At 72.1% G+C, this 451,165-nt stretch carries 407 protein-coding genes, 8 pseudogenes and 1 riboswitch (2 of these 416 only partly in view); of the genes and pseudogenes, 167 read left to right on the top strand and 248 right to left on the bottom strand.

Annotated features, from left to right (window positions below; genetic code table 11):
- The 7 genes and pseudogenes from moeZ to ACZ6KF_RS09185 all read right to left on the bottom strand — a co-directional run.
- Positions 1-848 carry the 5' portion of an adenylyltransferase/sulfurtransferase MoeZ gene (moeZ, locus tag ACZ6KF_RS09215; RefSeq protein WP_356626448.1) on the bottom strand. The gene continues 331 nt to the left of window position 1, outside the view, so 848 of the gene's 1,179 nt are visible here — the first part of the coding sequence; it begins with the start codon at positions 846-848; the stop codon falls past the left edge of the window.
- A 99-nt stretch (positions 849-947) separates the two neighbouring features.
- Positions 948-1,729: pseudogene (locus ACZ6KF_RS09210) on the bottom strand (spherulation-specific family 4 protein).
- Positions 1,717-2,757, bottom strand: a complete 1,041-nt coding sequence (locus ACZ6KF_RS09205; RefSeq protein ID WP_356626444.1) for an NAD-dependent epimerase/dehydratase — start codon at positions 2,755-2,757, stop codon at positions 1,717-1,719. Before ACZ6KF_RS09205 ends, ACZ6KF_RS09210 begins: the two are co-directional and overlap by 13 nt.
- A gap of 165 nt (positions 2,758-2,922) precedes the next feature.
- On the bottom strand, positions 2,923-4,092 hold the full coding sequence (locus ACZ6KF_RS09200; RefSeq protein WP_469237853.1) for a hypothetical protein: 1,170 nt from the start codon (positions 4,090-4,092) through the stop codon (positions 2,923-2,925).
- Positions 4,089-5,942 (bottom strand): DUF3492 domain-containing protein, encoded by a 1,854-nt coding sequence (locus ACZ6KF_RS09195; RefSeq protein WP_469237896.1) that lies wholly within the window; start codon positions 5,940-5,942, stop codon positions 4,089-4,091. The genes ACZ6KF_RS09200 and ACZ6KF_RS09195 overlap by 4 nt, the downstream gene beginning before the upstream one ends.
- A 222-nt stretch (positions 5,943-6,164) precedes the next feature.
- Positions 6,165-7,733, bottom strand: a complete 1,569-nt coding sequence (locus tag ACZ6KF_RS09190) for a DUF3152 domain-containing protein (RefSeq protein WP_469237851.1) — start codon at positions 7,731-7,733, stop codon at positions 6,165-6,167.
- 8 nt (positions 7,734-7,741) lie between these two features.
- On the bottom strand, positions 7,742-8,845 hold the full coding sequence (locus tag ACZ6KF_RS09185) for an alpha/beta fold hydrolase (RefSeq protein ID WP_469176015.1): 1,104 nt from the start codon (positions 8,843-8,845) through the stop codon (positions 7,742-7,744).
- Positions 8,846-9,253: 408 nt separating this feature from the next.
- Between ACZ6KF_RS09185 and ACZ6KF_RS09180 the strand changes: the two genes are divergently transcribed.
- The 4 genes from ACZ6KF_RS09180 (at position 9,254) to ACZ6KF_RS09165 (ending at position 11,181) form a co-directional block, all read left to right on the top strand.
- Positions 9,254-9,478 (top strand): hypothetical protein, encoded by a 225-nt coding sequence (locus tag ACZ6KF_RS09180; RefSeq protein WP_356626438.1) that lies wholly within the window; start codon positions 9,254-9,256, stop codon positions 9,476-9,478.
- A gap of 227 nt (positions 9,479-9,705) precedes the next feature.
- On the top strand, positions 9,706-10,353 hold the full coding sequence (locus tag ACZ6KF_RS09175; protein ID WP_469237849.1) for a TetR/AcrR family transcriptional regulator: 648 nt from the start codon (positions 9,706-9,708) through the stop codon (positions 10,351-10,353).
- A 139-nt stretch (positions 10,354-10,492) separates the two neighbouring features.
- Complete coding sequence (locus tag ACZ6KF_RS09170) at positions 10,493-10,720, top strand: DUF3107 domain-containing protein (protein ID WP_073940165.1); 228 nt, start codon at positions 10,493-10,495, stop codon at positions 10,718-10,720.
- 191 nt (positions 10,721-10,911) lie between these two features.
- Positions 10,912-11,181, top strand: a complete 270-nt coding sequence (locus ACZ6KF_RS09165) for a hypothetical protein (RefSeq protein WP_356626434.1) — start codon at positions 10,912-10,914, stop codon at positions 11,179-11,181.
- Positions 11,182-11,601: 420 nt separating this feature from the next.
- Here ACZ6KF_RS09165 and ACZ6KF_RS09160 read toward each other — a convergent pair whose 3' ends face one another.
- A complete protein-coding gene (locus tag ACZ6KF_RS09160) occupies positions 11,602-12,357 on the bottom strand; it encodes a ferritin-like fold-containing protein (RefSeq protein ID WP_356626433.1) in 756 nt (251 codons plus the stop codon).
- A 561-nt stretch (positions 12,358-12,918) separates the two neighbouring features.
- Between ACZ6KF_RS09160 and ACZ6KF_RS09155 the strand changes: the two genes are divergently transcribed.
- Together ACZ6KF_RS09155 and ACZ6KF_RS09150 are read left to right on the top strand one after the other, a co-directional pair.
- Entirely contained in the window at positions 12,919-15,288 is a 2,370-nt protein-coding gene (locus ACZ6KF_RS09155; RefSeq protein WP_356626432.1) for a DEAD/DEAH box helicase, read from the top strand.
- 80 nt (positions 15,289-15,368) lie between these two features.
- Positions 15,369-16,298, top strand: a complete 930-nt coding sequence (locus tag ACZ6KF_RS09150; protein WP_356626430.1) for an alpha/beta fold hydrolase — start codon at positions 15,369-15,371, stop codon at positions 16,296-16,298.
- A 56-nt stretch (positions 16,299-16,354) separates the two neighbouring features.
- Here the strand turns inward: ACZ6KF_RS09150 and ACZ6KF_RS09145 are convergent, their stop codons facing one another.
- On the bottom strand, positions 16,355-17,251 hold the full coding sequence (locus ACZ6KF_RS09145) for an NYN domain-containing protein (RefSeq protein ID WP_356626428.1): 897 nt from the start codon (positions 17,249-17,251) through the stop codon (positions 16,355-16,357).
- A 228-nt stretch (positions 17,252-17,479) separates the two neighbouring features.
- On the opposite strand from ACZ6KF_RS09145, the gene ACZ6KF_RS09140 reads away from it, so the two are divergent.
- Positions 17,480-17,632: a hypothetical protein gene (locus ACZ6KF_RS09140; RefSeq protein ID WP_356315535.1), complete on the top strand. Its 153-nt coding sequence runs from the start codon at positions 17,480-17,482 to the stop codon at positions 17,630-17,632.
- An 86-nt stretch (positions 17,633-17,718) separates the two neighbouring features.
- On the opposite strand, the gene ACZ6KF_RS09135 is transcribed toward ACZ6KF_RS09140, so the two are convergent.
- From ACZ6KF_RS09135 to ACZ6KF_RS09120, 4 genes are all read right to left on the bottom strand, one after another.
- Positions 17,719-18,327: a MarC family protein gene (locus ACZ6KF_RS09135; RefSeq protein WP_356626426.1), complete on the bottom strand. Its 609-nt coding sequence runs from the start codon at positions 18,325-18,327 to the stop codon at positions 17,719-17,721.
- Positions 18,328-18,404: 77 nt separating this feature from the next.
- Complete coding sequence (locus ACZ6KF_RS09130) at positions 18,405-19,262, bottom strand: PHP domain-containing protein (RefSeq protein WP_356626425.1); 858 nt, start codon at positions 19,260-19,262, stop codon at positions 18,405-18,407.
- Positions 19,263-19,420: 158 nt separating this feature from the next.
- Complete coding sequence (locus ACZ6KF_RS09125) at positions 19,421-20,062, bottom strand: DUF6758 family protein (RefSeq protein WP_356626423.1); 642 nt, start codon at positions 20,060-20,062, stop codon at positions 19,421-19,423.
- A gap of 126 nt (positions 20,063-20,188) precedes the next feature.
- Positions 20,189-20,773 carry a suppressor of fused domain protein gene (locus tag ACZ6KF_RS09120; protein ID WP_356626422.1) on the bottom strand — a complete coding sequence of 195 codons (585 nt, stop codon included), beginning with the start codon at positions 20,771-20,773 and terminating at the stop codon, positions 20,189-20,191.
- Positions 20,774-21,346: 573 nt separating this feature from the next.
- On the opposite strand from ACZ6KF_RS09120, the gene ACZ6KF_RS09115 reads away from it, so the two are divergent.
- Together ACZ6KF_RS09115 and ACZ6KF_RS09110 are read left to right on the top strand one after the other, a co-directional pair.
- On the top strand, positions 21,347-22,462 hold the full coding sequence (locus ACZ6KF_RS09115) for a magnesium and cobalt transport protein CorA (RefSeq protein WP_356626420.1): 1,116 nt from the start codon (positions 21,347-21,349) through the stop codon (positions 22,460-22,462).
- Between the two features lie 25 nt (positions 22,463-22,487).
- Positions 22,488-23,000: a hypothetical protein gene (locus ACZ6KF_RS09110; protein ID WP_356626418.1), complete on the top strand. Its 513-nt coding sequence runs from the start codon at positions 22,488-22,490 to the stop codon at positions 22,998-23,000.
- A gap of 13 nt (positions 23,001-23,013) precedes the next feature.
- Here the strand turns inward: ACZ6KF_RS09110 and ACZ6KF_RS09105 are convergent, their stop codons facing one another.
- Positions 23,014-23,748, bottom strand: coding sequence for a LolA-like protein (locus ACZ6KF_RS09105; RefSeq protein WP_356626802.1), 735 nt, complete (start codon positions 23,746-23,748; stop codon positions 23,014-23,016).
- Between the two features lie 200 nt (positions 23,749-23,948).
- Here ACZ6KF_RS09105 and ACZ6KF_RS09100 point away from each other — a divergent pair, with 200 nt between their 5' ends.
- Genes ACZ6KF_RS09100 through ACZ6KF_RS09090 form a run of 3 tightly spaced genes read left to right on the top strand, consistent with a single transcriptional unit; the run spans position 23,949 to position 27,016 of the window.
- Positions 23,949-25,241 (top strand): magnesium transporter MgtE N-terminal domain-containing protein, encoded by a 1,293-nt coding sequence (locus ACZ6KF_RS09100; protein WP_356626416.1) that lies wholly within the window; start codon positions 23,949-23,951, stop codon positions 25,239-25,241.
- Positions 25,231-25,839, top strand: coding sequence for a DUF1003 domain-containing protein (locus tag ACZ6KF_RS09095; RefSeq protein ID WP_356626414.1), 609 nt, complete (start codon positions 25,231-25,233; stop codon positions 25,837-25,839). Before ACZ6KF_RS09100 ends, ACZ6KF_RS09095 begins: the two co-directional genes overlap by 11 nt.
- Positions 25,840-25,882: 43 nt before the next feature.
- Positions 25,883-27,016 carry an Mrp/NBP35 family ATP-binding protein gene (locus ACZ6KF_RS09090; protein ID WP_356626412.1) on the top strand — a complete coding sequence of 378 codons (1,134 nt, stop codon included), beginning with the start codon at positions 25,883-25,885 and terminating at the stop codon, positions 27,014-27,016.
- A 91-nt stretch (positions 27,017-27,107) separates the two neighbouring features.
- On the opposite strand, the gene ACZ6KF_RS09085 is transcribed toward ACZ6KF_RS09090, so the two are convergent.
- The 5 genes from ACZ6KF_RS09085 to sigE all read right to left on the bottom strand — a co-directional run bounded on the left by ACZ6KF_RS09085 (position 27,108) and on the right by sigE (position 32,448).
- Positions 27,108-27,764 (bottom strand): hypothetical protein, encoded by a 657-nt coding sequence (locus ACZ6KF_RS09085; RefSeq protein WP_469176024.1) that lies wholly within the window; start codon positions 27,762-27,764, stop codon positions 27,108-27,110.
- Between the two features lie 161 nt (positions 27,765-27,925).
- Positions 27,926-28,354 carry a sec-independent translocase gene (locus ACZ6KF_RS09080; protein ID WP_356626409.1) on the bottom strand — a complete coding sequence of 143 codons (429 nt, stop codon included), beginning with the start codon at positions 28,352-28,354 and terminating at the stop codon, positions 27,926-27,928.
- 164 nt (positions 28,355-28,518) lie between these two features.
- Complete coding sequence (locus ACZ6KF_RS09075) at positions 28,519-30,732, bottom strand: S1C family serine protease (protein WP_469237847.1); 2,214 nt, start codon at positions 30,730-30,732, stop codon at positions 28,519-28,521.
- Between the two features lie 40 nt (positions 30,733-30,772).
- On the bottom strand, positions 30,773-31,666 hold the full coding sequence (locus tag ACZ6KF_RS09070) for an anti-sigma factor family protein (RefSeq protein WP_469237844.1): 894 nt from the start codon (positions 31,664-31,666) through the stop codon (positions 30,773-30,775).
- Positions 31,663-32,448: an RNA polymerase sigma factor SigE gene (gene sigE, locus ACZ6KF_RS09065; RefSeq protein WP_356626405.1), complete on the bottom strand. Its 786-nt coding sequence runs from the start codon at positions 32,446-32,448 to the stop codon at positions 31,663-31,665. The genes ACZ6KF_RS09070 and sigE overlap by 4 nt, the downstream gene beginning before the upstream one ends.
- Positions 32,449-32,611: 163 nt before the next feature.
- Between sigE and ACZ6KF_RS09060 the strand changes: the two genes are divergently transcribed.
- Positions 32,612-33,310, top strand: a complete 699-nt coding sequence (locus ACZ6KF_RS09060; protein ID WP_356626800.1) for an O-methyltransferase — start codon at positions 32,612-32,614, stop codon at positions 33,308-33,310.
- 97 nt (positions 33,311-33,407) lie between these two features.
- On the opposite strand, the gene ACZ6KF_RS09055 is transcribed toward ACZ6KF_RS09060, so the two are convergent.
- Positions 33,408-33,575 carry a DUF3117 domain-containing protein gene (locus tag ACZ6KF_RS09055; RefSeq protein ID WP_003966491.1) on the bottom strand — a complete coding sequence of 56 codons (168 nt, stop codon included), beginning with the start codon at positions 33,573-33,575 and terminating at the stop codon, positions 33,408-33,410.
- A 380-nt stretch (positions 33,576-33,955) separates the two neighbouring features.
- Here ACZ6KF_RS09055 and chcB point away from each other — a divergent pair, with 380 nt between their 5' ends.
- Positions 33,956-34,759: a 2-cyclohexenylcarbonyl CoA isomerase gene (chcB, locus tag ACZ6KF_RS09050; RefSeq protein ID WP_469237842.1), complete on the top strand. Its 804-nt coding sequence runs from the start codon at positions 33,956-33,958 to the stop codon at positions 34,757-34,759.
- A gap of 33 nt (positions 34,760-34,792) precedes the next feature.
- Here chcB and ACZ6KF_RS09045 read toward each other — a convergent pair whose 3' ends face one another.
- Positions 34,793-35,377 carry a DNA-3-methyladenine glycosylase I gene (locus ACZ6KF_RS09045; RefSeq protein ID WP_356626402.1) on the bottom strand — a complete coding sequence of 195 codons (585 nt, stop codon included), beginning with the start codon at positions 35,375-35,377 and terminating at the stop codon, positions 34,793-34,795.
- Positions 35,374-35,733 (bottom strand): DivIVA domain-containing protein, encoded by a 360-nt coding sequence (locus ACZ6KF_RS09040; protein WP_469237840.1) that lies wholly within the window; start codon positions 35,731-35,733, stop codon positions 35,374-35,376. The genes ACZ6KF_RS09045 and ACZ6KF_RS09040 overlap by 4 nt, the downstream gene beginning before the upstream one ends.
- A gap of 181 nt (positions 35,734-35,914) precedes the next feature.
- On the opposite strand from ACZ6KF_RS09040, the gene folP reads away from it, so the two are divergent.
- Positions 35,915-36,775: a dihydropteroate synthase gene (folP, locus tag ACZ6KF_RS09035; protein WP_469157401.1), complete on the top strand. Its 861-nt coding sequence runs from the start codon at positions 35,915-35,917 to the stop codon at positions 36,773-36,775.
- A 13-nt stretch (positions 36,776-36,788) separates the two neighbouring features.
- Here folP and ACZ6KF_RS09030 read toward each other — a convergent pair whose 3' ends face one another.
- Together ACZ6KF_RS09030 and dapE are read right to left on the bottom strand one after the other, a co-directional pair.
- Complete coding sequence (locus tag ACZ6KF_RS09030; RefSeq protein ID WP_469237838.1) at positions 36,789-37,547, bottom strand: LOG family protein; 759 nt, start codon at positions 37,545-37,547, stop codon at positions 36,789-36,791.
- Between the two features lie 102 nt (positions 37,548-37,649).
- Positions 37,650-38,729 (bottom strand): succinyl-diaminopimelate desuccinylase, encoded by a 1,080-nt coding sequence (gene dapE, locus ACZ6KF_RS09025; RefSeq protein WP_356626396.1) that lies wholly within the window; start codon positions 38,727-38,729, stop codon positions 37,650-37,652.
- Positions 38,730-38,811: 82 nt separating this feature from the next.
- On the opposite strand from dapE, the gene ACZ6KF_RS09020 reads away from it, so the two are divergent.
- Together ACZ6KF_RS09020 and ACZ6KF_RS09015 are read left to right on the top strand one after the other, a co-directional pair.
- Positions 38,812-39,822, top strand: coding sequence for a heavy metal transporter (locus ACZ6KF_RS09020; protein ID WP_469157402.1), 1,011 nt, complete (start codon positions 38,812-38,814; stop codon positions 39,820-39,822).
- Positions 39,823-40,141: 319 nt separating this feature from the next.
- On the top strand, positions 40,142-40,576 hold the full coding sequence (locus tag ACZ6KF_RS09015) for an ATP-binding protein (RefSeq protein WP_356626393.1): 435 nt from the start codon (positions 40,142-40,144) through the stop codon (positions 40,574-40,576).
- A gap of 80 nt (positions 40,577-40,656) precedes the next feature.
- Here ACZ6KF_RS09015 and ACZ6KF_RS09010 read toward each other — a convergent pair whose 3' ends face one another.
- Positions 40,657-41,760: a bifunctional succinyldiaminopimelate transaminase/glutamate-prephenate aminotransferase gene (locus ACZ6KF_RS09010; protein ID WP_356626391.1), complete on the bottom strand. Its 1,104-nt coding sequence runs from the start codon at positions 41,758-41,760 to the stop codon at positions 40,657-40,659.
- A 123-nt stretch (positions 41,761-41,883) separates the two neighbouring features.
- Complete coding sequence (gene fdxA, locus ACZ6KF_RS09005) at positions 41,884-42,207, bottom strand: ferredoxin (protein WP_356626389.1); 324 nt, start codon at positions 42,205-42,207, stop codon at positions 41,884-41,886.
- Positions 42,208-42,347: 140 nt separating this feature from the next.
- Here fdxA and ACZ6KF_RS09000 point away from each other — a divergent pair, with 140 nt between their 5' ends.
- Entirely contained in the window at positions 42,348-43,334 is a 987-nt protein-coding gene (locus ACZ6KF_RS09000; RefSeq protein WP_469176299.1) for a GNAT family N-acetyltransferase, read from the top strand.
- 17 nt (positions 43,335-43,351) lie between these two features.
- Complete coding sequence (locus ACZ6KF_RS08995; protein ID WP_469237836.1) at positions 43,352-44,203, top strand: transglutaminase-like and tetratricopeptide repeat-containing protein; 852 nt, start codon at positions 43,352-43,354, stop codon at positions 44,201-44,203.
- A 69-nt stretch (positions 44,204-44,272) separates the two neighbouring features.
- Here the strand turns inward: ACZ6KF_RS08995 and ACZ6KF_RS08990 are convergent, their stop codons facing one another.
- From ACZ6KF_RS08990 to ACZ6KF_RS08975, 4 genes are all read right to left on the bottom strand, one after another.
- Positions 44,273-46,477, bottom strand: coding sequence for a hypothetical protein (locus tag ACZ6KF_RS08990; RefSeq protein ID WP_469237834.1), 2,205 nt, complete (start codon positions 46,475-46,477; stop codon positions 44,273-44,275).
- Between the two features lie 198 nt (positions 46,478-46,675).
- Entirely contained in the window at positions 46,676-47,089 is a 414-nt protein-coding gene (locus ACZ6KF_RS08985; protein ID WP_356626383.1) for a DUF6113 family protein, read from the bottom strand.
- A complete protein-coding gene (gene mshB / locus ACZ6KF_RS08980) occupies positions 47,086-48,006 on the bottom strand; it encodes an N-acetyl-1-D-myo-inositol-2-amino-2-deoxy-alpha-D-glucopyranoside deacetylase (protein ID WP_469237831.1) in 921 nt (306 codons plus the stop codon). Before mshB ends, ACZ6KF_RS08985 begins: the two co-directional genes overlap by 4 nt.
- 45 nt (positions 48,007-48,051) lie before the next feature.
- The gene (locus tag ACZ6KF_RS08975) at positions 48,052-48,246 is read right to left on the bottom strand and encodes a hypothetical protein (protein WP_356626380.1); all 195 of its coding nucleotides are present in this window, start codon (positions 48,244-48,246) and stop codon (positions 48,052-48,054) included.
- Between the two features lie 156 nt (positions 48,247-48,402).
- Between ACZ6KF_RS08975 and ACZ6KF_RS08970 the strand changes: the two genes are divergently transcribed.
- Positions 48,403-50,520, top strand: a complete 2,118-nt coding sequence (locus tag ACZ6KF_RS08970; RefSeq protein ID WP_469176038.1) for a S9 family peptidase — start codon at positions 48,403-48,405, stop codon at positions 50,518-50,520.
- A gap of 139 nt (positions 50,521-50,659) precedes the next feature.
- Here ACZ6KF_RS08970 and ACZ6KF_RS08965 read toward each other — a convergent pair whose 3' ends face one another.
- From ACZ6KF_RS08965 to ACZ6KF_RS08910, 12 genes are all read right to left on the bottom strand, one after another.
- On the bottom strand, positions 50,660-51,712 hold the full coding sequence (locus tag ACZ6KF_RS08965; protein ID WP_356626377.1) for an ABC transporter ATP-binding protein: 1,053 nt from the start codon (positions 51,710-51,712) through the stop codon (positions 50,660-50,662).
- Positions 51,705-52,688, bottom strand: coding sequence for an ABC transporter ATP-binding protein (locus tag ACZ6KF_RS08960; RefSeq protein WP_356626375.1), 984 nt, complete (start codon positions 52,686-52,688; stop codon positions 51,705-51,707). The genes ACZ6KF_RS08965 and ACZ6KF_RS08960 overlap by 8 nt, the downstream gene beginning before the upstream one ends.
- A 6-nt stretch (positions 52,689-52,694) precedes the next feature.
- On the bottom strand, positions 52,695-53,672 hold the full coding sequence (locus ACZ6KF_RS08955; protein ID WP_356626373.1) for an ABC transporter permease: 978 nt from the start codon (positions 53,670-53,672) through the stop codon (positions 52,695-52,697).
- On the bottom strand, positions 53,665-54,588 hold the full coding sequence (locus ACZ6KF_RS08950) for an ABC transporter permease (protein ID WP_356626372.1): 924 nt from the start codon (positions 54,586-54,588) through the stop codon (positions 53,665-53,667). Before ACZ6KF_RS08950 ends, ACZ6KF_RS08955 begins: the two co-directional genes overlap by 8 nt.
- 9 nt (positions 54,589-54,597) lie before the next feature.
- Positions 54,598-56,235 (bottom strand): peptide ABC transporter substrate-binding protein, encoded by a 1,638-nt coding sequence (locus tag ACZ6KF_RS08945; protein WP_356626370.1) that lies wholly within the window; start codon positions 56,233-56,235, stop codon positions 54,598-54,600.
- Positions 56,236-56,447: 212 nt separating this feature from the next.
- Complete coding sequence (locus ACZ6KF_RS08940) at positions 56,448-57,581, bottom strand: ABC transporter ATP-binding protein (protein ID WP_469157409.1); 1,134 nt, start codon at positions 57,579-57,581, stop codon at positions 56,448-56,450.
- A 14-nt stretch (positions 57,582-57,595) separates the two neighbouring features.
- A complete protein-coding gene (locus ACZ6KF_RS08935; protein WP_356626366.1) occupies positions 57,596-58,657 on the bottom strand; it encodes an ABC transporter ATP-binding protein in 1,062 nt (353 codons plus the stop codon).
- A 9-nt stretch (positions 58,658-58,666) separates the two neighbouring features.
- Entirely contained in the window at positions 58,667-59,647 is a 981-nt protein-coding gene (locus ACZ6KF_RS08930; RefSeq protein ID WP_356626365.1) for an ABC transporter permease, read from the bottom strand.
- Positions 59,648-59,743: 96 nt separating this feature from the next.
- A complete protein-coding gene (locus ACZ6KF_RS08925; protein ID WP_356626363.1) occupies positions 59,744-61,552 on the bottom strand; it encodes an ABC transporter substrate-binding protein in 1,809 nt (602 codons plus the stop codon).
- Between the two features lie 113 nt (positions 61,553-61,665).
- Positions 61,666-62,703: an ABC transporter permease gene (locus ACZ6KF_RS08920; protein WP_356626361.1), complete on the bottom strand. Its 1,038-nt coding sequence runs from the start codon at positions 62,701-62,703 to the stop codon at positions 61,666-61,668.
- Between the two features lie 465 nt (positions 62,704-63,168).
- Positions 63,169-65,085 (bottom strand): translational GTPase TypA, encoded by a 1,917-nt coding sequence (gene typA, locus ACZ6KF_RS08915; protein WP_356626359.1) that lies wholly within the window; start codon positions 65,083-65,085, stop codon positions 63,169-63,171.
- A gap of 133 nt (positions 65,086-65,218) precedes the next feature.
- Positions 65,219-67,516 (bottom strand): ABC transporter family substrate-binding protein, encoded by a 2,298-nt coding sequence (locus ACZ6KF_RS08910; protein ID WP_469237827.1) that lies wholly within the window; start codon positions 67,514-67,516, stop codon positions 65,219-65,221.
- 305 nt (positions 67,517-67,821) lie between these two features.
- On the opposite strand from ACZ6KF_RS08910, the gene ACZ6KF_RS08905 reads away from it, so the two are divergent.
- The 5 genes from ACZ6KF_RS08905 to ACZ6KF_RS08885 all read left to right on the top strand — a co-directional run bounded on the left by ACZ6KF_RS08905 (position 67,822) and on the right by ACZ6KF_RS08885 (position 73,343).
- Positions 67,822-68,109, top strand: a complete 288-nt coding sequence (locus ACZ6KF_RS08905) for a hypothetical protein (RefSeq protein WP_356626356.1) — start codon at positions 67,822-67,824, stop codon at positions 68,107-68,109.
- A 58-nt stretch (positions 68,110-68,167) separates the two neighbouring features.
- Positions 68,168-69,004, top strand: a complete 837-nt coding sequence (locus ACZ6KF_RS08900) for a hypothetical protein (RefSeq protein ID WP_356626355.1) — start codon at positions 68,168-68,170, stop codon at positions 69,002-69,004.
- Positions 69,005-69,020: 16 nt separating this feature from the next.
- Positions 69,021-70,988, top strand: coding sequence for a fumarate reductase/succinate dehydrogenase flavoprotein subunit (locus ACZ6KF_RS08895; protein ID WP_469176048.1), 1,968 nt, complete (start codon positions 69,021-69,023; stop codon positions 70,986-70,988).
- A complete protein-coding gene (locus ACZ6KF_RS08890; RefSeq protein WP_356626352.1) occupies positions 70,985-71,755 on the top strand; it encodes a succinate dehydrogenase/fumarate reductase iron-sulfur subunit in 771 nt (256 codons plus the stop codon). Before ACZ6KF_RS08895 ends, ACZ6KF_RS08890 begins: the two co-directional genes overlap by 4 nt.
- 106 nt (positions 71,756-71,861) lie before the next feature.
- On the top strand, positions 71,862-73,343 hold the full coding sequence (locus ACZ6KF_RS08885; protein WP_469237825.1) for a hypothetical protein: 1,482 nt from the start codon (positions 71,862-71,864) through the stop codon (positions 73,341-73,343).
- Between the two features lie 36 nt (positions 73,344-73,379).
- On the opposite strand, the gene ACZ6KF_RS08880 is transcribed toward ACZ6KF_RS08885, so the two are convergent.
- From ACZ6KF_RS08880 to ACZ6KF_RS08845, 8 genes are all read right to left on the bottom strand, one after another.
- Positions 73,380-76,025 carry a SpoIIE family protein phosphatase gene (locus tag ACZ6KF_RS08880; protein WP_469237823.1) on the bottom strand — a complete coding sequence of 882 codons (2,646 nt, stop codon included), beginning with the start codon at positions 76,023-76,025 and terminating at the stop codon, positions 73,380-73,382.
- A 329-nt stretch (positions 76,026-76,354) separates the two neighbouring features.
- Positions 76,355-76,762: an ATP-binding protein gene (locus tag ACZ6KF_RS08875; protein ID WP_469237821.1), complete on the bottom strand. Its 408-nt coding sequence runs from the start codon at positions 76,760-76,762 to the stop codon at positions 76,355-76,357.
- Positions 76,763-76,913: 151 nt separating this feature from the next.
- Entirely contained in the window at positions 76,914-77,318 is a 405-nt protein-coding gene (locus tag ACZ6KF_RS08870; protein WP_356626346.1) for a (deoxy)nucleoside triphosphate pyrophosphohydrolase, read from the bottom strand.
- Between the two features lie 69 nt (positions 77,319-77,387).
- Positions 77,388-77,576, bottom strand: coding sequence for an SPOR domain-containing protein (locus tag ACZ6KF_RS08865; protein WP_356626344.1), 189 nt, complete (start codon positions 77,574-77,576; stop codon positions 77,388-77,390).
- A 321-nt stretch (positions 77,577-77,897) separates the two neighbouring features.
- Positions 77,898-78,650, bottom strand: coding sequence for a GntR family transcriptional regulator (locus tag ACZ6KF_RS08860; RefSeq protein WP_356626342.1), 753 nt, complete (start codon positions 78,648-78,650; stop codon positions 77,898-77,900).
- Positions 78,651-78,818: 168 nt separating this feature from the next.
- A complete protein-coding gene (locus ACZ6KF_RS08855) occupies positions 78,819-80,135 on the bottom strand; it encodes a DUF4190 domain-containing protein (RefSeq protein ID WP_469237819.1) in 1,317 nt (438 codons plus the stop codon).
- Between the two features lie 258 nt (positions 80,136-80,393).
- Positions 80,394-81,965: a S8 family peptidase gene (locus tag ACZ6KF_RS08850; RefSeq protein WP_356626339.1), complete on the bottom strand. Its 1,572-nt coding sequence runs from the start codon at positions 81,963-81,965 to the stop codon at positions 80,394-80,396.
- A gap of 241 nt (positions 81,966-82,206) precedes the next feature.
- Entirely contained in the window at positions 82,207-83,037 is an 831-nt protein-coding gene (locus ACZ6KF_RS08845; RefSeq protein WP_356626337.1) for an SDR family NAD(P)-dependent oxidoreductase, read from the bottom strand.
- Positions 83,038-83,125: 88 nt separating this feature from the next.
- Here ACZ6KF_RS08845 and ACZ6KF_RS08840 point away from each other — a divergent pair, with 88 nt between their 5' ends.
- Entirely contained in the window at positions 83,126-84,061 is a 936-nt protein-coding gene (locus ACZ6KF_RS08840; RefSeq protein ID WP_469237817.1) for a LysR family transcriptional regulator, read from the top strand.
- Positions 84,062-84,071: 10 nt separating this feature from the next.
- Here ACZ6KF_RS08840 and ACZ6KF_RS08835 read toward each other — a convergent pair whose 3' ends face one another.
- Entirely contained in the window at positions 84,072-84,992 is a 921-nt protein-coding gene (locus ACZ6KF_RS08835; RefSeq protein ID WP_356626334.1) for a carbohydrate kinase family protein, read from the bottom strand.
- A gap of 227 nt (positions 84,993-85,219) precedes the next feature.
- On the opposite strand from ACZ6KF_RS08835, the pseudogene ACZ6KF_RS08830 reads away from it, so the two are divergent.
- The 9 genes and pseudogenes from ACZ6KF_RS08830 to ACZ6KF_RS08790 form a co-directional block, all read left to right on the top strand.
- Positions 85,220-85,333 (top strand): annotated as a pseudogene (locus ACZ6KF_RS08830) (Uma2 family endonuclease); the annotation flags it as partial.
- A gap of 738 nt (positions 85,334-86,071) precedes the next feature.
- Complete coding sequence (locus tag ACZ6KF_RS08825) at positions 86,072-87,724, top strand: class I SAM-dependent DNA methyltransferase (RefSeq protein WP_469237815.1); 1,653 nt, start codon at positions 86,072-86,074, stop codon at positions 87,722-87,724.
- The gene (locus ACZ6KF_RS08820; RefSeq protein ID WP_469237813.1) at positions 87,724-88,920 is read left to right on the top strand and encodes a restriction endonuclease subunit S; all 1,197 of its coding nucleotides are present in this window, start codon (positions 87,724-87,726) and stop codon (positions 88,918-88,920) included. The genes ACZ6KF_RS08825 and ACZ6KF_RS08820 overlap by 1 nt, the downstream gene beginning before the upstream one ends.
- Positions 88,921-88,958: 38 nt before the next feature.
- Positions 88,959-92,138: a type I restriction endonuclease subunit R gene (locus ACZ6KF_RS08815; protein WP_469237811.1), complete on the top strand. Its 3,180-nt coding sequence runs from the start codon at positions 88,959-88,961 to the stop codon at positions 92,136-92,138.
- A gap of 265 nt (positions 92,139-92,403) precedes the next feature.
- Positions 92,404-92,592: pseudogene (locus tag ACZ6KF_RS08810) on the top strand (AAA family ATPase); the annotation flags it as partial.
- Positions 92,593-92,742: 150 nt separating this feature from the next.
- Positions 92,743-93,807, top strand: a complete 1,065-nt coding sequence (locus ACZ6KF_RS08805; protein ID WP_469237894.1) for an AAA family ATPase — start codon at positions 92,743-92,745, stop codon at positions 93,805-93,807.
- Between the two features lie 92 nt (positions 93,808-93,899).
- The gene (locus tag ACZ6KF_RS08800) at positions 93,900-94,589 is read left to right on the top strand and encodes an HNH endonuclease family protein (RefSeq protein WP_469237809.1); all 690 of its coding nucleotides are present in this window, start codon (positions 93,900-93,902) and stop codon (positions 94,587-94,589) included.
- A gap of 227 nt (positions 94,590-94,816) precedes the next feature.
- A pseudogene (locus tag ACZ6KF_RS08795) lies at positions 94,817-95,600 on the top strand (IS5 family transposase).
- A 13-nt stretch (positions 95,601-95,613) separates the two neighbouring features.
- A pseudogene (locus tag ACZ6KF_RS08790) lies at positions 95,614-96,041 on the top strand (Tn3 family transposase); the annotation flags it as partial.
- A gap of 262 nt (positions 96,042-96,303) precedes the next feature.
- Here the strand turns inward: ACZ6KF_RS08790 and ychF are convergent.
- Positions 96,304-97,392: a redox-regulated ATPase YchF gene (gene ychF / locus ACZ6KF_RS08785; protein WP_356626304.1), complete on the bottom strand. Its 1,089-nt coding sequence runs from the start codon at positions 97,390-97,392 to the stop codon at positions 96,304-96,306.
- Positions 97,393-97,591: 199 nt separating this feature from the next.
- Here ychF and ACZ6KF_RS08780 point away from each other — a divergent pair, with 199 nt between their 5' ends.
- Complete coding sequence (locus ACZ6KF_RS08780) at positions 97,592-98,182, top strand: DUF6542 domain-containing protein (protein WP_469237807.1); 591 nt, start codon at positions 97,592-97,594, stop codon at positions 98,180-98,182.
- A 17-nt stretch (positions 98,183-98,199) separates the two neighbouring features.
- Here the strand turns inward: ACZ6KF_RS08780 and ppgK are convergent, their stop codons facing one another.
- Positions 98,200-98,946, bottom strand: a complete 747-nt coding sequence (gene ppgK, locus ACZ6KF_RS08775; protein WP_469176071.1) for a polyphosphate--glucose phosphotransferase — start codon at positions 98,944-98,946, stop codon at positions 98,200-98,202.
- 73 nt (positions 98,947-99,019) lie between these two features.
- Positions 99,020-100,036, bottom strand: a complete 1,017-nt coding sequence (locus ACZ6KF_RS08770; RefSeq protein ID WP_356626300.1) for a 4-hydroxy-3-methylbut-2-enyl diphosphate reductase — start codon at positions 100,034-100,036, stop codon at positions 99,020-99,022.
- 67 nt (positions 100,037-100,103) lie between these two features.
- Here ACZ6KF_RS08770 and xseA point away from each other — a divergent pair, with 67 nt between their 5' ends.
- The 3 genes from xseA (at position 100,104) to ACZ6KF_RS08755 (ending at position 102,522) form a co-directional block, all read left to right on the top strand.
- Positions 100,104-101,474 (top strand): exodeoxyribonuclease VII large subunit, encoded by a 1,371-nt coding sequence (gene xseA, locus ACZ6KF_RS08765; protein WP_469176075.1) that lies wholly within the window; start codon positions 100,104-100,106, stop codon positions 101,472-101,474.
- Positions 101,475-101,532: 58 nt separating this feature from the next.
- On the top strand, positions 101,533-101,784 hold the full coding sequence (locus ACZ6KF_RS08760) for an exodeoxyribonuclease VII small subunit (protein ID WP_469237805.1): 252 nt from the start codon (positions 101,533-101,535) through the stop codon (positions 101,782-101,784).
- Positions 101,785-101,931: 147 nt separating this feature from the next.
- Positions 101,932-102,522: a malonic semialdehyde reductase gene (locus ACZ6KF_RS08755; RefSeq protein WP_469237803.1), complete on the top strand. Its 591-nt coding sequence runs from the start codon at positions 101,932-101,934 to the stop codon at positions 102,520-102,522.
- 132 nt (positions 102,523-102,654) lie between these two features.
- On the opposite strand, the gene ACZ6KF_RS08750 is transcribed toward ACZ6KF_RS08755, so the two are convergent.
- Positions 102,655-103,191 carry a DUF4245 domain-containing protein gene (locus tag ACZ6KF_RS08750; RefSeq protein WP_356626295.1) on the bottom strand — a complete coding sequence of 179 codons (537 nt, stop codon included), beginning with the start codon at positions 103,189-103,191 and terminating at the stop codon, positions 102,655-102,657.
- A gap of 127 nt (positions 103,192-103,318) precedes the next feature.
- On the opposite strand from ACZ6KF_RS08750, the gene glpX reads away from it, so the two are divergent.
- The gene (gene glpX / locus ACZ6KF_RS08745; protein WP_469157423.1) at positions 103,319-104,350 is read left to right on the top strand and encodes a class II fructose-bisphosphatase; all 1,032 of its coding nucleotides are present in this window, start codon (positions 103,319-103,321) and stop codon (positions 104,348-104,350) included.
- Between the two features lie 65 nt (positions 104,351-104,415).
- Here glpX and ACZ6KF_RS08740 read toward each other — a convergent pair whose 3' ends face one another.
- Together ACZ6KF_RS08740 and ACZ6KF_RS08735 are read right to left on the bottom strand one after the other, a co-directional pair.
- Positions 104,416-104,793, bottom strand: coding sequence for a WhiB family transcriptional regulator (locus tag ACZ6KF_RS08740; RefSeq protein ID WP_356626293.1), 378 nt, complete (start codon positions 104,791-104,793; stop codon positions 104,416-104,418).
- 149 nt (positions 104,794-104,942) lie between these two features.
- Complete coding sequence (locus tag ACZ6KF_RS08735) at positions 104,943-105,638, bottom strand: DUF1707 SHOCT-like domain-containing protein (protein WP_356626292.1); 696 nt, start codon at positions 105,636-105,638, stop codon at positions 104,943-104,945.
- A 146-nt stretch (positions 105,639-105,784) separates the two neighbouring features.
- On the opposite strand from ACZ6KF_RS08735, the gene ACZ6KF_RS08730 reads away from it, so the two are divergent.
- The 4 genes from ACZ6KF_RS08730 (at position 105,785) to ACZ6KF_RS08715 (ending at position 112,443) form a co-directional block, all read left to right on the top strand.
- Positions 105,785-107,461 (top strand): fumarate hydratase, encoded by a 1,677-nt coding sequence (locus ACZ6KF_RS08730; protein ID WP_356626290.1) that lies wholly within the window; start codon positions 105,785-105,787, stop codon positions 107,459-107,461.
- A gap of 409 nt (positions 107,462-107,870) precedes the next feature.
- Positions 107,871-109,280 (top strand): class II fumarate hydratase, encoded by a 1,410-nt coding sequence (locus ACZ6KF_RS08725; RefSeq protein ID WP_356634411.1) that lies wholly within the window; start codon positions 107,871-107,873, stop codon positions 109,278-109,280.
- A 93-nt stretch (positions 109,281-109,373) separates the two neighbouring features.
- Positions 109,374-110,069 carry a cytidylyl-2-hydroxypropylphosphonate hydrolase gene (fomD, locus tag ACZ6KF_RS08720; RefSeq protein ID WP_356634413.1) on the top strand — a complete coding sequence of 232 codons (696 nt, stop codon included), beginning with the start codon at positions 109,374-109,376 and terminating at the stop codon, positions 110,067-110,069.
- 295 nt (positions 110,070-110,364) lie between these two features.
- A complete protein-coding gene (locus ACZ6KF_RS08715; protein WP_356634415.1) occupies positions 110,365-112,443 on the top strand; it encodes an ATP-binding SpoIIE family protein phosphatase in 2,079 nt (692 codons plus the stop codon).
- A 128-nt stretch (positions 112,444-112,571) separates the two neighbouring features.
- Here ACZ6KF_RS08715 and ACZ6KF_RS08710 read toward each other — a convergent pair whose 3' ends face one another.
- A complete protein-coding gene (locus tag ACZ6KF_RS08710) occupies positions 112,572-114,887 on the bottom strand; it encodes a transglycosylase domain-containing protein (RefSeq protein ID WP_469157427.1) in 2,316 nt (771 codons plus the stop codon).
- A 301-nt stretch (positions 114,888-115,188) separates the two neighbouring features.
- On the opposite strand from ACZ6KF_RS08710, the gene ACZ6KF_RS08705 reads away from it, so the two are divergent.
- The 6 genes from ACZ6KF_RS08705 (at position 115,189) to ahpD (ending at position 120,649) form a co-directional block, all read left to right on the top strand.
- A complete protein-coding gene (locus tag ACZ6KF_RS08705; RefSeq protein ID WP_356634419.1) occupies positions 115,189-116,139 on the top strand; it encodes an SPFH domain-containing protein in 951 nt (316 codons plus the stop codon).
- Complete coding sequence (locus ACZ6KF_RS08700) at positions 116,136-116,393, top strand: type II toxin-antitoxin system antitoxin (protein WP_356634421.1); 258 nt, start codon at positions 116,136-116,138, stop codon at positions 116,391-116,393. The genes ACZ6KF_RS08705 and ACZ6KF_RS08700 overlap by 4 nt, the downstream gene beginning before the upstream one ends.
- A 92-nt stretch (positions 116,394-116,485) precedes the next feature.
- Positions 116,486-117,010 carry a PadR family transcriptional regulator gene (locus ACZ6KF_RS08695; RefSeq protein WP_356634423.1) on the top strand — a complete coding sequence of 175 codons (525 nt, stop codon included), beginning with the start codon at positions 116,486-116,488 and terminating at the stop codon, positions 117,008-117,010.
- Positions 117,007-117,693, top strand: a complete 687-nt coding sequence (locus ACZ6KF_RS08690; protein WP_469157429.1) for an ABC transporter ATP-binding protein — start codon at positions 117,007-117,009, stop codon at positions 117,691-117,693. Before ACZ6KF_RS08695 ends, ACZ6KF_RS08690 begins: the two co-directional genes overlap by 4 nt.
- On the top strand, positions 117,690-120,017 hold the full coding sequence (locus tag ACZ6KF_RS08685) for an ABC transporter permease (protein ID WP_469237800.1): 2,328 nt from the start codon (positions 117,690-117,692) through the stop codon (positions 120,015-120,017). Before ACZ6KF_RS08690 ends, ACZ6KF_RS08685 begins: the two co-directional genes overlap by 4 nt.
- A gap of 83 nt (positions 120,018-120,100) precedes the next feature.
- On the top strand, positions 120,101-120,649 hold the full coding sequence (gene ahpD, locus ACZ6KF_RS08680; protein WP_469237798.1) for an alkylhydroperoxidase, AhpD family: 549 nt from the start codon (positions 120,101-120,103) through the stop codon (positions 120,647-120,649).
- Here ahpD and ACZ6KF_RS08675 read toward each other — a convergent pair whose 3' ends face one another.
- The 6 genes from ACZ6KF_RS08675 to ACZ6KF_RS08650 all read right to left on the bottom strand — a co-directional run bounded on the left by ACZ6KF_RS08675 (position 120,650) and on the right by ACZ6KF_RS08650 (position 128,034).
- Positions 120,650-121,927 carry an AI-2E family transporter gene (locus ACZ6KF_RS08675; protein ID WP_356634431.1) on the bottom strand — a complete coding sequence of 426 codons (1,278 nt, stop codon included), beginning with the start codon at positions 121,925-121,927 and terminating at the stop codon, positions 120,650-120,652.
- Positions 121,928-122,087: 160 nt separating this feature from the next.
- Positions 122,088-122,792, bottom strand: a complete 705-nt coding sequence (locus tag ACZ6KF_RS08670; protein WP_356634433.1) for an aggregation-promoting factor C-terminal-like domain-containing protein — start codon at positions 122,790-122,792, stop codon at positions 122,088-122,090.
- 391 nt (positions 122,793-123,183) lie between these two features.
- Positions 123,184-124,509, bottom strand: a complete 1,326-nt coding sequence (locus tag ACZ6KF_RS08665; protein ID WP_356634435.1) for a PhoH family protein — start codon at positions 124,507-124,509, stop codon at positions 123,184-123,186.
- A gap of 388 nt (positions 124,510-124,897) precedes the next feature.
- Positions 124,898-125,671 carry an isoprenyl transferase gene (locus tag ACZ6KF_RS08660; RefSeq protein WP_356634437.1) on the bottom strand — a complete coding sequence of 258 codons (774 nt, stop codon included), beginning with the start codon at positions 125,669-125,671 and terminating at the stop codon, positions 124,898-124,900.
- Between the two features lie 642 nt (positions 125,672-126,313).
- Positions 126,314-127,090: a class I SAM-dependent methyltransferase gene (locus ACZ6KF_RS08655; protein WP_356634439.1), complete on the bottom strand. Its 777-nt coding sequence runs from the start codon at positions 127,088-127,090 to the stop codon at positions 126,314-126,316.
- A 68-nt stretch (positions 127,091-127,158) separates the two neighbouring features.
- On the bottom strand, positions 127,159-128,034 hold the full coding sequence (locus tag ACZ6KF_RS08650; protein WP_356634441.1) for an LLM class flavin-dependent oxidoreductase: 876 nt from the start codon (positions 128,032-128,034) through the stop codon (positions 127,159-127,161).
- Between the two features lie 72 nt (positions 128,035-128,106).
- Here ACZ6KF_RS08650 and ACZ6KF_RS08645 point away from each other — a divergent pair, with 72 nt between their 5' ends.
- The gene (locus ACZ6KF_RS08645) at positions 128,107-128,517 is read left to right on the top strand and encodes a DUF192 domain-containing protein (RefSeq protein ID WP_469157435.1); all 411 of its coding nucleotides are present in this window, start codon (positions 128,107-128,109) and stop codon (positions 128,515-128,517) included.
- Between the two features lie 14 nt (positions 128,518-128,531).
- Here ACZ6KF_RS08645 and ACZ6KF_RS08640 read toward each other — a convergent pair whose 3' ends face one another.
- The 14 genes from ACZ6KF_RS08640 to ACZ6KF_RS08575 form a co-directional block, all read right to left on the bottom strand.
- The gene (locus ACZ6KF_RS08640) at positions 128,532-129,173 is read right to left on the bottom strand and encodes an OmpA family protein (RefSeq protein ID WP_356634445.1); all 642 of its coding nucleotides are present in this window, start codon (positions 129,171-129,173) and stop codon (positions 128,532-128,534) included.
- 5 nt (positions 129,174-129,178) lie between these two features.
- Complete coding sequence (locus ACZ6KF_RS08635; RefSeq protein ID WP_356634447.1) at positions 129,179-129,763, bottom strand: hypothetical protein; 585 nt, start codon at positions 129,761-129,763, stop codon at positions 129,179-129,181.
- A gap of 33 nt (positions 129,764-129,796) precedes the next feature.
- Positions 129,797-130,393, bottom strand: a complete 597-nt coding sequence (locus tag ACZ6KF_RS08630) for a pilus assembly protein TadG-related protein (RefSeq protein ID WP_469237892.1) — start codon at positions 130,391-130,393, stop codon at positions 129,797-129,799.
- Positions 130,393-130,590, bottom strand: coding sequence for a Flp family type IVb pilin (locus ACZ6KF_RS08625; RefSeq protein WP_356634451.1), 198 nt, complete (start codon positions 130,588-130,590; stop codon positions 130,393-130,395). The genes ACZ6KF_RS08630 and ACZ6KF_RS08625 overlap by 1 nt, the downstream gene beginning before the upstream one ends.
- 132 nt (positions 130,591-130,722) lie before the next feature.
- Complete coding sequence (locus tag ACZ6KF_RS08620; protein WP_356634453.1) at positions 130,723-131,406, bottom strand: response regulator transcription factor; 684 nt, start codon at positions 131,404-131,406, stop codon at positions 130,723-130,725.
- A complete protein-coding gene (locus ACZ6KF_RS08615) occupies positions 131,403-132,695 on the bottom strand; it encodes a sensor histidine kinase (RefSeq protein ID WP_469237795.1) in 1,293 nt (430 codons plus the stop codon). Before ACZ6KF_RS08615 ends, ACZ6KF_RS08620 begins: the two co-directional genes overlap by 4 nt.
- 17 nt (positions 132,696-132,712) lie before the next feature.
- A complete protein-coding gene (locus ACZ6KF_RS08610; RefSeq protein WP_356634457.1) occupies positions 132,713-133,603 on the bottom strand; it encodes a DUF5936 domain-containing protein in 891 nt (296 codons plus the stop codon).
- 37 nt (positions 133,604-133,640) lie between these two features.
- On the bottom strand, positions 133,641-134,585 hold the full coding sequence (locus ACZ6KF_RS08605; RefSeq protein WP_469157439.1) for a type II secretion system F family protein: 945 nt from the start codon (positions 134,583-134,585) through the stop codon (positions 133,641-133,643).
- Between the two features lie 10 nt (positions 134,586-134,595).
- Positions 134,596-135,933, bottom strand: coding sequence for a CpaF family protein (locus ACZ6KF_RS08600; protein WP_356634461.1), 1,338 nt, complete (start codon positions 135,931-135,933; stop codon positions 134,596-134,598).
- 90 nt (positions 135,934-136,023) lie between these two features.
- Entirely contained in the window at positions 136,024-136,398 is a 375-nt protein-coding gene (locus tag ACZ6KF_RS08595; RefSeq protein WP_469237792.1) for a TadE/TadG family type IV pilus assembly protein, read from the bottom strand.
- Between the two features lies 1 nt (position 136,399).
- Positions 136,400-136,786 (bottom strand): TadE family protein, encoded by a 387-nt coding sequence (locus tag ACZ6KF_RS08590; protein WP_356634465.1) that lies wholly within the window; start codon positions 136,784-136,786, stop codon positions 136,400-136,402.
- A gap of 106 nt (positions 136,787-136,892) precedes the next feature.
- A complete protein-coding gene (locus ACZ6KF_RS08585) occupies positions 136,893-138,149 on the bottom strand; it encodes an AAA family ATPase (RefSeq protein ID WP_469237790.1) in 1,257 nt (418 codons plus the stop codon).
- Between the two features lie 7 nt (positions 138,150-138,156).
- Complete coding sequence (cpaB, locus tag ACZ6KF_RS08580) at positions 138,157-138,864, bottom strand: Flp pilus assembly protein CpaB (RefSeq protein ID WP_356634469.1); 708 nt, start codon at positions 138,862-138,864, stop codon at positions 138,157-138,159.
- A 69-nt stretch (positions 138,865-138,933) separates the two neighbouring features.
- Complete coding sequence (locus ACZ6KF_RS08575) at positions 138,934-139,743, bottom strand: hypothetical protein (RefSeq protein ID WP_356634553.1); 810 nt, start codon at positions 139,741-139,743, stop codon at positions 138,934-138,936.
- Between the two features lie 344 nt (positions 139,744-140,087).
- Between ACZ6KF_RS08575 and ACZ6KF_RS08570 the strand changes: the two genes are divergently transcribed.
- The 3 genes from ACZ6KF_RS08570 (at position 140,088) to ACZ6KF_RS08560 (ending at position 143,910) form a co-directional block, all read left to right on the top strand.
- Positions 140,088-141,800, top strand: a complete 1,713-nt coding sequence (locus ACZ6KF_RS08570) for a chitinase (RefSeq protein ID WP_469237789.1) — start codon at positions 140,088-140,090, stop codon at positions 141,798-141,800.
- A 161-nt stretch (positions 141,801-141,961) separates the two neighbouring features.
- Complete coding sequence (locus ACZ6KF_RS08565) at positions 141,962-142,471, top strand: SigE family RNA polymerase sigma factor (protein ID WP_356634471.1); 510 nt, start codon at positions 141,962-141,964, stop codon at positions 142,469-142,471.
- A gap of 86 nt (positions 142,472-142,557) precedes the next feature.
- A complete protein-coding gene (locus ACZ6KF_RS08560; protein WP_469237787.1) occupies positions 142,558-143,910 on the top strand; it encodes a hypothetical protein in 1,353 nt (450 codons plus the stop codon).
- Between the two features lie 13 nt (positions 143,911-143,923).
- Here the strand turns inward: ACZ6KF_RS08560 and ACZ6KF_RS08555 are convergent, their stop codons facing one another.
- Positions 143,924-145,210 (bottom strand): Nramp family divalent metal transporter, encoded by a 1,287-nt coding sequence (locus ACZ6KF_RS08555; RefSeq protein WP_356634475.1) that lies wholly within the window; start codon positions 145,208-145,210, stop codon positions 143,924-143,926.
- Positions 145,211-145,397: 187 nt separating this feature from the next.
- Between ACZ6KF_RS08555 and ACZ6KF_RS08550 the strand changes: the two genes are divergently transcribed.
- Positions 145,398-146,750 carry a M14 family metallopeptidase gene (locus ACZ6KF_RS08550; protein ID WP_356634477.1) on the top strand — a complete coding sequence of 451 codons (1,353 nt, stop codon included), beginning with the start codon at positions 145,398-145,400 and terminating at the stop codon, positions 146,748-146,750.
- Position 146,751: 1 nt separating this feature from the next.
- Here the strand turns inward: ACZ6KF_RS08550 and ACZ6KF_RS08545 are convergent, their stop codons facing one another.
- From ACZ6KF_RS08545 to ACZ6KF_RS08530, 4 genes are all read right to left on the bottom strand, one after another.
- Positions 146,752-147,312, bottom strand: a complete 561-nt coding sequence (locus ACZ6KF_RS08545; RefSeq protein WP_356634479.1) for a hypothetical protein — start codon at positions 147,310-147,312, stop codon at positions 146,752-146,754.
- A gap of 117 nt (positions 147,313-147,429) precedes the next feature.
- On the bottom strand, positions 147,430-147,840 hold the full coding sequence (locus tag ACZ6KF_RS08540; protein WP_356634481.1) for a RidA family protein: 411 nt from the start codon (positions 147,838-147,840) through the stop codon (positions 147,430-147,432).
- Positions 147,837-148,643 (bottom strand): IclR family transcriptional regulator, encoded by an 807-nt coding sequence (locus ACZ6KF_RS08535; RefSeq protein WP_356634483.1) that lies wholly within the window; start codon positions 148,641-148,643, stop codon positions 147,837-147,839. The genes ACZ6KF_RS08540 and ACZ6KF_RS08535 overlap by 4 nt, the downstream gene beginning before the upstream one ends.
- Complete coding sequence (locus ACZ6KF_RS08530; protein WP_356634485.1) at positions 148,640-149,779, bottom strand: sugar kinase; 1,140 nt, start codon at positions 149,777-149,779, stop codon at positions 148,640-148,642. Before ACZ6KF_RS08530 ends, ACZ6KF_RS08535 begins: the two co-directional genes overlap by 4 nt.
- Positions 149,780-149,927: 148 nt before the next feature.
- Between ACZ6KF_RS08530 and ACZ6KF_RS08525 the strand changes: the two genes are divergently transcribed.
- Positions 149,928-151,208, top strand: coding sequence for an amino acid deaminase (locus ACZ6KF_RS08525; RefSeq protein WP_356634487.1), 1,281 nt, complete (start codon positions 149,928-149,930; stop codon positions 151,206-151,208).
- Positions 151,209-151,216: 8 nt separating this feature from the next.
- The gene (locus ACZ6KF_RS08520) at positions 151,217-152,830 is read left to right on the top strand and encodes an N-acyl-D-amino-acid deacylase family protein (RefSeq protein WP_356634489.1); all 1,614 of its coding nucleotides are present in this window, start codon (positions 151,217-151,219) and stop codon (positions 152,828-152,830) included.
- Positions 152,831-153,207: 377 nt separating this feature from the next.
- On the opposite strand, the gene ACZ6KF_RS08515 is transcribed toward ACZ6KF_RS08520, so the two are convergent.
- Positions 153,208-153,855 (bottom strand): hypothetical protein, encoded by a 648-nt coding sequence (locus ACZ6KF_RS08515; RefSeq protein WP_469157447.1) that lies wholly within the window; start codon positions 153,853-153,855, stop codon positions 153,208-153,210.
- A gap of 127 nt (positions 153,856-153,982) precedes the next feature.
- Between ACZ6KF_RS08515 and ACZ6KF_RS08510 the strand changes: the two genes are divergently transcribed.
- The 6 genes from ACZ6KF_RS08510 (at position 153,983) to ACZ6KF_RS08485 (ending at position 160,323) form a co-directional block, all read left to right on the top strand.
- Positions 153,983-155,194 carry a pyridoxal phosphate-dependent aminotransferase gene (locus ACZ6KF_RS08510; RefSeq protein ID WP_356634493.1) on the top strand — a complete coding sequence of 404 codons (1,212 nt, stop codon included), beginning with the start codon at positions 153,983-153,985 and terminating at the stop codon, positions 155,192-155,194.
- A gap of 87 nt (positions 155,195-155,281) precedes the next feature.
- Positions 155,282-155,710 (top strand): SCO4983 family protein, encoded by a 429-nt coding sequence (locus tag ACZ6KF_RS08505; RefSeq protein WP_469237785.1) that lies wholly within the window; start codon positions 155,282-155,284, stop codon positions 155,708-155,710.
- A 158-nt stretch (positions 155,711-155,868) separates the two neighbouring features.
- Positions 155,869-156,942: a substrate-binding domain-containing protein gene (locus tag ACZ6KF_RS08500; RefSeq protein WP_356634497.1), complete on the top strand. Its 1,074-nt coding sequence runs from the start codon at positions 155,869-155,871 to the stop codon at positions 156,940-156,942.
- 12 nt (positions 156,943-156,954) lie between these two features.
- Entirely contained in the window at positions 156,955-158,160 is a 1,206-nt protein-coding gene (locus ACZ6KF_RS08495) for a toxic anion resistance protein (protein ID WP_469237783.1), read from the top strand.
- Positions 158,157-159,716, top strand: coding sequence for a substrate-binding and vWA domain-containing protein (locus ACZ6KF_RS08490; RefSeq protein ID WP_356634501.1), 1,560 nt, complete (start codon positions 158,157-158,159; stop codon positions 159,714-159,716). Before ACZ6KF_RS08495 ends, ACZ6KF_RS08490 begins: the two co-directional genes overlap by 4 nt.
- Positions 159,703-160,323 carry a hypothetical protein gene (locus ACZ6KF_RS08485; protein WP_469237781.1) on the top strand — a complete coding sequence of 207 codons (621 nt, stop codon included), beginning with the start codon at positions 159,703-159,705 and terminating at the stop codon, positions 160,321-160,323. Before ACZ6KF_RS08490 ends, ACZ6KF_RS08485 begins: the two co-directional genes overlap by 14 nt.
- Positions 160,324-160,407: 84 nt before the next feature.
- Here the strand turns inward: ACZ6KF_RS08485 and ACZ6KF_RS08480 are convergent, their stop codons facing one another.
- Positions 160,408-162,234 (bottom strand): phosphoenolpyruvate carboxykinase (GTP), encoded by a 1,827-nt coding sequence (locus tag ACZ6KF_RS08480; protein WP_356634505.1) that lies wholly within the window; start codon positions 162,232-162,234, stop codon positions 160,408-160,410.
- 334 nt (positions 162,235-162,568) lie between these two features.
- On the opposite strand from ACZ6KF_RS08480, the gene trhA reads away from it, so the two are divergent.
- Positions 162,569-163,282: a PAQR family membrane homeostasis protein TrhA gene (trhA, locus tag ACZ6KF_RS08475; protein ID WP_356634507.1), complete on the top strand. Its 714-nt coding sequence runs from the start codon at positions 162,569-162,571 to the stop codon at positions 163,280-163,282.
- Positions 163,283-163,374: 92 nt separating this feature from the next.
- Positions 163,375-164,103 carry a Mut7-C RNAse domain-containing protein gene (locus ACZ6KF_RS08470; RefSeq protein ID WP_469237779.1) on the top strand — a complete coding sequence of 243 codons (729 nt, stop codon included), beginning with the start codon at positions 163,375-163,377 and terminating at the stop codon, positions 164,101-164,103.
- A gap of 77 nt (positions 164,104-164,180) precedes the next feature.
- Here the strand turns inward: ACZ6KF_RS08470 and ACZ6KF_RS08465 are convergent.
- From ACZ6KF_RS08465 to mca, 4 genes and pseudogenes are all read right to left on the bottom strand, one after another.
- Positions 164,181-164,429, bottom strand: a pseudogene (locus ACZ6KF_RS08465) (glycosyltransferase); the annotation flags it as partial.
- Positions 164,430-164,441: 12 nt separating this feature from the next.
- On the bottom strand, positions 164,442-166,475 hold the full coding sequence (locus ACZ6KF_RS08460; RefSeq protein WP_356634511.1) for a thioredoxin domain-containing protein: 2,034 nt from the start codon (positions 166,473-166,475) through the stop codon (positions 164,442-164,444).
- 284 nt (positions 166,476-166,759) lie between these two features.
- Positions 166,760-167,026: a hypothetical protein gene (locus tag ACZ6KF_RS08455; RefSeq protein WP_356634513.1), complete on the bottom strand. Its 267-nt coding sequence runs from the start codon at positions 167,024-167,026 to the stop codon at positions 166,760-166,762.
- Entirely contained in the window at positions 167,019-167,879 is an 861-nt protein-coding gene (gene mca, locus ACZ6KF_RS08450; RefSeq protein WP_469237884.1) for a mycothiol conjugate amidase Mca, read from the bottom strand. The genes ACZ6KF_RS08455 and mca overlap by 8 nt, the downstream gene beginning before the upstream one ends.
- Before the next feature lie 179 nt (positions 167,880-168,058).
- Here mca and ACZ6KF_RS08445 point away from each other — a divergent pair, with 179 nt between their 5' ends.
- The gene (locus ACZ6KF_RS08445) at positions 168,059-168,457 is read left to right on the top strand and encodes a DUF4307 domain-containing protein (RefSeq protein WP_469157451.1); all 399 of its coding nucleotides are present in this window, start codon (positions 168,059-168,061) and stop codon (positions 168,455-168,457) included.
- 189 nt (positions 168,458-168,646) lie between these two features.
- Positions 168,647-169,147 (top strand): transcription elongation factor GreA, encoded by a 501-nt coding sequence (gene greA / locus ACZ6KF_RS08440; protein ID WP_356634517.1) that lies wholly within the window; start codon positions 168,647-168,649, stop codon positions 169,145-169,147.
- Between the two features lie 85 nt (positions 169,148-169,232).
- Here the strand turns inward: greA and ACZ6KF_RS08435 are convergent, their stop codons facing one another.
- The 3 genes from ACZ6KF_RS08435 to ilvA all read right to left on the bottom strand — a co-directional run bounded on the left by ACZ6KF_RS08435 (position 169,233) and on the right by ilvA (position 172,500).
- On the bottom strand, positions 169,233-170,084 hold the full coding sequence (locus tag ACZ6KF_RS08435; protein WP_356634519.1) for an ABC transporter permease: 852 nt from the start codon (positions 170,082-170,084) through the stop codon (positions 169,233-169,235).
- A complete protein-coding gene (locus ACZ6KF_RS08430; RefSeq protein ID WP_356634521.1) occupies positions 170,084-171,100 on the bottom strand; it encodes an ATP-binding cassette domain-containing protein in 1,017 nt (338 codons plus the stop codon). Before ACZ6KF_RS08430 ends, ACZ6KF_RS08435 begins: the two co-directional genes overlap by 1 nt.
- Positions 171,101-171,270: 170 nt before the next feature.
- A complete protein-coding gene (gene ilvA / locus ACZ6KF_RS08425) occupies positions 171,271-172,500 on the bottom strand; it encodes a threonine ammonia-lyase (RefSeq protein WP_356634523.1) in 1,230 nt (409 codons plus the stop codon).
- Between the two features lie 160 nt (positions 172,501-172,660).
- Between ilvA and ACZ6KF_RS08420 the strand changes: the two genes are divergently transcribed.
- From ACZ6KF_RS08420 to ACZ6KF_RS08410, 3 genes are all read left to right on the top strand, one after another.
- Positions 172,661-173,167, top strand: a complete 507-nt coding sequence (locus ACZ6KF_RS08420) for a MarR family winged helix-turn-helix transcriptional regulator (RefSeq protein ID WP_356634559.1) — start codon at positions 172,661-172,663, stop codon at positions 173,165-173,167.
- A 136-nt stretch (positions 173,168-173,303) separates the two neighbouring features.
- A complete protein-coding gene (locus tag ACZ6KF_RS08415) occupies positions 173,304-173,825 on the top strand; it encodes a sigma factor-like helix-turn-helix DNA-binding protein (protein ID WP_469237777.1) in 522 nt (173 codons plus the stop codon).
- Positions 173,822-174,073 carry a hypothetical protein gene (locus tag ACZ6KF_RS08410; protein ID WP_356634527.1) on the top strand — a complete coding sequence of 84 codons (252 nt, stop codon included), beginning with the start codon at positions 173,822-173,824 and terminating at the stop codon, positions 174,071-174,073. Before ACZ6KF_RS08415 ends, ACZ6KF_RS08410 begins: the two co-directional genes overlap by 4 nt.
- Positions 174,074-174,094: 21 nt before the next feature.
- On the opposite strand, the gene ACZ6KF_RS08405 is transcribed toward ACZ6KF_RS08410, so the two are convergent.
- Positions 174,095-175,249 (bottom strand): cystathionine gamma-synthase, encoded by a 1,155-nt coding sequence (locus tag ACZ6KF_RS08405; RefSeq protein ID WP_469157453.1) that lies wholly within the window; start codon positions 175,247-175,249, stop codon positions 174,095-174,097.
- A gap of 273 nt (positions 175,250-175,522) precedes the next feature.
- On the opposite strand from ACZ6KF_RS08405, the gene ACZ6KF_RS08400 reads away from it, so the two are divergent.
- Together ACZ6KF_RS08400 and msrA are read left to right on the top strand one after the other, a co-directional pair.
- The gene (locus tag ACZ6KF_RS08400; RefSeq protein ID WP_469237775.1) at positions 175,523-176,641 is read left to right on the top strand and encodes a hypothetical protein; all 1,119 of its coding nucleotides are present in this window, start codon (positions 175,523-175,525) and stop codon (positions 176,639-176,641) included.
- A 65-nt stretch (positions 176,642-176,706) separates the two neighbouring features.
- Complete coding sequence (msrA, locus tag ACZ6KF_RS08395; protein WP_469237773.1) at positions 176,707-177,369, top strand: peptide-methionine (S)-S-oxide reductase MsrA; 663 nt, start codon at positions 176,707-176,709, stop codon at positions 177,367-177,369.
- Positions 177,370-177,495: 126 nt separating this feature from the next.
- On the opposite strand, the gene ACZ6KF_RS08390 is transcribed toward msrA, so the two are convergent.
- Positions 177,496-178,536, bottom strand: coding sequence for an NAD(P)-dependent alcohol dehydrogenase (locus tag ACZ6KF_RS08390; RefSeq protein ID WP_469176119.1), 1,041 nt, complete (start codon positions 178,534-178,536; stop codon positions 177,496-177,498).
- A 172-nt stretch (positions 178,537-178,708) separates the two neighbouring features.
- Between ACZ6KF_RS08390 and ACZ6KF_RS08385 the strand changes: the two genes are divergently transcribed.
- Positions 178,709-179,632 (top strand): helix-turn-helix domain-containing protein, encoded by a 924-nt coding sequence (locus ACZ6KF_RS08385; protein ID WP_469237771.1) that lies wholly within the window; start codon positions 178,709-178,711, stop codon positions 179,630-179,632.
- A gap of 69 nt (positions 179,633-179,701) precedes the next feature.
- Here ACZ6KF_RS08385 and ACZ6KF_RS08380 read toward each other — a convergent pair whose 3' ends face one another.
- The 5 genes from ACZ6KF_RS08380 to ACZ6KF_RS08360 form a co-directional block, all read right to left on the bottom strand.
- Entirely contained in the window at positions 179,702-183,010 is a 3,309-nt protein-coding gene (locus ACZ6KF_RS08380; protein WP_469237769.1) for a S8 family peptidase, read from the bottom strand.
- Between the two features lie 164 nt (positions 183,011-183,174).
- Positions 183,175-183,858, bottom strand: coding sequence for an ABC transporter ATP-binding protein (locus tag ACZ6KF_RS08375; protein WP_356634541.1), 684 nt, complete (start codon positions 183,856-183,858; stop codon positions 183,175-183,177).
- Positions 183,859-184,025: 167 nt separating this feature from the next.
- A complete protein-coding gene (locus ACZ6KF_RS08370) occupies positions 184,026-185,480 on the bottom strand; it encodes an ABC transporter permease (protein ID WP_469237767.1) in 1,455 nt (484 codons plus the stop codon).
- 165 nt (positions 185,481-185,645) lie between these two features.
- On the bottom strand, positions 185,646-186,899 hold the full coding sequence (locus ACZ6KF_RS08365; protein WP_356634545.1) for a L,D-transpeptidase: 1,254 nt from the start codon (positions 186,897-186,899) through the stop codon (positions 185,646-185,648).
- Between the two features lie 247 nt (positions 186,900-187,146).
- The gene (locus ACZ6KF_RS08360) at positions 187,147-187,536 is read right to left on the bottom strand and encodes a hypothetical protein (RefSeq protein WP_356634547.1); all 390 of its coding nucleotides are present in this window, start codon (positions 187,534-187,536) and stop codon (positions 187,147-187,149) included.
- A 108-nt stretch (positions 187,537-187,644) separates the two neighbouring features.
- Between ACZ6KF_RS08360 and ACZ6KF_RS08355 the strand changes: the two genes are divergently transcribed.
- Positions 187,645-187,950 carry a hypothetical protein gene (locus ACZ6KF_RS08355; RefSeq protein ID WP_356634549.1) on the top strand — a complete coding sequence of 102 codons (306 nt, stop codon included), beginning with the start codon at positions 187,645-187,647 and terminating at the stop codon, positions 187,948-187,950.
- Between the two features lie 57 nt (positions 187,951-188,007).
- Positions 188,008-188,817 carry a hypothetical protein gene (locus ACZ6KF_RS08350; RefSeq protein WP_356634551.1) on the top strand — a complete coding sequence of 270 codons (810 nt, stop codon included), beginning with the start codon at positions 188,008-188,010 and terminating at the stop codon, positions 188,815-188,817.
- A gap of 138 nt (positions 188,818-188,955) precedes the next feature.
- Here ACZ6KF_RS08350 and hutH read toward each other — a convergent pair whose 3' ends face one another.
- From hutH to ACZ6KF_RS08335, 3 genes are all read right to left on the bottom strand, one after another.
- Entirely contained in the window at positions 188,956-190,494 is a 1,539-nt protein-coding gene (hutH, locus tag ACZ6KF_RS08345) for a histidine ammonia-lyase (protein WP_469157570.1), read from the bottom strand.
- Positions 190,495-190,567: 73 nt separating this feature from the next.
- Positions 190,568-191,722: a GGDEF domain-containing protein gene (locus tag ACZ6KF_RS08340; RefSeq protein ID WP_356637210.1), complete on the bottom strand. Its 1,155-nt coding sequence runs from the start codon at positions 191,720-191,722 to the stop codon at positions 190,568-190,570.
- Positions 191,723-192,203: 481 nt separating this feature from the next.
- A complete protein-coding gene (locus ACZ6KF_RS08335) occupies positions 192,204-193,004 on the bottom strand; it encodes an enoyl-CoA hydratase/isomerase family protein (RefSeq protein WP_356637242.1) in 801 nt (266 codons plus the stop codon).
- A 281-nt stretch (positions 193,005-193,285) separates the two neighbouring features.
- Here ACZ6KF_RS08335 and ACZ6KF_RS08330 point away from each other — a divergent pair, with 281 nt between their 5' ends.
- Positions 193,286-193,975, top strand: coding sequence for a hypothetical protein (locus ACZ6KF_RS08330; protein WP_469237765.1), 690 nt, complete (start codon positions 193,286-193,288; stop codon positions 193,973-193,975).
- A gap of 136 nt (positions 193,976-194,111) precedes the next feature.
- Here ACZ6KF_RS08330 and ACZ6KF_RS08325 read toward each other — a convergent pair whose 3' ends face one another.
- Together ACZ6KF_RS08325 and ACZ6KF_RS08320 are read right to left on the bottom strand one after the other, a co-directional pair.
- Positions 194,112-195,224: an adenylate/guanylate cyclase domain-containing protein gene (locus ACZ6KF_RS08325; protein WP_356637214.1), complete on the bottom strand. Its 1,113-nt coding sequence runs from the start codon at positions 195,222-195,224 to the stop codon at positions 194,112-194,114.
- Positions 195,225-195,411: 187 nt separating this feature from the next.
- Positions 195,412-196,278, bottom strand: a complete 867-nt coding sequence (locus tag ACZ6KF_RS08320) for a biotin--[acetyl-CoA-carboxylase] ligase (protein WP_469237763.1) — start codon at positions 196,276-196,278, stop codon at positions 195,412-195,414.
- 110 nt (positions 196,279-196,388) lie between these two features.
- On the opposite strand from ACZ6KF_RS08320, the gene ACZ6KF_RS08315 reads away from it, so the two are divergent.
- Positions 196,389-197,984 (top strand): acyl-CoA carboxylase subunit beta, encoded by a 1,596-nt coding sequence (locus ACZ6KF_RS08315; RefSeq protein WP_469157460.1) that lies wholly within the window; start codon positions 196,389-196,391, stop codon positions 197,982-197,984.
- A 9-nt stretch (positions 197,985-197,993) separates the two neighbouring features.
- Positions 197,994-198,203 (top strand): acyl-CoA carboxylase epsilon subunit, encoded by a 210-nt coding sequence (locus tag ACZ6KF_RS08310; protein WP_469157461.1) that lies wholly within the window; start codon positions 197,994-197,996, stop codon positions 198,201-198,203.
- Here ACZ6KF_RS08310 and ACZ6KF_RS08305 read toward each other — a convergent pair.
- Entirely contained in the window at positions 198,200-199,330 is a 1,131-nt protein-coding gene (locus tag ACZ6KF_RS08305; protein WP_469237762.1) for an SGNH/GDSL hydrolase family protein, read from the bottom strand. The genes ACZ6KF_RS08310 and ACZ6KF_RS08305 overlap by 4 nt on opposite strands.
- A 145-nt stretch (positions 199,331-199,475) precedes the next feature.
- Here ACZ6KF_RS08305 and mmpB point away from each other — a divergent pair, with 145 nt between their 5' ends.
- Together mmpB and ACZ6KF_RS08295 are read left to right on the top strand one after the other, a co-directional pair.
- A complete protein-coding gene (mmpB, locus tag ACZ6KF_RS08300) occupies positions 199,476-199,604 on the top strand; it encodes a morphogenic membrane protein MmpB (RefSeq protein WP_356637224.1) in 129 nt (42 codons plus the stop codon).
- A 31-nt stretch (positions 199,605-199,635) separates the two neighbouring features.
- A complete protein-coding gene (locus tag ACZ6KF_RS08295) occupies positions 199,636-200,256 on the top strand; it encodes a Maf family protein (protein WP_469157462.1) in 621 nt (206 codons plus the stop codon).
- Here the strand turns inward: ACZ6KF_RS08295 and ACZ6KF_RS08290 are convergent.
- Positions 200,225-200,674: a hypothetical protein gene (locus ACZ6KF_RS08290; RefSeq protein WP_356637228.1), complete on the bottom strand. Its 450-nt coding sequence runs from the start codon at positions 200,672-200,674 to the stop codon at positions 200,225-200,227. The two genes, ACZ6KF_RS08295 and ACZ6KF_RS08290, sit on opposite strands and share 32 nt — an antisense overlap.
- Positions 200,675-201,048: 374 nt before the next feature.
- Here ACZ6KF_RS08290 and ACZ6KF_RS08285 point away from each other — a divergent pair, with 374 nt between their 5' ends.
- Complete coding sequence (locus ACZ6KF_RS08285; protein WP_356637230.1) at positions 201,049-202,821, top strand: acetyl/propionyl/methylcrotonyl-CoA carboxylase subunit alpha; 1,773 nt, start codon at positions 201,049-201,051, stop codon at positions 202,819-202,821.
- Between the two features lie 57 nt (positions 202,822-202,878).
- Here the strand turns inward: ACZ6KF_RS08285 and ACZ6KF_RS08280 are convergent, their stop codons facing one another.
- Positions 202,879-203,841 (bottom strand): DeoR/GlpR family DNA-binding transcription regulator, encoded by a 963-nt coding sequence (locus tag ACZ6KF_RS08280; protein WP_356637232.1) that lies wholly within the window; start codon positions 203,839-203,841, stop codon positions 202,879-202,881.
- 111 nt (positions 203,842-203,952) lie between these two features.
- Positions 203,953-205,401 (bottom strand): NAD(P)H-quinone dehydrogenase, encoded by a 1,449-nt coding sequence (locus tag ACZ6KF_RS08275; protein WP_356637234.1) that lies wholly within the window; start codon positions 205,399-205,401, stop codon positions 203,953-203,955.
- A 63-nt stretch (positions 205,402-205,464) separates the two neighbouring features.
- On the opposite strand from ACZ6KF_RS08275, the gene ACZ6KF_RS08270 reads away from it, so the two are divergent.
- The 3 genes from ACZ6KF_RS08270 to ACZ6KF_RS08260 all read left to right on the top strand — a co-directional run bounded on the left by ACZ6KF_RS08270 (position 205,465) and on the right by ACZ6KF_RS08260 (position 208,823).
- The gene (locus tag ACZ6KF_RS08270; RefSeq protein WP_356637236.1) at positions 205,465-205,902 is read left to right on the top strand and encodes a gamma-glutamylcyclotransferase family protein; all 438 of its coding nucleotides are present in this window, start codon (positions 205,465-205,467) and stop codon (positions 205,900-205,902) included.
- 80 nt (positions 205,903-205,982) lie between these two features.
- Positions 205,983-206,807 carry a purine-nucleoside phosphorylase gene (locus ACZ6KF_RS08265; RefSeq protein ID WP_356637238.1) on the top strand — a complete coding sequence of 275 codons (825 nt, stop codon included), beginning with the start codon at positions 205,983-205,985 and terminating at the stop codon, positions 206,805-206,807.
- Between the two features lie 384 nt (positions 206,808-207,191).
- On the top strand, positions 207,192-208,823 hold the full coding sequence (locus tag ACZ6KF_RS08260) for a phospho-sugar mutase (RefSeq protein ID WP_356636166.1): 1,632 nt from the start codon (positions 207,192-207,194) through the stop codon (positions 208,821-208,823).
- 268 nt (positions 208,824-209,091) lie between these two features.
- Here ACZ6KF_RS08260 and ACZ6KF_RS08255 read toward each other — a convergent pair whose 3' ends face one another.
- Entirely contained in the window at positions 209,092-209,772 is a 681-nt protein-coding gene (locus tag ACZ6KF_RS08255; protein ID WP_356636164.1) for a PH domain-containing protein, read from the bottom strand.
- Between the two features lie 93 nt (positions 209,773-209,865).
- On the opposite strand from ACZ6KF_RS08255, the gene deoC reads away from it, so the two are divergent.
- Genes deoC through ACZ6KF_RS08240 form a run of 3 tightly spaced genes read left to right on the top strand, consistent with a single transcriptional unit; the run spans position 209,866 to position 213,180 of the window.
- The gene (gene deoC, locus ACZ6KF_RS08250; protein WP_469157464.1) at positions 209,866-210,831 is read left to right on the top strand and encodes a deoxyribose-phosphate aldolase; all 966 of its coding nucleotides are present in this window, start codon (positions 209,866-209,868) and stop codon (positions 210,829-210,831) included.
- Between the two features lie 5 nt (positions 210,832-210,836).
- Entirely contained in the window at positions 210,837-212,300 is a 1,464-nt protein-coding gene (locus tag ACZ6KF_RS08245; protein ID WP_356636160.1) for an aldehyde dehydrogenase family protein, read from the top strand.
- Complete coding sequence (locus ACZ6KF_RS08240; protein ID WP_356636158.1) at positions 212,293-213,180, top strand: aldehyde dehydrogenase family protein; 888 nt, start codon at positions 212,293-212,295, stop codon at positions 213,178-213,180. Before ACZ6KF_RS08245 ends, ACZ6KF_RS08240 begins: the two co-directional genes overlap by 8 nt.
- 77 nt (positions 213,181-213,257) lie before the next feature.
- Here ACZ6KF_RS08240 and ACZ6KF_RS08235 read toward each other — a convergent pair whose 3' ends face one another.
- Positions 213,258-213,653, bottom strand: a complete 396-nt coding sequence (locus ACZ6KF_RS08235; RefSeq protein WP_469157465.1) for a hypothetical protein — start codon at positions 213,651-213,653, stop codon at positions 213,258-213,260.
- Between the two features lie 70 nt (positions 213,654-213,723).
- Between ACZ6KF_RS08235 and ACZ6KF_RS08230 the strand changes: the two genes are divergently transcribed.
- Positions 213,724-214,446, top strand: a complete 723-nt coding sequence (locus ACZ6KF_RS08230; protein ID WP_356636154.1) for a uridine kinase family protein — start codon at positions 213,724-213,726, stop codon at positions 214,444-214,446.
- A gap of 350 nt (positions 214,447-214,796) precedes the next feature.
- Here the strand turns inward: ACZ6KF_RS08230 and ACZ6KF_RS08225 are convergent, their stop codons facing one another.
- Complete coding sequence (locus tag ACZ6KF_RS08225; RefSeq protein WP_356636152.1) at positions 214,797-215,540, bottom strand: SigE family RNA polymerase sigma factor; 744 nt, start codon at positions 215,538-215,540, stop codon at positions 214,797-214,799.
- 247 nt (positions 215,541-215,787) lie between these two features.
- On the opposite strand from ACZ6KF_RS08225, the gene afsQ1 reads away from it, so the two are divergent.
- The 5 genes from afsQ1 (at position 215,788) to ACZ6KF_RS08200 (ending at position 219,608) form a co-directional block, all read left to right on the top strand.
- Positions 215,788-216,465 (top strand): two-component system response regulator AfsQ1, encoded by a 678-nt coding sequence (gene afsQ1, locus ACZ6KF_RS08220; protein ID WP_356636150.1) that lies wholly within the window; start codon positions 215,788-215,790, stop codon positions 216,463-216,465.
- Positions 216,462-218,045: an ATP-binding protein gene (locus ACZ6KF_RS08215; protein ID WP_356636148.1), complete on the top strand. Its 1,584-nt coding sequence runs from the start codon at positions 216,462-216,464 to the stop codon at positions 218,043-218,045. The genes afsQ1 and ACZ6KF_RS08215 overlap by 4 nt, the downstream gene beginning before the upstream one ends.
- The gene (locus tag ACZ6KF_RS08210) at positions 218,042-218,644 is read left to right on the top strand and encodes a hypothetical protein (RefSeq protein ID WP_469237760.1); all 603 of its coding nucleotides are present in this window, start codon (positions 218,042-218,044) and stop codon (positions 218,642-218,644) included. The genes ACZ6KF_RS08215 and ACZ6KF_RS08210 overlap by 4 nt, the downstream gene beginning before the upstream one ends.
- 112 nt (positions 218,645-218,756) lie before the next feature.
- Complete coding sequence (locus ACZ6KF_RS08205) at positions 218,757-219,338, top strand: VanZ family protein (RefSeq protein WP_356636144.1); 582 nt, start codon at positions 218,757-218,759, stop codon at positions 219,336-219,338.
- A 69-nt stretch (positions 219,339-219,407) separates the two neighbouring features.
- Positions 219,408-219,608 (top strand): PspC domain-containing protein, encoded by a 201-nt coding sequence (locus tag ACZ6KF_RS08200; RefSeq protein WP_356636142.1) that lies wholly within the window; start codon positions 219,408-219,410, stop codon positions 219,606-219,608.
- Positions 219,609-219,765: 157 nt separating this feature from the next.
- Here the strand turns inward: ACZ6KF_RS08200 and ACZ6KF_RS08195 are convergent, their stop codons facing one another.
- Complete coding sequence (locus ACZ6KF_RS08195; protein WP_356636140.1) at positions 219,766-220,134, bottom strand: ATP-binding protein; 369 nt, start codon at positions 220,132-220,134, stop codon at positions 219,766-219,768.
- A 176-nt stretch (positions 220,135-220,310) separates the two neighbouring features.
- Entirely contained in the window at positions 220,311-221,468 is a 1,158-nt protein-coding gene (locus ACZ6KF_RS08190) for an adenosine deaminase (protein WP_469176137.1), read from the bottom strand.
- Positions 221,469-221,581: 113 nt separating this feature from the next.
- Here ACZ6KF_RS08190 and ACZ6KF_RS08185 point away from each other — a divergent pair, with 113 nt between their 5' ends.
- A complete protein-coding gene (locus tag ACZ6KF_RS08185; RefSeq protein WP_356636136.1) occupies positions 221,582-222,343 on the top strand; it encodes an alpha/beta hydrolase in 762 nt (253 codons plus the stop codon).
- 84 nt (positions 222,344-222,427) lie between these two features.
- Here the strand turns inward: ACZ6KF_RS08185 and ACZ6KF_RS08180 are convergent, their stop codons facing one another.
- The gene (locus tag ACZ6KF_RS08180; protein WP_469237758.1) at positions 222,428-223,381 is read right to left on the bottom strand and encodes a LysR family transcriptional regulator; all 954 of its coding nucleotides are present in this window, start codon (positions 223,379-223,381) and stop codon (positions 222,428-222,430) included.
- A 63-nt stretch (positions 223,382-223,444) separates the two neighbouring features.
- On the opposite strand from ACZ6KF_RS08180, the gene ACZ6KF_RS08175 reads away from it, so the two are divergent.
- On the top strand, positions 223,445-224,791 hold the full coding sequence (locus tag ACZ6KF_RS08175; protein ID WP_469237756.1) for an MFS transporter: 1,347 nt from the start codon (positions 223,445-223,447) through the stop codon (positions 224,789-224,791).
- Positions 224,792-224,932: 141 nt separating this feature from the next.
- Positions 224,933-225,937, top strand: a complete 1,005-nt coding sequence (locus ACZ6KF_RS08170; RefSeq protein ID WP_356636130.1) for a sigma-70 family RNA polymerase sigma factor — start codon at positions 224,933-224,935, stop codon at positions 225,935-225,937.
- On the opposite strand, the gene ACZ6KF_RS08165 is transcribed toward ACZ6KF_RS08170, so the two are convergent.
- The gene (locus ACZ6KF_RS08165) at positions 225,830-226,174 is read right to left on the bottom strand and encodes an STAS domain-containing protein (protein WP_469157469.1); all 345 of its coding nucleotides are present in this window, start codon (positions 226,172-226,174) and stop codon (positions 225,830-225,832) included. The two genes, ACZ6KF_RS08170 and ACZ6KF_RS08165, sit on opposite strands and share 108 nt — an antisense overlap.
- A gap of 317 nt (positions 226,175-226,491) precedes the next feature.
- On the opposite strand from ACZ6KF_RS08165, the gene ACZ6KF_RS08160 reads away from it, so the two are divergent.
- Complete coding sequence (locus ACZ6KF_RS08160) at positions 226,492-227,412, top strand: AEC family transporter (RefSeq protein WP_469237755.1); 921 nt, start codon at positions 226,492-226,494, stop codon at positions 227,410-227,412.
- A gap of 205 nt (positions 227,413-227,617) precedes the next feature.
- On the opposite strand, the gene ACZ6KF_RS08155 is transcribed toward ACZ6KF_RS08160, so the two are convergent.
- The 12 genes from ACZ6KF_RS08155 to ACZ6KF_RS08100 form a co-directional block, all read right to left on the bottom strand.
- On the bottom strand, positions 227,618-228,901 hold the full coding sequence (locus tag ACZ6KF_RS08155) for a thymidine phosphorylase (RefSeq protein WP_356636124.1): 1,284 nt from the start codon (positions 228,899-228,901) through the stop codon (positions 227,618-227,620).
- 70 nt (positions 228,902-228,971) lie between these two features.
- Complete coding sequence (locus tag ACZ6KF_RS08150) at positions 228,972-229,373, bottom strand: cytidine deaminase (RefSeq protein WP_356636122.1); 402 nt, start codon at positions 229,371-229,373, stop codon at positions 228,972-228,974.
- The gene (locus ACZ6KF_RS08145) at positions 229,370-230,647 is read right to left on the bottom strand and encodes an ABC transporter permease (protein ID WP_469157470.1); all 1,278 of its coding nucleotides are present in this window, start codon (positions 230,645-230,647) and stop codon (positions 229,370-229,372) included. The genes ACZ6KF_RS08150 and ACZ6KF_RS08145 overlap by 4 nt, the downstream gene beginning before the upstream one ends.
- The gene (locus ACZ6KF_RS08140; RefSeq protein WP_356636118.1) at positions 230,644-231,768 is read right to left on the bottom strand and encodes an ABC transporter permease; all 1,125 of its coding nucleotides are present in this window, start codon (positions 231,766-231,768) and stop codon (positions 230,644-230,646) included. The genes ACZ6KF_RS08145 and ACZ6KF_RS08140 overlap by 4 nt, the downstream gene beginning before the upstream one ends.
- Positions 231,768-233,372 (bottom strand): ABC transporter ATP-binding protein, encoded by a 1,605-nt coding sequence (locus ACZ6KF_RS08135; RefSeq protein ID WP_356636170.1) that lies wholly within the window; start codon positions 233,370-233,372, stop codon positions 231,768-231,770. Before ACZ6KF_RS08135 ends, ACZ6KF_RS08140 begins: the two co-directional genes overlap by 1 nt.
- Before the next feature lie 161 nt (positions 233,373-233,533).
- Positions 233,534-234,583, bottom strand: a complete 1,050-nt coding sequence (locus ACZ6KF_RS08130) for a BMP family lipoprotein (protein WP_356636116.1) — start codon at positions 234,581-234,583, stop codon at positions 233,534-233,536.
- Positions 234,584-234,886: 303 nt separating this feature from the next.
- Entirely contained in the window at positions 234,887-235,933 is a 1,047-nt protein-coding gene (locus ACZ6KF_RS08125; RefSeq protein WP_469237753.1) for a BMP family lipoprotein, read from the bottom strand.
- Between the two features lie 318 nt (positions 235,934-236,251).
- On the bottom strand, positions 236,252-237,484 hold the full coding sequence (locus ACZ6KF_RS08120; protein ID WP_356636168.1) for a M20 family metallopeptidase: 1,233 nt from the start codon (positions 237,482-237,484) through the stop codon (positions 236,252-236,254).
- Between the two features lie 443 nt (positions 237,485-237,927).
- Positions 237,928-238,992, bottom strand: a complete 1,065-nt coding sequence (locus tag ACZ6KF_RS08115; RefSeq protein ID WP_356636112.1) for a hypothetical protein — start codon at positions 238,990-238,992, stop codon at positions 237,928-237,930.
- A gap of 70 nt (positions 238,993-239,062) precedes the next feature.
- Positions 239,063-240,001 carry an N-acetylneuraminate synthase family protein gene (locus ACZ6KF_RS08110; RefSeq protein WP_356636111.1) on the bottom strand — a complete coding sequence of 313 codons (939 nt, stop codon included), beginning with the start codon at positions 239,999-240,001 and terminating at the stop codon, positions 239,063-239,065.
- 14 nt (positions 240,002-240,015) lie between these two features.
- Positions 240,016-241,278 (bottom strand): cytidylyltransferase domain-containing protein, encoded by a 1,263-nt coding sequence (locus tag ACZ6KF_RS08105; RefSeq protein ID WP_469157471.1) that lies wholly within the window; start codon positions 241,276-241,278, stop codon positions 240,016-240,018.
- A 41-nt stretch (positions 241,279-241,319) separates the two neighbouring features.
- On the bottom strand, positions 241,320-242,666 hold the full coding sequence (locus tag ACZ6KF_RS08100) for a DUF6716 putative glycosyltransferase (RefSeq protein ID WP_356636107.1): 1,347 nt from the start codon (positions 242,664-242,666) through the stop codon (positions 241,320-241,322).
- 197 nt (positions 242,667-242,863) lie between these two features.
- Here ACZ6KF_RS08100 and ACZ6KF_RS08095 point away from each other — a divergent pair, with 197 nt between their 5' ends.
- The 10 genes from ACZ6KF_RS08095 (at position 242,864) to ACZ6KF_RS08050 (ending at position 256,448) form a co-directional block, all read left to right on the top strand.
- Positions 242,864-243,850, top strand: a complete 987-nt coding sequence (locus tag ACZ6KF_RS08095) for a glycosyltransferase family 2 protein (protein WP_469237750.1) — start codon at positions 242,864-242,866, stop codon at positions 243,848-243,850.
- Positions 243,850-245,181: an alpha-2,8-polysialyltransferase family protein gene (locus tag ACZ6KF_RS08090; protein WP_469237748.1), complete on the top strand. Its 1,332-nt coding sequence runs from the start codon at positions 243,850-243,852 to the stop codon at positions 245,179-245,181. The genes ACZ6KF_RS08095 and ACZ6KF_RS08090 overlap by 1 nt, the downstream gene beginning before the upstream one ends.
- A 524-nt stretch (positions 245,182-245,705) precedes the next feature.
- Complete coding sequence (locus ACZ6KF_RS08085; protein ID WP_356636101.1) at positions 245,706-246,971, top strand: tetratricopeptide repeat protein; 1,266 nt, start codon at positions 245,706-245,708, stop codon at positions 246,969-246,971.
- Positions 246,968-249,184 carry a polysaccharide pyruvyl transferase family protein gene (locus ACZ6KF_RS08080; RefSeq protein ID WP_469237746.1) on the top strand — a complete coding sequence of 739 codons (2,217 nt, stop codon included), beginning with the start codon at positions 246,968-246,970 and terminating at the stop codon, positions 249,182-249,184. The genes ACZ6KF_RS08085 and ACZ6KF_RS08080 overlap by 4 nt, the downstream gene beginning before the upstream one ends.
- 123 nt (positions 249,185-249,307) lie before the next feature.
- Positions 249,308-250,273, top strand: a complete 966-nt coding sequence (locus ACZ6KF_RS08075; protein ID WP_469237744.1) for a glycosyltransferase family 2 protein — start codon at positions 249,308-249,310, stop codon at positions 250,271-250,273.
- Positions 250,274-250,276: 3 nt separating this feature from the next.
- Positions 250,277-251,629, top strand: a complete 1,353-nt coding sequence (locus ACZ6KF_RS08070) for a polysialyltransferase family glycosyltransferase (protein WP_469237742.1) — start codon at positions 250,277-250,279, stop codon at positions 251,627-251,629.
- An 85-nt stretch (positions 251,630-251,714) separates the two neighbouring features.
- Positions 251,715-252,797, top strand: a complete 1,083-nt coding sequence (locus ACZ6KF_RS08065) for an acyltransferase (RefSeq protein WP_356636093.1) — start codon at positions 251,715-251,717, stop codon at positions 252,795-252,797.
- Positions 252,798-253,056: 259 nt separating this feature from the next.
- Complete coding sequence (locus ACZ6KF_RS08060; RefSeq protein ID WP_356636091.1) at positions 253,057-253,983, top strand: class I SAM-dependent methyltransferase; 927 nt, start codon at positions 253,057-253,059, stop codon at positions 253,981-253,983.
- Between the two features lie 152 nt (positions 253,984-254,135).
- A complete protein-coding gene (locus ACZ6KF_RS08055; protein WP_469157476.1) occupies positions 254,136-255,314 on the top strand; it encodes an acyltransferase family protein in 1,179 nt (392 codons plus the stop codon).
- Between the two features lie 195 nt (positions 255,315-255,509).
- Positions 255,510-256,448, top strand: coding sequence for a class I SAM-dependent methyltransferase (locus tag ACZ6KF_RS08050; protein ID WP_356636087.1), 939 nt, complete (start codon positions 255,510-255,512; stop codon positions 256,446-256,448).
- 24 nt (positions 256,449-256,472) lie between these two features.
- Here ACZ6KF_RS08050 and leuE read toward each other — a convergent pair whose 3' ends face one another.
- Complete coding sequence (gene leuE, locus ACZ6KF_RS08045; protein ID WP_356636085.1) at positions 256,473-257,120, bottom strand: leucine efflux protein LeuE; 648 nt, start codon at positions 257,118-257,120, stop codon at positions 256,473-256,475.
- Positions 257,121-257,168: 48 nt separating this feature from the next.
- A complete protein-coding gene (locus ACZ6KF_RS08040; protein ID WP_469157477.1) occupies positions 257,169-258,749 on the bottom strand; it encodes an acyl-CoA mutase large subunit family protein in 1,581 nt (526 codons plus the stop codon).
- 339 nt (positions 258,750-259,088) lie between these two features.
- Here ACZ6KF_RS08040 and ACZ6KF_RS08035 point away from each other — a divergent pair, with 339 nt between their 5' ends.
- The gene (locus tag ACZ6KF_RS08035; protein ID WP_469237740.1) at positions 259,089-259,901 is read left to right on the top strand and encodes a L,D-transpeptidase family protein; all 813 of its coding nucleotides are present in this window, start codon (positions 259,089-259,091) and stop codon (positions 259,899-259,901) included.
- A 208-nt stretch (positions 259,902-260,109) separates the two neighbouring features.
- Here ACZ6KF_RS08035 and ACZ6KF_RS08030 read toward each other — a convergent pair whose 3' ends face one another.
- The 5 genes from ACZ6KF_RS08030 to ACZ6KF_RS08010 form a co-directional block, all read right to left on the bottom strand.
- Positions 260,110-261,357: a hypothetical protein gene (locus ACZ6KF_RS08030; RefSeq protein WP_469237738.1), complete on the bottom strand. Its 1,248-nt coding sequence runs from the start codon at positions 261,355-261,357 to the stop codon at positions 260,110-260,112.
- Positions 261,357-262,028, bottom strand: coding sequence for an RNA polymerase sigma factor (locus tag ACZ6KF_RS08025; RefSeq protein WP_356627374.1), 672 nt, complete (start codon positions 262,026-262,028; stop codon positions 261,357-261,359). Before ACZ6KF_RS08025 ends, ACZ6KF_RS08030 begins: the two co-directional genes overlap by 1 nt.
- A 496-nt stretch (positions 262,029-262,524) precedes the next feature.
- Positions 262,525-263,568: a hypothetical protein gene (locus tag ACZ6KF_RS08020; protein ID WP_469237736.1), complete on the bottom strand. Its 1,044-nt coding sequence runs from the start codon at positions 263,566-263,568 to the stop codon at positions 262,525-262,527.
- A 95-nt stretch (positions 263,569-263,663) separates the two neighbouring features.
- Entirely contained in the window at positions 263,664-264,281 is a 618-nt protein-coding gene (locus ACZ6KF_RS08015; protein WP_356627376.1) for an RNA polymerase sigma factor, read from the bottom strand.
- Positions 264,282-264,468: 187 nt separating this feature from the next.
- Positions 264,469-264,903, bottom strand: coding sequence for a hypothetical protein (locus tag ACZ6KF_RS08010; protein ID WP_469237734.1), 435 nt, complete (start codon positions 264,901-264,903; stop codon positions 264,469-264,471).
- 267 nt (positions 264,904-265,170) lie between these two features.
- Here ACZ6KF_RS08010 and ACZ6KF_RS08005 point away from each other — a divergent pair, with 267 nt between their 5' ends.
- Positions 265,171-267,885, top strand: a complete 2,715-nt coding sequence (locus tag ACZ6KF_RS08005; RefSeq protein WP_469237732.1) for an N-acetylmuramoyl-L-alanine amidase — start codon at positions 265,171-265,173, stop codon at positions 267,883-267,885.
- Positions 267,886-268,035: 150 nt separating this feature from the next.
- Here ACZ6KF_RS08005 and ACZ6KF_RS08000 read toward each other — a convergent pair whose 3' ends face one another.
- From ACZ6KF_RS08000 to ACZ6KF_RS07990, 3 genes are all read right to left on the bottom strand, one after another.
- Positions 268,036-268,434: a hypothetical protein gene (locus tag ACZ6KF_RS08000; protein WP_469157483.1), complete on the bottom strand. Its 399-nt coding sequence runs from the start codon at positions 268,432-268,434 to the stop codon at positions 268,036-268,038.
- 229 nt (positions 268,435-268,663) lie between these two features.
- Positions 268,664-269,236, bottom strand: a complete 573-nt coding sequence (locus ACZ6KF_RS07995) for a hypothetical protein (protein ID WP_356627380.1) — start codon at positions 269,234-269,236, stop codon at positions 268,664-268,666.
- Between the two features lie 123 nt (positions 269,237-269,359).
- Positions 269,360-271,030: a beta-N-acetylhexosaminidase gene (locus tag ACZ6KF_RS07990; protein WP_469237730.1), complete on the bottom strand. Its 1,671-nt coding sequence runs from the start codon at positions 271,028-271,030 to the stop codon at positions 269,360-269,362.
- 154 nt (positions 271,031-271,184) lie between these two features.
- Here ACZ6KF_RS07990 and ACZ6KF_RS07985 point away from each other — a divergent pair, with 154 nt between their 5' ends.
- The 10 genes and pseudogenes from ACZ6KF_RS07985 to ACZ6KF_RS07940 all read left to right on the top strand — a co-directional run bounded on the left by ACZ6KF_RS07985 (position 271,185) and on the right by ACZ6KF_RS07940 (position 278,103).
- A complete protein-coding gene (locus tag ACZ6KF_RS07985; protein ID WP_469237728.1) occupies positions 271,185-271,682 on the top strand; it encodes a 2-oxo-4-hydroxy-4-carboxy-5-ureidoimidazoline decarboxylase in 498 nt (165 codons plus the stop codon).
- Positions 271,683-271,959: 277 nt separating this feature from the next.
- Positions 271,960-272,340, top strand: coding sequence for a succinate dehydrogenase, cytochrome b556 subunit (gene sdhC, locus ACZ6KF_RS07980; protein WP_356627382.1), 381 nt, complete (start codon positions 271,960-271,962; stop codon positions 272,338-272,340).
- Between the two features lie 5 nt (positions 272,341-272,345).
- Positions 272,346-272,828 carry a succinate dehydrogenase hydrophobic membrane anchor subunit gene (locus ACZ6KF_RS07975; protein WP_356627383.1) on the top strand — a complete coding sequence of 161 codons (483 nt, stop codon included), beginning with the start codon at positions 272,346-272,348 and terminating at the stop codon, positions 272,826-272,828.
- A 22-nt stretch (positions 272,829-272,850) separates the two neighbouring features.
- Positions 272,851-274,605: a succinate dehydrogenase flavoprotein subunit gene (sdhA, locus tag ACZ6KF_RS07970; RefSeq protein ID WP_356627384.1), complete on the top strand. Its 1,755-nt coding sequence runs from the start codon at positions 272,851-272,853 to the stop codon at positions 274,603-274,605.
- Positions 274,605-275,369 carry a succinate dehydrogenase iron-sulfur subunit gene (locus ACZ6KF_RS07965; protein WP_356627385.1) on the top strand — a complete coding sequence of 255 codons (765 nt, stop codon included), beginning with the start codon at positions 274,605-274,607 and terminating at the stop codon, positions 275,367-275,369. Before sdhA ends, ACZ6KF_RS07965 begins: the two co-directional genes overlap by 1 nt.
- A gap of 129 nt (positions 275,370-275,498) precedes the next feature.
- Positions 275,499-275,822: pseudogene (locus ACZ6KF_RS07960) on the top strand (Uma2 family endonuclease); the annotation flags it as partial.
- Positions 275,823-275,872: 50 nt separating this feature from the next.
- Positions 275,873-276,283: a VOC family protein gene (locus tag ACZ6KF_RS07955; RefSeq protein WP_356627386.1), complete on the top strand. Its 411-nt coding sequence runs from the start codon at positions 275,873-275,875 to the stop codon at positions 276,281-276,283.
- A gap of 97 nt (positions 276,284-276,380) precedes the next feature.
- Positions 276,381-276,788, top strand: a complete 408-nt coding sequence (locus tag ACZ6KF_RS07950) for a hypothetical protein (protein WP_356627387.1) — start codon at positions 276,381-276,383, stop codon at positions 276,786-276,788.
- Positions 276,785-277,279: a thiol-disulfide oxidoreductase DCC family protein gene (locus ACZ6KF_RS07945; RefSeq protein ID WP_356627388.1), complete on the top strand. Its 495-nt coding sequence runs from the start codon at positions 276,785-276,787 to the stop codon at positions 277,277-277,279. The genes ACZ6KF_RS07950 and ACZ6KF_RS07945 overlap by 4 nt, the downstream gene beginning before the upstream one ends.
- 11 nt (positions 277,280-277,290) lie before the next feature.
- Positions 277,291-278,103: a TetR/AcrR family transcriptional regulator gene (locus tag ACZ6KF_RS07940; RefSeq protein WP_356627389.1), complete on the top strand. Its 813-nt coding sequence runs from the start codon at positions 277,291-277,293 to the stop codon at positions 278,101-278,103.
- Here ACZ6KF_RS07940 and ACZ6KF_RS07935 read toward each other — a convergent pair.
- Positions 278,096-280,504, bottom strand: a complete 2,409-nt coding sequence (locus tag ACZ6KF_RS07935; protein ID WP_469237882.1) for an MMPL family transporter — start codon at positions 280,502-280,504, stop codon at positions 278,096-278,098. The genes ACZ6KF_RS07940 and ACZ6KF_RS07935 overlap by 8 nt on opposite strands.
- Before the next feature lie 185 nt (positions 280,505-280,689).
- Here ACZ6KF_RS07935 and ACZ6KF_RS07930 point away from each other — a divergent pair, with 185 nt between their 5' ends.
- Positions 280,690-281,379: a response regulator transcription factor gene (locus ACZ6KF_RS07930; RefSeq protein ID WP_469157486.1), complete on the top strand. Its 690-nt coding sequence runs from the start codon at positions 280,690-280,692 to the stop codon at positions 281,377-281,379.
- A complete protein-coding gene (locus ACZ6KF_RS07925) occupies positions 281,376-282,851 on the top strand; it encodes a sensor histidine kinase (RefSeq protein ID WP_356627391.1) in 1,476 nt (491 codons plus the stop codon). The genes ACZ6KF_RS07930 and ACZ6KF_RS07925 overlap by 4 nt, the downstream gene beginning before the upstream one ends.
- Before the next feature lie 184 nt (positions 282,852-283,035).
- Here ACZ6KF_RS07925 and ACZ6KF_RS07920 read toward each other — a convergent pair whose 3' ends face one another.
- Both ACZ6KF_RS07920 and ACZ6KF_RS07915 read right to left on the bottom strand, forming a co-directional pair.
- Entirely contained in the window at positions 283,036-284,352 is a 1,317-nt protein-coding gene (locus ACZ6KF_RS07920) for a metallophosphoesterase (protein WP_469237726.1), read from the bottom strand.
- A 34-nt stretch (positions 284,353-284,386) separates the two neighbouring features.
- A complete protein-coding gene (locus ACZ6KF_RS07915; RefSeq protein WP_356627393.1) occupies positions 284,387-284,626 on the bottom strand; it encodes an SCO4848 family membrane protein in 240 nt (79 codons plus the stop codon).
- Between the two features lie 91 nt (positions 284,627-284,717).
- On the opposite strand from ACZ6KF_RS07915, the gene ACZ6KF_RS07910 reads away from it, so the two are divergent.
- On the top strand, positions 284,718-286,064 hold the full coding sequence (locus ACZ6KF_RS07910; RefSeq protein WP_469176174.1) for a D-alanyl-D-alanine carboxypeptidase family protein: 1,347 nt from the start codon (positions 284,718-284,720) through the stop codon (positions 286,062-286,064).
- On the opposite strand, the gene ACZ6KF_RS07905 is transcribed toward ACZ6KF_RS07910, so the two are convergent.
- Positions 286,006-286,989, bottom strand: coding sequence for a YihY/virulence factor BrkB family protein (locus ACZ6KF_RS07905; RefSeq protein WP_469237723.1), 984 nt, complete (start codon positions 286,987-286,989; stop codon positions 286,006-286,008). The genes ACZ6KF_RS07910 and ACZ6KF_RS07905 overlap by 59 nt on opposite strands.
- Positions 286,990-287,185: 196 nt before the next feature.
- Here ACZ6KF_RS07905 and ACZ6KF_RS07900 point away from each other — a divergent pair, with 196 nt between their 5' ends.
- The gene (locus ACZ6KF_RS07900; protein ID WP_469157489.1) at positions 287,186-287,947 is read left to right on the top strand and encodes a decaprenylphospho-beta-D-erythro-pentofuranosid-2-ulose 2-reductase; all 762 of its coding nucleotides are present in this window, start codon (positions 287,186-287,188) and stop codon (positions 287,945-287,947) included.
- Positions 287,948-288,086: 139 nt separating this feature from the next.
- On the opposite strand, the gene ACZ6KF_RS07895 is transcribed toward ACZ6KF_RS07900, so the two are convergent.
- From ACZ6KF_RS07895 to ACZ6KF_RS07885, 3 genes are all read right to left on the bottom strand, one after another.
- On the bottom strand, positions 288,087-288,665 hold the full coding sequence (locus tag ACZ6KF_RS07895) for a 2'-5' RNA ligase family protein (RefSeq protein ID WP_356627397.1): 579 nt from the start codon (positions 288,663-288,665) through the stop codon (positions 288,087-288,089).
- A gap of 280 nt (positions 288,666-288,945) precedes the next feature.
- Complete coding sequence (gene trpS, locus ACZ6KF_RS07890) at positions 288,946-289,959, bottom strand: tryptophan--tRNA ligase (RefSeq protein ID WP_356627398.1); 1,014 nt, start codon at positions 289,957-289,959, stop codon at positions 288,946-288,948.
- Between the two features lie 540 nt (positions 289,960-290,499).
- Positions 290,500-291,951: a glycine hydroxymethyltransferase gene (locus ACZ6KF_RS07885; protein ID WP_356627399.1), complete on the bottom strand. Its 1,452-nt coding sequence runs from the start codon at positions 291,949-291,951 to the stop codon at positions 290,500-290,502.
- A gap of 254 nt (positions 291,952-292,205) precedes the next feature.
- Between ACZ6KF_RS07885 and rocD the strand changes: the two genes are divergently transcribed.
- Positions 292,206-293,429, top strand: a complete 1,224-nt coding sequence (gene rocD / locus ACZ6KF_RS07880; RefSeq protein WP_469237721.1) for an ornithine--oxo-acid transaminase — start codon at positions 292,206-292,208, stop codon at positions 293,427-293,429.
- On the opposite strand, the gene ACZ6KF_RS07875 is transcribed toward rocD, so the two are convergent.
- Both ACZ6KF_RS07875 and ACZ6KF_RS07870 read right to left on the bottom strand, forming a co-directional pair.
- Positions 293,426-294,610, bottom strand: a complete 1,185-nt coding sequence (locus tag ACZ6KF_RS07875; protein ID WP_469237719.1) for a glutathionylspermidine synthase family protein — start codon at positions 294,608-294,610, stop codon at positions 293,426-293,428. The genes rocD and ACZ6KF_RS07875 overlap by 4 nt on opposite strands.
- 12 nt (positions 294,611-294,622) lie before the next feature.
- A complete protein-coding gene (locus ACZ6KF_RS07870) occupies positions 294,623-294,934 on the bottom strand; it encodes a hypothetical protein (RefSeq protein WP_356627402.1) in 312 nt (103 codons plus the stop codon).
- A 236-nt stretch (positions 294,935-295,170) separates the two neighbouring features.
- Between ACZ6KF_RS07870 and ACZ6KF_RS07865 the strand changes: the two genes are divergently transcribed.
- On the top strand, positions 295,171-295,896 hold the full coding sequence (locus tag ACZ6KF_RS07865; protein WP_356627563.1) for an isocitrate lyase/PEP mutase family protein: 726 nt from the start codon (positions 295,171-295,173) through the stop codon (positions 295,894-295,896).
- Between the two features lie 232 nt (positions 295,897-296,128).
- Here the strand turns inward: ACZ6KF_RS07865 and ACZ6KF_RS07860 are convergent, their stop codons facing one another.
- The 4 genes from ACZ6KF_RS07860 to ACZ6KF_RS07845 all read right to left on the bottom strand — a co-directional run bounded on the left by ACZ6KF_RS07860 (position 296,129) and on the right by ACZ6KF_RS07845 (position 300,592).
- Positions 296,129-297,256, bottom strand: a complete 1,128-nt coding sequence (locus ACZ6KF_RS07860; RefSeq protein ID WP_356627403.1) for a DUF5954 family protein — start codon at positions 297,254-297,256, stop codon at positions 296,129-296,131.
- A 251-nt stretch (positions 297,257-297,507) separates the two neighbouring features.
- Positions 297,508-298,497: a malate dehydrogenase gene (locus tag ACZ6KF_RS07855; RefSeq protein ID WP_469237717.1), complete on the bottom strand. Its 990-nt coding sequence runs from the start codon at positions 298,495-298,497 to the stop codon at positions 297,508-297,510.
- A gap of 696 nt (positions 298,498-299,193) precedes the next feature.
- The gene (locus ACZ6KF_RS07850; protein WP_469237880.1) at positions 299,194-299,616 is read right to left on the bottom strand and encodes a DUF3017 domain-containing protein; all 423 of its coding nucleotides are present in this window, start codon (positions 299,614-299,616) and stop codon (positions 299,194-299,196) included.
- A 121-nt stretch (positions 299,617-299,737) separates the two neighbouring features.
- Positions 299,738-300,592 carry a bifunctional methylenetetrahydrofolate dehydrogenase/methenyltetrahydrofolate cyclohydrolase gene (locus ACZ6KF_RS07845; protein ID WP_356627405.1) on the bottom strand — a complete coding sequence of 285 codons (855 nt, stop codon included), beginning with the start codon at positions 300,590-300,592 and terminating at the stop codon, positions 299,738-299,740.
- 257 nt (positions 300,593-300,849) lie between these two features.
- Here ACZ6KF_RS07845 and ACZ6KF_RS07840 point away from each other — a divergent pair, with 257 nt between their 5' ends.
- Positions 300,850-301,554: an RDD family protein gene (locus ACZ6KF_RS07840; protein ID WP_356627406.1), complete on the top strand. Its 705-nt coding sequence runs from the start codon at positions 300,850-300,852 to the stop codon at positions 301,552-301,554.
- 138 nt (positions 301,555-301,692) lie between these two features.
- Here the strand turns inward: ACZ6KF_RS07840 and purH are convergent, their stop codons facing one another.
- Positions 301,693-303,258 (bottom strand): bifunctional phosphoribosylaminoimidazolecarboxamide formyltransferase/IMP cyclohydrolase, encoded by a 1,566-nt coding sequence (purH, locus tag ACZ6KF_RS07835; protein ID WP_356627407.1) that lies wholly within the window; start codon positions 303,256-303,258, stop codon positions 301,693-301,695.
- Positions 303,255-303,884 (bottom strand): phosphoribosylglycinamide formyltransferase, encoded by a 630-nt coding sequence (gene purN / locus ACZ6KF_RS07830; protein ID WP_356627408.1) that lies wholly within the window; start codon positions 303,882-303,884, stop codon positions 303,255-303,257. Before purN ends, purH begins: the two co-directional genes overlap by 4 nt.
- A gap of 266 nt (positions 303,885-304,150) precedes the next feature.
- On the opposite strand from purN, the gene ACZ6KF_RS07825 reads away from it, so the two are divergent.
- On the top strand, positions 304,151-304,951 hold the full coding sequence (locus ACZ6KF_RS07825; RefSeq protein WP_469237715.1) for a hypothetical protein: 801 nt from the start codon (positions 304,151-304,153) through the stop codon (positions 304,949-304,951).
- 82 nt (positions 304,952-305,033) lie between these two features.
- On the opposite strand, the gene ACZ6KF_RS07820 is transcribed toward ACZ6KF_RS07825, so the two are convergent.
- Positions 305,034-306,659, bottom strand: coding sequence for a cell division protein PerM (locus ACZ6KF_RS07820; protein ID WP_469237878.1), 1,626 nt, complete (start codon positions 306,657-306,659; stop codon positions 305,034-305,036).
- A gap of 114 nt (positions 306,660-306,773) precedes the next feature.
- Here ACZ6KF_RS07820 and ACZ6KF_RS07815 point away from each other — a divergent pair, with 114 nt between their 5' ends.
- Positions 306,774-308,051: a sigma factor-like helix-turn-helix DNA-binding protein gene (locus tag ACZ6KF_RS07815; protein WP_469237713.1), complete on the top strand. Its 1,278-nt coding sequence runs from the start codon at positions 306,774-306,776 to the stop codon at positions 308,049-308,051.
- 179 nt (positions 308,052-308,230) lie between these two features.
- On the opposite strand, the gene sucD is transcribed toward ACZ6KF_RS07815, so the two are convergent.
- Both sucD and sucC read right to left on the bottom strand, forming a co-directional pair.
- Positions 308,231-309,115, bottom strand: a complete 885-nt coding sequence (gene sucD, locus ACZ6KF_RS07810) for a succinate--CoA ligase subunit alpha (RefSeq protein ID WP_356627412.1) — start codon at positions 309,113-309,115, stop codon at positions 308,231-308,233.
- A 28-nt stretch (positions 309,116-309,143) separates the two neighbouring features.
- Positions 309,144-310,325: an ADP-forming succinate--CoA ligase subunit beta gene (gene sucC, locus ACZ6KF_RS07805; protein WP_356627413.1), complete on the bottom strand. Its 1,182-nt coding sequence runs from the start codon at positions 310,323-310,325 to the stop codon at positions 309,144-309,146.
- Positions 310,326-310,927: 602 nt separating this feature from the next.
- On the opposite strand from sucC, the gene ACZ6KF_RS07800 reads away from it, so the two are divergent.
- Entirely contained in the window at positions 310,928-311,083 is a 156-nt protein-coding gene (locus ACZ6KF_RS07800) for a hypothetical protein (protein ID WP_469237712.1), read from the top strand.
- Between the two features lie 684 nt (positions 311,084-311,767).
- Here the strand turns inward: ACZ6KF_RS07800 and ACZ6KF_RS07795 are convergent.
- From ACZ6KF_RS07795 to ACZ6KF_RS07780, 4 genes are all read right to left on the bottom strand, one after another.
- Positions 311,768-311,962, bottom strand: a complete 195-nt coding sequence (locus tag ACZ6KF_RS07795; RefSeq protein ID WP_469157497.1) for a hypothetical protein — start codon at positions 311,960-311,962, stop codon at positions 311,768-311,770.
- Between the two features lie 62 nt (positions 311,963-312,024).
- Entirely contained in the window at positions 312,025-313,188 is a 1,164-nt protein-coding gene (locus tag ACZ6KF_RS07790; protein ID WP_469237709.1) for a VWA domain-containing protein, read from the bottom strand.
- A 125-nt stretch (positions 313,189-313,313) separates the two neighbouring features.
- Entirely contained in the window at positions 313,314-315,848 is a 2,535-nt protein-coding gene (locus tag ACZ6KF_RS07785; RefSeq protein ID WP_469237707.1) for a DUF5682 family protein, read from the bottom strand.
- A gap of 132 nt (positions 315,849-315,980) precedes the next feature.
- Positions 315,981-317,123: an ATP-binding protein gene (locus tag ACZ6KF_RS07780; RefSeq protein WP_356627419.1), complete on the bottom strand. Its 1,143-nt coding sequence runs from the start codon at positions 317,121-317,123 to the stop codon at positions 315,981-315,983.
- A 145-nt stretch (positions 317,124-317,268) separates the two neighbouring features.
- On the opposite strand from ACZ6KF_RS07780, the gene ACZ6KF_RS07775 reads away from it, so the two are divergent.
- Together ACZ6KF_RS07775 and ACZ6KF_RS07770 are read left to right on the top strand one after the other, a co-directional pair.
- Positions 317,269-318,624, top strand: a complete 1,356-nt coding sequence (locus tag ACZ6KF_RS07775; RefSeq protein ID WP_469237705.1) for an SWIM zinc finger family protein — start codon at positions 317,269-317,271, stop codon at positions 318,622-318,624.
- A 136-nt stretch (positions 318,625-318,760) separates the two neighbouring features.
- Positions 318,761-320,422: a DUF5691 domain-containing protein gene (locus tag ACZ6KF_RS07770; protein ID WP_469237876.1), complete on the top strand. Its 1,662-nt coding sequence runs from the start codon at positions 318,761-318,763 to the stop codon at positions 320,420-320,422.
- Between the two features lie 372 nt (positions 320,423-320,794).
- Here ACZ6KF_RS07770 and ACZ6KF_RS07765 read toward each other — a convergent pair whose 3' ends face one another.
- The gene (locus ACZ6KF_RS07765; protein ID WP_356627421.1) at positions 320,795-321,211 is read right to left on the bottom strand and encodes a cobalamin B12-binding domain-containing protein; all 417 of its coding nucleotides are present in this window, start codon (positions 321,209-321,211) and stop codon (positions 320,795-320,797) included.
- 448 nt (positions 321,212-321,659) lie between these two features.
- Here ACZ6KF_RS07765 and ACZ6KF_RS07760 point away from each other — a divergent pair, with 448 nt between their 5' ends.
- Together ACZ6KF_RS07760 and ACZ6KF_RS07755 are read left to right on the top strand one after the other, a co-directional pair.
- Positions 321,660-322,508, top strand: a complete 849-nt coding sequence (locus tag ACZ6KF_RS07760) for an esterase/lipase family protein (protein ID WP_469157575.1) — start codon at positions 321,660-321,662, stop codon at positions 322,506-322,508.
- Between the two features lie 282 nt (positions 322,509-322,790).
- Positions 322,791-324,338, top strand: coding sequence for a M23 family metallopeptidase (locus tag ACZ6KF_RS07755; protein ID WP_469157500.1), 1,548 nt, complete (start codon positions 322,791-322,793; stop codon positions 324,336-324,338).
- An 81-nt stretch (positions 324,339-324,419) separates the two neighbouring features.
- Here ACZ6KF_RS07755 and pcrA read toward each other — a convergent pair whose 3' ends face one another.
- Entirely contained in the window at positions 324,420-326,894 is a 2,475-nt protein-coding gene (gene pcrA, locus ACZ6KF_RS07750; protein WP_356627424.1) for a DNA helicase PcrA, read from the bottom strand.
- Between the two features lie 369 nt (positions 326,895-327,263).
- Positions 327,264-327,439: riboswitch (cyclic di-AMP (ydaO/yuaA leader) on the top strand.
- Positions 327,440-327,446: 7 nt separating this feature from the next.
- On the opposite strand from pcrA, the gene ACZ6KF_RS07745 reads away from it, so the two are divergent.
- Positions 327,447-328,643: a C40 family peptidase gene (locus tag ACZ6KF_RS07745; RefSeq protein WP_469237702.1), complete on the top strand. Its 1,197-nt coding sequence runs from the start codon at positions 327,447-327,449 to the stop codon at positions 328,641-328,643.
- Between the two features lie 34 nt (positions 328,644-328,677).
- Here ACZ6KF_RS07745 and ACZ6KF_RS07740 read toward each other — a convergent pair whose 3' ends face one another.
- Entirely contained in the window at positions 328,678-329,031 is a 354-nt protein-coding gene (locus ACZ6KF_RS07740) for a hypothetical protein (RefSeq protein ID WP_356627426.1), read from the bottom strand.
- A 236-nt stretch (positions 329,032-329,267) separates the two neighbouring features.
- Between ACZ6KF_RS07740 and ACZ6KF_RS07735 the strand changes: the two genes are divergently transcribed.
- Positions 329,268-330,323 carry a C40 family peptidase gene (locus tag ACZ6KF_RS07735; protein WP_469237700.1) on the top strand — a complete coding sequence of 352 codons (1,056 nt, stop codon included), beginning with the start codon at positions 329,268-329,270 and terminating at the stop codon, positions 330,321-330,323.
- Between the two features lie 63 nt (positions 330,324-330,386).
- Here the strand turns inward: ACZ6KF_RS07735 and ACZ6KF_RS07730 are convergent, their stop codons facing one another.
- Entirely contained in the window at positions 330,387-331,106 is a 720-nt protein-coding gene (locus tag ACZ6KF_RS07730) for a response regulator transcription factor (RefSeq protein WP_356627428.1), read from the bottom strand.
- Entirely contained in the window at positions 331,103-332,401 is a 1,299-nt protein-coding gene (locus ACZ6KF_RS07725) for an ATP-binding protein (RefSeq protein ID WP_469237698.1), read from the bottom strand. Before ACZ6KF_RS07725 ends, ACZ6KF_RS07730 begins: the two co-directional genes overlap by 4 nt.
- Positions 332,402-332,580: 179 nt before the next feature.
- On the opposite strand from ACZ6KF_RS07725, the gene ACZ6KF_RS07720 reads away from it, so the two are divergent.
- On the top strand, positions 332,581-333,948 hold the full coding sequence (locus ACZ6KF_RS07720; RefSeq protein WP_469237696.1) for a PspC domain-containing protein: 1,368 nt from the start codon (positions 332,581-332,583) through the stop codon (positions 333,946-333,948).
- Positions 333,935-334,165, top strand: coding sequence for a hypothetical protein (locus ACZ6KF_RS07715; RefSeq protein ID WP_469237694.1), 231 nt, complete (start codon positions 333,935-333,937; stop codon positions 334,163-334,165). The genes ACZ6KF_RS07720 and ACZ6KF_RS07715 overlap by 14 nt, the downstream gene beginning before the upstream one ends.
- 606 nt (positions 334,166-334,771) lie before the next feature.
- Here ACZ6KF_RS07715 and ACZ6KF_RS07710 read toward each other — a convergent pair.
- Together ACZ6KF_RS07710 and ACZ6KF_RS07705 are read right to left on the bottom strand one after the other, a co-directional pair.
- Positions 334,772-335,293, bottom strand: a pseudogene (locus ACZ6KF_RS07710) (DoxX family membrane protein); the annotation flags it as partial.
- A 236-nt stretch (positions 335,294-335,529) separates the two neighbouring features.
- Positions 335,530-336,861 carry a hypothetical protein gene (locus tag ACZ6KF_RS07705; RefSeq protein ID WP_469237692.1) on the bottom strand — a complete coding sequence of 444 codons (1,332 nt, stop codon included), beginning with the start codon at positions 336,859-336,861 and terminating at the stop codon, positions 335,530-335,532.
- A gap of 320 nt (positions 336,862-337,181) precedes the next feature.
- On the opposite strand from ACZ6KF_RS07705, the gene ACZ6KF_RS07700 reads away from it, so the two are divergent.
- The gene (locus ACZ6KF_RS07700) at positions 337,182-337,679 is read left to right on the top strand and encodes a pyridoxamine 5'-phosphate oxidase family protein (protein WP_356627433.1); all 498 of its coding nucleotides are present in this window, start codon (positions 337,182-337,184) and stop codon (positions 337,677-337,679) included.
- 157 nt (positions 337,680-337,836) lie between these two features.
- Here the strand turns inward: ACZ6KF_RS07700 and guaA are convergent, their stop codons facing one another.
- Positions 337,837-339,417 (bottom strand): glutamine-hydrolyzing GMP synthase, encoded by a 1,581-nt coding sequence (gene guaA, locus ACZ6KF_RS07695; protein WP_356627434.1) that lies wholly within the window; start codon positions 339,415-339,417, stop codon positions 337,837-337,839.
- A 286-nt stretch (positions 339,418-339,703) separates the two neighbouring features.
- Here guaA and ACZ6KF_RS07690 point away from each other — a divergent pair, with 286 nt between their 5' ends.
- A complete protein-coding gene (locus tag ACZ6KF_RS07690; protein ID WP_356627435.1) occupies positions 339,704-339,994 on the top strand; it encodes a chorismate mutase in 291 nt (96 codons plus the stop codon).
- A 649-nt stretch (positions 339,995-340,643) separates the two neighbouring features.
- Here ACZ6KF_RS07690 and ACZ6KF_RS07685 read toward each other — a convergent pair.
- The 9 genes from ACZ6KF_RS07685 to ACZ6KF_RS07645 form a co-directional block, all read right to left on the bottom strand.
- Positions 340,644-342,470: a GMC family oxidoreductase gene (locus ACZ6KF_RS07685; protein WP_356627436.1), complete on the bottom strand. Its 1,827-nt coding sequence runs from the start codon at positions 342,468-342,470 to the stop codon at positions 340,644-340,646.
- A 63-nt stretch (positions 342,471-342,533) separates the two neighbouring features.
- A complete protein-coding gene (locus ACZ6KF_RS07680; protein WP_356627437.1) occupies positions 342,534-344,177 on the bottom strand; it encodes a succinic semialdehyde dehydrogenase in 1,644 nt (547 codons plus the stop codon).
- 116 nt (positions 344,178-344,293) lie between these two features.
- On the bottom strand, positions 344,294-346,078 hold the full coding sequence (locus tag ACZ6KF_RS07675) for a serine/threonine-protein kinase (RefSeq protein WP_469237690.1): 1,785 nt from the start codon (positions 346,076-346,078) through the stop codon (positions 344,294-344,296).
- A 101-nt stretch (positions 346,079-346,179) separates the two neighbouring features.
- Complete coding sequence (locus ACZ6KF_RS07670) at positions 346,180-347,847, bottom strand: serine/threonine-protein kinase (protein WP_469237688.1); 1,668 nt, start codon at positions 347,845-347,847, stop codon at positions 346,180-346,182.
- A 160-nt stretch (positions 347,848-348,007) separates the two neighbouring features.
- Complete coding sequence (locus ACZ6KF_RS07665) at positions 348,008-349,096, bottom strand: serine/threonine-protein kinase (RefSeq protein ID WP_469237686.1); 1,089 nt, start codon at positions 349,094-349,096, stop codon at positions 348,008-348,010.
- 105 nt (positions 349,097-349,201) lie between these two features.
- A complete protein-coding gene (locus ACZ6KF_RS07660; protein WP_469176308.1) occupies positions 349,202-350,941 on the bottom strand; it encodes a serine/threonine-protein kinase in 1,740 nt (579 codons plus the stop codon).
- Positions 350,942-351,131: 190 nt separating this feature from the next.
- On the bottom strand, positions 351,132-353,519 hold the full coding sequence (locus tag ACZ6KF_RS07655) for a protein kinase (protein ID WP_356627441.1): 2,388 nt from the start codon (positions 353,517-353,519) through the stop codon (positions 351,132-351,134).
- 164 nt (positions 353,520-353,683) lie between these two features.
- On the bottom strand, positions 353,684-355,690 hold the full coding sequence (locus tag ACZ6KF_RS07650) for a serine/threonine-protein kinase (protein WP_469176204.1): 2,007 nt from the start codon (positions 355,688-355,690) through the stop codon (positions 353,684-353,686).
- A 168-nt stretch (positions 355,691-355,858) separates the two neighbouring features.
- A complete protein-coding gene (locus ACZ6KF_RS07645; RefSeq protein ID WP_356627442.1) occupies positions 355,859-357,565 on the bottom strand; it encodes a glycerol-3-phosphate dehydrogenase/oxidase in 1,707 nt (568 codons plus the stop codon).
- Positions 357,566-357,796: 231 nt separating this feature from the next.
- Between ACZ6KF_RS07645 and ACZ6KF_RS07640 the strand changes: the two genes are divergently transcribed.
- Together ACZ6KF_RS07640 and ACZ6KF_RS07635 are read left to right on the top strand one after the other, a co-directional pair.
- Positions 357,797-359,005 carry a nucleotide sugar dehydrogenase gene (locus ACZ6KF_RS07640; RefSeq protein ID WP_356627443.1) on the top strand — a complete coding sequence of 403 codons (1,209 nt, stop codon included), beginning with the start codon at positions 357,797-357,799 and terminating at the stop codon, positions 359,003-359,005.
- Positions 359,006-359,134: 129 nt separating this feature from the next.
- Positions 359,135-359,686 (top strand): hypothetical protein, encoded by a 552-nt coding sequence (locus ACZ6KF_RS07635; protein ID WP_469157509.1) that lies wholly within the window; start codon positions 359,135-359,137, stop codon positions 359,684-359,686.
- A gap of 92 nt (positions 359,687-359,778) precedes the next feature.
- Here ACZ6KF_RS07635 and ACZ6KF_RS07630 read toward each other — a convergent pair whose 3' ends face one another.
- The 4 genes from ACZ6KF_RS07630 to ACZ6KF_RS07615 all read right to left on the bottom strand — a co-directional run bounded on the left by ACZ6KF_RS07630 (position 359,779) and on the right by ACZ6KF_RS07615 (position 364,344).
- Positions 359,779-360,903 (bottom strand): GuaB3 family IMP dehydrogenase-related protein, encoded by a 1,125-nt coding sequence (locus ACZ6KF_RS07630; RefSeq protein ID WP_356627445.1) that lies wholly within the window; start codon positions 360,901-360,903, stop codon positions 359,779-359,781.
- Positions 360,904-361,007: 104 nt separating this feature from the next.
- Positions 361,008-362,516 carry an IMP dehydrogenase gene (guaB, locus tag ACZ6KF_RS07625; RefSeq protein WP_469237683.1) on the bottom strand — a complete coding sequence of 503 codons (1,509 nt, stop codon included), beginning with the start codon at positions 362,514-362,516 and terminating at the stop codon, positions 361,008-361,010.
- Between the two features lie 166 nt (positions 362,517-362,682).
- Positions 362,683-363,273, bottom strand: a complete 591-nt coding sequence (locus ACZ6KF_RS07620; protein WP_356627447.1) for a sigma-70 family RNA polymerase sigma factor — start codon at positions 363,271-363,273, stop codon at positions 362,683-362,685.
- 459 nt (positions 363,274-363,732) lie between these two features.
- Positions 363,733-364,344, bottom strand: coding sequence for a response regulator transcription factor (locus ACZ6KF_RS07615; RefSeq protein ID WP_003948568.1), 612 nt, complete (start codon positions 364,342-364,344; stop codon positions 363,733-363,735).
- Positions 364,345-364,725: 381 nt separating this feature from the next.
- Between ACZ6KF_RS07615 and ACZ6KF_RS07610 the strand changes: the two genes are divergently transcribed.
- Positions 364,726-365,055 carry a WhiB family transcriptional regulator gene (locus tag ACZ6KF_RS07610; RefSeq protein ID WP_356627448.1) on the top strand — a complete coding sequence of 110 codons (330 nt, stop codon included), beginning with the start codon at positions 364,726-364,728 and terminating at the stop codon, positions 365,053-365,055.
- A gap of 267 nt (positions 365,056-365,322) precedes the next feature.
- Here ACZ6KF_RS07610 and ACZ6KF_RS07605 read toward each other — a convergent pair whose 3' ends face one another.
- Positions 365,323-366,252 (bottom strand): LysR family transcriptional regulator, encoded by a 930-nt coding sequence (locus ACZ6KF_RS07605; protein WP_469237681.1) that lies wholly within the window; start codon positions 366,250-366,252, stop codon positions 365,323-365,325.
- Positions 366,253-366,291: 39 nt separating this feature from the next.
- Here ACZ6KF_RS07605 and ACZ6KF_RS07600 point away from each other — a divergent pair, with 39 nt between their 5' ends.
- The 3 genes from ACZ6KF_RS07600 to ACZ6KF_RS07590 all read left to right on the top strand — a co-directional run bounded on the left by ACZ6KF_RS07600 (position 366,292) and on the right by ACZ6KF_RS07590 (position 368,892).
- A complete protein-coding gene (locus ACZ6KF_RS07600) occupies positions 366,292-367,065 on the top strand; it encodes an SDR family NAD(P)-dependent oxidoreductase (protein WP_356627450.1) in 774 nt (257 codons plus the stop codon).
- Between the two features lie 72 nt (positions 367,066-367,137).
- Complete coding sequence (locus tag ACZ6KF_RS07595; RefSeq protein WP_469237680.1) at positions 367,138-367,845, top strand: ester cyclase; 708 nt, start codon at positions 367,138-367,140, stop codon at positions 367,843-367,845.
- 186 nt (positions 367,846-368,031) lie between these two features.
- Complete coding sequence (locus tag ACZ6KF_RS07590) at positions 368,032-368,892, top strand: alpha/beta fold hydrolase (protein ID WP_356627452.1); 861 nt, start codon at positions 368,032-368,034, stop codon at positions 368,890-368,892.
- A gap of 79 nt (positions 368,893-368,971) precedes the next feature.
- On the opposite strand, the gene ACZ6KF_RS07585 is transcribed toward ACZ6KF_RS07590, so the two are convergent.
- Together ACZ6KF_RS07585 and ACZ6KF_RS07580 are read right to left on the bottom strand one after the other, a co-directional pair.
- Positions 368,972-369,178, bottom strand: coding sequence for a DUF397 domain-containing protein (locus tag ACZ6KF_RS07585; protein ID WP_469237678.1), 207 nt, complete (start codon positions 369,176-369,178; stop codon positions 368,972-368,974).
- Positions 369,175-370,017: a helix-turn-helix domain-containing protein gene (locus ACZ6KF_RS07580; protein ID WP_469176215.1), complete on the bottom strand. Its 843-nt coding sequence runs from the start codon at positions 370,015-370,017 to the stop codon at positions 369,175-369,177. The genes ACZ6KF_RS07585 and ACZ6KF_RS07580 overlap by 4 nt, the downstream gene beginning before the upstream one ends.
- A gap of 203 nt (positions 370,018-370,220) precedes the next feature.
- Here ACZ6KF_RS07580 and ACZ6KF_RS07575 point away from each other — a divergent pair, with 203 nt between their 5' ends.
- Complete coding sequence (locus ACZ6KF_RS07575) at positions 370,221-370,586, top strand: NYN domain-containing protein (RefSeq protein WP_356627455.1); 366 nt, start codon at positions 370,221-370,223, stop codon at positions 370,584-370,586.
- Between the two features lie 289 nt (positions 370,587-370,875).
- Here the strand turns inward: ACZ6KF_RS07575 and groL are convergent, their stop codons facing one another.
- The 4 genes from groL to ACZ6KF_RS07555 form a co-directional block, all read right to left on the bottom strand.
- On the bottom strand, positions 370,876-372,504 hold the full coding sequence (gene groL / locus ACZ6KF_RS07570; protein ID WP_356627456.1) for a chaperonin GroEL: 1,629 nt from the start codon (positions 372,502-372,504) through the stop codon (positions 370,876-370,878).
- Between the two features lie 127 nt (positions 372,505-372,631).
- Positions 372,632-372,940, bottom strand: coding sequence for a co-chaperone GroES (gene groES / locus ACZ6KF_RS07565; protein ID WP_014178834.1), 309 nt, complete (start codon positions 372,938-372,940; stop codon positions 372,632-372,634).
- A 267-nt stretch (positions 372,941-373,207) separates the two neighbouring features.
- Positions 373,208-373,909 carry a polysaccharide deacetylase family protein gene (locus ACZ6KF_RS07560; protein WP_356627457.1) on the bottom strand — a complete coding sequence of 234 codons (702 nt, stop codon included), beginning with the start codon at positions 373,907-373,909 and terminating at the stop codon, positions 373,208-373,210.
- A complete protein-coding gene (locus tag ACZ6KF_RS07555) occupies positions 373,906-374,847 on the bottom strand; it encodes a polysaccharide deacetylase family protein (RefSeq protein ID WP_356627458.1) in 942 nt (313 codons plus the stop codon). Before ACZ6KF_RS07555 ends, ACZ6KF_RS07560 begins: the two co-directional genes overlap by 4 nt.
- Before the next feature lie 90 nt (positions 374,848-374,937).
- Between ACZ6KF_RS07555 and ACZ6KF_RS07550 the strand changes: the two genes are divergently transcribed.
- Complete coding sequence (locus ACZ6KF_RS07550) at positions 374,938-376,125, top strand: THUMP-like domain-containing protein (RefSeq protein ID WP_469237676.1); 1,188 nt, start codon at positions 374,938-374,940, stop codon at positions 376,123-376,125.
- Here the strand turns inward: ACZ6KF_RS07550 and ACZ6KF_RS07545 are convergent.
- The 8 genes from ACZ6KF_RS07545 to tsaB form a co-directional block, all read right to left on the bottom strand.
- The gene (locus ACZ6KF_RS07545) at positions 376,058-377,449 is read right to left on the bottom strand and encodes an RNA polymerase sigma factor (protein WP_469237674.1); all 1,392 of its coding nucleotides are present in this window, start codon (positions 377,447-377,449) and stop codon (positions 376,058-376,060) included. The two genes, ACZ6KF_RS07550 and ACZ6KF_RS07545, sit on opposite strands and share 68 nt — an antisense overlap.
- A 101-nt stretch (positions 377,450-377,550) precedes the next feature.
- Positions 377,551-377,907 (bottom strand): YciI family protein, encoded by a 357-nt coding sequence (locus ACZ6KF_RS07540; RefSeq protein WP_356627461.1) that lies wholly within the window; start codon positions 377,905-377,907, stop codon positions 377,551-377,553.
- A 136-nt stretch (positions 377,908-378,043) separates the two neighbouring features.
- Positions 378,044-379,099 (bottom strand): LCP family protein, encoded by a 1,056-nt coding sequence (locus tag ACZ6KF_RS07535; protein WP_356627462.1) that lies wholly within the window; start codon positions 379,097-379,099, stop codon positions 378,044-378,046.
- Between the two features lie 266 nt (positions 379,100-379,365).
- Complete coding sequence (locus ACZ6KF_RS07530) at positions 379,366-380,421, bottom strand: LacI family DNA-binding transcriptional regulator (RefSeq protein WP_356627568.1); 1,056 nt, start codon at positions 380,419-380,421, stop codon at positions 379,366-379,368.
- 1,068 nt (positions 380,422-381,489) lie between these two features.
- A complete protein-coding gene (locus ACZ6KF_RS07525) occupies positions 381,490-381,762 on the bottom strand; it encodes a hypothetical protein (protein WP_356627463.1) in 273 nt (90 codons plus the stop codon).
- The gene (gene tsaD / locus ACZ6KF_RS07520) at positions 381,759-382,844 is read right to left on the bottom strand and encodes a tRNA (adenosine(37)-N6)-threonylcarbamoyltransferase complex transferase subunit TsaD (RefSeq protein ID WP_356627464.1); all 1,086 of its coding nucleotides are present in this window, start codon (positions 382,842-382,844) and stop codon (positions 381,759-381,761) included. Before tsaD ends, ACZ6KF_RS07525 begins: the two co-directional genes overlap by 4 nt.
- Complete coding sequence (rimI, locus tag ACZ6KF_RS07515) at positions 382,837-383,319, bottom strand: ribosomal protein S18-alanine N-acetyltransferase (RefSeq protein ID WP_356627569.1); 483 nt, start codon at positions 383,317-383,319, stop codon at positions 382,837-382,839. The genes tsaD and rimI overlap by 8 nt, the downstream gene beginning before the upstream one ends.
- Positions 383,320-383,354: 35 nt before the next feature.
- The gene (tsaB, locus tag ACZ6KF_RS07510; RefSeq protein WP_469176223.1) at positions 383,355-384,008 is read right to left on the bottom strand and encodes a tRNA (adenosine(37)-N6)-threonylcarbamoyltransferase complex dimerization subunit type 1 TsaB; all 654 of its coding nucleotides are present in this window, start codon (positions 384,006-384,008) and stop codon (positions 383,355-383,357) included.
- A 166-nt stretch (positions 384,009-384,174) separates the two neighbouring features.
- On the opposite strand from tsaB, the gene ACZ6KF_RS07505 reads away from it, so the two are divergent.
- Entirely contained in the window at positions 384,175-384,714 is a 540-nt protein-coding gene (locus tag ACZ6KF_RS07505; protein ID WP_356627466.1) for a hypothetical protein, read from the top strand.
- Between the two features lie 141 nt (positions 384,715-384,855).
- Here ACZ6KF_RS07505 and ACZ6KF_RS07500 read toward each other — a convergent pair whose 3' ends face one another.
- The 5 genes from ACZ6KF_RS07500 to ACZ6KF_RS07480 all read right to left on the bottom strand — a co-directional run bounded on the left by ACZ6KF_RS07500 (position 384,856) and on the right by ACZ6KF_RS07480 (position 390,074).
- A complete protein-coding gene (locus ACZ6KF_RS07500; RefSeq protein WP_469157520.1) occupies positions 384,856-385,029 on the bottom strand; it encodes a hypothetical protein in 174 nt (57 codons plus the stop codon).
- 226 nt (positions 385,030-385,255) lie between these two features.
- Positions 385,256-385,768 (bottom strand): tRNA (adenosine(37)-N6)-threonylcarbamoyltransferase complex ATPase subunit type 1 TsaE, encoded by a 513-nt coding sequence (tsaE, locus tag ACZ6KF_RS07495; RefSeq protein WP_356627468.1) that lies wholly within the window; start codon positions 385,766-385,768, stop codon positions 385,256-385,258.
- Positions 385,734-386,987 carry an alpha/beta fold hydrolase gene (locus tag ACZ6KF_RS07490; protein ID WP_469237672.1) on the bottom strand — a complete coding sequence of 418 codons (1,254 nt, stop codon included), beginning with the start codon at positions 386,985-386,987 and terminating at the stop codon, positions 385,734-385,736. The genes tsaE and ACZ6KF_RS07490 overlap by 35 nt, the downstream gene beginning before the upstream one ends.
- A gap of 378 nt (positions 386,988-387,365) precedes the next feature.
- Positions 387,366-388,544 carry an alanine racemase gene (gene alr / locus ACZ6KF_RS07485; protein WP_469237670.1) on the bottom strand — a complete coding sequence of 393 codons (1,179 nt, stop codon included), beginning with the start codon at positions 388,542-388,544 and terminating at the stop codon, positions 387,366-387,368.
- A gap of 99 nt (positions 388,545-388,643) precedes the next feature.
- Positions 388,644-390,074, bottom strand: a complete 1,431-nt coding sequence (locus ACZ6KF_RS07480; protein WP_469237667.1) for an NAD(P)H-hydrate dehydratase — start codon at positions 390,072-390,074, stop codon at positions 388,644-388,646.
- Positions 390,075-390,287: 213 nt separating this feature from the next.
- On the opposite strand from ACZ6KF_RS07480, the gene ACZ6KF_RS07475 reads away from it, so the two are divergent.
- Positions 390,288-391,433, top strand: coding sequence for a hypothetical protein (locus tag ACZ6KF_RS07475; protein WP_356627472.1), 1,146 nt, complete (start codon positions 390,288-390,290; stop codon positions 391,431-391,433).
- 289 nt (positions 391,434-391,722) lie between these two features.
- On the opposite strand, the gene ACZ6KF_RS07470 is transcribed toward ACZ6KF_RS07475, so the two are convergent.
- The 3 genes from ACZ6KF_RS07470 to glmS form a co-directional block, all read right to left on the bottom strand.
- Complete coding sequence (locus ACZ6KF_RS07470; RefSeq protein ID WP_356627570.1) at positions 391,723-392,562, bottom strand: RNA polymerase sigma factor SigF; 840 nt, start codon at positions 392,560-392,562, stop codon at positions 391,723-391,725.
- Between the two features lie 112 nt (positions 392,563-392,674).
- The gene (locus ACZ6KF_RS07465) at positions 392,675-393,046 is read right to left on the bottom strand and encodes a holo-ACP synthase (RefSeq protein WP_356627473.1); all 372 of its coding nucleotides are present in this window, start codon (positions 393,044-393,046) and stop codon (positions 392,675-392,677) included.
- Between the two features lie 39 nt (positions 393,047-393,085).
- The gene (glmS, locus tag ACZ6KF_RS07460) at positions 393,086-394,933 is read right to left on the bottom strand and encodes a glutamine--fructose-6-phosphate transaminase (isomerizing) (protein WP_469157524.1); all 1,848 of its coding nucleotides are present in this window, start codon (positions 394,931-394,933) and stop codon (positions 393,086-393,088) included.
- A 229-nt stretch (positions 394,934-395,162) separates the two neighbouring features.
- Between glmS and coaA the strand changes: the two genes are divergently transcribed.
- Both coaA and ACZ6KF_RS07450 read left to right on the top strand, forming a co-directional pair.
- On the top strand, positions 395,163-396,131 hold the full coding sequence (gene coaA / locus ACZ6KF_RS07455) for a type I pantothenate kinase (RefSeq protein ID WP_356627475.1): 969 nt from the start codon (positions 395,163-395,165) through the stop codon (positions 396,129-396,131).
- A 49-nt stretch (positions 396,132-396,180) separates the two neighbouring features.
- Positions 396,181-397,140 carry a DUF389 domain-containing protein gene (locus ACZ6KF_RS07450; protein ID WP_356627476.1) on the top strand — a complete coding sequence of 320 codons (960 nt, stop codon included), beginning with the start codon at positions 396,181-396,183 and terminating at the stop codon, positions 397,138-397,140.
- A 39-nt stretch (positions 397,141-397,179) separates the two neighbouring features.
- Here the strand turns inward: ACZ6KF_RS07450 and glmM are convergent, their stop codons facing one another.
- The 3 genes from glmM to rplM form a co-directional block, all read right to left on the bottom strand.
- Positions 397,180-398,538 carry a phosphoglucosamine mutase gene (glmM, locus tag ACZ6KF_RS07445; protein WP_469237665.1) on the bottom strand — a complete coding sequence of 453 codons (1,359 nt, stop codon included), beginning with the start codon at positions 398,536-398,538 and terminating at the stop codon, positions 397,180-397,182.
- A 204-nt stretch (positions 398,539-398,742) separates the two neighbouring features.
- Complete coding sequence (gene rpsI, locus ACZ6KF_RS07440; protein WP_356627478.1) at positions 398,743-399,255, bottom strand: 30S ribosomal protein S9; 513 nt, start codon at positions 399,253-399,255, stop codon at positions 398,743-398,745.
- A gap of 42 nt (positions 399,256-399,297) precedes the next feature.
- Entirely contained in the window at positions 399,298-399,741 is a 444-nt protein-coding gene (rplM, locus tag ACZ6KF_RS07435) for a 50S ribosomal protein L13 (protein WP_276110719.1), read from the bottom strand.
- Positions 399,742-400,294: 553 nt separating this feature from the next.
- Here rplM and ACZ6KF_RS07430 point away from each other — a divergent pair.
- The 6 genes from ACZ6KF_RS07430 to ACZ6KF_RS07405 all read left to right on the top strand — a co-directional run bounded on the left by ACZ6KF_RS07430 (position 400,295) and on the right by ACZ6KF_RS07405 (position 408,689).
- Positions 400,295-401,182, top strand: a complete 888-nt coding sequence (locus tag ACZ6KF_RS07430) for a hypothetical protein (RefSeq protein WP_356627479.1) — start codon at positions 400,295-400,297, stop codon at positions 401,180-401,182.
- Positions 401,179-402,585 (top strand): glycoside hydrolase family 26 protein, encoded by a 1,407-nt coding sequence (locus ACZ6KF_RS07425; protein ID WP_469237663.1) that lies wholly within the window; start codon positions 401,179-401,181, stop codon positions 402,583-402,585. The genes ACZ6KF_RS07430 and ACZ6KF_RS07425 overlap by 4 nt, the downstream gene beginning before the upstream one ends.
- 243 nt (positions 402,586-402,828) lie before the next feature.
- Positions 402,829-404,280, top strand: coding sequence for a glycosyltransferase family 2 protein (locus tag ACZ6KF_RS07420; RefSeq protein ID WP_356627481.1), 1,452 nt, complete (start codon positions 402,829-402,831; stop codon positions 404,278-404,280).
- Positions 404,281-404,301: 21 nt separating this feature from the next.
- The gene (locus ACZ6KF_RS07415; protein ID WP_356627482.1) at positions 404,302-405,531 is read left to right on the top strand and encodes a glycoside hydrolase family 113; all 1,230 of its coding nucleotides are present in this window, start codon (positions 404,302-404,304) and stop codon (positions 405,529-405,531) included.
- 15 nt (positions 405,532-405,546) lie between these two features.
- Positions 405,547-406,644 carry a mannose-1-phosphate guanylyltransferase gene (gene manB, locus ACZ6KF_RS07410; RefSeq protein WP_469237659.1) on the top strand — a complete coding sequence of 366 codons (1,098 nt, stop codon included), beginning with the start codon at positions 405,547-405,549 and terminating at the stop codon, positions 406,642-406,644.
- A gap of 14 nt (positions 406,645-406,658) precedes the next feature.
- On the top strand, positions 406,659-408,689 hold the full coding sequence (locus ACZ6KF_RS07405) for an acyltransferase family protein (RefSeq protein ID WP_469237655.1): 2,031 nt from the start codon (positions 406,659-406,661) through the stop codon (positions 408,687-408,689).
- Positions 408,690-408,749: 60 nt separating this feature from the next.
- On the opposite strand, the gene truA is transcribed toward ACZ6KF_RS07405, so the two are convergent.
- The 35 genes from truA to ACZ6KF_RS07230 form a co-directional block, all read right to left on the bottom strand.
- Complete coding sequence (truA, locus tag ACZ6KF_RS07400; protein ID WP_469237653.1) at positions 408,750-409,607, bottom strand: tRNA pseudouridine(38-40) synthase TruA; 858 nt, start codon at positions 409,605-409,607, stop codon at positions 408,750-408,752.
- A 142-nt stretch (positions 409,608-409,749) separates the two neighbouring features.
- Positions 409,750-410,292 carry a 50S ribosomal protein L17 gene (gene rplQ, locus ACZ6KF_RS07395; protein WP_469237651.1) on the bottom strand — a complete coding sequence of 181 codons (543 nt, stop codon included), beginning with the start codon at positions 410,290-410,292 and terminating at the stop codon, positions 409,750-409,752.
- Between the two features lie 215 nt (positions 410,293-410,507).
- Positions 410,508-411,530 (bottom strand): DNA-directed RNA polymerase subunit alpha, encoded by a 1,023-nt coding sequence (locus ACZ6KF_RS07390; RefSeq protein ID WP_003966937.1) that lies wholly within the window; start codon positions 411,528-411,530, stop codon positions 410,508-410,510.
- Positions 411,531-411,652: 122 nt separating this feature from the next.
- Positions 411,653-412,057 carry a 30S ribosomal protein S11 gene (gene rpsK / locus ACZ6KF_RS07385; protein WP_003956432.1) on the bottom strand — a complete coding sequence of 135 codons (405 nt, stop codon included), beginning with the start codon at positions 412,055-412,057 and terminating at the stop codon, positions 411,653-411,655.
- Between the two features lie 66 nt (positions 412,058-412,123).
- Positions 412,124-412,504 (bottom strand): 30S ribosomal protein S13, encoded by a 381-nt coding sequence (rpsM, locus tag ACZ6KF_RS07380; RefSeq protein ID WP_006130767.1) that lies wholly within the window; start codon positions 412,502-412,504, stop codon positions 412,124-412,126.
- Positions 412,505-412,693: 189 nt separating this feature from the next.
- Positions 412,694-412,807, bottom strand: coding sequence for a 50S ribosomal protein L36 (gene rpmJ, locus ACZ6KF_RS07375; protein ID WP_003998809.1), 114 nt, complete (start codon positions 412,805-412,807; stop codon positions 412,694-412,696).
- 60 nt (positions 412,808-412,867) lie between these two features.
- A complete protein-coding gene (infA, locus tag ACZ6KF_RS07370; RefSeq protein WP_003948620.1) occupies positions 412,868-413,089 on the bottom strand; it encodes a translation initiation factor IF-1 in 222 nt (73 codons plus the stop codon).
- 204 nt (positions 413,090-413,293) lie between these two features.
- Entirely contained in the window at positions 413,294-414,130 is an 837-nt protein-coding gene (map, locus tag ACZ6KF_RS07365) for a type I methionyl aminopeptidase (protein ID WP_356627487.1), read from the bottom strand.
- Positions 414,131-414,344: 214 nt separating this feature from the next.
- The gene (locus ACZ6KF_RS07360; RefSeq protein ID WP_356627488.1) at positions 414,345-415,007 is read right to left on the bottom strand and encodes an adenylate kinase; all 663 of its coding nucleotides are present in this window, start codon (positions 415,005-415,007) and stop codon (positions 414,345-414,347) included.
- On the bottom strand, positions 415,007-416,320 hold the full coding sequence (gene secY, locus ACZ6KF_RS07355; protein ID WP_356627489.1) for a preprotein translocase subunit SecY: 1,314 nt from the start codon (positions 416,318-416,320) through the stop codon (positions 415,007-415,009). The genes ACZ6KF_RS07360 and secY overlap by 1 nt, the downstream gene beginning before the upstream one ends.
- 242 nt (positions 416,321-416,562) lie before the next feature.
- Positions 416,563-417,018: a 50S ribosomal protein L15 gene (rplO, locus tag ACZ6KF_RS07350; RefSeq protein ID WP_067018996.1), complete on the bottom strand. Its 456-nt coding sequence runs from the start codon at positions 417,016-417,018 to the stop codon at positions 416,563-416,565.
- A 2-nt stretch (positions 417,019-417,020) separates the two neighbouring features.
- On the bottom strand, positions 417,021-417,203 hold the full coding sequence (rpmD, locus tag ACZ6KF_RS07345; protein WP_004927226.1) for a 50S ribosomal protein L30: 183 nt from the start codon (positions 417,201-417,203) through the stop codon (positions 417,021-417,023).
- A gap of 2 nt (positions 417,204-417,205) precedes the next feature.
- Positions 417,206-417,811, bottom strand: a complete 606-nt coding sequence (gene rpsE / locus ACZ6KF_RS07340) for a 30S ribosomal protein S5 (RefSeq protein WP_324936594.1) — start codon at positions 417,809-417,811, stop codon at positions 417,206-417,208.
- Between the two features lie 67 nt (positions 417,812-417,878).
- Complete coding sequence (rplR, locus tag ACZ6KF_RS07335) at positions 417,879-418,262, bottom strand: 50S ribosomal protein L18 (RefSeq protein ID WP_029380981.1); 384 nt, start codon at positions 418,260-418,262, stop codon at positions 417,879-417,881.
- A 3-nt stretch (positions 418,263-418,265) separates the two neighbouring features.
- Entirely contained in the window at positions 418,266-418,805 is a 540-nt protein-coding gene (gene rplF, locus ACZ6KF_RS07330) for a 50S ribosomal protein L6 (RefSeq protein WP_356627491.1), read from the bottom strand.
- A gap of 24 nt (positions 418,806-418,829) precedes the next feature.
- Complete coding sequence (gene rpsH / locus ACZ6KF_RS07325; protein WP_006130772.1) at positions 418,830-419,228, bottom strand: 30S ribosomal protein S8; 399 nt, start codon at positions 419,226-419,228, stop codon at positions 418,830-418,832.
- Between the two features lie 213 nt (positions 419,229-419,441).
- Positions 419,442-419,627, bottom strand: coding sequence for a type Z 30S ribosomal protein S14 (locus ACZ6KF_RS07320; protein WP_003956452.1), 186 nt, complete (start codon positions 419,625-419,627; stop codon positions 419,442-419,444).
- Between the two features lie 5 nt (positions 419,628-419,632).
- Complete coding sequence (rplE, locus tag ACZ6KF_RS07315; protein WP_356627492.1) at positions 419,633-420,190, bottom strand: 50S ribosomal protein L5; 558 nt, start codon at positions 420,188-420,190, stop codon at positions 419,633-419,635.
- Positions 420,190-420,513 carry a 50S ribosomal protein L24 gene (gene rplX, locus ACZ6KF_RS07310; protein ID WP_009327082.1) on the bottom strand — a complete coding sequence of 108 codons (324 nt, stop codon included), beginning with the start codon at positions 420,511-420,513 and terminating at the stop codon, positions 420,190-420,192. Before rplX ends, rplE begins: the two co-directional genes overlap by 1 nt.
- Positions 420,514-420,515: 2 nt before the next feature.
- Positions 420,516-420,884 (bottom strand): 50S ribosomal protein L14, encoded by a 369-nt coding sequence (rplN, locus tag ACZ6KF_RS07305; protein ID WP_003998823.1) that lies wholly within the window; start codon positions 420,882-420,884, stop codon positions 420,516-420,518.
- A 97-nt stretch (positions 420,885-420,981) separates the two neighbouring features.
- Positions 420,982-421,266 carry a 30S ribosomal protein S17 gene (gene rpsQ, locus ACZ6KF_RS07300; RefSeq protein WP_014674375.1) on the bottom strand — a complete coding sequence of 95 codons (285 nt, stop codon included), beginning with the start codon at positions 421,264-421,266 and terminating at the stop codon, positions 420,982-420,984.
- A complete protein-coding gene (gene rpmC / locus ACZ6KF_RS07295; RefSeq protein ID WP_007494763.1) occupies positions 421,263-421,487 on the bottom strand; it encodes a 50S ribosomal protein L29 in 225 nt (74 codons plus the stop codon). Before rpmC ends, rpsQ begins: the two co-directional genes overlap by 4 nt.
- Positions 421,487-421,906: a 50S ribosomal protein L16 gene (gene rplP, locus ACZ6KF_RS07290; RefSeq protein ID WP_190037507.1), complete on the bottom strand. Its 420-nt coding sequence runs from the start codon at positions 421,904-421,906 to the stop codon at positions 421,487-421,489. Before rplP ends, rpmC begins: the two co-directional genes overlap by 1 nt.
- 5 nt (positions 421,907-421,911) lie before the next feature.
- A complete protein-coding gene (rpsC, locus tag ACZ6KF_RS07285; protein WP_356627493.1) occupies positions 421,912-422,739 on the bottom strand; it encodes a 30S ribosomal protein S3 in 828 nt (275 codons plus the stop codon).
- Entirely contained in the window at positions 422,739-423,086 is a 348-nt protein-coding gene (gene rplV, locus ACZ6KF_RS07280; RefSeq protein ID WP_006130776.1) for a 50S ribosomal protein L22, read from the bottom strand. Before rplV ends, rpsC begins: the two co-directional genes overlap by 1 nt.
- 43 nt (positions 423,087-423,129) lie before the next feature.
- On the bottom strand, positions 423,130-423,411 hold the full coding sequence (gene rpsS / locus ACZ6KF_RS07275) for a 30S ribosomal protein S19 (RefSeq protein WP_039656232.1): 282 nt from the start codon (positions 423,409-423,411) through the stop codon (positions 423,130-423,132).
- A 12-nt stretch (positions 423,412-423,423) separates the two neighbouring features.
- Positions 423,424-424,260: a 50S ribosomal protein L2 gene (gene rplB / locus ACZ6KF_RS07270; protein WP_030811669.1), complete on the bottom strand. Its 837-nt coding sequence runs from the start codon at positions 424,258-424,260 to the stop codon at positions 423,424-423,426.
- Between the two features lie 40 nt (positions 424,261-424,300).
- Positions 424,301-424,720, bottom strand: coding sequence for a 50S ribosomal protein L23 (rplW, locus tag ACZ6KF_RS07265; RefSeq protein ID WP_356627494.1), 420 nt, complete (start codon positions 424,718-424,720; stop codon positions 424,301-424,303).
- Complete coding sequence (rplD, locus tag ACZ6KF_RS07260; protein WP_356627495.1) at positions 424,720-425,376, bottom strand: 50S ribosomal protein L4; 657 nt, start codon at positions 425,374-425,376, stop codon at positions 424,720-424,722. The genes rplW and rplD overlap by 1 nt, the downstream gene beginning before the upstream one ends.
- An 8-nt stretch (positions 425,377-425,384) precedes the next feature.
- The gene (rplC, locus tag ACZ6KF_RS07255) at positions 425,385-426,029 is read right to left on the bottom strand and encodes a 50S ribosomal protein L3 (RefSeq protein WP_356627496.1); all 645 of its coding nucleotides are present in this window, start codon (positions 426,027-426,029) and stop codon (positions 425,385-425,387) included.
- A gap of 17 nt (positions 426,030-426,046) precedes the next feature.
- Entirely contained in the window at positions 426,047-426,355 is a 309-nt protein-coding gene (rpsJ, locus tag ACZ6KF_RS07250; protein ID WP_003948644.1) for a 30S ribosomal protein S10, read from the bottom strand.
- Positions 426,356-426,944: 589 nt separating this feature from the next.
- Positions 426,945-427,922: an SUKH-3 domain-containing protein gene (locus ACZ6KF_RS07245; protein ID WP_469237649.1), complete on the bottom strand. Its 978-nt coding sequence runs from the start codon at positions 427,920-427,922 to the stop codon at positions 426,945-426,947.
- Complete coding sequence (locus ACZ6KF_RS07240) at positions 427,919-432,463, bottom strand: DUF6531 domain-containing protein (RefSeq protein ID WP_469237874.1); 4,545 nt, start codon at positions 432,461-432,463, stop codon at positions 427,919-427,921. Before ACZ6KF_RS07240 ends, ACZ6KF_RS07245 begins: the two co-directional genes overlap by 4 nt.
- 1,025 nt (positions 432,464-433,488) lie before the next feature.
- Positions 433,489-433,950, bottom strand: a complete 462-nt coding sequence (locus ACZ6KF_RS07235) for a hypothetical protein (RefSeq protein ID WP_469176242.1) — start codon at positions 433,948-433,950, stop codon at positions 433,489-433,491.
- Between the two features lie 19 nt (positions 433,951-433,969).
- Positions 433,970-434,617 carry a hypothetical protein gene (locus tag ACZ6KF_RS07230; protein WP_356627501.1) on the bottom strand — a complete coding sequence of 216 codons (648 nt, stop codon included), beginning with the start codon at positions 434,615-434,617 and terminating at the stop codon, positions 433,970-433,972.
- Positions 434,618-434,829: 212 nt separating this feature from the next.
- Between ACZ6KF_RS07230 and ACZ6KF_RS07225 the strand changes: the two genes are divergently transcribed.
- Together ACZ6KF_RS07225 and ACZ6KF_RS07220 are read left to right on the top strand one after the other, a co-directional pair.
- Positions 434,830-435,777, top strand: coding sequence for a LysR family transcriptional regulator (locus ACZ6KF_RS07225; RefSeq protein WP_356627502.1), 948 nt, complete (start codon positions 434,830-434,832; stop codon positions 435,775-435,777).
- 94 nt (positions 435,778-435,871) lie between these two features.
- Positions 435,872-437,266, top strand: coding sequence for a carbohydrate-binding protein (locus ACZ6KF_RS07220; protein WP_469237646.1), 1,395 nt, complete (start codon positions 435,872-435,874; stop codon positions 437,264-437,266).
- Positions 437,267-437,571: 305 nt separating this feature from the next.
- Here the strand turns inward: ACZ6KF_RS07220 and tuf are convergent, their stop codons facing one another.
- From tuf to ACZ6KF_RS07185, 7 genes are all read right to left on the bottom strand, one after another.
- Positions 437,572-438,765, bottom strand: a complete 1,194-nt coding sequence (tuf, locus tag ACZ6KF_RS07215) for an elongation factor Tu (RefSeq protein WP_356627504.1) — start codon at positions 438,763-438,765, stop codon at positions 437,572-437,574.
- 156 nt (positions 438,766-438,921) lie between these two features.
- A complete protein-coding gene (gene fusA, locus ACZ6KF_RS07210) occupies positions 438,922-441,048 on the bottom strand; it encodes an elongation factor G (RefSeq protein WP_356627505.1) in 2,127 nt (708 codons plus the stop codon).
- A 39-nt stretch (positions 441,049-441,087) separates the two neighbouring features.
- The gene (gene rpsG / locus ACZ6KF_RS07205) at positions 441,088-441,558 is read right to left on the bottom strand and encodes a 30S ribosomal protein S7 (RefSeq protein ID WP_003998848.1); all 471 of its coding nucleotides are present in this window, start codon (positions 441,556-441,558) and stop codon (positions 441,088-441,090) included.
- A 2-nt stretch (positions 441,559-441,560) separates the two neighbouring features.
- Positions 441,561-441,932: a 30S ribosomal protein S12 gene (gene rpsL, locus ACZ6KF_RS07200; protein ID WP_003948652.1), complete on the bottom strand. Its 372-nt coding sequence runs from the start codon at positions 441,930-441,932 to the stop codon at positions 441,561-441,563.
- A gap of 311 nt (positions 441,933-442,243) precedes the next feature.
- Entirely contained in the window at positions 442,244-442,585 is a 342-nt protein-coding gene (locus ACZ6KF_RS07195) for a hypothetical protein (RefSeq protein WP_356627506.1), read from the bottom strand.
- 1,058 nt (positions 442,586-443,643) lie between these two features.
- Positions 443,644-444,330 carry a hypothetical protein gene (locus ACZ6KF_RS07190; RefSeq protein ID WP_469237644.1) on the bottom strand — a complete coding sequence of 229 codons (687 nt, stop codon included), beginning with the start codon at positions 444,328-444,330 and terminating at the stop codon, positions 443,644-443,646.
- Positions 444,331-444,368: 38 nt separating this feature from the next.
- Complete coding sequence (locus ACZ6KF_RS07185; protein ID WP_356627508.1) at positions 444,369-445,334, bottom strand: peptidoglycan DD-metalloendopeptidase family protein; 966 nt, start codon at positions 445,332-445,334, stop codon at positions 444,369-444,371.
- A 239-nt stretch (positions 445,335-445,573) separates the two neighbouring features.
- On the opposite strand from ACZ6KF_RS07185, the gene ACZ6KF_RS07180 reads away from it, so the two are divergent.
- The 8 genes from ACZ6KF_RS07180 to ACZ6KF_RS07145 form a co-directional block, all read left to right on the top strand.
- Positions 445,574-446,149, top strand: coding sequence for a DUF6668 family protein (locus ACZ6KF_RS07180; RefSeq protein WP_469237642.1), 576 nt, complete (start codon positions 445,574-445,576; stop codon positions 446,147-446,149).
- 22 nt (positions 446,150-446,171) lie between these two features.
- Positions 446,172-446,417 carry a hypothetical protein gene (locus ACZ6KF_RS07175; RefSeq protein ID WP_469157534.1) on the top strand — a complete coding sequence of 82 codons (246 nt, stop codon included), beginning with the start codon at positions 446,172-446,174 and terminating at the stop codon, positions 446,415-446,417.
- A 165-nt stretch (positions 446,418-446,582) separates the two neighbouring features.
- Positions 446,583-446,864: a hypothetical protein gene (locus tag ACZ6KF_RS07170; RefSeq protein ID WP_356627510.1), complete on the top strand. Its 282-nt coding sequence runs from the start codon at positions 446,583-446,585 to the stop codon at positions 446,862-446,864.
- A 31-nt stretch (positions 446,865-446,895) separates the two neighbouring features.
- Entirely contained in the window at positions 446,896-447,693 is a 798-nt protein-coding gene (locus ACZ6KF_RS07165; protein WP_469237640.1) for a DUF8175 domain-containg protein, read from the top strand.
- Positions 447,683-448,906 (top strand): hypothetical protein, encoded by a 1,224-nt coding sequence (locus tag ACZ6KF_RS07160; RefSeq protein ID WP_469176246.1) that lies wholly within the window; start codon positions 447,683-447,685, stop codon positions 448,904-448,906. The genes ACZ6KF_RS07165 and ACZ6KF_RS07160 overlap by 11 nt, the downstream gene beginning before the upstream one ends.
- Positions 448,907-448,963: 57 nt before the next feature.
- Entirely contained in the window at positions 448,964-449,209 is a 246-nt protein-coding gene (locus tag ACZ6KF_RS07155) for a hypothetical protein (protein ID WP_356627513.1), read from the top strand.
- Positions 449,206-450,270 (top strand): zeta toxin family protein, encoded by a 1,065-nt coding sequence (locus tag ACZ6KF_RS07150; protein WP_469237638.1) that lies wholly within the window; start codon positions 449,206-449,208, stop codon positions 450,268-450,270. The genes ACZ6KF_RS07155 and ACZ6KF_RS07150 overlap by 4 nt, the downstream gene beginning before the upstream one ends.
- 21 nt (positions 450,271-450,291) lie before the next feature.
- Positions 450,292-451,165 carry the 5' portion of an SCO6880 family protein gene (locus tag ACZ6KF_RS07145; RefSeq protein ID WP_469157537.1) on the top strand. 620 nt of this gene lie beyond the right edge of the window, so 874 of the gene's 1,494 nt are visible here — the first part of the coding sequence; it begins with the start codon at positions 450,292-450,294; the stop codon falls past the right edge of the window.

Here is a 451,165-nt window from a genome sequence, read left to right as displayed (position 1 = left end):
GCCGCCTGGGCCTCCTCGGAGACGACGCCGCAGAAGGCCTCGTAGTCGATGAGCTCGGTGACGGTCGGGTTCTCGCCGCAGACCGCGCAGTCGGGGTCCTTGCGGACCTTGACCTGGCGGTACTGCATCTCCAGGGCGTCGTAGATCATCAGACGGCCGACGAGCGGCTCGCCGACGCCGGCGAGCAGCTTGATGGCCTCGGTGACCTGGATGGAGCCGATCGACGCGCACAGCACGCCCAGCACGCCGCCCTCGGCGCAGGAGGGGACCATGCCGGGGGGCGGGGGCTCCGGGTAGAGGCAGCGGTAGCAGGGGCCGTGCTCGGACCAGAACACCGAGGCCTGGCCGTCGAAGCGGTAGATCGAACCCCACACGTACGGCTTGTTCAGCAGCACGCACGCGTCGTTGACCAGGTAGCGGGTCGCGAAGTTGTCCGTACCGTCGACGATCAGGTCGTACTGGCTGAAGATGTCCATCACGTTGTCGGCCTCGAGCCGCTCTTCGTGCAGGACGACGTTGACGTACGGGTTGATGCCGAGCACGCTGTCGCGGGCCGACTCGGCCTTGGAGCGGCCGATGTCGGACTGGCTGTGGATGATCTGGCGCTGCAGGTTCGACTCGTCGACCTCGTCGAACTCCACGATGCCCAGCGTGCCCACGCCTGCCGCGGCGAGGTACATCAGGGCCGGCGAGCCCAGGCCGCCGGCACCGACGCAGAGCACCTTGGCGTTCTTGAGCCGCTTCTGCCCGTCCATCCCCACATCGGGGATGATCAGGTGGCGGGAGTACCTGCGAACCTCGTCTACGGTGAGCTCGTCAGCCGGCTCGACCAGGGGTGGCAGCGACACGGGGACTCCGTTGGTCGGTTAATCAATGAGGGTCCCCCCGCCCGACCGAGGTCGGGAGTGGGGGACGTTGTTCAGTCCGTAACACTGCCACGGCCTTTTTCATTCCGAGACACCAGGTCCGATACGCGAGACGATTTCGTCCCAGTAGCCGGGCATGGTCTCCCACGGGCCGGCCCGGCCGCGGCCGGGCCGGCCCGTGGGAGAGCCCGGCCGCGGCCGTCCGTACGGTCGGTGAAGTAGATCGTCGCCGCGCCCTGCCAGCGGGCGATCCGCAGCGCCTCCTCCAGGTGTCCCCGGGGCACGCCGTGGACGAAGTGGCAGAAACGCTCGGGCGGATGGTCCGCGGTCCACTCCGCCGCCTGCGACCAGCGGTAGTCGCTCCAGGGCCCGGAGAAGGTGACGAGCTGGTCGGCGCAGTCGGCGTACCCCGGGTCGGGGTGGACACCGTGGCCGAGGACGATGTGGGGATCGTCACGCAGCGCGCGCAGCGCGGTGGTGGCGCGGCGGATGTCCGGGAGGACCGCGCGTTCGGCGGGGCAGCGGTCCAGGAAGAAGCCGTCGACGCGGTACCAGTCGAGATAGCGGTGCGCGTCGGAGATCACCTCGCTGAAGACCCGGGCGCCGTACGCCGCGTCCAGGTGGCCGAGGACGCGGACGCCCGCGTTGCGCAGCCGCCCGGCCGCTTCCAGGCAGTGCGGGTCGGGCCGGGCGCCGGGGCCGTCGGCGACGTTCAGGACGACCCAGTGCAGGGGCAGGCCGGGTCGGGTGAGCTCGCCCCATTCGGTCGGTGCCACCAGGGGATGCGCATAGCCGGGGATGCCCAGGGCGGAGCCTAGCGCCGTGCTCGCCGCCGTCGCTGCGGGGCTGGTCAGATGCGGCATGCCGCCTCCATCCAGATGTCGGCGAGGGACTCCTCCAGGTTGATCCGGGGACGCCAGCCGAGCCGGTCGCGGGCGGTGCGGATGTCGGCCTGCTGCCAGCTGCCGCAGCCGTCCGGGTACGGGTAGGCGGCCGGGGAGACGTGGGCCGCGTGCGCCGGGGGGCCTCCGTTGGGGCCGTGGGCGAGGTGGGCCGGCTGGTCGGGATCGCGCTGGCCCAGGGCGTGGGCGAGCGGTTCGGGACGGGGGTGACCGATGGTGGGGCGCAGGCCCGGCGGGGCGTCGAGTTCGTGCAGGGCGCCGCCGTAACCCGCGACGCGGGCGAGGATCGCGGCGGCCTCGCGGAGCCGCACCGCGCGGCCGGAGCCGATGTTGATGACGCCCTGCGCGGCGGAGAGCGAGGCCGCGTGCACGGCGCGGGCCACGTCCCGGACGTCGACGAAGTCGCGCTGGGCTCCGAGACCGGCGAGTTTGAGTTCGCCGTCGCCGGTCTGCAGGGCGCGCCGCATGGCCTCGGCGAGGCGGCCGAGCGGGGAGCCCGCAGGGGTGCCGGGGCCGGCCGGTGAGAAGACGCGGAGCACGACCGCGTCCAGGCCGGAGCCGAGGACGAGTTCGGTGGCGGCGAGCTTGCTGACGCCGTAGGGGCCGCCGGGACGGGGGACGGCGTCCTCGGCCGTGGACGATCCCGGCTGGCTGGGCCCGTACTCGGCGGCGCAGCCGAGCTGGACGAGGCGGGCTCCGCAGCCGCTGCGGCGCAGTGCCTCGCAGACGGTGGCGACGGCGACGGTGTTGTGCCGGGTGAGCTCGCGGGCCCCGCCGCGGGTGGCGCCGGCGCAGTTGATGACGACGCCGGGGTGGACCGCGTCGAGGAAGCGGGTGAGGGCGCCGGGGCTGCCGGACGCGAGGTCGAAACGGACGTCGGCGTCGTCGCCGCGGCCGAGCGCGGTGAGCTGGACGGCCGGGTCGGCGAGCAGGCGGTCGGCGACGAAGCGGCCGAGGTAGCCGTTGGCTCCGATCAGCAGGACTCTCATCGGGCGGCTCCCGGGGCGGCCGAGGCGGCGGGTCGGGAGGTGGTCATCTCGTGTTCTCCTTCGGCGGGGGTGGTGCGAATGCTTCCGGCGGACGGGCCGTCGGGTGCCTGCGGCGGGGGTGGTCCGTGGTGGGGGGTGGCAGGCGGGGAGGTGAGGAGGGCGCGTTCACCATGGGCGCTCCGGCGGGGCGTGGGCCGAGGCGCGGGTGAGGGTGCGGTTCGCGTGGACCAGGAGGGTCAGCGCCGCCGCACCGCAGGCGAGGACCTGTACGCCGCCCGGGCCCCAGGCGTCCAGGAGGGTTTGGACGGGGGTGGCGAGGGCGTCGCAGTGCGGGAGGCGGGCGGCGAAGACCGAGGCGAGGGCGACGGCCTGGGCGCCGGCCGCCGCGGTGAGGACGACGCCGGGTGCGTGGGTGAAGCCCTGGACGGTGAGGAGGCGGGCCAGCAGGAGCAGCCCGCCCAGGGTGAGGACCTCGGCGTGGGCGGGCTGCTCGTCGAGTGCGGTCGCGGTGAGTGCGGCGAGTCCGGCGAGGGCGGCCAGGAAGAGCGTGCACGTGCCGAGGAGCAGGGGGCGTACGGAGGTGGCGAACTCCGCGAGGGCTCTGCTGTCGGCGAGTCTGCGCCGGGCGCCGGCGGTGAAGAGGTGGGCGCACCAGGCGGCGGGGGCCACGGCCAGGGTGAGTGTGAGGAGGGGGGCGGTGTCGAGGGGCCACGGGGCGTCCGGGGCCGTGCCGGGGAGGCCGTCGGGACCTCCGGTGACGGCGCAGTGCAGGAGTCCGTCGCCCAGGACGGCGTAGGCGACGAGCCAGCAGGCCGCGGGCAGGGTGCGGCGGGGCGTGGGTGGGCCCGTCCTCGGCGTCCGTGGGCTCAGCGGGCCGCGGGAGAGGGCCGCGCGCAGGGCGAGGGCCACGGCCGGCAGACCCGTGACGGCGACGAGGAGGCGCGTTCGGCCGTGGGCGAGTGGAAGGGCGGCGAGGACGGCGGCGCAGAGGGCGCCGGGGAGGAGGGTGCGGAGGATCCAGCCGGCGTGACGGCGGGCGGCGGACAGGGGAGGCACGGCGGGGGAGGGAGGTGCGGGACGCCGGGAGGTGCCGGCGTCGCGGGGGACGCGGGCGTACATCTCCTCGGCGAGGGAGAAGACGTCACGGTGGCGGTACCGGCCGGCAGCGCGGTCGGTGACGCCGTGCGCCTCCAGGCCGGCCGCGATCTCCAGGGCGTCCACGGCCCGTGCGCACAGGTCGCGGTGACGGTGCATCAGCGCCTTCACGGGATCCGCGGCGCCGCGCGGGGCCGTGGGACGGCTGCCGGGGCGGTCCAGCTTCTCCGTTCCGGTCATCGTGCGCCTCCCACGGCCCATCCGGCCGTCGTGGCCCGCACCGGCGGCCTCCCGGATCGGACCGGGCCGCCGTCCGCGTCGGGCCGTGCCGCCGAGCCGGTCCAGCGACCGGGGACGTACGCCTCGGCGGGGACGGCGAACGGCAGGGGCTCGCCGGTCGCGTCGAGGACGACGCGGTGAACCGGGCAGCGCGAGACGATCTCCAGGTAGATGCTCTGGAACGCGTCGACGTTCTGCTCGACGGTGAACAGTTCCAGGGCGCGGGCGCGCGCCGCGGCGCCCAGACGTGCGCGGCGCTCCGGGTCGCGCAGCAGCGCCGCGCACGCCTCGGCGAGCGCCCGCGGGTTGCGCGGCGGCACGACGAGCCCCGTTCCGCCGATGACCTCCACGACCGCGCCGACGTCCGTGGACACCGTGGCGCGCCCGCAGAACATGGCCTCGACCAGGCCGGCCGGGAAGCCCTCCACGACGCTGGACAGGACGACGACGGCACCGGAGGCGTAGGCCTCGGCGAGGGTCGGTGTCTCCGGGTCGCCGATCTCGGTGAAGCGGACGGGGTTGTCGCCGACCGAGTGCGGGCCGTCCGCCTCGTCGGGGAACAGCTGTGCGGCCAGGGCGCGGCAGTGCGCCAGATAGGCCGGCCCGTCGGGGCCCGACGGGGAGCCGACGATCCGCAGCCGGGTCCTCGGCGCAGTCCGGCGGATCTCCGCGAAGGCGTGCAGGAGGGAGATCAGGTCCTTGGCCGGCTCGACGCGGCCCACCCAGACCAGCGTGTCCGGCGCCCCGCGCTCGGGCGACTCGCCCACCTCGGCGAACGGGGTCGCGTCCATGCCCGGGTGGACGGTGCGCAGCTTCGAGCGGTCGGCGCCGCAGCGTTCCTGCCAGCGGCGGGCGTGCGCGTTGCCGGGGGTGATGAGCGCGGCCCGGCGGTAGGTCTCCGCGGCGAGGCGGCCGTGGAAGGCGGCCAGCAGGGCGCGGACAGGGGACGCGGCAGGCGGCGCGGCGGGCCCGGACGCCGGGCCCGCGAGGTAGTGGGCGCGCAGGTGCACGCCGTACTCGGTGACGAGCAGCGGAACGCCCGAGAAGTGCTGGGCGAGCAGGCCCGGCAGCGCGGCGACACCGCCGGACGCGGCGTGGCAGAGGTCGGCCGAGCCGAGCCCGTCGTCCTCGTACCAGTCGAGGGACAGGGGGCGCAGGGCGCGTTCCAGGTGGGCGGCGACGGCGAGCAGGTCGGGCACGCGCGCGGCGTGCGCCGGGGCGGACGCGCCGGGGGCCCGGCAGGCGCGCTCCAGGGCGCGTACGGCGGTCTCGGAGCGGAGGGCGACGGCCAGTCCGGCCTCGTCGCGGGCGAGTTCGGCGAGGCCGTACAGAGCGTTGCCGAAACGGTCCGCCTCTACGTCGGAGGAGACGGCGGAGGTGTCGGAGGCGGCCTCTGCGGACCCCCCGGCGCAGAGGACGGCGGCCAGTTCGCCGTACCACTCCCCGAACCGCCGGCGCGCACGACGGCCGAGGCGGCGGCCGTGACGACCGAAGCCGAGGCGATCCGGATCAGGTCCTCCAGCATCAAGACGACCAGAATCAAGACGGCCGGGACCGAGAAGGCCGGAGACGGCGCCGCCGGAGCCCGCACGGCCGTGGTCCTCGCCGGCCGTCCACAGCGGCGCCGTACGCACCCGGCGGACCTGTGGCGGCAGCGGGACCAGCCCGCCCTCCTCCTGACGGCGGCTGCGGCTGAGCGCGTACACCTCGAACTCGTGCTGCGCCAGCCCGTGCACGAGCCGGTCGCACCAGAGCCTGGCGTCACCGCTCACGTACGGATAACCACCCTCCGTAAGCAGTCCGATCCGCACGAGTGCCACCTCGATCTCCCGTAGGGGGAGCCGCCCCTGTCCGCGGCTCGCAGCGGAACGAAACGTAAGCGGACAGGCCGGTGGCGCGATGGACGGTTGTCCGTCGCACCACCAAAAGGGGTGAACGGACGTGACTTTCCCGTGCGGTGCGCGTTAGGCCGCGCTAAGCGATCGGACGTCCGCACATGGCCACGTCGGCGTGCGTCGGTGTGCGTCGAGGACTCAACCGCGCGGATAGGGCCAGGGGTTGGCCTTGCAGCGGATGCCGTCGTACTCCAGGAACTTCGTCTGCTGCTGCATGACCGGGGCCAGTTCGCCCTGCTTGTCGCAGGTGACGTGGGAGTAGCCGAGGCGGTGGCCGATCTCGTGGTTGATCAGCATCTGGCGGTAGGCGTGGATCTTGTCGCCGTAGGTCTTCGAGCCCTGGGCCCAGCGGTAGGCGTTGATCATCACGCGCTCGGTGGAGGCCGAGTCGCAGGAGACGTTGTCGACGGTGGTGTCCAGGCCGGACTTGGCGCACCACTCGGCGGTGGTACCCGGGCTCGCGAGTGTGATCACGAAGTCGGGTCTGCCGGAGTGGATCCGCTCGAAGGTGCGGCCCCCGTTGTGCGCCCAGCTGCGGTCGTCGTTCAGCGTCTTCTGCACGGCTTCGGCGAAGAGCTCGCCGTCGAGGCCGAGGCCCTGCTCGACGTCCACGCGGTAGGTGTACTTCTGCCCCGAGCCGGGCGCCTTGTCGATGCCCGCAATCGCGTCGAACCTGCCCGAGCCCTTGAGGGACGGGTCGAGCGGGTACGTACGGTCCATCTTCTGCTCGTACGTCAGCGGTGTCGCGCTCGGCGCGGCGGGGGCCGTCGGACGCCCGTCCCCGCGCGAGGCGGAGTCGCGGGCGTCCCTGGCCGGGTCGGTGGCCGACTGCGTCTCCACGTCGGTGTCGTCACGGCGGTCCGCGACCTGACCGGCGACGATCACGCCGAGCACGGTGATGACGGCCGCGGCGGCGATGCCGGTGAACGCGCGGCCCTTGCCGCCCCTGGCGGGCTCGGCGGGCGGCCCGGTGGGCGGCGCGTCGTCGGGGTCGGCGTCGGACGGGGACGAGGCGGTGGCGCGGGGGGCGCCTACGGAGGGCGTACGGGGCGTGAATACGTCGTCGGCGTCGGTGTCGTCGTCCTCGCCGAAGGCGTCCAGGTACTCCTGCCTCGGGCCCCGTCCGGGCGGGGCCTGCCGCTGCCGGGGGAACGCGGCGCCGGCGCCTCGGGCCCCGTGGACGGGCCGCTGCCCGGGCAACTCGCCCCAGCCGCCACCGGGTTCCCGTTGCTCCGGGTGTCCACCGCGGACCTGCGGAATGCCGTGCGCGGGCGTGCCGTCAGGGAACCGAGGCAGCCCATGAGCGGGAGTGCCGTCAGGAAACCGAGGCACCCCCTGCGCCGGAGTGCCATCGGGGAACCGAGCCACCCCACGCGCGGGCGCGCCGTCCGCCATCCGCGGGAAGCCATGAGCAGGCGTGCCGTCGCCCATCCGCGGCAGCCCGTGCGCCGGCGTGCCGTCCGGCGGACGCGGCACTCCCCGCCCCGGAACCCCCTGCCCCGGAACCCCCAGGCCCGGAAGCCCTTGCCCCGGCGCCCCGAAGACCGCCGTCCCCTCGACGGAACGCGGCACCGCGTCGTCAGCGGGCGCGGCGCTCGTCGGTACTGGGGTCTGGGGCCCCCCGGCGGGCCCGGGTGCGCGACTGCGGGCCTTCTTGTCCGGGGCCTCACCCTTCGGTGCCGGGCCCCGGCGACTATGGCGTCCCACCTCGCGTCTCAGCTCCCCGCGCTCGCGGAATCGGCTCCACTGGCGGACACCCTATCGGCAGACGCCCCGCCACCCGCCGGATGCGGGCCCGTCTCCGCCCGCGCCCCCGGGTTCGACGCGGTCTCCGCTCGCCCGCCCTGCGGCTCCGCCGCCTTCCTCCGCCCGCTGTCCGCCAGTAGCTGCCGGAACGACATGGCGACCGTCTCCGGGTACTCCATCATCGCCACGTGCCCCGCGTCCGGGAGCGTCACCAGACGGGAGTCGCGGAAGGAGCGGGCCGCCTTCTGGGCCATGCGGAAGCCGATGAGCTGGTCCCGTCCGCCGTAGATGAGGAGCGTGGGGGCGAGCACCCGCTCGGCCTGACGCCACAGCGCGTGCTGACCGCCCAGCGTGTAGGCGTTGACGATGCCGCGCGCGGAGCGGGCCATGGCGTCCCAGAAGTACGGCAGTTGCAGCCGCCGTTCCATCTCCTCCACCGCGTGCCGGAAGCCGTCCGGCGTCACCCGGCCCGGATCCCCGTAGCAGAGCGCGAGCACGCCCCGCACCCGCTGCTCCGCCGTCCAGCCGGTCGTGTACCGGGTGAAAAGCCGGGCCACGCCGGGCACCGCCAGCAGCGCGGTCGGCACGGCCGTGCGCTGCACGCGCAACTCCGGCAGCGCGGGCGACACCAGGGTGAGCGTCCGGACGAGGTCGGGCCGGACGGCGGCCACGCGCGTGGCGACCGCGCCGCCGAGCGAGTTGCCGAACAGGTGGACGGGGCCCCTGCCGGAGGCGTCCAGGTAGCGGATGACCGCGCGCGCGTGCCCGGTGATCGAGTAGTCGCCGTCGTCCGGCGGCGGGGAGTCGCCGAAGCCGGGGAGGTCCACGGCCTCGCAGTCGAGGTCCGCGTCGAGCAGCTGCATCAGCGCCGACCAGTTCTGCGAGGAACCGCCGAGACCGTGCACGAACAGCGCGGGCTGAAGCCCTTCGCGCACGGGCGGCCGCGCGCGAACGGTCAGCGAGATGCCGGGCAGTTGGACCGACCTGAGCCGCTCGCCCTCCGCGACCCTCACGGGCGCCACCTTCGGGAGCACGTTGGTGGTCGGCACGTACGGCATCTCGGTCGAAGACATGCGGCAATGTTACGAGACGATCACGCCACGGTTCATGTGTTCGCCCTCACAGGCACGTGCGGTCTCACCGAATCCGCACAGAACCGCATCCGCGCAGGAGTGATCCCACGCGTGCGCGCGGATATACGCAGAGGTGACCACACATCCGCACACACGATCCCACCGGATCGGCACGACCGCCGGACCGGCACGAACCACACCGCCGGACCGGCACCACCGCCGGATCGGACCACTACACCGCCGTCGGCCCCGCCGCCGCGCGGCCGGACGGCGTCAGGGGTGCGCACCGCGTGACGATCCGGACGCGGATCGCATAGCGTCCGGATCGGGTGTCTCCTAGGCTCGTAAAGAGGGCACCCGCGTGTGGCCCCTGCTGCTTCAGGGACGTTCGTAGGAAGGGAGCCCACCATGGCCGTCGACCCCACCGACCCGGAGACGTTCGAGGACGAGGAGACCGCACAGGCCCAGGAGATCGGCGTCGAGGCCCCCGAGGGCGACGCCGCGGAACAGCAGGCGGACATCGCGCCCGAGCGCGACGAGCCGCTGACCCGCGTCGACCCCGACCGGGCCAACGAGGCGGACCTCGTGGAGCAGGCCCGGATCGTCTCGCTCGACGAGGACGACTACCGGTGAGCCGGCGCCGCTGAAACCTCCGGCTCACCACCGGACGCCGTGCGGCTTGCCGTCGAGCAGGAACGAGGCCGATCCTTGCCCGCTGTGCACCTGTTTCAAACCTTCTGCGTCGTTTTCATAGCCGTCCGGTCCGTGAAATTCTGCGCTCGCACCGCGCACAGCACGGTTACCGAAAAGTACGATGGCCGCGCGGCGCACACCGCATGTGGACGATCTTGGGAGGCGGCGTGACAGCCATCGAGCAGACAGAGGCGGCACGCCCACGAGGTACGCGCCTGCCGCGCCGTGCCCGCAGGAACCAGCTTCTGGGAGCCGCCCAGGAAGTCTTCGTGGCCCAGGGGTACCACGCGGCCGCGATGGACGACATCGCCGAGCGCGCCGGGGTCAGCAAGCCGGTGCTCTACCAGCACTTCCCCGGCAAGCTCGACCTCTATCTCGCCCTGCTGGACCAGCACTGCGAGTCCCTCATCCAGTCCGTGCGCAGCGCGCTCGCGTCGACGACCGACAACAAGCAGCGCGTACGGGCGACCATGGACGCGTACTTCGCGTACGTCGAGGACGACGGCGGCGCGTTCCGCCTGGTCTTCGAGTCGGACCTGACCAACGAGCCGGCCGTGCGCGAACGCGTCGACAAGGTGACGAACGAGTGCGCGGAGGCGATCTGCGACGTGATCGCCGAGGACACCGGCCTCTCACGCGCGGAGTCGATGCTGCTCGCGTCCGGTCTCGGCGGCCTCGCCCAGGTGGTGGCCCGGTCCTGGCTGCACAGCGACCGCAGCGTTCCGCGCGACCAGGCGGTCCAGCTGGTGACCTCACTGGCGTGGCGGGGCATCGCCGGTTTCCCGCTGCACGGCACCGAGCACCAGCACCACTGAGCGGTTCCGGTTCCGTTCCCGCCCGCTGTTCGCTACCGGCGTGCCCGGGCAGAGCGTGCCGGTCCCCTCACCGGGCTAATGTGTGCTGGGTACGGCGCGGACGTCCGCGCACTTCACTGACCGTCGGAGGGACATAGCCGTGGAGGTCAAGATCGGCGTGCAGCACGCGCCGCGCGAGATCGTTCTGGAGAGCGGTCAGAGCGCCGAAGAGGTCGAGCGCGTGGTGGCCGAGGCACTGGCCGGCAAGTCGCAGCTGCTCAGCCTCGTGGACGAGCACGGCCGCAAGGTGCTGGTCCCGGCCGACCGTCTCGCGTACGTCGAGCTGGGCGAGCCGGCCCCGCGCAAGGTGGGCTTCGGCGCGCTGTAGCCGGACCCGAGCACGACCCGAGCACAGGAGCCCGGCGGTTTTCAGAACCGCCGGGCTCCGGCGTTCCCGGAGGCCCCCGGCTTCACGAACGGCTCACAACTCGCGCACAGGGGAGGATTGCATTCCGCAGGCCACGGGTAGGACGGGCTACGACCGATCAGGGCAGACCGGCCGTGTGGAAGGACCCCGACATGCTCCTGGAAGCGCTCAGCTCCGCGATCCTCGGCCTGGCCCTGTCGTGGGCCCTGGCCCGTCGCCTGCCGCACCGCCTTCCGGCCCGCCCGCTCGTCCTGTCCACGGGGATCGCCGGCGCCCTCTTCGGCGCCTTCGTCACGCACGGCGCGCTGGAGGCCGGGGGCATTCTGCTGGTCCTGGCCGGTGCGGCGATCGTCTCGGCGGCGTCGCTGTCGCTGCTGGTGCGCCCGTCGGGAAGACTCCGCCGCCGCTCGGCGACGGCCTGAACGACCGCCGCCGCGATCGCCTGCGGCGGGCGGTCCACCTCCGCGGCAGGCCCGCAGCCGCACCGTCCGCAGGCCGCGGCGGACACACGACGCGGCGATGACGTCCGTGCCCTGCGCACCGATGGACGGCCGCCCGTGACGCCACCGCTGCCCGCCGACCGCACCCGTCGGCCGCCGCCGACCGCCCGACCGCCTCGATCCGTCACAACCCACCGGCCGCCGCCCACCGGCCGCCGCCGACCGCGCGGGCGAAGCCCCAGGGGCCTCCGCCCGACCCCACCGCAATGGAGCGGACCGCCGTCCGACCGTACGGCCATCGGACCGAACCGCCGTCCGACCAAACTGCCGTCGGGCCAAACCGCCATCCGGCCCAAGCACCATCCGGCCCAACCGCCGTCCGGCCCACCGCCCCCGAACCGCCTAAGCCGCCAGCCCCAACGCGGCCATCCGCTTCGTGTGGGCCTCCGTGATGCGGGAGAACATCCGGCCCACCTCCGCGAGATCGAAGCCGTCGGCGACGCCGCCCACCAGCATCGTGGACAGGGCGTCGCGGTCCGCGACCACCCGCTGGGACTGCGACAGCGCCTCGCCCATCAGCCGCCGCGCCCACAGCGCGAGCCGCCCGCCCACACGCGGGTCGGCGTCGATCGCCGCACGCACCCGGTCGACGGCGAAGCCGGCGTGGCCGGTGTCGTCCAGAACCGCCAGCACCAGGGACCGGGTGTCGGAGTCCAGCCGTACCGCCACCTCGCGGTAGAAGTCACTGGCGATCGAGTCGCCGACGTAGGCCTTGACCAGGCCCTCCAGCCAGTCCGACGGCGCCGTCTGCTTGTGGAAGCCGTCCAGCGCGGCCACGAACGGCTCCATCGCCGCCGTCGGCTCCTCGCCGATCTCGGTGATCCGGTCCCGCAGCCGCTCGAAGTGATGGAACTCCGCCGACGCCATCTTCGCCAGCTCCGCCTTGTCCTCCAGGGTCGGCGCCAGCTTGGCGTCCTCCGCGAGCCGCTCGAACGCCGCGAGTTCCCCGTACGCGAGCGCGCCGAGCAGGTCCACGACCGCGGCCCGGTACTGCGGATCGGCGGAGGCGGTCGCCCAGTCCTGGGCGGCGATCCCCGTGTGGGCGGCGGACTCGTCGGGGCTGTCGGAGGCGTTCTCGGGCCTGTCAGAGGTGGTCATGCAGCGCACAATAGCCCGCTCACCGCACGGCGGAAGTCCCTGGTCACCAGTGGGACGACGCAGACGCGCGGGACCGCCGGAATCGGTACGGGCACGACACCCGGCGGACCGGGTCGGCAGGTGTGACGACCACAACGTGACCGAATCGGCCATCGCGTGTGCGCCAATCCGGGGTATGGTGGTAATGCGCCTGCTGAGTACGCCAGCGGAATCGGACGTATCTCGACAGGCCGCACGTATGAGGATGCCCGGTCGGTGGCCCGATCGGCTCCGACCCGACAGCTCTCCCTGACCGTACGGCACAGTGCGTACGACGATCGGAGGGACCCCTCAGCGGTACGAACGCTAGAGCGTCGGAAGTGGTCCCGTGCCACACGGCCCGACCGAACACGGCGGCCGACGTCCCCGGCACGGTCCGACACGACCCCCGCGCTCGCCTCGCACCGCACACACAGAAGAGGCAGCACCCTGACTACGACGTTTCGATCCCTCGGAATCCTGCCCGAGACCGCCGAGGCCCTGGAGGCCGTCGGCATCGTCACCCCCTTCCCCATCCAGGAGATGACGCTTCCCGTCGCCCTCTCCGGCAAGGACGTCATCGGCCAGGCCAAGACCGGCACGGGCAAGACGCTGGGCTTCGGCCTCCCGCTCCTCGACCGCGTCACCGTCCCCGCCGACGTCGAGGCCGGCCGCGCCGAGCCCGAGGACCTCACCGACGCCCCGCAGGCGCTCGTCGTCGTCCCCACGCGCGAGCTGTGCACCCAGGTCACCAACGACCTGCTGACCGCGGGCAAGGTGCGCAACGTCCGCGTCCTCGCGATCTACGGCGGCCGTGCCTACGAACCCCAGGTCGAGGCACTCAAGAAGGGCGTCGACGTCGTCGTCGGCACCCCCGGCCGACTCCTGGACCTCGCGGGCCAGAAGAAGCTCGACCTCAAGCACATCAAGTCGCTCGTCCTGGACGAGGCCGACGAGATGCTCGACCTGGGCTTCCTGCCCGACGTCGAGAAGATCATCAACCTGCTTCCGGCCCGCCGCCAGACCATGCTGTTCTCGGCCACCATGCCGGGCGCCGTCATCGGCCTGGCCCGCCGCTACATGTCGCAGCCGACGCACATCAGCGCCACCGCGCCGGACGACGAGGGCGCGACGGTCGCGAACATCAAGCAGTTCGTCTACCGCGCGCACAACATGGACAAGCCCGAGATGGTCGCGCGCATCCTGCAGGCCGACGGCCGGGGACTGGCCATGGTCTTCTGCCGCACCAAGCGCACGGCGGCCGACATCGCCGAGCAGCTCCAGCGCCGCGGGTTCGCCTCCGGCGCGGTCCACGGCGACCTCGGGCAGGGCGCCCGCGAGCAGGCGCTGCGCGCGTTCCGCAACGGCAAGGTCGACGTCCTCGTCTGCACCGACGTCGCCGCCCGCGGCATCGACGTCGAGGGCGTGACGCACGTCATCAACTACCAGTCGCCGGAGGACGAGAAGACGTACCTGCACCGGGTGGGCCGTACGGGCCGCGCGGGCGCCAAGGGTACGGCGATCACCCTGGTCGACTGGGACGACATCCCGCGCTGGCAGCTCATCAACAAGGCGCTGGACCTCGACTTCGCCGACCCGCCGGAGACGTACTCCACCTCCCCGCACCTCTTCTCCGACCTCGGCATCCCCGAGGGCACCAAGGGCGTCCTGCCGCGCGCGGAGCGCACCCGGGCCGGCCTGGCGGCCGAGGAGATGGAGGACCTGGGCGAGCCGGGCGGGCGGGGTGGCCGCGGACGCGGCACCCGAGGCGGCCGTGACGGCAGGGACAGCAGGGACGGGCGCGACAGCCGTGACGGCCGTCAGAGCCGCGACGAGTCCCGCTCCGACGACGGCGAGCGCGCGGGAACGCCGCGCCGCCGCCGTCGGATGCGAGGCGGTACGCCGCTCACCGAGACGCCCGCGTCGGCTCCGGTCACCGCCGAGCCCACCGCCACCGCGGAGGTCACGGCCGAGGAGCTGACCGCTCCCCGGACCCTGCGCCGCCGTCGCCGCACCCGCGGCGGCACCCCGGCGGAAGCGACGGCGACGGTCGCGGCAGCGGTCGAGACCCCGGCCGCCGAGGCCGCACGGACCGCCGTGGAGACGGCCGAGGGCCCGTCCGCCGCCGTGGACGCCGACGAGACCGCGGCGAAGCCGCGCCGCCGTCGCGTCCGCAAGACGGCTCAGGCGTCCGCCGCCCCCGCCGAGACGGCCGGGGCCGCAGAGGCGACCGCCGCGTCCGCCCCGCAGGCGACGCAGCCGGCGGAGACGGTGGAGACGGTGGAAACCACGGCGCGCCGCCGCACCCGCAAGACGACAGCGACCACGGCCCCCGAGGCCGCCGTCGAGACGGCCGAGGGCGCCGAGGCCAAGCCGAGGACCCGCCGCACCCGCAAGACGGCAGCGACCACGACCGCCCCCGAGGCCGCCGAGGCGACGGCCGAGGCAGCGGAGGCCACGGAGGCACCCGCCGCCAAGCCGCGCCGTACCCGCAAGGCAGCCGCGGCCGCCCCGGAGGCCACCGCCGAAGCCGCCGTCGACACTGCCGAGGGCGCCGAGGCCAAGCCCAAGGTCCGCCGCACCCGCAAGACGGCAACGGCCGCCCCCTCCCCCGAGGCGACGACCGAGACCGCTCAGGCAGCGGAGGCCAAGCCGAAGCGCACCCGCAAGACCGCGGCAGCGACCACGGCCACGGATGCGGCCACGGCACCGTCGGAGACGGCGACGGCCGCCGGCGACGCCGCCGAGGCCAAGCCGAAGGCCCGCCGCACCCGCAAAACCGCCGCGACCGCCCCGGCCGCCGCCCCCGAGGCGACCGCCGGGATCCCGGCGCAGTCCACGCAGGAGCCGGAGGCGAAGCCGCGCCGCCGGATCCGCAAGGCGACGGTCGCCGCGGAGCCCAGCGACGGCTGATCCACGCGAGCACCCGTACGACGGCCCGGTCCCACCCCGCGTGGGACCGGGCCGTCGGCGTTCCCGCTACCCTGCCCCGGGTGAGCACCCCGACGCCTCCCGCACCGCCCTCCGACGCCCACGCCCGCTTCCTGCGCACCGCCCGCGGGGACTTCGCCGTCGTCGACGTGCCCGCGGCCCCCGGCGTCGAGCCGAAGGGCGTCGCGCTCCTGCTGCCCGGGTTCACCGGCAGCAAGGAGGACTTCCGCCTGATGCAGGGACGGCTCGCGGAGCGCGGATACCGCACCGTCGCCGTGGACGGCCGCGGACAGTTCGAGTCGGACGGACCGGTCGACGACGAAACCGCTTACGGGCAGCGCGAGTTGGCGCTGGACGTCCTCGCACAGGCACAGGCGCTCGGCACCGCGCCGGTGCATCTGCTCGGGCACTCCCTGGGCGGCCAGATCGCGCGGGCGGCGGTGCTGCTCGACCACTGCCCGTTCCGCTCGCTGACGCTCATGTCGTCGGGCCCCGCGCAGATCTCCGTCTCTCAGCAGCAGCGCGTGAAGCTGCTGCACGACGCCCTCTCCGCGATGACGATGGCCGAGGTGTGGGAGGCGATCGGGGCCATGGGACCGCCGGAGGAGGTCGGCGGTCCGGCACGCGGCATCGGCGGCCCCGAGCTGCTGCGCCGCCGCTGGCTGGGCAACAGGCCCGCGCAGTTGCTGGCCACGGGCCGGCAGCTGTGCACCGAGCCGGACCGGGTCGCCGAGCTGGCCGCCGTACCGCTTCCCGTCCATGTGCTGTCGGGCGAGCGCGACGACACCTGGCCGCTGCCGCTCCTCGACGAGATGGCGGACCGGCTGGGCGCGCGCCGCACCGTCGTCAAGGGAGCCGAGCACTCGCCGAACGCGGACCGCCCGCTTCCGACGGCCCGGGCCGTCGCCGACTTCTGGGACGCCCACGCCCCCACGACCGCACCCCGCACCGCCGCCGACGACGCCGAAGACCCCACCACCCCCGCCGCTTGACGCCGCCCGTACGGCCGTCGGCCGTCGGCCCGTATTGCCAGTACCGCTGGTACCGCTCAGTACTGCGTCTGCAGGTGCTCCCAGAACCCGTCCCGCAGCGCCCGCCGCAGGTCGGCCTGGCCGCGCAGGGAGTACTGGAGCATGCCCTCCGCCTCCACCAGCAGGTCCTGGTCCACCGAGCCCGGCAGATAGGGGTGCCCGGGCAGGAGCTCGACCAGGGCGTCCCGGCCCCGTGCCGCGAGCCACTTCGCCGAGATCTGCGCGCCGATGAAGCGGACGTCCTCGCGGGTGGGGCGGGCGGCGGCGGTGGCCTCGTAGGCGGCGGCCGTGCGCCGGGCGACGTACGGCTTGAAGAAGTCGAGGTCGAGGGTGCGCTGGCTGTCGACCTCCCACAGCAGCGGCTCGGCCTGGTTGCGGCCCTCGGGCGCCTCGATGCCCCACAGGTGCACCCGCGCCCCGTAGCCCTGCGCCGCCTCGACCGCCGAGACCAGGTCCTCGTCGCCGCCGAGGAGGGCCGCGTCGCTGATGGCGCGATGCCGGGCGAGGGACTCCAGGTCGGTGCGGATGAGGGAGTCGACGCCCTTCTGCTGGTTGTTGGCGTTGAGATTGCCGAGGCGGACCTTGACGTCCGGCAGTTCGGCGATGGTCTGCTGCTCGGCTGTGTGGATGCGGCGGCGGGCGCCGTCGTACCAGTAGACCCGCAGCAGCCGGCTGTCGGCGAAGATCGTGCGGGCCCGGTCGATGAGCGCGTCGATGAGCCCCTCGGCGTCCAGGTCGAACGCCCGCCGGTCCTCGGTGCCGGCGACGAGCCGTCCCGCGGCGGCGTAAAGGTACCCGGCGTCGACGAAGATCGCGTGGGTCGAGGGCGTCTTGGCCACCTCGGCGAGCATCCGCTGGAGCAGCTCGTTCGTGCGGTCGATGCGGGCGGCCAGGGCCGCGAGGTCGTCGTTCATCATCACCCATTGTTCCGGTGGTCACGCTGCGAACACAACCGGTCCCGGTTAGTCTCGAACGAGCAGCTTACCGGTCAGTAATTAGTCGTTCGAAAAATTTATTTAGCATAGGGAATGTTCGTAACAGTCGGCCTGTTGCATACGTATGGAACCCGGGGCACTTCCGCCGCACGGGACTCCACCCAGTAGTTCTCCTCAGGAGGATGACCAGACGAAGGGAGAAGCCCCATGCGCTTCGAAATCATGCGCCTCGACGACGTCGACGGCACGCCCGTCGACACCACCGTCGTGGACGCGGCCTCCGTCAACCGGATCGTGCAGCAGGCTGCCGCCATCGGCCAGCGCCTGTGGATCCGCCCGGCCGGGACCCCGGCCTCGTAACGCGGATCGTACTCTCACACACTTCGCGGCCCTCACCGGGAGCCTTTCCGGTGAGGGCCGCGCTGTATGCGCCGGGGACGGCGGGGTCAGCCGCCGGCCCGGATCACCTGCGTCACGCCGTTGATGATCTGCTGCACGGCGATCGCGGAGAGCATCATGCCCGCGAGCCGTGTCACGAGCACCACGCCGCCGTCCTTGATGACCCGGATGATCAGCAGCGAATAGCGCATCACCAGCCACAGCACGACGTGGATGGCGAGGATCGCCGACCACACCGACAGCTGTGTGGCGGCGCTGTCGGCCTTCTGGACGGCGAGGATGACCGACACGATCGCGCCCGGCCCGGCCAGCAGCGGCATCCCGAGCGGTACGAGGGCGACGTTGACGTCCTTGGTCTGCTTGGGCTCGTCCGTCTTGCCGGTGAGCAGGTCGAGCGCGATCAGCAGGAGCAGCAGCCCGCCCGCGATCATCAGCGCGGGCACGGAGACGTGCAGATAGGCGAGGATCTGGTGCCCGAGCAGCCCGAAGACGGTGATCACGCCGCCGGCGACGCACACGGCCTGGAACGCCATCCGCCGCTGCACCTTGGCGGGCCGCCCGGAAGTCAGGGCGAGGAAGATCGGGGTGATCCCTGGGGGATCCATGATGACGAAAAGGGTGACGAAGAGGGAGCCGAAGACGGCGACGTCGAACATAAGGGTGGTACTGGCCTTGCGCTGAGGAATGAGAAGGGGGAACGGGGGCGGGCGCGGCACAACGCCGTGCGCCTCGGTCAGGCCCCGCCGGTCCCCGGCACCGGGAACGCCCCGGTCGCGCGCCGCGTGATCTCGCCGTACACCTCGGGGTCGGTGGTGTACTCGCCGAGCACACAGGTCTTGCGGCTGCCGTGGTAGTCGCTGGAGCCGGTGACGAGCAGCCCCAGTTCCTTGGCCAGGCCGCGCAGCCGCGCCCGGGTGTCCGGGTCGTGGTCCATGTGGTCGACCTCGATGCCGTCGAGCCCGGCGGCGGCCAGCTCGGCGATCACCGCATCCGGCACCGTACGGCCCCGCTTGGATGCGGCCGGGTGCGCGAACACGGCGACGCCCCCGGCATCCTTGATCAGCCGGATCGCCTCGAAGGGGTCGGTCTCGTGCTTCTCCACGAAGGCCCGCCCGCCGTCTGCCAGCCACTCCTGGGTGAACGCGTCGCCCACGGTCTCCACGACGCCCAGCTCGACCAGCGCGGAGGCGACGTGCGGCCGTCCGACCGAGCCGTCGCCGGCGATCCGCGCGACCTGCTCCCAGGTGACCGGCACGCCGAGCGCGTTCAGCTTGGCGATCATGCCCTTGGCCCGCGGCACTCGGTCGTCGCGCACCAGCTCACGCTCGGCGAGCAGCGCGGGCTCCTCGGCGTCGAAGAGGTAGGCGAGCATGTGCATGCTGACACCGGACAGACGGCAGGACAGCTCGGCGCCGGTGACGAGGGTCAGCCCCTCCGGCAGGGCGGCGAGTGCCTCGGCGTGGCCGCGGGTGGTGTCGTGGTCGGTGAGGGCGACGACGTCGAGCCCCGCGGCGGCGGCGTGTCGCACCAGCTCGGCGGGGGTGTCCGTCCCGTCGGACGCGGTGGAGTGGGTGTGCAGGTCTATGCGCACGACACGGACTCCAAGCGGTGGGACGGGCAGCGGGCGGGGGACGAGCACTCAGGATAGCCGCCCGCCGGTCACCTCCGTGTCACACCCGCTCGCCGGGAGCGCCCCCTACGCGTGGCTCCACCGGGCGGCCTCCCGCCACGCGTGCGCCCCCACGCCGCCTACGGATGCAGCAACCGCGGCGACAACGCCCCGCACGGCACCAGTTCCAGCTCCGCCCCGGCCTCCCGGACGTCCGTCAGCACCAGTTCGTCGTACATCAGCAGCCCCGACTGCTCGGGCCAGACGACCGCCCACAGCCACAGCCCGAGCGCCTCGCCCGCGAAGACCGCGCGGTCGTCCGGCGTGCCGGAGACCAGCCAGAGGGGGGTGGGACGGCCGGCGGCGAGGACCTTGGCCTGGGGCGGCTTGCCGACGTCCATGTACGGGCCCGGGTCCGGGCCGTCGATGCCCGCGTACCGCGCGCCGAGGCCGACGCCGAGCTCCTCGGCGACCAGGATCAGCTCCCCTATGCCGCCGAGCGGCCCGGGGCCGGAGCAGGCCACTGCCGTGGCGCGGCCGCCGCTGCGGTCGTCGCCGGCACAGGCCACGCCCGTGAACAGCCAGCCGACCGGCAGCGGCCACGGCATCCACACCGGTACCTGCGTGCGATGCACCACGACGCTGAGGGCCTCGACGCTGGGCGGGATCACGGGCTGCAGCGGATGCACGGCGCCGTGGACATCGCACTGCCAGGAATCGGCGAAGAGTCCGGGAGCCCTGACCCGGCCACCACACTTCGGGCAACTGGGTTCGCCCCTCATAGGGCTCCACGGTCCTACCCAAGTCCCGTCCCGTCAAGGACGATCACCCGTCCGGGGGAAACCCGGGCCGAGCGGCGGTACGGGTGACGTTCCTCACCTCCGGCGACCGCTCGCTCGGGCGCCGGGTCAGTCCAGCGGGACGGACCGGCGGGCCGGGTCGCGCAGGTCGGTGCCGTGCGTCAGCCACCGCTCCTGGAGGGCCGCGGCACCGTGCACGCGCTTCCAGGCGGCCTCGTTCGGGGTCATCGGCAGCAGCGGCAGGAACCGCACGGGGTCGAGCGGCGGGTCCAGCTCCAGGTCCTCGACCAGGCCGCCGGGCTCGGCCACCAGCACGGAGGTGAAGGGAGCGCCGGGCCACAGCGGCTCGCCGACGTCCAGTGACGCGCCCGGCGCCACGACGACGCCCTCGACCTGCGGGGAGGCGGCGAGCACGGCGAGCGGGCGGAGCACCTTGTCGGTGTCGGCGCGCCCCGCGCGGACCGACAGGACCAGTTCGGCGCGCGGCCCCGCCACCGGGTCGGCGACCAGGGCCGTGGGGTCGGACATGGGCTGGGCGGACATGCCGAGCGTGGCGTAGCGGACGACGTCCCCCTCCTGGAAGCGGAGCACCTCGATGCGGTCGGTGCCGAGGAAGGTGACCGCGGCGCGGGCGTCCGGCTCGCCGAGCGCGGTGCGCAACCGGGCCTCGACCAAAGGAAGAACGTCAGCCATGCGGTGAGCATAGAACTCGTCAGGAGCGGGCAAAGCAGCACCTTGACACTTCAGTCGGCTGATACTCTTGGCCGGTGTTCGGGCAGCGCGCCAAGGCCCCTGGCAGGCCGTCGAGGCACTGAGGGAGCCGCGTTCCCGTCCGACGCCTGAAGACTCCCCTGCGGGGAACACCCCGTATCAGGGGGAATGGCTCGTCCCTCACGAGGGACCGACCGGAGGAGGTGGGGCTGTCATGGATCGAAGTCGACCGTGCAGTAGCACCCGCTCTTCCGGCCACTGACGGCCACTGACGTAGCTGCTTGGCTCTGGCCCGCCGCCGCCTTTCGCTCACGCGTCTTCACACGGAAGAGCACTTCGTTCGTTCTGCCTGATCTGTCTGACTGTTCTGTTGATCTGCATCAGCAGCTGAATCAGTAGCGAAGCTCGCCACCGCGACGGTGCGGTGCTCCCCGCTTTGTGGACGTGCCAAACCTCCTTCCCGTGCGCGATGTCGGGAAGACCCGCAGGACGTCCCCATTCCGGGCAGTTCCACCCGCCGCCGGCGGCCTTTCGTTGCTCGCGAAGGAGCCTGCCATGTCGATGATCCGTGACCTGCGCGCCGCGGTCCGGCCCTCGCGTCCCGCGCTGCGCAAGGAATCCGGCGCGTACGACACCACGCGCGACCCCCGCTCCACCAGCGCCGTCGTCGACTGCGCCGTCTACCGCGACGGCACCCGCGTCGAGACGGCGGGGCCGCTCACCCCGCACGAGGCGATGCGTCAGGTGCGGCGCGACGGCGGCTTCGTCTGGATCGGGCTGCACGAGCCGACCGAGGCCGAATTCGCCGGAATCGCCGGGGAGTTCGGGCTGCACCCGCTCGCCGTCGAGGACGCGGTGCAGGCCCACCAGCGGCCCAAGCTGGAGCGGTACGACGACTCGCTGTTCACCGTCTTCAAGACCATCCACTACGTCGAGCACGACGAACTCACCGCCAGCAGCCAGGTCGTGGAGACCGGCGAGGTGATGTGCTTCACCGGCCGGGACTTCTTCATCACCGTCCGGCACGGTGGCAAGGGCTCGCTGCGGGCGCTGCGGCACCGGCTCCAGGACGACCCCGAGCTGCTCGCCAAGGGCCCCTCGGCCGTGCTGCACGCCATCGCCGACCACGTCGTGGACGGCTACGTCGCGGTCGCCGACGCGGTGCAGGACGACATCGACGAGGTGGAGACCGAGGTGTTCTCCCCGGGCCGCAAGGGCGCACCGCGCGGTACGGACGCCGGCCGGATCTACCAACTCAAGCGCGAGGTGATGGAGTTCAGGCGGGCGGTGCAGCCGCTGATGCGTCCGCTGCAGCTGCTCAGCGAGCGGCCGATGCGGCTGATCGAGCCGGACATCCAGAAGTACTTCCGGGACGTCGCCGACCACCTGGCCCGGGTGCAGGAGCAGGTGACCGGCTTCGACGAGCTGCTCAACTCCATCCTCCAGGCCAACCTCGCGCAGGCGTCCGTCGCGCAGAACGAGGACATGCGCAAGATCACGTCGTGGGCCGCGATCATCGCCGTGCCGACGATGGTGTGCGGGGTGTACGGGATGAACTTCGACTACATGCCTGAGCTGCGCTGGAGGTTCGGCTACCCGCTGGTGCTCGGCGTCACCGCGATGATCTGTTTCGGGATCCACCGCACCCTCAAGCGCAACGGCTGGCTGTGAGGGCGGCCCGGATAGTCTGGGTCCCATGACTGGTGAGCTGCTCGACCGGGCCCTCGTCGAGGAGGCCACGAAGAAGTCCGGCCTGATCTGGGTCAAGGGCTCCGGCGTGCCGGCCGCGCGGGCGCTGTGGCATGTGTGGCACGACGGCGCCGCGTACGTCGTCGGCGACGGTCCGGGGGAGCAGCCGCTGCCGGGGCTGGTGGGCGGGGCGAGCGCCGAGGTGACGGTCCGCAGCAAGGACAAGGGCGGCCGGCTGGTCTCCTGGACGGCGCGCGTGGAGGAGCCCGCCGCCGGGTCCGAGGAGTGGGAGGCGGCCGTCGCCGAGTTGAAGGGCAAGCGGCTCAACGCCCCCGACGGCGAGGCGATGACGGAACGCTGGCGACGCGAGTGCCGGGTGGTGCGGCTGGCGCCGACCGGTGAGACGCACCCGCTGCCGCAGGGCTCGCTGGCCGCCGCGCCGGCGTCGACGCCGGCCACGACGCGCGAACCGATCCCGGCGGGGCTGCCCCGGCTCCTGAGGAAGCGCCGGCGCAAGTAGCCGGGCCGGCCGCTCAAGTCGTCGGCAGCTGGCGGCCGTAGTCGACCGTCTCCTCCTTCGCCGGCTGCTTCAGCTCGAAGTCCTTGCCCCACTCGGAGAAGCGGAGCGTGCCCGCGCCGCCCGCGCGCACCAGCCGCAGCGGATACGGGGTGCCCTCCAGGGAGACGTCGAGCGTGCCGCCGGCGCCCTCGTCGCCGGTGATGCGGACGGTGCGCACACCGGACTGCTCGTGGCGGCCGTCGGTCTTCAGGGCGCCGTGCAGGGTGAGCAGGCCGTCGAGGAGCTGGTCCTTGTCGGTGAAGCCGCTGAACCTCTTGTACGAGGGGTCGCCCTCGGGCACCTTCACGTACTTGCCCTCCAGCTTGCCCGCCGCCGCCTCGGAGTCGCCCTCCTCGCCGTCGCTCCAGAACTCCGCGTCGGCCATCAGGAACAGCTCCTCGCCGACCCGCAGCAGCCGGAAGGTGGCCCCCTCCGCGGTGACCGACCCGGTGCCGCCGTCGCCCTTCAGGCGCATGTCGAGGGAGTAGGTGTTCTTGCCGGCGACCACGGTCCCGGACAGGTGCACGGCCTCGGCGGACGCCGCCGCCTTCCGCGTCCGGGTCTGGATCTGCTCGGGCGGCAGCTTGCCGACCCCGTTCGTGCCCGCGTCGGGGTCCTCGCTGCTGCACCCTGTCAGCCCCGTTCCGGTCACGGCCAGTGCGCACATCGCGCTCACCAGTGCGGCCCGGCGGAGACGGCCGTGGAGCATCGCGGTCACAGGTGGGACTGCCTTTCCGATCGGTGGTCCTGGGCGGCGTACGGCAGCGTACCGGGGCCAGGTGAAGCGGGCGGAGCCAGTCCGTCCGGACCGTTCTCCGGGGCGGAGCCGATCAGTACCGGCTAGCCTGAAGCCCACGCAAGCGGGCAATCGGAACAAGACAGACACCCGTGGGAGAAGGAGGCGCGGTCATGGCAGCGGGCGCCCCCCGGATCTTCGTCTCGCACCTGGCCGGTGTCGCCGTCTTCGACCCCAACGGCGACACCGTGGGCCGGGTGCGCGAGCTAGTCGTCATGCTGCGCGTCGGCCGACGGCCCCCGCGGCTGCTCGGCCTGGTCGTCGAACTGGCCACCCGCCGCCGGATCTTCCTGCCCATGACCCGGGTCACCGGCATCGAGTCCGGCCAGGTCATCACCACCGGCGTGCTCAACGTCCGGCGCTTCGAACAACGCCCCACCGAGCGCCTCGTCTTCGGGGAACTGCTCGACCGGCGCGTCACGCTGGTCGAGACCGGCGAGGAGGTCACCGTCCTGGACCTGTCGGTGCAGCAGCTGCCCGCCCGGCGCGACTGGGAGATCGACCGCGTCTTCGTCCGCAAGGGCCGCAGGGGCGGCGCGTTCCGGCGGGCCAAGGGCGAGACGCTGACGGTGGAGTGGTCCGCGGTCACCGGGTTCTCGCTGGAGGAGCACGGGCAGGGCGCCGAGAGCCTGCTCGCCACCTTCGAGCAGCTGCGCCCCGCCGACCTCGCCAACGTCCTGCACCACCTCTCCGCCAAGCGGCGCGCCGAGGTCGCCTCCGCCCTGGACGACGACCGGCTCGCCGACGTGCTGGAGGAGCTGCCGGAGGACGACCAGATCGAGATCCTCGGCAAGCTGAAGGAGGAGCGGGCCGCCGACGTCCTGGAGGCCATGGACCCCGATGACGCCGCCGACCTGCTCGCCGAGCTGCCCGAGGAGGAGAAGGAGCGCCTGCTGAGCCTGATGCAGCCCTCCGACGCCGCCGACATGCGCCGCCTGATGGCGTACGAGGAGCACACCGCGGGCGGTCTGATGACGACCGAGCCGATCGTGCTGCGTCCCGACGCCACCGTCGCCGACGCCCTCGCCCGGGTCCGCAACCCCGACCTCTCCCCCGCCCTCGCCGCCCAGGTCTACGTCTGCCGCCCGCCCGACGAGACGCCGACCGGCAAGTACCTGGGCACCGTCCACTTCCAGCGGCTGCTGCGCGACCCCCCGTACACGCTGGTCAGCTCGCTCGTCGACGACGATCTCCAGACGCTCGCGCCCGGGGCGGCGCTGCCGCTGGTCGCCGGGTTCTTCGCGACGTACGACATGGTCGCGGCGCCCGTCGTGGACGAGTCGGGTTCGCTGCTGGGGGCGGTGACGGTGGACGACGTGCTGGACCACATGCTGCCCGAGGACTGGCGGGAGACGGAGTTCCACTTCGACCAGGACGTCGAGGGGGCGGTCGCCGATGGCGCCTGAGCGCGAGGCGTGGCGCGAGACGGGCCGGGAGCGGGTACCGGCGGGCGCCACCGCCACCACGCGCAGCCGCCCCCGGCTGGACCAGCCGCGCCCGCCGCGCCGCCGGCTGCTGCCCGAGTGGGACCCGGAGGCCTTCGGCAAGGTGTCGGAGCGGATCGCGCGCTTCCTCGGCACCGGGCGGTTCATCGTCTGGATGACGTTCGCCATCGTGCTGTGGGTGGTGTGGAACGTCTCCGCGCCCGAGGCGCTGCGGTTCGACGAGTACCCGTTCATCTTCCTGACGCTGATGCTGTCGCTGCAGGCCTCCTACGCCGCCCCGCTGATCCTGCTCGCGCAGAACCGGCAGGACGACCGCGACCGGGTCAACCTGGAGCAGGACCGCAAGCAGAACGAGCGCTCGATCGCGGACACCGAGTACCTGACCCGGGAGATCGCCGCCCTGCGCATCGGGCTCGGCGAGGTGGCCACGCGGGACTGGATCCGCTCCGAGCTGCAGGACGTGGTGAAGGAGCTGGAGGACCGGGCGGACGGCAGGCGGGACGGGCGGCGGGTATTCCCGGCCGACCGGTCGGGGGCACGTGACGTAGACGACCGCTGACGGGCTTTCCCGGGTCCCCGCCGCGCGCCGTACCATCGTCCCTATGGCTACGGAAGACGCGGTGCGCGAGGCACTGGCGACGGTGAACGACCCCGAGATCAACCGCCCCATCACGGAACTCGGGATGGTCAAGTCGGTGGAGATCGGTGCGGACGGTGCGGTCGCGGTCACCGTGTACCTGACGGTCTCCGGCTGCCCCATGCGGGACACGATCACTCAGCGGGTGACCGACGCGGTCTCGCGGGTCGAGGGCGTCACGCGCGTCGACGTCACGCTGGACGTGATGAGCGACGAGCAGCGCAAGGAGTTGGCGGCGGCGCTGCGCGGCGGCCAGACCGAGCGGGAGGTGCCCTTCGCCAAGCCGGGCTCGCTGACCCGCGTCTACGCGGTCGCCTCCGGCAAGGGCGGGGTCGGCAAGTCGTCCGTGACCGTCAACCTGGCGGCGGCGATGGCGGCGGACGGGCTGAAGGTCGGTGTCGTGGACGCCGACATCTACGGCCACTCCGTGCCGCGGATGCTCGGCGCGGACGGACGTCCCACCCAGGTCGAGAACATGATCATGCCGCCGTCCGCCCACGGCGTGAAGGTGATCTCCATCGGCATGTTCACGCCGGGCAACGCCCCGGTGGTGTGGCGCGGCCCGATGCTGCACCGGGCGCTGCAGCAGTTCCTGGCGGACGTGTACTGGGGCGACCTGGACGTGCTGCTGCTGGACCTGCCGCCCGGCACCGGTGACATCGCCATCTCGGTGGCCCAGTTGGTGCCGAACGCCGAGATCCTGGTCGTGACGACCCCGCAGCAGGCGGCGGCCGAGGTGGCGGAGCGGGCCGGCTCGATCGCCGTGCAGACCCACCAGAAGATCGTCGGCGTGGTCGAGAACATGTCCGGGCTGCCCTGCCCGCACTGCGGCGAGATGGTCGACGTGTTCGGCACGGGCGGCGGTCAGACCGTCGCCGACGGCCTGACCCGCACGACCGGGGCGAACGTCCCGGTGCTCGGCTCCATCCCGATCGACGTCCGGCTGCGCGAGGGCGGCGACGAAGGCAGGCCGGTGGTGCTCAGCGACCCGGAGTCCCCGGCGGGCGCGGCCCTGCGCGCGATCGCGGGCAAGCTGGGCGGCCGTCAGCGCGGACTGTCGGGGCTGTCGCTGGGGATCACCCCGAAGAACAAGTTCTGACCGGGTTCCGACCGGCCGGACGGACACGGGAAGGGGCGCCGGCGCCGGCGCCCCTTCGTCACGTCCTGCGCGGGACGTACCGCGCGCCCGGTCAGGCGTACTGCGCGATGTCCTTGATCATCGCGAAGCCCAGCCCGTACGCGCTCATCCCCCTGCCGTACGCGCCCACGTGCACCTTGGACTCGGTGGATCCGGCCAGGACCCAGCCGAACTCCGACTCGCGGTAGTGGAACGGGGTGGGGACCCCGTCGACCGGCAGCGACAGCGTCGACCACTCGGGGCCGGCCAGGTCGTCCGCAAGGGCCCAGGCGGTCTCCGTCTGCTGCTCCAGCCAGTCGTCGCGCAGGCTGTGGTCCATCTGGCCGGGCCAGGTGAACGACAGCAGCCCGACGCCCGCGAGCCAGGCCGCGGACGACACCGTGGTCGCCTCCAGTACGCCCGTGCCGTCCGCGGTGCGCCGTACCGGGTGGGCCGCGACGGTCACCACGACCGCGAACCGCTCCCGGTCCTCCGTCCCCTCGTGCCGCACCGTGGGTTCGTCGCCGTGGCCGATGGAGCCGTGCTCCACCGCGCCGTCCGCCGTCGTGCCGACCTGCATCAGCCAGCGCGGTCCCATGAACGCCTCGTCGAGGCCGTACCACGGGAAGGGCGCGCGCAGGTAGCCGTCGACCGCGCGCCAGGCCGAGGGGGCGTGCGATGCGCCCTCCGCGGCCGGCGCCTGCGCGACTGCCCTACTCGTCGTCTCCATGTGCCCGGACGCCTCCTCGCTCTCGTCGGACCGGTCGGCCCGCCCCCCATCGGGCGTACTCGTCCGGTCCGGACAACAACTCGGCAGCATAGCCACCCCGTCCCCGGGCGCCGGGAACACGCCCGTCGGGCGGCGGGGCGTCGCCCCTGCCGCGGGCAGGCTCAGGTGGCGTCGGCGTCGAAGGGCGGGCGGTCGTCGGGCTTCTTCGTCATGTCGACGCGGTCGGCGGCGGGGGCGGCCGGCGCGGCGGTGGCGGAGGAGTCGGCGTCGCGGCCGTGGACCGCGTCGGTGACCTCGGCCATCTCCTTCTTGAGGTCGAAGCCGTTGCGGATTTCCTTGAGCCCCAGGTCGTCGTTGTCCAGCTGCTTGCGCAGGAACGTCTTGGGGTTGAGGTCCTCGAACTCGAAGTCCTTGAACTCCGGGCCCAGTTCCTGCCGGATGTCCTGCTTGGCACTCTCCGAGAAGTCCCGGATCTTGCGGATCGTGCGGGTGACGTCCTGGATGACCTTCGGGAGCTTGTCCGGACCGAAGACGAGCACCGCGAGGACGATGAGCGTCACCAGCTCGAGCGGTCCTATGTCATTGAACACCTGAAAGCTCCTTGCGATGTCCGGCCGGCACCACGGTACCCGCCGATCCCGTCCGACCGGTACTGCCCCGTGCCCCCCGAGTGTGGGCAAGTGGGCGATTCGTCCCCTCTTCCCTTTTCCTGCATGGACGAATGGTCCGGACTGCGAGGTTCGTATGCGTTCGCTCAGCCGTCGCTCGAGCCGAGCACGAGGGAGAGCGTGCGCTCCTCCCCGTCACGGACCAGGGTCAGCTCCAGGCGGTCGCCGGGACGGTGGGCGCGGGTCTTGACGATCAGCTCCTCGCCGGAGTGGACCCGCTGCCCGTTCACCTCGGTGATGACGTCGCCGGGCTCGATGCCGGCCCGGTCGCCGGGGCCGCCGGGGACGACCGGGGGGCCGCCGTCGTTGTCCTTGACGCCGACGCGGGCGCCGTCCCCCGCATAGGCCATGTCGAGGGTGATGCCGATGACGGGGTGGGTCGCCCGGCCGGTGTTGATCAGTTCCTCGGCGACGCGCTTGCCCTGGTTGATGGGGATGGCGAAGCCGAGGCCGATGGAGCCGGACTGGCCGCCGCCCTCCTCGTCGTCCGGGCCGCCGCCGGCCGAGCGGATCGCGGAGTTGATGCCGATGACGCGGGCGCGGGCGTCGAGCAGGGGGCCTCCGGAGTTGCCGGGGTTGATGGGGGCGTCGGTCTGGAGGGCGTCCACGTAGGAGACGTCGCTGTCGTCGCCGCCGGCCGTGATGGGCCGTTCCCGGGCGCTGATGATGCCGGAGGTGACCGTGCCGGCGAGGTCGAAGGGGGCGCCGATGGCGACGACCGGGTCACCGACCTCGACGTTGTCGGAGTTGCCGAGCGGCAGGGGCTTGAGGCCCTTGACGCCCCGGACGCGGACGACGGCGAGGTCGTAGCCGCCGTCCCGGCCGACGATCTCGGCCTCGGCGGTGTCGCCGCTGTGGAAGGTGACGGTTATCTCGCCGTCGTCGTCGGCCGAGTCGACGACGTGGTTGTTGGTGAGGATGTGACCCCGGTCGTCGAGGACGAATCCGGTGCCGGTGCCCTGCCCGCCGGAGCCGTTGACGTGCAGGGTGACCACGCTGGGCAGGGCGCGCGCGGCGATCCCGGCCACGCTGTCCGCGGGCCGCCCGGCGGGCTCCTCACCTGCCTGGGGCAGCTCGATCTGTCCGACGCCGCCGTTGCGCTCCAGATAGGCGCCCACGACACCGCCGACGCCGCCCGACACGAGCGCGATCGCCGCTGCCGCGGCGACGAGCCCCCGCCTGACCCTGGTCCGCCGCTGGTCCCGGGTGAGCACACCGCCGCCGGTCTGCTGGAGGGGGGCGGAGGGGGACACGGGAGCGGCCCAGGGGTCGTAGCGGCGCCAGGGATCCAGGGAGGTGGGGGCGGGGGCGTCGGGGGTGGGTACGGGACCGGGGCCCGGGCCGGCCGTGGTGGGGGCGGAGTCCGACACGGGGCCCGGCGCGAAGGGCGCGGGTGCGGTGAGGGGGGTGGCCGCGTCCGTCGAGGCGGGCGGGAAAGCGCTGTGCGGGGACGGCTCGGGCACACCGTGGGCCGGGGCCGCGCCGGACACCGGCAGGGCGGTTTCCCGGGCGGGTGCGGGGGCGGGGCCGTGCCCGACAGGGGCCGCTTCCGCCGTACCGGGCGGGAAGACGCCGTGCGCAGACGGCTCGGGCACACCGTGGGCCGGGGCCGCGCCGGACACCGGCAGGGCGGGCGCAGGGGCGGGGCCGTGCCCGACGGGGGCCGCTTCCGCCGTGCCGGGCGGGAAGACGCCGTGCGCAGACGGCTCGGGCACACCATGGACCGGGGCCGCGCCGGACACCGGCAGGGCGGTTCCCTGCGCGGGCGTCGTGGCGGGGTGCTGTACGGGCGGGGCGGGCGCCCAGGGGCCCGGTTCGCCATAGGGAGGGGTGCTGTAGGGGTCGGGGTCGTGAAGCGGCCTGGGCCCGTCCTGCGGGGGCACGGCCGCGGGGGCGGTGCCGTCGGAGTCGGGCGCGGGCCCGGCCTCCGGCGCCGGGACGGGCTCGACGGCCTCTTCGCGGGCGGCCGGGCGGTCCGCCGCGAGCCCATAGGCCGTGGGGCGGTCCGCCGCGGACTCACGCGTCGGAGCGGACTCGGGCGCCGGACCGGACTCGCGCATCGGAACCGTCGCGGACGGAGGAGCCGGCACAGGAACGGCCTCCCCGTCCTCCGGCCGGCGCAGTGCGAAGTCGCCCTCCGCCGCTGCGGGCGGCTTCGGGCGTTCCAGTTCGAAGTCGCCGGCGTGCGCGGTGCCCTCCCGTTGCCCCGCAGGGTCCTGCGCGGGCTTCCCCTCGTTCATGCTCTCCCCACAGCCGGGCGCGGCCCGCTCGTCGTTGGTGGCCGCTGTCTTCGGTGCCACCTCGGATTCAACCAGGTTCGCGCGCCCGGGCGCAGCGGCGTCAGCGGGAGGGCCCCGGGGCGGGGGTGGGCTCCGAGAGCAGGTCCGGCGTCGTCGACCAGGCGGTCAGCGCGATCGGCGGGGCCGCCGAGAGCGGGCGTATGAGCGGGGACATGGCGGCCGCGCCCGCGACGACGGGCGCCGTGAGCGTGTCCACCGCCTGCCCGGCGCCGCCCGGCAGCAGCGGGGCGGACAGCTGTGTGGGAGCCGTCGGACTGCCGAGGGCCCGTCCGCCCTGGCCCTGTGCCAGCAGCGGGGCGACCGCGCGCCGCCGCTGGCCGTCGGGCGCCGTCGGGGCCCCCGACCCCGGCGAGCGCACCGGCGTCACATTGCTGCCGCTGCCCGAGCCGCCGCGGGTGTCCGTGTCGCCCGGCGTGCCCGTGGTGACGCCGCCCAGCGCGATGGCGGCCAGCGACACCGCCCCGGCGGCGACGAACGCGAAGCGCCGCCCGCGCGAGGCCGCGGCGCGCTCGGCCTCCTGACGGCCGACGTCATGGATGCGGAAGCCCGCGGCGGGCAGGTAGTCGAAGCCGAGACGCTCACCGCGTCTCATGCCGAAGACGCCGTCGCCGAGGCCTCCCCCCAGCGGCGGCAGCCCGCCGTCGTCACGGTCGCCCGCCATCGGTCCGCCTCCGGGCAGGCCCTGCAGGCGGGCCAGGAAGCTCTCCGAGGGCGGCGGGGGCGCGGCCTGGGCGAAGACGTTCTTCAGCCGGCGCTGTGCGTCGACCTCCGCCTTGCACTTCGGGCAGGTCGCCACGTGCGCCAGCACACGCTCGCGCGTGTCATGACCGAGCTCTCCGTCGACGAGCGCGGCGAGCCGGTCTCCCAGGTGCTGTTCCGCCAGACGGTCCCCGGTGAGGCGGCCTTCGGCGGATTCGGGCCGTGTTCCACTCACGCGGACGCGCCCCCTCCTCCCAGAGCGGGCACCCGGGCGGCGAAGGAGCGGCGCTCGGCGCGCGCCTCCGGCGAGCGGTGCGCGAGCGCCTTGCGCAGCTGCGAACGGCCGCGGTGGATCCGCGACCGGACGGTGCCGAGCTTGACGCCGAGGGTCGCGGCGATCTCCTCGTACGACAGCCCTTCGATGTCGCAGAGCACGACCGCGGCACGGAACTCCGGCGCCAGGGTGTCCAGGGCCTGCTGGACGTCCGCGTCGAAGTGGGCGTCGTTGAAGACCTGCTGGGGGTTGGGCTCCCGGCTGGGCAGGCGCTCGGCCGCGTCCTCGCCGAGGGCGTCGAAGCGGATCCGCTGCTTGCGGCGGACCATGTCCAGGAAGAGGTTGGTGGTGATGCGGTGCAGCCAGCCCTCGAAAGTGCCCGGCGTGTACGTCGACAGCGAGCGGAAGACGCGGACGAAGACCTCCTGGGTGAGGTCCTCGGCGTCGTGCTGGTTGCCGGTGAGGCGGTAGGCCAGTCGGTACACGCGGCCACTGTGCGTGCTGACGATCTCCTCCCACGTGGGCGGAGTCCAAGCCTGCCCGTCCGCGTCGGTGGAGAAGGTCGCGGTCTGGGCACGGCCGCCGGAGGAACCGGCGGCGTGGCTGTGGTCAGCAGCGGTGTCGTTCACGGATTTCGGCCTGCCCGCCGACCCGAGGAAGCGCCTCAGCCCTCCTGCCCGGTCCACAGGCGCAGCCGCACCTCCCCTGTCGGCTCTGGTGGTGTCCAGTGGAGCCCCTACCATAGCCACCTCGTCCGTTAGCTCCGGATAAGCGGTTTTACGAGAATTTGATCTGGGCTGATACGGCTCATACGGCTGCGTCAGCACTTGCTCGTCGCCCCGCTGTTCGTCGTGATCCAACCGTGTCCCCCGCCCTCGTCTCCCGCCCTTCCAAACGTCCGGTCCCATCTGCGGGTTCCCGGCGGCAGCGGATACAGTCACGCCCAGGCAACCGTGGGGACAGGAGAGGGTCATTACCGGCAACCGGCAGACGAGCTGGGCGTTCGCCGACGCCTATGTCGCCGAGGACGAAGCGCTGCGCTGGGCCCGCGACCGGGCCCGCGAGGCAGGGCTGCGCTCGGTGTCGCCCGGCACGGGCGCCGCCCTGCGGTTGCTGGCCGCCTCGGTGGACGCCAAGGCCGTCGCCGAGATCGGCACCGGGACCGGCGTGTCCGGGATCCATCTGCTGCACGGGATGCGGCCGGACGGGGTGCTGACGACCGTCGACCCGGAGCCGGAGCACCAGCAGTTCGCCCGGCAGGCGTTCCGCGCCTGCGGCTTCGCCAGCAACCGGGCGCGCTTCATCCCCGGCCGCGCGCTGGAGGTGCTGCCGCGCCTGGCGGACGCCGGGTACGACCTGGTGTTCTGCGACGGCGACCGGCTGGAGGTGCTGGACTACCTCGCTGAATCGTTGCGGCTGCTGCGGCCGGGCGGGCTGGTCGCCTTCGAGGGCGTCTTCGGCGGCGGGCGCACCGTGGACTCGGGTCCGCAGCCCACGGAGGTCGTGCGGCTGCGGGAGCTGTTGCGGGCGGTGCGCGAGAGCCAGGAGCTGGTGCCGTCGCTCCTGCCGGTGGGCGACGGCCTGCTGTGCGCGGTCAAGCGCTGAGCCGCCCTCCGACGAGCAGGGCAGGTGCCCGGTACGCGTCCGCCCCGGCACCGAAGCGGCGCCGGGGCGGACGGAAGGGTTGGGGTCGTTCGCGGCGTCAGCCCACGACCTTCTTGAGGGCGTCGCCGAGCGCGTCGGCCTCGTCCGGGGTCAGCTCGACGACGAGCCGACCGCCGCCTTCGAGCGGAACGCGCATGACGATGCCCCGCCCCTCCTTGGTCACCTCGAGCGGGCCGTCACCCGTTCGCGGCTTCATGGCCGCCATGCTCGTTCCCCTTCCTGAAACCCAGCTCATCGTCAAAGCCGACGCGGCCCCCTGAAGGGCACGCGCGTCCTTCAGCAGGACGCGCGACACCGGCATCGAACACATTGCTTCCCAGCCATTATCCCGCATGGGACGACCCGATGACCAACATCGGTCGGCATCGCTTGGGCAACGCGCGCGAGCAAAACCACTCAATTCGGCGATGCGACTGCGATACTGCGCCACCTGCCGGACCTCGGCCGACCGGAAACTGCCGGAGATTCTTTGACGCAGGTCACACGCGCGCTCCGGCCCGGCGCCGCCGATCTCCGCCATGCTGTCCTCGATGACGGGCCCTACCGACCGGTAGGACCGAGCCGCGACACCGGAGGGGATGCCCCATGGCCGACACCGTGCTCTACGAGGTGAGCGACGGACTGGCGACGATCACGCTGAACCGCCCCGAGGCGATGAACGCGCTGAACATCGAGGCCAAGGAGGCCCTCCGGGACGCGGTCCGGTCCGCGGCCGGCGACGACGCCGTACGGGCCGTGCTGCTGACCGCCGCCGGCGACCGGGCGTTCTGCGTGGGGCAGGACCTCAAGGAGCACATCGGGCTGCTGGCCTCCGACCGGGAGTCGGGCGGGGGGCGGACCATGACCACCGTGCGGGAGCACTACAACCCGATCGTGCGGGCGCTCGCGGGCGCGGCCAAGCCGGTCGTCGCCGGGGTGAACGGTGTGGCCGCGGGGGCCGGGTTCGGCTTCGCCCTCGCCGCCGACTACCGGGTGGTGGCGGACACGGCGGCCTTCAACACCTCGTTCGCCGGGGTCGCGCTGACCGCGGACTCCGGGGTCTCCTGGACGCTGCCGCGGGTCGTGGGGCCGGGCCGCGCCGCCGACCTGCTGCTGTTCCCGCGCAGCATCACGGCGCAGGAGGCGTACGAGCTGGGCATCGCCAACCGCGTCGTCCCGGCGGCCGACCTGCGGGCGGAGGCCGAGACCGTCGCCCGCGCGCTCGCAGAGGGCCCGACGGTGGCGTACGCGGCGCTGAAGGAGTCCATGGCGTACGGACTGACCCACTCCCTGTCCGAGACCCTGGACAAGGAGGACGAGCTGCAGACGCGCGCCGGGGCCTCGCAGGACCACGCGATCGCGGTGCGCGCCTTCGTCAACAAGGAGAAGCCGAAGTACCTCGGTCGCTGACCGGCGGCGCGACGGCTCGGGCGGGCGACGGGATCACGCGGCGGCGCGGCGGGCGACGCAGTCGGCGAGGTGGTCGTCGACCAGGCCGCACGCCTGCATCAGCGCGTACGCCGTGGTGGGGCCGACGAAGCGCAGGCCCCGCTTCTTGAGCGCCTTGGACAGGGCCGTCGACTCCGGGGTGAGCGCGGGGACGTCGGCCAGGGCCTTGGGGACCGGGCGGGCGGCCGGGTCGGGGGCGTGGGACCAGATCAGCCCGTCCAGCTCGCCCGGCGCCCATCCGGCGAGCACGCGCGCGTTGGCGAGGGTGGCGTCGACCTTGGCGCGGTTGCGGATGATGCCGGGGTCGGCCAGCAGCCGCTCCCGGTCGGCGTCGGTGAACTCGGCGACCCTGGCGATCTCGAACCCGGCGAAGGCGGCGCGGAAGCCGGGGCGGCGGCGCAGGATGGTGATCCACGACAGCCCGGACTGGAACGCCTCCAGCGAGAGGCGTTCGAACAGGGCGTCGTCGCCGTGGACGGGGCGGCCCCACTCCTCGTCGTGGTAGGCCACGTAGTCCGGGGTGGACAGCGCCCACGGGCAGCGCAGGGCGCCGTCCGGGCCGGCCAGGGCCTCGCTCACTGCTCCTCCCGCTGCTGCTGCTCGGGCTCGTCCGGGGCGCCGCCGCCGGCCGCGGTCCGGGCGCCGGCCAGGGCGGACTCCAGGTCGGCGATGCGGGCGTCGCGCTCGGCCAGCTCGGCGGCGAGCCGGCCGAGGGCGTCGTCGACGTCGGCCATGCGGTAGCCGCGCAGGGCGAGCGGAAAGCGCAGGGCGTCGATGTCCGCGCGGCCGACGGGGCGGTCCGGGGGCAGCGGGTCGCGCAGCAGCTCCGGCCCCGTCCCGGTCAGCGGGCCGTTCTCGCCGCCGCCCACCACCGCGAGCGTCACCGCGGTGACCACGACGGCGAGGGCCACCACAAGGAACAAGAACATCACCATCGCTGAGGGTCCCCACGCTCGTGTCTCACGGACGGCACGCACCGGCGTACGGGGTGTCCCGCGGCGCGCGCCGACTTCGGATGTGTCAGGGTCCGATCGTGCCATGCGGTGCTGGCGGTTAGGGTCGCAGGCGGCCGAGAAGAGGCCGCCCAACGGGACGTACGAGGAGAGGCCACAGCGGATGCTCAGGCTGGGCAGGCGGGAATTCGAGCCGCACGAGCCGGTGATCATGGCGATCGTGAACCGGACCCCGGACTCGTTCTACGACCAGGGGGCGACCTTCCGCGACGAGCCCGCCCTCGCGCGCGTGGAGCGGGCGGTGGCCGAGGGCGCCGCGATCATCGACATCGGCGGGGTCAAGGCGGGGCCCGGCGAGGAGGTCACCGCCGAGGAGGAGGCGCGGCGCACGGTCGGCTTCGTGGCGGAGGTGCGGCGGCGCTTCCCGGACGTGGTGATCAGCGTGGACACCTGGCGGCACGAGGTCGGCGAGGCCGTCTGCGAGGCGGGCGCCGATCTCCTGAACGACGCCTGGGGCGGGGTCGATCCCCGGCTCGCGGAGGTCGCCGCCCGCCACCGGGTCGGCCTGGTGTGCACGCACGCCGGCGGCGCCGAGCCCCGCACCCGCCCGCACCGGGTGACGTACGACGACGTGATGGCCGACATCCTCCGGGTGACCGTCGGACTCGCGGAGCGGGCGGTGGCGCTCGGCGTGCCGCGGGAGTCGGTGCTGATCGACCCGGGGCACGACTTCGGCAAGAACACCCGGCACAGCCTGGAGGCGACCCGGCGGCTCGGCGAGATGGTGGAGACGGGCTGGCCGGTGCTGGTGTCGCTGTCCAACAAGGACTTCGTCGGCGAGACCCTGGACCGCCCGGTGAAGGAGAGGGTGATCGGCACCCTGGCCACGACGGCGGTGTCGGCGTGGCTGGGCGCTCAGGTGTACCGGGTGCACGAGGTGGCGGAGACCCGCCAGGTGCTGGACATGGTGGCGTCGATCGCGGGCCACCGCCCCCCGGCGGCGGCCCGGCGGGGACTGGCCTGACCCGGGCGGGGCGCTATCGCCCCGCCTCCTTGGAGACCAGGGCCACCGCCTCGTCCACGTCGTCGGTGACGTGGAAGAGGAGGAGGTCCTTCTCGGCCGCCTTGCCCTGGGCGATGACCGTGCCGCGCAGCCAGTCGACCAGCCCGCCCCAGTACTCCGTGCCGAACAGCACGATGGGGAAGCGGGTGACCTTCTGGGTCTGCACCAGGGTGAGCGCCTCGAACAGCTCGTCGAGGGTGCCGAGGCCGCCCGGCAGGACCACGAAGCCCTGCGCGTACTTGACGAACATCATCTTCCGGACGAAGAAGTACCGGAAGTTGAGGCCGATGTCGACGTAGGGGTTCAGCCCCTGCTCGAAGGGCAGCTCGATGCCGAGGCCGACCGAGATGCCCTTGGCCTCGCAGGCGCCCTTGTTGGCCGCCTCCATGGCCCCGGGGCCGCCGCCGGTGATCACCGCGAAGCCCGCCTCGACCAGCCCTCGGCCGAGCCGCACGCCCGCCTCGTACTCCGGGGAGCCGGCGGGGGTGCGGGCCGAGCCGAAGACGCTGATGGCCGGCGGGAGTTCGGCGAGGGTTCCGAAGCCCTCGATGAACTCCGACTGGATGCGCAGCACCCGCCAGGGGTCGGTGTGGACCCAGTCGGTGGGCGCGCGCTCGTCCAGCAGCCGCTGGTCGGTGGTGCTCGACTGCACCTGGTCCCGCCTGCGGAGGATTGGGCCCAGGCGCTGTTCCTCCGGCGGCCTCTTCTTGCCCTCGGGGTTGCCGGTAGCCATGTGCGCTCCCTCCGTCTGCAGGTGGTTCCACCTCAGCCTAGATCTACGCGGGTTACGTACGGGGGACCTCAGCATGTCCGCCGTGCGCCGGCGTAAACGCGATCACGCCGTCAGCCAGGCCCGCAGCCGCTCCTCCCCCGCGAGGATCTTCGCGGTGTCCACCCTTTCGTCCCGCTTGTGCGCCAAGTGGGGATTGCCGGGACCGTAGTTGACGGCGGGGATGCCGAGGGCGCTGAAGCGGGAGACGTCCGTCCAGCCGAACTTGGGCTGCGGGGTGCCGCCGACCGCCTCGATGAAGGCCGCCGCGGCCGGGTGGGACAGCCCGGGCAGGGCCCCGCCGCTGTGGTCGTCGACCACGAACTCCTCGACCCCGCAGTCCGCGAACACCTCGCGGACGTGGTCGATCGCCTCCTGTTCGGTGCGGTCGGGCGCGTAGCGGAAGTTGACCGACACCACGCACTCGTCGGGGATGACGTTCCCGGCGACGCCGCCGGAGATCCCGACCGCGTTGAGGCCCTCGCGGTACTCCAGCCCGTCGATGACCGGCCGGCGCGGCTCGTAGGAGGCGAGGCGGGCCAGGATCGGGGCGGCCGCGTGGATGGCGTTGGACCCCATCCAGCCGCGCGCGGAGTGCGCCCGCTCCCCCTTGGTCTTCAGCAGCACCCGCAGCGTGCCCTGGCAGCCGCCCTCGACCTCGCCGTCGGACGGTTCCAGCAGCACCGCGAAGTCGCCGCGCAGCCACTCGGGGTGCGCCTCGGCGACGTGCCGCAGACCGTTGAGCTCGGCGGCGACCTCCTCGTTGTCGTAGAAGACGAAGGTCAGGTCGCGGTTGGGGGCCGGGACGGTGGCCGCGATGCGCAGCTGCACGGCCACGCCGGCCTTCATGTCGCAGGTGCCGCAGCCCCACAGCACGCCCTCGTCGTCGAGCCGGGAGGGCACGTTGTCGGCGATGGGCACGGTGTCGATGTGCCCCGCGAGGATCACGCGCTGCTCGCGGCCCAGATCGGTCCGGGCGATCACGTTGTTGCCGAAGCGGTCGACCGTCAGGTGCGGCAGGGTGCGCAGGGCGGCCTCGACGGCGTCCGCGAGGGGCTTCTCGGCGCCGCTCTCCGAGGGGATGTCGACGAGCCGAGCGGTCAGCCGCGCGGCATCCAGCGTGAGGTCAAGCGGGGTATCGGCCATGCCCCCGACCCTAGCGTCCGCCCCCGCGCACACGGTCCGTACCCTGCACGGAACCGCCCGTACTCTCCAGTACCTTGTTGGGATGCCAGAGCCGTCCCCCACCCCCAGCACGTCCCGGCGTCGCGGCCGCCTCCTGCGCACCGGGGCGGCCCTCGTGGTCCTGCTCGCCGTCGCGGCCTACCTCGCGGTGCAGTACGTCACCGGAGGCGCGGGCGGTCCGGGATGCAGGGTCGTCGCGGCCGACGGCGACGGGGAGACGTACGAGTTCTCGCCCGAGCAGGCGGTGAACGCGGCGACGATCACCGCCGTCGGCACCGCGCGGGGCCTGCCCGAGCGGGCGGTGACGATCGCGCTCGCGACCGCGCTCCAGGAGTCCGCCCTGCGCAACATCGACCACGGCGACCGCGACTCCCTCGGCCTCTTCCAGCAGCGGCCCTCCCAGGGCTGGGGCACCGAGCGCCAGATCATGGACCCGATCTACTCGGCGGGCATGTTCTACGACCACCTCGTCGAGGTGCCGGACTACACCGAGCTGCCGCTCACCGTCGCCGCCCAGCGGGTGCAGCGCAGCGGTTTCCCGGAGGCGTACGCCAAGCACGAGCCCGATGCCGCGCTGCTCGCCGCCGCGCTGACCGGGCGGGCCGGCGGGACGCTCACCTGCGCCGGCCGGCCGGACGCCGTGCGGGCCGCCGGTCCGGACGCGGTGCGCGACGCGCTGCTGCGCGACTTCGGGCGGGACGCGGTGCAGCAGGCCGGCTCGGCCGTGCCGGACGCCGCCGCGGCCTCCCCCGCGCCCGCGCCCGCCCCGACGGCGAGCGTCCCGGAGGCCGAGACCAGCGGGCGCACGGTGACCGTGCCCGTGGAGGGCGCCGGCCGGGACGGGCGGGACGCCGGGGAGCGCGGCTGGCAGTTCGCCCACTGGGCGGTGGCCAACGCCTCGGCGCTGCGCATCGAGCGGGTCTCGTACGCGGGCCGGGAGTGGATCGCGGGCCGCACCGACAGCCAGTGGCGGCCGGTCGCGGAGGACGCCAAGGGCGGCGACGGGGCGGACGGGGCCGCGGAGGCGGCGGTCCGCATCGTCACCGCGCAGTAGTACGACGCTTCACCCGCAGGGGTTACGCAGGCCCTTGTCGCGGCCGGTGGGTTCAGGTTTTCGCGCCTTCACCCCCAGGCACGCCGGACCCCTTGGGCGGCAAGGGCCGTAAGGATTCAGCAGACTTTAGGACCGGGTCCCTTTCATCCCGTTTCCTTCACAGCCGATTATGCGACGCATTGCCAACTCTTTACGGTGGGCCGCCGCAACCTTCGGAGGCTTCGAGCGGTAGTCACTGCGTCCGGGCCCGGTCGGCGGAAGTCGCCAACCGCCGGGAAACACCGGACAGTTCACCGTTCTCTTCCGTCAAAGGAGCATCATGTCCCTGCCTCTGACCCGCCGGATCGCCCGTGCCGCGCTGCTCGTCGCCGCGGGAGCGGCAGCCGGGGTCGGTGCGGCCGGCTCCGCCAGCGCGGCGCCCGAGCTGCCCGCCGCCCCGAACCTCGGCGGGCTGACCGCGGTGGACGGCGCGCACGTCGGCGAGGCCGTCGACGGCGCGGCCCAGAAGACCACGAAGACGGTCGGCGACGCCGGCGGCAAGACGGTCAAGAAGGCGGTGCCGGCCGCGGGCAAGACCGGCGGCCAGGCCGTGAAGAAGGCGGCTCCGGCGGTGCAGCGGGCGGCGGGCGACGTCGCGGCCTCGGCCGGGGACGTCGTCGGCGACACCGCCTCCACGGCGGCCAAGGGCTCGCTGCCCACGGACGGCCTGGCCAAGGGCGGCCTGCCGGCGGGCCAGGGCCTGCCGCTGAGCTGACGCCGCCGCACCCCCGAGCACGACGGCGGGGTCCAGGGAGTTCCCTGGACCCCGCCGTCGTGCGTGAACGTCCCGGACGCCTACCGGGCCGCGGCCAGGCGCTCGGCGGCCGCCCGTACGCGCTCGTCGGTGGCCGTGAAGGCGACCCGGACGAAGCGCTCGCCCGCCGGACCGTAGAAGTCGCCCGGGGCGACCAGGATGCCCAGTCCGGCGAGGTGGGCGACGGTGTCCCAGCAGGACTCCTCGCGGGTGGCCCACAGGTACAGGCTGGCCTCGCTGTGCTCGATGCGGAAGCCGTGTCCGACCAGCGCCTCCCGCAGGATCGCGCGGCGGGCGGCGTAGCGCTCGCGCTGGACGCGGACGTGCTCGTCGTCGGCGAGGGCCGCGGCGGCCGCCGCCTGCGTCGGGGCCGACGTCATCATGCCGCCGTGCTTGCGGATCTCCAGCAGCGGGCCGAGGACCGCCGGGTCGCCCGCGAGGAACGCGGCGCGGTAGCCGGCGAGGTTGGACCGCTTGGACAGCGAGTGCACGGCGACGATGCCCTCGTAGGAGCCGCCGTTGACGTCGGGGTGGAGCACCGAGACCGGGTCGGCCTCCCAGCCCAGCTCCAGGTAGCACTCGTCGGAGAAGACCAGCACCCCGTGCTCGCGGGCCCAGGCCACGACACGCGTCAGCTCGTCCTTGCCGAGCACCCGGCCGGTCGGGTTGGAGGGCGAGTTGAGCCAGAGCAGCCGCAGGTTCGCCGGGTCGAGGGCGGTCGGGTCGTCGTACGCCTGGTGGTCGGCGCGGGCGAGCCGGGCGCCCACCTCGTACGTCGGGTAGGCCAGCCGCGGGTAGGCCACCGTGTCGCCGGGGCCGAGCCCGAGCTGGGTCGGGAGCCAGGCGACCAGCTCCTTGGAGCCGACGATCGGCAGCACATGCCGGTGGGTGACCTCACGGGCGCCCAGCCGGCGCTCCAGCCAGCCGGTGATCGCGTCGCGCAGCGCGGGCGTGCCCCACACCGTCGGATAGCCCGGCGAGTCCGCGGCGTCGACCAGCGCTTTCCGGATCGGCTCCGGCACCGGGTCGACCGGGGTGCCGACGGACAGGTCGACGATGCCGTCCGGGTGCGCCGCGGCCGTCTGCTTGTACGGCGCGAGCTTGTCCCACGGGAAGGCGGGCAGGCGGTCGGAGACTGCGGACACGGTTACTGGCTCACTTTCGTACGGTGCGGCGCCCCGCGGGCTCACAGGGGAACGCCTCGGTCCCGCACGGCGCGGGGCCGTACGGGACCGAGGCGGCACGGCAGGGGCGGGCCGATTACGTGATTACTCGGCCGCCTGCGGCGGGAGCGCGGCGACGAACGGGTGGTCGCGCTCGATCAGCCCGAGCTTGCTGGCGCCACCGGGGGAGCCCAGCTCGTCGAAGAACTCGACATTGGCCTTGTAGTAGTCCTTCCACTCCTCCGGGACGTCGTCCTCGTAGAAGATCGCCTCGACCGGGCAGACCGGCTCACAGGCACCGCAGTCGACGCATTCGTCCGGGTGGATGTACAAGGACCGCTGGCCCTCGTAGATGCAGTCGACCGGGCACTCCTCGATGCACGCCTTGTCCTTGACGTCGACACAAGGCTGCGCGATGACGTAGGTCACGCTGTCGTTCCTCCTCGATAGGGCGCTGGCGGGCCTCCGTAGGCTCCGCCGCCTGGCGCGCGGGAGCGCGGCGTCGTCGATGCCCGCCCCTAGTATCTCCGTTCTTGGGCGTGAACCGAACAGGAGGGGTGAAGCGACCTGTGGAAATATCCGCGAAGGGACGCCTCGAAGTCCGTATCACCACCGCTGACGTGGGCAAACGGGTCTCCGTTCGGCGTCTGCTGGCCCCCGCTGGCACGGGGGAGATTTTCACCGACACGGTCGGCGTTCTCACATCATGGGACCGCGGTGTGCTGACGATCACACGACGCGACGGCGAACGCGTCACCGTCGAGGAGTCCTCGCTGGTCGCGGGCAAGACGGTGCCCGCCGCCCCGGCCCGCCGCCGAGGGCCGGCCGCCTCCTACGAGGAGCTGGCTCGGGTCGCGGCGCGCGCCTGGCAGCCGGTCGAGAGCACCCGTCTGGGTGACTGGGAGCTGCGGGCCGCCGCCGGGTTCACCCGGCGCGCCAACTCCGTCCTCCCGCTCGGCGACCCCGGCGTGCCCCTGGACGAGGCGCTGACGGCCGTACGCCGCTGGTACGGCGCGCGCGGCCTGCCGGCGTACGTGCAGACCGCCACCGGCGCCGAGGGCACGCAGGAGCTGCTCTGCGCAGAGCTGGAGGAGCGCGGCTGGGTGCGCGAGGTGTCGGCCGAGCTGTGGGTCGGCGCGCTCGCCCCGCTCGCCGACCGCGCCCGGGGGCCGGAGGTGGCGCTGTCCAGGGAGGCGGACGGCGACTGGCTGTCCCGGTATCGGCGCAAGGGCGTGAGCGAGGTGGCGCTGCGGGTGCTGGGGGCGGGGCCGTCGGTGTGGTTCGCGACGGTGCCGGGCGAGGGCGGGCCGGCCGCGATCGGGCGGTGCGTGGTGGACGGGCGGTGGGCCGGTTTCGCCGCCGTGGAGGTCGATCCGGCGCTGCGGCGGCGGGGGCTGGCCTCGGCCGTCATGGCGGCGCTGGCCCGCCGGGCCCTCGACGAGGGCGCGTCCGCGGCCTGGCTGCAGGTCGAGACGGACAACGCGCCGGCGCGTGCGCTGTACTCGGGAATGGGCTTCGCCGCGCACCACGCCTACCACCACTACCGGTCTCCGTGAAAGGGCTCCCCTCCCCCATGAACGACCCCTTCCCGCCGCCGCCCGGGCGCGCCGCCGAGCTGCGCCGGCGGTTCGCCGAGGAGGCCCGCGCCGAGCGGCCCGATCTGGCCGCCCTGTGCCTGCTGGCGGCGGCGCAGGGGGACGCCGCACTGGACGAGGCGGGGCTGGACGCCGCGCAGGTCGAGCTGGACCGGCTGGCGGGCGAGGTGCGGTTCCGGCCGGGCGGCCCGCGCGCCTGGGCCGAGGCGCTGCGCGAACTGCTCGGCGAGCGGTACGGCTTCCACGGCACGCCGGGCGACTACCAGCGGCTGGACTCCTCGCTGCTGCACTCCGTGCTCCGGCGGCGGCGAGGGCTGCCGATCCTGCTGTCGGTGGTGTGGACGGAGGTCGCCCGGCGGGCGGGCGCGCCGGTGTACGGGGTGGCGCTGCCGGGGCACTTCGTGGTCGGGTTCGGTCCCCGCGAGGATCAGGTGCTGGCCGACCCGTTCGACGGAGGCCGCGTGCTCACCGGGGACGACGCGGAGCTGCTGGTGGCGGGGGCGACGGGGACCGGGCTGGACCCCGCGCTGCTGGAGCCGGCGGATCCGCTGGACGTCGTGCTGCGCATCCTGAACAACGTGCGGGCGTGGGCGGCGGCGCGGCCCGAGCGGACCGACGTGGCGCTGTGGGCGGTGGAGTCGTCCCTGCTGCTGCCCTCGCATCCGGCGCGGCTGCGGTTCGAGCGGGCGCAGTTGCTGGTGCAGCGGGGCGAGTTCCTGGCGGGGGCCGGTGAGCTGGAGGCGTACGCCGAGGTGGTGGGGGCGGTGGACGCGGAGGCCGCCGAACGGGTGCGGGCGCTGGCCCGTGCGGCCCGGGCCAGGCTCAACTAGGAGGCTCCGGCAACGGGACAGGGCGCCCGGCCGTGTCCGGGCGCCCTGTCCTCGTACGGTCCTCGTGCGTCAGCTGGGGTCCGTGTCGATCGTCGCCACCCGGTTGGTGGTGCTCGTCAGGGCCGGGCGCAGGGCGCCGATCACGTCCTCCACCGTCACCGGGGTCTTCTGGCCCGTGGCCCGGGTGATGAGGACGCCGTCGAACGTGCTGCCGTACAGCTCCTTGAGCGCGGCCTTGTCGTAGGTGTCGACCAGCTTGCCGTCGACGGCCTGGACGCGCAGGAACTTCCACAGCGAGTTCTCGGGGCTGAACGCGATCCGGTGCGCCGGGTCCGTCTCGACGGTGACGATGTCGGACATCGCCGGCTCGGCGAACTCCCTCATCATCCGGTCGACCTCGGCCTTGGCGACCGTCGGCTCCTTGGTGGTCGTCGGCACGCCCACCGGCGCGCCGGTCCCCTTCTCCACCTGGGTGCGGTACGCCTTCTCGACGGCCTCGGCGGCCTGGTCGACGGCGATGCCCTTGCCCGGCTTGCCGTAGACGGGGACCGCCTTGCCGGACTCGAACCTGATCGTGCCCTCGGTCGCCGTACCGGCGCCGCCCGCGGCGGTCTGAAGCGCGGACCGCAGCTTCTCCTCGTCCACCGGCATGACCGGCTCCACGACCCGCTGCTCGCCGAAGAGGGAGCCGATCACGGAGACCGGGTTGTAGTCGCTCCTGGCGGCGGCGCCGACCGTGGCGTCCACGTCGAACTGGAGGCCGGCCTGGTCCGGCTTGAGGGAGACCGTGTCGCCGTCCACGGACAGCTTCAGCGGCTTGGCGATGCGGTCGCCGAGGGCCTCGTCCAGCTTCTTGACGGCGTCGTCGCGGGTGCCGCCGCCGATGTCGACGCCGAGGACGTAGGTGCCCTTGGGCACGTCGGAGTGGTTCATCAGCAGCCCTGCGCCGTAGGCGACGCCGAGCAGGGTGATCGCGGCGCCGACGAGCAGGACCAGCTTGCTGCGGCCCTTCTTCCTCTTCGGGGGCGCCGCCGCGGGCACGCTCTGCTGCACGGGCTCCGGCAGCTTCGGCGGGGTGTGCGGCAGCACCCCGTCGGAGGCGCCGCCGGGGCCGAAGGGGGCCGGGCGGTCGGCGGAGGGCACCACGGGGATGCCGCTGCTGACGGTGTCGCCGGAGACGTTGTCGGGGCCGTAGAAGCCGCCGGGCGGCGGTTCGGGGGCCGGCTTCTGCGGGGTGAGGATCGCGGTGTCGTCGCTGAGGCCGCCGCCCGGGAGCGCGCCGGTGTGGCCGGGGTGCCCGGCGGCAGCGGGCGGGGCGAGCGGGCCGTCGCCGGCGGCCGGACCTCCGGGCGGGAGCGGGCCGTCGCCGGTGACCGGGCCGCCGGTCGGGCCGGCGGGGCGCCGGGGCAGACCGGGGCGCGGCTCGCCCTCCTCCGGGAAGTACGGGGTGTCCTCGCGCCGCGACTCGGCCGCCGCGAGGGCGTCGGTCACGTCGAAGGAGCCGGTGCCGCCGCCGTGCCCGGGAGCGACCGGGCCGCCCGTGGCGCCGGGCAGGCCCGCACCGTTCGTCCTGTTCGCCCCGCTCGTCCCGTTGGCGCTGCTCGCGCCGTTCACGCCGCTCGGCCGGGAACCGCCCGGCAGGCTCATCGCGCCGACCACGCCACCGGGGCGACCGGCCGCGGGACGCGCGCCGCCGGGGGCGGGGGCGCCGGCGGCCGTTCCGCCCGCGCTCGGGCCGGAGCCCGTGGACGCGGCGGCCGTGCCGTTCTGGGCGCCCTGGGCCGGGGCGGACTTGCGGGGCGCGAACCAGTCGCTGGTCTTCTCCTCGGCCGACGCCGACGCCGGAGCGGACGTGGACGCCGGCGTCGCCGGCCGGCCCGGCTGGGACGCGTCCGCGGCCTGGGCCGACGGTGCGGGCGGTACGGGCCGCCGGGGCAGGTCCGCCGGCTCGGCGGGAGACCCGGCGGCGCCCGCGCCGGGGGCCGCAGCGCCCGGCGTCGTGGGCTCCGCGCCCGTGTCGTCGGCGGATTCGCCGTCCGCCACGGGCTTGCGCATGACGACCGGCGGGATCGGCCGCGATCCGGGGATGTTGATCCGGATACGGGTCGTCAGCGTGGTCTCGGTCTTGCGCTCCTCCGGCTGCGTGGCCGAACGGCCCGCGCCCGCACCGCCGTCGGCGCCCGCGGAGGTGCCGTAGGGCGGGGTGCCCGAGGGGTATGCGGCTCCGCCGCGCCCGTTGGGCCCGGAGGACGGACTGTCTGTTTCACGACTCAAGGCAGGTTCTCCCGGTTGGCTCCGCCGCCCTCGAACGCCTTGCTCTGCGCTGGGGGTACCCCCTGCTCCAGCCAGGTGGAGAGCTCGGGGAGGCTCGGCGGCGGCACCAACCATACTGGCCGCTTCCGGCGCTTATCCCACGACCGCCGGGGAAACCCACACGGGACTCGCACGAGCGCGAACCGGCGAACGGGTACGTCACTTGCCAAGTCGGACGGCCGGCCCGTCCGGTTGCCGCCCCGGTCCGAGGGTGGCGCAGATCACAGCCACGGCGATGCCGCCGAGCAGGAAGAGGTAGGAGCCGGCTCCCGCGGCGAAGAGGAAGTCGCCCTCGGGACGGGAGGCGGTGAGCAGGATGACGGAGAGCATCCAGCCCCCGGCGCCCGCCGCCGCCCCGCCCCGGCCGCCGGTGAGCCGGGCGCCGCCGAGGAAGGTCCCGGCCGCGCCGGCGAGCGCCAGCAGCAGCCCGCCCGGGAACCAGCCGGACTGCACCAGCGCCCCGGCGCCGCCGACGGCGAGTCCCAGCAGGAACAGCCCGAGATGGGCGAGGATCCGCCCGGCGGAGGGCCGGTGCGGGGGCCGGGCGAGCAGCGAGCCGCGGTCCGTCGTCATGACGCCTCCCCGTTCCGCGTGGTCCCGGAGGCGCCGGTGGCCCCTGCGGCCCCCGGGCCCTGCGCGATCCCGGCGAACAGGTCCGTCTCCCGCTCGTCACCGCGCCCACCGCCCTCTCCGCGCACCAACTGGTAGTACTCGGTACGGAAGACCGGCTGCGCCAGCTCATTGGAGAGCGCGAAATACGGCTCGGCGACCTCGATCTGCGTGGCGTGCGCGCGCATCGCGGCGACCTTGGCGGCGTAGTACGGGCCGGCGTCGATCCCGGTGGTGATCAGCTCGTCCTCGACCACGCCCGGCACGTCCCCGACGGAGGCCGCGGCGGCGAAGGGCAGGCCGGGCAGGTCCTCGCGCAGCCGGGCGAAGGCTGCCTCGGCGACCGTGCGGGGGACGCGGTTCCAGTAGACCTTGGCGACCGGGCAGCCGGCGTCGGCGGCCAGTTCGGCGGCGCGCATGGCGATGCGGTGGGCCTGGATGTGGTCGGGGTGGCCGTAGCCGCCGTCCGGGTCGTAGGCGACCATCACCTGGGGGCGCACCTCCCGGATGACCTCGGCCAGCAGGGCGGCGGCCTCCTCGACGTCGGCCTGCCACAGGCAGTGCGGGTCGTCGTTGTCGGCCAGCCCCATCATGCCGGAGTCGGCGTAGCGGCCGGGTCCGCCGAGCTGACGGAAGTCCGTGACGCCCAGTTCGCGCATGGCGGCGGCCAGTTCGCGCAGGCGGTGTTCGCCGAGGGCGGGACCGGAGAGGTGGGCGAGCTCGGGCGGGATGACCTCGCCGCGCTCACCGAGGGTGCAGGTGACCAGCGTCACCCGCGCCCCCTCGGCGGCGTACTTGGCCATGGTGGCGCCGTTGTTGATCGACTCGTCGTCCGGGTGCGCGTGCACCAGCAGCAGACGCCGGCCGGGCTGTTCCGTCATGGGGCAAGCCTACGAGGGGCCGGGGCCCCGGCCCGCCCCGGCGGCTCAGAACTTGATGCTTCCGATCATCCCCGCGATGTTCGTCGTCAGCTCGTCGATCGTCGGAGCGATGGTCGAAGAGGCGAGGTAGAAGCCCAGCAGCATGCAGACCACCGCATGCCCTGCCTTCAGCCCTGACTTCTTGATCAGAAGGAAGACGATGATCGCCAGCAGCACCACCGCCGAAATCGAGAGTGCCACGGCGGCTCACCTCCAAGGACCCAGGGGACGTGGGGGATTCAGCATCAGGGGCAAGCGGTTCTTACCCACTTTGCGCGACTGATCATAACTATCCGTACGAGGGCATCGGTCGGCGCACGGCGACACAAGGGGGCGCATGGCCAATATGGTCGGGGCATGACGACCGAGGTTGAGTCCTTTCCCAGGCGCCATGCCCGAACCCAGCGGTTCACGCTCGGCGCGCCGCGTTCGTTCACCGTGTCGCCCGACGGGGCGCGTGTCGTGTTCCTCCGGTCCCCTTCGGGCACGGACCGGGCGAACTCCCTGTGGGTGCTCGACACGGCGGACGCCGTGGAGCGGGTGGCGGCGGACCCGCGGGCGCTGCTCGGCGGGGCCGAGGAGCGGCTGCCGCCGCAGGAGCGGGCGCGCCGGGAGCGCAGCCGGGAGGGCGGTGCGGGCATCGTCGGCTACGCCACCGACGCCGCCGTGGAACTGGCCTCTTTCGCCTTGTCGGGGCGGCTTTTCACGGCCGAGCTGCGGGCCGGCACGGCGCGGGAGCTGCGGGTGCGCGGTCCGGTGGTGGACCCGCGGCCCTCCCCCGACGGACGGCACGTGGCCTACGTCGCGGACGGCGCGCTGCGCGTGGTGGGCGCCGAGGGCGACGGTGACCGGGCGCTGGCCGAACCGGACGGCGAGGGGGTGACGTACGGGCTCGCGGAGTTCATCGCGGCGGAGGAAATGGGGCGTTCGCGTGGTTTCTGGTGGAGCCCCGAGTCCGACCGGCTGCTCGTGGCCCGCGTGGACGACACGCCGGTGCGGCGGTGGTGGATCTCCGATCCGGCCCATCCGGAACGTGAGCCACATCATGTCGCCTACCCGGCTGCGGGCACCGGGAACGCGGACGTGCGGCTGTTCGCGGTCGGGCTGGACGGGGGCCGCACGGAGGTCTCCTGGGACCGGGCGCGCTATCCGTATCTGGCGCGAGTGCACTGGTCAGCGGCGGGTGCGCCGCTGCTCCTGGTACAGGCGCGGGACCAGCGCGGCCAGCTGTTCCTGGCAGTCGACCCGGACACCGGCGCGACCCGGATGGTGCACGCCGATGAAGATCCAACTTGGCTGGAACTTTTCCCCGGAGTGCCCTGCTGGTCCCCCTCCGGGCAGCTGGTGCGGATCGCCGACGAGGGCGGCGCCCGGGTCCTCGCGGTGGGCGAACGGCCGCTGACCGGAGCCCAGTTGCACATCCGTGCGGTGCTGGACGTCACCGACCAGGACGTGCTGGTCTCGGCGTCCGCGGGCGAGGAGGCGGAGCATCCGGAGATCGGCGAGGTGCACGTCTACCGGGTCAACGAGCTGGGCTGGGAGCGGCTGTCGCAGGAGCCCGGCGTGCACTCGGCGGTCCGCGCGGGGGACGTGACCGTGCTGGTGTCGGCCACGCTCGACCGGCCGGGGGCGCTGGTGCGGGTGCTGCGCGACGGCGAGCCGGCGGCGACGGTCCGGTCGTACGCCGAAGACCCCGGCATGTCGCCCCGGGTGACCCTGCTGGAGGGGGGCGCACGGCGAATTCCGTGCGCCCTGCTTATGCCACGGGACTACCGCGGTGACACTCCCCTGCCGGTTCTGCTCGATCCCTACGGCGGTCCGCACGGCCAGCGGGTGGTCGCCGCGCACAACGCGCACCTGACCTCGCAGTGGTTCGCCGACCAGGGGTTCGCGGTGGTCGTGGCGGACGGGCGCGGCACGCCGGGCCGGTCGCCTGCCTGGGAGAAGGCCGTCAGGGACGATCTGGCGGAGGTCGTCCTCCAGGACCAGATCGACGCGCTGCACGCGCTCGCCGCCGACCATCCGCTCGACCTCGGCCGGGTCGCGATCCGGGGCTGGTCCTTCGGCGGCTATCTGGCCGGGCTCGCGGTGCTGCGCCGCCCGGACGTCTTCCACGCCGGCGTGGTGGGCGCCCCGGTGACGGATCTGCGGCTGTACGACACCCACTACCAGGAGCGCTACCTCGGGCACCCGGACGAGCGACCCGAGGTGTACTCCCGCAACTCGCTCGTCGACGACTCCGGCCTGGTGGCCGCCGCCGAGCCGCACCGCCCGATGCTGATCGTCCACGGCCTGGCCGACGACAACGTGGTGGTGGCGCACACCCTGCGCCTGTCCTCGGCCCTCCTGGCCGCCGGCCGCCCGCACGAGGTGCTCCCGCTGTCGGGGGTGACCCACATGACCCCGCAGGAGACGGTCGCGGAGAACCTGCTCCTGCTCCAGCTGGACTTCCTGCGGCGGTCGCTGGGCCTCTAGGAACAGCAGCGGGCCGGGGTGACATGGCGCAACCCCGGCCCGCTCACGGCACCCGCACGGCCGTACGCTGTACAGACTGACGCGTCCGTATATCGGAGCGGCTTCCGTGAAGTTGCCTGCGTGTTAACGCGTTTGGTGGTCATTTGCGCGGGTGCGGCCGGTGCTCCTCCGGCGGCACCACCTGCTTCTCCTCCGCGAAGTGGCAGGCCGAGTCGTGCGCCGCGGGCCCCGGGGTGTGCCGGAACTCCGCGGGCACGGCCAGCGCCGGGACCTCCAGGGCGCAGCGCTCCCGCGCCTTCCAGCAGCGGGTGCGGAAACGGCAGCCCGAGGGGATGTTGGTGGGCGAGGGTACGTCCCCGGCGAGGATGATCCGCTCGCGGTGCTCCCGGGCCTGCGGGTCGGGCACGGGGACGGCCGAGAGCAGCGCCTGGGTGTAGGGGTGCGTCGGGTGGTCGTAGATCTCGGCGTCGCGGCCGGTCTCGACGATCCGGCCGAGGTACATCACGCCGACCCGGTCCGAGATGTGCCGGACGATCGACAGGTCGTGCGCGATGAACAGGTAGGACAGCTCGAACTCGTTCTGGAGCCGCTCCATCAGGTTGATCACCTGCGCCTGGACGGAGACGTCGAGGGCGGAGACCGGCTCGTCGGCGACGATGATCTCGGGGCGCAGGGCGAGGCCCCGGGCGATGCCGATGCGCTGGCGCTGGCCGCCGGAGAACTGGTGGGGATAGCGGTTGATGTACTCCGGGTTGAGGCCGACCACGTCGAGCAGCTCCTGCACCCGTCGGCGCCGGTCGCCCTTCGGGGCCACCTCGGGATGGATGTCGTACGGCTCCCCGACGATGTCGCCGACCGTCATCCGCGGGTTGAGCGAGGTGTACGGGTCCTGGAAGACCATCTGGATGTTGCGGCGCACGGCCTTCAGCGCCCTGCCGGACAGCCGGGTGACGTCCTCGCCCTTGTACTTGATCACCCCGGCCGTCGGCTTCTCCAGGTTGACCAGCATCCGCGCGACCGTGGACTTGCCGCAGCCGGACTCGCCGACGATGCCGAGGGTCTCGCCCCGGTGCAGGGTGAAGTCGACGCCGTCGACGGCCTTCACCGCGCCGATCTGCTTGCGGAACAGGACGCCCCGGGTGAGCGGGTAGTGCTTGACCAGCCCGGCCACCTCCAGGATCGGCTCAGCCATGCAGGCACTCCCTCCAGAAGTGGCAGGCGCTCGTGCGGTCCGCGGCCGAGTCGGTGACCTGGTACAGCGGGGGCACGTCCGTGCGGCACACGTCACGGGCCATGGGGCAGCGCGGGTGGAAGGCGCAGCCCTGCGGGATGTCCAGCAGGCTGGGCGGCAGGCCCTTGATGGCGTAGAGCTCGTGGCCCTTTTGGTCCAGGCGCGGGATGGAGTCGAGCAGACCGCGCGTGTAGGGGTGGGCCGGCGCCTTGTAGATGTCGTGGACCGGCGCCGACTCCACGATCCGGCCCGCGTACATGACCGCGATCCGGTCGGCCACGTCGGCGACCACGCCGAGGTCGTGGGTGATGAGGATCAGCCCCATGTCCAGCTCCCGCCGCAGCTGGGCGAGCAGCTCCATGACCTGGGCCTGGACGGTGACGTCGAGGGCGGTGGTGGGCTCGTCGGCGATGATCAGCGCCGGTTCCAGGGCCAGCGCCATCGCGATCATGATGCGCTGGCGCATGCCGCCGGAGAACTGGTGCGGGTACTGCCTGACCCGCTCCCCGGCGGCCGGGATGCGGACCCGGTCCATCAGCTCGACGGCCTTGGCCCGGGCGTCCTTCTTCGACATGCCCCGGTGCACCGTGAACATCTCGCCGAGCTGGTCCCCCACGGAGAGCACGGGGTTGAGGGCGGACAGCGCGTCCTGGAAGATCATCGCCATCTCGGCGCCGCGCACCTTTCGCCGCTCCTCCTCCTTGAGCTTCAGCAGGTCCCGGCCCTTGAAGACGACCTCGCCGCCGGTGATCCGCCCGGGCGGCATGTCGAGGATGCCCATCACGGCCTGGGCGGTGACCGACTTGCCCGAGCCGGACTCGCCGAGCACGGCGAGGGTCTCACCGGCGTCCACCGCGTAGCCGACGCCGTTGACGGCCCGGGCGACGCCGTCGCGGGTCCGGAACTCCACGCGCAGGTCGCGCACTTCGAGCAGCACGGCGGTTCACCTCAGCTTCGGGTCGAGGGCGTCGCGCACCGCGTCGCCGAGCATGATGAACGCCAGCACGGTCACGGCCAGCGCTCCGGAGGGCCACAGCAGGGCGTGCGGGGCGTTGCGGATGTAGGGCGAGGCGGCGGAGATGTCGATGCCCCAGGAGACGCTGGGCGGCTTCAGGCCGACGCCGAGGTACGACAGGGTGGCCTCCAGCGCGATGTAGGTGCCGAGCGCGATGGTGGCCACGACGATCACCGGGGCGACCGCGTTGGGCGCGATGTGCCGCAGCAGCAGCCGGGAGTTGGAGGAGCCGAGGGCGCGGGCGGCCTGGACGTAGTCGTGCTGCTTGGCGGTGATGACGGAGCCGCGGGCGATGCGGGAGATCTGCGGCCAGCCGAGCAGCACCATGAAGCCGATCACCGGCCAGATGCTGTTGCTGGTGACGACGGACAGCAGCACCAGGCCGCCGAGCACGACGGGGATGGCGAAGAAGACGTCGGTGATCCTGGACAGGACGGCGTCCCAGATGCCGCCGAAGAACCCGGCGAGCCCGCCGAGCACGCTGCCGAGCACGGCGACCCCGAGCGTGGCGAGGACGCCGACCGCGACGGAGGTGCGGGCGCCGTGGACGGTGCGCGTGTAGACGTTGCAGCCCTGTCCGTCGTAGCCGAAGGGGGCGCCGGGGCCGGGGCCCTCCTGCGCCTTGGCCAGGTCGCACTTCAGGGGGCTGCCGGAGGCGATCAGGGACGGCCAGAGCGCGATGACCAGGAGGAACAGGATCACCAGCGCGGAGATGAGGAAGACCGGGTTGCGGCGCAGGTCGTGCCAGGCGTCGGACCACAGCGAGCGCGGCCGGCCGGAGGGACCCGTGCCGTCGGGGCCGGACGGGATCTTCTCCAGGCTGACCGCCTCGCTCGCGGCGAGGTCCATCTGGCCGCCCATGCCGGTGCCGGCGACGGCGCCGTCGTGTTCCCTGGCGTCAGACATAGCGGATCCTCGGGTCGAGTACGGCGTACAGCAGGTCGACGAGGAGGTTGGCGACGAGGAAGACCAGCACCAGCACGGTCACGAAGCCGACGACGGTCTGGGTGTTCTGGCGCAGGATGCCCTGGTAGAGCTGGTAGCCGACGCCGTGGATGTTGAAGATGCGCTCGGTGACGATCGCGCCGCCCATCAGCGCGCCGATGTCGGTGCCGATGAACGTGACCACGGGGATCAGGGAGTTGCGCAGCAGGTGCCGGGTCACGACCCGGCGCCGGGGCAGCCCCTTGGCGATGGCCGTGCGGACGTAGTCGGACCGCTTGTTCTCCGCGATCGACGTCCGCGTCAACCGCGTCACATAGGCGAGCGAGACGGAGGCGAGGACCAGTCCGGGCAGGATCAGCTCGTCGAACCGGGCGTCGGAGGAGACGGACGGCCGGATCCAGCCCCACTCGACGCCGAGCAGCAGCTGGAGCAGCAGGCCGGTGACGAAGGTCGGCACCGAGATGACGACCAGGGTGACCAGCAGGACCGTGGTGTCGACGGGACGGCCGCGGCGCAGGCCGGTGATCACGCCCAGGGTGATGCCGATGACGATCTCGAACAGGATGGCGACGACGGTCAGCCGGATGGTGACGGGGAACGCGGACGCCATCAGCTCGGTCACCGGCTGGCCGTTGAAGGCGGTGCCGAAGTCGCCGGTGAAGACGTTGCCCATGTAGGTCAGGTACTGCTGCCACACCGGCTTGTCGAGGCCGAACTCCCGTCTGAGCTGGGCGGCCGTCGCCGGGTCGCACTCCCGGTCCCCGCACAGACCGGCGATGGGGTCGCCCATCACGTTGACCATGAGGAAGATCAGCAGGGTCGCCCCGACGAATACCGGGATCATCTGCAGCAGCCGCCGCAGGACGTAGCGTCCCATGGCGCCGCCTCAGCCAACCTTGATCTCGTTGTACACGGGGACGCTGAAGGGGTTGAGCTTCACGTCCGACAGGCGCTCGGAGTAGCCGGCGCTGCCGTTCTGGTACCAGAGCGGGATCGCCGCCATCTCGTCCCGGACGACCTCCTGGGCCTGCTGGAAGGTCTGCACCGCCGTGGCGGTGTCGGTCTCCGCGTTGGCCTTGTCGATCAGGTCGTCGAACTTCTTGTTGCTCCACTTGCCGTCGTTGGAGGAGGCGTTGGTGTAGTAGAGCGGCTGGAGGAAGTTCTGGATCAGCGGGTAGTCCATCTGCCAGCCCGCGCGGAACGGGCCGGACATCTTGCGGTCGGTGATCTGGCTGCGGAAGTCGGCGAAGGTGCCGACGGGGTTGCCGACGCAGGCCTTGTCGTTGCCGAGGGCGTTGTTGATGGAGTTGCAGACGGCGTCGACCCACTGCTTGTGGGAGCCGGTGTCCGCGTTGTAGGTGATCTTGACCTGGCCGCCGGGGAGCCCGCCGCCCTCCTCGACGAGCTTCCTGGCCGCCGCGGCGTCGTACTCGCACCACTCGCCGCACAGCCCTTCCTTGTAGCCGCCGTCCTCGCCGAGGACCGGGGACGTCCAGTCGGTGGCGGGGGTGCGGGTCTTCTGGAAGATGGTGTCGGTGATCTGCGTACGGTCGATCGCCCGGGACAGGCCCTTGCGGACCTTGTCCATGCCCTCCTTGTTCCACCTCTTGTCGTAGTACGGGAAGGCGAGGGTCTGGATGATGCCGGCGGGGGTGTTGAGGTAGCGGTCGCCGAGGTCGTTCCGGACGTTCTTGAGCTGGGAGGCGGGGACGTCGTCGACGAGGTCGAGGTTGCCGGCCATCAGGTCGGTGTAGGCGGTGTTGTTGTCGGTGTAGACCTTGAGGTCGACGCCGCCGTTTCGCGCCTTGTCCTCACCCGGGTACTCCTCCCACGCGCGCAGGGACATCTGGGAGCCCTTGGCGTACGACTGCACGGTGTACGGGCCGTTGCCGACGGGCTTGCTCAGCCAGGCGTCGTGGTCCTCGAAGAAGGCGCGCGGGAGGGGAGCGTACGCCGGGTAGCCGAGGGTGTCGGGGAAGGTGGAGAACTTCTGGCTGAGCCGCACGGTGAAGGTGCGCTCGCCGGTGACCTTCAGCCCCGACAGCGTCTCGGCGGTCTGCTTGCTCCCGTCCTCGGGGTGGACCTTGTCGTAGCCGTCGATGTAGCTGAAGAAGTACGCGTTGCGCTGGTTGTTCTTCAGGCTCGCGCCGTAGTTCCAGGCGTCGACGAACGACCTCGCGGTGACCTTCTCGCCGTTGCTGAAGGTCCAGCCGTCCTTGACGGTGACGGTGAAGGTCTGCGAGTCCTCGGTCTCGATGCTCTCCGCGAGCATGTCCTCGGCCTCGCCGGTCCCGGGGTCGTACCGCTTCAGCCCGCGGAAGATCATGTCGAGGACCTTGCCGCCCTGCACCTCGTTGGTGTTCGCGGGCTCCAGCGGGTTCTGCGGATCGCCCCAGGAGGAGCTGAGCACCGCCCCGCCGTCCCCGCTCCCGCTCCCTCCGCCGTCGCCTCCTCCGCAGGCCGTCGCCGCGAGGGCCACCGCCACCGCGCAGGCGACCCCTTTGACGTGCGTGGCTCCTGGCATGGTGTGCCTCCTCGTCGTGCGCGGTACCGCCGGCGCCGGGACGCCGCTTCATTACCGGCCAATATCGGCCCGTAACACGCATACCGCACACGCTGGGAGCCCTTTGGGCTAAGCGGCGGCGGGTACGACGACGGGAGGCGGGAGCCGTACGGCTCCCGCCTCCCGTCCTGCGATCGTCACCGGTCGCCGTGCGGGCCCGCGCCCGCCCCGGTTCACTCCTTGCCGGCCGTGCCGCCCTCGTCGTGGGACTCCAGCGCCTTCAGCGCCGGGTCGAGGACGACGTCCTCGGCGCGGGCCTCGGTCGTCGGCTCCTCCGGGAAGTGGCAGGCCGTCAGGTGGCCCTCGCGGTTGCCGGAGATCTGGACGAGCGGCGGCTCCTCCGTGGCGCACTTGTCCTGCGCCTTCCAGCAGCGGGTGCGGAAGCGGCAGCCGGACGGCGGGTGGATCGGCGAGGGCACGTCGCCGGAGAGGCGGATGCGCTCGCGCTGCTCGGCGTCGTCGCCGATCTCCACCTCGGGCACGGCCGACAGCAGGGCGTGGGTGTACGGGTGGCGGGGCCGGTTGTAGATGGAGTCCCGGTCGCCGACCTCGACCACCTTGCCGAGGTACATCACCGCGACCCGCTGCGAGAAGTGCCGCACGATCGCCAGGTCGTGGGCGATGAAGACGAACGCGATGCCGAGTTCGTCCCGCACCTTCTGGAGCAGGTTGACGACCTGCGCCTGGATGGAGACGTCGAGCGCGGAGACGGGCTCGTCGGCGACGATCAGCTTGGGGTTCAGCGCGAGCGCGCGGGCGACGCCGATGCGCTGGCGCTGACCGCCGGAGAACTCGTGCGGGAAGCGGTTGTAGTGCTCGGGGTTGAGACCGACCAGCTCCAGCAGCTCGCGCACCCGGTTCTCCAGGCCGCCCTCGGGCTTGATCCCGTTGACCTCCATCGGCGACTTGATGATCGTGCCGACGGTCTGCCGCGGGTTCAGCGACGAGTACGGGTCCTGGAAGATCATCTGGATCTCGGACCGCACCGGCGCCAGCTTCTTGCGCGAGGCGGTGGTGATGTCCTGGCCCCGGTAGGTGATCCGGCCGGCCGTCGGCTCCATCAGGCGGGTGATGAGCCGGCCCGTGGTCGACTTGCCGCAGCCGGACTCGCCGACCAGGCCGAGGCTCTCGCCGACGCCGACGCTCAGGTCGACGCCGTCGACGGCCTGGACGGCGCCCACCCGGCGCCGGATCGGGAAGCCGCCGTAGATCGGGAAGTGCTTGGTCAGGCCGCTGACCTCGAGCAGCGTCTCCCGGGTGGTGCCGGTGGAACCCTGCTGTGCGGGGAGGGTGAGGTTGTCGCTCATGATCTCGTATCTCCCTAGCGCAGCCGGGGCTGGATCTCGTTGATGAAGATGTCCTGCTTCTGCCCGGCCGTCAGGTGGCAGGCAGCCGCGCGACCGTCACCCAGCGGCGGCCGGGTCGTGGTGCACAGGTCGCCCTCGACCCGGTCCTTGAAGGTGCAGCGCGGGTTGAAGCGGCAGCCCGACGGCGGGGTGAGCAGGGACGGCGGCGTGCCCGGGATGGGCGTCAGCGCCTTGCTGATGTCGCTGTCCAGGCGCGGCATGGAGCTGAGCAGGCCCCAGGTGTAGGGGTGCCGCGGAGCGCCGAGCACCTCCTTCATGGTGCCGCGTTCCACGGCCCGGCCCGCGTACATCACCAGCAGGTCGTCCGCCATCTTCGAGATGACGCCGAGGTCGTGGGTGATGAAGATGATCGCGGAGCCGAACTCCTGCTGGAGGTCCTTGAGCAGGTCCAGGATCTGGGCCTGCACGGTGACGTCCAGCGCGGTGGTGGGCTCGTCGGCGATCAGGAGGTCGGGGTCGCACATCAGGGCCATGGCGATCATGGCGCGCTGGCGCATACCGCCGGAGAACTGGTGCGGGTAGTCGCCGAACCGGGCCTTGGGCTGGGGGATGCCGACCTTCTCCAGCATCTGGATCGCCCGGTCCTTGGCCTCCTTCTTGGAGGCGCCCATGTGCTTCATGTAGGGCTCGGACAGCTGCCGGCCCACGGTGTAGTACGGGGACAGGGCGGTCAGCGGATCCTGGAAGATCATCGCCATCTTGTTGCCGCGGAGCTTCTCGAGCTCGTTCTCGCGGGCGGTGATCAGCTCCTGCCCGTCCAGCAGGATCTCGCCGTCGATGGTGGCGAACTGACGGTTGTGCAGCCCCAGGATGGTCAGGTTGGTCACCGACTTGCCCGAGCCCGACTCGCCCACGATGCCGAGCGTCTGGCCCCGCTCCAGGTCGAACGAGAGCCCGTCGACGGCCTTGACGACGCCGTCCTCGGTCTTGAACCGGACGCGCAGGTCGCGCACCGACAGGAACGCCCCGGCGTCGGCCGAGGAGGGAGCCCCCGATTCCTTGGTCAGAGTGGTCACAGAAAGCTCCTAGGACAGCCGCACGCGCGGGTCGATGAAGGCATAGCAGGCATCGACGACGATGTTGAACAGAAGGATCATGGCGGCCGAGAACAGCATCACACCGAGCAGCAGGGGCAGGTCGCTGAAGCTCACCGCTTCCACGGCCAGTCGGCCGAGGCCCGGCAGACCGAAGGTGAACTCCGTGATGATCGCGCCGCCCAGCAGCGAGGCGATGTCGATACCGAAGATCGTCACGATCGGGATCAGCGAACCGCGCCAGGCGTAGCGGAAGAAGACGTAGCGCTGGGACATGCCCTTGGCGCGGGCGGTCCGGACGTGCTCCTCCTGGAGCTGCTCGATCATCGACGACCGCGCCATACGAGTGTACTGAGCGGCGAAGATCGTCGAGAGCACGGCCCAGGGGATGATCAGCCCGGAGAACCAGGCCATGGGGTCCTCGGTCAGTGCCGTGTACTTGGGCTCGTCGAACGCGCCCATCTGGTACACGAGGATGGCGAGCGCGAGCGGGCCGAGGAAGTAGATCTGCATGGAGCTGAGGACCATCGCGCCCGCGGTGAAGGCCTTGTCGATGATCGTGCCGCGCTTCCAGGCGGCGAGCATGCCCGAGCCCAGTCCGACGACGAGGAAGAGGATCGCGGCGCCGACGGCCAGCGAGACGGTGGTCGGGAGCCGGTCGACCAGGGTCGTCCACACGTTCTCGTTGGTGTGGTACGAGTAGCCGAAGCACGGGGCCGGGCAGGCCCCCTGGGCGAAGTCGTCCCGCCCCATGACCAGGCCCGACAGGAAGATCCAGAACTGTTCGGGAATCGACTTGTCGAGACCGAGCGTCCGGTGGATGTTCTCCAGCGCGTCCGGGGTGCAGGTCTTGCCGCACATCAGCAGCGCCGGATCGCGTGGCATGCCGAAGAAGAGAAGGAACGCGACCATGGTCAACAGGACCAGGATCACGACGGCGCCGAGAGACCGGCGGAGGATGAAGCGCAGCATCAGAAAGCAGCTTTCGGGCGTGGGAAGCCTGGCGGGCGAGGGGCGCCCCATCTCGACGATGGGGCGCCCTGGAAACCCCGCTGGGGGTCGGAGGTGTTACTTCACAAACAGCCTGCGCGGGTCGACGGCGCCGAGGACGTCGTCGTACACGAGGCCGCCGATCTTCGAACCGGCGATCTGGGTCTGCTTGTAGTACGCCGTCGGGATGTTGGAGATGACGTTCTCGACGATGTACTCGTTGACCTTGTTCCACTCCTCAGCGGCCTTGACCGGGTCCGTGATCTTGTTGATCCGGTCGATGTCCGCGTTGACCTTCGGGTCGTCGATGTGCGCGTAGTTCGACGAGCCGTCCTGGATCTGGCGGCCGTCGTACAGCGGCGGGATGACGGTCGAGGCGCTCGGCCAGTCCGCGCCCCACGCGGTGTGGTAGATGTCGTAGTTGTTGTCGACCTTGCTGATCTGGTCGTAGTACGTCTCGGCCGGGATCTCCTGGCGCTGGACGTCGAAGCCCGCCTTCTCCAGGCCCGCCGCCATGGCGGTGGAGTACTGCTGGCCCTCGGGGGTGTTGATGTAGCCGAAGGTGAGCTTCAGGCCTTCCTTGCCGGCTTCCTTGAGGAGCGCCTTGGCCTTCTCCGGGTCACCGGCCGGCTTCTTCTTCTTGCCGAACGGGTCGAAGTTGGCGTTGTAGCCGGAGACGGTCGGGCTGATCAGACCGCCGGCGACCTCCATGGCCTGGGCGCCGCCGTAGGCGCGGACGAAGGGCGTGATGGGCAGCGCGTGCGCGATGGCCTCACGGACCTTCTTGTCCTGCATCTCCTTCTGCGACAGGTTGATGTTCATCTGGCCGACGTAGGGCTGGTAGCCCGAGACCGTGCGGTCCTTCAGCGAGGCGTCGCTGAGCACCTTGGACAGGTTGCCCGCGTCGACCTGGTTGTTGAAGCTGATCGCGGTGGAGTTGGCGCCCGAGTCGGACAGCAGCGCCTTCGTGGAGTCCTCGTACTGCTTGTTGAAGACGAAGTTGAACTGGTCCACGTACTGGTGACGGATCGGGTCCGTCTTCGGGTCCCAGTTCTCGTTCTTGACCAGCGTCATGGACTTGCCGGACTTGAAGTCCTTGATCTTGTACGGGCCGGCCGTCATCGGGGCCTTGTCGTACTTCTCCTGGGTGTCCTTCTTCTCGGACACGATGGAGTATCCGGCCATCGCGAGCGCGTACGGCAGGTCGGCCTTCGGCTCCTTGAACTTGAAGACGATGGTCTTCTCGTCCGGCGTCTCCAGGATGCTGTCCGGCAGGTGCTTGCCCTTGTACGGACCGTCCTTGAGGAGCTTGCGGTACTCGACGCCCGGCGTGTTGGCCAGCCACTGCTGGATGTAGGTCGGACCGTTGGTGATGAACGGGGCGAAGAGACGCTCGAAGGTGTGGCGGACGTCGGCCGAGGTGATCGGCGTGCCGTCGGCCCACTTGACGCCGTCCTTGAGCGTGAACTTCCAGGTCTTGCCGCCGTCGGTGGTGGTGCCGCTGTCCGTGGCCAGGTCGCCGACGACCTCGTGCTTCGAGCCGTCGTCGCTGGTGGCCTTGTAGCCCGTCAGGCCACGGTGGATGATCGAGGACAGCGAGCCCTCGTCGGAGACGTAGATCTGGCCCGGGTCGAGGTGGGCGTAGCTGTCACGCTGCAGGACCGTCACGGTGCCGCCGCTCTTCGCACCGGGGACCTCGGGGGCCGGGCCGGTCGAGTCCTTGGCGTCACCGAACGCGATGCCCTCCTGCTGACGCTGGGCATTCTCCTTGTCCTGCTTGTTGCTGGTCCCTTCCTTGCTGCCGCCCTCGCTGCAGCCGGTGAGCACTAGTGCTCCGGCAGCGAGCAGGGATATGGCGGCGTACGTGTGGCGTCCACCCTTACCCATCACTCGGTTTCCCACCCATCTGTCTGTCTCACGTGCGATGAAATGAAGTGCCAGTCGGGCCGACGCGGGCGCCGTCCCATCCGGATTTGGGCGAGAGTGCCCATAGCTCCCGGTCAGCGAGCCGTCTTCGGGTCGAAGGCGTCACGGACCGAGTCCCCGAGCAGGTTGAACGCCACGATGAAGATGATCATGGAGATACCCGGGAAGAACATGTAGGTGATGTCGTTCTGCATCACGAGTTCGGTCGACGCCTTGGAGAACATCTGCCCCCAGTCGGGCGTCGGCTCGACGATGCCGACGCCGAGGAACGACAGTCCGGCCTCGGCGGTGACGAAGGCGGGGAGCATGTACGTCGACTGCACCAGGATCGGCGTGACCACGTTGGGGAGGATCTCCTTGCGGATGATCCGCCACGGGGACGCCCCGCTCACCTTGGCCGCCTCGATGAACTCGCGTCCGGCGAGGGACAGGGTAGCGCCGCGCAGGATGCGGCAGAGACTCATCCACCCCAGGAACCACATCACCGAGATCAGCGCCACCACCCGGACGTACACCGGGGTCTCGTCCTTGGGGTCCACGAACAGCGAGACCACGACCGGCATGCTCGCGATGAAGAACAGCTGCGACGGGAAGGCCAGCAGGAAGTCGACGACCCGGCTGATGGCGAAGTCGACCTTGCCCCCGAGGTAGCCGGCCATCACACCGAGGATGACGCCGGTGAGCACGGTGGCGACCGTCACGGCGAGGGAGATGCCGAGCGAGTTCCGGATGCCGTAGATCAGCTTGGTGAAGACGTCGTAGCCGTTGCCCGGCTCGAGACCGAACCAGAACTCACCGCTGATGCCGCCGTTGGGCATGATCGGGACGCCCGCGCTGTCGAACAGCTCGGGGCGCTCGTCCGCGTACACGGTGTACGGGTCCTTGCCGTACAGCTTCGAGATCACCGGCGCCAGCAGACCGATGAGGAAGAAGAACGCCACGATGCAGGCGGAGGTCACGCCCGCACGGTCACGCTTGAAGCGAATCCACATCAACTGCCCGGGGGAGCGGCCCTCAAGCTTCTTCTCACCCTCGACGGCGGAGGTCGCATCGAGCTCAGGGTCCAAGGCGACCGCGGAGCCGGAGCCCTCGGCCTTGACTGGACTGGTCATGTGTGTTCTTCCCCCGGGGGGTTGGAGAGTTGAGCGCAGCACAGATACCGGCAGGTTCTGTGGTTTGGGGGAACTTTCGCCAAGTGCATCAACGCGCGTCAAGGGCGGAAGGCAGAGGGATCTCCCTAGCGTCCATTTTTTGAGCAAAAATTGCAAAGATTGACACCTGCGCGCGCTTGACAGCTGAGACGGAAAATCGGCGAAACGGACATAACGGGAGGGATTTTTGTTTACATGTCCGAAACTTGATCGCCGAAGCACCGATATCCGAACAGGGCCTCACAGGCTTCTGAAAGGACCCTGAACAACCCGCCTGACCAACCCTCCGGACGCCCTCTGCGGACGGCCCCTGGACCACCTGTGAACGACGCGGCCCGGCCCTCCACCGCAGGGAAGGGCCGGGCCATCGTCTCACTGCCCGCCCAGAGGCCCTGAGAGGGCCCCTGAGCGTGCCGCGGGGGTGGGTCAGCCGTGCTTGGCGCGGCTCGCCGCACGGGCGCGCTCGCGGGCGTCCAGGTTCACCTTGCGGATGCGGACGGCCTCCGGGGTGACCTCGACGCACTCGTCGTCGCGGCAGAACTCCAGGGACTGCTCCAGCGACAGCTTGCGCGGCGGCACGATCGACTCCGCCACATCGGCCGTCGAGGACCGCATGTTGGTGAGCTTCTTCTCCTTGGTGATGTTGACGTCCATGTCGTCGGAGCGGGAGTTCTCGCCGACGATCATGCCCTCGTACACCTCGGTGCCGGGCTCCACGAAGAGCACGCCGCGCTCCTGGAGGTTGGTCATCGCGAAGGCGGTGACCGCTCCGGCGCGGTCGGCGACCAGCGAGCCGTTGTTGCGGGTCTGGAGGTTGCCGAACCACGGCTCGTGGCCCTCGTGGATCGAGTGGGCGATGCCGGTGCCGCGGGTCTGGGTGAGGAACTCCGTCCGGAATCCGATCAGACCGCGCGAGGGCACCACGAACTCCATGCGCACCCAGCCGGAGCCGTGGTTGGACATGTTGTCCATCCGGCCCTTGCGGACGCCCATCAGCTGGGTGACGGCGCCCATGTGCTCCTCGGGCACGTCGATCGTCATCCGCTCGACGGGCTCGTAGACCTTGCCGTCGACCTCCTTGGTGACGACCCGGGGCTTGCCGACGGTCAGCTCGTAGCCCTCCCGGCGCATGGTCTCGACCAGGATGGCCAGCGCCAGCTCGCCGCGGCCCTGCACCTCCCAGGCGTCGGGGCGCTCGGTGTCCAGGACGCGCAGCGAGACGTTGCCGATCAGCTCGCGGTCCAGGCGGTCCTTGACCTGGCGGGCGGTGACCTTGCGGTCCTTGACGGCCGCCTTCGCGTCGGCGCCCTTGCCGGTGCCGCCGCGGCCGACCAGCGGCGAGGTGTTGGTGCCGATGGTCATCGAGATCGCGGGCTCGTCCACCGTGATCAGCGGCAGCGGAACCGGGTTCTCCGGATCGGCCAGCGTCTCGCCGATCATGATCTCCGGGATGCCGGCGACCGCGCAGATGTCGCCCGGGCCCGCCTTCTCGGCCGGCTTGCGGGTGAGCGCCTCGGTCATCATCAGCTCGGAGATGCGCACGTTGGTGACGGACCCGTCGCGCTTCATCCACGCGACCGTCTGCCCCTTCTTCAGCTCGCCCTGGTGGACGCGCAGCAGCGCGATGCGGCCGAGGAAGTTGTCGGCGTCCAGGTTGGTGACGTGCGCCTGGAGCGGGGCGTCCTCGTCGTAGGTCGGGGCCGGGATGTGCTGGAGGATCGCGGAGAAGAACGGCTCCAGGCTGTCGGAGTCGGAGGGGACCGTGCCGTCGGCCGGCTTGGTCAGCGACGCGATGCCGTCCCGGCCGCAGGCGTAGACGATCGGGAACTCGATCTGCTCCTCGTCCGCGTCCAGGTCCAGGAAGAGGTCGTAGGTCTCGTTGACGACCTCGTCGATCCGGGCGTCCGGCCGGTCCGTCTTGTTGATGCACAGGATGATCGGCAGGCGGGCCTGGAGCGCCTTGCGCAGCACGAAGCGGGTCTGCGGCAGCGGGCCCTCGGAGGCGTCGACCAGCAGCACCACGCCGTCCACCATCGACAGACCGCGCTCGACCTCGCCGCCGAAGTCGGCGTGGCCGGGGGTGTCGATGATGTTGATCGTGATCGGGTCCCCGCCGGCCTTCGGGTGGTACTTGACCGCCGTGTTCTTGGCGAGGATCGTGATGCCCTTCTCACGCTCCAGGTCGTTCGAGTCCATCATGCGGTCGTCGACGGAGTCGAGCTGGTGGGCGGCGAAGGCGCCGGCCTGCTTGAGCATGGCGTCGACGATGGTCGTCTTGCCGTGGTCGACGTGGGCGACGATGGCGACGTTGCGAATGTCGTGACGTGTAGTGGACACGGCCATAAAGCGGCGTTCTCCCGGAGTGTGAGGACGGCCCTGCTGCGTACGTCTGTGATACGCGGGCCCTGCCGGGCTTGACACGCCACGGCCTCACCCCATGGTACGTGGCCGCCGGAGCTCGGGCTTGCCGGGCCGATCAGCGAGACGGCCGCGGCCCCCCGGAGGGTCCCGCGGCGGGCCGCGCGGCCTTCCGCAGGAAGCCCATGTCCTCGTACACGGGGGTCTGGAAGCCGAAGGACCCGGTGTTGGCCAGGTTCTTGCGCACGGCCGTGAGCTGGGGGCGCTGGTAGAGCGGGATGGAGCCGGCCGCGGCCCAGATCCGGGCGTCGGCCTTGCGGATCAGGTCGCGCGACTTCTCGCGGTCCAGGGTGGCCGCGGCCCGGTCGAAGAGCTGGTCGACCTGGTCGGTGCCGACGCGGGTGTAGTTCTGCTCGACGGTCAGCGAGCCGTCGGCGGCCGGGACGGGCTTGGCGTAGATGGGGCGGGCGTCGGTCGCCGGGAAGGCGGAGGCGGGCCAGGAGTAGAGGGCCAGGTCGAACTCTCCGGAGGCGATGTGGTCCTTGAAGTAGCTCTCGCCGGGTACCTTGGTCCGCTCGACGCGGATGCCGAGGCGGCCGAGCATGCGGGTGATCCGGTCGGCGACCTCGTGCAGGACCTCGGAGCCCGGGCCGGTGGGGAGCACGAAGCGCAGGGTGAGCGGCTTGCCGTCCTTGGCCAGCGGCCCGGCCGCGGCGCCGGCCGGGGCGGGGGTGCCCTTGGGGGCGTAGGCGCCGGGGGCGCCGCCCTGCTTGTGCTGCTTGCCGTCCTGGGCGAGGTGGTCGCGGTCGGGGTCACGGTCCGCGGGGTGGTCGGCTTCGCGGTCGGTGTCGCGGTCCGCGTCCCGGTCGTCCTCGCGGCCGGGCGCCTTCCCCTCGCCGTCGGCCCGCGCCTTGCCGTCCTGGCCCACGATGTACGTGCCGTCCTCGCCGCCGGGGGACTCGGGCTCGGCGGACCCGGTCGCCCCTGACCCGCTCGCACCGGACCCGGCTCCGGCCGCCCCGTCCTCGGACGACGCCGCACCCTCGCCGTCGCCGCCCTCGCCCTCGTCCCCCGCGCCGGCCGCCTTCCCGCTCCTGCCCGGCTCGTCGAGGGGACCGCCCCGCACCCATCCGGCGTCCGCAAGCAGCGCGCGGGCCTCCTTGGGGTCCTCGTCGCCGAGGGCGCCGCTGTTGTCGGCGTAGGCGGGCTGGCCGGCCAGCGCGAGGTGGCTGCCGACGGGTTCCGCGGGCAGGCCGAGGGGCCGCAGCACCATCCGGGCCAGCTCTCGGCGGTCGAGGGCGCGGGCGACGGCCCGGCGCACCCGTTCGTCGGCGAGGGGACCCTCGGCGCCGTTGAGGGCGAGCTGGGTGAAGGCCGGCTCCAGGGACCTGCGGACCTCGAAGGCGGCCAGCGCCCGGTCGGGGCCCCGCTGCCCGGCGGGCACCTGCTCGCCGTCGCCGGCCGCCGCACCCTCGGGTTCCGCGGACCGGCCGGACGGCGCGGAGGCGCTCGCCGACGGCCCGCCCGCCCCCTCGTCCGGCCCCGCCGCCGTGATCCTGCGGGCCCCGGCGGCGTCCACCTCCGCCACGTCGACCCGCCCCTCCGCCAGCGCCCCGACCCGCTGCGCGCGCGGTACGGCCCGCAGCACGATCGCGTCCAGCTTGGGCGCTGCGCCCCACCAGCGGGTGTTGCGGGCGAGGGTGACCTCGTCGTCCTCGCGGTCGACCTCGCGCACGGTGAACGGCCCGGCGGTGACCTTCAGCCGGCGGCGCGCCCCGTCGTTGAACGCGTCCGGCGTGCCCATCACGTCCTTCGGGTACAGCGGCGAGAACAGCGACTGCCAGTCGGCGTAGGGGCGGCTGAAAGTTACCTTGACCTCCAGGTCATTCTTGCCCCGCTCGATCCGCTCGATCCGCTCGTACCCGGCGTTGCGGGCGGTCCAGTAGGCGCTGTCCCGGCCCGACAGGGCGCGCCACTGGGCGGCGAAGTCGGCCGCGCCGATCTCCCTGCCGTCGCTCCAGACCGCCTGCTGGTTGAGCCGGTAGAGCACGACCTGCCGTGGCTTGGTGTCGACGACCTTGGCCGATTCCAGATAGTCGGTGTTGATTTCCGGCCGGCCGTTCGCGTCGAGCCGGTACATCGACGGCAGCACCGCCTGGGCGATCCGCGTGGTCGTGGCGTCGGCGTCCGCCTGGAAGGTGTTCATCGTCTGCGGCACCGCGTCCACCGCCCAGCGCAGCGTCCCCCCGTCGGCGACGCGGGCCCGGGCGGCGGGGGCGATGTCCTGGTGGGCCGGCGGCCGGCCGGCCTCCTTCTCGGAGCTGCACCCGGCGAGAGCGGGGACCGCGAGCGCTCCCGCGGTCAGGAAGACGACCGAGCGCAGTACGGCGCGCGGTCCGACTCCGGCGTGGGACATCTCTGGGTACCTCCGGGAAGCCGCGGGCGTTACGATCACTTTTGGCGGTATATGGTGCTGATCAGATGAGATTCGTCCGTATGCGGCCACTGAAGAGGAAAGGGTTCAGCAGCGACCGGCGACACGGCGGCGCGAGGTGACAAGCCCACCCGTGCGGCGCAACACGCTCCCGGCAGTGCACCCGCACGACTCGGCCAATCGGTGCACCGCCCTTCCCAGCGATGGGTGTGACGCGCAACACTCTCAGGCGCATGAACGTCCCCGTCCGCATCCGGCCGACCGGCCGACGGAAGTGAGGTCACGTCATGTCCGTGCACGACGAACTGACATCCATCCAGCGCTGTCTCGACGATCTGGCCAGGTCGGTGGGCCGGCTGGAACAGCGGCTCGGCGCTGGCGCGCTCGACGTGCGCCGCGTCCGCACCGACTGCGACCACCTGCGCGAGAGCGTGGCGCTGCTGCGCTCGGCGGCCGCGCAGAGCCCGGCCGGCCGGCCGGAGCTGGTCACGATCCCCGACACGCCGTACGACAACAGCCTGTGGGTCGACACGGACGACGAGGGACTCGGCGCCCGCGACCGGCGCGCCCCCTGACCCGAGCCGTCGCGCCGACCCGAACCGTCGCGCCCCCTGACCCGACCGGAGTCAAACGTTGGCCACTGGTACGGAACCCCCCACCACGGAGCCCCAGCCTTCCGGCGGCGGTGTGCGCGGCCCCGCGCGCGCCGCCATCGCCGCCCCGCACCTGCGGACCGACCGCTGGTGGCTGGCGCCCGCCGCCAACGCGGCCGGCCTGCTCGCCTTCATCGTCTACTCGACCTGGCGGGCCTTCGCGAACGCCGACTACTACGCCGCCCCGTACGTCTCGCCGTTCTACTCCCCCTGCCTGGCGGAGAACTGCGAGCCCATGCGGTCCGGACCCAACTGGGAGATCTTCGGCAGCTGGTGGGGCCTGTCCCCCGCGATCCTGATCCTGGTCTTCCCGCTCGGCTTCCGCCTGACCTGCTACTACTACCGCAAGGCCTACTACCGGGGCTTCTGGGCGTCCCCGCCGGCCTGCGCGGTCGCCGAGCCGCACCGGAAGTACACCGGCGAGACCCGCTTCCCGCTGATCCTGCAGAACCTGCACCGGTACTTCTTCTACGCCGCGCTCCCGGTCGCCGCCATCCTCACCTACGACACCGTCCTCGCCTTCCGCGACGAGCACTACGCGTGGGGACACATGGGCCTGGGCACCCTGGTCTTCCTCGTCAACATCGTGCTGATCTGGGCGTACACCCTCTCCTGCCACTCCTGCCGGCACATCGTCGGCGGCAAGCTCAAGCACTTCTCCAGGCATCCGGTGCGCTACCGGATGTGGCGGCTGGTGGGGTGGCTCAACGCCCGGCACATGCTGCTCGCCTGGACGTCGCTGGTGAGCGTCGCGCTCGCCGACCTGTACGTGTACCTCGTCGCGTCCGGCGCCTTCGACGATCCGCGCTTCTTCTGATGACTGGGGCCTTGTGATGTCCGTGGTGGACCGGCAGCAATGGGACGTCGTGGTGGTCGGGGCCGGCGGCGCCGGTCTGCGGGCGGCCGTCGAGGCGCGCGAGCGGGGCGCCCGTACGGCGGTGATCTGCAAGTCGCTGTTCGGCAAGGCGCACACCGTGATGGCCGAGGGCGGCATCGCGGCGGCGATGGCCAACGCCAACCCGAACGACAACTGGCAGGTGCACTTCCGCGACACGATGCGCGGCGGCAAGTTCCTCAACCAGTGGCGGATGGCCGAGCTGCACGCCCAGGAGGCCCCGGACCGGGTCTGGGAGCTGGAGACCTGGGGAGCGCTGTTCGACCGCACCGCGGACGGCCGGATCTCGCAGCGCAACTTCGGCGGCCACGAGTACCCGCGCCTCGCCCACGTCGGCGACCGCACCGGCCTGGAGCTGATCCGCACCCTCCAGCAGAAGGTCGTCTCGCTCCAGCAGGAGGACCACCGCGCGACCGGCGACTACGAGTCACGGCTGAAGGTCTTCCAGGAGTGCACGGTCACGCGGGTGCTCAAGGACGGCGACCGGGTCTGCGGGGTCTTCGGCTACGAGCGGGAGTCCGGCCGGTTCCAGGTGTGGGAGGCGCCCGCCGTGGTGATCGCGACGGGCGGCATCGGAAAGTCGTTCAAGGTCACCTCGAACTCGTGGGAGTACACCGGCGACGGCCACGCGCTGGCGCTGCTCGCGGGCGCGCCGCTGCTGAACATGGAGTTCGTGCAGTTCCACCCGACGGGGATGGTCTGGCCGCCGTCGGTCAAGGGCATCCTCGTCACCGAGTCGGTGCGCGGCGACGGCGGGGTGCTGCGCAACTCCGACGGCAAGCGCTTCATGTTCGACTACATCCCCGACGTCTTCCGGGAGAAGTACGCCGAGACCGAGGACGAGGCCGACCGCTGGTACGACGACCCCGAGGGCAACCGGCGGCCCCCCGAGCTGCTCCCCCGCGACGAGGTGGCCCGCGCGATCAACACCGAGGTCAAGGAGGGGCGCGGCTCCCCGCACGGCGGGGTGTTCCTGGACGTGTCGACGCGGATGCCGGCCGAGGTGATCAAGCGGCGGCTGCCGTCGATGTACCACCAGTTCAAGGAGCTGGCCGACGTCGACATCACCGCGGAGCCCATGGAGGTCGGGCCCACCTGCCACTACGTGATGGGCGGCATCGCCGTCGACTCCGACACGGCGGCGGCGCGCGGGGTGCCGGGGCTGTACGCGGCCGGCGAGGTGGCCGGCGGGATGCACGGCTCCAACCGGCTGGGCGGCAACTCGCTGTCCGACCTGCTGGTCTTCGGACGCCGGGCGGGGTGGCACGCCGCCGAGTACGCGGCGGGGCTCGGCGCGGGGCGGCCCGTGGTGGACGACGCCCAGGTCGAGGCGGCGGGGGCGGAGGCGCTGCGGCCGTTCTCGGCGGAGGGCGCCGCCGCGGGCGTGACGCCGGGCGCGTCGCCCGGCGGGGAGCCCGCAGGGCCGCCGGAGAACCCGTACACCCTGCACCAGGAGCTCCAGCAGACGATGAACGACCTGGTCGGCATCATCCGCCGGGAGGCGGAGATGAAACAGGCCCTGGAGAAGCTGGCGGAGCTGCGGGCGCGGGTCGGCCGGGCCGGGGTGGAGGGCCACCGTCAGTTCAACCCGGGCTGGCACCTCGCGCTGGACCTGCGGAACATGCTGCTGGTCAGCGAGTGCGTGGCCCGGGCGGCTCTGGAGCGCACCGAGTCGCGCGGCGGGCACACCCGCGAGGACCATCCGTCGATGGACCGCAAGTGGCGCCGGATCAATCTGCTGTGCCGGCTGACCGACCCGGCCGGCGGTCTCACGGCCGCCGACCCGGCCCGCGGCCGGATCGAACTCGTACGGGAGACCACCGAACCCGTCCGCCCGGACCTGCTCGCCCTCTTCGCGAAGGAGGAGCTGGTCAAGTACCTGGCCGAAGAGGAGCTGTACGAGTGAGCGGCTACGAGGCGCGTTTCCGGGTGTGGCGGGGCGACGCGGGCGGCGGCGGCCTGGAGGACTTCACGGTCGCCGTCAACGAGGGCGAGGTGGTCCTCGACATCATCCACCGTCTCCAGGCGACCCAGGCCCCCGATCTGGCGGTGCGCTGGAACTGCAAGGCCGGCAAGTGCGGTTCGTGCTCGGCGGAGATCAACGGGCGGCCCCGGCTGCTGTGCATGACCCGGATGTCGGTGTTCGCGCCCGATGAGACGGTCACCGTCACCCCGCTGCGGGCGTTCCCGGTGGTGCGGGACCTGGTCACGGACGTCGGCTTCAACTACGCCAAGGCCCGTGAGGTCCCGGCGTTCGTGCCGCCGGCCGGGGTGGCGCCGGGCGAGTACCGCATGATGCAGGAGGACGTGGACCGCTCGCAGGAGTTCCGCAAGTGCATCGAGTGCTTCCTGTGCCAGGACACCTGCCATGTGGTGCGCGACCACGAGGAGAACAAGCAGGCCTTCGCCGGTCCGCGGTTCCTGATGCGGATCGCCGAACTGGACATGCACCCGCTGGACGCGGCGGCGGACGCCGGCCTGGACCGCGAGGCCACCGCGCAGGACGAGCACGGGCTCGGCTACTGCAACATCACCAAGTGCTGCACCGAGGTCTGCCCCGAGGGCATCAAGATCACCGACAACGCGCTGATCCCGCTGAAGGAGCGCGCGGTGGACCGCAAGTACCGCCCCCTGGTGTGGCTGGGGTCGAAGATCGGGCGTCGCGGGACGTAACGCCCGGTCGCGGGAGCGCGTGCGCGCCCCTACGCTCCGAGATGTGACGCCCTCCTCGCCCTCCTCGAAGCGGGGCCGGTCCCGGCGCGCGCCCGCGCATATATCGGTGCGGATCGCGCACACGGCGCTCGGCGTGACGGCCGCGGTGGTGTGGCTGGTGTCGGTGATGACGGTGACGCCGGGCGGACCCGGCGTGCCGGACGCGCCGGCGCGGGCCGGCCGGCCGGCCGCCGCGCCGAGCCCCGTGGCCGCGGCCGCCCGCGAGGACGACGTCGAGGAGACGGCCACGGCCGACCTGGTGCTGCCGCTGGTCGCCGTGGGCGGGGCCGGCGCGGTGGCGGCGTACGCCTATGCCCGGCGCACCCGGCGGGCCCGGTCCCGTACGACGCCGGGCGGGACGCCGGTACGGCTCACGGACGCGCCGTCGCCCGATCCCGGCCCCGAACGGCAGGCGCGGGCCCTTTTGGTGGAGGCGGACGACTGCGTGCGCACCTGCCGGGAGGAACTCCTCTTCGCCGAGGCCGTGGCCGGCCCGCAGGCCGTGGCGCCCTACGCGGCGGCGCTGCGGGCGGCGGAGTCGGAGCTGTCGGCCGCGTTCCGGATGCGGCAGCGGTACGACGAGGGGGTGCCTGCGGAGGAGACGGCCCGCCGGCACGCGCTCGCCGGGATCGTCGGCCGGTGCGCGGAGGCGGGGCGGCGGCTGGACGCGCAGGCCGCCGCGTTCGACGTGCTGCGCGGGCTGGAGCGCGGGCCCGGGCCCGCGCTGGAGGTGGCGGAGGCGCGGTTCCGTGAGCTGGCGGCGGTGCGCGCGCCGGCGGCGGAGTCGCTCCTCGCCGATCTGGGCAAGCGGTACGCGCCGGGCGCGGTCGCCCCGGTCGCCGGGCACCTCGACCGCGCCAAGGACCGGCTGGTGTTCGCCACGACCCGGCTGAACCTCGCCCGCCAGTGCGCCGACCGGGACGAGCCCGACCGCGCCGCCGCGCATCTGCGGGCCGCGGAGGGCGCGGTGGCGCAGGCGGGGGTGCTGGTGGCGGGCGTGGAACGGTTCGCCGAGGAGCTGGCGGAGGCGGAAGGGCTGGTGCCGGCGGCGCTCACCGGGGCGGAGACGGAGCTGGCGGCCGCGGGTGCGGCGCGGGCGGTGCGCGCCGACGCCGTGCCGGCCGCCGTACGCGCGGAGCTGACGGGGGGGCCGTACGACCCGCTGGACGCCCTGCGCCGGATCGTGCGGGCGGTGACGCCGCTCGCGTCGGGGCGCGCGGGGGTGCTGGGGGCCGCGGCGGAGCTGGCGGCGCGCAGCGCGGTGGGCGCGGCGGAGGACTACGCCACGACGCACCGGGGCGTGGTGGGGGCCGAGGCCCGCACCCGGCTGACGGCGGCGCACCGGCTGCTCCCGGACGACCCGCTCACGGCCGACGCCCTGGCCCACGAGGCCCGTACCCTCGCCGAGCGCGACGTCCGCGACCACGGTCACCTGGAGACCCCGCTGCTGGCCGGCGTCCTCCTCGCAGGCCCGGCCGACCCCGCGCCGGCGAGCTACGGCGGACCGCGCACGCGGGCCCGCCGGGGGACGACGTCAGGTCCGTCGTAGGCCCGGAGGCAACCGTGGGCGGCAGGGCAGGGGGCGTCAGAACAGGCTGAGGAGCGCCTCGGTCGGGTCCGCGAGGGGGGTGCCGCCGTCGGGGAGGGGCAGTTCGAACCAGACGGTCTTGCCGCGGTGGGTGCGGCGGGAGCCCCAGGCCGCGGAGAGCAGGCCGACGAGCTGGAGGCCGCGGCCCCCCTCGTCGGTGTCGCGGGCGCGGCGACGGCGGGGCTGGACCAGGCCGGCGTCCCAGACCTCGCAGACCAGGGTGCGGTCCAGCAGGAGGCGGAGCCGGATCTCGCCCTCGCCGTACCGCAGGGCGTTGGTGACCAGCTCGCTGACCAGCAGCTCCGTGGTGTCGACCAGGGGTTCCAGGTCCCAGCCGAGGAGCCGCCCGCGGGCCAGTTCGCGGGCCCGTCCGACGCTGCGCGGCTCGCGCGGCAGCGTCCAGTCGCCGACGGACTCGGCGGGCAGGCCCTGGACGCGGGCCATGAGCAGGGCGAGGTCGTCCTCGCCGTGGTGGGTGTCAAGGGTGTCGAGGACCTGGTCGCAGACGTCCTCCAGCGGCCGGGCGGGGTCCGTCAGCGCGCCCACGAAAGCCTGGAGCCCTTCGTCGAGGGGGTGGTCGCGGGACTCGACCAGGCCGTCGGTGTAGAGGGCGAGGAGGGAGCCCTCGGGCAGTTCGACCTCGACCTCCTCGAAGGGTTCCCCGCCGACGCCGAGCGGCAGCCCGGGCGGCACGTCGAGCATCAGTGCGGGCTCGCCGGGCTCGACCAGGACGGGGGGCAGATGGCCGGCGTTGGCGAAGGTGCAGCGCCGGGTGACGGAGTCGTAGACGGCGTACACGCACGTCGCGAGGTACACCTCGGACAGGTCGGCCTCGCGGGGCCTGCGGGCGGCGCGGGTGGCCTGCTGGACGCCTCCGCCGGGCCCGAACGCCTGGGAGGGACCGCCGGGGGTGCCGAGCCCGCGGGCGATCTCGTCCAGCTGGGAGAGCACTTCGGCCGGTTCGAGGTCCAGCTGGGCGAGCGTGCGTACGGCGGTGCGCAGTTCGCCCATCGCGACGGCCGCGCGCAGCCCGCGGCCCATGACGTCGCCGACCACCAGCGCGGTGCGGTGCCCGGGCAGTTCGATGACGTCGAACCAGTCGCCGCCCACCTCGCTGGGGCGGCCCGTGGAGGCGTTGCCGGGCAGATAGCGGCACGCGATGTCCAGTCCGGAAGCGACGGGGTCGCCCGGCGGCAGCAGGGAGCGCTGCAGTATCAGCGCGCGTTCGTGCTCGCGCCGGTAGAGACGGGCGTTGTCGATGCATACGGCGGCCCGCGCGGCGAGTTCGACCGCGAGGTCCCGGTCCCGGTCGCCGAACGGCTCGCTGCCCTTGGCCCGGGAGAACTGCGCGAGTCCCACGACGGTGTCGTGGGCGACCATCGGCACCGCGAGCGTGGACTGCAGCAGGCCGCCCTCCTCGGCCGGGATGTGCTGCGGCCGGGCGGTGCGCAGGGCGTCCGCGCAGGGCGAGGTGAACGGGTAGTGGTGGACCGCGCCGACCGCGACGGGCTTGTCCGCGCCCGGAAAGGGAGCGCCGGAGACGGCGCTGGCGAAGGCGACGCGGCGCAGTTCGGCGCTGCCGTCCGCGAGGCCGGGCGGGGTCTCGTCGCCGACCAGCAGCCCCTGGTAGAGGTCGACGGTGGCCAGGTCGCAGAAGCCGGGGACGACCACGTCGAGGAGTTCGCGGGCGGTGGTCTCCAGGTCGAGGGAGTTGCCGATGCGCGCGCCGGCCTCGTTGAGCAGGGCGAGGTTGCGCCGGGCGGCGGCGGCCTCACGGGCGGCGGCCCGGCGGGCGGTGACGTCGGTTCCCAGCCAGGCGATGCCGATGGGGCGGCCCGTTCCGCTGTGCACCCGGTAGAGGTTGATCGACCAGTGGCGGCGCTCCTCGGAGCCGGGCACGAAGCCCGTGACGTGCATGTCCGTGATGGAGTTGCCGGTCTCCAGGACGCGCCGCATGGTCGCCTCGACCCGATCGGCCTCGCCGCGCGGCAGATAGTCGTGGACCCCGCGTCCCCGGTGGTCGGCGGGCGTGCCGCCGAAGATGGACGCGAACCGCTGGTTGGCGCGCCGCACCTTCAGACTGGGGTCGATCAGCAGGAAGCCGAAGGGAGATTGGCCGAAAATCGCCTGGGAGGCGGCGAGGTCGGTCTCGATGCTGCGCAGCACCCGGACGTCGACGACGATGCACACGGCGGCCTTGCGCCCGTCCTCGGTGCGGGTCGGCATGACGTACACCTCGGCGAGCCCGTCCCGCCCGCGCCTGCCGCGCCCGTCGTCCACCGGGTCGGGCAGCCGGAAGGGGACCACGCCGGTCCACTCCCGTCCGTCCAGGATCTCGGCCATCTTGCGCTGGCCGCGCTCCCTCAGACAGGGGGTGACGAAGGCGTCGATGGGGTCCCTGCCGACGGCGTGCTCGGCGGGGATGCCGAAGATCTGCTCGGCCCGCAGGCTCCACTGCTCGACCAGCCCGTCGGGGCCGATGGAAAAGGACGCGACCTTGATGTAGTCGTAGATCGAGCCAGGTGGACTGCTCTGCCAGACGGCGTCACCGGGTGACGCCTCGCCGGAGACACCCGCGTCCTCCGTCCTCGCGCGGCCCGACGGGTCCTCGGACTCCGTGGCCTTCGCTGGTATCTCGCTCACGCGAACCGTCCCCTCCAGCTCACCGCGCCCGGCACCGGTCACCGAAAGGCGGCTGCCCGCAGTATCCAGCACTACGGGGCCGCACGACACGGTGTTCACGATCACAGCACGACCGAAAGCTTTTCGGCCCGTGCTGCGACGACACTCCCAGTCTTCTAACCAGGCGACACGCCCCCGAATCACCCACTCGGGCAACGGCCGACGGCGCACATGGGGCCAAGAGGGCGGAGCGAGCGCACCGCAAGCCGCGTTTCGGACGCTTTCGGACGGGTTTCCGTCGCGCCTCCCGGCAGCCCGGGTTCCGTCATGATTTCCCGGCAGCCCGCGCCTCAGTCCGGCAGGGCCAGCTCGAACCACACGGTCTTGCCCGACTCCCCCGGCCGGGTCCCCCAGCGACGGGAGCTGGAGGCGACGAGCTGGAGGCCGCGCCCACTCTCGTCCTCGGGGCGGGCGGCGCGCTCGTGCGGCATGTCCGGGAGCGGGTCGGAGACCTCCACCAGCAGCACACCGGGCTCCCCGTCGGGGCGGACGAGACGGACGCCGATGGGTCCGGTGGCGTGCCGCAGGGCATTGGTCACCAGCTCGCTGACCAGCAGAGCGGCGATGTCGGCGACGCTGTCCAGCTCCCAGCCGTGCAGCCGGCGCCGGACCAGGGACCGGGCGGTGCGCACGGCTCCCGGATCCGCCGGAAACGTCCACTCGGCGCGGTCGTCCTCGGTCTCGATCACGCGGATCACTTCCCTGGCCGACAGGCCCGCCGCTGTCCGTTTTCGTGGGCTTATATGACCCCATACCCGGCGAATGCCGGCGAGTACCGCCACCGCGGGGGCTGTGGGACGAACGGTGTACGCCCGCCCCGGAGCCCGGACGGCGAAGCCGTCGCAGGCGTCAGGGAGTTCCCAGGTGGGGCAGTGCCGCGCGGACCGCCGGGACGTCCTGGGGCAGCCAGGGAACGTCCCAGATCTCGGCCGGGGTCAGCCAGCGCAGCTCGTCGTGGTCCTGCAGCGGGGCGGGGTCCGCAGAGCCGGGGCGCAGCCGGGCGGTCCACACCTGGAGGGCGTACGGCGGCTTGAGCGGCCACTCCCCCGGGACCCGCCGGACGGTCTCGGCCTCCACGCCGAGTTCCTCGCGCAGCTCGCGCACCAGCGCGGCCTGCGGGGCCTCCCCCGGTTCGACCTTGCCGCCGGGCAGCTCCCACTGTCCGGCCAGCTCGGCCGGGGCACTGCGCCGGGCGGCGAGCAGCCGGCCGCCGTCGAGCAGGGCGGCTCCCACCACCACGATCCGTTCGCTCATGCGCCGGAGCTTAGGGGGTGGACCGGGCCGTGGGAGGCGGTGCCGCCCGTGGTGGACGGCCCTGCGGCCTCATTCCCCGTCGCCGACGCCCTGGCCGATGCGCTCGACCCAGTAGAGCTGCTTGTGCCCGCGGGCGTCGAGGCTGTCGGCGATCTTCTCGGCCTCGGCCCGGGTCGCGAATCTGCCCACGCGGTAGCGGTTGCCGTTGTCGTCCTGGCGTATGACGAGCCAGGGAAGAGCCACCGTGCTGTCGTTCATCGCGCCCCTCCGCTTCACGCCTCCGCCGTACGCACCCCGCCCACCGCGGAAACCTCTATCCGCATATGCCCGAGCCTACGCCCTACCTTCACGCAGCGAACACGGCTTTTCACCAAGAGGTACGCAACAAGCCATGGCCAAAGGGGCGCACAACGCGACGAGCGCCCTGCGTACGGGGTGCGCCGACATCCTCGACGACGTGTCAGAACCACCCGGGCCACCTGCGAAAACGTCCGGAATCCACCGGCGCGGGAGACGGCTCCCGGTGCGTGGGTGCCGGGAGCAACTGCCAGGGGGGCGTGCGCCTCCCGGCAGTGTGCGCTATTTCACGGGGAGGTGGTAGGCGACCCGGTACCGGTCCGCCGGGATCACCACGTCGGCCGTCTCGACCGCGCGCCCCGATGCGTAGAAGGTGCGCTGCACGACGAGCACGACATGACCGGGGACGCCGCCGAGCGCGAGCAGTTCCTCGGCGAGGCCGGGGCGGGCTCCGACCTCCTCGGTGACGTTGTCCACGACCACGTCGATGGCCGCCATGCGCTCGACCACGCCCATGCCTGCGAGCGGGCCCTCCTCGGGCAGCATGACGGGTGTGCGGCCGGTGACGGCGAGCGGCTCCCAGGAGGTGGACAGCATCATCGGCTCGCCGCCCTCCCGGTACAGGTACTTGGTGCACATCACGCGGTCGCCGGGCTCGATGCCGAGCCGCTCGGCGATCGCGCCGCTCGCCAGGGTCTGCTCGCTGCTGGACTCCCAGGTGCCGCGCACGGAGGCGTCCGCCTGCTCCTGCCGGAACGGCGTGGCCCCCGAGGCCGGGCGGAAGCCGGAGCGGGCGATGCTGCGCGGCACGGGCCGCTCGCGCACGTACGTGCCGGAGCCGGAGCGGCCCTCCACCAGGCCCTCGGCCATCAGCACCTTGCGGGCCTCCAGCGCGACCGTGTCCGAGACGCCGTACTCCTCGCGGATTCTGGCCTGCGAGGGGAGACGGGTGTGCGGGGGCAGCCGACCGTCGACGATCTTCTTGCGGAGATCACCTGCGACGCGCAGGTATGCCGGCTGCTCACCGAATGTCACGGGCCGCTCCCATCAGGTTGTACAGACAGCTACAGCGTGGCAACCCTCGGTTCCCGCGGGCAAGCAAAGGCCAGAGAATCACTCGAAGTGATGACTTCTGGTCGGGAGGGCTCTGCGCAGGCATTTCTCCCCATGCCGGTGGGCATCACACCCCTCGGGCGGCGCCGGTCAGACGTCCGCGCCGGTGTCGCCGCCCGCGTCGTAGTCGTACTCGGGCGGGCTGCTGTCGAGCCCCAGCGCCTCGCGCACGTCGATCGTGGTGGGGCCGTCGTAGAACTCGTAGGCCTTGTCGTAGTGGAGGTAGAACATGTCGGCCGAACCGGCCTTCGCCGCTTTCGCCCAGTCGTCGCGGGCGGCTTCCAGCTCCTTCACCAGCGCCGCCATCGGCCGCTCGGCGTCCGCCGGCCAGGCGCGTCCGTCGAGCACCGCGCTCTGTTCGGCGAGGGCGTCGCCGACCTCGCGCGCCCAGTCCTTGTTGGCGGCCAGATCGTCCTCCGGGTAGTCCTCGGGCTCCTTCTCCAGCACGGCGTCGACGGCCCGCACGGCCTGGAGATAGGCGACCTGGTCGGCGTCGAGGTTCGTCCGGTCGTTGCGCAGGGAGCCGGTGAGCCTGCCTCCCTGGTCCGTGTTGCCGAACAGGCAGGTGACCTCCCGGTCGCCGAGTCGCCAGCTCTGCCTCGTCGGGGTGAGGTAGTAAACGTCGACATGGCTCGGGAGTGCCCAGACATCCATGGCGTAGTCGGCGCGCAGGGCGTAGCAGCGGTCGTCGGCGAGAAGCGAGATCCGGTCGTCCCCGGGGAACTCGCCCTCGGGCAGGGCGATCGTGGCGAACACCTCGGCGTCGTGCTCGTCGGAGCACGGCACCACGTCGAGGTCGTAGGTCACGCCCTCCAGGGAGCCTGCCGTGTTGAAGCACTCGCCCCTGGCGACCGTGACGTCCTCCATGGCGCCCTCCTTGACGCCCTTCCAGAACTCGGAGGCGCCGCCGGTCGCCAGCATCAGCGCGAACAGCGCGAGACCGAGGGACGACAGGACGACGCCCGCGACCGCCAGGCCCTTGCCCCGCTCGCCCTTCCGGCCTATCTGCCGCAGGGCGACGGCGCCGAAGATCAGCCCGACGCCGGGCAGACAGCAGACGAGTCCCAGGACGAGGGAGGTGATGGCGAGCCCGTTGACGGGCGGCTGCTGGGGCGGCGGGTAGAGGCCCGGGGGGTACCAGGACTGCGCCTGCGAGGGACGGGGCGAGGGGGCGTGGGGTCCGGGACCGGCTCCGTACGCACCGGGTGCGGCTCCGTGAGGACCGGGTGCGGCTCCGTGAGGACCGGGTGCGGCTCCGTGAGGACCGGGTGCGGCTCCGTGAGGACCGGGTGCGGCTCCATACGGTCCTGGTCCGGGGCCGGTTCCGTAGGGGCTCGGCGGCGGAGCGGGGTACTGGCCGTGAGGGCCCTGGGGCTCGGGAGCCCCGGGGGGCGGGGGAATCGACACGGGTACCGGGCTCCTGGTTCGGGCGGCGACGCAGAACTGACGTACGACTTGGCGCATGGTAAGCGCGCCGCCGCCCCGGGATGAAACCGTGCGGCCGCCCGCCGACGAACGGGCCCCGGTCCGGGGGGCCGGGACCCGTCGGGACGTCGGCAGGGATGCCGTGGGCATCCCCAACGGCATCAGTCGTCCGATTGCCGCTTCAGGGCTGCCGCTTCGGGCTGCCGGTCCGGCACTCGACCGAACCGGCGTCGGGCGACGTCAGAACTGGAGCGCCCAGGAGTCGATGCGCCCGGTGTCGAGGCTGGCGTTGTCGCTGACCCTCAGCTTCCAGGTGCCGTTCGCGGGCTCCGCGGACGCGTTGACGGAGTAGGTGGTGTGGATGTTGTCCGAACTGCCGCCGGTCGAATACCCCTTGAGGGTGTACGCCGAGCCGTCGGGGGCGATCAGCTGGACCTGGAGGTCGCCGATGTAGGTGTGCAGGATGTGCACCTCGACGGCCAGCGTGGCGGGGGCGTTGCCGGAGACGCCGGAGACGGTCACCGGCGACTCGACGGTGGAGTTGTCGCTGATGGCGTAGTCGCCGGTGTTCTCGAAACGCGGACCGGGCGGGGTCGGGGTGCCGCCGCCGACGTACAGCAGCCGGTTCGGGGAGCCGGTGCCGGGGTTGGTGACGACGTTCGGGGTGGCGGCCGTCGTCAGCGCGCCGGAGACCTGGGCGGGCGTGGCCGTGGGGTTGTCGGCCAGGTAGAGGGCGGCGGCTCCGGCGACGTGCGGGCTGGCCATGGAGGTGCCGGAGATGGTGTTCGTCGCCGTGTCGCCGGTGTGCCAGGCGGAGGTGATGGAGGAGCCCGGCGCGAACAGGTCGAGCACGGAACCGTAGTTGGAGTAGCTGGCGCGGGCGTCGGAGGAGGTGGTGGCCCCGACCGTGATCGCCTCGGTGACGCGGGCGGGCGAGCGGGTGGAGGCGTTGACGTTCTCGTTGCCGGCCGCGACGGCGAAGGTGATGCCGGAGGCGACCGCGTTGCGCACGGCCGTGTCCAGGGCGGTGTCGGCTCCGCCGCCGAGGGACATGTTGGCGACGGCCGGTTTGACAGCGTTGCGGGCCACCCAGTCGATGCCGGCGACGACCTGGGCGGTGGTGCCGGAGCCGGAGTTGTTCAGCACCCGCACGCCGACGACCCGCGCCTTCTTGGCGACGCCGTACGCGGTGCCCGCGACCGTGCCGGCGACGTGGGTGCCGTGTCCGTGGCCGTCCTGGGCGGTGTTGTCGTTGTCGATGGCGTCGTAGCCGTAGGAGGCGCGCCCGCCGAAGTCGCCGTGGGTGATGCGCACGCCGGTGTCGATGACGTACGCGGTCACGCCCTGCCCGGCCGAGTCGGGGTAGGTGTAGCTGCTGTTCAGCGGGAGGGCCCGCTGGTCGATCCGGTCCAGGCCCCAGGAGGGCGGGCTGGGCTGGGTGGCGGCGAGGGTGAAGGTGCGGTTCTGCACGACGGAGGCGACGGCCGGGTCGGCGGCGAGACGTTTCGCCTCGGTCTCGGAGGCCTGGATCGCGTAGCCGTTCAGGGCCTTGGTGTACGTGCGCTCGATGTCCGCGCCGTACTTCTCGGCCACCGCGCGCCCGGCGGCGGAGCCCGAGCGGGCCCGGTCCGCCTTGAGGGTCACGAGGTAACTGCCGGCGACGGCGTTGGCCGCGCCCTCGTACTGGATGGGGCCTTCCGCTGCCGGGGCCGCGCCGGCGGGGAGGGCGGAGACGAGGCTCGCGGCGAGCGCCGCGGTGGTCGCGATACCGATCGCCGTCAGTCTTCGCCGGGCATGACGCATCACTGCCATCTGAGGGATCCTCCTCAATCGGTGGTGCGCTGGTGGGGCTGTGCACGGTGGTGCGTGCCGCGCGGGCGCGTCCGGCGGGTCCGGTGATTCCGGTGACACTGGTGATTCCGGTGGTACCCGTGACCGCCTTTGAGTCAGGTGCATGTCAATCCTGTGGGTGGGCGCACCCGCGCGTCAGCGAAAGATTGCGGCCTGCACGGCAATTGCACAAGGGTGCCCGCACGGATGCGCCCCGCCCGGCTCAGTCGTCGAAGCCCGTGGCGCGGGTGCGCTTCTCCCACGCCGTGACGTCGCCGCGCACCTGGTCGAGGTGGTCGAGGACCGCGCCGACGGAGTCGTCGCCGAGCGGCAGCCGCAGCGGGGTCCGCTCGGCCTCGAGGGCGGCCCGGATCAGCGCCGCCGCCTTGGCCGGGTCGCCGGCCTGCGTGCCGTCGCCTCCGGACACGTAGGCGCGGGTCTGCGTCACCTTCTCGTAGACGCCGCTGTCGGCGCTGAAGCCGGCCCGGTTGCCCTCGAACAGCGAGGTGCGGAACGCCCCCGGCTCGACGATCAGCACCTTGATCCCGTACTCCGCCACCTCGTCCGCGAGCGCCTCGGACATGCCCTCCAGCGCGAACTTCGTGCCGCTGTACGCCGAGAAGCCCGCGAAGGACAGCTGCCCGCCCACGCTGCTCATCTGCACGATCGCCCCCGACCGGCGCTCGCGCATGTGCGGCAGCACCGCCCGCACCAGCGCGGCCGGACCGAAGACGTGCAGGTCGAACAGGGCCCGCAGCTCGTCCTCGGTGGTCTCCTCGAAGGCCCCGACGTGGGTGCGGCCCGCGTTGTTGACGAGGACGTCGATGCGCCCGTGCCGGGCCACCACGTCCCGCACGGCCGCATCGACGGCCTCGGTGTCGGTGACGTCCAGGCGCAGCGCCTCCAGCTGGCCGGGGTGGGCGGCCACCAGGTCGTCCAGGGCCTCGGTGCGCCGGGCGGCCCCGATCACCATGTCGTCGGCGGCGAGCGCCGCCTCGGTCAGCGCCCGCCCGAAACCGCTGGTCGCCCCCGTGATCAACCAGACCTTGTTCATGACCCCTCCTCGGTATGTGCCGCAGCGCCAACCACCCTCCCTCGTAAGCCGGTTGCCGGTCCAAGATCTGCGCTGATAACCGTTGGGCATGACGACGACGGACGTGCACGGCCGGGAGTTGCGCTACTTCGTGGCGGTGGCGGAGGAGCTGCACTTCACCCGTGCCGCCGAGCGGCTGTACGTGTCGCAGCCCGCGCTGAGCAAGCAGATCCGGGTCCTGGAGCGGCAGTTGGGCGCGGAGCTGTTCCGCCGGGACCGGCAGCAAGTGGCCTTGACGGAGGCGGGCGAGGCGCTGCTGCCGCACGCCCGGGAGGTGCTGGCCGCGTGGTCGCGGGGCGCGGCGGCGGTCGAGGCGGCGCGGTCGGCCCGGGGCCGCACGCTGGTCGTGGGCATGAGCACCAGTCCGGGCCGGGGCGGTCTGCTGCCGGCGATCCGCTCCCGCTTCACCGCCGGGCGCCCGGAGGCGGTCGTACGGCTGCGGCAGGTGAACTGGCAGGACGCCACGGCGGGACTGGCGGACGGCGACACGGACGTGGCCTACGTCTGGCTGCCGCTGCCGGACGAGGACCGTTACGCGTGGACGCCGGTGGCTCAGGAGGCACGGCTGGTCGCCCTCCCGGAGCACCATCCGCTCGCGGCCCGCGAGGCCGTCGACTTCGCCGACCTCCTCGACGAACCCTTCCTCGCCCTGCCCCCGGCCGCGGGCCCGCTGCGCGACTTCTGGCTGGCGCTGGACGAACGCGGCGGACGCCCGCCCCGCGTCGGCGCGGAGATCGCCGGCACCGAGGAGACCTACGAGGCCCTGGTGGCGGGTCTCGGCATCTGTCTGGTCGCCGAGGGCAACGCCCCGCTGCTCACCCTGGGCGGGGTGGTGACCCGCCCGGTCCGGGGCGTGGGCCCGAGCCGTTACGTCCTGGCCTGGCGGCGGGAGGACGGCGACCGGCCGCTGGTGCGGGCGTACGCGCGGGCGTGCGCGGCGGTGGTGGAGGGGACGGGCGCCGCTGCCCGGACGGGGGCCGGCTGAGGGGAGTCCCTCACCCGGCCGGCACGGCGCGCGCGATCGCCGCGCGCAACCCTGGCAGGTCGATGAAGTCGGTGTGCGTGCCGGCGCTTGTGCAGGCGAACGCGCCGGAGACCGACCCGGCGAGTACGCACTCCTCCGGCGACCGGCCCTCCATCAGCGCGTGCAGGAAGCCGGTGACGAACGCGTCGCCCGCGCCGTTGCTGTCCACGACCGGCCGCTCCGGGCGCACCGCCGGGAAGTGCCGCGACGCCGTCTCGCCCCGTATCAGCAGACGGCAGCCGGCCGCGCCGTCCGTGGCGACCACGAGACGGGCGCGGCCCTCGTCGACGATGCGGTGCAGGACCTCCTCCAGCCGGCCGCGCAGGGCCGCCGCGCTGAGGAACACGTAGTCGGAGGAGAGCGCGTAGGTCAGGTGGTGGGGGTTGGCGCCGTCCCAGTCGTGCAGGTCCGTGGAGCTGGTGAGGCCGAGCCGGTGGACGTCCTCGTACAGGTCCCGGTTGACCCCGGTGATCGACAGATGGACGTGGCGCGCCCGCTCCAGGTGCGGCAGCCAGAACGCGCGGGGCAGCCGCAGGTCGGCAGGGTGCCGGGAGTCGTAGAAGGAGAACCGGCGGCCCTGCGCGTCGACCAGGTTGATGCCGCGCGGGGTGCCGTGCGGTGAGACCAGGTGACTGAAGTCGAGCCCCCGCTCGGCGTACGCGGCGAGCACCGCGCGGCCCTGTGGGTCGTCCCCGAGGTAGTCGATGAACTTGGTGGCGAGCCCGAGGGCGTGAAAGCCGAGCGCGACGCCGTTCCCGGTGCCGGCGACGTAGTCGTACACGGGCGGGACGTGCAGCGAGTCCCCGGACGGAACCTCCAGCTTCTCGACCCGCACGACGGTGTCCACACCGGCGCCGCCGACCACGAGGACGTCGTAGGAAGGCAGGGCCATGAGTGTGCTCCATCCGTCGCGGGGGCGGGCGCGTGGCCCGAAGTACCGCGTCGACCCGAGGGATTGGTGACAACCCCGTCGATCATCGGCTCGGTGGTACCGCTGCGAGTCAAGCACCCTGGCGAGAACCCGAGCAAGCAGTTCCTGCAAATTTCAGTAGCTCTTGCACGAGCCCGCGCCCATTTCAGGTGGAGCTGCAGTTGCGCCATGCCGCTGCGCCCGACTGGATGTGCCCGCCGCGCCCGGAAGGCTGGTTCGCGGAGGACCTGGACCGCCGCCCCGAGGCGCCACGCCATACCGAGCTGATCGATGGAGCGCTCGTTTTCATGATGTCGCCGCAGGCACTGACCCCTCGTCAGAGTATCCGGCTCCCATCCAGCGCGGTGACGCCGAAGGGGTCGGACTCGACAGAGTCCAACCCCTTCTGACCTGCGTGGGTGCCACGTCAGCGACGTGGTGTCGTTTCATCCGCTCACACGTAGAAGCGGAATGTCGAGTACGGACCTCCCACCTGCGGAAACAGGGTGCTTAAGGGGTTCGTCCCAGCACGAACCCAGCACGGGGGCTCCATCCCAGCATCATGCATCTCAGACGGTCCCCTGGCCCACCTATGCGTCCTATGTACAGGGGCCCGCGCCGGTCCCGCCGAGGGCTGGGCTGCCATGTCGACAGGTGCAGGCCACATGGCGTCCTGCAGGACCGCCAGGCAGTGATGCCTGGCGCGGGGCACGGGGTTCCCATGGACGGCGACGGTGACCTTGATAAACCGGTGAGTCAACGGAAGGCCTGGTGGGTGGGGGTGCCGTTCACGGGGGCAACCACTGAGCCAGAGCAGCAGCCGCGGTATGGCGGTCGATGAGTGCAAGATGCACCTGTCACAAACTGCCATCTGGAAATCACTGGGCACAAGACGATCACGGGATGCGCCACCACCTTCGGACTCCGGAGGGAGTGACCAGGCAGACCCTGACCTGAGTCCGACGGAGACGTGCGCTGGTGCGACGGTATATGACTTAGACCTGTAGAAGACTGAACCGCGACAGACTCCCCCTAGCCCACTGCGAGAAGGAACCAGCCCCGTGCCACCCCGCAAGAAGAAGCAAGCCAAGCCGGAGGACATGAAGTCCATCCTCTGGAAGTCCGCTGACAAGCTGCGCGGCAGCCTGGATGCAGCTGAGTACAAGCACTTCGTCTTGGGCCTGGTCTTCCTGAAGTACGTCTCGGACGCGATGGAGGAGAAGCGGGAACAGCTGGAGAAGGCTCTGCGTGGCGGCAGTCTGCTCGCCGAGATGGGGCTGGAGGGCGGGGCCTCCGAGGAGCTGATCCTGAGAACGGTGGAGGACCCGAAGCAGTACACCGGGGCAGGGATCTTCTACGTTCCGCCGGCGGCCAGGTGGGACGAGGTTCTCAAGCGAGCCAAGGTCAGCACGGACGGGCCCAGCGTCGGCGAGGTCATCGACTCGGCTATGGGGACCATCGAGAAGTTCAACCTGACGCTGAAGGACACCCTTCCGAAGATTTACAACAGTGGCCGCGTCGACGAAACCACTCTGGCCGAACTTGTCAAGCTGCTCGACCAGTTGACCTTCCAGTCCCAGCTCTCCCTGGACGGCAGACGGACCGGGGCACGTGACCTCATGGGGGAGGTGTACGAGTACTTCCTGGAGCAGTTCGCACTCGCCGAGGGGCGTAAGGGCGGCGAGTACTACACGCCGCCGTCGGTGGTGCAGCTGTTGGTGGCGATGCTGGAGCCGCAGGAAGGCGAGCGGGTACTCGACCCGGCATGCGGTTCGGGCGGCATGTTCGTGCAGTGTGAGAAGTTCGTGGAACTGCACGAGGGCAACCGTTTCAACGTCTCGGTCTTCGGTCAGGAGCGGAACCAGACCACTTGGCGGCTCGCCAAGATGAACCTCGCCATCCACGGCATCGAGGTGAACCTCGGTGAGGAGCCGGCCGACTCCTTCCACAACGACCAGCACGGTGACGTGAAGGCCGACGTGGTCCTGGCCAACCCTCCGTTCAACATCTCCGACTGGGGCGGTGAGCGGCTCAGGGAGGACGGCCGCTGGAAGTACGGGACTCCACCGGTCGGCAACGCCAACTTCGCGTGGATCCAGCACATGATCAGCAAGCTCGCGGTAGGCGGACGGGCCGGAATCGTCCTGGCGAACGGGTCGATGAGCAGCAAGTCGGGCGGGGAAGGCGAAATCCGGCGAGCCATGGTCGAAAAAGACGACCTGATCGCCTGCATGGTGGCTATGCCAGGGCAACTCTTCCGCTCGACGCAGATCCCGGCATGTCTCTGGATCCTCGCGGAAAGCAAGGGAAAACCGCGCGGCAAGGATCCGTGGATCTCGCCGGAGCGAGCAGGACAAATCCTGTTCATCGACGCACGCGAACTCGGCTACATGAGGACGCGCACGATGCGGGATCTGAGCCCGGAAGAACTGGAACGCATTACCGGAACATTCCGAGCCTGGCGAGGAGCCGACCAGAAGATTGAGTACGCGGACGTGCCGGGCTTCTGCCGCAGCGTTGCCCTTGACGAGCTCGAGGAACACGATTTTGTCCTGACGCCAGGTCGCTACGTAGGCGCGGCTGAGGTGACCGAGGACCCCGACGCAGAGCCTATCGAAGCCAAGATCGAGCGTCTGACAACACTTCTACGCAAGCAGTTTGCGGAGTCGGAGGGTCTAGCAAAGCTAGTAGACGAGCAGCTGAGGAGGATCTGATGGCTTTCTGGCACCTTCGGACACTGGAAGCTCTGTGCTCGACGATTACCGTTGGTCACGTCGGCAGCATGGCCAGCGAGTACGTCCCCAGCGGAATCCCGTTCCTGCGCTCTAAGAACGTGCGGCCTGGGCGACTCGACCTGTCCGACCTCGCCTACGTCAACCAAGAATTCCACCAGCGCCTGAAAAAGTCTCAGTTGCGCGCCAACGACATCGTCATCGTCCGTACCGGAACACCCGGCGCTGCCGCGTTGATCCCAGAAGGTTTCGGCGAATCGAACTGTTCCGACATCATCATCGCACGCCCAAGCCAGGATGTTTCCCCACACTTTTTGTGCTACGCAATCAATGCAACTGCCGGAAACTTCGTTAGCGCCCATACTGTGGGTGCCGTGCAACAGCACTTCAACATCGGCTCAGCACGCAAACTCCAGATCCACACACCACCTCTCCAGGAACAAAAAGCCATCGCTGAACTGCTCGGAAGCCTGGACGCCAGGATCGCAGTGAACTCTGAAATTATCGTCACTGCGCGGAACTTGGGCGTCACGCACGTCCAGCAGACATTGGCAACCACCAGCCATCAGCAGCTGAAAATTTCGGAGATCACTTCGACCCTGACTCGCGGGAGTGCACCCACATACACTGACACGGACCTCGGCATCCCTGTCATCAATCAGAAATGCATCCGCAACGGGCACGTAGACCTCTCCAAGGCAAGACTTACCATTCCACCAAAGAGTGGGGTCAATAGGATCCTTAAAGAGGGAGATGTGCTCGTGAACTCGACCGGCGTTGGAACCCTGGGGAGAGTGGCACGATGGAACCAGAATAAAATAGCGACCGTTGATTCACACGTGACCATCATCCGGTTCGACTCAAACCGTGTAAATGCTTTGATTTGCGCATATCTAATGCTCCTGTCTCAGCCTCGAATCGAAGCGATGGGGGAAGGTAGCACCGGGCAAACAGAACTAAGTAGAGACAAGCTGGGTTCGCTACCTATTTCCGTCCCTTCCGACCCAGAAGCGACACTCCGGCTGAGCGGAATTCTTACTTCCCTGGAAGATGCAATCTTCGCAAGGCAAAAGGAGAACCGCACCCTCGCCGAGCTCCGCGACACCTTGCTCCCCCAGCTCGTCACCGGAAAGATCCGAGTCAAGGACGCCGAACGCATCGTGGAGGACGCCACATGACAACCGACGGGGGGACGGACAGCGCCACAGCCCGCGCCATGTCCGAGCAGGATTGGGAGTTCTACGCGCTCGATCAGCTCGCCGAGCGCGGCTGGCAGTACGTCCCGGGGACCGCACTCCGGCCGCGTGACGGCCAGCGCACGGGGTGGGACGACCTGGTTCTGTATCCGAGGCTGCGGACGGCTATCGCCACCCGCTATCCGTCGCTGCCCTCGACCGCCGTCGAAGACGCGATCGAGAAACTGCTGGTCAAGTTCCCGGCGAACGAAGTGCGGCTGAACTGGGCTTTCTATCAGCGCCTCAAAGCCGGCCTGAAGGTGACCTACACCACCCCCGGCTCCCAGGAGGAACGGCACGTCACCGTCCGCCCCATCGACTTCGCGAATCCCCACGGCAACGATTTCGTCGCCGCGAACCAGGTTCGAGTCAAGGGCACCCGCAACCGCACCTTGATCTTCGACATCGTCCTCTACATCAACGGGCTCCCGATCGCCGTCATCGAATTGAAGAAGGCAAGCGGCCCCGACGACTCCCGCGCCGCCTTCGATCAGATCCAGAACTACCGGCGCGAACTCAAGCCCGACGGTATCTTCCGCACTGTCCTACTCACGCTCGCCAGCGATGGCATATCCGCCCGCCTCGGCACCCCCTTCACCCCGTGGCAGCACATGGCCCCGTGGCATGCCGAGGAGGACGGAACCCTGCTCCGCTCGCACGAGCGGCAAGACGACCGCGCCCTCGATCGAATGATTCACGGAGCGTTCGAACCCGACCGCCTTCTCGACCTGATCGGCAACTTCCTCTCATACTCTGCCGAAGGAACCGGTGGCGAACCCGACACCGTGAAGCTCGCCAAGGTCCACCAGTACGTCGCCGTCCGGCAGGCGATCGCCGCCACTGTCTCCGCGGTCGCCACGGACGGCAGAGCCGGTGTCGTCTGGCACACTCAGGGCGCGGGCAAGAGCGAGGAGATGCTCTTCTACACCGGGCTCACGGCCCAGATCCCGGAGATTCCCAACCCCACCGTCCTGCTTCTCACTGACCGCATTGACCTGGACACCCAGCTCTTCGACACCTTCGTGAAGAGCAAGAGTCTGGTTACAGTCGGCGGCGCCCCGAAGAAGGCCACCACTGCGTCTCAGTTGCGCGCTCTCCTTACCCGCCGCGAGTCGAGCGGCGGCATCATCTTCAGCACTTTGCAGAAATTCCGTCTGAGCACCGCCGAGCGGGACGCGGGCGCTCGGCACCCCTTGATCACCGACCGCCGCGATCTCATCGTCATCGTCGACGAGGCCCACCGCAGCCATTACGACCTGGAGGACGGCTTTGCCCGCAACCTCCGGGACGCACTCCCTCAGGCCACCTTCATCGCCTTCACCGGCACCCCCATCGACAACCGGATCGGCTCCACCCTCCAGGTTTTCGGCCCCACGATCCACACATACGACCTGACCCAGGCCGTCGATGACGGCGCCACCGTGCCCGTCTTCTACGAGCCGATCCTGCACAAGGTCACCCTTCCCGACGACGTCGATCTGGACGAACTCAACGCCAGAGCCGAGGGCCTCGTGGAGGGTCTGAGCGAGGACGAGAAAGCACGCGCCCAGACATACTTCGCCCGGTTCGAGGATCTGATCGGCGCCCCTGAGCGCATTGAGTCAATGGCCGACACGATTCTCAGCCACTGGGACACGCGCCGCCGGGAGATGACCAAGCTGACCGGCCGGACCGGCAAAGCCATGATCGTCTGTTCCTCGCGCCGCAACGCCGCCCGACTGTTCCGTGCTCTCGCTAAACGCCGGCCGGAGTGGACGGGCACCCCAGACCCGGAATCCAACCTCTACCCGGATGACTCCGGCAAGATCCGCGTGGTCTTCACTGGTAGCCCAGGGCGGGACCCGGATGACATCGCAGACTTCGTCCGTACCCCCGATCAACTGAAGAAGATTCAGAAGCGAGTCGGCAATGCCGACGACGAGCTGGAACTGATCATCGTCCAGTCCCTGTGGCTGACCGGCTTCGACGCTCCGCCTCTGCACACCATGTACCTGGACCGGCGGATGCGCGGCGCTGCTCTCATGCAAGCCATCGCCCGGGTCAACCGGACCTGGGACGAGAAGCCGTCCGGTTTGGTCGTGGACTTCCTGGGCGTGGCCAAGGAGCTCAAGCACGCGCTGGCTGAGTACTCCGAGGAGGACCAGGAGCGCGAGACGATCGGCGCGGACATCTCGGAGGCTGTGCAGTCGGTCCATGAGATGCATCGCAAGGTGTGCGAAGTCCTGAATGCCTGCCCCTGGCGGCGCGCTATGGCGGCAACCGGCTTCCGGGATGCGCTGGCGGACGTTCTCGAACTCCTAGAGACGGCGGAGCCCAACCTCGAACCCGGTCAGCCCACGCGAGGCCAGCGATTCGAGCATTTCTCCCGACTGCTCTCCCAAGCGTTTTCGCTCTGCTCCACCCATCCTGACGTCCAAGAACTCCTCCCGGACATCCACTTCTTCGCAGCCGTACGCGTCTCACGCCGCAAGCACGCCACCGAACACCGTCAAGAGCTCGGGCTTGCCACAGAGGCTGACGTGCGCAGGATGATCGAGCAGCTCAACGCGGAGACGGTGGCTGCCGACGGCGTCGTCGACATCTACGACGCCGCTGGTCTTACGAAGCCCGACCTCTCCCACCTCGACGAGGGTTTCGTACGGCAGCTCAAGGAGAGCCGTCATCCCAACCTGGCGCTCAAAGCGCTCCGCGAGGCGGTCGCCAAGGAGATCCAGGAGGCTCATCCCAGCAACATCGTCCGGCAGAAGGAATTCACAGAGAAGATGAAGTCGGTGATGAACCGTTATCACAACGGTCTCATCACCTCCGCCGAGGTCGCAGACCTCCTCGTCGACCTCGCCCGGTCGCTGTCCGCATCCCGCGAGCGTGCCGCCGAACTCGGGCTCACAGAGCACGAGATGGCGTTCTACGACGCCATCGCTGCCAACCCGTCAGCACTGAAAATGGGACAAGATGTTCTGTCCAAGATCGCACACAAGCTGTACGAGCAGGTCGCCCGCGACGTCACCATCGACTGGCGGATCAAGAGCCAAGCGCAGGACCGAATCCGCGCCAAGGTCAAGCTGCTCCTCAACTATTTTGGTTACCCACCGGACGAGGAGGAAGGTGCGGTCGACCGTGTCCTAAAACAGACCGAGGTCATCGCGGACGACCTGGCTTGAAAGCCGGCCGCCGCCGGGGTGCAGATGCCAGGCGACAGGTTGGCACCTGCACAGGCGAGGCTGTCAAGGCTGCTCGGGATGTAGGACCGGGACACGCTCGATCGGATCCAAACGGGCTGAGGTCGCCCATCCGCGTCCCACTTCGTCACCGCAAACGCGTGACGTGCCTTCGCTTCCGCCGCCTGACCATCCTCCTGCTCAATCACCGCCTCTCCCTCTGATCGGTGTCCCGTGAGAGGCTGATCCGGTCATCCCCACGCGGGAAATGAACGATCGACCAGGGGGCGGGGTGTACGTCACAGAGTTCGGCCTCTCCAACATCCGGGGCTTCCATGGGCCCCGCGCGGTAAACGCGCTCACGTTGCCTACACCCAGGGATGGCGGCAGTTGGACCGTAATCGCGGGACGTAACGGCTCCGGAAAGTCCACGCTCCTGCGCGCCTTGGCCCTCGCGCTAGCGGGCCCACGGGTGGCTCGCGCCCTCTCCCAAGACTTCAGCAGCTGGATCACCACCGGTGAGACGGCTGCCTGGGCACAGGCAGCCGTCTCACCCGACTACACGGTCGACCAACTCACCGGCCGGGGCCGAGGACCAGACGGCCGCATGATGCTCGGACTTGATTGGACACTGCCTGACACCGGTAATCTCCCATCCGGAGATCCGTTCGGCAATCTCGTGCAGCCTTCACTGTCTCCGTACGACGGCGTCGACTACGGTTCTCCTTCCGCAGCCCGCGGCCCCTGGGCCGACCATCCCCAGGGCTGGTTCTGCGCCGCATACGGCCCGTTCCGACGCCTCGCAGGCGGCAGCGGAGAAGCCCAGCGCCTGATGCTCGCGCCGGGGCCCGCAGGTCGGATGGCCTCACTCTTCCACGAGGACGCCTCGCTGGCCGAGGGCGTCAGTTGGCTCAAGGAATTGCGGCTGCGTGGTCTGGAGGGACACGACGAAGCCAACAAACTTTTGGACATCGTTAAGGCATTGCTCTCCGACGGCCTGCTGCCCGACGGCTACCGAGCGCTGCGGGTGTCATCCGAAGGGCTGTGGGTGGCCCCGGCCGATGCCCCAGACCGCGCCTATCCCCTGCGGGAAATGAGCGATGGCTTCCGGACAGTCGTGGCACTAGTCCTAGATCTGGTCCGACAGCTCCAGACTTCATATGGGACCCTCAACGCCGGGACGGATGACTCCGGCCATCCAATCGTACGGATGCCGGGTGTGGTCATCATTGATGAGGTGGACGCGCATCTGCACGTCACTTGGCAGCGGCGGATCGGTGACTGGCTAAAGAACCACTTCCCAAGGATCCAGTTCATCGTGACCAGCCACAGCCCGTATATCTGCCAAGCTGCCGACCCTGGCGGACTGATCCGACTGCCGGGGCCGGCAGAGCAGCGAGCGCCGGAGGTAGTGGCACCTGATCTCTACCAACGGATTGTGTACGGCAGCGGCGAGGATGCCGTGCTCTCCGAGCTTTTCGGCTTGGAGACCCCGTACTCCGACCGCGCGGACAGGCTCCGAAGGCTGCTTGTGCAGCTGGAGGAGAAAGTCTTCGACGGCGAAGCGAGCGACAGCGAAGTCGCGGAGTACAAAAAGCTGGCGGCCAAGCTGACGAGTTCCCGCACTGCACGGGTCTACGAGATGGCGGCGCATCTGGCGGGTGACGAGTGATTCCCGTACAGCGGATGCCTGCCACTCACATCCTAACCAAGCTGTGCGACTTCCGCACAGAGAAGATCCGAGAGGCAGGAGCCACCAGCAGGGTGGCCTGTGAGCAGTGGAAGGCCGCGAAATCCGCCCGAAGACACATCAAAGGTCTGCTCGAGCAGATGGCGCCCGGCCGAATCCGCTGCATGTACTGCCTAGACAACCGCGGCACCGACATCGACCACTTTGAGCCGAAGGCTCGCACCCCATTGCGCACCTTCTGCTGGGATAACCATCTACTGGCATGCTCCCACTGCAACAGCAACGAGAAGCGCGACAGCTTCCCTTGCGACCCCGAAACAGGCGTCTGCCTGCTCATTGACCCAACTGTGGACGACCCAGCAGATCACCTGAAACTGATGCCGAAGACAGGGGAGCTGAAAGAACGCACGCCCAAGGGACGGCACAGCATCGAGGTGTTCGGGCTCAATCGCCGCGAGCTACGAGAAGGCCGCGCGGACGCCTGCGGGATGCTCATCTCCGGACTCATCCGTTGGCATGATCAGGTGCTGCGCGGGAAGGCCGAGGCAGCCGCGCGTACAGCCGCAGTATTGCAGCGATCAGACTTCCCTGAGGTGCTCCGGACACTCGAAGGTCTAGCCGGAACACATCGCGCCTCCATCCTGGAAGAGCGATACTTCCCCGAGGCCCTGTCCGCTTGGGTCGCTAACCTTCATCATCAGAGAGTGATTCCGCCAATGCGTACAGATTCTGTCACCTCCCTCTCAAGACGTTCTGATCGGTAGCTTTCTCGCACGTACACTCGCCCCCTTATGCACTGCATTGCCCACACCCCTCCCCCGCACGTCCACCATCGCGAGTAAGCACTAAGGGAAATTAGTGCAATTTCCAAGACCAAAGCGGAATGTCGAGCACAGAGCTGTGTTCCCACCAAACACCTCTTTTAGACGCCATTTCGCTTGGCCTAATCTTGCGGCAGTCTGGGGTGGTGACTGCTGCGCTTGTCGAACGGATGGCGCCGGAAGATCTGTGGACCTTGTCCCAGAGGGTGGTGCCGCCGGCGCCGGTTCGCCCTCAGGGTGGAGGGCATCGTCGGCGTGGGGACCGCGAGGTACTGGCCGCGATCATCTTCGTGGCCACCTCGGGCTGCACCTGGAATCAACTGCCGCCGGGCTTCGGGCTGTCGGGGGTGACCGCCTTCCGGCGGTTCACCGAGTGGACCGAGGCCCGGGTGTGGGCCAAGCTCCACCGCCTGGTCCTGGACGAGCTCGGTGCCCGGGGCGAGCTGGACTGGTCGCGGTGCGCGATCGATTCCGTCAGCGTCCGGGCCGTCAAAGGGGGCATCTGACGGGACCGAATCCGACCGACCGCGGCAAAAACGGATCGAAAATCCATCTCATCGTCGACCGTACCGGCCTGCCCCTGTCGATCGGTATCTCCGCCGCCAACCTCCACGACAGCCAGGCCCTCATCCCGCTCGTCCGTGGCATCCCGCCCATCCGCTCGCGCCGTGGTCCTCGCCGCCGACGGCCCGGCAAGCTGCACGGAGACAAGGGCTACGACTACCCGCACCTGCGGCGATGGCTGGCCTTCCGCGGCATCCGCCACCGTCTCGCCCGCAAGGGCGTTGAGTCTCACAACGCCTGGGCCGGCACCCCTGGGTCGTAGAGCGGACCAAGTCCTGGCTGTCCGGCTGCCGACGCCTCCACCGCCGCTACGAGCATAAGCCGGAACACTTCCTCGCCTTCACTGCCATCGCCGCGACCCTCATATGTCACTGCCGATTGGCCAAGTGAAATGGCGTCTAAGACCGACAGCGCCTCCTACTCCGACATGGTGTTCGGCCTGCTCAAGATACTTGGCTACAACTTCAGCCCCAGCTTCCGTGACCTGGACGACCAGCGGTTCTGGAGAGCCACCATGCAGGGGTTGGGGACGGGAACGTACGGGCCGCTGGAGGACATCGCCCGCATCCGCATGAACCTGAACAGGGTGATTACGCACTGGCCGAACATGCTGCGGGTGGCCGGCTCACTGAACACCACCCAGGTGCGCGCGTACGACGTGCTGCGGATGTTCGGCTGCACGGGGCGGCCCACCCCGCTGGCGCAGCGTTCGCCGAATGCGGGCGGATCGCCAAGACCCTGCATCTGCTCGCCGTCATCGGCCTGGTCGACGACACCTACCGCCGCCAGATGAACCGACAGCTCGCCGTGCAGGAGGCCCGCCACAAGGTGCCAGTCCCGGGGTGAACGACCACCTCCGCTTGCCAGAGTGGCCCCTGCAGTCCGCGACGGGCGGAGGCGGAAGCTCCTCACCGGCATTCCAGCACCGTCCCAGCACGGGAGGGATGACCAGGGATGACGACAGGTGACGAGCTGTCAGCCATCCCAGCACCATCCCAGCACGGGAAAAAACCAGGGGCCCGATCCCAAAGAGCCGGACCCCACCTGACCTGCATGTTTGCCAGATCAGCGATGTAGTGGTACGTCACCCGCGCTACACATTGAAGCGGAACTCCACCACATCCCCGTCCTGCATCACGTACTCCTTGCCCTCCATCCGCGCCTTCCCCCTCGCGCGGGCCTCGGCCACCGAGCCGGCCTCGACCAGGTCGGCGAAGGAGATGACCTCGGCCTTGATGAAGCCCTTCTGGAAGTCGGTGTGGATGACTCCGGCGGCCTCGGGAGCGGTCGCGCCCTTCTTGATGGTCCAGGCCCGGGACTCCTTGGGGCCGGCCGTCAGGTAGGTCTGGAGGCCCAGGGTGTCGAAGCCGACGCGGGCCAGGGTGGCGAGGCCGGGCTCCTCGGCGCCGACGGACTCGAGAAGTTCCATCGCGTCCTCCTCGTCCAGCTCGGCGAGGTCCGCCTCCAGCTTGGCGTTCAGGAAGATCGCCTCGGCGGGGGCGACCAGGGCGCGCTGCTCGTCCTTGAAGGCGTCGTCGGTCAGTTCGTCCTCGTCGACGTTGAAGACGTAGAGGAAGGGCTTCGTGGTGAGCAGGTGCAGGTCGTGGAGGAGTTCCGCGCGCTCGCTGCCCTGGACCAGGCCGTGCGTGAAGAGGGTGTCGCCCTTCTCCAGGATCTCCTTCGCCTCCTCGACGGCCTTGACCTTCGGGGCGATGTCCTTCTTGATCCGGGACTCCTTCTGGAGGCGCGGCAGGACCTTCTCGATCGTCTGGAGGTCGGCGAGGATCAGCTCGGTGTTGATCGTCTCGATGTCGTCCTTGGGCGAGACCTTGCCGTCGACGTGGACGACGTTCTCGTCCTTGAAGGCGCGGATGACCTGGCAGATCGCGTCGGACTCACGGATGTTCGCCAGGAACTTGTTGCCCAGGCCCTCGCCCTCGGAGGCGCCGCGCACGATGCCCGCGATGTCCACGAAGTCGACGGTCGCCGGGAGGATCCGCTGCGAGCCGAAGATCTCGGCCAGCTTGGCCAGGCGGGCGTCGGGGACGCCGACCACGCCGACGTTCGGCTCGATCGTGGCGAACGGGTAGTTGGCCGCCAGCACGTCGTTCTTGGTCAGGGCGTTGAACAGGGTCGACTTGCCGACATTCGGCAGACCGACGATTCCGATCGTGAGCGACACGTTGCGACTTCCCGTACGTGAGAGGGCGGGTCCTGGAGGCGGCCCGTGGGCCGGCCGGGGCCAGGGAGGTGGCTGGCCGATCCACCAGTCTACGGGGTGACGCGCGCCCGACCGGCGCTGTGTCGAACGCTTGCACAAGGCCGGTTTCCCGGCGTGTCCGATGGCCCATTCGGCACATAAGCCGACCTAAGTTGGTCGGGTGGAGCAACCCAGGACGCGTCCCCCTCGGCAAGGACCACCGCGCCGCGCCTCCCCGCCGCTGCCCCCGCAACCGGCCAGGGGCGGGCCCGGCGGGACCGGTCCGGGGGCCCGCGGCCCGGCGCCCGGCGGCGGCAGGACCGTCCCCCGGGCCCGTCCGCCGGCCCCCGCCCCCGGCCGGACGCCGCCCCGGCGCTTCCCCAACCCGCGCCTGACCGGCCTCGGCTGCGCCCTCTTCTGCGCCGCGCTGATGCTCCTGCTCGGCATCCTCGACCGGCTGCTGCTCGGGGCGTCGCTCACCGTGTACGGGGTGCTGTTCCTGCCGGTGTGCCTGCTCGCCGCCGTGTGGGTGCGGCGCAGCGATCTGGTGACGGTGCCGGTGGTCGTGCCGATCGCCTTCACGCTCGGGCTCGCGTCCCTCGGCGGGCGCGGCGACGGGTTCGGCGACCGGGCCGCCGGCCTGTTCACCGCGCTCGCCACCGAGGCGGGCTGGCTCTACGGGGGGACCCTGATCGCCGGGGTGGTCGTCACCGCGCGGAAGGTGCGGATGATGCGCCGCCGGGTGGCCGCCCGACGGCGGACGGCCGGATGAACGAGGCGGCCGGCCGGCTAACCCGCCTGCTGCGCCCGCATCGCCGCCCCCACGATCCCCGCGTTGTTCTGCAGCTGCGCCGGGACGATCTCGGCCTTGATGCCGTCGATGTACGGGAGGAACTTGTGGGCCTTGCGGCTGACGCCGCCGCCGATGATGAAAAGCCCGGGCGAGAACAGCATCTCCACGTGCGCGAGGTACGCCCGCACCCGCTGGGCCCAGTCCTCCCACGACAGGTCGTGGTCCTCGCGGGCCTTGCTGGACGCCCGCTTCTCCGCGTCGTGGCCGTCCAGCTCCAGGTGGCCCAGCTCGGAGTTGGGCACGAGGACGCCGTCGGTGAACAGGGCGCTGCCGATACCGGTGCCGAAGGTGAGCAGGACGACCGTGCCCTTGCGGCCCCGGCCCGCGCCGAAGGCCATCTCGGCGACGCCGGCCGCGTCCGCGTCGTTGACCACCGTCACCGGGACCCCGCCGAGGCGCTCGCCGAGCAGGGCGCGGGCGTCGGTGTCGATCCAGCCCTTGTCGACGTTGGCCGCCGTGCGGATCGTCGCGCCGCCCGTGACGACGCCGGGGAAGGTGACCCCGACCGGTCCGGTCCAGCCGAAGTGCTCCACGACCTCTCTGACCCCGTCGGCCACCGAGTCGGGCGTGGCCGGGTGCGGGGTCAGCACCTTGTACCGCTCCTCAGTCAGGTCGCCCTTGTCGAGATCGACGGGAGCGCCCTTGATCCCGGATCCACCGATGTCCACGCCGAAGATCTGCATGGCACCACGTTACGACGGCCCACCCACGGTCACGAAGGCGGTCATGGACACGATGTCCGAGGCCGCCCCGCGGTCAGGCCCCCGGCGTGCCCGAACCGCCGCGCTCGGCCACCAGGGCCGCCGCCTCGTCGCGCAGGTCGCGGCGCAGCTCCTTGGGCAGCGAGAAGGTGATGGACTCCTCGGCGGCCTTGACGATCTCCACGTCCTCGAAGCCGCGCGCGGACAGCCACTCCAGGACCTCCTCGACCAGCACCTCCGGCACCGACGCGCCCGAGGTGACGCCGACCGTGGTCACGCCCTCCAGCCAGGCCTCGTCGATCTCGGCGGCGAAGTCGACCAGGTACGCCTCGCGGGCGCCGGCGAGCTTGGCGACCTCGACGAGCCGCTTGGAGTTGGAGGAGTTGCGCGAGCCGACGACGATGACCAGGTCGGCCTCGGCGCCCATCTGCTTCACGGCGAGCTGGCGGTTCTGCGTGGCGTAGCAGATGTCGTCGCTGGGCGGCGAGATCAGCTGCGGGAACTTCTCCTTGAGCGCGTCGACGGTCTCCATGGTCTCGTCGACGGAGAGGGTGGTCTGGGAGAGCCAGACGACCTTGGACGGGTCGCGGACCTCGACCTTGGCGACGTCCCCGGGACCGTCGACCAGCTGGATGTGGTCGGGGGCCTCGCCGGAGGTGCCGATGACCTCCTCGTGGCCCTCGTGGCCGATGAGCAGGATGTCGTAGTCCTCGTTCGCGAAGCGGACGGCTTCCTTGTGGACCTTGGTGACGAGCGGGCAGGTGGCGTCGATGGTGGCGAGCCTGCCCTGCCGGGCCTCCTCGTGCACGGTCGGGGCGACGCCGTGCGCGGAGAACATCACGATGTTGCCCGGGGGCACCTCCTCCGTCCGCTCGACGAAGATCGCGCCCTTCTTCTCCAGGGTCTGCACGACGTACTTGTTGTGCACGATCTCGTGCCGGACGTAGATGGGGGCCCCGTACTGCTCCAGGGCCTTCTCGACGGCGATCACGGCGCGGTCCACGCCCGCGCAGTAGCCACGGGGGGCGGCGAGCAGGACACGGCGGCCAGTCGAAGCAGTCATGACACCCATCGTAGAGGCCCCGCACGGGGCGCGGATCACGCCCGTGTTGTCGGTGGCCGCCGTTACGCTCGGGCGCATGGCTGTGAACACGTCCCCGGATTCCCCCCTGCCCGTCGGCGAGGTGTCGCGGCTGATCGGCGGGTGGATCGAGCGGCTCGGCGCGGTGTGGGTGGAGGGTCAGATCACCCAGCTGTCGCGGCGGCCGGGCGCCGGGGTCGTGTTCCTGACGCTGCGCGACCCGTCGTACGACATCTCGGTGAGCGTCACCTGCTACCGGCAGGTGTTCGACGCCGTCGCCGACGTGGTGAGCGAGGGCGCGCGGGTGGTGGTGCTGGCGAAGCCCGAGTGGTACGCGCCGCGGGGGCAGCTGTCGCTGCGGGCCGCGGAGATCAAGCCGGTGGGTGTGGGCGAGCTGCTGGCGCGGCTGGAGCGGCTGAAGAAGACGCTGGCCGGCGAGGGGCTGTTCGCGGCGGAGCGCAAGCGTCCGCTGCCGTTCCTGCCGCAGCTGATCGGCCTGGTGTGCGGGCGGGCGTCGGCCGCCGAGCGGGACGTGCTGGAGAACGCCCGGCACCGCTGGCCCGCCGTCCGCTTCGAGGTGCGCAACGTCGCGGTGCAGGGCGTGCACGCGGTGCCGCAGGTGGTGGGGGCTGTGCAGGAGCTGGACGCGATGGAGGAGGTGGACGTCATCGTCGTCGCGCGCGGCGGGGGCAGCGTGGAGGATCTGCTGCCGTTCTCCGACGAGCAGCTCGTCCGCGCGGTCGCCGCCTGCCGGACGCCGGTGGTGTCGGCCATCGGGCACGAACCGGACACCCCGCTGCTGGACTACGTGGCGGATCTGCGGGCCTCCACGCCCACGGACGCGGCGAAGAAGGTCGTACCGGACGTGGGCGAGGAGTTCGAGCGGGTGCGGCTGCTGCGCGACCGGGCGCGGCGGTGTGTGGAGGCGTTCCTGGAGCGCGAGGAGCGCGGGCTGGCGCACGCGCTGGCGCGGCCCTCGATAGAGGATCCGCACCGGATGATCGACGAGCGGGCCGAGCAGGTGGCCGCGCTGGCGGACCGCGCCCGGCGGTGCCTGGGGCACCGGCTGGACCGCGCGGAGTCGGAGCTGACGCACACGCACGCGCGTGTGGTGGCGCTGTCCCCGGCGGCGACGCTGCGCCGGGGGTACGCGGTGCTGCAGCGGGTGGACGGCCACGTGGTGCGCGCCCCTCGGGAGGTGGCGGCCGGTGAGCCGCTGCGCGCGCGGGTGGCCGAGGGCGAGTTCCCGGTCCGGGTCGCCACGGACGCGCACGGCGATGCCCGGGCGCACGGCGAGGCGCAGGCGGACGGCGAGGCGCAGGCGGACGCCGTCGCACGAGGGCACGGCGCCGCACGTGACGACGCCGGCGCGCACGCGGGCGCCGACGCACGGAACGACGCCGGCGCGCAGGTCGGCACGGACGCGTAGGCACAGGTCGGCACGGGCCCCATAGGTACAGGTCGGCACGGACGCATAGGTTGGGTGGATGAGCGGCAAGGTGGACGAGGCGCTGGGCTACGAGCAGGCGCGGGACGAGCTGATCGAGGTCGTGCGGCGGCTGGAGGCGGGCGGCACGACGCTGGAGGAGTCCCTCGCCCTGTGGGAGCGCGGCGAGGAGCTGGCGAAGGTGTGCCGGCGCTGGCTGGAGGGCGCGCGGGCGCGACTGGACGCGGCGCTGGCGGAGGAGGCCGCGGCGGAGGGCGCCGGTGGCGAGGGGGACGAGGGGCACGAGGTGTAGCCGGGCAGGAGCGGAGCGGGCCGGCGGCTGTGAAGCGGATCACCCCGCCCCACTTTTGGTTGAATGTTGAACTTCACCGTCGTACTGTCGTGCCGTCAGCCGGTCCGGCCCTCCCGGGCCCGACGCACGACCCGAGGTAGGTTCCCCATGTCGCTCGTTCTCGACCCCGCCGCCCAGGACCTGCTGTTCCGCGAGGCCCGCACCGCGAACGCCTTCACCGACGAGCCCGTCACCGACGAGCAGGTCCGGGCGATCTACGACCTGGTCAAGTACGGGCCCACCGCGTTCAACCAGACGCCGCTGCGCGTCACCCTGGTCCGCTCCCCCAAGGCCCGCGAGCGCCTGGTGGGGCTGATGGCCGAGGGCAACCGGGCCAAGACCGCCGCCGCCCCGCTGGTCGCGATCCTGTCCGCGGACAACGAGTTCCACGAGGAGCTGCCGCAGTTGCTCCCGCACTTCCCGCAGGCCAAGGATGTCTTCTTCAGCGAGCGCGCGGTGCGCGAGAGCGCCGCGCTGCTGAACGCCGCGCTCCAGGCCGCCTACTTCATCGTCGGCGTCCGTGCCGCCGGACTGGCCGCGGGTCCGATGACCGGCGTGGACCTCGAAGGCGTCCGCAAGGAGTTCCTGGACGACGACCACGCGCCGCTGATGGTGGTCAACATCGGCCGCCCCGGCCCGGACGCCTGGCGCCCGCGCGCCCCGCGCCTGGCCTACGACGAGGTCGTCACCACCGTCTGAGACGCCACCGCATCAGCGCCACCGTCCGGGACGCCACCGTCCGGGACGCCGCCCCGCAGCGGGCGTGGCACGGGCCCCCGGTTCGACCGAACCGGGGGCCCGTGCGTCTTCGCGCCGTTCCTCGGCGCGCGCCTACGCCATCCTCAGCGCGCGCACCATCTGCTTCAGCTGCTCGAACGTCCCAGTGCCGGCCACCACGGTGGTCGCGCCCTTCTCGGAGTCGGCCGGGTCCAGCACGAGCGCGTCGTAGCGCCCGTCGGCGTACCGGATCCAGGTCCGGCCGCCGATCTCCTCGGTGACCTTCGTCTCCTTGGCGCCCTGCGTCGCCTCGGCGAGGAACTCGGCCCGCTTGCCGGTGGCGGCCTGCTCGATCTGGACGTACTCGCCGTCCGGAGCGCGGTAGCCGAGATGCCAGGCGTCGTTCTCGGCGCCGTCGAACCGCACCGAGGTCGCCTTCCAGGTCTGCGGCAGCCCTTCCGGGGCCGCCACCGGGTAGGCGGCGGCGCGGCGCGCCGTCACCAGTTCGATCTTGTAGTCGACCCGCGGGAGATCGGGCTCGCCCTCGTCGTGCGGGGTGAAGAGGTACATGACCCCGCCCGCGAGCAGGGTGACGCCCATGGAGAGCACCATGCTGCGGACCATCTTCGTCTTGCCGTTGCTGCCTGCCACGCCCTCCATGGTGGCAGGTGCCCCGGCCGCTCATCCGTGGGGGCCCCTGCTCACTTTGTCGACCTGGCTATAGAGTCGACGCCAACACCCTCATCCGGCCGTCGTCGTATCAGAAAGGTGCGCTCCGATGACCGAGCATCATCTGCCGTCCGAACTCGATGTCCCCTCCGAGGCCCCCGACCGCAACCTCGCCCTCGAACTGGTCCGCGTGACCGAGGCGGCGGCGATGGCCGCGGGCCGCTGGGTGGGGCGCGGTGACAAGAACGGCGCCGACGGTGCCGCGGTGCGCGCCATGCGGACCCTCGTCTCCACCGTCTCCATGAACGGCGTCGTCGTCATCGGGGAAGGCGAGAAGGACGAGGCGCCGATGCTCTTCAACGGGGAGCGGGTCGGCGACGGCACCGGGCCCGAGTGCGACATCGCCGTGGACCCGATCGACGGCACCACGCTCACCGCCAAGGGCATGCCCAACGCGATCGCGGTGCTGGCGGCGGCCGAGCGCGGGTCGATGTTCGACCCGTCCGCCGTCTTCTACATGGACAAGCTGGTCACCGGCCCCGACGCGGCCGACTTCGTGGACATCGACGCCCCGGTGTCGGTGAACATCCGCCGGGTCGCCAAGGCCAAGCGGGCCACGCCCGAGGACGTCACCGTCGTCATCCTGGACCGGCCCCGGCACGCGGGCGTCATCGAGGAGATCCGGGAGACGGGCGCGCGCATCAAGCTGATCTCGGACGGCGACGTCGCGGGCTCGATCCTGGCGCTGCGCGAGGGCACCGGCGTCGACCTCCTGCTCGGCATCGGCGGCACCCCCGAGGGCATCATCTCGGCCTGCGCGGTGAAGTGCCTGGGCGGCACCATCCAGGGCAAGCTGTGGCCCAAGGACGACGAGGAGCGGCAGCGGGCGGTCGACGCCGGGCACGACCTGGACCGGGTGCTGACCACCGAGGACCTGGTGACCGGCGAGAACGTCTTCTTCGTCGCGACCGGCATCACGGACGGCGAGCTGCTGCGGGGCGTGCGCTACCGCTCGGAGACGGCGACGACCGACTCCATCGTGATGCGCTCCAAGTCGGGCACGGTCCGCCGTATCGACTCCGAGCACCGTCTCAGCAAGCTCCGGGCGTACAGCGCGATCGACTTCGACCGCGCCAAGTAGGACCGCCGCGAGGGAAGGGGCGCCCCGGTGCGGAGGCGGCGCCCCTTTCGCGTGCCGTCGGGCGGTCAGCCCGCGGCGGCTATGCGGTCGGCCGCCCTGGCCGCCTTCTTCAGCTCCAGCTCGCGGCGGCGCCGCCGGGCCAGGACCACGCGGCGCTCGGCGGCGGTGAGGCCGCCCCAGACGCCGTACGGCTCCGGCTGGAGCAGGGCGTGCTCGCGGCACTCGACCATGACCGGGCAGCGGGCGCAGACCCGCTTCGCCGCCTCTTCGCGGGACAGCCGCGCGGCGGTGGGCTCCTTGGAGGGGGCGAAGAACAGGCCGGCCTCGTCGCGCCGGCACACCGCCTCCGTGTGCCAGGGGGCGTCTTGGTCCCTGTCGCGCGCCGGCACCCGCTGAGACGGAACGGCAGCTACCTGCAAGGACGAATGCGGCGGTTGCGGCACGGTCTACTCCTGACGACGGCTTCGCGAGCGAGAGACGATGCAGCAAGGTCTACCCGCTGTACGCGCGCCTATGCGGGGAGTCCCCGGACCGAAGCGGCCGATCGCCGCGGACGGCGAAGAGGGTCCTGCGGCGGACGCCGGGACCGCCGTCAGTGCCCGAGGTGTTTGCGACGGGCGCCGCGCACCCGGTCCCTGATGTCCGCGACGAGCCTGCCCCGCCGTGGCCGCGCCTCGATGCTGCCGAGGACCGCCCAGCCGTCCACGTAGACGACGGGCGCGTCGGGGTCGCCCGAGTCGAGCGTGTCCACCTCGAAGCTGCCGAGCACGCCGCCTCCGGTGCCGCGCAGCGAGACGTTCTCCGGGACCGTGATCTCGACGCTGCCGAACACCGAGTACGCCTTGACCAGCACCTGCTGGTACTCGAAGAGGGCCTCGCTGAGGTCTATCTCCACGCTGCCGAAGACCGAGTAGGCGTGGATACGGCGGCCCGCGCGCCAGCGGCCCCTGCGGACGGCGCCGCTGAACACCGCGACGACGCTGTCGTCCGCGTGGACCGGGAAGGCGCCGCCGCCCGCCGGACGCGCCGGCGCCGCACCGGACGCGGCGGCCGGGCGCTCCCGGTGCGCACCCGGCAGGTCCCGCACGAGCGTCTCCAGCTCGTCGACCTTCTTGGCGCGGTAGACGCCCTCGACGCGCTCGGCGTGCTCCTCCGGGGTCAGCCGCCCCTCGGCGAGGGCGTCGCCCAGGATGTCGGCGACCCGGTCGCGCTCGGCGTCGGAGGCGCGCAGCCCGGCATCGGCGGGGCGCGGTGCGGCGTCCTTCTGAACGTCCTTCTCAAGGTCCACGGCAGCAGCCTACCCACACACGATAGATCGCGACACCCCCGCCGCCCGCCGAACTGAGCCTTACCTCACAAGTTCGCCCCGTCCACCAGGTCCTAGGCTGGTGGACGCTGCCAACGGAGGCCAGCGCCGTCTGTCGTGAGTGAGGAATGGGCGAGATGCCTGAGTTCGCGTACACCGATCTGCTCCCCATGGGAGAGGACACCACCCCCTACCGGCTGGTGACCTCCGAGGGTGTCTCCACCTTCGAGGCCGACGGTCGGACGTTCCTCAAGGTCGAGCCGGAGGCGCTGCGCAAGCTCGCCGAGGAGGCCATCCACGACATCCAGCACTATCTGCGCCCGGCCCACCTCGCCCAGCTGCGCCGCATCATCGACGACCCCGAGGCGTCGAACAACGACAAGTTCGTGGCCCTGGACCTGCTGAAGAACGCGAACATCGCGGCGGCGGGCGTGCTGCCCATGTGCCAGGACACCGGCACCGCGATCGTGATGGGCAAGCGCGGCCAGAACGTGCTCACCGCCGGCGAGGACGAGAAGGCCCTGTCCCGGGGCATCTACGACGCCTACACCAGGCTCAACCTGCGCTACTCCCAGATGGCCCCGCTGACCATGTGGGAGGAGAAGAACACCGGCTCCAACCTGCCGGCGCAGATCGAGCTGTACGCCACCGACGGCGGCGCGTACAAGTTCCTGTTCATGGCCAAGGGCGGCGGCTCGGCCAACAAGTCGTTCCTCTACCAGGAGACCAAGGCGGTCCTGAACGAGGCCTCCATGATGAAGTTCCTGGAGGAGAAGATCCGCTCGCTGGGCACGGCCGCCTGCCCGCCGTACCACCTGGCGATCGTCGTCGGCGGCACCAGCGCCGAGTACGCGCTGAAGACCGCCAAGTACGCCTCCGCGCACTACCTGGACGAGATCCCCGCCGAGGGCTCGCCGCTCGGCCACGGCTTCCGGGACAAGGAGCTGGAGGAGAAGGTCTTCGAGCTGACGCAGAAGATCGGCATCGGCGCGCAGTTCGGCGGCAAGTACTTCTGCCACGACGTGCGCGTGGTCCGCCTGCCCCGGCACGGCGCCTCCTGCCCCGTCGCCATCGCCGTCTCCTGCTCCGCCGACCGCCAGGCCGTCGCCAAGATCACCGCCGAGGGCGTGTTCCTGGAGCAGCTGGAGACCGACCCGGCGCGCTTCCTGCCGGAGACCACGGACGAGCACCTGGAGTCCGAGGGCGACGTCGTGAAGATCGACCTGAACCAGCCGATGGACGACATCCTCGCCGAGCTGACCAAGTACCCGGTCAAGACCCGGCTGTCGCTGTCCGGCCCGCTGGTCGTGGCCCGTGACATCGCGCACGCCAAGATCAAGGAGCGGCTGGACGCGGGCGAGGAGATGCCGCAGTACCTCAAGGACCACCCGGTCTACTACGCCGGCCCCGCCAAGACCCCCGAGGGCTACGCCTCCGGCTCCTTCGGCCCGACCACGGCCGGCCGCATGGACTCGTACGTCGAGCAGTTCCAGGCGGCGGGCGGCTCCAAGGTGATGCTCGCCAAGGGCAACCGCAGCAAGCAGGTCACCGACGCGTGCGCCGCGCACGGCGGCTTCTACCTCGGCTCCATCGGCGGCCCCGCCGCCCGCCTCGCCCAGGACTGCATCAAGAAGGTCGAGGTCGTCGAGTACGAGGAACTCGGCATGGAGGCCGTCTGGAAGATCGAGGTCGAGGACTTCCCGGCGTTCATCGTCGTGGACGACAAGGGCAACGACTTCTTCCAGAACCCGGCTCCCGAGCCGACGTTCACGCACATTCCGGTGCGGGGGCCCGGCCTGGCCTGACGTGCGCGCCGCCGACCGGTGACGCCGCCTCGTGCGCGACGGGCGGGCGGCGAAGGGCACTTGCCGCGCGGGGCAGGCCCGGGCCGGGAGCACGGCGCACGGGGAACGCGCACGGAGAAACAGGCGGCGCGGGCTGCACCCCCACGGCGTCCGACCGGCCCCGACCGGTCGCGGTCGGACGGCCGGTCGCGGCCGGTGCTGTGCGCCCTCCGTCATGGCGTGCCGGGCCCGGCACGCCATGACGGAGTCCCGCGGGAAGCCGTACGCCCCGCGGGACCTGCCGTACGCACCGCCCCGCGGGACCTGCCGTACGCACCGCCCTGCGGCGACCGGCCGGCCGGTCGCGCGATCATGGCGGCGGGAACAATCCCCCGCAGATCCCGCGCTCTCCTTTCGGAGGTACGACGACATGACCACGACCGCAGGCGCCGGCGACCCGAAGTACCGCATCGAGCACGACTCCATGGGCGAGGTCCGCGTCCCCGCCGACGCCAAGTGGCGGGCGCAGACACAGCGGGCCGTGGAGAACTTCCCCGTCTCCGGGCAGCGCCTGGAACGGGCGCACATCGAGGCGCTCGCGCGGATCAAGGGCGCGGCGGCGAAGGTGAACGCCCGGCTGGGCGTGCTGGACGCGGAGGTCGCCGGGGCGATCGAGGCCGCCGCCGGCGAGGTCGCCGAGGGCCGCTGGGACGCGCACTTCCCGGTCGACGTGTTCCAGACCGGCTCGGGCACCTCGTCCAACATGAACGCCAACGAGGTCATCGCCACCCTCGCGAGCGAGCGGCTGGGCCGTCCCGTGCACCCCAACGACCACGTGAACGCCTCCCAGTCGTCCAACGACGTCTTCCCGTCCTCGATCCACATCGCCGCCACCGCCGCCGTCACGCGCGATCTGATCCCCGCCCTCGGCCACCTCGCCGCCTCCCTGTCCCGCAAGTCGGAGGAGTTCGCCGACGTGGTGAAGTCCGGGCGGACGCACCTGATGGACGCGACCCCCGTGACGCTCGGCCAGGAGTTCGGCGGATACGCCGCCCAGGTGCGCTACGGCGTCGAGCGGCTGGAGGCATCCCTGCCCCGGCTGGCCGAACTCCCCCTCGGCGGCACGGCCGTCGGCACCGGCATCAACACGCCGCCCGGCTTCTCGGCCGCCGTCATCGAGGAGGTGGCCCGCGCCACCGGGCTGCCGCTGACGGAGGCGCGCGACCACTTCGAGGCGCAGGGCGCGCGGGACGGCATCGTGGAGACCAGCGGGCAGCTGCGCACGATCGCGGTCGGCCTGACGAAGATCGCCAACGACCTGCGCTGGATGGCGTCCGGGCCGCGCACCGGGCTCGCCGAGATCACCCTGCCCGACCTCCAGCCCGGTTCCTCGATCATGCCCGGCAAGGTCAACCCGGTCGTCCCCGAGGCCGTCCTCATGGTGTGCGCGCAGGTCGTCGGCAACGACGCGACGGTCGCCACGGCGGGCGCGGCCGGCAACTTCGAGCTGAACGTGATGCTGCCGGTCATCGCCAAGAACGTGCTGGAGTCGGTCCGGCTGCTCGCCAACGTCTCCCGGCTGCTCGCCGACCGGACCGTCGACGGGATCACCGCGAACCGCGAACGCGCCCGCGAGTACGCCGAGTCCTCGCCGTCCGTGGTCACCCCGCTCAACAAGTACATCGGCTACGAGGAGGCCGCCAAGGTCGCCAAGAAGTCGCTGGCGGAGCGCAAGACGATCCGCCAGGTCGTGCTGGAGGGCGGTTACGTCGAGCGCGGCGACCTCACGGTCGAGCAGCTCGACGAGGCGCTGGATGTCCTGCGCATGACGCATCCGTAACGGCGCGTTCCGGGTGTCGACGGCCGCGTGAACGGTTGCCCGAACCCCGGCGGAGGCCGCCGCGCGCGTGCCGGGGACACCTAATATCTGTCCATGGCAGACGACGCGGCGGTGCGAGATGCGGAAGCGGGCGGCACGACCACGGCCTTCTGGGCGCCCGGGACCCGGATCCTGTGGCGGTACCGGGAGAACGGCGGCACCCGTTTCCACATCGCGCGCCCCGTCACCGTGGTGCGCGACGACCCCGAACTGCTCGCCGTGTGGCTGGCGCCCGGCACCGAGTGCGTGAAGCCGGCCCTCGCCGACGGCACCCCCGTGCACGAGGAGCCGCTGCGCACCCGCTACACCAAGCCGCGGACCGTGCGGCGCGGCCGTTGGTTCGGCACGGGCGTGCTGAAGCTGGCGCGGCCCGGGGAGCCCTGGTCGGTGTGGCTGTTCTGGGAGCCGGGCTGGCGGTTCAAGAACTGGTACGTGAACCTGGAGGAGCCGTTGCGGCGCTGGGCCGGCGGCGTGGACTCCGAGGACCACTTTTTGGACATCTCCGTGCACCCGGACCGCAGCTGGCACTGGCGGGACGAGGACGAGTTCGCGCAGGCCCAGCGGGACGGGCTGGTGGACCCGGCGCTCGCCGAGCGGGTGCGGGCCGCGGGCGGCTCGGCGGTCGAGGCGATCCGCGCCTGGGGGCCGCCGTTCTCGGATGGCTGGCAGAACTGGCGACCGGATCCCTCCTGGGCCGTACCCTCACTGCCGGAGGACTGGGATCGTACGCCCGCGCGCATGTCCTCATGAGACCCTTGATGCGCCCCCGGGCGAGAAACGTAGGATCGTCCTCCGCAAGGGCGCACGGAGGCAACTACCGGAGCGCGCACAGCGCTTGACCACATGTCACCGAGGGGCGGCAGGACGTGAGCGAGGGGTACGAGGGCAACACCCGCGCGGACCGCGGCCGGTCCGCCGGTGGACCAGCAGCAGCCTCTGACCACGCGGGGATTCCGTTCCTGGGGCACGTATTCCGGGTATCGGAATTCCTGCGGGACGAACTGCGCGCGCGGCGCGCAGCCCCGGACGGACGGATTCGACACGCGTGACGGAGCAGCCGACCTACGAACGCCCCCAGCCGGGCGCCGACCCCGCCGAAAGCCGCGGGGCGCTCGTGCGCACCCCGGCCACGGCGGCCTCGCCCGCCCCCGCTTTACCGGCCGTCGCCGCCCAGACCCGCGGCGCCGGCGAGACCACCTCGGGCACGTCCGTGACGCCGGGCGGCGGCAGCGGGCCCGAGCACTCCCAGCCGGCCGTCGCCGAGCCGGACACTCACCGCCCGCGTCCGACGGCGGAGGTCATACCGGTGCAGCACGGTGCCGAGGAGACGCGTTCCGGCCAGATTCCCGGCGGCCCCGGGCCGGGCGGCCAGGAGCGCCGTACCGGTCAGGCGGTGCCGCCGGGCCGGCCCACGCCCATGCGCAGGGACGGCGACCGGCTGCGCTTCGTCGGCGCCGCCACCCGCCGGATCGCCCGCGGCATAGACCTGGACGAGATCGTGATGGGGCTGTGCCGGGCCACCGTGCCGACCTTCTCCGACTCGATCCTCGTCTATCTGCGCGACCCGCTGCCGGTGGGCGACGAGCGGCCCACCGGCCCCGTCGTGCTGCGGCTGCGCCGCACCGACCGGATCCCCGAGGAGCGCGACGGCGAGGGCGGCCTCCTGCCCGTGCTCCAGCCGGAGCCCACCGAGCTGTCCGCGGTCACCGCCGAGCTGTGCGAGGTGCGGCCCGGCGGGGCGCTCGCCGAGGTGCTGCGCGGGGTGCGCCCGGTCTTCGCCGACGCGCCCGCCGCCCGCGCCGCGCTGCCCGAACTCCTCGGCGACGACGGCCAGCCGCTCATCCCGGCCGGCCAGCGCGCCATCCTCGCCCCGCTGCGGGGCCGGCGCCGGGTGATCGGGGCTGCGGTGTTCCTGCGCCGCCCGGAGCGCATCCCCTTCGAGGCCGACGACCTCCTGGTGGCCGCCCAGCTCGCCACCCACAGCGCGCTCGGCATCGACAAGGCGGTGCTCTACGGCCGTGAGGCGTACATCGCCGACGAGCTGCAGCGCACCATGCTCCCGGAGACGCTGCCCCAGCCGACCGGTGTGCGGCTCGCCTCGCGCTATCTGCCGGCCGCCGAGACCGCGCGGGTCGGCGGCGACTGGTACGACGCCATCCCGCTGCCCGGCAGCCGGGTCGCGCTCGTCGTCGGCGACGTGATGGGCCACTCCATGACCTCCGCCGCGATCATGGGCCAGCTGCGCACCACCGCGCAGACCCTGGCCGGGCTCGACCTGCCGCCGCAGGAGGTCCTGCACCACCTCGACGAGCAGGCCCAGCGGCTCGGCACCGACCGCATGGCGACCTGCCTCTACGCGGTCTACGACCCGGTCGCGCACCGCATCACCGTCGCCAACGCCGGCCACCCGCCGCCCGTGCTGCTGCACCTGGGCGGCCGGGCCGAGGTGCTGCGGGTGCCCGCGGGCGCGCCGATCGGCGTCGGCGGCGTCGACTTCGAGGCCGTCGAGCTGGACGCGCCCGCCGGCGGCACCCTGCTGCTCTACACGGACGGGCTGGTGGAGTCCCGGCTGCGGGACGTGTGGACCGGCATCGAGCAGCTGCGCGAGAAGCTCGCCGCGACCGCGCAGCTGACCGGTCCCGACCATCCGCCGCCCCTGGAAGCGCTGTGCGACGAGGTGCTGGACATGCTCGGCCCGGGCGACCGGGACGACGACATCGCGCTGCTCGCCGCCCGCTTCGACGGGATCGCGCCGAGCGACGTGGCGTACTGGTTCCTGGACCCGGAGGACGCCGCCCCCGGCAAGGCCCGCCGGCTGGCCCGGCGCGCGCTGGAGCGCTGGGGCCTGGAGGAGCTGACCGACTCGGTGGAGCTGCTGGTCAGCGAGGTCGTCACCAACGCGGTCCGCTACGCCACCCGGCCGGTGACGCTGCGGCTGCTGCGCACGGACGTGCTGCGCTGCGAGGTCGGGGACGACGTGCCGCAGCTGCCCCGGCTGCGGCAGGCGCGCGCCACGGACGAGGGCGGGCGCGGGCTGTATCTGGTGAACCGTTTGGCCCGGCGGTGGGGGGCGACGCGGCTGAGCACCGGGAAGGTGGTCTGGTTCGAGCTGAACCGGCTCTGACCGGCTCGCGCGCTGGACGGGAGAGGCGCCCGGCACGGGGATCGTGCCGGGCGCCCTCGTGTCCCGCGCGGGCCCGGGCGCCCTCGTGCTGTCCGTGCCGGCCCCGGCGCCCTCGTCTCCCGTGCCGGCTACTCCTCCTCGCCCGGCTGCACCGGCTCCAGCGGGATGTCCCCGTCGTCGTCGCCGTCGCCCTCGCCGTCGTCCGGGGGCGTCGCCGTCGCCGTGTCGGTCGGCGTCTCGCTGGGTGTCGCCGTCGCCGTGTCGGTCGGCGTCTCGGAGGGCGTCGCCGACTCCGTCTCGGTCGGCGCCTGCGAGGTGGGCGCCTGACTCGACGGCTCCTCGGACGGGGACGCGCTCGCCGTCTCGCTCGGGGTGACGGTCGGCCGGACGGCCGCGCCCTGGTCGGTCTCCAGGTCGAACGGGGTGACCTCGCCCATCGCCGCGAAGGTGTAGTCGGCCCAGATCAGCGCCGGGAAGCCGCCGCCGTTGACGCGCTCGCGGCCGCCGTTGACGGCGCCGTAGAGCGGGACGTGGTCATTGGTCTTGGGGTCCTCGCCGAACACGCCGACCGAGGTGACCAGGTCGGGGGTGTAGCCGGTGAACCAGGCGGACTTGTTCTTGTCGGAGGTGCCGGTCTTGCCCGCGACCTGCTGGCCGCCGCGGGCCGGGTTCTCGCGCACGGAGAAGCGGGCCGTGCCGTCGTCGACCACGCCGGTGAGCACCGAGGTGACGGTGTCGGCGGCCTCGCGGCTGATGACCCGCTCGCCGACCGGGTCGGGCAGTTCGACCACGGTGTCCTTGTGCTCGGCCTCGGCGAGGATCGCCGGGGTGACCTTCTTGCCGTGGTTGTCGAGCGTGGCGTAGACGGCGGCCATCTCCAGCGGGCTCGCTCCCATGGAGCCGAGGGTCTGGGCGGGCACGGCCTCCACGTCGGAGACGTCCATGCCCAGCTCGCCGGCGACCTCGATCACCTTGTCCATGCCGACGTCGATGCCCATCTGCGCGAAGACGGAGTTGATCGACTTGTTCATCGCGGTCTGCACGGTGACGTCTCCGTAGTCCACCTCGTCCTCGTTGGGCGGGGCGAAGCCGACCTTGCGCCCGCCGTCCACGACCGGGCGCCGGCTGTCGCCGTCGTAGACCGTGTTGGCGGTGATCGGGGTGCCGTCCTGGGTCTCGGCGCCCTCCTCGACGGCCGCGGCGAGGATCACCGGCTTGAAGGTGGAGGCGGGCTGGAAGTCGCCGCGGGTGGCGTTGTTCGTGAAGTGCTTGACGTAGTCCACACCGCCGTACATCGCGAGGACCTTGCCGGTCTTCGGGTCGACGGAGACCGCGCCGGCCTGGACGTCCTCGTCGACCTTGCGCTCGTCCGGGTCCAGCTTGCTGGTCAGCTGCTCCTTGACGGACTGTTCGAGGAGCTTCTGCTTCTTCTTGTCGATGTTGACGGTGATGGTCCAGCCGCCGCGGTCGATCATCGCCAGGGCGTCGTCGGTGGTCTCGGCCGAGCCCTGGGCCACGAGGTGACGGGCCAGCTCCTGGTTGGCCGCCTGCACGATGTAGCCGGTCTGGCCCTCCATGCCCTTGGCGGCCTGCGGGTCCTTGGGCTTCGGGAAGGTCATGCCGGTGCGCTCGGAGGCGTCCAGCCAGCCCTCCTCGACCATGTTGTCCAGAACGTAGTTCCAGCGCTGCTGGACCAGCTTCCTGCCGGTGTCGGAGGCGGCCGCCCAGTCGTACTGGCTGGGCGCCTGCAGCAGCGCGGCCAGGTAGGCGCCCTGCTCGACGGTGAGGCGGTCGGCGTCGACGCGGTAGTAGGCCTGGGCGGCGGCCTGGATGCCGTAGGCGCCGCGGCCGTAGTAGCTGGTGTTGATGTAGCCCGCGAGGATGTCGTCCTTGGACAGCCGGCGGTCCACCTTCAGGGAGATCACCAGCTCCTTGAGCTTGCGGGAGACCGTCTGCTCCTGCGTGAGGTAGTAGTTCTTCACGTACTGCTGGGTGATCGTGGAACCGCCCTGCATCCCCTTGCCGGACAGGGTGTTGACCAGTCCGCGCGCGGTGCCCTTCAGATCCACGCCGGAGTCGCTGTAGAAGGTCTTGTTCTCGGCGGCGACGAAGGTCCGCTGGACGCCCTTGGGGATCTGGCTCAGGTCGACGACCTCGCGGTTGACCTCGCCGTCACGGGTGAGGGTGGTGCCGTCGCCCAGCTTGTAGACGTTGCTCTGCTCCTGCGCGAGGGCGTTGCCCTTGGGGATGTCGATGAGCAGGTAGAGCAGGACGAAGGCGCCGATGCCCAGCAGGCACAGGCCCAGGAAGGTGCCGAGGAGCCGCTTCCAGGTGAGGAAGCGGCGTATGCCCGTCCGGCCGTTCGCTCCCGGGGAACGGCGGCTCCGGTGCGCCGCGCGGTGTCCGCCGCGCTGTCGCGCTCGTCTGTCTTCCGCACGTCCCATGAGTCCGCTCGCTCCGCTTCGTTCTCGTCCGTCACCCGTGTGTCGTGGCTCAGGTCAGCTCAGAAAGCTAACACCGCTCTCTATGACAAAGTCCGCTCGATCCGGCCTTTACGGGCGTGACAATCAGCACCCGCTCTACCGGTACCGACCGCCGAGAGGGGGCGGAGGTTGCCGCGGTGGGGTAAAGTGATATCACTTAGCTAGGTCAGTGAGATCAGTCGGCAGCCTGAATCAGCCGACTCCGGTGACATCGGCCGGACGGCGGGATCAGCGCCGGCCGCACAGAAACGGGGGACCACCCATGCCCGCACGCACCGCACCCGCCGCGTCCGCCCCGGACGCGCCCGACGTACCCGAGATGCCCGAGCCTCGCGTCCGCGAGTTTGCCGCGCACAGCATCGGCGGCGGGCTCGCCCTCCTGCTGGGTCTACTCGGACTGCTCGGCGGCGTCGCCATGGTGGTCGCCGGGGCGACCGTGTCGGCGGCCGGCGCCAAGGCCGCGCTGATCATCCTGGGGATCCTGGTGGCCCTCGCGGCCTTCTTCGCCATGTGCGGGCTCAACATGGTGGCGCCGGGCGAGGCCCGCGTCGTGCAGCTGTTCGGGCGCTACCGGGGGACGATCCGGCAGGACGGGCTGCGCTGGGTGAACCCGCTCACCTCCCGCACCAAGATCTCCACCCGAGTCCGCAACCACGAGACCGCCGTGCTGAAGGTCAACGACGCCTACGGCAACCCGATCGAGCTGGCCGCGGTCGTGGTCTGGCGGGTCGAGGACACCGCGCAGGCCACCTTCGAGGTGGACGACTACATCGAGTTCGTGTCCACGCAGACCGAGGCTGCGGTGCGGCACATCGCCATCGAGTACCCCTACGACTCCCACGAGGAGGACGGGCTCTCGCTGCGCGGCAACGCCGAGGAGATCACCGAGAAGCTGGCGGTCGAGCTGCACGCGCGCGTGGAGGCGGCCGGCGTGCAGATCATCGAGTCGCGCTTCACCCACCTCGCCTACGCTCCCGAGATCGCCTCGGCGATGCTCCAGCGGCAGCAGGCCGGCGCGGTGGTGGCGGCGCGGCGGCAGATCGTGGACGGCGCGGTGGGCATGGTGGAGGCGGCGCTGGACCGGCTCACCGAGCGGGACATCGTGGAACTGGACTCGGAACGGAAGGCGGCGATGGTCTCCAACCTGATGGTGGTGCTGTGCGGGGACCGCTCGGCGCAGCCGGTCCTGAACACGGGGACGCTCTACCAGTGACGGAGTCCTCCGGGGGTACGGCCCCTGAGCGCCGGCCGCAGCAGCGCAAGCAGGTGCTGCTGCGGCTGGACCCGTCGGTGTACGAGGCGCTCGCGCGATGGGCGTCGGACGAGCTGCGGTCGGCGAACGCGCAGATCGAGTTCCTGCTGCGGCGGGCGCTGGCCGAGGCCGGGCGCCTGCCCCATGAGGCCGGCCCCCTCCCCCGGCGCGGTCGCCCCCCGGGAGGCCCCGAACCCTCCCCTCCCCCCTCCTGACTCACCCGAGCCCACCGCTCGGACCTGCCGAAGCCGCCTCTGCGCACCCCGCGTATACACATCGCGTATACATGGTGTGTAGAGTGCTCGGCATGTCCATCGGTCACACGCTCCTCGGCCTGCTCGAGTCCGGCCCCCGCCACGGCTACGACCTCAAGCGTGCCTTCGATCAGAAGTTCGGTCAGGACCGGCCCCTGCACTACGGCCAGGTCTATTCGACGATGTCCCGCCTCCTGAAGAACGGCCTCGTGGAGGTCGACGGCATCGAGCCCGGCGGCGGCCCCGAGCGCAAGCGGTACGCGATCACCGATGCCGGCGTCACCGACGTCGAGCGGTGGCTCGCCACGCCGGAGAAACCGGAGCCGTATCTGCAGTCGACCCTCTACACCAAGGTGGTCCTCGCGCTGCTCACCCGCCGCGACGCCGCCCAGATCCTCGACGGCCAGCGCGCGGAGCACCTGCGCCTGATGCGCGTCCTCACCGACCGCAAGCGCCAGGGCGACCTCGCGGACCAGCTGATCTGCGACCACGCCCTGTTCCATCTGGAGGCCGACCTGCGATGGCTGGAACTGACCGCCGCGCGTCTCGACAAGCTGGCCCGGGCGGTGTCGGCATGACTCCTTCCGGTTCCCTGCTCGTGGCCGAGGGGCTGCGCAAGACGTACGGCCCGACCACGGCCCTGGACGGCGCTGACTTCTCCATCCACCCCGGCGAGATCGTCGCCGTCATGGGCCCCTCGGGGTCGGGCAAGTCGACGCTGCTGCACTGCCTCGCCGGGATCGTCACGCCCGACGCCGGCTCGATCCGTTACGACGGCCGGGAGATGGCCACGATGAACGACGCCGGGCGCAGCGCGCTGCGGCGCTCGGAGTTCGGGTTCGTCTTCCAGTTCGGCCAGTTGGTGCCGGAGCTGACCTGCGTCGAGAACGTCGCCCTCCCGCTGCGGCTGAACGGCGCCCCCCGCAGGGCCGCCGAACGCACGGCGCTGTCCTGGCTGGAGCGCCTGGAGGTCGAGGGCATCGCCGGCCAGCGGCCCGGTGAGGTCTCCGGTGGGCAGGGGCAGCGGGTCGCGGTGGCGCGGGCGCTGGTGACGGGCCCGCGGGTGCTGTTCGCGGACGAGCCGACCGGCGCGCTCGACTCCCTCAACGGCGAGCGGGTCATGGAGCTGCTCACGGACGCGGCCAGGTCGACCAACGCGGCCGTCGTGCTGGTGACCCACGAGGCCCGGGTCGCCGCCTACTCCGACCGCGAGGTCGTCGTGCGCGACGGCCGGGCCCGGGACATGGAGCGGGCGATATGAGCGTCCGTCAGTGGTCCCGCGATTTGGCGATGGGCGCCGGCTTCGCCTTCACGGGGCGAGGTGGCCGGATCCGGACGCTGCTCACCGCGATCGGCGTGGGGCTCGGGGTGGCGGTGCTGCTGCTCACCACCGCGCTGCCCGCCGCCCTGGAGTCGCGCTCCGCGCGGGGGGACGCCCGCGCGGACTGGCCGATGAGCGCCGAACCGGTCCCGGCGTCGGACCGCACGCTCCTCGTCGCCGATGTCGGCACCACGTTCGGCGAGCGGGACGTGCACGGCCGGGAGCTGGAGCCGGAGGGGCCGCACGCCCCGCTGCCGCCGGGCGTGCGGGAGTTCCCGGGGGCCGGCGAGCTGGTGGTCTCCCCGGCCCTGCACGAGCTGCTGCTGTCGCCGGAGGGCGAGCTGCTGAGCGAGCGGCTGCCGGGGCGTGTCGTCGGCGTCATCGGCGAGGCCGGTCTGGTCGGCCCCGCCGAACTCGCCTTCTACCGCGGCGGCGAGGACCTCGCCCGCTACGTGGACGACGGCCGGGTCCATCGCATCGACCGGTTCGGCGGCATCCACCAGACGTCCGAGCCGTGGGACCCCGTCCTGCTCCTGCTCGTCCTCGTCGTCATCGTGGTGCTGCTGATGCCGGTGGGCGTCTTCGTCGCCGCGGCCGTCCGGTTCGGCGGCGAAGGGCGCGACCGGCGGCTGGCCGCGCTGCGCCTGGTGGGCTCCGACAGCCGGATGACCCGCCGAATCGCGGCCGGCGAGGCGCTCGCCGGGTCGGCTCTCGGGCTGGTCTTCGGGCTGGGGTTCTTCCTGATCGGCCGGCAGCTCGCGAGCGACCTGGTGCTGTTCGACATCAGCGTCTTCCCGGGCGACCTCGCCCCCTCCCCCGCGCTGGCCCTGCTGGTCGCCCTCGCGGTGCCGGCGGCGGCCGTGGTGGTGACGCTGCTGGCGCTGCGCGGCGTGGTGATCGAGCCGCTCGGCGTGGTCCGCGCGGCACGGCCGAGCCGGCGCCGGCTGTGGTGGCGGCTGCTGCTGCCGGTGGCGGGTCTGGCGATGCTGTACCCGATGCTCGGGCAGGGCAGCGACGAGGGCGACTTCAACCAGTTCCTGGTCACCGGCGGTGTCATGCTGCTGCTGATCGGCGTGACCGCGCTGCTGCCGTGGATCGTCGAGGCGGCCGTCGCCCGGCTGGGCTCCGGCTCGGTCTCCTGGCAGCTGGCGGTGCGCCGGCTGCAGCTGAGCAGCGGCACGGCCGCCCGTACGGTCAACGGCATCGCGGTGGCGGTGGCCGGGGCGATCGCGCTGCAGATGCTGTTCAGCGGCGTGGAGAGCGACTTCACCACGGAGACGGACGTCGACTTCTCCCGCGCCCAGATGCAGGTGACCCTGCCCAGCGGCGCGGCGCTCGCCCCCGCGGTCGCCGGCTTCGAACGCACCGAGGGAGTCCGCCGCGTGCGCGCCTTCGCCGATGCGTACGTGGGCGAGCGGCCCCTGGACGCGGAGCACGGGGCGCCGCTCACGGTGGCCGACTGCGCGGCCCTGCGGGAGATCGCCGACCTGCCCTCCTGCCGCGACGGCGACGTGTTCGCCGTCCGCGGCGCGGAGTACGACACCGGCACCCCGGTCCTGGCCGAGCGCCGCACCCTCTATCTGAACCCCGGCTACCGGGACGGCCGGCGGACCCCGGAGCGCGCCTGGACCCTGCCGGCGAAGGTGAAGGAGGCCGGTACCCGCACCCACCTGACGGGCGGTGAGACCAGCGGCTTCCTGGCCACGCCGGCCGCGCTCCCCGACGCGCTGACCCCGGCGCTGCGCGGGCAGCTCTATCTGGCCCTGGACCGTTCGACCCCGCAGGTCCACGACCTCGTGCGGAACACCGCGGCGGCGGTGCATCCGCTCGCCGAGCCCATGACCTGGACCACGCAGCAGCGCGCGGACCGCTACGAGAACATCCGCACCGGCCTGTTCGTCGGCGCGGCCTGCGTGCTGGCGCTGATCGGGGCGAGCCTGCTGGTGTCGCAGCTGGAGCAGTTGCGTGAACGCCGCAGGCTGCTGTCGGCCCTGGTCGCCTTCGGCACCCGGCGCCGCACGCTGAGCCTGTCGGTGTTCTGGCAGACGGCGGTCCCGATCACCCTGGGCCTCGCGCTGGCCTGCGTGGTGGGCCTGACCCTGGGCGTCGTCCTGCTGCGGATGACGGACACGGCGGTGAGCGTGGACTGGTCGAGCGTGCTGGCGATGACGGGGTTCGGCGCGGGGGTGGCCCTGGTGGTGACCCTGCTCAGCCTGCCGCCGCTGCTGCGGCTGATGCGCCCGGAGGGGCTGCGCACGGAGTGAGGCCCGGGGTGCGGGCGGGGCGGGAGCCGTGTGCGATCGTGGTGACCGTCCAGCCCGGCCCGCCCGAAGGGGAGTGATCCGCGATGTCCCTCGACTCCCTCGCGTCCCGGCTGCCCGACTACGCACGGGACCTGCGGCGCAACCTGGACGCCGTCGTCGGCGCCTCGCGCCTGTCGCCCCAGCGGCTGTGGGGGACGCTTCTGGTCACCGCGATCGCGTCCCGCTCGGCGATCGTGCTGCGCGAGCTGGCCCCCGAGGCCCGGGCGCACCTGTCGGAGCGGGCGTGGACCGCCGCCCGCTCGGCCGCCGCGACGATGGCGGTGAACAACGCCTTCCACCGCACCCGCCATCTGCTCTCCGACCCGGCCTACGGCGACCTGCGCGCGGGACTGCGGACGAACCCGCTCGGCGACCCGGGCGTGGAGCGCACCGACTACGAGCTGTGGGCGCTGGCGGTCTCGGCCGTCAACGCCTGCGGCGCCTGTCTGGACCATCACGAGCGGATCCTGCGCGCGGCCGGCGTCGACCGGGAGACCGTCCAGGAGGCCTTCAGGATCGCGGCCGTCGTCCACGCGGTCGCGGTGACGCTGGACGCGGAGGCGGTGCTGGCGGAGGCGGTGCCTGGCCGGTAGTCAGCCGGTGCCGTCGGTCGGCTGCGGGGGCGGCGCGGCCGGCCGGGCGGAGTAGGCGCGCAGATAGCCGACGACCGTGTTGGTCACCGCCACCAGCGGCACCGCGACGACCGCGCCGCCGATGCCCGCGACCATGCCGCCGGCCGCCACCGACAGCACCACCGCCAGCGGGTGCACCCGCACCGCCCGGCCCAGGATGAACGGCTGGAGGATGTGGCCCTCGATCTGCTGCACGGCCAGGACCACCACCAGCACCATCACGGCCGTGAACACGCCCTGCGTCACCAGCGCCACCACCACGGCGAGCGCGCCCGAGACGACCGCGCCGACCAGCGGGATGAACGCGAACAGGAAGATGAACACCGCGAGCGGCACGGCCATCGGGACGTCCAGGAAGTAGATGCCGAGGCCGATGAAGATGGCGTCGATGAGCGCCACTATCACCGTGCCGCGCACATACGCCGTCAGTGTCCGCCAGGCGCGCGGACCGGCGCCCGCCACCCCGGGCCGGGCCGCCGCCGGCACCAGCTTCAGCGTCCACTCCCAGATCCGCCGGCCGTCGTAGAGCAGGAACAGCGTGCAGAAGACGGCCAGCAGGATGCCGGTGAGCGTCTCGACGACGACCGTGACGCCTTCCAGCCCGGCGGAGGTGATCTGGTCGGTGTTGGCGCCGATCGCCTCGCGCAGGTTCTCGGCGATGTCGTTGATCTGTTTGTCCGTCACGTGGAACGGGCTGTCCAGCAGCCAGCGCCGCAGTTCGTCGATGCCGTCCTGGACCTGGTCGGAGAGGTTGTCGAGGTTCTCCATGACCTGCCAGGTCACGAACCACCCGATCAGCCCGATGACCACGAACCCGAGGATCGCCGTGAGCGCGGTCGCCGGTCCGCGCGGGACGCCGTGGCGCCGCAGCCGCGCGACCGTCGGCTGGAGCAGCGCGGTGATGAGCAGCGCGGCCGAGAAGGACAGGACGAGCAGTTGCACCGCGCTGATGATCCGCATCAGCACCCACAGGGTGCCCGCGAGCACCAGCAGCCGCCACCCGGCCTCGGCGGCCACCCGGACGCCCCACGGCACGGCCTGCGCCGGGTCGGGCCGGACGACGGCCGGGACGACGACGCCGTTCTCGGCGCGGAGCGCGTCCGGGGCGGACGGCTGCGGCGCCGGGGCGTCCTCGGCGGCCTGTTCCCGCTCCGCCCGTGCCCGCCGTTCCTGCCACCGGCGGCCCGTTTCGGCCATGCGGGCTCCGAGCCCGTCGGCCCATTTCGGCACTCGCGACATGCTCCGTCCCTTTCCCCCGTCTCGCCCCGGCACTCCCGCCGCCCCCACCGCAGGGGTCCGCGGGAGCCGTCGGGTCAGACCGTACAGGGCCGCAGCCCCTCACCGAAGACGGCGAGGGGCTGCGTGAGGTCGAGCGGGGTCCGGATCGGGACCGGTGGGCTCAGTACCAGTGGTTGGCCTGCCAGAACGACCAGGCGCCGCAAGGGCTGCCGTAACGCTCGTTCATGTAGCTGAGGCCCCACTTGATCTGGGTGGCCGGGTTGGTCTGCCAGTCGGCGCCGGCGGAGGACATCTTGGAACCGGGCAGCGCCTGGAAGAGGCCGTAGGCGCCGGAGGAGGGGTTGACCGCCTTGTAGTTCCAGTCGGACTCGTGGTCCACGATGTTGCTGAAGCACTGCCACTGGCCGCTCGGCACCATCTGCTGGGCCATCGCCTGGATCTGCGCGATGGAGTAGGAGCTCTGGACGGCGAACGTGGTGGCTTCCCGGGCGGCGTCGCGGCTGGCGGCCTTCTCGGCCTCGGCGCGCTCCTTGGCCTCCTGCTCCGCCTTGGCCGCCTTCTCGGCGGCCTCCTTCTTCGCGATCGCGGTCTCGGCCGCGGCCTTGCGCGCGGCTTCCTCGGCGTCCTTCTTGGCGCTGACGTCCGCGGCGAGGGCCTGCACGTCGGCCTGCTGCGTCAGGGACGCGGTCTGCACCTGGGCCTGCTGGCCCGCGGGGATGTCCGCGAGGAGCGTCAGGTCGGTTGCCGCCGCCTCGGCGTCGTTGTTCTGGGCGGTGCTGCCCGAGGCAACGCCGACGACGCTTCCGACTGCGGTGACCGCGGTGGCCGAGACCACTGCGAATCCCCGGACCGAAATCCGGCTCACACGGTTTCCTTCCAGCATCGCCCGCTTCGGTGACCCTGGCGGACGCAATCGTGCCCCTGGCACTGGCCTCCCCAACTGCGGGGTCACGGGAGGCGCGGGCCCGGTGGGCAACTCCCTCGCGGGGAGCGCCGCTTGGTGCTCGGGCGGCATACGACGGCGTTATGGAGTTGGTCTGGTGCGTGTGGGGTGCCGTAGTGCTGGTGGCACACCTGTGTCGTATGCGGGGCCTGACAGGATGGAGACTCTGCCGTAACACGGTGCCGAGTGGCAATTCTGCGTTGCGTGTGAAAGCTCACATGTCGTCCGCCCCAGGGGATTTCCTGGTTCGGACACACGCGAAGGCGCCGCCCGGCTAGGCTCACTGCCTTTGCCGGACGGCGCCGACGGTATGTCAGACCTGTCCGTCCTCGAGCATTTCGGTCACCAGTGCGGCGATCTGGGACCTTTCGGACCGGGTCAGCGTGACATGCGCGAAGAGCGGATGCCCCTTCAGCTTCTCCACGACGGCGACCACGCCGTCGTAGCGCCCGACCCGCAGGTTGTCCCGCTGGGCCACGTCGTGGGTGAGCACGACCCGCGAATTGGCGCCGATCCGGGACAGAACGGTCAGCAGGACGTTCCGTTCGAGGGACTGGGCCTCGTCCACGATCACGAAAGCGTCGTGCAGCGAACGGCCGCGGATGTGGGTGAGCGGGAGCACCTCCAGCATCCCGCGCGCGGTGACCTCCTCGATGACCTCGCGGGAGGTGACCGCCGACAGCGTGTCGAAGACCGCCTGGGCCCAGGGGCTCATCTTCTCGGCCTCGGTGCCGGGCAGATAGCCCAGTTCCTGCCCGCCCACCGCGTACAGCGGCCGGAAGACCATGATCTTCTCGTGCTGACGGCGCTCCAGCACCGCCTCCAGGCCCGCGCACAGCGCCAGCGCCGACTTGCCGGTGCCGGCCCGGCCGCCCATCGAGACGATCCCGATGTCCGGGTCGAGCAGCAGGTCGAGCGCGATGCGCTGCTCGGCGCTGCGGCCCTTGACGCCGAACGCCTCGCGGTCGCCGCGCACCAGCCGGACGCTGCCCTCGGGGCTGACCCGGCCGAGCGCCTTGCCGCGCTCGGACTGGATCGTCAGTCCGGTGTGGACGGGCAGGTCGGCGGCCTCGGGGACAAAGACGTGGCCCTCCTCGAAGAGGATGTCCACCTGTTCGGCGGGCAGGGTCAGTTCGGACATCCCGGTCCAGCCGGAGGCGTCCGTGATGGCCAGCTCCGCGCGGTACTCCTCGGCGAGCAGCCCGACCGACGACGCCTTGATCCGCAGCGGGAGGTCCTTCGACACGACGGTGACGTCGTACCCCTCGGCCTGGAGGTTCCGGGCGACCGCGAGGATGCGGGAGTCGTTGTCCCCCAGGCGGTAGCCGGTGGGCAGGACGCTGGGGTCCGAGTGGTTGAGCTCGACACGGATCGTTCCGCCGAGGTCCCCGATCGGGATGGGGGCGTCGAGACGGCCGTACCGGACCCGGTGGTCGTCGAGCAGGCGCAGCGCCTGCCGGGCGAAGTATCCGAGTTCGGGGTGGTTCCGCTTGGCCTCCAGCTCCGTGACCACGACGATGGGGAGCACGACCTCGTGCTCGTCGAAGCGGTTCATGGCGTGCGGGTCGGCCAGCAGGACGCTGGTGTCGAGAACGTAGGTGCGCCGGTCTGGCTTGTGGCGCTTTGTGCTGGTCACCACGGAAGGACGTACCCCCTCGGAAGAGGTCGGGGAGCGACGGAGTGAAGGCTGGTCCGGGAGGGTGGGAATGTCGCGACCGGCAGGGTGGGAATCGCGGCCGGTCGTCGGCTGCCCTGCACGGGCCGAAAACCGGCCCTCCGCTGCGTCCGTGCGACCGCACGGTCGGGCTGGTGCAATGGGCCTCCCGGGCGGACGGCCCCGAGCCGCCCACTGAGATCCGACACCCGTGGTTCGGGTGTCGACCTGGAGGGGTTATGCCCTCGAACACCCCGCGCCATGCCACGGCATATGACGGCGCGCCGGTGAACTCCTTGTGACGTCCGAGGTGGAGGGGTCGGGACGGGTATGTCCACCGGCCGGCCGCGAGCCCGGCGGGCCGTCGGCGCGCTCAGCCGCCGAAGCGCCGGTGGCGGGCCGCGTAGTCGCGCAGGGCGCGCAGGAAGTCGACCTTGCGGAAGGCGGGCCAGAAGACTTCGCAGAAGTAGTACTCGGAATGGGCGGTCTGCCACAGCATGAATCCGGACAGCCGCTGTTCGCCGCTGGTGCGGATCACGAGGTCGGGGTCGGGCTGTTCGCCGGTGTAGAGGTGGCGGCCGATCATCTCGACGTCGACGGTCTCGGCGACCTCTTCGAGGGTGCGGCCGCGGTCGGCGGCCTCCAGCAGCATCGAGCGGACCGCGTCGGCGATCTCCTGTCGGCCGCCGTAGCCGATGGCGACGTTGACCACTATGCCGCGGACGTCCCGGGTGGCCTCCTCGGCTTCCTTGAGCGTGGTCTGCATCCCCGGCGGCAGCAGGTCCATGGTGCCGACGTGGTGCACCCGCCAGCGGCCGTCCTCGGCGAGGGTGCGCACGACGTCCTCGATGATGCCGAGGAGCGGGACCAGCTCCTCCTCGGGGCGGTCGAAGTTGTCCGTCGACAGCAGCCAGAGGGTGACGACCTCGACGTCCGTCTCGCTGCACCAGCCGAGGAACTCCTCGATCTTCACCGCGCCGGCCCGGTGTCCCTGCGCGGTGGTGGAGCCGGCGGCCTTCGCCCAGCGCCGGTTGCCGTCCATGATGACGCCGATGTGCTTGGGCACCTGAGCGTGGTCCAGGTGGCCTTCCACCCGGCGTGCGTACAGCCTGACCAGCAGGCCGCGCAGCTTGTCGCGCAGGTTCACGTGATCGTCAGCCCTTCCGTACGGATCGGACAGGGGGCGGGCGCGGGCCCGGCGCGCGCGGTCGCCGCGCGGCCGGTCGCCGGTCGATGCGGAACGCCCCTGTCCGTATGGAGCTCCCCGGGGGCGAAGCCTACCCCTCCCGCCGCGGGCTCCTCGGCGGGGCGGCGGCCACCGCGAGGCAGAAAAAACGGGCCGGTCCGTGGGGGGGAGACGGACCGGCCCGAGGGGGGGCTTCCACCATAACCCTTCGTGAGGGATGCTGCGTGCATCGGCGCAGGACAACTACTCTCCGAAATCGCCCGGCGACGCCCTGGCGACGCCCCGGCGACGGCCCGGTGGCCCCTGAACAGCGGTGAAATGACGGCGACATGGCCGTACAGCGGCGGCGACGCGGCCGCGGAACCCGGGCTGCCCCGGGCTCGGCGACGGCACGCCGATATCCCTCGGACGGGTTAACGGGGCCGGATTCGCGTTGACGAAGACAGGGCACCGCGCAGCCCCCTCCACTGCGCGGTACCGCCCGCGCAGCTTTGCTCACGCGAATTACCTTGGTCTGAACTTACGCGAGCCGGGGCCCGGGAGGCGAGACGATGCCGATAACGATGTGGAAAACCTGTAAAGCCCACCATCCGGCAAACGCGGCTATTCAGGTGCTTTACGGGCGTCGATGAGGTGCCGTGTGCTGTGCGCCACGAAGGGCCCCTCCGTCTCGATGCGCTCGTGCAGGGCGCGCAGCCCGGGCTCGTACGCCTCGACGGTGAAACCCGGGACCATCCACACGACCTTGCGCAGGAAGTGCACGACGGCCCCGATGTCGTGGAACTCCATGCGCAGCCGCTCCGCCCGCAGGTCGACCACCTCCAGGCCGGCCGCCTCGGCGTCGGCGCGCTCGCGGTCGGGGTGGCGCCCCCGGCGCGCCTCGTCCGGCTGGGGGCCGAGGAAGAACTCGACCAGTTCGAAGGCGCTGGCCGGGCCGACGTGCTGCGCGAAGTACGCCCCGCCGGGCGCGAGCACCCGGGCGATCTCCGTCCAGTGCGGCCGCACGGGGTGCCGGCCGGCGACGAGGTCGAAGGCGCCGTCGGCGAAGGGCAGCGGCGCGTCCCCGGGGACGGCGACCACGGCGACGCCGTGCGGGCGGAGCAGGGCGGTGGCCTTGTCGACGTTGGGCGGCCAGCCCTCGGTGGCGACGGTGAGCACGGGCCGCCGCTCGGCCCGGCCGAGGGCGAAGTCCAGCACCTCTCCGCCGCCGGTCTGCACGTCGAGCGCGGCGGTGGCCCGGGCGAGCCGGCCGGCCAGCGACTCGGCGTACCGCCAGGACGGCCGGGCCTCGGTGGCCCGGCCCTCGAACCAGGAGAAGTCCCAGCCGTCGGTGGGCACGGCGGCGGCTTCGGCGACGAGGCTTTCGTAGCTGCGGTCCATGGCGCCGATCGTCGCAGGGCGTTGCGGGTGGACGCCGTCGATTTTCGCAGGACCCGCCCCGACCCCCGCTACGGGACCAGCGGCCGTACCTCCTCGGCGGTGAAGCGGACGAAGCCCTCGGGGTCGGGTTCGTCGGCGGTCGGTTCGAGGATCACGGTGTCCGCTCCCGCGTCGGCGAGCCGCCTCACGGCCTCGGCGACCGCGCCGGCGTCTCCCGCGACACCGAGGCCGGGGACGTCGGCGAGGCCCTTGGCGGCCAGTTCGGCGCCCAGCCGCGCGGCGGCGTCGGGTCCGGTGGCGGTGAGGAGGTAGGCGACGACCCGGTGCGGCGCGCCGCGGCCCGCCGCCGTACGCCCCTCCTCGATGAGCCGGCACCCCTCCCGGACGCCCTCGGGCGGGGTGACCTCACTGAAGATCGTCCCGTCGGCGACCTCGCCGGACAGCCGCACCGTGCGCGGCCCGACCGCGCCGACCAGCACCTCGGCGCCGGGCTCGGCGGGCGGCCAACCGAGTCCGACGCCGTCCAGGCGGACGTAGCGGCCCTCGGTGGTGACGGTCTCGCCGCGCAGCAGGGCGCGCAGGGCGGTCACGTACTCCCGCAGCAGCGTGACGGGCGACTCGACGCGGGCGCCGACCTGTCCCATCCACTCCTGCACCCCGTGCCCGACGCCGACGACGGCACGGCCGGGGAACATGCGGTGCAGGGTGGCCGTCTCCATGGCGGTGAGGGCGACGTTGCGCAGCGGGACGGGCAGCAGGCCGACGCCGACGCGGACGCGCTCGGTCCAGGCGAGGGCGGCGGCGGCCGTGGAGATGCCGCCTTCGAGGAAGCAGTCCTCCCACAGCCACAGTTCGTCGAGCCCCGTGTCGTCCGCGAGCCGGGCGAGGGCGCGCAGGCGTTCGGGGGGCAGTTGGGGGCGGAAGACGGCGCCGAGTCGGGTCATGGTGTCTTCCTATCCGGGGGGTGCCGGTGGGACAACTTGTTTCTGGGGGAAGGGGAGGCGGACGTGGGCTCGATGGGACGACGTCGACGGGACGGCCGGGGACGTCTGCTCGTGCACGGAGGCGGGGACGAGGGCCGGGGCGAAGGCCTGAACACGGGCCGGGTGGTGGTGCCGCTGGAGATCGCGGCGTCCCGTCGGGCCCGTACGAAGGGGTTGCTGGGCCGCGACGCCCTGGAGGGCGCGATCCTGCTGACCCCGGCGAGCGGCATCCACACGTTCGGCATGCGGATGCCCATCGACGTGGCCTACCTCGACCGCGACCTGGTCGTCCTCGCCGTGCGCACGATGCGGCCGGGGCGGTTGGGGATGCCCCGGCTGCGGGCGCGGCACGTGCTGGAGGCACAGGCGGGGGTCATGGCGGGCTGGGGGGTACGGGCGGGGGCGCGGGTGTCGGTGGAGGCCGCCGGCTGGGGCGGGGCCTGACCAGCCGTGCCCGGTCAGCCTTCGGTGCGCGGGAAGGAGACCTCCACTCGGCGGTTCTTCTTGCGGCCGGCCTCCGTGGAGTTGTCGGCGATGGGATAGTCCTCGCCGTAGCCGCGCACCTCGAAGGTGATGGCGGGGTCGTTCAGCTGGGCGGCGAGCACGTCGTGCACGGCGTTGGCACGGCGCCGGGACAGGACGTCGCCGTGGGCGGAGGAACCGAGGTCGTCGGTGAAGCCGAAGACACGGACCTTCGTGCCGTTCTGTGCCTTGATCTCCTCGGCGATCGCCCGGATACGGGCCTTGGCCTCGGCGCCGAGCCTGGCGCTGTCCCTGCCGAACAGCACCTCGGCCTGGAGGGCGAACTTCACGTCGGCGTTGGTGTCCTCACGCCGCTCGTCACCGCTCTGGTCCTCGACGACCAGCTTGATGTCCAGCACCTTCGGCTCCGCGAGCGTGGCGCCCTCGGGGATCTTCAGGTCCGGGTCGTTGGCATCCACCTCGACGGGAGCGGAAGCGGTGGCCTCGGTGCCGGGGGGGACGCTGGGCGTCTCGTCGGCCCGGGCGGTGGCGGCGGTGGCGGTGAGGTGGGTGGCGAGCAGGAGGGTGGCGGTGGTGAGGATGAGGGGGAGGCGTGGGGGTGTACGGGTGATGGTCATCGGCGTCACCCGGAGATCTTGATGCTGCCGGCGGCGAACATCGGCAACTGGAAGGTCACCTCGGAGGTGCCCTCGGGGGGTGAGGGGAACTGCATGAAGACGGGGAGGGACTCTCCAGACTTCAGAGCCGGGAAGTTGGTCGTGGCGAGCGGACGACCGTCCGTGTCCCGCAAAACGTAGTAGCGCTTTTTCCCCTGGGAATCGACCAGGGTGGCTCCACCCAGAGACCGGCCGTTGCGGATGATCTCCGTCTCGTTGCCGCTCAGCTGCGCCGGCACGTTCGTGGTTTCGCTGCCGTCATTCTTCAGCGTGCCGCTCACCGTCACGAACCCGCCTGCGTCCCGGACTGCCGAGGTGACCTGCAGCAGCAGTCCGTCCGGCCCCTTCAACTCGGCCAAGGGAGCGGCTGCCTGCCCCTCCTGAGCACTCGGCTGGGATCCCTCGTCGTGAGAAGCAGGGGCAGAGCTCGACGGCTTCTCGTCTCCGCCGTCATCGCCGCCCCCGCAGCCGGCCACGCCGAGGGTCAATCCGGCCGCAACGGTCAACGCGGCCATCCCTCTGCGTGCCTTCGTAGTGAACCGAATGCTCATGACTCCGCTTCCTTCATCCTCGTCGTTCACTTGTCAGTCGGCCAGATGGACATCGAAGAGGTCCTCGGGCTCGGGGAGATCGACGAGGTCCTCGGGATCCAGTTGCCAGTCCCCGTCTTCGCATTGGAGTTCCGGCAGCACATCGTCTCCGGCTTCCTCGGCCGGAAGCCTGAACGTGCACTTGGGTTCGATGACGGCTGTGGCGGACGCCTGGGCCCGTATGTCCTCGGTGCCGGGCACGATGGTGTCGCCCACGGGCTTGTTCGTCTCCACTTCCACCGTGTAGCCGAGGAAGCCGTCCGGCGAGCAAGCCAGTACGTGCGCGTCGTTCTGCGCGGCGAGTTGATCCGCCCGCCCGCAAGAAGAGTCCGGACCCTCCACGTTGCCGTGGAAAATGTCCTCCCACCGCTTCGGGTCCAGGACGTCCTCCCGCCACGCCCCCGCGAGCAGGTCCCGCCGGGCCTGGGCTGCCGCCAGTGCCGCGGCGTCGGCCGCGGTCTGGGCCTCGTTCCTGGTGGCACCCGCCTGGCCGACCGCCAGATACGCGAGCGCGAGAAAGAGCAGGCCCGCCACCACGGTGATGTAGATGGGGAAAGCCTGCCCTGCGTCGCCGTACCCGGAATGGGAAATCAGCCGCCGGTGACCTCTGTGATCTTGTCGGTGATCGCGTTGTAGATCGTCTGCCCGATATCCGTCCCCGTGATCGCCAACACAATCGCCACCACCACGGCGATGATCCCCAGATACTCCACCGCCGTCTGCCCTCTGTCGTCCCTGGCGGCGCGGTTCCTCAGGTACGTGACGGTGGTGTTGATCCAGTTGGACATGGTGTACCCCTCCGGTATCGGCGGTGCCGCTGTCGACCTCTGGAATGTACGGCGGTACCCCCGCCGCTGCCGAGGGCCCTTGGACCCATTTGCGGGCTTGATCGTGGAGTTGGGAAGGGCTGCTCATCGGTGTCACCCCAGTCCCAGCCACTTGGCGGTGGCCTCGGTGCGGGTGGTGCTGTGGAGTTTGGCGAAGATTCGGTTGATGTGATTCTTCACCGTCTTCTCGCTGATGAAGCAAGTGGCGGCGATCTGCTGGTTGTTCATGCCCGACGCGATGAGGTCCATGATCTCCGCCTCCCTTGCGCTCAGCCGGAACCGTTCCCTGCCCGAAGACTGTGCCACAAACCGTTGCACCTGCGAAAGGTTTTCCGAAGAAATGGGCCTCGGCGGCACCGTGGACTTTGCAATCGCATCCTCCGCCGACCGCGTGAACCGCTCCCGCCCCCGCGTCACGTCCCGCACCGCGCTCACCAGCTCCTCCGCCGTGAACTCCCCGTGGACCAGATACCCAACCGCTCCCCGCCGCAGCGCTTCCCGCACCGTCCCCGGCTCGCGGCTGTACGTCAGCATCAGCACCGGTGCCAGTTCGGCCAGTTGCGGCAGTGCCGTCAGGCCGTCGACGCCGGGCATGCGGGCGTCCAGGAGGATGACGTCGGGGCGGTGTGCCAGTGCCGCTTCCTGGGCCTCACGGCCGTCCGTCGCCTCCGCCACGACCGTGATGTCCTCGCGGCCGGTCAGCAGCGCGGTCAGGCCGGCCCGGACCACGGGGTTGTCGTCGGCGACGAGCACGCGCAGTTGCGGGCGGCGGCTCATGGTCCCGCCGGTTCCGGGCTCGTGAGCGGCAGCTCCAGGCACACCTCCGTACCGCCGGTGCGCTCCCCGCGGCCGATGCGGATGCGGGCTCCCGCGCAGGCGGCGCGTTCGACCATGCCGAGGAGGCCGAAGTGGCCGGTACGGCGCAGGTGTTCGAGGGTGGTGCCGGGCGGCAGGCCGGGGCCGTCGTCGTGGACGCTGATGCGCAGCAGTCCGTCGTGGACGCCGGCCTCGACGCCGACGTGGGTGGGGGCGGCGTGGCGGTGGGCGTTCTCCATGGCCTCCTCCGCGATGCCGAGGAGCTGACGGGCGACCGCCGGGGGGACCGGCGGGAGGGCGGCCTGGCCGGTGCGGCGGTAGGTGGCCCGCACGCCGGTGCGGGTGGCGAACGCGCGGGTGCGGGCGGCCAGTTCCGTGAAGACGTCGGTGACGGGCTCCCCGCGCAGGTCCGTGAGGAGGGTGCGGGACTCCCCCGCCGCCCGGCGGGCGCAGCGGGCGATGAGTTCGGCCTGCTCCCGCACCCGCGCGGGGTCCGCGGTGCCGGCCGTGGCCGCGAGGCCGTCCGCGGCCAGGGCGACGCCGTGCAGGGTCTTGGCGACCGAGTCGTGCAGTTCGCGGGCCAGCCGGGCGCGTTCCGCCGCCACCGCCTCGGAGACCGCGAGGCGGGCCTGCACGGCCGTGAGGGCCTTGGTGGCCTCGCCGAAGCGGAGCAGCAGGCCCCGCAGGGTGGAGCCGGCCGCGCCGGTGACCACGCACAGGCCGGGCAGCAGCAGGGTCTCGGCGAGGCCGGCGTGCCGGCTGTCGGGGTGGGTGGCGTGGACGAGCAGGAGGATCAGGGACTGGAGGGAGGCGAAGCAGGCCGCGCCGCGCCAGCCGTAGACGACGCCGGCGAGCAGGGGCGTGCAGAGGCCGACGTAGGCGAGCGTGGTGTCCGGGCCCGCGGAGATCAGGGGCAGCGAACCGAGGAGGGTGTCCAGAGCCAGCAGGCCGGGGTGGCGCAGCAGAAGAGGGCCGAAGCGCTCCCAGTCGCGGAACAGGACGTACGACGTCATGAACGTGACGACGACCGCCGCGCCGACGAGCCGGACGCCCATGCCGGGCGAGGCCCCGAGGAGCGCGGCGGGGGCGGCCAGCGCGATCATCGCCAGGCGGAAGCCGAAGACCTGGCGGCACATGGCCTGCAGCGCGTTGATCTGGATGGGGAGGGCGGGCGGCGGGGCGGAGCGGGACGGAACGTCCGTAGCCCTGCCCCCTAATCGCAGCCTCGCCGTCGCCTGTGTCGTCGCCATCGTCAGGTCACCCGTCCCTACTCGCCCGTGATGGTGCCGAAGTCGGTGCCCGAGCCGAGCAGCAGGCCCGCGCCGAGGAGCAGCATCGTGGCCGGGACCATGAACGTCGTGATCATCATGGTGGCCTTGGGCACGGCCCGCGCGGCCTTGCGGCGGGCGTTCTGCGCGTCGGTGCGGCGCATGTCCTTGGCCAGGGCCACCAGCGTGTCGACGATCGGCGCGCCGAGTTCCTCGCCCTGCTGGAGCGCCGTGACGAACATGGCGACCTGCTCTGAGTCGTTGCGGCGGCGCAGCTCGGCGAAGGCCTGGCGGCGGCTCATGCCGAGGTCCATCTGGCGCAGGGTGATGCGGATCTCGTCGGCCCAGGGTCCCTCGTACTGGGCCGCCACCCGGTCCAGCGCCTGCCGGAAGCCGAGTCCGGCGCTGACCACGACGGCGAGGACGTCGAGGAAGTCGGGCAGGGTCCGTTCGATCACGTCCCGGCGGATGCGGATCGCCGACCAGATGCCGACCTCGGTCCAGAACGCGCCGAAGGCGAACAGCAGCAGCGCCATCAGCACGTTGCCCTGGAGGAGGAAGATCAGGCCGCCGACGCCGCCCAGGAAGCCGTAGACGGCCCGGCGGGCGGCGTAGCGGTCGATGGTGAGGCCACCGGGGTTGCCCGCCAGGTCGATCCTGCGGCGGTACTTGGCGACCTGCTTGGGGCCCATCAGGCGCAGCACGGCCGGTGCGTGGCGCATGCCCATCCGGTCGACCAGCGAGTCCACCGCGCCGGTGCGGGTGGCCCCGACCTCCAGGGCGAGCGCCAGGTCGTCGGGCAGCCTGGCCTCGGCCCGGTACATGCGGATGCCCGCGAAGACGCCCCAGACGCTCAGGCCCGCCAGCAGTGCGAGCAGCAGTGCTGTCATGTGTTCTCCGTCCCTCCCCTCAACGGCTGTGCGGTCGTCAGACGTCGATCCTCGACATCCGCCGGATCAGGATGAACCCGACGGCGTACAGCGCGAAAGCGATGATCACGCAGGCCTGCCCGACGGGCGAGCCGGTCATGCGGTCCAGGGCCCCGTCCTTGACGCCGTTCATCAGGAAGAGGGAGCCGATGCCCATCACCGGGACGGCGTACGACGTCATGGTGACCTGGGACAGCTGGGTGCGGATCTCGCGGCGGGTCTCCTTGCGCTCCTCCAGCGTCTCGGTGAGGTTGCGCAGGGCGCTGACGACCTGGCCGCCGGCCCGGTTGGACAGGACCAGGGTGGTGACGAGGACGACGAGTTCGCGGGACGGGAGGCGTTCGGCCAGTTCGCCGAGGGCGTCGTCCATGGCGGCTCCGACGGCCAGCTGGTCGGCGACCTTGGCCAGTTCCTCGCCCGCGGGGGCCTCCAGTTCTTCGGCGGCCATGCCGATGGCGGTGCGCAGGGCGAGTCCGGCCTGGGTGGCGTTGGCGAGGATGCGGGCGAGTTCGGGGAGCTGGTTGATGAAGCGCTCGATGCGTTTTTGCCGCTGCCAGTTGAGGAACTGCAGCGCCGCCCACACGCCGAGCAGTCCGGCGATGGGGCCGAAGAAGGGCGCGAGGGTGGCCTGGCCGATCAGCCAGAGGCCGGCCACGGTGGCGAGCATCGCGGCGACGAACTCGCCCGGCGTCACGTCCAGTCCCGTCGCCGCGAGCCGCAGTTCCAGTTTGCGGCCGAGCCGGGTGCGGCGCACCCTGCGGTCCAGGCCGGGGAAGTGGCGGCGCCGGCCGGTGGGCGGGAGCCGGCCGGCGGACGACAGGCGGTCGACCAGGGCCTGCCGCTGGGCCCGGCCGGCGGCGTAGGCGTGCACGCCGGTCACGGCGAGGACGCAGGCCAGCAGGGCGACGCCGGTGGTCAGCGTGGCGAGCGAGTGCAGTTCCATGGGTCGGGTCCTACCTGGCTTCTCGGGTGGCGAGCTGGTCCGTCGACTGGGCGACGCCGAAGGCCTGGGGTATCGGCTGGCCCGCCATGTAGAGGCGGTCGGCGGTGCGGCGGGTGAGCGGGAAGTACCGGAACGCGCCGTGCACGCGGCCGTCGGGGGTCATGGGCTGCGCGTCGAAGCGGGCGACGGTGGTGAGGCGGTACGGCTCTCCGCCGTGGCTGTCGAGGAGGGCGACCTCGGTGATCCGGCGGGCCCCGTCGGCGAAGCGGGTGAGCTGGATGATGACGTCGACGGCGCTGTTGATCTGGTCGTGCAGGGCGGCGAAGGGCACCTCGACGTCGGACATGGACGCGAGGGTCTGCAGCCGCATCAGGGCGTCCTCGGCGCTGTTGGCGTGCACGGTGGCGAGCGAGCCGTCGTGGCCGGTCGACATCGCCTGGAGCATGTCCAGGGACTCGCCGCCGCGGACCTCGCCGACGACGATGCGGTCGGGGCGCATGCGCAGCGAGTTGCGCACCAGGTCGCGGATGGTGACCTGGCCCTTGCCCTCGACGTTGGGCGGGCGGGACTCCAGGCGGATGACATGGCTCTGCTGGAGCTGGAGTTCGGCCGAGTCCTCGATGGTGATGATGCGGTCGCCCTCGGGGATCAGCCCCGACAGGGCGTTGAGCAGCGTGGTCTTGCCGGTGCCGGTGGCGCCCGAGACGATGATGTTGAACCGCGCCTGCACCAGCCCGGCCAGCAGATAGAGCATCGGCTCGTCCAGGGAGCCGAAGGCGATCAGCTCGTGCAGGGTGAACGAGCGCGGGAAGCGGCGGATGGTGAGGGTGGGGCCGGTGAGGGCCAGCGGCGGGATGATGACGTTGACGCGCTCGCCGGAGGGCAGCCGGGCGTCGACCATCGGATTGGACTCGTCGACGCGGCGGTTGACGGTGGAGACGATGCGCTCGATGGTCTGCATCAGCTGGTCGGCGGAGGCGAAGCGCAGCGGCAGCTGCTCCACCCGGCCGCCGCGCTCCACGAAGATCTGGTCGGGGCCGTTGACCATGATCTCGGTGATGGAGGCGTCCTCCAGCAGGGGTTCGAGGATGCCGAGGCCGAGGGCCTCGTCCACGACCCGGCGGATCAGCTGGGCGCGTTCGACGGTCGACAGCACCGGGCCCTCGCGGCTGATGATGTGGCCGAGCACCCGCTCCAGCCGCGCCCTGCGCTCGGCCGCGGCGAGGGAGCTCATCTCCGCGAGGTCGATCTCCTCCAGCAGCTTGGCGCGGTAGGAGGCGACCAGGTGGCCGTCCTCGCCCCGGCCGGTGTTCTCCTCGGGGGAGTTGATGCGTGCGCGCAGGCTCATGACTGCTCCGGTGCTGCTGGGTGACGGGTCGCGGCGGTGGGACGGGCCGGCGCGGCCGGTGGGGACGGGGCGGTCGCACGGTTCATGGCGTCAGTGGTCCATCGGCATCGTCGCGGACTTGGTGGCGTCGCCGAAGTCCCAGCCGGGGACGACGGACGGGATGTCGACGGTGGCCGTCACCCGCACCTCGTCGCCGAGGCCGGTCGCCGCGCAGCTGGTCCCGTCGGCGAGCCAGCCGCTGACGGCGGACCGGCAGTCGGCCGCGTACGGCCCGTCGAGGGAGGCGCTGCGCGCCCCGGCGCGGGCGGCGGTCCCGGCCTGCTGGGCGGTGTAGGCGATCAGCCCGACCTGCACGGCGGCGAGCGCGACGAGGACCAGGACCGGGATGAACCCGAGGTACTCGAGGGCGACCTGGCCGCGGTCGCGGTCGCGGCGGCTTCGCAGGCGGGGACGGTCGTACGGCATCTCAGTCCTTCTCCTCCTCGACGGCCCCCGCGTGGCCGTCGACCTCGAAGGGGAAGGCGACCGTGCCGGGGAAGAGGACGGGCACCCGCAGGCGGACGTCCGCGGTGACGTAGCCGCCGCCTCCGCCGCAGGTCACCTGTGCGCCCCCGGTCCACGCGTCCGGCAGCTTGTCCAGGCCCGCCGCCTCGCAGGCCGCCTGGCGCTCCCCCGGCGGTGCGGCCGTGGCCGCGCGCACCGCCTCGTCGGCGGCGTTGCCCGCGAGGGTGAAGGTGTATCCCAGCAGCACGAACTGCCACAGGAGCACCAGCGTCGCCAGGATCAGCGGGGTCATGCCGAGGAACTCGACGGTGACCTGGCCGCGGTCGCCGGACCGCCGGACGGCGCGCATCCCCCTCACCGGGCCCTCACCGTCCGCACGGCCCGCGACGCCGGGCGAACCCTCACGGCGGCCGTGGCGCCCACGGCACTGCCCGCGCCTGCCTCCCTCACCGCCGTCACCCCCCGTCCTTGCGGCGCCGGAAGCCCGACGCGTTCCGGTCGCCGCGCAGCCGGCTGGCCCTGCGGTGGTCGGCGCCCTCGGGAGCCCTGACGAGGCCGAGTTCGGCGGCGAGGCCCCACAGGGCCTGGCGGACCGTGCTCCTGCCGTCGAGTTCGTGCAGGCGCCCGGCGTCGACGGCCGGCTGGAGTTCCTTGAAGTGGGCGGGGACGGTCGTGGCGGCGACGGCGGTGCCGGTGATCCGACGGATGAGGGGCGGCTGGATCTCGGCGCCGCGGGTGTGCCGGTTGACGACGACGGTGGTCTCCTCGGCCTTGCGGATCTGCAGCCGGTCCCACATCCGCACCGTGCGCTTGGCGCCCCGGACGGCGACCACGTCGGGGGTGGTGACCAGCAGGGCGGTGTCGGCCATCTCGACGGCCGCGGCGCCGGCGCCGCTGAGCTGGGCGCCGCAGTCGATGACGACGGTCTCGTAGCGGGAGCGCAGGGCGCTGACGATCTGCCGGGCGGCGCGGTCGGTGACCTCCTCGCCGCGTTCGCCGTCGCCGGGGGCGAGCAGCAGGGCGAGGCCGGTGTCGTGCCGGAAGACGGCGTCGGCCAGGACGCGGGGGGAGATGTCGGTGATGCCGGCCAGGTCGGCGACCGAGCGCCGGAACTGCACGTCGAGGTAGGAGGCGACGTCGCCGGTCTGCAGGTCCATGTCGACCAGGGCGGTGGCCCGGCCGGAGGCCTGGCTGGCGAGGGCGAGCTGGATGGCGGCGAGGGTGGCGCCGACGCCGCCCTTGGCGCCGCTGACGGTGACGACGGTGCCGCCGGCGCCGGGGACGACGTCGCCGCCGTGGCCGAGGTGGCGCCGTACGCCCACCGACCACTGGGTGACGGCCTGGACGCGGGTGGCGAGTTCCTCGTAGCCCAGCGGCAGGGAGACCAGGCCGCGGGCGCCGGAGTCCATGGCGGCCTGGAAGAGGCCGGGGCTCGCGTCGGAGGTGACGAGGATGACGCCGACGGCGGGGAAGCGCAGCGCGACCTCGCGGATCAGCTCCAGGGCGGGGACGGGGCCGATCCGCTCGTGCACGACGACGACCTCGGGCAGTTCGTCGACGGACTCGGCGGCGAGCCGGGCGAGGGTGTCGACCAGCTGGGTGGAGTCGGTGACCGGGACCAGCGGCTCGGCGTCCGGGAGCTGGCTGAGCAGGGTGGTCACCGAGCGGACCGCGTCCGCGTCGCCGACCGCCGGCAGGATCCTCGTGGGCATGCGGCTCTCACTTGTCCTTCGCGAGTTCGTACGTCCGGTCCGCGTCCGGGACGGTGGTGTCGCCGCCGGGCGCGACCAGGGCGAGCCGGACGCGCGTGGCGAACGACTCGGCGTACGTGAGGCGCTGGGCGTCGAGGGTGGACAGCGCGAAGGTGATCGGCACCGCGTCGGTGGGCCGCCGGCCGTTGTCGCTCTCGTCGGGGTTCAGCGGGGTGAGGTCGCCGACGTCGATCACTTTGGCATTGGTTACGATGATCTTGGACTGGGCGGGATCACCCTCCCGCTCGCCCTCGAAGGTGGCGTACACGTTGACCGTGGAGCCCGGCGTGATCTTGCCGGCCACACCGGTCGCCGCATCGATCATGATGGCGACCTCCTGCTGCCCGGGCTGCAGAGCGGGCTGATCGACGATCATGTCGCTCTGCAGCAGGGAGCCCTCCTTGAGCGTCGTCACCGCGATCTTGCCCCGGACGTCGGCGAGGTCCGTGACCGCGTTGGCGGACAGCCACCGCTCGGGCATCTCGATCTTCTCGAACTGGGCCTCGGTGAGGGGCGTGTACGGCTCCACCTTCGTCTTCAGCCGGTACGCCGTGACCTCGGGTCCGACCTTGGACTCCACGTCGTCGATGACGGAGAGCACGCCCGCGAAGGCGCCGAGGGCGCACAGGACGGACAGGAGCAGGAGTATCACGCCGCGGCGCTGACGGGAGTTCATGAACCGTGCAACCTCATCGGGGGGTTGGGTCGTGCGGACGGGGGCTTTCCGGGGGGCTTCCTGGGCGGATCACCCCGCGGGTAGGGGGTGGTCGTACGTCGGCGCGGTGGCGGAGCAGAAGACGCAGCGGTCGCCGATGACGTCGATGCCGCACCAGTGGCAGCTGCCCTGCCGTACCGAGCCGACCAGTTGGTAGAGGACGGGCAGGTCGGGCAGGAAGGCGCAGAACTCGATCAGTTTGCCGGTGCCCCACCAGGTCGTGGACTCGGCGGGCGGCGGCGCCTCGCGCAGCCCCTGCACCTGCCAGGAGGGGGCGAGGGCGGAGGTGACCCAGTCGGACTGGAGCTGGCCCCTGGCCACCAAGAGGGAGGTGGTGAACTCCGGCCCGGTGAGGGCGGCGTCGGGGCCGATGCGGACCAGCTGCGGGGTGGGGTGGGCGAGCACCGCGAACTGGCTGCCGGGCATCCACGACTTGGCGTGCGAGGTGAGGCCGACGGGGACCCGGTCGAGGCGGGCGACGGAGCCGAGGAGCGCGCCGGCGTGCAGGTAGTGGGTGAGCAGCCGGCCCGCGGAGGCGAGGACGCCGGGGCTGAGGTCGCAGGAGGCCAGCTGGCGCAGCTGGCGGGCCAGGACGGCCAGGGCGAGCGGCGGCAGGTCGGGCCGGAACAGGGCGATGCGGTCGCTCTCCAGCAGCGAGCGGACGGTGTGCAGCCGGCGTTCGACCCCGGCGGGGACGGCGCGCGAGAGGACGACGATCAGATGGCCGTGCACGTCGAGCAGGGTCTGCGTCTCGGCGAGGACCTCCTCCAGGGGACGCCGGTCGAGGTCGCCGAGGACGACGGCGGGCAGGGTGCGTTCGTCCTGTGGTGGCAGCGCCATGTCGGCGCTGGTCACGGCAATGGCTGTGGGCACGCGCAGCTCCCCGTTTTCCCGCCCGGTCGGTCCTCCGGAGCTGACTGCGGCGGACCGAGGTGACTTCACTGCGTGACTACGTCAGCACTGTATCCACGCCGCGATGACGGGTGAACAGCGTTTCCGTTGCCGGTGGACAACTGCCTCGGCACAACTGCCGTCAAACCCGCACAGCCTGTGCAACCGGTCGAACACCCCGCGCGCACCGCACCCCTTGACAACCGAATTGGTCTGGACCAACTTGTACCTCCGGCGGTGGCCACCGTCCCCATCCCACTCCCCCACCGGAGGCCCCAGTGGACCGCGCAACAGTGGACCGCGAAACAGGCACGCCCCGACGGAGACGGACCCGCCTCTGGGCGGGCGCCGTGACCGCCGCCCTCGCCCTCGGCGTGGCCGGCATCGCCCCGGCGTCGGCGGCGGACGTCAACAACGCGAAGAACGCCGGGTTCGAGGCGGGTCTGGGCAACTGGACGTGTTCCGCGAACAGCGGCACGACCGTCTCCTCCCCGGTGCACGCCGGCAGCGCCGCGCTCAAGGCCACCCCGGCCGGGCACGACAACGCCCGCTGCACCCAGACGGTCGCCGTCCGCCCCAACTCGACGTACAAGCTGAACGCCTGGGTCCAGGGCGGGTACGCCTACCTGGGCGCGACCGGCACCGGCACGACCGACGTGTCGACCTGGACGCCCGACTCCGGCGCCTGGAAGCAGCTGTCGACCACCTTCACCACCGGCGCCAACACCACCTCGGTGACGGTCTACACGCACGGCTGGTACGGCCAGGCCGCCTACTTCGTGGACGACGTCTCGGTGTTCGGCCCCGACGGCGGCGGGGGCGGCGACGGCCCGGGCGGCCCGACGATCCCCGGCGCCCCGGCCGGGCTGACGGTGTCCGGCGCCACGTCCTCCTCCGTCTCCCTGGCCTGGAACACGGTTTCCGGCGCGACGGGGTACAACGTCTACCGCAACGGCACCAAGGTCACCGCCGTCACCGGCACCTCGGCCACCGTGACCGGCCTCGCCGCCTCCACCTCGTACAGTTTCCAGGTGACGGCGACCAACGCGGCCGGCGAGTCGCCCAAGTCGGCGACCGTGACCGGCACGACGACGCCGACCGGCGGGGGCGGCGGCGGTTCCGTGCCCAAGCACGCGGTCACCGGCTACTGGCAGAACTTCAACAACGGCGCCACCGTGCAGAAGCTGTCGGACGTCCCGGCCCACTACGACATCATCGCCGTGTCCTTCGCGGACGCCACCTCCACGCCGGGCGCGGTCACCTTCAACCTGGACTCGGCCGGGCTCGGCGGCTACACCGTCGACCAGTTCAAGGCCGACCTGCGCGCCAAGCAGGCCGCCGGCAAGAAGGTGATCATCTCGGTCGGCGGTGAGCTGGGGCGGGTCGCGGTCAACGACGCGGCCTCCGCGACCAACTTCGCCAACTCCGTGTACTCCCTGATGCAGACGTACGGCTTCGACGGCGTCGACATCGACCTGGAGAACGGCCTCAACGCCACCTACATGACGCAGGCGCTGCGCGCGCTGTCCGCGAAGGCCGGCCCGTCGCTGGTCATCACGATGGCCCCGCAGACCATCGACATGCAGTCCACGTCCAACGCGTACTTCCAGACGGCCCTGAACATCAAGGACATCCTCACGGTCGTCAACATGCAGTACTACAACAGCGGTTCGATGCTGGGCTGCGACGGCAAGGTCTACAGCCAGGGCACGGTGGACTTCCTGACCGCCCTCGCCTGCATCCAGCTGGAGAACGGCCTCGCCCCGTCCCAGGTGGGCCTCGGCGTGCCGGCGTCCACCCGTGCGGCGGGCGGCGGCTACGTCGCCCCGTCGGTGGTGAACAACGCCCTCGACTGCCTGACCCGCGGCACCAACTGCGGCACCTTCAAGCCCGCCCGGACCTACCCCGACCTGCGCGGCGCGATGACCTGGTCGACCAACTGGGACGCGACGGCCGGCAACGTCTGGTCCAACACGGTGGGCCCGCACGTCGACGCCCTGCCGTAGCCGGTCCTTCCACCCCTCGATCCTTCCCCAAGGTCCGCGCCTTCGCCCGCAGTTCGGGTGGGGGCGCGGACCTTTTCCGTGCGCGCCGTGAAACATTTCCCGGGGCCCACCGCATCAATGAGGTGAAGCAGCACCGACACGGCAGGGACCAGGGGGAACGCATGAGACAGAGTCTCGCGGACGGGTACGCGGAGTTCGCGGGGGCACGGGCGGGTCATCTGTACCGCTCCGCGTGCCTGCTCACCGCCGGCGACAGCCATCTCGCCGAGGATCTGGTGCAGGAGACCCTCGGGCGGCTGTACGTCCGCTGGGGGCGGGTCTCCCGGGCCCAGAACCCCGCCGGGTACGCGCAGGTCGTCCTCACCCGTACGTTCCTCGCCCATCGGCGCCGGCGCAGCAGCAGCGAGCGCTCGACGGACGTGTTCCCGGACCTGGCCGGCTCCGGCGACGGCGACACGCCGCTGCGGCTGACGCTGCTGGAGGCGCTGTCCCGGCTGCCTCCGAAGGACCGGGCCGTGATCGTCCTGCGCTACTGGGAGGACCGCTCCATCGAGCAGACCGCCGAGGCGCTGGGCGCCAGCTCGGCCGCCGTGCGCACGCGCTGCGTCCGCGCGCTGGGCAGGCTGCGGGAACTGCTGGGCGAGGACCTCGCCGAGTACGCCAGGACCTGACCGGGTTTCCGCCCCTCCCCGCGCCTCCTCTTCTCCTCTCACCTCCTCTCTCTCATCTCGCTCACCTCTGGAAACGGTGGTTTGTCATGCGCGTCGAACAGCACAACGATCCCTTCGAGGAGCACCTCGCGGGCGCCCTGCACCAGGCCGGCGACACGTTCGGCGCCGATCCGGCCGCGCTCGTCGCCGGTGGCGCGGCCCGTGGCCGGCGGGCCCGGCTGCGCCGCCGGGCGGCCCTCGTGGGCGGCGTGGCCGGCGTCGCCGCGATCGCGGTGGGCGGCAGTCTGCTGCTCCCGAACGGCGGCTCAGCGGAGCGGACCAACGTCGCCGCGACCCGGTCGGCCGAGCCCGTCGAGACCGCCGACGACGGCGACGGCGGCAACTCCGTCGGCGCCACCGGGTCCGCCAGGCCCACGAAGAAGCCCGGAACCGGCTCCGGCTCCGGGTCCGGCTCCGGCTCGATCTCCGGTTCCGTCTCCGCCGACGAGATGGTCCGGATGCTCACCAGGCTGCTCCCGAAGGGCGAGGTGACCCCGGGGACGGCGCGCGGCACGGGCGAGGACCTGCCGCCGGTCGCCCGGGTCGTGTTCGACGACGGCAAGGGCGCGGCCGCGGTCTCGGTGCTCGTCGAGCGGCTTCGGGTCCCGCAGGGCGAGGTCTTCGAGCCGATGAACCACGTCATGCCCTGCCCCGAGACGGACCTGCCGCACATGGACAGGTGCACGATCGAGACGCTGCCCGACGGATCCGTGCTCGGCCTCGTCCAGGGGTACACGTACCCGGACCGGCGCGAGGACACCAAGATGTGGAGCGCCGAACTGGTCACCCCGGCCGGGCAGCAGGTGAGCGTGCACGAGTGGAACGCCCGCGCCGAGAAGGGTGAGCCGGTCACCCGCCCGGAACCGCCGCTGTCCATGAAGCAGCTGAAGCGGGTGGCCACGGCCAAGCAGTGGCGCGACGTCGCCGAGCTCCTCCCCGAGCCGCCCGCGACGGAAGTCCCCGAGGCGCCCTCCGGGGACGGGGGCAAGGCCCTCCTGGGCGCCCTCACCGATGCGCTGCCCGACCGGGTGGAGGTCGTCGGCAGCGACCACCAGGACGGGTTCGCGTACGTCGTCGTGGACGACGGCAAGGGCAGGAGCTATGTCCAGATCAACCTGCAGTCCGACATGCGCGACGTCGCGGACGAGCTGTACGGCCCCGACGCCGAGACCCTCCCCGACGGCACCCGTGTGGCGACGTACCAAGGGCCGGGCGAGAAGGGCGGCGAAGGGGTCGTGGAGTGGAAGGTCGACACGATGCGCGAGGACGGCAGGCGCGTGGTGATCAGCGCCTTCAACGCCGCCGCCCAGCGGGGCCCGCAGACGCGACCGGAACCGGCGCTCACCATGGACGAGCTGCGGGAGATCGCGCTCGACCCGAAGTGGAACGCCCTCGGCTGACCTCGGCCGCCGCTCAGAAGAACTCCGACCACGGCTGGTCCCAGATCTGCTTCACGCACAGCACCAGGAACAGCAGCCCGGCCAGGGCCAGCGTCCCGTTGCTCAGCCGGCCGTTGCGCCACTCGGCGGGCGTGCGGGAGGAGTTGAGCAGCCAGATCAGCGTGAGGGCGAGGAAGGGCATGAAGGCCGCGCCCAGCACGCCGTAGAGGATGACCAGGCGGAAGGGCTGGCCCTCGAAGAGCAGGACCATGGGCGGGAAGGTCAGCCACAGCAGGTAGGCGCGGAACGGCCAGGACCGTTCGCGCTCGCCGGAGGCGACCTCCTCGCCCGTGGTCCGTCGGCGTTCCCGGTAGCGGGCGGCGAAGTCGGCGAACATCAGGCTCACTCCGTGCCAGACGCCGATCAGCGAGGTGAAGGAGGTGGCGAAGAAGCCGATCAGGAAGAACTTGGCCGTGGCCGTGCCGTACTCGTCCTCCAGGATGTCGCCGAGCTGGACGAGCCCCTTGTCGCCGCCCGCGATCGAGACGTTCGCGGAGTGCAGCAGCTCGGCGCCGACGAAGAGCATCGCGACGACGAAGACGCCGGTCGTCAGGTAGGCGACGCGGTTGTCCAGCCTCATGATCCGCATCCAGCCGGGGCCGGTCCAGCCCTTGGCGTTGACCCAGTAGCCGTACGCGGCCAGGGTGATGGTGCCGCCGACGCCGCCGATCAGGCCGAGGGTGTTGAGGACGGAGTCCTTCTCGTCGGGCAGGACCGGCAGCAGCCCGGCGAGGGCGTCGGGAAGGTTGGGCGTGACGCGGATCGCGAGGTAGACGGTCACCACGAACATGACGCCGACCAGGACCGTCATGACCTTCTCGAAGACCGCGTACTTGTTGAACCAGACGAACACCAGCCCGGCCAGTCCGCAGGCGATGGCCCACCACTTCAGGTCCATCACGTCCGGGAACAGGGCCTGCAGCGGAAGCCCGCTGGACGACATCGCCGCCGCGCCGTAGACGAAGCCCCAGACCACGACGTACACGGCGAAGAAGACGGTGGTCCACGGGCCCAGACTGGCCCAGCCGTCGAAGAGGGTGCGGCCGGTGGACAGGTGCCAGCGGCCGGCCGCCTCCGCGAGGGAGATCTTCACCAGGCAGCCCACGACCGCCGCCCACAGCAGCGTGTAGCCGAAGTTGCTGCCCGCGATGAGCGTGGCGACGAGGTCGCCGGCGCCGACGCCGGTCGCCGCCACCACGATGCCGGGCCCGATGTGCTTCCACACGCTCTTGGTGCTCGCCGCGCTCTTGCTGTTCGCCATGGAGGCCAAGAAAGCCCAAAGCGGTCCGGGGGACAAGAGGGCCTGCGCTCTTGACCTGGTCATGCCATACGCCCACGATGGGCGCCACACCCGCACAGCACGACGTACGTCGCACGAAAGCACCACCCCCCGCTCCACTCCCCGTTTCCGGAAGACCCCGGAACTCCTGGAGAACCAAGGAGACTTCATGCGACTTCGCATCCGCGGCTCGGGCGTTCGCGGCGGCAGGCGCACCGCCGCCGTCGCCGCCCTGCTGGCCCTCACCCTCGCGGCCCCCCTCTCGGCGACGGCCACCGACGCCACCGCCGACAGCGCCGAACGGGCCACGGCCTCGGCGGACGACGTCCGCCAGTACGAGGTCCACCTGCACTCCACCGCGGAGGACCGCACGGCCCTCCAGCGGGCCGGCGTCACCGTCGACGAGGTGCACGGCCACGGCGTCGTGGTCTCCGGCCGCGCCGACCAGATCAGGAAGCTGCGCGCGCTCGGCTACGACGTCACCGCCCTCGGCGCCGTCCCCGACCGCTCCGCCGGCGAGGACGACATCCGCCTCTACGACTTCCCGTCCGCCGACTCGCGTTACCACAACTACGCGGAGATGACGACGGCGATCAACTCGATCGTCTCGGCGAACCCGTCCATCGCCAGCCAGCGGGTCATCGGCACCTCCTACCAGGGCCGCAACATCGTCGCCGTGAAGATCAGCGACAACGTCGGCAGCGACGAGGCCGAGCCCGAGGTGCTGTTCACCCACCACCAGCACGCCCGCGAGCACCTCACCGTCGAGATGGCGCTCTACCTGCTGCGCGAGCTGACCTCCGACTACGGCACCGACTCCCGGGTCACCAGCATGGTGAACAACCGCGAGATCTGGATCATCCCGGACCTCAACCCGGACGGCGGCGAGTACGACATCGCCAGCGGCTCCTACCGCTCCTGGCGCAAGAACCGGCAGCCCAACTCCGGTTCGACCTACGTCGGCACCGACCTGAACCGCAACTGGAACTACCGCTGGGGCTGCTGCGGCGGCTCCTCCGGCTCACCGTCCTCCGACACCTACCGGGGCAGCGCCCCCGAGTCGGCCAAGGAGGTCAAGGTCGTGTCCGACTTCGTGCGCAGCCGGGTCGTCGGCGGCACGCAGCAGATCAAGGCGGGCATCGACTTCCACACGTACAGCGAGCTGGTGCTGTGGCCGTTCGGCTACACCTACTCGGACACCACGACCGGGATGACGGCGGACGACCGCAACGCCTTCGCCGCGGTCGGGCAGAAGATGGGCGCCAGCAACGGCTACACCGCGGAGCAGTCCAGCGACCTCTACATCACCGACGGGTCGATCGACGACTACCTCTGGGGCGTGCACAAGATCTTCGGATACACCTTCGAGATGTACCCGGCGTCCAGTTCCGGGGGCGGTTTCTACCCGCCCGACGAGGTGATCGAGCGGGAGACCTCCCGGAACCGGGACGCGGTCCTGCAACTGCTGGAGAACGCGGACTGCATGTACCGCTCCATCGGCAAGCAGGCGCAGTACTGCTGAATCAGTCGTCGCTCTCCCGGTCCTTCGCGGCGTCGCCGTCGCGGTCCTCGGCGCCTTCCTCGAAGTAGGCGTCGAGGACCTCGTCCAGGCGCTCGTCCCACTCCTTGTGCTGGGAGCGGGACCTGGCCAGGATCTCGATCGGGTACCAGCGGCGTTCGTGCGTGTGGACGGTGACGGTGTACCGCTTGCCGAAGCGGGCCGTCTCCGTCTCCACCGCGCCGATCTCGTCCCAGCGGAACTCGCACCGCTCCTCGTCGAGGCTCAGGCGCACGCCCCTGCGGTCGGCGACGATGCGGGCCCGGAAGTCGGCGGCCTCGAAGACGGGGCCGTCGACGACCGCCTCGTCCTCCGCCTCGTCGTCCGGCTCCGCCTCTGCCGGTTCCCCCTCGGACGCCGCGACGTCACCGGTCTCCTCGGAGCCGGCGCCCGACGCCTCGGGCGTCTCCTCGGTCGCGTCCTCCGGTTCGCCGGCGGCGGGCGAGGTGAGCCCGGGGATGAAGGCCGGGTCGAAACCGGCGCCCTCCAGGGGCTGGCTGCTCGTACCTATACGCTGCTGCTCCACAGCGGAGCAGTATGGTCGACAAACCTGTGCCGGAGACAGTCGACACCGACTTCGTTATCAGACCCCTACACGAAACGGCCGCACGCAGCCCTGCGGGGCCCCGCAGAACGGCGCGGATCAGCCCAGCACGGCGAGGGCGTCGATCTCGATCAGCAGGCCCGGCGGCAGGCCGACGTAGACGGTCGTACGGGCGGCGGGCGGCTGGGTGAGCCCCTGCTCCTCGAAGTAGGCGTCGTAGAGGGCGTTCATCTCGGCGAAGTGGTCCACGTCCGTCAGATAGACGCGGATCATCATCACGTCGTCCCAGGTCGCTCCGCCCTCCTCCAGGATCGCCTTGACGTTGGCGAGCGTCTGCAGGGTCTGCTCGCGCAGGGTCGGGCCGGCCGGCGTCGGGGGCCGGCCCTCCTCGGCGGGCAGGAAGCCGACCTGCCCGGCGACCTGGAGGATGTTGCCCTTGCGCACGCCGTGCGAGAACTTCGCGGGCGGCGCGGTGTGGGTGCCGGGCGTGAGGGCGATCTTGTCGGTCATGGGGTTCCTTGGGTTCCGTCGGTTCCGTCGGTTTCTTGCCGGGGGCCGGGGCCGGGGCCGGGGGTCCTCCCGGAGTACTCCGCGCTGATCGCGTCCGCCGTACGGCGCACCAGCGGGAGCAGCGCGAGGAGTTCGTCGCCGGTGACGACCACGTTGGGGGCGGACACCGACATCGCGGCGGCGACCCGGCCGTCGGCCCCGCGCACCGGCGCGGCGACGCAGTTGATGGACTCCTCGTGGCCGCCCATGTCGGTGGCCCAGCCCTGTTCGCGCACCTTCTCCAGCTCCCGCAGGAAGGCGGCGGGGCCCGGCGTCGAACGGGCGGTGTACATCGGGTAGTCGAGCTTCTCCGCGAGGGCGCGGCGCTCGGGCTCGGGGAGGTCGGCGAGGAGCAGCTTGGCGACGGCGGCGACGGTGATGGCGACGGGGCGGCCGATGCGCGAGTACATCCGGACGGGGTAACGGCTGTCGACCTTGTCGATGTAGAGCACCTCGCCGTCCTCGTACACCGCGAGGTGCACGGTGTGTCCGCAGCTCTCGCCGAGGCGGACGAGGTGCGGGTGGGCGATCTCGCGGACGTCGAGGTTCTCCATGGCCTCCTGCGCGAGCGCGAACAGCCGGGCGCCGAGGCGGTAGCGCTGGTCGGACTGGCGGTAGACGAGGCCGTGTTCGTGCAGGGTGCGCAGGAGGCGCAGGGCGGTGGACTTGTGCACGCCGAGCCGGTCGGCGACCTCGCCGAGACCGGCGGGGCCCTCGGCGAGCAGGGGCAGGATGCTCAGCGCGCGGTCGACGGTCTGGCTCATGGCGTACGCCTCTCCTCCTCGGCCCGGTGCGCGGCCCGGCCGGTGCGGTCCGCCACGGCCGGGTGCGGCGCCCGGCCGGTGCCGTCCTTCCCGCGCCCGTCCGCCGTCCGGCCGGTCCAGCCGGGGCCGAGTCGCAGTCTCCCCCACGCCGCGTCGTCCAGTGCGGCCAGCCGGTCGGCGTGGTCGCGGGCGGGCGGCGGGGCGAGGTCGCCGGGGACGGTGAGGGCGGCGGCGGCCATGAGGTGGCCGTGGCGCAGCCGGTCGCGGACGGGCAGCCCGCGCAGGGTGGCGGAGAGGTACCCGGCGGCGAAGGCGTCGCCCGCGCCGACCTCGGCGACGACGTCGACGCGGAGGGCGGGGGCGAAGGTGACGCCGCCCTCCCGGTCGAGGACGGTCGCGCCGCCGCGCCCCTGCTTGACGACGAGCGCGGCCGGTTCGGGAAGGGCGTCGCGCAGGGCCTCGGGCCCGTCCAGTCCCCAGGCCTCGCGGGCCTCGTCCTCCCCGACGAAGACGAGGTCGGCGCCGCGGGCGAGGTCGAGCAGCAGCCGCGGGCCGTCGGCGCCCCGGCGCCCGCGCCACAGCGAGGGCCGGTGGTTGACGTCGAAGGAGACCAGCGGGCGGCCGGGGCGGGGCGCGGTCAGCTCGCGCAGCAGGTCGAGGCAGTCGCCGGAGAGCGCGGCGGTGATCCCGGACAGGTGCAGCACGCGTCCCGCGCGGACGGCGGCGAGGTCGACGGTGCCGACGCCCATCGCGGAGGCCGCCGACCCGGCGCGGTAGTAGGCCACCTCGTGGCCCGCGCCGGCCCGGTCCCCGCCCGTGCGGAAGTAGACGCCGGTCGGCCGGTCGGGGTCCCGGCGCACGGCGCAGACGTCGACGCCGTACGCCGCGATCGCGCCGACCAGATGGTCGCCGAAGCCGTCGGCGCCGACCCGGCCGACCCAGCGGGCGGTGTGCCCGGCGGCGGCCAGCGCGCAGGCGACGTTGGACTCGGCGCCGCCGATCGCCCGGTCGAAGGAGGGCACGTCGGCGAGGCGGCCGGGCCGGGCGGGCAGGAAGGCGACCATGGACTCGCCGAGCGCGACGACGTCCACGAGCGCGGGGGCGTCGGGGGTGGCGAGGGCACCGTTGGAGGACACGACGGCGGGGCTCCTCGGTCGGCGGCGGGACGCGGGAGACACCGTTGACCCGCGCTCGGCCGAGATGTTAGACAGCGGGGAGCGACATACGCAATGCGCGTTGCACTATCTGCAACGCGACCGGCAGCAGTCTCGTCTGGAGGGTTGCATGGCCCGCAACACCGGCACCGACGCCCTCGCCCGCCTCGCCGAGGAACGCGTCGACCACCGCTTCAAGGGTCTGCCCCCGGACGCCGACGGACTGACCGTCGGCGAGCTGGCCGCCCAGCGCCGCAACCTGTTCACCGGCGGCTTCACCACCCCCGTCCTCGCCCTGTCCGCCGAGCACCTGGAGCACAACCTGCGGCTGATGGCCGGGTACGCCGCCCGGCACGGCCTCGCCTTCGCCCCGCACGGCAAGACCTCCATGGCCCCGCAGCTGTTCCACCGTCAGATCGAGTACGGCGCCTGGGGCATCACGCTCGCCGTGCCGCACCAGGTGCGCGTGGCACGGGCGTTCGGCGTCGGGCGGGTCTTCCTCGCCAATCAGCTGGTCGACCCGGCGGCGCTGCGCTGGGTCGCCGCCGAACTGGCCGCCGACCCGGACTTCCGGTTCGTCTGTTACGTCGACTCGGTGCGCGGCGTCGAGCTGATGTCCGCCGCCCTGGAGGGTACGGCGGCCCGCCCGGTGGACGTGGTGGTCGAGCTGGCCGCCGGGGAGGGGGCCCGCACCGGTGTGCGCACGGAGGCGGAGTGCGCCGAGGTGGCGGACGCGGTGGCCGCCGCCCCCGGCCTGCGGCTGACCGGCGTCGCGGGCTACGAGGGCGAGGTGCCGCGGGCCGACCCGCAGCGGGTGGCGGCGTGGCTGCGCCGGCTGGTCGCGCTCGCGGCGGACTTCGACCGCGCCGGGCGGTTCGCAAAGGCGGAGGAGATCGTCGTCAGCGCGGGCGGCAGCGCCTGGTTCGACGCGGTCGCCGAGGCGTTCGCCGGAGTCCCGGACATGTCGCGGCCGGTGCTGAGGCTGCTGCGCTCGGGCGCGTACGTCTCCCACGACGACGGCCACTACCGCAGGCTCACCCCCTTCGCCCGCGTTCCCGAGGAGGGCGCCCTCGAACCCGCGTTCCGGCTCTGGACGCAGGTCGTCTCCCGGCCCTCCCCCGGCCAGGCGTTCCTCAACGCGGGCAAGCGGGACGCGGCGTACGACCTCGATCTGCCGGTCCCGCAGGCCGTGCGCCGGGGCGGCACCGAGCGCCCGGCCGCCGGGATCGAGGTGACCGCCCTGTCCGACCAGCACACCTGGCTGCGCACCGGCCCGGACGCGGACCTGGAGGTCGGCGACTGGGTCGGCCTCGGCCTGTCCCACCCGTGCACGTCCTTCGACAAGTGGCAGCTGATCCCGGTGGCGGAGGCGGACGGCACGGTGGTCGACTGCGTCCGCACGTTCTTCTAGGGGGCACGGTGGAGGAGCTGGTCGTCCGGGACGCGGACGTCGTCGACGGCACCGGGGCGGACTCCTACCGCGCCGACGTCGTGATCGGCGGCGGCCGGATCGTCTCGATCGTCAAGGAGGCGGCGGCCGCCGGCTGCCAGCGCCCCCGGGCCCGGCGCGAGCTGGACGCCGAGGGCCTCGTCCTCGCCCCCGGCTTCATCGACATGCACGCGCACAGCGACCTCGCCCTGCTGCGCGACCCCGACCACAGCGCCAAGGCCGCGCAGGGCGTGACGCTGGAGGTGCTCGGCCAGGACGGGCTGTCGTACGCGCCGGTCGACGACCGCACGCTCGCCGAGGTGCGCCGGGCGATCGCCGGGTGGAACGGCCCCGGCGACGACGTCGACTTCGACTGGCGGACGGTCGGCGAGTACCTGGACCGCCTCGACCGCGGCATCGCGGTGAACGCCGCCTACCTCGTCCCGCAGGGCACCGTCCGGGCGCTGGTCGTCGGCTGGGAGGACCGGGCGGCGACGCCGGAGGAGCTGGAGCGGATGCGGCGGCTGGTCGCCGAGGGCCTGGAACAGGGCGCGGTCGGCCTGTCCTCCGGGCTCACCTACACGCCCGGCATGTACGCCGACGCGGCCGAGCTGACCGAGCTGTGCCGGGTCGTCGCCCGCTACGGCGGCTACTACTGCCCGCACCACCGCTCCTACGGCGCCGGCGCGCTGGAGGCGTACGGCGAGATGCTGGCCGTGGCCCGGGAGGCGGGCTGCGCCCTGCACCTGGCCCACGCCACGATGAACTTCGGCGTGAACGCGGGCCGCGCCCCCGAGCTGGGGGCGCTCCTCGACGCGGCGCTCGACGCCGGCGCCGACGTCACCCTCGACAGCTATCCGTACACCGCCGGCTGCACCACCCTCGCCGCGCTGCTGCCGGGCTGGGCGGGCGCGGGCGGCCCCCAGGCGCTGCTGGCCCGGCTGGCGGACCCGGCGACGGCCGCGCGGATCCGGCACGAGCTGGAGGTCACCGGCTCGGACGGCTGTCACGGGGTGCCGGTGGAGTGGGACACGGTCGAGATCTCCGGCGTGACCGATCCGGCGTTCGGCGCGTACGTCGGCCGTACGGTGGCGGAGTCGGCGGCGCTGCACGGCGAGGAGCCGTGGACCGTCGCCCACCGGCTGCTGGTCGGCGACCGGCTCGGCCCGACCGTCCTCCAGCACGTCGGCCACGAGGAGAACGTCCGCGCGATCATGCGGCACCGGGCGCACACCGGGGGCTCGGACGGCATCCTCCAGGGCGCGAAGCCCCACCCCCGCGCCTACGGCACGTTCCCGCACTACCTCGGCCGGTACGTGCGGGAGCTGGGCGTGCTGACGCTGGAGGAGTGCGTGGCCCGTCTCACCGGCCGCCCGGCGGCCCGGCTGCGGCTGCCCGACCGGGGCGTGGTCCGCGAGGGCCACCGCGCCGACCTGGTCCTGTTCGACCCGGCCACGGTCGCCGCCGGCGCGGCCTACGACGCCCCGCGCGCCCTGCCGACGGGCATCCCGTACGTCCTGGTCGACGGCCGCTTCGTCATCGAGGACGGCCGGCGCACCGACGTCCTCGCGGGTCGCGCGGTCCGCCGGACCCCCACCGGCTGACCGGCCCGCCCGCGCGGCCGGCCCGGGAGCCGTCGACCCGGCCCGCCGCACCGCCGATTCACCCGCGGAAACCTGCCCGGCGCGCGCCGTCGGTCCCCCGAGCCCTCGCCGTCAGTCCCGCCGAACCGTCGCCGTCGGCCTGCCGAACCTTCGCCCCGCCGGCCTCCACGCCGTAGGCTCCGGCACGTCGTCAGCTCCGGCGGCGTCGGGCCTCGGACGGGAACCGCGACCACGCCCCGACCCGGGCGCGCCCCCTTCCGACCCCCGGCCCGTGGCCGTGGGGCAGGCGCCGCAACGGCCCGTCCCCGGCGGCCCCACTGCCGTCGCGCCGAGCAGCACACCCTGCCCATCCACGGGAGCCGCCCCGGACGCCCGCCCTACTTGGGCCCCTTGGTCGCCCCGTGTCCCCGTCCCGGCTTTCCGCCCCCGCCGCCCGGACCCGCGGTCGCCGTGGCCGTCGGCGTCGCGGAAGGGCGCGGGGCGGCGGTGGTCGCGGGCGCGGCGGAGGTCGCCGGCGCGGGGGCCGACGCGGACCCGGGGGCGCCGGACGCGGTGCGGGACGGCGGGGCCGGGACGGACGGCGTTCCGGCATCGGCCGCCGGGGCGGTCGCGGAGGGCGCCGTCCCCTCGGAGGAGGCGGTGGCCCCGGACTCGCCGGCCGTGGGCACGCCCGTGCGGTCGTGCTCGCCGCGCACGTCCTTTGAGGGCGAGGAGCCGGAGAAGGAGAACCCGGCGATCACCGCGGCCAGCGACACCGCGCCCAGCGCGCCGGCCGCCGCCGCGGCCCGGCGGCCCCGCCGGGCGGGCGGCCTGCGCCGGGAGTGGCGCGGCGGACGCGGAGCGCCGTCCGTCACCCTCGGCAGCTCGGCCGTGGCGTCGTAGCCGTTCTCCCAGCCGTGCGCCGCCGCCGGGTCGGCGTACTCCTGGTAGTCGGGGGTCTCCCCCGGCAGCGGGAGGTACACGTTCGGCGGGCCCTGGGGCTCGTCGCCGTACGCGTTGTCACCGGTCGGTCGGTGCTCGGACATGGCCGCGCATTGTAGGGACTGCGAGGGTTCCGGGGACAGTCGCCGGTCATACCATCGCAAACCGCCCTGCCCCCGCAGTGTCGGAAAACACGGCCCGGGGAGCCGTACCGGGTCGTAAGCTCCAGACATGCAGGTGATCCAGTCGACGAAGCTCGCCAACGTCTGTTACGAGATCCGGGGACCGGTGCTCGAGGAGGCGATGCGGCTGGAAGCGGCCGGTCATCGCATCCTGAAGCTCAACACCGGCAACCCCGCGGCGTTCGGTTTCGAGTGCCCCCCGGAGATCCTGGAGGACGTCCTCCGCAACGTCTCCACGGCCCACGGCTACGGCGACGCCAAGGGCCTGCTGGCCGCGCGCCGGGCCGTGGTGATGCACAACCAGACCCTCGGCATCGAGACCGACGTCGAACACGTCTTCATCGGCAACGGCGTCTCCGAGCTGATCACCATGGCGATGCAGGGCCTGCTGGACGACGGCGACGAGGTCCTCGTGCCGGCCCCGGACTACCCGCTGTGGACGGCCGCGGTCGCCCTGTCGGGCGGTACGGCGGTGCACTACCGCTGCGACGAGCAGTCCGACTGGATGCCCGACCTCGCCGACATCGAGCGCAAGGTGACCGACCGCACCAAGGCGATCGTCGTCATCAACCCGAACAACCCGACCGGCGCGGTCTACGACGAGGCGATGCTCAGGGGCCTCACCGACATCGCCCGCCGCCACAACCTGCTGGTGTGCTCCGACGAGATCTACGACAAGATCCTCTACGACGGCGCCCGGCACGTTCCGACCGCCTCGGTCGCCCCCGACCTGCTCACCCTCACCTTCAACGGCATGTCGAAGGCGTACCGGGTGGCCGGCTACCGGGTCGGCTGGATGGCGATCTCCGGCCCCCGCGCGCACGCCGACTCCTACATCGAGGGCCTGACGATACTGGCGAACATGCGCCTGTGCGCCAACATGCCGGGGCAGCACGGCGTGGTCGCCGCCCTGAGCGGACGCCAGTCGATCAACGATCTGGTGCTGCCGGGCGGCCGGCTGCACGAGCAGATGGACGTGGCCTACGACCTGCTGACGCGGATCCCGGGCGTGACGTGCGTGCGGCCGAAGGGCGCGCTGTACCTCTTCCCGCGGCTGGACCCCAAGGTCTTCAAGATCAAGGACGACCGCAGGATGGTGCTGGACCTGCTGCGCCGCGAGAAGATCATGGTGGTGCACGGCACGGGCTTCAACTGGCCCGAGCCGGACCACTTCCGGGTGGTCACCCTGCCGACGGTCGGCGATCTGCGCGACGCGGTGGGCCGGATCGGCAACTTCCTGGACGGCTACAGCCAGCGCTGACCGGGCCGCCGGGCGGACTGCACGATCGAACTCAACTTTAGACAGAATCTAAGCTAGGATGGTTTCCGCCAACAAGGAGGCCATCCCATGTACGAACCGATCCGCGCCAAGTCGGTCCACACGATGGCCGACGGCACCGCCGACTTCCCCCACCGGTCCCGTGAGGAGGAGCTGGACATCCAGCTCGCCGGCCACCTCGCGGCACTGCTCGCCGTCACCGACGAGCTGCGCGCGACGGCCCCCTCCGAGGATCTGGACGCCGCGGCCGAGCGTCTGACCGCCCAGGTGACCAGGCTGCGGGGCGGCCAGTCGCCGGCCCGCGCGTCGGCCGCCGTCGCCGAGCCGCACCTCACCGAGCCGCACCTCGCCGCCCTGCACCGCCGGGCCCACGCCCTCGCCGGGCGGGCGCTGGTCGTCGCCGCGTCCCGCGCCGACACCGCGGCGGCGATCCTGGCGGCCGAGCGCATGGACGCGCACGCGCGGGCCCTGGAGCCGCGCGTCGCCCTCCAGGCGTAACCGCCCCCCCGATCGGCCCCGGTCCGCGTGCACCGACAGCGGCGCGCGGACCGGGCGCCACGCACCGTACGGCGCTCGTTGCGTACCGGGACCGGGGTGTTACCCGCTGTTCATCCGCCACGGTGGGGAACGTCGGGTTCCGGGAGCACGCTCGCCGCGTGAAAAGAATCGCAGGCATCGTCCTCGCGGTCCTGCTGATCGGCGGCGTCGTGGCAGCCGTCGTAGCGGGCCGCAACGAGGACCAGGGCACGGCAACGAAGACCGTGCGAGGGGTCATCGGGTCGGAGAAGGCCGACTTCTTCGGCGACCGAAGGGTGGTGGACGCCCTCGCCGCGAAGGGCTACGCCGTGCAGGTCGAGTCCTCGGGTTCCTGGGCCATGGACAACCTGGACCTGAAGTCGTACGACTTCGCCTTCCCGTCCAGCCAGGCCCCGGCCGACGCGCTCGCCGCCGACGTCGGCGCCAAGAAGCCGCTGCCCCGCCCCTTCCGCTCGCCCCTCGTCGTGATCGCCCACGAGAACGCCGCGCGGGTCCTCGCGGACAACGGGCTGGCGACGCTGGAGACCGAGGGCCGCGGCGTGCTGAGGATGAAGGCCTATTTGAAGGCCGCCGAGGAGGACCGCACCTGGCAGCAGCTCGAGGGCGCGGAGCGGTACGGGGAGCTGACCGGCACCCTCTTCATCGCCACCACCGACCCCCAGACCTCCAACTCCGGCGCCCTCTACCTCGCGGCCACCTCCTACGTCGACAACGGCGAGAAGGTCGTCGCCGACTCCGCGGGGATCGACCGCACCGCGCCGCTGCTGCGCAAGCTGATCACCGTGCAGGGCGCCCAGCAGTCCAGCTCCGAGGGCGCGTTCCTGGACTTCGTCAGCGGCGCCGGCAACCCGCTCGTCCTGGTCTACGAGTCCCAGGTCGCCGCCCACCTCGCCAAGGACGCCACCGTGGACGACCTGGTCGTCCTCTACCCGGACACCACCGCCACCAGCGACCACACCGTCGTGCCGATCACCGAGGAGGGCCGCGCTCTCGGCGAACTCCTCGTCACCGACCCGGCCCTGCGCAAGCTCGCCGTCGAGCACGGGTTCCGCCTGGAGGGCAGCACCAGCGAGTTCACCGCGGCCACGGCCGACCGCACCGACTTCCTCAACCAGACGCTGACCGGCGTACGGCAGGCTCCCGTGCCCACCTTCGAGGTGCTGCGCGACATGGCGAGCCGGACGCGGGGCTAGGGGGATCAGCAGATGACCGAGTACAGCGCCAGCCAGGACACCAGCGCCAGCCGCGACGACACCTTCACGCTCACCCCGCCCGAGCCGGTGTCGGCGGTGCCGCGCGAGCGGGCCGGGGGGCTCGTGCCCGTGGACGAGGCGGTCTGCGCCGAGATGGCCCGCAAGGCCGCCGACTACGTGGCCGGCCTCGCCGCGCTCGACGCCCGCTCACCCGAGTTCGCCGGCCGGGTCGGCGAGATCACCGCCCTCGGCGCCGGGGAGATGCGCACCGCCGCCGCGCAGTCCAACCGGACGCTGGAACGCACCGTGCGCAGCCTGCCCGACAAGGGCGGCGACGCCCAGTCGCAGGTCGCCGGCTCGCTCGTGGAACTGCGCCGCGTGGTGGAGGACCTGGACCCCAGGGACCTGCCGACGGCCAAGGGGCGCAGGTTCCTGTCCCGGCTGCCCGGCGGGAACCGGCTGCGCGACCACGTCGCCAAGTACGCCTCCGCGCAGGGCACCCTCAACAAGATCGTCGGCACGCTCCGCGGCGGCCAGGACGAACTGCGCCGGGACAACGCGGCGCTGCAGACCGAACGGGTCCGCCTGTGGGAGACCATGGGCAAGCTCCAGGAGTACGTCGTCCTCACCGAGGCCCTCGACTCCGCCGTGGAGCGGCACATCGCCGGCGTGGAGCGCGCCGACCCGCAGGCGGCCGACAGTCTCCGCGCCGACGTGCTGTTCCCGGTCCGGCAGAAGCACCAGGACCTGCTCACCCAGCTCGCGGTGTGCGCCCAGGGCTACCTCGCCATGGACGTCGTACGCCGCAACAACGAGGAACTGATCAAGGGCGTCGACCGCGCGGCCACCACCACCGTCTCCGCGCTGCGGATCTCGGTCATGCTGGCCTCCGCGCTGGACAACCAGAAGAAGGTGGTCGACCAGGTGAACGCGCTGCGCGGCACCACCGAGGACCTGATCCGGGGCAACGCCGAGATGCTCGCCACGCAGAGCGGCGAGATCCAGCGGATCGCCGCCGACCCGGCGGTGGGCGCCGAGACCCTGCGCACCGCCTTCCAGCAGATCTACCGCACCCTCGACGCCATCGACACCTACAAGGTGCAGGCCACCGAGGCGATGGCCGCGACCGTGGAGTCGCTGACGGCCGAACTGCAGAACGCCAGTGCCTACTTGGACCGCAGCCGGGCGCAGGGCGCCCTCGAGGGAGGCCTCGCATGAGACGCATGCGCCTGTGGGGACGCCCGCTGGCCCTCGCCGCCGCCGCGCTGGCCGTGCTGACGGCCTGCACCTCCATGGACGAGGAGTCCGAGTTCGACGACGGCGCCAGCTACCAGCCGGGCACCCTGCGCGTGCTGGCCTCCAGCGAACTGGCCGACATGGCGCCGATCCTGGAGAAGGTGCGGGCGAAGACCGGCATCACCGTCCGCCCGACCTACGTCGGCACCCTCGACGCCGTCGACATCCTGGCCCGGGACACGGCGAACGGGCGGTACGACGCGGTGTGGCTGGCCTCCAACGACTATCTGCGGCTGCGTCCCGCCGCCGCCGACCAGGTCCTCTCGGAGACGCCGATCATGTCCAGCCCGGTCGCCATCGGCGTGCGCGAGCCCGTCGCCCGCGCCCACGGCTGGAAGCCGGACGACGTCACCTGGTCGGACATCGAGCGCGCGGTCCGCGAGGACGGCCTCACCTACGGCATGACCGACCCGTCCGCCTCCAACTCCGGCTTCGCCACCCTGGTCTCCGTCGCGTCCGCGCTCTCGGGCGCCCAGTCGGCGCTCACGGACGCGGACGTGGAGAAGGCCACGCCCCGGCTGAAGGAGTTCTTCAAGGGGCAGAAGCTGACCTCGGGTTCGTCGGGCTGGCTGGCCGCCGCCTACCGGGAGCGCCCGAACGTCGACGCGCTGCTCAACTACGAGTCCGTCCTCAGAGGCGTCGCGGGCATGACCGTGATCCGCCCCTCCGACGGCGTCGTCACCGCCGACTACCCGCTCTCCTCCCTCAAGTCCGCCCCCGCCACGGCCCGCGAGGACCTCCGCCGGCTCTCCCAGGCGCTGCGCACCCCGGAGATCCAGCGCGAGATCACCACGCGCACCCACCGCCGCCCGGTCGTCTCCACCGTGGAGCCGGCGCCGGGACTCGACTCCGGCAGACGGCGCGAACTGCCCTTCCCGGGCAGCCGGTCGGTCGCCGACGGGCTGATCGACTCCTACGACAACGAACTGCGCCGCCCGTCGCGGACGGTGTACGTGCTGGACACCTCCGGCTCGATGGAGGGCGACCGGCTCGAAGGGCTGAAGGACGCGCTCGTCGACCTGACCGAGGACTTCCGGGAACGCGAGGAGGTCACCCTCATGCCGTTCGGCTCGACGGTCAAGGACGTGCGCACGCACATCGTGACCCCGCAGAACCCGCGCCGGGGACTGGACGGCATCCGCCGGGACGCCGAGTCGCTCACCGCCGACGGCGAGACCGCGATCTACACCTCGCTCCAGGAGGCGTACGAGCATCTCGCGGCCGACGAGGACACGTTCACGTCGATCGTGCTGATGACGGACGGCGCCAACACCACCGGCGCGACGGCCGAGGACTTCGAGTCCTTCCACCGGGTGCTCGACCCGCGGCAGCGGGAGATCCCGGTCTTCCCGATCTACTTCGGCGACTCCGACCGCTCCGAGCTGGAGCGGATCGCCGATCTGACCGGCGGCCGTCTCTTCGACGCCGAGCAGGGCTCGCTGGACGGCGCCTTCGAGGAGATCCGTGGCTACCAGTAGATTCCTGGGCTATCTGGAGTCCCGCAAGAACATCACGGGCAGCTCCTGCGGGATCGTCGGCCTGGCGCTGACGTTCACCGGGTTGGCGGGGCCGTACTGGCCGGTCGTCGTGGTGGGCCTGTACGGCGCGGGCGCGCTGATCGCCCCGCCGGAGCGGCCCGCGCCGCCCGACTTCGCCGACCCGTCGGCCCCGCTGGAGGAGGTGCGCGCCGACTTCGGCCGGCTGCGCGCCTACCTCGCCGACATCGACGTGCCCACGGGCCCCGCCGAGCGGCTGAAGGAACTGACCGACGTGCTGGAGGCGCTGCTGGAGCCGGGCTGGGTGGGCGAGATCCTGGCGCAGGACCCGGAGGGCGTGCACGCGCTGTCCCGGACGGTGCGCCAGGACGTCCCGGAGGCCGTCGACGCCTTCGTGCGCACCCGCTGGTGGCACCGGATGACGCCGGGCCAGGAGCCGCCCGAGCGCCATCTGGAGCGCCAGCTGGAGCTGCTGCTCGGGGACGCGCGGCGGCTGGCGGCGGACCTGCGGGACATGGAGGCCCGCCGCCAGGAGTCCCACACCCGCTACCTGGAGGGCCGCGGCGGGGGCGGCGGACTCGGCGCCTGACGAGGAGTCCGCGGCCGGCCGTGACGATGTTTCGGTCAGGGCACAGTCGGTTCGGTCCGGCCGCGGGGTCTTCGGGTACGGGGCTCAGCCCAGGCGCTCCACGAGGGCGCGGTACTCGTCCCACAGCTCCTTGGGCGTGTGGTCGCCGAAGGTGTCGAGGTGCTCGGGGATCAGGGCGGCCTCCTCGCGCCACACGTCCTTGTCGACGGTGAGCAGGAAGTCCAGGTCCTCCTCGGACAGCTCCAGGCCCTCGGTGTCGAGGGCGCCCTTGGCGGGCAGCACGCCGATCGGGGTCTCGACGCCCTCGGCCCGGCCCTCCAGCCGCTCGACGATCCACTTCAGGACGCGGCTGTTCTCGCCGAAGCCGGGCCAGACGAACCGGCCGTCGTCGTTCTTGCGGAACCAGTTGACGTAGTAGATCCGCGGCAGCTTCGCCGGGTCCTTGCCCTTGGCCACGTCGATCCAGTGGCCCATGTAGTCGCCCATGTTGTAGCCGCAGAAGGGCAGCATGGCGAACGGGTCGCGGCGCAGCTCACCGACCTTGCCCTCGGCGGCGGCGGTCTTCTCGGAGGCCACGTTGGCGCCGAGGAAGACCCCGTGGTTCCAGTCGAAGGACTCGGTCACCAGCGGTACGGCGGTGGCGCGCCGGCCGCCGAAGAGGATCGCGGAGATCGGCACGCCCCGGGGGTCCTCCCACTCGGGCGCGATGATCGGGCACTGCGAGGCCGGGACGGTGAAGCGGGCGTTGGGGTGCGCGGCCGGGGTGCCGGAGGCGGGCGTCCAGTCGTTGCCCTTCCAGTCCGTGAGGTGGGCCGGCGGCTCCTCGGTCATGCCCTCCCACCACACGTCGTTGTCGTCGGTGAGGGCGACGTTGGTGAAGACGGCGTTGCCCCACAGCGTCTTCATCGCGTTGGCGTTGGTGTGCTCGCCGGTGCCGGGGGCGACGCCGAAGAAGCCGGCCTCGGGGTTGATCGCGTAGAGGCGGCCGTCCTCGCCGAAGCGCATCCAGGCGATGTCGTCGCCGATGGTCTCCACCGTCCAGCCGGGGACGGTCGGCTCCAGCATGGCGAGGTTGGTCTTGCCGCAGGCGCTCGGGAAGGCGGCGGCGACGTACTTCGACTCCCCTCGCGGCGGGGTCAGCTTCAGGATGAGCATGTGCTCGGCGAGCCAGCCCTCGTCGCGGGCCATGACGGAGGCGATGCGCAGGGCGTAGCACTTCTTGCCGAGCAGGGCGTTGCCGCCGTAGCCGGAGCCGTAGGACCAGATCTCGCGGTCCTCGGGGAAGTGCGAGATGTACTTGGTGGAGTTGCAGGGCCAGGGGACGTCCTCCTGGCCGGGCTCCAGCGGGGCGCCGAGGGTGTGGACGGCCTTGACGAAGTCGCCGTCCTCGCCGAGCTGCTCCAGCACGGCGCTGCCCATCCGGGTCATCGTGCGCATCGAGACGGCGACGTAGGCGGAGTCGGTGATCTCGACGCCGAGCGCGGACAGCGGGGAGCCGAGCGGGCCCATGCAGAAGGGCACGACGTACATGGTGCGGCCGCGCATCGCGCCGCGGAACAGCCCCTGCTCGCCGGTGAAGATCTCCCGCATCTGCGCGGGGTCCTTCCAGTGGTTGGTGGGACCGGCGTCCTCCTCCTTCGCGGAGCAGATGAAGGTCCGGTCCTCGACGCGGGCCACGTCGGTCGGGTCGGAGGCCGCGTAGTAGGAGTGGGGGCGCTTGATCGGGTCGAGCCTGCGGAAGGTGCCCTTGGCCACGAGCTCTTCGCACAGTCGCTCGTATTCGGCCTCTGACCCGTCGCACCAGACCACCTCGTCCGGCTCGGTCAGTCGGGCGATCTCGTCGACCCAGGAGAGGAGTTCCGGGTGCCGGGTGGGGACGGTTTTCGGGGGAGCCGCGATGTCGCGCGCCACGATCGCTCCTAAATGAGGGATTTTCTTACTGTCTGCCCCGTGGGGGCCGCGACCCGGATGCCGCGCCCGTCTCCCTCTGGCGCTCATCCGGTGCCGACCGCACTCAGATGATCCTGCGAGGCGAGTGCCCATTTGTCCAGGGGGCCTCACACCTGAGCGGGGTGACGAACCCCACGCACCTCGGCGTTTCCCTCTGTTCTTTACGCACACGTTGGGTTCACATGACCGCCTCTTGGGTGACGCGGGCCACGCGGCGACCCGGCCACCGTGAGAGCATGACCACGCCACAAGGCCGCTGATCCGCGACTTACGGTTACGTAGGTACGCTTTGGACATGACTTCGTCCGCTTCCGACGCGCCGAGGGACACGCCGGTCGCCGACCGCGTCTCCGCGGCGCTCTCCCTGCCGCAAGAGATCAAGCCCAAACTCCGCGGCTGGCTGCACCTGGGAATGTTCCCGGCGGTGCTCGTCGCGGGCCTCGTGCTCACCGCCCTGGCCGAGTCGCCCCGCGGGCGGCTGGCGTGCGGGATCTACGCGCTGACCGCCTGCCTGCTGTTCGGCGTGAGCGCGCTGTACCACCGGGGCGACTGGAGCCCGCGCATGGACGGCGTCCTGCGCCGCCTGGACCACTCCAACATCTTCCTGATCATCGCCGGCACCTACACCCCGCTGACCATGCTGCTGCTGCCCGGCGCCAAGGGCCGCTGGCTGCTGTGGGGCATCTGGGCCGCCGCGCTGGCGGGCATCCTGTTCCGGGTGTTCTGGGTCGGCGCGCCGCGCTGGCTCTACACGCCCTGCTACATCGCCATGGGCTGGGCCGCCGTCTTCTACCTGCCGGACTTTCTGCACACCGGCGGCGTCGCCGTGCTGGTCCTGGTGATCGCGGGCGGCATCCTCTACAGCCTGGGCGGCGTGGTCTACGGCATCAAGAAGCCCGACCCGTCACCGCGCTGGTTCGGCTTCCACGAGGTGTTCCACTCCTTCACGCTGGCCGCGTTCGTCGTCCACTACGTGGCGATCTCCCTGGTGGCCTACCGGCACTCCTAGGAGTGCCGCACCCGGGCCCGCGGGTCCGGGTGCACGGCCTGCCGGCCGGAGCACTCCGGGGACCGCGCCGGTCCGCGTGTCATCCTGGCCCGGTGAACGGTCCCGAGATCCGCGTCGAGTTCGCCCCCGAGCTGCAGCTGTTCGTCCCCGGCGCCCGGCGCGCCGGCGCCACCCCCCTCGCCACCGACGGGATGTCGTCCCTCGGGCACGTCGTCGAGTCCCTCGGTGTGCCGCTCACCGAGGTCGGGGCGCTCGTCGTCGACGGGCGGGAGGTCCCGACGTCGTACGTGCCGGCCGGCGGGGAGAGCGTCGGCGTGCGGCCCGTGGCGCGCCCGCAGCGGGTCCCGGGCGCTCCCCTGCGTTTCCTCCTCGACGTCCACCTCGGCACCCTCGCCCGCCGGCTGCGGCTGCTCGGCGTGGACACGGCCTACGAGTCGACGGACATCGGCGACCCCGCGCTCGCCGCCCGCTCCGCCGCCGAGCGGCGGGTGATGCTCAGCCGCGACCGGGGGCTGCTGCACCGCCGCGAGCTGTGGGCGGGCGCGTTCGTCTACAGCACCCGGCCCGACGAGCAGCTGCGCGACGTCCTGGACCGTTTCCGCCCCGCGCTGCGGCCCTGGACCCGGTGCACCGCCTGCAACGGCCTGCTGCACGAGGCGACCGTGGACGAGGTCGCCGACCAGCTGCGAGGCGGGACGAAACGGTCGTACGACGTGTTCGCCAAGTGCGCCGACTGCGGGCGCGCCTACTGGAAGGGCGCGCACCACGACCAGCTGGAGGCCATCGTGGAGCGCGCCCTGACGGAGTTCCCGGGAGCCTGACGGCGTCGCAGGTCCGCCTCTCCGCAGGCCAGGCCGTCACGGCTGGGGTCGAGGCGGAGCGGGTCGTCCGTCCCGTTGCTGTCCGGGGTCCCCTCGCGGGTGACCATGCCGGAGTCGCAGGCGACGACGACCTTCTTGCCGGCGCTGGACAGCCGCACCCCGAGGTCGCAGTCCTCGGTCAGGCAGCTCGTCCCGGCCGCCTGCCTCGCGCAGGACGTCCGTGCGGACGAAGACGGTGTTGCCGCCCAGAGGGATGAACCCTTTCTGCGCGTGCAGGTGCAGCCGGAGCGGAACCGGAAGAAGTACTCCATGCAGTCGCGCAGGCTGCGGCACTGATTTCAGCCGTTCAGCGCGTCCCTCAGCCGATCGGCGTCGGTCGTCGGGGCGTCACACGTGAAATGACGACAGACATACGCCGTCGGTTCACCGCCGATGAGCGCACGTCCGGCGAGCAGCGGGAACTCCTCCGTGCCGGGCGTCCCGTACGCCACCACCGCACCCGGCGCCGTCCCCAGCAGCGCCGTGCGGTGCAGTGCCCTCGCCGCCTCGTCGCCCGGCGCCGGGCCCACCACCGCGACCTCGCGCGGGCCGTCCAGCAGCGCCTCGGCGACCGCGAGCCCCCAGCCGATGAACCGGGGCACCCGTGGACCGAGCGTCCTCACCACGCCCAGCGCCCGCTCGGCGGCGGTGCGGTGCGACTCGGCGCCGGTGTGCGCAGCGTAGGTGAGCAGGGCCCCCGCGGCGGCGGTCCAGCCCGAGGGGGCGGCGTTGTCGGTGGGGTCCTGGGGGCGGCGGATCAGTTTCTCGGCGTCGGCGGCCGTGTCGTAGAGGGCGCCCGACTCGGCGTCCGTGAACCGGGTCAGGACGTGGTCGAGCAGCAGCCCCGCGAACTCCAGCCAGACCCCCTCCCCCGTGACCGACGCCAGCGCCAGGAATCCCTCGGCGACGTCGGCGTAGTCCTCCAGCACGCCCGCGCCCGCGCCGGCCCGGCCGTCCCTGCTGGTGCGGGAGAGGCGGACCTGCTCGTCGAGGTGGACGCGGACCAGCAGGTCGGCGGCGGCGAGGGCGGCGTCGACCAGGTCGGGCCGGTCGAAGTAGGCGCCGGCCTCGGCGAGCGCGGCGATCGCGAGGCCGTTCCAGGCGGCCACCACCTTGTCGTCCCGCCCGGGCGCGGGCCGCTCGGCGCGGGCGCGCAGCAGCCGCTCCCTGATCCCCGCGATCCGCTCGGCGTCGAACACGCCTTCGTGCTGCGGGAGTTGCAGCACCGACTGCCCGTGCTCGAACGTGCCCTCCTCGGTCACCCCGAAGTACTGCGCGGCGAGGTCCCCGTCCTCGGCGCCGAGCACGTCCCGCAGCTGCCCGGGCGTCCACACGTAGTAGGCGCCCTCGACGTGCCGGCCGCTGCCGTCGTCGCTGTCGGCGTCCAGGGCGGAGGCGAACCCGCCCTGCTCTGTGCGCAGTTCCCGCACCATGAAGTCGGCGGTCTCCAGCGCGACCCGCCGGGCGAGCTCCGACCCGGTGGCCCGCCACAGGTGCGCGTACACCCGGCACAGCAGCGCGTTGTCGTAGAGCATCTTCTCGAAGTGCGGCACCACCCAGTCCCGGTCCACCGAGTACCGGGCGAAACCGCCGCCGAGCTGGTCGTAGATCCCGCCGCGCGCCATCCGCTCGCAGGTGTCGGCCGCCATCTGCAAGGCGCCCTCGGCGCCGGTGCGGGCGTGGTGCCGCAGCAGGAACTCGATCACCATCGACGGCGGGAACTTCGGCGCCCCGCCGAACCCTCCCCGCTGCGCGTCGTACTCCCGCGTCAGCCCGAGCAGCGCCTGCGCCAGCTCCGGCTCCCCCGGCGCCTGCCCGCTCCCGAACGCGAACTCCCGCCCGGCCAGGTCCCGCACGATCTTGCCGGCGACCTCCGCGACCTCCCCGCGCCGCTCGCTCCACGCCTGGCTGATCCCGCCCAGCACCTGCCGGAAGGACGGCATCCCGTGCCGCGGCTCCGGCGGGAAGTAGGTGCCGAAGTAGAACGGCTCGGCGTCGGGCGTGAGGAACACGGTCATGGGCCAGCCGCCCTGTCCGGTGGCGGCCTGCACAGCCTCCATGTAGACGGCGTCCACGTCGGGCCGCTCTTCCCGGTCGACCTTGATGTTGACGAAGTGGTCGTTGAGGTAGGCGGCGGTGTCCGCGTCCTCGAAGGACTCGTGCGCCATCACATGGCACCAGTGGCAGCTGCTGTACCCGACGCTGAGCAGCACCGGTTTGTCCGCCCGCCGCGCCTGCTCGAACGCCTCCTGCGTCCAGGGCCACCAGTCGACGGGGTTGTCGGCGTGCTGGAGAAGGTACGGGGACGTCTCATGGGCCAGTCGGTTCGGCATGCCTTCCATCCTGCCCGACTGGGCGGGGGGCTGCCGATGCGACCGGCCGGGCCGCCTCCGGCCCCGCGGGGCGGGCGGGAGAAAGCCGGACGGGCCGGGGCGGGTCCGGCCGGCCCGGGCCCGGCACCGGTTCCCCGCGCGGGGACACGCGGAACCCCGGACGGCCGTACTCCGGTCGTCCGGTCCCGGGCGTCCGGAACCGGGCGGGCGCGGGCCGGGCGGCGGTCCCGTACGCGATCGATCGACCGGGCCGGCCCGGCGGCCGAGCCCGCGTGCCGGTCAGCTCACGCCTTGCGGGCCTTCGGCTGCGCCGGGACGGCGCCGGTGCCCTGGGCGGTCCGCCCGTCCTCCGGACCCTCCGGGGCCTCCTGGAAGTCGACCCGGCTCATGTGCCGGTTCATCGACTTCATCAGGCCCCACACCGCCAGGGCCATCACCGCGAAGACGATGAAGCCGAGGACGCCGGGGGTCACCTTGTCCTCGTCGACCTCCTTGGCGAGGGTGACGAAGTGGGTCATTGCCAGGCTCGCGCTTGCGCTCATGTCAGCCATTGTCCCGGATGCCGGCGAAGAGGTCGTCCTCGGGGAGGGAGGTGTCCACGAGGGACTTCGCCAGCTCGTACTCCTCCGTCGGCCAGACCTCCTTCTGGAGCTCCAGCGGCACCCGGAACCAGCCCCCGTCGGGGTCGATCTGCGTGGCGTGCGCGATCAGCGCCTTGTCGCGGATCTCGAAGAAGTCGGCGCAGGGCACGTGCGTGGTGAGCGTGCGGTCCTTGTGCCCGGACTCGTCCCAGCGCTTGAGCCACTCCCCGTAGGGGGACTCCATGCCGCGGTCGACCAGCGCCTGGTGCAGCGCCTCGGTGCGCGGTCGGTTGAACCCCTGGTTGTAGTAGAGCTTCAGCGGCTGGTACGCCGGGCCGTACTCGTCCTCCGGGTACTTCTCGGTGTCCGCCGCGCCCTCGAACGCCACCATCGTGATCTTGTGGGTCATGATGTGGTCGGGGTGCGGGTAACCGCCGTTCTCGTCGTACGTGGTGATCACCTGGGGGCGGAACGAGCGGATCTGCCTCACCAGCTCGCCCGCCGCGTGGTCGACGTCCTCCAGCGCGAAGCACCCCTCGGGCAGCGGCGGCAGCGGGTCGCCCTCCGGGAGGCCGGAGTCGACGAAGCCGAGCCACTCCTGCCGGACGCCCAGGATCTCCCGGGCCTCGTCCATCTCCTTCTTGCGCACCTCGTGGATGTGCCCCTCGATGTACTTGTCGCCCTGGAGCTTCGGGTTGAGGATGGAGCCGCGCTCCCCGCCGGTGCAGGTCACCACCAGCACGTCCACCCCCTCGGACACGTACTTCGCCATGGTGGCCGCGCCCTTGCTCGACTCGTCGTCGGGGTGGGCGTGCACGGCCATCAGTCGCAGCTGGTCAGTCAAGACTCAATCCTCAAGTCGGTAGGCGCCCTGTGTGCGGCGGCGCAGTCGCAGGCTTCTATAGTGACCGAATCGGGGGCGGAATAATTCCGGGGCGGCCCCCGGACTCCTGTCCGCAACCCGGCCCCGCGCCGGGTCCCGCGCCGGCCGAGAGGACGATCATGAGCACGGCGAGCACGCGACCGCCCGCGGGCCGTTACGGCCGCGCCTCGGACGACCGCGCCGACCGCACCCTGAAGGTCCTGGGCGCCGTCCTGGGCGCCGTGTTCCTCGCCGTGATCGGGTACTTCGCCTATCACTACGTCGGCCAGAACCGGATCAGCGCCGAGGTGATCAGCTTCCGGCTCTCGGAGGACTCGATCGAGGTCGAGCTGGCCGTCGAGAAGGACGCCGGCGCCTCCGGCTACTGCACCGTGCGCTCGCAGGCGGAGAACGGCGCCGAGGTGGGCCGCGCCGACTTCCGCTTCGACGGGGACGCCACCCGCCTCACCGAGACCGTCACGCTCCGCACGACGGCCCCCGGGACGACGGCCGAGCTGCTCGGCTGCCACGCCGACTGAGGACCCCGGCCGGCACCGCCGTCATCCGGAATACGTGGGCGCTGACCTGCGCCGACGTGACGTTGATGACTTATGTCCTCCCCCTTTCGCCCGTGAATTGTTAGGCTCGTGGTTTCGCCCACTCCTGAAGGAACATCCTTCTTGGGTAGGGCGATGCTTTGTATTCCCAGTACCGACGAGGAGCACCCTGTGACCCAGACCAGCGAGAACGTCACCTGGCTGACCCAGGAGGCGTACAACAAGCTCAAGGACGAGCTTGAGTACCTTACTGGTCCTGCGCGCACGGAGATCGCCGCCAAGATCGCGGCCGCGCGCGAGGAGGGCGACCTGCGTGAGAACGGCGGGTACCACGCGGCCAAGGAGGAGCAGGGCAAGCAGGAGCTCCGTGTGCGCCAGCTGACCCAGCTCCTGGAGAACGCCAAGGTCGGCGAGGCCCCGACCTCGACGGACGGCGCCGTGGCCCCCGGCATGGTCGTGACGATCGCCTTCGACGGTGACGAGGACGACACCCTGACGTTCCTGCTCGCCTCGCGCGAGTACGCGAGCGCCGACATCGAGACGTACTCCCCCCAGTCCCCGCTGGGTTCCGGCGTGATCGGCCACAAGGTCGGCGAGGACGCGGAGTACGAGCTGCCGAACGGCAAGAAGGCCTCGGTGAAGATCCTGAAGGCCGAGCCGTACAGCGGCTGACCATCCCCGACAGGCCGGGCCCCGGCGTCCAGTCGCTCAGTGACTGGACGCCGGGGCCTCGTCGTGCGGCCGTGGCGGGCCGGGGCTACGCCGCCGCCGAGCGGTACTTGCGCACCGCCAGTGTGCGGAAGACGACGATGATCACGGCCGAGTAGATCAGCGACGCCCAGACCGGGTGGGCCATGGGCCAGGCGTCCGAGGTCGACACCCCCGGGTTGCCGAACAGCTCGCGGCAGGCCTGCACCGTGGCGCTGAACGGGTTCCACTCGGCGATGTGCCGCAGCCACGGCGTCATCTTGTCGGAGTCGACGAAGGCGTTCGAGACGAAGGTGACCGGGAAGAGCCAGACCAGGCCCCCGGAGGTGGCCGCCTCGGGCGTGCGCACGGACAGGCCGATCAGGGCGCCGATCCAGGTGAACGCGTACCCCATGAGCAGGAGCAGCAGGAACGCGGCGAGCACCTCACCGGCGCTGGTGTGGGTGCGCCAGCCGACCAGGAGGGCGACGATCGCGAGGACCATCAGGGTGAGCGCCGTCTGCACCAGGTCGGCCAGGGTGCGCCCGGTCAGCACCGCGCCGCGGGCCATGGGCAGCGAGCGGAAGCGGTCGATGAGCCCCTTGTGCATGTCCTCGGCGATGCCCGCGCCCGCGCCGGCCGTGGCGAAGGTGACGGTCTGGGCGAAGATGCCGGCCATCAGGAACTCGCGGTAGACGCCGGGGTCGGTGGTGCCGCCGATGTTCATGGAGCCGCCGAACACGTAGCTGAACAGCACCACGAACATGACCGGCTGGAAGAGGCCGAAAATGATCATCTCGGGGATGCGGGACATCCGGATCAGATTGCGCTTGGCGACGACCAGGGAGTCCCGGACCGACTGGCCCAGAGGATGGCGTTGCGCTGTCTCCGGCGCGGCGTCGGCGACGGTCGTGGTGCTCACTACACGGTCTCCTTCCCGCGCTTGCGGTTTCCGGCGCCGCCCGGGGCGGCCCCGTCGGCGTCGTCCTCGGCCCCGACCTCGGCGACATGGCCGGTCAGGGAGAGGAAGACGTCGTCCAGGGTCGGCCGGCGCAGGCCGATGTCGTCTATCTCGATGCCGCGGGCGTCGAGCTCGCGGATGACCTCGGCGAGCAGCTTGGCGCCGCCGGTGACGGGCACGGTGAGCTTGCGGGTGTGCTCCTCGACGGTGGTGCCGCCCTTGCCGAAGCCGCTCAGCACCTCGGCGGCGGTGGCCATGTGGCCGCGCTCGTGCACCACGACCTCGACGCGCTCGCCGCCGGTGCGGGCCTTGAGCTCGTCGGAGGTGCCGCGGGCGATCACCCGGCCGTGGTCGACGACCGCGATGTCGTGGGCGAGGTGGTCGGCCTCCTCCAGGTACTGCGTGGTCAGCAGGAGGGTGGTGCCGCCGGAGACCAGCTGTTTGATGACGTCCCACAGCTGCTGGCGGTTGCGGGGGTCGAGGCCGGTGGTCGGCTCGTCCATGAACATCACGGGCGGCGAGACGACCAGGGCCGCCGCCAGGTCGAGCCGGCGGCGCATGCCCCCGGAGTAGGTCTTGGCGGGCCGGTCGGCGGCGTCGGTGAGGTGGAACTGGTCGAGCAGCTCGGCGGCGCGGGCCTTCGCGGCCTTCGCCTTCATCTGGTACAGCTGTCCGACCATCTGGAGGTTCTCCCGGCCGGTCAGGTACTCGTCGACCGCGGCGAACTGGCCGGACAGTCCTATGGAGCGCCGGACGCGGTCGGGATGGCGCAGCACGTCGACGCCGGCGACGACCGCGCGGCCGCTGTCGGGCCGCAGGAGCGTCGTCAGGCAGCGGACCGTCGTCGTCTTGCCGGCGCCGTTGGGTCCCAGCAGGCCGAGGACCGTGCCTTCGGGGACGTCGAGGTCGACGCCGTCCAGTGCTCTTACGTCACCGAAGGTCTTGACCAGGCCTTCGGCATGAATGGCCCCTGGCATATGAGTCTCCACGTCGTCGGGGATTCTTCGGAAAGCGTAGATTCGACGGATTCGCTCCGCCCGATGGGTGACACGGGGAGCACCATAACGCGATGTATCGCGTCTCTCAACGGGATTCCCGAAGAAGGCCGGGCGCGCCGCGCGAGAGCCTCCGGCCGGCGCCGCCGCCGTCAGGCGATGACGGTGTACCCCGCCTCGCGCAACGCGTCGCCGACCTCGCCGCAGTGCACGGGCCCCTTCGTCTCCAAGTGCAGCTCCACCTCCGCCTCCGCGAGACCGAGTCGCGGGTCGGTCCGCACATGGCTCACGTCGAGGACGTTGGCGTCGACCGCCGACAGCACCCCCAGAAGTGTGGCGAGGGCGCCCGGCCGGTCGGTCAGCCGCAGCCGTACCGCCAGATAACGGCCCTGCGCCGCCATGCCGTGCCGCAGCACCCGCTGCATCAGCAGCGGATCGACGTTGCCGCCGGACAGCACCGCCACGACCGGCCCCTCGAAGGCGCCCGGATCGCTCAGCAGCGCCGCGACCGGGCTCGCCCCGGCCGGCTCCACGACCAGCTTCGCCCGCTCCAGGCACAGCAGCAGCGCCGTGGACAGCTCGTCCTCGCTGACCGTGCGCACCTCGTCCACCAGGCCGCCGACGATCGCGAACGGCACGTCGCCGGGCCGCCCCACCCGGATCCCGTCGGCCATCGTCGCCGGGTTCTCGATCGACACGGGGCGTCCGGCGGCCAGCGAGGGCGGATACGCCGCCGAACCCGCCGCCTGCACGCCGACGATCCGCACGTCCGGCCGCACCGCCTTCACCCCGACCGCGATGCCGGCCGCGAGCCCTCCGCCGCCGACGCCGACGACGATCGTCCGCACCTCCGGGCACTGCTCCAGGATCTCCAGCCCGACCGTGCCCTGCCCCGCGATGATGTCCGGGTGGTCGAAGGGATGGATGAACACCGCGCCCGTCTCGCGGGCGTACTCCTCGGCGGCGGCCAGCGTCTCGTCCACCACCTGCCCGTGCATCCGCACCTCGGCGCCGTAGTCGCGCGTCGCGCTGATCTTCGGCAGCGGGGCGCCCTTCGGCATGAACACCGTCGACCGCACGCCGAGCAGCGACGACGCCAGGGCCACGCCCTGCGCGTGGTTGCCGGCGCTCGCCGCGACCACCCCGGCCGCCCGCTGCTCCGGCAGCAGCCCGGCGATCCGCACATACGCCCCGCGCAGCTTGAACGACCCCGTCCGCTGGAGGTTCTCGCACTTGAGGTGCACCGGGGCGCCCACCACCCGGGTCAGATACCTGCTGCCCTCCATCGCGGTGACACGGGAGACGCCGGCGAGCATCTTCTGCGCGCCGCGCACGTCGTCCAGGGTGACCGGGGACAGAGGGGCGGCCTCGCGGTGGTTCATGACCCAAGTCTCGCAGCACGCACGCCCCGACGGCCTTCGCGACCAACCCGCGGGACGGGTTTGCGCAGCGCCGGTACGGCCCGGCGTCCGGCCGCGTACCCTGTCCCCCAACCAGCACCCAGCATGAAGTGAGCCTCCGGCCATGCCCACAACACCTGACATGTCGATGGACACGCCGACCGTCGGTGACACCGGTCTTCTCGACGCGCTGCAGCACGAGGTGGCGGTCTTCGCCCGCCGCGCCGAACAGACCCGGCTCGGCGGGGTCGGTCAGGTGCGCAACTCCATGGACCGTGCCGCGTACCTGCTGCTCAACCGGCTCGACAACGAAGGGCCGATGGGCGTCAAGGCGCTCGCCGCGAGCATGGGCATCGACTCCTCCACGGTCACCCGCCAGGTGGCGCCGCTCGTCGACACGGGACTCGTCAAGCGGACCTCGCACCCGGAGGACGGGCGCGCGGTGGTGCTCCAGCTGTCCCCGCGCGGGGCGTCGCGGCTGGAGGAAGTGCGCTCGTCCCGCCGCCGGCTGATGGCGGAGCTGACGCAGGACTGGGCGCCCGAGGAGCGGGAGGCGTTCTGCACACTGCTCACCCGCTTCAATCACGCCCTCTCCGCGCGCATGGCCGCCCACGGCGTCCCCGGCCCCGAGGCACAGTCCCCGTCCTGACCTGCCACGCCGCGCCGGCGGTCGGTCGAGGGGCGCGGTGGGCCGTGCGCGGCTCTTGACCGAAAGGCGACCCCTGGCCTCAGATGAGACCCGGCCCCGTGGTCGTACGCGGGTTCGGCCTTCAGGGGGAGGCAGGGTGGCGGTTCGACACGCGTCGCGGGAAGCCCGCCGGGCGCGGGAGTTCCGGGCGTTCGTCGCGGGCGCGGGCGGCCGGCTGCTGCACACGGCGACGCTGCTCACGGCCGAGGCGCCGGAGGACAACCCCCGTGCGCGGCGGCTGCTGACGACCGCCCTCGCCCAGACGTACGCCTGCTGGGACCGGCTGCGGGGCGAGGACCCGTACGTCCGCACCCGCGAGCACCTGGCCACCCGGTTCGCCCATCAGGCGTGGCACCGGTACGGCCCTCTGGGCCGGGCCCGTCCGCATCCCGGCAGCACGCTGGCGCATCTGACGCCGCGGGAGCGTCTGGTTCTGGTGCTCCGGCTGTTCGAGGGCGTCGCGCAGGAGCAGACGGCGGCACTGCTGGGTCTGCCCCCGGAGCACGTCGACACGCTGTGCGACCGGGCCATGGCGACGCTGCTGCACCCGCCGCGCGGCCCGGCGGCCACCAAGGGCGAGGGGAGAGCGGTGGGCGTCGTGAGCCGGGGCGCGCGATGAACCGGGCGGACCGGGAGGCGGCCGTGCACCGCATCATGGCGCAGACCCCGCCGCCGGTGCCGCCGGACCTGCACGCCGAGGCCGTGCGCCACGGCGAGCGGCTGCTGCGGCGCCGAAGGCTGGCCCGCCGGACGGGATGGCTGCTGCTGTTGGCCGCGGCCGTGGCGTTCACGGTGTGGGCGCTCGCCGTGGAGCCCTGGGCGGAGCCGCCGTCACGGACGACTCCGCCACCGCTCACGGACCGCTGAGCCGGGTCCCTCCAGGGCTTCTCAGCCGAGCGCCTGCTGGAGGTCCGCCAGCAGGTCGTCCACGTTCTCGATGCCCACGGACAGGCGTACGAGGTCGCCGGGGACCTCCAGGGCCGAACCGGCCGCGGAGGCGTGCGTCATCCGGCCGGGGTGCTCGATCAGCGACTCGACGCCGCCGAGGGACTCGCCGAGGGTGAACACCTTCGCGCGGTTGCAGACCTCGACGGCCGCCTCCTCGCCGCCCTCGACGCGGAAGGAGACCATCCCGCCGAAGGCCCGCATCTGCTTGGCGGCGACCTCGTGACCGGGGTGGTCGGGAAGGCCGGGGTAGAGAACCCGCGTCACGCGCGCGTGCCGGGTGAGCATCTCGGCGATCCGGCCGGCGTTCTCGCTGTGCCGGTCCATGCGCACGGCGAGCGTCTTGGCGCCGCGCAGCACCAGCCAGGAGTCGAAGGGACCGGCGACCGCGCCCATGGCGTTCTGGTGGTAGGCCAGCTCCTCGCCGAGTGCCTCGTCGGCGACGACCAGCGCACCGCCGACGACGTCGGAGTGCCCGCCCATGTACTTGGTGAGCGAGTGGACCACGACGTCCGCGCCGAGCGACAGGGGCTGCTGGAGGTACGGCGTGGCGAAGGTGTTGTCGACGACGAGCCGGGCGCCCGCGTCCCGGGCGACCTGGGCGACGGCGGCGATGTCGGTGATGCCGAGCAGCGGGTTGGAGGGGGTCTCCACCCACACGGCCTTGGTCTTCGGGGTGACGGCCGCCCGTACGGCGGCGGGGTCCGAGGTGTCGGCGACCGACCACTCCACGCCCCAGCGGGCGACGACCTTCGCGAACAGGCGGAAGGTGCCGCCGTAGGCGTCGTTGGGGATGACGACGTGGTCGCCGGGGCTGAGCAGCGCGCGCAACAGGCAGTCCTCGGCCGCCAGTCCGGACGCGAACGCGAGGCCGCGGCGGCCGCCCTCGAGGGCGGCGAGGTTCTCCTCCAGGGCGGTCCTGGTCGGGTTGGCGCTACGGCTGTACTCGTAGCCGCCGCGCAGGCCGCCCACCCCGTCCTGCTTGTAGGTGGACACCTGGTAGATCGGCGGTACGACCGCGCCGGTCAGGGGGTCGGCCGTGTTGCCCGCGTGGATGGCGAGCGTTTCGAAGTGCTCACTGATGTGCCTGTCGCTCATGGGAACCGAGCGTAGTGCGCCCACGACGGGAGTGACGGACGGGACGACAGCGGGCCGCCGCCTTCGGCGCGTCCGGGGCTCCTCCGGCCCGGTCGGGTCGGGTCGGTCCTCTCGGGCCTCCCGCTCCTCTCGGTCCGCTCAGTCCGCTCAGTCCGCTCGGTCTTCTCAGTCCGCTCGTCTTCCCAGTCCGCTCGGTCGTCTCGGTCCTGGGAGTTGTCCACAGGTCGCGGGACGGGTTGGCCAATTGTCGGCGGCGTCTGGAACGCTGGAGGCATGGAGATTCTCTGGGTCGTGTTCGCCCTGCTCATGATCGGCTTCGTGCTGGGTCCCGTCGTCATGCGCAGGCGCGGCGCGGTCGGGCTGGTCCACCCCGGCCACCCGGACGCCGCCGACCCGGCGAACTACGGCTTCGTGCTCCAGGAGGAGCTGGACGTCCGGATGCCCGGCCCCGATCGGGACCTGGAGGACGTGCTGGACCTGGTGCAGCGCACCCAGGACCATCGGGCCGCCGCCCAGCTGCTGGCCGGCACGGACGCGGCGGGCGAGGTGCGCTGGCAGCGGGTGCAGGCCTTCGCGGGCGCGGCCTCGCTGGAGCTGCTCCAGCGGCCGGGCGGCGCCGACGGGACGCCGGGCGGGCAGTGGCTGCGGGTGTGGCGCGCCGAGGCGCCCAAGGACGCGGGCGGCGCGGCGGTGCACGCGGAGTTCCTGGTGCAGCAGGCGTGGCGGACGGCGACGCCGGGGACGGACGAGTTCCGGATCATCATGGAGGAGGCGAAGGCGGCGTGCGGCGAGGCGGCTCTGCTGGCGCCCGGCGACCCGGTGCCGTACATCGTCGAGCTGTCGGTGGCGCGCGGGCTCGCGTATCCGCGCGCGGAGTTCGAGCAGCTGTGGCTGAAGATCCTCGACCGGGCGCCGCACCACATGGGCGCGCATCTGGCCGCGCTGCACTACTGGTGCGAGAAGTGGCACGGATCGCGGGAGCTGGCGACCCAGTTCGCGGAGGCCGCGGCGGCCCGCGCGCCGCAGGGTTCGCTGCTGGCGGCGATGCCGCTGTTCGCGGTCTTCGAGCACCTGCCCGAGGTGAACCTGGTCCGCGGCTTCTACCAGAGCGAGGTCGTGACGAAGGCGATCCACGGCGCGCTGCACGCGGTGCACTCGGCCCGGCCCGACGACCCGATGCTGGCGCACGTCCGCCATCTGCTGGTGTTCTTCCTGGTCCGGGCCGAGCGCTGGGCGGAGGCCATGCACCAGCTGATACACATCGACGGCCATGTCGGCGCCCTGCCGTGGACGCTGTCCCCGGACCCGGCGGCGGAGTTCGCGGTCTACCGGGCGCTGGCGGTCGCGGGGTACGAGGCCAACGGCGGCAGCCCGGCGAGCCTGCCGCACTGACGCCGGAATGCGCCGCGGCCGGGGGGCGTTCTCCCTGTGCCGCCCGAGACGAAGGAGCCCACACCATGCTGTTCGGCCGTACGCCCACCCTTGTCACCCCGGAGCAGGCGCTGCCGGGCCGCCCCGAGCCGGCCTTCACCGTCCCCGACCGCCACACGGTCCTCGGCAACCCGCTGCTCGGCCCCTACCCGGAGGGCCTGGAGACGGCCGACTTCGGCCTGGGCTGTTTCTGGGGCGCCGAGCGCAAGTTCTGGCAGCTCCCGGCCGGGGTGTGGACGACGCTCGTCGGCTACCAGGGCGGCCACACCGAGCACCCCACGTACGAGGAGGTCTGCTCGGGCCTGACCGGCCACACGGAGGTCGTCCGCGTGGTGTACGACCCCGAGGTGATCTCGTACGACCGCCTCCTGAAGACGTTGTGGGAGTCCCACGACCCCACCCAGGGCTTCCGCCAGGGCAACGACGTGGGCACCCAGTACCGCTCGGCGGTCTACACCCACACCCCCGCCCAGGCCGCGGCTGCGGAGGCGTCCCGCGCGTCCTACCAGCAGGTCCTGACGTCCTCGGGCTACGGCACGATCACCACGGAGATCCTCCCGGCGGCGGACCGGCCCTTCTACCCGGCCGAGGGGTACCACCAGCAGTACCTGGACAAGAACCCGGCGGGATACTGCGGGATCGGCGGCACGGGCGTGTCCTGCCCGATCGGGGTCGCGCCGGCCCAGTGAGCCGCGCGCCGTGTGCCGCGTGCCCGTGTGCCGCGTCCGGTGAGCCGCATCCGGTGAGCAACGCCCGGTACGCCGCGGGCCCGCCGGAGGAAGGGGTTCCGGCGGGCCCGCGTGCGGGGCGGTGCGTCAGATCGTGGCGGTGTCGATGACGAAGCGGTAGCGGACGTCGCTCGCCAGGACCCGCTCGTACGCCTCGTTGATCCGGTCGGCGCCGATGACCTCGATCTCCGCGCCGAAGCCGTGCTCCGCGCAGAAGTCGAGCATCTCCTGGGTCTCGGCGATGCCGCCGATGCTGGAGCCGGCCAGGGTCTTGCGGCCGCCGATGACCGAGAAGAGGTTGAGGGAGATCGGCTCCTCGGGGGCGCCGACGTTGACCAGGGCGCCGTCCGTCTTCAGCAGGGACAGGTACGCGCCGAAGTCCAGCGGGGCGGAGACCGTCGAGACGATCAGGTCGAAGGTGCCCGCCAGCTGCTCGAAGGTGGCCGGGTCGCTGGTGGCGTAGTAGTGGTCGGCGCCCAGCTTGAGGCCGTCCTCCTTCTTGCGCAGGGACTGCGAGAGCACCGTCACCTCGGCGCCCAGCGCGTGCGCAATCTTGACGCCCATGTGGCCGAGGCCGCCCATGCCGACGATGGCGACCTTCTTGCCGGGGCCGGCGTTCCAGTGCTTCAGCGGCGAGTACAGGGTGATGCCGGCGCACAGCAGCGGCGCGGCCTCGTCGAGGGCGATGCCCTCGGGGATGCGGACGACGTAGTTCTCGTCGACGACGATCTTCTGCGAGTAGCCGCCGTGGGTGGGCTCGCCGTCGCGGCCGATGCCGTTGTAGGTCATGACGGCGCCGTTCAGGCAGTACTGCTCCAGGCCCGCCGTGCAGTTCTCGCACTCGCGGCAGGAGTCGACCATGCAGCCGACGCCGACGCGGTCGCCGACGGAGAACCGGGTGACGCCGGGGCCGACCTCGGAGACGACACCGGCGATCTCGTGGCCGGGGACCATCGGGAAGATGGCCTCGCCCCAGCCCTCGCGGGCCTGGTGGATGTCGGAGTGGCAGATTCCGGCGTACTTGATGTCGATCAGTACGTCGTGCTCGCCGACCGCCCGTCGCTCGATGAGGGTGCGCTCCAGCGGAGCCTTCGCGGCGGGGGCGGCGTATGCGGCGACTGTGGTCATGCCGGGACTTCTCCTAGGGGTGTGGACGGCGCCCGGCTGTTTTCGGCCGGGCACGGCGTCCAGCCTGCCCGAGAATCGCGGCTTCACCCAGACCACGGGTCTGCGTACGTCCCCGGTGCCTACCACTGGCGGGGTCAGTCTCGTGTGCGTACGACCGTGAATACTGGAAGGCATGGACGAACAGCACGATGACGCCGGCGGCGCCGGGACCGGCGCGGGTCTGGACCGGCGCGCCGAGCTGAGCGAGTTCCTGCGCACCCGGCGGGCGCGGCTGCGACCGCAGGACGTGGGGCTGCCGGAGTTCGGGCGGCGCCGCAGGGTGCCGGGGCTGCGCCGGGAGGAGCTGGCGCAGCTGGCCGGGGTGTCGGTGGCGTACTACACGCGCCTGGAGCAGGGCAATGGCCGGAACGTGTCGGCGGAGGTGCTGGACGCGATCGCGCGGGCGCTGCGGCTGACCGACGCGGAGCACGCGCATCTGACGCATCTGGCGAAGCCGAAGCAGCACAAGAAGAAGCCGGGCGGGCGCGCGCAGCAGGTGCGGCCGGCGCTGCGGCAGCTGCTGGACTCGCTGGACGGGGTTCCCGCGTACATCGTGGGCCGGCGCTCGGACATCCTGGCGTGGAACCGGATGGCGGCGGCGCTGTTCGGGGACTGGGCCGGGATGCCGGAGCGGGAGCGGAACTGGGCGCGGCTGGTGTTCCTGCGGCCGGAGTACCGGGATCTGTACGTCGAGTGGGAGCAGAAGGCGATCGACATCGTGTGCCTGCTGCGGATGGACGCCGGCTGCTATCCGGACGATCCCCGGCTGTCGGCGCTGGTGGGCGAGCTGTCGGTGAAGAGCGAGGAGTTCCGGCGGCTGTGGGCGACCCATGACGTCAAGGAGAAGAGTCACGGGACGAAGCATCTGCGGCATCCGCTGGTGGGCGAGCTGGCGCTGCGCTACGAGTCGTTCCGGCTGGCGGACGACGCCGAGCAGTCGCTGGTGATCTACCACGCCGAGCCGGGCTCCGCGGGCGCGGAGGCGCTGCGGCTGCTGGCGAGCTGGGGCGCGGACGCCACCCGGGCGGGGGACGCGAGCACGCTGCCGCCGGCGTGAAGAACAGGAAGGGGTGGTGCGCCGGCTGCGGCGCACCACCCCCGTCCTGCCGGGTGCGTTACTTGACGCTCACTTGCCGTAGTACGCGTTGTAGATCGTCAGGGCGGACAGGTTGCCCTTCTTGTCGACGATCTTGGCGCGGTAGGAGATCGCCTTGCCCTTGGCGGGGTTCTTGACGGTCACCTTGCCGTTCTTGACGGTCAGCTTCTTCCAGGTCTTGCCGTCGTACGACGCCCAGACGGACAGCGACTTGAGGTTGCCGCCGGCCGCCGCGCCCTGGACGGCGAGCGGGACCGTGGCCGTGCGGCCTGCGGTGACGCGGCTGTCCAGGGTGGTGTTGGCCTTGAAGCGGACCGACGAGACGGGCAGCTGGGCGAAGTCGCCGGAGGGCTTCTTCGACCGGAACGTCCACTGCGCGTCGATCCGGCTGGACGCCTGCGCGACCCGGGAGGACCGCTTGACCGAGGTGGTCAGCTTGTACTGGGCGTCGGCAGAGGGGACCTTGAAGCTCTGCTCGCCGAGCAGCGGGTCGTCGTGGGCGCCGACCTTGACGCCGTTGCGGTACAGGGTGGTGTTCACCGAGGTGAACAGGGACACGCCGAAGTGCCCCGAGCTGTCCGCGAACAACGGGATGATGCCGGAGATCTCGTTGCCCTCGCGGAAGACGCCGTAGTCGGCGTTGAGGTGCGGGCCGAAGACCGCCTTGTTCCAGTGGTTCGTGTACGACCTGCCGCCCTGGTAGGTGCGGAAGTGGTTGAACGTGTAGTACGCCTCCGGGATGGGCCGCCCGTCGGCGTCCCTGCCGCCGTACTGCTCGAAGTCGAACACCCACTGCGCCCGGTCGCCGGTGGAGACGTACACGGTGCGCGCGCCGGGCAGCTTCTGCTCGCTCGTGCTGCCGATGAAGACGTCCCCGGGGAACAGGGCCCAGGGGGTGAAGCCACCGGTCTTGCCGGGCGCGGGGGCGCCGAGGTTGTTCTTGACGGTGGCCAGCTCGCTCTTCTTGAAGTGGCGGACCTTGTCGCCCTTGAGCTTCGTCACCTTGGTGCTGGTGGCCACGCTGTACTCGGCCTTGGAGCCCTTGGTCCACTGGCCGCCCCAGGTCTGGGTCAGGCCGGTGACCTCGGGGCCGACGTGGGCGACGCGCAGGTCGGCGAAGGTGCCGAGGCCGAGACCGATGCCCATGCCGGCCGGGTCGTACAGGTAACTGATCGACGCGGAGTACGGCTTGGCGGCCGTGTCGGGCACGGTGATGTCCGCCGCCTTGGTCGTGCGGGCGTCGAGGGTGACCGTGGTGTCCTTCGTGACGTTCAGCTTGGGCGCGACCAGCCAGTCGACGCCGCCCTCGAACTCCTCGAAGTCCTTCACGATCCAGGTGTCCAGCAGGTACGTGCCCTTCGGCAGGCGCAGGGTGGGCGCGCCGGACGCGGTGGCGGGCACGGAGTAGGAGCGGCCCTCGGCGAGGCCGGAGTGGCCGATCAGGTCGGTGAGGTAGTCGGCGCTCGGCTGCCCGTCACGGCCGATGTGCTTGACGGTGACGTCGTACGACTCCACCTCGCGCTGCACCGCGGCGGCCGTGCGGACGGTCTGGCCGCCGCCCTTCGCGGTCACGTACGCGGAGTAGGCGCCGTCGGCCGTGCCGCCCAGCCGGGTGTCGGCGGTGACGTCGACGGAGGCGCTGCCGCCCGCCGGGACCGTCACCTCGGTCGCGCCGAGGGTGAAGAAGCCGGCCGGGGCGGGCCGGCCGTCGGGGCCGGTGGCGGTGGCGGACAGGGTCAGCTCGACGTCCTGCGTGCCCAGGTTGCGGTACGTCAGTTGCTTGGTGACCGGGGTGTCGTCGCTGTGCGGCCACTCCTGCACGCCGAAGCTGACGGACACCGGGTCGGCGATGACGGTCTGGCCGATGGCCTTGCCGACCTGGACGCGGCCCGCGCCCTGCTCGAACGGCGTGTGGGCGCCGCCCTTGGCGGAGCCGGCCAGCGCGCCCTTGATCTCGGCGTAGGTCCACTCCGGGTGCTGCTGCTTGAGCAGGGCCGCGGCGCCCGCGACGTGCGGGGTGGCCATGGAGGTGCCGGAGATGGTGACGTAGCCGGCCGGCTTCTCGCCCTCCTCCTGGGCGATGACGCTGCCCTTGGCGGAGGCGGCGGTGATGTCGACGCCGGGTGCGGTGACGTCCGGCTTGATCGCGCCGTCGCCGAGGCGGGGGCCGGTGCTGGAGAAGCCCGCCAGCGCGTCCTTGCCGTCGACGGCGCCGACGGTGAGGGCGGAGTTCGCGGAGCCGGGCGAACCGACCGTCTCGGGGCCGGAGTTGCCGGCCGCGACGGCGAAGAGGATGCCCTTGTCGGCGGAGAGCCGGTCGACGGCCGCCTCCAGCGGGTCGGTGTCCGGGGTGTCCTGGCCGCCGAGGCTGAGGTTGACGACGTCGGCGCCCTGTTCGGCGGCCCACTCGATGCCGGCGAGGATGCCGGAGTCGTCGCCGTAGCCGTTGTCGTCGAGGACCTTGCCGTTGAGGATGTCGGCGCCGGGCGCCACGCCCTTGTACGTGCCGCCGGACTTCGCGCCGGTGCCGGCCGCGATCGACGCGACGTGCGTGCCGTGCCCGAACCTGTCGTGGGCGTCGGCGGCGGTGCTGAAGTTCTTCGACGCGGTCACCTGGCCCTTGAGGTCCGGGTGGGTGGCGTCGACGCCGGTGTCGAGGACGGCGATCTTGACGCCCGTGCCGTCGTAGCCGGCCTCCCACGCCTTGGGGGCGCCGATCTGTCCGACGGAGGTGTCGAGGGTGGCCCGGCGGACGCCGTCGAGCCAGACGTGCGCGATGCCGGAGGCCGTGCGGTCGCCGTCGGTGAGGGCGTCCCACAGTTCGTCGGCGTCCTGCTGCCGGGTCTGCACGGCGTCCGCGTTGAGGGTCTCCAGGCTCTGCCGGAGGGCGCCCGCGTCACGGACCTCGGCCTTCGCGGCCCGGGCGGCGCCCTGGTAGCCGACGATGACCTTCAGGCCGTCGCGCTGCGAGGCGCGGCTCGCCGCCTTGTTCAGCTCGGTGACGTCGAAGAGCCGGCGGTCCAGTGTGCCGGCGGCGATCAGCCGGGCCGCGTCGGCGGGTATGACCAGGGTGTGCCCCTGATACGTGCGGATCTGCACGGGTATGTGCGCGCGCCCCTCGCCCCGCTGGAGGCCGACGACCCGTCCGTCGGCGTCCACGGTGACGCGGTCGCCGGTGATCAGGGTGATGCGGTGGTGCGCCGCGGGGCTCGCGGCGCCGGCGCGCGGTTCGCGCTGCTCGGGTTCCGCCGACGCCGGGCTGGTCAGGCCCGCGGCGAGGGCGACGGCGGCGGCCGTGGCAACGGTGGCCGCGCCGGCCTTTTTCAGTTGTCTGCGCAAAACTCCCCCTGGAATTGAGGTACCGGGCGAATTCCCCGTTCGCCCGGCCGGGGGGCCTCGCGCACGCGCGTGCGTGCACCCCCCGGAAGCTCGAAGTATGCCGGGGGGTGATCAACCTCCTCAAGGTCACGATCGGCCATAAATGACCATTTCGGACCGGTCTGTTACGTGGCGGCGTTCTCCCTGACCGTGATAGAGCCCTTCCTGATCGTCGCCACCCTCGGGGCCTTGCGGGCGATGACGGAGTCGTGGGTGACCATGACGAACGTCAGCCCCAGCTCCGTCCACATCCGCTCCAGGACGTCCATGATCTCGTCGCGCATGGACTCGTCGAGGTTTCCGGTGGGTTCGTCGGCGAGGAGCACCTTGGGCCGCTTCACCAGCGCGCGGGCGATGGCGACGCGCTGCTGCTGGCCGCCGGACATCTCGCCCGGCAGATGCCCGAGCCGCTCCCCGAGACCGACCGACTCCAGCGCCTCGGCGGCTCGTTCGCGCCGCTCCCGCGTCTTCACGCCGAGCGGTACGAGGGCCGTCTCGACGTTCTCCTGCGCGGTCAGCGTCGGGATCAGGTTGAAGGACTGGAAGACGAAGCCGATGGTCTCGCTGCGCACGCGGGTCAGCCGCGCCTCGGACAGCCCCGCGAGGTCGACGCCGTCGAGCACGACCTCACCGGAGGTGGGCCGGTCGAGCCCGCCGAGCATCTGCAGCAGCGTGGACTTGCCGCCGCCGGTGGGTCCCTGGATGACCAGCCGGTCGCCGTCGGCGATGGTCAGGTCGACGCCGGCGAGCGCGTCGACGCTCTCCTTGCCGCGGGTGTAGCGCTTGGTGACGCTTCTGAGTTCGTACATGGGGTCAGCTCCTGGGGTGAATCGGCAGGTTGGCGGGTGTGTCGGGGTGCTGGGCCGGGAGGGGCCGGGTGGGACCGGACGGCACCGGGACGCCGACGCGGGCAGCAGCTGCGGCAAGCGGCAGGCACCCGGGCACCGGGCACCAGGCACCAGGCACCAGGCAGCGCCTACTCCACCCGCCGCAGCGCGTCCGCCGGGCGCAGTCGGGAGGCCCGCCAGCCGCCGAACGCGCCGGCGACCAGGCCGCCGGCCACGGCGAGGCCGACCGCGAGGGCGACGGTGGTGAGGCCGACCGGGGCGGTCAGGGCGACGTCGAGGGTGCGCGAGGCCGCCTCGCGGGCGGGGCCGCCGATGCCCGGTCCACCGCCGCCGGGACCCGCGCCGGACGCCGCCCCGAGTTCGGCCTGCAGCGTGGGGCTCGCCGCGGTGACGGCGTACGCGCCCGCCAGGCCCAGCGCGATGCCGAGGACGCCGCCGACCAGCCCGTTGACCACGGCCTCGCCGACGACCTGCCGGGTCACCCGGCCCGAGCGCCAGCCCAGCGCCTTCAGCGTGCCGAACTCGCGCACGCGCCGGGACACGGCGGAGGACGTGAGCAGTCCCGCGACCAGGAAGGCCGCGACGAGGACGACGAGGGACAGCCACCTGCCGACGCCGGCCGCGAGGTCGGACGCGGTGGACAGGGAGCCGGAGACGGTGTCGGCGAGGTCGGCGGAGGTCGTCACGGTGGTACCGGAGACGTTCTTCCGGATGGCCGACTTGACCGCGTCGATCCGCTGGGAGTCGGTGGCCTTGACGTAGATCGTGGTGACCTCGTCCGCCGCGTCGGCGAGGGTCTGCGCCTGCTTCAGCGGGATGTAGAGATTGGCCGCCGCGTCGCCGCTGTCGGCGGTGGCGATGCCGACGATCTCGTACTTCGTGCCCTTGACGGTGACCGTGGACCCGGTTTCGAGGTTCTTCTCCTTGGCGTAGGCCGAGTCGGCGACGACGACCTTCGCGTCGGCGTCGGCGGTGGTGAACGCCCGCCCGCTGGTGATCTTCGAGGAGGTCAGCGGGCCCAGTTCCGGCCGGGTGACGTCCGTGCCGAACAGGGAGTAGCTGTCGACGTCGAAGTCGGCGCCGCCGCCCTCGACCCGCCCCTGCGGCTGCACCTGGTCGGTGGGCCCGCCGCCCTCACCGCCGTCCTGGCCGGGCGCCTGCCGCAACTGGCCGCGGGTGAACTGCCCGCTGACCTTGACGACCTGGAGGCTCAGCCCGCCGACCGCGGCCGAGACGCCCTCCTGGCGGGCGACCTTGCCGACGGTCGAGGCGCTCAGGGTCTGGAAGCCCTGCACCATCACGCGGTCGCTGCTCTGCTCCTCCTCCAAGTCGCCGTCCTGCGCGTCGAACCGGAACCTCTGCCGCTCGGCCCCGGCGTCGTCCTGCGCGGCGGCCTTGGTGACGGTCATGTCGGTGCCGAGGCCGTACAGCGACTGGAGGACCTTGTCCTGCGCCCTGCCCATGCCGGAGGACACGGAGGTGACCACGATGACCAGGGCGATGCCCAGCGCGAGACCGGAGGCGACGACGAGCGCCGCCCTTCTGCGGCGGCGCAGTTCGCGCCTCAGATAGGTGAAGAACATGCGCCGCAAGCTAGGTACGGCGCGTGATGAAGCGGTAAGCCCGCCATAAGAGGGGGATGAGAAGCCCGGCGTCCGTCCCGGGAGCGCCGGGACCCCCTACGCGAACACCGGTGCCGCCTGCGAGAGGCGGCACCGGTGCGACGAAGAGGGGAAGGTGAGGAGCCGTCAGACGGCGGAGCCCGCCTTCCACTGCTCCCAGCTCATGTTCCAGCCGTTGAGGCCGTTGTCCGGCGCGACGGTCTTGTCGCCGGTGTTCTGCACGATCAGGACGTCACCGATGATCGAGTTGTCGTAGAACCAGGCGCCCTCGGTCTTCGGGTCGTTGGCGCCCTTGGTGTCGTTCAGACCGATGCAGCCGTGGCTGGTGTTGACGTTGCCGAAGATGGAGTCGGCGCCCCAGTAGTTGCCGTGCACGAAGGTGCCGGAGGTGGTCAGGCGCATGGCGTGCGGCACGTCCTTGATGTCGTACTCGCCCTGGCCGTCGTCGTCGGTGAAGCCGACGGTCGCGCCGTTCATCCGGGTCTCCTTGAACTTCTCGGAGATCACCATCTGGCCTTCGTACGTCTTGTTCTCGGGCGAGCCGGCCGAGATCGGGATGGTCTTGACGACCTTGCCGTCCTGCGTGACCTTCATCTGCTTGGTCTTCGCGTCGACGTAGGTGACCTGGTTGCGGCCGATGGTGAAGGAGACCGACTTCTGCTGGACGCCGTAGACGCCCTCGGCGCCCTCGACGCCGTCGAGCGCCAGCTTCAGCGTGACGGTGGCGCCCTCCTGCCAGTACTCCTCGGGGCGGCAGTCCATGCGGTTGGCGTTGAACCAGTGGCAGGCGACTTCCTGGCCGCTGGTGGTGGTGACCGTGATGCCCTTCTGGACGGCCGCCTTGTTGGTGATCGCCTTGTCGAAGTTGATCGACACGGGCATGCCGACGCCGACGGTGGTGCCGTCGTCCGGGGTGAAGGTGCCGATGAAGCTGTTGTCCGGGGAGACCGTGGTGAAGGAGGCGTTCTCGTGCGCCTTGCGGCCCTCGGAGTCCTCGGCCGTCACCGCGAGCTTGTAGGTGGTGGAGCGCTCCAGCTGGGCGCTCGGCTTCCAGCTCGTCCCGTCCGCGGATATCTCGCCCTCGACGGCCGTGCCGTCGGTGGTGGTCATCTTGACGCTGGTGAGCGTGCCCTTGCTCACCATGACGCTCGCGGAGTTGTTGATCGAGGCGTTGGAGGAGCCGTCCTTCGGCGTGATCTTGATCTGGGCCTCGGAGGTCTTCTTCGCCGCGGCCTCGTCGACCTGGGCCTGCGAACTCTCGTTGCCGGCGTCGTCGGCGGCCGAGGCGTCCTCGCCGCTCGAGCATCCCGTGAGCACCAGTACACCGCCGAGCAGTGCGGACGCGACCGTCAGGCCCCTGCGCCGCTTACTGTCCGTCATCACACGCTTCTCCATCGTTGCCGATTCCCCAATACCCCGAGAGTCCCCGTCGAGGACTCAAGGAGGTCCCCTCAACGAGCTTCAACGCTACGACCGGTTCGTCCCGTTCCCCATTCCCTGTTCCTGTGGGGCACACCACGTCCGCCGGCAGAGCGGGCGCGGTGCGGGTGGTCGGTCCGTGCGCCGTGTGAGACGAGGAAACCCCGGGTGGCGGTTGCCGCCCGGGGCCGGGAATTCCCCAGGACGGTCAGCCGGTGCGCGTCGTGCCGCCCGCGTCGCTCCCGCCGTCCTCGTCGTCCACGCCGTAGTCGTCGTACCCGTCCTCCCCATCATCCCCGTCGACGTCCCACTCGGGCGAATCCGGGTCGTAGTCCACCGGCTCGCTGCTCCACGAGGCCTGCTGGAGTTCGATCCCGGGCACCTCGCTGACCAGGTCGAACGGGTCCACGAGATAGGCCAGGGCCTCCGCGGTGTCTTCCGTCACAGCGTTCTCGGCGTGGACCCGCTCGGCGGCCGGCATGTCGGTGTCGGCCGCGATCCGCCGCAGCGCCGCCTTGGTCAGGGCGTCGCCGTCCTCCACTTCGAGGACGAGTTCCACGCGAACGCGAACAAAACGTGATGTCTCTGGAGTGCTCATGCCCGGAGCGTACGGCCCTTCCCTCCGGTGACTTTCCCGCGACCCGCGCCTTTCACTAGCATCGTCCGCACGGCCAATTCGCCAGCATCACAAGGGGATCGATATTCCGTGTCATCCGCTCGCCGTCCGCTGCTGACCGCCACCGTCGCGGGCACCCTGCTGGGCGCCCTGTGGTTCGTCCCGTCCGCCAAGGCGACGGTGGAGGACCCGGCGAGAGAGCGGCTGCCCGCGACGGTCTCGACGACGCAGGCGAGGGCCGTCACGGCCGCGGCCGCGGACACCGCGACCGGCCCGCGGCTCGCGGACACCGGCAGTTTCGACAGCACTCCGTACGTCGTCGGCGGCACCTTCTGCCTGGCAATGGGCGCCGGATTCGTGGTGTATTCGGTGCGCCGCGAACGTCTTGGGTTCTGATGACCGGTTGACTGCCCCGGCTTGACTGGCCGTTGACCCGAACCGCATAGTCCGCCCATGAAGAGATCATCGAGGGCGCGGCTGTGCGCCACGGCCGCCGTGGGCGCTCTGTCGCTCGTCCTCATCACGGGTTGCTCGGAGAGCGGGTCCAAGGACGACTCCAAGTCCTCCGAGTCCTCCGGTACGGGAGAGTCGGCCGCCGCGAAGGCGTACACCGCGGCCGAGTTGAAGAAGCTGATCGTCGCCCAGGGCGATGTGGACGGATACAAGTTCGGCGCGGTCGACGAGTCGGAGTTCCCGTCGGACAAGAGCGCCATCACGGGCGAGGACAAGTGCAAGCCACTGGTCTACGTGATGAGCGGCGTCGCCCCGGGCGACGCCGCGGCGGAGACCAACACCATGGCCACCGCGGAGAAGTCGCCCACCGACACCGCCTCCAAGTCCCTGGAGGACCTGACGTCGGGCGAGGCGGAGGACGCGCTCGCCGAGTCGATGAACGTGGACGTCACCATCGTGACGCTGTCCTCGTACGACGGCGGCGGTGCCGAGGAGACGATGAAGTCCGTCTCCGACGCGATCGCGGCCTGCGCGGGCGGCTTCACGGCCGGATCGGGCGGCGAGGAGCAGAAGTTCACCAAGGTCGGCGAGGAGCAGGCCTCGGGGACCGGCGACGAGTCGGTGGCGTTCTCGGTGACCGGTGAGATGGAGGACACCGGCGGCCAGACGGCCACGCTGCAGGGCGAGGTCGTGCGGCACGGCAGCACGATCGCCTCGTACTACACCCTGAACATCGGCGCGATGCTGACCGGTGCGGAGTACGACATCCCGGCGGCGCTGATCGACGCCCAGGCGGGCAAGCTGAAGTGACGCTTCGTCGGGGCCCCGCCGGTTGTCCGGCGGGGCCCCGACGCATGTCGGCCTCCGGCCGTGGTCCCGACGCATGTCGGCGCGTCGGACGTAGGAATCGGAAGGTCGGCGCGACGGTCCCCGGCGGCCGTCGGCGCGTCAGCGCAGCGGCCCGGTGACCGTCTCCACGGCCGCGAGCAGCCGGCCGTCGCGGACGAAGGCCTCGGCCGCCGCGAGGTCGGGGGCGAGGAAGCGGTCCGGTCCGGGACCGGCGACCCCGGCCGCTCGGGCGGCGGCGAGGACGGCGCGGGTGGCAGGCGCGGGGGTGAGGCCCTCGCGCAGTTCGACGGCGCGGGCGGCGGCGTACAGCTCGATCGCGAGGACGCGGGCGAGGTTGCCGACGGCGGTGCGCAGCTTGCGCGCGGCCGACCAGCCCATGGAGACGTGGTCCTCCTGCATCGCGGACGACGGGATGGAGTCCGCGGAGGCCGGTACGGCGAGCCGCTTCAGCTCGCCGACGAGCGCCGCCTGGGTGTACTGGGCGATCATCAGCCCGGAGTCGACGCCGGCGTCGTCGGCGAGGAACGGCGGCAGGCCGTGGCTGCGGTTCTTGTCCAGCAGCCGGTCGGTGCGGCGCTCGGCGATGGACGCGAGGTCGGCGGCGGCGATGGCGAGGAAGTCCAGGACGTAGGCGACCGGAGCGCCGTGGAAGTTGCCGTTGGACTCGACCCGTCCGTCGGGGAGGACGACGGGGTTGTCGACGGCGGCGGCGAGTTCGCGCTCGGCGACCAGGCGGGCGTGCGCGAGGGTGTCGCGCCCGGCGCCGGCGACCTGGGGGGCGCAGCGCACGGAGTAGGCGTCCTGCACGCGGGGGGCGTCGTCCTGGTGGTGGCCGGTGAGGCCGGAGCCCTGGAGCACCGCGAGCATGTTGGCGGCGGAGTCGGCCTGGCCGGGGTGCGGGCGGATGGCGTGCAGCTCGGGGGCGAGGACCTTCTCGGTGCCGAGCAGCGCCTCCAGGCTGAGGGCGGCGGTGACGTCGGCGGACTTGTAGAGGGTGTCCAGGTCGGCGAGGGCCATGAGCAGCATGCCGAGCATGCCGTCGGTGCCGTTGAGCAGGGCGAGGCCCTCCTTCTCACGCAGCTCGACGGGTTCGACGCCGTGCTCGGCGAGGAGTTCGGCGGCGGGGCGCACGGTGCCGTCGGGACCCTCGGCGTCGCCCTCGCCCATGAGGGTGAGCGCGCAGTGGGACAGCGGGGCCAGGTCGCCGGAGCAGCCGAGGGAGCCGTACTCGTGCACGACCGGGGTGATGCCGGCGTTCAGCACGTCGGCCATGGTCTGCGCGACCTCGGGGCGGACGCCGGTGCGCCCCGAGCAGACGGTCTTCAGCCGCAGGAACATCAGGGCCCGTACGACCTCCCGCTCGACGCGCGGTCCCATGCCGGCGGCGTGCGAGCGGACGATGTTGCGCTGGAGCCGGGTCCGCAGCTCCGGGCCGATGTGCCGGGTCGCCAGGGCGCCGAAGCCGGTGGAGACGCCGTAGACGGGGTCGGGCTTGGCCGCCAGCGCGTCGACGATCCCGCGCGCCGCGGCGAGGGCGGACACCGCCTCGCCGGCGAGTTCGACACGGGCGCCGGCACGGGCCACGGCGAGGACGTCGGACGGGGTGACTCCGGACGTTCCCACCACCACAGTGTGCATATCCATATTCAGGAGCGTACGCAGTGAATCCCGCGCTGTCACGACCGGGTGCAGGAACCGCCCCTTACGCCCGTCAGCGGCGCCCCCGGAACCGGCGCCGCTCGGGCGCGGGCCCGTCGGCGGGTGCGTCGGCCGACGCGTCCGCGAGGCGGACGACGGGGTCGTCGGGGCCCTCGCGGCCCGCGACGACGGCCCTGGCCGAGCCCAGCCCCTTGGCCCGGTACTGGGCGGCGTCGGCGAGCCGGAACAGCCGCCGGGCGTCGTGCACGGGCCCGATCGGGTCGTCGGTGGAGGCCACCCCGCAGGCGACGCCGTCTCCCGGCTCCAGTTCGGCGGCGCGGCGGCACAGCTCGTCGGCGACCTCCACCACGTCGTCGGCCTTCGGGCCGACCGCGAGCAGGCAGAACTCGTCGCCGCCGAGCCGGGCGGCGAGGGCGCCGGGCAGCATCGCCCCGCACAGGGACAGCACCGAGCCGAACCGCTCCAGCAGGCGGTCGCCGACGGCGTGCCCGCGGGTGTCGTTGACGCGCTTGAGCCCGTTGAGGTCGCACACGACGAGGCTGACGACGACGCCGTCCCGGCGGTGCCGCTCGACGGCCTCGTCCAGCCGCATGTCGACGCAGCGGCGGTTGGCGAGGCCGGTGAGGGAGTCGGTGAAGGCGAGCCGGCGGGCCTCCTCCAGCCGCTCGGTCTGCGCGATGCCGGCGGCGACCACGGCGGCCAGGACGGTCGCGAAGTCGGCGTCCGCCCGGCCGAAGACGGGCGCGCCGGAGCGCCGGGCGACGTACAGCTCGCCCCACGCCCGCCCGTGCAGCACGACGGGCGCGACGACACAGCAGCCCCGGCCGCGCCGCCGCAGCGCGGCGACACGCTGGTGCACGAAACCGGCCCGGCCCACGGTGGTCCCGTCGGCGGTCTCCACCCAGGCGCCGGGCTCGCCCCCGCCGGCCCACCGCTCGTGCAGGAACTCGGTGATCTCGGCGAACCGGTGCACCGGGTACGCCTCGTCCTCCGGGAACTCCTCCTCCTGCGGCGCCCGTTCCCCGACGTTCACCAGCACCCGCAGCCGCCCCAGCTCGCGCTCCCACACCGAGAGCGCGGCGAAGCTCCCGTCCAGCGCCCGGCACGCGCCCCACGCGGCGGCCCGCCAGGACTCACGCGGCGTCCGCGCCGCCGCCATCCCCTGAGCCAGCGCCACGACCCCCGCGAGCCGGTTGTCCTCACCCATTGCCCCAGGCTAGGGACATTCACCGGGAAAGGGGATCCGGAGGGTCACCGGGAGTGACGAGGGCTCCGCCCGGGAGGGTCCTGGCCGCGACGACCGGAGGCCGTCCGTCCCCGCGGCGGACCGCACCGGCCCACTCCCCGGCACGCGCCTGCCCGCACCTGGCCGCACTCGGCCGCGCCCGGACGACGACCGCGCCCCGCCCCGCGGGCGGCCGGCATCCGCCGTCCCCAACCCGACCCGGCTTCTCCCGCCCGACGAGGGCCCGGCCCGAACCCGCGCGGACCACGGCACGCCTCCGCCTCGGCCCGGCTCTCGCAAGCTCCGCGTCCAGGACGTCCGCCGCGGCCGCTGATCCGTGCCCTCGCCGTGCCGCCGGCCGCCACCGGCCTGTATCGCCCGGCTCGCACGGCTCCCCGAAACCCGCCGGGCGACCGACCGGGACCGACCAGGCCCGGGCCACGGCCCGCTCTCCGCCCCGCCCCTACTCCCCCGGCCACTGCGGCTTCCGCTTCTCGTTGAAGGCCGCCACCCCCTCCGCGCGGTCCCCCGAGAACGCCACCGTGCGCCAGGCCGCGTCCTCGACCTCCAGCCCCGCCCGGAGGTCGAGGCCGTGCCCCAGGCGCAGGGCGCGCTTGGCCGCCCGCAGGCCGACCGGGGAGTTGGCGGCGATGCGGGTGGCCAGGGCCAGGGCCTCCTCGCGGTCGCGGGCCTCGTCCACGAGCACGTCCACCAGCCCCAGCTCCCGCGCCTCGGCCGCCTCCACGCGGCGGGCCGTGAAGATCAGTTCGGCCGCGCGGGCCTGGCCGACGCGGCGAGGCAGCAGCTGGGTGCCGCCGCCGCCCGGGATCACGCCCACCGACACCTCCGGCAGCCCGACCACGGCCGTCCGGTCCGCCACGATCACGTCGCAGGCCAGCGCCAGTTCGAAGCCCCCGCCCAGCGCGAACCCGTGCACCGCCGCGACCGTCGGCTGCGGCAGCTCCAGCACGCCGGTGTAGGCCGCCCGCGTCACCGGCCGCTGACGCAGCAGCTCGGCGTCGGAGAAGGAGTTCCGCTCCTTGAGGTCGGCCCCCACGCAGAAGGCCCGCTCGTGGCTCGACGCCAGGACGACCGCCCGCACCTGCCGATCCGCCCCCAGCGCGTCGCACGCGCCCGCGAGGGACCGGGCCAGCTCCGTGGAGACGGCGTTCATCGCCTTGGGCCGGTCCAGCACCAGCTCCGCGACATGCCCCTCCCCGTGCCGCCGCACCAGCACGGACTCCCCGAACCGCTCCTCGCGCACGCCGCCCTCACCTTCCACGACACCCTCCAGTTAACGCGGGTTAACACCGTCTCCCCGATCATCGCAGCCGGGCCGCGCGCAGGAAAGACGGGGCGGAGGAAAGACGGGGACAGGAAAGACGGGGACAGGAAAGACGGGGCGGAGGAATCACAGGGCATGAACCTCCAGAAACGAGAACAACCCGAACGGGTGACATCTCATACGACTTACCTCCCTCACTCTCCCCAGAGCGCGTAGCGTGCGGCACGGCGCACCGGGGGCGCGCACCAGGGAGGGACCGTATGAGAAACGGAAAGGCGAGGGGCGGAAAGGCGAACGGACCGACGGGCGACCCGGCCCACGGCCACGGCCACGGCCACGGCCAGGACCGTCGCTCCCACGGCCGCCGGCGCCGCCACCGACGCCGCCGTCACCGCAAGCTGCTCCTGGTCACGGGCGGCCTCGCCCTGGCCGCCGCCGCGCTGAGCCTCGTACGACTGGCTCCGGAACCGGGCCTCACCTCCGATCCCGCCCCCGGCCGGACCACCGCCGTCGCGAGCCCCACCGCCGGGACGCCCTCCGACCGCCCCGCCAACGCCGCCGCGACCCTCTCGCCGAGCCCGTCGCCGACGCCCCGCAGCCTCAGCGGCAGCGCCCCGGCCGGGGACCGGAAACCGTCCGCGCCGCCCCCGGCGGGCGCCGTGCCCGCGCCCGCCCCCTCGGCCCCGCGGGCGACGCAGGCCCCGGCCCCGCCGTCCACCCCGCCGGACCCCACCGCCACACCGCCGGCCGCCACCACGCCGCCGCCTCCACCGGCCCCGCCGACGTCGCCCACGCCGCCCGCGCCGACGTCCTCGCAACCCGCGACCCCACCGCCGCAACCGAGACCACAGCCGCGCCCGGCCGACGACGACCGCCCCGGCCTGTGCATCCCGCTGCTGAACCTGTGCCTGGACCTGCTCCACGACCGGCACGCACCACCGGGACCATGACGGGCAAGCACCACAGCACGACGGCAGGCAGCCACCACGACCGGCAAGCCCCGCAACACCGCGACGGGCAGGCCCCGCGAGACCACGGCAGGCAGCCACCACAGCACCACGGCCGGCGGACGCCCCGCCCCCGCCGCTACGACCCCGCCGGCGTCTCCCGCCGCGTGAGCAGCCACGGCTCGACCACGCCGAGGCCTCGCACCGGCCGCTGCCACATCGGCTGGAGCGCGAAGCGGTACACCGGCGGCTCCTCGCCCTCCTTCTCCGCCGCCGCGGCGGCCTCCGCGGCCTCCGCCTCCGAGGCGGGGGCCTCTCCGGTGCGGATCAGCTCCTCGGCGAAGGCGCTGTCGACCAGGACGGCGTCGCGCGGGGCTATGGAGGTCAGCCGGGAGGCGAGGTTCACCGTCGTGCCGAACACATCGCCCATCCGGGTGGTGACGGTGCCGAAGGCGATGCCGACGCGCAGTTCCGGCATGGTCTCGTCGTGCGCCATGGTCTCGATCAGCCGCAGCGCGATCTCGGCCGCGACCCCGGCGTCGTCGGCCGCGTAGAGGACCTCGTCGCCGAGGGTCTTGATGAGCCGTCCGCCGCGCGCGGCGACCAGGTCGGCGGCCGTGGTCTCGAAGGCCTCGACCAGCTCGCCCAGTTCCTCCTCCTCCAGGCGGCGGGTGAGCCGGGTGAAGCCGACGAGGTCGGCGAAGCCGACGGCGAGGCGGCGGTCGACCATCTCCTCGTCGTCGGCGGCCTGCACGACCCGCCCCGCGGAGGCGGCGAGCTGGCGCCGCCAGACGTAGACGAGGAACTCCTCCAGCTCGGGCAGCAGCAGCTCGACGATCGGGTACGTCACCTCGGTGCGGGTCATCCCGGGCTCGGGCGGCTCGGTGAGGCCCTCCAGGAAGGAGTCGATCTGCCACTCGGCCAGCCGGGCGGTGGTCTGCCCGGTGGAGCGCGCCACCTGCACGGCCATCGCCTCGCTGAGCAGCCCCGCCTCCACCAGACCGGCGAGGCGGCGCAGGGCGAGGACGTCCGCCTCGGTCAGGGCCCGGGCCTGGCCGATGTCGGCGAAGCCCATGGCCCGCCAGAAACGGGAGGCCAGTTCCATGGAGACGCCGGCGCTGCGGGCCGCCTGGAAGGGCGTGTAGCGCCGCTCGGCGCCCAGGATGAGCTGTTCGAGCCGCAGGGCGAGGGGGTCCTCGCCGGAGTCGGCGCCCTGCGGGTCCGGTCCGGAGCCCGTGTCGTCGACGGTCACGCCTGCTGCCCTTCCGATCTGCCACGGTCAGGTATCGACCGGCCTCAACTGTACGGCAGGTGTGCGCCAGCTCACTCCGTGAGGAAAGGCCCGCTCACCCCGGTCGCGCGGGCCGCCCGACGGCCGGCCCGGGCGGGGGTGCGCCGTCGGCCGCCCGCGTGTTCGACGGCCGGGCGCGACCCTCGCCTCACGCCGGCCGCAGATGCACGATGTCGCCGGCGCCCACCGGTTCCCGTACGCCCTGCCCGGTGGCGAGCACCAGCCGTCCGTCGCCGTCGACCGCGACCGCCTCGCCCACGACCGAGCGGTCGCCGGGCAGCTCGGCCCGCACCACTCGTCCGAGCGTCGCGCAGCCGGCCGCGTATGTCTCCTGGAGCCCGCAGGCGGCCGGGTCGCCGTCCGCCGCGCGCCAGCGGCCGTACCACTCCTCCAGCGACCGCAGCATCGCGCGCAGCAGCGGGTCGCGGTCGGTGCCCGCGGCGCCGGCGAGGGCGAGCGATCCGGCGGTGGGGACGGGGAGTTCGTCGGCGCGGAGGGTGACGTTGAGGCCGACGCCGATGACGACGGCGTCCTCGCCGGAGCGCTCCGCGAGGATGCCGCCGGCCTTGCGCTCCTCGCCGCCGACGGTGACCAGGAGGTCGTTGGGCCACTTGAGGGAGGTGTCGACGCCGGCGGCGCGGGACAGGGCGGTGGCCACGGCGACGCCGGTGAGCAGCGGCAGCCAGCCCCAGCGGGCGACGGGAATGCCGGCCGGGCGCAGCAGCACGGAGAAGAAGAGGCCGGAGCGGGCCGGAGCGGTCCACTGGCGGTCGAGGCGCCCCCGCCCGGAGGTCTGCTCCTCGGCGACGAGGACGGCGCCCTCGCCGGCCCGGCCCTCGGCGGCCCGGGCGACCAGGTCGGAGTTGGTGGAGCCGGTGCGCGCCACGACCTGGACGTCCGTCCACAGCCCGCCGGCGCGGACGAGCGCCCGGCGCAGGGCGGCGGCGTTGAGGGGCGGGCGGTCCAGGTCGGACCAGCGGCTGTCGTCGGCGTCTGGGGCATGTCGCTGCGTCATGCAAGCCACCCTAGGTGTGGTAAACGCCGCACTGCCGATCAGTGAGCCCGCCACTACGCTACGGATGAGTAACCGTCCCCCCTTTTGAGCAGGCAGGGAGCCGCATCCCGATGTCCGAGCCGGAAGAGATCGACCTTCACACCACCGCAGGAAAAATCGCGGATCTCCAGCGCCGCATCGAGGAGGCGACGCACGCCGGCTCGGCACGCGCCGTGGAGAAGCAGCACGCCAAGGGCAAGCTGACGGCCCGTGAGCGCATCGCGCTGCTGCTGGACGAGGACTCCTTCGTCGAGCTGGACGAGTTCGCCCGGCACCGCTCCAGCAATTTCGGCCTGGACGCCAACCGCCCGTACGGCGACGGCGTGGTCACCGGTTACGGCACCGTCGACGGGCGTCCGGTCGCCGTGTTCTCGCAGGACTTCACCGTCTTCGGCGGCGCGCTGGGCGAGACGTACGGGCAGAAGATCTGCAAGGTGATGGACTTCGCCCTGAAGACCGGCTGCCCGGTCGTCGGCATCAACGACTCCGGGGGCGCCCGCATCCAGGAGGGCGTGGCCTCGCTGGGCGCCTACGGCGAGATCTTCCGCCGCAACACCCACGCCTCGGGCGTCGTCCCGCAGATCAGCCTGGTGGTCGGGCCGTGCGCGGGCGGCGCGGTGTACTCGCCCGCCATCACCGACTTCACGGTCATGGTCGACCAGACCTCGCACATGTTCATCACCGGTCCCGACGTCATCAAGACGGTCACCGGCGAGGACGTCGGGTTCGAGGAGCTGGGCGGCGCGCGGACCCACAACACCGCGTCGGGCGTGGCCCATCACATGGCGGGCGACGAGAAGGACGCCATCGAGTACGTCAAGCAGCTGCTGTCGTACCTGCCGTCCAACAACCTCTCCGAGCCGCCCGCGTTCCCGGAGGAGGCCGACCTCTCGGTCACCGACGAGGACCGGGAGCTGGACACGCTGGTCCCGGACAGCGCGAACCAGCCCTACGACATGCACACGGTGATCGAGCACGTCCTGGACGACGCCGAGTTCTTCGAGACGCAGGCGCTGTTCGCGCCGAACATCCTCACCGGCTTCGGCCGGGTGGAGGGCCGCCCGGTCGGCATCGTCGCCAACCAGCCGATGCAGTTCGCCGGCTGCCTGGACATCGCCGCCTCCGAGAAGGCCGCGCGCTTCGTGCGCACCTGCGACGCCTTCAACGTCCCGGTGCTGACCTTCGTCGACGTGCCCGGCTTCCTGCCCGGCGTCGGCCAGGAGCACGAGGGCATCATCCGCCGCGGCGCGAAGCTGATCTACGCGTACGCCGAGGCGACCGTCCCGCTGATCACGGTCATCACCCGCAAGGCCTTCGGCGGCGCCTACGACGTCATGGGCTCCAAGCACCTGGGCGCCGACCTCAACCTGGCCTGGCCGACGGCCCAGATCGCCGTGATGGGGGCGCAGGGCGCGGTGAACATCCTGCACCGGCGCACGCTGGCGGAGGCGGAGGCGAACGGCGACGACGTGGAGGCCACCCGCGCCCGGCTGATGCGGGAGTACGAGGACACCCTCCTCAACCCCTACGTCGCGGCCGAGCGCGGCTACGTCGACGCCGTGATCATGCCGTCGGACACCCGCGCCCACATCGTCCGCGGCCTGCGTCAGCTGCGCACCAAGCGGGAATCCCTCCCTCCGAAGAAGCACGGCAACATCCCCCTGTAAGGAGCCGCTGTGACGATCAAGGTCGTACGGGGCAATCCGACCCCCGAGGAGCTGGCCGCCGCCCTGGCGGTGGTCAGGGCCCGCGCCGCGGCGGCGTCCGCCGTGCCGTCCGGCGCGCCCGGTCCGAGGGACTCCTGGTCCGACCCGTCCCGCATCGCGGCCCGCCGCCTGCCCCAGCCGGGCCCGGCGTCCTGGAGCCGCACCTACTGGCCCGGCTAGAGCACCCCTGCCAGGGTCTCGGCCATCACCGCGTACCCCTCGTCGTTGGGGTGCAGGTGGTCGCCGAAGTCGTGGGCCGGGTGCAGCCGGTCCGGGTCGCCGGGGCCGGCCAGCGCCCGGTTCAGGTCGGCCACGGCGTCGTACGCGCCGGAGCGGCGGATCCACTCGTTCAGCTCGCGGCTCACCCGGGCCGCGTGCTCACCCCAGTGGTCCGAGCCGGCGAACGGCAGCAGGGTGCAGCCGACGACCCGCAGGCCCTCGCCGCGGGCCTGCCGTATCAGGTCGCGGTGGCCGTCGATCAGCTCGGCGGCCTCCACCACAGGGGCGGGCTTGTAGGTGGGCTGCTCGTCCGTCTCGCCGAAGCCGATGTCGTTGAGGCCGAGGAGGACGACGAGCGTGTCCACGCCCCGGTGGCCGAGGACGTCGCGGCGCAGCCGGCGGGTGGCCCGCTCGCCGTACCAGGCGGAGTCGTTGAGCAGCAGATTGCCGCCGATCCCGGCGTTGAGGACGGGCCGCCCGGTGCGCTCGGCGAGCAGGTCGCCCCAGCGCCGGTCGGCCCCCGGCGTCGACCCGAACCCGTCGGTGATCGAGTCGCCGATCAGCGCGACGGCGTCGGTGCGCCGGGCGTCGGTCTCGACGGCGTCGAGGAAGTACCAGGACTCGGTGACGGCGTCGTAGCCCGCGCCGGACGTGTCGGACAGCAGGTCGCCCTCCCCCCGGTGGCTGGTGGCGAAGGCCTGGGCGTGGAAGGTGGCCGGCCCGGTCGTGCCGTCGAAGTGGAGGGTGACGGTCACCCGCTCCCCCGCCGACACCGGCACGTCGGCCGGGTCGCTCAGCAGCTGTCCGCGCGCCGGCACGCGCGCCGCCCGCGCTCCCCCGAACAGCAGCCGCCGCAGCGAGCCGGGTTCGACGGCGGCGCCCCCGGCGCTGCGGCCGACGGTCGCGCCGGTGACGTGCAGCGGGGAGGCGCCGTAGGCGTTGGAGAGCCGGATCCGCAGCCGGCCGCCGCCCGCGCTCAGCCGGACGACCTGGCGCAGCGACTGCCGCCAGAAGCCCTCGCGGGACCAGTTGGGGGTGAAGCCCTCGCTGGGGAGCTGGGGTGACGCGGTCCAGGCGGTGGTGAACATGGCACGCCCTTTCGGGACTCGATACAAACGGCACTGTAGACCCATTTACCTTAACGGCACGACAGCACCGTTTGCGAACCCCTACGGCCAAGTTGAGTACGCGTACTCAGGCGCCGACCGCTCCCGCCGCCGGACGATCGAAGGCATGCTGTGGTCCGACCCGGAGAACGAGCCGCCGAAAGAAGTGCGCGACACGCAGGAGATGCTGCGGCGGCTCGGCCTTCTCATGGCGCTGGCCATGGTCCTGGCGATGATCGTGATCGGGGTGAGGTGAACCCCGTCCGCGCCGCCGATACCCTGGCCGCATGACTGATCAGCCGCGCCGCCGACTCGTGCTCGCCTCCCAGTCCCCCGCCCGGCTCGGCTTGCTGCGCCAGGCCGGACTGACCCCCGAGGTGATCGTGAGCGGCGTCGACGAGGACGCCGTCACCGCCCCCACCCCCGCCGAACTGGCCCTCGCGCTCGCCGAGGCGAAGGCCTCCGTGGTGGCCGCCCGCCCGGAGGTGAAGGGCGCGCTGGTGATCGGCTGCGACTCGGTGCTGGACCTCGACGGCCGGGCCCTGGGCAAGCCGGCGGACGCCGAGGAGGCCACCGCCCGCTGGAAGTCGATGCGCGGCCGGGCGGGCACGCTCCAGACCGGGCACTGCGTCTACGACACGACCGGCGGCCGCTACACCTCCGCCGTGGCCTCCACGGTGGTCCGCTTCGGCGACCCGAGCGACGAGGAGATCGCCGCGTACGTCGCCTCCGGCGAGCCGCTGCACGTCGCCGGGGCCTTCACGCTCGACGGCCGCTCGGCGCCGTTCATCGACGGCATCGAGGGCGACCACGGCAACGTGATCGGCATCAGCCTGCCCCTGGTCCGCCGGCTGCTGGCGGAACTGGGCGTCGGGATCACGGAGTTGTGGGCGCCGGCGGCGGACTGACCTCCCGCTCCCCGGCCCCGGCCGCCTCCCGGCCGTCGTACGTCATGAGCAGCAGCACGATCAGCCCGAGTACGACGATCATGTAGAGGAACGCGGTCCGGCCGACCAGGCCCCAGGTGACGGCGCCCAGCACGGCGTGCACCACGGCCGCGCTGACGAGCAGGATCCGGCCGAGCCCGGCCGGGGAGCGGTCCCGCAGGGCGACGAGCAGCGCCACCAGGGCGCACAGGGCGAAGTAGAGCCCGAAGACCACGCCGCCGATCTTCGAGGACAGGGACATCACGTCCGGGTCGAGGCCGGCCAGGGACATCCGCTGCCGGTCGACCACGACGCCGAGGAACCAGTTGAGCGCGGCGACGCCGAACGCCTCGCCGAAGAGCACGACCGCCACGACCCAGGCCACCGGTCTGCGCGCCACCGTCCCCACCCGCTTTCACCCGCCGCTCGACCGAGGCTCGTGTCACCTCACGTACGTTCGAGACAGCGCGAACGCTACTAACGGGTAAACGTCGGGACAAGGGCTTCTCCGACGGCAAACAATCGTTGGGCCATTCGTAGGGATTCCACAAAGAAACGGAGTGGGGCGCAGCACGTGCTTACAGAGACCTTGACCACATCGGAGGGCTAGGGTTTGCCGGAAGGGTCCTGCGTACCGAGGTACGACAAGGGCTTTCGCGGGTCGAGCGAGCCTCGAATCACGCTCCGTGTGGGCAAGCTCACCATTGGGGACGGGTCGAAGTGCCGTGTCGGCAGTCCCTAAACTCGGCTTGTTTCAAGGAGGGAGCCTCAATCGTGCGCAAGGTGCTCATCGCCAACCGTGGCGAAATCGCTGTCCGCGTGGCCCGGGCCTGCCGGGATGCCGGCATCGCGAGCGTGGCCGTCTATGCCGACCCGGACCGGGACGCTCTGCATGTCCGCGCCGCGGATGAGGCGTTCGCCCTGGGCGGTGACACCCCGGCCACCAGCTACCTGGACATCGAGAAGGTCCTGCACGCGGCGCGCGAGTCGGGCGCGGACGCCGTCCACCCCGGCTACGGCTTCCTGTCGGAGAACGCCGAGTTCGCCCAGGCCGTCCTGGACGCCGGGCTGATCTGGATCGGCCCGCCGCCGCAGGCGATCCGCGACCTCGGCGACAAGGTGGCCGCCCGCCACATCGCCCAGCGCGCCGGCGCCCCCCTCGTGGCCGGCACCCCGGACCCGGTCTCGGGCGCCGACGAGGTCGTGGCGTTCGCCAAGGAGAACGGCCTGCCGATCGCGATCAAGGCGGCGTTCGGCGGCGGCGGTCGCGGCCTGAAGGTCGCCCGCACCCTCGAAGAGGTCCCGGAGCTGTACGACTCCGCCGTCCGTGAGGCCGTCGCCGCGTTCGGCCGCGGCGAGTGCTTCGTCGAGCGCTACCTCGACAAGCCCCGCCACGTCGAGACCCAGTGCCTGGCCGACCGGTACGGCAATGTGGTCGTCGTCTCGACCCGCGACTGCTCCCTCCAGCGCCGCCACCAGAAGCTGGTGGAGGAGGCCCCGGCGCCCTTCCTCTCCGACGAGCAGGTCGCCGAGCTGTACCGCGCCTCCAAGGCCATCCTCAAGGAGGCCGGCTACGTCGGCGCGGGCACGGTGGAGTTCCTCGTCGGCGTCGACGGCACGATCTCGTTCCTGGAGGTCAACACCCGGCTCCAGGTGGAGCACCCGGTGACCGAGGAGGTCTCCGGCATCGACCTGGTGCGCGAGATGTTCCGCATCGCCGACGGCGAGGAGCTGGGTTACGACGACCCGCCGCTGCGGGGTCACTCGTTCGAGTTCCGTATCAACGGCGAGGACCCGGGCCGGGGCTTCCTCCCGGCGCCCGGCACGGTCACCACGTTCGCCCCGCCGTCCGGCCCCGGCGTCCGCCTGGACGCGGGTGTGGAGTCCGGCAGCGTGATCGGCCCGGCGTGGGACTCCCTGCTGGCCAAGCTGATCGTGACCGGCCGCACCCGCAAGGAGGCCCTCCAGCGCGCCGCCCGCGCCCTGGAGGAGTTCCAGGTCGAGGGCATGGCCACGGCCATCCCCTTCCACCGCGCGGTCGTCAGGGACCCGGCGTTCGCCCCCGAGCTCACCGGGAGCGAGGACCCCTTCACGGTCCACACGCGCTGGATCGAGACCGAGTTCGTCAACGACATCAAGCCCTTCGCCGCCCCGGCGGGCCCCGAGGCGGACGAGGAGACCGGCCGCGAGACGGTCGTCGTGGAGGTGGGCGGCAAGCGCCTGGAGGTCTCCCTGCCGTCCTCGCTCGGCATGTCGCTGGCCCGCACCGGTCTCGCCGCGGGCGCCAAGCCGAAGCGCCGGGCCGCGAAGAAGTCGGGCCCCGTGGCCTCCGGCGACACCCTCGCCTCCCCGATGCAGGGCACGATCGTGAAGATCGCCGTGGAGGAGGGCCAGGAGGTCAAGGAGGGCGACCTGGTCGTCGTCCTGGAGGCCATGAAGATGGAGCAGCCGCTCAACGCGCACAAGTCGGGCACGGTCAAGGGCCTGAGCGCGGAGGTCGGCGCGTCCATCACGTCGGGCGCCGCGATCTGCGAGATCAAGGACTGATCAGGCACACCCGAAGCGCCCGGCGGACCGGTTCCGCCGGGCGCTTCGCCGTTCGTGTCACCGGCGCCGCAGGTCGGCCACCCGCGCCGCCCGTTCGGCCCCGGCGGCCTGGTCGCCCAGGGGCCGCAGCGTGGCCCCGGGCAGCCGGCCGCGGCGCGGGCCCGGAAGGGGCACGTCCCCGCGTTGCCGGCGCGCCGGGGCGTCAGGGTTTCCCGGGCCACCTCCGCTGCCCTGGGCGCCGGTGCCGGCGACGGTGATCTGGACGCCCTGGTCCGCCAGCGCCTGCAGCTCGGTGGCCGCCCGGTCGTCGTGGGCGGGCGGCTCGTCCGTCACCAGCCGGGCGATCAGGTCCGTCGGGACCGTCTGGAACATGGTGTCCGTGCCCAGCTTGGTGTGGTCGGCGAGGACGACCACCTCCGCGGCGGCCTGCACCAGGGCGCGGTCGACGGACGCGGAGAGCATGTTGGACGTGGACAGCCCGCGCTCGGCGGTGAGCCCGCTCCCGGACAGGAAGGCCCGGGAGACCCGCAGCCCCTGGAGCGACTGCTCGGCGCCGGAGCCGACCAGGGCGTAGTTGGAGCCCCGCAGCGTCCCGCCGGTCATCACGACCTCGACGCGGTTGGCGTGGGCCAGCGCCTGGGCCACCAGCAGCGAGTTGGTGACGACGGTCAGGCCTGGGACGCGGGCGAGCCGGCGGGCCAGCTCCTGGGTCGTCGTACCGGCTCCGACGACGATGGCCTCGCCCTCTTCGACGAGGCCGGCGGCGAGGTCGGCGATGGCCGTCTTCTCCGCGGTCGCGAGGTGCGACTTCTGCGGGAAGCCGGACTCGCGGGTGAACCCGCCCGGCAGTACGGCACCGCCGTGCCGGCGGTCGAGGAGTCCTTCTGCCTCCAGCGCGCGCACGTCCCGCCGTACGGTCACTTCGGAGGTCTGGACGACGCGGGCCAGCTCACGGAGCGACACGGCCCCGTTCGCTCGCACCATTTCGAGGATCAACTGGCGACGTTCTGCAGCGAACACGAAACTGACAGTAACCCCAACGACCGTCTGCTTTCAGCAGTTTGCGCCGAATAGCAGAAGATGTTCGCAGCCGACACCCGGAAGTGGTATAAGCCCCAAACCGCCCGCTCGTCAGCTCTCGCTCTCCGTCTTGCGGGTGTGCAACTGGCGCGCGACCTCGGCGATCGACCCCGACAGCGAGGGGTACACGGTGAAGGCGTTGGCGATCTGTTCGACCGTCAGGTTGTTGTCGACGGCGATCGAGATGGGATGGATCAGCTCGGAGGCGCGCGGCGCGACGACGACGCCGCCCACCACGATCCCGGTGCCGGGCCGGCAGAAGATCTTGACGAACCCGTCCCGGATGCCCTGCATCTTGGCGCGGGGGTTGCGCAGCAGCGGCAGCTTGACGGCCCGGGCGTCGATCTTCCCGCAGTCGACGTCGGCCTGGGTGTACCCGACGGTGGCGATCTCGGGGTCGGTGAAGACGTTCGAGGAGACGGTCTTCAGGTTCAGCGGAGTGACCGCGTCGCCGAGGAAGTGGTAGACGGCGATGCGCCCCTGCATGGCGGCCACGGAGGCGAGCGCGAACACGCCCGTGACGTCGCCGGCGGCGTAGACCCCGGGAGCGGTCGTCCGCGACACCTTGTCGGTCCAGATGTGCCCCGACTCCCGCAGCTTCACCCCGGCCTCCTCCAGGCCCATCCCCTCCGTGTTGGGGATGGCGCCGACGGCCATCAGGCAGTGGGAGCCGCTGATGACGCGCCCGTCGGCGAGGGTGACCTCGACCCGGTCGCCGACGCGCTTGGCGGACTGGGCCCGCGAGCGCGCCATGACGTTCATGCCGCGCCGCCGGAAGACGTCCTCCAGCACGGCGGCGGCGTCCGGGTCCTCGCCGGGCAGCACCCGGTCGCGGGAGGAGACCAGGGTGACCTTCGAGCCCAGCGCCTGATAGGCGCCGGCGAACTCGGCGCCGGTCACACCGGAGCCCACGACGATGAGTTCCTCGGGCAGCTCGTCGAGATCGTAGACCTGGGTCCAGTTGAGGATGCGCTCCCCGTCGGGCCGGGCGTCGGGCAGCTCACGAGGGTGCCCGCCCGTCGCGATCAGCACGGCGTCGGCGACGAGGGTCTCCTCGCTCCCGTCGACGGCCTCCACCACGACCTTGCGGGACCCGTCGAGGGCCTGCATGCCATCCAGCCGCCCCCGCCCCCGCAGCACACGGGCGCCGGCCCGCGTCACGGACGCGGTGATGTCGTGGGACTGGGCCAGCGCGAGCCGCTTCACCCGTCGGTTGACCTTGCCGAGGTCGACGCCGATGATCCGGGCGCTCATCTCCTCGGGCGGGGTGTCGTCCGCGACGATGATCCCCAGCTCCTCGTACGAGGAGTCGAAGGTGGTCATCACCTCGGCCGTAGCGATAAGGGTCTTCGACGGCACGCAGTCGGTGAGCACCGACGCCCCGCCCAGACCGTCGCGATCGACGACGGTCACCTCCGCGCCGAGCTGAGCCGCCACCAGGGCCGCTTCGTATCCGCCGGGTCCGCCACCGATGATCACGATCCGAGTCACGTACTCCATTGTCCCGCACGCCCGCACCGGCCACCGCCCCGGGGCCCACTCCGGCTGCCGTACCCTCACCCCATGTCGCTCTACGCCGCGTACGCCGCCCACCTCGACGCGCGGCTGATGTCCCGCCGCGCCCCGCACTCGCCGCTGCGCGCCACCGGCTGGCTGACCGGCTGGCGCCTGACGTTCGGCGGGGAGCAGATGGGCTGGGACGGCTCGCTGGCGACGGTGGTCGAGTCACCCGGTGACCAGGTGTTCGTGGCGCTGTACGACATCGCCCCGATGGACGAGGAGTCACTCGACCGCTGGGTGGGCTCCGACCTGGACATATACCGCAGGATCCAGCTGCGCGTGCACACGCTGGCCGGCGAGGAGCGGGCCTGGGCGCACGTCCTGAACGGCTACGAGGGCGGCCTCCCTTCCGCCCGCTACCTGGGCGAACTCGCGGACGCGGCGGAGTCGGCGGGAGCCCCGCACGACTACGTGATGGAGCTGCGCAAGCGCCCCTGCTGAGGAAACGACCGCACAACGATCATTCGCGCGTGAGCTCCATCATCTACGCGCGTAGGCCCGAACCGGCTACCCTCGTGCGCGTGAACGCATCTCTTCTTCCGGACGACATCCAGGGCGACCCCCATGCCGCCGCCGACGCCGCCGCCGCACGCCTGCGCGAACTGACCGGCGCCGAGTCCCACGACGTCGCCCTCGTGATGGGCTCCGGCTGGGCCCCGGCCGTGGACGCGCTGGGCGCGCCCGACGTCGAGTTCCAGGTCACCGAGCTGCCGGGCTTCCCGCCGCCGGCCGTGGAGGGCCACGGCGGCAAGATCCGCTCGTACCGCGTCGGCGACAAGCGGGCCCTGGTCTTCCTGGGCCGCACGCACTACTACGAGGGCCGCGGGGTGGCGGCGGTGGCCCACGGAGTCCGCACGGCCGTGGCGGCGGGCGTCAAGACGGTCGTGCTCACCAACGGCTGCGGTGGCCTGCGCGAGGGCATGCGCCCCGGCCAGCCGGTCCTGATCAGCGACCACATCAACCTGACGGCGACCTCCCCCATCGTGGGCGCGAACTTCGTCGACCTCACCGACCTCTACAGCCCTCGGCTCAGGGCCCTGTGCAAGGAGATCGACCCGACCCTGGAGGAGGGCGTCTACGCCCAGTTCCCGGGCCCGCACTACGAGACTCCCGCCGAGATCCGCATGGCCCGGGTGATCGGCGCGGACCTGGTGGGCATGTCGACGGTGCTGGAGGCGATCGCGGCGCGTGAGGCGGGCGCGGAGATCCTCGGCATCTCCCTGGTGACCAACCTGGCGGCGGGCATGACCGGCGAGCCCTTGAACCACGAGGAGGTCCTCCAGGCGGGCCGCGACTCGGCGGCACGCATGGGCGAACTGCTGACGCGGGTGCTGGACCGCTTGTAGAGCGCCGTAGTCCCTCCTGGGGCCGACGCCCAACCGCTGTGGCCACGACGGCGGGTGGGCCGCGTACGGCGGGAAGGGGACGGGCCGGGGGTGTCCGCCCGCAGCGGTTGGCGCGTCAACACGGGTACCTCTTGCAACAGACCGATTCCGCGCCGTTCCGAGGACGGACACCCCCGGCCCGGCCCCGACGAGGCACTCGGCGACAGCGCCACCGCAACCGAGAACCCACCCCGACAGGCCGCCGCAGGCAGGAACCCGCAACCGGGAACCCACCCCGACAGACCACCGCAGCCAGGAACCGCAACCGAGAACCCACCGCAGCCAGGAACCGCAACCCACCCACCACCCACAACCCCCCACCCACCCGAGAGGCTGGACCAAGACGTGCAAGAAGACCTCACCGCACGGGCCCAGGCATGGCTGGCCGAGGACCCCGACCCGGAGACCCGCGAGGAACTGACCCGTCTCATCGAGACGGACGACGAACCGGAGCTGGCGTCCCGCTTCAGCGGCACCCTCCAGTTCGGCACGGCCGGCCTGCGCGGCGAACTGGGCGCGGGCCCGATGCGCATGAACCGCGCCGTGGTGATCCGCGCGGCGGCGGGCCTGGCGTCGTACCTGAAGAAGCACGGCGCCGCCGACGGCCTGGTCGTGATCGGCTACGACGCCCGCCACAAGTCGGCGCAGTTCGCGAGGGACACGGCGTCGGTGATGACGGGCGCGGGCCTGCGGGCGGCGGTCCTGCCCCGCCCGCTCCCGACCCCGGTGCTGGCGTTCGCGATAAGGCACCTGGGCGCGGTGGCGGGCGTGGAGGTGACGGCGAGTCACAACCCGCCGAGGGACAACGGCTACAAGGTCTACCTGGGCGACGGCTCCCAGATCGTCCCCCCGGCGGACACGGAGATCGCGGCAGAGATCGAAGGAACGACAACCCTCACCACGGTCCCCCGCCCCGAGACGGGCTGGGAGACCCTGGACGACACGGTCCTCCAGGCCTACCTGGAGCGCACGGACGCGGTCCTGTCCCCCGGCTCCCCCCGCACCGCGCGCACGGTCTACACGGCGATGCACGGCGTCGGCAGGGACGTCCTCCTCGCGGCGTTCGCCCGCGCCGGCTTCCCGCCCCCCGACCTGGTGGCCGAGCAGGCGGACCCGGATCCGGACTTCCCGACGGTGGCGTTCCCCAACCCGGAGGAGCCGGGCGCGATGGACCTGGCGTTCGCCAGGGCGCGGGAGACGGACCCGGACCTGGTCATCGCCAACGACCCGGACGCGGACCGCTGCGCGGTCGCGGTGAGGGACGGCGGCGACTGGCGCATGCTGCGCGGCGACGAGGTGGGCGCGCTGCTGGCCGCCCACCTGGTGGCGCGGGGCGTGACGGGCACGTTCGCGGAGTCGATCGTCTCCTCCTCCCTCCTCGGCCGTATCGCGGAGAAGGCGCACCTCCGCCACGAGGAGACCCTGACCGGCTTCAAGTGGATCGCGAGGGTGGAGAACCTCCGCTACGGCTACGAGGAGGCCCTCGGCTACTGCGTGGACCCGGAGGGCGTCCGCGACAAGGACGGCATCACGGCGGCGCTCCTGATCACGGAACTGGCGTCGGTCCTCAAGTCGCAGAACCGCACGCTCCTGGACCTGCTGGACGACCTGGCGCTGGAGCACGGCCTGCACGCGACGGACCAGCTGTCGGTCCGGGTGGAGGACCTGTCGGTCATCGCCACGGCGATGCGCACCCTCCGCGAGCACCCGCCGACCCGGCTGGCGGGCCTGCCCGTCACCCTCGCCGAGGACCTGACGCGGGGGGCGGGGACACTGCCGCCCACGGACGGCCTGCGCTACACGCTGGACGGCGCGAGGGTGATCGTCCGCCCGAGCGGCACGGAGCCGAAGCTGAAGTGCTACCTGGAGGCAGTGGTCCCGGTCCCGTCGAGGGAGGCGCTCCCGGAGGCCCGGAAGAGGGCGACCCAGCTGCTGACGGCACTCAAGCAGGACCTGTCGGCGGCAGCGGGCCTCTGACGCCACCCGCGTCCCGCCTCGCAACAGCGGCCCTCACCCGCACCCCGGCCCGAAGCAGCCGGCCACCCTCGCCCCATCCCCCTGGCGCCGGCCCCCACCCGGCGCCAGGCCCCTCCAGCACCCGAGGGCGCGGGGACCCGCGCACGGCGGAGCGACGCCGGGGCTCGGCACCCCCGGCGAGCCATCACGCCCTCCAGGGGCGCGGGGAACCGCGCACGACGGAGCACCACCGGAACTCGACGACCCCGGCGCCCCCAGCCGCCACCGGTCACCCCATCAACAGCACAACCGCCAGCATCACAGCCCCCACCCCCGCCGGCACCAGCACCTCATAGGCCCACCGCACCCTGACCTCGCCCTGCGCGGTCGCCGCCTTCTCCCGCGCCTCCAGCGTCTGACGAAGGTCATGGATGATCTGGTCGCTCTCCGACCGGACGGGCCCATCGGCCTCCGGCCCGACCGCTCCGACGCCCCCGCCGAACACGTCGAAGCCGCCCCGCCGCCGCCCCGCGTCACCGGCCAGGCGCCGCTCCTCCCGCCGAGCCGCCCGCTTGCGCGCCCGCAGCGACACCGGAATGGCCCACAGCTGGTACTTCACGCCCGCCTTGTCGACGACCTCGTTGGAGTAACCGGACCGCACCGAGACCACCTCGCCCCACGGCAGCAGGATCACCCGGAAGGGATTGCGCACCTTCAGCCGGTCCTCCCCGGCGAACACCGCGGGCCGCAGGGTGAAGGCGACCACCAGCGGCACCCCGAGCAGCAGCACCGCGACCGACAGCAGCGGCGTCCGCCCCTCCCCCCGCACGATCGCGTCGACGCCCAGCCAGCCGCCGAGGCCGAGCAGCAGGGCGCCGCCGACGAGACCCATGGGCGACCGGTAGATCCGGTCCCGGGTCGTGGGGGCCGGGGGCCGCTGCGCTGGGGAATTGTGGTCGGGGCTCGTCATGCCCCCGATTCTGCCCGACGCCCCCGCCCGCGGAGCGGAGCGCCCCCGGTCCGAGGGCTGTACAGCCGCTACGCGCGTAGATATGCTCGTCTGGTGACCATGCCCACTCATACACCCTCCGCGCACCCCCTCGCGGACGTGGCGGCCAACGAGAGCACGCTGCGCCGCTTCCTCCACGGGCTGCCCGGCGTCGACGCGGTCGGCCTGGAGGCGCGCGCCGCCTCGCTCGGCACCCGTTCCATCAAGACCACCGCGAAGGCGTACGCCATCGACCTCGCCATCTCGATGGTCGACCTGACGACGCTGGAAGGCGCGGACACCCCGGGCAAGGTCCGGGCGCTCGGCGCCAAGGCGGTCCGCCCCGACCCGACGGACCGTACGACGCCCGCGACGGCGGCCGTCTGCGTCTACCCCGACATGGTGCCGTACGCGAAGGAGGCCGTCGCCGGCTCCGACGTCAAGGTCGCCTCCGTCGCCACCGCCTTCCCGGCCGGCCGCGCCCCGCTCGCCGTGAAGCTGGCGGACGTCCGCGAGGCCGTCGCCGCCGGCGCCGACGAGATCGACATGGTCATCGACCGCGGCGCCTTCCTCGCGGGCCGGTACCTGAAGGTGTACGACGAGATCGCCGCCGTGAAGGAGGCCTGCGGCGACTTCGCCCGCTTGAAGGTCATCTTCGAGACGGGCGAGCTGTCGACGTACGACAACATCCGCCGGGCGAGCTGGCTCGGCATGCTCGCCGGGGCGGACTTCATCAAGACGTCCACCGGCAAGGTCGCCGTCAACGCGACCCCGGCGAACACCCTGCTCATGCTGGAGGCGGTGCGCGACTTCCGCGCCCAGACCGGCGTCCAGGTCGGTGTGAAGCCGGCCGGCGGCATCCGGACCACCAAGGACGCGATCAAGTTCCTGGTCCTGGTCAACGAGACGGCGGGCGAGGACTGGCTGGACAACCACTGGTTCCGGTTCGGCGCGTCCAGCCTGCTCAACGACCTGCTGATGCAGCGCCAGAAGCTGGCCACCGGCCGCTACTCCGGCCCCGACTACGTGACGGTGGACTGATCACCATGGCATCCGCATTCGAGTACGCACCCGCCCCGGAGTCCCGCGCGGTCGTCGACATCGCGCCCTCGTACGGGCTGTTCATCGACGGCGAGTTCGTCGAGGCCGCCGACGGCAAGGTCTTCAAGACGGTCTCCCCGGCCACCGAGGAGGTGCTCTCCGAGGTCGCCCAGGCGGGCGCCGAGGACGTGGACCGCGCGGTGAAGGCCGCCCGCAAGGCGTTCGAGAAGTGGTCGGCGCTGCCCGGCTCCGAGCGCGCCAAGTACCTCTTCCGCATCGCCCGGATCATCCAGGAGCGCAGCCGCGAGCTGGCCGTCCTGGAGACCCTGGACAACGGCAAGCCGATCCGGGAGACCCGCGACACCGACCTGCCGCTGGTCGCCGCGCACTTCTTCTACTACGCGGGCTGGGCGGACAAGCTGGAGCACGCAGGGTTCGGCCGGGGGACGACGCATGGGCACAGCGGCGCGGCCCCGCGCCCCCTCGGCGTCGCCGGCCAGGTCATCCCCTGGAACTTCCCGCTGCTGATGCTGGCCTGGAAGATCGCCCCGGCCCTGGCGACCGGCAACACGGTCGTCCTCAAGCCCGCCGAGACGACCCCGCTGTCCGCCCTGTTCTTCGCGGACGTCTGCCGCCAGGCGGGCCTGCCCCGGGGCGTCGTCAACATCCTTCCCGGCTACGGCGACGCGGGCGCCGCGCTGGTCGCCCACCCGGACGTGAACAAGGTCGCCTTCACCGGCTCCACCGCGGTCGGCAAGGAGATCGCGCGGACGGTCGCGGGCACCCGCAAGAAGCTCACCCTGGAGCTGGGCGGCAAGGGCGCCAACATCGTCTTCGACGACGCCCCGATCGACCAGGCCGTCGAGGGCATCGTCAACGGCATCTTCTTCAACCAGGGCCAGGTCTGCTGCGCGGGCTCCCGCCTCCTCGTCCAGGAGTCGGTCCAGGACGAACTGCTGCACTCCCTCAAGCGCCGGCTGTCCACCCTGCGCCTGGGCGACCCGCTGGACAAGAACACGGACATCGGCGCGATCAACTCCGCCGAGCAGCTCTCGCGGATCACGTCACTGGTGGAGCGCGGCGAGGCGGAGGGCGCCGAGCGCTGGTCGCCCGCCTGCGAACTGCCGGAGAACGGCTACTGGTTCGCCCCGACGCTGTTCACGGGCGTCACCCAGGCGCACACGATCGCCCGTGACGAGATCTTCGGCCCGGTCCTGTCGGTCCTCACCTTCCGCACGCCGGACGAGGCCGTGGCCAAGGCCAACAACACCCCGTACGGCCTGTCGGCGGGCATCTGGACGGAGAAGGGCTCGCGCATCCTCGCGGTCGCGAACAAGCTCCGCGCCGGCGTCGTCTGGTCCAACACGTTCAACAAGTTCGACCCGACCTCGCCGTTCGGCGGCTACAAGGAGTCGGGCTTCGGCCGCGAGGGCGGCCGCCACGGCCTGGAGGCGTACCTCGATGTCTGACCGTTTGAGCGTCTTCAAGACCTACAAGCTGTACGTCGGCGGGAAGTTCCCGCGTTCCGAGAGCGGCCGGGTGTACGAGGTGACCGACGCAAAGGGCAAGTGGCTGGCGAACGCGCCCCTCTCCTCCCGCAAGGACGCCCGTGACGCGGTGGTCGCCGCCCGCAAGGCGTTCGGCGGCTGGTCCGGGGCGACGGCGTACAACCGCGGCCAGGTCCTCTACCGCGTCGCGGAGATGCTGGAGGGCCGCCGGGGGCAGTTCGTGCACGAGGTCGCCGACGCGGAGGGCCTGTCGAAGTCGAAGGCCGCCGAGCAGGTGGAGGCGGCCGTCGACCGCTGGGTCTGGTACGCGGGCTGGACCGACAAGATCGCCCAGGTGGTCGGCGGCGGCAACCCGGTCGCGGGTCCGTTCTTCAACCTCTCCTCGCCGGAGCCGACGGGCGTGGTCGCCGTCCTGGCCCCGCAGGAGTCGTCGTTCCTCGGCCTGGTCTCGGTGCTGGCCCCGGTGATCGCGACCGGCAACACGGCGGTCGTGGTGGCGAGCGAGCGGGCCCCGCTCCCGGCGCTGTCCCTCGGCGAGGTTCTCGCCACCTCCGACGTCCCCGGCGGGGTCGTCAACGTCCTGTCCGGGCGTACGGCGGAGATCGCGGCGCCGCTCGCCGCCCACCAGGACGTCAACGCCATCGACCTCGCGGGCGCCGACGAGACGCTGGCGAAGGAACTGGAGATCGCCGCGGCGGACAACCTCAAGCGCGTTCTGCGTCCACAGCCTGTGGACGACTGGGCGGCGACCCCGGGCACCGACCGCATGACGGCGTTCCTGGAGACCAAGACCGTCTGGCACCCGACGGGCTCCCTGGGCGCGTCCGGCTCCGCCTACTGACGGCCGGGTCCACCGGGCGCCGCACCCCGCGGGCCGCGCTTCCCCTCCGTCCGGGGGAGCCGCGGCCCGCGCCGCCGTCACCCCCGGCCCGGCGTCAGCAGCCGCGCCGCCTCCCCCACCACGGGAATCGCCCCCACCGACGGAGCCTGCGCCACCGGCCGGGTCACGTCCTGGGACGACACCGGCCGGAAGTCGGCGACCTGGGTGCCGACGCCGTTGTCCAGCGGGTCCACGCCCGTGCCGGCCAGCGGGTTGGGCTTGAGGCCGACCACCGGGGCGACTGCGTGGCCGAGCGGGCCGGTCTGGGGCTCCGGCCCGCTCTGGGCGTCGAGGTCGCCCAGGGGCGCGGGCGGGGCGTCGGGCGAGGCCGCCGAGGCCGTCGTCGCGCCCGCCCCCAGGGCCACGCCGACGGTCGCGAGGACGACCAGGGCGCGCTGGACGATCGGCTTCTTGGAGAACGGGGTTCGGGCCATCTCTGCCACCTTCTGCTGTGCTTGTCGTACTGCGCCGGGTAACCGGTCAGACACGAAGGGTAATTGAGGTGTGACTCCCGCATCAAAGCCGACCCGCAGGGTCGTTCGAGGGCCGTTCCATGCCGCACACTGGTGTCCCGTGAGTTCCCAACCACCGATGACCGCCCGCGTCGTGCTGCTGTGCGGTCCGTCCGGCTCCGGCAAGTCCCTCCTGTCGGCCCGCTCCGGCCTCCCGGTCCTGCGGCTCGACGACTTCTACAAGGAGGGCGACGACCCGACGCTGCCCCTGGTGGAGGGGAGCCCGGACATCGACTGGGACCACCCCGGTTCGTGGGACGCGGACGAGGCCGTCGCCGCGATCGAACGACTGTGCCGAACGGGTCGTACTCCCGTTCCCGTCTACGACCTCTCCCGCAGCGCCCGCACCGGCGAGGACACCGTCGACATCGGCCGCACCCCGCTGTTCATCGCGGAGGGCATCTTCGCCGCCGAGATCGTCGCCCGCTGCCGGGAACTGGGCGTGCTGGCCGACGCGCTGTGCCTGAGCCGGGGGCCGGTGCGCACCTTCCGCCGCCGCTTCGTGCGGGACCTGCGCGAGGGCCGCAAGTCGGTGCCGTTCCTGCTGCGCCGCGGCTGGCGCCTGATGCGGGCCGAGCGCTCGATCGTCGCCCACCAGACCGCGCTGGGCGCGTACGCCTGCGACCGGGACGAGGCGATGGGCCGGCTGGCCGCCGCCGCGGCGGGCCGCCGCGCGAGCGCGCGCACGCCCGTCCGGTCGCCGGTCCAGTCGTAGCCGGGCAGGCGCGCACGCGACCCGCCCAGGTTCGATCCGGGTGGGTGGTCCGCGCACGTGGGTTCCGCACACATGGTCCGCACACGAAAGCGGGACCGGAAGGACCCCCCGGCCCTCCAGCCCCGCTTCGCGGTGCTCCCCCCGTTTTCCCCCGTACCCCCGTGTTCCCCCGTTGGGTATCGGGTCCCCCGTATCCCCCGTTCTCCCCCGTGGTCCCGTCCCCCGTGCTTCCCCCGGGACCCCTTGCGTCAGGCACCCCCGAAGAGGTTCCTGTCATGCAGACCCCCGGCCCCGGCCCGTGATACACCCCGGGCCGAAGAAATTTCCGGGAGTCCGCCCCCCACCGACCTTCAGGCGACCAGTTCGCCGAAGGCGTGCTGCTCGTCACGGCCGAAGCTGAGGACCTCGTCCTCGCGCAGCCGGCGGAGCGACCGCCAGATGCTGGACTTCACCGTGCCGACACTGATGTCGAGGATGTCCGCGATCTCCGGGTCGGTGCGGCCCTCGTAGTAGCGCAGGACCAGCATCGTGCGCTGGAGTTCGGGCAGCCGGGCCAGCGCCTGCCACAGGACCGCGCGCAGCTCGGTGCCGCGCATCGCGTCCGTGTCGCCGGCCGTCTCCGGCAGCTCCTCGGTCGGGTACTCGTTGAGCTTGCGCCGCCGCCAGGCGCTGATGTGCAGGTTCGTCATGGTGCGGCGGAGGTATCCGCCGACCGCGGCCTTGTCGCTGATCCGGTCCCAGGCCCGGTACGTCGAGAACAGCGCGCTCTGCAGCAGGTCCTCGGCCTCGAAGCGGTCGCCGGTGAGGTGGTAGGCGGTGGCGTACAGGGAGGCGCGGCGCTCCCGGACGTAGGCGGTGAACTCCGCCTCCGTCAGGGAGCGCCGCTCCCCCTGGTCCTCCCCGTACGCGGCTCCCCCGTGAGCCTCCCCCGCCAGACCGTCAACCACCGTCATGTAGACGGTGTGCTGACGCCCGGTGCCGCGAGCGCACCCCCGCCCGCTCACTGCACCGGACTTCTCCGATCCCCGCTGCGTGTGCACGTCGTGCAGACGCGTGACCACTGCGCTGGTGCTGTTGCCGTGCAGCGTGTTCATCTCGCGCCCCCCGTCGTGGACTTGCCGGTGTCCGGCCTGCTTGTCGTTCCTTGCCCGGGCCCTGCTTCCCGGCCCGTGCACAGAACTCTGCCGCCGCCACTTCATGGCCGTGTCCGCCGACTGTCACAGACCTGTCACAGCGGCCGGGCGCCGGGAAGAGCCGCCGGTTCGTCACGGAGGAGAGCGGCACGGCTACGCAGTCGCCCGAGTGTCGAAACGCGACCCCGCCATGGGCCAGAATGAGCCCGTGCCTTCCCTGTTGCTGATCGAGGACGACGACGCCATCCGCACGGCCCTGGAGCTCTCACTGACGCGCCAGGGACACCGCGTGGCGACCGCTGCCAGCGGAGAGGACGGTCTGCAGTTGCTGCGCGAGCAGCGGCCGGATCTGATCGTGCTGGATGTGATGCTGCCCGGCATCGACGGTTTCGAGGTGTGCCGCCGCATCCGGCGCACCGACCAGCTGCCGATCATCCTGCTGACCGCGCGCAGCGACGACATCGACGTCGTGGTCGGCCTGGAGTCCGGGGCGGACGACTACGTCGTCAAACCGGTGCAGGGCCGGGTGCTGGACGCCCGGATCCGGGCCGTGCTGCGGCGCGGCGAGCGGGAGGCGAACGACGCCGCGACCTTCGGCGGCCTGGTCATCGACCGGGCCGCGATGACGGTGACGAAGAACGGCGAGGACCTCCAGCTGACCCCGACCGAGCTGCGGCTGCTGCTGGAGCTGAGCCGGCGGCCCGGTCAGGCGCTGTCCCGGCAGCAGTTGCTGCGGCTGGTGTGGGAGCACGACTACCTCGGCGACTCGCGGCTGGTGGACGCCTGTGTGCAGCGGCTGCGCGCCAAGGTCGAGGACGTTCCGTCGTCCCCGACACTGATCCGCACCGTGCGGGGCGTGGGCTACCGGCTGGATCCGCCTCAGTGACGAACGGGCAAGGGGGACTCCGCGGCTGGGCCGCGGCGCGCAAGGGGTTCTGGTCACGGCTGCGCTTCACCAGCCTGCGGCTGCGTCTGGTCGTCGTGTTCGGCCTGGTGGCGCTGACCGCCGCGGTCTCCGCGTCGGGGATCGCGTACTGGCTCAACCGCGAGGCCGTGCTGACCCGCACCCAGGACGCGGTGCTGCGCGACTTCGAGCAGGAGATGCAGAACCGCGCCGGCACGCTGCCCGAGCATCCGGGGCAGGACGAACTCCAGCGCACGGCGAGCCAGATGGCCGACAGCGGCGGGCGCTTCAGCGTGCTGCTCGTTGCCAGGGACGCCGACGGCAGGACGGTGTACGGCAGTTCGGGCGGGCTCGGCGGCTTCGCGCTGACGGACGTGCCCGAGTCGCTGCGCAGGGCGGTGAACAGGGAGCAGTCGCTCACCAAGGGCAACTCCTCGCCGTACCACCTGTACTGGCAGCGCAAGGTCGACGACGGGACCCCCTATCTGGTGGCGGGGACGCGGGTGATCGGAGGCGGGCCGACCGGTTACATGCTCAAGTCGCTGGAGCCGGAGGCCAAGGACCTCAACTCGCTGGCCTGGTCGCTGGGGATCGCCACCGCGCTCGCGCTGATCGGCTCGGCGCTGCTCGCGCAGGCCGCCGCGACGACCGTGCTCAAGCCCGTGCACCGGCTGGGGATAGCGGCGCGGCGGCTCGGGGAGGGACGGCTGGACACCCGGCTGAGGGTGTCGGGCACCGACGAACTGGCCGATCTGTCACGGACGTTCAACCGTGCCGCGGAGGCGCTGGAGAAGCGGGTGGCGGACATGGCCGCGCGCGAGGACGCCTCGCGCCGGTTCGTCGCGGACATGAGCCACGAACTGCGCACGCCGCTCACCGCCATCACCGCCGTCACCGAGGTGCTGGAGGAGGAGCTGGACTCCGAGGCGGGCGGCATCGACCCGATGATCGAGCCCGCGGTACGGCTGGTGGTGAGCGAGACCCGGCGGCTGAACGACCTGGTCGAGAACCTGATGGAGGTCACCCGCTTCGACGCGGGCACCGCCCGGCTGGTGCTGGACGACGTCGACGTGGTCGACCAGATCACCGCCTGCATCGACGCGCGCGCCTGGCTGGACGCCGTGGACCTCGACGCCGAGCGCGGCATCCACGCCCGGCTGGACCCGCGCCGGCTCGACGTGATCATGGCCAACCTGATCGGCAACGCGCTCAAGCACGGCGGTTCCCCGGTGCGGGTGTCGGTGCGGGAGGAGGGGCAGGAGGTCGTCATCGCGGTGCGCGACCACGGTCCGGGCATCCCGGAGGACGTCCTGCCGCACGTGTTCGACCGGTTCTACAAGGCGAGCGCCTCCCGGCCGCGCTCCGAGGGCAGCGGGCTCGGCCTGTCCATCGCCCTGGAGAACGCGCACATCCACGGCGGCGCCATCACGGCCGCCAACTCCCCCGAGGGCGGGGCGGTGTTCACGCTGCGGCTGCCGCAGGACGGCTCGGACCTCGCGCGGGCGGACTCCGACGGCGCCGCGGACGAGGGGGAGAACGGCGAGCGGGGGGACGCCCGATGAACGTACGCCGTCTGTTCGCGCTGCCGCTGCTGGCCGGGGTGCTGACCGGCTGCGGGATCCGGCCGACCGAGGTGCCGACGGACTTCGGGCCGGCGCCCTCGCGGGTGCACTGCTCCCTCACCGGGGCGGACGTCGCCACCCAGTCGTCGCGCGGGATGCCGGTGCAGGTGTTCCTGCTGTGCGGCGCGTCGCTGGTGACCGTCGACCGGGTGCTGCGCGTGCCCGAGGGCGAGGAGGACTCCGAGCGGCGGGTGCTGGTGGCGCAGGGGCTGCTGGACGAACTGGCGAGGACGCCCTCGGCCGCCGAGAAGCAGGCCGGGTACTCCACAGTGGTGCCCGGCGGCACGACGGTGACCGGGCCGCGTCCCCGGGACCCCGAGGACACCCTGCGGCTGAGCACCGCGCCGGGCGACCTCACCCCGTACGCCCTCGCGCAGGTCGTCTGCACCTTCTCCGACTCGGCCGCGGCCGAGGGCGACGGCTCGGTCATCCTGGGCGGTCCGGGCGACGCCCGGCCGAACCGCTACGAGTGCACGGACGCCGTCCGCTCCCGGCCGGGCAGCGCGGCGCCGCCGTCGTCGGAGGCCCGGGCCGGCTGAGGGGCCGCCGGGGCGGGTGTGACGGTCTGCCGGGGCGGGTGTGGCGCAGGACTCAGGAAGGCAGCGGGCCCGGTCCGGAACCGATCGTGCCGGGCGCCGCGTCTTGGGGGGCGTGCAGCGTGAAGGCTCCGTGGGCGGCAACACCGCGATCCGCATACGGGCGACGGGGGGTGTCCTCCTCGTCGCGCACCTCGCGTTCGTCGCCTGGCTCACGCTGCGTCCGCTGGATGTGCCGTGGGTCGTGCCCGCCAACCTCCGGCCCTTCGCCGGCATCCGAGCGGATCTGGCGCTGGGCTGGCCCGAGGCGGCCCGGCGCATCGGCGCGGGGCTCGCGCTGCTGGCGCCGCTCGGTGTGCTGCTCCCGCTGGCGGGCGGCAAGGTGGCCGTCTCGCCGCTCGGGTCGCTGGCCCGCACGGTCGCCGCGGGAGCGCTGCTCTCGTTGGGCATCGAACTGCTCCAGACGGATGTGCCCGGGCAGGTCCTGGACGTCGACTCGCTGCTGCTGAACACGGCGGGCGTGGCGCTCGCCCATCTCGCGCTGGTGCCGGCCGCGCGACGCCGGCTGCGTCGCCGGGCGGAGGCGCGACGGCCCGCGGAGCCCGAGCGGCAGGACACGGCTCAGGGTCGCACCCCGACGATTCCCAGGGTCGGGATCGCCCCTTGGAGTGATGCTTTGCCCCCTTCGTCTCCGTAACGTGGACGGTGACGAGGCAGCCACCCGGGCGCCTCGGACGGACGCCGTACAGGCACGAAGGAGCCGCACATGTCCCGCCTTGCCCGCCCCACGAACGGCCGGATGATCGGCGGAGTGTGCGCAGCGCTGGCAGGGCGCTTCGGCACCTCCGCGACCACGATGCGGGTGATCTTCCTGCTCTCCTGCCTGCTGCCGGGTCCGCAGGTACTGCTGTACATAGCCCTGTGGATCCTGCTGCCCTCGGAGGGGAAGACGCGCACGGCCTGGTGACCGTCGCACGGGGGATGTGCGGACCGTCGCCGCGGCGGATGCGCGCATCGTCCCGCGAGGCACGCGCGGGCCGTCGTGCCGCGCACGCGCCGATGGGGCGCACCCCTCGTGTCGGCGAGGGGTGCGCCCCATCGGTGTGAGGTGCGGGGTGCGGGCGTCAGAGGGTCATGCCGTTCACCGGCAGGCCCTGCGTGGGCAGACCCTGCACCGGCAGCCCGTTCGTGGGCAGGCCGCCGAGGAGACCGCCGGGCGCGCCGGCGGCCCCGCCGGCGAGCAGCCGCTCGGCGGCCGGCTCGGCGGCGTTCAGCCCGGTGGTGACCGCTCCCTCACCCTTGGCCAGCGCCCGGTCGGCGCCCTGCACCGGCTGGCTCAGGTTCTCGGTCGGCAGCTGGGACACGGCGCCGAGGGCCGGGCCGACGGGGACCGCGGGCAGGGCGGGAGTGGCGTGGGCGGCACCGGCACCGGCGGCGGCGAAGGCGGCGCCGAGAGCGGCGACGCCGAGGGTCTTGGCAGCAGACTGCTTCATGATGAATTGCGTCCTTGACTGACTCGAACGGTATGACGGGGAAAGCGGGACAGCGGGGATGGCGGGGACAATTCCATGAACGTAAACACGCGGACGCCCCCGCCGCAAACACCGAAATGCGGACGCCCTGTGAACACGCACCCCGCTCCCCGTTCCCGGTCAACCGGCGGTCACCGCTACGAGGACACAGAACCCCTGGTGGAGGCGGTCTGCTGGAACAGCCATTCGGATTTCAGCTCGGCATAACCGGGCTTGATGACATCGTTGATCATGGCCAGTCGTTCATCGAAAGGAATGAATGCTGACTTCATAGCATTGACGGAGAACCATTGCATGTCGTCGAGCGTGTAACCGAATGCCTCGACAAGGTGCTCGAATTCCCGGCTCATGCTGGTGCCGGACATCAGCCGGTTGTCGGTGTTGACCGTGGCCCGGAAGTGCAGCCGGCGCAGCAGCCCGATCGGGTGCTCGGCGTAGGAGCCGGCGGCGCCCGTCTGGAGGTTGGAGCTGGGGCACAGCTCCAGCGGGATGCGCTTGTCGCGGACGTAGCTCGCGAGCCGGCCGAGCCGCACGGTGCCGTCCTCGGCGACCTCGATGTCGTCGATGATGCGCACCCCGTGCCCGAGCCGGTCGGCGCCGCACCACTGGAGGGCCTGCCAGATGGACGGCAGCCCGAAGGCCTCGCCGGCGTGGATGGTGAAGTGGTTGTTCTCCCGCTTGAGGTACTCGAAGGCGTCGAGGTGCCGGGTGGGCGGGTAGCCGGCCTCGGCGCCCGCGATGTCGAAGCCGACGACACCGAGGTCCCGGTGGCGGTTGGCGAGTTCGGCGATCTCCAGGGCGCGGGCCGCGTGCCGCATGGCGGTCAGCAGCGCGCCGACGCGGATGCGGTGCCCGGCTTCACGGGCGTTGCGCTCGCCCTGCCGGAAGCCCTCGTTGACGGCTTCGACGACCTCCTCCAGGGTCAGCCCGCCCTCGAGGTGCTGCTCGGGGGCGTAGCGCACCTCGGCGTAGACGACGCCGTCCGCGGCGAGGTCCTCGGCGCACTCGGCGGCGACCCGGACGAGCGCCTCGCGGGTCTGCATGACGCCGACGGTGTGCGAGAAGGTTTCCAGGTACCGCTCCAGGGAGCCGGAGTCGGCGGCCTCGCGGAACCAGACGCCGAGCTTCTCCGGGTCGGTCTCGGGGAGGTGGGGGTAGCCCGCGGCGCGGGCGAGGTCGACGACCGTGGCGGGGCGCAGCCCGCCGTCGAGATGGTCGTGCAGCAGAACCTTGGGCGCCCGGCGGATCTGGTCCGGGCTCGGGGTGTTCCCCGTCCGCTCAGTCTGGCTCGTCATTTCCGCACTCTAACTCCTACGCGCGTAGATCGCCCGCTGTACGAAACGGCCGATACGTAACGGTGACCGTGCGGAAGGGTGGCGTACACCGGTGCTTCTGACACTGTTCTGTCATGGCACAGCAAGCGACGCCGGTCCGCACGGCCCGGCTGGGGAGGGCGCTCGGCCCGGAGCCGACGGCGGTCAGCGGGGTGGTGCTGCTGCTCCCGGCCGGCGACGAGGTCTCCGCCCGCAGGCCCTCCCCGCTGCTCGGGACGTCGCATGTACGGCAGTTGGGCCGCCGGTTGGTACGCGCGGCACGCGACGAGGGACTCGCGGCGCACCTCGTCCACTACCGCTACCGCGGCTGGAACGGCAGCGAGGCGCATCTGGCGCACGACGCCCGCTGGGCCGCCGACGAGGCGGTACGGCGCTACGGCGACGTGCCCGTGTGCCTCGCCGGCTACGACATGGGCGGCCGGGCGGCACTGCGCGCGGGCGGCCACGACGCCGTCAACTCCGTCCTGGCGCTCGCCCCTTGGCTGCCGGAGGACGACATGGCGGCGCCGCCCGAGCCGGTGAAGCAGCTCGCCGGGCGGCAGGTGCTGATCGTGCACGGCACCAACGACGAGCGCACGGACCCGGAGCTGTCGTTCCGGCTGGCGGCCCGCGCGAAGAAGGCGAACCGGAACGTGTGCCGGTTCGAAGTGCACTCGGACCGGCACGGGTTGCACCAGCACCGGGACGAAGTGCTGGCGCTGGCGGAGGACTTCGTGATGGGCGCGCTGTTCGGGCGGGCGTTCTCCCGGCCCGTGGAGGACGCGCTGGCCGCGCCGCCGCCGCTGGGGCTGCGGATGCCGCTCGCTTCCGGGTTCGGGAAGTCGCTGCGGCGGTAGCCCGTCCGCGGTGGGCCCATCCGGCGGCAGCCCGTCCGCGATGGGCCCGCCCAGCGGCACCCCGTCCGCGGCGGCCCGTCCGCCTCACGTCGCCAGCAGGGCGCCCTTCCTGGACAGCAGGAACCGTTTGAAGGCGGCCACCGGCGGCGTGTCCGGGTGGCCCGCCAGCCAGGCCACGCCGATCTCCCGGGCAGCCCTGGGGGCCGTGACCGTCAGCTCCACCACCCCCGGCCGGGGCACCGCCGGCGGCGGCAGCAGGGCCACGCCCAGGCCCGCGGCCACCAGGCCCCGCAGGGTCTCCGCCTCCTCGCCCTCGAAGGCGACCCGCGGCTTGAATCCGGCCTCCTTGCACAGGTCGTCGGTGATGCGGCGCAGCCCGTAGCCGGGCTCCAGGGTCACGAAGGCCTCGTCGGCGGCCTCGGCCAGGCGCACCCGGCGGCGGCCGGCCAGCCGGTGGTCGGCCGGCACGACCAGGCGCAGCTTCTGCTCGTCGAGGCGGCGGGCGACGAGGTCGGGCGCGTCCGGGACGGGCGAGGTCAGACAGAGGTCGAGGTCGCCCGCGCGCAGCCGCTCCAGCATCGCCTCGCCGTAGTTCTGGACCAGGCTGAAGCGGACCCGCGGATGGTCGGCGCGGAAGGCGTGGATCAGACCGGGCACGGTCTCGGCGCCCATGGTGTGCAGGAACCCGAAGGCGACCTTGCCGGTGGCCGGGTCGGCGTCGGCGCGCACCTCCTCGGCGGCCCGTTCGATCTCGGCGAGGGCGCGTTCGACGGAGACGAGGAACGTGCGCCCGGCGGTGGTGAGGGCGACGGTCCGGCCGCGGCGGGCGAACAGGTCGACGCCGAGGTCCTGTTCGAGGCGGACCATCGCACGGGACAGCGTCGACTGCGGGACGTTCATCTCCTGCGCGGCGCGGGTGACGTGCTCGGTGCGGGCGACGCCGGCGAAGTGGGCCAGACGCGGGGCGAGCAGCCGGACGATGTCTTCTGTGTCACTGGACGGTGACAGGCTCGCCCGTGACCTCTGCTGATGCACCATGGGAATGATTATGCCGATTCCGTGCATTGGACGGATCAGGCGTGACGTCCGTAGCTTCGAGGCATGTCTCCCGCCAGTACCGGGGCGTCCACCGTGGTGGGCGCCTTTTCCTTCCGTTCCCCTGCCGACGCCACCCGTCCCACGGCGGATCCCTGCCGTGCCACGGCCGCTCCCGCGGGTCCCGCGGCCGGCTCCCCCGCGTCCCGCGCCGATTCCCGGATGGCCCCGGGCGGCCCCGGTTACCGCCGGATGAGCCTCGCCCTCTTCCTCGCGGGCCTGGCCACCTTCGCCCTGCTGTACTCCACCCAGGCGCTGCTGCCGCTGATCTCCGCCGACCTGGCCGTGACGGCGGGCGCGGCGAGCTGGACGGTGGCGGCGGCGACCGGAGGGCTGGCGCTGTTCGTGCTCCCGATGAGCGCGCTCTCGGAACGGTTCGGCCGGCGCACGGTCATGACCTGGTCCCTGGCGGTCGCGGTGGCCGTGGCACTGGTGGTGCCGTTCGCGCCGTCGCTGACGGCGTTGGTGGCCCTGCGGGCGGTGCAGGGGGCGGCGCTGGCGGGGCTGCCCGCGTCGGCGACGGCGTACCTGGCGGAGGAGGTCCGGCCGAAGGTGCTGGTCACCGCGATCGGCCTGTTCGTCGCGGGCAACAGCGTGGGCGGGATGAGCGGCCGGGTCGTCACCGGCTGGGTGGCGCAGGAGTTCGGCTGGCGGGTCGCCCTCGGGGTGCTGGGCGTGATCGCCGTGGGCTGCGCGGTCGCGTTCCGGCTGCTGCTGCCGGCCCCCCGGCACTTCGTGCGCGGCTCGCTGCGGCCCCGGGTGGTGATCGGCACGGTCCGCGACCACCTGGCCAACCCGCTGCTGCGCCGGCTGTTCGCGATCGGCGCGCTGTTCATGACCGTCTTCGGCGGCGTGTACACGGTGATCGGCTACCGGCTGACGCAGGAGCCGTTCGGGCTGCCGCAGGGCGTGGCCGGCTCGGTCTTCCTGGTCTACCTGGTCGGCACGGTGTCCGCGTCGACGGCCGGGCGGCTGGTGGGCCGGCTGGGCCGCCGGGGCTCGCTGTACCTGGCCGGAGGCACGACGACGGTGGGGCTGCTGCTGTCGCTGGGCGACTCGTTGGCGTCGGTGCTGCTGGGGCTGGTGCTCATCACGGCGGGGTTCTTCGCGGGGCACGCGGTGGCCTCCTCGGCGGTCGGCGGAACGGCGTCGCACGGGCGCGCGCAGGCCTCCGCGCTCTACCAGTCGGCGTACTACGTCGGGTCCAGCGCGGGCAGCACGGTCGGCGCGATGGCGTTCCACGCGGGCGGCTGGGCCGGGACGGTGGGCGTCGGGCTGCTGGCGGTCGCCGGGGTCGTGGGCATCACGGTCCTGGGGTCGCGGGCGGCGCGACGGGCGGCGCGCCCGGCCTGACTCACCCGTGGGCATCATCACCGGCAGGTCGGTGACCTGCCGGTTCCCCCACTCCGGGGGCCATTGTCAGTGGGCTGCGGTAGCTTCCGAAGTGCTGACGCAACGGCGCATCACAGGAATGGCCACAGGGGTGGGTGGACGATGAGCAACACCGCGACCACGACGGAACTCGACGAGGCACTGGAGAAGTACCGGGTCGAGCTGACCGGGTACTGCTACCGCATGCTCGGTTCCGCCTTCGAGGCGGAGGACGCGGTCCAGGACACCCTGGTCCGCGCCTGGCGCAGCTACGACAAGTTCGAGGGCCGCTCCAGTCTGCGCTCGTGGCTGTACCGGATCGCGACGAACGTCTGCCTGGACCTGCTGAACGCGGGCAACAAGCGCGCCCGGCCGATGGATCTGACCGAGTCGACCCCGCTCGCGCAGGCGGCCCTGTCGCCGCGCCCGGACCACACCTGGCTGGAGCCGATGCCCGACACCCGCGTCCTGCCGTCCGTCGCCGACCCCGCGGAGGCGGCGGTCGCCAAGGAGTCGGTACGGCTCGCGTTCATGGCGGCGCTCCAGCAGCTGCCGCCCAAGCAGCGGGCGGTGCTGATCCTGCGGGAGGTGCTGGCGTGGAAGGCGAACGAGGTGGCCGAACTGCTCGGCACCTCGGTCGCCTCCGTCAACAGCGCCCTGCAGCGGGCCCGGGCGACGCTCGCGGAGCAGAAGGACAAGGGCGCCGACGCGGTGGTCTCGGGCTCGCTCGACGAGGAGCACCAGAAGCTGCTGGAGCGCTATGTCGCCGCCTTCGAGGGCTACGACATGACGGCGCTGACGGCGCTGCTGCACGAGGACGCCATCATGACGATGCCGCCGTTCGACCTGTGGCTGACCGGCCCGGCGGACATCACCGGCTTCATGACGACGATGGGCGCCTCCTGCGCCGGTTCCCGGCTGGTGCCCGTGCAGGTCAACGGCCTGCCCGGATTCGCGCACTACAAGCCGGACCCGGAGTCGGACGGCTTCGTCCCGTGGGCGATCCAGGCGCTGGAGATCTCAGACGGCCGGATCACCGGGTTCCACAACTTCCTCGACACGCAGCGCTGGTTCCCGCTGTTCGGCCTGCCCCTCCGTCTCGAAGCTGAGGCCGACCAGGTCGAGTAGCGCGCGCAGCGCCGGGTCGGGGTCGCGCAGCCGGATCCGCCCGCCGGCCCGCCGTGCGGTCAGCTGGAGCCGCGCCAGCAGGTCCACGGCGGCCAGGCCCGGCGGCCCGAGCCCGCCGACGTCGCAGACCACGACCGGCGCCCCGGTGGCGCCGAGCAGGGACCGCACCTCGTCGCAGAGCCCCGTCACCTCGTCCCGGGTGACGGGGCCGGCGAGCACGATCTCGGCAGGGGTCATGGCGTCCACGGTGCGGTAGACCGTGCCGGACGGCGGAACTCATCGGCGTCGGGCGGCCGAGGGAGCCAGAGCGGTCACGAGGATCAGAGGGCCAGAGGGCTGGGGGATCAGGGGCCAGAGGGCCAGAGGGCCGGGGGGCCAGAGGGCCGGGGGGCCAGAGGGCCGGGGGGCCAGAGGACCGGGGGGCCAGGAGGGCCAGGAGGGCCGTCGAGGATCACATTGACCCGCGGCCCTCCCGGCCCGGAGGGTGGGTGCATGCCCCACCGATCTTGGCCGCCCGCACCGTCCGACGCCGCCCGAGCCGACGCGGAGACGCCGTGCAGGGGGTGCTGAGCGGGTACGCGGTGATCGCCGTCGTGATCGCCGTGGGCTACGCCATCGGGCGGCGCGGCCACCTCGGGGAGCAGGGCAGCGAGGTCCTGACCCGGCTGGCGTTCCATGTGGCGTCGCCGTGCCTGCTCTTCACGACGCTGGCGGGCGCCGACCTGTCGGTGGTCTTCTCGAGCCGGCTGCTGGTCACCGCGCTGAGCATGGCGGCGGTGGCGTCCGTCTTCGTCGCCGTGGGCGTCGTACGGCACTGGGGCGTGGGCCGCACCACGATCGGCGCCCTGTGCGCCGGTTACGTCAACTCCGGCAACCTCGGCATCCCGATAGCCGTGTACGTCCTGGGCGACGCCTCGCTCGTCGCCCCGGTGCTGCTGTTCCAGCTCGTCGGGATCACCCCGTTCGCCCTCACCGTCCTCGACCTGACGTCGGACGGCCCGCGACGCCCGCTGTGGCAGCGGCTGCTGACCCCGCTGCGCAACCCGATAGCGGTGGGCTCGCTCACCGGCGTGGCGGCGTCCGCGACGGGCCTGGAGATGCCGGGCCCCCTGATGGACCCGCTGACCCTGATCGGCAACATGTCGGTCCCCGCGGTGCTGCTGGCCTTCGGCATCACCCTGCGCGGCAGCAGCCTCCCGCTGCGCGGCGCGGAACGGGCCCCGGTCCTGCTCGCCGTGGCCCTCAAGTCCTTCGCCCAGCCCCTGGTGGCCTGGGCCCTGGCATCGGCGGTCTTCGGCCTGCGCGGCGCGGCCCTGCTCGACGTGGTGGTGACGTCGGCCCTCCCGGCGGCGCAGAACCTGTTCACGTACGCGAGCAGCTACCGCGTCGGCGAGGTCCTGGCCCGCGAGGCGATCCTGCTGTCGACGGTGCTGGCGGTGCCGGTGCTGGTCGTGGTGGCGGCGGTGCTGGGGTGAGGTCGGCCGACGGGGAATTCGCCGGTGTCGATGACGAGGCCGAAGGGGGCCGGGAGGACGAGGGGTTCGCCGAACGCGACGGTGCTCAGGGGGCGGGACGTCGCGGGAGCAGGTGACACGGTCGGTGCGTCGCCGTTTCCCGGCATGCCGAACGGGACCGACGGAGGTCCGCCGGTCCCGTTCACCCGTACGAGGAAACCGCAGGTCAGGCGATACGTTCCAGCACCACCGGGGACGGCGTCCACGCCGTCCCCTCGGGCGCCACGTCGTAGGAGCCCTCGACCGCCTCCAGGGCGTACGCGAACCGCTCGGGCGTGTCCGTGTGCAGGGTCAGCAGGGGCTGGCCCGCGCGGACCGTGTCGCCGGGCTTGGCGTGCAGTTCGACGCCCGCGGCGGCCTGCACCGGGTCCTCCTTGCGGGCGCGGCCGGCGCCGAGGCGCCAGGCGGCGATGCCGATGCCGTAGGCGTCCAGGCGGGTGAGGACGCCGGAGGCGCCGGCCGTGACGACGTGCTGCTCGCGCGACGTCGGCAGCGGGGCGTCCGGGTCGCCGCCCTGGGCCGCGATCATCCGGCGCCACACGTCCATCGCGGAGCCGTCGGCCAGGGCCTTCGCCGGGTCGGCGTCCTTGATCCCGGCCGCGTCGAGCATCTCGCGGGCGAGCGCGAGGGTCAGTTCCACGACGTCGGCGGGGCCGCCGCCCGCGAGGACCTCCACCGACTCGCGGACCTCCAGGGCGTTGCCCGCGGTGAGGCCGAGCGGGGTCGACATGTCGGTCAGGAGCGCGACCGTCCTGACGCCGTGGTCCGTGCCCAGGCCGACCATGGTGGAGGCCAGCTCACGGGCGTCCTCGATGGTCTTCATGAACGCGCCGGTGCCGACCTTCACGTCCAGGACCAGGGAGCCCGTACCCTCCGCGATCTTCTTGGACATGATGGAGGAGGCGATCAGGGGGATGGCCTCGACCGTGCCGGTGACGTCGCGCAGGGCGTAGAGCTTCTTGTCGGCGGGGGCGAGGCCGTCGCCCGCCGCGCAGATCACGGCGCCGACGCCGTCGAGGACGCTCAGCATCTCCTCGTTGGAGAGCAGGGCCCGCCACCCGGGGATGGACTCCAGCTTGTCCAGCGTGCCGCCGGTGTGGCCGAGGCCCCGGCCCGAGAGCTGGGGGACGGCCGCGCCGCAGGCGGCGACGAGGGGGGCGAGCGGCAGGGTGATCTTGTCGCCGACGCCTCCGGTGGAGTGCTTGTCGGCGGTCGGGCGGGACAGCGCCGAGAAGTCCATGCGCTCGCCCGAGGCGATCATCGCGGCCGTCCAGCGGGCGATCTCCCGCCGGTTCATGCCGTTGAGCAGGATCGCCATGGCGAGCGACGACATCTGCTCGTCGGCGACCTCGCCGCGGGTGTACGCGTCGATCACCCAGTCGATCTGCTCGTCGCCGAGTTCGCCGCGGTCCCGCTTGGTGCGGATGACGGAGATGGCGTCCATGGCCATGACTTTCCTTCCGACGTTCTGAAGAAAGTGCGCGGCCCCTCCGAGGCGGTTCGGAGGGGCCGCACGGGAGTTACCCGGCGAGATGGTCCGGGCCGAAGGCCTGGGGCAGCATCCGCGAGAGCGGCAGGATTCCCGCCGGGGTCTCCAGCAGCAGGTCCGGTCCGCCGAACTCGTACAGCAGCTGCCGGCACCGGCCGCACGGGACGAGGATCTCGCCGCGGCCGTCCACGCAGGTGAAGTGCGTCAGCCGACCGCCCCCGGTGCGCTGCAGCTCGGAGACCAGCCCGCACTCGGCGCACAGCCCGAGGCCGTAGGAGGCGTTCTCGACGTTGCAGCCGGAGACGGTGCGGCCGTCGTCGACCAGGGCCGCGACCCCGACCGGGTATCCGGAGTACGGCGCGTAGGCGTGGGACATCGCCTCGCGCGCCAGCGCGCGCAGCGCCTCCCAGTCGACGCCGGCCGCCGCCGTCACTTGCCCTGCCCCTTCCGGTACGGCAGTCCGTCCGCCTTGGGCATCCGCAGCCGCTGCGCCGACAGGGCCAGCACGACCAGCGTGATGACGTACGGCGTGGCGGAGACGACCTGGTTGGGGACCTCGTTGGTGCCGGCGTACCAGGCGAAGACCAGGGCGCCGACGACCAGGGTGATCACCGCGTGGACGAACTTCTTGCGCACCGCCAGCCAGATGGCGCCGATGAGCAGCAGGAGCGCGCCGAGCAGCAGCAGGGCGTGGACGTTCTCGGAGCCGCCGCGCAGGTTGAGGCTGTCGGTGTAGCCGAACAGGCCGGCGCCCAGGGCGAGGCCGCCCGGCATCCAGTTGCCGAAGATCATCGCCGCGAGGCCGATGAAGCCGCGGCCGCTGACCTGGCCCTCCAGATAGAACGGGTTGGCCACGATGGACAGGAAGACGCCGCCGAGGCCGGCCAGACCACCGGAGATGATCACGGCCAGGTACTTGTACTTGTAGACGTTGACGCCGAGCGACTCGGCCGCGACCGGGTTCTCGCCGCAGGAGCGCAGCCGCAGACCGAACGCGGTGCGCCACAGGATCCACCAGGAGGCGGGGACCAGCGCGACGGCGATGAGGGTCAGCCAGGACACGTTGGTGACCAGGCCGCCGAGCAGGCCGGCGATGTCCGAGACGAAGAACCAGCCCTTGGCGTTGAGGTCCCGCAGCCCGTCGGAGAGCCCGGGCACGGTGAAGTGGCCGAGGGACTCCACCGCCGGGGACTGCTTGGCGGAGCCGCCCTGGTGGCCCTCGAAGGCGAGGGGCGCGAGGTAGCGGGTGGCGCCGAGGGCGAGGATGTTGATCGCCACGCCGGAGACGATGTGGTTGACGTTGAAGGTGACGGTGACGAAGGCGTGCAGCAGGCCGCCGATCGCGCCGCCGAGGATGCCGACGAGGACGCCGGTCCACGGGCCCCACTGGAATCCGGCCCAGGCGCCGAACCAGGTGCCGAGGATCATCATGCCCTCGAGGCCGATGTTGACGACGCCCGCCCGCTCGGCCCACAGGCCGCCGAGGCCGGCGAGGCCGATGGGCACCGCGAGCTGGAGGGCCGTGGACATCTGGCTGACGTTGGTGATGCCGTCCGCGCCGGTGATGATGCGCACCAGCGAGGTCAGCGCCAGGGCGCCGGCGATCACCAGGAGCAGCACCGGCAGCGACATCCGGCGGCCGGTCGGGGCCGCGGGCTGCAGTGTGGGCTGGTTGACGTCGAGCGCCGAGGTCTGCGAGGCGGTCATCGGCCAGCCACCTCCTTCTTGGTGTTGTCGGTGGCGCCGAGGACGTTCCCGGCGGCCAGCTCGGCGCCCACCCGGCGCTGCTGGCGGCGCAGGCCCCACTCGCGGACGGCCTCGTAGGAGACGACCACGGACAGGACGATCAGGCCCTGCATGATGACCGCGATCTCCTTGTCGTAGTCGTGGAAGTCCAGCTCGGGCGAGGCCTTGTCGAGCCAGGCCCACAGCAGGGCGGCGAAGGCGATGCCGGTGGGGTTGTTCCGGCCGAGCAGGGCGATGCCGATGCCGAGGAAGCCGATGCCGGTGGGGAAGTTGAGGTTGTAGGTGTGGCTGGCGCCGAGCAGGATCGGCAGGCCCGCGAGTCCGGCGACGCCGCCGGAGATCAGCATGGCGGTGAGCACCATGCGCTTGGGGTCGACGCCGCTGGCGGTGGCGGCGGTCTCGGAGGCGCCGGAGGCGCGCAGGTCGAAGCCGAAGCGGGTGCGGTTGAGGACGACCCAGTAGCCGACGCCGAGCAGGGCGGCGAGGACGACCAGGCCGTAGATCTCGCCGGCCGCGCCCATGTCGATGCCGGGCACCCAGCCGGACTCGTGCATCTCGCCGGTGGTGTTGTTGTTGCCGACCTTGACGCCGAAGACGTCCGGCAGCCACAGGTAGGCGATCACCGAGGTGGCGATGGCGTTGAGCATGATCGTGGCGACGACCTCGCTGACGCCGCGGGTGATCTTCAGGACGCCCGCGACGCCGGACCAGAAGGCGCCGGTGAGGACGGCGGTCAGCAGCAGCAGGGGGATCTGCACGACCGCGGGCAGGTCCATGCGGGCGCCGACGATCGCGGCCATCATGGCGGCGAGCTGGTACTGGCCGTCGACGCCGATGTTGAACAGGTTCATCCGGAAGCCGATGGCCACCGCGAGCGCCGCGATGTAGTACATCGACGCCTGGTTGACGATGCGCACCTGGACGTCGGAGAAGCCGGCCTGCTCGAACATGATCGTGAACGGCTCGACCGGGTTCTTGCCCGAGGCGAGCAGCACGATCGCGCTGAGCAGGAAGGCCACGGCGAGCGCGATGACCGGCCCGGCCAGGGCGAGGAGTACGCGCTCCTTGTCGAACTTCTTCATCAGCGGGCCTCGTCTTCCGCGTCCGCGCCGCCGGACGGCGGTTCTTCGTGTTCGAGGTGGCCGGTGGCGGCGCCGGTCATGGCGGTGCCCAGCTCCTCGGGGGTGATGGACGCCGGGTCGGCGTCGGCGACCAGCCTGCCGTTGTAGATCACGCGCAGCGTGTCGGACAGGCCGATCAGCTCGTCCAGGTCGGCGGAGATCAGCAGCACGGCCAGGCCCTCGCGGCGGGCCTCCCGGATGTGGTCCCAGATGGCCGCCTGGGCGCCGACGTCCACACCGCGGGTGGGGTGGGCGGCGATCAGGAAGCGCGGCTTGTGGCTCATCTCCCGGCCGACGATCAGCTTCTGCTGGTTGCCGCCGGAGAGCGAGGCGGCGGTGACGTCGATCCCGGGGGTGCGGACGTCGTACGTCTCGACGATCCGGCGGGTGTCCTCCTGGGCGGCCTTCGGGTCCAGCCAGATGCCCTTGGCGTTGGGCTTCTCGGTGACATGGCCGAGGATGCGGTTCTCCCAGAGGGGGGCCTCCAGCAGCAGGCCGTGGCGGTGGCGGTCCTCGGGGATGTAGCCGATGCCCTGCTCACGGCGCTTGCGGGTGGCCCAGGCGGTGATCTCCTCGCCGGCCAGCCGGATGGTGCCGGAGTCGGCGTGGCGCAGGCCGATGAGGGCGTCGACCAGCTCGGTCTGGCCGTTGCCCTCGACGCCGGCGATGCCCAGGACCTCGCCCGCGTGGATGGTGAAGCTGATGTCGTCCAGCAGGGCCTTGCCGCCGGGGGCCGCCAGGCGCAGCTTGTCGACGGTGATGACGGGGCGGTCGGTGACCGTCGACTCCGCCGTCTCCGGCGTCGGCAGCTCGCTGCCCACCATCATCTCGGCCAGCCTGCGCGGCGTCGTCTCGGCGGGGACGGCCGTGCCGACGGTCGTGCCGCGCCGGATGACGGTGATGTCGTCGGCGACGGAGAGGACCTCGCCCAGCTTGTGGGAGATGAAGATGACCGACAGGCCCTCGGACTTCAGCTCGCGCAGGTTGTCGAAGAGCGCGTCGACCTCCTGCGGCACCAGGACGGCCGTCGGCTCGTCGAGGATCAGGATGCGGGCGCCGCGGTAGAGGACCTTGAGGATCTCCACGCGCTGGCGGGCGGCGACGCCGAGCTCCTCGACCAGCAGGTCGGGGCGGACGTCGAGGCCGTAGCGGTCGGAGATCTCCTCGATCCTCCGGCGGGCCTTGGCGCCGATGCCGTACAGCTTCTCGCTGCCGAGCACCACGTTCTCGAGCACCGTGAGGTTGTCGGCGAGCATGAAGTGCTGGTGGACCATGCCGATGCCGCGGGCGATGGCATCGGCCGGGGAGGAGAAGGCGACCTGCTCGCCGTCGACGGCGATGGTGCCCTCGTCCGGCTTCTGCATGCCGTAGAGGATCTTCATCAGCGTCGACTTGCCGGCGCCGTTCTCGCCGACGAGGGCGTGGACGGTGCCCTTGCGGACGCTGAGGTGGATGTCGTGGTTGGCCACGACGCCCGGGAAACGCTTGGTGATCCCGGCGAGTTCGACGGCGGTCTGCTGACCGTTGACCGCCGCTCCGGCCGGAGGGCTGCTGGACGCGTTGATGGCGCACTCTCCTGGGGACGGGGGTCGTCTACGCGCGTAGCGCCCCTACGGCATTCAAAGGGGCCGGCGCACCCCCGACGACGGGGTACGGGGAGCGGCCTCCCCGTACCCCGCCCGGCGACGCAACCCCGCGGTTACACGCTGCTCGAGGTACTGCTCGGTCAGCTGCTCCTGACCTTGATCTCGCCGCTGGTGATCTTCTCCTTGGCCGTCTCGATGGCTTCCTGGAGCTCGGCATCGTCCGCGAACTCGGGGTGGGAGTCCGAGAGGCCGACCTCGCCCGACTTCAGATCGCCCCTGACGATACCGGTCTCGGGCTTGCCGTCCTCGACCGACTTCGCCAGGTTGTAGACCGCCTTGGCGACGTCCTTCATCGCCGAGGTGAGGATGGAGTCCTTGTACTTGGCGAGGGCTTCCTGCCGGTACTGGTCGGAGTCGACGCCGATCGCCCACACCTTGTTGGCGGCGGCCGCCTCGATCACGCCCTGACCGGACAGACCGGCCGCCGCGTACACGACGTCGGCCTTCTTCTCGATCTGGCCCTCGGCGGCGGTCCTGCCCTTGTCCGGGCTGGAGAAGCCGCCCTCCTCCGCCGTCTGGGTGAGGTACTGCGAGAGCACCTTCACCTTCGGGTCGGTGTCCTTGACACCCTGCTCGAAGCCCGCCTGGAACTTGTGGATCAGCGGGATGTCCACGCCGCCCACGAAGCCCACGACGTTCGTCTCGGTGCTCTTGGCGGCGGCGACGCCGGCCAGGTACGAGGCCTGCTCCTCGGAGAAGACCAGGTCCGCGACGTTGTCCGCCTCGACCGTGGAGTCGTCCACGATGCCGAAGGTGGTGTCCGGGAACTCGGCCGCGGCCTCCTTGACGGCCGGCGCGTAGGCGTAGCCGACGCCGATCACCGGGTTGTGGCCCTGGCGGGCCAGCGACATCAGGCGCTGCGCCTTGTCGGCGTCCGTCTCGCCCTCGGTGGGCTCGACGTCGGCGGTCTCGTAGCCGAACTCCTTCTTCGCCCGCTCCAGGCCCGCGTACGCGGCGTCGTTGAAGGACTGGTCGCCCTTGCCGCCGACGTCGTACGCGATGGCGAGGCCCTTGTCGCCCTTCGACTCCGAGGACGTCCCCTCGGTGGAGGTGCCGCCGCAGGCGGAGAGGGTGAGGGCGAGGGATGCGGTCGCTGCGCCTGCGACCGCGAGGCGGGAAACCCGGCGCATGTGTGGTGCTCCTGTCGTACGGGATCGCCAAGCGCGGGACGGATGCGCCGACGCTGGCTTCGCCGCAGATTAACGCGCGTAGACCTCCCCGGAAAACCCTTCTGTCCACCTTGTTATGCGCCCGTGGCCAACGCCACTCCGAGCCGTGGCCGGGGGGTTGCCGGGTGCGAACGAGAGGTGGCGGTGGGTGATTTCCGAGGGGTTCCTTTGCGCCCGCCCGCCAAGCGGAACGGGCGGGCGCCGGTGTGGCGCCCGCCCGTTCCGGCGGTTGTGCACAGGACCCGAGGGGTCCTTGGCGAGGGACTACTCCGTCTTCACCGTGATGGAGCCGTCGATGATGCCTTCCTTCGCCTTGTTCACGGCGTCCTGGAGGCCTGCGATCTCGGCGAACTTCGGGTTGCTCTCGGCGAGGCCGACGCCGTTCACCTTCAGGTCGAAGGTCTGGGTGCCGGTCAGCGGCTTGTCGTCCTGGACGGACTTGGCCAGGGCGTACACCGCGCCGCCGACGTCCTTGAGGGCGGAGGTGAGGATGTAGTCCTTGTACGCCGCGAGGGCTTCCTGCTGGTACTGGTCGGAGTCGACGCCGATCGCCCAGACCTTGGCCTTGGCGGCGGCCTCGATGACGCCCTGACCGGACAGGCCGGCCGCCTGGTAGACGACGTCGGCCTTCTTCTCGATCTGGCCCTCGGCGGCGGCCTTGCCCTTGTCGGGGCTGGAGAAGCCGCCCTCCTCCGCGGTCTGGGTCAGGTACTGCGAGACGACCTTGACCTTGCCGCCGCTGGTGTCCTGGACGCCCTGCTGGTACCCGGCCTCGAACTTGTGGATCAGCGGAATGTCCACGCCGCCCACGAAGCCGACGGTGTTGGTCTTGGTGGCCTTGGCGGCGGCGACGCCGGCCAGGTACGAGGCCTGCTCCTCGGCGAAGACCAGGGAGGCGACGTTCTCGCCCTCGACCACGGAGTCGACGATGCCGAAGGTGGTGTCCGGGTAGTCCTTGGCCACGGCCTCCATCGCGGGGCCGTAGGCGAAGCCGACGCCGATGACCGGGTTGTAGCCCTGCTTGGCGAGGGAGGCCAGACGCTGTTCCTTGTCGGCGTCGGTCTCGCCCTCGGTGGGCTCGATGTCGGCGGTCTTGTAGCCGAACTCGTCCGCGGCCTTCTTCAGGCCGGCGTAGGCGGCGTCGTTGAAGGACTGGTCGCCCTTGCCGCCGATGTCGTACGCGATGGCGAGGCCGAGGTCTTCCTTGCCCTCGCCGCCGCCCTCACTGCTGGTGCCGCCACAGGCGGTCGCCGCCAGCGCCAGCGACGCGACCCCCACCGCGACGCGGGTCAGTTTGGATATCCGACGCATCTGAAGTTTCCCCATTCTCAGCAGCCCCGCAGTGGGTGCTCGGTTCGGCGCACATTAACGCGCGTAGACACTCCTGGGAACGGGGTTCTGCGTGGCCGTTATCCATTCGTGCCGATGGCCGGTTACGGGCTCGTGAACCACCGTCTCGAAAGGTGTGCATGGGACACGCATCCCCTGCGTCCCTCACTCTGCGTACATCTGCGAACCACGCTCCCCCGGCTGCTCGCGCGGCGCAACCGGGCCGTGGCGGAAGGGGTACCCGGCCCGGCGCGTCCCTACCGCCCCGCTCCTTTCGCGACCGCCCCGCTCTCGTCGCGCCTATCGCGCGTCCAGCAGCGCGGCGGCCGTGAACAGCTCCACACCGACCCTGATGGCGGACTCGTCCACGTCGAAGTCACCCTGGTGCAGGTCGCGCGGGGTCAGCTCGCCGGGCGCGCGGACGCCGAGGCGGGCCATCGCGCCGGGCACCTGCTGGAGGTACCAGGAGAAGTCCTCGCCGCCGAGGCTCTGCTCGGTGCCCTCGACCGACTCGGGGCCGCGGCGGGCGGTCATGGCCTCGCGCAGCAGTTCGGTGGTGCGGGACTCGTTGACGACGGGCGGGACGCCGCGGACGTAGGTGATCTCCGACTTGGCGCGGTGCAGGCCGGCCACCTCGTCGACCGCCGCGTGGACGACGTCGGGGGCCTGGCGCCAGGCGTCGATGTCCAGGCAGCGGACCGTGCCGGACAGCTCGGCGTGCTGCGGGATGACGTTGGGGGCGTGCCCGGACTCGATGCGGCCCCAGGTCAGCGCCAGTCCGCTGCGGGTGTCGACGCGGCGGGCGATCAGCGCGGGCACGTCGGTGACCACGCGGGCGACGGCGGTGACGAGGTCGGTGGTGAGGTGGGGGCGGGCGGTGTGGCCGCCGGGGCCGTCCAGGGCGATCTCGACGCGGTCGCAGGCCGAGGTGATGGGGCCCTCGCGCAGGCCGACGCGGCCGGCGTCGACGCGGGGGTCGCAGTGCACGGCGACGATGCGGCCCACGCCGCGCAGGGCGCCGTCCTCGATGGCGGCGACGGCGCCGCCGGGCAGGACCTCCTCGGCGGGCTGGAAGATCAGCCGGACCGGGCGGGGCAGCAGCCCCCGCCGGTGCAGGTCGGCGAGGACGAGGCCGGTGCCGAGGACGACGGTGGTGTGGACGTCGTGGCCGCAGGCGTGCGCGCGGTCGGGCACGGTGGAGCGGTACGGGCAGTCCGTCTTGGCGTCCGGAATGGGCAGGGCGTCGATGTCGGCGCGCAGGGCGAGCATGCCGGGGCCGTCGGTCCATTCGGCGTCCGCCTCGAGACCGACGTCACAGATCAGTCCGGTGCCGCCGGCCAGCACGCGCGGCTTGAGGCCCGCCTTCTCCAGGCGGCCCTTGATCGCGGCGGTGGTGCGGAACTCCTGGTTGCCGAGTTCGGGGTGCATGTGCAGGTCGCGGCGGAAGGCGACCAGCTCCGCGTACAGCGCGTCGGGCAGCTCGCCCGGCAGCACGGTTTCCACGACTCGGTCGGCGTCGGACTCCAGTGACATCAGTTGCTTCACCCTCTGAAGGGTAGGACGCCCGGCCGGCCAACTGTCCCGAGATCAACGAACTTCAGCCCGTCGGGCGAAGAAAACCTGGCCGGCGGACGCGTAGGCGTCGGTCGGAGTGGGTAAAATCGGGCGGCTTCCGCGCGGAGCCGCGGTCGGGATCGACCCACTCCTCCACGCATACCACGCCCCACCCCTCCCACGCGCATCCGTTCGGCCGACGGATGCGTCACACACGGCTCGGCTCACCGGTGGCGTGCGGGCGTCGCGTGTGCCGTGTCACGTCGCGCACGGCACGGCACGTGTCCGGCACGCGGGTCGCAGGACGCGCGTCACGGCGCCCGGGTCGCACCGAGCGCAGGGCCGTGCGTCACGCCCTGCGGCCGGCCGTGCGTCACGCCCCGCGTCCCGCCGCCGCGGCCGTCGTCCCGGGAGCCCCCGCGTCAGACCGCCCGCACCGCCGAGAGCCGGTGCACGTCGCGCGCCGTGTCCGTCACCCCGTTCAGGAACCCCTGCGCCCGGGGCGACGCCGTGTGGGTGAGCCACTGGGGGTCGATGTCGCAGACGGCGACCCGCACGTCCGTGCCGGCCAGCGCCAGCGGCAGGGTGTGGACCACCGTGGAGGGAAAGCTCAGGATCGTCCGTCCGACCGGGCCGCGGCGGGCGATCAGCTCCAGCGGGAGGTCGGGGCGGACGACCTCCAGGCCGGTCTCCAGCGCCAGCCGGTGCAGCTTCTCGGTGCTCTCCCGGCGATGCGCGAAGTAGCGGCGCGCGCCGTGCGTCCTGGCGAGGGCGCCCACCGCCTCGATGTAGCGGTCCACGTCCACCACCCCCGTCTCCACCAGCGACGTGCCGACCATGTCGGCGCCCCTGGTGATCCGCGGCGGCCCGAAGCGGGCGCGGGTCCAGGAGAAGTCGTTCGCGGTGACCGTCACCCCGTCCGGCGCCTCCTCGATGGGCATGGAGGAGAAGATGCCGACCCGGCGGGCGGCGCCCGGGGTCAGCCGGCGCCGGGCCGCGGAGGACACCGGCGCGAACAGCAGGTCGCGCGGGCCCTGCCGGCGCCCCTTGCGGTGCCAGCGCACGAGTCGCTCGCCGCGGGCCAGCTGGGTGACGAACTCCATGGTGGCCGTGCCGTCGTCCACGACGACCAGCTCGCGGGCGCGCGTGATGGTCAGCAGCAGTTGCACGTAGCGGGAGAACGGATCGCCCATGACGATCCGTTCCGCCCGCCGCAGCAGCCCCACGAGGCCCCCGATCGTCCGGAAGGGAGCCGACGCGCCGCCGCGCGCCTCCTCCCAGCGGACGTCGCAGCCCTCCCGCCGCGCCAGCTCCGCCATCCGGCGCAGCTGCCCGCGGGTCATCGGGTCGACGGGCGAGAGGACCACCAGCGTGAGCCCCGCACCGGGCGCGTGGACATGCGCCCACTCCAGCACGTTCAGCAGCTGTACCGGACTCTCGACGAAGGCGAGAGACGTGGGGCCGGCATTCCCGGCGCGGGGGCTCATCGGCGTACGACCGTCCCGTGGTAGGGCGTTGTGGGGTTGTGGTGGTGCGTCAGACCCGGATCGGACCGGATCAGACCTGGACGGGCTCGCCCGCGGCCGCGGCGATCTCGGCCTCGGCGACGACGCCCTGGACGCGGCGCAGCTTCTTCATCGGGCCCAGCTCGGACTCGTAGACCTTCTTGACGCCGTCGCCGAGGGAGGACTCGATGATGCGGATGTCGCGGACGAGGCGCGCGAGGCCCTGCGGCTCCACGGAGGCGGCCTGGTCGGAGCCCCACATCGCGCGGTCGAGGGTGATGTGGCGCTCGACGAAGGTGGCGCCGAGGGCGACGGCGGCGAGCGTGGTCTGCAGGCCGGTCTCGTGGCCGGAGTAGCCGATCGGGACGTTCGGGTACTCCTTCTCCAGCGTGTTGATCACGCGGAGGTTCAGCTCCTCGGCCTTGGCCGGGTAGGTGGAGGTGGCGTGGCAGAGCAGGATGTTGTCGCTGCCGAGGACCTCGACCGCGTGGCGGATCTGCTTCGGCGTCGACATGCCGGTGGAGAGGATGACCGAACGGCCGGTGGCGCGCAGCGCCTTCAGCAGCTCGTCGTCGGTGAGGGAGGCGGAGGCCACCTTGTGGGCGGGGACGTCGAACTTCTCCAGGAAGGCGACGGCCTCGGTGTCCCACGGCGAGGCGAACCAGTCGATCCCCTTCTCCTTGCAGTACGCGTCGATCTGGCGGTACTCGTCCTCGCCGAACTCCACGCGGTGGCGGTAGTCGATGTAGGTCATCCGGCCCCAGGGGGTGTCGCGCTCGATGTCCCACTGGTCGCGCGGGGTGCAGATCTCGGGCGTGCGCTTCTGGAACTTGACCGCGTCGCATCCGGCCTCGGCGGCCACGTCGATGAGCTTGAAGGCGTTCTCCAGCTCGCCGTTGTGGTTGATGCCGATCTCGCCGCAGATGTAGACGGGCTTGCCGGGGCCGACCTCGCGGGTACCGAAGGTGCGCAGGCGGGAGTTGGTGCTCATGGCAGGAACTTTCCTTAACTGGTGAGGGGGTCGAGAGAGTCGAGAGAGGGTCCGAGGATCCAGCCGGCGATCTCTCGGATCGCGCCGTCGCCACCGGGGAGGGTGGTGACCGCGCGTGCGGCGCCGCGTACGACGTCGTGGGCGCTGGCGACCGCGACCGGCCAGCCGACGAGCGCGAAGCACGGCAGGTCGTTGACGTCGTTGCCGGCGTAGAGCACGCGCTCCGGCGCGATGCCCTGTTCCTCGCACCACTGCTTCAGCGCGAGGTCCTTGCGGTCGACGCCGTGCAGGACCGGGATCTTGAGCTTCCGGGCCCGGGCGGCGACCACCGGGTTCTGTTCCGTGGACAGGATGAGCAGCTTCAGGCCGCTGCGCCGGAGGGCAGCGATGCCGAGGCCGTCCCCGCGGTGCACGGAGACGAACTCCCGTCCGTCGGCGTCGATCGACACCCGGTCGTCCGTCTGGGTGCCGTCGAAGTCGAGTACGACCGCGTCGATGTCGTCGGCGGTCGGCAGGGCGCCGGGGCGGTCCGCGTCGAACAGCGGCGCGAGGGCCCGGGCGCGGGCGAGGTCGTGCGGGTCGTCGATCTCCAGCACCCGGGCGGGGTCGGTGCGGACGAGTTCGGTACGGCCGAAGAAGCGGTGCTGGTGGGTGCGGAAGCCGGCCGCGTCCATCGCGTAGGCGGCGCCGGTCTCCAGCAGGTCCTGGGGGCGGTCCTGGCGGCGGGGGCGGAACGACTTGTCGTGGTTGACGCCGTAGCCGCCGGAGTGTCCGGCCGCCTCGCCCTCGGCGGCCTCGCCGTCGGCGTCGCGCCAGATGAAGCCGTGGAAGGGGGCGACGGTGACGGCCGTGTCGGCGCCGTTCTCGGCGACCGCGGCGGCGACGCCGTCGACGTCCTCGCGGACCAGGAACGGGCTGGTGCACTGGACGAGCAGGACCACGTCGACCGGGGAGCCGTGCAGCGCCTCGTGGGCGTCCATGGCGTGCAGCACGGCCGCCTCGGAGGTGGCGGTGTCCCCGGCGATGGCGGCCGGGCGCAGCACGACCTCGGCGCCGGCCGCGCGGGCGGCGGCGGCGATCGCCTGGTCGTCGGTGGAGACGACGACGTCGGTGACCAGCCGGGAGGCCAGGCACTCGCGCACCGCGCGGGCGACCAGCGGCACGCCGCCGACGGGCGCGAGGTTCTTCGCGGGCACGCCCTTGGAGCCGCCGCGCGCGGGAATCACCGCGAGCACGCGGCGCACCGTCGCGCCGTGGCCCGCTTCCGGGTGGGACATGGTCTGGACTCCTTGACGTGCGTGTTCGGGGAGTGTGCGGCTCACAGCTCCCCCATCCGCCGGATGACGGGCGCGACCCGCTGGACGCCGTGCCGGTAGGCGCCGCGTGCGGCGCGGCGCACTATCTGCCGGACGGGGCCGGGCTCCCTGTCGTGGGCGGGGGCGCCCGGCAGCGGGGTGCCGTCGGGGCCGAGGTGGTGGCGGGCGAGGATGCCGGGCAGATAGCCGGGGGCGGTCGCCGGGGTGTAGTACGGCGTCAGCGGCGGCAGTCCGCCTGGCTGGCCGAGCAGCTTGGCGATCCGCTCGCGGGCGGCGTCGAAGGCCGTCTCGTAGGTACCGTCGGCGGCGACGCCCTGCCGGGCGACCCAGTCGGCGTCGGGCACGGGGCGGTGGCCCTCGTCGAGCCGGTCCCAGGAGGCGAGGCAGCCGGAGCCGACGAAGTGGTGGTTGCCGAGCACCTCGCGCACGCCGAGGTCGGTGAGGACGACGGTGGGGATGCTGCGGTGCAGGGACTCGAGGGCGGCGGTGGAGCTGACGGTGACCAGCAGGTCGGTGCGGTCCAGGACCTCGCCCATGTTGCCGTACACCAGGTGGAAGTTGGACGGCAGGTCGTGACGCTGCGCCAGCTTCTGGTACGGCAGTTCCTCGATGTGGGTGGTGTGCTCGCCGGGCTTGGACCGGAGCTTGAGCAGCACCTCGCGCTCGGGGTGCAGACGCGCGTGCTGCACCAGGCGGTTGAGCAGGTAGGTCCGGTCCCTGCGGGTGTCCGGGACGGAGGGCTGGGCGGCGAAGACGACCGTGTAGGGGTCGTGCTCTCCGGTGTACTTCGCGCCGCCCAGGAACGGCAGTGCCACCTCGGTGACCGCGGAGGAGTCGGCGCCCACTCCGTCGTACACCGCGCGGAAGCGTTCGGCGTCCTGGCGGGAGTTGGCGAGGACCAGGTCGGCGCCGTGGCGCAGCAGCAGTCCGTCGGCGAGCTTCTCGTAGACCACGCCGACGTAGCCGGTGACGACGACGGGCCGGTGCGGCCGGTCCTCCCACACCCGCTTCAGGCCGTGCAGCATCGCCTGCACGCCGCCCCCGACGAGGGAGAGCACCAGCACGTCGTAATCCTCCTGCGCCATGGTGCGCAGGAATTCGACGGCGGTGACCTCCTTCAGGGAATCGGCGCGCACGCCCACCTCGGCCAGCTGCCGGGGCGTCGGCGTGGCCCGGCCGCGCAGCAGAAAGCCGTCCAGCACGGGGGCGACTTGCGTCGCGCCGTCCGCTGCGGCTTCCATGGTCGGGCCCGGAACGATGCGTTCCGCGGTCAGCGCACCCCATTTCCACCGGGTGTCCGAATCCGCGAGTACGGCGATCCGCGTGGGCTTCGTTGTACTTGATGGCACACCCAAGACGCTAGTCCCGATTCCTAGTTACAGCCCAACCCCGTCTCAACGAAAAGTTAACAGAAGCCCACCGAGAGCCGAACCGGCTCGCGCGAGCCCAGGAAGTACACGGGATGCACCGTACCGACACACCCAGTTCACCCTCCGTACCCCGAATGGAAAGTTCCGCATCCGGGCCCCCTTCTAGGCTTTCGCAGGTGCCAAAGCTTTCCGTGATCGTGCCGTTCTACAACGTCCAGCAATACGCCCCGGACACCCTGAGAAGCCTGCGCGCGAATGCCCGGCCGGACTTCGAGTTCGTGCTGGTCGACGACCGCTCGAAGGACGAGACGCCGGCCATTCTCGAACGCGGGGCCGAGGAACTCTCCGACGTCGCACAGGTGCGCTATATCCGGCGAGAGGAAAACGGAGGACTCGCCACCGCCCGCAACACGGGCCTGGACGCGGCCCGGGGCGAATACCTGACCTTCCTCGACGGCGACGACTGGCTCGCGCCGGGCTATCTCGAACAGCTGGTGACCGCGCTGGAGGAACTGGGCTGCGACTTCGTGCGCACGGACCATGTGCGGGCCACCGCGCGGGCGCGCAGCGTGCACCGCGCCCCGGTCGGCCTGCGCGGCGAGGTGCTCAGCCCCCGTGAGGCGATCCTGCCCTTCGACCGGACCACGTCCGTGGACTACCCCTACGCCTGGGCGGGCGCCTATCACCGCCGGCTGCTGGACAAGGGGCTGCTGCACTTCACGGACGGACTGCGCACGGCCGAGGACCGGCCGTGGATCTGGAAGCTGCACCGCGAGGCCGAGTCGTTCGCCGTGCTGAGCCTGCTCGGCGTGTTCTACCGCCGCGGCGTGGCCGGCTCCCTCACCCAGATCGGCGACGTGCGCCAGCTGGACTTCATCCGCGCCTTCGACCAGGTCGTCGAGGAGACGGCCGCCGACCCGGAGGCGGAGCGGCTGCTGCCGAAGGCGGTGCGCACCTACTGTGCGATCATCGCGCACCACCTGTCGGAGATCGACAAGTTCGAGCCGGCCGTGGCCAAGCAGCTGCGCATCATGAGCGCGGCGGCCATGAAGCGGATGCCGCAGGACGCGCTCGGCGAGGTGCTCGACACGATGGACCTGCGGCGCGCCGCCAAGCTGCGGCGGCTGCGACGAAGGATCACCCCGGCGAAGGCGGCTGCCTGATGTCCCGTACGACCCAGATCTTCTGCGTCTCGACGCTGTTCGGCGCCGCCACCCTGGCCGCCGCGATCGACTCCGAGCGCTTCCCGGACGCGGACCGCCGGATCCTGCTGGTGTGCAACAACGCCGCGAACCCGGAGACCACCCCGTCGGTGGACGCGATGCCGGGCTTCGCCACCCTGCGCGACCGCTTCGACGACGTCGTCTCCTTCAACGAGGCGATCCGCCCCTTCCATCCGGGCGCCTGGTCGCCGCGCTCGGACGACCTCCCGCTGTTCGAGCGCTATCTGCGGCTGCTGTGGAACCTGGGCGACGGCCGGGTGGAGCTGGTGCTGGAGTCCATCCAGGTCAACCCTGCCCTGGCCGTGGCGCAGGTCTTCACCGGCGCGCCCGTCGACGTCTACGCCGACGGGCTGATGAGCTACGGCCCCACCCGCAACAAGCTCGACCCGCTGATCGGCACCCGGGTGCGGCGGCTGCTCCACCTGGACCTGGTGCCGGGACTGACCCCGCTGCTGCTCACCGAGTTCGGCGTGCCGGCCGAGGTGGTGCCGACCGACGCCTTCCTGAAGGTGATGAGCGCGCTGACCGGCACCGCGGAAAACCTGCCCCCGCTGCCCGCCGACGCGGCCCTGCTGCTGGGCCAGTACCTGTCCGCGCTGGGCATCCTCTCCCCCGAGGAGGAGGAGGAGCTGCACGTCGAGATGTTGAGGGGCGCCGCCGCGCGCGGCCACCGCGCGGTCGTCTTCAAGCCGCACCCGACCGCGCCGCCCCGCTACAGCCGCGCCCTGGAGACCGAGGCGGACCGGCTCGGCGTGGAACTGACGGTGCTGGACACCCCGGTGCTCGCCGAGGTGCTGTTCGAGAAGGCGCAGCCGGCGCTCGTGGCCGGCTGCTTCTCCACCGCCCTGTTCACGGCGTCCGCGCTCTACGGCCTCCCGGTCGCCCGCATCGGCACCGAGCGCCTCCTGGACCGGCTCACGCCCTACCAGAACAGCAACCGCGTCCCGGTCACCCTGGCCGACGCGCTGCTGCCCGACCTGGAGCGGCCCGAGGGCGAGGAGCCGCTCGACGGCGAACTGCTCGGCGCGCTGCTGCCCGCGGTCGGCTACACGATGCAGCCGCAGGTCCAGCCGGCCCTGCGCCCGGCGGCGGAGGCGTTCCTGTCCGAGCACCTCGGCCCGCGCACCCGGCGCTACTTCAAGAAGCGCCGGCTCACCGCGCTCGGCCTGCCCGGCGGCATCCCGGAGCGGCTGTCGTTCCTGCCGCACAACTCGACGGCCCGCCGGGTGGCACGGCGGGTGAAGGCGCTGAAGAAGGCGGTACGGCGCTGACGGAGCCGTCCGGCACGGGGCGCCGTCCGGCACGGGGCGCCGTCCGGCACGGGGCGCCGTGCGGCGGGGCGCCGTGCCGGACGGCCGAGTCGCCGGATGGCCGGGCCGGACGGCCGACAGGCCACCCGGCACCGTCACGAAGGACCGCGCCGGACGATCGGCCGGACAACTGCGCCGGACGGTCGTAACCGGCCCTGCGCCCGAGTGCCTCGCCCAGCGACCTCCCGGTGAGGGGATGCGAGGGCTCGTCCGTGGGGCGTGCCCGGGCAGGGTCGGCGGTGAGGGGGCCGTGGGGGCGCGCCGGTGGAGCGTGCACGGAGCCGGCCGGCAGGCGGGCGCGAGGGCTCCGCGGTGAGCCGCGGGCGGCGGGGCGCCGTCCCGCGTCGTCGTCACCGCCCTCACCTTCATCACCCGAACTGACTACCTATTCGCGGGTGACTGTTCACCCACTGTCCACCCGGAAGCCACTCGCGAACCCTCGTCCTGGGGCACATTCGGCCTCCGATCGGAGGACGGTGGAACGCATGACGAACCCCCTGGCGGGATTGTTCAAGGCTCGGCAGAAAGAGGCCGCCAGGCTGGACCTGTTCGCCCGGAGCGTGCGCGTGTGCGGCGAGTACCTCACCGCGCGGGGCGACCGGCCCACATCCCGGCAGACGCGGCTCACCCAGGCCATCGGCGCCTTCGCCACCTCTCTCGACTCCCCCTCGGCCGACCCCTTCGACGCCCTGCTGCAGGTCGGCGAGCGCGCGCTGGAGGCCGGCGGGGACGGCTCGCTGGACCTCGCGCTGAACGTCGCCGAGACGTCCACCCGGATCCGGGAGCGCTCCAAGGGCGCGTGGCGGCTGCGGGGGCTGGCCCTCGACGGGCTCGGCCGCGGGGACGAGGCCATGGAGTGCTACGAGCGCTATCTCACCCTGCTCCAGGGCGGCAGCCCCGCCGAGGAGGTCGCCCGCCGGATGGACACGCTGCGGCGCCGCCGGGCGTGCCTGGAGGAGGCCGTCGCGCTCTTCCCCGGCGCCGCCGCGGCGCTGCGCGAGCTGATCGCCGGGCCCGCGTCCACCACGGCGGCCGTCGAGGCGGAGTTCGCCGCCTACGTGCGCGCGCGGGTGGCCGAGCACGGCCCGGGCGACCCGGGGGTGCGGCGGCTGCTGGAGCTGTACGGCTCCTACCGGCGGCTCGTCGAGCGGGCCGGGATGCCCGACCCCCTGCTCGGCGGCGGCACCCCGATCGGCGTCACCGGTCTGCGCGGGCTGCTGGCGGGGCGGTCGGTGGTCGTGGTCTCGGGGGCGCAGGAGATCGCCGCGAGCACCCTGGGCGCCGACATCGACGGCTACGACGTGGTGGTGCGCTGCGACTCCTTCCGCCTGCGTCCGGAGGGCACCGGCGAGCGCACGGACGTGCACGCCGTCACGCTGCGGGGCGACGCCCCGTGGGAGGGGCCCGGCTGGTCCCAGCAGGCCGGGGTCCGGCTGGTGTTCGGCGACCCCGCCGCCGCGTGGCGCCGGGCCGCCCGGCAGCGGCTGGTGCCCGGAGCGCAGCACCACGTCGGCGACGCCTCCCTGCGCCGGCCCCTGACCGATCCGGCGCTGCTGGGCGAGACCGGCTGGGAACCGGCGACCAGCACCGCCTTCACCGTCCTGCGGCTCCTGGACTTCCTGGATGTCACCCCCCGCCTGGACCTCATCGGCTTCGACCGGCCCGGCCGGCTGCGGCCGAAGGAGGCCGAGTGGGTACGGGAACGCGCGCAGCACGTCGACGACAGCAAGATGAGGATCGCCCTGCGATGACCCACTCCTTGGCGGACGACCGGAGCACCGTCACCGGCAGGCGCCGGATCGCCTTCGCCGTCCACACCGACCGGAGCGGCCTGTCCGCCCTCCCCACCCTGCTGCGCAGCCTGGCGCTGACCAACCCGAACGTGTGCGAGGACTTCGTCGTCCTGCACCCGGGGCTGCCCGACGCCGAGTTCGACGCGCTGCGCCGGCTGCACCCGCGCGTGGTCGCGCGCCGGGCGGACGGCCGCGCGGACGTCTTCCGGCTGGAGGGCTACGACACCGTCGTCGCCCTCGGCCCCGACATGGTCGTGCTCGGGGACATCGGCGGTCTGCTGCGCCTGCGGCACGGGGTGGGCGCCGTACGGCAGGTGCTGTGGGACGGCGAGGGCGGGGAGCGGCGCGCGGTGCTGCCGGACGGCCTCCTGGTCGTCCAGCGCGCCGACGTGGACGACGCGACGGCGGACCGCATAGCCGCCGGCGCCGGTCTCGAGGAGGCGCTCGGGGACGTGCTGACCCCGCTCGACGCCCGGTACGACTTCCTGACCCGCCGGCTCCACGACGACACGCCGGTGCCCGGAAACGTCGCGGTGCTGCGGTTCACCGGCCCGTTCGACGAGCCCGGCTACGGCCCGGCCACGGAGGCCCGCCGGCGTTTCGAGCTGAGCGACGAGGAGTTCCGGGCCGCCTACTGCGCCCTGCGCGGCGGCAAGCACCCCGATCTGCTGGCGCACTGCGCGCCGCCCCTGCTCGCGGCGCGCCCCTCCCTGGACCTCGCCCGCACGGTCGCCGACGTCTACCGGCGGCAGGGCCGCTACGACGAGGCCGTCGACGTCCTCGCCCCGGTCGTCGGGGACCGGCTGGACGCGCCGCGCTGCCAGGAGACGCTCGGCCTGTGTCTGATGGCGCTGTCGCGCTACGACGAGGCCGAGGCGCGGCTGCTCCTGGCGGCGGCCTCCCCCGACGTCGCCCCGCGTGCCTTCGCCCAGCTCGCGCGGCTGGCCTGGCTGTGCGGCCGGGAGGAGGACGCGCACGCCTACGCCCGCGAGGGCCTGGACGCCGACCCCACCGACGGCGGCTGCCACAGCTGGTACGTCCGCACCCGCGCCGAGGGCCGTACGGCGCCGAAGGCGGCTCCGCCCGGGGAGCAGCTCGCGCACGTGGCGCTGTTCGCCGAGGGCCAGGAGAACGCGGGCGACAAGGTGCTGCCCGAGGCAGTGCGCATGTGCTTCGACGCCGACACCGGCCCGCGGCGCTGGTACCAGCAGCCGGTGCACCGGCTGGTCGACGAGGCGGCGCTGGAGCAGCTCAACGCCCGGCGGGGCGTGATCGTGGGCGGCGGCGGCCTGTTCCTGCCGGACACCTCCCCGAACGGCAACAGCCACTGGCAGTGGAACATCCCGGACGACGTCCTGACCCGGATCACCACGCCGCTGGCGGTGTTCGCGGTCGGCTACAACGTGTTCGACGGGCAGACCTACCGCCGAGCCCGGTTCGCCGAGAGCCTGCGGGTGCTCGTCGAGCGGTCGGCGTTCTTCGGACTGCGCAACCACGGCTCGATCGAGCGGGTTCGCGAGCTGCTCCCCGAGGAGCTGCGGGACCGGGTGCGCTACCAGCCCTGCCCCACCACGGTCGCCCGCCACCTCGACCCCGGCCGGTTCGAGGGCCTGGAGCGGGACGACAGCGTCCTGGTCAACTGCGCCTACGACCGCGCGGGCCTGCGGTTCGGCCACGACTACGGCCACTTCCTGGCCCAGATGGCGACCGCGCTGCGGCAGTTGCGGGAGCGGGCCGACGTCCGGTACGCGGCCCACATGCCCGCGGACGAGAAGTTCGTGCACGACCTGCGCCGGGAGCACGGCCTGAGCCTGCCCGTGGAGCAGCTCTACGACATGTCGAACAACGGGATCCGCGCCCTGTACGGCCGGTCGCGGCTGGTGATGGGCATGCGCGGGCACGCCGGGATGATCCCCTTCGGCTGCGGCACGCCGATCCTCAGCCTCGTCTCCCACCCGAAGCTCGCCTACTTCCTGTCCGACATCGGGCGCGAGGAGTGGGGACTGTCGGTGCACGACCGGGAGCTGGGCCCGCGGCTGGCGGAGCGCGCCGCCGCGATCCTCGACGACCACGAGGCCGCCGTGGCGGACGTGCACAGCGCGCAGAAGTACCTGTGGGACATCACCCGCGCGAACATCGGCGAGCTCCAGCAGACGTTCGGACGAGTGTGATCCATCGGCAATTCACCTGCGCTTTGAACGGAATTCACCTCTCCGCGCCCAGGGTGACACTGTCCCCTCCGTGAGCGTCGTTAACCTGTTCCAATCTCCAACCTTCTAGCGTGAGAGGCCCACGTGCCCAAACTGTCCGTCGTCGTCCCCATGCACAATGTGGGAGCGTTCGCCGAGAGCACACTGCGAAGTCTCGCCAACAACGCGGACCCCGACTTCGAGTTCCTGCTCGTCGACGACTGCTCCACGGACTCCACGCCATGGGCGATCGACCGGTGGGCGGAAGAGCACCCGAACGCGCGGGTGATACGGCACGAGAAGAACATGGGCATAGCCCAGGCCCGCAACAGCGGCATCGACGCCGCCGACGGCGACTTCATCACCTTCCTGGACGGCGACGACTGGTACGCCCCGGGCCACCTGGCCCAACTGGTGGCCGCGATCGAGGAGCTGGGCTGCGACTTCGCCCGCACCGATCACGTCCAGGCCACCGGCACCGACCGGGTGATACGGCGTCCTCCGGCGCCCGTGCGCAACACGGTGATGGATCCGCGCGACTGCATCGCGCCGGCCGACATGGAGACCATGGTCGACTACCCGTTCGTCTGGGCCGGGATCTACCGCCGGCGCCTCTTCGACGACGGCGGCATGCGTTTCGCGACCGAACTGCGCACGGCCGAGGACCGGTTGTGGATCTGGCGCCTGCACCTGAAGGCGAAGACGTTCGCCTCCGTCGGCCTGCACGGAGTGTTCTACCGGCGGGGCGTGGCCACCTCGCTCACCCAGATCAAGGACTCCCGGCAGCTGGACTTCATCCCGGCGTACGACGCGCTGCTGCAGGACGTGCTGAAGGACCCGGAGTCCGACCGGTTCCTCCTCAAGGCCGTCCGGACGTACTGCGCCATGATCGCCTTCCACATCGGCAAGGCGGGCGAGTACGAGGCCTCGGCGGCCCAGCGGCTGCGGCGCGAGGCGCGGGCCGCCCTCCACCGCATGCCCGAGCAGGCGCTGGAGGAGACCCTCAGAACCATCGACAGCACTCGGAGCAGGTTGCTCAGCCGCCTGCGTGACGGGCGGAAGGCTGCCTGATCCATGCCCCACAAGACCCAGATCTTCCAGGTCTCGACCCTCTACGGAGCGGCCACCCTCGCCGCGGCCCTCGACGCGGGCCTGTTCGGGCCGCGCGACGGCGCCCGGCGCGTCCTACTGGTCTCCAACAACGCCGCCATACCGGAGACCGCCCTGCGCCTGGACGAGATGCACGGCTACGGGCCCATATCCGGCCGCTTCGACTCCGTGGTCAGCTGGAACGAGGCGATCAGCCCCTACCACCCCAGCGCCTGGGGCCCGCGGGGCAACGACACCCCGCTGTGGCAGAAGACGTTCCGGCTGCGCTGGGGCATCGACGAGCGGGACCTGATCGAGCTGGCCGTCGAGTCGATCCAGGTGAACCCGGCCCGCGCGCTGGCGGCGATCTTCTCCGAGGCCGCCATCGACGTCTACGCCGACGGTCTGATGAGCTACGGCCCGACCCGGGAGAAGCTGCCGCTGACCATCGCGCGCCGCATCCGCCGGCTGCTCCACCTCGACCTGATCCCCGGGCTGCGGCCCCTGCTGCTCTCCGAGTACGGCGTCGAGCCCAAGGTCGTCCCGGACGACGCGTTCCGCGGCGTGCTCGACGAGGTCTCCCGCGACGCGGCGGACGACCCGCGCCTCGCGCCGGTGCTCGAGGAGAGGCCGACGGCCGTCCTCCTCGGCCAGTACCTCGCGGCGATCAACATCCTGAGCGCGAAGGAGGAGGAGGACCTCCACGTCCGCATGCTCACCGGGGCCGCGCGCGCCGGGCACCGCTCCGTCGTGTTCAAGCCCCACCCGACGGCGCCCGCGAGCTATTCGGCGGCCCTGAGCAAGGCGGCGGCCGACGCCGGCGTCCGGCTCACCGTCCTGGACGCGCCGCTGCTCGCCGAGACGCTGTACCACCACTGCCGCCCCGAACTCGTCGTCGGCTGCTTCTCCACGGCGATGGTGACCGCCTCCGCCTACTACCGGGTGCCCATCGCCCGGGTCGGCACCGCACTGGTGATGGGCCGTCTCAAGCCCTACCCGAACAGCAACCGGGTGCCGCTGGCCATCGTCGACCACCTGGTGCCCGACCTGGAGCGGGGGGAGAGCCCGGCTCTCGTCGGCACCGCGCCCGGCACGCTGTCGCCGCTGGTGCGGGCGATCGGCTTCTGCATGCAGCCCAAGACGTACGCCAGGCTGCGGGACTCGACGGCCGCCTGGCTGCGGAGCAACCTGGCGAACAGCCCCGGCTACTACTTCCCCGAGCTGCGGCTCGCCGAACTGGGCCTGCCCGGCACCCGCCCGCGGGCGCGGGCGCGGATCCGGGTCACGCGGGCCAAGCGGGTGGTGCGCCGGGCGGTACGGCGCGGGACCAAGAAGTGAACCGCCGCCGACCGTCGGGTTTCCGGCCATGACGAATCAACCCCCTTTTCAACTCCCGTACACCGAACACCATGAGAGTGACGCGGTGCCGAACGACATAGCCGTCAGCCTGCCGCAGCAGGGCAGCTCCCCCTCCGGACAGAGCCCCGCACCGCGGGAGCACCGCCCCGACATCGACCTGATGCGGCTGATCTGTTCCGCGACGATGATGCTGGGGCACACGGGCGCCCAGTTCATCGTCGCCACGGGCAACGATCCGGACAACGGCTCGGGGTCGTACTGGGTGGGACATCTGGCCGAGGCGGTCAACCCGTTCGCCGTCCCCATGTACTTCGCCATCGCCGGCTGGGCGGTGCTGGTCGGCGCCCCGCCGCGGGACAGCGCCCGGATGTGGCAGCGGATCGTGCGCAACGTCGTCCCGCTCTTCGTGTGGACGGCGATCTACCTGGTCTGGTCCTGGCTGCGGAACCGCAACGACGAGCCCGTCACCGAGCTGGCGGTCGACTCGCTGTTCGCCTCGGTGCAGCCCGCCTACCACCTGTGGTTCCTGTACGCCTACATCCCCGTGATCATGCTGCTGGCCTTCGTGGTGCTGATCAAGGCGGGGAAGCGGCCCTGGAGTCTCGGCGCCGCGCTGTTCGCCGTCGCGGTCCTGCCCAGCGTGCTGACCACCGTCGGCGAGGTGACGGACCGGGAGATGCCCGACTTCGCCTGGGGATTCGGCACGTACTCGGTGGTCTACGCGGTCGGCGGCGCGCTGCTGTTCGCCCTGCCGGCCGGGACCCTGCGCCGGCGCTGGCCGCTGGTCGCGCTGCTGCCGCTCACCATGGCCGGGGTGCTCTGGTACCACACGCAGATCCACTACGTGGCGCCCAACGCCCACCTGTTCGTGGGGACCATGACCATCTGCGTGCTGCTGCTGGTCAGCAGGGTCCGGGTCCCCGAGAGGCTGCGGCCGCTGCTGCGGAAGCTGGCCGGAGCGGCGCTCGGCGCGTACATGGTGCACGTGCTGTTCCTCGAGGAGATCGCCGCCCGGGCGATCTCCGCCGACCTGAGCGCGCCGGTGGCCGGGCTGCTGCTGATCGGACTGCTGGCGCTGGTCATCACCCTGTCGTACGCCACCAGCCTGCTGTGGGGCAGGCTCAACCTGCGGCGGCTGCTCGGCTGACCGGCTCCGGCGCCCCGCACCGCGCACGCGCCCCGCGCAGGCCCTGTCCCCGTCCCGGGCGGGGCCTGCGTGCGTCCGGCGCCCTCCGCCCTCCCGGAACAACAGGACGATTCCGTTCCGTCACACCGAGTTCGCCATTTGTTCGCTCTTCCCTCTACCTTGCGCCCCTTCCCCTCGGGGTAGGCGCCCCTAGCCTGTCCCCATCCCGCGAGCCGCATCACTCTCACTCGACTTCCGATGGATTGAGGTCTCCGGTTACATGAATCGCCGTCCCCTGCTCACCAGTTCGGCTTCCCGGCGTCTGTTGCGCCCGGTCGCCGACATCATCGACCAGCGCATCGAGCGGCGGATCCGCTCGGCGGCCAAGGCGGACAACGCGGAGAGGGAACGACTCCGCGAAGCCGTCGACCTGGTGAAACGCCATCAGCTCACGCTCGACCTCCTGCTCGACAACCGCGGCCGCGGTCTCTCCCGGATCGTGAGCGCCGGCCCGCTGGAGCGCCTGCAGAAGGAAGTGGCGGAACTGGCCGGCGACCGCGAGGCCGCCGTTCGCAACGTCGCCACCGCCTACCGGCTGCTGATCGCTCTGGAGTCGCTCGGCGTCGGCCGGATCGCCGGCGGCACCATGAACATCTGCGGCAAGCTCGGGACGATACCCCTGCTCGACCCGCCGAACGACGAGATACTCGAGATCGGCACGCTCTACGGCATGTTCTCCGCCGGCCTGATCCGGATGCTGGAGCGCGACGGCCGCAGCCCGAGCGTGACGATCGTCGACCCGTTCGCCGGCGTGCAGCTGCAGCCCGGCACGCCCCAGCGCCCCGACCCGTCCGGCGCCCCCGTCGACGAGCACGCCGTGCGCACCAACCTCTCCCTGGCCGGCCCGGCGGGCGTGGCCGCCCGCATCAAGCAGGGCTTCTCCGAGGACCCCGAGACCCGCGCGGCCGTCTCGGACCGCCAGTACGGCGTGATCATCGTCGACGGCGACCACTCCGCCGAGGGCGTGGCCAAGGACCTGGAGTGGGCCGAGCAGATCGCCGCCCCGGGCGCGATCGTGGTCCTCGACGACTTCGGCGACCCGAAGTGGCCCGGCATCAAGGAGGCGCTGGACAAGCACCTCGCGGGCGACACCCGCTTCACCTACCTCGGCAAGGCGTCGCTGTCCGCGTTCCTGCGCGCCGCCTGAGCCGTCCGTCCCCGAGTTCGGGGGACGGCGTGAACCTCCTGTGGCGGGTGGTGTCACAGCGCTTCGAAGGACCCTCGTGGGGTTATGACGGTGGGGGCGTCCTCATACCGGGGGCGTCCGGCCAGTAACCGGATCCTGCGAGGTGTTCGAGTGTGATCGAGACGGCCGTCAGCCCCGCCCGGCCCCAGTCCGCCGCCCCGGCGCCCGCCGGGGCGCGGGACGCCGCCGCCCCTCCCCGCGCGAGAGCCGGCGGCGGCAGGCTGCGCCCCCTGGACGGGCTGCGGCTGCTGGCGGCGCTGATGGTGGCCGTCTACCACTACGCCGGACGGGGCGGCGAGGTCACCCGTGCGTGGGGTTCCTCGCCGAAGGATCTGTTCCCGTCGCTGCACGTGTGGGCCGCCTACGGCTGTCTCGGCGTGCAGGTGTTCTTCGTGATCAGCGGGTTCGTCATCTGCATGAGCGGCTGGGGCCGTCCGCTGAGGTCGTTCTTCGCCTCCCGGGCGGCACGGCTGATGCCCGCCTACTGGGTGGCCGTCCTGCTGGTGACGGCCGTGTTCGCGCTGCCCGGCGTGGTGTACGAGGCGGTGTCGCCGAGCGAGGCGCTGCTGAACCTGACGCTGCTTCAGCAGCCGCTGGGAGGCGACCGGGTGCTCGGCGTGTGCTGGACGCTGTGGGTGGAGATCCGCTTCTACGCCCTGTTCGCGCTGTTCGTCGTGGCGCCGGGCGCGAACCGGCGGCGGGTGGTGCTGTTCTGCGCGGTGTGGACGCTCGCCGCGGCGATCGCGACGGCGGCCGAGGAGCCGCTGCTCGACCTGGTCGTGATGCCGGAGCACGCCCCGCTGTTCATCGGCGGCATCGGCATGTACCTGCTGCACCGCGACCGGCGGGACGCCCTGGCCTGGGGGATCGTGGCGGTGAGCTGGCTGACCGGGCAGCACCAGGCGGTGCAGAGCCTGTGGCACGGCCGCGGCGCGGAGCACTTCTCCTACCGTTCGGCGTCCGTGATCGCCCTCGTCGTCACGCTGGGCTTCCTCGCGGTCCTCGCGGTCGCCCTCGGCCGGCTGCGCCGGGCCGACTGGCGGTGGCTGACGACGGCGGGCGCGCTGACGTACCCGTTCTACCTGGTCCACGAGCATCTGGGCTGGGTGGTCATCGACGCCCTCCACCAGGGCCTCGGCGTGCCGCCCGCCCTGACGCTGGCCGCCACCGTCGCGGTGATGCTGATCCTCGCGTGGCTGTTCAACCGGTTCGTGGAGCGGCGGGCGACACCGTGGCTGCGCCGGTCGCTGGCCGCCCCGGCCGGGAAGCCGCGGGTCAGGACGGGGCCCTGACCGCGAGGCCCCCGGCGCAGACGGGCGTCTTCGGGCGGCAGTTCGGCGTTCGTCCACTTGTCGTCATCATCGGGAGTGAACCCTGCGGGGAATCCGCCCGGTGCGCACCCGCGTGCCCGTTCGGGGCGCTTCCATCGGGCAGGCTGAGGGGCGACCGTGACCGAAATCCCCCCATCGAGAAGGTGCTCCCCTTCCATGACCACTGCACACGAGGCGCCGCCGCGGCCCCGCCGGCTGGACGACGTCCGGGGCTGGTTCCCGGTACTCGACCAGGTCCTGTTCGACTGGTTCCTGAACCGGCAGGAGGCCGCCGGAGTCCGCGGCGACCTGCTGGAGATCGGCGTCTTCATGGGCCGCAGCGCGATCTTCACGGGCCGTCATCTGCGCCCGGGCGAGCGTTACACGGTGTGCGACCTGTTCGAGGGCGACGCCCCGGACGACGCCAACCGGGCGGAGTCGACGAAGTCGTACAGCGCCCTCACCCGTGCGGTCTTCGAGGCCAATTACCTCTCCTTCCACGACGAGCTGCCCCGCATCCTCCAGGGCCCCAGCTCCCTGGTACCCGGCGCGGTGGCCCCCGGCTCCTGCCGCTTCGCGCACATCGACGGCTCCCACCTGTACGAGCACGTCCACGCCGACATCGGCGCCGCCCGGGACGTGCTCCAGCCCGACGGCATCGTCGTCCTGGACGACTTCCGCTCGGAGCACACGCCCGGCGTCTCGGTCGCGGTGTGGGAGGCCGTGCTGACCCGGGGGCTGCGTCCCGTCTGCCTCAGCACGCAGAAGCTGTACGGCACCTGGGGAGACCCCGGCCCCGTGCAGGAGGAACTGCTCGCCATGGCGCGCGGGCGGGACGACTGCCACCTGAGCGTGCAGCAGGCGGCCGGTCACCGCCTGATCCGGCTCAAGTCCAAGAAGGAGATGAGGGCGCCGGACTTCCCGCTGTCCCGGTACGCCGACGACCCGGAGTCGATCCCCGAGCAGGCGGCGTTCCCCGGCCGCCCGGTCTCCGCCCCGGCCGCCGTCCGCCCGGCGGCTCGCCGCCGGAGCCTGGCCCGCCGGGTCGCCGTCGACCTGCTGCCCCCGATCGTCACCCGGACCATCGCCCGTACCAGGCGCCCGGCGTCCCGCTGAGCCGCGCCCCGCCCGCCGCGGGCGCTACGCGCCGGCCAGCGTCAGCTTCGCCGCGAAGCCCAGGAACAGGACGCCCGCCGCCGACGTCGCCCCCGCCGACAGGCGCTGGCGGCGGCGGAAGGCGGCGGCCAGGCGGGTGCCGCCGAATATCAGCGCGCTGAGGTAGAGGCCGCTCGCCAGCTGCGCGAACGTCCCGAGCACCACGAAGGACAGCGCGGGGTGGGCGTAGTGCGGGTCGACGAACTGCACGAAGAAGGCGACGAAGAACAGGATCGCCTTCGGGTTGAGCAGGCTGATCACCAGCGCCCGCCGGAACGGCCGCTCGTCGGCGGCGCCGGTCTCGGCGGGCGTCGCCCCGGCGTCGCCGCGCGCCCGCCACATCGCCACCGCCGCCCGCAGCAGGCCTATCGCCAGCCAGGTCAGATAGCCGGCGCCCGCGAACTTCACGATGCCGAACAGCACGGCGTTCGCCTGGAGCAGCGAGGCCACGCCCGCCGCCGACAGCGTCATCAGCACGGCGTCCCCGCACCACACGCCCGCCGCGCCCGCGTAGCCCGCGCGCACCCCGCGCCGGGCGGCCACGGAGAGCACGTAGAGGGAGTTGGGACCGGGCAGCAGGACGATCAGGACGAGGCCCGCCAGATAGGTGGGGAGGTCGATCACACCGAACATGGAAGGGAGTGTCGCACGAGGGTCCGACACTCCCCTTCCCGCCCGTGGTCAGAAGGCGTCGGAGGGGACGTAGGTGCCCCAGACCTCGCGGAGCGCGTTGCAGACCTCGCCGACGGTGGCCCGTGCGCGCAGGGCGTCCTTCATCGGGTAGAGGACGTTGTCCTCGCCCTCGGCGGCCTTCTTCAGAGCGGCGAGGGCCGAGTCCACCGCCGCCCGGTCGCGCTCGGCGCGCAGCCTGGCCAGCCGTTCGGCCTGCTGGGCCTCGATGGCCGGGTCGACGCGCAGCGGCTCGTAGGGCTCCTCCTCGTCGAGCTGGAAGCGGTTGACGCCGACGACGACCCGCTCGCCGCTGTCGGTCTCCTGGGCGATGCGGTAGGCGCTGCGCTCGATCTCGCTCTTCTGGAAGCCGTGCTCGATCGCGTTGACGGCGCCGCCGAGTTCCTCGACCTTGGCCATCAGCTCCAGCGTCGCGGCCTCGACGTCGTCGGTCATCCTCTCGATGACGTAGGAGCCCGCGAACGGGTCGACCGTCGCCGTCACGTCCGTCTCGTAGGCCAGCACCTGCTGGGTGCGCAGGGCGAGCCGGGCGCTCTTGTCGGTCGGCAGGGCGATCGCCTCGTCGAAGGAGTTGGTGTGCAGCGACTGGGTGCCGCCGAGCACCGCGGCCAGGCCCTGCACCGCCACGCGGACCAGGTTCACCTCGGGCTGCTGGGCGGTCAGCTGCACCCCGGCGGTCTGCGTGTGGAAGCGCAGCATCAGCGACTTCGGGTTCTTCGCCCCGAACTCCTCCTTCATCACCCGCGCCCAGATCCGGCGGGCGGCGCGGAACTTGGCGACCTCCTCCAGGATCGTCGTACGGGCGACGAAGAAGAACGACAGGCGGGGCGCGAAGTCGTCGACGTCCATGCCGGCCGCGACGGCGGTGCGGACGTACTCGATGCCGTCGGCGAGGGTGAAGGCGATCTCCTGCGCGGGCGAGGCGCCGGCCTCGGCCATGTGGTAGCCGGAGATCGAGATGGTGTTCCACTTCGGGATCTCGGCCTTGCAGTACTTGAAGATGTCGGCGATCAGGCGCAGGGAGGGCTTGGGCGGGAAGATGTACGTCCCGCGCGCGATGTACTCCTTCAGTACGTCGTTCTGGATCGTGCCGGTCAGCCTGTCCGCGCCGACGCCCTGCTCCTCGGCGACGAGTTGGTAGAGGAGCAGCAGGAGGGCCGCCGGCGCGTTGATCGTCATCGACGTGGACACCTTGTCCAGCGGGATGCCGTCGAACAGCACGCGCATGTCGTCGATCGAGTCGATCGCCACGCCGACCTTGCCGACCTCGCCGTGCGCGATGGGCGCGTCGGAGTCGTGGCCCATCTGGGTGGGCAGGTCGAAGGCGACGGACAGGCCCATCGTGCCGTTGGCGATCAGCTGCTTGTAGCGGGCGTTGGACTCCACGGCCGTGCCGAAACCGGCGTACTGGCGCATCGTCCAGGGACGGCCCGTGTACATGGTCGGGTAGACGCCGCGGGTGAAGGGGTACGCGCCCGGCTCCCCCAGCTTCTCGGCGGGGTCCCAGCCCTCCAGGGCGTCCGGTCCGTACACCGGTTCGATGGGAAGTCCGGACTCCGACTCGCGCGCCATGGTGTGTGCCTCCCGCTGAGCACCGGGGTGCTCGCTCGTTCAATTCGCCAGTTACTCGCCAGTACGTACCGACCCTCGCGACGGACTGTAGCGGCGGCCGTGCGCCCGATGGAGGGCCCTGTGCTGGGACCTTCCTCACAACGATGCCGTGTCGTTCGCGGCGCGTCCTGCGCGGGGAACATTTCAGGGGACCCCTCGGGGGTCGCCAGGGGACAGCGGCGCGGTGACGCGGGGAAGAGGGGGTCCCGGATGGGGACGAGGGGCGGCTGGGCTCGGGGGTTGGGCGGGGCTCGCAGGTTGGGCGGGGCTCGGGGCTTCGGCGGGTCGGGGAGGGCGGCTGTGCTCCTCGCGGTGGTGGCGGCGGCAGCGGTCGGCGGTTGCACCGTGCAGCCCGTGGGACCGGACGGCGAGCCGCGCGGGCCGGTGCACGTCGGGGCGCCCCGTTCCCCTTCCGCGTCCGGCCCCGGCCCGGGGCGCCCGGGCGCCGCACCGGAGGAGAGGCCGGCACCGGCCGCCCCCGCCCTGGTGCTGTGGGAGCCGGGCGACGCCGGACCGGCCGTGCGCGAACTCCAGGCACGGCTGCGCCAGGTCGCCTGGCTCCACGACGGCCCGACCGGTACGTACGACGACCTGACCGAGCGGGCGGTGCGGGGCTTCCAGGGCAAGCGCGGCCTGCCGCGGACGGGCCGGACCGACACCGTGACCTGGCGGCGGCTGCAGGCGATGACCCGGGAACCGGGGCAGTGGGAGCTGTATCTGATGGGCGGCCAGCCCGCCGACGCGCCCGACCCGCGCTGTCTGACCGGCCGGGTGCTGTGCATCAGCAAGACGAGCCGCACCCTGCGCTGGATGATCGACGGCCGGACCGTCTCCACGATGGCGGTGCGGTTCGGGTCGGAGTTCACCCCGACGCGGGAGGGCGAGTTCCGGGTCTACTGGAAGTCCCGGCACCACCACTCCACGCTGTACGACGCCCCGATGCCGTACGCGATGTTCTTCAGCGGCGGCCAGGCGGTGCACTATTCGGCGGACTTCGCGGCCCGGGGCTACGCGGGCGCCTCGCACGGGTGTGTCAACGTGCGGGACGAGGCGGCCATCGCGGGGCTGTACGCGCAGGTGGGCAACGGCGACAAGGTCGTCGTGCACTGGTGAGCCGCGCCCGGTGAGAGGGAGGCTTGGGGCGCGGGCGGGACCGGGGGAACGTGTCCCGCCCGCGCCAGGTGCACGAGCCGTGGGTACGGGGGGAACCCCGGCTCTGTGCGAGGGCCGATGACCAGTCGGCTCACTCAGTACTGCGCAGCAAGGGCCGGAAACGTCACACCTGTGCGGGAAAAACTTTCCTGCACTGCGAAAGCGCAGTTCAGGAGGGATTCACCGGGCGGTGGGCCGGAGCGAGCAGGGTGCCCCTCTCCGTGTCGTCGCCGCCCCCGCCGACGCCTCCGCCGGTGCCGTTGTGGTGGGCTCCGAGGTGGCGGCCGTTGCCGCCGCCGTTGCCCCTGGCCGGCTCACCCCCGCCGTCGGTACCGCCGCCCGTGCCGTTCCCGTTGCCGTTCCCGCTGCCGCTGCCGCTGCCCGAGCCGCCGTTACTGCGGCCGGCGTCCGTGGCCGCGTCGCCGCTGCCGTTCTCCTGCCCGGCCTGCGCCCCGCCCGACGCGGAACCGGATCCCGACGCGGAGCCGGTGCCCGAACCGGACCCGGCGCCCGAACCGGACCCGGCGCCCGAGCCGCCGCCCGCCCCGCTCGTGCCGTCGGCGCCGCCCGTACCGCCGCTGCTGCCGCTGCTTCCGCCCGTGGCGCCTCCGGTGGCGTGCGCACCGCCCGTCGCGGCGGCGTCCTTCAGCACCCCGTCGCAGTACGCGCCCACCCGCGTCGAGCCGCCCGCCTCGCCCACCAGGGCCCGCTTGCTGCTCTCGTCCAGCTTCTTCCCGTCCCGCACGGCGCGGCAGGCCGCGGCGAACGCCTCCGACTTGGCGTCCGGGCGGGCGCCCTCCTCGCGGTCCTTGTCCCCGGCGTCCCGGCCGCCCGCCCCGGCGTCGTCGGAACCGCGGCCGGTCCCGGGGCCGGCGGACACGGCCGAGTCCACCCCGCCGCTCCCGTCGGGCGTGCCCGGGGCGAGCGGCCCGCCCGGCGTCGGGGTGGCCGAGACCGGGGTGGAGGGCCCGCGCTCGGAGCCGCCGAAGGGCGTGCGGATGACTCCGGTTCCGGCCGCGACGGCCACACCGCCGACCATGGCGGCGGCCACCGCGGCGGCCAGCCCGAACCGCGCACGGCGGGCCCAGCGGGGCCGGGCGACGGTGATCGCGACGGCACGCGGACGCCGGGCCGGGCGCACGGTCCCGGCGTCCGAGGGGTGCGCCCGGCCGGCCTCGGCGGCCGCCGCGAGCTCGGCGTCGCGGTCCGCCCGCGCCTTGCGGAAGGCGGCCAGCGCGGCGCCCTCACCGGGGATTTCCTCGCTGGTCAGGGGCTGTTTCGGGGTGAGTTCACCCAGTGCGCCGGCGAGCCGCTCGGCCTGCGCCCGGGCATCGGCGTCGACAGCGTCCAGTGGCTCTCCCCGCAGCAGACGCTCCGCCGTTTCGCGGTCCAGCCACTTGTACTGCTCGTCGGCCATCACATGTCCTTCTGCGTCCGCGCGCGCCGGTGCGTCACACTCGCCGACGTCCATGCCGGGCCGCGTGGTTCTCGCTGGGAGGGCAGCGCGTCGAGCACACCGGCCGATTCCGGATCGTCCCCGAGGTCGCCCAGCAGCTCGGCCAGCCGCTTCAGCCCGCGGTGCGCGGCGGTGCGTACGGCGCCCGCGCGCTTGCCGAGCGTCTCGGCGGCGGTCTTGGCGTCCAGGCCCACGACGACGCGCAGCACGACGGCCTCGGCCTGGTCCTGCGGCAGACGGGCGATGAGGGAGAGGGTGCGGTCGGTGGCCAGCGCCTCGATCGCCTCGCCCGCGGTGTCGGACTCGGCGGCCCGGCCGGTCAGCTCGGTCTCGTCGCCGCCGATCGAGGGGCGCCGGCCGCGCATCCGTATGTGGTCGAGGGCGCGGTTGCGGGCTATTCGGGCGGCCCAGCCGCGGAAACGGTCCGCGTCTCCGCTGAACCGGTCCAGGTCCCGGGCGATCTGCAGCCATGCCTCGGACGCGACGTCCTCGGCGTCGGGGTCACCGACCAGCGTCCGTACGTATCCGAGCAGACGTGGATGCACCGCGCGGTACACAGTCCGGAAAGCGTTTTCATCCCCGTCCTGCGCCGCAAGCACCGCGGCCGTCAGCTCCGCGTCGTCCCCCAGCACCGCGCGCCCCTCTGCGCCAATCCGGCACCGCCGTCGCGGCCCGGGCTCTCGCCGTCGTGGTTCCTCGAAATGATCGTTTGCGGCTCCATGACCGCAGTGGTTCGCGGTGGTCGTGTGTCCTCCGCGGTTCGGCGCGAAAGGCACGTTACGTGTTGAAACCGCTCCCCGTCCATGTTCGTCAAAGATGCAACTGACTCGTGATGCACGAGGTCGGCGCCGGGGTGTGACACATCGCGCACGCTCGGCGCTGTAAGGAATACGGGCCGCCGCGCGGCCCGTGCCGCGCGACGGCCGGGGCCTCTCCTGTGGGGGGTGGCGGCCCCGGCCGTTGCCTCGGCCCCCGCCGCGAGCGGGGCGACCGCGCGCCGGCCTGTGACGACGCCCGCGAAGCAGGTCCGGGGGGCCGTCGGCCACTGCTGGGCCGTGGCCGAGGTTCCTCCGTCGAGGAAGACCGCTCCGGACGAGCCGCATATGCCGCCGCGGACGTCGGGCGCGCCTACTGCCCGCCGCTCCCCCTCGTCCGCTCCACCGCGTCCGGCGCCTCGCCGGTGCCGCCCCCGATGCCGCCGTCCTGCGACGGAACGACGCCCGGGCCGGTCGGGACGAGGGCGCCGGTCGGGACGGGGACGCCGGTCGGGACGGGGACGCCGGTCGGGACGGGGATGCCGGTCGGGACGGGGGCGCCGGTCGGGACCGGCACGTCCGTCGGCGCCGGGGCGGTCGGCGGGACAGTGGCGCCCGGAGCCGTGCGGCCCGCCGCCGGCGTGAGGCGGTCGGCGCAGTACGCGTCCACCCGGTCCTCGCCGCCCGCCGCGTCGACCAGTCGCCGCCAGGCCTCCGCGTCCATCGCCCGGCCGCGCCCGGCGACCTGCTCATAGGCCCGGCAGCGGGCCTCCTCGTCCTGGGCGGCGGCGGAAGGGTCCGAAGCGCCGGAGACGGAGGCGGAACCGGGACGGGATGCGGAGCCGGACGGAGCGGGCGCGGCGTCCGGTGCCGACGGCGGAGGGCCGGTGAGGCCGGGGCCGGTGGATGCGGCGCCGGGGGCCGGCCGGGAGGAGGGGGCCGCATCCGAGCCGCCGATCGCGGCGAACGCGACCCCGCCGAGGGTGAGGCCGCCGAGCAGGACGGCGAGCGTGGCCCGCGCCGAGCGCAGGGACGTTCCGCGGGTCCGGGGCCGCCAGTCGTCCCGGCGCCGGGTGCGGGCCCGGTGCGCCCCGGCGTCCCGCGCGGCCCGGAAGGCGGTCACGGCGCGTTGTTCGGCCTCGGGGTCCGGGTCGCCGGTGCGCAGGGCCGCTTCGAGGAGCGCCGCGAGCCCGGCGTGGCCGTCCTCCTCGCGCGGGCCGGACCTCCACGGACGGCCGGACCTGCCGCCGTTTCCCCCTTCACTCCCGGCGTGGCCCTCCTCGTCCGGGCCGGACGTCCACGGACGGCCGGGCGCGCCGCCGCCGTTTCCCCCTTCACTCCCGGCGTGGCCCTCCTCGTCCGGGCCGGACGTCCACGGACGGCCGGGCGCGCCGCCGCCGTTTCGCCCTTCACCCATGTCCGTCTTCCGTTCCTGTCCCGGCCCCTCCGGCTGTCCGGCCCGCCCGGAGGGCCGGTCGTGTCCAGGTGTCCGCGGGTGTCCACCGTCGTCCTTCACTTCGACTCACCCAGCGTCCGGGGAGCCTCATCCGTCACACCTTCACTGGCCAGCCGGCGGGCGAGCTGCTTCAGCCCCCGGTGGGCCGCGGTGCGCACCGCGCCGGGCCGTTTGCCGAGGACCCGGGCGGCGGAGGGACCGTCGAGGCCGACCACCACCCGCAGCAGCACGGCCTCGGCCTGGTCCCGGGGCAGCCCGCGCACCAGGGACAGGGCGTGTTCGGTGGAGAGCGTCTCCAGTGCCTGCTCGTGCGTGCTGTGCGCGCCGGGCAGCTCCAGCATGTCCTGCTCCAGCGCCGTGGCGCGGGGCCGTACGCGCTGGCGGCGCAGATGGTCGAGCGCCCGGTGCCGGGCGATGGTCGCGGTCCAGCCTCGGAACCCGGCCCCGTCGCCCTTGAACCGTCCGAGGTCGCGGGCGATCTCCAGCCAGGCGTCGGACGCCACGTCCTCGGCCTCGTCGCCGACGATGCCGCGCAGGTATCCGAGCAGGCCGGGCTGGACGATGCGGTAGGCGACCGCGAACGCGGCCTCGTCGCCGTCCTGGGCCCGCGCGACGGCCGCGCCCAGTTCCCCGTCGTACGCCTGCGCGCGCCGGGTTTCCCCTCCCTGGCCCAAAACCGTCCTTCTCGTACGGGTGGCAAGTTCAACGCGCGACACGTTCCGGCCGTGCCCGCGTCCCCCAAGGTCATCAGCGCCGGGGCACACAGAAATGTCACAGCTCGTCAGGCGTCGCCGCCGCGCCGGGTCCGGTCGGACGGCGGCGCGTCACGCGCCCCGAGCGTGCGACGACGCGTCGGGTCGGTCACGCGACGGCGCGTCGGGCCCGGCCGTGCAGGGTCAGGTAGAAGGTGCGCAGTGATTCCCCGGGCCCGCCGATGTCGAAGCTGTTGCGGACCTTGCCCAGCGGGTTCCAGATCCGGCCGTCCGGCATCCGTACGCCGACCGGCTGGCCGAACAGGTCGCGGGGGCCGGCGTCGAGGTCCACCCACACCGCTCCGGCGCGGCGCACCATCACCTCGCCGACGTACGCGCCGAGGCCGAGCAGCGTCTCCTGCACCCGCTCGGAGTCGGCGCCGCCCTTGCGCAGCCCGTCGATCACGAAGTCGACCGCGCGCAGGCTGGCCACGGAGTAGTCCAGCGGCAGCCGGCCCCGCCGCGCCCGGGCGACGAACGCCGCCGCGTACGGCCGCATCCCGCTCGCGCCCGGCGCCCCCGCGCCCGCCACCGGCCTTTCCATGGGACCCAGCCCTCCGCTCGGCTTCGGAAGGCCCCCGCCGGGCCCCCGGGTGACCCAGCGGATGCGCCGGCCGGAACATCACCGGCCGGATGTGTGGCGCTCGCCACAGCGGGGCGATGCCGTATGCGGACAAGGGTTCACTTTTCCTCGCGGTGGACTCGAGGTCGGGCGCTTCCCCAGGTGACGTTTGATCAAACATGAGCGCTGGGGGAATGTGCGCCCGTGTGACGACGGGTGCGTCCATGTCCATCACTAGGGGTGGGGTAGTTGAGTCCACGCAGCACCCGTGCGTACAAACCGCTCAGTCTCAAGCGACGCGCCTGGCTGACGATCGGGGCGGTCGCCTTGAGCGGCACGGGCATCGTCACGTACGCGATCGCCGAACCGCCCGCGGATTCCGGGCGCGGCGCCGGACGTGAGCCCTCCGTGCGCACGCTGAAGCTCCAGGACCGGGGCGCGGGCCGCAAGGGCCTGGCCAAGCGGGAGACGGACCGCTTCAGCGCGGTGGTGCTGACCTGGAACGACCCCGACGCGCGGGCCAAGGGCACCCCCCAGGTGCGCACCCGGGACGCCGCCACGGGCGCCTGGTCGGGCTGGCAGACCCTGTCGAGCGAGCCGCACCAGGCCGACGGCGCCGAGGGCGGGCGCATCGCCGCCCGCGGCGGCACCGAGTCGGTGTGGACCGGCGAGTCGGACGGCGTCGAGGTGCGCCTGGTGAACGCCGGCGGCGCGGAAGCGGGCGGCCAGCCGGCCGGCATGGACGTCAAGCTGCTCGACCCGGGCACGGACCCGGCGGACGCCATGACGCCGGCGGCCTTCGCCGCGGAGACCGCCACGCCCGACGTGCCACCGGAGGCGACGGACTCGGCGACCCCGACGCCCACGGAGCCCGTGCCGCCCGCGCCGACGGAGCCGGCGACCGACTCGGCGACGCCCACGCAGCCGCAGACGGACTCCCCCGCCCCCACCGAACCGTCGCCCACCGACTCGGCGTCCCCCACCGCGACCCCGTCCCCGACGCCCAGCGGCTCCCCGACGGCCCCGGCCCCCGTCCCCTCGACGGTCGTCAAGCCGCCGATCATCACGCAGGCCCAGTGGGGCGCGGCGGTCGAGTACAACGGCACCCCGGAGTACGGCACGCAGATCAAGGCCGCGGCGCTCCACCACACCGGCGTCGACAACGACAACAAACTGTCCTGCGCGCAGAGCGCGGCCCGGCTGCGCACCATCCAGCAGGCCCACATCCAGCAGGGCTACTTCGACCTCGGCTACAACTTCGTCGTCGACCGGTGCGGCCAGATCTTCGAGGGCCGCAGCGGCGGCGTGGACCTGCCGGTGACCGGCGCGCACGACATCGGCTTCAACACCGACACGGTCGGCATCTCCTACATCGGCAACTTCGAGACCGCGAAGCCCACGCGCGCCGGGCTGGACGCGATCGCGCGGATCGTCGCCTGGAAGTTCGGGATGTACGGCGTCGATCCGACCGGCCGGGTGTCCCTGCAGTCCGGGGTCGCGAAGGGCGTGAAGGGCAACCTGGTCGAGAAGGGCCAGTCGATCGAGCTGCCGCGGGTCTTCGGCCACTACGCCACCAACAACACCGCCTGCCCCGGCGACCACCTCATCGCCAAGCTGGACCTCGTCCGCCGGCTGGCCAAGGCGCCTGGCGTCTCGCACGCCCTGGCCACCTCCGACTTCGACCGGAACGGCATCTCCGACCTGGTCGCGGGCGTCCCGAAGGCCAACGCGGTGACCGTGGTCCCGGGCGGCGTCGACGGGCCGGTCCTCTCGGCGAAGCGCACGCTCACCCAGAACAGCTCCGGCGTGCCCGGCACCACCGAGTCCGGCGACGGCTTCGGCACCGCAACGGCCTGGGGCGACGTCACCGGAGACGGCCACGCCGACCTGGTGATCGGCGCGCCGGGCGAGGACGACTCCAGCGGCCACACCGACCGCGGCCAGGTCACGGTGATGTACGGCCCGACGCTCGCCAAGGGCTACTCGTTCAGCACGACCGGGGTGAAGGCGACCGGCGCCAAGCTCGGCTCGACGGTGGCCGCGGGCGACTTCAACGCCGACGGCAAGGCCGACGTGTTCGCGGCGGGCGCCGGCAACGGCGGCACCTTCCACGTCCGGCTGACCGGCGGCGCCACCACCACGGGCCCGCTGACGACGGCCACCGGCCCGGTCGCGTACCTGGACTCCGCGACCGGCGACTTCAACCGGGACGGCTACGCGGACGTCGCCCTCAACTACCGGGACGGCGGCGGCACCGGGCGCGTGGTCCGCTTCGCCGGCTCGGCGTCCGGCCTGACCAAGGCAGGGGTGCTGTCCGTCAGGGGCGGCCGGTCCATCGCGGCGGGCGACGTCCACGGCAACGGCTACGACGACATCGTCATCGGCCAGCCGGTGGCCTCCGAGTCGGGCGCGAAGTCCGGCGGCCAGATCACCCTGGTGCCGGGCTCGTCGACCGGGTTCACCACGACCGGCATGGCCGTGATCCACCAGGACACCCCGTCCGTCATCGGCGCGAACGAGTCCGGCGACAACTTCGGCGCCTCGGTGTCCCTCGGCGACCACAACGCCGACGGGTACCTCGACGTCCTGGCCGGCGTCCCGGGCGAGAACCTCACCCGCGCCGAGGTCAACCGGATCAACGCGGGCGGCGTCACCCTGATCAGGGGCACGTCGTCCGGTCTCACCGGCACCGGCTCGGTGATGATCTCGCAGGACACCTCGGGCATCCCCGGCTCCACCGAGACCGACGACCGCGTCGGCTCCTCCGTGACCCTCACCGACCTGTCCGGCTACGGCCGCGCCGACCTCACCTTCGGCGCGGACGGCGAGGACGGCTCGAACGGCGTCCTGCTCCACGTGCCCAGCAACAGCACCGGCCTCGGGTACGCCGACGCCCTGTCCTACAGCAGGACGATGCTCGGCATGCCGACGGCCGTCCGGCTGGGCCAGACCCTGACGCCGTAACGCCGTGACCGCGGCGCACCGCAGCGGCCGGGACCCCTCGCGGACGAGGGGATCCGGCCGTTCGCGCGTCGGACAAGGGGGACCCGGCCGTTCGCGCGTCGGTCGCGGGAAGGGGCCCGCCCGCGACCGGTCGCGGGAACGGGCCCCGCGTCAGCCGTGGTGCACGTCCGCCGTGGCGTCCCGGCACAGCAGCCGCAGCGAGCCGTCGCCGCCCGCGAAGCACCGGCGGGCCTCCTCCAAGGGGTCCCACATCCGTCCGTCGGGCGTGCGCACCCAGTGATCGCCGCCGCTCGCCCACCACTCGGCGCCGGTCTGCCGGACGATCACCTCCCCGGCGTACGCCCCGAGTCCGCGCAGCACGTTCTCGACCGCCTCGTACGGCGTGCCCTCGCGGCGCAGTTCGTCGATCATCCGGTCGACGCGCCACAGGCTCTGCGCCGAGTAGTCGAGGCGCAGCCGCGCGCCCTCCCGCATCGTCACCACGGCGTCGGCGGCCCACCGGACCGGCTTGGCGGCGGCCGACGGCCTGGTCTCCTGCTGAGTCGTCACGATCGTCACATGGGAAAGAGCGCTGCGCCGCCCCGATTCGTCACCCGGATCGGGCGCTTGCGCACAACCGGCGCGGTACTGCCCCACCGTCGCCGCGGGACGGTCACAGGATCCGCCCGCGCGCGGGGGTTTACGCCGTCGGCCGCCGTCGTGCCGCCCCACGCCGACGTCGGTGCGCCCGCGCACGCAAAGGGACGCCCCGCGTCTCATGAAGGGGACGCCCCGCGTCTCACGCGAGGCGCGCACGGCGCGAGACGACGGCGCGCAGCACCCGGCGTCCCTCGACCGACACCTCCAGCGCCCGGCGCAGCCCGCCCGTGCCGTGCTCGGCGAGCAGTTCCAGGACGGTCGTCTGCCGCCTCAGCTCGGCGGCGACCAGCGGCGACATTCCCTCGGTGCGGCCCTCGCGGCGGGCGTCGACCGAGTCCGCGTCCTCGGCCGGGTCGAGGAGCCGGTGGATGCGCAGGGAGGCGACGGAGCAGGCGTCGGCCCACGTCCGCACCTCGGGGCCGTCCGGCGTGGCGGGGGCGGCGGCCAGCATCCGGTGGGCGAGGAGCGTGGCCTCGTCGTGGCCGTCGGGCCCGCCGAGCTCGGCGCGCGCCTGCTCCCACAGCTTGCCCCACGCCCCGCCGCCGACCGCCCCGCCGCCGGCCGTGCCCTCGTCGGCCGCCAGGTCCGCCCACAGGGGCCGCAGCACCTCGTCGTCACCGCCCAGCAGGGGCACGCACCGATCCAAACAAGCCAGACCGCACGCGGCGAGTCCTCGCTCATCGGCCTGCGCGATCAGTTCCACCAGGCTCATCACGCCTCGCTTTCCGGGGCGCCTTCCTTACGGAGCCCGCACTTCCCCTTACTGCGCGCTACGCCGCCGTAGTGTCACTGGGGTCCACGAGAGAGCGTTTTCAGCCATCCGGGGGCGGTCGGCTCACTCGAGCCGGTCGGCCAGTTTCCGGAAGTCCGCCCAGGAAAGGCCGGGCTCGTCCGGGTTCCAGAGTTTCTGCACGGTCGCCCGCAGCGGCATCCGGATGCCCGCGGCGACCTGTTCCTGCGTCTGGGAGCCGGCGAGGTCGCACCAGACGGCGAAGGAGCCGCCGAGGATGCGGTCGTCGTAGGAGGCCGGGACCGGCTCGGTGCCGCGCAGCACCCGCGGGGTCCACTGCTCGTAGATGCGCTGCCCGGTCGGGTAGACGAAGGTCTGCGGCTGGCCCAGGACGTAGTAGAGGAACTCGTCGTTGTAGTTGATCAGCTCGCGGCCCGCGCTCAGGTACTCGGCGGGCGGGCGCGCCCCGATCTCCTTGCCGGTCCAGTACGCGACCTCGACGTCCTCGTCGGGCCGCACAGACGTGCCGGCGTAGAAGCCGTCGTTCCACGCGCGCGGGACGCGGCCGTGGGCACGCACGGCGGCGGCGCGGTCGTTGAGCCAGCCGGTTGCGAGGTCGGCCACGGTCGCCCCCTCGCCGTACTTCTCGCGCGCTGCGGCGGCCAGCTGCGGATAGGACGCCTCCGGGTCGGACGCGGTCAGCGCCCGGTACTCGTCCCCGCCGAGGTGCCAGCGCCCGCCGGGAAACAGGCCGGCGTACTCGTCGAGCAGCTCGTCGACGAGCTTCCCGGCGGCCGGCTCGGAGATGTCCACGGCGCCGGTCGCCGCGGTGCCCCGCGCGTCGCGCAGCTGCAGCTCGGGGTGGGCGGCGAGCACGGCGCCGAGGTGGCCCGGCGAGTCGATCTCGGGCACGACCGTGATGTGCCGGCTCCGGGCCAGCCGCACGATCCGCCGCACCTCGGCCCGGGTGAGGTGCTGCTCGGACACGACCTCCGGGTGCGACCGCGACTCGATCCGGAAGCCCTGGTCGTCGGAGAAGTGCAGGCCCAGCTCGTTGAACTTCAGGTCGCCCAGCTCGCGTATCCGGTCCTCTATCCAGCCGGCCGTGAAGTGCTTGCGCGCGATGTCCAGCATCAGCCCGCGCCGCGCCTTGGCCGGCGCGTCCCGCACCACGCCCTCCGGCGCCGCCGCGCCGCCGCGCACGGCCTGCTTCAGGGTGCGGGTGCCGTAGAAGACCCCGGCCTCGGCGGGCGCGGCGACGGTGACCCGCCCGCCGCGCACGGTCAGGGTGTACGACTCCGGGTTGGCGCCCCTGCTCGCGTTGAGCCCCAGGCGCAGGTCGCCGGCGCGCTCGTCGCCGCGCTCCCCGGCGTACGCCATCCCCAGCTCGCCCGCGATTAGCCGGCCCTCGTCGGCGAGCGCCGGGTCGTCCACGACGACGCGGTGACCGCGCGCGGGCCGCCAGCCGGGGCCGCGCGCGGGGACGTGCTCACGGACGGCGGGGATGGTCAGGGGCGCGCGGGAGAGGGCGTAGGAGCGCGAGGGGGCCGGCGTCGGGCTCGGGGCGCGCGCGGCGCCCGCGCCGGGCCCGGAGGACTCGCCGGACGCGGCGGACGTACGGTCCGAGGGCTGCCGTACGGCGCCCGTGGGGGCCCCGCCCTCACCGCCGGAGGCCCACAGCCCGAGGCCCGTCGCGCACACGACGACCCCCGACCCGATCAGCAGCGCCCTGCGCCGCACGGTCCCGTCCGACGCCCTGCGCCTGTGCCGGCTCATGGAGCCAACCTACGACCGAACCATCCGGAGGGTGTCCACCGCACGGTACGAAACTCTCCCGTCCGGGTGAATTTGGGGCAACCCTCGGACAGGTCGTGACCGGTGTGGATAACGTGAGCGCATCTCTCTCACACCATCCCCTGCCGACACCCACGTGACACGCCTCCTTCCCGAGCAGACGCGCGCCGCACCGTCCCCTCTGCGGCGCTTCAACACCGACCCCGAGGACGACGTCCACCGCGCCCTCCTCGCCTGCCTGCGCAGCCCCCGATGGGCCCGCCGGGTCGCCGACCACCGCCCCTACCCCGACCTGGACGCCCTGCTCGCCGCGTCCGACGAGGCCGCCTACGACCTCGCCCCCGCCGACCTCGCCGAGGCCCTGGCGGGCGAGTCCCTGCCCCCGGTCCCGCCCGGGACCTACTCCGCGGCCCACACCGCCCTGCGCGCGGCCCACGCGGCGTACGAGGCGCGCTTCGGCCATGTCTTCGTGATGTGCCTGGACGGCGTCCCGGAGCGGGAGGCCCTCGACCACGTCCTGGCCGGAATCCGGTCACGTCTGGCCAATGATCCGGAGGACGGGCGGATCGTCGCCTGGGAGGAACTCCGCCGCCTGGCGAAGCAGCGTCTGGGCGAGCGGCTCGGGGGTGTCTGACCGGGACGGCGCAAACCCCCGGCCGGCCCGGGCGGCGGTTTCCGCCGTCCCGGTCATGCGCCGGCCTGCGCCGCGCCCGGCGCATAACGCCACATTCCGGTACGCAAGCCGCCAACGGTGAGCCATACGCGTGCCAGTTTGATCACACCGAGAGACCCCGGCGAGGCTGAGCGCCACCGCATCGCTACGATGCTGGGGGCCGGTGGACCGTACCCGGCCGGGCCCGTCCGACGCCGAAGCCGGCAGGCCCCTATCCCCGCTCCCGGAGGGTTATTCCGTGCCGGCTGGAACGCTGTACCGCGGCCGGGAAGGAATGTGGTCCTGGGTGGCTCACCGAGTCACCGGCGTCCTCATCTTCTTCTTCCTGTTCGTGCATGTACTGGACACCGCACTCGTCCGTGTCTCCCCCGAGACCTACGACGAAGTCGTGGCGACGTACAAGACGCCGATCGTCGCCCTGCTCGAGTACGGCCTCGTCGCCGCCATCGTCTTCCACGCGCTCAACGGCCTGCGTGTCATCGCCGTCGACTTCTGGTCGAAGGGTCCCCGCTACCAGAAGCAGATGATGTGGATCGTCGTCGGCCTGTGGGCCGTACTGATGGCCGGGGCGATCTACCCCGTCCTCGGCCACGCCGCTCGTGAACTGTTCGGGAGCTGACGCCCATGTCCACCACTGAGACCACCGCTTCCGGGATCGGCCCCGTCGAGGGCGGCTCCGTCCACACGGTCGACAACCCGGCGCCCCTGATCGAGGCCCCGCGCATGCGGACCAAGAAGACGCCCAAGTCGACGCGCGGCAACTTCGAGCTGGCCACCTGGCTCTTCATGCGCCTGTCGGGCGTCCTGCTGGTCGTCCTGGTCATCACCCACCTGCTGATCCAGCTCGTGCTGGACGGCGGTGTGTCGAAGGTCGGTTTCGCCTTCGTCGCCGGCCGCTGGGCCTCCCCCTTCTGGCAGGTCTGGGACCTGCTGATGCTGTGGCTCGGCATGCTGCACGGCGGTAACGGCCTGCGGACGATCATCAACGACTACGCGGAGCGCGCGAACACGCGACTGTGGCTGAAGGGCCTGCTGTACACCGCCACGGTGTTCACCATCCTGCTGGGCACGCTGGTGATCTTCACCTTCGACCCGAACATCCGCTAGGCACGGGGCTGAGGTATTCCTGATGAAGATCCACAAGTACGACACCGTCATCGTCGGGGCCGGCGGCGCCGGCATGCGCGCGGCCATCGAGTCCACCAAGCGCAGCCGCACCGCGGTCCTCACGAAGCTCTACCCGACCCGGTCCCACACGGGCGCCGCGCAGGGCGGCATGGCCGCCGCGCTGGCCAACGTGGAGGAGGACAACTGGGAGTGGCACACCTTCGACACGGTCAAGGGCGGTGACTACCTGGTCGACCAGGACGCCGCCGAGATCCTGGCGAAGGAGGCCATCGACTCGGTCCTCGACCTGGAGAAGATGGGCCTGCCGTTCAACCGCACCCCGAACGGCACGATCGACCAGCGCCGCTTCGGCGGGCACAGCCGCAACCACGGCGAGGCCCCGGTCCGCCGCTCCTGCTACGCGGCCGACCGCACCGGTCACATGATCCTCCAGACGCTGTACCAGAACTGCGTCAAGCACGGCGTGGAGTTCTTCAACGAGTTCTACGTCCTGGACCAGCTGATCACCGAGGTCGACGGCGTCAAGAAGTCGGCCGGCGTCGTGGCCTACGAGCTGGCGACCGGCGAGATCCACGTCTTCCAGGCGAAGTCCGTGATCTACGCGTCCGGCGGCTGCGGCAAGTTCTTCAAGGTCACGTCGAACGCGCACACGCTGACCGGCGACGGCCAGGCGGCCGTGTACCGGCGGGGCATCCCGCTGGAGGACATGGAGTTCTTCCAGTTCCACCCGACCGGCATCTGGCGCATGGGCATCCTGCTGACGGAGGGCGCCCGCGGCGAGGGCGGCATCCTGCGCAACAAGGACGGCGAGCGCTTCATGGAGAAGTACGCGCCGGTCATGAAGGACCTCGCGTCCCGTGACGTCGTCTCCCGCTCCATCTACACGGAGATCCGCGAGGGCCGCGGCTGCGGTCCCGAGGGCGACCACGTCTTCCTGGACCTCACGCACCTCCCGCCGGAGCAGCTGGACGCGAAGCTGCCCGACATCACCGAGTTCGCGCGGACCTACCTGGGCATCGAGCCGTACACCGACCCGATCCCGATCCAGCCGACCGCGCACTACGCCATGGGCGGCATCCCGACCAACGTCGAGGGCGAGGTCCTGGCCGACAACACCACCGTCGTCCCGGGTCTGTACGCCGCCGGCGAGGTCGCCTGCGTGTCCGTGCACGGCGCCAACCGGCTGGGCACCAACTCGCTGCTCGACATCAACGTGTTCGGCAAGCGGGCCGGCATCGCCGCCGCGGAGTACGCGCAGAAGGCGGACTTCGTGGAGCTGCCGGAGGCGCCGGAGGCGTTCGTGCTCGGGCAGATCGAGCGGCTGCGCACCTCCACCGGCAACGAGCGGGTGGCGGAGCTGCGGCGCGAGCTGCAGGAGACCATGGACGCGAACGTCATGGTGTTCCGCACCGAGCAGACGATCAAGGCCGCGGTCGAGAAGATCGCCGAGCTGCGCGAGCGCTACAAGAACGTCGCGATCCAGGACAAGGGCAAGCGGTTCAACACCGACCTGCTGGAGGCCATCGAGCTGGGCAACCTGCTCGACCTCGCAGAGGTCATGGCGGTGTCCGCCCTCGCCCGCAAGGAGTCCCGCGGCGGTCACTACCGCGAGGACTACCCGAACCGCGACGACGTCAACTTCATGCGCCACACCATGGCCTACCGCGAGGTCGGCGCCGACGGGTCGGAAACCGTCCGTCTCGACTACAAGCCGGTCGTCCAGACCCGCTACCAGCCGATGGAGCGTAAGTACTGATGGCTACCCCTGTTCTGGACAAGGCCGAGGCGGACGCCCGGGCCGCGTCGCCCTACATCACCGTCACCTTCCGGGTGCGCCGTTTCAACCCGGAGGTCTCGGCGGAGGCGACCTGGGAAGACTTCGAGCTGGAGATCGACCCCAAGGAGCGCGTCCTCGACGGTCTGCACAAGATCAAGTGGGACCTGGACGGTTCGCTGACCTTCCGCCGCTCCTGCGCGCACGGCATCTGCGGCTCGGACGCCATGCGGATCAACGGCAGGAACCGCCTCGCCTGCAAGACGCTGATCAAGGACATCAACCCGGAGAAGCCGATCACGGTCGAGCCCATCAAGGGCCTCACGGTCCTGAAGGACCTCGTGGTCGACATGGAGCCGTTCTTCCAGGCGTACCGGGACGTGATGCCGTTCCTGATCACGAAGGACACCAACGAGCCGACGCGCGAGCGGCTGCAGTCCGCGGAGGACCGCGAGCGCTTCGACGACACCACGAAGTGCATCCTCTGCGCGGCGTGCACCTCGTCGTGCCCGGTGTTCTGGAACGACGGCCAGTACTTCGGCCCGGCGGCCATCGTCAACGCCCACCGCTTCATCTTCGACTCGCGCGACGAGGCCGGTGAGCAGCGTCTGGAGATCCTGAACGACCGCGACGGCGTCTGGCGCTGCCGCACGACCTTCAACTGCACGGACGCCTGCCCGCGCGGCATCGAGGTCACGAAGGCGATCGCCGAGGTGAAGCGAGCGCTGATCACGCGCCGGTACTGAGCCGTAGGACGTACGCCGTACGTCGCAGAGGCCCCTTCTCCGATCCGGAGAAGGGGCCTCTGGCATATGCCACACCATCGGGTGAGCTGCGGGGAAACGACGGGCGGGTGGTGCCCGGCCTACGATGCGGACGCCGATTACGAGGACCACTACGTCGAGAACAGCTGCTACGACCCGGTCTGCTTCCGCATGGTCCTGGAGGTGACCTCCAGCGATTGGCGTTCCGACCTCAAGACCGAGGTCGGCGCGTACGCCGGGGCACAGGTTCCGGTCTACGTGATCATCGACCGCAAGCACCAGCGCCTCCACGTCCTGACGGATCCGGCGGGGGAGGACTATGCGAACCATCGGGTCCACGCCCCCGGCGAACTCGCCACTCTGCCCGACTCCATCGGCGCCGAGATCACCTTGGACGTGGCGCAGATCCTCCAGGACGGGCAAGCCGAGCGCTGACCGTCGTGTCGACGGGCCGTGCCGCACGGGACGGCCCTTAATCTGACGACATGTCAGATGACCAGTCGTACGAACTGCTCGGATTCGACAACGTCCTGCTGCCCGTCGGGGACCTCGGCGCGGCCGTGGCGTTCTACGAGCGGGCGGGGTTCTCGGTGGGGTTCCGGCTGGACGAGGCCGGGATCGCGCTACTGAAGGTCGGGGGCGAGACGCCGGGGATTCTGCTCCGGCAGGAGGACGAGCTCGGGCACCGGCCGCCACCCTGGCCCTCCCCCCGCGTCTGGCTGGAGGTGCCCGACGCGCGGACGGCGGCCCTGGTGCTCGCCGGCGCGGGGATCGCGCCGCTGGAGGAGCCCGCCCCCGTCGCCACCGGCTGGGCGGTCGAGATCGCCGACCCGTGGGGCAACGTCATCGGCTTCACCGACTACACCAAGCGGCCCGAGCTGGGGCGCCGCCCCTGACGCCCCACCACCCCACCCTGATGTTGAACACGTTCAAAAACAGCGCTACAGTTCCGACTGTCAGCGTTTTTGAACGCGTTCAAGAAAGGTGGGGGGCATGGACCGCACGGTCGTCGCCTACGTCATCTACCTGGTCGTCAGCATCGGTCTGACCATCTGGGTGGCCCGCACGCTCAGCCGGAACGGACGGGTCTTCCTGGCCGACGTGCTGCACGGCAACGAGAAGCTCGCCGACGCCGTCAACCACCTCCTGGTGGTCGGCTTCTACCTCGTCAACCTCGGCTTCGTCGCCCTCTACCTGAGCGACGACGACACCGTCACCGACACGCGCGGCGTCTTCGAGGCCCTGTCCACCAAGCTCGGCGTGGTGCTGCTGGTGCTCGGCGTGATGCACCTGGCCAACGTCTACGTCCTGAACCGGATCCGCCGCCGCGGGGTGATGGAGCGCGAGCAGACGCCGCCGGTCGCGCCGCAGGGCTGGGTCGCCCCGACGGCCGGGGCATGAGCACCGCGACCGCCGCCGGGGGCCGGGACGCCGCGCGCGTCCCGGTCCGCGGGCTGACCGTGCTGTACGACGCCGCGTGCCCGCTCTGCACCCACCTGCGCGACTGGCTCGCCCGCCAGCGGCAGCTGGTCCCGCTGGAGTTCGTGCCCGCCGGCTCCGACGAGGCGCTGCGGCGCTTCCCTGGCCTGGACCACCGGTCCACCCTCGAGGACATCACCGTCGTGGGTGACGCCGGGCAGGTGTATCAGGGACCGGCCGCGTGGATCGTGACGTTGTGGGCGCTGCGCGAGCACCGGGGACTCGCGCATCGCCTCGGCACTCCGGCCGGGGCCCGGCTCGCCAAGGGCGCGGCGCTGGCCGCCGCCAAGTGGCGGGGTGGGCAGTGGGGCGGGCAGGCGTACGCGCGGGCGGACGGGTGGTCGTACGACCCGAGCCAGGGCTGGTCGTACCGCCCGCCGGGCTGTGACGGCGGCGTCTGCGCCACTGGCTAGGCTCTCCTTCCGTGCCCGCGAACCAGCCCCGTGACGAAGCCCGCGCCCCCGCTCCCGTCCCCGACGGACCGCCGCCCGTCCCCGACGGACCGCCGCCCGGGGACGGCGGCACGCCGAGCAAGTCGGAGCAGACCCGCGCGCTGATCCTGGAGACGGCGATGCGGCTGTTCCGGGAGCGCGGCTACGACCGCACGACGATGCGGGCCATCGCCAAGGAGGCCGGGGTCTCCGTCGGCAACGCCTACTACTACTTCGCCGGCAAGGAGCACCTGATCCAGGGCTTCTACGACCGGGTCGCCGCCGAGCACCGGGCGGCGGTGGTCGAGGTCCTGGACCGGGAGACCGACCTGGAGGCTCGGCTGGCGGGGGTGCTGAAGGCGTGGCTGGAGGTGGCGGAGCCGTACCACGAGTTCGCGGTGCAGTTCTTCAAGAACGCCGCCGACCCGGACAGCCCGCTCAGCCCGTTCTCCCCGGAGTCTCAGCACGCGCGCGAGGAGGCCATCAGCGTCCACCGGGAGGTGCTCGCCGGCTCGAAGGCCAAGGTGCCCGAGGAGCTGCGGGAGGTGCTGCCCGAGCTGATGTGGCTGTCCCAGATGGGCCTGGTGCTGTACTGGATCTTCGACCGCACCGAGGGGCGCTCCCGCAGCTACCGGCTCGCCGAGCGGGGCGCCCGGCTCACCTCGCGCGGTGTCGTGCTGGCCCGCTTCCGGGTGCTGCGGCCCCTGGTGCACGAGGTGCACGAGCTGTTCACCGACTTCCTGCCGGGGATGACCCGGGCGCTGCCCGACCCCGGCAGGAAGCCGCCTGCCGATCCGGTCAGTTGACCGCGTCGACCTCGTCCCCGGTGACCGCCGTCAGCTCGACGTCGTGCACGAGCGGCCCGTCGCCGACCATGACGTGCCGCGCGCGGGAGGCGTACGGCGTGGCCGTCGCGGCCAGCAGATACGTTCCCGGGCCGGGCACCGTGACGATGTAGGAGCCGTCGGCCAGGGACGTCACGCGGTCCAGCTGCCGGCCGCCGCGCGTGAGCAGCGTGACCGCCGCGTCCGCCACGGGCTCGCCGTCGGCGGTGCGGATGAAGCCGTGGACGACGGACGCGGGACCGTCGGGCGCCGGCTCGGACTCGGGCTCGCTCGGCTCCACCGCCAGGTGCGGCAGCCGCTTGTCCAGCCAGGCGGGCAGCCACCAGTTGGAGTCGCCGAGCAGGTGCATCGCGGCCGGCACCAGGGCCGTGCGCAGGATGAACGCGTCCAGCGCGACCGCCGCCGCCAGGCCGATGCCGGCCATCGCGCCCTCCATGTCGCCGCTGAGGACGAAGGCGGAGAACACGCAGATCATGATGAGGGCCGCGCAGTTGATGACCCGGCTGGTCTCGGCGAGGCCGACCCGCACCGCGCGGGCGTTGTCGCGGGTGTGCACCCACTCCTCGTGCATCCGGCTCACCAGGAACACCTGGTAGTCCATGGAGAGGCCGAACAGCAGCGACAGCATGATGACCGGCAGGAACGCCGTGATCGGGCCCTCCTTGCCGATGCCGAGCAACTCGGTGCCCCAGCCCCACTGGAAGATCGCCACCAGCACGCCGAACGACGCGGCGGCGGCGACGAGGTTCATCAGGGCCGCCGTCAACGGCACGACCAGGGAGCGGAAGGCGACGAGCAGCAGCAGGAAGCCGAGGGCGATGATCGTGGCGACGAAGTACGGCAGCCGGTCCCCGGTCACCGACGCGAAGTCCTTGAACACCGCCGTCACACCGCCCACATGGGCCTCGGCGCCGGACTGCGGGATGACGTCCTCGCGCAGCGTGTCGATCAGCCGGTCCGTCTCCTCCGACTGCGGCGACGTCGTCGGCACCACATGGATCACCGAGACGCCGTTCGCGGGCGGCACGGCGGCCACCTGGGCGACGCCCTCGGTGGACTCGATGCGGGAGACGAGGGAGTCGGGCGCCGGGCCCTTCACGACGACCTGGAGCGGACCGTTGACGCCGGGGCCGAAGCCTTCGGCGAGCAGGTCGTACGCCTGCCGGGTGGTCGTCGACTCCTGGTGGTTGCCCTGGTCGGTGGCGCCGAGCCGGATCGACAGCAGGGGGATCGCGAGGGCCGCCATGAGGACGACGGCGAGCGCGGCGACCGGCCACGGACGCCGCTGCACGAACGCCGACCAGCGCGCCGCGAGACCGCTCGCCTCCTCCGGCTCCGGTCCCGTCGCGGCCAGCCGGCGCCGCTGCCGGCGGCTGAGCACCCGCATGCCGAGCAGGCCCAGCAGCGCGGGCAGCAGCGTGACCGCGGCCAGCACGCTCAGCACCACGGTCAGCGAGGTCGCGATGACGACGCCGTCCAGGAAGCGCAGGTTCATCACCAGCATGCCGGCGAGCGCGATGCACACCGTGCCGCCGGCGAAGAGCACCGCGCGGCCGGAGGTGTTGAGGGCGGTCTGCACGGACTTCTCCGGCGGGACGCCGCGCAGGATGCCGCGCCGGTGCCGGGTGACGATGAACAGCGCGTAGTCGATGCCGACGCCGAGGCCGATCAGCGAGCCGAGCAGCGGGGCGACCTCGGGGACGTTGGTGACATGGCTGAGCAGGATCGTCGCCAGCATGCCGATGCCGACGCCGAAGACCGCCACGACGATCGGCAGCATCATCGCGAACAGCGAGCCGAACGCCAGGAACAGCACGATCGCCGCCGCGACGATGCCGACCAGCTCGGCGGTGCCGGCGGGCGGCTCCTGGGTGCGGGCGATGGCCTGGCCGCCCAGCTCCACCTGGAGTCCGTCGCGTTCGGCCGCCTGCGCCGTGTCGACCACCTCCTCGACCAGCTCCTTCGGGACGGCGTTCGCCTCCTCCCGGAAGGTGACCTGCGCGTACGCGATCCGCCCGTCCCGGCTGATCTGCGCCGCGCCGCGCTCGTCGTAGGGCCCGGCGACCTCGCCGACGCCCTCCATGCGGCCGATCTCCGCCAGTGCGGGCTCGATCCGGGACCGTACGTCCGCGTCCCGCACCGAGCCCTCGTCGACCCGCCACACCACCGTGTCGGTGTCCCCCGCGCGCTCCGGGAAGGCCTCCTGGAGCAGGTCGTTCGCGCGCTTGGAGTCCGTGTCGGGCAGGGAGAACACGTTCGCGTAGTCCGTGCCCGCCGAAGTGGCCGTGAAGCCGAGGCCGAACAGCGTCCCCACCCACAGCAACAGGACCACCAGCCGGTGCCGATAGCACCACCGTGCCAATGCCGTCACGCTCAACGCTCCTTCATCGATCTCTTCGATCGCTCGATCGGTCGGTTGGTCCCCCAGGTCCTGGGAAGAAGCATCGACGGCGGCGCCAGTGCGGCGACACCAACCGCACGTGACTCTCAAGGAACTCCAAAGCACCCGCGGGCCCGGTGGCCGGCCCGTGCGCCGATACTGGGGGCATGACGACGGCTCCCGGCACCGTGCTGGTCGTGGAGGACGAGGTGAGCATCGCCGACGTCCTCGCGATCGCCCTGCGCTACCACCGCTTCGAGGTCATGACCGCCGGGAGCGTGCGCGAGGCGCTCACCCTCGCCGGGCGCACCCGCCCGGACGTGGCGCTGCTCGACGTGATGCTGCCGGACGGCGACGGCCGCGCCCTCGGGCGGGAGCTGCGCGAGCGAACACCCGGTCTGGCGCTGGTGTTCCTGACCGCGCGGGACTCCCCGGCGGAGATCGTCGGCGCGCTCGGCTTCGGCGACGACTACATCACCAAGCCGTTCAACATCGACGAGGTCGTCGCCCGGGTCGGCGCGGTGCTGCGCCGCACGCGGCCCGCCGACGTCCTGCCGCAGCGCCCGCCGCTGCGGTACGGCGATCTGGAACTGGACGAGACGACGTACTCGGTGCGCCGCGCGGGCCGTTCGGTCGAGCTGACGCCGACGGAGTACGCGCTGCTGCGCTTCCTGGTCCGCAACGGCGGCCGGATCGTGCCCAAGGAGCAACTGCTCCGGCACGTCTGGCAGTACGAGCACGCACCGGCCGAGTCGACGGTCGTGGAGACCTACATCAGCTATCTGCGGCGCAAGCTGGACACACTGGGCCCGCCGGTGATCACCACCCGGCGGGGCGTCGGATACGGGCTGGCGTGAGGCGCTGCTCCGCGCGTCACCGGCCGCACGGGCTGCACTCCCTGCGGGCGAAGCTGACGCTGGCGAACGTGCTGCTGCTGGCGATCGGCGTCGTCGTCGCCACCGTCGTCAGCGTGATGGGCATGCGGCTGTATCTGCTCGACGGCATCGACCGGGAACTGATGTCCACACGCGACTCGGTCGGCGAGTCGGGGCTGACGTTCCGGCAGGTCGACTCCCTGTCCGCGCTGTTCACGCTCAGCGAGCGGCTGTCGCCCGGCTCCGGCGCGGACGCCGGGCGGGGCATGCCCGGTTCGCCGGTGCGGGGTTCCGTGTTCGCGGCGCTGGACCCGTCCGGGCGCGCGGCGACCATCGGCGGGTTCGAACCCACGGACACCCAGCGGGCGCTGGCCGACGCGGTGGACGACCCGGACGCGCTGGCCGACGGCGCCGAGCCGCGCGACGTCGAGGTCGAGGGCGACCGCTACCGCGTCACCGCCGGGCGGCTCGCCGACGGCACGACCGTCCTGTTCGGCACCTCCGTGGAACCGCTGCACCACATCGTGCAGCGGGCCGTCAAGCTCGACCTGGCCGTCGGGACGGTGCTGCTGGGGCTGCTGGCCTGCATGACGATGTGGGGCGTGCGCAGCAGGATGCGGCCGCTGGAGGACATGGTGGAGACGTCCACCGCGATCGCCGAGGGCGACCTGACCCGGCGGGTGCCCTCCAGGCGGGAGACGTCCCTCGAGGTCGAGCAGCTGCGGCTGGCCCTCAACTCCATGCTCCAGCAGGTGGAGGCGGCGTACCGCACGCGCGAGCACAGCGCGGCCCAGCTGCGCCGCTTCGTCGCCGACGCCTCGCACGAGCTGCGCACGCCGCTGTCCGCGATCCGCGGCTATCTCCAGCTGTACGACCAGGGCATCCTGCGCGATCCCGAGGAGCGCAGGCGCGCCTGGGGGCGGGTGCTGGCGGAGGTGGACCGGATGGGCCGGCTCGTCGACGAGCTGCTCACCCTGGCCCGCCTCGACCAGCAGCCCCAGCTCCGGTTCCGCAACGTCGATCTGAGCCGCCTGGTCCGCGAGGCGGCGCAGGACCTGCGGGTGCAGCAGCCCGGACGCCCGGTCACCGTCGACGCCGAGGGCGCCCTGCTGGTCCACGCCGACGAATCGGGCCTGCGTCAGATACTGGGCAATCTCGTGGCCAACGTCCGCGTCCACACCCCGGCGGACGTGCCGGTGCGGCTGGCGGTGGAACGGTCGGACGGCGTCGTACGGCTCTCCGTGGCCGACGAGGGCCCCGGGCTGGCCCCCGAGGACGCGGCCCGCGTCTTCGACCGCTTCTTCCGCGCGGGCGGCGGCGCGGGCAGCGGCCTGGGCATGGCCATCGTCCAGGGCGTCGCCCACGCCCACGACGGCGAGGTGACGGTGGACACGGCGCCGGGCGAGGGGCTGCGGGTGACGGTGACGCTGCCGGGGCGGGTCCCGGCGGGTTGAGGGGCGGGCGCCGGGACCGGGCCGGTTCCGGCGCAGGGCCGAGATGGGGCCGGTTCCGCGCCGTAGGGGGATCGGGTCGCGCCGGGCCGCGTCGGCATCAGGGGCGCCGGGACGGGGCCGCCCTGACGCCGGGAAGCCCGCACGCCGGGAGGTCCCGTCGGCGCGCGGCCGGGCCGGGCTTCGGTCAGCGGGTCGAGGCCAGCTGGATCACCGTGATGTCGGACGGGGCCCCCACGCGGGTCGGCGGGCCCCAGGCGCCCGCGCCCCGGCTGACGTACAGCTGCGTGTCGCCGTAGCGCTCCAGGCCCGCGACGGTCGGGTTCGGGCCGGCGGCCAGGAGGTTGCCGGGCCACATCTGGCCGCCGTGGGTGTGGCCGGAGAGCTGGAGGTCGACGCCGTGCTCGACGGCGTCGTGGATCTGGACCGGCTGATGGGCCATGAGGACGCACGCGCGGGCCGGGTCGCGGTCGCCCAGGGCCCTGGCGAAGTCGGGGCCCTGGCCCTCCTCCTCGCCGGCCAGGTCGTTGACGCCCGCCAGGTCGAAGTGGGGCAGTTCCGTGCGGGCGTTCTCCAGCGGGCGCAGGCCGAGCCGCCGTACCTCCTCGACCCACTGCTCCGCGCCGGAGAAGTACTCGTGGTTGCCGGTGACGAAGTACGCCCCGTGCCGCGCCCGGAGCCCGGCGAGGGGCGCCGCCGCGGGGCCGAGGTCCTTGACGCTGCCGTCGACCAGGTCGCCGACGATCGCGATCAGGTCGGGCTGCGTGGAGTTGATGGTGTCGACGACCTTCTGGGCGAACCCGCGCCCGAGCACCGGCCCGAGGTGGATGTCGCTGACGACCGCGATCCGGAAGCCGTGCGCCGCGCGCGGAAGCCGGGCCAGCGGCACGGTGACCCGCTTGACCTGCGGGCCGCGCAGCACCCCGTACGTGCCGTAGCCGACCGTGCCGACCGCCGCCGCGGCGGCGGCGCCCGCGACGACCCGGGAGACGAAGAGACGACGGGAGGGGGCCGGGGCGGGGACGGCGGCGTCCCCCTGAACCGGTGCCCGCTCGTCGGGGGCGGGCTTGGGTTCCGGCTTGGGTTCGGGCCGGCGGGGCGCGGACTCGGCCGGGACCGCGCCCGCGGGTATCGGCTCCGCCCGTGGCGCCTCCGCCTCCGCCTCCCCTGCGACCGGTTCCCGCCGTGCCGCCCGCCGTTCCAGGAACAGCCGCAGCAGCGGCCGTACCGCCTCGCCCGCGAGCAGTGCGAGCAGCAGATAGACGGCCAGCGCCAGCCACATGAACCCCGGCCACGCCAGCGTGCGCTGGAGCCAGAACGGCGCGCCGGTGCGCTCGGCCACCAGCGCGCCCACCGCCAGCAGCCAGCCGCCCGTGACCAGGACCGCGCCCAGGCGCCGTGCCCAGCCCGGCCGTTGCGTCGTGTCGCGGAACAGGCGCCGCCACAGATACCAGTTCGCCGCCACGAGAACGCTCACCGCGACGAGCAGGAAGACGATCACCATGCCCTTGTTTCTCTCCTCGAAATGGGGCCGGTTGCTAGGAAGTGCGGCGCAATGCGCGCAGTCCGCGCAACCCGATGGCCCCGATGACCGTCCCCCATACGAAGGAGACGACGGCGAGCGTCAGATGCACCCAGAAGTACGCCGTCGGATCTCCGTCGTCGAACGCGAGCCCGCTGCTGTCCTTGAACAGGTTTTTGACGAAAGTGACCCAGATGACCCAGCTCCACACCCCGAAGGCGAGCAGGAACCAGGAGACCGGGCGACCGAGTTTCATGCGTCCAGTATCGCCGTCGCGTGTCCGGTTCCATGGCCGGGGTGGGGAGCGGGTGCGGACTTCCCGCGCACTGCCCTGTACTTTCTCGGTCGTGCCCGCACCCACACAGACCGCCAGGCGATCACTGCTGGCCGCTTCCGCGACGATCCTGTCCCTTTGCCTGACCTCGCTCGCCGTGTCGGCCGCGCCCGCCGCCCACGCGGCGCCGGCCGAGCCGAGTCCGTCGGCCAGTCCCTCGGCCAGTCCGTCCGCCACTCCCCCACCGGGCATGTCGACCATCGGCGGGGAGCGGCTCGGCGAGCCCGGGACGCAGGTGAACCTCGCCGGCGGGGTGCCGGTGCTGCCCAAGGACGTCACCGCTCGGTCCTGGATCATCGCCGACGCGGAGTCGGGCGAGGTGCTCGCCGCGCACAACGCCCACTGGCGGCTGGCCCCGGCGAGCACCCTGAAGATGCTGTTCGCGGACACGCTGCTGCCGAAGTTCCCGCGGACCACGAAGCACAAGGTCGCCCGCGAGGAGCTGGAGGGCATCGGCTCGGGTTCCAGCCTCGTCGGCATCGTGGAGAACGAGACGTACACCGTCCACGACCTGTGGCTCGGCGTCTTCCTGCGCTCCGGCAACGACGCGGTGCACGTGCTCTCCGCGATGAACGGGGGCGTGAAGAAGACCGTCGAGGAGATGAACGAGCACGCCGCCGAGCTCCAGGCCCTCGACACCCACGTGATCAGCCCGGACGGCTACGACGCCCCCGGCCAGGTCTCGTCCGCGTACGACCTGACGCTGATCGCCCGTTCCGGACTGCAGAAGAAGGACTTCCGCGAGTACGCGGCGACGGTGACGGCCAAGTTCCCGGACCGGACGAAGAAGAACAAGAAGGGCAAGCGCGTCCGGGGCTCGTACGAGATCCAGAACACCAACCGGCTGCTCACCGGCGACACCGGCATCCCCCAGTACCAGGGCATAGCCGGCGTCAAGAACGGCAACACCACCCACGCCGGGGCCACCTTCACGGGCGTCGCCGAGCGGAACGGCAAGGTGCTGCTGGTGACGGTCATGAACCCGCAGAAGCGCGAGTACAACCAGGTCTACAAGGAGACCGCACGACTGTTCGACTGGGGCTTCAAGGCCGCCGGGAAGGTGGAGCCGGTCGGCGAGCTGGTCCCGCCGCGGAGCGCCGTGCAGGCGAGCCCCCGGCCCGGCGCGACGGCCTCCGGCGACGCGGGCGCCGCCGGTGAGGCCGGTGGCGCGGCGGTCTCGGGCGGCGGCTCGGCCGAGCCGGTGGCGAGCACGACGACGCAGAGCGGCTCCAGCGGCATGGGCGTCGCCCTCGCGATCGCCGGCGGTGTGCTGGTGCTGCTGGCGGGCGCGGCGTTCCTCGTCAACCGCCGCTGGCCGCTGCCGGATCTGGTGCGCCGGGGCCGGACGCCCCGCCCTTGACCCGCCCGGCGCCGGCGTCCCGCGGGCCGTCCTCCCGCGGGCCGTCCTCCCGCGGGCCGACCTCCTGCGGACCGTCCTCCGCCTTGCTCGGCGTGGCGGTCCAGGCGGCGCAGTACAGGACCAGCTTCGAGGTGAAGTTGATCCACAGCAGCAGGGCGACGGGGACGCCGAACGCGCCGTACATGCTCTTCGCGGCCACCCCCTGCACATAGCCGCTGAGCAGCATTTTCAGCAGTTCGAACCCGACCGCGCCGATCAGCGCGCCGACGGCCAGCCGACGACGGGTCGGCTCGACGCCGGGCAGCAGGGTGAGGACGTAGAGCAGGAGCAGGAAGTCCGCGAGCACGGCGACGGCGAACGCGGCAAGCCGCAGCAGGAAGCTGCTCCAGCCGTGCTCGTCGAGGCCGATGAGGTCGGCGATCCCGCCGACGGCGGCCGAGGCGACGGTGGAGGCGGCGAGGGTGAGGAGCACCGCGCCGCCGAGGCCGAGCAGGACGACGCCGTCCTTGGCCCGGTGCAGGAACGGGTTCTCCTCGTCGTCCGGCAGCTCCCACACCGCCCGCAGGCAGCCGCGCGTGGAATCGACCCAGTTGATGCCGGTGAACAGCAGCAGCGCGCCGGCGATGAGGCCGACGGTGCCCGCGTTGTCCACCAGGGAGCTGATGTCGAGCCGGTCGGAGAGGCCGGCCTGCTCGGCGATGCGGTCCTGGAACTCACGCTGCTGCTCCTCGCTCAGCGCCGCCGCGCCGATCGCGGCGCTCACGGTCAGCAGCGGGAACAGCGCGACGAAACTGGTGAACGTCATCGCCGCGGCGAGCCGGGTCCACTTCACCCGGTCCAGCCGCTCGTACGACCGCCATGCGTGCGTCTCCATCAGCCGGGCCGCCCACGGGCCGATGACGGGGAGCGTTTTCAGCCAGTCCATGATCGTCCCTGCCCTCGCTGCCGGCGCCGGTCGTCACTGAACCTCCTGCCCCGGATCGGCGGTTCGGCGACCCCCGCTGTACGACATCCCATTAATCACCCGTTTCGCGGAGTCGGTTGATGTTATGGGACAAACTCCTCAAGAGTGGCGATACGGTCGCGGGCGTCTCTGGTCGTACGTCGCACAAGGAGCTGTCGTGCAGGACGCCTTCGGAATCCCCCGCTCCCTCCTCGTCCTCGGCGGCACGTCGGAGATCGCGCTGGCCACCGCCCGCCGGCTGATCGTCCGAGGCGCCCGGAGGGTGTGGCTCGCCGGACGTCCCTCGGCCGCCCTGGAGCGGGCCGCCGAGGGCCTGCGGGGCCTCGGCACGCAGGTGCGGATCGTCGCCTTCGACGCGCTGGACCCGGAGTCCCACGAGGCGGTGCTCGGCAAGGTGTTCGCGGAGGGCGACATCGACCTGGTGCTGCTCGCCTTCGGGCTGCCGGGCGACCAGGCCCACGACGAACGCGACCCGATGAGCGCGGTGCGCGTGGCGCAGACCAACTACACGGGGGCCGTCTCCGCGGGCCTGGTGGCCGCCGCCGCCCTCCAGGGGCAGGGGCACGGCTCGCTGGTCGTCCTGTCCTCGGTCGCCGGCGAACGCGCCCGCCGCGCGGACTTCATCTACGGCTCCAGCAAGGCCGGCCTCGACGCCTTCGCCCAGGGCCTCGGCGACGCGCTGTACGGCACGGGCGTGCACGTCATGGTCGTGCGCCCGGGCGCGGTCCGGCCGCGGACGGCGGCGGGCCGGGAGCCGTTCACGACAACGCCCGAGGCGGTCGCCACGGCGATCGAGCTGGGCCTGCGCCGCCGCTCGGAGGCGGTGTGGGCGCCGGCGTCGCTGCGCCCGCTGATGGCGGCCCTGCGTCACCTCCCGCGCGCGGCGTACCGCCGGCTGCCGCCGGCGACGACGGGCTGACCGGCGGGACCGGGCGGCCGGGTGACCGGCCGGGGCGACTGTCCCGCGACCGGCCCGGTGACCGGCATGGCGGCTGCGCGGCCGGGCCGGGTGACTGCCTGTCCGGCCCGGCGGGGGGCCGGACAGGAGGCCTCTCGTCCTAGCGCGTCGACAGGGGGCCGCGCTCCACCCGGCCGCCCTGCGGCGGTACGACCGTCGAGCCGAAGACGAAGTCCCGCAGCTTGCGCCAGACGCCGTCGGCGCCCTGCTCGTAGAGGGCGAACCCGGTGCAGGACCACTCGGCCTCGTAGTCGGCCAGCTCCTCGAAGGCGCGGTCCATGGCCGCCTCGTCGATGCCGTGCGCGACGGTGACGTGCGGGTGGTACGGGAACTGCAGTTCGCACGCGACGGGCCCGGAGGCGTCGCGGACCTGCTTCTGGAGCCAGGTGCAGGCCTCCGCGCCCTCGACGACCTGGACGTAGACCACCGGCGACACCGGGCGGAAGGTGCCGGTGCCGGACAGCCGCATGACGAACGGCCGGCCGTGGGCGGCGACCTCCGCGAGGTGCGCCTCGATCGCCGGCAGCTCCGCGGCGTCCACCTCGGTCGGCGGCAGCAGCGTGACATGGGTGGGGATGCCGTGCGCGGCGGCGTCGCCGAAGCCCGCACGCCGCTGCTGGAGCAGGGTGCCGTGCGGCTCCGGGACCGAGATCGACACACCGATCGTTACGGTCCCCACGTCGTCTCCTGTCGTCGTGCCGGATCGAATACCGGATCGAATACCCGAGGGAATGCCGGGTGGATTGCCCGGTGGCTGCTGGGTCCGCGGCGCCCGCTCCCGGCGCGCCGCGCGTGATGCGTCGAGCGTTTTGTGTCCCGTTTCGTGCGGTGTACGGCCGTCCGGCTATCGACTGTACGGCTCCGGCCGGGCCATGGGCAGGCGCAGCCGTAGTGATGTGCAGCGCTGTGCGGCGCGCCGCACGCCGGGAACGGGCCCGGCGTGCGTTCCGGACCTCGGCTCAGTGCTTGGCGGGCAGGAAGCCCACGCGCTCGTAGGTCTGCGCCAGCGTCTCCGCCGCGACGGCGCGCGCCTTCTCCGCGCCCTTGGCGAGGACGGAGTCGAGCGTCTCGGGGTCGTCCAGGTACTGGTGGGTGCGCTCCCGGAACGGCGTCACGAAGTCGACCACGATCTCGGCGAGGTCGGTCTTGAGCGCGCCGTAGCCCTTGCCCTCGTACTTCTGCTCGAGCTCGGCGATCGAAGCGCCGGTGAGGGTGGAGCAGATGGTGAGCAGGTTGCTGACGCCCGGCTTGCCGGCCGGGTCGTAGCGGATGACGGTGTCGGTGTCGGTGACGGCGCTCTTGACCTTCTTGGCGGTGGTCTTCGGGTCGTCGAGGAGGTTGATCAGGCCCTTCGGCGTGGACGCCGACTTGCTCATCTTGATCGACGGGTCCTGGAGGTCGAAGATCTTCGCCGTCTCCTTGAGGATGTACGGCTTCGGGACCGTGAACGTCTCGCCGAACCGGCCGTTGAAGCGCTCGGCGAGGTCGCGGGTCAGCTCGATGTGCTGGCGCTGGTCCTCGCCGACCGGGACCTCGTGGGCCTGGTAGAGCAGGATGTCGGCGACCTGGAGGATCGGGTACGTGAACAGGCCGACGGAGGAGCGGTCGGCGCCCTGCTTGGCGGACTTGTCCTTGAACTGGGTCATGCGGGAGGCCTCGCCGAAGCCGGTGAGGCAGTTCATGACCCAGGCCAGCTGGGCGTGCTCGGGCACGTGGCTCTGCACGAACAGGGTGCAGCGGTCCGGGTCGAGGCCGGCGGCGAGGAGCTGCGCCGCGGCGAGCCGGGTGTTCGCGGTCAGGCCCTTCGGATCCTGCGGGACCGTGATCGCATGCAGGTCCACGACCATGTAGAACGCGTCGTGGGTCTCCTGGAGCGCCACCCACTGGCGGACGGCGCCCAGGTAGTTGCCGAGGTGGAACGAGCCTGCGGTGGGCTGGATTCCGGAGAGCACGCGAGGTCGGTCAGAAGCCATGCTCATCATTCTCTCAGGTCTCCGGCCTCGTTCCGGAACTGGCCGGAAACAGGTGGGAACCGATTCGTCTCGCGCGGTGTAACAAGACCGTGAGGACGCGGGAGGGGGCCGCATCGCCGATGAGGCCGCGGTGGTCGCACGGGTACCCGCCGGGGAGCCGGAGGCGTACGCGGAGCTGGAAGTCCCGGCTGAACCGCGCGCCGCGCAGGCCCAGCCGTCTGTTGCCGGATTTCGAGCCTCGGGGGCGGGGAGGCGCCGACGCTCCTCCGGCCCGTCGGAGCGGCCTCGGGTGCCGCTTCCGCATCGGGCGCCGACGCCGGAGCGCCGGCGGCTGGTGGGGGGCGCTTCCGGGGGCGGTGGCCGGTGCGGGGCCGGCGCTGCTGGTGCGGCCGTTCGTCGCCGGGCGGATAACGGGGCGCCGGCCGCGGCCCGCGCCGGGCCCCCGGCAGGGCTCGACGTCTGAGGCGACGAGCCTCGGGGACGGGCGCGCCGGGGACGGACAGGAGCGTCCGTCCCCGGCGCACCGAAACCGAGCGGGCGTCAGCCGAGGTCGATCTCCGGGTAGAGCGGGAAGGCCGCCACCAGGTCCGTGGCGCGCTGGGAGATCTCCTCCGCCACCTTGGCGTCCAGCACGTGGGAGGCCTTGGAGGGGGCGCCCGACTTGGTGGTGCCCGGCTCGGTGGTGGTGAGGACGCGGTCGATGAGACCGGCGACCTCGTCCATCTCCGCGGTGCCCAGGCCCCGGGTCGTCAGCGCGGGCGTGCCGATGCGGATGCCCGACGTGTACCAGGCGCCGTTCGGGTCGGCCGGGATGGCGTTGCGGTTGGTGACGATGCCGGAGTCCAGGAGGGCGGCCTCGGCCTGGCGGCCGGTGAGGCCGTAGGAGGTGGCGACGTCGATCAGGTTGAGGTGGTTGTCGGTGCCGCCGGTGACCAGGGTGGCGCCGCGCTTCATCAGGCCCTCGGCGAGGGCGCGGGAGTTGTCGACGATGCGCTGGGCGTAGTCCTGGAAGGAGGGCTGCCGGGCCTCGGCGAGGGCGACGGCCTTGGCGGCCATGACGTGCGGGAGCGGGCCGCCGAGGACCATCGGGCAGCCGCGGTCGACCTGGTCCTTGAGGGAGTCGTCGCACAGGACCATGCCGCCGCGCGGGCCGCGCAGCGACTTGTGGGTGGTGGTGGTGACGATCTGCGCGTGCGGCACCGGGTCGAAGTCGCCGGTGAGGACCTTGCCGGCGACGAGACCGGCGAAGTGGGCCATGTCGACCATGAGCGTCGCGCCGACCTCGTCGGCGATCTCCCGCATGATGCGGAAGTTCACCAGACGGGGGTAGGCGGAGTAGCCGGCGACGATGATCAGGGGCTTGAACTCGCGGGCGGTCTCGCGCAGGCGGTCGTAGTCCACCAGGCCGGTCGACGGGTCGGTGCCGTAGGAGCGCTGGTCGAACATCTTGCCGGAGATGTTCGGGCGGAAGCCGTGGGTGAGGTGGCCGCCCGCGTCGAGGGACATGCCGAGCATGCGCTGGTTGCCGAAGGCACGCCGCAGTTCGGCCCAGTCGGCCTCGGTGAGGTCGTTGACCTGGCGGACGCCGGTCTTCTCCAGGAACGGGGCCTCGACCCGGTCGGCGAGGACGGCCCAGAAGGCGACGAGGTTGGCGTCGATGCCGGAGTGCGGCTGGACGTAGGCGTGACGGGCGCCGAACAGCTCGCGGGCGTGCTCGGCGGCGAGGGACTCGACCGTGTCGACGTTGCGGCAGCCGGCGTAGAAGCGGCGGCCGACGGTGCCCTCGGCGTACTTGTCGCTGAACCAGTTGCCCATCGCCAGCAGCGTGGCCGGGGAGGCGTAGTTCTCGGAGGCGATCAGCTTGAGCATCTCGCGCTGATCGGCGACCTCCTGGCCGATGGCGTCGGCGACGCGCGGCTCGACGGCGCGGATCACGTCGAGGGCGGAACGGAAGGCGGTGGACTCGGTGGAGAGGGGCTGCTGGTCTGACATGTCGGCCTCCGGGCGGCGTGGCTTTCAGCGTTCGCGGATCACGGTTCGGCCCAGGCGCACGGCACTCGCTCGGCGGCCCCCGTCCTCGGGTCCCCCGGGGCCGCTCCCCGATGGTCGGTCCCATCCCAGCGCGCCAGTCACGGCCCGCCGTCAGCCTACCGGGCGCGCCGTACCCGCGGGTTCCCGCGTCCATCATGCGAGCGACGGTAGGAAGAGAGGCGTCCCTCCCGCCGGGCCCACCCTCTGGAGACGCCGTGACCGCTACGGAAGACCTGATCGCCGCCGCAGAGGCGCACAGTGCGCGCACCTACCACCCGCTGCCGGTGGTCGTGGCGACGGCGGACGGGGCCTGGATGACGGACGTGGAGGGCCGGCGCCATCTGGATCTGCTGGCCGGCTACTCGGCGCTGAACTTCGGGCACGGCAACCGCAGGCTCGTCGAGGCGGCGAAGGCACAGCTGGAGCGGGTCACGCTGACGTCCAGGGCGTTCCACCACGACCGGTTCAGCGCGTTCTGCGCGGAGCTGGCCGAGCTGTGCGGGATGGAGATGGTGCTGCCGATGAACACCGGCGCGGAGGCGGTGGAGACGGCCGTGAAGACCGCGCGGAAGTGGGGGTACCGGGTCAAGGGCGTGCCGGCGGAGATGGCGAAGATCGTGGTGGCGGGCGGCAACTTCCACGGCCGTACGACGACGGTGGTCGGCTTCTCCACGGATCGGGAGGCGCGGGCGGACTACGGTCCCTACACGCCGGGCTTCGAGATCGTGCCGTACGGGGATCTCACGGCGATGCGGGCGGCGATGACGGAGAACACGGTCGCGGTGCTGCTGGAGCCGATCCAGGGCGAGGCGGGGGTGGTGGTGCCGCCGGCCGGTTATCTGCCGGGGGTGCGGGAGCTGGCGCGGGAGCGGAACGTGCTGTTCGTGGCGGACGAGATCCAGTCGGGTCTGGGGCGGACGGGGCGGACGTTCGCGTGCGAGCACGAGGGGGTGGCGCCGGACGTGTACGTGCTGGGGAAGGCGCTCGGCGGCGGGATCGTGCCGGTGTCGGCGGTGGTGTCGAGCGCCGAGGTGCTCGGGGTGTTCCGGCCCGGGGAGCACGGGTCGACGTTCGGCGGGAATCCGCTGGCGTGCGCGGTGGCGCTGGAGGTGATCGCCATGCTGCGGTCGGGCGAGTACCAGGCGCGGGCGGCGGAGCTGGGCGGTCATCTGCACCGGGAGCTGGCGGCGCTGGCGGCGACCGGGCGGGTGACGGCGGTGCGCGGGCGGGGGCTGTGGGCGGGGGTCGACGTCGCCCCGCGGTACGGCACGGGGCGGGAGGTCTGCGAGCGGCTGATGGACCGGCGGGTGCTGGTGAAGGACACCCACGGGCAGACGATCAGGATCGCCCCGCCGCTGGTGATCGGGCGGGAGGACCTGGACTGGGGGCTGGCGCAGCTGCGGGCGGTGCTGGGCCGGGGTCCCGGGGACGCCCCCTAGAGGATCACGTGGGGCAGAAAGCGGGCGTACTCGTCGGTGACCAGGCCGGCGGACTCGCGGATGCCGAGGCCCGCCGGTTCGCCCTCCACCACCCAGGCGCCGAGGACGACCCGGTTGCCGTCGAAGTCGGGCAGCGGGGCCAGTTCCTGGTAGCAGCAGGGCTCGTCGCGCAGGGCGGGCTCCGCGCCGGGCGGGTGGACGGTCACGCCCGCGCCCTCCCGGCCGAGCAGGGGCTTGGCGACGTAGCCGGCGGTCGCGGCGAGGTCGCGGGGGCCGTCGAGGTGGGCGGGCAGGAGGTTGGGGTGACCGGGGTACAGCTCCCAGAGGACGGCGAGCAGCGCCTTGTTGCTGAGCAGCATCTTCCAGGCGGGCTCGATCCACAGCGTGGTCCCGGTGCCGCCGCCGTTGTCGAGGGTGTCGAGGACATGGCCGGCGAAGCGGTCGGTGGTGAGCCACTCCCAGGGGTAGAGCTTGAAGATGCTCCGGATGAACCGCAGCTTCATGTCGACGAAGCGGCGGGAGAGGCGGTCCCAGCCGATCTCCTCCATGGAGATCCAGTCGGTGGCGAGGCCGGCCTGTTCCGCGGTCTCCTTCAGATAGGCGACCGTCATCAGGTCCTCGCCGAGTTCGTCGGCGCTGGAGTGGGCGAAATACAGGGGGTTGCCCGGCGGGAGCAGCGCGGCCTGGGCCCCCCAGGCGGCGACGAGGCGTTCGTGCAGGGAATTCCACTGGTCGGCGCCGGGGAAGCGTTCCTCCATCCAGAACCACTGCGGGGAGGCGGCCTCGACCAGGGAGGTCGGGGTGTCGGCGTTGTACTCCAGCAGTTTGGCCGGGCCGCGGCCGTCGTAGCGCAGGTCGAAGCGGCCGTAGAGGGAGGGGAGTTCGGCGCGGCGCTGCCATGCCTCGGCGACGGCCGCCCGGACGCGCGGGTCGGTGATGCCGAGGTCGGCGAAGCGGTCGTGGCGCACGATGTGGTCGGCGGCGGCGAGGCACATGCGGTGCAGTTCCTCGACGACCTCCTCCAGCGCCTCGACCTCCTCCAGGGAGAAGACGTAGTAGGCGCTCTCGTCCCAGTAGGGGCGCAGGGAGCCGTCGGGGTAGCGGGTCAGGGGGTAGATGAGGCCCTGTTCCTCGACGGTCCGCTGCCAGCCGGGGCGGGGTTCGATCGTGCGGCGTTCCATGCGCTGGTCCGGTCAGCCGCCGGAGCTGCCCGAGCAGCCGAAGCCGTCCCGGTCGACGGCCTCGCTGCGGCTGAAGGTGCCGTAGTCGGCCCAGCCGCCGCCGTGGCTGACCTCGGCGTCGTAGTACCAGTCGGCGTCGACGGCGGAGGCGGTGCGGCAGTTCCGGTCGCCGACGATCTTGTAGCCGTTGAGGGTGTCGTAGCTGTCGCGGTCGACGCAGCGGCGGTCGGGCTCGGAGCTGCAGGAGGTGAGGGCCGCGGCCACGACGCCCATGCCGCCGAGCACCACGGTGCTGGAGCGCAGTCGGCGCCGGGTTTCTGCCATGTCCCTGTACCCCCGTGTGACCTGTTCGCGTCCGGCGTCGCGGACCTCGGCCCGCGATCATACGGGACTTGTCCGTGTGCGTTCACCAGCGGGGAGGACGCCGCGGAAGGCCCGCGGGGTTCCGTTCCGGCGCTTCGGCGGACGCGGAGGGGCCCGTCTCGTCACACTGATCACCGTCACGACAGCTGGAACCGGCTGATGGTCAGCCGGCGGATTCCGCCAGGGAGCACCGAATGGTGAGCAAGGCCGAGACCTTCCGCGCACTGCACGTCGACCGCCGGCCGGGCGACCCGCTCGTGTTGCCGGGGCCGTGGGACGCGACGAGCGCGCGCGTGTTCGCCGAGGCCGGGTTCCCGGCCCTGGCGACGACGAGCGCCGGGGTCGCCGCCTGCCTCGGCCACGAGGACGGGCACACCCCCGCCGACGAGATGTTCGCGGCGATCGCGCGCATCGCCCGGGCCGTGGACGTGCCGGTGTCGGCGGACGTCGAGGGCGGGTACGGGCTGGCGCCGAAGGAACTGGTGGACCGGCTGCTGGAGTCCGGCGTGGTCGGCTGCAACCTGGAGGATTCCGAGGGCGGCGCCCTGAAGGACCCGCACCGGCACGCCGACTGGCTGGCCGAGGTGCGGTCGGAGGCGGGCGACCGGCTGTTCGTCAACGCGCGCGTGGACACGTTCCTGTGCGGGATCGCCGACCCGGAGGAGGCGGTCGCGCGGGCGGCGCTGTACATCGCCGCGGGCGCCGACTGCGTGTACCCGATCCTCGCGCCCGTCGACGTGCTGCCGCTGCTGCGGTCCCGGCTCGATGGGCCGATCAACTTCTACGCCACCGCGGACGGCAGTGGCCCGTCGTTCGCCGAGCTGGGCGAGCGGGGCGCCACCAGGGTCACTTTCGGGTCCGGCCTGCTGAGGCGTGCGACCGAGGCGGTCCGGGAGATCGCCGAGGGGTTGCGCATGCCGTGAGCGGACCGCCCGCAGCGGGGGCGCGCCGGTGCGGAAGCGGGGCGCCCCGGTGCGGAACCCCGCACCGGCGTGCCTCCGCTGCGGGCGGCGTGACGGCGGGGCGCGCCAAGGGCTGCGTTGCCGGCCGCACCGCGAGGCGCGCCGAGGGCTGCTGTGGAGGCAGCACTGCTGGGCGCGCCACGGGCTCATCGGGGGCAGCTCCGCGGGCGCGCACCCGCGGGCGCGCGCCCGGTCACTGCGAGCGGCGTTCGCCGCCCCGCTGTTCGCGCAGTCTGCTGCGCCGCTGCTCCTCGGCCTCCACCAGGCGCATGAACTCCTGTGTGCGCTCGTCCAGTACCAGCGGTTCGTCCTCCTCCTGCCACAGCCCTTCCTCCTTGAGCTGCCGGGTCTGCACCTCGCAGGGCGGATCGGGGTCGAAGTCGGAGGGGCGGGGTCCCTCGGGGCCGTCGGGGCCGACGCGGACGAGGCGTTCGATGCGGGTGATGCGGTAGCGGACGCCGTCGACGGTGAGGACGTTGGCGCGGGTGGCGTCGAGGCGGTCGGCGAGCCGGGCGTACTCCGCGCGCCGCTCGTCGTCCAGACGGAGCGTGAAGGGCGCCATCACACGCAGCCAGTGGGCGAGGGAGTCCCGGGCGCCCTGCGGAGTGGCGTGGGCCGCGCCAGGGGCGAAGGAGGTCCAACGGCCCTCGGACCGCTCGGAGATCATGAACACGGCCGGCAGCAGCACCCCTCCGGGATACTCCAGCCTCGCCCGCCGCGCGTCCTCGGCGATCTCCGGCGGCGCGTCGGGCGAGGCCCCGGTGAACTCCAGCAGCTGCAGCTTCAGCAGGCCCGCCGACATCCCCGTACCGGTGTACGGGTCGACCACGAACCCTTCGGTGCGCGGACCCAGCCGGTAGGCCTCCCCCACCTGCGCCGTGTCCGGGTCGGACGGCCGGGGCGGCTCGGGGCCCCCGGCGCCCATGCGCAGGAACCGGCAGGCTCGGACGATCCGGAAGCGCTCGCCCCGCACCCGGACCTCGTCGACGACCTCCCGGTCCATCCGCCGGGCCGCCGCCATCCACTTGCGCCGCGCCTGTTCGTCACCGGAGTCCTCGGCGCCCTTCGCCCGCAGCCGGAAGAACGACCCCAGCGAGTCGCGGGCGCCCTGCGGCGTGTCGGTGCCGTTGCTCAGCAGCTCCCAGCCGCCCGTCTCGCACTCACGGGCGTAGAAGAACTCCGCCAGCCCCAGGCCCATCAGATCCGGATACCGTTGCGCCGCCTCCCACGCCTCCTGCTCCGCGAAGGCCGCGAGCGGCCCGTCCTGCGCGGTGACCCGGATGGTCAGATACGACGGCACGCCGTCTCGGTAATCACTCACACACGCACCGTGCCCACCCGGGCGTACGGGTAGACCTGTCGATCACAGGTACGGACGCCGCCGGCTCACGGCTGCTCATTCGCGCCTCCCTGGGGGGTGTGCGCTCACGCCGCCTCACGGGTACGTGCTCACACGCTCCCCCGCGGGTCCGCGCTCACGACCGCCCACGGGTCCGCCGCACGCCGTGCGCGCGCCGGCCCCCGGGCGGCCGAGGCCGCCCGGGGGCCGGGGACGAACCAGGTGCGCGGGACTCAGATGAGGCCGAGGCCGCGGACCGCCTCGCGCTCCTCCTCGAGCTCCTTCACGGACGCGTCGATGCGGGCGCGGGAGAACTCGTTGATCTCCAGGCCCTGGACGATCTCGTACTTGCCGTCCTTGCAGGTGACCGGGAAGGAGGAGATGAGGCCCTCGGGGACGCCGTAGGAGCCGTCCGACGGGATGCCCATGGAGACCCAGTCGCCCTCGGGGGTGCCGTTGACCCAGGAGTAGACGTGGTCGACGGCGGCGTTGGCGGCGGAGGCGGCCGAGGAGGCGCCACGGGCCTCGATGATGGCGGCGCCGCGCTTGGCGACGGTCGGGATGAAGTCGTCGGCGAGCCACCTCTCGTCGTTGACGACCTCGGCGGCGTTCTTGCCGGCGACCGTGGCGTGGAAGATGTCCGGGTACTGGGTGGCGGAGTGGTTGCCCCAGATCGTGAGCTTCCTGATCTCGGAGACCGGGGTGCCCGTCTTCTTCGACAGCTGGGTCAGCGCGCGGTTGTGGTCCAGGCGGGTCATCGCGGTGAAGCGCTCCGCGGGGACGTCCGGGGCGGCGGCCTGCGCGATGAGGGCGTTGGTGTTGGCCGGGTTGCCGACGACCAGGACGCGGATGTCGTCCGCGGCGTGAGCGTTGATGGCCTGGCCCTGCGGCTTGAAGATGCCGCCGTTGGCCTCCAGGAGGTCGCCGCGCTCCATGCCCTTGGTGCGGGGGCGGGCGCCGACGAGGAGGGCGACGTTGGCGCCGTCGAAGGCCACGTTCGGGTCGTCGCTGATCTCGATGCCCTGGAGCAGCGGGAACGCGCAGTCGTCCAGCTCCATGGCCGTGCCCTCGGCGGCCTTCAGGGCCGGCGTGATCTCGAGGAGGCGGAGCTTGACCGGCACGTCCGCGCCGAGCAGCTGGCCGGAGGCGATGCGGAAGAGCAGGGCGTAACCGATCTGGCCGGCCGCGCCGGTGACGGTGACGTTCACGGGAGTGCGGGTCATGGCGTTCTCCGTATGACAGCTGGCGGTGGGGCGTCCCTGCCCCGGGGGTCCGGATGATCGATCTCTTGGCGTCAAGAGAGATCAGCGGTCAATCTATCGCGCATCCGGCAGGCGGGACGTCCGGGTCCGTGTGGCCCGGCCCACAGCCGCCCGTACGGCGGCCGGGGCGTGGGCGACGGCGGCGGGCGGGGGCCGGGGGCCGGGGCCGCGGATGTCGGGGGACGCGCCCTGCACGACCGGGGAAGGCTGCGGAGGCCGGCCCGCGGTCCACGGACGCCGGCCCGCATGTGACGGCCCACGAGTGACGGCCGGCAAGTGACGGCCCGCATGTGACGGCAGGAAAAGGCGGCCGCCCGTTCGGAGGGGGAGAACCGGGCGGCCGCCGAGGGGGTACCGGATCGCCGGACTCCCGTGGGGGTACTGTCCGCCTGCCCAGCTTCCCGGGCGTCATGCCTGTTGCCCGTTCCCGACTGCCGTGTCCCCGGGCCTCACGCCCGTTTCCCGTTCCCGCTGCCGGTCCCGCGTGTCACACCTGCGATTTTCTTGGCGGAATGGTCACTTCCGTGCCACAGCGCACGGACAGGCGTTGAACTGGTCCTGTCAGGTGCGGAAGTTTGGAGCCCGGCGGCGGTCCGTCCCTTTCGGGGGATAGGGACGGCCCGTCGCCCTTCGGGCCGTCAGGTGCTCACGGTGCCGTCAGGTGCTCACGGTGAAGTGCAGCGTGTCCTTGAGGAACGGGATCTCCAGCCAGGGGTCCGGCTGGACCATCATCGCCAGCAGCACGATCACCAGGCCCAGGACGCCGTACGTGGCGATGTCCGTGAAGCGGGAGCGCACCGCGAGCATGCCGACGCCGGGCAGCAGCCAGCGCAGTACGGCGCCGGCCAGCAGCGCGACGCCGACCAGCATCGTCCCGATCCGGAACAGGTCGAGCGCCGTCAGCAGCAGGCCCAGTCCGACCAGGGCCAGCACCGCGAGCATCGGCCACTGGCGGGCCGGAGCGGGCGCGTCGCCGGAGGCCGCCCGGCCGCCGCCTTCCGGGCGCGCGGTGTCCCGCGTGAACAGCGGGAACCTCCGGGTCACCCGCCGGGGCCGCCCCTCGGAGTCCGGCGCGCTGATCGCGTCCCGGACGACCGGCTCGGCGGGGGCGTCGGCGCCGGATTCGACGTGGGCCTCGCTCCTTGTCGGCGCATCACCGTGCGTATCGGTGGCCGCCCGGCCCCGGCCGTCGTCCTTCTCGTCAGCGGACACCGCGCTCAGCCGCCTCGACGACGTTGACGAGCAGCTGGGCCCGCGTCATCGGGCCGACGCCGCCGGGGTTCGGGGAGATCCAGCCGGCGACCTCGGCGACGCCGGGGTGGACGTCGCCCACGATCTTGCCGTCGGCGCCGCGCGAGACGCCGACGTCGAGGACGGCCGCGCCCGGCTTGACGTCCTCGGGGCGGATCAGGTGCGCGGAACCGGCGGCGGCGACGATGATGTCCGCCCGCCGCAGATGGGCCGACAGGTCCCGGGTGCCGGTGTGGCACTGGGTCACCGTGGCGTTCTCGCTGCGCCGGGTCAGCAGCAGCGGCATCGGACGGCCGATGGTCACACCGCGGCCGACGACCACGACCTCGGCACCCTTGATCTCGACGCCGTAGCGGCGCAGCAGGGTGAGCACGCCGTTGGGGGTGCAGGGCAGGGGCGCGGGCTCGTTGAGCACCAGCCGGCCGAGGTTCATCGGGTGCAGGCCGTCGGCGTCCTTGTCCGGGTCCATGAGCTCCAGGATCCGGTTCTCGTCGATGCCCTTGGGCAGCGGCAGCTGGACGATGTAACCGGTGCAGGCCGGGTCCTCGTTCAGCTCGCGGACGACCGCCTCGATCTCGTCCTGCGTGGCGGTGGCGGGCAGTTCGCGCTGGATGGAGGCGATGCCCACCTGGGCGCAGTCGCGGTGCTTGCCCGCGACGTACTTCTGGCTGCCGGGGTCGTCCCCGACGAGGATGGTGCCGAGGCCGGGCGTGACGCCCTTCTCCTTCAGCGCCGCCACGCGGGCGGTCAGATCGGACTTGATCGCGGCTGCGGTGGCCTTGCCATCGAGAATCTGGGCGGTCATGCCCCCCATCCTCCCGGATGACCCGGTCCGGGTTCCAATCCGGGTCGCGATCCGGGTGCCGGGCCCGCCGCGCCCATGATCAGCCAGGTTGCACTTGCACAACACCCCGCCGGCCCGACTGGACAAGCGCGAGTCCGCTGAAGAACGATGGCCGCGCAGTACCGCGGCTCATGTTCGGGGGGCATACCGCACAGCTCGTGACGTTCCTCCGCGCAATTCCGCGTCGTCCCCGCCTTTGCACCGGAGGAGAATCGGTCATGAGTTTCGGCTCGCCCAACAATCCGTACGGACAGCCGCAGAACCCGGGGCCCTACGGTCAGCCCCAGCAGCCCCAGCAGCCGTACGGCCAGCCCCAGCAGCCCGGTTACGGCTACCCGCAGGCCCCGGGCATCCCGTCGCAGGACGCCTACGGCTACCCGCAGGGCCAGCCCGCCTACCCGCAGACCCCCGGCGGCTACCCCGGCGACCCGGCCGGACCGCGCGTCGCGTCGATGGGCCGCCGCTTCGGCGCCCGTCTGATCGACAGCGTCGCCTTCTTCGTCATCTACCTCATCCTCGGCTTCGCCGGGGTGGCGGGCACGATCGGCGCCGCCGAGGAGTGCGACCCGAGCGCCGCCGACTACAACAGCTGCATGGAGGACGCCGGTTCCGGCATCGCGGCCGGCATGTTCGCCGCGATCGGCGTGATGGCGGTCGTGGGTCTGCTCTACGAGTGGCTGATGACCGGTCTGGTCGGCGCCACCCTCGGCAAGCTCGCCGTCGGCATCCGCGTGGTGAAGGTCGACACCGGCCAGAAGCCCGGCCTGGGCTCGTCGTTCATCCGCTGGATCATCCCGATCGTCGGCAGCTTCGCCTGCGGCATCGGCCAGCTCCTGGTGTACCTGTCGCCGTTCTGGGACAAGTCGGGCCGCCAGCAGGGGTGGCACGACAAGGCCGCGAGCACGATGGTCGTCCAGAACTGACCGGCCGCAGCACAGGGTCCGCCCTCATCGGCCGCGCGGGCCGTGTCCCACCCCGTAGGACCGGGGGGACACGGCCCGCCTGCGTTCCCGCCCCCGCCGGACCGGAGGGGACGGAGCGCTCGGACGACGTGGGGATCGTCAGTGGAAGAAGTGCCGCGTCCCCGTGAAGTACATCGTCACGCCCGCCTTCTTCGCCGCCTCCACGACCAGCTCGTCGCGCACCGAACCGCCCGGCTGCGCCACGGCCTTCACGCCGGCCGCGGTGAGGATCTCCAGCCCGTCCGGGAAGGGGAAGAACGCGTCGGAGGCCGCGTACGAGCCCTGGGCGCGCTCGGCGCCGGCCCGCTCGACCGCCAGCTTCGCGGAGTCGACCCGGTTGACCTGGCCCATGCCGACGCCGACCGAGGCGCCGTCCTTGGCGAGGAGGATGGCGTTGGACTTCACGGCCCGGCAGGCCTTCCAGGCGAAGGCCAGCTCGCGCAGTTCCTCGGGCCCGAGCGGCTCGCCGGTCGCGAGGGTCCAGTTGGCCGGGTCGTCGCCGTCGGCCTGGAGGCGGTCGGTGACCTGCAGCAGCGCGCCGCCGTCGACGGGCTTGACCTCGACGGGGGCGGAGGGTGCGTCGGGGCAGCGCAGCACGCGGATGTTCTTCTTCTTGGCGAGGGCCTCCAGCGCGCCGTCCTCGTAGTCGGGCGCGACGATGACCTCGGTGAAGATCTCGGCGACCTGCTCCGCCATCTCCTTGCTGACCGGCCGGTTCACGGCGATCACGCCGCCGAACGCGGACAGTGGGTCGCAGGCGTGCGCCTTGCGGTGCGCCTCGGCGACGTCGGCGCCGATCGCGATGCCGCACGGGTTGGCGTGCTTGATGATCGCGACGCAGGGCTCGTCGTGGTCGTACGCGGCACGGCGGGCGGCGTCCGTGTCGGTGTAGTTGTTGTACGACATCTCCTTGCCGTGCAGCTGCTCGGCCTCGGCGAGGCCGCCTCCCGTGCCGGAGACGTAGAGGGCGGCGGGCTGGTGCGGGTTCTCGCCGTAGCGCAGGGTGTTCTTGCGCTCCCAGGTGGCGCCCAGGAAGTCGGGGAACTGCGAGTCGTCCACGGGGGCGTAGGCGGAGGCGAACCAGGAGGCCACGGCCACGTCGTAGGCGGCGGTGTGCTGGAAGGCCTCGGCGGCGAGCCGCTTGCGGGTGGCGAGGTCGAAGCCGCCGTCCCGCACCGCGGCCAGCACGTCGCCGTAGCGGGCGGGGCTGGTGACGACGGCGACGGAGGGGTGGTTCTTGGCGGCGGCGCGCACCATGGAGGGGCCGCCGATGTCGATCTGCTCGACGCACTCGTCGGGCGTGGCGCCGGAGGCCACGGTCTCGCGGAACGGGTAGAGGTTCACGACGACGAGGTCGAACGGCTCCACGCCCAGCTCGGCGAGCTGCCGCTGGTGGTCCTCCAGGCGCAGGTCGGCGAGGATGCCCGCGTGCACCCGGGGGTGCAGGGTCTTGACCCGGCCGTCCAGGCACTCGGGGAAGCCGGTCAGCTCCTCGACCTTGGTGACGGGGACGCCGGCGTCGGCGATGCGAGAGGCGGTGGACCCGGTGGAGACGAGGGCCACGCCCGCCTCGTGCAGGCCGCGGGCCAGCTCTTCCAGGCCGGTCTTGTCGTAGACGCTGACGAGCGCCCGTCGAATGGCCCGCTTGTTGCTCTCGGCGGTCACTGGATAACTACCTTTCGTCCCTCAATGCGATAGCCGTTGCGGGCCAGCAGCCCCACGACCTCGACGAGCAGCCTTCGCTCGACTTCCTTGATGCGCTCGTGCAGAGCGCTCTCGTCGTCCTCGTCCCGGACCTCCACCACGCCCTGCGCGATGATCGGCCCGGTGTCGACGCCGTCGTCGACGAAGTGGACGGTGCAGCCGGTGACCTTGGCGCCGTACGCGAGCGCGTCGCGGACGCCGTGGGCGCCGGGGAAACTGGGCAGCAGCGCGGGGTGGGTGTTGACGAACCGCCCGCCGAACCGGGCGAGGAACTCCTTGCCCACGATCTTCATGAACCCCGCGGAGACGACGAGGTCCGGCTCGTGGGCGGCGACCGCCTCGGCGAGCGCCGCGTCCCACTCCTCGCGCGTCCCGTGGTCCTTCACCCGCACCACGAAGGTGGGCAGCCCCGCCCGCTCGGCCCGCGCGAGCCCCTCGATGCCCTCGCGGTCGGCTCCGACGGCCACGACCTCGGCGCCGTACGCCTCGGGGCCGGTGGCGGCGATCTCGTCGAGCAGCGCCTGGAGGTTCGTACCGGATCCGGAGACCAGGACGACGAGGCGCTTGGCCACGGGCTTGGCGGCCACGGTGGGGCCCTTTCTCGGGGAAGCGTTTTGTATGGTCGTACGAACGCTTCGCGCCCCCGGATACGGGGAAGCCTACGAAGCGGCCGACCGTCAGCAACGATACCGGCACACCCGGCGGCCCCCACGGGACGGGGGCGTGGCCGGAAGGTAGCGTCTGGGAGGAGCCGGCTCGGGAACGCTGCCGTGGTGCTGCGCGTTCCCCGGGTGACGGCTCGCGCCAGATCAGCCGTACGCAGTCGTATTCACTAGGGGAAGACGCTCACTTGATGCCGGACCGGAGCCTGCGACTCCTCACGTTCCCCCCGCTGACCGCACCGGGGAGGGAGCGCAGCGGCGTGCTGCTGCGGGAGCGCCCCGCCTCGCCTCCCGACGCGCCCGGCGGCCGGCGCGGCGGCGAGGGGCAGGAGGACAACCCGTTCGCCCCGCCGCCCGAGGGCGCCCCGGACCGCCCCTGGCAGCCGCGCCGCCCCGAGGGCGACGACTCCCAGGGCGGTGACGGCGAGGGCCGGCGACCGCGGTGGGGCAGCCAGTGGAGCGACCGGCAGCCCGGCCGTTCCTCGGGCGGGTTCGGCGAGCGCCCCGGCGGCGCCCCGGACGGCCAGGGCGGCGGCCCGGCCCCCGGCCCGCGCTGGGACCCGAAGGACCCGGCGCAGCGCCGCGCGCGCTATGCGCTGCTGTCCGGCATGTGGGCCTTCTTCTTCGCCCTCTTCAGCTGGTCGTACGTGGCGCTGCTGCTCGGCGCGCTCGCGCTGTACTGGGGCGTGAGCGCCCTGCGCACCAAGCCCCGCACGCCGGCCCCGGACGCCCCCGCGGCCCCGGCCACCCCGGCCGCCCCCGCTGCGCAGGCCGCCCGCCCGCAGCGGACCGCCGCGACGACCGGCCTGGTCACGGCGTCCCTGGCGCTCGCCGTGGTCGCCGCGTCGTTCGGGCTGCGGCTCGCCTACGACGACTACTACACCTGCACGAGCGACGCCCTCACCGGCCAGGCCAGGGAGGCCTGCGTGGAGCACCTGCCGGAGGACATGCCGGAGTACCTGAAGGAGATGATGGGGGCGACGGAGGGCTGACGGGCCGGTTCCCGTTCTCGGCGGTGGTGTGCCGGCAGGCTCCTCGGGCATCGGGCGTCTCGGGCATCGGACCTCTCGGGCATCAGGCCTCCTCGGACGTGGGCGGATTCGAAGGCCCGGGCGGTTCGGCCGGTGGCGCGGGTGCGGGGGCGGCCGGCGGCGGTTCGTCGGCGGACGTGGGCGGCTTCGGCGGACTGGCGGCCGGTGGGGCCGGGGGTGGGGCTGATGGGGCCGGCGGGGCCGGTACGGGGTTCGACGAGTGGCTCGGGGCGCAGTTCGGCACGAGGTCCAGGGCGAGGCCCGGGACCGGATCCGCGGGCAGCAGGTCGTAGCGGTCGCCCGCCAGGGGCCGGGGGGTGCGGGGCGGCGGCGTCGGCGTCGGCAGCGTCCTGGGCGTCTTCCTCCTGCGCGGGCGGCGGGGGCCGAGGCCCGCGGCCACGGCGTTCCGGCCGCCGCGCAGCACCTGTGCCGTGACTGCGACGGGGACCGCCGCCGCCACCGTCCACACCAGCGCCGCCGCACCGACCTGCCACCACACCGGGCCGAACCGCGACAGCGCCCCGTTGCCGAGCGGCCCGCCCGCCAGCCCCGCCAGCACCGCCAGCGCCGCCGCGCACAGCACCGCCGCCATCCCGGCCACGCCCGCCGTCCGCACCGGCGACCGCTCGCGGCCCCGCGCCACGAACCACCCCACCGTCACCCCGGCCGCCACCGGCACCACGCCCGCCGCCCAGTTCAGCGGCCCGCCGGGCCCTTCCTGCGGCACCGCCGCCAGCAACGGGAACGGCGGCAGCAGCGACGCCGGATCGGACGCCCCCGGCGCCACCACGTGTCCCGCGCCGAGCGCGAACCCCGGCCCCAGCGCGTACGCCGCGGCCCATACCGCCGCGTTCGGCACCAGCGCCACGCACAGCAGCAGCACCGCGAACCGCCCCGACCACCCCTGCGCCAGCTGCCCGAAGGCATCGCGCACCGCCTCGCCGTGCCACACGAGTGACGACGCCACCAGCACCGCCCCGCCCCCGACGTGCACCGCGGCCCCGGCGCCCGCCGCCCGTACCGCGCAGTCCAGCCGCGCCCGCCCGGCCGCGCCGCGCAGCAGCCGCCGCACCACGCCCGGCAGCAGCGCCACCACACCGTCCACGGGCTCGCGGGGGCGGCCGTACGCCGTCCAGACCCCCACGCCCCCGGCCACCGCGGCGGCCAGCGGCAGGCACAGGCACGTCCAGGGCCAGGACGGCCGCAGGAACCCGCCCGCCGCGTACCCCGCGGCGGCGGCGCCGACCGTGAGGTAGCCCAGCACCACTCCCGCCCACGCCGTGCGCGCGCTCACCACGGTCCGCCCGTCCAGCCCGTCCACGGCGTCCCGTCCCGCCCGGTGCAGCAGCCACACCGGCAGCGCGAGCAGCAGCAGCGGGGCGACGCCCACGGGGGCGGGCACGCCGGAGAGGGTGTCGGCGCGGACGAGTTCGACGCCGTGCGCCGCCAGCCACAGCGCGGCGGCGACGTGCAGCGCTCCCCCGGGCCCGCTGTCCGGGTAGGGCGAGCTGATCCACAGCACGATCACCAGCACCGCGAACGAGCCGAGCCCCAGCCCTGCGGCGACCGCCCCGCCCAGGAGGCCGGCGGCCACCCCGGGCGAGCGGCCGCGCAGCCTGGCGCGCAGCCGGCCGAGCAGGAGCGACAACGGTGAACGGCGGGGGGTCATCAGGGTCACGACGGCCATGGTCCCAACGACACGCGCTTTTCCGGTGTAACGGGCGAACCTCCGATGTGTCGCTCAATATATGTTTATGCGCATTTTCGTACGAAAGGGTGCCCGGTGAAGCAGAGCCCCGCGACCCCGCTCCCCCCTCCCAAGGAGCGCCGACGTCTGCGCGAGCGAAGCGGACTGACGCAGGCTCAGCTCGCGCAGCGCCTCGGCGTGCCCCGCGAGACGGTGCGGGCGTGGGAGTCCGGCCGTACGACTCCGCGGGGCCGCAAACGCGAGGCGTACGCGGCCCTGCTGACCACTCCGCCGGAGGATGTGGCGGCTGCCGCGCAAGCTCCCTCCGCCGAGGCGGAGGTGACACCGGGTCACCGGTCGTCCGAAACCGCCGGCGTCGGGGCGGAAACGGCCGTGGCCGCATCGGACGCGCAGCCCGAACCACAGCCCGAACCACAGCTTGATCCACAGCCCGAAACACAGCTCGAACAGGACCCGGAACCGGCTCCGGGCCCGGACACGCCGTCGGAACCGGCCCCCGCCGACGACGACACCGGCCCCCTCCCGGTCGTCGCCGTCCCCCTCGCCGGGCCGCCCCCGCAGACGCCCGCCCAGGCCTTCGACGCCCTCTACGCCTTCTGCGCGCCCGCCCTCGTCCGCCAGGCTTATCTGCTCACCGGCCGGCGCGAACTCGCCCGCGAGTCCGTGGAGCGGGCCTTCCAGCTGGCCTGGCAGCGCTGGCCGGAGGTGGCCGTCGACCGGGACCCTGCGGGCTGGGTGCGGGCGGCGGCCTACGAGTACGCCCTCTCCCCCTGGCACCGGCTCCGCCCCCGCCACCGGCATCCGGAGGCGCCGCCCGCCGACCCGGCCGACCGCGCGCTGCTGAACGTCCTGCTGACCCTCCCGCCCTCCTACCGCCGCACGCTGCTGCTGCACGACGGCGTCGGCCTGGGCCTGCCCGAGACCGCGGCGGAGACGGAGGCGAGCACGCGCGCCGCGGCGAGCCGGCTGCTGCACGCGCGCGAGGAGGTCGCCGCCCGGCTGCCGGACCTGTCCGACCCGGCCGAGCTGAACCGGCGGCTGGCCGGGCTGGCCGCCACGGAGCGGCTGCGGGCGCCCAAGCCGTACGCGGTGCGCGGCGGCAGCGAGCGCAGGGCGCAGTTCTGGACGCGGGCCGCCATCGCCTTCACCGTCGCCCTGATCGGCGCGACGGCGCTGACGCTGCTGACGGCTCCGACGCGGTACGAGCCGCCGGTGCCGCCCGGCGAGACGGTCCGCGGGGTGCCACCGCGCGCCGCGCCCGGCCCGCTGTCGCAGGAGCAGGCGGCGCTGCGGGCCAAGCTGCGCGAGGAGGCCGTGAACGGGCCGGGGCGGCTGGTGCCCGACCCCCGCTGAGCCGGGCGCGTGGAGGAGGGCCGATCCGTCGCGCGGAGGGGAGGGGACGCGGAAGGGCCCGCACCCGGCGACGGGTGCGGGCCCTTCCGGCGCTGCTCGCCCTGACGCGCGTCACCGCGGGGTGCGCGCGACGCGGACGCTGCCGGCGGTGCGGGCGGCGGGGCGGGCGGCGGGGCGGTTCAGCCGGCGAGGATCTCGCGCGCCAGCTTGGCCGTCTCGGTCGGGGTCTTGCCGACCTTGACGCCGGCGGCCTCGAGGGCCTCCTTCTTCGCCTGGGCGGTGCCGGACGAGCCGGAGACGATGGCGCCGGCGTGACCCATGGTCTTGCCCTCCGGGGCGGTGAAGCCCGCGACGTAGCCGACGACCGGCTTGGTCACGTTCTTCGCGATGAAGTCCGCGGCCCGCTCCTCGGCGTCGCCGCCGATCTCGCCGATCATGACGATCAGGTCGGTGTCGGGGTCGGCCTCGAACGCGGCGAGCGCGTCGATGTGCGTGGTGCCGATGATCGGGTCGCCACCGATGCCGACGGCCGTCGAGAAGCCGATGTCCCGCAGCTCGTACATCATCTGGTACGTCAGCGTGCCGGACTTCGACACCAGGCCGATGCGGCCCGGCTTGGTGATGTCGCCCGGGATGATGCCGACGTTCGAGCCGCCCGGCGTGATGATGCCGGGGCAGTTCGGGCCGATGATCCGGGTCTTGTTGCCCTTCTTGCCGGCGTACGCCCAGAAGGCGGCCGAGTCGTGCACGGCGATGCCCTCGGTGATCACGACGGCCAGCGGGATCTCGGCGTCGATCGCCTCGACGACCGCGTCCTTGGTGAACTTCTCCGGCACGAAGATCACGGTGACGTTGGCGCCGGTCTTCTCGATGGCCTCCTTGACGGTGCCGAAGACCGGTACCTCGGTGCCGTCGAAGTCCACGGTCTGCCCCGCCTTGCGCGGGTTCACGCCGCCCACGACGTTGGTGCCGTCGCCGAGCATGAGCTTGGTGTGCTTCATGCCCGTGGCGCCCGTCATGCCCTGGACGATGACCTTGCTGTCCTTGTTGAGCCAGATAGACATGGTGTGTGGATGTCCTCGTCCTCGGTGCTTACTTGGCGGCTGCGGCGAGCTCGGCGGCCTTGTCGGCCGCACCGTCCATGGTGTCGACGCGCTGCACCAGCGGGTGGTTGGCGTCGGTGAGGATCTGCCGGCCCAGCTCGGCGTTGTTGCCGTCGAGACGGACGACCAGCGGCTTGGTGACCTCTTCGCCGCGGTCCTCCAGCAGCTTCAGCGCCTGGACGATGCCGTTGGCGACCTCGTCGCAGGCGGTGATGCCGCCGAAGACGTTGACGAAGACGGACTTGACGTCCGGGTCGCCGAGGATGATCTCCAGGCCGTTCGCCATCACCTGGGCGGAGGCGCCGCCGCCGATGTCCAGGAAGTTGGCGGGCTTGACGTTGCCGTGCTTCTCACCGGCGTACGCGACGACGTCCAGGGTGCTCATCACGAGACCGGCGCCGTTGCCGATGATGCCGACCTCGCCGTCGAGCTTGACGTAGTTGAGGTTCTTCTCCTTGGCGGCGGCCTCGAGCGGGTTGGCCGCGGCCTTGTCGTGGAGCTCCTCGAAGTCGGGGTGACGGAACTCGGCGTTGTCGTCCAGCGACACCTTGCCGTCGAGGGCGATGACCTCGCCGGAGGCGACCTTGGCCAGCGGGTTCACCTCGACCAGGAGGGCGTCCTCCTTGATGAAGACGTCCCACAGCTTCACCAGCACGTCGGCGACCTTGTCGGCGACCTCGGCCGGGAACTTGGCGGCCTCGACGATCTCGCGGGCCTTCTCGGGGGTCACGCCGTCGATGGCGTCCACCGGCGTCTTGGCGACGGCCTCCGGACGGGTGGCCGCCACCTCCTCGATGTCCATGCCGCCCTCGACCGAGGCGATGGAGAGGAACGTGCGGTTGGCACGGTCGAGGAGGAAGGAGACGTAGTACTCCTCGACGATCTCCGGGGCGGTCTCGGCGATCATCACCTTGTGGACCGTGTGGCCCTTGATGTCCATCCCGAGGATGTCCGTCGCGCGGGCGACGGCCTCGTCCGGGGTGGCGGCCAGCTTCACGCCGCCCGCCTTGCCGCGACCACCGACCTTCACCTGCGCCTTGACGACGGACTTGCCGCCCAGACGCTCGGTGATCTCGCGCGCCGCCTCAGGCGTGTCGATGACTTCACCGGCCAGCACCGGTACATCGTGCTTGGCGAAGAGGTCCCTCGCCTGGTACTCGAACAGGTCCACGCGCTTCCGTCCCTATCAGTGATCTCGCGGTTCGTTGGATGCGTGGGCGTGCCGCGAAGGGCAACGTGACGACCGCATGTGTCACAAGGGAAGCGCACACGGTGTCCGAGCGCGCGGCATGTCCGTCTCGCAGGTTATCGCCGCTTGCGGAGGGTCTCTAAATCGCGGGTCACGCCTGAGCGGTGATACCTGTCACATGATGCCGGACTCACCGGCACCCAGTGCCGCGGTGAGGACTCCGACATCGGCCGTTCTCCGCCCTGTCACAGGCCGGGGCAGGACCTCACCGGGCTGGCGCACGCCCGGTGAGGTCCCTCTCACCACCCCGGGGAAGCGCGTGGGCGCTCCCGTGCGGGGCCCGGCCCCGGCGGCTCCCACCCCAATGGGGCCGCCGGACCCCGGCCGCAGGTTCCGCCCGGCCGAGCCGACGGCTTTCGGCCGACCGGGCGGGGGCTGCGGGGGTGAGTGGGGGGTGGGGGTGGGAGTGGGGGTGAAGGCCGACAGGGATGGGGTGGGGTGGGGTGGGTTGCCGCCCACCGGGGGCGGCCGGGATCCACCGTGATCCTCCGTGATCGGCCGGGTGGGTCGGTCGGCTACACGGTGTGGGTGACGGAGGCCGCGTCCGCGGCGACGCCCTCGACGAGGGTCCCGGCGCCGCCCGCGACGCCGCGCGCGAACGGGTGGCCGTCTCACCGGTGACGCCGTGGACGAAGGGGGACGCCTCAGCCGAGACGCCCTCGGCGAAGCCGCCGGCCTGAGCGGAGACGCCGTGGGCCAGCGTCTCCGTGCTGCCCGGGACGCCGTCCACGAGCGGCCGGACGGTCCCCGTGATGCCGCCCGCCACCGGCTGCACGGCCCCCGTGGCGCCGCCCACGGCCGGCCGCACGGTTCCGGTGACGCCGTACGCGAACGGCGGAACCTCCGTCGCGACGCCCTCGGCGAAGTCCCGGGTCCGGTCGGTCACGCCGTGCGCGAGGGGCGGTACGGCGTCCGTGAAGCCACCCGCGAAGGAACGGACGTCGCCCGCCACGCCGTGCGCCAACCCGGTCACGGCGTCCACGACGGAGTGCGCCCGCGGCGGCAGTACGGCGCCCGTGGGGTCGGCGGTGACCTGACCGGCCAGTCCGGTGGCGTAGGGCGGCACGTCGGCGCAGACGCCGCCCGTGTACGCCGGTACGTCCGCGGCCACGCCGCCCACGACCGGGCGGACGTCGCCGACCACGCCGTCGGCGACCGACGGCACGTCCTGGGCGACACCGCCGAAGACCGGCCGGACGCCGGCGGCCACGCCGTACGCCAACCCGCTCGCGGCGTCCACCGCGTGGGCGGCGGTGCGGCGCCGGCCACCGCGCCGACGGCAACCGGCAAGGCCCCGTGCACCGCGCCGACGGCCACGGGCCGCGCGCCGGACGCCGCGCCGACGGCCACCGATCGCACGCCGGTCACCGCGCGACCGGCACGGGAGCGACGCCGGTCACGGCCCGGTCGGCGACAGGTCCCACGCCGGCCAGGGCCGACGCGGCGACCGGCGGCACGGCGGCCGAGACCGTCTCCTCGGCCGGCGGCGTGGCCCCACCGGCCGCCGACGTCACCGCCCCGGACGCCGAGCCGACCGCGCCCCGCACGTCCCCGTGCACGCCCGCTGCCGTACGCCCCGCGCCCGCCACCGCATGCCGTGCCTCTCCATCGCAGCCCCCCGTCACGCGGTGTCCGGTATCGGCAGCGGCCGCTTCTCGATCGCCGCCGCCATCACCTCCGGGAAGAGGTCGGGCGTGCAGGCGAAGGCCGGCGCGCCGAGCCCGGCGAGCGCCGCCGCGTGCTCCCGGTCGTAGGCGGGCGCCCCCTCGTCCGACAGCGCGAGCAGCGTCACGAACTGCACCCCCGACGCCTTCATCGCCGCCACCCGCTTCAGCATCTCGTTGCGTATCCCCCCTTCGTAGAGGTCGCTGATGAGCACGACCACCGTCTCGGAGGGCCGGGTGATCTGCGACTGGCAGTACGCCAGCGCCCGGTTGATGTCCGTGCCGCCGCCGAGCTGGGTGCCGAAGAGGACGTCGACCGGGTCGTCGAGCTGGTCGGTGAGGTCGACCACCGCCGTGTCGAAGACGACGAGCCGCGTGCTGATGGACCGCATCGACGCCAGCACCGCCCCGAACACCGACGCGTACACCACGGACGCCGCCATCGACCCCGACTGGTCGATGCAGAGGATGACCTCCTTCTTCACCGACTGGGAGGCACGCCCGTAGCCGATGAGCCGCTCCGGCACGATCGTCCGGTACTCGGGCAGATAGTGCTTGAGGTTGGCCGCGATCGTGCGGTTCCAGTCGATGTCGTGGTGGCGGGGCCGGTTGATGCGGGCGCTGCGGTCGAGGGCGCCGGTGAGCGTGGCCCGGGTGCGGGTGGCGAGGCGCTTCTCGAGGTCCTCGACCACCTTGCGCACGACGGCCCGTGCCGTTTCCTTGGTGGTCTCCGGCATCGCCTTGTTCAGCGACAGCAGCGTGCCGACGAGGTGCACGTCCGCCTCCACGGCCTCCAGCATCTCCGGCTCGAGCAGCAGGGCCGACAGCCCCAGCCGGTCGATGGCGTCACGCTGCATCACCTGGACCACCGAGGACGGGAAGTACGTCCGGATGTCCCCGAGCCAGCGCGCCACGGACGGCGCGGAGGCCCCGAGTCCCGCCGAACGGTCCTTGCCCGTACGCCCTTTGTCCGCTCTCCCGTAGAGGGCGGCGAGGGCACCGTCCATCACGGCGTCCCGCCCGCTCAGCGCGCACCCGGTGCCGTCGGCCGAGTCCCCGCCGAGCACCAGCCGCCACCGCCGCAGCCGCTCACCGGCCTCCGCCACGCCCCCGTTCGTCACCACAGCCTCCTCCACGGCCGCCCGGCCGCCCGGCACCGAGCCCGTCACGACCGCCGCTTCCGCAGCCGACCCCGCCACAACCGCCCCTTTCGCAGCCGACTCGTCCACCGCGCTCCCGCCCCCGTTCACTGCGTCACACCCGCCAACCCGGGCCCCGCCGTCCTTGTCGATCCCGCTGCCGCTCCCGCGCTCGGCACGGCCCTCGCGACCGGCACGGCCGGCGCCCCGTCCCCGCCCGGCGCGTCCAGCCCGAGCAGCAGCCGCACCACCGGCAGCACCGCGGCGGCGCGCTCCGCGTCGAGATCGGCCGCGAAGCCGGGTGTCCCCGCCCCCGCGACCCTGCCGTCGGCGCCCTTGCCCGGCCCGCGCCGGACCAGCTCGCCGAGCGTTCTGCGCACTCCCGGCTCGTAGGCCGAGAAGGTGCGCCGCAGCAGCGGCAGCACGTCCGTGAACGCGTCGGCCGGCACCCCGGTCAGCCAGTCGTCCACCAGCCCGAGCAGCCGTTCGTCGTGCACGAGCAGCATTCCGCCGCCCCCGCCGCCGACGAACCCCTCGATCCAGGCCGCCGCGTCACCGGGCGGCGTGCCCGGGGAGAGCGCGAGGCCCATGAGCCGGGCCGCCTCCTCCCGGGCCAGCTCGCCGTCGTCCAGAAGCAGCCGCACCGCGCGTCCGCGGATGACGCCGGGCACGGTCTCCCGCGCGGACAGCACCCGCAGCACCCCCTGCCAGCGGCTCCGCAGGTCGCCATGGCCCGGTGCGGGGTCGTCGCCGAGCAGGCCGACCGCCCCGTGCACCGCGTCCACATGGCGGCGCATCTCCTCCGCCGCGTCCGCGTCGAGCGCGGCGCAGGCCGGGGGCAGCCCGACGAAGACCCGCTCGGCGAGGCCCGCGGCGACCTCCGCGAGCGCCGCGGTGCCGGTGCCGCGCACATCGCCGTAGCGCAGTGAACGGACCAGCGCCGGCAGGGCCTGGGCGAGGTGGCCCACGTCCGCGTCGAGGGCCGCGCGGTCCGCCAGGATCCGCATCACCGTCGGGAGGGCGTCCGGCAGCTCCGCGAGCAGACAGCGCTCGGCGAGGGCGGTGACGTCGGCGAGGCCCGGCGCGGAGGCGGCGTCGGCCTCCGCTTTCGCCGTCGCGGCGGACAGGACGGTCGTCCCCCACACGCCGGCCTCCGCGACCCGCACGGACAGCTCCGGCTCCCAGCGCAGCCGCCAGGTCTCCCGGAACGTCCCCGTGCTGCCCCGCGACCGCGCCTGCTCGCCCCAGCCGATGCCGAGCAGCCGCAGCCGGTGCAGCAGTCTGCTGCGTCCGGCGTCGGTCTCCTTGCGCAGGTCCAGCTCCAGCTCCCGCTCCAGCGCCTCCGGCTTGAGCCGCAGCCGCTTCTGGAGCCGGGCGAGGTCCCGCTGCAGCGGCACGGCCGGCGCCGACTCCGGCACCTCCCCCAGCACGTCCCCGACGACCAGCCGGTCGTGCACCAGCGCCAGCGGCACGTCCGCGCCCTCGCACATGACGGCCCGCACGGCGTCGGTGGTCTCGCTCAGCCCGGCCAGCGGGCGGCCCCGCATCGCGGCGAGCGTCTCGGCCAGCCGCACCGCCTCGATGACGTGCGCCGAGGAGACGATGCGGTCCTCCTCCCGGAGCAGGCCCGCCACCTTGGTCATCCATCGCACGATCGGCCGGTCGGGCGCGGCGAACAGATGCGCGTACCACCCGGGCGAATCGATCCCCGCCCCGTATCCGCTCGCGCGGGACAGCCTGCGGTGGGTCCACGGCACCCAGGTCATGTCGGCCCTGACCTTGGGCAGGCCCTTCAGCAGGGCCCGGTCGGCGGCGACGGTGACCTGCTGCCGCAGCGCGGGCACGTGCCACGCCCCGCACACCACGGCCACACCGTCGTCCCCGAACTCGCGCCGCGCCGCCCGCACCTGGAGCCGCATGTGCGCCTCCCGTACGAGGTCCCGTTCGTGGCCCCCGCTGCCGTACTCCTCCCGCAGCGCCCCCATGGCCTCTTCGAGCGCCGCGAACGGGGCGAAGGCGTCCTGCTCCCCGCGTCCCCGGTGCTCGACGACGTCCTCCCACCAGCGCTCGGGGTCGTCGTACCCGGCGGTCTCGGCGAGCACCGCGAGCGGATCGACCCGGACGGCGGAATCCGGCGCCCCGGCGTCCTCGGCGCCCGCCTCCCCGCGCTCCCCGCTTCCGGCGTCCCCTTCGCCGGTCCTCCCCGCGGAGCCGTCCGCCCCGTCGGATCCGCCCGCCCCGTCGGATCCGCCGGACCCGTCCGGCTCGCCCTCCTCCGCCTTCACCCACGCCAGCGTGTGCGTGGCCGGCAGGTCGATGAAGCGGGCCGGCACGTCGTGGTCCAGGGCCCAGCGGATCGCCACCCATTCCGGGGAGAACTCGGCCAGCGGCCAGAAGGCCGACCGGCCGGGTTCGTCCACGGCATGGGCGAGCAGGGCGACCGGCGGGCGCATGTCCTCGTCGGCCGCGAGCGGGATCAGCGGGTCCGCCTCGGGCGGTCCCTCGATCAGCACGACCCGGGGCCGGGCGGCGTCGAGCGCCGCCCGCACGGCCCGCGCCGATCCCGGTCCGTGGTGCCGCACGCCGAGCAGCAGCGGCCCGGCGTGCGCCCGCCCGTTCCCCGTCACCTCAGTGCCTGCCACACCGTCCCCCTTGTGGCTTGGGCTTGGGCTCTGGCCAGCCCAGGTCGTCGTCCTCTCCCGTGCGGGCCGCGGCCGGCGCCCCGTGCACGAGGTCCCGCGCGAGGCCCCCCGCCGGGTTCCTCTCGTAGCCGCTCACGCGCTCACCTCCCGGCAGGCCCGGTAGAAGTCCTTCCAGCCGTCGCGCTCGCGGACGACCGCCTCCAGGTACTCCTGCCACACGACCCGGTCGGCCGCCGGATCGCGGACGACGGCGCCGAGGATGCCCGCGGCGACGTCGCTCGGCCGCAGCACGCCGTCGCCGAAGTGGGCGGCCAGGGCAAGCCCGTTGGTCACGACGGAGATGGCCTCCGCCGTCGAGAGCGTGCCGCTGGGCGACTTCACCTTCGTCCGGCCGTCGGCCGTGACGCCGTCGCGCAGCTCGCGGAAGACGGTGACCACCCGGCGGATCTCCTCCACGCCCTCCGGCACGGCCGGCAGGTCGAGGGAACGGCCGATCTGGTCGACGCGCCGCGAGACGATGTCGACCTCCGCCTCGACGCTGTCCGGCAGCGGCAGGACGACGGTGTTGAAGCGGCGGCGCAGGGCGCTGGACAGGTCGTTGACCCCGCGGTCGCGGTCGTTGGCCGTCGCGATCAGGTTGAACCCGCGGACCGCCTGCACCTCCTGGCCCAGTTCCGGTATGGGCAGGGTCTTCTCCGACAGGATCGTGATCAGCGTGTCCTGCACATCGGCCGGGATGCGGGTCAGCTCCTCGACGCGGGCGGTCATCCCCTCCGCCATCGCCCGCATCACCGGGCTGGGCACCAGGGCGTCGCGGCTGGGGCCGTGCGCGAGCAGCTGGGCGTAGTTCCAGCCGTAGCGGATGGCCTCCTCCGGTGTGCCGGCGGTGCCCTGGACGAGCAGTGTCGAGTCGCCGCTGACGGCCGCCGCCAGGTGCTCGGACACCCAGGTCTTGGCGGTGCCGGGCACGCCGAGCAGGAGCAGGGCGCGGTCGGTGGCGAGGGTGGTGACGGCGACCTCCACGATGCGGCGCGGCCCCACGTACTTCGGCGTGATGACCGTGCCGTCGGGCAGGGTGCCGCCGAGGAGATAGGTCGCCACCGCCCACGGTGACAGCTTCCAGCGGGCCGGCCGCGGACGGTCGTCCTGCGCGGCCAGCGCGGCGAGTTCGTCCGCGAAGGCGTCCTCGGCGTGCGGGCGCAGCGCTTCCTGGTTCGCGGGCGCGGAGCCGTTCTGGCTCGGGTCGACGGACGTCGGTTCTACGGACACAGACATGGCTGAGTCCCCCTCCAGCTCTGCCGGTTCGGATCTGGTGTCCACCGTGCACCACGCCACTGACAATCCGTTCCGACCTGGGCAAACGCGCTCGCGGCCCGGCTGGCGGGACCGATTGTCAGTGGCAGGTCCTACCTTCGGGGACATGACTCAGCAGGGGGTGCGCTGGACCGCGGACCAGGTGCTGGCACTGGCGCCTGACACCGCGTCGCGCAAAGCGGGAAGCAAACTCGGCACGGCCGGACCGTGGTCCGAGACGGGCAGTTCCGACGAGGGGACGGTGTGGGGGCTGTGCAAGGGCAGCGGCAGCAAGCCGTATCAGACGGTCGTCGACATCGCGGACGCCGCGGGGCCGGCGTACAAGTGCAGTTGCCCGAGCCGGAAGTTCCCGTGCAAGCACGCGCTGGGGCTGCTGCTGCTCTGGGCGGGCGGCGACGGCGCGGTGCCGGCGGGCTCGGCTCCGGACTGGGCCGAGCAGTGGCTGGCGGGCCGGCGCAAGCGGGCCGCTGAGAAGCGGACGGGGGGAGCGGAGGGGGCCGCGGCCGGTTCCGCCGATCCGGAGGCGTCGCGGCGCCGGGCGGAGCGGCGGGCCGAGCGCATCACCGCGGGCGCGACCGAGCTGGAGCAGCGCCTGGCGGACCTGCTGCGCGGCGGCCTGGCCGCGGCGGAGCAGGCCGGGTACGGCCTGTGGGAGGAGACCGCCGCCCGGATGGTCGACGCCCAGACGCCCGGGCTGGCCGCCCGCGTGCGGGAGTTGGGGGCCATAGCGGCGTCCGGTCCGGGCTGGCCGGTCCGGCTGCTGGAGGAGTGCGCGCTGCTCCACCTGCTCGACCAGGGCTGGCTGCGTCGTGATCTGCTGCCGGAGGACCTGGCCACCACGGTCCGTTCCCGCGTCGGCCTGCCCACCTCGGCGGACGGCCCGCCGGTGCGGGACCGATGGCTGGTCCTCGCCCAGTACGACACGTCCGACGGCAAGCTGACGACGCGTCGCATCTGGCTCTACGGCGCCGAGTCGGGCCGCACCGCGCTGCTTCTGTCCTACGGAGCGGCGGGCCGCGCCCCCGAGCTGGCGCTGCCGGTGGGCCTGGCCCTGGACGCGGAAGTGTCCGCCCATGCGGGCGCCGGCCGGTCGCGCGCGGCGCTCGGTGAGCAGTTCGCACCGGCCGCTCCGGCGGTGATACGGCCGCCGGGCGTGACGACGACGGTCGCGGCGGCCCGCTACGGCGAGGCGCTGCGTGCCGACCCGTGGCTCGAGGCGGTCCCGGTGACGCTGGAGCGGGTCGTCCCCACCCCGGACGGGGAGTCCTGGCAGCTGGCGGACGCCGACGAGGACGCGGCGCTCCCCCTCACCCCCGCCGCCCGCGCCCGCCCCGGCCTGTGGCGTCTGGTCGCCCTCTCGGGCGGTGCGCCGGTCAAGGTCTTCGGCGAGTGCGGCCACCAGGGCTTCACCCCGCTGACGGCCTGGTCGCCGGCCACGGGAGAGGTGGTGGCGCTGTGCTGACCGCCCGGCCCGCCGCCCTCCGAGACTCCCGCCCGTCCCCGAACGGCCCGAAGGGAACGCCGTGAACACGACCGCGCCGACCTCGTCACCCGTCTCCACCGCCACGACCGCCGGCGCCACCACCGCCGGCACCGGCATCTCCGACACCACCGCCGCCGCTTCCGGCTCCGCCGACACGTCCGGGCCGTCCGCGTGGGAGGACCTCGTCACCACCGCGCTGCTGGGCACCGACCGGCGCCCGCCCCGGGCCGGCGCCCCCGGCCGGGACGCGCCGGTGGCGCTGCTGGACGCCGCGGCCGAGGAGACCGTGCGCCGCCGCGCCGGGCTGCGTCCCGCGCGCCCGGCCCGGCGTCCCGAGCCGGCCCCGCACGATGCGCGGCCGCCCCTGCCCGCCGCCGCGGCCCGCAGGCTCACGATGCTCCTGGCGGACCGTCCGGGCCAGGGCGGCGGTGGCCGCAGAGGCACGGCGCCCGACCTCATGGAGCTGCTGCCCCAGTGGCTCGCGGCGGCCAACTCCCGCGGTTTCGCACCGCCACCGGAGGCGCTGCCCGCCCTCCTGGACGCGGCACGGGGCCGCACAGACCTGCGGCCGGCGGCACTGGCGTTCGCCGGTCCGCGCGCCCTGTGGCTCGCACGGCTCAACCCCGACTGGCGGTTCGCGCTGCGTGCGACGCCGGGCGGGGGCGCGTCGCTGCCACGCCTGGACGACGTGGATCAGGTGCGCCGACTGTGGGAGGAGGGCCTGTTCGCCGAGCGGGTCGCCCTGCTCGCGGCGATACGCGCCCACGATCCGGCAGCGGCGCGCGCGTTGCTGCAGTCCACCTGGGCGACGGAGCGCGCCGAGGACCGGCTGATGTTCCTGGACTCGCTGCGCACGCGCCTGTCCGCCGAGGACGAACCGTTCCTGGAGCAGGCCCTGGCCGACCGCAGCCGCAACGTACGGGCGACGGCGGCGGAGCTGCTGTCGGCGCTTCCCGGCTCGGCGCTGGCCGCGCGGATGGCCGTCCGGGCCGCGGCCTGCGTCGCCCTCGACCACACGCGGGACAGGCCGACGATCGCCGTGGAGGCGCCGCACGAGTGCGACGCGGGCATGGAGCGCGACGGGGTCGTGGCCAAGGCCCCCGCCGGCCGGGGTGAGCGGTCCTGGTGGTTCGGACAGCTGGTGGAGGCGGCGCCGCTGGGGACGTGGCCGGACCGGCTGGGCGGGCGCACGCCCGAGCAGATACTCGAACTGCCGGTCGCGGACGACTGGCAGGGCGAGCTGCACGCCGCCTGGTGCCGGGCGGCGGTCCGGCAGGGGGACTCCCGCTGGGCGCGGGCGCTGCTGGGCGCGCCCTCCGTACCCGAGGCGGCCGGTCCGGGCGCGGTGTCACTGGCCGAGCGGGCCAAGCTGCTCGGCACGCTGGGGGCCGGCGAACGGGCCGAGTGGGTGGCCGGGTTCATCGCGACGCACGGTCTGTCCGAGGCGTTCCAGCTGCTCGGCGGGTGCGCGACGCCCTGGGCGCCGCCCCTGGGCCGGGCCGTGGTCGACGCGCTCAACATCGCGCGGGACGCGGGTAGTTACCCGTGGAGCTTCAGCGGGGTCATGGGCCTGGCCGAACGCTGCCTCGACCCGGCCGAGGCCGACCGACTCGCCGGGCTGATGGCCGTGCCGGAGGAGCCGGAGGACGGCTCACCGGGGGCGGGCGGATACTGGGCCGAGGCCTTCCAGCGCCTGGTGACCACCCTGCGCCTGCGCGCGGCGATGGCCGAGGAACTGGGGGCGGAGCCGGCAGGGGCGCCCGCGACGACCGGCTGACAAGGGGCGCATCCGTCCGGCCGGCCGGGCGGCGACGACGAGCGGGCGTGGTGCGCGCGTCCGGCGACCGGGCGGCCAGCGCGCCCTCTCCGGAGGCGTACGGCCGGAGCCACGACCGGTGGTGCACGACCCGCGCCGGACGCCACCCATCTGCCCCACCACAGTCAGGGCTCCGCCACAGTCCGGGCTCCACCACGGTTCGGGCCCGGCGCCCGGCCCCGAGTGTCGTTGCCCAGGCTCCGGGCCGTCGCACAGCCCCGGGCGTCGTCGCACCGGCGCACCCCCGGCCCCGCACGGGCAATGCCCGGCCACCGGGCGCAGGCCGCGCGCAGGCTCCGCACCGCAGCGGCGCGGCCCGCCACGCAGGCGGTCCTACGCGCCGGCGGGCTGCCGTACGTTCGTCCGGACCCAGTCCACGATGGACGCGGTCGTGGCGCCGGGGGTGAAGATCTCGGCGACGCCCTTCTCCTTCAGCCCGGGGATGTCCCCGTCGGGGATGATGCCGCCGCCGAAGACCAGGATGTCCTCGGCGTCGCGCTGCTTGAGCAGGTCGATGACCGCCGCGAAAAGCGTGTTGTGGGCGCCGGAGAGGATGGACAGGCCGATCGCGTCGGCGTCCTCCTGGATCGCGGTGTCGACGATCTGTTCGGGCGTCTGGTGGAGGCCCGTGTAGATGACCTCCATGCCGGCGTCCCGCAGTGCACGCGCGATCACCTTGGCCCCACGATCGTGACCGTCGAGCCCCGGCTTGGCGACGACCACGCGGATCGGACCCGCTGCCACACCCATCACTGCCTCCATGAAGCGATTAGTGAACGAACGTTATCGCCAGCATCCCGCAACCGGCGGTTTTACGGTGCGCTCAGAGGGGGAAATCACATGGTGGGACATATTCACTGCGCCGGTTCCCCTCGGACACCGGGAGCCGCGCGCCGGGAGCAGCCACGACACCGGCCGGGACGCCGGTACAGGGACGAAGGGCACGCAGACCTCACCGGAACGGAACCAAGCCTCAGTCGCGCCCGTCGCTCCGTCGACACCCTCCGTGGCCCTCCCCACGGGCGCACACGGAGACAGAGCCGTCTTCCGCGTGCCGACGGGAGGTCGGCCCATGAAGGCCACGCAGCTCGCCCAGGTCAGCCAGGTCGTACGGTTCACCGGAGGACTGCTCCCCGAGCCGCTGCGCCGGTGTCTGCTCCCCGCCCTCGGCATCCCCGGCAGCCTGACCGGCCTCTCCATGGCCCTCCTCAAGGCAACCGCCCTCGACGTCGCGATCCTCGCCGGTCACCTCGTCCTCTACCCCTACGGCATCGCCCAGGAGCGCCGGACCCCGCCCCTCCGCCCGAGGGTGCCCGCCCAGGGGTCCGCCGAGGCCGATGCCGAAAACGCCCCGGACCGGGGCGCGGCGCACGCCGCCGCCTTGCCCACGCGCACCCGGCCGCCCGTCGTGCTCCTGCACGGCTTCATCGACAACCGCTCCGTCTTCCTCCTGCTGCGCCGCTCCCTCGCCCAGGACGGCCACCAGCACGTCGAGTCGCTGAACTACTCGCCGCTGACCTGCGACATCCGCACGGCCGCCAGGCTGCTCGGCCGACACGTCGAGGAGATCTGCGAGCGCACGGGCAGCGACCGTGTCGACATCGTCGGCCACAGCCTCGGCGGCCTGATCGCCCGCTACTACGTGCAGCGCCTGGCCGGCGACACGCGCGTGCGCACCGTCGTCACCCTCGGCACCCCGCACTCCGGAACCCGGGTCGTGCCGCTCGCCGACGCGCACCCCATCGTGCGCCAGATGCGCCCCGGCTCCTCCCTCCTCGAGGAACTGACGCTGCCCGCGCCGGGCTGCCGTACACGCTTCGTGAGCTTCTGGAGCGACCTCGACCATCTGATGGACCCGCTGGACAGCGCCCGCATCGACCACCCCGACCTGCCGGCGAGGAACGTGCGCGTCACCGGGGTCGGCCATTTCGCCCTCCCGGTCCACCCGGCCGTGGCAGCCGAGATCCGCCGGACCCTGGACTCCGCGCACGACACGCCCGCCACCCCGGGGCAGGCGGGCGCCTCCGGCAGCCTCACCGTCGCCTGACGAAGCGGCAACGGCAGGAGGATCGCCGTGAGTCCCTGTGCGTGAGTGGTGAGGTGGTTGGCGGTGTGCGTAGTGGGCGCCGACGCACGCCGCCGACGCCCATCAACTTCGAAAATTCGTCGAACACAAACCAAAGGGCGTGCCTGCACTCCCCCGAAACACGGCCGAATGCCCGTTTCCTTCGCGAGGGAAACCTGCCGAAGATTGTCGCGCCCGCGTACCGCCGGGTACAGTCGCCGCACTGCTCTGCCAGCCCCTGTTGTCGAGGCGAAAGAGAAGTTGGTGAACGACCGTCACCCGTCGGGGACCATGACCACCCCGGCCCCGGCTTCCGAAGCCGCCGCGGCGCATCACGCGTCGTACGGCACGCAGGAGGCCCCGTACGGCGCTTTCACCACCGGTGACTTCACCACATACGGCGGTTACGACGCCAACGGTTTTGCCACCGGCGGCCACGCCGCCACGCACCCGGCCGCCACGAGCTTCGAGGCGGACCCGCTCTTCGGCTCCCTCGAGGGCAGCGCCCACGACACCGGCGCCCACGACGCCACCCAGTGGACCACAGGTACGCACCAGTCCCCCGGCTACGACCCGTACGCGGCGCAGCACACCGCCTACGACACCGGCGCGTACGACTCCACCGCCTGGACCGGCGAGTACCAGCAGCTCTCCGTCATCCCGCAGCAGGCCGGCGCACCGGACGTCAGCGGCCAGTGGGACGCGAGCGCCTGGGCCCAGCCCGAGCAGACCGCCGCCGACCCGACCCAGCAGTGGGAGTGGGGCACGCAGGCCTTCGACACCGGCGCCTACGACGCCACCCAGTGGAACTCCGACGGCAGCGCCGCGAACCCCGCGACCGCCGTGCCCGGCGAGGACTTCAGCCACCACGCGGAAACGCACCACGCCGACACCCACCACGCGGAAACGCACCACGCGGAGACCCACCACACCGAGGGCGAGCTGCACGCCACCGGCGAGATGCCCGCCGCGGACGAGGCCGACCGGGCGGATCCCGCTCAGGACCTGCTGCTCCTGGACGACCAGGAGGAGGTCACGCCCGCCCCGGCCACGCGCGCCGGCTCCCGTGCCGCAAGCCGTTCCCGCCGCCGTACGCCGCCCAAGCGCTCCGCGCTGCTGACCGTGGCCGTGCCGTCGGCGTGCGTGATGAGCGTGGCCGGCATCGCCGCCGCGTCCGTCGGCTCGTTCGGCGACGATTCCAAGGACACGTCGACGACCGCCGCCGACGCGCCGCCGGTGAAACCGTCCACCGCCAACAGCCGGCTCGACACCCAGCTGGAGAGCCTCAGCGCCGAGGCGGACGACTTCGCCGACCGGGCCAGCCGGACGCAGGAGCGCATCGACCTCAAGGCGCAGCAGGAGGCCGAGCAGCGGAAGGCGGCGGCGGAGGCCGCCCGCAAGGAGCGGCTGCGCCCCAAGTACGCCCTGCCGGTCGCGCAGCACGGACTCAGCGCCTATTTCGGCCAGGCCGGCATCAACTGGATGTCCGTGCACACCGGCATCGACTTCCCGGTCGCCTACGGCTCGACGGTGATGGCCGCGACCGACGGCACCGTGCGCACCGAGTACAACAGCGCGTACGGCAACATGATGATCGTGACGGCGATGGACGGCACGGAGACGTGGTACTGCCACCTCTCCAGCTACCGGGTCGCCCCCGGCACCACCGTCAAGGCCGGCGACCCGATCGCGTACTCCGGCAACTCCGGCAACTCCACCGGCCCGCACCTGCACTTCGAGGTGCGCCCCGGCGGCGGCTCGGCGGTCGACCCGCTGGCCTGGCTGCGCAGCCACGGCCTGGAGCCGTCGTAACCACGCCCCCCGGCCCGCCCTTCTCGTAGTTCCCGCTGCCGGCGTCCGCCCGGCCGCCGGTTCGGACCGGCGGCCGGGCGGTCACAGCTTCTCGACCGGCGCGTATCTCAGCAGCAGCCGCTTCGGCTTGGCGTCGCCGAAGTCGATGGTCGCCTCGGCGTTCGCGCCCGTGCCCTTGACGCCGACCACCGTGCCGAGGCCGAACTGGTCGTGCGTGACCCGGTCGCCCACCGCCAGTCCGACGGCCGGCTGCTCGGCGGCCCGGCGCGTGGCGAAGCCGGACGCCCCGGCGGCGGACGAGCGCGAGCGGGACGACGACAGCGAGGCCGCCACCCCGGAGACAGGACCGGCCGGGGCCGCGACGGCGCCCGTACGCTTCCAGTCCACGTAGGCGGCGGGGATCTCCTCCAGGAAGCGGGAGGGCGGGTTGTACTGCGGCTGCCCCCAGGCGCTGCGCATCGTCGACCGGGTCAGATAGAGCCGTTCCCGTGCGCGCGTGATGCCGACGTACGCCAGCCGCCGCTCCTCCTCCAGTTCCTTGGTCTGGCCGAGGGCGCGCATGTGCGGGAAGACGCCGTCCTCCATGCCGGTGAGGAAGACGACCGGGAACTCCAGGCCCTTGGCGGTGTGCAGGGTCATCAGTGTGATGACGCCGTCGCCGTCCTCCTCGTCGGGGATCTGGTCGGAGTCGGCGACCAGGGCGACCTGCTCCAGGAAGTCGGACAGCGCGACCGACTCGCCCTCGCCGCGCTCCTGCTCGAACTCCAGGGCGACGGCGGCCAGTTCCTGGAGGTTCTCGATGCGGGTCTCGTCCTGCGGGTCGGTGGAGGCCTGCAACTCGGCGAGGTAGCCGGTGCGTTCGAGTACGGCTTCCAGAACGGTGGCCGGTCCCGCGCCGGACTCCACGATCGTGCGGAGGTCCTCCATCAGCGTGTTGAACCGCTTGACGGCGTTGGTGGAGCGCGCCGCCATGCCGTACGCCTCGTCGACGCGCTTCAGCGCCTGCGGGAAGCTGATCTTCTCGCGCTGGGAGAGGGCGTCGATCATCGCCTCGGCGCGCTCGCCGATGCCGCGCTTGGGGACGTTGAGGATACGGCGCAGCGGCACCGAGTCCTCGGGGTTGGCGAGGACGCGCAGGTAGGCCAGGACGTCCCGGACCTCCTTGCGCTCGTAGAAGCGGACGCCGCCGACGACCTTGTAGGGCAGGCCGACGCGGATGAACACCTCTTCGAAGACACGGGACTGGGCGTTGGTCCGGTAGAAGACGGCGACGTCGCCCGCCCTGGCCTCGCCGGCGTCGGTGAGGCGGTCTATCTCGTCGGCGACGAACTGGGCCTCGTCGTGCTCGGTGTCGGCGACGTAGCCGGTGATGCGCGCGCCCGCGCCCGCATTGGTCCACAGGTTCTTGGGGCGGCGGGACTCGTTGCGCTCGATGACCGCGTTGGCGGCGGAGAGGATCGTCTGGGTGGAGCGGTAGTTCTGCTCCAGCAGGATCGTCGTCGCGTTCGGGTAGTCCTCCTCGAACTGGAGGATGTTGCGGATCGTCGCGCCGCGGAAGGCGTAGATCGACTGGTCGGCGTCGCCGACGACGCACAGTTCGGCGGGGGGCACGTCGTCCGCGCCGGGCGGGACGTCCACCGGGTGCTCGGAGGTGCCGACCAGCTCCCGGACGAGGGCGTACTGGGCGTGGTTGGTGTCCTGGTACTCGTCGACGAGGACGTGCCGGAAGCGGCGGCGGTAGTGCTCGGCGACGTCCGGGAAGGCGCGCAGCAGGTTGACCGTCGTCATGATCAGGTCGTCGAAGTCGAGGGCGTTCGCCTCGCGCAGCCGCGACTGGTAGAGGGCGTAGGCCTGGGCGAGGGTCTTCTCGAACCCGTCGGTGGCCTGGGCGGCGAAGTCCTCCTCGTCGATCAGCTCGTTCTTGAGGTTGCTGATCTTGGCGCTGAAGGACTTGGGCGGGAACTTCTTGGGGTCGAGATCGAGATCACGGCAGACCAGGGCCATCAGGCGCTTGGAGTCGGCGGCGTCGTAGATCGAGAACGACGAGGTGAAGCCGAGCCGCTTGGACTCGCGGCGCAGGATGCGCACGCAGGCGCTGTGGAACGTCATCACCCACATGGCGTTCGCACGCGGGCCGACGAGCTGCTCTACGCGCTCCTTCATCTCGCCGGCGGCCTTGTTGGTGAAGGTGATGGCGAGGATCTGGCCGGGGTGGACGCCCCGCTCGGCGAGCAGGTGGGCGATGCGGTGGGTGAGCACGCGGGTTTTGCCGGAGCCCGCGCCGGCCACGATGAGCAGGGGCGTGCCGGAGTGGACGACGGCGGCGCGCTGGTTGTCGTTCAGCCCTTCCAGGAGCGCGGCGGCGTCCAGGGCGGGGCGCGGGGCGCCGTCGCGGTAGTACGCCTCCCGGTCCGGCGGCACGTCGAACTTCCCGCCGAACAGATCGTCCGGAATCGGCTCCGGAACGTGATCGTCCTCGGGCGGCGGCGGGTGTTCCCCGTGGGCCCGAGGGGCCTGGAGGTCCGCCAGGAAGCTGTCGTCAAAGAGGCTGCTCATCGCTCTCCGAGTCTAGGGGGCGGCACTGACAACCCGTGGCCGTCCCGGGAACATCCCCGGCCCCGGCGGGCCCCCGCCCCGCCGCGGGTGTCCGGAATCACAACCGCGCACCCTCTCGCGGCGCCCGCCGCCTCACCCCGTGCGCTCGCCTCGAGCTGCGCACACGCCCGGCGCACCACCCACCCGGACACTGCCCCGAGCCCTTCCCCGAGCACGCATCGAACACCCCCCGACACGAACCGCGACCCCCCGCCGCAAGGTCACGAAAATGTATCGGGCATATCACCCACGAACCTTCACAGGCGGCACACGAGTTGGCTACGGTGCCGGGCAGGCCGCACGACCCCCACCGGCGAACGTCGCCGGGCCGCGTGGCCTCCGCCGAGTCCGGTGTGCCCGCGTGGCCGACCGGAGCCGGGGACCCAACCGAACTCTGGGGTGAATCGGCACGACTCCCGCACGGGAGGCGGGCCGTAGGGCAAACCTTCCGAGCGACACCGCCCGAACCCGACAGCTAACCCGGTAGGCGGCCCATGGAAGGAGTCGCCTCCCTTGGCGTCGCACCGCAAGTCGCGCCCGGTCGGCCCGCTGGCCGGCATACGTACCCCCGCCCTGGCCACGGCCGCCCTCACCTCCGTGGCGCTGCTCTCCCAGACCGCCCAGGCAACCCCGGCCGGCGACCGGCCGAGCCTCGAAGAGGTCGAGAAGAAGGTCGACGCGCTGTACCGCCAGGCCGAGTCGGCGACCGAGAAGTACAACGCGGCCAAGGAGCGGACGGCCAAGCAGCGCAAGCAGGTCGACACGCTGCTGGACGACGTCGCCCGGCGCACGCAGCAGCTCAACGAGGCGCGCGAGGAGCTGGGCGCGTACGCCGCCGCCCAGTACCGCACCGGTGCCGCCGCGCCGTCCACCGCGACCTTCCTGCTCGCGGACTCGCCACAGGACTACTTCGACCGGACCCAGCTGATGAACCGGCTGACCAGCCGGCAGAAGGACGCCGTCGACGACTACTTCACCGAGCAGTCCCGGACGATGCGCAAGCGCCAGGAGGCCACCGAGAGCCTCCGGACGCTCACCGAGTCGCAGACCGAGCTGAGGACGGCCAAGGCGACCGTCCAGAAGAAGCTGTCCGACGCGCGGGAGCTGCTCTCCGAGCTGACCGCCGAGGAGAAGGCGCGGCTGGCGGCGATCGAGAAGCGCAAGCAGGAGGAGGCCGAGCGCAAGGCGGCGGAGCTGGCCCGGCAGCAGGCCGCCGCGGAGGCTCGGGCCGAGGAGCAGCGCCGCCAGGAGGCGGAGGCGGCGGCCGCGGCCGAGCAGGAGTCGGCCGACGGCTCCACGGACACCGGGTCGGGCGAGGCGCCCGCGCCGCCGCCGGCCGACTCGACGTACGCCGCCAAGGCGGACAGGGCGCTCGCCTTCGCCCGCGCCCAGATCGGCAAGCCGTACGTCTGGGGCGCCACCGGCCCCGGCTCCTACGACTGCTCGGGCCTGACCCAGGCCGCGTGGAAGGCCGCCGGGGTCACCCTGCCGCGCACCACGTACGACCAGGTCAACGCGGGGACGACGGTGCCGCTGTCCAGCGCGCGGCCGGGCGACCTGGTCTTCTTCTACGACGACGTCACGCACGTCGGCCTCTACATCGGCGACGGCATGATGATCCACGCCCCGAAGCCCGGCGCCTATGTCCGGGAGGAGTCGGTGTACTACGACGGCGAGTCGTCGATCCACAGCGTGGTGCGGCCCGCCTGACGCCGGTGCTCTCCTGCCTCTCCGGGGCCGGCTTTCAGGTCCAGAGGACGGCGATGAAGATGTTCGCCACGGTGAGCAGGCCCACCAGTCCGAACAGGCCCTTGTCGACCTTCTCCTCGTCGCGCTTCACGTAGACGAGGCCGAGGATGACGATCAGCACGGCGAGCTTCACGCCGATCTTGACGTTGTTGACGGTGTTGTCGTCGGCCTGGTTGAGGCCGACCAGGATGACGCCGGTGACCAGCATGGTCAGGGCGCCGTGCAGCATCGCGGGGACGAATCGCGCGGTGCCCTCGCCCACCGCCTTCATCTGGGTGAGGAAGCCGCCGAGGAGGGAGGCGATGCCGATGATGTGCAGGCCGACGAAAACGTTGATGAGTACGTCCATGGGGCCGGAGCCTAGTGAGCCGCGGGCGCGTGGCCCGCACCGGCCCGGCGACCGCACGGGCCTCTCCCGGTCGCGCTGCGTGCCGAAACAGACGGTTCCGTAACCGGATCCCGATCGCATACCGACAGCGACGGCCCCCCTCCTGCCACTTCCGTACAACGTGACCCCGCCGTGACCTGCTCCGCCCTAGCGTCCTCCCGCAGGTGATCATCCGTAGGAAGGGACGTGCAGTTCACGTGGCAGCGCACCGCAAGCCCCGGCAACGACCGGCCGCCGGGACCAGGACCCGTACCGCGGCCACCATCGCCCTCGCGGGCGCGGCGGGCGCGACGGGGTTGAGCGGGACCGGGCACGCGCAGCCGGAGCCGTCGCCGGGACAGGTCAGGGCGGAGGTGCACCGGCTGTACCGGGAGGCGGAGGCCGCCACGGAGAAGTACAACGGCGCGCGCGAGGAGGTCCGGGCGGCGCAGGCGCGGCTGCGGTCGATGCGGGACGAGGCGGCCCGCAGGGAGGCGCGGCTGGCCACGGAGCGGGAGGCGCTCGGTTCGTACGCCGCCGCCCAGTACCGCGTCGGCGGGCTCGATCCGGTGGTCCGGCTGGCCCTGTCCGAGGACCCCGCCGGTTACCTCACCGGCGCCGCCCTCGCCGAACGCGCGGGCGACCGCCGGGCGGGTGCGGTGAGCCGCGTCCGTCGGCAGATCCGCGAACTCGAGCAGCTGCGCGGGGCCGCCCGCGTCGAGCTGGACTCCTTGACGTCCCGTCAGTCGGAGCTGCGCCGCCACAAGGAGACGATCACCGGGAAGCTGGCGGCGGCGAAGCGTCTGCTGTCCAGGCTGACCGAGGAGGAACGGGCCCGCTTGGCGGCGCCGCAAGGCTCCCGGGCGTCGAGCACCGCGCCGGGCACCGCGCCGGCGCCTCCGCCCGCCGTGTCCGTCGCCCCCGGCTCCCGCGCCGGGGCCGCCATCGCCTACGCCCTGCAGAAGCTGGGCAGCCTTTATGTCTGGGGCGCGACGGGCCCCAACGCCTTCGACTGCTCGGGCCTGGTCCAGGCGGCGTACGCCGCCGCCGGCGTCTCCCTGCCCCGCACGACCTACGCCCAGATCGGCACGGGCCGCCGTGTCTCCCGTGCGGAACTGGCCCCCGGCGACCTCGTGTTCTTCTACTCCGGCATCACCCATGTGGGCCTCTACATCGGCAACGGCCGGATGATCCACGCCCCGAACCCGTCTTCCACGGTCCGGGTGGCCCCGCTCGACTCGATGCCGTTCGCGGGAGCCACCCGGGTGGTGTGAGGGCCGGTGCAGGGCTCCGGTCGGCACGGGGCGGGCCGGCCGGTCCGTCGGGGAGCCGGTCGCTCACACCAGGCGCCGCGCCGTGGCCCACCGGGTCAGCTCGTGGCGGTTGGACAGCTGGAGCTTGCGCAGGACCGCCGAGACATGGGACTCGACCGTCTTCACGGAGATGAACAGCTGCTTGGCGATCTCCTTGTAGGCGTAGCCGCGGGCGATCAGGCGCAGCACCTCGCGCTCGCGCTGGGTGAGGCGGTCGAGGTCCTCGTCCACCGGGGGCGCGTCCGTCGAGGCGAAGGCGTCGAGGACGAAGCCGGCGAGGCGGGGGGAGAAGACGGCGTCGCCCTCCTGGACGCGGAAGATCGAGTCGACCAGGTCGGTCCCGGTGATCGTCTTGGTCACGTATCCGCGGGCCCCTCCGCGGATCACGCCGATCACGTCCTCCGCGGCGTCCGAGACGGACAGGGCGAGGAAACGGACGGGCTGCCGGGCGTCGGCCATGAGCGGCGCGCAGCGGCGCAGCACCTCGACTCCGCCGCCGCCGGGGAGGTGGACGTCGAGGAGGACCACCTCGGGGCGGGTGGCGGTGATGACCGTGACCGCCTGGTCGACGTCCGCGGCCTCGCCGACGACCTCGACGCCGGTCTGCGCGGTCTGGCCGATCTCGGCCTGCACCCCCGTGCGGAACATGCGGTGGTCGTCGACGAGGACCACGCGCACATGCCGTCCGGCCGTCTCCCCCGGTGCCGCCGTGCCGTTGCCGCTCGCCTCGGTCGCGTCGCTCATGACGTCTTCTCCGCCCTCTCCATCTCCAGCTCGACCTCCGTGCCGCCGTCCGGCACCGCCCGCAGCCGGGCCGTGCCGCCGTTGCGCTCCATGCGGCCGATGATCGATTCCCTGACGCCCATGCGGTCCGCGGGTATGGAGTCCAGGTCGAAGCCGGGACCGCGGTCCCGGACGGACACGAACACTCGCTTCCCCTCCACCTCGGCGTAGACCTGCACGGCACCGCCCTCGCCACCGTACTTGGCGGCGTTCACCATCGCCTCGCGCGCGGCCTGCATCTGTGCGCCGATCTTCTCGTCGAGCGGGCAGTCCCCGACCACGACGACCTCGATCGGGACGCCGTGCTTGTCCTCCACCTCGGCGGCGTTGCGCCGCACCGCGTCGGCGAGGGTCGTGGGCTCGTCGGCCTCGTCCTTGCCGGTGCCCTCGGGTTTGTAGAGCCAGGTCCGCAGGTCGCGCTCCTGGGCGCGGGCGAGGCGGCGGACCTCGCCCGCGTTCTCGGCGTTGCGCTGGATCAGGGTGAGGGTGTGCAGCACGGAGTCGTGGACGTGGGCGGCGACCTCGGCGCGCTCCTGGGCGCGGATGCGCATCAGGCGTTCCTCGGAGAGGTCCTGGGTCATGCGGACGAGGTAGGGGCCGGCGAGGAGCGTTATGCCGACGAGGACCGCGAGGGCGGCCTGGAGGACGGAACCGAGGTGGGCGGCGGAACCCTGGAGCACGAAGACGCCGGAGACGCCGGCCGTGACCAGCAGGACGCCCGCCACGGCCCGCACCAGGGTGAGCGTGCGCCGACGGCGGCCTGCCTCGACCCAGCGGGCGCGGCGGGCGTTGTCCGCCTGACGCCACACGAGGGCGACGCCGGCGCCGACGAGCACCGCGGGCACCAGGTAGGCCTTGGCGCCGTTGCTCAGGTCGACGCTGCCGACGAAGACGATCGCCACGACGACCATGAGGAGAAGGGCGACGATCTGGCCCCGGTCCGGTTTGCGGGTGACGAGTCTGCGCCGGCCGTCCGCTGCGGGCTCGGTGGTGATCAGGGACGGTGGTCTCTGCGTCTCGACGCCGCCGACGCCGAGCGGCACGAAGAACCAGAACGCGGCGTACAGCAGCGCGCCCAGACCGTCCGCCATGAACAGGCCGACGAAGACCAGGCGCACCCAGATGACGGGCAGCCCCAGGTGCCCGGCCAGGCCCCGCGCCACACCACCGAGCCAGCGTCCGTCGCTGCTGCGGTAGAGCTTGCGCGGCGGCCTCGGTTCGGTGAGGGGCGCTGCTGCGGTTGCGGCTTCCGGCATGCCAAAGATGGTCACACGCCCCGCGGTCCGGAGCATCAGGGTCCGCCCCCGAGACTCCCCTGATGTTCCCGGGGCCATCGCCTCGAACGCTTCCCCCGCGTCCACTCAGGGCAGATATCAGGGTCCGGCCAGGGTCGTCCCGACTCCCGTCGCGGCGGCCCGGCCGTCACCATGGACGCATGACTGATCACCAGCACGCCGCCGCCGTATCCGACGCGGACCCCGCGTCCGGCGCGGCGTCCGCGTCCGGCGCGGCGTCCGCGTCCGGCGCGGGTGATGCGCCCGAGTTCCGGCGGGATCGGCGGCACAAGATGTTCGCCGGCGTGTGCGCCGGGCTCGGGCGGCAGTGCGACATGGATCCGGTGATCTTCCGGATCACGCTCGCGGTGCTCGCCGCGACCGGCGGCATCGGCCTCATCTTCTATGGCTTCGCGTGGCTGTTCGTCCCCGCCGACGACGAGGAGGAGAACGAGCTGCGCAAGCTGCTGACCGGTCGTGTCGACGGTCAGGCGCTCACGGCGGTGCTGTTCGCGCTCGTCGGCTGCGGGGTCTTCCTCACGATGCTGAAGAACGGCGGAGTGCTGGTATTCGCCGCGATACTGTCCCTGCTCCTCGCCGGCGCCGGGTACTGGTCGCAGCGGCGCGGCGTGCCCGCCGCCGATCCGCTGGCGCAGCAGGCCGCCGCCGACGCGCCGCCCGAGGCGAAGGCCCCGCCCGCGCCGACCGCCTTTCCGTCGTGGTGGCGGGACCCGATAGTCAAGGACGGTACGCACGTCGGCGGCACCGGATATCTCTGGGGACCACGGGACGCCCGAGACCGGGACGTCGCGGCGGCCATCGCCATCGGCCGCCGCCCCCGCCCCGACAGCACCCCGGGCCCGCTCGATCAGCGCCCCCGCCCGCCCAAGCCGCGCGGCCCTCGTCACATAGGCGGCTTGATCAGCACGCTCGCCATGGTGGCCGCCTTCCTCGGCACGCGCCTGACGTGGGACGAGCACCCGCTGGGCACCAGCCTGCAGACCGGCCTGGCCTGCGCGCTCGCCGTCCTCGGCCTGGGCATCGCGGTCAGCGCGTTCCTCGGGCGGACGGGCCCGGGCTCGGTCTTCCTGGCGGTGATGACGGCCGGCCTGCTCGCCGCGTCCGCGGCCCTGCCCAAGGACATCGGCACCCAGTGGATACGGACGACCTGGCGGCCCGCGACCGTGGCCGAGCTGCGCGAGTCCTACGACGTCGGCACCGGCGTCGGCACCCTGGACCTGAGCCGGCTGGAACCGGCACAGGGGCAGACGGTGACGACGTACGCGGAGGTGGGGATGGGCCGCCTGCATGTGATCGTGCCGCCGGACGTGACCGTGAAGGCGACCATCGGAGTGGGAGTGGGGGACATTCAGTTGCCGGGTGACAAGAAGCAGGACGTCGACGTGGCGCCGGGCAAGCACCGGGAGGTGACGCTGATTCCGGGGCCGGGTACCAAGCCCGTGGGCACGGTCGAGCTGGACCTGGAAGCGGGCGTCGGACAGGTGGAGGTCAGCCGTGCTGCGTCATGAGTTCCAGCCGGGCCGACTGGTCGCGGGCCTCTTCCTCGGGCTGGCGGGCGCGGTCTACGCGGGTGACGCGGGAGGCGCCTGGGAGACGCCGTGGTTCGTGGTGTTCCCACTGGTGACGGCCGGTCTCTTCCTTGCGGGGGCCGCGGCGATGGTGTCCCGGAGCATACGCAGGCGCCGCGGGACGAGGCCGGACCCCGGCGGCGCAGGAGACCGTTGACGGAGACCTGGCAGGACACTCCGCGCTGAGGCAAGGGGCGCCGACCCACGAGCCGACGGTCCCTGCGAACGCCGGACCGGGCAGGCGCGGCCCAGCGGACAGACGTCCGCTTCTCGCCGACAGCCGTCTCTGGCCGACGCCCATCGGGGCGCCGACCGGCAGTCCCCGGCCGTCAGCGGCGGCTCCCTTCGCCTCACCGGCGGACGCTCGCCCCCCACCCGCAAACCCTGTCCCGCATCGGCAGACGCTCGCCCCCACCGGCAGACCCTGTCCCGCACCGCCGGTTGCTCATCCGCACCGGCAACGCCCGATCGCCGTGGGCAGGTGCCCGTCGCTGCGGAGACATCCGGACGGACCGAGGCGTCGGGACGGCCCGTGACGTCCGGACGGGCCCGTGGCGTCGGGACGGCCCGTGGCATCCGGGCGGGCCGAGGAGTCCGGGCGGGCCGAGGAGTCCGGTCCGCACGGATGGCGGTCCGTGCGGATGGCGGTCCGCGCGGGTGGCGGCGGCGTCAGCTCCTACCGGTAGTCGTCCGCCGTGTGCCCGTAGCCGTCCCGGTCGTGCCCTTGGTCGTCCGGCCCCGGCCGAACGCCCTCCGTCCCTCGCCGGTGGCCGCCCGGCCTCCCGTTCCGCCGGGTGCGGAGGGCCGCGTCCAGGGACAGGAGCGGGGCGCCGGCCAGGACCAGGGGGAGCCAGGCCATCAGGTAGGCGAGGTCGTTGCCGTAGTAGTACGGGTCGGAGGCCCAGCTGACGGTCAGCCAGAGGCTGAGGGAGATGAGGGCGCCGCCGAGGGCGGCCAGGCGGGCGAGAAGGCCGAGCAGGGTGCCGATGCCGACGGCGATCTCGCCGAGGGCTATGGCGTATCCGAAGGCGACGGGGTTTTCCAGGGCCATGTCGACCAGGGCGGGGACGGCGGAAGAGTCGCGGACGCTGCGCATCGTGTCGCCGATGGAGCCGGAGCCGCCGTCCTGGAGGAAGGAGCTGTCGGTGAGTTTGTCCAGACCGGCGTAGACGAAGGTGACGCCGAGGAAGATCCGGAGAGGAAGCAGGGCGTAGCGGGTGGCGGTGTCCCGCCAGTGGCCGCCGGGACGGGAGGTGCGAGTGTCCGTACGCATACCGTGAGTCATCACTGTCAGCCGCCTCTCACACCGCCATGCCGTGGCCTCATACGACGATACGGAGGAAAGGGGGGAGCCGCTCAACCCGTGTGCGGACGGTTTTCCACTCCGTCACACCGCCGCTCCAACAGATCTCTGCTCCAACACCTCCTCTCCTCCGCCACCAGCCTCTCCGCCACGGGCATACTCCGTCACCCGCCACTCCCTCGGGGCTGACTCCGTCACCGTCCTACTCCGTCACCGTCCTACTCCGTCACGTCGATCGTGTACGCGTTCGTCTCCACACCCGCCGCCGTCACGACGCGGACCTCCACCCGGCCGGGTTCGACGTCCACGGGTACGGGGACGGTGAGCAGGCTGTCGGTGGGGTTGCTGAAGCCGCCGGCGACCGGCACCAGCGGGACGTGCACATGCACCGTGCCGATGCGCACCACCATGCGGGAGAGGCGGTCGGCGGCGGTGGCGCCCGGCGGGACGAAGCCGGCGCCGCGGATCTCGATGTCCTCGCCGGTGCGGATCGGCGCGTCCAGGTCGCCGGCCTCGCGGGCGCGGACGACGGAGAGCACGACGGGCCGGCCGCCCTCGGCGTACTTCCCGGCGAGGTAGGTGCCGGCGGACACCAGCACCACCACCGCCAGCCCCCACGGCAGGTCGGGCAGCTGGTCGGGGCGGCGGGCCAGCCGTACGGCGGCGAAGAGCAGGGCGACGGAGGCGACGACGACGTACTGGATGTCGGCGAAGGCGCCCCGCCCGGAGTCGTCGGTGAGCAGGTCGGCGGCGCTCGGCCGGTGTGCGCGGACCTTCTGCAGCCGCTGGCCGAGCACGCGCAGGCCGACCACGCGGCGCACCAGGACGGCGATGGCGCACACCACCGCCAGCACGGTCACCACGCCGGCGCCGCGGGCGAGTTCCAGGCCGTCGATGAGGGCGTCGCGCTCGCGCGGGTCGGAGGCCACCGCGAGACGGCCGGCGAGGAGGAGGACCGCGTAGGCGACGAACAGCACCCAGGCCGCGGCGACGGCGCGGGAGGTCGACAGCCGGTTGTCCTCGCCGATGACCGGGGCGAGGACGCCGCCGCGCGCCCGGTGGAACCAGGAGGCGGCCGTGAGCGCCCCGGCCACGACCAGCGCGGCGAGCAGCGCGGCCGTGCGGGCGGCCGTCCAGCCGGCGCCGACGGCCGTCAGGGACTGGGCCAGCAGCAACAGCAGGACGAGGGCCCAGACCGTGCAGGCCGTGCGGATCCAGAGGCGGGCCAGCCAGGCCTCGCCCTCGGTCCGGCCGCGTTCGGCGACGAGCGCGGCGGACTGGGTCAGCTCGTCGGAGACCCACTGGCGGGAGGCGGAGGCGGAGTGGGCCACGGCGGCCGGCAGGCCCTGACCGGCGGCGAACGCGTCGCGCAGGCGCAGGAACTCCGCGACCGCCCGACGGTGGCCCTCGCGCGCCCCGTGCGGGCAGTCCCCGCAGGTGCAGCCGCCCCCGTGGGCGCCCCCGGAGCCCGGGGAGCCTCCGTAGGCGTCCTTGTACGCGCCCGTGCGCGCTCCCGCTTCCGCGCCCTGCCGCGCCTCTTGCACCGCCACGCCCGACGCCGCCTTTCCGTGCATCCCCGTGCATCGCCGTGATGCATCCCCGTGCCCGTGCCCGGACCCGGACAAGGGCACGGACATGATCGTCATCGCCGCCGCGACGGCCCGGCGACCATCGTCAGAGCACCGTCAGGACCACCGTGCGACGACAGCGAATTGTGCCCTACGCCACGCCCGGTTCGTCCCCCAGGTTCCCCCGGCTTCGGTCGGCGAGAGTGAATTCGAGGGCGCCATGTGGACCCAGCTGCGGGAATCCCGCCCTCGGACGTCAAAAGAGGACAGAAGATGTCGTCTTTGGTCGGGAAACTCGCCGCATGACAGCGAAAACGACAGGTGGCTCGTCGGCGAACTGGGGTGCCCTCGTCAGGGCCGAGCCGGAACTCGCGCGGACCGTGGAGGAGCGGTTCGGGGCGTTCACGCACCATGTCCTCGCGACCCTGCGCAGGGACGGCTCGCCGCGGACCAGTGGGCTGGAGGTGCGGTTCCTCGGCGGTGAGCTGTGGCTCGGGATGATGCCGGGCTCGCTGAAGGCGCTCGACCTGCGCCGCGACCCGCGCTTCGCGCTCCAGGCGAACCCCGGGGAGGGCACGTCGATGGGCGGGGGCGACGTGCGGGTCAGCGGGCGGGCGTTCGAGGTGGAGGACGGGGAGGCGAAGGGCCGGTACGTGAAAGAGGTGGAACCGCCGGAGCCGTTCCACCTCTTCCGCACCGAGCTGACGGAGGTCACCCGGACCTACGTCGAGGACGACAGATATCTGGTCGTCCAGGTCTGGAAGCCCGGAGAGCCGGTGCGCACTCTCAGACGGACCTGAGCCCAAGGGGCCTGCCGAGATGCCGGCAGGCCCTGCCGACCGACGCACTGGCAGACCCTGCCGACGTACCGCAGGCCCTGGCGACGTACCCGCAGGCCCTGCCGACCGACGTACCCGCAGCTGCCGACGTACCCGCAGGCCCTGCCGGCGAGCCGGCTCACTCCCACTCGATGGTCCCCGGCGGCTTCGAGGTGACGTCGAGGACGACGCGGTTGACGTCCCGCACCTCGTTGGTGATGCGGGTGGAGATCTTCGCGAGGACGTCGTAGGGCAGGCGCGACCAGTCGGCGGTCATGGCGTCCTCGCTGGACACCGGGCGCAGCACGATCGGGTGGCCGTAGGTCCGGCCGTCGCCCTGGACGCCGACGGAGCGCACGTCCGCGAGCAGGACCACCGGGCACTGCCAGATGTCCCGGTCGAGGCCGGCCGCCGTCAGCTCCTCGCGGGCGATGGCGTCTGCCTCACGGAGCAGGTCGAGCCGCTCCTTGGTGACCTCGCCGACGATCCGGATCCCCAGGCCCGGCCCCGGGAAGGGCTGGCGCTGGACGATCTCCTCCGGCAGGCCCAGCTCCTGGCCGACCATCCGGACCTCGTCCTTGAACAGCTTGCGCAGCGGCTCGATCAGCTTGAACTCGAGGTCCTCGGGCAGGCCGCCGACGTTGTGGTGCGACTTGATGTTGGCGGTGCCGGTGCCGCCGCCGGACTCCACGACGTCGGGGTAGAGAGTGCCCTGCACCAGGAACTCCACCGCCGGACCCTCGTCCGCGATGATCTCCGCCTGGGCCTGCTCGAAGACCCGGATGAACTCCCGGCCGATGATCTTCCGCTTCTCCTCGGGGTCCGAGACCCCGGCGAGCGCCTTGAGGAACCGCTCCTCGGCGTCCACGACCTTCAGCTGCACGCCGGTCGCGGCGACGAAGTCCTTCTCGACCTGCTCGGTCTCGCCCTTGCGCATCAGGCCGTGGTCGACGTAGACGCAGGTCAGCTGGGAGCCGATGGCCCGCTGGACCAGGGCGGCGGCGACGGCGGAGTCCACGCCGCCGGACAGGCCGCAGATGGCGCGCTTGTCGCCGACCTGCTCGCGGATCGCGGCGACCTGCTCCTCGATGACGTTGCCGGTGGTCCAGGACGGGGTCAGGCCGGCGCCGCGGTAGAGGAAGTGCTCCAGGACCTGCTGGCCGTGCGTGGAGTGCATGACCTCGGGGTGGTACTGGACGCCGTAGAGCTTCTTCTCGTCGTTCTCGAAGGCGGCGACCGGGACGACGTCCGTGGACGCGGTGACGGCGAAGCCCTCGGGGGCGGCGGAGCAGGCGTCGCCGTGGGACATCCACACGGCCTGCTCGGCCGGGGTGCCCTCGAAGAGGGTGGAGGACGACTTGGCGACGTGCAGGTCGGTGCGGCCGTACTCGCGGGCGCCGGTGTTGTCGACGGTGCCGCCGAGGGTCTGCGCCATCAGCTGGAAGCCGTAGCACATGCCGAAGACGGGGACGCCGGCCTCGAAGAGCGTCCTTTCGAGGCGGGGGGCGCCCTCCTCGTACACGGAGGAGGGGCCGCCGGAGAGGATGATCGCCGCCGGGTTCCTGGCGAGCATCTCCTCGACCGGCATGGTGCTCGGCACGATCTCGCTGTAGACCCGGGCCTCGCGGACTCGACGGGCGATGAGCTGGGCGTACTGCGCGCCGAAGTCGACGACCAGGACGGTGTCGGGGGCGGCGGCAGCGGGAGTCGCTGATGACACGGGGGCCTTCCGGCGGTGGGGCGGGGTCTCTGTGCTGACCAATTCTACCGAGACGGCCACCGCACTGGTCCCGAGCGCCGTCGCGCCTGGCATACTGGGCCCATGCTCACGCACCAGACCTTCGTCTTTACCTATGGCAACCGGCCCGCCGGCTGCCATGGTCGTGCTGCTTGAGCAACTGACAAGCGACATCCCAGGCGCCCCGGGCCGACAAGGCCCGGGGCGCCTGTCGTTTCCCGGGTCGCGTCGTTCCGGGACGCCGCTCCCAGGAATCAGGAGTCCCGACATGACCCTCACCACCGCGGCGGAGAAGACCGGCGCACGCACCCCCGAGGCCGCCGACGTGATCAGTGGCGCGCGGGAGCGCATCGACGCGCTGGACGACCGGATCATCGGACTGATCCAGGAACGGATGGCCGTCTCGGCCGTCATCCAGCAGGCCCGGATCACCTCCGGGGGCCGCCGCGTGAACCTCTCCCGCGAAATGGAGGTCCTCGGCCACTACAGCGAGGCCCTGGGCAGGCCGGGCACGGCCCTCGCCATGACGCTCCTCGAACTGTGCCGCGGCAGGATCTGACGGCGCACGCCCCTCCCCGGAACACGCGCCACGCCCCGGAACTCGCGCCCCGCCCCCAGGAATGCGCCTCGCCTCAAACGTACGCACCCCGACTCACTCCTGCGGCGCGTGACTGCCCCCCGAGACGCTTCGTTGGTCCCGGTGCCGCAGAACCACGCGTGGCTCGCTGGAGCGATGAGACGTGCGGATCGCCCCGTGCGTCGTGGGACCTCGCTCCAGGAGATGACCGGACGGCAGGGGACAGCTGCCCGGTCATCGAGAGAGACCGGCCGGCTCCGGGGACGCCCGGGGCCGGCCGGCGAAAGCGGCGCACGGCGAGGAACAGCGAGAACGGCCAGGGCTCCGCGCTCCCCCGCGGAGCCCTTCGTCGTGCACCGGCACCCTCCGGAACAAGTGACCCACGTCACACAGGAATTCCAGAGGGATCAGGACAACCATTCACACCCGCGGTGGATCAAACCTGCTGTACCCAGGCCGCACAGCCGTAAAGGCCGCACAGCCGTGAAGAGGGACCTGCGCTCGGAGGGGGGCGCAGGTCCCTCTTCCGCATTCCGTCGTCATCCCCTCATCGGATCCCGTCGTTTCGTCGTCGGATCCCGTCGTTTCGGTCGTTCCCGTCGTTCCGTCGTCGGATCCAGTCGTCCGGACCTCATCGCTCCCGCTTCGGCGGCACCGCCGGAGTCCCCAGAAACGGCAGCCGCAACGCGCCGAAGGCGTCCGCCGGGACCGCCGGCGCCTTGGGCTCGACCGGACGGAGACGCTCGTACGCCTCGCCCTGGCGCGGACGCGGATCGGGCTCCCCCTTGTTCGGCCAGAACGACATCGCGCGCTCGGCCTGCGCGGTGATCGTCAGGGACGGGTTGACGCCCAGGTTGGCGGAGACCGCGGAGCCGTCCACGACGCAGATGCCGGGGTGGCCGTAGAGCCGGTGGTAGGGGTCGATGACGCCGGTCTCGCGGGAGGCGCCGATCGGGCAGCCGCCGAGGAAGTGGGCGGTGAGCGGGGTGCCCATCAGCTCCCCGACGTTGCTGCCGGCGAAGCCGTTGATCTCCGCGGCGATCGCGGACGCCGCCTCCGTGGCGGCCCTGATCTGCTTGGGGTTCGGCGCGCCGTGGCCCTGGCGGGCGGTGAGCAGGCCCTTGCCCACGCCGCCGGGCTTCAGATACGTCGTCAGGGAGTTGTCCAGCGACTGCATCACCAGGCCGATGATGGTCCGCTCCGACCAGCGGCGGTTGGACAGGGAGCGCAGCACCAGCAGCGGGTGCCGGGCGGCGTGGCGCAGGAAGCCGAGGACGCGGGAGGAGCTCTCGGCGTACGGCACCTGGAGGATGGTCAGGCTGCCCATGGAGTTGGAGCCCCTGCCGTAGCGGACGGGCTCGATGTGGGTGTCGGCGTCGGGGTGGATCGACGACGTGATGGCGACGCCGCGGGTGAAGTCGGGCCCGGATCCGCCGCTGACCTTGCGGTAGCGCCGGTCGGTGGTCTGGGCGCCGACGAGCGCCTCGGAGTTGGTGCGGGTCAGCATGCCGAGGCGGTCGGAGACGTACGGCAGCCGGCCGGTCGCCTTCATCCGGTGCAGCAGGGTCTGGGTGCCGTAGGTGCCGGCGGCGAGGACCACCTGGCGGGCCCGCAGGACCTGTCCGCGGCGGCGTCCGGCGCCCTTGGCGCGCTGGTCGGTGGGGACGGTGGTGACGGCGTAGCCGCCGCGCGAGTCGTCGGTGAGCGCCACGACCGTGGTCATGGGGTGCACGACCGCGCCCGCCTTCTCGGCGAGGTGGAGATAGTTCTCGTTGAGGGTGTTCTTGCCCCCGCGCCGGCAGCCCGTCATGCACTCGCCGCACTCGGCGCAGGCGGTGCGCTCCGGGCCGGCTCCGCCGAAGTACGGGTCCGGGACCTTCTCGCCGGGCTTGGCGCGCACCGACCCGTCGGCGTCCTTGCCGTCGCCGAAGAACACGCCGACCGGCGCCATGTGGAAGGTGTCGCCGACGCCCATCCGCTCGGCGGCGGCCTTCAGGTGGACGTCGGACGGCGTCATGGTGGGGTTGAGCCGCACGCCGAGCATGCGCCGGGCCTGGTCGTAGTACGGCGACAGCTCGTCCTGCCAGTCGGTGATGTCCCGCCACTGCGGGTCCTCGAAGAACGGCTTCGGCGGTACGTAGAGGGTGTTGGCGTAGTTGAGGGAGCCGCCGCCGACCCCGGCACCGGCCAGGACCATGACGTTGCCCAGCAGATGGATGCGCTGGATGCCGTACATGCCCAGGCGCGGGGCCCACAGGTAGTTCTTGAGGTCCCAGGAGTTCCTGGGGAGGGTCTCGCGGGTGAAGCGGCGGCCGGCCTCCAGGACGCCGACCCGGTAGCCCTTCTCCGTGAGGCGCAGGGCGGTCACCGAGCCGCCGAAGCCGGAACCCACGACGATCACGTCGTAGTCGTAGTCCGCGTCGTTGTCCGGTCTGCGGACGGAGTTCTCCTGGGACACGTGCTCTCCTCGTCGAAAGCGGGGCGGTGACGGCGGCTCGGGATCAGCGCGGGCGGGTGGCGGTCAGCGGAGGCGGAACGCCTTCATCAGGCGCAGGCTGCGGCTCATGAACGCCGCGTACTGCTCGTCGTCCATGCCCAGTGACGGCGCCATCGGCAGCAGCCGCTGCTGGGCGACGGTCTGGGACTCGGTGTACTTGAGGATGCCCTCGGAGCCGTGGCGGCGGCCGAGGCCGGAGTCCTTCATGCCGCCCATCGGGGCCTGGACGCTGCCGTACGCGGACGCGTAGCCCTCGTTGACGTTCACGGTGCCGGTGCGCAGCCGGGCGGCGACCGCGCGTCCGCGCCGGCCGTCCTTCGTCCAGACGGAGGAGTTGAGGCCGTACGGCGTGGAGTTGGCGAGTTCGACGGCCTCGTCCTCGGTCCTGAACCGGTGGACGCAGACGACTGGGCCGAAGGTCTCCTCCGTGCAGACCGCCATCGCGTCCGTGACCCCGTCGAGGACGGTCGGCTCGTAGAAGTACGGGCCGATGTCCGGGCGGGCGACGCCGCCGGCCAGGATCCGCGCGCCCTTGGCGACGGCCTCGTCCACGTGTCGCCGTACGGTGTCCAGCTGCTGCCCGCTCACCAGGGAACCCATGTCCGCCCCGTAGGCGAGGGCGCTGCCCAGCCGCATGGCGCGGGTGCGGGCCACGAAGCGCTCCAGGAACGCGTCGGCGACGGACTCGTGCACGTACAGCCGCTCGACGGAGATGCACAGCTGCCCGGCGGAGGAGAAACAGGCCCGCACGGCCCCGGCCGCCGCCTTCTCGATGTCGGCGTCCGCGAGGACCAGCATGGCGTTCTTGCCGCCTAGTTCGAGCGATACGCCCACCAGCCGGTCGGCGGCGACCTGGGCGACCTCGCGGCCGGTGCGGGTGGAGCCGGTGAAGGAGACGTAGTCGCCGCGTTTGACGACCTCGGGACCGACGACGGGACCGAGGCCGATCACGGCCTGGAGGACGTCGGCGGGCAGACCGGCCTCGATCAGCAGGTCACGGGCCCACAGCGCGGTCAGGCAGGACTCGGTGTCGGGTTTCATCACCACCGCGTTGCCCGCGACCAGGGCGGGCAGCGCGTCGCCGACGGACAGCTCCAGCGGGTAGTTCCAGGGGACGATCTGCCCCACGACCCCGCGCGGGTGGCGCAGCTCGGTGACCTTCGTGAGCATCGGCACGGCCCCGGTGCGCCGCCTGGGGCGCAGATAGGCGGGCGCCTTGCGGCCGTAGTGGCGGGCGGCGACGGCGACGGCCTGCACCTCCTCGTGGGCGTGCAGCCGGGCCTTGCCGGTCTCCAGCTGGATCAGGTCGAGCACCTCGGCCTGACGCTCCAGCACCAGGTCGTGGAAGCGCAGCAGGACGGCGGCCCGCTGCCGGACGGGCGTGCGTTCCCACACCGCCTGGGCGGCCCGGGCCCGGTCGAAGGCCGCCGCCACGTCCTCGGGCGTGGACTCGGGCAGGTCGGCCAGCTTCTCGCCGGTGAACGGCGTGTGGTTGGCGGTCCGGCCCGACCCGGTCACGCCCTTGGTGAGCCGGGCGACCAGCTCGGGGGTGACCACGTCCGCGGCGGTGCGGACCCCCGCCGGGGCGGGGGCGAGGGGGTTGGTGCCGGTGGTGGTGGCCGTGCGGGTCTCTTCCGTGGCCTGCTCCAGGGCCTGCGCGTCCGTCATGAGGCGCAGGGTATGCCCGGGCGGAACGTTTGTGTACCCGTCGGTAACAGCCATTCACCGGGTACTCACAATCCGCCAGTGATCACTGGCGGCAAACCCGCTGATCAGGGTGTTGTTCAGCGGTCGCCAGCCGTACGTCGGTTCGCACCGCGGTTTCCGCGGACGTCCCCGCCGATTTCCAGCCGGTCGCGGACGCCCCTGAACAGCGCGGTGCCGCGCTTCTCGTCCGGGGTGCCCTCGGGCATGTCGACGCGCAGTTCGTACAGGCGGCTGTCCCCGGTGAGGATCATCAACTGCATGACCCGGGTCCGGACGCCGTCGGCGCTGTACGTGGTGTCGGCGAGCACGGCCTCGTACCCCCGGAGGCTGGTGGGGCTGTACCGCGTGCGCGCGTCGCCCTCGGCCAGGTCCCAGTCGGCGTGCGCCTCCTTCGCCTGGCCCATCGGGGAGCGGGGCGCCCTGTCCCACTGGGTGAGGCGTACGGCGACGCCGTCCTCCTCGTAGATCACGATCCGCGGCTGGTACCGCGCGCTGCCCTGCCGGGCGAACTCCTCGTAGGAGGCGGGGACCGAGAGGGCGGCGTCCATCTCCGGCTGGTGGTGCTTCGTCCAGGTACCCGCCGTGGCGGGCGGGGTGCGGGACGCAGACACGGAGGGGGATGGGGACGAGGACGGGGAGAGGGCCGTGGACGGAGCGGCGGCCCGTGCGTCGCCCTCGCCTCCCTCCGCCCCCGTGAAGGAGGAGGCGGCGAACCACGCCCCGCCGACCAGGAGCACCCCGAGCAGCACGAGCGGGATGCGGCGGCGCGGCGGCCGGGACGGCTCGGGGGCGAGGGCGGGGCTCGGGGCCGGATCGGGGCTCGGAGCCGGATCGGGGTCCTCCGCAACGCCCGGAACCGTGACCGGCGCGCTTGCGCCGCCTTCTCGCCGCCCTCCGCCGAGCGCCACCGTCCCCGCGTCGTCCGCGAAGCCGCCCAACCCCTCCGCGTCCTGCGCCACCGTCACCCCGACCCCGGGCGCCTCCGGCCGGCCCCGCGCGACCGCCGACAGCACCTCGGCGGTCTCCTCCGGGCCGGGCCTCGCCTCCGGGTCCTTCGCCAGCAGCCGCACGAGCAGCGGGCCCAGCGGGCCGGCCTGCTTCGGCTCGGGCGGATCGGCTGCGAGGATCGCGGCGAGCGTCGCCTCCGGTGTCGTACGGCGGAACGGGGACCCGCCCTCCACCGCGGCGTACAGCAGCACGCCGAGGGACCACAGGTCGCAGGCCGGTCCGGCGATGCCCCGGCCGGACATCCGCTCGGGTGCGACGAATTCCAGCGAGCCGACGAACTCCCCGCTGACGGTGAGGGACTCCTCGCCCTGGACGTGGGCGATGCCGAAGTCGGTGAGGACCACGCGGCCGTGCGGGCCGAGGAGGACGTTGGCGGGCTTGACGTCGCGGTGCACGATGCCGACGGCGTGTGCGGCGCGCAGCGCGCCGAGGACGGCGAGGCCGATGCGGGCGGCCTCGGGGGCGGGCAGCGGCCCGCGCGCGAGGACCTCGTGCAGGGACTCGCCGCGGACCAGTTCCATCACGATCCAGGGCAGTCCGCCGTCCACCGCCTCCCGGCCCTCGCCCTCGACGACGACGTCGTGGATGGAGACGGCGCAGGGGTGGTCGACGCGGGCGGCGGCGCGGGCCTCGCGGTAGAGCCGGTGGGCGGCCCTGCGGTGGCCGTCGCCCTCCGGGTCTCCCGCCAACCGGGGCTGCTTGACGGCGACTTCGCGATCGACCAGTTCGTCGTGGGCCCGCCACACGGTGCCCATTCCGCCGGAGCCGATGCGCTCGATCAGCCGGTAGCGTCCGCCGACCAGCCGCCCGCCGGTCACCGGTGCGTCGCGCTGGTGTTCGCCGCCGTCACTCATGCCCCATGCCTACCCCGCCGGCCGCCACCTTGTCGACGCGGACGGACCGGCGATCGGACACCGACGAACGGATCCGCACGCCGACTTCGGGACGGCCCGCGTCAGGGCTTGTGCACCTCGAAGTTGGCGATCGCCGCCTTCGCCACCTCGCGCCCACGCTCGTCGAAGTCGCCCTTGCCCGGGTAGCTGATGGTCAGCTTGTACATGTCCCCGGTCGCGGCGGACTTGTAGTAGAAGATCTGGACCTCGCGAGGGCGTGGGTTCTGGCTGTCGGTGGTCCGGTAGACGACGGTGTTCTTCGCGGCCTTGCGGCCGTCGTAGGTGGCCTTGTCGTCCGGGTTGGTCTTCGCGTCCTCGCCCATCCCGAGGTCGTAGTCCCCGTTCTCCCGGAAGTCCTCGTCGTCCTCGTACATCTCGGCCGCCGCCGTGGCCGCGATGTCGCCGATGGCGTCCTCGGCCTTCTTGTCCAGGTTCAGCCCGATCCAGACGGTGCCGCTGACGTCCGCGTACGTCACCCAGTGCTCGTCGCCTGCCGCGTCGTCCGGCCGCTGCTCCACATAGCCCTCGGGCACGGCGAGCGTCGCGCCGAGGTCCTTGACGTCGTGCGTCCTCCAGTCGGCGGGCAGCACGGGCGGCGGGCCCGCGAACGGGTTCGCGGCCACGAGGTACGCCACCAGCGCGGCGGCCACGGCTCCCGCGCCGAAGCCGAGCCACAGCTGCCGGCCGGCCCGTCCGGCGCGCCGCCCGCTTTCCGGCGCGGCGGCCGTCACGAACTGCGTGGGGACGGGCGCCGGCGGGTTGGCGGCGGCTTCGAGCAGCGCGCGCACCTGGGCGGCGTTCGGGCGGGTCGCCGGGTCCTTGCGGAGCAGGCCGTTGATGGCCTCGGCGAGCGGCCCCTGCGCGGCGGCGGGCGGAGCAGGGGTGGCGTTCAGGACGGACTGGAGGGTGGCCGGGGTGTTGCTGCGGCGGAACGGCGAGACGCCCTCGGTCGCCGCGTACAGGACGACGCCGAGCGACCACAGGTCGGACGCCGGGCCGGGACGCTGGCCCAGCACCCGCTCCGGCGCGATGTACTCGGGCGAGCCGACGAAGCCACCGGTGTCGGTGAGGTTGGTCTCGCCCTCGATCTGCGCGATGCCGAAGTCGGTCAGGACGACCCGGTCGTGCCGGCCGAGCAGCACGTTGTCCGGCTTGACGTCGCGGTGCAGGATGCCCGCCGCGTGCGCGGCCTCCAGCGCGCCGAGCACCTCCAGGCCGATGCGGGCGGCCTCGCGCGCGCCGAGCGTGCCCTCCTGGAGGGCGTCGCCGAGGGAGCGGCCCTGCACGAGTTCCATCACGATCCACGGCCGGCCGTCCTCGATGGCCACGTCGTGCACGTTCACGACCGCCGGGTGGTCGAGCCGGGCCGCGGCACGCGCTTCGCGGCGCATGCGCTCGAAGGCGTTGGCACGTTCGCGTTCGGGAAGATGGTCGGGGACGCGCGGCTCCTTGACCGCGACCTCGCGGTCCACCGTCTCGTCCTTGGCCCGCCACACCGTGCCCATGCCGCCGTGCCCGAGCTTGGCCAGCAGCCGGTAACGGCCGCCGATGAGCCGTCCGGCGCCGGGGTCCCGGGAAGGCTGCGGAGCCGGCCGGGGTGCGACGACCTGGGTGGGCGCGGCGTACGGGTTGCCCGGGTGCGGAACGCCGACCGCGTGCGGGTTCGGCGGTTGCAGTGCGAAACTCGTCGGCTCGTCGGCCCCGTGGCGGGCTCCCCCGTTGTTGCTCATGCTCCCTGTCATATCGCGCCGGAAGCCCTCGCTTCCAGGGCGGGCGGCGGGCAGTCACAGAGCCGTGACGCAGTACGCGGCATATCTCCCGTTCACACGCATTGCGGCCGGTCGTGCTCCGTACGGCCGCACCGGCTGCCCGGTGCCCGTCGTACGGCCCTCAGCGCGGCGCGGGCGCCGACGTCCCTCCCGGCGCGTGCACGGACGGCGTCCCCGGGGTGGTCAGGGACGTGCGGGGCGCCGGGGTCGTGGGCGTGCGGCCTCCGTCGTCGCCCTCGCCGCTCATCAGCAGCAGCGCCGCCGACATCCCGGCCCCGGCCAGCGCGGCGACCAGCAGGGCGAGCGCCAGCCGTTCCCGCGCCGCGCGCCGGGCCCTGCGGGACGACTCGGTCGGCGGCGTCGGCGTGGTGCGGCCGGTCTCGCGGAAGTCGCGCAGCAGCCGCTCCGCCCGCACCGCGTCCAGTCGCCGCTCCGGGTCGCGCTCCAGCAGTCCCCGTACGACCGGCAGCAGCGGCTCGGCCTGCGCCGGGAACCGGATGTCCGCGGAGACCACCGCGAGCAGCACCCCGCTGAGCGTGTCCCGCTGGAACGGGGACCGGCCGCTCACCGCCGTGCACAGCAGCACGCCGAGCGACCACAGGTCGGACGCCGGGCCGGTGCCGCCCCCGGCCATCCGCTCGGGCGCGGTGTACTCGGCCGACCCGACGAAGGAACCGGCCTCGGTGAGCGTGCTGGCGCCCTCGACATGGGCCACGCCGAAGTCGGTGAGGACGACCCGGCCGGTGCCGGACTCGATGAGGACGTTGGCGGGTTTGACATCCCGGTGCAGCACCCCGGCCTCGTGGGCGGAGCGCAGCGCGCCGAGCAGGGCGATGCCGATGCGGGCGGCCTCGTGGGGGTCGACGGGGCCGTGGTCGGCGATCCGCTCGGCCAGCGACGGGCCGTCGATCAGCTCCATGACCATGTACGGGTGTTCGTCGTCCTCCACGACGTCGTGGACGACGATGATGTGCGGGTGCCGCAGCTGGGCGACCGCGCGGGCCTCGCGCAGGGTGCGGTCGCGCCGGGCCCGCGCCTCGTCGGCAGGGAGCGAGAGGGAGTCGTCCTGCGGGATCTCCTTGACGGCGACCCGCCGGCCGAGCAGTTGGTCGGTCGCCGACCACACGACGCCCATCCCTCCGCTCCCGAGCAGTTCCTCGAGCCGGTAACGCCCCGCGATGAGCCTCCCACCTGCTCTCTCGGTCGCCATGCGCCCATCATGCACCAGCCGGAGCCGACCCTTCCGAGACGCGTACGCAGGCTGGCCGACAACAGCCCCTGAACGGCCCGGTCCTTCGCTCAGACGTACGCCCGCTCAGCCCGTCTGGGTCCGCCAGCTGCGCAGCACCGCGTCGAACCGCTGCCGGGTGGTGTCCCAGTCCCCTGCGGGGCCGGACATGTAGATGGCGTACTCGGTGCCGTCGCGCGCGATGTACATCTCCTCGATCGCCCGGCGCGGTCCCGGGTGGATGGCGGTGTCGTCGGACGCCCGCGCGGTCCAGGTGTACTCCCAACGGGCGCTCGGCCGGTCCCGGTAGACGGTCTCCCGCAGCTCCACGCGCCGATAGTCCTCCAGTCCCTGGAGCTGCTGTTCGAGGTCGAGCTGATGGTCCTTCGGGTGGGCGAAGTCGGGGGACTTGTCGATGCCGATGCGCAGGAGGTGGACGCCGTCGTCGGGCGTGTAGTCGATCTGGGTGAGGTCGCCCTCGACGCCGTACACCGACCGCTGCCAGCTCGCGTCCGGCAGGGAGAGACCGAAACCCGCCGGGTCGTCGACGCCGATCCAGCCCTCGGGCCCGGACCCGCCGGTTCCGGACTCCTGCGTCCCGGACGTCTCCGGGCTGGGGCTCGGTTCGGGGGTCGGCTCCGTCGTGCGCGGGTCCGTCGTCCGCGTCGGCCCGGGGTCCGGGGAGGAGGAGGCGCCGGAGCGGGCGTCGCGGTCGCCGTCCCACTGGTGCAGGCCCACCGCGACGCCGCCGCCGATGAGCGCCGCGAGCACGACGACGAGGGCGGCGTTGCGCATGCGCCGACGACCGGGCGACGGCGCCGGGGGGTGCTGGGGCTGGGGGTGCTGGGGCTGGAGGTAGTGCGGCTGGGGGTACGACGGCGGGACGTGCGGGGCGGGGTGGGCGAGGGTGCCGTGCTCGGGCGGCGGCGGGGCGGCGTGCGGCGCGGTCGGCGCGAATCCCTGCGCCGCCCCGTGCGTCGACGCCTGCGTCGGCCCTTGCGCCGCCCGCGGGGTCCGGCCCTCGGCCGTCTCGGCCAGCAGCCGTTCGGTCTCGGCCGCGTCGGGCCGGGCGGCGGGCTCCTTGCGCAGCAGCGCGCCGATGACGGGCGTGAGCGGGCCGGCGTACCGCGGCTCGGCCGGGGAGTCCTCCACGACGGCCTGCATGGTGGCGAGCACGGAGGTGCGGCGGAACGGTGAGCTGCCCTCCACCGCGGCGTACAGCGTCGCGCCGAGCGACCACAGGTCGGACGCCGGGCCGGGGTCGTGGCCTCGGACGCGTTCGGGCGCGAGGTAGTCGACGGAGCCGACGACCTCTCCGGTGCGGGTGATGGTGCTGTCGCCCTCGATCTGCGCGATGCCGAAGTCGGTGAGCAGGACCCGGCCGTCGTGGGCGAGCAGGACGTTGCCGGGCTTGACGTCGCGGTGCAGCACTCCGGCGGCGTGCGCGGCGCACAGGGCGCGCAGCACCCACAGGCCGATCCGGGCGGCCTCGGCGGGCGCGATCCGCCCGTCGGCCTTGATCGCGTCGGCGAGCGAGCGGCCCTCGACCAGTTCCATCACGATCCAGGGCCGGCCGTCGTGCTCCAGCACGTCGTGCACGGTGACGACGGCGGAGTGGTTGATCCGCGCCGCCGCCCGCGCCTCGGCCCGGGTCCGCGCCATGAGGACGGACCGCTCGTTGTCCGGGACGTAGAGCGCGGCCGTGAGTTCCTTGATGGCCACCGCCCGGTGCAGCACCTCGTCGTGGGCGCGCCACACCCGGCCCATGCCGCCGCTGCCGATGGCGTCGGTGAGCCGGTAGCGGCCCCCCAGGAGCGGCCCCTGCATCTGATTCACGTTCCCCCGCAGTGTTCTTGACAGGCTCAGCGTAGGGACGGACCCGCACACGGGGAACCGCGCGGGCGGCACGGAGACACCACTGTGACGGTTGCCGTCTTCCGTGACGGACGGGAGCCGGGCGCCGCCGGCCCGCACCCCGGTCGGCCGGCCCCCGGAACCCGCGCGCCGCGAACCCCGGTCAGCCGGCCCGGTAGGTGGCCGCCGCCTGGTCGTAGAGCCGTGTCACCTCGTCCCGTTCGGCTTCGGGTCCGCGGATCTGCAGGACGTGGTAGCGCCCGTCGATCAGCATCGCGAGGTTGCGCACGAACAGGTCCCGGCCGGCCTCGTCGCTCCAGGTGAACTGTCCCTCGGCCATGGTGCGCCCGCCCACCTGAATGGTCTTCAGGCCGGAGGAGGTGGCCCAGCTGGACTCGCGGTACGGCCGCAGCTCCGGCTCGCTCTCCCGCTGGTACGCCATCGGGTCGCTGCCGTACTCGTCGGCGGCGTCCCGTCCGGGTACGACGAGCAGCTCGAAGTCGCCCTTGCGGTAGACGACCTGGCCGCTGCCGTTCTTCGGGGCGCGCTCGAAGCCCTGGGCGACGGCGACGCGGAAGCCCTCCGGGTCGGTGCGCAGGGTGAAGCCGTCGCCGAGCTCGGGACCGCCGGTCTGCGTCTCGGCGTCGCCGGTGGACGTGCCGGGGTCGCCGGGGGTGGTCTGGTCGGGGCGGGGCTCGCTGCTCGCCTCCGGGGAGGGGGCGGGGGCCTCGCTGACCTGTCCGGCGACGCCGGTGCGGTCGGAGCCCTCGACGACGGCGCGGTCGTCGTCCTTGGGCATGAACATCATGGCGTACGCGATGGCGCCGGCCAGCCCGAGCATGACCAGCACCAGCAGGGTGCGGCCGAGGCTGCGCGGTGAACGCGTCCTCTCCCGGCCCCGCTTGTGCCGTCCGTGGGTCGCGGGCAGACCGGCGCGCCGCCTGCGCACCAGCTCGCCCCGGCGGCGCACGATCGGCAGCCGGCGCGCGTCGACCGGCGGCGCGGGCACGACGTGCACCCCCGCCTCCGGCTCGGGCGCGGAGCGGACCAGGGAGCGCAGCCAGCCGCGCAGTTCCTCGAAGTCGAGCCGTTCGGTGGGGTCCTGGCGCAGCAGCGACTCCACGACCGGCCGCAGCGGACCGCATTCCTCGGCGTACGCGGGCGGCTCGGCGCACACCATCTGCACCAGCTCGGCCGTGGACTCCTCCGGGTAGGGCGCGTGTCCCTGGACGGCGCGGAAGAGCAGCGCGCCGAGCGCCCACAGGTCGGTGGCGGGGCCGATGGGCGGGGCCAGCTGCCAGTTCTCGTGCACCGGACCGGCCTGCTCGGGCGCCCAGCGCTCGGTGACCGGCCCGACCACGGCCATCCGCGCCTGCCGGGCCCGCTCCGCGGCGAGGGCGGTGCCCGGCCCGCGCCGGGCGACGGGCGCGCCGACGGAGGGCTCGTCCCAGCCCGAGGGGGCGCCGCGGCCCTGCTGTGCGGGCACGCCGCCGTGGGCGGGGGTCAGCGCCTCGGGGCCCGTGCTGCCCGCAGGGGTGCGCGGGACGCCGCCCGGCCGGGGCCTGCCGTCGACGCCGTAGGGGTCGGCTATCTGTCCGGGGGGCGTGTTCTCGTCGCGCGGTTCGGGGGCGGGGCGGGCGCCGGGCAGGGTGGCCCGGCCGTTCTGCTGGGCCTCGTGGACGCGGGCCGCCGCGCGTGCCCCGGCGCGGTAGGCCGCGATGGCGCCGGCCCGCGCTGCCCTGATGTCCCCGCCGGTCTCCTGTCCGCCGCGCGGGGCGGGTGGTCCGCCCGCGCCGGGCGGCAGGGCCGTGCCGGGCGCCGACGGCAGCGCACCGGCCGCCCGCGCCTCGATGGCGGCCCGCCGGGCGGCCTCCGGGTCACCGGCGTCCGGCGGCCCCAGGACGGCGCCCGTGTCCTCGCCCGGCACCGGCAGGCGCATGCCCTCGGGCACCGGGTCGTAGCCGCACAGCGCCTCCTCCGCCGCCCCGACCGCGAGGCCGGTCAGCACGACCCGGCCGTCGTCGCAGACGAGGACGGTGCGGGCGGTGATGTTGCGGTGGACCCAGCCGTGCGCGTGCAGCACCCGCAGGGCGGTGAGGACGTCGGAGGCCACCTCGGCCGCCCGGTACGGCGTCAGCGGCTGCTCGGCGAGGAGGGCGGCCAGCGGGCGAGCGGCCACCAGCTCGCTGACGACCCACAGGGAGCCGCCCTCGGCGAACACGTCGAAGACCTGGTCGAGCCTGGGGTGGTCGGGGACGCGCGCCGCGGCCTGGGCCGCCTCCACCGCGCGCCGCACCGCCGGATCGGCCGGCCCGCGCCCGCCCGGCGCACGGCCCGCCGCGCCCCGGTCGCGTGCCGTGAAACCGGCGGGCAGCCCTTCCGCGTCGAGTACCTCCGCTTCCAGGACCTCCGGCAACGGCACCTGCCTGACCAGGACTTCCTGGCCGCTGTAGGTGTCGAAGGCCCGGGTCTCGGTGAGTTCGTACTCGTCGGACGGGGGCAGCGGCAGGCGGTAGCGGTCGGCGAGTACCCGGCCCGCGTAGTCGTCCACGTTGCCTCCCCCGGCCGCCCGGTGGTCAAGTCCGTTCGTCTGGCATCGCGTTCCCGCTGCTGACGGTTCGCAAGCACTCACGATACGTGCCGGAGGCAACTCGCACGGACGGGATGCGACATCTCACGTCCCGATCCGGTGCGGAATCCGCCCGCCGACGTCGGTCAGGCCTTCGGCCGGAACGTCTTCGTCAGCGTGCGCCAGGTGCTCCTGCGCAGCTCGCCGCCCCAGTCGGCGGCCTTCGCCGTGTACATCAGCGCGTAGCCCTGACGGTCGTTCACCACGAAGCCGCGGTCGATCGTCCGGTACTCGGTCCCGCCGTCGACGTAGGTGAACTCCCAGTCGGCGGTGTTCCAGCCCTTGTAGTCGACGGCTTCTATCCGGATCCGGTCGTACTGGGAGCGCGTCATGAAGCGTTCCTGGTTCTTCCAGTCCGCGACGGGGTCGTCCTTGGGCGTGGAGGTCCAGGCGATGAGCAGCTTCTGTCCGCCGGGGCCGGTGAAGCGGTCGCCGGCCGCGTCGGAGGTGCCGTACTTCCAGCCCTTGGGCAGGCCGATGGAGTAGCCCTGGGCGCCCCGGTGGGTGGTGACGGCGGTGGTGCCGCCCTCCTTGCCGGAGCCGGCCGAGTCGTCGGAGCCGTCGTCTGAACCCCGCGCGTCGTCGTCCTCGTCGCCGGCCGGGCCGCCGCCCGCGCCGGTGCCGGACGGGGCGGGCCGCGTCGTGCTGGAATGGGTGGCGTCGCCGTCCGCGCGGGCGCCGCCGTCGTCGGAGCGGGTGCCGGCGCTCGCACTGGCGGCGGGCCTGCCGCTGGGGCCGGCGGAGCCGCCGGAGCCTTCGTCGTCGCCGAGCGTGGCGGTCAGCACCACGCTGAGGACGGCGAGCAGCACCACGACCGCGATGACGACGAGCGTGCGCCGGGAGACGACGTCGGTGATCGGCGCGCGGGGCGCGGGCCGCGGGGGCAGGTCGGGCGGCGTCATCACGGGCCAGCCGGAACTCCGGCCGCCCGAGGCGCCGTTCGCTCCGGCGCCCGGGTCGGACGCCAGGGCGGTGGCCGACGTGACGGCCGGGTCCCCCGTGGCCGGGGACGCGGAGGCGGCGGGCGTGTCGCTCGCGGACTTGGCTCCGGCGGCGCCCCCCGCGGCGACGGCGGCCTTGCGCACGGAGCGCAGCGCCCCGCGCAGCCGTTCGGCCGCCTCGTCGCCGCGCTTGCCGCCCGCCGCGCCCCCGCCGCGCGCGGGTCCGTCCGGCAGCGGAGGCAGCGGGACGACGCGGGTGGCGTCGGCGGGCTGGGCGGTCTTCGGGTCGGGCGCCTGGATCACGGCCTTGAGCAGCGCCCGCGCGCCCGCGTCGTCGAGCCGCTTGTCGGGGTCCTTGTTGAGCAGGCCGTAGATGACGTCCCGCAGCGGGCCGGCGTTCCTCGGCTCCTCCAGCGGCTCGGTCATCACCGCGGTCAGCGTGGCGATGGCGGAGCCCTTGTCGTACGGCGGGGAGCCCTCGACGGCCGCGTAGAGCAGTCCGCCGAGCGACCACAGGTCGGCCGCGGGGCCGGGCTTGTGGCCGCGGGCGCGCTCCGGGGAGATGTACGAGGGGGCGCCGACGAGCATGCCGGTGGAGGTGATGGAGGGGTCGCCCTCGACCTGGGCGATGCCGAAGTCGGTGAGCACGACCCGGCCGTCGTCGGCGATGAGCACGTTCGACGGCTTCACGTCGCGGTGCAGGATGCCCTCGCGGTGCGCCGAGCGCAGCACGTCGAGGACGGCGAGGCCGACCTCGGCGGCGCGCCTGGGCTCCAGCAGGCCGTCCTCGCGGATGACCTCGGCGAGCGACTTGCCCTCGACCAGCTCCATGACGATCCACGGCCGGTCGTCCTCGTCGACCACGTCGAAGACGGTGACGGCGCTGGTGTTCCGGATCCGGGCGATGGCCTTGGCCTCGCGCAGGGTCCGGGTGATGAGCCGTCGCTTCTCCTCTTCGTCGATGTTGGCCGGAAAGCGCAGTTCCTTGACGGCGACGGTCCGGCCGAGGGTTTCGTCCTCGGCGCGCCACACCGTGCCCATGCCACCGCGGCCCAGCACCGCTCCCAGCCGGTACCGCCCGGCGAGGAGACGCTCGTTGTTGTCCTGACGAGTGTCCTGACGGGATGTCCCCGCCCGCTCCGCCTCCGACATGCGTCCCCTCATGCAACCCGCCCTGACAGAGGCTCCATTGTCCCTCACCCGACAAGTGCCCGACGCCCAGGGTGCCCTCGTCCGGCGCCGACGTCGACCGACATGGCGGACAAAGGCCGTCAAAGACTCCCCCGTGGTCCGACCCGTGCCCTCGGCGTTCCCCGCCCGTTACAACGGCACGATGTCCGGCGCCCCCAGGCGGGCCGCGTCCGCCGTGAGGTCGTCCGGCTGGCGCTGCGACTCCCGTTCGGCCTCGACGCGCTTGTCGTAGTGGCGGATCTCGCGCTCGATCTGGTCCTCGTCCCAGCCGAGGACGGGCGCCATCAGCTCCGCGGCCTCGCGGGCGCAGCGGGTGCCGCGGTCGAAGGTCTCGATGGAGATGCGGGTGCGCCGGGTCAGCACGTCGTCGAGGTGGCGCGCGCCCTCGTGCGAGGCGGCGTAGACGACTTCGGCGCGCAGATAGTCCTCGGCGCCCGTCAGCGGTTCGCCGAGCGAGGAGTCGGCGGCGACGAGTTCGAGGACCTCCTCGGCCATCGAGCCGTAGCGGTTGAGCAGATGCTCGACCCGCACCACGTGCAGCCCGGTGCGGGCGGCGATGCGCGCGCGGGCGTTCCACAGCGCCCGGTAGCCCTCGGCGCCGAGCAGCGGCACGTCCTCGGTGACGCACTCGGCGACGCGCAGGTCGAGCCCGTGCACCGCCTCGTCCACCGCGTCCTTGGCCATCACCCGGTACGTCGTGTACTTGCCGCCCGCCACCACGACCAGCCCCGGCACCGGGTGGGCGACGGTGTGCTCGCGCGAGAGCTTGCTGGTGGCGTCGGACTCGCCGGCCAGCAGCGGGCGCAGCCCCGCGTAGACGCCCTCCACGTCGTCGCGGGTGAGCGGCACCGCGAGCACGGAGTTGACGTGCTCCAGCAGGTAGTCGATGTCGGCGCTGGACGCGGCCGGGTGCGCCTTGTCGAGGTCCCAGTCGGTGTCGGTGGTGCCGATGATCCAGTGCCGGCCCCAGGGGATGACGAAGAGCACGGACTTCTCGGTGCGCAGGATCAGTCCGGTGCCGGAGTGGATGCGGTCCTTGGGGACGACGAGGTGGATGCCCTTGGACGCCCGGACGTGGAACTGCCCCCGCTCGCCCACCATCGCCTGGGTGTCGTCGGTCCACACGCCGGTGGCGTTGACGATCTGCTTGGCGTGGATCTCGTACTCCCCGCCGCCCTCGACGTCCTGCACCCGCGCTCCGACGACGCGTTCGCCCTCGCGCAGGAACCCGGTCACCCGCGCGCGGTTGGCAGCGTGGGCGCCGTAGGAGGCGGCCGTGCGGACCAGGGTGGCCACGAAGCGGGCGTCGTCCATCTGGGCGTCGTAGTACTGGAGTGCGCCGACCAGGGCGTCCTTCTTCAAGCAGGGGGCGACGCGCAGGGCGTGACGGCGGCTCAGGTGCCGGTGCACGGGCAGGCCCCGGCCGTGGCCGCGGGCCATCGACATGGCGTCGTAGAGGGCGACGCCCGACCCGGCGTACAGGCGCTCCCAGCCCTTGTGCTGCAACGGGTACAGGAACGGCACCGGCTTCACCAGGTGCGGGGCGAGGCGCTCCAGCAGCAGCCCGCGCTCCTTCAACGCCTCGCGCACCAGCGCGAAGTCGAGCATCTCCAGATACCGCAGACCGCCGTGGACGAGCTTGCTGGACCTGCTCGACGTGCCCGACGCCCAGTCGCGCGCCTCGACCAGGCCGGTGGACAGCCCGCGGGTCACGGCGTCGAGGGCGGTGCCGGCGCCGACCACGCCGCCGCCCACGACCAGGACGTCCAGCTCCCGCTCGGCCATCGCCGCCAGCGACTCGGCGCGCTGCTCCGGTCCCAGTGTCCCTGTCCTCACAGCTGCCTCCCGCTCATCGCCCGGCCCGTATCCCCATGCCCAGATTCTGACCGGGTTGCCCGACTTCGGCCACCACGCACCCCCAGCCTGTGGACAACTCCACGGAAACGCGCGCCATCAATCCCGCATATCGGTCATATTTACTCCTAGTCTGACATTGCGCTCGCCCGAACTGTCCACAGGGCTTGCGCACCTGTCCCGCTTCGGTTACTGGGAAGGACGGCCCACGCCATGCCCGCAGATCTCGCCGTCATCGGACTCGGCCCGCTCGGCCTGCCGCTGGCCCAGGCCGCCGTCGCCGCCGGCATCCCCACCGTCGGCTTCAAGACCGGCCCCGAGCCCGGGTCGCTCAGCCCCGCCGAACTGCGCCGGATGGTCTCGGGCGGCTTCCGGCACGCCGCCGGCCCCGCCGACCTCGGCCGGGTGCGCACCGCCGTGATCTGCGCACCGACGCCCCGCACCCCCACCGGCGGGCTGGACCTCGGCCAGGTGGAGACCGCCGCCCGCACCCTGGCCGCCCGGCTGCGCCCGCACACCACGGTCATCCTGGAGTCGCCGGTGTACCCGGGCACCACCGAGGAGTTCCTGCGCCCCCTGCTGGAGAAGGGCTCCGGCCTCCGCGCGGGCCGCGACTTCCACCTCGCCTACTCCCCCAGCCGGGTGGACCCGGGCAACCGCGACTTCACCCCGGCCAACACGCCCAAGGTCATCGGCGGCCTCACCCCCGCCTGCACCGAGTCGGCCGCCGCCTTCTACGGCCGGCTCACCGACAAGGTGGTACGCGCGCGTGGACCGCGGGAGGCGGAGACCGTGCAGCTGCTGGAGACCAACTACCGGCACGTCAACATCGCCCTCGTCAACGAGATGGCCGTCCTCTGCGCCGACCTGGGGGTCGACCTGTGGGACGTCATCCGCTGCGCGGAGACCAAGCCGTTCGGCTTCCAGGCCTTCCGCCCCGGCCCCGGCGTCGGCGGCCACTCCCTCCCGCAGGACCTCACCGGCCGCGCGGGCCGCGGACTGCGCATGGTGGAACTGGCCCGGCAGGTCAACGAGCAGATGCCCCGCTACGTCGTCCAGCGCGCGGCGGCGCTGCTCAACGAGCACGGCAAGTCGGCCCGCGGCGCGCGCGTGCTGCTCCTCGGCGTCACCTACAAGCCCGACCTGGCCGACCAGCAGGGCACTCCCGCCCAGGAGATCGCCGTCCGCCTGATGGAACTGGGCGCGGCCGTCAGCTACCACGACCCCTACATCCCGTCCTGGAGCGTCCTGGACCGCCCGGTCCCGCGCGCCGACTCCCTCTACGAGGCCGCGGCCGACGCCGATCTGACGATCCTTCTGCAGCAGCACCGCACCTACGACCTCCAGGGCCTGTCCGTGAAGGCGCAGCTGCTCCTGGACACCCGGGGCGCGACCCCGACGGGCGCCGCCCACCGCCTGTGACCCGCCGCGCGCGGTGCCCCGGAATTGGACTGGCACGCCTGTCGGAGGCGCCTGCTACTGTTCGGCGTCTTCGCGCACACACCGTGCGCGCACCACCGCTCGTTCACCAGTTCTCGGGGGAACCCTGTCATGACCCAGCCAATACCGCCGCAGCCCACCGACGGCAACCCGTTCGCCCAGCAGCAGGCCCAGCCCACCGACGGCAACCCGTTCGCCCAGCAGCAGGCCCAGCCCGCCGACGGCAACCCGTTCGGCCAGCTGCCGCCGGCCCCGCCCGCCCGCGGCAACGTCGCCCTCGGCGTGGTCACCGCCGTCGTGGTCGCCCTGGTCACGGCCGGGATCTACGGCGCCATCGTCGGCGCCACCGAGTACGAGATCGGCTACGCGGCGGTCGGCGTCGGCTTCCTCGTCGGCTTCGGAGCCGGCAAGGTCGGCGGGGCCAACCCGGTGCTGCCCGTGGTGAGCGCCCTGCTGTCGCTCGGCGCCGTCTACCTGGGCCAGCTCATCGGCATCTCGATGATCGCCGGCGACCTGGCGGGCGTCTCCGCGACGACCATGTTCACCGAGCACTTCGACATCCTGACCGAGGCCTGGAAGGAGTCCGCGGACGCGATGTCCTTCCTGTTCTTCGCCATCGGCGCGGTCGCCGCGTTCTCCGGCGCCAAGAAGGCCGCCGCGTAACCAGCGCGCGCCGGCATGCGCAAGGCCCTCGTTCCCCGGGCCGGGGACGAGGGCCTTGCGCATGTCCTGGGTGCTTCCCGGGTGCTCCGGGGTCAGCGCCGGTGCACCGAGTCCGCCACCGTCACCTCGACGCGCTGGAACTCCTTCAGCTCGCTGTAGCCCGTGGTGGCCATGGCGCGGCGCAGGGCGCCGAAGAAGTTCATCGAGCCGTCCGGGGTGTGCGACGGGCCGGTGAGGATCTCCTCGATCGTGCCGACCGTGCCGAGGTCGACCTTCTTGCCGCGCGGCAGCTCCTCGTTGACGGCCTCCATGCCCCAGTGGTGGCCCCGGCCCGGCGCGTCGGTGCCGCGGGCCAGCGGGGAGCCCATCATCACCGCGTCGGCGCCGCAGGCGATCGCCTTGGGCAGGTCGCCGGACCAGCCGACCCCGCCGTCCGCGATGACGTGCACGTACCGGCCGCCCGACTCGTCCATGTAGTCCCGGCGGGCCGCAGCCACGTCCGCCACCGCCGTCGCCATCGGGACCTGGATGCCGAGCACGTTGCGCGTGGTGTGCGCCGCGCCGCCGCCGAAGCCGACCAGGACGCCGGCCGCGCCGGTGCGCATCAGGTGCAGGGCGGCGGTGTAGGTGGCGCAGCCGCCGACGATCACCGGGACGTCCAGCTCGTAGATGAACTGCTTCAGGTTCAGCGGCTCGTGCGAGGACGAGACGTGCTCCGCCGAGACGGTGGTGCCGCGGATGACGAAGATGTCCACGCCCGCGTCCACCACGGCCTTGGAGAACTGCGCGGTGCGCTGCGGGGAGAGCGCGGCGGCGGTGACCACGCCCGCGTCGCGCACCTCCTTGAGCCGCTGCCCGATCAGCTCCTCCTTGATCGGGGCCGCGTAGACCTCCTGGAGACGGCGGGTGGCGGCCTCGGCGGGCAGCTCGGCGATCTCGTCCAGGAGCGGCTGCGGGTCCTCGTAGCGCGTCCACAGGCCCTCGAGGTTCAGGACGCCGAGGCCGCCCAGCTCGCCGATGCGGATCGCGGTGGCCGGGGAGACGACCGAGTCCATGGGAGCGGCCAGGAAGGGCAGCTCGAATCGGTAGGCGTCGATCTGCCAGGCGATCGAGACCTCCTTCGGGTCCCGCGTACGGCGGCTGGGGACGACGGCGATGTCGTCGAAGGCGTACGCCCGGCGGCCGCGCTTGCCGCGCCCGATCTCGATCTCAGTCACGTCTGTGGCCTTTCCTGTTGCGTTTCAGCGCCTTCCAGTATCCCCGACGGGCACGGCGAGGGCGGCCCCGGAGCCTCCGGGACCGCCCTGACGACGCGCGCGGGTTACTTGTGACGGCTGTAGTTCGGCGCCTCTACGGTCATCTGGATGTCGTGCGGGTGGCTCTCCTTCAGGCCCGCGGAGGTGATCCGCACGAACCGCCCGTTCGCCTGCAGCTCCGGCACGGCCCGGCCGCCGACGTAGAACATCGACTGGCGCAGACCGCCGACCAGCTGGTGGACGACCGAGGAGAGCGGGCCGCGGTAGGGCACCTGGCCCTCGATGCCCTCGGGGACGAGCTGCTCGTCGGAGGCGACGCCCTCCTGGAAGTAGCGGTCCTTGGAGAACGACTTGCGGTCGCCGCGGGACTGCATGGCCCCGAGCGAGCCCATGCCGCGGTACGACTTGAACTGCTTGCCGTTGATGAACATCAGCTCGCCCGGCGACTCCTCGCAGCCCGCGAGCAGGGAGCCGAGCATCACCGTGTCGGCGCCCGCGACGAGGGCCTTGGCGATGTCGCCGGAGTACTGCAGACCACCGTCGCCGATCACCGGGACGCCGGCCGCGCGGGCGGCGAGGGCGGCCTCGTAGATGGCGGTGACCTGGGGGACGCCGACGCCGGCGACCACGCGGGTCGTGCAGATCGAGCCGGGGCCCACGCCCACCTTGATGCCGTCCGCGCCCGCGTCGACCAGGGCCTGGGCGCCGTCGCGGGTGGCGACGTTGCCGCCGATGACGTCGACGCCGGCGGAGTTGGACTTGATCTTGGCGACCATGTCGCCGACCAGCCGGGAGTGGCCGTGCGCGGTGTCCACGACGATGAAGTCGACGCCGGCCTCGATCAGTGCCTGGGCGCGCTCGTAGGCGTCGCCGGCCACGCCGACCGCCGCGCCGACGATGAGGCGGCCCTCGGCGTCCTTGGCGGCGTTCGGGTACTTCTCGGCCTTGACGAAGTCCTTGACCGTGATCAGGCCCTTGAGGACGCCGTCGTCGTCGACCAGCGGCAGCTTCTCGATCTTGTGCTTGCGCAGCAGTTCCACGGCGTCCGTGCCGGAGATCCCGACCTTGCCGGTGACCAGCGGCATCGGCGTCATGACCTCGCGCACCCGGCGGGTGCGGTCGGTCTCGAAGGCCATGTCGCGGTTGGTGACGATGCCGAGCAGCTTCTTGTCGCCGTCGGTGACCGGGACGCCGCTGATGCGGAACTTGGCGCACAGCGCGTCCGCCTCGGCGAGCGTGGCGTCGGGGTGGATGGTGATCGGGTCGGTGACCATGCCTGACTCGGACCGCTTCACCAGGTCGACCTGGTTGGCCTGGTCCTCGATGGACAGGTTGCGGTGCAGGACGCCGACGCCGCCCTGGCGGGCCATCGCGATCGCCATGCGCGACTCGGTGACCTTGTCCATGGCGGCGGACAGCAGCGGGATGTTCACCCGCACGTTCTTGGAGACGTACGAGGCGGTGTCGATCTCGTCGGGTGCCATGTCCGACGGGCCCGGCAGCAGCAGCACGTCGTCGTAGGTCAGCCCGAGGGTCGCGAATTTGTCGGGCACTCCGTCGACGTTGGCAGTCATGACACCTTCCCCAAATGGCCTTGCTCGGTGCGGACGCCCATGCTAACGGGAAGCGGAGGTGTCCCATTCCACGGTCGCGGGCGGCGTCCGCCTTCGTGTGTTCGTACGACGGCTCGGTCCGTTCGTCCGGCGGACCGGGCGAACCCGGCGCATCGCCGCCGTCTTCCTACTGTTCGGCCAGCGCGCGCAGCCGGCTCAGCGCCCTGTGCTGTGCAACCCGCACGGCCCCGGGTGACATTCCCAACATCTGGCCCGTCTCCTCGGCCGTGAGGCCCACCGCGATGCGCAGCAGCAGCAGCTCGCGCTGGTTCTCGGGGAGGTTGGCCAGCAGTTTCTTGGCCCATTCGGCGTCGCTGCTGAGCAGCGCCCGCTCCTCGGGGCCCAGCGAGTCGTCGGGCCGCTCCGGCATCTCGTCCGAGGGCACCGCCGTGGAGCCCGGGTGCCGCATCGCCGCCCGCTGGAGGTCGGCCACCTTGTGCGCGGCGATCGCGAAGACGAACGCCTCGAAGGGGCGCCCGGTGTCCCGGTAGCGCGGCAGGGCGAGGAGGACGGCGACGCAGACCTCCTGGGCGAGGTCCTCGACGAAGTGGCGCGCGTCGCCGGGGAGCCGGGACAGGCGTGTACGGCAGTAGCGCAGCGCCAGGGGATGGACATGGGCGAGCAGGTCGTGCGTCGCCTGCTCGTCTCCGTCGACCGCGCGGTGGACGAGCGCGCCGAAAGGGCCTGGGGCCGTGGCCGCCGCCTCGTCGTCACGCATCGGCCCATGGTGCCCTGCGGCCGACTGCTCCGCGGCACCGCCTCCGTTGTTGTGCACCGAAGCGTTATGAGCAGGTGCGCCGGAACTCATCCCCTGCGCCCTCCCCTTCCGCTCGACCGACTCGTCCCCGAGGAACTCCACACCTCAAGGATGCGGCATCCGCCGCGAAACGAGCAGCGGGTACCCGACGGACCCTGGCACGGGCCACCCAAGACCGCGCCCCACCTGGGGCGCGGCCCGCGTCCTACGGCCGGCCGGCGCGTGCCGTTCGTCCGGAGCGGGCCGTGGGGCTCCGATTCCGTCCGGAACGGGCGCGGGAGCCTCGGCTCCCTTCCGGAGCGGGCCGCGGGAGCCGGGCTCCCTACCGGCCCCGGCGAGCGGGACCCGGTGTGCAGCCGCAAGGCGGAGGGGAATGTCGGACCGGACCCCGTGTCCGCGGCATGATCCGGACGACGGCCCTCAGCGCACCAGGCCCCACCGGAAGCCGAGCGCCACCGCGTGCGCACGGTCCGAGGCGCCGAGCTTCTTGAAGAGGCGGCGGGCGTGGGTCTTGACGGTGTCCTCGGAGAGGAACAGCTCACGGCCGATCTCGGCGTTGGAGCGGCCGTGGCTCATGCCCTCCAGCACCTGGATCTCCCGCGCGGTGAGCGTCGGGGCGGCGCCCATCTCGGCGGAGCGCAGCCGGCGCGGGGCGAGCCGCCAGGTCGGGTCGGCGAGCGCCTGCGTCACCGTGGCGCGCAGCTCGGCGCGCGAGGCGTCCTTGTGCAGGTAGCCGCGGGCGCCGGCGGCCACCGCGAGGGCCACGCCGTCCAGGTCCTCGGCGACGGTGAGCATGATGATGCGGGCGCCGGGGTCGGCGGACAGCAGGCGCCGCACGGTCTCGACGCCGCCCAGTCCGGGCATGCGCACGTCCATCAGGATGAGGTCGGACCGGTCGGCGCCCCAGCGGCGGAGGACTTCCTCGCCGTTGGCCGCCGTCGTCACACGCTCGACGCCGGGCACGGTCGCGACCGCGCGACGGAGCGCCTCTCGGGCAAGCGGGGAGTCGTCGCAGACGAGGACGGAAGTCATGGCCGCCCTCCGCAGCTGATGCGCGTCACCTTGAGCCTCCAGGCTGGTACGGAATCGTCACCTGTGCGGTCGACCGGCTCGGACGGCTGCCCGAGCGTTTGAGTTCTCAACCGCCTCCGCACTCTCAACGACGGTCACTCGAAAGAGTTACGGGGCTGTACACCGTCTTCGGCACTCTACGTGAGGGGCCGCACACGGTGCAGACACGCGCATCGGACCCTCAACCTTTCATCACAACCCATGCCCCATTCAGACCCATTTCTTCCCATCCACTGGTGTCTGAGGCTAGATTCGCAATGAGTCATATTTTCATCTCCTTAGATCGTAGTTGTACGGTCGTGGGCACCGTATCCGCTCAGCACGGCTGCAAGGGGTCACGCAATGGCAGATTTCTCCCGCCTTCCCGGACCGAACGCGGACCTGTGGGACTGGCAGCTCCTGGCTGCGTGCCGCGGGGTGGACAGCTCGCTCTTCTTCCATCCGGAGGGCGAGCGCGGGGCGGCTCGGAGCGCTCGCGAGAACTCGGCCAAAGAGGTCTGCATGAGGTGCCCGGTCCGCGCGCAGTGCGCCGCGCACGCGCTGGCGGTGCGCGAGCCGTACGGCGTCTGGGGCGGGCTGACCGAGGACGAGCGCGAGGAGCTCATGGGGCGGGCCAGGCACCGTCTGGTGTCGGCGTCGCCCACCGGGGGAACAGCCGCCTCGAACGACTGAAGGAACGTTTCTGCATCAACTTCCCGCATCAACTTCCCGAATCGACTTTGCGCATCGACTTTCCGCATCGACGCCGGACGCCGGCACGGCGGAACACGTCGATAGCGCGCAGCACAGGACGGGCCACCTCGCCGTCGGACAGCCGACGACGGACGGTGGACCACGCACGCGAACGCACGCGAACCACGCACTGAACCGGACACGGTGAAACCACGCACGGTGAACCACACACGATCAGGACGGCCCCGATGACACAGCCGACGCCGGTCAGCGCGCGGCGGCCCGCGCCAGCTCGTCCAGGGTGGCCGCGACCGCCGGCACCCGGGCCAGGTCGGGCAGGGTGAGGGCGACGATCTCCCGCCGTACGGCCGGTTCCAGCGTGAGCGCACACGCCCCGCGCGGCCGTACCGACTCGACGGCGAGCTGGGGCAGCACGGCCACCCCGAGTCCCGCGCCCACCAGTCCGACGACCGCCGGGTAGTCGTCGGTCGCGAAGTCGATGCGGGGCGTGAACCCCGCGCGGGCGCACACCTCCACCAACTGGCCGCGGCAGCGCGGGCAGCCGGCGATCCACGGCTCGCCTGCGAGTTCCCCGATGGCCACGGTCCCGGCCTCGGCGAGCGGGTGCCGTTCGGGCACCATCCCCACCAGCCGGTCGACGAGCAGCGGCCGTACGACGAGGTCCTCCCACTCGTCCGCAGCGGTCTCCCCCGCGCCCGGCGCGCCCGGCGCGCCACCCGCGCCCTCGTAGCGGAACGCGAGCGCGATGTCGCAGTCCCCGTCCCGCAGCATCGTCACCGACGCGGGCGGTTCGGCCTCCTCCAGCGAGACCCGGGTTCCGGGGTGCGCGGCGCGCAGGGCGGCGAGCGCGGCCGGCACCAGCGTGGAGCTGCCGCTGGGGAAGGACACCAGCCGCACCCGGCCGGCGCGCAGCCCGGCGATGGCGGCGACCTCCTCCTCGGCGGCGGTGAGCCCGGCGAGGATGCCGGAGGCGTGCCGCACGAGGGCCTCGCCCGCCTGGGTGAGGCGCATCTCGCGGCCGGTACGGACGAGCAGCGGGGTGCCGACGGACGCCTCCAGGGCCTTCATCTGCTGGCTGACGGCGGGCTGGGTGCAGCCCAGCTCGCGTCCGGCCGCCGAGAAGGAACCGGTCGCGGCGACGGCGCGCAGCACACGGAGATGACGGGCTTCGATCACCCCTCGAGCCTACGAGACCCCGGTCACTACCCTTGGCCCATGACAACGGCTCTGATTACGGGATCGACCGCGGGGATCGGCGCCGCCTTCGCACGGCGGCTCGCGGCTGACGGGCACGACCTGGTGCTGGTGGCCAGGGACACCAAGCGGCTGCGCGAGCAGGCCACCGAGCTGCACGACCGGCACGGCGTCGAGGCGGAGGTGCTGACCGCGGACCTGGCCACGGACGAGGGCATCGAGGCGGTGGCGGCCCGGCTGGGCGACCGCCGCAGCCCGGTCGACCTGCTGATCAACAACGCGGGCTTCGGCAACAAGGGCCGTTTCCTCGACGTGACCATGGCCGACGAGCTGCGGATGCTGAAGGTGCACTGCGAGGCGGTGCTGCGGCTGACCTCGGCGGCGGCGGAGGCGATGCGCGAGCGGGGGCGCGGCGGTGTGGTGAACGTCGCCTCGGTCGCGGCGTTCGTGCCGCGCGGCACGTACGGGGCGTCGAAGGCGTGGGTCGTGCAGTTCACCCAGGGCGTGGCGCGGGACCTGGCGGGCAGCGGGGTGCGGCTGATGGCGCTGTGCCCGGGCTTCGTGCGCACGGAGTTCCACCGGCGGGCCGGGATGGGCACGGACAACATCCCGGGCTGGATGTGGCTGGACGCCGACAAGCTCGTCGCCGCGGCGCTGGCGGATCTGGCGCGCGGGAAGACGGTGTCGATTCCCGACCCGCGGTACAAGGCGCTGATGGGCGTGGTGAAGGTCGTGCCGCGGGGCCTGCTGGGCGGCATCTCGTCGCGGACGGGGCGCAAGTACGGGCCGCAGTAGCGGTCGCGGGCCGGGCCCGGAGTAGGACAATGGGGCTGTTCGACCGGACCCAGGGGGGCCGGAGGCGGCACCATGACATTCGTACAGGTCATCGACTGCAAGACCAGCCGGTTCGACGAGATGAACCGGCTGATGGACACCTGGGTGGAACAGACCAGGGGCAAGCGCACCGCGACGCACAGCGTGATCGGAAAGGACCGGTCCGACGCGTCGCACTTCATCGAGATCGTGGAGTTCCCCTCGTACGAGGAGGCGATGCGCAACTCCAACCTGCCGGAGACCGACCGGATCTTCCGGGAGATGGTCGCGCTCTGCGAGGAGATGCCCACGTTCACCGATCTGGACGTGGTGCGCGACGAACAGCTCTACGCGCTCACGGTGCGGCGGTTCTTCGAGGTGATCGCCACGGCGGGCGAGCTGCCGCCGATGGACGACCTGGTCGCCGACCACTACCACGACCACGACCCGGCCAACGAGCAGGACACCGTCGGCCGCGAGGCGATGCGGCGCGAGATGGAGGGCTGGCGGTCGGCCTTCGACTTCACGTTCTCCGTCGAGGACCTGATCGCCCAGGGCGACCGCGTGTGCGCCCGCTGGTTCTGGAAGGGCACCCACAAGGGCGACTTCCTCGGCATCCCGCCCACGGGCCGCGAGGCCACCATGACCGGCACGACCATCTTCCGCTGCGCCGGCGACGGCCTGATCACCGAGGCGTGGTGGGAGTACGACCGGCTGGGGCTGATGGGCCAACTGGGGGCTTTGGAAGGGCTGGAGCGATAGGAGAGGGGCGGAAACCGGGGCAGGCCACCGGTTCCCGACAGAGCCCCGGCCCGCCGGCAGTGGGTCGCCGTCGCGCATCGGGAAGTGGTGTCCACGGCACCTTGCGGGGCAGCAGGAGTGGAGGGCTTGTCCCGGGCCGATGGGTGCCGTGGGCGCTGTGCCGGTGAGGGTGGGGAGGGTCGGGCTGTGTTCGAGGGCTTCGAGACCGATCGGGTTGCCGTCGATGGGGCGTCGATCTTCGTTCGCCACGGTGGGGAAGGACCGCCGGTGGTGCTGCTGCACGGTCATCCCCGGACGTCCGCGACCTGGCATCGCGTCGCTCCGCTGCTCGTCCGGCGCGGTTTCACCGTCGTCTGTCCCGATCTTCGGGGGTACGGCCGGTCCACGGGTCCGGCGCCCACCGCGGACCACGCGGGGTACTCCAAGCGGGCCGTCGCCGGCGACGTGGTCGAGGTGATGCGCTCCCTGGGCCATGCCCGGTTCGCGCTCGCCGGGCACGACCGCGGAGGCAGTGTCGCGCTGCGTCTCGCGCTCGACCGCCCCGACGCCGTCTCGCGGGTGGCCCTGATCGACTGTCTGCCTCTCACGGAACACCTGTCCCGCATCACGGCCGAGTTCGCCACGCAGTGGTGGCACTGGTTCTTCTTCGCCCAGCCGGACATCCCCGAGCGGGTCATCAACGCCGATCCGGACAGCTGGTACCACGGCGATCCCCGGAGCATGGGGCAGGAGAATTACGACGAGTGGCGCACGGCGACGAGAAATCCCGCCGTGGTGCGGGCGATGCTGGAGGACTACCGGGCCGGCCTCACCATTGACCGGCGGCACGAGGAGGAGGACCGCGCCGCCGGGACACGGATCCGGTGCCCGGCACTGATCCTCTGGTCGCTCCGCGACGACCTCGAGGACCTGTACGGCGACCCGGTGAAGATCTGGCGCCAGTGGGCCCCGGACGTACGCGGCCACGGCATCGATGCCGGCCACCATGTGGCCGAAGAAGCCCCCGAAGCACTCGCGTCCTCCCTTGCGGGCTTCTTCGCCGGGTGACGTCGGCAAGGGTCCCCTGTGTCCTCGGTGGACGTCGAGGGGCGGGCGGCTGGTCGCCGTCCGCCCCTCCATCGTCGTGTCAGCCGCGCGCGGCCATCCTGACGAACGCGGTCCATCCGTCGACGCCGACGGAAAGAAGCGCCCTCTCCGGCTGCTTGGAGTCCCTGACCACGACGGCCGTACCGGCGTCCGCGACCTCGACGCAGTCGCCGCCGCTGCCTGAGCTGTAGCTGCTCTTGAACCAACTCAGCCCGTCAGCGGCAGACTTGGTGCTGCTTGCCTTCATAGCTCTCCCAACAGCTTCTCGATGAAGGCCAGGGACTCCCGGGGAGTCAGCGCCTGCGCTCGCAGAACGCCGTACGTCGCCTCCAGCGGGCCGACCTTCCCTGGCACGGAGTGCAGGACGCTCGAGTCCTGCATCTCCATGTACGCCATCCTGCGCTGCTTCTCCGAGTGGATCAATGTGAAGGGCCCGCCGAGTCCCGCATGTTCCTCGCGGTCCGTCGGCATGATCTGCAGCTCGACGTTGCGCTGGTGCCCGTACACGAGGAGTTGTTCCAGCTGACCGCGGAGGACCTCGCGGCCGCCGAGGGGCCGGCGCAGGACGTGCTCCTCGATGACGAAGCTGAGCAGCGGTGCGGGGCGCCGCTCGAAGAGCCGCTTGCGCTCCATGCGCGCGGCGACACGCTGTTCCACGACCTCCTCGTCCAGCAGCGGGCGCCACATGGAGAAGACCGCCCGCGCGTACTCCTCGGTCTGCAACAGGCCCTTGATCACATGGCTGTCGTAGGCGTGCAGCTCGACCGCCTCGGCCTCCAGCTGTACGTAGCGGCGGAAGAACGTCGGGTACCGGGCCCGGTCCACCTCCTCCTTCATCACCACCAGCACGCCCCGTGCCCCGACCTCCCGGTCCACCGCGTCGATGAGTTCGGGCTTCGGGATCCGCCTCCCCTGTTCCACGGCCGCGATCTGCGCCTCGCTGTACCCGACCCGCTCGCCCAACTGCGCCCGCGTGAGCCCGGCCGCTTCGCGCAGCAGCTTCATCTGGCGGCCGAAGCAGCGCAGAAAAAGCGCGCTCGCGTCCGGCTCCGCCTCGCCCACACCCGAGTCCGCACCCACGTCCATGCCGTGCCGTCCCTTGCCGTCGGACCATCACTCTCCGTGGCGGGAGACTAGGCCGCCGCCGCGTCAACGGCCCGCGGAATCCGGCAGGTTGATTCGTACGGGTGAACGCAGCCCGGGACGGTCGCCCATGCCTGCCGCCGGATATTCGTCTACTCCGTTGTGCCTCCATCCACTACGGCAGGTTCCTGCAGTCCACGACCCGGATGCGCCTGGCGCAGCCGCCGCCGGGCGGCCCGAACACGGCCGAGGTGATCAAGACGGAGGAGAAGGGGACCGACGTCCACATCGCCGCGCACATGCTCCGGGACGCCTTCCGCAAGGACTGCGACCTGGTCGTGCTGGTCAGCAATGACAGCGATCTGTGCGAGCCGCTGCGCATGGTCAAGGAGGAGTTCGGCGTGGACATCGGCATCCTCAACCCGTTCGACCGGCCGAGCCGGTGGTTGCGACAGGTCGAGCCGTCGTTCATGAAGCCGATCCGGGCGGGCGCCGCTCGGGACTCGCAGTTGCCCGACCCCGTGCCGCTGGGCAACGGCAGGGAGGTGCGCCGGCCCAAGGAGTGGGTCTGAGACACCCGGCAAGAGCAGAGGCCCGCCATGTCTCCGTGGCGGGCCTCGCGCCTGCTCGCCGCGACGAGCAGGGGGTTCTCGACCAAGCTGACAGATCAGTAGAGCCCTACCAAGCGGTACGGTGCGCAGCCCCCGCTCCGGGCGGTCACGCGGGGCGACCCGCCCGACAGGGAACCGCGCCGCCGCTCGTGCGGAGAGCGCGGTGCGCGGCGGGACATGACGAAGCCCGGCGCCCCCGGAGTCCTGGGGCGCCGGGCCGACGTCCACCACTACCGGTGAACGGTGAGCGTCAGTGCGAGTGGCCGTGGCTGTGGCCGTGGCCCGCGTCGGCCGGCTCCTCTTCCTTCTTCTCGACGACCAGGGTCTCGGTCGTCAGGAGGAGGGAGGCGATGGAGGCGGCGTTCTCCAGGGCGGAGCGGGTGACCTTGACCGGGTCGATGACGCCGGCCTTGATCAGGTCGCCGTACTCGCCGGTCGCGGCGTTGAAGCCCTGGCCCTTGTCCAGCTCGGCGACCTTGGAGGTGATGACGTAGCCCTCCAGGCCGGCGTTCTCGGCGATCCAGCGCAGCGGCTCGACGGCCGCCTTGCGGACCACGGAGACGCCGGTGGCCTCGTCGCCGGTCTTGCCGAGGTTGCCCTCGAGGATCTTGACGGCGTGGACCAGCGCGGAACCGCCACCGGAGACGATGCCCTCCTCGACCGCGGCGCGGGTCGCGGAGATGGCGTCCTCCAGACGGTGCTTCTTCTCCTTCAGCTCCACCTCGGTGGCGGCGCCGACCTTGATCACGCACACGCCGCCGGCCAGCTTCGCGAGGCGCTCCTGGAGCTTCTCGCGGTCCCAGTCGGAGTCGGTGTTCTCGATCTCGGCCTTGATCTGCGCGACGCGGCCCTGCACGTCCTCGGACTTGCCGGCGCCGTCGACGATCGTGGTGTCGTCCTTGGTGACGGTGACGCGGCGGGCGGTGCCGAGCACGTCCAGACCGACCTGGTCGAGCTTGAGGCCGACCTCCTCGGAGATGACCGTGGCGCCGGTGAGGACCGCCATGTCCTGCAGCATCGCCTTGCGGCGGTCGCCGAAGCCGGGGGCCTTGACGGCGGTGGCGTTGAAGGTGCCGCGGATCTTGTTCACCACGAGGGTGGAGAGGGCCTCGCCCTCGACGTCCTCGGCGATGATCAGCAGCGGCTTGGAGGCGTTCGTCTGGATGATCTTCTCCAGCAGCGGCAGGAGGTCCGCGATGGCGGAGATCTTGCCCTGGTGGATGAGGATGTACGGCTCGTCGAGGACGGCCTCCATGCGCTCCTGGTCCGTCACGAAGTACGGCGACAGGTAGCCCTTGTCGAAGGCCATGCCCTCGGTGAAGTCCAGCTCCAGACCGAAGGTGTTGGACTCCTCGACGGTGATGACGCCGTCCTTGCCGACCTTGTCCATCGCCTCGGCGATCAGCTCGCCGACCTGCTGGTCCTGGGCGGACAGCGCGGCCACGGCGGCGATGTCGGACTTCTCGTCGATCGGGCGGGCCGAGGCGAGCAGGTCGTCCGAGACCGCCTTGACGGCGGCGTCGATGCCCTTCTTCAGGGCGGCCGGGGAGGCGCCCGCGGCGACGTTCTTCAGGCCCTCGCGGACCAGCGCCTGGGCCAGGACCGTGGCGGTGGTGGTGCCGTCGCCCGCGATGTCGTTGGTCTTGGTCGCCACCTCCTTGACGAGCTGGGCGCCGAGGTTCTCGTACGGGTCCTCGATCTCGACCTCGCGGGCGATCGTGACACCGTCGTTGGTGATGGTGGGAGCGCCGAACTTCTTGTCGATGACGACGTTGCGGCCCTTGGGGCCGATCGTCACCTTCACCGTGTCGGCGAGCTTGTTGACGCCGCGCTCGAGGGCGCGACGGGCGTCCTCGTCGAACTTCAGGATCTTCGCCATGGCAGCGGGAGCCCTCTCGGAAAGTCAGGGGTAAAGAAACTGCGCCCCGGGCGCCCGGCTTCTTATGGGTCGCGGGGGGCCAGGGGCGCAGCTGGAAGCAAAGGTGCCTCGGGTGGTGCCGGGTGAACTACTTCTCGATGATCGCGAGCACGTCGCGGGCCGAGAGGACGAGGTACTCCTCGCCGTTGTACTTCACCTCGGTGCCGCCGTACTTGCTGTAGAGCACGACGTCGCCGACGGAGACGTCGAGCGGAAGGCGGTTGCCGTCCTCGAAGCGGCCCGGGCCCACGGCCAGGACGACGCCCTCCTGGGGCTTCTCCTTGGCGGTGTCCGGAATGACCAGGCCAGAGGCCGTGGTCTGCTCGGCGTCCAGCGGCTGGACCACAATGCGGTCCTCGAGCGGCTTGATGGCAACCTTGGAGCTGGCGGTCGTCACGATCCGACCTCCCCCTTCGGAGATCTCACGGGGTTAACTGTCTGAGGTGGCGACCAGGTCGATCCGTCGTCGCGGGTGCCGGACCTGCCCGTCGCGTTGTTGGCACTCTCCTGGGGGGAGTGCCAGACCTGAGACTATGACTGCGGTTAGCACTCGGTCAAGCGGAGTGCCAATGCCGTGCGGCGCGTCGCGGGGTTCCCGGGCGACCGACGGCTTCTCGGACGCCCTGCGTTCGCGCTCGCGTCGACCTGGAGGCCGCCTTCGGTGTCACCTCACGTAGTCCTCCAGGCGGGCCACCCTCAGCCCCGCCCTCCGGATCTCGCGCAGAAGCGATCTGGTGCGTTCGTGCAGGGGCGGGGACGCGGCGTCCGCCGACGGGAGGGTGACGACGTCGCCGGGGCGGAGGCGGGCCGGGGCGGAGCGGAAGGCCAGGGTGTCGGACGGCATCGTGGCGCGCCACAGGACGACCGCCGTGATGCCGCAGTCGGCCGCCGCGCGCAGGGTGGTGCGGTCGTAGGCGCCGTGCGGCGGGCGGAAGAGGTGCGGTCGGACGCCGAAGCGGGCGCGGAGTTTGCGTTGCTGGCCGCAGATCTCGGCGCGCTGGCCGGCGTAGGGCAGGCCGCGCAGGGCGGTGTGGTCGAGGGTGTGGTTCTGGAGGGTCGCGCCGACCGCGCGCAGGCGGGCGAAGTGGGCGTAGCCCGGGCCCACGACGCTGTCCGTGAGGAACATGCTGACGGGCAGCCGCAGTTCGCGGACCATGGCGACGAAGCGGGGGTCCTTCTCCGCGCCGTCGTCGTAGGTCAGGAAGACGACCGGATCGCGGGTGGGGACGTGGTCGACCACCGGGGGCAGGCGCCGGTGGCCCGCCGGGTGGTCGCCGCGCGCGGGGCGGCCGTCGGGGGCGACGGGCTGGGTGCAGCCGCACAGGAGGGCCAGGAGCAGCACGGCCGCCCGCCGGCGGTGGCTCACAGGTAGTCCTCCAGGCGGCCCACCGCGTAGCCCTCGGCCGTGACCTTGTCGAGGAAGCGGCGGATCATGTCGGGCATGGTGCCCTTCCAGTCGTCGCGGCCCCGGAAGTGGCTGAGGACGATGTCGCCCGGGCGCAGCCGGCGGTCCCATTCGCGGTAGTCCCAGCGGTCGGCGAAGACCTCCTCGTTCCAAAGGGGGACGTGGGTGATGCCGCAGGACTTGGCGGCGCGCAGGGTGTCCCGGTTGTAGTTGCCGAAGGGCGGGCGGAAGAGGGCGGGGCGCTTGCCGTAGCGCTTCTCGATGACGTCCTGCATGCCGCAGATCTCGCGCTTCTGCTCGGCGTACGACAGTCCGGGCAGGTAGGGGTGGCGCAGGGTGTGGTTGTGCAGGGCGACGCCGCCGGACTGCATCCGCTTGAAGTAGCCGTAGTCCTCCTTGACCAGGTAGTCGCTGAGGAAGGCGCTGTAGGGGACGCGCAGTTCGCGCATCATGCGCAGGAACTCGGGGTCCTTCTCCGCGCCGTCGTCGATGGTGAGGAAGACGACCTTGCGGTCGGTGGGGACGGTGGTGAAGACCGGCGGCAGGTTCAGCTCGCGGTGGTCGTCGACCTCGAAGCCCTCGCGGGTCCTGATCAGCGGCTTCCTGGCCGGGGGCGCGGGGGCGCGCAGGGGGACGCGTTTCAGGTTCCAGCGCCTGGCGGCGGCCGCGCGGACCGTGTGCTCGGCCTGGAGGCGGCCCGCGTAGGCGTCGAGCGCGCGGGCGGGCGGGGCCTTCAGGGGCGCCTGCCGGCCCGGGGCGGGGGCCGGGCCCACCTCGGCGTCCCCGGCGCCTCCGGGCGCGCAGCCGGCGGCGATGGCCGCGCCGGCGAAGGCGGCGATCGCGGCCCTCACCGCCGTACGCCGTGCCCTCTTTTTGTCATTTTGTACGACTACTCCCATGCCGTCGGATCCTCGCAGCCGCCGCCCCCGGCACCCGCCCGACACCGCCGCCGGAGGCGCACCATCCACCGACTGGCCGACAATGACCCGGTGACCGACCTTCTCGCCCCGCTGCTGACCCCCGAAGGCCGTGCCCTCCTCGACGAGGTGCGCGGCACGGACCCCGCACAGGAACTCGCCGTCGCCACCCGGCTGCGGCGCGAGCACCCCGCCGAGCTGGTGTCGGCGGCGCTCGGGCAGGCGCGGCTGCGGCAGCGGGCGGCGGCGAAGTTCGGGGCGGAGGACGCCGGGCGGATGTTCTTCACGCCCAACGGGGTGGAGCAGTCGACGCGGGCGAGCGTGGCCGCGTACCGGGCGGGCCGGATGAGGGAGCTGGGCGTGACCTCCGTCGCCGACCTGTGCTGCGGGATCGGGAGCGACGCGATCGCCCTCGCGCGGGCGGGCATCCGGGTGCTCGCCGTCGACCGGGACCCGCTGACGGCCGCGGCGGCGCGGGCCAACGCCGAGGCGCTGGGGCTCGCCGACCTGATCGAGGTGCGCGAGGCCGACGTCACCGAGGTCGACACGGCCCCGTACGACGCCGTGTTCGTGGACCCGGCGCGGCGCGGCGGGCGTGGGCGGATCTTCGACCCGGAGGCCTACTCGCCCCCGCTGTCCTGGGCCGTCCGGGCCGCCGCCGCTGCCCCGCACGCCGCGCTGAAGGTCGCCCCCGGCATCCCGCACGAGGCCGTCCCCGACGCCGCCGAGGCGGAGTGGATCTCGGACGGCGGGGACGTGAAGGAGGCGGTGCTGTGGTTCGGCACCGAGCCGGGGCTGATCCGCGCCACCCTCCTGCCCGGCCCGCGCTCCCTGCGCTCCCGCGCACTGCCCGACCCGCCCGTGCGCCCCGTCGGCCGCTACCTCTACGAGCCCGACGGCGCCGTCGTCCGCGCCCACCTGGTCGCCGAGGCGGCCGAGGACCTCGACGGCGGCCTCATCGACGAGACCATCGCCTACGTCACCGCCGACGAACTGCGCCCCACCCCCTACGCGACCGCCTACGAGATCACCGACCGGCTGCCCTTCAACGTGAAGCGGCTCAAGGCGCTGCTGCGGGAGCGGGAGGTCGGCGTGCTCACCGTGAAGAAGCGGGGTTCGGCCGTGGAGCCGGAGGAACTGCGCAGGAAGGTGCTGCCGAAGGGCCACGGCCCGCACTCCGCGACCGTGTTCCTCACCCGCGTCGCGGGCGCCCCGGCGATGCTCCTGGGGCACCCCGCGCAGGCCCAGCGGCCCCTGTAGGTGCCTCCGGGTCGGCCGCCACCGCACGCGCGCGTGCCCGCAGCCACTCGCGCTCCCGCTCGTTCCCGGCCAGCGCCGCGGCCCGCTCGAACTCCGCGCGCGCCTGGGCCGTACGGCCGAGGCGGGCCAGCAGGTCGCCGCGGATGCTCGGCAGCAGGTGGTAGCCGCGCAGGGCGGGCTCGGCGGTCAGGGCGTCGACGATCTCCAGGCCGCGCGCCGGGCCCTCGGCCATCGAGACGGCGACCGCGCGGTTCAGTTCCACGACCGGGGAGGGCGCGCGGGCGGCGAGCATCCCGTAGAGGGTGGCGATCCGCGCCCAGTCGGTGTCCTCGTAGGCGGGCGCGTGGGCGTGGCAGGCGGCGATGGCGGCCTGGAGGACGTACGGGCCGGGCGGGCCGGAGGCGGTGGCTCCCGCGCGTTCCAGGGCGGCGACGCCGCGCGCGATGAACAGGCGGTTCCAGCGGGCGCGGTTCTGGTCCTTCAGCAGGACCGGCGCGCCGTCGGGGCCGGTGCGGGCGGCGGTGCGGGAGGCCTGGAACTCCAGCAGCGCGGCCAGCCCGTGCACCTCGGGCTCCTTCGGCATCAGGCCGGACAGCACGCGGGCCAGGCGCAGGGCGTCCTCGCACAGGCCGGGGCGCAGCAGGTCGTCGCCGGCGGTGGCGGAGTAGCCCTCGTTGAAGATCAGGTAGATCACGTCGAGGACGGAGCCGACACGGGCCTCGCGATCGGGGCCGTACGGCACCTCGAAGGCGGCGTTCTTCGCGGCCAGGGTGCGTTTGGCGCGCACGATACGCTGGGCGACGGTCGGCTCCGGCACGAGGAAGGCCCGGGCGATCTCGGCGGTGGTGAGGCCGCCGAGCAGCCGGAGGGTGAGCGCGGTGCGGGCCTGCGGGGACAGCACCGGGTGACAGGCGGTGAAGACCAGCCGCAGCAGGTCGTCGTCGATGTCCTCGGGGTCGGCGGGCTCCTCCGGCGGCGGCGCGGGCTCCAGGCCGCGGCCCATCTCGGTGAGCTTGCGGGCGTAGGTCTCCCGGCGGCGGACCAGGTCGACGGCGCGGTTGCGGGCGGTGGCCGTGAGCCAGGCGCCGGGGTTGTCCGGGACGCCGTCGCGCGGCCACCGCTCCAGGGCGGCGACGAGGGCGTCCTGGGCCAGTTCCTCGGCGATGCCGACGTCCCGGACCACACGGGCGACGGCGGCGATGACGCGGGGCGACTCGATCCGGAAGACGGCCTCGACACTGCGGCGGACGTCGGCCGCAGCGGCGGCGGCCGTGCCGGGCGGGTCGTCGTCGGGGGGCCGTGGTGACGGCTGCGGTGACCTCACAGCCCCCCATTCGACACCCGTACGGCGGCCCCGGCAAAGGAGGAACGGGGCCGGGGCGGCACGGCGGCCGGGCACGGGCGGGGTCGGCGGGCGCCGTAGGCTCAGCCCTCCTCGACCTCCCGCACCTCCAGCTGGAACGTCAGCTCCTCGCCGTGCGCGGCCAGGAACCGCCTGGACCACTCGACGGCCTCCGCCTTGTCCTTGCACTGCAGGAACGCGTAGCCGCCGACGACCTCCTTGGTCTCCGTGAACGGCCCGTCGACGACGGTGATCCGGCCGCCTTCCGTGCGGACCCGGGTGCCCTGCGCGGACGGCTGCAGCCCGGCGGTGTCGAGCAGCACGCCGGCCCTGGTCATCTCCTCCAGCAGTTCTCCCATCCGCCGGTGGACCTCGGGGCTGGGGACCCCGGGGGCGATGCTGTTCTCGTCCAGCTCGATGAGCATGAGGAAACGGGGCATGGTGACTCCTTCAGGGTGGGGGCGGGCTCCGTTCCCCGCCTCTCACCCCTGCGTCGAACGGGGCACGCCCGGATCGACACCCGCCCCGGAATTCCCCGAGGATTTTTTCGCCGGGCCGCCGCGGCCCCCTCACCCCCTACCGCAGCGCCTCCCACAGCTCCCCCGCCTCCGGCTCGTCCGCCACCACCCGGTTGGCGTCCCAGGGCGCCGGGACCACCGGCATCGTCACCGTCTCCACGGCCTGCGCCGGCAGATCCCGCAGACTCTCCCCGAGGCCCACCAGCTCGCCCAGCGAGTCCAGGCCGGTGTCGGTGGTGAGGCTGCCGGTGACCGCGTCGGCGACCTGGTAGAGCCGGGCCGGGTCGGTGAACAGGCTGGTCGCGGCGATCTGCTCCAGCAGGGCCCGCACCAGCCGGTGCTGGAGGCCTATGCGGCCCAGGTCGCTGCCGTCGCCGATGCCGTGCCGGGTGCGGGCGAGGCCGAGGGCCTGCTCGCCGTCCAGGCGGTGCGTGCCCGCGTCGAGGTGCAGGTGGCTCAGGTCGTCGTCGATCGCCCGGTCGAGGGTGACGGTGACGCCGCCGAGGGAGTCGACCAGCCGGGCGAACCCCGCGAAGTCGATCTCGATGTAGTGGTCCATGCGGACGCCGGTCATCGTCTCGACGGTCTTCACCGCGCACACCGGGCCGCCCACCGCGTAGGCGCTGTTGAACATCGCGTGCTGGGCCGGCCGCGTCGCCCCGCCGGACTCCAGCGGGCAGGACGGGCGGGTGACCAGGGTGTCGCGGGGGATGCTGACGACGGTCGCCCCGGTGCGTCCGGGGTCGAGGTGCACGACCATCGCCGTGTCGGAGCGCGCGCCGGTGCTGTCGCCGCCGCCGAGGGCCCGGTTCTCGGCGCCGCTGCGGGAGTCGGAGCCCAGCACCAGGATGTTCAGGGCCTCGCCGGGGACCGGCGAGGGGGTGGCCGAGGAGGTCGCGGCCGGCGTGATCACGGGCCTCGGCGGACGGTCGTCGCCGAGGGCGCTGTTGATGTCGACGCTGGTGATGTTGTCGTTGAGCCGCCAGTAGATCCAGCCGCCGGCCGCGGCGCCCAGCACCAGCACGCCGGCCAGGGAGAGGCCGGCGGCCTTCAGGAGTCCCGGCCGCCGGCCCACCGTCCCGCCCTCGCCCCCGTGTTCGTCACGTCCCTTCACATGAGGAACGTAAGTCCGAATTATTACGGGCGGGGATGCCGGGCCGTCTTTTCTTCGGAAAATCTCATATTCAACTTCATTCGACGGCCGGTGCGAGGGCGGTGCGAAGGCGGTTCTCGTCCCGTCCCGGGGCCGCCCTCAGCCCAGGGTCACCGTGGGCGGCGGGCGGGCGTCTCCGAAACATTCGGTGGTGCGACCGAAAGGACCTCGGAGAGTCTCGGCACCGCCGCACCGCCCGTCAATGGGTCACCTTTCGGCCACGGCCGTCACCGCGGCGGCGGGGCGGTGCTGCTGCGCACCACCAGGCTGGTCGCCAGTTCGACCCGGGTCGCCCCCGCGGAGGCGTTCGGCTCGGCCCGCCCCAGCTCCAGCAGCAGCCGGGCCGCCGCCTCGGCCATCTCCGTCAGCGGCTGGCGCACGGTCGTCAGCGGCGGGCCCACCCAGTGCGCCACCGGCAGATCGTCGAACCCGACCACGCTCAGGTCCTCCGGGATGCGCAGCCCCAGCTCGCGGGCGGCCTCGTACAGGCCGAGCGCCTGGAGGTCGTTGCCGGCGAAGACGGCGGTGGGCCGGTCGGGGCGGCGCAGCAGGTCCAGGCCGAGCCGGTAGCCGGACTCGTGGTGGAAGTCGCCGGACCTGATCAGGCCGGTGTCCACGGGCAGCCCCGCGGTCTCCAGGGCGGCCCGGTAGCCGTCCACGCGGGCGCGGCTGCACAGCATCCGGGAGGGTCCGCTGATCGCGCCGATCCTGCGGTGGCCCAGCTCCACCAGGTGCCGGGTCGCGGCGAGGCCGCCCTGCCAGTTGGTGGCGCCGATCGAGGGCACGTCGGTGCCCGGGTCGCCGGCCGGATCCATCACGACGAACGGTATCGAGCGGCTGGTGAGCAGGGCGCGCTGGGCGTCGTCCAGCTCCGACAGCACAAGGATCACGCCGTGCGGGCGCCGGGCGGCGACCTGGTCGGCCCAGGTGCGGCCGGGAGTGAGCCGGCCCGCGCTCTCCGACAGCACGACGCTCAGTCCGGCGTCCCGGGCGACGTTCTCCACGCCGCGGATGACCTCCATCGCCCAGGCGCTCTCCAGTTCGTGGAAGACGAGGTCGATGAGCGGCGACCGGGAGGCCTCGGCCCGGCGCCGCCGGTACCCGTGCGAGCGCAGCAGCTCCTCGACCCGGCTGCGGGTGGCCGGGGCGACGTCGGCCCGCCCGTTGAGCACCTTCGAAACAGTCGGCGCGGACACGCCGGCCTCACGGGCGATTTCGGCAAGCGTGGCGGTCTGAGCGGTCCGCCCTGCCGTCGGGGCTTCTGCGGGTTCGGCGGGAGTCATGGCGGCGATCGTATCTCCGAGCGCGTTCGGGGGGACCCCCCGAATACGCCGACTTGTCGCAATATTCGGCAGTTCTATCGACAGATTCGACGGCGGCCGGCGTCCCTGTGGCCGACACGTGAACGCCCGGCCACCGACAGCGGTGAGTCCGTCACCCCTTCGGCCGTGCCGCCGCAGCGCGCGCAACCGTTCGGCGGCCTGGTGCCGGACACGGTTGATCCGCCCGTCCCGGCTCAGCTGCTCCAGGACCCGGGTCGAGGTCGACTGCTCGGCGGCGCGCCGCTGAAGCCAGTCGGACCAGTGCGTGATCTCGTCGTCGGCGAGAGCGTATGCCGCCCCGGCCTCGCCGCTCAGGTGTTCGAGGACCCGCAGGTCCCGTACGCGCTGAACGGCGAAGGCACGCTTCTGCGCCGGTTTGGCGATCCGCTCGGCCCAGCCGAGCCGCTCCGCTGCCGGAACCCGCTCGACCATCCGCAGCACCACGGACACGGCGACCGACGGTTCGGGCTCCAGCCCGACCGTCTCCCGCAGCGGCCCCCATTCGGCCGGTGATTCCATGGCCCGCAGACAGACCACCCAGCGCACGTGCTCATCGGAGAGATCTCCGGGCTCCACGCCGGTGCGACGGGCGATCCCCAGGAGGGCGGACTCCAGGTCCGAGCGGTCAGCAGCCATTGGCACGGGCGATTCTGTGAGCGGCCATGCTCTTTCTGCTGGCCTTGCGGATCTCCCTCGGATTGTCGTCGACGACGCGCTGCTGTTCCCGGGTCAGCTGGACGTCGGCGTCGCGCGGCTTGCCGTTCTGCCCGATCGCGATGCCGTGCCCCTTGATGCCCGGTCCCGGCGAGTGCCCATGTGCCGGTGCGTGATCGTTGGAGGCGTTGACGATCGGCAGGCCGCGCCCGGTCTCGGGGTCTTCAGGCGGACCTGTACCTCGGGGTGTCCTGGCCTGTCCCCGGTCACTGCGATACGCAGGTGACGCATGCGCGCACGACGAAAGGCGAACTCAAGGGAGCCGGAGTGCCTTCGGCGCGAAACGGCCGTGAAGACCCGGCCTCGGTCCCGCCCTCAGTCCTGCCCTCGGTCCCGCCCCACCGACTCGAACCGCCACCGGTGCACTGCCCGCGTCACCAGCTCCCCGTCCGGCTCCGGCAGTTCGGGCAGGTCGGCGTCGTACGGCGCGTCCCACCAGGTGATGACCAGGACGCGGTCCCCCGGCGCCCGGAAGGTCTCCCGGCGCAGCGGCCCGGCGCCGGGTAGGTGCTGGGCCCGGGCCCAGGCCAGGAGTTCGGCGCCCCGGCCCTCCACCGCGCGGGCCTCCCACATCAGCGCGACGGTCACGGGTACAGGTTCTCCTTGCTCACCTCGTGCACATGGTCGTGGCCGGGCACGTGCGGGTCCGTCACCGGCAGGGAGGAGTCCGCGGACAGGTCCCAGCTCGACGCCGCCCGGTTCCGCGCGACCATCTCCGCGCCGAGCGCCGCGACCATCGCGCCGTTGTCCGTGCACAGCTTGGGGCGCGGCACCCGCAGCCGGATGCCGGCCGCCTCGCACCGCTCCTGGGCCAGTGCCCGCAGCCGGGAGTTGGCCGCCACGCCGCCGCCGATCATCAGATGGTCGACGCCCTCGTCCTTGCACGCCCGCACCGCCTTGCGGGTGAGCACGTCCACCACCGCCTCCTGGAAGGACGCCGCCACGTCCCGCACCGGCACCTCCTCCCCCGCCGCCCGCTTGGCCTCGATCCAGCGGGCCACGGCCGTCTTCAGCCCGGAGAAGGAGAAGTCGTACGCCGGGTCGCGCGGGCCGGTCAGACCGCGCGGGAACGCGATCGCCGCCGGGTCGCCCTCGCGCGCGTACCGGTCGATGACCGGGCCGCCGGGGAAGCCCAGGTTCAGCACCCGGGCGATCTTGTCGAAGGCCTCGCCGGCCGCGTCGTCGATGGTGGAGCCCATCGGGCGGACGTCGGAGGTGATGTCCGCGGACAGCAGCAGCGAGGAGTGGCCGCCGGACACCAGCAGCGCCATCGTCGGCTCGGGCAGCGGCCCGTGCTCCAGCTGGTCGACGCAGATGTGCGAGGCGAGGTGGTTCACCCCGTAGAGCGGCTTGCCCAGCGCGTACGCGTACGCCTTCGCCGCCGACACCCCCACCAGCAGCGCGCCCGCGAGGCCGGGGCCCGCCGTGACCGCGATGCCGTCCAGGTCCCGCGCCGAGACCCCCGCCTCCTTCAGCGCGCGGTCGATGGTCGGCACCATCGCCTCCAGATGCGCCCGTGACGCCACCTCGGGGACGACGCCGCCGAAGCGGGCGTGCTCGTCCACGCTGGAGGCGATGGCGTCGGCCAGCAGGGTCGTGCCGCGGACGATGCCCACGCCGGTCTCGTCGCAGGAGGTCTCGATCCCCAGGACCAGGGGTTCGTCAGCCATTGATCTCGGTTCCTTGCGTTCCGTGGAGGGAGAGGGAGGGGTCGGTCAGCCGCATCACCAGGGCGTCCACGTTCCCCGGCTGGTAGTAGCCGCGCCGGAAGCCGATCGGCTCGAAACCGAACCGCTCGTACAGCTTCTGCGCCCGGACGTTGTCGACCCGGCACTCGAGCAGCACCTCGGTGCACTCGAAGGCGGTCGCGGCCCGCAGCAGTTCGGTCAGCAGCCGCGCGCCGAGCCCGCTGCCCCACAGCTCGCGGGCCACGGCGATGGTCTGGACGTCGCCGATGTCGCCGGCGGTGGCCAGCCCGGCGTACCCGACGACGCGGCCGTCCCGCTCGGCGACGACGTACCGCCGGGTCGCCTCGGGGCCCCGGGCGTGCGCCAGTTCCGACCAGAACATCCCCCGCGACCAGGCGTCCTCGGGGAACAGGGCCCTCTCCAGCTCCAGCACGGGGTCGATGTCCCACCAGCGCATCTCACGCAGCACGGGGGTCTCGGGTGCGGGTCCGGTCACTTGGGGGTGACCACCTTGTAGTTCTTCGGCACCTGGGCGTCCGGCCGGCGCAGGTACAGCGGCCGGGGCGCGGGCAGTTCCCCGCCCGCGGCCAGCCGCTCGGCGGCCAGCTCCGCGAGAGCCGCCGCCGAGACGTGCTCGGGCTCGCGGGCGACCGGGAAGACGTCCGGGTAGAGCAGCGCTCCCGCGCCGACCGCGGGCAGGCCCCGGACCTCGGCGGCGATGTCGGCGGGCCGGTCGACGGCGGGGTCGGTGAGCCGGGTGCGCGAGTCGGCGTACCGCGCCCAGTAGACCTCCTTGCGCCGGGCGTCGGTCGCCACGACGAAGGGCTCCCGGAGCCCGGCCGCGTGGGCGAGCCCGTCCAGCGTGCACACGCCGTGCACCGGAACGCCGAGCGCGAGCCCGAAGGTGTCGGCGGTCGTCAGCCCGACGCGCAGCCCGGTGTACGGGCCGGGACCGATGCCCACGACGATCCCGGTGACGGCCTCCAGCTTCAGCCCGGCCTCGCCGAGCACACGGTCGACGGCGGGCAGCAGCAGCTCGCCGTGCCGGCGCGCGTCCACCTGGCTCGACGAGGCGATGACGTCCCGGCCGTCGTGGAGGGCGACGGTGACGGCGGGGGTGGCGGTATCAAGAGCGAGCAAGAGCACGCAAACAGCCTACGGCTCCCGCGCCCCCCGCACGCCCGCCCGGCCCGAGGGCCCCCCGGCTGCTACGGTCACCTACCGTCACCGAATATTCCGACATATCGAGCATTCGGGATATCCCGAGTGCATGACGCGATATTTCAGACGTACGACGCGGAGGTGGGCGTTCGTGGCCGGCAGCAGCGCAGGATTCGTCACCGGGCTCACCGCGGCGGCCCTCACCACGGTGGCCCTCCTCGCCCACCAGGCGTCGGGGACCGCCCCGGCGCGGACGGGGGACCGTCCGGCGGCGGTCGTCGCGAAGGCGCCGCGCAGCGAACAGCGCCCCGAAGCCCTCCCCGCAGGTACCGGCCGGGGCACCCGGGTCGTGTACTCGCTGGACGACGACCGGGTGTGGCTGGTCGGCGGCGACAACCGGGTCCGCCGTACGTTCCGGGTGGCCCCCGGCACGGTCGATCCGGCGCCGGGCGCCTATACGGTCACGTCCCGCTCGGGCGCGGTGACGGGCTCGGACGGCGTCCCGGTGGAGCACGTCGTCCGCTTCGCGACCGTGCAGGGCGTCGCCGTCGGCTTCAGCGCGGCGGTCGACGGCTCGATGCCCGCGCCCGCCCCGTCGGCGAAGACGGGCGGCATCCGCGAGACGCGCGCGGACGGCGACGCGATGTGGAGGTTCGCGACGATCGGGCGGCGGGTGGTCGTGATCCGGTGAGGCGGGGCTCTGGACGGTTCCCGGAGGGTGGTCGCGGTCGGGCAGGTTGGGCGGGGGCAGGTTGGATCCGGCCGGTTGACGCGGACGGTTGCGCACGCGGGGCACGCGGACGGACGGCGTGCGCGGGCGCGCTGCGTCGCGCTACGCGGCCTCGCGGTGCGGGGCCGGCTCCGGCTTCGCGGTCACCGGGGTCATGGGCTCCGGCGCCCGCGGAGGCGTCGAGACCGTGGTCGCGGCGGCGCAGGAGGCGAGCAGATCGCTCATGGAGAACCCGGGGAGGATGCGGGGCTCGTCGCGTTCCGTGGGGGTCGGCATGGACGCCTCCTGAAGGGTCCGGGGGCGGGCGCGGCCAGATGCACGCTACTTAGGTACACCTAACTACGGGCTGGGTACCATGTGACCACGCCCGGCCCGCCCGGCGCAATATCTTGCCGACGCATTGTCGGAATGTGGGACGGCTGCTGCAGGGGTCGGGCTCCCCCTCGGACCCACCTACCGACCTACCGGGCTGCCGACCTGCCGACCTGCCGACCCGCCGGCCTCAGACCGCAAGCCCTCCCAGCTCCGCCCCGCCCCACCGCTCGCCGACCCCCGTCAGCGTCACGTGCCGCACCTCGTCCGTGGTGTCCCCCACGGCGCGGTGGATCCTGACGTGGAGCCGGTCGTCGGTCAGCTCCTCGACCTTGCCCTCGCCCCACTCCACGACGATCACCGACTCCGGCAGCGAGACGTCGAGGTCCAGGTCCTCCATCTCGTCCAGACCGCCCCCCAGCCGGTAGGCGTCGACGTGGACCAGGGGCGGACCGTCGCCGAGGGAGGGGTGGACGCGGGCGATCACGAAGGTCGGCGAGGTGACCGCCCCGCGCACGCCGAGGCCCTCGCCCAGGCCGCGGGTCAGGGTCGTCTTGCCCGCGCCCAGCTCGCCGGTGAGCATCACCAGGTCGCCGGCGCGCAGCAGACGCGCGAGCCGGCGGCCCAGTTCGCGCATCTGCTCGGGAGAGTGGACGATCAGCTCGGTCTCAGCCGGGTTGTGCGGTGCCGCTGGTGCTTCCATAGCCACCCAAGGTAGCCCCTGCCGGCACGGCCCCCACGCGGGTGAGCAGGTCGGCGAGGCGGTCGGTGACGACCTCCGGGTGCTCCAGCATCACCAGGTGCCCGGCGTCCGGGACCAGCACCAGTTCGGCGTCCGGCAGCAGCCCGGCGATGGCCTCGCTGTGCTCGCTGGGCGTGACGAGGTCGTCCACCCCGGCCAGCACCAGCACCGGCAGGTCCGTGAAGTGGGCGAGCGCCTCGGTCTTGTCGTGTTCGGTGAACGCCGGGTAGAACTCGGCGACCACGTCGATCGGCGTGCTCTCGATCATCCGCTCCGCGAACCGCGCGACGGCGGGGTCCACGTCCCGCGAGGCGAACGAGTACCGCTTGATGATCCCGGCGAACAGGTCGGCGGTGGCCCGACGCCCCCGTTCCACCAGTTCCGCCTGCTGTCCGAGCGCCCGCAGCACGCCGGGCAGTACGCGCCGTATCGCGTTGACGCCGGCGACGGGCAGTCCGAAGTTGACCTCGCCGAGCCGTCCGGACGACGTGCCGACGAGCGCGACCGCGACGACCCGCTCGCGCACCAGCTCCGGGTACTCAGCGGCCAGCGCCATCACCGTCATGCCGCCCATCGAGTGCCCGACGAGCACGATCGGCCCCTCGGGCGCGGCGGCGTCGATGACGGCCTTCAGGTCGCCGCCGAGCTGGTCGATGGTGACCGGCGCCCGGTCCCGGACCTGCGCGACCCCGCGTCCGGAGCGGCCGTGGCTGCGCTGGTCCCAGTGGACGGTGCGCACCACTCCCCGCAGCGCCGCGCGCTGGAAGTGCCAGGAGTCCTGGGCGAGGCAGTAGCCGTGGCTGAAGACGACGGTGACGGGGGCCGGGGCCTTGCGGCCGAACAGCCGGCGGCGGCGTGGCGCCTGCTGGGCCTCGGCCTCGGGTTCGACGTCGTCGACCTCGTAGTACAGCTCGGTGCCGTCCTCGGCGGTGGCGCGGCCCGGGGTACCGCGCAGGGTGCCGTAGGGGCCGGCCGAGTCGAGTGCGAGGCGGGCCTTCTGCCGCATGCCGCGTCCGACGGTCATCCGCTCGATGGCGACCCCGGCGGCGGCCCCCGCGGCGAGCACGCCGATCGCGGCCCCCGCTATGCCCGTCGCCCGGCGCCAGCCCCCGGCCGCCCCCGTGGCGGCGGCGACGACCGCGGCGGCGTCCGCGACGCCGTCCGCACTGCTCTCGCTCACGTACCGCTCCTCATGTCACCGGTCTTCACCATGTCACCCGAACCCGCCCCGCCACGGGGACCCGCCACGCCACCGTGAACCGCGACGCCGCGAGAACCCGCAACGTCCCGGGCACTCGCCGTGCCTCCACGTGAACCCGCCCGCCACCGAAACCCGCCGCCCCCACCAAACCCCGCCGCTCCCACCGGACCCGCAACGTCACCAGAACCCGCGACGTCACCACGATTCGCCTCGCCACCGGAATACGCCCGGAGTCTCACCGAACCGACACCGACACGGCACCGGAGCCGGCACGGAAACCGGCACCGGCACCGGCACCCGCCAAGCTCGACGCCGATCACCGCAGCGGCCCCGGTGACGCCGCCGCCCCTCTCCGGGTTACCCGTCCCGTTGCCCGTTCACATACACGCGGGGGACGCGTGTTCCGATGCGGGTGACGATCTCGTACGCGATCGTCCCGGCCGCCTGCGCCCAGTCCTCCGCGGTGGGCTCCCCCCGGTCGCCGGGTCCGAAGAGTACGGCCTCGGCGCCCTCGCCGGGTTCGTCGCCGCCGAGGTCGACCACGAACTGGTCCATGGCGATGCGTCCGGCGGCGGTCCGCCACTTGCCGCCGATCAGGACCGGACCGCTGCCCGAGGCGTGCCGGGGGACGCCGTCGCCGTAGCCGAGGGGGACGAGGCCGAGGGTGGTGTCGCCGGGGGTGACGTAGTGGTGGCCGTAGCTGACGCCGTGTCCGGCGGGGACGCGCTTCACCAGCGCCAGCGACGCCGACAGGGTCATGACGGGGCGCAGCCCGAAGTCGGCGGGGGCGCCGAGGGCGGGGCTGGGCGAGAGGCCGTACATGGCGATGCCGGGGCGGACGAGGTCGAGGTGGGTGTCGGGGAGGGTGAGGGTGGCGGGCGAGTTGGCGATGTGCCGGACCTCGGGGCGCAGGCCCTGCTGTTCGGCGTACGCCGTCATCTCCCGGAAGAGGGCGAGCTGGCGGGCGATGGAGGGGTGCCCGGGCTCGTCGGCGCAGGCGAAGTGGGACCACAGGCCGGTGACGCGGACGAGTCCCGCGCGCTCGGCGTCCCGCGCGCCCGCGACCAGTTCGGCCCAGTCGGCGCCGGGCGGACAGCCGCCCCGCCCGAGCCCGGTGTCGGCCTTGAGCTGCACGCGGGCGGTCCGGCCGGCCTGTCGCGCGGCCTCGGTGACCTCGCGCAGCGCCCAGGTCCCGCCGAGCGACACGTCCAGGCCGGCGTCGACGGCTTCCCGCCAGGGGCCGCCGGGGGTCCACAGCCAGCACATGATCCGCACGTCCGGCGGCAGCCCGGGGTCCGCCCGCAGCGCGAGCGCCTCCTCGGGCGTGGCCGTGCCGAGCCAGGTCGCGCCCGCCTCGACGGCCGCCCGGGCGCAGGGCAGCGCGCCGTGGCCGTACGCCTCGGACTTCACCACGGCCATGAACGCCGCGCCGGGCGCGAGGGCGCACAGGGTTCGCACGTTGTCCCGCAACGCGCCCAGATCGATCTCGGCACGGGCCCGGAGGGTGCCGCTCGCCGGTGGTGCTGTCGTACTCATCGCGCCCAGTGTCTCAGAGCCGCCGGACGGCCCGTCCGAGCGCTCGGACCCGGACGTTGCGCACGCGCCACCGACCGGCGGAACGCCGGCCCTCGTCCCTCACCCCGCCCGCACGTCCCGCCAGGCCTCCGGGATCGCCCCCGCCACGTCGTGCGCCCCCACGGGCGCCCCGTCCGCCGCGTACCGCCCCGCGAGCCCGTGCAGGTAGGCAGCCGCGCTGCCCGCGTCCCGCGCCGAAAGCCCCGCGGCCAGCAGTGACCCGGCGAGCCCGGACAGCACGTCGCCGCTGCCGGCCGTGGCCAGCCAGGGCGTGCCCGTGGCGTTGACCCGTACGGCGCCCGCGGTGGGGCCGGCGACCAGCGTGGTCGAGCCTTTGAGCAGGACGGTCGCCCCGTAGCGTGCCGCCAGTTCGCGTACGGCCGCCAGCCGGGCGCCCTCGACCTCCTCGCGGCTCACCCCGAGCAGCGCCGCCGCCTCCCCGGCGTGCGGGGTCATCAGGGTCGGTGCGCTGCGGCGCCGTACGACGCCGGCGTCGGCCAGCCGCAGTCCGTCGGCGTCGACCAGCACCGGGACGTCCTCGGCGAGGACCTCGGCGACGGTGCCGGCGTCGTCCCCGGCGCCCGGTCCGACGACCCAGGCCTGCACGCGCCCGGCCCGCCTCGGCCCCTGGTCGGACACCAGCGTCTCGGGGAACCGCGCGATCACCGCGTCCGCGGCGGGACCCACGTACCGCACGGCCCCGGCCCCGCCCCGCAACGCCCCGAAGACGGCCAGGACGGCGGCGCCCGGATACCGGGTCGACCCGGCGGCGATGCCGACGACGCCCCGCCGGTACTTGTCGCTCTCGGCCCCCGGCGCCGGCAGCAGCCGCGCGACGTCCGCGTGCTGGAGCGCCTCCAGCACGGCGGCGTCCCCCGGCAGCGCCAGCCCGATGTCGACCAGCCGCACCGACCCGGCGTACTCCCGCGCGGGATCGACCAGCAGCCCCGGCTTGTGCGCCCCGAACGTCACCGTCACGTCGGCCCGTACCGCGGCCCCCCGCACCTCGCCGGTGTCCGCGTCGACCCCGCTCGGCAGGTCCACGGCGACCACCACGGCCCGCGACCGCGCGGCGGCCTCGGCGAGCGGCGCGGCCTCGGCCCGCAGCCCGCCCCTGCCCCCGATCCCGACGATCCCGTCGAGGACGAGGTCCGCCCGGCCGATCGCCGCCTCGCCGTCGGCGGTGACGACGCCCCCGGCGCGGCGCAGGGCCGCGAGCCCCGCCGCGTGCGCCCGCTCGGGCGTCAGGAGGACGGCCACCACGCCCGCCCCGCGCCGGGCCAGGCGCGCGCCGGCGTACAGCGCGTCACCGCCGTTGTCGCCGCTGCCGACCAGCAGCACGATCCGCCGGCCGTACACCCGCCCGAGCAGGTCGGCGCAGGCGGCGGCGAGCCCTGCCGCGGCGCGCTGCATCAGCGTTCCCTCGGGGAGCCGCGCCATCAGCTCCCGCTCGGCCGCCCTGACCGTCTCCACGCCGTAAGCAGTCCGCATATGACCGGGTCTCCCGTGCTTCCTTCTGCTTCCGGGACGGCTCCCGGAAGCACGTTTCTCGTTCTGCTTCCGGATTCACGTTTCTCGGAAAAATTTCGTACGCCGCCGTGTGCGCCGCACCCGTTGACGCGTTACCCACCCGTTGCCAAACTCACCCTCCCCCACCCATGAATCGATTCACTCCGAACCGGTTCGACAAGAGAACGGACTCTCATGGGACGCAGAGCCGCACTTCTCGCCGCCACCGGCAGTCTCGCCCTGCTGGCCACGGCGGGCACCCTCACCGCGCCCGCGCCCGCCGCGGCGGCCGGCTGCGGCGAGGGCACGTACCACGCGGAGGCCGTGCTGAGCGGGAGCACCTGGACCGCACGGCGCGGCAGCACGACCGTCTACACCGGCACGGACATGCGCACGGCGGTGCAGACGGCGATCAACAACCTCACCTCGGGCCGCACGGCGAAGCAGCGGGTGGTGGTCCGGGGTTCGGGTTCCGTCCCCGCCTCCAACCGCATCTCCCTGCCGAGCTACACCGTCCTCGACGTCTGCGGCACGATCAACGTCACGGGTTCGGGCACGGGCGACCAGGCGCCGGTGTACTCGCGCGGCACTCGTGACGTCGAGGTGCAGCACCTCAACGTCACGGGCACCCCCCTGTACGGCATTTTCCTGCGGAACGTCACGAACGCGACGCTGGGTCAGATTGACATGCGCCTGTCATCCGGGCTGGGTGTGCGGATCGACAACCGGGGCGACACCACCCAGTGGACGCGCAACGTCCGCATCGACAACGTGTACGTCTCCGGCGCCTCCAGCCACGCGGTGGAGACGTACGGCGTCGACGGCCTGACCGTCGGCACGGTCACCGCGCGCAACGTGGGCGAGTCGGGCCTGCTGCTCAACCAGACGATCAACGCCAGCGTCACCAGGGTGGACGCGGAGAACGCCGGCACCGGCACGGGATACGCCGCCTTCCGCATGGCCAACCGCAACGGGCGGGTGGGCAGCGGCTACCCGACCAACATCCGCGTCGGCGAGGTCGTGGCGCGCGGCGGCGGCCGGGGCGTGTTCTGCGTGTCGGAGAGCGGCGGCGCGGTGATCGACCGGGTGACGCTGTCGAGCACGGGCAGCAACGCGATCCTGGTCGAGAACTGCTACAACGTGAACATCGCGGCGCAGAGCGGCAGCGTGACGGGCGGCGGCGAGATCCGCCTGGCGGCCCGCTCGGAGTTCCCGAACAACTCCGACATCACGATCCAGAACCTGACGGTGACGAACTCGGCGATCCGGGAGAGCCCGTGCGGGACGAACACGACGTTCAGGAACAACACGCTGGTGAACAGCAGTCAGTCGATCTGCTGAGCCGCTGAGCCGGTCATCGACTCTGCAGCGGAGGCGCAACCGGAGAACGGGACGAGCCCCGCCCGAGAACAGGGCGGGGCTCGTTGCGGAGCGCCGGGCAGGCCTTGCACCTGCATCTCCCCACAGGAAGTGGGGCGTCTTTCCTTGGACCACCAACGCGTAGCCGGTCTCACCCACTCGGGGCGGCCAACTGATGATCAGCATATCGCATGACCGGCGAGGCCGTCACCGCGTGACTCTCGCGAGCCGCGCCACCGGTGCCACCGGCGTTCACCGGCGGCACCCGCGATCACTCGGTGGTGAGCATCCCCTCGCGCAGCTTCTTGAGCGTGCGGGACAGCAGCCGGGAGACGTGCATCTGGGAGCAGCCGAGCCGTTCGCCGATCTGGGCCTGCGTCAGCTCCTCCACGAACCGCCAGTGGATGATGCGCCGTTCCCGCTCGTCCAGCTCGGCGATCATGGGGGCGAGGGCGTGGAAGTCCTCGACCAGCTCCAGGGCGGCGTCCTCGGCGCCGATGAAGTCGGCCAGCACGCTCTCCCCGTCCGGTTCGGCGCCTATGGCGGCGTCGAGGGAGGCGGAGTTGTAGCCGTTGGCGGCGACGCGCGCCTCGTTGACCTCTTCCTCGGTGAGGCACATCAGCTGCGCGAGTTCCTTGACGGTGGGGTTGCGGCCCAGCCGGGAGCGCAGTTCCTCGGTGGCGCGCGCGAGCTGGACGCGGGCCTCCTGGAGACGGCGCGGAACATGGACGGACCAGGAGGTGTCGCGGAAGAACCGCTTGATCTCGCCCACGATGTAGGGGATGGCGAACGACGTGAACTCCACCTCACGGGAGAGCTCGAACCGGTCGATCGCCTTGATCAGCCCGATGATGCCGACCTGGACGATGTCCTCCATCTCGGCGGGCCCGCGGCTGCGGAACCGGCCGGCCGCGAAGCGGACCAGGGAGGTGTTCATCTCGATCAGGGTGTTGCGCGCGTACTGGTACTCGGGGGTGCCCTCCTCCAGCACCGCGAGCTGCTCGAAGAACAGCTTCGACAGCTGACGGGCGTCCTTCGGCGCGATCCCCGACGGGTCGCCGACCTGCGGCAGCTCGGCCTGGGTCTGCTCACGGTCCGTACGCACCTGCATCGCCGTCACGTCTGGCCCTCCCTGTTCCTCAGCCGCTCCGACCGATCCGGCCCGGCAGAGCGCGTGTACCCGGGCTTTCACGGAATATGACCGAACGGATCCGTTTTTCTTCTCAGCCCTCCGCGATCACGACTGCCGAGGCGACTCCGGCGTCATGGCTGAGGGAGACGTGCCAGGACCGCACCCCCAGTTCGGCGGCCCGGGCGGCGACCGTCCCGGTGACCCGCAGCCGGGGCCGCCCGCTGTCCTCGACGTAGACCTCGGCGTCGGTCCAGTGCAGTCCGGCGGGCGCGCCGAGCGCCTTGGCGAGGGCCTCCTTGGCGGCGAACCGCGCGGCGAGCGAGGCGACGCCGCGCCGCTCGCCGCCGGGCAGCAGCAGCTCGCTCTCGAGGAACAGCCGCTGGGCGAGTCCGGGCGTCCGCTCCAGCGACGCCCGGAACCGCTCGATCTCGGCAACGTCGATGCCGACCCCGATGATGCTCATGGAGAGCACCCTACGGTCGCCGCACCGCGGCGAACCGGGTCACTCCACCGTCACCGACTTGGCCAGGTTGCGCGGCTGGTCCACCTCGTTCCCGCGCGCCGTGGCCAGCTCGCAGGCGAACACCTGCAACGGCACCGTCGCCACCAGCGGCTGGAGCAGCGTCGGGGTCGCCGGGACGCGGATGAGATGGTCGGCGTACGGGACCACCGCCTCGTCGCCCTCCTCCGCGACGACGATGGTGCGCGCCCCGCGGGCCCGGATCTCCTGGATGTTGGACACGATCTTGTCGTGGAGGACGGACCGCCCGCGCGGCGAGGGCACGACGACCACGACCGGCAGGTCGTCCTCGATCAGCGCGATCGGCCCGTGCTTCAGCTCGCCCGCCGCGAACCCCTCGGCGTGCATGTAGGCCAGCTCCTTGAGCTTGAGCGCCCCCTCCAGCGCCACGGGATAGCCGACGTGCCGCCCCAGGAACAGCACCGTGTCCTTCCCGGCCAGCGACCGCGCCAGCTCCCGCACCGGCTCCATGGTCTCCAGGACCCGCTCGACCTCGCCGGAGATCCGCGCGAGGTCCCGCACGACGGCCCGGATCTCGTCGCCCCACTTGGCGCCCCGCACCTGCGCCAGGTAGAGGGCGACCAGGTAGCAGGCGACGAGCTGGGTCAGGAACGCCTTGGTGGAGGCGACGGCCACCTCGGGCCCGGCGTGCGTGTACAGCACCGCGTCGGACTCGCGGGGGATCGTCGAGCCGTTGGTGTTGCAGATGGCCAGCACCTTCGCCCCCTGCTCGCGCGCGTGCCGGAGCGCCATCAGCGTGTCCATGGTCTCCCCGGACTGGGAGACGGCGATGACCAGGGTCCGCGGGTCGAGGATCGGGTCGCGGTACCGGAACTCGCTGGCCAGCTCCACCTCGCAGGGGATCCGCGTCCAGTGCTCGATCGCGTACTTGGCGATGAGCCCGGCGTGGAAGGCCGTGCCGCACGCCACGATCACGACCTTGTCGGCCTCGCGCAGCACGCCCGCGGGGATGCGCACCTCGTCCAGGGTCAGGGAGCCGGCCGCGTCGACGCGGCCGAGGAGGGTGTCGGCGACCGCCTTGGGCTGCTCGGCGATCTCCTTGAGCATGAAGTAGTCGTAGCCGCCCTTCTCGGCGGCGGAGGCGTCCCAGTCGACGTGGTACGACCGCACGTCGGCGGGCCGGCCGTCGAAGCCGGTCACCGTCGCCCCGTCCCGCCGCAGCTCGACGACCTGGTCCTGTCCCAGCTCGATCGCGGACCGGGTGTGCGCGATGAACGCGGCGACGTCGGAGGCGAGGAACGCCTCGCCCTCCCCCAGGCCCACCACGAGCGGCGAGTTGCGCCGCGCGCCGACGACCACGTCCGGCTCGTCGGCGTGCACGGCGACCAGGGTGAACGCCCCCTCCAGCCGCCGGCACACCAGGCGCATGGCCTCGGCCAGGTCGGCGCAGGAGGAGAACTCCTCGGCGAGCAGGTGGGCGACGACCTCGGTGTCGGTCTCGGAGGCCAGGGCGTGGCCCCGCTCCTCCAGTTCGGCCCGCAGGGCGGCGAAGTTCTCGATGATTCCGTTGTGCACGACGGCCACGCGTCCGGCGTTGTCGAGGTGCGGGTGCGCGTTGGCGTCGGTGGGGCCGCCGTGCGTGGCCCACCGGGTGTGGCCGAGCCCCGTGCCGCCGGTCGGCAGGGGCCGTTCCACCAGCTCCTTCTCCAGGTTGAGCAGCTTGCCGGCCTTCTTCGCCGCGGCCAGCCCTCCGTCGGCGAGCACGGCGACTCCCGCCGAGTCGTACCCCCGGTACTCCAGCCGCTTCAGTCCGGCCATGACGACGTCGAGCGCCGACCGCGCTCCCACATATCCCACGATTCCGCACATGGAACGGCACCCTACGTCCGATCCCGTGCCCCAACCCGGCTTCTCCTGCCCGATTTCGGAAATTCCCACGGGGGTACGAAGCCGCACCCGGCGACCCTGGGCCGCACCCGGCACTCCTCCCCGCCCGTTGCGCCCCTGGCGCGCCCACCCGCCTCCACCGTGACGCACCCCACCCGCCGCCCCGTTCAAACTCCGTTAACAATGGACTGTGATCTCTCCGGTCTCCCCGATGCCCCGGAGCGCCCACCGGCCCAGGCCGGAGGCGACTCCCTACGTCGACCTCACCCGCTCGGAGTGGAGCGCGCTGCGCGACAAGACGCCGCTGCCGCTCACCGCGGAGGAGGTCGAGAAGCTGCGCGGGCTCGGCGACGTCATCGACCTGGACGAGGTCCGCGACATCTACCTGCCGCTCTCCCGGCTCCTGAACCTCTACGTCGGCGCCACCGACGGACTGCGCGGCGCGCTGAACACCTTCCTCGGCGAGCAGGGGTCGCAGTCCGGCACCCCGTTCGTCATAGGGGTCGCCGGCTCGGTCGCGGTCGGCAAGTCCACCGTCGCCCGTCTGCTCCAGGCGCTGCTGTCCCGCTGGCCCGAGCACCCGCGCGTGGAGCTGGTCACCACGGACGGCTTCCTGCTGCCGACCCGGGAGCTGGAGGCCCGCGGCCTGATGTCGCGGAAAGGTTTCCCCGAGTCGTACGACCGCCGGGCCCTGACCCGGTTCGTCGCCGACATCAAGGCGGGCAAGGCGGAGGTCACCGCGCCCGTCTACTCCCACCTCATCTACGACATCGTGCCCGGCGAGCGGCTCGTGGTGCGCCGCCCGGACATCCTGATCGTCGAGGGCCTGAACGTCCTGCAGCCGGCCCTGCCCGGCAAGGACGGCCGCACCCGCGTCGGCCTCGCCGACTACTTCGACTTCAGCGTCTACGTCGACGCCCGCACCGAGGACATCGAGCGCTGGTACCTCGACCGCTTCAAGAAGCTGCGGGAGACGGCGTTTCAGAACCCGTCCTCGTACTTCCGGAAGTACACCCAGGTCTCCGAGGAGGAGGCCCTCGCCTACGCCCGCACCACCTGGCTCACCATCAACCGGCCCAACCTCACCGAGAACGTCGCCCCGACCCGCGGTCGCGCCACCCTCATCCTGCGCAAGGGCCCCGACCACAAGGTGCAGCGCCTGAGCCTGCGCAAGCTGTGACCACGACGGGCCGAAAGGGGGGCCGGGCGGTGGCCGCTACGCTGCCGCCATGCTGCATCTGCGCCTGATCACCCCGCCGGGCACCACGGACGACGCCGTCCGTCTGATCGAGGACACGGTCGGGACCACGCATCTCGTCGTGCTGCCGGGGGCCGCCCGCAACCCCGCCGGGGACGTCGTCCTGTGCGACGTGGCGCGGGAGGCCGGCGACGAGCTGCTCAGCAGGCTGCAGAAGCTGGGCCTCGACCGGAGCGGGTCGATCGCCGTCGAGAACATCGACCTCTCGCTGTCCGACCGCGCCGAGCGGGCCGAGCAGGACGCGCCGGGCGAGGCCGCCGACGCGGTGCTGTGGGAGCACCTGACCGAGGCGACGCACGAGGAGTCGACGCTCTCGGTGACCTATCTGGCGTTCATCACGCTGGCCACGATGATCGCCGCGTGCGGTGTGGTGCTGGACAACGCCATCCTGATCGTGGGCGCGATGGCGGTCGGACCGGAGTTCGGCCCGCTGGCCGGCATCTCCACCTCCGTGGTGCAGCGCCGGCCCCGGCTGGCGCTGCGCTCGCTGATCGCGCTGCTGGTGGGCTTCGCGGCGGCGATGGCGGTGACGGTCGCCTTCAGCCTCTTCATGGACGCCGTCGGCCTGTTCACCCAGGAGCGGCTGGACGCGGACCGGCCGCAGACCGGCTTCGTCTACGCCCCCGACTGGTTCTCCTTCGTCGTGGCGGTCCTGGCCGGCGCCGCCGGCACCCTCTCCCTGACGTCCGCGAAGTCCGGCGCCCTGGTCGGCGTCGCCATCTCGGTGACGACCGTCCCGGCCGCCGCCAACGCCGCGGTCGCCCTGAGCTACGGCGACACCGCCCAGACGTGGGGCTCCACGGAGCAGCTCCTGCTCAACCTGTTCGGCATCCTGGTCGCGGGCACCCTGACCCTGCTCACCCAGAAGTGGCTGTGGTCGAAGCAGCGCGACCGCCTCCGGGGCCGGTCCCACCACGCCCTCCGGAAATGAGAGGGCGGGAAAACCCGCGGAACCCGCCCCCCACCCGCCTCACCCCAGGGCGGACTTCACCACGTCGGCCAGCCGCCCCGCCACCGACCGGGCCTGGTCGATGTCGGCGGCCTCGACCATCACCCGCACCAGCGGCTCGGTCCCGGACGGCCGCAGCAGCACCCGCCCGGTCGCGCCCAGCTCCCGCTCCGCGTCGGCGACGGCGGCGACGAGCTCGGCCGAGGTCTTCACCCGGGACTTGTCCACGTCGGGCACGTTGATCAGCACCTGCGGCAGCCGCTCCATCACACCGGCCAGCTCCCGCAGCCGGCGGCCGCTCTGCGCGACCCGCGCCGCGAGCAGCAGCCCGGTGAGCGTGCCGTCGCCGGTGGTGGCGTGGTCGAGGACGATGACATGCCCGGACTGCTCGCCGCCGAGGGCGAAGCCGTGCTCCTTCATCTCCTCCAGGACGTAACGGTCGCCGACCGCCGTCTGCACCAGCCGGATGCCCTCGCGCTCCATGGCGAGCTTGAACCCGAGGTTCGACATCACGGTGGCGACGACGGTGTCCGACCGCAGCGCCGAGCGTTCCCGCATGGCCAGCGCGAGCACGGCGAGGATCTGGTCGCCGTCGACCTCCTCGCCGGTGTGGTCCACGGCGAGGCACCGGTCGGCGTCGCCGTCGTGCGCGATGCCGAGGTCGGCGCCGTGCTCCAGGACGGCGGCCGTGAGGCGTCCCAGATGGGTGGAGCCGTATCCGTCGTTGATGTTGAGGCCGTCCGGCTCGGCGCCGATCGTGACCACGTCGGCGCCGGCCCGGGCGAACGCCTCGGGGGAGACCCGGGCGGCGGCGCCGTGCGCCTCGTCCAGGACGATCCGCAGGCCGTCCAGCCGGTTCGGCAGTACGTCGAGGAGGTGGGCGACGTACTCGTCGGCGCCGGCGGCGTACTCGCGGACCCGGCCGACGCCCGCGCCGGTGGGGCGGTCCCAGGGGGCGCCGGTGCGGTGCTCCTCGTAGAGGGCCTCGATGCGGTCCTCGATGTCGTCGGGCAGTTTGTGGCCGCCGCGGGCGAAGAACTTGATGCCGTTGTCGGGCATGGCGTTGTGGCTGGCGGAGAGCATCACGCCGAGGTCGGCGCCGAGCGCGCCGGTGAGGTACGCGACGGCGGGGGTGGGCAGGACGCCGACCCGGAGCACGTCCACGCCGGCGCTGGCGAGGCCCGCGACCACGGCGGCCTCCAGGAACTCCCCGGACGCCCGCGGGTCACGCCCGACCACGGCCTGGGGCCGGTGGCCTGCGAAGGTGCCCGCCTCGGCCAGCACGTGCGCCGCCGCGACGGACAGGCCGAGCGCCATCTCGGCCGTCAGGTCCGCGTTGGCGACACCGCGCACGCCGTCGGTGCCGAAGAGTCGTCCCACTTGTCCTCCTGAGAAAAGCTGCGGTTCCGGAAACCGTTCGGCCGGTCCGGTACGGCCCGCCCGGCCATCCGATCACACAAGCCTTCAGGCATCTTGTGCCGTTATACGCCTGTGCCGGTGAGAAAACGAACGCCCCGGCGGCACTGAGGCGTGCCGCCGGGGCGTTCGGAGTAGCGCTTGGCCTTGGCCCGTAGGCGACCGGGATTAGCGCTTGCTGTACTGCGGAGCCTTGCGGGCCTTCTTCAGACCGGCCTTCTTGCGCTCGACCGCACGGTCGTCGCGACGGAGGAAGCCGGCCTTCTTGAGCGGGCCGCGGTTGTTGTCGACGTCGGCCTCGTTCAGCGCACGGGCGACACCGAGACGCAGGGCGCCGGCCTGACCGGAGACGCCGCCGCCCGCGATGCGGGCGATGACGTCGTAGCGGCCCTCGAGCTCGAGCACCTTGAAGGGCTCGTTGACTTCCTGCTGGTGCACCTTGTTCGGGAAGTAGTCCTCGAGGGTGCGACCGTTGATCTTCCACTTGCCGGTGCCCGGGACGATCCGGACGCGGGCGATGGCGTTCTTGCGACGACCCAGGCCGGCGGCCGGCTGCGGGTCGCCGAAGCGGGAGGCCAGGGACTCCGAGGTGTACTCGCCCTCGACGGGAACCTCGGACTCGGTGGTGTAGCTGTCGATGTCAAGCTCTTCGAGCGGCTGCTCGGCAGTGGTCTCGGCCACGATTCTCCTCAGATTCTCTACGGTCTTAGGGGGTGGCCGGACTTACTGCGCGACCTGGGTGATCTCGAACGGCACCGGCTGCTGGGCAGCGTGCGGGTGCTGGTCGCCCGAGTAGACCTTCAGCTTCGAGAGCATCTGACGGCCCAGGGTGTTCTTGGGGAGCATGCCCTTGACGGCCTTCTCGACGGCCTTCTCGGGGTTCTTGGCCAGCAGCTCGTCGTAGCGGACGGAGCGCAGACCACCCGGGTAGCCGGAGTGGCGGTAGGCCATCTTCTGGGTCCGCTTGTTGCCGGACAGGTGCACCTTGTCCGCGTTGATGATGATGACGAAGTCACCAGCGTCTACGTGCGGCGCGTAGATCGGCTTGTGCTTGCCCCGCAGAAGGGTGGCGGCGGTGGTGGCGAGACGGCCCAGGACGACGTCCTGAGCGTCAATGACGTGCCACTGGCGCGTCACATCGCCGGGCTTGGGGCTGTACGTACGCACGGTTCGTAGCCTTCGCTTCGAGTGAATGGTCCTAGACAAGGTCACCGAAACGATCACGACAGCCTAGACCGCACTGCGGTGACGCAAACCGCGTGCTGGTCGCTGGTCATCGGCCCGGTGGACCGGTGTAAGGGCCCGTCCCGTGAGAATGAGCAAGCCAATACACAACGAACATGCAGAGTACCTGCACGGCCCTCCGGGGGTCAAAACGGGACGCCCCAGCAGGCCACCCCGATTTTACGCCCTCAGAACCGCCCTCGGACCCACACCGCCGCCACACCCCCGCCCGGAAGATCAACCGCCGAACGGGGGAACATCGCGGACGCGTCCGGCGAAGCGGGACCGCCCCGGGGACCCGGGACCCGGGTGCGAGGGGCCGCGGCCCACGGCGGGTCCCCACTCTCCCGGAGCGGGGTCCGGGGGCCGCCCGGCCTCGATCCCACCCGCCGGACGAGCACGGGGCGCACCCGTCCACACCCCCACAGCACCGTGCCGCCACCCCTCCCCGGCCGTCCGGACCCCCCTCCCCCAACCCCCGTCTAAGATGCGCCCCATGAGCTTCGGGCAGCAGGGGGGACCCCCGTCTCAGTGGGATCCCTGGAAACCGCATTCGCAGCAGCCGTGGAACGACGGCGGCGCCGGGCAGACCCCGGACTGGGCCGCGCTCGCCGAGGCGTCCGAGGCACGCAACAAGCGGCGCAGGCTGCTGTTCATCGGGGGCGGCGCCCTCGCCACCGTGGCGATAGGCGCCGCCGTCGCGGTGGCCGTCGTCTCGGCGAACGGCGACAGCGAGGCCTCCGGCGACCCGTCGGGCCGGCTCCCCGCGACCGCGGACATCCCGTCCGAGTCCACCACCGCGATCCCGTCGTTCGAGCCCACCAGCGCCCCGCCCCCGCTGGACCCGAAGGACTTCGTCTCCAGCGAGAAGAAGGACACCGCCCCGCTCGGCGCGGACACCCTCTTCCCCGGCACCCAGCTCACCATGGGCGAGACGGTGTACAAGAAGGGCCCGACCGCCGACACCAAGAGCTGCGCGACCGCCGTCCAGGGCACGCTCCCGAAGGTCCTGAACGACAACGGCTGCACCCGCCTGCTGCGCGTCACCTATACAGAGGACGGCATCGCGGTGACCGTCGGCGTGGCGGTGTTCGACACCGAGGCGCAGGCCGCGAAGGCCAAGGACGACGCGGACGACAAGAGCATCGTCAAGTCGCTCACCGGCGGCGGCGTGGGCGCCTTCTGCAACGGCGCCGTCTGCCGCTCCACGACCAACGCCTACGGCCGGTACGCCTACTTCACCATCGCGGGCTTCACCGACGGCAAGGACGTCACCCAGCAGGACACGGCCGTCTTCGCCGCCGGCGACAACCTGGCCGAGTTCACGTTCCGCCAGATCCGCCGCCGCGGCGAGGCCCAGGCGTCGGCCGCGGCGAGCGAGTGACGGCGGACATACGCGGACGCCGCGCCCTGCTCGCAGCCGCCGCCGGGTCGGCGGTCCTGGCCCCCCTGGGCCTGTGGGCCTGGCCGGAAGAGGACGACAGAAACCGGCCCGCCGACAGGACCGTCCCCACCGACCTGCGCAGCCGCGACCCCCGGGCCACCCCCGCCGCCCGCCGGGTCTACGCCCTCCTCGCCGGCCTGGAGAACGACGCCCGCCGGGGCCGCCCCAGCCGCACCCTCATCGGCCAGCACGTCGAACTCCACAACGAGCGCTACAACCCGAAGTACGGCGACCACCGCGGCACCAAGCAGCCCGGCTACTACTACCGCAAGGCCCGGGACATCACCGGCCGCCTGCCCGCCTTCGTCGAGCTGGACCTGGGTCCCGGCTACGGCCACCCCGGCTGGGCGGTCGGCGAGTCCCGCCCGTACTCGCGCGCGTGGACCGGATGCGCCCGCCAGTGGGGCTACGTCGACGACGCCGTGGACCTGGCGGTCGGCGTGTGGGCGGGACTGCCCCGGCCGGCCGGCGACGGCTCCCACCGCCCCTCGGGCGCCCACACCGAGTGCGCGTCCGGCGCCGAGGTGTCCCTGCCGCACAACGGCGGCGGCCCGGCCGGCGTGGTCGGCCTCTCCTTCCACCAGCCCTACCCCGGCAGCCCCGTCAAGGGCTTCGCGCAGACCATGCACCGCAACTCCCCCGCCGCCCGGGACCCCGGCTGGTTCACCCGGGTCGTCACCGAGGGCACGGCGGAGCACGGGGCACTGCTGTACGACCTCGGATTCCTCGCCGACCACCTGGGTTACCTCGCCGATCAGGGCGTACCGGTACTGCTGCGGCCGTACCACGAGATGAACACCGCACCGGGCAAGGGCTTCTGGTGGGCGGGCCAGGACCCGGCCGCGTTCCACCGGCTGTGGCGGCTGTCGTACGACTACCTGGTGAACCGCCGCGGCCTGCACAACCTGCTCTTCGTCTGGGCGCCCAACTCCTGGGACGGCCGCTACGGCAGGACGCCCCACCCCTACTACCCCGGCGGCCGGTACGTCGACGTCGTCGGCGTCGACGACTACAGCGACCGCCCGCAGCGGCCGTTCGGCGGCGGCGCGTGGACCGAGGTCTGGTACCGGGGCCTCGAACGGTACGACCGACCGCGCGCGGTGACCGAGTCCTTCGACGTTCCGCTCAACGCGGCCCAGCCGGACACCCTGTCGAGGACGCCGTGGGTGCTGTGGACGGTGTGGGGTCAGTCGCTGACGTTCGACAACCTCTCCGAGCCGACGGGGCGGAACACCGGCGACGACGTCAAACGTACATACGGTTCACCACGGGTCATCACGGGCGGAAACGAACGGAACGCCGGATTCGACTTCAGGTCACTACACAAGAGCCAACTTGGTTAACGTTTGAACACATCATCCACACAGGCATTCACGCATTCGATGTGTCATGCAAGAATCGTGCCTCTGTTCGGCATGGTGTTTGGGCGCCTGGGGGGGCATCTGAGCGGCGCGTGCCGATACGCCAAGGGTGGCGTTCGGGGGGCAGAAACCCGGAGCAAGTCTGTCGCGGCGCGCTGCGCCGTGCCATGACCGAGATCTGTTGCCTCAACGCACTATCGATCTCACGGGAGTTCCGCAGTCGTCATGGCATCGACAATGCTCGATGGGGGGCTGCCGCATTCGCGGCACAACCAGAAGCTCGCCAAGCGCACGGCTTCGTGGAAGCCGGGCATCATGCCCTTCCTGATTCCGCTGGTGTTCCTCACCTTCTTCAGCCTCTGGTCGTACACGCCGAGCGACTCGCCGCTCGCCTGGCTGATCACCATCTGCTGGGCGCTGCCGGTGCCCGGCGTGCTGGTGTCGCTCCAGGGTTTCCTGCTGATCCGCCGACGGGCCCGCAAGGCCCACCTGATGGCCCCGCCCGCGCTGGTCGAGCAGGACTTCCTGATCGTCCTCGTGCCCACGATCGGCCGCCACGACACCTACCCGGCCCTGGAGAGGTCCGTCCTCTCCTACGTCGAGCACCTCCCTGAGTGGTTCCCGTACATGCGGGTCGACGTGCTCACCGAGGAGGGCTGCGAGGCCGCCGAGCGGATCGACGCGCTGGCCGCGACGAACCCGCTGATCCGCGTGGTGACCGTGCCCAAGGCGTACGAGACGAGGAACGGGACCCGGTTCAAGGCGCGCGCCAACAACTACGCCCACGAACTGCGCATCGAGGAGGGCGAGGCCCTCGACCACGTGTGGGTGCTGCACATGGACGACGACACCGGCGTCGGCCCCGACACCGCCTCGTCCCTGGCCCAGTTCATCAACCGCCAGCGCCGTGCGACCCCCGACGAGGTCAAGCACATGGCGCAGGGCATCCTGACCTATCCGCGCGAGAACGCGGTGAACATGTTCACCTGGTTCGCCGACGCCATCCGGCCCGCGGACGACATCGCGCGGTTCCGCGCGTTCACCGGGCTGGGCACCCCCGCGGCCGGCGTGCACGGCGAACTGCTGGTGCTGCGCGCCTCCATCGAGGCGGAGATCGGCTGGGACTTCGGCCCGAAGGAGATCGTCGAGGACGCCCGGCTCGCACTGACCTTCTGCCGCCTGTACCCGGGCCGCAGCGACTGGTTCAACGGCCGCTGCTACGGCGCCTCGCCCGCCAACATGAAGGACTTCGTCAAGCAGCGCGAGCGCTGGGCCTGGGGCCTGGTCGCGCTGTGCTTCAACCGCAAGGTGCCGCTGCGCTACCGCTGGTTCATGACCATGTGCGTCACCAGCTGGATCCTGGGCCCGCTGCAGCACGTCGGCACCATCCTCCTGGCGGGCTGGCTCATCAACGACATGAACACCTCCCCGGTGACCCAGTCGGTGGTGGTGCTGTGGTCGATCAGCTTCGCCTATGTGATCTGGGCGTACTGGGAGGGCCTGCGGCTCAACGCGATCGCGTCGGTCAACGGCAGGCGCAAGTGGTGGGAGCCGTTCGCGGTGCTCCTGCTGCTGCCCCTGTTCTCCCTTCTCGAAGGGCTCGGCGGCTTCAAGGGGCTGATGAAGTTCATCCGCCGCGAGGAGAACAAGTTCGTCGTCATCGCCAAGCCCGCCTGACCCGGAAGACACCGACATCTCATGAAGCGCGCCCGCTTGCCGCTGCTCTCCGTGCTGCCCATCACCGTCATCTCCTTCGTGGTCGCGGTGCCGTTCGTCCTCGGCGACCATCCGCTGCGGTGGCAGTCCGGATCGCTGGTGCCCAACCTCGTGCTCGAGGACGAGGCGCCCTCGTCGTCCGACGGCTCCCCGAGGGGCGACGACTCCGGTGTTCCCGCCTCCCCGGACACGGCCGGCACCGCCAAGGTGGCGAAGGAGTGGAAGGAGGGCATGCCGCAGTGGGGCGTCCAGCTCTACTGGGAGGACAATCCGGACCATCCCCTGGAGTACGTCGAGAAGCAGGCCAAACTGCACTCCGACTACCTGGTCGGCCTGCACGCGAACTCCGTCAGCGTGAGTTTCCCCTTCTTCACGGGCCACCTCGAGTCCACGAAGATCAGCCGGGGGGACAAGACCCCCACGCCCGAGCGGCTCGCCCGCGTGCTGCAGATCTTCCACAAGGCCGGACTGCGCACGACCGTACGACCGCTGATGGACGAGGCGACCCTCGACACGGACAACGGCGGCTGGCGCGGAAACATCGAGCCCGGTGACCGCGACGCCTGGTTCGCTTCGTACACCGAGTTCGTGACGCCTTATCTGAAGGCGGCTGCCGAGGAGAAGTCCGCGACCTTCGTCATCGGCACCGAGCTGAACTCGCTGGAGGGCGACCCCCGCTGGGACGCGCTCGTGGACGACGCCGAGACGCTCTTCGCCGGCGAGGTCGCCTACGACGCCAACTGGGACGCATACGTCCGTGGCCCGGTCACCATGCCCGTGAACCACCTCGGCGTCGACGCCTACTTCCCCGTCAAGGTCCCCGACGACGCGTCGGTGGACACGCTCGTCGACGGCTGGAACGAGTGGCTGAACAAGAAGGCCACCGGCCCTCTGCCGAAGATCACCATCACCGAGGCCGGCATCGGCGCCATGAACGGCGCCTACCACGCCCCCGGCGACTTCACCACCAAGCGCGCTGTCAACCCCCAGGTGCAGGCCAACTGGTACAAGGCCGTCTGCCGGGTCGTCCAGGAACGCCGGATGAGCGGCGTGTACTGGTGGTCGATCTACTTCGACGACGACCCGAACGACGCCCCCGACGACAAGGTTGCCTCCCGGCTGGACTTCGCCGGACGCCCTCTCACCGAGAAGGCCGTCAAGTCGTGCTTCACGTCCGACTACGCGGGCCCCGGTACCGACACCGCAAGCTGACCGAGCGAGGCAATCATGCAAGAAGCCATCATTCTGGTGGGCGGCAAGGGAACCCGCTTGCGCCCCCTCACGAACCACACCCCCAAGCCCCTCCTCAGTGTCGCGGGCGAGTCCTTCATCCGGCACCAGATCGCCAAGCTGATGGACGCGGGCGTCGAGCACGTGGTGTTCGCCACCTCGTACCTCGCCAGCCTCTTCGAGGAGGAGTTCAAGGGCTTCGGCCAGGGTCTGCAGATCTCCTACGCCGTCGAGGACGTGCCGCTCGGTACGGGCGGCGCCATCCGCAACGCCGGCCGTCTGCTGCACGGCCCGGCCGACGCCCCGGTGCTCGTCCTGAACGGTGACATCCTGTCGGGCGTCGACCTGCGAGCCATCCTCCGCCGGCACCGGGAGCGCGACGCGGACGTGACGCTGCACCTGACCCGCGTCGCCGACCCCCGCGCCTTCGGCCTCGTGCCCACCGACGGGGACGGACGGGTGCTGTCCTTCCTGGAGAAGCCCAAGACCGCCGAAGAGTGCGTCACCGACCAGATCAACGCCGGCTGCTACGTCTTCCGCCGTTCCGTTCTGGACGCCATCCCGGCCGACCGTGAGGTCTCCGTCGAGCAGGAAACGTTTCCGCAACTCGTGGCCCGAGGCCGGCGTGTGTTCGGCCACACCACGGACGACTACTGGCGCGACCTCGGCACCCCCCTGGCGTTCGTGCACGGCTCCGCCGACCTGGTCACCGGCCGGGCGACCTCTCCCCTCGTGGGACGGCCGGCCGAGGCCCTGATCCACCCGACGGCCAGCGTCCATCCGACCGCCCGCGTCATGGGCGGCTCCACGATCGGCCCGCACGCCGTCATCGGCGCGCACGTCACCGTCGACCGCTCGATCATCGGCGGCAACGTCACCGTGGCCGAGGGCGCCCGCATCCACGAGTCCGTGGTGGACCACGACTCCTCGATCGGCAGCGCCACCCACCTCCGTGAAGCCGTGGTCGGCTGTCACACGCACGTCGGCGCGGAGAACGAGCTGCCCGCCCAGCTGCGGCTGTCGTGCGGCATCCGCATTCCCGCCCAGGGGGTGCGCGTCAGCGGGACCGCTGTCGCCTGCCCGACGGTCCACTGAAGTACTGGAGAACCGTGACCCGCCATCGCGCATCGGCCGAGGAGACAGCGCGTCTCCGCAAATACCGGCCGGACATTCAGGGCCTGCGTGCCGTCGCCATCATGATGGTGGTCGCCATGCACTGCGGCATTCTCGACATCCACGGCGGCGTGGACATCAGCTTCGTGCTGAGCGGCTTCCTCATCGGTGGCCAGCTCTTCGCCGAGATCGACAAGACCGGCCGGGTGTCCCTGACCAAGTTCTGGGCCCGCCGCTTCCGGCGTATCGCCCCGCCCATGGCCATCACCATCATCGTGACGGCCATCCTGTCCTGGATCTACGTCAGCCCGTTCCGCTTCCGCGAGTACATGTCGGACGGCCTCAGCGCGTCCGTGAGCCTCATCAACTGGCGCCTCGTCGAGACCGGCACCGACTACTTCGCCAACGACGGCAGCCAGTCCCCGTACCAGCACTTCTGGTCGCTGGGCATCGAGGAGCAGTTCTACGTCGTGGCCCCGCTGGTGCTCGTGGCCCTGGTCTGGCTCAGCCGGCTCGTCTTCCGCAACCGGTTCCTGGTGGGTCTCTTCCTCATGGCCGTGGTGGCCGGGTCCTTCTACCTGGGCCACACCTACACGTCCACGAACCAGCCGCTCGCCTACTTCAGCACCCACACCCGCATCTGGGAGATCACGTTCGGCGTCCTGCTCGCTCTGTTCGCGCCGTACCTCTCCCGCATGAGTACCGGGCTCGCGACGGTCATCACCTGGCTGGGACTCGGCTTCGCGCTGGTCACGGCGATGCTCATCACCGATGAGACGCCGCTGCCGGGCTATGCGGTGGCCGGCCCGCTGCTGGGCGCCGCGCTGGTCATCGCGGGTGGCTGCGCCGCTCCCCGCTTCGGCGCGGAGAAGATCCTCGACAACCCCGTCTTCAACTTCATCGGAAATGTCAGCTACGGCTGGTACCTCTGGCACTGGCCGATCCTCATTCTCTGGCCGAGCATCGTCGAGCGGGAATTCGCCTACTCCGACCGTCTGCGCGTGGCAGTGCTCTCCCTCCTCGCTGCGATCGCCATGCACTACATGGTCGAACGGCGTTTCCGGGAGAACGTGCGCCTCATCCTCAGCCCTTGGCGGGGTGTGGTCACCGGTGGCGCGCTGACGGCCTCCACCGTCGCCGCCATGGTGGTAGCCCTCCACGTCGTCCCGCTCAACCTGTCGCTCGCCACCACCGGCACAAGCGCCGCGGCACTCGGCTTCGAGGGCACCGAGTCGGTGAAGACGGCCGTGAGCAAGCGGATCAACCCCGAGATCAGCGAGAAGTCACTGCTCGCCGCGCCCAAGGACCGGGGCGACTTCGGCTGCATCGACGACCTGCTCATCACCAGCTTCGAGCTGCGCGACGAGTGCGTCATCGGCGACACCCGAGCCGACAGGACCCTGGTCCTGCTGGGTGACTCGCACGCCTACCAGTGGGGCAACGCGTTCCACGAGCTGGGGCGGGAACTGAACGTCAAGGTCGTCACGGTCATCAAGAGCGGCTGCTCGCCCGAGGCCTATGAGATCACCCGTGAGGACCTGGGCCGCGAGTACACCGAGTGCGACGCCTGGCGGAAAACCGCCCTCGACCACATCGCCAAGACGAAGCCCGACGTCGTCGTGGTCACGAACCGCGTCCAGAACACCACCACCCGGGAGGGCGCCACGACGACGTTCAAGGCACTCGAGGGCACGGGCGCCGACCTGGTCTATCTGACGGACACGCCCTTCCCGGGCTTCAGCGTCCCGGACTGCCTGGCGAAGGGTGCGGACCACTTGCCCTCGTGCAGCCCGAAGGCCGAGAACGTCATCGACCGCGCGGAGTTCCGCACCATGGAACGGGAGGTGGCGGAGGAGCACGGGGCCCGCGTCGTCGACACGGTCCCCGCGTTCTGCGCCGACGGCTACTGCCCCGCGGTGATCGGCGGACACGTCGTCTACTGGGATTACAGCCACATGTCGGGCAGCTACTCGAAGTCCCTGGCGCCCTACCTCCAGCCGACCTTCGAAGAGGTCCTGGCCGGCTGACCGGCAAAGAGCACAGGGGGACCCGCGGTGGCCACCGCGGGTCCCCTCCGCGTTCCCCCGTCAGCAGCATCCCCCGCGCGGCCCCAGCGTCCGCCGGTTCCGCGCCTCCCGGTTCCGCGCCGCCAGCAGCTCGTCCGCCGGATAGCCGACCTCCTCCAGCGTCAGCCCGTGCGGCCGCACGACATGCACCGCCGAGTCCCGGACGCCGGCGGCGAGCACCTTCCCCGGCCACTCGGGCCCCCGGTGACCGTCCCCCACGAACAGCAGCGCGCCGATCAGCGAGCGCACCATGTTGTGGCAGAAGGCGTCCGCCCGGACCGTCGCGGTGATGATGCCGTCGTCGCCGCGCACCAGGCTCAGCTCCTGGAGCGTGCGGATCGTCGTCGCGCCCTCCCGCCGCTTGCAGTACGCGGCGAAGTCGTGCTCCCCCAGCAGCGCCCGGGCCGCCTCGTTCATGGCGTCGACGTCGAGCGGCCAGTCGTGCCACAGGACGTGGTGGCGCAGCAGCGGATCGACGCCGCCGGGGTTGTCCGTCACGCGGTAGGCGTAGCGTCGCCAGACCGCCGAGAACCGCGCGTTGAAGCCGTCCGGCGCCTCCCGGAGCGCCCACACCCGCACATCCCTCGGCAACCGTCCCGCGAGCCGCTTCAGCAGCTTGCCGCGGTGCTCGGCCCACACCTCGCGCGGCAGGTCGACGTGCGCCACCTGCCCTCGCGCGTGCACCCCGGCGTCGGTCCGCCCGGCCACGGTCAGCTCGTACGTCTCCTTCGACCGGGTCACCGTACGCAGCGCGTCCTCGATCTCGCCCTGCACGGTCCGCCGGCCGCCGGCCTGCTTGGCCCAGCCGTGGAACCCGGTGCCGTCATAGGAAAGGTCGAGCCGGACGCGGACGTAACCGGATGCTGCTTCATCACTCACGTACAGATCCTCTCAGGAACACGAAAGCGGGCCCGCTCCCGGGAGGGAACGGACCCGCAACGCCCCTCACAGGGGGCGCGGAGAGCTGCGCGACAGGCCACGACGGAGCCGCAGCCGCTACCGGGCAGTCCCCGGCAGACGCTTACGCGTCCTTCGACTCCTCGTTCTTGGACTCCTCGGCGGCGTCCTCGGCCTTGGTGGTGTCGACCTTGGTCTCGGCGGCCTCGTCGGACGTGGCCTCGGCGGCCTCGTCCTTCTTGAGGGCGTCTTCCTTGACCGCGCGCTTGGTGGCGGCCTCGGCCTCGCCGGTCGCCTGCTGCGCCACCGTCAGCGCCTCGACCAGCTCGATGACGGCCATGGGCGCGTTGTCGCCACGGCGGTTGCCGATCTTGGTGATACGGGTGTAGCCACCCGGACGGTTCTCGTAGCGCGGGCCGATCTCGGTGAAGAGCGTGTGCACGATGCTCTTGTCCGTGATGACCTGGAGCACCTGGCGGCGGTTGTGAAGGTCGCCCTTCTTCGCCTTGGTGATCAGACGCTCGGCGTAGGGCCGCAGGCGGCGGGCCTTCGCCTCGGTGGTCGTGATCTTGCCGTGCTCGAAGAGCGACTTCGCGAGGTTCGCGAGGAGCAGCTTCTCGTGCGCGGCGCTGCCGCCCAGACGGGCACCCTTGGTGGGCTTCGGCATGATGTTTCTCCTAGGTGTCTGCCCCGGCCGTATCAGGTACCGGAGTCAGTATCCGAGCAGGCGGTCGCCTGTCGGAGATCCGGGGCGCCTTTCGGGCGCCCCGGAGGGCCCGCGCCCCCTGAGGGGCGCGGGGCGGTGCCGGTGCGCGACTCCGTCGCGTCGCGCGACGGGCCACGACCGGCCCGCGGTCACAGTACGGCCTCCTCGCGGAGCGCTCAGTACTGCTCGGTCTCCACGAACCCGGCGTCCGCGTCGTCGTCCGCGCCGAAGGCGTCGGCGGCGGCGGTCGGGTCGAACCCGGGAGGCGAGTCCTTCAGCGCGAGGCCCATACCCGCGAGCTTCGCCTTGACCTCGTCGATCGACTTGGCGCCGAAGTTGCGGATGTCGAGCAGGTCCGCCTCGGAGCGCGCGACGAGCTCGCCCACGGAGTGGATGCCCTCACGCTTGAGGCAGTTGTACGACCGAACGGTGAGCTCCAGCTCCTCGATCGGCAGCGCCAGATCGGCGGCGAGGGCGGCGTCCGTCGGGGACGGGCCCATGTCGATGCCCTCGGCGTCGATGTTCAGCTCGCGGGCGAGACCGAACAGCTCGACCAGGGTCTTGCCGGCCGACGCCATGGCGTCGCGCGGGCGCATCGCCTGCTTGGTCTCGACGTCGACGATCAGCTTGTCGAAGTCGGTGCGCTGCTCGACACGCGTGGCCTCGACCTTGTACGTGACCTTGAGGACCGGCGAGTAGATCGAGTCGACCGGGATACGGCCGATCTCCTGGCCGACCTGCTTGTTCTGCACGGCGGAGACGTAGCCGCGGCCGCGCTCGACCGTCAGCTCCATCTCCAGCTTGCCCTTGCCGTTGAGCGTGGCGAGGACGAGGTCGGGGTTGTGCACCTCGACACCGGCCGGGGGCGCGATGTCGGCGGCGGTGACCAGACCCGGGCCCTGCTTGCGCAGGTACATCACGACCGGCTCGTCGTGCTCGCTGCTCACGACGAGCTGCTTGATGTTGAGGATCAGGTCGGTGACGTCCTCCTTGACGCCCGGCACGGTGGTGAACTCGTGCAGGACGCCGTCGATCCGGATCGACGTGACGGCCGCGCCGGGGATCGAGGACAGGAGCGTACGGCGGAGGGAGTTGCCGAGGGTGTAGCCGAAGCCCGGCTCCAGCGGCTCGATCACGAACCGGGAGCGGAATTCGTCGACGACCTCTTCGGTCAACGAGGGACGCTGAGCGATCAGCATGTGTGGATCAGATCCTTCAGTCGGGGGCGCCCGCTATATGACGCCCGACCATGTACTGCAAGGGTACGGGCGGCACGACCCGAAGGAGCCGTACCGCCCGGAAGTCCCGGATTCAAGCGGGGTCAGACGCGACGGCGCTTGGGGGGACGGCAGCCGTTGTGCGGGGTCGGGGTGACGTCCTGGATGGAGCCGACCTCGAGACCGGTCGCCTGGAGCGAGCGGATGGCGGTCTCACGACCGGAACCCGGGCCCTTGACGAACACGTCGACCTTGCGCATGCCGTGCTCCTGCGCGCGACGGGCGGCCGACTCGGCGGCCATCTGCGCGGCGAACGGCGTGGACTTGCGGGAGCCCTTGAAACCGACGTGGCCGGCGGAGGCCCAGGAGATCACGTTGCCGGACGGGTCCGTGATCGAAACGATGGTGTTGTTGAACGTGCTCTTGATGTGCGCGTGGCCGTGAGCGACGTTCTTCTTTTCCTTGCGGCGCACCTTCTTGGCAGCGCCCTGACGTCCCTTGGGGGGCATGTCGTTCTCCTACGGGAGGTGGTCGGTCCTACAGCGAAGACCGCTGGACGGCGAGTCCGCTGCGGACTACTTCTTGCCCGGCTTCTTCTTGCCGGCGATGGCGCGACGCGGGCCCTTGCGGGTGCGAGCGTTGGTGCTGGTGCGCTGACCGCGGACGGGCAGACCGCGGCGGTGCCGCAGACCCTGGTAGGTGCCGATCTCCACCTTGCGGCGGATGTCGGCCTGGATCTCGCGACGGAGGTCACCCTCGGTCTTGATGTTGTTGTCGACGTATTCGCGGATCGCGACCAGCTGCTCCTCGGTGAGGTCCCGAACACGGGTGTTCGGGTCCACGCCGGTGGCGGCCAGCGTCTGCTGGGAGAGGGTCCGGCCGATGCCGAACACGTAGGTGAGGGCGATCTCCACGCGCTTTTCGCGCGGGATGTCAACACCGGAAACGCGTGCCATTCAATGGCTCCAGTTGATCTTCGGAGGTCTTCCACAGGACCGGATCCCAGCCGCCGTACCAGGTACGAACTGGGTCCCCGGCCTCCGAACCGGGGGTGTCGGACGCGCGCGCGTCCGGGCCCTGCGTATGAACATATTCAGCTCGCGTCGCGCGAATCTCTGCGGAGGGCAGAGGGAATGATCCTGCGGTCAGCCCTGGCGCTGCTTGTGGCGCGGGTTCTCGCAGATGACCATGACCCGACCGTGACGGCGGATCACCCTGCACTTGTCGCAGATCTTCTTGACGCTCGGCTTGACCTTCATGGGGTGAGGTTCTCCGGGTCAGTTGCCGGCGACCCCGGTCGCCCGGGGTGTGGGCAAGATCTACTTGTACCGGTAGACGATCCGGCCACGCGTCAGGTCGTACGGAGACAGCTCCACCACGACCCGGTCGTCAGGGAGGATGCGGATGTAGTGCATGCGCATCTTGCCGCTGATGTGTGCCAGGACCTGGTGGCCGTTCTGGAGCTCGACCTTGAACATGGCGTTCGGAAGAGACTCGACGACAGTGCCCTCGATCTCGATGGCACCTTGCTTCTTGGCCACGCTTCGCCCTTCGAATCGACTACCTTGATCGACCTTCGTACGACCGCATGCGGACATGCGGGTGCACGAGAGCCGACGAGTCAGTCTACGTCAGCGCTCCCGGAAACACGAATCGCGACAGTCTGCCCCACTCGGAAGATCCCTAAGCCCGAACGCCACGCACCCGAACGCCGTGCCCGGGGCGGCGCGCCGTGACGGCGGCTCTCAGCCCAGCGGGTCCGGCGCCGCGGAGATCCCGTACTCCGCCAGCTTCGCCCGGCCGCCGTCCGGCGCGGTCAGCACCAGCGGGCCCGCCTCGGTCAGCGCGACCGAGTGCTCCCAGTGCGACGACCAGGTGCCGTCCGTGGTGATGACCGTCCAGTCGTCCTCGAGCACGCGCGTGCGCGGGGTGCCCAGCGACACCATCGGCTCGATGGCGAGGCAGAAGCCGGGCACCAGCTTGGGTCCCTTGCCGCGCCGCCGGTCGACGTAGTTCAGCAGATGCGGGTCCATGTGCATCTCGGTGCCGATGCCGTGGCCGCCGTAGTCCTCGATGATCCCGTACCGCCCGCCGCCGGGCCTGGGCTGGCGCCGGATGTACGTCTCGATGGCCCTGGACACGTCCACCAGCCGGTTGCCCTGCTTCATGGCCGCGATGCCCGCCCACATCGACTCCTCGGTCACCCGGGACAGCTCGATCAGCTCCGGGGCGTGACCGGACCCCACGAACGCCGTGTAGGCGGCGTCGCCGTGCCAGCCGTCGACGACCGCGCCGCAGTCGATGGAGATGATGTCCCCGTCCTTGAGGACGACGTCCTCGGACGGGATGCCGTGCACCACGACCTCGTTCACGGACGTGCAGATCGTCGCCGGGAACCCTCCGTAGCCGAGGAAGTTGGACTTGGCTCCGTGCTCGGCGAGCACCTTGCGCGCGACCTCGTCCAGGTCCTTGGTGCTGGCGCCGGGCACGGCGGCCTCACGGGTCGCGGCGTGGATCGCGGCGACCACCAGCCCCGCCGCACGCATCCTGGCGATCTGCTCGGGGCTCTTGATCTGCACCATGGGGACTACGGCCTTTCTCGGACCTCGACGGGACCGGGGACGGAAGGGGGAGGAACGGCGCCGGACGGCTCCGGCGGCGGACGGCTGCGACGACCCAGGCTGCCGGGGGCGGCCCGGGCGGACTCTTTCCACCATAAGGGCGCACGGCGGCCGTCCACACAGCAGCCGCGGCCCCCCACCAGGGGAGCCGCGGCTGTTCGCTGTGCACGAACGGCTACCGGCCGTCCTCGTCGCGCTTGAGGGCCTCCAGGGCGCGGCCCGTGACCTCGTCCACCGGACCCAGCGCCGAGATGGTCACGACCAGTCCCTGCGCCTTGTAGTAGTCGATGATCGGCTCGGTCTGCGTGTGGTAGACCTCGAGCCGCTTGCGGACGGTGTCCTCGGAGTCGTCGTCCCGCTGGTACAGCTCGCCGCCGCAGACGTCGCAGACGCCCTCCTGCTTCGGCGCGCTGTACGAGACGTGGAAGACGTGCGCGGAGTCGTTGCGGCAGATGCGCCGGCCGGCGATCCGCTTGACGACCTCGTCCTCGGGGGCTTCCAGGTCCAGCACGGCGTCCAGCCGGATGTCCTCGGTCCGCAGCAGCTCGTCCAGCGCCTCGGCCTGCGAGACGTTGCGCGGGAAGCCGTCGAGCAGGAAGCCCTTCTCGGCGTCCGGCTGCTCCATGCGGTCCTTGGCCATCGCGATCGTGACCTCGTCCGGCACCAGGTTGCCGGCGTCCATGTAGGACTTCGCGAGCTTGCCGAGTTCCGTCTGCCGACTGATGTTGGCCCGGAACAGGTCGCCCGTGGAGATGTGCGGGATCGACAGCTTCTCGGCAAGGCGGGTGGCTTGCGTACCCTTGCCCGCGCCCGGCGGCCCGACGAGGACGATTCGCATCAGCGGAGGAACCCTTCGTAATTGCGCTGCTGGAGCTGGCTCTCGATCTGCTTCACCGTCTCGAGACCGACACCCACGATGATCAGGATGCTGGTACCGCCGAACGGGAAGTTCTGGTTTGCCCCGAAACCAACCAACGCCATCGTCGGCACGAGAGCGATCAGACCCAGGTACAGCGAACCCGGCCAGGTGATCCGGTTGAGTACGTAGCTGAGGTACTCAGCGGTCGGACGGCCAGCCCGGATGCCCGGGATGAAGCCACCATACTTCTTCATGTTGTCCGCGACTTCCTCGGGGTTGAAGGAGATCGCCACGTAGAAGAACGCGAAGAAAACAATGAGCAAGAAGTACAGAGCGATATAGATCGGGTCATCTCCCTGCACGAGATTCGCCTCGATCCAGGTCTTCCAGCTCGACGTGCCGCTGGAGAACTGCGCGATCAGCGCGGGGATGTAGAGCAGTGACGAGGCGAAGATGACGGGAATCACACCCGCCTGGTTCACCTTGAGAGGGATGTAGGTGGACGTACCACCGTAGGAACGGCGGCCGATCATACGCTTGGCGTACTGGACCGGGATCCGGCGCTGAGCCTGCTCGACGAAGACCACCAGACCGACCATGAACAGACCGACCAGGATGACGGTCCCGAACTCGATCCAGCCGTCGGCCAGGGTGCCCTGCTCCTTGATGGCCCACAGCGCGGCCGGGAAGGTCGCGGCGATCGAGATGAACATCAGGATCGACATGCCGTTGCCGATGCCGCGGTCGGTGATCAGCTCGCCGAGCCACATCACGACGGCGGTGCCGGCGGTCATCACGATGACCATGGTGACGGTCACGAAGATCGACTGGTCGGGAACGATGTCGCTCGCGACGGGGCAGCCCTGGAAGAGGGCGCCGCTGCGGGCGGTGGCGACGAGGCCGGTGCCCTGCAGGATGGCCAGCGCCACGGTCAGGTAGCGGGTGTACTGCGTGATCTTCGCCGTGCCGGACTGGCCCTCCTTCTTCAGGGCCTCCAGGCGCGGGATCACCACCGTCAGAAGCTGCAGGATGATGCTCGCGGTGATGTACGGCATGATGCCGAGCGCGAAGATCGTGATCTGCAGCAGTGCACCGCCGCTGAACATGTTCACCAGACCGAACAGGCCCTGGTTGCCCTTGGCCACGTCGATACAGGTCTGGACGTTCTGGTAGTCGACGCCCGGAATCGGCACGTGTGTACCGACCCGGTACACCACGATGATGCCGAGCGTGAAGAGCAGCTTCTTGCGCAGGTCGGGCGTCTTGAACGCCCGGGCGAACGCGGTGAGCACGGTGCCTCCTGCGACCCCCGCGCATCTGCGTCAAGGGTGACGGTATTGAGGTTCCAACAGAACAACGACTTTTTAACGGACAACTGCCGCCCAGAGTGCCCCAGCAGGCGCACCAGTGGAAGTCGGCAGTGCAGGCCACCTTACCCGCGGGACCGCCACCCTAGGAACGACCAACCGGGGATACCCCTTTTGTGGGGTATCCCCGGTCGGGATCGCTCAAGTCAACAAGACGTCCGAGGTGTTCAGACGAGCTCGGTGACGGTGCCGCCGGCGGCGGTGATCTTCTCCTTGGCGGAGCCGGAGACGGCGTCGACCGTCACCTGCAGCGCCACGGAGATCTCGCCCTGGCCGAGGACCTTGACGAGGCTGTTCTTGCGCACCGCGCCCTTGGCCACGAGGCCCTCGACGGTGACCTCGCCACCCTCGGGGTACAGCGCGGCCAGCTTGTCGAGGTTCACGACCTGGTACTCGGTCTTGAACGGGTTCTTGAAGCCCTTCAGCTTCGGGAGGCGCATGTGGAGCGGCATCTGGCCACCCTCGAAGCGCTCCGGAACCTGGTAACGGGCCTTGGTGCCCTTGGTACCACGACCGGCCGTCTTACCCTTCGACGCCTCACCACGACCCACACGGGTCTTGGCGGTCTTGGCGCCCGGGGCCGGACGGAGGTTGTGGATCTTGAGCGGGTTGTTCTCCGCCATGATCAGTCGACCTCCTCGACCGTCACGAGGTGGCGGACGGTGTGCACCATGCCGCGGAACTCGGGGCGGTCCTCCTTGACGACCTGCGTGTTGATGCCCTTGAGACCAAGGGACCGCAGGGTGTCACGGTGGTTCTGCTTGCTGCCGATGTAGGACTTGACCTGCGTGATCCTGAGCTGCGCCATGATTACGCACCCGCCCCGGCACGCGCACGAAGGAGAGCCGCGGGAGCGACGTCCTCGAGGGGCAGACCACGGCGGGCCGCGATCTCCTCGGGACGCTGCAGGCCCTTGAGGGCCGCCACGGTCGCGTGCACGATGTTGATGGCGTTGTCGGAGCCGAGCGACTTCGACAGCACGTCGTGAATACCGGCGCACTCGAGCACGGCACGCACCGGGCCACCGGCGATAACGCCGGTACCGGGCGACGCGGGCTTGAGCAGCACGACGCCGGCAGCCTTCTCACCCTGGATCGGGTGCGGGATGGTGCCCTGGATGCGGGGGACCTTGAAGAAGTGCTTCTTGGCCTCCTCAACGCCCTTGGCGATGGCGGCCGGCACCTCCTTGGCCTTGCCGTATCCGACACCCACGGTGCCGTCACCGTCGCCCACCACGACCAGCGCGGTGAAGCTGAAGCGACGACCACCCTTCACAACCTTGGCGACGCGGTTGATCGCGACGACGCGCTCAACGTAAGCGGTCTTCTCGGCGGCAGCTGCGCCGCCGTCACGGCCCTTCCGGTCCCGCCGCTCGCCGCCACCGGCACCGCTTCCGCGGCGCTGGGGTCCAGCCATTGGAATTACCTCTCTCTGTTTCCGCTAGCTACGCGGTAACGACTGAGTCGTTCCGCGACGGGCGGCTCTAGAACTTCAGGCCGGCTTCGCGGGCGGCGTCCGCCAGGGCGGCGATGCGCCCGGCGTACTGGTTGCCACCACGGTCGAACACGACGGCCTCGACACCGGCGGCCTTGGCACGCTCGGCGACCAGGGCGCCCACCTGCTTGGCCTGCGCGGACTTGTCGCCCTCGCCACCGCGGATCGAGGCGTCCAGCGTGGACGCCGACGCCAGGGTGTGGCCCTTCAGATCGTCGATCACCTGCGCCACGATGTGGCGGTTGGAGCGGGTCACGACCAGACGGGGACGCTCCGCAGTACCCGAGACCTTCTTGCGGATCCGGATGTGACGGCGCTTGATCGCGGCGCGCTTGTAGGCGTCGCCCTTGAGGATCTTCTGCCCGTATGCCATGGCTTACTTACCCGCCTTTCCGACCTTGCGGCGGATGACTTCGCCCTCGTACTTGACGCCCTTGGCCTTGTACGGGTCGGGCTTGCGCAGCTTGCGGATGTTGGCCGCAACCTCGCCGACCTTCTGCTTGTCGATGCCCTCGACCGAGAAACGGGTCGGGTTCTCCACCTTGAAGGTGATCCCCTCGGGGGCCTCGACCGTGATCGGGTGGCTGTAGCCCAGGGAGAACTCCAGGTTGGAGCCCTTGGCCTGGACGCGGTAACCGACACCGCTGATCTCGAGCTTCTTCACGTAACCCTGGGTCACGCCGGTGATCATGTTCGCCACCAGCGTGCGGGACAGGCCGTGCAGGGCCTTGTTCTGACGCTCGTCGTTCGGGCGGGTGACGTTCAGAACGCCGTCCTCACCCTTGACGATCTCGATCGGCGCGGCGACGGTGTGGGTCAGTTCGCCCTTGGGGCCCTTGACCTTGACCGTGCGGCCATCGATGGTGACGTCCACGCCGGCGGGAACCGCGATGGGGAGCTTGCCGATGCGCGACATAGCTGTTGCCTCCGTTCCCTTCCGCTACCAGACGTAGGCGAGGACTTCCCCACCCACGCCCTTCTTGCCGGCCTGCTTGTCGGTGAGGAGCCCGTGCGACGTGGAGATGATCGCCACGCCCAGGCCGCCCAGCACCTTCGGCAGGTTGGTGGACTTCGCGTACACCCGGAGACCGGGCTTGGAGATCCGCTTGATGCCCGCAATGGAGCGCTCACGGTTCGGGCCGAACTTCAGCTCGAGGACGAGGTTCTTGCCGACCTCGGCGTCCTCGACCTTCCAGCCCGTGATGAAGCCCTCCTGCTGGAGGATCTCCGCGATGTGCGACTTGATCTTCGAGTGCGGCATCGACACGGTGTCGTGGTATGCCGAGTTCGCGTTCCGCAGACGCGTAAGCATGTCTGCGATCGGATCAGTCATGGTCATGAATTGGCCTTCGGCCTCTCTCGCCGGGGTTTCCTGGTGCGCCATCCCTCTCCCCGATCCGAGACGGGACGGGTGCGGCGCGGTGGACCTACGGCGTAGTAAGTCGTACGGGCGGCGGCAGACGCCCAACCCCACCAGCTTACGGCATGGGAGGTGGGCGCCTGGCCGCCCCAGATACTTACCGAGAGTCCTGCTAATCCCTGAAAGGGGGGATTACCAGGAGCTCTTGGTCACGCCCGGCAGCTCGCCACGGTGAGCCATCTCACGAAGGCACACGCGGCACAGGCCGAACTTGCGGTAGACGGAGTGCGGACGACCGCAGCGCTGGCAGCGGGTGTACGCGCGCACGCCGAACTTGGGCTTGCGAGCAGCCTTCGCGATGAGAGCCTTCTTCGCCATCTCGCTCACGCCTCCTTGAACGGGAAGCCGAGGTGACGGAGAAGGGCACGGCCCTCTTCGTCGTTGGTCGCCGTGGTGACCACGGTGATGTCCATACCCCGGACACGGTCGATCTTGTCCTGGTCGATCTCGTGGAACATGACCTGCTCCGTGAGACCGAAGGTGTAGTTGCCACGGCCGTCGAACTGCTTGGGGGACAGGCCGCGGAAGTCGCGGATGCGCGGCAGCGCGAGCGACAGGGTGCGGTCCAGGAACTCCCACATGCGGTCGCCACGGAGCGTGACGTGGGCGCCGATCGGCTGGCCCTCGCGCAGCTTGAACTGCGCGATGGACTTGCGGGCCTTGGTGACGGCCGGCTTCTGACCGGTGATGGTGGTCAGGTCGCGGATCGCGCCCTCGATCAGCTTCGAGTCACGGGCGGCGTCGCCGACACCCATGTTGACCACGATCTTGACGAGGCCGGGGACCTGCATGACGTTCTCGTACTGGAACTGCTCACGCAGCTTGCCCGCGATCTCCTCGCGGTACTTCGTCTTCAGACGCGGAGTGGTGGTGGTAGCCATCAGATGTCCTCACCCGTCCGCTTGGCAACGCGGATCTTGTTGCCCTCTTCGTCGAAGCGGTAACCGACGCGGGTCACGACCTTCTTGCCGTCCTTCTCCACGACGAGCTGAACGTTGCTCACGTGGATGGGGGCCTCGGTGGTCACGATCCCGCCGGCCTGCGAACCGCGAGCGGTGGGGCCGGCCTTGGTGTGCTTCTTGACCCGGTTGACACCCTCGACCAGGACGCGGTCCTCGCGGGGGAAGGCCGCGATGACCTTGCCCTGCTTGCCCTTGTCCTTACCGGTGATGACCTGGACCAGGTCGCCCTTCTTGATCTTCATGCTTACAGCACCTCCGGCGCGAGCGAGATGATCTTCATGAACTTCTTCTCGCGCAGCTCACGGCCCACCGGGCCGAAGATACGGGTGCCGCGAGGGTCGCCGTCGTTCTTCAGAATGACGGCGGCGTTCTCGTCGAAGCGGATGTACGAGCCGTCCGGACGGCGGCGCTCCTTGACGGTGCGAACGATGACCGCCTTGACGACGTCACCCTTCTTCACGTTGCCACCGGGGATCGCGTCCTTGACGGTGGCGACGATGACGTCACCGATGCCCGCGTAGCGGCGACCGGAGCCACCGAGCACACGGATGCAAAGGATCTCCTTCGCACCAGTGTTGTCGGCGACACGCAGTCGCGACTCCTGCTGGATCACGTCTATCTCCTGATCGTCTGCCGGTTCCCCGGGGGCCTCTCATCGAGCGGCCCCCGGAGCCTGGCGGAACTGTCCTGCGGGTTTTCCCCCGCAGGGATTACTTGGCCTTCTCGAGGATCTCGACGACGCGCCAGCGCTTCGTCGCGGACAGCGGCCGGGTCTCCATCAGGAGGACGCGGTCGCCGACACCCGCGGCGTTCTGCTCGTCGTGCGCCTTGAGCTTGTTCGTACGGCGGATGACCTTGCCGTACAGCGCGTGCTTGACGCGGTCCTCGACGGCGACGACGACGGTCTTGTCCATCTTGTCGCTGACGACCAGACCCTCGCGGGTCTTGCGGAATCCGCGTGCCTCAGTGTTCTCGGTCACGTTGCTCTCGCTCATGCGTTCTCCACCGTTTCGATGCCCAGCTCGCGCTCGCGCATCAGGGTGTAGATCCGCGCGATGTCCTTACGGACGGCCTTGAGCCGGCCGTGGTTCTCGAGCTGACCGGTCGCCGCCTGGAAGCGGAGGTTGAACAGCTCTTCCTTGGCCTCGCGGAGCTTCGCCAGAAGCTCCTCGTTGCCCAGCTCGCGCAGCTCGGACGCCTTGGTACCGGCCGACATCACGCTTCACCTGCCTCGCGCTTGACGATCCGGCACTTCATCGGCAGCTTGTGGGCCGCACGGGTCAGCGCCTCACGGGCGATCTTCTCGTTGGGGTACGACAGCTCGAACATGACCCGGCCCGGGTGCACGTTCGCGACCCACCACTCCGGAGAACCCTTACCGGAACCCATGCGGGTCTCGGCCGGCTTCTTCGTGAGCGGACGGTCCGGGTAGATGTTGATCCAGACCTTGCCACCACGCTTGATGTGGCGGGTCATGGCGATACGGGCCGCCTCGATCTGGCGGTTGGTCACGTACGCCGGCGTGAGGGCCTGGATGCCGTACTCGCCGAACGCGACCGTGGTACCGCCCTTGGCCTGACCACGGCGCTTCGGGTGGTGCTGCTTGCGGTGCTTGACCCTACGGGGGATCAGCATGTCGGTCAGGCCTCCGTTCCGGTGCTCTCAGCCGGAGCGGCAGCCGCGGGGGCCTCGGCCTTGGGGGCCTCGGCGCCGGCAGCCTGCTGCGGCTTGCGACCGCGCCGCTCGCCACCGCGGCCACCACGGGCCGGGCGGTCGGAGCCGCCACCGCGGGCCGGGCGGTTGCCCGCACGGGCGGCGGCGTTCTCGGCGCGGACCTCGGCGATGTTCTTCACGTCGCCCTTGTAGATCCAGACCTTCACGCCGATGCGGCCGAAGGTCGTCTTGGCCTCGAAGAAGCCGTAGTCCACGTTCGCGCGGAGCGTGTGCAGGGGCACACGGCCCTCGCGGTAGAACTCCGAACGGGACATCTCGGCGCCGCCGAGACGGCCACCGCACTGGATCTTGATGCCCTTGGCGCCCGCCTTCATCGCCGACTGCATGCTCTTGCGCATGGCACGGCGGAAGGAGACGCGGGAGGACAGCTGCTCGGCGACGGCCTGGGCCACCAGCTGAGCGTCCGTCTCCGGGTTCTTGACCTCGAGGATGTTCAGCTGGACCTGCTTGCCGGTCAGCTTCTCCAGGTCACCGCGGATACGGTCGGCCTCGGCGCCGCGGCGGCCGATGACGATGCCGGGACGCGCGGTGTGGATGTCGACGCGGACGCGGTCACGGGTGCGCTCGATCTCCACCTTGGAGATGCCGGCGCGCTCCATGCCGGACGTCATCATCCGACGGATGGCGACGTCTTCCTTGACGTAGTCCTTGTACAGCTTGTCGGCGTACCAACGCGACTTGAAGTCGGTGGTGATGCCGAGCCGGAACCCGTGCGGGTTTACCTTCTGGCCCATTACCGGGTTCCTTCCTTGCTGCTGACGACCACCGTGATGTGGCTGGTCCGCTTACGGATCCGGTAGGCACGGCCCTGGGCGCGCGGCCGGAACCGCTTGAGGGTCGGGCCCTCGTCGACGTAGGCCTCGGAAATGAAGAGGCTGTCGACGTCGGTGTGGTCGTAGTTGTGCGCGGCGTTGGCGATGGCGCTGTCGAGCACCTTGCCGACCGGCACGGAGGCGGCCTGCGGAGCGAATCGCAGGACCGCCTGGGCCTCCGTGGCGTCCATGCCACGGATGAGGTCCACCACGCGGCGGGCCTTCATGGGCGTGACGCGGATGTACCGCGCCTGGGCCCTGGCTTCCATGGTTGTCCCTTCAGTTACTTACGTGTCTGAATGCGATCCGCTGCTAGCGGCGCTTCGACTTCCGGTCTTCCTTGACGTGACCCCGGAAGGTGCGCGTCGGCGAGAACTCGCCGAGCTTGTGGCCGACCATCGACTCGGTGACGAACACCGGGATGTGGGTCTTGCCGTTGTGCACCGCGATCGTGTGGCCGAGCATCGCCGGGACGATCATCGAGCGACGGGACCAGGTCTTGATGACGTTCTTGGTGCCGGCTTCGTTCTGCGAGTCCACCTTCTTCATCAGGTGGTCGTCGACGAAGGGCCCCTTCTTCAAGCTACGAGGCATCTCAACCCGTCCTTAGCGCTTCTTGTTCGTCTTGCGGCGGCGGACGATGTACTTGTTCGACGCCTTCTTGGGCGAACGAGTACGGCCTTCCTTCTTGCCCCACGGGGAGACCGGGTGGCGGCCACCGGAGGTACGGCCCTCACCACCACCGTGCGGGTGGTCCACCGGGTTCATGACCACACCACGCACGGTCGGGCGAACGCCCAGCCAGCGCTTGCGGCCGGCCTTGCCCCAGTTGATGTTCGACTGCTCGGCGTTGCCGACCTCGCCGACGGTGGCGCGGCAGCGCACGTCGACCAGGCGGATCTCTCCGGACGGCATGCGGAGGTGGGCCATCGAGCCCTCCTTCGCGAGCAGCTGCACGGAGGCGCCGGCGGAGCGGGCGAACTTGGCGCCGCCACCGGGGCGGAGCTCGATCGCGTGGATCGTGGTACCGACCGGGATGTTGCGGAGCGCCAGGTTGTTGCCCGGCTTGATGTCGGCCCCGGGACCGTTCTCGACGCGGTCGCCCTGCTGCAGGTTGCGCGGGGCGAGGATGTAGCGCTTCTCGCCGTCGGCGTAGTGCAGCAGCGCGATGCGCGCGGTGCGGTTGGGGTCGTACTCGATGTGCGCGACCTTCGCCGGCACGCCGTCCTTGTCGTGACGACGGAAGTCGATCACGCGGTAGGCGCGCTTGTGTCCGCCACCCTGGTGGCGAACGGTCACACGACCGGCGTTGTTACGGCCGCCCTTGCTGTGCAGCGGGCGGACCAGCGACTTCTCCGGCGTGGACCGCGTGACCTCGACGAAGTCGGCGACGCTGGCGCCACGACGGCCAGGAGTCGTCGGCTTGTACTTGCGGATACCCATTTCTCAGTCCTCGTCCGATATCGGACGATCCGGACCTCCGTCAGGAGGTCGGACCGCCGAAGATGTCGATACGGTCGCCCTCGGCGAGGGTCACGATCGCGCGCTTGGTCGCGGCACGCTGGCCGAAACCGGTGCGGGTCCGCTTGCGCTTGCCCTGGCGGTTGATCGTGTTGACCCCGGTGACCTTGACCGAGAAGACCGCCTGCACGGCCTCCTTGATCTGGGTCTTGTTGGCACGCGGGTCGACGACGAACGTGTACTTGTTCTCGTCGAGGAGCGCGTAGCTCTTCTCGGAGACGACCGGCTTGAGCAGCACGTCACGGGGGTCCGTGTACGACTTGCTCAGCGGCGTCTCGACGGTGTTCTTGCCCTCTGCGGCGTGGCGACGCGCCTTGGCGACGCGCGCGGCCTTGGCGGCCTTGGCGGCCTTCGAGGCGATGGAGGGGTGACGGATAGCCATCAGGCCTCGCTCCCTTCGGTGTCGGTGGCCTTCGGGCCGGACACGAAGGACTCGAAAGCGGCCTTGGTGAAGACCACGTCGTCGGAGACGAGAACGTCGTACGTGTTCAGCTGGCCCGGCTCCAGGATGTGGACCTGGGGCAGGTTGCGGGCGGACAGCCACGCGGCCTCGTCGGCGCGGTCGACGACCAGGAGCAGGTTCTTGCGCTCGCTGATCTTGCCGAACAGGCTCTTCGCGGCCTTCGTGGAGGGGGTCTCGCCCTCGACCACGCCGGTGACGACGTGGATGCGGTTGTGACGCGCCCGGTCGGTGAGGGCGTGCCGCAGGGCGGCGGCCTTCATCTTCTTCGGGGTGCGCTGCGAGTAGTCGCGCGGCTGCGGGCCGTGGACGACGCCACCGCCGGCGAACTGCGGGGCGCGGGTCGAGCCCTGACGGGCGCGGCCGGTGCCCTTCTGGCGGTACGGCTTCTTGCCGCCGCCGCGGACCTCGCCACGGGTCTTGGTCTTGTGCGTGCCCTGACGGGCAGCGGCCAGCTGTGCGACGACGACCTGGTGGATCAGCGGGATGCTGACCTTCTCAACGCCGAAGATCTCCGCGGGGAGCTCGACGGAACCGGCCTTGTCGCCCGCCGGCGAAAGGATGTCAACAGTGCTCATCGGTTACCTCAGGCCCCCTTGGCCGCGGTGCGGACCAGGACGAGGCCGCCGTTCGGACCGGGAACCGCGCCCTTGATGAGCAGCAGACCCTTCTCCGCGTCAACGGCGTGGACGGTCAGGTTCTGGGTGGTGACCCGCTCGTTGCCCATGCGACCCGCCATGCGGAGGCCCTTGAACACACGGCCCGGGGTGGCGCAGCCACCGATGGAACCGGGGGAGCGGTGCTTACGCTGGGTGCCGTGTCCGGCGCCGAGGCCCTTGAAGTTGTGACGCTTCATGACACCGGCGAAGCCCTTGCCCTTGCTCTTGCCGGTCACGTCGACCTTCACGCCGGCCTCGAACACCTCAGCGGTGATCTCCTGGCCGAGCGTGTACTCGGAGGCGTCCGCGGTGCGGATCTCGACGAGGTGGCGACGGGGAGTGACGTCGGCCTTGGCGAAGTGGCCCTTGAGGGGCTTGTTCACCTTGCGCGGGTCGATCTCGCCGAAGGCGATCTGGACCGACTCGTAGCCGTCGGTGTCGTTCGTACGGACCTGGGTCACGACGTTGGGGCCGGCCTTGACGACGGTGACCGGAACAACACGGTTGTTCTCGTCCCACACCTGCGTCATGCCGAGCTTTTCGCCCAGGATGCCCTTGATCTGCTTAGCCATCGTTCAGATCACCGGCCTCAGAGCTTGATCTCGATGTCGACGCCGGCCGGGAGGTCGAGTCGCATCAGAGAGTCAACGGTCTTGGGGGTCGGGTCGAGGATGTCGATCAGGCGCTTGTGCGTGCGCATCTCGAAGTGCTCGCGCGAGTCCTTGTACTTGTGCGGCGACTTGATGACGCAGTACACGTTCTTCTCAGTGGGCAGCGGCACCGGGCCCGCGACCGACGCACCAGTGCGGGTCACCGTCTCGACGATCTTCTTCGCCGAGCTGTCGATGACCTCGTGGTCGTAGGCCTTGAGCCGGATGCGGATCTTCTGTCCCGCCATGGCTACTCAGTAGTCCTGTCTCTCTACAGCTCTGGAACCCGGTGTTCCTGTCTCTCTTCTCCGACCCACGCGGTCGGGCGTGTCGCGCTCCCACTGACACAGATGCCCCTTGTTCGAACATCCCTGCGGGGGGATTGCACACGGCCCTACCGGAACCGCGAACCGGGGACGAAAAGCCCACCGGGCGCCTGGCCGGCGCCGCGCTCACGCTTCCCGGAAGATTCCCGTACGTCCGCCCCTGATCAGGGACGACGAGTACTGTGGGACTCGCTTCCGGTCCTCCCGGCGGGAGGCGCGCAGCATCAACACTCGACCGAGCAACTCGGCTAGTCTGCCATAGGCGATGGGGCGCTGGCCAATCGGGCCGAGGAGAATACCCCGGGAGTGACGCAGGTCAAACGCGGGAGGCGTTCGAGCCGAACGCCATGGACCGGCCACCCCCCCTGCCGCGCCCCGCTGTCAAGGCGATGGACGGCATGCCCGGCGTCCACGATGGTGTCCGCCGCCCTGCGTGCCGGCGTACGCGCCCGGCCCTCACGCGCCACCGAGGGGGTCCTGACCGCGGGGGCATCGCCCATACATCGCGCCTTCAACGGATCCCCTGGATGAGGTGATCCAACGCCGCGTCTGCGGTATCGCCCAGCAGTTCTGCACTGTCCATCCCCATGTAAACGGCCCCGGCCTCGGAAATCCCCAGATAAAAGTTTCCCCGGGAGACGTCACCTACGGGGTAAAGAAAAGTTCCGACCTCCTCGCTGAGATACTCGAAGATTTCGTAGTCCCATTTGGCCAGCGTGGGATCGAGCCGGAACGGCAGTCGAGCCACCGTTCTGCCAGGTCCTTTCTGATCGATCTCCAGACCACCGAACTCGCTGAGGAATCGTCGGGCCGCCGCGTGGGCCACGTATCCCTCGTCCGCTTCCTGGAGATCCTGCTCCCATTGTGCTGTGGAGACTGCACGTCCCGGATACCACCCGGACACCCGCAGCGCCCAGTCCGTCTCGGCGGACCACCTGGGCGCTCCGTCCGCTCCAAGTGCGGCACCAAAATCATCGGGCAGCTCAAGATGATCGCCCGCCGGCACAAAGGGCAGTGGAGCATCAGTTCGCCGCTCCATGACAAGCTTCTCGAGCGCACCACTCGCCGTATCGGCGAGTAGTTGAACACTTCGCCGCCCTACGTACACGCAGCCGCCCGGATCCATCGCGAGATGACTCTCCCCGCGGTCGACCCGGCCGATGGGATACAGGTGTGCGCCGACTTCGGCACTCATCTCCCTGAATGTATTCCCCAGTTCAGCAAGTTCCTGAACGACCGGGTCAAGGCCGCAAGGCGCGAGCCTGAAGGGAGACTGCGGCATCACGGGCCCGGGTGTCCAATCGTCCGTCGCCAAGCCGCCGAACTCACCGAGAAACCCCCGCGCCGCGTCATGCATACCGAAACCGCCGTTCAGGCGAAGCGGCTCCTCCCACCTCTCGACAGGGACGCGCCGACCGGGATACCACCCCGCTGACCGGAGTACCCGATAGGTCAAGGGGGACCATCCGGGAAACAACTGGCCACTCATTCCCACATCACCGCCGTAATTCCGAACTGATCAAGCACGTTCTTGCATGAGGAACATGGTTCCTTCGGTCTCTGGTGAGCGGGATTACCCGGTGCCCGCACGTTGACGGCAGCCATTACGCCGCCCCGCGGGTCGACTCCCGCCTTCATGGCATTCGAGAGCGCTTCGGCCTCACCACACTTCCCGTGCTGCCCGCCTACCCGTACATCATCCGGCACTCTGTCATAGGCGGCTCGCACATCCGGGTGCAGGTCATGTTCACCGCCGCCTTTGATGCTTGCGCCGTCGAACGGCTGCTTGTGGCCGGGGACCGACAGACCCGCCGCACTGGTCGGACGCGTGTTCTTGTTCGCGCCTGGGCGTGCTTGTTCCAGGTCAGCCCGCCTCTCCGCAGCGTCCCTCGCAGCGGTAGGGCAGGCCGGGGACAATCCGAACGGATCGACCGCGGTGAACGGGTTGGGTACGTATGCGCGAGGATTGGGCCCGGGAGCCAGGCCCAGGGGGTCCACGGAGACGTACTGGGCGGTCTCGGGGTCGTAGTGGCGTTGATAGTTGTAGTTGAGTCCCGATTCGAGATCGTGGTATTGACCCGGAAAGCGAAGGGGGCAGTACGCGCCATCGGCGTCACGGTCATCGAGAGGTGCGCCCCACACGGTCGAACGAGCTCGCCATGCCGGCTCCCCGTGCTCGTCGATGAGCTCGGTGGGGGTGCCGACGACATCCGCGATGATCGAAAAGAACTGGTCGTCCACCCACTGCTGAGGCGAATCCGGCGCCAGGACCCTCTGTACCTGCGTGACCGGGCTGAACCGGTCCCGCTCCCAGTCCCAGACCGTGCAACTCGGTGCTTGATCGCCCGAGCGCGTGACCTGTTCCGCCAGGACGAATCCGTCCCAGGCGAAGGTCACCTCCTCCAGGACGGTCTGCCCGTCCGGCGCCAGTCGCTGTTTCGCGGTACGGCGGCCGAAGGGGTCGTAGTGGTAGATCCACCGGCTGCCGTCGGGCGTGGTCACGCCGACGAGGCGGTCCTGGCTGTCCCAGGTGTAGCGCCACACGTCGGGTTTGCGTGAGAGTCGCTTCTTACGCCTGACCACCACCCGGCCCTGGGTGTCGTACTCGTAGCGGATGTCTCCGGCTCGGCGCTCGACAGGCGCGGAGCGCAGGAGCCCCTGCTCCGGCCTCTCGTTCTCCTGCCACTCACCGTTGGTGAGATTGCCCGCCGCGTCGTAGGCGTAGCGTTCCGTCCAGGTCGCCGCACGCACCCCGGTGACGCGCCCCGAGCCGTCGACATCGACGAGCCGGTCGCCGTTCAGCAGGTCGGTGATCGCGCTGACGGTTCCGTCGGGGCGGTAGCGGTAGGTGCGGTGCTGGAGGGGCCGGGGTGCAGGCGCGTCGGGAGATGCGGCGGCGCCGGTGGTCAGGGTCTGTGCGGCCAGTCTGCCGTCCGTGCCCCAGGTCTGGGTCAGAACGGCCGTGTCCGTGCGCCGCTCGGTCTCGCGTCCTGCCTCGTCATACGCGAACGTGACGGTTCGACCCGCCGTCCTCAGCAACGTCGGCCGGTCACGCCCGTCGTACTCCCAGACGCTTTCGGCGTTCGACGGGGTTACGCGGCGGGTGCGCCTGCCCAGCACGTCGTAGGCCGAAGTCACGGTTGCGCCGTTGCAGGTCTCCGCGAGGATGCGCCCGCGTGCGTCGCGCTCGTAGGTCAGCTCCGCGCCGGGTCCGATCACATGGCGCAGATTGCCGACCCGGTCATAGGTGTAGGTGGTGATGCCTTCCGGCGTACGCTGCTGCACCACCTTGCCGAACTCGTCGCGGACGTAGTCGATCGTCTCGCCCGCGCCATTCGTCTGCGCGACGAGGCGGCCGGCCGCGTCGAACCGGTAGCTCTGAACGCGTCCGTCGAAGTCCTGCTCGCGAACCAGCCGGCCGGCCTCGTCGTAGAAGTACCGCCAGACGGCACCGGTCTGGTTGGTGATCGAGGTGACGCGCAACTGGCCGTCGTAGGCGAACGCGAGGCGAGAACCGTCTGGGTCGACGCGAACCGTGGGGAGGTCGAACTCGCCGTACTCGAAGCGCGTGATCTGCCCGAGGACGTCCGTGTGCTCGACCAGGTTGCCCTCGCCGTCGTAGAGGCGCCGCTCCGTGCTGCCGTCCGGCAGTACGCGGCGGCTCAACCTGCCTTCCGGCGTCCACTCGAAGCGCGTGACCGATCCGTCCGGGCCCGTCTGGGCGATGATCCTGCCGAAAGCGTCCCGCTCGTACCGTGTCGTCGAGCCCTCCGCGTCGGTGACCGCGACGGGCTGGCCTGCCGCGTCCGGCTCCAGCACAGCGGTGCGGCCGGCGGCGTCGGTGATCGCGACGACGGCGCCCGTGCGGTCGTACCGGTAGGAGACACGAGCGCCGACGGGGTCCGTCTCGGAGATCAGATTGCCGTGCGCGTCGTACTCCATGCGCCAGACGTGCCCGTCGGCCTGAGTGACGGCGACGGGATCGCCGTACTCGTTGTTTTCCGCGAGTTCGCGGCTTCCGTCGGGCCGGACGATCGCGGTGGGAGCTCCCTGCTCGTCGTACTCATAGCGGGTCGTCCGGCCGAGCGGGTCGGTGCGGGACAGCAACCGGTTGTAGCGGTCCCACTCCGAGTACGTGCTGTGTCCGAGAGGATCGGTCTGTGCGACGAGTTGGTACAGCTCGTTGTACCGGTAGGTCGTGGTGTGGCCGAGGGCGTCCGTGTAACGCGTCTCACGGTTCTCGGTGTCGTAGCCGATCGTGCAGGAGAGTCGGCCCTGTGCGCCTTCACCACGGACGCACCGGTCCTGATCGTCGTAGGTGAATCGGTACCAGCAGCCGTTGCGGTCGGTCCAGGACGTAATGCGAGCCCTGTCGTCATACGTCAGCTTGAGGGGAAGACCGCTGGAGTTGCGGATCTCCGTGAGGTGGCCCTCGGGGCTGTAGTCGAAGCTTCTGAGAAGCGTGCCCTCCGGTCCGTCCTGCGGGTTGCGCAGCCTCAGGCGGACGACGCGACCGCCATCGGTATCGACGTCGATCCGCCGACCGGCGGAGTCACGTACGGCGATGGGAACGCCCTCGGGGTCCCGCTCGAAGTCGATGCGTAGGCCGTTGCGGTCGGTGACGGCGGCAAGAGGAAGTGTGAATTGCTCGTCCTCGGCTGCCGGAGCCTGACGGGGGGCGAAATGACGGGTGAGCCCGGTCGCCGGATCAGTGATGCGGATCGTGGCGCCTGGCACGCCGTCCCAGTCCAGTGGCCAACGCGGACCCTCGAGTGGCATGGCCGACGAGCCCCGAACGGGCACCGGATAAAGAAGGATCATGCCGTCCTCGGTGGCGAGAACGGCACCCTCCGCATCGAGTTCCAGGCGCTCGTCGAGCGTGGAGGCCCACGACGGGCCGAAGGAACGACCCCATCGATACGTCGACAGATGCGTACGGCGCAGAACCACGGGGAGGAGTCCCGGCAGCTCGACGTCGGTCTCCTCCATGAGCATCTCGCCGGAGACCATGTCGATGGGGTCGCCGTTCTTGCATCGCCCCGCAGCGGGCTTGCTCCTTGCCGCTGCGTCGTCCGCCCCGTTCCTGAGGCCCCCCTTGCCCAAGCCCTTGGCCATGGCCTTGAGCCCGCCCGCGCCCAGGCTTTTGACGCCCTTGGCCAGGCGGCCGAGGGTGGTGATCCCTTTGAAACCGGGTATGCATTCCAGCGCAGCGAAGGCGACGTCCCATAGGGAAGCCTCGCCCTTGGCGTATTTATGAAGCGTGTCGGCGAGCAGGACGAGCGCCGCGACCAGCACGATCGCACCGAGGATCGGGCCGCCGACGATCATCACGACGATGCCCAGAACCGCGACGACGACCTTGCAGACCGCGACGATCGTGTCCCAGTTGTCGACGAACCAGTCGCCGACCTCCTCCCACCACGACCGGTTCTGAATCCCCGCGTCCGACGCCTCGTCGATCTTCCGCTTCGCCTCACGGGCCGCCTCGTCACGCATCCTGCGCGCGTCCTCGGCCATCTTCTTCGCCGCGGCCAGCGCGTCCTGCGCGGCCGAGACGTCCGACTGAGCCGCCGTCTGCGCCGACTTGGCGTTCTGCACGTCACGGGTCGCGGCCCGGACCTTCGCCTCATCGGGCTTGTCACCGTCGGTCTTACGCCCGGACGGGTCGTCCTTGTACTTGTCGGCTTCCCTGCCGGCCCGGGTCACCCACGACTCGGCGGACGCCAGCCTCGACTTCGCCGCGGACAGATCCTGCTGCGCCTCCCGCGCCTTGACCAGCGCCCGGTCCGCCAGCGCCTGCGCCCGCTCCAGCTCCGGCCAGAACGCCGCCAGCGCGTCCCCGCACAGCTCGTACGACTTCCTCAGCTTCTTCAGGTTCTTCGGAACACCCGAGAACTGTTCCCTGAACACGGCCGCGGACTTCCCCGCCCACTCCAGCACCGTGTCGTCGTCCGCCATCCCCTTGACCAGGCGCAACGCCTCGGACACGTCGTCGGCGAAATCGTGCAGCTGCTTGGCCAACGACCGCACACGGACCGGATCCCCCGGCGTCGGATCCCCATCCAGATCCAGCGGCTCCCAGTCCCGCGGCCGATAACCCGCCATGCAACAACCCCCGTCACCTGCTCAGCGCCCACCAACAGCCGTGTGCACCCGGAAACCTACAAGGCGCGGCAGACTGAAGGCGGGCCGGCTGCGGGGAGCGGCTCGTAGCGCCTCACGGCCGCGCTCCATATACGGTCCCCAGCGGTATATGAAGATGGTCACGCGAGGCCTTCACGTCCAAGTCCCTGGTCGGCATCGACGACGACAAGCCAACCTTCGCCCAGCGGCACTCGGCACCAGGACCAAACGGGAGACCATCGACCGCGCGCTGACCATAGCGTCCGCAATCAGCGCCGACGACCACGCGCGTGCCCTGCGCTGGCTCCGGGAGAACGCCGACGCGTTCGTGGACTTCGATGTCCTCGCGGATCGAGAACAGGCGGGCCCGTGACGTGTCTGGCGGACGCCTCCGCCGTATGGCGGCTGCTGCGCGGGCAGCTCGGCTCTCCCTGGCCCGACCGCGTGGCACGAGGGCTGGTCGCCATCTGCCCGCCCGTCGAAACGGAGCTGATGCCCGGCCTCCGCTCCGACCGGGACTACGAGCCCTTCTTCACCATGCTGGGCCAGACCTTCGGCTGGGTTCCCGCGCTGGACGACCCTTGGGCAAAGGTCGTCGAGGTGCAGCGGGACTTGGCGAAGATCGGCCATCATCGCGGCCCCTCCCTCATCGACATCCTGATCGCCCTGACCGCCGAGCACCATCGCCTGACCGTCCTCCACGTCGATGACGACGTCGCGGCCATCGCCAGAGTGCGGCCGAACGTGCTCATGGTTCGGGGCGAAACACCAGGCAACGGACCCCGGGGCGAACCTCTCGCAATGCCGAACCGATCAGCGGGTCGGGTTCTGTCGCGATGGGTGCGCTGCACCTGTCGGCGCGTCTGCCCCCATCGGGCACGGGGTGCGATCGGCCGCTCGCCGGCTACGAGTCCGTTCGCCCGTCGACCGAGTCATGAACGCCTGCGCCGCAACGACCGCCGGACCCACCCGACCGTCTCCCCGGCGTTCATGCGCCAGACCTCCAGCCTGTTGCGCACCGTCGAGACGACCATCCACCCCTTGAGCCACAGCGGCAGCCGCTTGAAAGGCACATGGTCGAGGACATCGTTGACGGCGTTCACGGCGATGCTCCTACGGCCCGGACCTGCCGCCCGCAGCGAGGCGTACAGCTCTGGCGTCAACTCGCCATGGCGCCGGGCCGCGACACCCGCGGCGGTGTAGGCGAACCCGCGTTCGGCCGCGTCCGGCAACTTCATGGCCCGGACGATCCGTGGCGACGCCTCCTCCAGGGAGCAGTTGAACGCCAGTCCGATCACCGCCGTTCCCAGACGCCGCTCGCCCCGCTCGTACGCCGCGTCCCACTCGGCCGGGTCGTCGATGCCCAGCAGTCCCTCGCCGCTCTCCCAGTTCACCGAGAGCCTCCCCCTCCCCTCACCCCGTGAACCGAAACGTCGACGTCACCGCGTCGAAGATGTCGAAGAAGGACTCCGCGAGGTCCAGCACCTGGCTGCTCCCCGCCACCAGCGCGACCTTGCCGTCCTGGCCCGGCACCGGGATGAACGTCTGCATCAGCACCGCGCGGACGGTGCGGTTGAGGGCGTCGTCCGGGACGGGGATGTCCTCGATGCCGTACGTCCGGGCCGCCGGGCCCACCCCGGGGATGTCGACGGTCGTCACCTTGCGCCAGGAGTCGCCCTCCTTCTTCGCCTCCTTGGCCGAGAGGCCGGCGGCGATGGCGGCCGGGTCCGTCGACAGCGGCTCGCCGTCCCGGGTGCGGCCGCCGACCAGCGACACCGTCACCGATCCGGTGATCGGCGTCCCGCCGCCGAAGGTCTCCGCCATGCAACCGCAGTACAGCGCCCCCGACTTCCAGGCGTCCGCCGCCGCCTTGCGCAGGAAGGTGAGGTACGTGTCCCGGTGCGGGGCCAGCTCCGGGTGCTGTTCGACGCGTTCGTTCACCATGCGCCGGATGGAGTCGTCCCGCGACTCCGGGCGCACGTCGAACTCCCACCACGATTCCGGCACCTTGATCCGGAATCCGCCGCGCTCGATCGTGAGCGCCTCCATGTAGCGGGCCATGATGTCGCTTCCCCGTTCATCCGTCGGACGGTGCATTCGTTCACGCGGGCGCGTCCAGCACTCAGTGCGTGCACACGCGTACACGTCAGCACGTCATCGCGCGCCGGGGTCATCGTGCCACCGCCGCCGGACACGGCCTTGCGCACACCCGGAAACGCACTGGTCTGAACCAACCCCTTGCCCCCACCCCTCCCCCGCCGCAAGCTCCTGACATGGAGCTGGAGTTGCGGCATCTCAAAACGGTCCGGGCGATTGCCGACGCCGGCAGTCTGACCAGGGCGGCGACGGTCCTCGGGCTCGCGCAGCCCGCGTTGAGCGCACAGCTCAAGCGGATCGAACGCGCCCTCGGCGGCGCCCTGTTCGAGCGTGGTCGGCACGGTGTGCGGGCCACCGCTCTCGGCGAGCTCGTGCTCGAACGCACCCGCATCGTGCTGCCCGCGGTCACCGAACTCCAGCAGGAGGCGGCCCGGTTCGCGCGCACGCCCCGCACCAGCGGGCGGTTCCGGCTCGGCGGCACGCACGGTCCGCTGCTCGGGGCGCTGGTGGACCGGCTCGCGGACACCGCGCCCGACGCCCAGGTCACGACCTGCGCCTCCTGGTCGGAGCGCGAGCTGGCCGACTTGCTCACCGAGGGGCGGCTCGACTACGCCCTCGCCGGGACGTGCGGGTCCGCGGCGCCGCCCGGCGGGGAGCACCTGGTCTGGCGGGAGGTCGCCGTCGATCCGGTGTTCGTCATGCTGCCCGACGGACACCGCCTGTCCGGCCACCGCGAGCTGGACCTCACCGACCTCGCGCACGAGGAGTGGGCCTGCGTCCCCGGCGACGGCTGTTTCGGGGACTGCTTCGCCGCCGCCTGCGCCCGCGCCGGGTTCACGCCGCGGCGGATGTACGAGACCGACACCTCGTCGCTCGTGCACCTGGTGCAGGTGGGCCGTGCCGTCGGGCTGTGCCGGGCGACGTTCCCGGACACGCCCGGCATCGTCACCCGCCCGCTCACCGGAACGCCCCTGGCGTGGCGGCATCTGCTGGGGTGGCACGCGGCCACGCAGCAGCCCGGCGCCGCGGGCGGCGTCCTCGCCCAGGCCCGGCTGGCCCACGCGAGCGTCGCCGCCCGCAGCGACACGTACACCGCCTGGCTGGCCGCCCACCGGGTTCCATAACACCGGGGAGGGGGGTCGGCCGACGTCTTACGGGCGTCGCGCGACGCCTCCTACGGTTTCGGCACCTCCCCACCCGAGACCGAGGAGATCCCCCATGCTCCAGCGACACGTCCGAGCCGCCAGAGCCGCGGGCGCCGCCGCGGTGACGACGGCCGCCCTGCTCGTGGCCGGGCTCAGCGGCTCCGCGAGCGCCGGGCCGGCCGTCGTCGGGGCGGCGCCCGCACCCGCCCCGCAGTCCGCCGCCGAGACCCTGCGCGCCGACGCCGCCCCGCCCGCCCTGCTCCGGGCCATGCAACGCGACCTGGGCCTGGACCGGCGGCAGGCGGAGCGCCGCCTCGTCAACGAGGCGGAGGCCGGCGCCACCGCGGGACGGCTGCGGGCCGCGCTCGGCGGGGACTTCGCGGGCGCCTGGGTGAGCGGCGCCGAGTCCGGCAGGCTGACCGTGGCGACGACCGACGCCGCCGACGTCCGCGCGATCGAGGCGAGCGGCGCCGAGGCCGCCGTCGTCGCCCGCTCCCTCGCCGCTCTCGACGCGGACCGGGCCCGCCTGGACAGCGCGGCCGAACGGGTGGGCGCCGCGGACGCGCCGGTCCGGTACGTCGACGTCCGGACGAACACCGTCGTCGTCGAGGCCGTACGGCCCGCCGCCGCCCGCGCCCTCATCAAGGCCGCCGGCGTCGAGGGCGTCCAGGTCCGCAAGATCGCCGAGCGGCCCCGGCCGTTCTACGACCTGCGCGGCGGCGACGCCTACTACATGGGCTCCGGCGGCCGCTGTTCCGTCGGCTTCCCGGTCACCCGCGGCGCCCAGCAGGGGTTCGCCACCGCCGGCCACTGCGGTCGCGCCGGCACCAGCACCAGCGGCTACAACCAGGTCGCCCAGGGCAGCTTCCAGGCCTCGACCTTCCCCGGCCGCGACATGGCCTGGGTCGCCACCAACTCCAACTGGACCGCGACGCCGTACGTCAAGGGCGCGGGCGGCCAGAACGTGCAGGTCACCGGCTCGGCCCAGGCGGCCGTCGGCGCGTCCGTCTGCCGTTCGGGCTCCACCACCGGCTGGCACTGCGGCACCGTCCAGCAGCTGGGCACCAGCGTCACCTACCCCGAGGGCACCATCTCCGGCGTCACCCGCACGAGCGTCTGCGCCGAGCCCGGCGACTCGGGGGGCGCGTACATCTCCGGCAGCCAGGCGCAGGGCGTCACCTCGGGCGGCTCGGGCAACTGCAGCAGCGGCGGGACGACGTACTTCCAGCCGCTCAACCCGCTCCTCCAGTCGTACGGGCTCACCCTGAAGACCACCGGCAGCGGCCCCGGCGAGCCCGGTGAGCCCGGTGAGCCGGGCGAACCCGGCGGCACCTGGGCCGTCGGCACCGTCTACCAGGCGGGCGCCACGGTCACGTACGGCGGCGCCACCTACCGCTGCCTCCAGGCCCACCAGGCCCAGCCGGGCTGGGAGCCGCCGAACGTACCGGCGCTCTGGCAGCGCGTCTGACCGAACCACCGCCGACCGACCGGCCCGGGCGCCTGAGGGGTGCGCCCGGGCCGGTCCGCGTCATGCGTCGGGACCTCCCCCGCACGCGCACTCGCCCCGCACCCGCCCCGCCCGTCGACCGGTCGGCCCGATCGACCGGTCGGCCCTCGCTCAGTGCCCGCGCCCAGCGGCCGCCCTCCCCCCTTCGACCGGGCTTCACCCGGCCGCGCCCGGACCCGGACATGCGAAAGGGCCCGTACGACCGGAGTCGTACGGGCCCTCTCAGGCTTTCAGGTCAGCAGACCCAAGAGGCCGAGCAAGCGGACTTACTTGACGATCTTGGTGACCTGGCCGGCGCCGACGGTCCGACCACCCTCACGGATGGCGAACTTCAGGCCCTCCTCCATGGCGACGGGCTGGATCAGCTCGACGCGCATCTCGGTGTTGTCGCCCGGCATGACCATCTCGGTGCCCTCGGGGAGGTGCACGACACCGGTCACGTCAGTCGTACGGAAGTAGAACTGCGGGCGGTAGTTGTTGAAGAACGGGGTGTGGCGGCCACCCTCGTCCTTCGACAGGATGTAGGCCTGGGCCTCGAACTCGGTGTGCGGGGTGACCGAACCCGGCTTGATGATGCACTGGCCGCGCTCGACGTCCTCGCGCTTGATGCCACGGAGGAGCAGACCGACGTTCTCACCGGCCTGGCCCTCGTCGAGCAGCTTGCGGAACATCTCGATGCCGGTGACCGTGGTGGTGGTCTTCTCGGTCTTGATGCCGATGATGTCGACGGTCTCGTTGACCTTCAGGACACCACGCTCGATACGGCCGGTGACGACCGTACCGCGACCGGTGATCGTGAAGACGTCCTCGATCGGCATGAGGAACGGCTTGTCGACGTCGCGCTCCGGCTGCGGGATCGACTCGTCGACAGCCTTCATCAGGTTGAGGACGGACTCGACCCACTCCTGCTCGCCCTCGAGGGCCTTGAGCGCGGAGACGCGGACGACCGGCAGGTCGTCGCCCGGGAACTCGTACTCGGAGAGGAGCTCACGGACCTCGAGCTCGACGAGCTCCATGATCTCCTCGTCGTCCACCATGTCGGCCTTGTTCAGGGCGACGACGATGTAGGGGACGCCGACCTGGCGGGCCAGGAGCACGTGCTCCTTGGTCTGCGGCATCGGGCCGTCGGTGGCGGCGACCACGAGGATGGCGCCGTCCATCTGCGCCGCACCCGTGATCATGTTCTTGATGTAGTCCGCGTGACCCGGGCAGTCGACGTGGGCGTAGTGACGCGCCTCGGTCTGGTACTCGACGTGCGCGATGGAGATGGTGATACCGCGCTGACGCTCCTCGGGCGCCTTGTCGATGTTGTCGAACGGGGTGGCCTCGTTCAGGTCCGGGTACGCGTCGTGCAGCACCTTGGTAATGGCGGCCGTGAGGGTCGTCTTACCGTGGTCGATGTGACCGATGGTGCCGATGTTGACGTGCGGCTTAGTCCGCTCGAACTTCGCCTTCGCCACTGGGGTCCTCCTGTGGAGTGGTTCTGTACGCCTTACTTCATCGGCGCCAGGTGATCTTTGCTGTCAAAACCCGGAACCCGGGGCATTCACCCGGGAATGCGGGGGAATGCCCCGTGAGGCTCCGGAGTCAAGCCTACGGCGTGGACGCGAGGTCCGTTACTCGCCCTTGGCCTTCGCGATGATCTCCTCGGCGACGTTCCGCGGAACCTCGGCGTAGGAGTCGAACTGCATCGAGTAGCTTGCGCGACCCGACGTCTTGCTGCGGAGGTCGCCGACGTAGCCGAACATCTCCGACAGGGGCACGAGGCCCTTCACGACACGGGCGCCCGCCCGCTCCTCCATGGCCTGGATCTGGCCACGGCGGGAGTTGATGTCGCCGATGACCTCGCCCATGTAGTCCTCGGGCGTGGTGACCTCGACGGCCATCATCGGCTCCAGGAGCACGGGGGAAGCCTTGCGCGCGGCCTCCTTGAAGGCCTGCGAACCGGCGATCTTGAACGCGAGTTCGGAGGAGTCGACCTCGTGGTAGGCGCCGTCGAGAAGCGTGACGCGAACGCCCGTCATCTCGTAGCCCGCCAGGATGCCGAACTGCATCGCTTCCTGGCAGCCGGCGTCGACCGAAGGGATGTACTCCTTCGGGATGCGACCACCGGTCACCTGGTTCACGAACTCGTAGGACGCGTCGCCGCCCTCGATCGGCTCGATCGCGATGATCACGCGAGCGAACTGGCCGGTGCCACCCGTCTGCTTCTTGTGGGTGAACTCGACCTTCTCGACCGACTTGCGGATCGTCTCACGGTACGCGACCTGCGGCTTGCCGACGTTGGCCTCGACCTTGAACTCACGGCGCATACGGTCGACCAGCACCTCGAGGTGCAGCTCGCCCATGCCGCCGATGATGGTCTGGCCGGTCTCCTCGTCGGAGTGGACCTGGAAGGACGGGTCCTCCTCGGCCAGGCGCTGGATCGCGACGCCGAGCTTCTCCTGGTCGCCCTTCGACTTGGGCTCGATGGCGACCTGGATGACCGGGGCCGGGAAGTCCATGGACTCCAGGATCACCGGGGACTTCTCGTCGCACAGCGTCTCACCGGTCGTGGTCTGCTTCAGACCCATGACCGCGACGATGTCGCCGGCGCCCACCGACTCGATCTCCTCACGCTTGTTCGCGTGCATGCGGTAGATCTTGCCGATGCGCTCCTTGCGGCCCTTGACGGAGTTCAGCACGGCGGTGCCGGACTCCAGACGGCCGGAGTACACGCGGACGAAGGTGAGCTTGCCGAGGTGCGGGTCGCTCATGATCTTGAACGCCAGCGCCGACAGCGGCTCGTCGTCGGACGGCTTGCGCTTGACGACCGTCTCCGGGTCCTTGACGTCGTGGCCCTCGATGGCCTCGATGTCGACCGGCGACGGCAGGTAGCGCACGACCGCGTCGAGCAGGGGCTGGACGCCCTTGTTCTTGAAGGCGGTGCCGCAGAACACCGGGGTCACCGTGGTGCCCTGGCCCTTGCCGGAGGCGATGGTGATACGGCGGATCGCCGCGTACAGCTGCTCCTCGGAGGGCTCGGTGCCCTCCAGGTACAGCTCCATCATCTCCTCGTCGTTCTCGGCGACGGCCTCCAGAAGCTTGCCGCGGTACTCCTCGGCAGCCTCCGTGTGGGTGTCCGGGATGTCGACGACGTCGTACATCTCGCCCTTGGTGGCCTCGGCCGACCAGACCAGGGCCTTCATCGTCACCAGGTCGACGACGCCCTTGAAGTCCGCCTCGGCGCCGATCGGCAGCTGCATGACCAGCGGCTGCGCGCCCAGGCGGTCGGAGATCATGTCGACGCAGCGGTGGAACTCGGCACCGGTGCGGTCCAGCTTGTTGACGAAGCAGATGCGCGGAACGCCGTAGCGGTCCGCCTGACGCCACACCGTCTCGGACTGGGGCTCAACGCCGGCGACGCCGTCGAACACCGTCACGGCACCGTCGAGCACGCGCAGCGAACGCTCCACCTCGACGGTGAAGTCGACGTGGCCCGGCGTGTCGATGATGTTGATGGTGTGGTCGACGTTCTCCAGCGGCCAGTGGCAGGTGGTGGCAGCAGAGGTGATCGTGATGCCACGCTCCTGCTCCTGCTCCATCCAGTCCATGGTGGCAGCGCCGTCGTGGACCTCACCGATCTTGTAGGACACACCGGTGTAGAACAGGATCCGCTCGGTGGTGGTCGTCTTGCCCGCGTCGATGTGGGCCATGATGCCGATGTTCCGCACCCTGGCCAGGTCAAGCGAAGTGGTAGCCATAAGGCTTTCGTCTTCTCTCGGTCTCGATGTGGGTAGCGACTACCAGCGGTAGTGCGCGAAGGCCTTGTTGGACTCGGCCATCTTGTGCGTGTCCTCGCGCTTCTTCACAGCGGCGCCGAGGCCGTTGCTCGCGTCGAGGAGTTCGTTGAGCAGACGCTCGGTCATGGTCTTCTCGCGACGGGCGCGGGAGTAACCGACCAGCCAGCGCAGCGCCAGGGTGTTGGCACGGCCGGGCTTGACCTCGACCGGGACCTGGTAGGTGGCGCCACCGACACGGCGGGACTTGACCTCGAGGGTCGGCTTGATGTTCTCCAGAGCGCGCTTGAGCGTGATGACCGGGTCGTTGCCGGTCTTCTCGCGCAGGCCCTCCATGGCGCCGTAGACGATGCGCTCGGCGGTGGAGCGCTTGCCGTTCAGCAGCACCTTGTTGATCAGGGAGGTCACCAGAGGGGAGCCGTAGACCGGGTCGATGATGACCGGACGCTTCGGGGCGGGGCCCTTACGAGGCATTCTTACTTCTCCTTCTTGGCGCCGTAACGGCTGCGAGCCTGCTTGCGGTTCTTGACACCCTGGGTGTCGAGCGAGCCGCGGATGATCTTGTAACGAACACCCGGCAGGTCCTTCACACGGCCGCCGCGCACGAGCACGATGGAGTGCTCCTGCAGGTTGTGTCCCTCACCCGGAATGTAAGCGGTGACCTCGATCCCGCTGGTCAGACGCACACGCGCGACCTTACGCAGGGCCGAGTTCGGCTTCTTCGGGGTGGTCGTGAACACACGCGTGCAGACGCCGCGACGCTGAGGGGAACCCTCGAGTGCGGGCGTCTTGTTCTTCTCGACCTTGTCCTGCCGGCCCTTGCGGACCAGCTGCTGGATCGTAGGCACTACTTCTCCGGTTTCTGTGTGCCGATGGGTACAGCTAACCTGGAACGTCGCCGACCCACGCGGTCGGGTGTGTCGAATCCCGCGGACTCCCGCCGCTAGGCGAAAAGAAGCGCAGATTACGGTGGCCGGTAGCAGCCCCACGTGCGGTTTCAAGGCACGCACGAGGGCCAGGGCACACCCCAGGCACAAGGTCTGAGCGTACCCACCGCATCGACCTGGGTCAAAAGAAGCGGTTCCCGGTCGACGCACCGGGCTGATCGGCCAGGAATTCGTCACAGACAGTGGCGGATGTTCCGGATGATACCGCCGCCCTAGGCGGAGCCGGCCCTCCGCTCCAGGCGGATCATGCGCGCCCGCACCGACTCCAGCTGGGCCTGGTCCGCCGCGGGCAGGGTCGTCCAGAGGGCGACCAGCTCACGGCCCATGCGGAGGCCCTCGACGGGGTCGGTGACCTGAAGCCAGGCAGCCGCCGCGTTCCGCACGCTCTGCAGCGCCTGGGGGTCGTCGCGGTCCCTGCGGTCACGGGCTATGTCGAGAGAGCCTTCGAAGGCTCGCCGACTGTCGCCGGCGACGAACGCGACGTACGCGCTCAGCTCGCGCAACCGCAGTACCTCGGGCGACTCGCGTCCCAGCCGCTCGGTGGCCTCGGTCACGCTCTGCCGCGCGAGAGTGGCGGCCCATTCGATACGACCGGACTGAAGCGCCTCATGAATCCTTGCCGCCGGACCGGCGACCGGATCATCCGCGAACGGCGCGGGCGAGGGGGCCGCGGGCGGTGCGGACGCTACGGCGGGCTCGGGCGCGGGGGCCGGAACCGGCGCTTGGGCGCGCGCGGGGGCCGGGTCCGGGGCTGGTCCCGGGTCGGGAGCGGGTGCTGGGTGCGGAGCGGGTGCTGGGTGCGGAGCGGGTGCCGGGTGCGGAGCGGGTGCCGGGGCAGGTCCCGGGTCGGGAGCGGGTGCCGGGGCGGGGGCAGGTCCCGGGTCGGGAGCGGGTCCCGGGTGCGGAGCGGGTGCCGGGGCAGGTCCCGGGTCCGGGGCAGGTGCCGGGTCGGGAGCGGGTGCCGGTGCCGGGGCAGGTCCCGGGTCGGAAGCGGGTGCCGGAGCCGGGTCGGAAGCGGGTGCCGGGGCCGGGGCAGTCGCCGGGGCCGGGGCGGGAGCCACGGCTGGGGCGGGAGCCACGGCTGGGGCGGCCGTCGCCGGATCCGACGGCGGTGCCGAGGTCGGTGCCGGGACCCTGGCCGGCCCCGGTACCGAGGGCGGGGTCGTCGGAAGCGGCTCCGCCCTGTCCGCCGGACGGGTGTTTCCGGGCTGTGGTGCGGTCATGGGCGCCGGGGCGGAGACGGATGGGAGCGCCTCTGCCGCCGGGCGGGGCCGGGACACGGGCTCGCCCGGCATCGGCACCGGCCGAGCCAGGAAGCGGCTCGACCCGTCCTCCAGCACCTGCAGGGGCACGATGGCCCCGATCCGCTCGTCGTACACCGTGGCCGACACCGGCTGCCCCGACGTCAGGGCGAGCCGGTACAGGTAGTCGAGGACAGCGTCCTGCGGTTGCTCCCCCACCCCCGCCACGACAGGACGACCGCCTATCTCCGCGAACCCGTCGGCGTGCACCCGCACGTCGACGGCAACGGGCCCGGGAGCCGGCGGCGGAGTCCCTTCCGGAGTCCCTTCCTTCCGCTTTCGACGGTTGAACACGGACATGGGAGCCTCACTCAGTTCTTTCGCACGGGCGGAGACGAAGCGGACGCGGGGGCGGAAACGGAGGGGGACGGCACTGCCGCCACGGTCACCTTCACGTCCGCGACCCGCCAGGGGCCGCCACCCGAACGGGACAACTTGACCGAGGCCATGAGCCGAGGGCCGTCGCCGGTCCAGCCGTCCCGGCCCCGTGCCCTGCCGTCGACGAAGACCTCCCGGTAGGCGACGGACGCGGTGTCGGCCGGTACGTCGCCGTCGTCACCGTCGTCGAAGGTCAGCCGCACCGTTGTCCATGCCTTGTGCTCCGCCCAGACGCTCCACTCGCTTCCCGTGCCGCCGGCCGGTGTGTGCTCGCGTTCGGCGGCGGCGCGTTCGGGGACGAGATAGCGGGAGCCCCGGAGCACCGCGTCCTGCGGCCCCGCGTCGTACGCGGTGTCATGGCTGTACGTGAGGATGGCCCAGGCCCGGGTGACGGAGGTCGGGTCCTGGTCGTCCACCCGCGGCGGGGAGGGGACCCTGGCTCCCTCGTCGAGCGGCTTGCCCCGGGGGACGGGAGCCTTGGGCGTGAAGCTGCCGGAGACCGCCGGGTCCGGCCCCGCGCCCGTGCCGTCCGTCTCGTCCCCGAGGCTCTTCAACCCGCAGCCCGTCAGCACGGCCGAGCCGACGACGGCCACGACTGTCACGGCGATGGCCTTCCGCACGATCCCCCTCCTCCTGTCCGCGCCCGTCCGTCGCCCGCTCATTTTCCGATCCAGGGGGCGGGGTCGACGTACTCTCCGTTCACCTGTACCTCGAAGTGCAGGTGGGCTCCGGTGGAGTAGCCCGTGCTGCCGACGAGTCCGACCACCGTGCCCACGCCGACCCGCTGTCCCTTGGCGACGCTGATGGCGGACAGGTGGTTGTAGGTCGTCGAGACTCGCTTGCCCTCGATCGTGCCGTGGGACACGACCACCCGGTTCCCATAGCCACTCGTCATGCCGGCGAAGGTGACGACGCCTTCCTCGGCGGCGAGTACCGGCACCCCGGCGGCGACTCCGAAGTCGATTCCGGAGTGCAGTTTGTAGACCCCGGTGACAGGGTGCACGCGCATACCGAAGGGGGAGGTCACAGGGGGGTTGCCGGACAACGGCATGGCCATCGCCTGTCCGGCGGGGACGGTGCCGGTACCGGGTCCTGAGCTGATCGCCGTGTATTTCGCCATGAAGCTCTTGATCTTGACGACGTAGCCCTGGGTCTCCTGGTACGGGGGTATGCCTCCGTACTCCAGCACCGCACCCGGGCCCGCGTTGTAGGCGGCGAGAGTGAGGTCGAGCGTCGGGCCGCTCGCCCGGCCGCGAGCCTTGTAACCCTCGACGTCCTCGGCCAGGGCACAGTCGTAGCGCCCCTGGGCCATGATCGCATCTCCCGGGTCGAAGGGGTCCACTCGCCCATTGCCGTCGTCGTCCCGGCCCCAGGTGGTCCACGTTCCGGGCATGAACTGTGAGAGTCCCTGGGCCCCCGCGGGCGAGGTCCGCCCATTGATCCAGGCCGACTCGGCCTCGATCTGGGCGGCGATGACGGGCGCGGTTATCTGGGGGCACATGGAGCCGGCCTTCAGCACCCACGGCAGGTACTCCGGGGGTACGTGCTTCGGGTTCAGCGTGCCGCCGGTGACACCCGACATGTCGGGGCCCGTGTCCCCCGCCCCGACACCCACGAACAGCATGACCGGCATGACGACCAACGCGAAGGCACCGCCCGCGAGCCACGCGGCAGTGCTTCCCCCTTTGCCCGACATCGCTCCCCCGTAGACATGATCCGATGTCCCCCACAGGCCGGTACGGCGACCGCCCGACGACATCACATGGCCGATGCAGTCAACACCCTTTGATTCGCAGTACGTTATCGGTGTCGGACGCTACGCGAGAGAGTTGACGGACGTCGACACAGGGGGAGCAGGGACGCATGCAGCAGCACATCACCGAGGGAGTTGAGATCTGGCTCCGCGGGCCGGTGAATCCATCCGCCCCTCCGCTGCCGTCCCCGAATACCGCATTCCTGCACGACTCGTCGCCAAGTCCCGTGCAAGGCGCGGAGGTTGTTTCCGCCGCCTCGCTACCGACGCCCGCTCAGACCCCACTCACGTGGATGAACGCCCATGGAGGCGCGGGGACTTCCACCCTGGCGCAGATATTCGGAGGTCATGACTCCGGCCTCTCCTGGCCCGACCCCGCAGCCGGGGAACCCGGGAACGTCATGCTCGTGGCCCGTACCCACGCCTCGGGGCTCCAGGCGGTGTCCAGGGTCCTCAACGCCGTTCGCCAGAATGAAGTCCCGGCAGATGTCACCCTCTGCGCGGTCGTCCTCGTCGCGGACGCACCCGGCCGCCTGCCGAAAGAGCTGAACCGCAGAATCAAGGTGATCGGCTCGGCCGTCGCCGTCCACCGGGTGCCCTGGGTGCCGTCCTGGCGGACCGGCGACCTCTCAGGGCCTCTGCCGCGTGAAGTCGCCGCGCTCGGACGAGTCATCACCGGCAACTGACTTTTATGACAGAAGGTTTGAGATGGCAGCGCCAGCACGCGTCGGACCGGAGTCCGACGTCACGGATCCCCTCAACGAACTTCTCGACATGATGGCCTGGCTGGTCAGCGCCGCGTGCGTCGTCGGCCTCCTGATCGTCGGGGCACGGATGGCCATATCGCTCCGATCGGGAAATGGGGAGGAGCACTTGACGCAGTTCGCGACCGTCATGGGGGCCTGCATCATCGGGGCGACCGCAGGTCCTGTCGTCACGTTCCTCCTGGAGTAGGCGGTCTTTCGAGACAGATGTGTTCCGAAACCGGTCACCGACAAGGCCGGAAACGGACGCACAGCGATCTGGCGCTGTCATGATGCAGCGTCAACATGGCTGCACACGCAGTCACTGTCAGGAGAGTGAGCGTAGACCGCTCACTTGCACGGGGGGAGATTCTCCATGTTGAGCAAGCTTCACGGCATCGTCCTCGCCGCCGACGTGCCCACGCCGGGCATGGACGCGCCGGAGGAACTCACGGACAAGGTGAACAGTGTCCTCGGCATCGTCGCCTGGGCCGGAACCGCGGCGGGCGTCGCGGGCGTACTGATCACCGGGGCCATGATGGCGATTTCGATGCGCCGGGGCGAGGGGTCCGAGCACATGGGCCGTCTCGGCATGGTGCTGGGCGGCTGCGTCCTGGTCGCCACTGCCGGCCCGCTCGTCTCCTTCGTCTTCGCCTGACCCCGACCCGAACGTGAAGGGAACCCGACTGATGGTGGTTTCGGGAAGGCAGCGCGGCAGCAGCGGGGAGTGGGAGAAGCCCTTCTGGCAGCAGCGGGGCTGGCAGATTTCGGCCGCATTCCTGATCGCGATGGCCCTGATCGGTGGCGTGGCGCTCCTCTCCGGCGGAGGCGACGACAGCGGGGCGCCCGCGGCCAAGCCGTCCGCGGTGCAGTCGTCCGCGGACGGCGGTGAGACGTCCGCGCCCTCGCAGGCCACCGGTGAGGGCCGGCCTGCCGGTTGCCGTACGGACGACAGCGACCAGGACACTCGGCCGAAGCCGCCGGCCGACGTCCAGTGGCGCCAGCTGAACTCCACGCTGGTCCCGGTGTCGGAAACCGCGGGCCCGGTGAAGTTCGACGGGCCCGCGTGGTCCTGTTTCGCGCACACTCCCATGGGCGCGGTCCTGGCGGCCCACGTCATCCCCAACCAGTTCGACGACTCGAACTGGCGGGACGTCGTGGATCGTCAGATGCCTCCCGGGGCGGCCAGGGACGCGTACATCCGCAAGCGTTCGAAACTGCCCGACGACTCGGTGGTCAAGGCTCCGCCCGGCAGCAGGGGCACCTACGCCGCCTACTCGATCGTCTCCTACTCCGAGGAGCAGGCCACAGTGATGGTCGTGATGCAGATTCCGCGGGGGGGTTACGGTGCCGGCACGGTGACCGTCGTCTGGAACGACGGCGACTGGAAGCTCCGGCCCACACTCTCCGGGTCCCTCTTGGAGACGGCCACCCCCGTGGGCGGTCTGGAGGGTTTCACGGAGTGGGGCACACCTGATGCTTCGTGAGCTGCCCGGCCCCGGCGACATAGTCGACTGCGCCACAGATCTCAGCGGATGTCTGGGCGATGCCACCCGGGGCGCAGGTGAGGCAATAGCCGACTCGGCGGTCGGCGCCTTCGCGAACGCCATCGGCTCGGCCGCCTCCGAAGTGCTCAAGTCACTGAACGGCGTCTGGCTGCAGGCCGGAAGCCCGAGCTCCCTCAACCCCGAAGGGCAGACCGGGCTCAACAGCATCCTCAACGAGACGCAATGGATCGTCGGCTACGTGGCCGTCGCCTCGCTCCTCGTCGCGGCGGCCAGGATGGCGTACGAGCGCAAGGGCCAGCCCATGCAGCAGGCGCTCCTGGGCATGTGGAAGGTCATTCTCGTCTCCGCCGTCGCCCCCTTGATAGCCGGCAAGCTGTACGAGGCCTCGGACGCGTACGCGGCGGACGTGTACGAGAAGGCCCAGCTGGGTGAGAACGCCGAGACGATGCTCGGTTTGACCACTCTCACCAGCCCCGGCCTGATCCTGATCTTCGGCCTGCTGATCATGCTGGCCGGGTTCGTCCAGATCATTCTCATGTACATCCGGCTCGGCGTGCTCATCATGCTGATCGGCACCCTTCCCATCGCCGCCGCGTCCTCGATGACGGGCTGGGGCGAGGGCTGGTGGAAGAAGCATCTCGGCTGGCTCATCGCCTGGCTCCTCTACAAACCGGCCGCCGCACTGATCATCTACTCGGCCACGGCCATGACGCAGGACGACCGCGCCGTTGCCTTGGAGAACACCATCGCGGGCATGGGCATGCTGATCCTGTCCGTGTTCGCCCTGCCCGCCCTGCTCAAGCTGATCGTCCCGGCGACAGCCGCGCTCGGCAGCACCTCGGGCGGCACGGTCGCCATGAACTTCGCCAACAACATCGCCACCGGTGCCATCAACATCGCGAGCGGCGGCATGTCCTCCTCCGGTGGCGGTGGAGGAGGCGGCCGGAACACTGCTTCCCAAGGGCCGGCCGGCTCGCCCTCCACGGGTGCGGGCTCGCCCCCGGGCGGCACGGGCGGTGGCGGCGCGGGGACAGTCGGTGGTGCGGCCTCCGCCGGTGCCGCAGGGGCCACGGCCGGCGCGACGGTCGCCGTCCAGGCCGCTGCGACGGTCGCACAGGCCGGCCTGACCGCGGCGAACGAAGTGACCAACTCCCTCGACGACAACGACGGAAACAAGGGCCACAACCAGTAGGAGCCGATGGGGGAGGCGCATGCCCGGCCTCCCACTCTGCCGAGGAGAGGAAGATCCATGTCCGAGCAGCGTTCCCTGCGCGAGTACCTCCAGCGCTACGCGGCCGGCGAGATCCCGCGCGACGAGATGATCGAAACCGTCGCCGCCTGGGAGTTCGAGGAGTCGGACTGGGAGGAGGGGCACATCGAGCCGTCCCACCAGGACAACACCCTCGAAGTCGTGGCCGGCGCCTCCCTCCTCGGTGACATCACCAGGGAGGACCTGGAGGAGATCCACCGCCGCCGCACGGCCCGCCACGGATGAACGGCGAGTACCAGCCGCTCTACCAGGAGTTACAGCGGCGCATGGGCCCTGGAGGCGATCTCTCCCCCGGCCCCCGGGACACCGTCAGCCACCACTTCCAGGACGGCCTGTGGACCAGGGAGCGGGAACAACTGCACCGGGCGATCCTGGAACAGTTCAAGGACCAGTACCGTGACCGCCCCCGGGACGGCCAGGCCGTCCTGCTCACCGCCGGTGCGCCCGGGGCGGGCAAGGGCGGCGCCCAGGCCGGCCTCGCCCGGTGGCAGGGCCAGGACACCGGGCTGGGGCGGGAACTGGCCCGCGCCCACGGAGTGAACCTCGACCTGTACGTCGTCCTCGACCCGGACCAGTTCAAGGTGGCCCTCTTCGAGCACGGCGGACTGCCCCGGCTGGACGTCCGGGCCATGGCCCTGCCCTTCGGCCGGGAGCTGGCACCCTCCGAAATGGCCTCGCTGATCCATCGTGAGTCCGCGTTCCTCCAGGACCAGTTCGAGGTATGGGCGCGCCGCGAGGGCTACAACCTCCTCTACGACGCCACCCTGAAGAACCTCGACAAGAACATCCGCCTTCTCACCGACCTCCAGCACCAGGGCTACGACCAGCGCGTCGTGCTGTCCGTCGAGGTCCCCCTGGAGCAGTGCCTCGCGCAGAACGCGGCCCGCTGGGAGAGCGGCCGCATCCGCTACGAGCAGGGCCTGGACGCCTACGGCGGCCGGATGGCGCCCGAGGGCACGATCCGCGACCTGTACGCGCAGAGCACCTCGGGCCGCGGTTACTCCATCGGCCGGGAGAACGCCGAGCGCCTTGCCGACAAAGGGCTCGTCACCGCGCTGATCACCTCCGACCGGGGCGACTTCGACCCTGGCGCCGCCGCGCAGAGCCCGCTCGTCCAGGCGCGGACCTTCCAGCAGGGCGACAGCGTCATCCGGATATCGGCGGCCGGGCGCCTGCGCTCGGGGCGGGGCGACGCCGCGCCGCGGCCCACCGCCGTCCCCGGAACGGCTGCCCCCGCCACGCCCCGCACTCCGCGCCGGCCCCCCGGCCCCGGAAGAAGCCTCTGACACACCCCGGAAAGGAAACCCATGTCCTCCGACGCCATGACGCGTCCCACGTACGGGAACTGGCGGCGTCCCCGTCGGCCCGGCCTCGGCCCCCTGGGCCTGCTCGGTACCGTTGTCGCCTTCGGCGGACTCGTGGTCGTCCTGCTCGCCTCGCTGGTCTCGCTCGCCGCGGCCGTCGTCGTCCTCGTCCCGCTGGCGCTGTTCCTCGGCCCGCTGGCGCTGCGCACCGCGGACGGCCGCAACGTGTACCAGCTGCTGGCCGTCCGGATCGGCTGGATGAGGCGCAAGGCCAACGGCTCGCACACGTATGTCTCGGGCCCGCTGTCGCGGCGCCCCGGCGGCCACTTCACGCCGCCCGGACTGCTCTCCCGGGTGAAGATGCGGGAAGGCAGGGACGCGTACGACCGCCCCTTCGGAGTGCTGCACCACCCCGGCCGCAACCTCTACACCATCGTGCTCACCTGCGAACCCGACGGCGGTTCGCTGGTCGACCCCGAGCAGGTCGACATCTGGGTCGCCTCCTGGGGCGACTGGCTGGCCCGGCTGTCGCACGAGCCGGGGCTGCGCGGCGCCCAGGTGGTCGTCGAGACCGCCCCGGACACCGGCACCCGCCTCGCCGCCGAGGTGCTCCCCCGCATCGTGCCGGACGCCCCCGCCGCGGCGCGCGCGGTGATGGAGGAGGTCGTCCAGCGCTACCCCGCCGCGTCCTCCGAGATGCACACCTACATCGCGCTCACCTACGGCACGGTCCCCGGCCCGCGGCGCGACCCCGAGGACGTCATCACCGACCTGTCGATGCGCCTGCCGGGCCTGCTGGCGGGCCTGGTCGCCGCCGGCGGCGGCTCGGCCTCCCCGCTGTCCGCGGAGCGCATCGCCGAGATCGTGCGGGTGGCGT

Source organism: Streptomyces sp. NPDC046379 (assembly GCF_055587785.1).
The sequence above is the reverse complement of the archived record's forward strand: the minus strand, read 5'-3'. Positions and strand labels throughout refer to the sequence as shown.

Excerpts from the sequence above, each read along its gene's own strand:
- ACZ6KF_RS08410 (WP_356634527.1), top strand. The coding sequence starts at position 173,822 with ATGAACCGGGCGGACCGGGAGGCGGCCGTGCACCGCATCATGGCGCAG.
- ACZ6KF_RS07500 (WP_469157520.1), bottom strand. The coding sequence starts at position 385,029 with ATGCCGACCCCCACGGAACGCGACGAGCCCCGCATCCTCCCCGGGTTC.
- ACZ6KF_RS09030 (WP_469237838.1), bottom strand. The coding sequence starts at position 37,547 with ATGGCTACCGGCAACCCCGAGGGCAAGAAGAGGCCGCCGGAGGAACAG.
- ACZ6KF_RS08920 (WP_356626361.1), bottom strand. The coding sequence starts at position 62,703 with ATGACCAGTCCAGTCAAGGCCGAGGGCTCCGGCTCCGCGGTCGCCTTG.
- ACZ6KF_RS08125 (WP_469237753.1), bottom strand. The coding sequence starts at position 235,933 with ATGCGTCGGATATCCAAACTGACCCGCGTCGCGGTGGGGGTCGCGTCG.
- ACZ6KF_RS07915 (WP_356627393.1), bottom strand. The coding sequence starts at position 284,626 with ATGAAACTCGGTCGCCCGGTCTCCTGGTTCCTGCTCGCCTTCGGGGTG.
- ACZ6KF_RS08895 (WP_469176048.1), top strand. The coding sequence starts at position 69,021 with ATGTCCGTGGTGGACCGGCAGCAATGGGACGTCGTGGTGGTCGGGGCC.
- fomD (WP_356634413.1), top strand. The coding sequence starts at position 109,374 with ATGGCAGACGACGCGGCGGTGCGAGATGCGGAAGCGGGCGGCACGACC.
- glpX (WP_469157423.1), top strand. The coding sequence starts at position 103,319 with ATGACCGAGCATCATCTGCCGTCCGAACTCGATGTCCCCTCCGAGGCC.
- ACZ6KF_RS09200 (WP_469237853.1), bottom strand. The coding sequence starts at position 4,092 with ATGACCGGAACGGAGAAGCTGGACCGCCCCGGCAGCCGTCCCACGGCC.
- ACZ6KF_RS08360 (WP_356634547.1), bottom strand. The coding sequence starts at position 187,536 with ATGAGCACTCCAGAGACATCACGTTTTGTTCGCGTTCGCGTGGAACTC.
- ACZ6KF_RS07775 (WP_469237705.1), top strand. The coding sequence starts at position 317,269 with ATGACTCAGCAGGGGGTGCGCTGGACCGCGGACCAGGTGCTGGCACTG.
- ACZ6KF_RS08820 (WP_469237813.1), top strand. The coding sequence starts at position 87,724 with ATGGCTTTCTGGCACCTTCGGACACTGGAAGCTCTGTGCTCGACGATT.
- ACZ6KF_RS09100 (WP_356626416.1), top strand. The coding sequence starts at position 23,949 with ATGGCAGCGGGCGCCCCCCGGATCTTCGTCTCGCACCTGGCCGGTGTC.
- folP (WP_469157401.1), top strand. The coding sequence starts at position 35,915 with ATGCTCAGGCTGGGCAGGCGGGAATTCGAGCCGCACGAGCCGGTGATC.
- rpsJ (WP_003948644.1), bottom strand. The coding sequence starts at position 426,355 with ATGGCGGGACAGAAGATCCGCATCCGGCTCAAGGCCTACGACCACGAG.
- ACZ6KF_RS07665 (WP_469237686.1), bottom strand. The coding sequence starts at position 349,096 with ATGGCGACCGAGAGAGCAGGTGGGAGGCTCATCGCGGGGCGTTACCGG.
- ACZ6KF_RS07660 (WP_469176308.1), bottom strand. The coding sequence starts at position 350,941 with ATGCAGGGGCCGCTCCTGGGGGGCCGCTACCGGCTCACCGACGCCATC.
- ACZ6KF_RS08105 (WP_469157471.1), bottom strand. The coding sequence starts at position 241,278 with ATGTCCCACCCGGAAGCGGGCCACGGCGCGACGGTGCGCCGCGTGCTC.
- ACZ6KF_RS08080 (WP_469237746.1), top strand. The coding sequence starts at position 246,968 with ATGACCCACTCCTTGGCGGACGACCGGAGCACCGTCACCGGCAGGCGC.
- ACZ6KF_RS08695 (WP_356634423.1), top strand. The coding sequence starts at position 116,486 with ATGTCCATCGGTCACACGCTCCTCGGCCTGCTCGAGTCCGGCCCCCGC.
- ACZ6KF_RS08995 (WP_469237836.1), top strand. The coding sequence starts at position 43,352 with ATGAACGACCCCTTCCCGCCGCCGCCCGGGCGCGCCGCCGAGCTGCGC.
- ACZ6KF_RS08755 (WP_469237803.1), top strand. The coding sequence starts at position 101,932 with ATGTCGCTCGTTCTCGACCCCGCCGCCCAGGACCTGCTGTTCCGCGAG.
- ACZ6KF_RS08190 (WP_469176137.1), bottom strand. The coding sequence starts at position 221,468 with ATGACGAGCCAGACTGAGCGGACGGGGAACACCCCGAGCCCGGACCAG.
- rplQ (WP_469237651.1), bottom strand. The coding sequence starts at position 410,292 with ATGCCGAAGCCCACCAAGGGTGCCCGTCTGGGCGGCAGCGCCGCGCAC.
- ACZ6KF_RS07150 (WP_469237638.1), top strand. The coding sequence starts at position 449,206 with ATGAACGGCGAGTACCAGCCGCTCTACCAGGAGTTACAGCGGCGCATG.
- ACZ6KF_RS08605 (WP_469157439.1), bottom strand. The coding sequence starts at position 134,585 with ATGGAACTGCACTCGCTCGCCACGCTGACCACCGGCGTCGCCCTGCTG.
- ACZ6KF_RS08040 (WP_469157477.1), bottom strand. The coding sequence starts at position 258,749 with ATGGCGCGCGAGTCGGAGTCCGGACTTCCCATCGAACCGGTGTACGGA.
- ACZ6KF_RS08155 (WP_356636124.1), bottom strand. The coding sequence starts at position 228,901 with ATGGCCATGGACGCCATCTCCGTCATCCGCACCAAGCGGGACCGCGGC.
- rplD (WP_356627495.1), bottom strand. The coding sequence starts at position 425,376 with ATGAGCACTGTTGACATCCTTTCGCCGGCGGGCGACAAGGCCGGTTCC.
- ACZ6KF_RS07160 (WP_469176246.1), top strand. The coding sequence starts at position 447,683 with ATGCTTCGTGAGCTGCCCGGCCCCGGCGACATAGTCGACTGCGCCACA.
- ACZ6KF_RS08955 (WP_356626373.1), bottom strand. The coding sequence starts at position 53,672 with ATGTCTGACGCCAGGGAACACGACGGCGCCGTCGCCGGCACCGGCATG.
- ACZ6KF_RS08505 (WP_469237785.1), top strand. The coding sequence starts at position 155,282 with ATGTACGAACCGATCCGCGCCAAGTCGGTCCACACGATGGCCGACGGC.
- ACZ6KF_RS08400 (WP_469237775.1), top strand. The coding sequence starts at position 175,523 with ATGGAGATTCTCTGGGTCGTGTTCGCCCTGCTCATGATCGGCTTCGTG.
- ACZ6KF_RS07990 (WP_469237730.1), bottom strand. The coding sequence starts at position 271,030 with ATGAGCCGGCACAGGCGCAGGGCGTCGGACGGGACCGTGCGGCGCAGG.
- ACZ6KF_RS08330 (WP_469237765.1), top strand. The coding sequence starts at position 193,286 with ATGAGAAACGGAAAGGCGAGGGGCGGAAAGGCGAACGGACCGACGGGC.
- rplW (WP_356627494.1), bottom strand. The coding sequence starts at position 424,720 with ATGGCTATCCGTCACCCCTCCATCGCCTCGAAGGCCGCCAAGGCCGCC.
- ACZ6KF_RS07670 (WP_469237688.1), bottom strand. The coding sequence starts at position 347,847 with ATGAGCAACAACGGGGGAGCCCGCCACGGGGCCGACGAGCCGACGAGT.
- ACZ6KF_RS09185 (WP_469176015.1), bottom strand. The coding sequence starts at position 8,845 with ATGTCTTCGACCGAGATGCCGTACGTGCCGACCACCAACGTGCTCCCG.
- ACZ6KF_RS07230 (WP_356627501.1), bottom strand. The coding sequence starts at position 434,617 with ATGGCCCGCTACATGGAGGCGCTCACGATCGAGCGCGGCGGATTCCGG.
- ACZ6KF_RS07615 (WP_003948568.1), bottom strand. The coding sequence starts at position 364,344 with ATGACTTCCGTCCTCGTCTGCGACGACTCCCCGCTTGCCCGAGAGGCG.
- ACZ6KF_RS08365 (WP_356634545.1), bottom strand. The coding sequence starts at position 186,899 with ATGACGGACAGTAAGCGGCGCAGGGGCCTGACGGTCGCGTCCGCACTG.
- ACZ6KF_RS08510 (WP_356634493.1), top strand. The coding sequence starts at position 153,983 with ATGCAGGTGATCCAGTCGACGAAGCTCGCCAACGTCTGTTACGAGATC.
- ACZ6KF_RS08585 (WP_469237790.1), bottom strand. The coding sequence starts at position 138,149 with ATGCCCACGAGGATCCTGCCGGCGGTCGGCGACGCGGACGCGGTCCGC.
- rimI (WP_356627569.1), bottom strand. The coding sequence starts at position 383,319 with ATGCGCTGGTGGGACATCGACCCCGTGCTGGAGCTGGAGAGGGCCCTG.
- ACZ6KF_RS09155 (WP_356626432.1), top strand. The coding sequence starts at position 12,919 with ATGACGCTTCCCGTCGCCCTCTCCGGCAAGGACGTCATCGGCCAGGCC.
- ACZ6KF_RS08210 (WP_469237760.1), top strand. The coding sequence starts at position 218,042 with ATGAACGTACGCCGTCTGTTCGCGCTGCCGCTGCTGGCCGGGGTGCTG.
- ACZ6KF_RS08305 (WP_469237762.1), bottom strand. The coding sequence starts at position 199,330 with ATGTTCACCACCGCCTGGACCGCGTCACCCCAGCTCCCCAGCGAGGGC.
- ACZ6KF_RS08615 (WP_469237795.1), bottom strand. The coding sequence starts at position 132,695 with ATGGCGACGACACAGGCGACGGCGAGGCTGCGATTAGGGGGCAGGGCT.
- ACZ6KF_RS08650 (WP_356634441.1), bottom strand. The coding sequence starts at position 128,034 with ATGACCCGACTCGGCGCCGTCTTCCGCCCCCAACTGCCCCCCGAACGC.
- ACZ6KF_RS07180 (WP_469237642.1), top strand. The coding sequence starts at position 445,574 with ATGCAGCAGCACATCACCGAGGGAGTTGAGATCTGGCTCCGCGGGCCG.
- ilvA (WP_356634523.1), bottom strand. The coding sequence starts at position 172,500 with ATGAACCACCGCGAGGCCGCCCCTCTGTCCCCGGTCACCCTGGACGAC.
- ACZ6KF_RS08870 (WP_356626346.1), bottom strand. The coding sequence starts at position 77,318 with ATGAGCGAACGGATCGTGGTGGTGGGAGCCGCCCTGCTCGACGGCGGC.
- ACZ6KF_RS08655 (WP_356634439.1), bottom strand. The coding sequence starts at position 127,090 with ATGGACCGCAGCTACGAAAGCCTCGTCGCCGAAGCCGCCGCCGTGCCC.
- ACZ6KF_RS07575 (WP_356627455.1), top strand. The coding sequence starts at position 370,221 with ATGCGCCTGGCGCAGCCGCCGCCGGGCGGCCCGAACACGGCCGAGGTG.
- ACZ6KF_RS08835 (WP_356626334.1), bottom strand. The coding sequence starts at position 84,992 with ATGGCCCTGCCTTCCTACGACGTCCTCGTGGTCGGCGGCGCCGGTGTG.
- ACZ6KF_RS09090 (WP_356626412.1), top strand. The coding sequence starts at position 25,883 with ATGGCTACGGAAGACGCGGTGCGCGAGGCACTGGCGACGGTGAACGAC.
- groL (WP_356627456.1), bottom strand. The coding sequence starts at position 372,504 with ATGGCGAAGATCCTGAAGTTCGACGAGGACGCCCGTCGCGCCCTCGAG.
- ACZ6KF_RS08340 (WP_356637210.1), bottom strand. The coding sequence starts at position 191,722 with ATGGGTGAGGACAACCGGCTCGCGGGGGTCGTGGCGCTGGCTCAGGGG.
- ACZ6KF_RS08175 (WP_469237756.1), top strand. The coding sequence starts at position 223,445 with ATGTCTCCCGCCAGTACCGGGGCGTCCACCGTGGTGGGCGCCTTTTCC.
- ACZ6KF_RS07540 (WP_356627461.1), bottom strand. The coding sequence starts at position 377,907 with ATGCCCCGTTTCCTCATGCTCATCGAGCTGGACGAGAACAGCATCGCC.
- pcrA (WP_356627424.1), bottom strand. The coding sequence starts at position 326,894 with ATGAGCAGCCTCTTTGACGACAGCTTCCTGGCGGACCTCCAGGCCCCT.
- ACZ6KF_RS08255 (WP_356636164.1), bottom strand. The coding sequence starts at position 209,772 with ATGACGAGCCCCGACCACAATTCCCCAGCGCAGCGGCCCCCGGCCCCC.
- ACZ6KF_RS09135 (WP_356626426.1), bottom strand. The coding sequence starts at position 18,327 with ATGTTCGACGTCGCCGTCTTCGGCTCCCTCTTCGTCACCCTTTTCGTC.
- ACZ6KF_RS08565 (WP_356634471.1), top strand. The coding sequence starts at position 141,962 with ATGAGACAGAGTCTCGCGGACGGGTACGCGGAGTTCGCGGGGGCACGG.
- ACZ6KF_RS08020 (WP_469237736.1), bottom strand. The coding sequence starts at position 263,568 with ATGGGTGAAGGGCGAAACGGCGGCGGCGCGCCCGGCCGTCCGTGGACG.
- ACZ6KF_RS07760 (WP_469157575.1), top strand. The coding sequence starts at position 321,660 with ATGGCCCTCCTCAAGGCAACCGCCCTCGACGTCGCGATCCTCGCCGGT.
- coaA (WP_356627475.1), top strand. The coding sequence starts at position 395,163 with ATGCCCCGGAGCGCCCACCGGCCCAGGCCGGAGGCGACTCCCTACGTC.
- ACZ6KF_RS07610 (WP_356627448.1), top strand. The coding sequence starts at position 364,726 with ATGGCAGATTTCTCCCGCCTTCCCGGACCGAACGCGGACCTGTGGGAC.
- sucD (WP_356627412.1), bottom strand. The coding sequence starts at position 309,115 with ATGTCTATCTGGCTCAACAAGGACAGCAAGGTCATCGTCCAGGGCATG.
- ACZ6KF_RS08240 (WP_356636158.1), top strand. The coding sequence starts at position 212,293 with ATGTCTGACCGTTTGAGCGTCTTCAAGACCTACAAGCTGTACGTCGGC.
- rplF (WP_356627491.1), bottom strand. The coding sequence starts at position 418,805 with ATGTCGCGCATCGGCAAGCTCCCCATCGCGGTTCCCGCCGGCGTGGAC.
- ACZ6KF_RS07585 (WP_469237678.1), bottom strand. The coding sequence starts at position 369,178 with ATGAAGGCAAGCAGCACCAAGTCTGCCGCTGACGGGCTGAGTTGGTTC.
- ACZ6KF_RS07640 (WP_356627443.1), top strand. The coding sequence starts at position 357,797 with ATGCCCGCAGATCTCGCCGTCATCGGACTCGGCCCGCTCGGCCTGCCG.
- ACZ6KF_RS08710 (WP_469157427.1), bottom strand. The coding sequence starts at position 114,887 with ATGGGACGTGCGGAAGACAGACGAGCGCGACAGCGCGGCGGACACCGC.
- manB (WP_469237659.1), top strand. The coding sequence starts at position 405,547 with ATGCAAGAAGCCATCATTCTGGTGGGCGGCAAGGGAACCCGCTTGCGC.
- ACZ6KF_RS07725 (WP_469237698.1), bottom strand. The coding sequence starts at position 332,401 with ATGCCGGAAGCCGCAACCGCAGCAGCGCCCCTCACCGAACCGAGGCCG.
- ACZ6KF_RS09085 (WP_469176024.1), bottom strand. The coding sequence starts at position 27,764 with ATGGAGACGACGAGTAGGGCAGTCGCGCAGGCGCCGGCCGCGGAGGGC.
- ACZ6KF_RS08085 (WP_356636101.1), top strand. The coding sequence starts at position 245,706 with ATGACGAACCCCCTGGCGGGATTGTTCAAGGCTCGGCAGAAAGAGGCC.
- rpsK (WP_003956432.1), bottom strand. The coding sequence starts at position 412,057 with ATGCCCCCCAAGGGACGTCAGGGCGCTGCCAAGAAGGTGCGCCGCAAG.
- rplC (WP_356627496.1), bottom strand. The coding sequence starts at position 426,029 with ATGGCTAAGCAGATCAAGGGCATCCTGGGCGAAAAGCTCGGCATGACG.
- msrA (WP_469237773.1), top strand. The coding sequence starts at position 176,707 with ATGCTGTTCGGCCGTACGCCCACCCTTGTCACCCCGGAGCAGGCGCTG.
- ACZ6KF_RS08320 (WP_469237763.1), bottom strand. The coding sequence starts at position 196,278 with ATGACGCAGCGACATGCCCCAGACGCCGACGACAGCCGCTGGTCCGAC.
- cpaB (WP_356634469.1), bottom strand. The coding sequence starts at position 138,864 with ATGAACTCCCGTCAGCGCCGCGGCGTGATACTCCTGCTCCTGTCCGTC.
- ACZ6KF_RS07650 (WP_469176204.1), bottom strand. The coding sequence starts at position 355,690 with ATGTCGGAGGCGGAGCGGGCGGGGACATCCCGTCAGGACACTCGTCAG.
- ACZ6KF_RS08385 (WP_469237771.1), top strand. The coding sequence starts at position 178,709 with ATGGACGAACAGCACGATGACGCCGGCGGCGCCGGGACCGGCGCGGGT.
- ACZ6KF_RS07905 (WP_469237723.1), bottom strand. The coding sequence starts at position 286,989 with ATGGACTGGCTGAAAACGCTCCCCGTCATCGGCCCGTGGGCGGCCCGG.
- ACZ6KF_RS08930 (WP_356626365.1), bottom strand. The coding sequence starts at position 59,647 with ATGCTGCGCTTCATCCTCCGCCGGTCTCTCGGCGCCGTCGTGATCCTG.
- ACZ6KF_RS07675 (WP_469237690.1), bottom strand. The coding sequence starts at position 346,078 with ATGAGTGACGGCGGCGAACACCAGCGCGACGCACCGGTGACCGGCGGG.
- ACZ6KF_RS08640 (WP_356634445.1), bottom strand. The coding sequence starts at position 129,173 with ATGACCATCACCCGTACACCCCCACGCCTCCCCCTCATCCTCACCACC.
- ACZ6KF_RS08200 (WP_356636142.1), top strand. The coding sequence starts at position 219,408 with ATGTCCCGCCTTGCCCGCCCCACGAACGGCCGGATGATCGGCGGAGTG.
- ACZ6KF_RS07945 (WP_356627388.1), top strand. The coding sequence starts at position 276,785 with ATGAGCACCGCGACCGCCGCCGGGGGCCGGGACGCCGCGCGCGTCCCG.
- ACZ6KF_RS08770 (WP_356626300.1), bottom strand. The coding sequence starts at position 100,036 with ATGGGTGTCATGACTGCTTCGACTGGCCGCCGTGTCCTGCTCGCCGCC.
- ACZ6KF_RS07620 (WP_356627447.1), bottom strand. The coding sequence starts at position 363,273 with ATGCGTGACGACGAGGCGGCGGCCACGGCCCCAGGCCCTTTCGGCGCG.
- rpsQ (WP_014674375.1), bottom strand. The coding sequence starts at position 421,266 with ATGAGCGAGAGCAACGTGACCGAGAACACTGAGGCACGCGGATTCCGC.
- ACZ6KF_RS07415 (WP_356627482.1), top strand. The coding sequence starts at position 404,302 with ATGAAGCGCGCCCGCTTGCCGCTGCTCTCCGTGCTGCCCATCACCGTC.
- ACZ6KF_RS08120 (WP_356636168.1), bottom strand. The coding sequence starts at position 237,484 with ATGTCACTGGAGTCCGACGCCGACCGAGTCGTGGAAACCGTGCTGCCG.
- ACZ6KF_RS08315 (WP_469157460.1), top strand. The coding sequence starts at position 196,389 with ATGTCCGAGCCGGAAGAGATCGACCTTCACACCACCGCAGGAAAAATC.
- ACZ6KF_RS08235 (WP_469157465.1), bottom strand. The coding sequence starts at position 213,653 with ATGGCCCGAACCCCGTTCTCCAAGAAGCCGATCGTCCAGCGCGCCCTG.
- ACZ6KF_RS08060 (WP_356636091.1), top strand. The coding sequence starts at position 253,057 with ATGAATCGCCGTCCCCTGCTCACCAGTTCGGCTTCCCGGCGTCTGTTG.
- ACZ6KF_RS08375 (WP_356634541.1), bottom strand. The coding sequence starts at position 183,858 with ATGTACGAACTCAGAAGCGTCACCAAGCGCTACACCCGCGGCAAGGAG.
- ACZ6KF_RS08525 (WP_356634487.1), top strand. The coding sequence starts at position 149,928 with ATGGCCCGCAACACCGGCACCGACGCCCTCGCCCGCCTCGCCGAGGAA.
- ACZ6KF_RS08600 (WP_356634461.1), bottom strand. The coding sequence starts at position 135,933 with ATGAGCCTGCGCGCACGCATCAACTCCCCCGAGGAGAACACCGGCCGG.
- tsaE (WP_356627468.1), bottom strand. The coding sequence starts at position 385,768 with ATGGAAGCACCAGCGGCACCGCACAACCCGGCTGAGACCGAGCTGATC.
- ACZ6KF_RS09015 (WP_356626393.1), top strand. The coding sequence starts at position 40,142 with ATGTCCCTGCCTCTGACCCGCCGGATCGCCCGTGCCGCGCTGCTCGTC.
- ACZ6KF_RS08555 (WP_356634475.1), bottom strand. The coding sequence starts at position 145,210 with ATGGCGAACAGCAAGAGCGCGGCGAGCACCAAGAGCGTGTGGAAGCAC.
- rplX (WP_009327082.1), bottom strand. The coding sequence starts at position 420,513 with ATGAAGATCAAGAAGGGCGACCTGGTCCAGGTCATCACCGGTAAGGAC.
- ACZ6KF_RS07220 (WP_469237646.1), top strand. The coding sequence starts at position 435,872 with ATGCTCCAGCGACACGTCCGAGCCGCCAGAGCCGCGGGCGCCGCCGCG.
- sigE (WP_356626405.1), bottom strand. The coding sequence starts at position 32,448 with ATGGTAGGGGCTCCACTGGACACCACCAGAGCCGACAGGGGAGGTGCG.
- ACZ6KF_RS08610 (WP_356634457.1), bottom strand. The coding sequence starts at position 133,603 with ATGACAGCACTGCTGCTCGCACTGCTGGCGGGCCTGAGCGTCTGGGGC.
- ACZ6KF_RS08245 (WP_356636160.1), top strand. The coding sequence starts at position 210,837 with ATGGCATCCGCATTCGAGTACGCACCCGCCCCGGAGTCCCGCGCGGTC.
- trhA (WP_356634507.1), top strand. The coding sequence starts at position 162,569 with ATGACTTCGTCCGCTTCCGACGCGCCGAGGGACACGCCGGTCGCCGAC.
- ACZ6KF_RS08625 (WP_356634451.1), bottom strand. The coding sequence starts at position 130,590 with ATGTCCAACTGGATCAACACCACCGTCACGTACCTGAGGAACCGCGCC.
- xseA (WP_469176075.1), top strand. The coding sequence starts at position 100,104 with ATGGCTGTGAACACGTCCCCGGATTCCCCCCTGCCCGTCGGCGAGGTG.
- ACZ6KF_RS08805 (WP_469237894.1), top strand. The coding sequence starts at position 92,743 with ATGATGCTCGGACTTGATTGGACACTGCCTGACACCGGTAATCTCCCA.
- rpmC (WP_007494763.1), bottom strand. The coding sequence starts at position 421,487 with ATGTCGGCCGGTACCAAGGCGTCCGAGCTGCGCGAGCTGGGCAACGAG.
- mmpB (WP_356637224.1), top strand. The coding sequence starts at position 199,476 with ATGCTGTGGTCCGACCCGGAGAACGAGCCGCCGAAAGAAGTGCGCGAC.
- rplB (WP_030811669.1), bottom strand. The coding sequence starts at position 424,260 with ATGGGTATCCGCAAGTACAAGCCGACGACTCCTGGCCGTCGTGGCGCC.
- rpmJ (WP_003998809.1), bottom strand. The coding sequence starts at position 412,807 with ATGAAGGTCAAGCCGAGCGTCAAGAAGATCTGCGACAAGTGCAGGGTG.
- hutH (WP_469157570.1), bottom strand. The coding sequence starts at position 190,494 with ATGCACACTGTGGTGGTGGGAACGTCCGGAGTCACCCCGTCCGACGTC.
- ACZ6KF_RS08270 (WP_356637236.1), top strand. The coding sequence starts at position 205,465 with ATGTCGCTCTACGCCGCGTACGCCGCCCACCTCGACGCGCGGCTGATG.
- ACZ6KF_RS09095 (WP_356626414.1), top strand. The coding sequence starts at position 25,231 with ATGGCGCCTGAGCGCGAGGCGTGGCGCGAGACGGGCCGGGAGCGGGTA.
- ACZ6KF_RS08405 (WP_469157453.1), bottom strand. The coding sequence starts at position 175,249 with ATGAGCGACAGGCACATCAGTGAGCACTTCGAAACGCTCGCCATCCAC.
- guaB (WP_469237683.1), bottom strand. The coding sequence starts at position 362,516 with ATGACTGCCAACGTCGACGGAGTGCCCGACAAATTCGCGACCCTCGGG.
- ACZ6KF_RS08970 (WP_469176038.1), top strand. The coding sequence starts at position 48,403 with ATGACGACCGAGGTTGAGTCCTTTCCCAGGCGCCATGCCCGAACCCAG.
- ACZ6KF_RS07955 (WP_356627386.1), top strand. The coding sequence starts at position 275,873 with ATGTCAGATGACCAGTCGTACGAACTGCTCGGATTCGACAACGTCCTG.
- ACZ6KF_RS08455 (WP_356634513.1), bottom strand. The coding sequence starts at position 167,026 with ATGGCTGACATGAGCGCAAGCGCGAGCCTGGCAATGACCCACTTCGTC.
- ACZ6KF_RS07700 (WP_356627433.1), top strand. The coding sequence starts at position 337,182 with ATGACAGCGAAAACGACAGGTGGCTCGTCGGCGAACTGGGGTGCCCTC.
- ACZ6KF_RS07845 (WP_356627405.1), bottom strand. The coding sequence starts at position 300,592 with ATGACCGCCCAGATTCTCGATGGCAAGGCCACCGCAGCCGCGATCAAG.
- ACZ6KF_RS07875 (WP_469237719.1), bottom strand. The coding sequence starts at position 294,610 with ATGGAACGCCGCACGATCGAACCCCGCCCCGGCTGGCAGCGGACCGTC.
- ACZ6KF_RS08110 (WP_356636111.1), bottom strand. The coding sequence starts at position 240,001 with ATGAGCACCAACTCCCGCCTGCGCACCTTCGGTACCCGCGAGGTCGGC.
- ACZ6KF_RS08295 (WP_469157462.1), top strand. The coding sequence starts at position 199,636 with ATGACTGATCAGCCGCGCCGCCGACTCGTGCTCGCCTCCCAGTCCCCC.
- ACZ6KF_RS08560 (WP_469237787.1), top strand. The coding sequence starts at position 142,558 with ATGCGCGTCGAACAGCACAACGATCCCTTCGAGGAGCACCTCGCGGGC.
- map (WP_356627487.1), bottom strand. The coding sequence starts at position 414,130 with ATGGTGCAGATCAAGAGCCCCGAGCAGATCGCCAGGATGCGTGCGGCG.
- ACZ6KF_RS08090 (WP_469237748.1), top strand. The coding sequence starts at position 243,850 with ATGTCCCGTACGACCCAGATCTTCTGCGTCTCGACGCTGTTCGGCGCC.
- sdhA (WP_356627384.1), top strand. The coding sequence starts at position 272,851 with ATGAAGATCCACAAGTACGACACCGTCATCGTCGGGGCCGGCGGCGCC.
- ACZ6KF_RS08050 (WP_356636087.1), top strand. The coding sequence starts at position 255,510 with ATGACCACTGCACACGAGGCGCCGCCGCGGCCCCGCCGGCTGGACGAC.
- ACZ6KF_RS07480 (WP_469237667.1), bottom strand. The coding sequence starts at position 390,074 with ATGCGGACTGCTTACGGCGTGGAGACGGTCAGGGCGGCCGAGCGGGAG.
- ACZ6KF_RS09055 (WP_003966491.1), bottom strand. The coding sequence starts at position 33,575 with ATGGCGGCCATGAAGCCGCGAACGGGTGACGGCCCGCTCGAGGTGACC.
- glmS (WP_469157524.1), bottom strand. The coding sequence starts at position 394,933 with ATGTGCGGAATCGTGGGATATGTGGGAGCGCGGTCGGCGCTCGACGTC.
- ACZ6KF_RS07420 (WP_356627481.1), top strand. The coding sequence starts at position 402,829 with ATGGCATCGACAATGCTCGATGGGGGGCTGCCGCATTCGCGGCACAAC.
- ACZ6KF_RS07930 (WP_469157486.1), top strand. The coding sequence starts at position 280,690 with ATGACGACGGCTCCCGGCACCGTGCTGGTCGTGGAGGACGAGGTGAGC.
- ACZ6KF_RS07600 (WP_356627450.1), top strand. The coding sequence starts at position 366,292 with ATGACAACGGCTCTGATTACGGGATCGACCGCGGGGATCGGCGCCGCC.
- ACZ6KF_RS08635 (WP_356634447.1), bottom strand. The coding sequence starts at position 129,763 with ATGAGCATTCGGTTCACTACGAAGGCACGCAGAGGGATGGCCGCGTTG.
- ACZ6KF_RS07555 (WP_356627458.1), bottom strand. The coding sequence starts at position 374,847 with ATGGGAGTAGTCGTACAAAATGACAAAAAGAGGGCACGGCGTACGGCG.
- ACZ6KF_RS09145 (WP_356626428.1), bottom strand. The coding sequence starts at position 17,251 with ATGAACGACGACCTCGCGGCCCTGGCCGCCCGCATCGACCGCACGAAC.
- mca (WP_469237884.1), bottom strand. The coding sequence starts at position 167,879 with ATGGCCGTGCACGCCCACCCCGACGACGAGTCGAGCAAGGGCGCGGCC.
- ACZ6KF_RS09140 (WP_356315535.1), top strand. The coding sequence starts at position 17,480 with ATGCGCTTCGAAATCATGCGCCTCGACGACGTCGACGGCACGCCCGTC.
- ACZ6KF_RS08165 (WP_469157469.1), bottom strand. The coding sequence starts at position 226,174 with ATGACCCCTGCCGAGATCGTGCTCGCCGGCCCCGTCACCCGGGACGAG.
- ACZ6KF_RS07580 (WP_469176215.1), bottom strand. The coding sequence starts at position 370,017 with ATGGACGTGGGTGCGGACTCGGGTGTGGGCGAGGCGGAGCCGGACGCG.
- ACZ6KF_RS08590 (WP_356634465.1), bottom strand. The coding sequence starts at position 136,786 with ATGCGCGCCGTCCGGCGGTCCGGCGACCGCGGCCAGGTCACCGTCGAG.
- ACZ6KF_RS07430 (WP_356627479.1), top strand. The coding sequence starts at position 400,295 with ATGAGCTTCGGGCAGCAGGGGGGACCCCCGTCTCAGTGGGATCCCTGG.
- ACZ6KF_RS07995 (WP_356627380.1), bottom strand. The coding sequence starts at position 269,236 with ATGAGCCTGGTGGAACTGATCGCGCAGGCCGATGAGCGAGGACTCGCC.
- rpsS (WP_039656232.1), bottom strand. The coding sequence starts at position 423,411 with ATGCCTCGTAGCTTGAAGAAGGGGCCCTTCGTCGACGACCACCTGATG.
- ACZ6KF_RS08420 (WP_356634559.1), top strand. The coding sequence starts at position 172,661 with ATGTCGATGGACACGCCGACCGTCGGTGACACCGGTCTTCTCGACGCG.
- ACZ6KF_RS07690 (WP_356627435.1), top strand. The coding sequence starts at position 339,704 with ATGACCCTCACCACCGCGGCGGAGAAGACCGGCGCACGCACCCCCGAG.
- ACZ6KF_RS08690 (WP_469157429.1), top strand. The coding sequence starts at position 117,007 with ATGACTCCTTCCGGTTCCCTGCTCGTGGCCGAGGGGCTGCGCAAGACG.
- ACZ6KF_RS08945 (WP_356626370.1), bottom strand. The coding sequence starts at position 56,235 with ATGCCAGGAGCCACGCACGTCAAAGGGGTCGCCTGCGCGGTGGCGGTG.
- ACZ6KF_RS08725 (WP_356634411.1), top strand. The coding sequence starts at position 107,871 with ATGACCACGACCGCAGGCGCCGGCGACCCGAAGTACCGCATCGAGCAC.
- ACZ6KF_RS07185 (WP_356627508.1), bottom strand. The coding sequence starts at position 445,334 with ATGCTGTTCGTGGGTGTCGGGGCGGGGGACACGGGCCCCGACATGTCG.
- ACZ6KF_RS07390 (WP_003966937.1), bottom strand. The coding sequence starts at position 411,530 with ATGCTGATCGCTCAGCGTCCCTCGTTGACCGAAGAGGTCGTCGACGAA.
- ACZ6KF_RS08185 (WP_356636136.1), top strand. The coding sequence starts at position 221,582 with ATGGCACAGCAAGCGACGCCGGTCCGCACGGCCCGGCTGGGGAGGGCG.
- ACZ6KF_RS07165 (WP_469237640.1), top strand. The coding sequence starts at position 446,896 with ATGGTGGTTTCGGGAAGGCAGCGCGGCAGCAGCGGGGAGTGGGAGAAG.
- ACZ6KF_RS08965 (WP_356626377.1), bottom strand. The coding sequence starts at position 51,712 with ATGGCTGAGCCGATCCTGGAGGTGGCCGGGCTGGTCAAGCACTACCCG.
- ACZ6KF_RS08910 (WP_469237827.1), bottom strand. The coding sequence starts at position 67,516 with ATGTCCCACGCCGGAGTCGGACCGCGCGCCGTACTGCGCTCGGTCGTC.
- rpsM (WP_006130767.1), bottom strand. The coding sequence starts at position 412,504 with ATGGCACGCGTTTCCGGTGTTGACATCCCGCGCGAAAAGCGCGTGGAG.
- ACZ6KF_RS07450 (WP_356627476.1), top strand. The coding sequence starts at position 396,181 with ATGCTGCATCTGCGCCTGATCACCCCGCCGGGCACCACGGACGACGCC.
- ACZ6KF_RS08865 (WP_356626344.1), bottom strand. The coding sequence starts at position 77,576 with ATGAACGACAGCACGGTGGCTCTTCCCTGGCTCGTCATACGCCAGGAC.
- ACZ6KF_RS08845 (WP_356626337.1), bottom strand. The coding sequence starts at position 83,037 with ATGAACAAGGTCTGGTTGATCACGGGGGCGACCAGCGGTTTCGGGCGG.
- tsaD (WP_356627464.1), bottom strand. The coding sequence starts at position 382,844 with ATGGCTGACGAACCCCTGGTCCTGGGGATCGAGACCTCCTGCGACGAG.
- ACZ6KF_RS07765 (WP_356627421.1), bottom strand. The coding sequence starts at position 321,211 with ATGGGTGTGGCAGCGGGTCCGATCCGCGTGGTCGTCGCCAAGCCGGGG.
- ACZ6KF_RS07840 (WP_356627406.1), top strand. The coding sequence starts at position 300,850 with ATGAGTTTCGGCTCGCCCAACAATCCGTACGGACAGCCGCAGAACCCG.
- ACZ6KF_RS08550 (WP_356634477.1), top strand. The coding sequence starts at position 145,398 with ATGCGACTTCGCATCCGCGGCTCGGGCGTTCGCGGCGGCAGGCGCACC.
- ACZ6KF_RS07720 (WP_469237696.1), top strand. The coding sequence starts at position 332,581 with ATGACTGATCACCAGCACGCCGCCGCCGTATCCGACGCGGACCCCGCG.
- ACZ6KF_RS08495 (WP_469237783.1), top strand. The coding sequence starts at position 156,955 with ATGACCGAGTACAGCGCCAGCCAGGACACCAGCGCCAGCCGCGACGAC.
- ACZ6KF_RS07920 (WP_469237726.1), bottom strand. The coding sequence starts at position 284,352 with ATGGTGATCGTCTTCCTGCTCGTCGCGGTGAGCGTTCTCGTGGCGGCG.
- ACZ6KF_RS08595 (WP_469237792.1), bottom strand. The coding sequence starts at position 136,398 with ATGCCGTACGACCGTCCCCGCCTGCGAAGCCGCCGCGACCGCGACCGC.
- ACZ6KF_RS08010 (WP_469237734.1), bottom strand. The coding sequence starts at position 264,903 with ATGGAAAGGCCGGTGGCGGGCGCGGGGGCGCCGGGCGCGAGCGGGATG.
- ACZ6KF_RS07360 (WP_356627488.1), bottom strand. The coding sequence starts at position 415,007 with ATGCGAATCGTCCTCGTCGGGCCGCCGGGCGCGGGCAAGGGTACGCAA.
- rplP (WP_190037507.1), bottom strand. The coding sequence starts at position 421,906 with ATGCTGATCCCCCGTAGGGTCAAGCACCGCAAGCAGCACCACCCGAAG.
- ACZ6KF_RS08130 (WP_356636116.1), bottom strand. The coding sequence starts at position 234,583 with ATGCGCCGGGTTTCCCGCCTCGCGGTCGCAGGCGCAGCGACCGCATCC.
- ACZ6KF_RS08940 (WP_469157409.1), bottom strand. The coding sequence starts at position 57,581 with ATGAGCGACAACCTCACCCTCCCCGCACAGCAGGGTTCCACCGGCACC.
- ACZ6KF_RS07870 (WP_356627402.1), bottom strand. The coding sequence starts at position 294,934 with ATGGCAGAAACCCGGCGCCGACTGCGCTCCAGCACCGTGGTGCTCGGC.
- ACZ6KF_RS08390 (WP_469176119.1), bottom strand. The coding sequence starts at position 178,536 with ATGACCACAGTCGCCGCATACGCCGCCCCCGCCGCGAAGGCTCCGCTG.
- ACZ6KF_RS09020 (WP_469157402.1), top strand. The coding sequence starts at position 38,812 with ATGCCAGAGCCGTCCCCCACCCCCAGCACGTCCCGGCGTCGCGGCCGC.
- ACZ6KF_RS07155 (WP_356627513.1), top strand. The coding sequence starts at position 448,964 with ATGTCCGAGCAGCGTTCCCTGCGCGAGTACCTCCAGCGCTACGCGGCC.
- ACZ6KF_RS07680 (WP_356627437.1), bottom strand. The coding sequence starts at position 344,177 with ATGACGGACGCGCAGGCCCTGGAGCAGGCCACGGAAGAGACCCGCACG.
- ACZ6KF_RS08195 (WP_356636140.1), bottom strand. The coding sequence starts at position 220,134 with ATGAAGCAGTCTGCTGCCAAGACCCTCGGCGTCGCCGCTCTCGGCGCC.
- ACZ6KF_RS08140 (WP_356636118.1), bottom strand. The coding sequence starts at position 231,768 with ATGAAGAAGTTCGACAAGGAGCGCGTACTCCTCGCCCTGGCCGGGCCG.
- ACZ6KF_RS08705 (WP_356634419.1), top strand. The coding sequence starts at position 115,189 with ATGCCCGCACGCACCGCACCCGCCGCGTCCGCCCCGGACGCGCCCGAC.
- ACZ6KF_RS08985 (WP_356626383.1), bottom strand. The coding sequence starts at position 47,089 with ATGACGACGGACCGCGGCTCGCTGCTCGCCCGGCCCCCGCACCGGCCC.
- ACZ6KF_RS08370 (WP_469237767.1), bottom strand. The coding sequence starts at position 185,480 with ATGTTCTTCACCTATCTGAGGCGCGAACTGCGCCGCCGCAGAAGGGCG.
- ACZ6KF_RS08760 (WP_469237805.1), top strand. The coding sequence starts at position 101,533 with ATGAGCGGCAAGGTGGACGAGGCGCTGGGCTACGAGCAGGCGCGGGAC.
- mshB (WP_469237831.1), bottom strand. The coding sequence starts at position 48,006 with ATGACGGAACAGCCCGGCCGGCGTCTGCTGCTGGTGCACGCGCACCCG.
- ACZ6KF_RS08350 (WP_356634551.1), top strand. The coding sequence starts at position 188,008 with ATGAAGAGATCATCGAGGGCGCGGCTGTGCGCCACGGCCGCCGTGGGC.
- dapE (WP_356626396.1), bottom strand. The coding sequence starts at position 38,729 with ATGGCCGATACCCCGCTTGACCTCACGCTGGATGCCGCGCGGCTGACC.
- ACZ6KF_RS09160 (WP_356626433.1), bottom strand. The coding sequence starts at position 12,357 with ATGACCACCTCTGACAGGCCCGAGAACGCCTCCGACAGCCCCGACGAG.
- ACZ6KF_RS08430 (WP_356634521.1), bottom strand. The coding sequence starts at position 171,100 with ATGCCAGGGGCCATTCATGCCGAAGGCCTGGTCAAGACCTTCGGTGAC.
- rplR (WP_029380981.1), bottom strand. The coding sequence starts at position 418,262 with ATGGCATACGGGCAGAAGATCCTCAAGGGCGACGCCTACAAGCGCGCC.
- ACZ6KF_RS08950 (WP_356626372.1), bottom strand. The coding sequence starts at position 54,588 with ATGGGACGCTACGTCCTGCGGCGGCTGCTGCAGATGATCCCGGTATTC.
- ACZ6KF_RS09165 (WP_356626434.1), top strand. The coding sequence starts at position 10,912 with ATGCTCCTGGAAGCGCTCAGCTCCGCGATCCTCGGCCTGGCCCTGTCG.
- ACZ6KF_RS08925 (WP_356626363.1), bottom strand. The coding sequence starts at position 61,552 with ATGGGTAAGGGTGGACGCCACACGTACGCCGCCATATCCCTGCTCGCT.
- ACZ6KF_RS08460 (WP_356634511.1), bottom strand. The coding sequence starts at position 166,475 with ATGCCGAACCGACTGGCCCATGAGACGTCCCCGTACCTTCTCCAGCAC.
- ACZ6KF_RS09180 (WP_356626438.1), top strand. The coding sequence starts at position 9,254 with ATGGCCGTCGACCCCACCGACCCGGAGACGTTCGAGGACGAGGAGACC.
- rpsC (WP_356627493.1), bottom strand. The coding sequence starts at position 422,739 with ATGGGCCAGAAGGTAAACCCGCACGGGTTCCGGCTCGGCATCACCACC.
- ACZ6KF_RS08180 (WP_469237758.1), bottom strand. The coding sequence starts at position 223,381 with ATGGTGCATCAGCAGAGGTCACGGGCGAGCCTGTCACCGTCCAGTGAC.
- ACZ6KF_RS09110 (WP_356626418.1), top strand. The coding sequence starts at position 22,488 with ATGACTGGTGAGCTGCTCGACCGGGCCCTCGTCGAGGAGGCCACGAAG.
- ACZ6KF_RS08685 (WP_469237800.1), top strand. The coding sequence starts at position 117,690 with ATGAGCGTCCGTCAGTGGTCCCGCGATTTGGCGATGGGCGCCGGCTTC.
- ACZ6KF_RS07465 (WP_356627473.1), bottom strand. The coding sequence starts at position 393,046 with ATGAGCATCATCGGGGTCGGCATCGACGTTGCCGAGATCGAGCGGTTC.
- rpsH (WP_006130772.1), bottom strand. The coding sequence starts at position 419,228 with ATGACCATGACTGATCCGATCGCAGACATGCTTACGCGTCTGCGGAAC.
- ACZ6KF_RS08540 (WP_356634481.1), bottom strand. The coding sequence starts at position 147,840 with ATGACCGACAAGATCGCCCTCACGCCCGGCACCCACACCGCGCCGCCC.
- ACZ6KF_RS09125 (WP_356626423.1), bottom strand. The coding sequence starts at position 20,062 with ATGAGGGGCGAACCCAGTTGCCCGAAGTGTGGTGGCCGGGTCAGGGCT.
- ACZ6KF_RS07950 (WP_356627387.1), top strand. The coding sequence starts at position 276,381 with ATGGACCGCACGGTCGTCGCCTACGTCATCTACCTGGTCGTCAGCATC.
- ACZ6KF_RS08115 (WP_356636112.1), bottom strand. The coding sequence starts at position 238,992 with ATGAGCCCCCGCGCCGGGAATGCCGGCCCCACGTCTCTCGCCTTCGTC.
- ACZ6KF_RS07175 (WP_469157534.1), top strand. The coding sequence starts at position 446,172 with ATGGCAGCGCCAGCACGCGTCGGACCGGAGTCCGACGTCACGGATCCC.
- ACZ6KF_RS07965 (WP_356627385.1), top strand. The coding sequence starts at position 274,605 with ATGGCTACCCCTGTTCTGGACAAGGCCGAGGCGGACGCCCGGGCCGCG.
- alr (WP_469237670.1), bottom strand. The coding sequence starts at position 388,544 with ATGAGTACGACAGCACCACCGGCGAGCGGCACCCTCCGGGCCCGTGCC.
- ACZ6KF_RS08575 (WP_356634553.1), bottom strand. The coding sequence starts at position 139,743 with ATGGCGCTGCCACCACAGGACGAACGCACCCTGCCCGCCGTCGTCCTC.
- leuE (WP_356636085.1), bottom strand. The coding sequence starts at position 257,120 with ATGTTCGGTGTGATCGACCTCCCCACCTATCTGGCGGGCCTCGTCCTG.
- ACZ6KF_RS08850 (WP_356626339.1), bottom strand. The coding sequence starts at position 81,965 with ATGGCAGTGATGCGTCATGCCCGGCGAAGACTGACGGCGATCGGTATC.
- trpS (WP_356627398.1), bottom strand. The coding sequence starts at position 289,959 with ATGGCTTCTGACCGACCTCGCGTGCTCTCCGGAATCCAGCCCACCGCA.
- rplV (WP_006130776.1), bottom strand. The coding sequence starts at position 423,086 with ATGGAAGCCAGGGCCCAGGCGCGGTACATCCGCGTCACGCCCATGAAG.
- ACZ6KF_RS07780 (WP_356627419.1), bottom strand. The coding sequence starts at position 317,123 with ATGTCTGTGTCCGTAGAACCGACGTCCGTCGACCCGAGCCAGAACGGC.
- ACZ6KF_RS08225 (WP_356636152.1), bottom strand. The coding sequence starts at position 215,540 with ATGAACACGCTGCACGGCAACAGCACCAGCGCAGTGGTCACGCGTCTG.
- fusA (WP_356627505.1), bottom strand. The coding sequence starts at position 441,048 with ATGGCTACCACTTCGCTTGACCTGGCCAGGGTGCGGAACATCGGCATC.
- ACZ6KF_RS07635 (WP_469157509.1), top strand. The coding sequence starts at position 359,135 with ATGACCCAGCCAATACCGCCGCAGCCCACCGACGGCAACCCGTTCGCC.
- ACZ6KF_RS08905 (WP_356626356.1), top strand. The coding sequence starts at position 67,822 with ATGTCCGTGCACGACGAACTGACATCCATCCAGCGCTGTCTCGACGAT.
- ACZ6KF_RS08170 (WP_356636130.1), top strand. The coding sequence starts at position 224,933 with ATGAGCAACACCGCGACCACGACGGAACTCGACGAGGCACTGGAGAAG.
- ACZ6KF_RS07245 (WP_469237649.1), bottom strand. The coding sequence starts at position 427,922 with ATGAGTGGCCAGTTGTTTCCCGGATGGTCCCCCTTGACCTATCGGGTA.
- chcB (WP_469237842.1), top strand. The coding sequence starts at position 33,956 with ATGGCCGACACCGTGCTCTACGAGGTGAGCGACGGACTGGCGACGATC.
- ACZ6KF_RS09040 (WP_469237840.1), bottom strand. The coding sequence starts at position 35,733 with ATGGTGATGTTCTTGTTCCTTGTGGTGGCCCTCGCCGTCGTGGTCACC.
- rpsE (WP_324936594.1), bottom strand. The coding sequence starts at position 417,811 with ATGGCTGGACCCCAGCGCCGCGGAAGCGGTGCCGGTGGCGGCGAGCGG.
- ACZ6KF_RS07470 (WP_356627570.1), bottom strand. The coding sequence starts at position 392,562 with ATGCAGGTGCGTACGGACCGTGAGCAGACCCAGGCCGAGCTGCCGCAG.
- ACZ6KF_RS09120 (WP_356626422.1), bottom strand. The coding sequence starts at position 20,773 with ATGGCTGACGTTCTTCCTTTGGTCGAGGCCCGGTTGCGCACCGCGCTC.
- ACZ6KF_RS08145 (WP_469157470.1), bottom strand. The coding sequence starts at position 230,647 with ATGACCGCCTCGCAGACCTCGGCGCTCGACGTCAACCAGCCCACACTG.
- ACZ6KF_RS07595 (WP_469237680.1), top strand. The coding sequence starts at position 367,138 with ATGACATTCGTACAGGTCATCGACTGCAAGACCAGCCGGTTCGACGAG.
- ACZ6KF_RS09105 (WP_356626802.1), bottom strand. The coding sequence starts at position 23,748 with ATGCTCCACGGCCGTCTCCGCCGGGCCGCACTGGTGAGCGCGATGTGC.
- ACZ6KF_RS08675 (WP_356634431.1), bottom strand. The coding sequence starts at position 121,927 with ATGTCGCGAGTGCCGAAATGGGCCGACGGGCTCGGAGCCCGCATGGCC.
- ACZ6KF_RS07320 (WP_003956452.1), bottom strand. The coding sequence starts at position 419,627 with ATGGCGAAGAAGGCTCTCATCGCGAAGGCTGCTCGCAAGCCCAAGTTC.
- rpsG (WP_003998848.1), bottom strand. The coding sequence starts at position 441,558 with ATGCCTCGTAAGGGCCCCGCCCCGAAGCGTCCGGTCATCATCGACCCG.
- ACZ6KF_RS09115 (WP_356626420.1), top strand. The coding sequence starts at position 21,347 with ATGTCGATGATCCGTGACCTGCGCGCCGCGGTCCGGCCCTCGCGTCCC.
- ACZ6KF_RS08445 (WP_469157451.1), top strand. The coding sequence starts at position 168,059 with ATGAGCACGGCGAGCACGCGACCGCCCGCGGGCCGTTACGGCCGCGCC.
- ACZ6KF_RS08620 (WP_356634453.1), bottom strand. The coding sequence starts at position 131,406 with ATGAGCCGCCGCCCGCAACTGCGCGTGCTCGTCGCCGACGACAACCCC.
- ACZ6KF_RS09205 (WP_356626444.1), bottom strand. The coding sequence starts at position 2,757 with ATGAGAGTCCTGCTGATCGGAGCCAACGGCTACCTCGGCCGCTTCGTC.
- ACZ6KF_RS08730 (WP_356626290.1), top strand. The coding sequence starts at position 105,785 with ATGGGCGAGATGCCTGAGTTCGCGTACACCGATCTGCTCCCCATGGGA.
- rpmD (WP_004927226.1), bottom strand. The coding sequence starts at position 417,203 with ATGGCGCAGCTCAGGATCACGCAGGTCAAGTCCTACATCGGCAGCAAG.
- ACZ6KF_RS08490 (WP_356634501.1), top strand. The coding sequence starts at position 158,157 with ATGAGACGCATGCGCCTGTGGGGACGCCCGCTGGCCCTCGCCGCCGCC.
- ACZ6KF_RS07170 (WP_356627510.1), top strand. The coding sequence starts at position 446,583 with ATGTTGAGCAAGCTTCACGGCATCGTCCTCGCCGCCGACGTGCCCACG.
- ACZ6KF_RS08070 (WP_469237742.1), top strand. The coding sequence starts at position 250,277 with ATGCCCCACAAGACCCAGATCTTCCAGGTCTCGACCCTCTACGGAGCG.
- ACZ6KF_RS07855 (WP_469237717.1), bottom strand. The coding sequence starts at position 298,497 with ATGACCCGCACTCCCGTGAACGTCACCGTCACCGGCGCGGCCGGCCAG.
- rplE (WP_356627492.1), bottom strand. The coding sequence starts at position 420,190 with ATGGCTACCACCACCACTCCGCGTCTGAAGACGAAGTACCGCGAGGAG.
- ACZ6KF_RS07730 (WP_356627428.1), bottom strand. The coding sequence starts at position 331,106 with ATGAGCGACGCGACCGAGGCGAGCGGCAACGGCACGGCGGCACCGGGG.
- ACZ6KF_RS07975 (WP_356627383.1), top strand. The coding sequence starts at position 272,346 with ATGTCCACCACTGAGACCACCGCTTCCGGGATCGGCCCCGTCGAGGGC.
- ACZ6KF_RS08275 (WP_356637234.1), bottom strand. The coding sequence starts at position 205,401 with ATGGAGTACGTGACTCGGATCGTGATCATCGGTGGCGGACCCGGCGGA.
- ACZ6KF_RS08515 (WP_469157447.1), bottom strand. The coding sequence starts at position 153,855 with ATGTCCGAGCACCGACCGACCGGTGACAACGCGTACGGCGACGAGCCC.
- ACZ6KF_RS07825 (WP_469237715.1), top strand. The coding sequence starts at position 304,151 with ATGCCGGACCGGAGCCTGCGACTCCTCACGTTCCCCCCGCTGACCGCA.
- ppgK (WP_469176071.1), bottom strand. The coding sequence starts at position 98,946 with ATGCAGATCTTCGGCGTGGACATCGGTGGATCCGGGATCAAGGGCGCT.
- ACZ6KF_RS08645 (WP_469157435.1), top strand. The coding sequence starts at position 128,107 with ATGGGACGACGTCGACGGGACGGCCGGGGACGTCTGCTCGTGCACGGA.
- ACZ6KF_RS08030 (WP_469237738.1), bottom strand. The coding sequence starts at position 261,357 with ATGGCCGACGAGCAGTACAAGTGGCTGGACCGCGAAACGGCGGAGCGT.
- ACZ6KF_RS07740 (WP_356627426.1), bottom strand. The coding sequence starts at position 329,031 with ATGGACGTACTCATCAACGTTTTCGTCGGCCTGCACATCATCGGCATC.
- ACZ6KF_RS07885 (WP_356627399.1), bottom strand. The coding sequence starts at position 291,951 with ATGTCAGACCAGCAGCCCCTCTCCACCGAGTCCACCGCCTTCCGTTCC.
- ACZ6KF_RS08815 (WP_469237811.1), top strand. The coding sequence starts at position 88,959 with ATGTCCGAGCAGGATTGGGAGTTCTACGCGCTCGATCAGCTCGCCGAG.
- ACZ6KF_RS07530 (WP_356627568.1), bottom strand. The coding sequence starts at position 380,421 with ATGACTCCCGCCGAACCCGCAGAAGCCCCGACGGCAGGGCGGACCGCT.
- ACZ6KF_RS07475 (WP_356627472.1), top strand. The coding sequence starts at position 390,288 with ATGGGACGCAGAGCCGCACTTCTCGCCGCCACCGGCAGTCTCGCCCTG.
- ACZ6KF_RS08840 (WP_469237817.1), top strand. The coding sequence starts at position 83,126 with ATGACGACGACGGACGTGCACGGCCGGGAGTTGCGCTACTTCGTGGCG.
- rplO (WP_067018996.1), bottom strand. The coding sequence starts at position 417,018 with ATGGCGGAGAACAACCCGCTCAAGATCCACAACCTCCGTCCGGCCCCG.
- typA (WP_356626359.1), bottom strand. The coding sequence starts at position 65,085 with ATGGCCGTGTCCACTACACGTCACGACATTCGCAACGTCGCCATCGTC.
- ahpD (WP_469237798.1), top strand. The coding sequence starts at position 120,101 with ATGTCCCTCGACTCCCTCGCGTCCCGGCTGCCCGACTACGCACGGGAC.
- ACZ6KF_RS07820 (WP_469237878.1), bottom strand. The coding sequence starts at position 306,659 with ATGACCCCCCGCCGTTCACCGTTGTCGCTCCTGCTCGGCCGGCTGCGC.
- ACZ6KF_RS07225 (WP_356627502.1), top strand. The coding sequence starts at position 434,830 with ATGGAGCTGGAGTTGCGGCATCTCAAAACGGTCCGGGCGATTGCCGAC.
- ACZ6KF_RS08535 (WP_356634483.1), bottom strand. The coding sequence starts at position 148,643 with ATGAGCCAGACCGTCGACCGCGCGCTGAGCATCCTGCCCCTGCTCGCC.